Origin of the sequence: Blautia wexlerae DSM 19850, from assembly GCF_025148125.1 — a bacterium.
GTDB classification, from domain to species: domain Bacteria; phylum Bacillota; class Clostridia; order Lachnospirales; family Lachnospiraceae; genus Blautia_A; species Blautia_A wexlerae.
This window is the reverse complement of record NZ_CP102267.1, coordinates 385,001-780,000: the sequence shown is the minus strand read 5'-3', so window position 1 is coordinate 780,000 and position 395,000 is coordinate 385,001. Positions and strand designations below refer to the sequence as shown.

350 protein-coding genes, 16 tRNA genes, 1 rRNA gene, 16 pseudogenes and 4 riboswitches (2 of these 387 running past the window's edge) are annotated in these 395,000 nt (G+C 41.4%); of the genes and pseudogenes, 79 read left to right on the top strand and 304 right to left on the bottom strand.

All coding sequences use genetic code 11. The features are described 5' to 3' along the window. The 6 genes from ispD to tsaE all read right to left on the bottom strand — a co-directional run. Positions 1 to 79, bottom strand: partial view of a 2-C-methyl-D-erythritol 4-phosphate cytidylyltransferase gene (ispD, locus tag NQ550_RS03570; protein ID WP_008705875.1) — the 5' end (the start) only. It extends 614 nt beyond the left edge of the window; 79 of the gene's 693 nt are visible here — the first part of the coding sequence; it begins with the start codon at positions 77 to 79; the stop codon falls past the left edge of the window. Position 80: 1 nt separating this feature from the next. Beyond that, a complete protein-coding gene (tsaD, locus tag NQ550_RS03565) occupies positions 81 to 1,100 on the bottom strand; it encodes a tRNA (adenosine(37)-N6)-threonylcarbamoyltransferase complex transferase subunit TsaD (protein WP_008705876.1) in 1,020 nt (339 codons plus the stop codon). Between the two features lie 73 nt (positions 1,101 to 1,173). Continuing rightward, the gene (locus NQ550_RS03560) at positions 1,174 to 2,082 is read right to left on the bottom strand and encodes a ribonuclease Z (protein WP_008705877.1); all 909 of its coding nucleotides are present in this window, start codon (positions 2,080 to 2,082) and stop codon (positions 1,174 to 1,176) included. 85 nt (positions 2,083 to 2,167) lie between these two features. Then, on the bottom strand, positions 2,168 to 2,605 hold the full coding sequence (rimI, locus tag NQ550_RS03555) for a ribosomal protein S18-alanine N-acetyltransferase (protein ID WP_025580163.1): 438 nt from the start codon (positions 2,603 to 2,605) through the stop codon (positions 2,168 to 2,170). Continuing rightward, on the bottom strand, positions 2,602 to 3,330 hold the full coding sequence (gene tsaB / locus NQ550_RS03550) for a tRNA (adenosine(37)-N6)-threonylcarbamoyltransferase complex dimerization subunit type 1 TsaB (RefSeq protein WP_025580164.1): 729 nt from the start codon (positions 3,328 to 3,330) through the stop codon (positions 2,602 to 2,604). Before tsaB ends, rimI begins: the two co-directional genes overlap by 4 nt. 9 nt (positions 3,331 to 3,339) lie before the next feature. Continuing rightward, complete coding sequence (gene tsaE, locus NQ550_RS03545) at positions 3,340 to 3,774, bottom strand: tRNA (adenosine(37)-N6)-threonylcarbamoyltransferase complex ATPase subunit type 1 TsaE (RefSeq protein ID WP_008705880.1); 435 nt, start codon at positions 3,772 to 3,774, stop codon at positions 3,340 to 3,342. 93 nt (positions 3,775 to 3,867) lie between these two features. On the opposite strand from tsaE, the gene NQ550_RS03540 reads away from it, so the two are divergent. Further along, complete coding sequence (locus NQ550_RS03540) at positions 3,868 to 4,386, top strand: peptidylprolyl isomerase (RefSeq protein ID WP_020993454.1); 519 nt, start codon at positions 3,868 to 3,870, stop codon at positions 4,384 to 4,386. A gap of 54 nt (positions 4,387 to 4,440) precedes the next feature. Here the strand turns inward: NQ550_RS03540 and NQ550_RS03535 are convergent, their stop codons facing one another. Then, complete coding sequence (locus NQ550_RS03535) at positions 4,441 to 5,097, bottom strand: YigZ family protein (RefSeq protein WP_025580167.1); 657 nt, start codon at positions 5,095 to 5,097, stop codon at positions 4,441 to 4,443. Between the two features lie 201 nt (positions 5,098 to 5,298). Between NQ550_RS03535 and NQ550_RS03530 the strand changes: the two genes are divergently transcribed. Further along, complete coding sequence (locus NQ550_RS03530; protein ID WP_025580168.1) at positions 5,299 to 7,890, top strand: transglycosylase domain-containing protein; 2,592 nt, start codon at positions 5,299 to 5,301, stop codon at positions 7,888 to 7,890. Between the two features lie 119 nt (positions 7,891 to 8,009). On the opposite strand, the gene NQ550_RS03525 is transcribed toward NQ550_RS03530, so the two are convergent. From NQ550_RS03525 to ftsH, 4 genes are all read right to left on the bottom strand, one after another. Then, positions 8,010 to 8,954, bottom strand: coding sequence for an ROK family glucokinase (locus NQ550_RS03525; protein WP_022379920.1), 945 nt, complete (start codon positions 8,952 to 8,954; stop codon positions 8,010 to 8,012). Positions 8,955 to 8,984: 30 nt separating this feature from the next. Beyond that, positions 8,985 to 9,920 (bottom strand): HPr(Ser) kinase/phosphatase, encoded by a 936-nt coding sequence (hprK, locus tag NQ550_RS03520; RefSeq protein WP_008705888.1) that lies wholly within the window; start codon positions 9,918 to 9,920, stop codon positions 8,985 to 8,987. A 266-nt stretch (positions 9,921 to 10,186) separates the two neighbouring features. Then, complete coding sequence (gene uvrC, locus NQ550_RS03515; protein ID WP_025580170.1) at positions 10,187 to 12,049, bottom strand: excinuclease ABC subunit UvrC; 1,863 nt, start codon at positions 12,047 to 12,049, stop codon at positions 10,187 to 10,189. A 126-nt stretch (positions 12,050 to 12,175) separates the two neighbouring features. After that, positions 12,176 to 14,146, bottom strand: coding sequence for an ATP-dependent zinc metalloprotease FtsH (gene ftsH / locus NQ550_RS03510; protein ID WP_025580171.1), 1,971 nt, complete (start codon positions 14,144 to 14,146; stop codon positions 12,176 to 12,178). Between the two features lie 320 nt (positions 14,147 to 14,466). Between ftsH and NQ550_RS03505 the strand changes: the two genes are divergently transcribed. Continuing rightward, positions 14,467 to 15,948, top strand: a complete 1,482-nt coding sequence (locus NQ550_RS03505) for a DUF1846 domain-containing protein (RefSeq protein WP_025580172.1) — start codon at positions 14,467 to 14,469, stop codon at positions 15,946 to 15,948. 121 nt (positions 15,949 to 16,069) lie between these two features. On the opposite strand, the gene NQ550_RS03500 is transcribed toward NQ550_RS03505, so the two are convergent. Further along, positions 16,070 to 16,819 carry a glycerophosphodiester phosphodiesterase gene (locus tag NQ550_RS03500; protein ID WP_081703284.1) on the bottom strand — a complete coding sequence of 250 codons (750 nt, stop codon included), beginning with the start codon at positions 16,817 to 16,819 and terminating at the stop codon, positions 16,070 to 16,072. Positions 16,820 to 16,938: 119 nt separating this feature from the next. Continuing rightward, positions 16,939 to 17,748 carry a carbon-nitrogen hydrolase family protein gene (locus NQ550_RS03495; RefSeq protein WP_025580174.1) on the bottom strand — a complete coding sequence of 270 codons (810 nt, stop codon included), beginning with the start codon at positions 17,746 to 17,748 and terminating at the stop codon, positions 16,939 to 16,941. Between the two features lie 176 nt (positions 17,749 to 17,924). Between NQ550_RS03495 and NQ550_RS03490 the strand changes: the two genes are divergently transcribed. Then, positions 17,925 to 18,167, top strand: coding sequence for a type II toxin-antitoxin system RelE family toxin (locus NQ550_RS03490; protein WP_025580176.1), 243 nt, complete (start codon positions 17,925 to 17,927; stop codon positions 18,165 to 18,167). A gap of 5 nt (positions 18,168 to 18,172) precedes the next feature. Beyond that, positions 18,173 to 18,397: a hypothetical protein gene (locus NQ550_RS03485; RefSeq protein ID WP_025580177.1), complete on the top strand. Its 225-nt coding sequence runs from the start codon at positions 18,173 to 18,175 to the stop codon at positions 18,395 to 18,397. A gap of 104 nt (positions 18,398 to 18,501) precedes the next feature. Here the strand turns inward: NQ550_RS03485 and galE are convergent, their stop codons facing one another. From galE to NQ550_RS03455, 6 genes are all read right to left on the bottom strand, one after another. Then, positions 18,502 to 19,518: a UDP-glucose 4-epimerase GalE gene (galE, locus tag NQ550_RS03480; protein ID WP_025580178.1), complete on the bottom strand. Its 1,017-nt coding sequence runs from the start codon at positions 19,516 to 19,518 to the stop codon at positions 18,502 to 18,504. 498 nt (positions 19,519 to 20,016) lie between these two features. Further along, the gene (locus NQ550_RS03475) at positions 20,017 to 21,117 is read right to left on the bottom strand and encodes a phosphotransferase enzyme family protein (RefSeq protein WP_025580180.1); all 1,101 of its coding nucleotides are present in this window, start codon (positions 21,115 to 21,117) and stop codon (positions 20,017 to 20,019) included. Between the two features lie 4 nt (positions 21,118 to 21,121). After that, positions 21,122 to 22,048, bottom strand: a complete 927-nt coding sequence (locus tag NQ550_RS03470) for a nucleotidyltransferase family protein (RefSeq protein ID WP_025580182.1) — start codon at positions 22,046 to 22,048, stop codon at positions 21,122 to 21,124. A 310-nt stretch (positions 22,049 to 22,358) separates the two neighbouring features. Continuing rightward, a complete protein-coding gene (locus NQ550_RS03465) occupies positions 22,359 to 23,237 on the bottom strand; it encodes a carbohydrate ABC transporter permease (RefSeq protein WP_025580675.1) in 879 nt (292 codons plus the stop codon). A 13-nt stretch (positions 23,238 to 23,250) separates the two neighbouring features. Further along, a complete protein-coding gene (locus NQ550_RS03460) occupies positions 23,251 to 24,156 on the bottom strand; it encodes a carbohydrate ABC transporter permease (protein WP_025580677.1) in 906 nt (301 codons plus the stop codon). Positions 24,157 to 24,402: 246 nt separating this feature from the next. Continuing rightward, positions 24,403 to 25,647, bottom strand: a complete 1,245-nt coding sequence (locus NQ550_RS03455) for an ABC transporter substrate-binding protein (protein WP_025580678.1) — start codon at positions 25,645 to 25,647, stop codon at positions 24,403 to 24,405. Between the two features lie 259 nt (positions 25,648 to 25,906). Between NQ550_RS03455 and NQ550_RS03450 the strand changes: the two genes are divergently transcribed. After that, complete coding sequence (locus NQ550_RS03450; protein WP_020993456.1) at positions 25,907 to 26,806, top strand: helix-turn-helix domain-containing protein; 900 nt, start codon at positions 25,907 to 25,909, stop codon at positions 26,804 to 26,806. A gap of 40 nt (positions 26,807 to 26,846) precedes the next feature. On the opposite strand, the gene NQ550_RS03445 is transcribed toward NQ550_RS03450, so the two are convergent. The 27 genes and pseudogenes from NQ550_RS03445 to NQ550_RS03315 form a co-directional block, all read right to left on the bottom strand. Continuing rightward, positions 26,847 to 28,115 carry an ABC transporter substrate-binding protein gene (locus NQ550_RS03445; RefSeq protein ID WP_062807319.1) on the bottom strand — a complete coding sequence of 423 codons (1,269 nt, stop codon included), beginning with the start codon at positions 28,113 to 28,115 and terminating at the stop codon, positions 26,847 to 26,849. Positions 28,116 to 28,308: 193 nt separating this feature from the next. Then, entirely contained in the window at positions 28,309 to 29,652 is a 1,344-nt protein-coding gene (locus NQ550_RS03440; RefSeq protein WP_025580680.1) for a sensor histidine kinase, read from the bottom strand. Between the two features lie 32 nt (positions 29,653 to 29,684). Then, positions 29,685 to 30,353 (bottom strand): winged helix-turn-helix domain-containing protein, encoded by a 669-nt coding sequence (locus NQ550_RS03435; RefSeq protein WP_025580682.1) that lies wholly within the window; start codon positions 30,351 to 30,353, stop codon positions 29,685 to 29,687. Between the two features lie 222 nt (positions 30,354 to 30,575). After that, positions 30,576 to 32,345 (bottom strand): Na/Pi cotransporter family protein, encoded by a 1,770-nt coding sequence (locus NQ550_RS03430; protein WP_008705912.1) that lies wholly within the window; start codon positions 32,343 to 32,345, stop codon positions 30,576 to 30,578. A 272-nt stretch (positions 32,346 to 32,617) separates the two neighbouring features. Continuing rightward, positions 32,618 to 33,118 carry a transcription elongation factor GreA gene (gene greA / locus NQ550_RS03425; RefSeq protein WP_008705914.1) on the bottom strand — a complete coding sequence of 167 codons (501 nt, stop codon included), beginning with the start codon at positions 33,116 to 33,118 and terminating at the stop codon, positions 32,618 to 32,620. A gap of 15 nt (positions 33,119 to 33,133) precedes the next feature. Further along, positions 33,134 to 35,896 carry a translation factor GTPase family protein gene (locus tag NQ550_RS03420; protein ID WP_025580684.1) on the bottom strand — a complete coding sequence of 921 codons (2,763 nt, stop codon included), beginning with the start codon at positions 35,894 to 35,896 and terminating at the stop codon, positions 33,134 to 33,136. A gap of 726 nt (positions 35,897 to 36,622) precedes the next feature. Continuing rightward, positions 36,623 to 37,564: an RpnC/YadD family protein gene (locus NQ550_RS03415; protein ID WP_008705918.1), complete on the bottom strand. Its 942-nt coding sequence runs from the start codon at positions 37,562 to 37,564 to the stop codon at positions 36,623 to 36,625. Between the two features lie 401 nt (positions 37,565 to 37,965). After that, positions 37,966 to 38,304 (bottom strand): CGGC domain-containing protein, encoded by a 339-nt coding sequence (locus NQ550_RS03410; RefSeq protein WP_062807331.1) that lies wholly within the window; start codon positions 38,302 to 38,304, stop codon positions 37,966 to 37,968. A gap of 136 nt (positions 38,305 to 38,440) precedes the next feature. Further along, positions 38,441 to 39,547: an RNA-guided endonuclease TnpB family protein gene (locus NQ550_RS03405; RefSeq protein ID WP_062807727.1), complete on the bottom strand. Its 1,107-nt coding sequence runs from the start codon at positions 39,545 to 39,547 to the stop codon at positions 38,441 to 38,443. A 431-nt stretch (positions 39,548 to 39,978) separates the two neighbouring features. Then, a complete protein-coding gene (locus tag NQ550_RS03400; RefSeq protein ID WP_025580362.1) occupies positions 39,979 to 40,734 on the bottom strand; it encodes an ABC transporter ATP-binding protein in 756 nt (251 codons plus the stop codon). Continuing rightward, a complete protein-coding gene (locus tag NQ550_RS03395) occupies positions 40,734 to 41,819 on the bottom strand; it encodes a FecCD family ABC transporter permease (protein ID WP_025580360.1) in 1,086 nt (361 codons plus the stop codon). Before NQ550_RS03395 ends, NQ550_RS03400 begins: the two co-directional genes overlap by 1 nt. A 14-nt stretch (positions 41,820 to 41,833) precedes the next feature. Continuing rightward, on the bottom strand, positions 41,834 to 42,934 hold the full coding sequence (locus NQ550_RS03390; protein ID WP_025580358.1) for an ABC transporter substrate-binding protein: 1,101 nt from the start codon (positions 42,932 to 42,934) through the stop codon (positions 41,834 to 41,836). Positions 42,935 to 43,049: 115 nt separating this feature from the next. Next, positions 43,050 to 43,318: riboswitch (cobalamin riboswitch) on the bottom strand. An 87-nt stretch (positions 43,319 to 43,405) separates the two neighbouring features. Further along, positions 43,406 to 44,056 (bottom strand): ABC-2 transporter permease, encoded by a 651-nt coding sequence (locus tag NQ550_RS03385; protein WP_025580357.1) that lies wholly within the window; start codon positions 44,054 to 44,056, stop codon positions 43,406 to 43,408. Beyond that, positions 44,053 to 44,898, bottom strand: a complete 846-nt coding sequence (locus NQ550_RS03380; RefSeq protein ID WP_025580355.1) for an ABC transporter ATP-binding protein — start codon at positions 44,896 to 44,898, stop codon at positions 44,053 to 44,055. The genes NQ550_RS03385 and NQ550_RS03380 overlap by 4 nt, the downstream gene beginning before the upstream one ends. Positions 44,899 to 44,901: 3 nt before the next feature. Continuing rightward, positions 44,902 to 45,273 (bottom strand): GntR family transcriptional regulator, encoded by a 372-nt coding sequence (locus NQ550_RS03375; RefSeq protein ID WP_025580353.1) that lies wholly within the window; start codon positions 45,271 to 45,273, stop codon positions 44,902 to 44,904. A gap of 174 nt (positions 45,274 to 45,447) precedes the next feature. Next, positions 45,448 to 47,274: a sensor histidine kinase gene (locus tag NQ550_RS03370; RefSeq protein ID WP_025580352.1), complete on the bottom strand. Its 1,827-nt coding sequence runs from the start codon at positions 47,272 to 47,274 to the stop codon at positions 45,448 to 45,450. After that, a complete protein-coding gene (locus tag NQ550_RS03365) occupies positions 47,274 to 48,827 on the bottom strand; it encodes a response regulator transcription factor (protein WP_025580350.1) in 1,554 nt (517 codons plus the stop codon). Before NQ550_RS03365 ends, NQ550_RS03370 begins: the two co-directional genes overlap by 1 nt. Before the next feature lie 86 nt (positions 48,828 to 48,913). Next, positions 48,914 to 51,787, bottom strand: a complete 2,874-nt coding sequence (locus NQ550_RS03360) for a hypothetical protein (RefSeq protein WP_025580349.1) — start codon at positions 51,785 to 51,787, stop codon at positions 48,914 to 48,916. A gap of 17 nt (positions 51,788 to 51,804) precedes the next feature. Further along, the gene (locus NQ550_RS03355; protein ID WP_022380058.1) at positions 51,805 to 52,641 is read right to left on the bottom strand and encodes a carbohydrate ABC transporter permease; all 837 of its coding nucleotides are present in this window, start codon (positions 52,639 to 52,641) and stop codon (positions 51,805 to 51,807) included. A gap of 2 nt (positions 52,642 to 52,643) precedes the next feature. Further along, the gene (locus tag NQ550_RS03350) at positions 52,644 to 53,531 is read right to left on the bottom strand and encodes a carbohydrate ABC transporter permease (RefSeq protein ID WP_242832758.1); all 888 of its coding nucleotides are present in this window, start codon (positions 53,529 to 53,531) and stop codon (positions 52,644 to 52,646) included. 97 nt (positions 53,532 to 53,628) lie between these two features. Further along, complete coding sequence (locus NQ550_RS03345; protein WP_025580345.1) at positions 53,629 to 54,999, bottom strand: ABC transporter substrate-binding protein; 1,371 nt, start codon at positions 54,997 to 54,999, stop codon at positions 53,629 to 53,631. Positions 55,000 to 55,377: 378 nt separating this feature from the next. Continuing rightward, entirely contained in the window at positions 55,378 to 56,244 is an 867-nt protein-coding gene (locus tag NQ550_RS03340) for a patatin-like phospholipase family protein (RefSeq protein WP_022380059.1), read from the bottom strand. A gap of 8 nt (positions 56,245 to 56,252) precedes the next feature. Continuing rightward, positions 56,253 to 57,062 carry a bifunctional hydroxymethylpyrimidine kinase/phosphomethylpyrimidine kinase gene (gene thiD / locus NQ550_RS03335; protein ID WP_008705936.1) on the bottom strand — a complete coding sequence of 270 codons (810 nt, stop codon included), beginning with the start codon at positions 57,060 to 57,062 and terminating at the stop codon, positions 56,253 to 56,255. 25 nt (positions 57,063 to 57,087) lie between these two features. After that, positions 57,088 to 57,723, bottom strand: coding sequence for a thiamine phosphate synthase (thiE, locus tag NQ550_RS03330; RefSeq protein WP_025580342.1), 636 nt, complete (start codon positions 57,721 to 57,723; stop codon positions 57,088 to 57,090). A 36-nt stretch (positions 57,724 to 57,759) separates the two neighbouring features. Beyond that, complete coding sequence (locus NQ550_RS03325; protein ID WP_025580341.1) at positions 57,760 to 57,945, bottom strand: 4Fe-4S dicluster domain-containing protein; 186 nt, start codon at positions 57,943 to 57,945, stop codon at positions 57,760 to 57,762. Positions 57,946 to 57,978: 33 nt separating this feature from the next. Next, entirely contained in the window at positions 57,979 to 59,364 is a 1,386-nt protein-coding gene (locus NQ550_RS03320; RefSeq protein WP_025580339.1) for a sodium-dependent transporter, read from the bottom strand. A gap of 523 nt (positions 59,365 to 59,887) precedes the next feature. Beyond that, positions 59,888 to 60,157, bottom strand: a pseudogene (locus NQ550_RS03315) (sigma-70 family RNA polymerase sigma factor); the annotation flags it as partial. On the opposite strand from NQ550_RS03315, the gene NQ550_RS03310 reads away from it, so the two are divergent. Beyond that, positions 60,119 to 60,304 (top strand): hypothetical protein, encoded by a 186-nt coding sequence (locus NQ550_RS03310; protein ID WP_081018975.1) that lies wholly within the window; start codon positions 60,119 to 60,121, stop codon positions 60,302 to 60,304. The pseudogene NQ550_RS03315 and the gene NQ550_RS03310 overlap by 39 nt on opposite strands. Positions 60,305 to 60,468: 164 nt before the next feature. On the opposite strand, the gene NQ550_RS03305 is transcribed toward NQ550_RS03310, so the two are convergent. The 4 genes from NQ550_RS03305 to NQ550_RS03290 are packed head-to-tail and all read right to left on the bottom strand — an operon-like array spanning position 60,469 to position 63,037. Then, positions 60,469 to 60,765, bottom strand: a complete 297-nt coding sequence (locus NQ550_RS03305) for a hypothetical protein (RefSeq protein WP_025581226.1) — start codon at positions 60,763 to 60,765, stop codon at positions 60,469 to 60,471. Between the two features lie 4 nt (positions 60,766 to 60,769). After that, positions 60,770 to 61,534: an ABC transporter permease gene (locus NQ550_RS03300; RefSeq protein ID WP_025581228.1), complete on the bottom strand. Its 765-nt coding sequence runs from the start codon at positions 61,532 to 61,534 to the stop codon at positions 60,770 to 60,772. 16 nt (positions 61,535 to 61,550) lie between these two features. Beyond that, a complete protein-coding gene (locus NQ550_RS03295) occupies positions 61,551 to 62,276 on the bottom strand; it encodes an ABC transporter permease (RefSeq protein ID WP_025581229.1) in 726 nt (241 codons plus the stop codon). Next, entirely contained in the window at positions 62,273 to 63,037 is a 765-nt protein-coding gene (locus NQ550_RS03290) for an ABC transporter ATP-binding protein (protein WP_025581230.1), read from the bottom strand. The genes NQ550_RS03295 and NQ550_RS03290 overlap by 4 nt, the downstream gene beginning before the upstream one ends. 142 nt (positions 63,038 to 63,179) lie before the next feature. On the opposite strand from NQ550_RS03290, the gene NQ550_RS03285 reads away from it, so the two are divergent. Together NQ550_RS03285 and NQ550_RS03280 are read left to right on the top strand one after the other, a co-directional pair. Continuing rightward, complete coding sequence (locus tag NQ550_RS03285; protein WP_025581231.1) at positions 63,180 to 63,881, top strand: response regulator transcription factor; 702 nt, start codon at positions 63,180 to 63,182, stop codon at positions 63,879 to 63,881. Positions 63,882 to 63,885: 4 nt separating this feature from the next. Then, positions 63,886 to 65,250, top strand: a complete 1,365-nt coding sequence (locus NQ550_RS03280) for a sensor histidine kinase (protein WP_025581232.1) — start codon at positions 63,886 to 63,888, stop codon at positions 65,248 to 65,250. 358 nt (positions 65,251 to 65,608) lie between these two features. Here the strand turns inward: NQ550_RS03280 and NQ550_RS03275 are convergent, their stop codons facing one another. The 9 genes and pseudogenes from NQ550_RS03275 to NQ550_RS03235 all read right to left on the bottom strand — a co-directional run bounded on the left by NQ550_RS03275 (position 65,609) and on the right by NQ550_RS03235 (position 71,314). Then, a complete protein-coding gene (locus NQ550_RS03275) occupies positions 65,609 to 66,070 on the bottom strand; it encodes a hypothetical protein (protein WP_025581214.1) in 462 nt (153 codons plus the stop codon). A 5-nt stretch (positions 66,071 to 66,075) separates the two neighbouring features. Then, on the bottom strand, positions 66,076 to 66,891 hold the full coding sequence (locus NQ550_RS03270) for an ABC transporter permease (protein WP_025581212.1): 816 nt from the start codon (positions 66,889 to 66,891) through the stop codon (positions 66,076 to 66,078). Between the two features lie 12 nt (positions 66,892 to 66,903). Then, positions 66,904 to 67,671, bottom strand: a complete 768-nt coding sequence (locus NQ550_RS03265) for an ABC transporter permease (protein ID WP_243282222.1) — start codon at positions 67,669 to 67,671, stop codon at positions 66,904 to 66,906. A 19-nt stretch (positions 67,672 to 67,690) separates the two neighbouring features. Continuing rightward, positions 67,691 to 68,617: an ABC transporter ATP-binding protein gene (locus tag NQ550_RS03260; protein ID WP_025581209.1), complete on the bottom strand. Its 927-nt coding sequence runs from the start codon at positions 68,615 to 68,617 to the stop codon at positions 67,691 to 67,693. A 216-nt stretch (positions 68,618 to 68,833) separates the two neighbouring features. After that, complete coding sequence (locus NQ550_RS03255) at positions 68,834 to 69,751, bottom strand: sensor histidine kinase (protein ID WP_118521801.1); 918 nt, start codon at positions 69,749 to 69,751, stop codon at positions 68,834 to 68,836. Between the two features lie 5 nt (positions 69,752 to 69,756). Beyond that, on the bottom strand, positions 69,757 to 70,449 hold the full coding sequence (locus NQ550_RS03250; protein WP_008705950.1) for a response regulator transcription factor: 693 nt from the start codon (positions 70,447 to 70,449) through the stop codon (positions 69,757 to 69,759). After that, the gene (locus tag NQ550_RS03245) at positions 70,442 to 70,630 is read right to left on the bottom strand and encodes a helix-turn-helix domain-containing protein (protein ID WP_002596317.1); all 189 of its coding nucleotides are present in this window, start codon (positions 70,628 to 70,630) and stop codon (positions 70,442 to 70,444) included. Before NQ550_RS03245 ends, NQ550_RS03250 begins: the two co-directional genes overlap by 8 nt. A gap of 52 nt (positions 70,631 to 70,682) precedes the next feature. After that, a pseudogene (locus NQ550_RS22410) lies at positions 70,683 to 70,805 on the bottom strand (tyrosine-type recombinase/integrase); the annotation flags it as partial. A 95-nt stretch (positions 70,806 to 70,900) separates the two neighbouring features. Further along, positions 70,901 to 71,314: a sigma-70 family RNA polymerase sigma factor gene (locus tag NQ550_RS03235; RefSeq protein ID WP_031476138.1), complete on the bottom strand. Its 414-nt coding sequence runs from the start codon at positions 71,312 to 71,314 to the stop codon at positions 70,901 to 70,903. A gap of 218 nt (positions 71,315 to 71,532) precedes the next feature. Here NQ550_RS03235 and NQ550_RS03230 point away from each other — a divergent pair, with 218 nt between their 5' ends. Next, positions 71,533 to 71,691, top strand: coding sequence for a hypothetical protein (locus tag NQ550_RS03230; RefSeq protein WP_197724788.1), 159 nt, complete (start codon positions 71,533 to 71,535; stop codon positions 71,689 to 71,691). Between the two features lie 71 nt (positions 71,692 to 71,762). Here the strand turns inward: NQ550_RS03230 and NQ550_RS03225 are convergent, their stop codons facing one another. The 5 genes from NQ550_RS03225 to NQ550_RS03205 form a co-directional block, all read right to left on the bottom strand. Further along, positions 71,763 to 74,084 (bottom strand): ABC transporter permease, encoded by a 2,322-nt coding sequence (locus NQ550_RS03225; RefSeq protein WP_025581215.1) that lies wholly within the window; start codon positions 74,082 to 74,084, stop codon positions 71,763 to 71,765. Next, positions 74,081 to 74,764 carry an ABC transporter ATP-binding protein gene (locus NQ550_RS03220; RefSeq protein ID WP_025581216.1) on the bottom strand — a complete coding sequence of 228 codons (684 nt, stop codon included), beginning with the start codon at positions 74,762 to 74,764 and terminating at the stop codon, positions 74,081 to 74,083. The genes NQ550_RS03225 and NQ550_RS03220 overlap by 4 nt, the downstream gene beginning before the upstream one ends. A gap of 112 nt (positions 74,765 to 74,876) precedes the next feature. Beyond that, complete coding sequence (locus tag NQ550_RS03215; protein WP_025581217.1) at positions 74,877 to 75,914, bottom strand: sensor histidine kinase; 1,038 nt, start codon at positions 75,912 to 75,914, stop codon at positions 74,877 to 74,879. 8 nt (positions 75,915 to 75,922) lie between these two features. Beyond that, positions 75,923 to 76,609, bottom strand: coding sequence for a response regulator transcription factor (locus NQ550_RS03210; RefSeq protein ID WP_008705965.1), 687 nt, complete (start codon positions 76,607 to 76,609; stop codon positions 75,923 to 75,925). Next, positions 76,602 to 76,790, bottom strand: coding sequence for a MerR family transcriptional regulator (locus NQ550_RS03205; RefSeq protein WP_025581218.1), 189 nt, complete (start codon positions 76,788 to 76,790; stop codon positions 76,602 to 76,604). The genes NQ550_RS03210 and NQ550_RS03205 overlap by 8 nt, the downstream gene beginning before the upstream one ends. A gap of 164 nt (positions 76,791 to 76,954) precedes the next feature. On the opposite strand from NQ550_RS03205, the gene NQ550_RS03200 reads away from it, so the two are divergent. Together NQ550_RS03200 and NQ550_RS03195 are read left to right on the top strand one after the other, a co-directional pair. After that, complete coding sequence (locus NQ550_RS03200; RefSeq protein WP_055054175.1) at positions 76,955 to 77,311, top strand: helix-turn-helix domain-containing protein; 357 nt, start codon at positions 76,955 to 76,957, stop codon at positions 77,309 to 77,311. A gap of 195 nt (positions 77,312 to 77,506) precedes the next feature. Further along, positions 77,507 to 77,962: pseudogene (locus NQ550_RS03195) on the top strand (ATP-binding protein); the annotation flags it as partial. Positions 77,963 to 78,036: 74 nt separating this feature from the next. Here the strand turns inward: NQ550_RS03195 and NQ550_RS03190 are convergent. From NQ550_RS03190 to NQ550_RS03125, 15 genes and pseudogenes are all read right to left on the bottom strand, one after another. Further along, positions 78,037 to 78,312 carry a CD1845 family protein gene (locus tag NQ550_RS03190; protein WP_029677219.1) on the bottom strand — a complete coding sequence of 92 codons (276 nt, stop codon included), beginning with the start codon at positions 78,310 to 78,312 and terminating at the stop codon, positions 78,037 to 78,039. A 66-nt stretch (positions 78,313 to 78,378) separates the two neighbouring features. Beyond that, positions 78,379 to 78,480, bottom strand: a pseudogene (locus NQ550_RS23015) (hypothetical protein); the annotation flags it as partial. Between the two features lie 221 nt (positions 78,481 to 78,701). Next, the gene (gene rpsI / locus NQ550_RS03185) at positions 78,702 to 79,094 is read right to left on the bottom strand and encodes a 30S ribosomal protein S9 (RefSeq protein ID WP_008705974.1); all 393 of its coding nucleotides are present in this window, start codon (positions 79,092 to 79,094) and stop codon (positions 78,702 to 78,704) included. 17 nt (positions 79,095 to 79,111) lie between these two features. Further along, entirely contained in the window at positions 79,112 to 79,540 is a 429-nt protein-coding gene (gene rplM / locus NQ550_RS03180) for a 50S ribosomal protein L13 (protein WP_008705976.1), read from the bottom strand. Positions 79,541 to 79,868: 328 nt separating this feature from the next. After that, a complete protein-coding gene (gene truA / locus NQ550_RS03175) occupies positions 79,869 to 80,609 on the bottom strand; it encodes a tRNA pseudouridine(38-40) synthase TruA (RefSeq protein ID WP_008705977.1) in 741 nt (246 codons plus the stop codon). A 118-nt stretch (positions 80,610 to 80,727) separates the two neighbouring features. Then, on the bottom strand, positions 80,728 to 81,531 hold the full coding sequence (locus NQ550_RS03170; protein ID WP_008705979.1) for an energy-coupling factor transporter transmembrane component T family protein: 804 nt from the start codon (positions 81,529 to 81,531) through the stop codon (positions 80,728 to 80,730). 227 nt (positions 81,532 to 81,758) lie between these two features. Further along, positions 81,759 to 82,604 (bottom strand): annotated as a pseudogene (locus NQ550_RS03165) (energy-coupling factor transporter ATPase); the annotation flags it as partial. After that, a complete protein-coding gene (locus tag NQ550_RS03160; protein ID WP_025580712.1) occupies positions 82,595 to 83,440 on the bottom strand; it encodes an energy-coupling factor transporter ATPase in 846 nt (281 codons plus the stop codon). The pseudogene NQ550_RS03165 and the gene NQ550_RS03160, both read right to left, overlap by 10 nt. Before the next feature lie 87 nt (positions 83,441 to 83,527). After that, positions 83,528 to 84,133: a ribosome biogenesis GTP-binding protein YihA/YsxC gene (yihA, locus tag NQ550_RS03155; protein ID WP_025580710.1), complete on the bottom strand. Its 606-nt coding sequence runs from the start codon at positions 84,131 to 84,133 to the stop codon at positions 83,528 to 83,530. A 56-nt stretch (positions 84,134 to 84,189) separates the two neighbouring features. After that, the gene (gene lon / locus NQ550_RS03150) at positions 84,190 to 86,502 is read right to left on the bottom strand and encodes an endopeptidase La (protein WP_025580709.1); all 2,313 of its coding nucleotides are present in this window, start codon (positions 86,500 to 86,502) and stop codon (positions 84,190 to 84,192) included. A gap of 20 nt (positions 86,503 to 86,522) precedes the next feature. Continuing rightward, positions 86,523 to 87,839: an ATP-dependent Clp protease ATP-binding subunit ClpX gene (clpX, locus tag NQ550_RS03145; protein WP_025580708.1), complete on the bottom strand. Its 1,317-nt coding sequence runs from the start codon at positions 87,837 to 87,839 to the stop codon at positions 86,523 to 86,525. A gap of 75 nt (positions 87,840 to 87,914) precedes the next feature. Then, complete coding sequence (gene clpP, locus NQ550_RS03140) at positions 87,915 to 88,496, bottom strand: ATP-dependent Clp endopeptidase proteolytic subunit ClpP (protein ID WP_008705991.1); 582 nt, start codon at positions 88,494 to 88,496, stop codon at positions 87,915 to 87,917. A 95-nt stretch (positions 88,497 to 88,591) separates the two neighbouring features. Continuing rightward, a complete protein-coding gene (tig, locus tag NQ550_RS03135) occupies positions 88,592 to 89,878 on the bottom strand; it encodes a trigger factor (RefSeq protein WP_008705993.1) in 1,287 nt (428 codons plus the stop codon). A 274-nt stretch (positions 89,879 to 90,152) separates the two neighbouring features. After that, positions 90,153 to 90,713: a DJ-1 family glyoxalase III gene (locus NQ550_RS03130; protein ID WP_025580707.1), complete on the bottom strand. Its 561-nt coding sequence runs from the start codon at positions 90,711 to 90,713 to the stop codon at positions 90,153 to 90,155. Positions 90,714 to 91,064: 351 nt separating this feature from the next. Further along, a complete protein-coding gene (locus NQ550_RS03125) occupies positions 91,065 to 92,606 on the bottom strand; it encodes a M20 family metallopeptidase (protein ID WP_049947384.1) in 1,542 nt (513 codons plus the stop codon). A gap of 268 nt (positions 92,607 to 92,874) precedes the next feature. On the opposite strand from NQ550_RS03125, the gene NQ550_RS03120 reads away from it, so the two are divergent. After that, on the top strand, positions 92,875 to 93,330 hold the full coding sequence (locus tag NQ550_RS03120) for a CYTH domain-containing protein (protein WP_025581326.1): 456 nt from the start codon (positions 92,875 to 92,877) through the stop codon (positions 93,328 to 93,330). Between the two features lie 176 nt (positions 93,331 to 93,506). On the opposite strand, the gene proC is transcribed toward NQ550_RS03120, so the two are convergent. From proC to NQ550_RS03105, 3 genes are all read right to left on the bottom strand, one after another. Then, on the bottom strand, positions 93,507 to 94,301 hold the full coding sequence (gene proC / locus NQ550_RS03115) for a pyrroline-5-carboxylate reductase (protein ID WP_008706006.1): 795 nt from the start codon (positions 94,299 to 94,301) through the stop codon (positions 93,507 to 93,509). A 132-nt stretch (positions 94,302 to 94,433) separates the two neighbouring features. Further along, positions 94,434 to 94,880, bottom strand: coding sequence for a D-aminoacyl-tRNA deacylase (dtd, locus tag NQ550_RS03110; protein WP_025581325.1), 447 nt, complete (start codon positions 94,878 to 94,880; stop codon positions 94,434 to 94,436). Positions 94,881 to 95,156: 276 nt separating this feature from the next. Then, the gene (locus NQ550_RS03105) at positions 95,157 to 96,515 is read right to left on the bottom strand and encodes an MATE family efflux transporter (protein WP_025581309.1); all 1,359 of its coding nucleotides are present in this window, start codon (positions 96,513 to 96,515) and stop codon (positions 95,157 to 95,159) included. Positions 96,516 to 96,684: 169 nt separating this feature from the next. Here NQ550_RS03105 and NQ550_RS03100 point away from each other — a divergent pair, with 169 nt between their 5' ends. After that, on the top strand, positions 96,685 to 97,590 hold the full coding sequence (locus tag NQ550_RS03100) for an AraC family transcriptional regulator (RefSeq protein ID WP_025581310.1): 906 nt from the start codon (positions 96,685 to 96,687) through the stop codon (positions 97,588 to 97,590). Here the strand turns inward: NQ550_RS03100 and NQ550_RS22405 are convergent. After that, positions 97,571 to 97,681 (bottom strand): annotated as a pseudogene (locus NQ550_RS22405) (DUF6783 domain-containing protein); the annotation flags it as partial. The gene NQ550_RS03100 and the pseudogene NQ550_RS22405 sit on opposite strands and share 20 nt — an antisense overlap. Between NQ550_RS22405 and NQ550_RS22400 the strand changes: the two are divergent. Continuing rightward, positions 97,631 to 97,819: pseudogene (locus tag NQ550_RS22400) on the top strand (DUF6783 domain-containing protein). The pseudogenes NQ550_RS22405 and NQ550_RS22400 overlap by 51 nt on opposite strands. Before the next feature lie 170 nt (positions 97,820 to 97,989). On the opposite strand, the gene NQ550_RS03095 reads toward NQ550_RS22400, so the two are convergent. The 17 genes from NQ550_RS03095 to NQ550_RS03015 form a co-directional block, all read right to left on the bottom strand. Continuing rightward, positions 97,990 to 98,616, bottom strand: a complete 627-nt coding sequence (locus tag NQ550_RS03095) for a lactate utilization protein (RefSeq protein ID WP_025581109.1) — start codon at positions 98,614 to 98,616, stop codon at positions 97,990 to 97,992. Between the two features lie 148 nt (positions 98,617 to 98,764). Continuing rightward, positions 98,765 to 100,132, bottom strand: coding sequence for a DUF6034 family protein (locus NQ550_RS03090; protein ID WP_025581108.1), 1,368 nt, complete (start codon positions 100,130 to 100,132; stop codon positions 98,765 to 98,767). A gap of 329 nt (positions 100,133 to 100,461) precedes the next feature. Further along, entirely contained in the window at positions 100,462 to 101,733 is a 1,272-nt protein-coding gene (locus NQ550_RS03085) for a sensor histidine kinase (protein ID WP_025581107.1), read from the bottom strand. 5 nt (positions 101,734 to 101,738) lie between these two features. Continuing rightward, positions 101,739 to 102,398 carry a response regulator transcription factor gene (locus NQ550_RS03080; protein WP_025581106.1) on the bottom strand — a complete coding sequence of 220 codons (660 nt, stop codon included), beginning with the start codon at positions 102,396 to 102,398 and terminating at the stop codon, positions 101,739 to 101,741. A gap of 516 nt (positions 102,399 to 102,914) precedes the next feature. Beyond that, positions 102,915 to 104,045: a DUF4179 domain-containing protein gene (locus NQ550_RS03075; protein ID WP_025581104.1), complete on the bottom strand. Its 1,131-nt coding sequence runs from the start codon at positions 104,043 to 104,045 to the stop codon at positions 102,915 to 102,917. Beyond that, positions 104,029 to 104,595, bottom strand: coding sequence for an RNA polymerase sigma factor (locus tag NQ550_RS03070; protein WP_025581103.1), 567 nt, complete (start codon positions 104,593 to 104,595; stop codon positions 104,029 to 104,031). The genes NQ550_RS03075 and NQ550_RS03070 overlap by 17 nt, the downstream gene beginning before the upstream one ends. A 705-nt stretch (positions 104,596 to 105,300) precedes the next feature. Beyond that, positions 105,301 to 106,515, bottom strand: coding sequence for an IS256 family transposase (locus NQ550_RS03065; protein WP_195383148.1), 1,215 nt, complete (start codon positions 106,513 to 106,515; stop codon positions 105,301 to 105,303). 206 nt (positions 106,516 to 106,721) lie between these two features. Beyond that, positions 106,722 to 106,910 (bottom strand): hypothetical protein, encoded by a 189-nt coding sequence (locus tag NQ550_RS03060; protein ID WP_025580455.1) that lies wholly within the window; start codon positions 106,908 to 106,910, stop codon positions 106,722 to 106,724. 25 nt (positions 106,911 to 106,935) lie between these two features. Beyond that, positions 106,936 to 107,580 carry an ABC transporter ATP-binding protein gene (locus NQ550_RS03055; protein ID WP_025580457.1) on the bottom strand — a complete coding sequence of 215 codons (645 nt, stop codon included), beginning with the start codon at positions 107,578 to 107,580 and terminating at the stop codon, positions 106,936 to 106,938. A gap of 24 nt (positions 107,581 to 107,604) precedes the next feature. Further along, the gene (locus NQ550_RS03050) at positions 107,605 to 108,243 is read right to left on the bottom strand and encodes a hypothetical protein (protein ID WP_147418531.1); all 639 of its coding nucleotides are present in this window, start codon (positions 108,241 to 108,243) and stop codon (positions 107,605 to 107,607) included. A 255-nt stretch (positions 108,244 to 108,498) separates the two neighbouring features. After that, positions 108,499 to 109,269, bottom strand: a complete 771-nt coding sequence (locus NQ550_RS03045; protein WP_025580460.1) for a hypothetical protein — start codon at positions 109,267 to 109,269, stop codon at positions 108,499 to 108,501. 48 nt (positions 109,270 to 109,317) lie between these two features. Continuing rightward, positions 109,318 to 110,409, bottom strand: coding sequence for a hypothetical protein (locus NQ550_RS03040; RefSeq protein WP_025580461.1), 1,092 nt, complete (start codon positions 110,407 to 110,409; stop codon positions 109,318 to 109,320). A 56-nt stretch (positions 110,410 to 110,465) separates the two neighbouring features. Next, positions 110,466 to 110,843: a hypothetical protein gene (locus tag NQ550_RS03035; RefSeq protein ID WP_025580462.1), complete on the bottom strand. Its 378-nt coding sequence runs from the start codon at positions 110,841 to 110,843 to the stop codon at positions 110,466 to 110,468. Between the two features lie 211 nt (positions 110,844 to 111,054). Beyond that, positions 111,055 to 111,621 (bottom strand): accessory gene regulator B family protein, encoded by a 567-nt coding sequence (locus NQ550_RS03030; protein WP_025580464.1) that lies wholly within the window; start codon positions 111,619 to 111,621, stop codon positions 111,055 to 111,057. A gap of 155 nt (positions 111,622 to 111,776) precedes the next feature. Then, a complete protein-coding gene (locus tag NQ550_RS03025; RefSeq protein ID WP_081703307.1) occupies positions 111,777 to 111,923 on the bottom strand; it encodes a cyclic lactone autoinducer peptide in 147 nt (48 codons plus the stop codon). A gap of 125 nt (positions 111,924 to 112,048) precedes the next feature. After that, on the bottom strand, positions 112,049 to 113,332 hold the full coding sequence (locus NQ550_RS03020) for a sensor histidine kinase (protein WP_025580465.1): 1,284 nt from the start codon (positions 113,330 to 113,332) through the stop codon (positions 112,049 to 112,051). Next, a complete protein-coding gene (locus tag NQ550_RS03015; RefSeq protein WP_025580467.1) occupies positions 113,310 to 114,089 on the bottom strand; it encodes a LytR/AlgR family response regulator transcription factor in 780 nt (259 codons plus the stop codon). The genes NQ550_RS03020 and NQ550_RS03015 overlap by 23 nt, the downstream gene beginning before the upstream one ends. A gap of 273 nt (positions 114,090 to 114,362) precedes the next feature. Here NQ550_RS03015 and NQ550_RS03010 point away from each other — a divergent pair, with 273 nt between their 5' ends. Then, positions 114,363 to 115,298 (top strand): transposase, encoded by a 936-nt coding sequence (locus tag NQ550_RS03010; protein ID WP_025580469.1) that lies wholly within the window; start codon positions 114,363 to 114,365, stop codon positions 115,296 to 115,298. 114 nt (positions 115,299 to 115,412) lie between these two features. After that, entirely contained in the window at positions 115,413 to 115,748 is a 336-nt protein-coding gene (locus tag NQ550_RS03005) for a hypothetical protein (protein WP_243252724.1), read from the top strand. 76 nt (positions 115,749 to 115,824) lie between these two features. Here NQ550_RS03005 and NQ550_RS03000 read toward each other — a convergent pair whose 3' ends face one another. From NQ550_RS03000 to NQ550_RS02985, 4 genes are all read right to left on the bottom strand, one after another. Then, on the bottom strand, positions 115,825 to 117,357 hold the full coding sequence (locus NQ550_RS03000; RefSeq protein WP_025580471.1) for an FtsW/RodA/SpoVE family cell cycle protein: 1,533 nt from the start codon (positions 117,355 to 117,357) through the stop codon (positions 115,825 to 115,827). Positions 117,358 to 117,360: 3 nt separating this feature from the next. Further along, a complete protein-coding gene (locus NQ550_RS02995) occupies positions 117,361 to 117,690 on the bottom strand; it encodes a PadR family transcriptional regulator (protein WP_022379877.1) in 330 nt (109 codons plus the stop codon). Between the two features lie 201 nt (positions 117,691 to 117,891). After that, complete coding sequence (locus tag NQ550_RS02990; protein ID WP_022379878.1) at positions 117,892 to 118,791, bottom strand: hypothetical protein; 900 nt, start codon at positions 118,789 to 118,791, stop codon at positions 117,892 to 117,894. Then, positions 118,791 to 119,006, bottom strand: a complete 216-nt coding sequence (locus tag NQ550_RS02985) for a hypothetical protein (RefSeq protein WP_022379879.1) — start codon at positions 119,004 to 119,006, stop codon at positions 118,791 to 118,793. The genes NQ550_RS02990 and NQ550_RS02985 overlap by 1 nt, the downstream gene beginning before the upstream one ends. A 157-nt stretch (positions 119,007 to 119,163) precedes the next feature. On the opposite strand from NQ550_RS02985, the gene NQ550_RS02980 reads away from it, so the two are divergent. Continuing rightward, positions 119,164 to 119,337 (top strand): hypothetical protein, encoded by a 174-nt coding sequence (locus NQ550_RS02980; protein WP_019160770.1) that lies wholly within the window; start codon positions 119,164 to 119,166, stop codon positions 119,335 to 119,337. A 107-nt stretch (positions 119,338 to 119,444) separates the two neighbouring features. Here NQ550_RS02980 and NQ550_RS02975 read toward each other — a convergent pair whose 3' ends face one another. The 9 genes from NQ550_RS02975 to NQ550_RS02935 form a co-directional block, all read right to left on the bottom strand. Continuing rightward, positions 119,445 to 120,266, bottom strand: coding sequence for a HipA domain-containing protein (locus tag NQ550_RS02975; protein WP_022379880.1), 822 nt, complete (start codon positions 120,264 to 120,266; stop codon positions 119,445 to 119,447). A gap of 6 nt (positions 120,267 to 120,272) precedes the next feature. Then, the gene (locus NQ550_RS02970) at positions 120,273 to 120,896 is read right to left on the bottom strand and encodes a helix-turn-helix domain-containing protein (protein ID WP_022379881.1); all 624 of its coding nucleotides are present in this window, start codon (positions 120,894 to 120,896) and stop codon (positions 120,273 to 120,275) included. A gap of 154 nt (positions 120,897 to 121,050) precedes the next feature. Continuing rightward, on the bottom strand, positions 121,051 to 121,638 hold the full coding sequence (locus tag NQ550_RS02965) for an alpha/beta hydrolase (RefSeq protein ID WP_242859444.1): 588 nt from the start codon (positions 121,636 to 121,638) through the stop codon (positions 121,051 to 121,053). A 6-nt stretch (positions 121,639 to 121,644) separates the two neighbouring features. Next, entirely contained in the window at positions 121,645 to 123,003 is a 1,359-nt protein-coding gene (locus NQ550_RS02960; RefSeq protein WP_025580473.1) for a M20 family metallopeptidase, read from the bottom strand. A 124-nt stretch (positions 123,004 to 123,127) separates the two neighbouring features. Continuing rightward, entirely contained in the window at positions 123,128 to 123,778 is a 651-nt protein-coding gene (locus NQ550_RS02955) for an SDR family NAD(P)-dependent oxidoreductase (protein ID WP_025580474.1), read from the bottom strand. Then, positions 123,778 to 124,335, bottom strand: a complete 558-nt coding sequence (locus tag NQ550_RS02950) for an ECF transporter S component (protein ID WP_008706068.1) — start codon at positions 124,333 to 124,335, stop codon at positions 123,778 to 123,780. Before NQ550_RS02950 ends, NQ550_RS02955 begins: the two co-directional genes overlap by 1 nt. Next, positions 124,332 to 125,321 (bottom strand): nucleoside hydrolase, encoded by a 990-nt coding sequence (locus NQ550_RS02945; RefSeq protein WP_025580476.1) that lies wholly within the window; start codon positions 125,319 to 125,321, stop codon positions 124,332 to 124,334. Before NQ550_RS02945 ends, NQ550_RS02950 begins: the two co-directional genes overlap by 4 nt. A 112-nt stretch (positions 125,322 to 125,433) precedes the next feature. Continuing rightward, positions 125,434 to 125,478, bottom strand: a riboswitch (PreQ1 riboswitch). Positions 125,479 to 125,710: 232 nt separating this feature from the next. Further along, positions 125,711 to 126,817 (bottom strand): RNA-guided endonuclease TnpB family protein, encoded by a 1,107-nt coding sequence (locus NQ550_RS02940; protein ID WP_195303062.1) that lies wholly within the window; start codon positions 126,815 to 126,817, stop codon positions 125,711 to 125,713. A gap of 466 nt (positions 126,818 to 127,283) precedes the next feature. Next, positions 127,284 to 128,726, bottom strand: coding sequence for an IS1182 family transposase (locus NQ550_RS02935; protein WP_025580115.1), 1,443 nt, complete (start codon positions 128,724 to 128,726; stop codon positions 127,284 to 127,286). A 122-nt stretch (positions 128,727 to 128,848) separates the two neighbouring features. Here NQ550_RS02935 and NQ550_RS02930 point away from each other — a divergent pair. Further along, positions 128,849 to 129,298: pseudogene (locus tag NQ550_RS02930) on the top strand (ABC transporter substrate-binding protein); the annotation flags it as partial. 132 nt (positions 129,299 to 129,430) lie between these two features. Here NQ550_RS02930 and NQ550_RS02925 read toward each other — a convergent pair. The 3 genes from NQ550_RS02925 to NQ550_RS02915 form a co-directional block, all read right to left on the bottom strand. Next, complete coding sequence (locus tag NQ550_RS02925; RefSeq protein WP_227218138.1) at positions 129,431 to 130,459, bottom strand: Abi family protein; 1,029 nt, start codon at positions 130,457 to 130,459, stop codon at positions 129,431 to 129,433. Positions 130,460 to 130,627: 168 nt separating this feature from the next. After that, positions 130,628 to 131,089, bottom strand: a complete 462-nt coding sequence (locus NQ550_RS02920) for a DUF6773 family protein (RefSeq protein WP_020993481.1) — start codon at positions 131,087 to 131,089, stop codon at positions 130,628 to 130,630. Next, on the bottom strand, positions 131,070 to 131,246 hold the full coding sequence (locus NQ550_RS02915; protein ID WP_334319810.1) for a helix-turn-helix transcriptional regulator: 177 nt from the start codon (positions 131,244 to 131,246) through the stop codon (positions 131,070 to 131,072). The genes NQ550_RS02920 and NQ550_RS02915 overlap by 20 nt, the downstream gene beginning before the upstream one ends. A gap of 206 nt (positions 131,247 to 131,452) precedes the next feature. Between NQ550_RS02915 and NQ550_RS02910 the strand changes: the two genes are divergently transcribed. The 3 genes from NQ550_RS02910 (at position 131,453) to NQ550_RS02900 (ending at position 135,221) form a co-directional block, all read left to right on the top strand. Beyond that, a complete protein-coding gene (locus NQ550_RS02910) occupies positions 131,453 to 132,469 on the top strand; it encodes an ABC transporter substrate-binding protein (protein WP_025580112.1) in 1,017 nt (338 codons plus the stop codon). Between the two features lie 406 nt (positions 132,470 to 132,875). Further along, positions 132,876 to 133,988 carry an ABC transporter ATP-binding protein gene (locus NQ550_RS02905; protein ID WP_008706080.1) on the top strand — a complete coding sequence of 371 codons (1,113 nt, stop codon included), beginning with the start codon at positions 132,876 to 132,878 and terminating at the stop codon, positions 133,986 to 133,988. 144 nt (positions 133,989 to 134,132) lie between these two features. Further along, the gene (locus NQ550_RS02900; protein WP_008706081.1) at positions 134,133 to 135,221 is read left to right on the top strand and encodes a PucR family transcriptional regulator; all 1,089 of its coding nucleotides are present in this window, start codon (positions 134,133 to 134,135) and stop codon (positions 135,219 to 135,221) included. Positions 135,222 to 135,410: 189 nt separating this feature from the next. Here the strand turns inward: NQ550_RS02900 and NQ550_RS02895 are convergent, their stop codons facing one another. From NQ550_RS02895 to modA, 3 genes are read right to left on the bottom strand one after another with little or no spacing between them, the layout of a single operon-like run. Next, the gene (locus NQ550_RS02895; RefSeq protein WP_025580110.1) at positions 135,411 to 136,469 is read right to left on the bottom strand and encodes a sulfate/molybdate ABC transporter ATP-binding protein; all 1,059 of its coding nucleotides are present in this window, start codon (positions 136,467 to 136,469) and stop codon (positions 135,411 to 135,413) included. After that, a complete protein-coding gene (modB, locus tag NQ550_RS02890) occupies positions 136,469 to 137,164 on the bottom strand; it encodes a molybdate ABC transporter permease subunit (protein ID WP_025580108.1) in 696 nt (231 codons plus the stop codon). Before modB ends, NQ550_RS02895 begins: the two co-directional genes overlap by 1 nt. Before the next feature lie 2 nt (positions 137,165 to 137,166). Then, the gene (modA, locus tag NQ550_RS02885) at positions 137,167 to 138,066 is read right to left on the bottom strand and encodes a molybdate ABC transporter substrate-binding protein (RefSeq protein WP_025580107.1); all 900 of its coding nucleotides are present in this window, start codon (positions 138,064 to 138,066) and stop codon (positions 137,167 to 137,169) included. 228 nt (positions 138,067 to 138,294) lie between these two features. On the opposite strand from modA, the gene NQ550_RS02880 reads away from it, so the two are divergent. Both NQ550_RS02880 and NQ550_RS02875 read left to right on the top strand, forming a co-directional pair. After that, positions 138,295 to 138,507: a TOBE domain-containing protein gene (locus tag NQ550_RS02880; protein ID WP_008706085.1), complete on the top strand. Its 213-nt coding sequence runs from the start codon at positions 138,295 to 138,297 to the stop codon at positions 138,505 to 138,507. Continuing rightward, complete coding sequence (locus NQ550_RS02875; protein WP_025580106.1) at positions 138,500 to 139,438, top strand: substrate-binding domain-containing protein; 939 nt, start codon at positions 138,500 to 138,502, stop codon at positions 139,436 to 139,438. Before NQ550_RS02880 ends, NQ550_RS02875 begins: the two co-directional genes overlap by 8 nt. Before the next feature lie 89 nt (positions 139,439 to 139,527). Here the strand turns inward: NQ550_RS02875 and NQ550_RS02870 are convergent, their stop codons facing one another. From NQ550_RS02870 to NQ550_RS02860, 3 genes are all read right to left on the bottom strand, one after another. Continuing rightward, positions 139,528 to 140,436 carry an undecaprenyl-diphosphate phosphatase gene (locus tag NQ550_RS02870; RefSeq protein WP_025580104.1) on the bottom strand — a complete coding sequence of 303 codons (909 nt, stop codon included), beginning with the start codon at positions 140,434 to 140,436 and terminating at the stop codon, positions 139,528 to 139,530. Positions 140,437 to 140,724: 288 nt separating this feature from the next. Next, a complete protein-coding gene (carB, locus tag NQ550_RS02865; protein ID WP_022380221.1) occupies positions 140,725 to 143,940 on the bottom strand; it encodes a carbamoyl-phosphate synthase large subunit in 3,216 nt (1,071 codons plus the stop codon). After that, complete coding sequence (locus NQ550_RS02860) at positions 143,940 to 145,016, bottom strand: carbamoyl phosphate synthase small subunit (protein ID WP_022380222.1); 1,077 nt, start codon at positions 145,014 to 145,016, stop codon at positions 143,940 to 143,942. The genes carB and NQ550_RS02860 overlap by 1 nt, the downstream gene beginning before the upstream one ends. A gap of 411 nt (positions 145,017 to 145,427) precedes the next feature. Here NQ550_RS02860 and NQ550_RS02855 point away from each other — a divergent pair. Continuing rightward, positions 145,428 to 145,511: transfer RNA gene (locus tag NQ550_RS02855), tRNA-Leu, on the top strand. A 51-nt stretch (positions 145,512 to 145,562) separates the two neighbouring features. Here NQ550_RS02855 and NQ550_RS02850 read toward each other — a convergent pair. From NQ550_RS02850 to NQ550_RS02805, 10 genes are all read right to left on the bottom strand, one after another. Beyond that, positions 145,563 to 146,690, bottom strand: coding sequence for a hypothetical protein (locus NQ550_RS02850; RefSeq protein WP_025580102.1), 1,128 nt, complete (start codon positions 146,688 to 146,690; stop codon positions 145,563 to 145,565). 155 nt (positions 146,691 to 146,845) lie between these two features. Continuing rightward, positions 146,846 to 148,351 carry a fibronectin type III domain-containing protein gene (locus NQ550_RS02845; RefSeq protein WP_025580101.1) on the bottom strand — a complete coding sequence of 502 codons (1,506 nt, stop codon included), beginning with the start codon at positions 148,349 to 148,351 and terminating at the stop codon, positions 146,846 to 146,848. Positions 148,352 to 148,488: 137 nt separating this feature from the next. Beyond that, positions 148,489 to 149,076, bottom strand: coding sequence for a DUF7575 domain-containing protein (locus NQ550_RS02840; RefSeq protein ID WP_025580100.1), 588 nt, complete (start codon positions 149,074 to 149,076; stop codon positions 148,489 to 148,491). 55 nt (positions 149,077 to 149,131) lie between these two features. Further along, the gene (gene clpX, locus NQ550_RS02835) at positions 149,132 to 150,550 is read right to left on the bottom strand and encodes an ATP-dependent Clp protease ATP-binding subunit ClpX (RefSeq protein WP_008706095.1); all 1,419 of its coding nucleotides are present in this window, start codon (positions 150,548 to 150,550) and stop codon (positions 149,132 to 149,134) included. A 355-nt stretch (positions 150,551 to 150,905) separates the two neighbouring features. Beyond that, the gene (locus NQ550_RS02830; protein ID WP_259839195.1) at positions 150,906 to 152,321 is read right to left on the bottom strand and encodes a S1C family serine protease; all 1,416 of its coding nucleotides are present in this window, start codon (positions 152,319 to 152,321) and stop codon (positions 150,906 to 150,908) included. A gap of 196 nt (positions 152,322 to 152,517) precedes the next feature. Beyond that, positions 152,518 to 153,462, bottom strand: coding sequence for a glycosyltransferase family 2 protein (locus NQ550_RS02825; protein ID WP_025580304.1), 945 nt, complete (start codon positions 153,460 to 153,462; stop codon positions 152,518 to 152,520). Between the two features lie 88 nt (positions 153,463 to 153,550). Then, positions 153,551 to 154,981: an LCP family protein gene (locus NQ550_RS02820; RefSeq protein ID WP_025580306.1), complete on the bottom strand. Its 1,431-nt coding sequence runs from the start codon at positions 154,979 to 154,981 to the stop codon at positions 153,551 to 153,553. A 17-nt stretch (positions 154,982 to 154,998) separates the two neighbouring features. Then, positions 154,999 to 156,402 (bottom strand): undecaprenyl-phosphate glucose phosphotransferase, encoded by a 1,404-nt coding sequence (locus tag NQ550_RS02815; protein WP_025580307.1) that lies wholly within the window; start codon positions 156,400 to 156,402, stop codon positions 154,999 to 155,001. An 83-nt stretch (positions 156,403 to 156,485) separates the two neighbouring features. After that, positions 156,486 to 157,442, bottom strand: coding sequence for a glycosyltransferase family 2 protein (locus NQ550_RS02810; protein ID WP_008706107.1), 957 nt, complete (start codon positions 157,440 to 157,442; stop codon positions 156,486 to 156,488). Further along, positions 157,424 to 159,331, bottom strand: a complete 1,908-nt coding sequence (locus NQ550_RS02805; protein WP_025580309.1) for a glycosyltransferase family 2 protein — start codon at positions 159,329 to 159,331, stop codon at positions 157,424 to 157,426. The genes NQ550_RS02810 and NQ550_RS02805 overlap by 19 nt, the downstream gene beginning before the upstream one ends. Before the next feature lie 164 nt (positions 159,332 to 159,495). Between NQ550_RS02805 and NQ550_RS02800 the strand changes: the two genes are divergently transcribed. Beyond that, positions 159,496 to 160,776: a D-alanyl-D-alanine carboxypeptidase family protein gene (locus NQ550_RS02800; protein ID WP_227194269.1), complete on the top strand. Its 1,281-nt coding sequence runs from the start codon at positions 159,496 to 159,498 to the stop codon at positions 160,774 to 160,776. 106 nt (positions 160,777 to 160,882) lie between these two features. Here NQ550_RS02800 and NQ550_RS02795 read toward each other — a convergent pair whose 3' ends face one another. The 12 genes from NQ550_RS02795 to NQ550_RS02740 all read right to left on the bottom strand — a co-directional run bounded on the left by NQ550_RS02795 (position 160,883) and on the right by NQ550_RS02740 (position 178,280). Then, positions 160,883 to 162,343, bottom strand: a complete 1,461-nt coding sequence (locus NQ550_RS02795; RefSeq protein ID WP_025580312.1) for an ArnT family glycosyltransferase — start codon at positions 162,341 to 162,343, stop codon at positions 160,883 to 160,885. Positions 162,344 to 162,361: 18 nt separating this feature from the next. After that, positions 162,362 to 164,806: a glycosyltransferase family 2 protein gene (locus NQ550_RS02790; protein WP_025580313.1), complete on the bottom strand. Its 2,445-nt coding sequence runs from the start codon at positions 164,804 to 164,806 to the stop codon at positions 162,362 to 162,364. A 1-nt stretch (position 164,807) separates the two neighbouring features. Beyond that, entirely contained in the window at positions 164,808 to 167,315 is a 2,508-nt protein-coding gene (locus NQ550_RS02785; protein WP_025580315.1) for a glycosyltransferase family 2 protein, read from the bottom strand. Positions 167,316 to 167,317: 2 nt separating this feature from the next. Further along, positions 167,318 to 169,510, bottom strand: a complete 2,193-nt coding sequence (locus tag NQ550_RS02780; RefSeq protein ID WP_025580316.1) for a class I SAM-dependent methyltransferase — start codon at positions 169,508 to 169,510, stop codon at positions 167,318 to 167,320. 55 nt (positions 169,511 to 169,565) lie between these two features. Then, positions 169,566 to 170,846: an ABC transporter ATP-binding protein gene (locus NQ550_RS02775; RefSeq protein WP_022380237.1), complete on the bottom strand. Its 1,281-nt coding sequence runs from the start codon at positions 170,844 to 170,846 to the stop codon at positions 169,566 to 169,568. A gap of 272 nt (positions 170,847 to 171,118) precedes the next feature. Continuing rightward, on the bottom strand, positions 171,119 to 171,934 hold the full coding sequence (locus NQ550_RS02770) for an ABC transporter permease (RefSeq protein ID WP_022380238.1): 816 nt from the start codon (positions 171,932 to 171,934) through the stop codon (positions 171,119 to 171,121). 12 nt (positions 171,935 to 171,946) lie between these two features. Further along, positions 171,947 to 172,501, bottom strand: a complete 555-nt coding sequence (gene rfbC, locus NQ550_RS02765; protein ID WP_008706119.1) for a dTDP-4-dehydrorhamnose 3,5-epimerase — start codon at positions 172,499 to 172,501, stop codon at positions 171,947 to 171,949. 76 nt (positions 172,502 to 172,577) lie between these two features. Further along, complete coding sequence (locus NQ550_RS02760; protein WP_025578493.1) at positions 172,578 to 173,879, bottom strand: D-alanyl-D-alanine carboxypeptidase family protein; 1,302 nt, start codon at positions 173,877 to 173,879, stop codon at positions 172,578 to 172,580. An 85-nt stretch (positions 173,880 to 173,964) separates the two neighbouring features. Further along, positions 173,965 to 175,095 carry a dTDP-4-amino-4,6-dideoxygalactose transaminase gene (gene rffA, locus NQ550_RS02755; RefSeq protein ID WP_025578494.1) on the bottom strand — a complete coding sequence of 377 codons (1,131 nt, stop codon included), beginning with the start codon at positions 175,093 to 175,095 and terminating at the stop codon, positions 173,965 to 173,967. Next, positions 175,088 to 176,386: an ATP-grasp domain-containing protein gene (locus NQ550_RS02750; protein ID WP_025578495.1), complete on the bottom strand. Its 1,299-nt coding sequence runs from the start codon at positions 176,384 to 176,386 to the stop codon at positions 175,088 to 175,090. Before NQ550_RS02750 ends, rffA begins: the two co-directional genes overlap by 8 nt. Further along, complete coding sequence (locus NQ550_RS02745) at positions 176,383 to 177,345, bottom strand: hypothetical protein (RefSeq protein WP_008706125.1); 963 nt, start codon at positions 177,343 to 177,345, stop codon at positions 176,383 to 176,385. Before NQ550_RS02745 ends, NQ550_RS02750 begins: the two co-directional genes overlap by 4 nt. Continuing rightward, positions 177,345 to 178,280 (bottom strand): glycosyltransferase family 2 protein, encoded by a 936-nt coding sequence (locus tag NQ550_RS02740; protein ID WP_008706126.1) that lies wholly within the window; start codon positions 178,278 to 178,280, stop codon positions 177,345 to 177,347. The genes NQ550_RS02745 and NQ550_RS02740 overlap by 1 nt, the downstream gene beginning before the upstream one ends. Positions 178,281 to 178,472: 192 nt before the next feature. Here NQ550_RS02740 and NQ550_RS02735 point away from each other — a divergent pair, with 192 nt between their 5' ends. Then, a complete protein-coding gene (locus NQ550_RS02735) occupies positions 178,473 to 178,823 on the top strand; it encodes a hypothetical protein (protein WP_008706128.1) in 351 nt (116 codons plus the stop codon). 16 nt (positions 178,824 to 178,839) lie between these two features. Then, positions 178,840 to 179,154, top strand: a complete 315-nt coding sequence (locus NQ550_RS02730; protein WP_334319808.1) for an EamA family transporter — start codon at positions 178,840 to 178,842, stop codon at positions 179,152 to 179,154. A gap of 91 nt (positions 179,155 to 179,245) precedes the next feature. Here the strand turns inward: NQ550_RS02730 and NQ550_RS02725 are convergent, their stop codons facing one another. The 16 genes from NQ550_RS02725 to gpr form a co-directional block, all read right to left on the bottom strand. Beyond that, entirely contained in the window at positions 179,246 to 180,703 is a 1,458-nt protein-coding gene (locus NQ550_RS02725; protein WP_008706131.1) for a glycoside hydrolase family 25 protein, read from the bottom strand. Positions 180,704 to 180,902: 199 nt separating this feature from the next. Further along, on the bottom strand, positions 180,903 to 183,488 hold the full coding sequence (locus NQ550_RS02720; RefSeq protein ID WP_025578499.1) for a L,D-transpeptidase family protein: 2,586 nt from the start codon (positions 183,486 to 183,488) through the stop codon (positions 180,903 to 180,905). 70 nt (positions 183,489 to 183,558) lie between these two features. Continuing rightward, positions 183,559 to 183,822 carry an HPr family phosphocarrier protein gene (locus NQ550_RS02715; RefSeq protein ID WP_022380118.1) on the bottom strand — a complete coding sequence of 88 codons (264 nt, stop codon included), beginning with the start codon at positions 183,820 to 183,822 and terminating at the stop codon, positions 183,559 to 183,561. 52 nt (positions 183,823 to 183,874) lie between these two features. Then, positions 183,875 to 185,197 carry a CdaR family protein gene (locus NQ550_RS02710; protein WP_008706136.1) on the bottom strand — a complete coding sequence of 441 codons (1,323 nt, stop codon included), beginning with the start codon at positions 185,195 to 185,197 and terminating at the stop codon, positions 183,875 to 183,877. Then, a complete protein-coding gene (cdaA, locus tag NQ550_RS02705; protein ID WP_022380116.1) occupies positions 185,172 to 186,062 on the bottom strand; it encodes a diadenylate cyclase CdaA in 891 nt (296 codons plus the stop codon). The genes NQ550_RS02710 and cdaA overlap by 26 nt, the downstream gene beginning before the upstream one ends. Before the next feature lie 170 nt (positions 186,063 to 186,232). After that, entirely contained in the window at positions 186,233 to 187,330 is a 1,098-nt protein-coding gene (locus NQ550_RS02700; protein WP_025578502.1) for a hypothetical protein, read from the bottom strand. Further along, entirely contained in the window at positions 187,327 to 187,761 is a 435-nt protein-coding gene (locus NQ550_RS02695; RefSeq protein ID WP_008706141.1) for a hypothetical protein, read from the bottom strand. The genes NQ550_RS02700 and NQ550_RS02695 overlap by 4 nt, the downstream gene beginning before the upstream one ends. Positions 187,762 to 187,904: 143 nt before the next feature. Then, positions 187,905 to 188,609, bottom strand: a complete 705-nt coding sequence (locus NQ550_RS02690; protein WP_025578505.1) for a ComF family protein — start codon at positions 188,607 to 188,609, stop codon at positions 187,905 to 187,907. Between the two features lie 121 nt (positions 188,610 to 188,730). Further along, on the bottom strand, positions 188,731 to 190,995 hold the full coding sequence (gene recD2, locus NQ550_RS02685; RefSeq protein ID WP_025578507.1) for an SF1B family DNA helicase RecD2: 2,265 nt from the start codon (positions 190,993 to 190,995) through the stop codon (positions 188,731 to 188,733). Between the two features lie 78 nt (positions 190,996 to 191,073). Next, entirely contained in the window at positions 191,074 to 192,063 is a 990-nt protein-coding gene (gene mreB / locus NQ550_RS02680; protein WP_008706145.1) for a rod shape-determining protein, read from the bottom strand. Between the two features lie 253 nt (positions 192,064 to 192,316). Further along, positions 192,317 to 195,157, bottom strand: coding sequence for an excinuclease ABC subunit UvrA (gene uvrA, locus NQ550_RS02675; RefSeq protein ID WP_022380114.1), 2,841 nt, complete (start codon positions 195,155 to 195,157; stop codon positions 192,317 to 192,319). A gap of 160 nt (positions 195,158 to 195,317) precedes the next feature. Then, on the bottom strand, positions 195,318 to 196,460 hold the full coding sequence (gene hemW / locus NQ550_RS02670) for a radical SAM family heme chaperone HemW (protein ID WP_025578509.1): 1,143 nt from the start codon (positions 196,458 to 196,460) through the stop codon (positions 195,318 to 195,320). 29 nt (positions 196,461 to 196,489) lie between these two features. After that, positions 196,490 to 196,807, bottom strand: coding sequence for a hypothetical protein (locus NQ550_RS02665; protein ID WP_055057600.1), 318 nt, complete (start codon positions 196,805 to 196,807; stop codon positions 196,490 to 196,492). A 113-nt stretch (positions 196,808 to 196,920) separates the two neighbouring features. Further along, the gene (gene lepA, locus NQ550_RS02660; protein WP_025578511.1) at positions 196,921 to 198,729 is read right to left on the bottom strand and encodes a translation elongation factor 4; all 1,809 of its coding nucleotides are present in this window, start codon (positions 198,727 to 198,729) and stop codon (positions 196,921 to 196,923) included. A gap of 233 nt (positions 198,730 to 198,962) precedes the next feature. Beyond that, positions 198,963 to 200,309, bottom strand: a complete 1,347-nt coding sequence (locus tag NQ550_RS02655) for a stage II sporulation protein P (protein WP_242833573.1) — start codon at positions 200,307 to 200,309, stop codon at positions 198,963 to 198,965. Between the two features lie 36 nt (positions 200,310 to 200,345). After that, positions 200,346 to 201,260, bottom strand: coding sequence for a GPR endopeptidase (gene gpr / locus NQ550_RS02650; RefSeq protein WP_025578514.1), 915 nt, complete (start codon positions 201,258 to 201,260; stop codon positions 200,346 to 200,348). Positions 201,261 to 201,477: 217 nt separating this feature from the next. Between gpr and rpsT the strand changes: the two genes are divergently transcribed. Beyond that, positions 201,478 to 201,741 (top strand): 30S ribosomal protein S20, encoded by a 264-nt coding sequence (gene rpsT / locus NQ550_RS02645; RefSeq protein ID WP_025578515.1) that lies wholly within the window; start codon positions 201,478 to 201,480, stop codon positions 201,739 to 201,741. A gap of 122 nt (positions 201,742 to 201,863) precedes the next feature. Here the strand turns inward: rpsT and holA are convergent, their stop codons facing one another. The 14 genes from holA to mobA all read right to left on the bottom strand — a co-directional run bounded on the left by holA (position 201,864) and on the right by mobA (position 216,849). Further along, a complete protein-coding gene (holA, locus tag NQ550_RS02640; RefSeq protein WP_025578516.1) occupies positions 201,864 to 202,850 on the bottom strand; it encodes a DNA polymerase III subunit delta in 987 nt (328 codons plus the stop codon). Positions 202,851 to 203,023: 173 nt separating this feature from the next. Continuing rightward, positions 203,024 to 203,941: a quinolinate synthase NadA gene (nadA, locus tag NQ550_RS02635; protein ID WP_025578518.1), complete on the bottom strand. Its 918-nt coding sequence runs from the start codon at positions 203,939 to 203,941 to the stop codon at positions 203,024 to 203,026. Positions 203,942 to 203,960: 19 nt separating this feature from the next. Next, complete coding sequence (locus NQ550_RS02630) at positions 203,961 to 204,530, bottom strand: transcription repressor NadR (protein WP_259839168.1); 570 nt, start codon at positions 204,528 to 204,530, stop codon at positions 203,961 to 203,963. 53 nt (positions 204,531 to 204,583) lie between these two features. Then, positions 204,584 to 205,435, bottom strand: a complete 852-nt coding sequence (gene nadC, locus NQ550_RS02625) for a carboxylating nicotinate-nucleotide diphosphorylase (protein WP_022380105.1) — start codon at positions 205,433 to 205,435, stop codon at positions 204,584 to 204,586. Continuing rightward, positions 205,428 to 206,717: an L-aspartate oxidase gene (locus NQ550_RS02620; RefSeq protein WP_025578522.1), complete on the bottom strand. Its 1,290-nt coding sequence runs from the start codon at positions 206,715 to 206,717 to the stop codon at positions 205,428 to 205,430. Before NQ550_RS02620 ends, nadC begins: the two co-directional genes overlap by 8 nt. A gap of 177 nt (positions 206,718 to 206,894) precedes the next feature. Beyond that, positions 206,895 to 209,192, bottom strand: a complete 2,298-nt coding sequence (locus NQ550_RS02615; RefSeq protein ID WP_029676940.1) for a DNA internalization-related competence protein ComEC/Rec2 — start codon at positions 209,190 to 209,192, stop codon at positions 206,895 to 206,897. Between the two features lie 28 nt (positions 209,193 to 209,220). Beyond that, positions 209,221 to 210,162 (bottom strand): GerMN domain-containing protein, encoded by a 942-nt coding sequence (locus NQ550_RS02610; RefSeq protein ID WP_025578526.1) that lies wholly within the window; start codon positions 210,160 to 210,162, stop codon positions 209,221 to 209,223. 11 nt (positions 210,163 to 210,173) lie between these two features. Then, complete coding sequence (locus NQ550_RS02605; RefSeq protein ID WP_025578528.1) at positions 210,174 to 211,625, bottom strand: sensor histidine kinase; 1,452 nt, start codon at positions 211,623 to 211,625, stop codon at positions 210,174 to 210,176. A gap of 345 nt (positions 211,626 to 211,970) precedes the next feature. Further along, the gene (locus NQ550_RS02600; RefSeq protein ID WP_025578529.1) at positions 211,971 to 212,423 is read right to left on the bottom strand and encodes a DUF5071 domain-containing protein; all 453 of its coding nucleotides are present in this window, start codon (positions 212,421 to 212,423) and stop codon (positions 211,971 to 211,973) included. Then, complete coding sequence (locus tag NQ550_RS02595) at positions 212,424 to 213,641, bottom strand: RHS repeat domain-containing protein (RefSeq protein WP_049947364.1); 1,218 nt, start codon at positions 213,639 to 213,641, stop codon at positions 212,424 to 212,426. A 519-nt stretch (positions 213,642 to 214,160) separates the two neighbouring features. Beyond that, complete coding sequence (locus NQ550_RS02590; protein WP_025578531.1) at positions 214,161 to 214,472, bottom strand: phage holin family protein; 312 nt, start codon at positions 214,470 to 214,472, stop codon at positions 214,161 to 214,163. A gap of 109 nt (positions 214,473 to 214,581) precedes the next feature. Further along, the gene (locus tag NQ550_RS02585; RefSeq protein WP_025578533.1) at positions 214,582 to 215,433 is read right to left on the bottom strand and encodes a hypothetical protein; all 852 of its coding nucleotides are present in this window, start codon (positions 215,431 to 215,433) and stop codon (positions 214,582 to 214,584) included. Between the two features lie 61 nt (positions 215,434 to 215,494). Then, positions 215,495 to 216,154 (bottom strand): CPBP family intramembrane metalloprotease, encoded by a 660-nt coding sequence (locus NQ550_RS02580; RefSeq protein ID WP_147422196.1) that lies wholly within the window; start codon positions 216,152 to 216,154, stop codon positions 215,495 to 215,497. Positions 216,155 to 216,228: 74 nt separating this feature from the next. Beyond that, positions 216,229 to 216,849 carry a molybdenum cofactor guanylyltransferase gene (gene mobA, locus NQ550_RS02575; RefSeq protein ID WP_025578537.1) on the bottom strand — a complete coding sequence of 207 codons (621 nt, stop codon included), beginning with the start codon at positions 216,847 to 216,849 and terminating at the stop codon, positions 216,229 to 216,231. Positions 216,850 to 217,134: 285 nt separating this feature from the next. On the opposite strand from mobA, the gene NQ550_RS02570 reads away from it, so the two are divergent. Further along, a complete protein-coding gene (locus NQ550_RS02570; RefSeq protein ID WP_025578539.1) occupies positions 217,135 to 217,656 on the top strand; it encodes a type III toxin-antitoxin system ToxN/AbiQ family toxin in 522 nt (173 codons plus the stop codon). Positions 217,657 to 217,696: 40 nt separating this feature from the next. Here NQ550_RS02570 and moaA read toward each other — a convergent pair whose 3' ends face one another. Further along, entirely contained in the window at positions 217,697 to 218,671 is a 975-nt protein-coding gene (moaA, locus tag NQ550_RS02565; protein ID WP_025578540.1) for a GTP 3',8-cyclase MoaA, read from the bottom strand. A 185-nt stretch (positions 218,672 to 218,856) separates the two neighbouring features. Between moaA and fdhD the strand changes: the two genes are divergently transcribed. After that, on the top strand, positions 218,857 to 219,675 hold the full coding sequence (gene fdhD, locus NQ550_RS02560; RefSeq protein ID WP_025578542.1) for a formate dehydrogenase accessory sulfurtransferase FdhD: 819 nt from the start codon (positions 218,857 to 218,859) through the stop codon (positions 219,673 to 219,675). On the opposite strand, the gene mobB is transcribed toward fdhD, so the two are convergent. From mobB to NQ550_RS02440, 24 genes and pseudogenes are all read right to left on the bottom strand, one after another. Beyond that, on the bottom strand, positions 219,650 to 220,162 hold the full coding sequence (mobB, locus tag NQ550_RS02555; protein ID WP_025578544.1) for a molybdopterin-guanine dinucleotide biosynthesis protein B: 513 nt from the start codon (positions 220,160 to 220,162) through the stop codon (positions 219,650 to 219,652). The genes fdhD and mobB overlap by 26 nt on opposite strands. A 16-nt stretch (positions 220,163 to 220,178) precedes the next feature. Then, complete coding sequence (locus NQ550_RS02550) at positions 220,179 to 221,441, bottom strand: molybdopterin molybdotransferase MoeA (RefSeq protein WP_025578546.1); 1,263 nt, start codon at positions 221,439 to 221,441, stop codon at positions 220,179 to 220,181. A gap of 385 nt (positions 221,442 to 221,826) precedes the next feature. Next, on the bottom strand, positions 221,827 to 222,261 hold the full coding sequence (locus NQ550_RS02545) for an MOSC domain-containing protein (protein ID WP_022380639.1): 435 nt from the start codon (positions 222,259 to 222,261) through the stop codon (positions 221,827 to 221,829). Between the two features lie 269 nt (positions 222,262 to 222,530). Continuing rightward, on the bottom strand, positions 222,531 to 223,745 hold the full coding sequence (locus tag NQ550_RS02540; protein ID WP_259839155.1) for a PP2C family protein-serine/threonine phosphatase: 1,215 nt from the start codon (positions 223,743 to 223,745) through the stop codon (positions 222,531 to 222,533). Further along, complete coding sequence (locus NQ550_RS02535) at positions 223,720 to 225,444, bottom strand: [Fe-Fe] hydrogenase large subunit C-terminal domain-containing protein (protein WP_025578650.1); 1,725 nt, start codon at positions 225,442 to 225,444, stop codon at positions 223,720 to 223,722. Before NQ550_RS02535 ends, NQ550_RS02540 begins: the two co-directional genes overlap by 26 nt. A gap of 210 nt (positions 225,445 to 225,654) precedes the next feature. Beyond that, positions 225,655 to 228,363 (bottom strand): formate dehydrogenase subunit alpha, encoded by a 2,709-nt coding sequence (gene fdhF, locus NQ550_RS02530; RefSeq protein WP_025578648.1) that lies wholly within the window; start codon positions 228,361 to 228,363, stop codon positions 225,655 to 225,657. Between the two features lie 13 nt (positions 228,364 to 228,376). Next, on the bottom strand, positions 228,377 to 230,254 hold the full coding sequence (locus tag NQ550_RS02525) for an NADH-quinone oxidoreductase subunit NuoF (RefSeq protein WP_022380635.1): 1,878 nt from the start codon (positions 230,252 to 230,254) through the stop codon (positions 228,377 to 228,379). After that, positions 230,251 to 230,733 (bottom strand): complex I 24 kDa subunit family protein, encoded by a 483-nt coding sequence (locus NQ550_RS02520; protein WP_008706192.1) that lies wholly within the window; start codon positions 230,731 to 230,733, stop codon positions 230,251 to 230,253. Before NQ550_RS02520 ends, NQ550_RS02525 begins: the two co-directional genes overlap by 4 nt. A 353-nt stretch (positions 230,734 to 231,086) precedes the next feature. Beyond that, positions 231,087 to 231,779 (bottom strand): response regulator transcription factor, encoded by a 693-nt coding sequence (locus tag NQ550_RS02515; RefSeq protein WP_025578647.1) that lies wholly within the window; start codon positions 231,777 to 231,779, stop codon positions 231,087 to 231,089. Between the two features lie 10 nt (positions 231,780 to 231,789). Next, positions 231,790 to 232,671, bottom strand: coding sequence for a ComEA family DNA-binding protein (locus tag NQ550_RS02510; protein WP_025578646.1), 882 nt, complete (start codon positions 232,669 to 232,671; stop codon positions 231,790 to 231,792). A gap of 95 nt (positions 232,672 to 232,766) precedes the next feature. Further along, positions 232,767 to 233,201, bottom strand: coding sequence for a DMT family transporter (locus NQ550_RS02505; protein WP_025578644.1), 435 nt, complete (start codon positions 233,199 to 233,201; stop codon positions 232,767 to 232,769). A 128-nt stretch (positions 233,202 to 233,329) separates the two neighbouring features. Continuing rightward, positions 233,330 to 233,611: a hypothetical protein gene (locus NQ550_RS02500; RefSeq protein WP_029676959.1), complete on the bottom strand. Its 282-nt coding sequence runs from the start codon at positions 233,609 to 233,611 to the stop codon at positions 233,330 to 233,332. Then, positions 233,604 to 234,179 (bottom strand): annotated as a pseudogene (wecB, locus tag NQ550_RS02495) (non-hydrolyzing UDP-N-acetylglucosamine 2-epimerase); the annotation flags it as partial. The pseudogene wecB and the gene NQ550_RS02500, both read right to left, overlap by 8 nt. Before the next feature lie 65 nt (positions 234,180 to 234,244). Continuing rightward, positions 234,245 to 236,137 (bottom strand): purple acid phosphatase family protein, encoded by a 1,893-nt coding sequence (locus NQ550_RS02490; protein ID WP_029676957.1) that lies wholly within the window; start codon positions 236,135 to 236,137, stop codon positions 234,245 to 234,247. A gap of 24 nt (positions 236,138 to 236,161) precedes the next feature. Continuing rightward, complete coding sequence (locus NQ550_RS02485) at positions 236,162 to 237,439, bottom strand: glycosyltransferase family 2 protein (RefSeq protein ID WP_226852725.1); 1,278 nt, start codon at positions 237,437 to 237,439, stop codon at positions 236,162 to 236,164. A 109-nt stretch (positions 237,440 to 237,548) separates the two neighbouring features. Next, positions 237,549 to 238,544: a HEAT repeat domain-containing protein gene (locus NQ550_RS02480; protein WP_025578640.1), complete on the bottom strand. Its 996-nt coding sequence runs from the start codon at positions 238,542 to 238,544 to the stop codon at positions 237,549 to 237,551. Between the two features lie 158 nt (positions 238,545 to 238,702). Then, positions 238,703 to 240,868, bottom strand: coding sequence for a hypothetical protein (locus NQ550_RS02475; protein ID WP_025578638.1), 2,166 nt, complete (start codon positions 240,866 to 240,868; stop codon positions 238,703 to 238,705). Between the two features lie 49 nt (positions 240,869 to 240,917). Then, positions 240,918 to 242,465 (bottom strand): CotH kinase family protein, encoded by a 1,548-nt coding sequence (locus NQ550_RS02470; RefSeq protein ID WP_025578636.1) that lies wholly within the window; start codon positions 242,463 to 242,465, stop codon positions 240,918 to 240,920. Positions 242,466 to 242,509: 44 nt separating this feature from the next. Beyond that, positions 242,510 to 243,187, bottom strand: a complete 678-nt coding sequence (locus tag NQ550_RS02465; RefSeq protein WP_025578635.1) for a DUF4956 domain-containing protein — start codon at positions 243,185 to 243,187, stop codon at positions 242,510 to 242,512. Between the two features lie 15 nt (positions 243,188 to 243,202). After that, a complete protein-coding gene (locus tag NQ550_RS02460; RefSeq protein ID WP_179961437.1) occupies positions 243,203 to 243,898 on the bottom strand; it encodes a polyphosphate polymerase domain-containing protein in 696 nt (231 codons plus the stop codon). Then, positions 243,888 to 244,775, bottom strand: a complete 888-nt coding sequence (locus tag NQ550_RS02455) for a hypothetical protein (RefSeq protein ID WP_025578632.1) — start codon at positions 244,773 to 244,775, stop codon at positions 243,888 to 243,890. Before NQ550_RS02455 ends, NQ550_RS02460 begins: the two co-directional genes overlap by 11 nt. 255 nt (positions 244,776 to 245,030) lie before the next feature. Then, a complete protein-coding gene (locus NQ550_RS02450) occupies positions 245,031 to 245,225 on the bottom strand; it encodes a hypothetical protein (RefSeq protein ID WP_025578631.1) in 195 nt (64 codons plus the stop codon). Between the two features lie 61 nt (positions 245,226 to 245,286). Continuing rightward, positions 245,287 to 246,738, bottom strand: a complete 1,452-nt coding sequence (locus NQ550_RS02445) for a sensor domain-containing diguanylate cyclase (RefSeq protein WP_025578630.1) — start codon at positions 246,736 to 246,738, stop codon at positions 245,287 to 245,289. 172 nt (positions 246,739 to 246,910) lie between these two features. Then, on the bottom strand, positions 246,911 to 247,858 hold the full coding sequence (locus NQ550_RS02440) for a hypothetical protein (RefSeq protein ID WP_025578628.1): 948 nt from the start codon (positions 247,856 to 247,858) through the stop codon (positions 246,911 to 246,913). A gap of 279 nt (positions 247,859 to 248,137) precedes the next feature. Between NQ550_RS02440 and NQ550_RS02435 the strand changes: the two genes are divergently transcribed. Both NQ550_RS02435 and NQ550_RS02430 read left to right on the top strand, forming a co-directional pair. Next, positions 248,138 to 249,466 carry a GHKL domain-containing protein gene (locus NQ550_RS02435; RefSeq protein WP_025578627.1) on the top strand — a complete coding sequence of 443 codons (1,329 nt, stop codon included), beginning with the start codon at positions 248,138 to 248,140 and terminating at the stop codon, positions 249,464 to 249,466. Positions 249,467 to 249,481: 15 nt separating this feature from the next. After that, positions 249,482 to 250,195 (top strand): LytR/AlgR family response regulator transcription factor, encoded by a 714-nt coding sequence (locus NQ550_RS02430; protein ID WP_025578625.1) that lies wholly within the window; start codon positions 249,482 to 249,484, stop codon positions 250,193 to 250,195. A 158-nt stretch (positions 250,196 to 250,353) separates the two neighbouring features. On the opposite strand, the gene NQ550_RS02425 is transcribed toward NQ550_RS02430, so the two are convergent. Together NQ550_RS02425 and NQ550_RS02420 are read right to left on the bottom strand one after the other, a co-directional pair. After that, positions 250,354 to 252,420 (bottom strand): hypothetical protein, encoded by a 2,067-nt coding sequence (locus NQ550_RS02425; protein ID WP_025578623.1) that lies wholly within the window; start codon positions 252,418 to 252,420, stop codon positions 250,354 to 250,356. 26 nt (positions 252,421 to 252,446) lie between these two features. Then, positions 252,447 to 252,821, bottom strand: coding sequence for a response regulator (locus NQ550_RS02420; protein WP_025578621.1), 375 nt, complete (start codon positions 252,819 to 252,821; stop codon positions 252,447 to 252,449). 263 nt (positions 252,822 to 253,084) lie between these two features. Here NQ550_RS02420 and NQ550_RS02415 point away from each other — a divergent pair, with 263 nt between their 5' ends. Both NQ550_RS02415 and NQ550_RS02410 read left to right on the top strand, forming a co-directional pair. After that, on the top strand, positions 253,085 to 253,801 hold the full coding sequence (locus NQ550_RS02415) for a LytR/AlgR family response regulator transcription factor (protein ID WP_025578619.1): 717 nt from the start codon (positions 253,085 to 253,087) through the stop codon (positions 253,799 to 253,801). Between the two features lies 1 nt (position 253,802). Next, positions 253,803 to 255,122 carry an ATP-binding protein gene (locus tag NQ550_RS02410; RefSeq protein ID WP_025578617.1) on the top strand — a complete coding sequence of 440 codons (1,320 nt, stop codon included), beginning with the start codon at positions 253,803 to 253,805 and terminating at the stop codon, positions 255,120 to 255,122. A gap of 98 nt (positions 255,123 to 255,220) precedes the next feature. Here the strand turns inward: NQ550_RS02410 and NQ550_RS02405 are convergent, their stop codons facing one another. From NQ550_RS02405 to argC, 4 genes are all read right to left on the bottom strand, one after another. Continuing rightward, positions 255,221 to 256,411 carry an aspartate aminotransferase family protein gene (locus NQ550_RS02405; RefSeq protein WP_025578615.1) on the bottom strand — a complete coding sequence of 397 codons (1,191 nt, stop codon included), beginning with the start codon at positions 256,409 to 256,411 and terminating at the stop codon, positions 255,221 to 255,223. After that, entirely contained in the window at positions 256,398 to 257,294 is an 897-nt protein-coding gene (gene argB, locus NQ550_RS02400) for an acetylglutamate kinase (RefSeq protein ID WP_020993510.1), read from the bottom strand. Before argB ends, NQ550_RS02405 begins: the two co-directional genes overlap by 14 nt. Positions 257,295 to 257,409: 115 nt before the next feature. After that, positions 257,410 to 258,633 carry a bifunctional glutamate N-acetyltransferase/amino-acid acetyltransferase ArgJ gene (gene argJ / locus NQ550_RS02395; RefSeq protein ID WP_025578614.1) on the bottom strand — a complete coding sequence of 408 codons (1,224 nt, stop codon included), beginning with the start codon at positions 258,631 to 258,633 and terminating at the stop codon, positions 257,410 to 257,412. Positions 258,634 to 259,002: 369 nt separating this feature from the next. Beyond that, entirely contained in the window at positions 259,003 to 260,043 is a 1,041-nt protein-coding gene (gene argC / locus NQ550_RS02390) for an N-acetyl-gamma-glutamyl-phosphate reductase (RefSeq protein WP_025578613.1), read from the bottom strand. A gap of 460 nt (positions 260,044 to 260,503) precedes the next feature. Between argC and NQ550_RS02385 the strand changes: the two genes are divergently transcribed. After that, on the top strand, positions 260,504 to 261,730 hold the full coding sequence (locus NQ550_RS02385; protein ID WP_008706208.1) for an argininosuccinate synthase: 1,227 nt from the start codon (positions 260,504 to 260,506) through the stop codon (positions 261,728 to 261,730). 145 nt (positions 261,731 to 261,875) lie between these two features. On the opposite strand, the gene NQ550_RS02380 is transcribed toward NQ550_RS02385, so the two are convergent. Both NQ550_RS02380 and NQ550_RS02375 read right to left on the bottom strand, forming a co-directional pair. Then, positions 261,876 to 262,250 carry a BlaI/MecI/CopY family transcriptional regulator gene (locus NQ550_RS02380; RefSeq protein ID WP_020993513.1) on the bottom strand — a complete coding sequence of 125 codons (375 nt, stop codon included), beginning with the start codon at positions 262,248 to 262,250 and terminating at the stop codon, positions 261,876 to 261,878. Positions 262,251 to 262,413: 163 nt separating this feature from the next. After that, complete coding sequence (locus NQ550_RS02375) at positions 262,414 to 263,562, bottom strand: AI-2E family transporter (protein WP_008706210.1); 1,149 nt, start codon at positions 263,560 to 263,562, stop codon at positions 262,414 to 262,416. A 511-nt stretch (positions 263,563 to 264,073) separates the two neighbouring features. After that, positions 264,074 to 264,169: riboswitch (purine riboswitch) on the top strand. Positions 264,170 to 264,240: 71 nt separating this feature from the next. On the opposite strand from NQ550_RS02375, the gene NQ550_RS02370 reads away from it, so the two are divergent. Continuing rightward, a complete protein-coding gene (locus tag NQ550_RS02370) occupies positions 264,241 to 265,518 on the top strand; it encodes an amidohydrolase family protein (RefSeq protein WP_025578611.1) in 1,278 nt (425 codons plus the stop codon). Between the two features lie 162 nt (positions 265,519 to 265,680). Continuing rightward, on the top strand, positions 265,681 to 267,057 hold the full coding sequence (locus NQ550_RS02365) for an NCS2 family permease (protein WP_025578610.1): 1,377 nt from the start codon (positions 265,681 to 265,683) through the stop codon (positions 267,055 to 267,057). 144 nt (positions 267,058 to 267,201) lie between these two features. Here the strand turns inward: NQ550_RS02365 and NQ550_RS22395 are convergent. Continuing rightward, positions 267,202 to 267,342: pseudogene (locus NQ550_RS22395) on the bottom strand (DUF6783 domain-containing protein). Here NQ550_RS22395 and NQ550_RS22390 point away from each other — a divergent pair. Both NQ550_RS22390 and NQ550_RS02360 read left to right on the top strand, forming a co-directional pair. Beyond that, a pseudogene (locus NQ550_RS22390) lies at positions 267,301 to 267,417 on the top strand (DUF6783 domain-containing protein); the annotation flags it as partial. The pseudogenes NQ550_RS22395 and NQ550_RS22390 sit on opposite strands and share 42 nt — an antisense overlap. A gap of 91 nt (positions 267,418 to 267,508) precedes the next feature. After that, positions 267,509 to 268,435, top strand: coding sequence for a DMT family transporter (locus NQ550_RS02360; protein ID WP_025578609.1), 927 nt, complete (start codon positions 267,509 to 267,511; stop codon positions 268,433 to 268,435). A gap of 110 nt (positions 268,436 to 268,545) precedes the next feature. Here NQ550_RS02360 and NQ550_RS02355 read toward each other — a convergent pair whose 3' ends face one another. The 7 genes and pseudogenes from NQ550_RS02355 to NQ550_RS22385 all read right to left on the bottom strand — a co-directional run. Then, positions 268,546 to 269,151: an ABC transporter ATP-binding protein gene (locus tag NQ550_RS02355; RefSeq protein ID WP_025578608.1), complete on the bottom strand. Its 606-nt coding sequence runs from the start codon at positions 269,149 to 269,151 to the stop codon at positions 268,546 to 268,548. Positions 269,152 to 269,163: 12 nt separating this feature from the next. After that, entirely contained in the window at positions 269,164 to 270,000 is an 837-nt protein-coding gene (locus NQ550_RS02350) for a hypothetical protein (protein WP_025578606.1), read from the bottom strand. Then, the gene (locus tag NQ550_RS02345; protein WP_259839139.1) at positions 269,997 to 270,785 is read right to left on the bottom strand and encodes a hypothetical protein; all 789 of its coding nucleotides are present in this window, start codon (positions 270,783 to 270,785) and stop codon (positions 269,997 to 269,999) included. Before NQ550_RS02345 ends, NQ550_RS02350 begins: the two co-directional genes overlap by 4 nt. Before the next feature lie 5 nt (positions 270,786 to 270,790). Further along, positions 270,791 to 271,867, bottom strand: a complete 1,077-nt coding sequence (locus NQ550_RS02340) for a hypothetical protein (RefSeq protein ID WP_025578603.1) — start codon at positions 271,865 to 271,867, stop codon at positions 270,791 to 270,793. 38 nt (positions 271,868 to 271,905) lie between these two features. Beyond that, on the bottom strand, positions 271,906 to 272,082 hold the full coding sequence (locus tag NQ550_RS02335; protein ID WP_172730323.1) for a hypothetical protein: 177 nt from the start codon (positions 272,080 to 272,082) through the stop codon (positions 271,906 to 271,908). Positions 272,083 to 272,090: 8 nt separating this feature from the next. Continuing rightward, positions 272,091 to 272,456, bottom strand: a complete 366-nt coding sequence (locus NQ550_RS02330) for a hypothetical protein (protein WP_025578602.1) — start codon at positions 272,454 to 272,456, stop codon at positions 272,091 to 272,093. 55 nt (positions 272,457 to 272,511) lie between these two features. Beyond that, positions 272,512 to 272,625, bottom strand: a pseudogene (locus NQ550_RS22385) (DUF6783 domain-containing protein); the annotation flags it as partial. Between NQ550_RS22385 and NQ550_RS22380 the strand changes: the two are divergent. Beyond that, positions 272,575 to 272,799 (top strand): annotated as a pseudogene (locus NQ550_RS22380) (DUF6783 domain-containing protein). The pseudogenes NQ550_RS22385 and NQ550_RS22380 sit on opposite strands and share 51 nt — an antisense overlap. A 473-nt stretch (positions 272,800 to 273,272) precedes the next feature. On the opposite strand, the gene NQ550_RS02325 reads toward NQ550_RS22380, so the two are convergent. Together NQ550_RS02325 and NQ550_RS02320 are read right to left on the bottom strand one after the other, a co-directional pair. Next, positions 273,273 to 274,622, bottom strand: a complete 1,350-nt coding sequence (locus NQ550_RS02325) for a M56 family metallopeptidase (protein WP_025581311.1) — start codon at positions 274,620 to 274,622, stop codon at positions 273,273 to 273,275. A 32-nt stretch (positions 274,623 to 274,654) separates the two neighbouring features. Further along, complete coding sequence (locus NQ550_RS02320) at positions 274,655 to 275,047, bottom strand: BlaI/MecI/CopY family transcriptional regulator (protein WP_025581312.1); 393 nt, start codon at positions 275,045 to 275,047, stop codon at positions 274,655 to 274,657. A 522-nt stretch (positions 275,048 to 275,569) separates the two neighbouring features. On the opposite strand from NQ550_RS02320, the gene NQ550_RS02315 reads away from it, so the two are divergent. The 8 genes from NQ550_RS02315 (at position 275,570) to NQ550_RS02280 (ending at position 282,484) form a co-directional block, all read left to right on the top strand. Further along, the gene (locus NQ550_RS02315) at positions 275,570 to 276,061 is read left to right on the top strand and encodes a hypothetical protein (protein ID WP_025581180.1); all 492 of its coding nucleotides are present in this window, start codon (positions 275,570 to 275,572) and stop codon (positions 276,059 to 276,061) included. An 83-nt stretch (positions 276,062 to 276,144) separates the two neighbouring features. Beyond that, positions 276,145 to 276,408 carry a hypothetical protein gene (locus tag NQ550_RS02310; protein ID WP_025581179.1) on the top strand — a complete coding sequence of 88 codons (264 nt, stop codon included), beginning with the start codon at positions 276,145 to 276,147 and terminating at the stop codon, positions 276,406 to 276,408. A gap of 196 nt (positions 276,409 to 276,604) precedes the next feature. Beyond that, complete coding sequence (locus NQ550_RS02305; RefSeq protein ID WP_259839135.1) at positions 276,605 to 277,150, top strand: SdpI family protein; 546 nt, start codon at positions 276,605 to 276,607, stop codon at positions 277,148 to 277,150. A 15-nt stretch (positions 277,151 to 277,165) separates the two neighbouring features. Continuing rightward, positions 277,166 to 278,800, top strand: coding sequence for an ATP-binding cassette domain-containing protein (locus tag NQ550_RS02300; RefSeq protein ID WP_025581177.1), 1,635 nt, complete (start codon positions 277,166 to 277,168; stop codon positions 278,798 to 278,800). A 113-nt stretch (positions 278,801 to 278,913) separates the two neighbouring features. Beyond that, positions 278,914 to 279,780 carry a PqqD family protein gene (locus tag NQ550_RS02295; protein ID WP_025581176.1) on the top strand — a complete coding sequence of 289 codons (867 nt, stop codon included), beginning with the start codon at positions 278,914 to 278,916 and terminating at the stop codon, positions 279,778 to 279,780. Positions 279,781 to 279,796: 16 nt separating this feature from the next. Beyond that, entirely contained in the window at positions 279,797 to 280,882 is a 1,086-nt protein-coding gene (locus NQ550_RS02290) for a radical SAM protein (protein WP_025581174.1), read from the top strand. A 16-nt stretch (positions 280,883 to 280,898) separates the two neighbouring features. Beyond that, positions 280,899 to 281,090 (top strand): hypothetical protein, encoded by a 192-nt coding sequence (locus tag NQ550_RS02285; RefSeq protein WP_025581173.1) that lies wholly within the window; start codon positions 280,899 to 280,901, stop codon positions 281,088 to 281,090. A 179-nt stretch (positions 281,091 to 281,269) separates the two neighbouring features. Then, on the top strand, positions 281,270 to 282,484 hold the full coding sequence (locus NQ550_RS02280) for an IS256 family transposase (protein ID WP_259839131.1): 1,215 nt from the start codon (positions 281,270 to 281,272) through the stop codon (positions 282,482 to 282,484). A gap of 419 nt (positions 282,485 to 282,903) precedes the next feature. Here the strand turns inward: NQ550_RS02280 and NQ550_RS02275 are convergent, their stop codons facing one another. The 18 genes from NQ550_RS02275 to NQ550_RS02190 form a co-directional block, all read right to left on the bottom strand. After that, a complete protein-coding gene (locus NQ550_RS02275) occupies positions 282,904 to 283,284 on the bottom strand; it encodes a metal-dependent transcriptional regulator (protein ID WP_062807433.1) in 381 nt (126 codons plus the stop codon). Between the two features lie 176 nt (positions 283,285 to 283,460). After that, a complete protein-coding gene (locus tag NQ550_RS02270; RefSeq protein ID WP_259839126.1) occupies positions 283,461 to 284,624 on the bottom strand; it encodes an RNA-guided endonuclease InsQ/TnpB family protein in 1,164 nt (387 codons plus the stop codon). Continuing rightward, positions 284,572 to 285,231, bottom strand: a complete 660-nt coding sequence (locus tag NQ550_RS02265; RefSeq protein WP_259839124.1) for an IS607 family transposase — start codon at positions 285,229 to 285,231, stop codon at positions 284,572 to 284,574. The genes NQ550_RS02270 and NQ550_RS02265 overlap by 53 nt, the downstream gene beginning before the upstream one ends. Positions 285,232 to 285,754: 523 nt before the next feature. Next, positions 285,755 to 286,459: a purine-nucleoside phosphorylase gene (gene deoD, locus NQ550_RS02260; RefSeq protein WP_025581186.1), complete on the bottom strand. Its 705-nt coding sequence runs from the start codon at positions 286,457 to 286,459 to the stop codon at positions 285,755 to 285,757. A 40-nt stretch (positions 286,460 to 286,499) separates the two neighbouring features. Further along, complete coding sequence (locus tag NQ550_RS02255) at positions 286,500 to 287,264, bottom strand: RNA polymerase sigma factor RpoD (RefSeq protein ID WP_025581185.1); 765 nt, start codon at positions 287,262 to 287,264, stop codon at positions 286,500 to 286,502. Between the two features lie 100 nt (positions 287,265 to 287,364). Beyond that, positions 287,365 to 287,445 (bottom strand) — tRNA-Leu (locus tag NQ550_RS02250). A 97-nt stretch (positions 287,446 to 287,542) separates the two neighbouring features. Continuing rightward, positions 287,543 to 287,615: transfer RNA gene (locus tag NQ550_RS02245), tRNA-Lys, on the bottom strand. Between the two features lie 10 nt (positions 287,616 to 287,625). Continuing rightward, positions 287,626 to 287,697: transfer RNA gene (locus NQ550_RS02240), tRNA-Gln, on the bottom strand. Between the two features lie 9 nt (positions 287,698 to 287,706). Further along, positions 287,707 to 287,780 (bottom strand) — tRNA-His (locus NQ550_RS02235). Positions 287,781 to 287,785: 5 nt separating this feature from the next. Continuing rightward, positions 287,786 to 287,859 (bottom strand) — tRNA-Arg (locus NQ550_RS02230). Positions 287,860 to 287,880: 21 nt separating this feature from the next. Next, positions 287,881 to 287,951: transfer RNA gene (locus tag NQ550_RS02225), tRNA-Gly, on the bottom strand. Between the two features lie 35 nt (positions 287,952 to 287,986). Continuing rightward, positions 287,987 to 288,061 (bottom strand) — tRNA-Pro (locus NQ550_RS02220). Between the two features lie 441 nt (positions 288,062 to 288,502). Continuing rightward, positions 288,503 to 288,982: a metallophosphoesterase family protein gene (locus NQ550_RS02215; protein ID WP_025581184.1), complete on the bottom strand. Its 480-nt coding sequence runs from the start codon at positions 288,980 to 288,982 to the stop codon at positions 288,503 to 288,505. Then, on the bottom strand, positions 288,979 to 289,563 hold the full coding sequence (locus tag NQ550_RS02210; protein WP_025581183.1) for an XTP/dITP diphosphatase: 585 nt from the start codon (positions 289,561 to 289,563) through the stop codon (positions 288,979 to 288,981). Before NQ550_RS02210 ends, NQ550_RS02215 begins: the two co-directional genes overlap by 4 nt. 50 nt (positions 289,564 to 289,613) lie before the next feature. Further along, positions 289,614 to 290,765 (bottom strand): THUMP domain-containing class I SAM-dependent RNA methyltransferase, encoded by a 1,152-nt coding sequence (locus NQ550_RS02205; protein ID WP_008706223.1) that lies wholly within the window; start codon positions 290,763 to 290,765, stop codon positions 289,614 to 289,616. 33 nt (positions 290,766 to 290,798) lie between these two features. Next, positions 290,799 to 291,341 (bottom strand): phosphodiesterase, encoded by a 543-nt coding sequence (gene yfcE / locus NQ550_RS02200; RefSeq protein ID WP_008706224.1) that lies wholly within the window; start codon positions 291,339 to 291,341, stop codon positions 290,799 to 290,801. A 261-nt stretch (positions 291,342 to 291,602) separates the two neighbouring features. Further along, positions 291,603 to 291,914 (bottom strand): rhodanese-like domain-containing protein, encoded by a 312-nt coding sequence (locus NQ550_RS02195; protein WP_025581338.1) that lies wholly within the window; start codon positions 291,912 to 291,914, stop codon positions 291,603 to 291,605. 125 nt (positions 291,915 to 292,039) lie between these two features. Further along, complete coding sequence (locus NQ550_RS02190) at positions 292,040 to 292,237, bottom strand: hypothetical protein (RefSeq protein WP_022379894.1); 198 nt, start codon at positions 292,235 to 292,237, stop codon at positions 292,040 to 292,042. Positions 292,238 to 293,268: 1,031 nt separating this feature from the next. Between NQ550_RS02190 and NQ550_RS02185 the strand changes: the two genes are divergently transcribed. After that, a complete protein-coding gene (locus NQ550_RS02185; protein ID WP_055057941.1) occupies positions 293,269 to 294,840 on the top strand; it encodes a Mu transposase domain-containing protein in 1,572 nt (523 codons plus the stop codon). Next, positions 294,837 to 295,601, top strand: coding sequence for an ATP-binding protein (locus tag NQ550_RS02180; RefSeq protein ID WP_055057942.1), 765 nt, complete (start codon positions 294,837 to 294,839; stop codon positions 295,599 to 295,601). The genes NQ550_RS02185 and NQ550_RS02180 overlap by 4 nt, the downstream gene beginning before the upstream one ends. A 6-nt stretch (positions 295,602 to 295,607) precedes the next feature. Here NQ550_RS02180 and NQ550_RS02175 read toward each other — a convergent pair whose 3' ends face one another. The 9 genes and pseudogenes from NQ550_RS02175 to NQ550_RS02135 form a co-directional block, all read right to left on the bottom strand. After that, entirely contained in the window at positions 295,608 to 296,867 is a 1,260-nt protein-coding gene (locus NQ550_RS02175; protein WP_259839115.1) for an IS200/IS605 family accessory protein TnpB-related protein, read from the bottom strand. 293 nt (positions 296,868 to 297,160) lie between these two features. Further along, complete coding sequence (locus tag NQ550_RS02170) at positions 297,161 to 298,423, bottom strand: IS30 family transposase (protein WP_416386862.1); 1,263 nt, start codon at positions 298,421 to 298,423, stop codon at positions 297,161 to 297,163. A 364-nt stretch (positions 298,424 to 298,787) separates the two neighbouring features. After that, positions 298,788 to 299,663 carry a D-psicose 3-epimerase gene (locus NQ550_RS02165; protein WP_008708169.1) on the bottom strand — a complete coding sequence of 292 codons (876 nt, stop codon included), beginning with the start codon at positions 299,661 to 299,663 and terminating at the stop codon, positions 298,788 to 298,790. Between the two features lie 37 nt (positions 299,664 to 299,700). Next, complete coding sequence (locus NQ550_RS02160) at positions 299,701 to 301,068, bottom strand: ADP-ribosylglycohydrolase family protein (RefSeq protein ID WP_008708168.1); 1,368 nt, start codon at positions 301,066 to 301,068, stop codon at positions 299,701 to 299,703. Beyond that, complete coding sequence (locus tag NQ550_RS02155; protein WP_008708166.1) at positions 301,065 to 302,675, bottom strand: hypothetical protein; 1,611 nt, start codon at positions 302,673 to 302,675, stop codon at positions 301,065 to 301,067. The genes NQ550_RS02160 and NQ550_RS02155 overlap by 4 nt, the downstream gene beginning before the upstream one ends. Positions 302,676 to 302,681: 6 nt before the next feature. Continuing rightward, positions 302,682 to 303,518 carry a carbohydrate ABC transporter permease gene (locus NQ550_RS02150; protein ID WP_008708165.1) on the bottom strand — a complete coding sequence of 279 codons (837 nt, stop codon included), beginning with the start codon at positions 303,516 to 303,518 and terminating at the stop codon, positions 302,682 to 302,684. Positions 303,519 to 303,520: 2 nt separating this feature from the next. Next, positions 303,521 to 304,396: a carbohydrate ABC transporter permease gene (locus NQ550_RS02145; protein WP_008708164.1), complete on the bottom strand. Its 876-nt coding sequence runs from the start codon at positions 304,394 to 304,396 to the stop codon at positions 303,521 to 303,523. A 114-nt stretch (positions 304,397 to 304,510) separates the two neighbouring features. After that, positions 304,511 to 305,824: an ABC transporter substrate-binding protein gene (locus NQ550_RS02140; RefSeq protein WP_025581075.1), complete on the bottom strand. Its 1,314-nt coding sequence runs from the start codon at positions 305,822 to 305,824 to the stop codon at positions 304,511 to 304,513. 70 nt (positions 305,825 to 305,894) lie between these two features. After that, a pseudogene (locus tag NQ550_RS02135) lies at positions 305,895 to 306,659 on the bottom strand (IS5 family transposase). A 466-nt stretch (positions 306,660 to 307,125) separates the two neighbouring features. Here NQ550_RS02135 and NQ550_RS02130 point away from each other — a divergent pair. Beyond that, positions 307,126 to 308,925, top strand: coding sequence for a sensor histidine kinase (locus NQ550_RS02130; protein ID WP_025581263.1), 1,800 nt, complete (start codon positions 307,126 to 307,128; stop codon positions 308,923 to 308,925). Then, complete coding sequence (locus tag NQ550_RS02125) at positions 308,918 to 310,486, top strand: response regulator (protein ID WP_025581265.1); 1,569 nt, start codon at positions 308,918 to 308,920, stop codon at positions 310,484 to 310,486. The genes NQ550_RS02130 and NQ550_RS02125 overlap by 8 nt, the downstream gene beginning before the upstream one ends. A gap of 124 nt (positions 310,487 to 310,610) precedes the next feature. Here NQ550_RS02125 and NQ550_RS02120 read toward each other — a convergent pair whose 3' ends face one another. Both NQ550_RS02120 and NQ550_RS02115 read right to left on the bottom strand, forming a co-directional pair. Beyond that, positions 310,611 to 311,003: a nucleotidyltransferase domain-containing protein gene (locus NQ550_RS02120; RefSeq protein ID WP_020993518.1), complete on the bottom strand. Its 393-nt coding sequence runs from the start codon at positions 311,001 to 311,003 to the stop codon at positions 310,611 to 310,613. Between the two features lie 297 nt (positions 311,004 to 311,300). After that, on the bottom strand, positions 311,301 to 312,614 hold the full coding sequence (locus tag NQ550_RS02115) for an IS30 family transposase (RefSeq protein ID WP_259839104.1): 1,314 nt from the start codon (positions 312,612 to 312,614) through the stop codon (positions 311,301 to 311,303). A gap of 397 nt (positions 312,615 to 313,011) precedes the next feature. On the opposite strand from NQ550_RS02115, the gene NQ550_RS02110 reads away from it, so the two are divergent. Beyond that, entirely contained in the window at positions 313,012 to 314,352 is a 1,341-nt protein-coding gene (locus NQ550_RS02110) for an IS30 family transposase (protein ID WP_008708155.1), read from the top strand. A gap of 342 nt (positions 314,353 to 314,694) precedes the next feature. Here NQ550_RS02110 and NQ550_RS02105 read toward each other — a convergent pair whose 3' ends face one another. The 13 genes from NQ550_RS02105 to NQ550_RS22375 form a co-directional block, all read right to left on the bottom strand. After that, the gene (locus NQ550_RS02105) at positions 314,695 to 316,299 is read right to left on the bottom strand and encodes a xylulokinase (protein WP_025580864.1); all 1,605 of its coding nucleotides are present in this window, start codon (positions 316,297 to 316,299) and stop codon (positions 314,695 to 314,697) included. Positions 316,300 to 316,525: 226 nt separating this feature from the next. Then, positions 316,526 to 318,025 (bottom strand): L-arabinose isomerase, encoded by a 1,500-nt coding sequence (araA, locus tag NQ550_RS02100; protein ID WP_008708151.1) that lies wholly within the window; start codon positions 318,023 to 318,025, stop codon positions 316,526 to 316,528. Positions 318,026 to 318,068: 43 nt separating this feature from the next. Further along, positions 318,069 to 319,160, bottom strand: a complete 1,092-nt coding sequence (locus NQ550_RS02095; RefSeq protein ID WP_008708150.1) for a GntR family transcriptional regulator — start codon at positions 319,158 to 319,160, stop codon at positions 318,069 to 318,071. A gap of 191 nt (positions 319,161 to 319,351) precedes the next feature. Further along, positions 319,352 to 320,239 carry a class B sortase gene (gene srtB, locus NQ550_RS02090; RefSeq protein ID WP_025580861.1) on the bottom strand — a complete coding sequence of 296 codons (888 nt, stop codon included), beginning with the start codon at positions 320,237 to 320,239 and terminating at the stop codon, positions 319,352 to 319,354. Then, the gene (locus NQ550_RS02085) at positions 320,236 to 324,945 is read right to left on the bottom strand and encodes an isopeptide-forming domain-containing fimbrial protein (RefSeq protein WP_020437298.1); all 4,710 of its coding nucleotides are present in this window, start codon (positions 324,943 to 324,945) and stop codon (positions 320,236 to 320,238) included. The genes srtB and NQ550_RS02085 overlap by 4 nt, the downstream gene beginning before the upstream one ends. Positions 324,946 to 325,148: 203 nt before the next feature. Then, a complete protein-coding gene (locus tag NQ550_RS02080; protein WP_025580859.1) occupies positions 325,149 to 325,610 on the bottom strand; it encodes a DUF1700 domain-containing protein in 462 nt (153 codons plus the stop codon). Between the two features lie 302 nt (positions 325,611 to 325,912). Continuing rightward, positions 325,913 to 326,791, bottom strand: coding sequence for an N-carbamoylputrescine amidase (aguB, locus tag NQ550_RS02075; protein ID WP_008708143.1), 879 nt, complete (start codon positions 326,789 to 326,791; stop codon positions 325,913 to 325,915). Positions 326,792 to 326,892: 101 nt separating this feature from the next. Further along, complete coding sequence (aguA, locus tag NQ550_RS02070) at positions 326,893 to 327,996, bottom strand: agmatine deiminase (protein WP_020435604.1); 1,104 nt, start codon at positions 327,994 to 327,996, stop codon at positions 326,893 to 326,895. A 34-nt stretch (positions 327,997 to 328,030) separates the two neighbouring features. Beyond that, positions 328,031 to 329,152: a carboxynorspermidine decarboxylase gene (gene nspC / locus NQ550_RS02065; protein ID WP_025581072.1), complete on the bottom strand. Its 1,122-nt coding sequence runs from the start codon at positions 329,150 to 329,152 to the stop codon at positions 328,031 to 328,033. After that, on the bottom strand, positions 329,142 to 330,422 hold the full coding sequence (locus tag NQ550_RS02060; RefSeq protein WP_020435602.1) for a saccharopine dehydrogenase family protein: 1,281 nt from the start codon (positions 330,420 to 330,422) through the stop codon (positions 329,142 to 329,144). Before NQ550_RS02060 ends, nspC begins: the two co-directional genes overlap by 11 nt. Continuing rightward, entirely contained in the window at positions 330,419 to 331,279 is an 861-nt protein-coding gene (gene speE / locus NQ550_RS02055) for a polyamine aminopropyltransferase (RefSeq protein ID WP_008708139.1), read from the bottom strand. Before speE ends, NQ550_RS02060 begins: the two co-directional genes overlap by 4 nt. A 2-nt stretch (positions 331,280 to 331,281) precedes the next feature. After that, positions 331,282 to 332,739 carry an aminotransferase class I/II-fold pyridoxal phosphate-dependent enzyme gene (locus tag NQ550_RS02050; RefSeq protein ID WP_022380826.1) on the bottom strand — a complete coding sequence of 486 codons (1,458 nt, stop codon included), beginning with the start codon at positions 332,737 to 332,739 and terminating at the stop codon, positions 331,282 to 331,284. A 619-nt stretch (positions 332,740 to 333,358) separates the two neighbouring features. Then, the gene (locus NQ550_RS22375; protein WP_319792445.1) at positions 333,359 to 333,451 is read right to left on the bottom strand and encodes a DUF6783 domain-containing protein; all 93 of its coding nucleotides are present in this window, start codon (positions 333,449 to 333,451) and stop codon (positions 333,359 to 333,361) included. On the opposite strand from NQ550_RS22375, the gene NQ550_RS22370 reads away from it, so the two are divergent. From NQ550_RS22370 to NQ550_RS02045, 3 genes are all read left to right on the top strand, one after another. Then, positions 333,428 to 333,481, top strand: coding sequence for a DUF6783 domain-containing protein (locus NQ550_RS22370; protein WP_319792444.1), 54 nt, complete (start codon positions 333,428 to 333,430; stop codon positions 333,479 to 333,481). The two genes, NQ550_RS22375 and NQ550_RS22370, sit on opposite strands and share 24 nt — an antisense overlap. 46 nt (positions 333,482 to 333,527) lie before the next feature. Continuing rightward, complete coding sequence (locus tag NQ550_RS22365; protein ID WP_326929113.1) at positions 333,528 to 333,608, top strand: hypothetical protein; 81 nt, start codon at positions 333,528 to 333,530, stop codon at positions 333,606 to 333,608. Between the two features lie 170 nt (positions 333,609 to 333,778). Then, a riboswitch (ZMP/ZTP riboswitch) is annotated at positions 333,779 to 333,864 on the top strand. A gap of 164 nt (positions 333,865 to 334,028) precedes the next feature. Next, complete coding sequence (locus NQ550_RS02045) at positions 334,029 to 335,714, top strand: formate--tetrahydrofolate ligase (RefSeq protein ID WP_019160643.1); 1,686 nt, start codon at positions 334,029 to 334,031, stop codon at positions 335,712 to 335,714. A gap of 108 nt (positions 335,715 to 335,822) precedes the next feature. On the opposite strand, the gene NQ550_RS02040 is transcribed toward NQ550_RS02045, so the two are convergent. Next, on the bottom strand, positions 335,823 to 337,265 hold the full coding sequence (locus tag NQ550_RS02040; protein WP_008708134.1) for an aspartate ammonia-lyase: 1,443 nt from the start codon (positions 337,263 to 337,265) through the stop codon (positions 335,823 to 335,825). A gap of 97 nt (positions 337,266 to 337,362) precedes the next feature. Between NQ550_RS02040 and NQ550_RS02035 the strand changes: the two genes are divergently transcribed. Continuing rightward, a complete protein-coding gene (locus NQ550_RS02035; protein WP_025578931.1) occupies positions 337,363 to 338,298 on the top strand; it encodes a LysR family transcriptional regulator in 936 nt (311 codons plus the stop codon). 111 nt (positions 338,299 to 338,409) lie between these two features. Here NQ550_RS02035 and xylB read toward each other — a convergent pair whose 3' ends face one another. The 11 genes from xylB to NQ550_RS01980 form a co-directional block, all read right to left on the bottom strand. After that, entirely contained in the window at positions 338,410 to 339,867 is a 1,458-nt protein-coding gene (gene xylB / locus NQ550_RS02030; protein ID WP_025578933.1) for a xylulokinase, read from the bottom strand. 92 nt (positions 339,868 to 339,959) lie between these two features. Continuing rightward, positions 339,960 to 341,444 (bottom strand): L-fucose/L-arabinose isomerase family protein, encoded by a 1,485-nt coding sequence (locus NQ550_RS02025; protein ID WP_025578935.1) that lies wholly within the window; start codon positions 341,442 to 341,444, stop codon positions 339,960 to 339,962. Positions 341,445 to 341,559: 115 nt separating this feature from the next. Beyond that, on the bottom strand, positions 341,560 to 342,177 hold the full coding sequence (locus NQ550_RS02020) for a DUF4867 family protein (RefSeq protein WP_008708127.1): 618 nt from the start codon (positions 342,175 to 342,177) through the stop codon (positions 341,560 to 341,562). 94 nt (positions 342,178 to 342,271) lie between these two features. Beyond that, complete coding sequence (locus tag NQ550_RS02015; RefSeq protein WP_025578937.1) at positions 342,272 to 343,120, bottom strand: AraC family transcriptional regulator; 849 nt, start codon at positions 343,118 to 343,120, stop codon at positions 342,272 to 342,274. Between the two features lie 196 nt (positions 343,121 to 343,316). Next, the gene (locus NQ550_RS02010) at positions 343,317 to 343,754 is read right to left on the bottom strand and encodes a GatB/YqeY domain-containing protein (RefSeq protein ID WP_025578938.1); all 438 of its coding nucleotides are present in this window, start codon (positions 343,752 to 343,754) and stop codon (positions 343,317 to 343,319) included. 158 nt (positions 343,755 to 343,912) lie between these two features. Beyond that, positions 343,913 to 345,466 carry an ATP-binding protein gene (locus NQ550_RS02005; protein WP_025578940.1) on the bottom strand — a complete coding sequence of 518 codons (1,554 nt, stop codon included), beginning with the start codon at positions 345,464 to 345,466 and terminating at the stop codon, positions 343,913 to 343,915. A 116-nt stretch (positions 345,467 to 345,582) separates the two neighbouring features. Next, positions 345,583 to 346,950, bottom strand: coding sequence for a vWA domain-containing protein (locus tag NQ550_RS02000; RefSeq protein ID WP_025578941.1), 1,368 nt, complete (start codon positions 346,948 to 346,950; stop codon positions 345,583 to 345,585). A gap of 21 nt (positions 346,951 to 346,971) precedes the next feature. Further along, positions 346,972 to 348,057, bottom strand: a complete 1,086-nt coding sequence (locus NQ550_RS01995) for a leucine-rich repeat protein (RefSeq protein WP_025578942.1) — start codon at positions 348,055 to 348,057, stop codon at positions 346,972 to 346,974. Between the two features lie 96 nt (positions 348,058 to 348,153). Continuing rightward, positions 348,154 to 348,852 carry a metallophosphoesterase gene (locus NQ550_RS01990; protein ID WP_025578944.1) on the bottom strand — a complete coding sequence of 233 codons (699 nt, stop codon included), beginning with the start codon at positions 348,850 to 348,852 and terminating at the stop codon, positions 348,154 to 348,156. Between the two features lie 31 nt (positions 348,853 to 348,883). After that, on the bottom strand, positions 348,884 to 349,402 hold the full coding sequence (locus NQ550_RS01985; protein ID WP_025578946.1) for a GNAT family N-acetyltransferase: 519 nt from the start codon (positions 349,400 to 349,402) through the stop codon (positions 348,884 to 348,886). Positions 349,403 to 349,478: 76 nt separating this feature from the next. Beyond that, entirely contained in the window at positions 349,479 to 349,715 is a 237-nt protein-coding gene (locus tag NQ550_RS01980; RefSeq protein WP_022380801.1) for a hypothetical protein, read from the bottom strand. Positions 349,716 to 350,006: 291 nt separating this feature from the next. On the opposite strand from NQ550_RS01980, the gene NQ550_RS01975 reads away from it, so the two are divergent. Together NQ550_RS01975 and NQ550_RS01970 are read left to right on the top strand one after the other, a co-directional pair. Next, positions 350,007 to 351,038 carry a 3-deoxy-7-phosphoheptulonate synthase gene (locus NQ550_RS01975; RefSeq protein ID WP_025578949.1) on the top strand — a complete coding sequence of 344 codons (1,032 nt, stop codon included), beginning with the start codon at positions 350,007 to 350,009 and terminating at the stop codon, positions 351,036 to 351,038. Continuing rightward, positions 351,032 to 351,781 (top strand): DUF5714 domain-containing protein, encoded by a 750-nt coding sequence (locus NQ550_RS01970; protein ID WP_242832762.1) that lies wholly within the window; start codon positions 351,032 to 351,034, stop codon positions 351,779 to 351,781. Before NQ550_RS01975 ends, NQ550_RS01970 begins: the two co-directional genes overlap by 7 nt. A gap of 75 nt (positions 351,782 to 351,856) precedes the next feature. Here NQ550_RS01970 and NQ550_RS01965 read toward each other — a convergent pair whose 3' ends face one another. From NQ550_RS01965 to NQ550_RS01930, 8 genes are all read right to left on the bottom strand, one after another. Next, positions 351,857 to 353,053, bottom strand: coding sequence for a DVU_1553 family AMP-dependent CoA ligase (locus NQ550_RS01965; RefSeq protein WP_008708079.1), 1,197 nt, complete (start codon positions 353,051 to 353,053; stop codon positions 351,857 to 351,859). Continuing rightward, on the bottom strand, positions 353,050 to 354,375 hold the full coding sequence (gene trsS, locus NQ550_RS01960) for a radical SAM (seleno)protein TrsS (protein ID WP_020437246.1): 1,326 nt from the start codon (positions 354,373 to 354,375) through the stop codon (positions 353,050 to 353,052). The genes NQ550_RS01965 and trsS overlap by 4 nt, the downstream gene beginning before the upstream one ends. Then, positions 354,372 to 354,803: a DVU_1555 family C-GCAxxG-C-C protein gene (locus tag NQ550_RS01955; RefSeq protein WP_008708077.1), complete on the bottom strand. Its 432-nt coding sequence runs from the start codon at positions 354,801 to 354,803 to the stop codon at positions 354,372 to 354,374. The genes trsS and NQ550_RS01955 overlap by 4 nt, the downstream gene beginning before the upstream one ends. A gap of 3 nt (positions 354,804 to 354,806) precedes the next feature. Continuing rightward, complete coding sequence (locus NQ550_RS01950) at positions 354,807 to 355,340, bottom strand: class I SAM-dependent methyltransferase (RefSeq protein WP_008708076.1); 534 nt, start codon at positions 355,338 to 355,340, stop codon at positions 354,807 to 354,809. Further along, complete coding sequence (locus tag NQ550_RS01945) at positions 355,341 to 355,562, bottom strand: DVU_1557 family redox protein (RefSeq protein WP_005427475.1); 222 nt, start codon at positions 355,560 to 355,562, stop codon at positions 355,341 to 355,343. It abuts the gene before it with no gap. Beyond that, complete coding sequence (locus NQ550_RS01940; RefSeq protein WP_008708072.1) at positions 355,562 to 357,856, bottom strand: pyridine nucleotide-disulfide oxidoreductase/dicluster-binding protein; 2,295 nt, start codon at positions 357,854 to 357,856, stop codon at positions 355,562 to 355,564. The genes NQ550_RS01945 and NQ550_RS01940 overlap by 1 nt, the downstream gene beginning before the upstream one ends. An 83-nt stretch (positions 357,857 to 357,939) precedes the next feature. Then, positions 357,940 to 360,702 (bottom strand): molybdopterin-dependent aldehyde oxidoreductase, encoded by a 2,763-nt coding sequence (locus NQ550_RS01935; protein WP_008708071.1) that lies wholly within the window; start codon positions 360,700 to 360,702, stop codon positions 357,940 to 357,942. 36 nt (positions 360,703 to 360,738) lie between these two features. Further along, a complete protein-coding gene (locus NQ550_RS01930; protein ID WP_008708070.1) occupies positions 360,739 to 360,999 on the bottom strand; it encodes a hypothetical protein in 261 nt (86 codons plus the stop codon). Between the two features lie 210 nt (positions 361,000 to 361,209). On the opposite strand from NQ550_RS01930, the gene NQ550_RS01925 reads away from it, so the two are divergent. The 4 genes from NQ550_RS01925 to NQ550_RS01910 all read left to right on the top strand — a co-directional run bounded on the left by NQ550_RS01925 (position 361,210) and on the right by NQ550_RS01910 (position 365,157). Beyond that, complete coding sequence (locus tag NQ550_RS01925) at positions 361,210 to 362,139, top strand: NTP transferase domain-containing protein (protein ID WP_008708069.1); 930 nt, start codon at positions 361,210 to 361,212, stop codon at positions 362,137 to 362,139. After that, positions 362,132 to 363,205, top strand: a complete 1,074-nt coding sequence (locus NQ550_RS01920) for a histidine phosphatase family protein (RefSeq protein ID WP_008708068.1) — start codon at positions 362,132 to 362,134, stop codon at positions 363,203 to 363,205. The genes NQ550_RS01925 and NQ550_RS01920 overlap by 8 nt, the downstream gene beginning before the upstream one ends. A gap of 69 nt (positions 363,206 to 363,274) precedes the next feature. After that, positions 363,275 to 364,300 carry an XdhC family protein gene (locus tag NQ550_RS01915; protein WP_008708067.1) on the top strand — a complete coding sequence of 342 codons (1,026 nt, stop codon included), beginning with the start codon at positions 363,275 to 363,277 and terminating at the stop codon, positions 364,298 to 364,300. Further along, positions 364,297 to 365,157 (top strand): TylF/MycF/NovP-related O-methyltransferase, encoded by an 861-nt coding sequence (locus tag NQ550_RS01910; RefSeq protein ID WP_008708066.1) that lies wholly within the window; start codon positions 364,297 to 364,299, stop codon positions 365,155 to 365,157. Before NQ550_RS01915 ends, NQ550_RS01910 begins: the two co-directional genes overlap by 4 nt. Positions 365,158 to 365,247: 90 nt before the next feature. On the opposite strand, the gene NQ550_RS01905 is transcribed toward NQ550_RS01910, so the two are convergent. Further along, the gene (locus tag NQ550_RS01905; protein ID WP_025578957.1) at positions 365,248 to 366,372 is read right to left on the bottom strand and encodes an ABC transporter substrate-binding protein; all 1,125 of its coding nucleotides are present in this window, start codon (positions 366,370 to 366,372) and stop codon (positions 365,248 to 365,250) included. A 169-nt stretch (positions 366,373 to 366,541) separates the two neighbouring features. On the opposite strand from NQ550_RS01905, the gene NQ550_RS01900 reads away from it, so the two are divergent. From NQ550_RS01900 to NQ550_RS01890, 3 genes are read left to right on the top strand one after another with little or no spacing between them, the layout of a single operon-like run. After that, positions 366,542 to 367,585, top strand: coding sequence for a FecCD family ABC transporter permease (locus NQ550_RS01900; protein WP_025578959.1), 1,044 nt, complete (start codon positions 366,542 to 366,544; stop codon positions 367,583 to 367,585). A gap of 4 nt (positions 367,586 to 367,589) precedes the next feature. After that, on the top strand, positions 367,590 to 368,396 hold the full coding sequence (locus NQ550_RS01895) for an ABC transporter ATP-binding protein (RefSeq protein ID WP_025578960.1): 807 nt from the start codon (positions 367,590 to 367,592) through the stop codon (positions 368,394 to 368,396). Between the two features lie 37 nt (positions 368,397 to 368,433). Beyond that, a complete protein-coding gene (locus tag NQ550_RS01890) occupies positions 368,434 to 368,970 on the top strand; it encodes a nucleoside-triphosphatase (protein ID WP_025578962.1) in 537 nt (178 codons plus the stop codon). 242 nt (positions 368,971 to 369,212) lie between these two features. Here the strand turns inward: NQ550_RS01890 and NQ550_RS01885 are convergent. From NQ550_RS01885 to NQ550_RS01865, 5 genes are all read right to left on the bottom strand, one after another. Then, a tRNA-Arg gene (locus NQ550_RS01885) sits at positions 369,213 to 369,286 on the bottom strand. A 191-nt stretch (positions 369,287 to 369,477) separates the two neighbouring features. Beyond that, positions 369,478 to 370,710: an ABC transporter permease gene (locus NQ550_RS01880; protein ID WP_008708063.1), complete on the bottom strand. Its 1,233-nt coding sequence runs from the start codon at positions 370,708 to 370,710 to the stop codon at positions 369,478 to 369,480. Beyond that, positions 370,703 to 372,523 (bottom strand): efflux RND transporter periplasmic adaptor subunit, encoded by a 1,821-nt coding sequence (locus tag NQ550_RS01875; protein ID WP_025578964.1) that lies wholly within the window; start codon positions 372,521 to 372,523, stop codon positions 370,703 to 370,705. The genes NQ550_RS01880 and NQ550_RS01875 overlap by 8 nt, the downstream gene beginning before the upstream one ends. A 25-nt stretch (positions 372,524 to 372,548) precedes the next feature. Continuing rightward, the gene (locus tag NQ550_RS01870; RefSeq protein ID WP_008708059.1) at positions 372,549 to 373,280 is read right to left on the bottom strand and encodes an ABC transporter ATP-binding protein; all 732 of its coding nucleotides are present in this window, start codon (positions 373,278 to 373,280) and stop codon (positions 372,549 to 372,551) included. Positions 373,281 to 373,520: 240 nt separating this feature from the next. Then, positions 373,521 to 374,912: an aminopeptidase gene (locus NQ550_RS01865; RefSeq protein ID WP_025578965.1), complete on the bottom strand. Its 1,392-nt coding sequence runs from the start codon at positions 374,910 to 374,912 to the stop codon at positions 373,521 to 373,523. Positions 374,913 to 375,187: 275 nt separating this feature from the next. Between NQ550_RS01865 and NQ550_RS01860 the strand changes: the two genes are divergently transcribed. Both NQ550_RS01860 and NQ550_RS01855 read left to right on the top strand, forming a co-directional pair. After that, positions 375,188 to 376,930 (top strand): ABC-ATPase domain-containing protein, encoded by a 1,743-nt coding sequence (locus NQ550_RS01860; RefSeq protein WP_025578967.1) that lies wholly within the window; start codon positions 375,188 to 375,190, stop codon positions 376,928 to 376,930. A 457-nt stretch (positions 376,931 to 377,387) separates the two neighbouring features. Next, on the top strand, positions 377,388 to 378,125 hold the full coding sequence (locus NQ550_RS01855; protein ID WP_008708053.1) for a FadR/GntR family transcriptional regulator: 738 nt from the start codon (positions 377,388 to 377,390) through the stop codon (positions 378,123 to 378,125). Positions 378,126 to 378,234: 109 nt separating this feature from the next. On the opposite strand, the gene NQ550_RS01850 is transcribed toward NQ550_RS01855, so the two are convergent. Continuing rightward, positions 378,235 to 378,489, bottom strand: coding sequence for a DUF6809 family protein (locus NQ550_RS01850; RefSeq protein WP_156331192.1), 255 nt, complete (start codon positions 378,487 to 378,489; stop codon positions 378,235 to 378,237). Positions 378,490 to 378,556: 67 nt separating this feature from the next. Continuing rightward, positions 378,557 to 378,661: pseudogene (locus tag NQ550_RS22360) on the bottom strand (DUF6783 domain-containing protein); the annotation flags it as partial. Between NQ550_RS22360 and NQ550_RS22355 the strand changes: the two are divergent. From NQ550_RS22355 to NQ550_RS01840, 3 genes and pseudogenes are all read left to right on the top strand, one after another. Beyond that, a pseudogene (locus NQ550_RS22355) lies at positions 378,620 to 379,054 on the top strand (DUF6783 domain-containing protein). The pseudogenes NQ550_RS22360 and NQ550_RS22355 sit on opposite strands and share 42 nt — an antisense overlap. Positions 379,055 to 379,156: 102 nt before the next feature. Continuing rightward, complete coding sequence (locus tag NQ550_RS01845) at positions 379,157 to 379,351, top strand: hypothetical protein (protein WP_025581347.1); 195 nt, start codon at positions 379,157 to 379,159, stop codon at positions 379,349 to 379,351. 183 nt (positions 379,352 to 379,534) lie between these two features. After that, a complete protein-coding gene (locus NQ550_RS01840) occupies positions 379,535 to 379,747 on the top strand; it encodes a FeoA family protein (RefSeq protein ID WP_022380784.1) in 213 nt (70 codons plus the stop codon). A 349-nt stretch (positions 379,748 to 380,096) separates the two neighbouring features. On the opposite strand, the gene NQ550_RS01835 is transcribed toward NQ550_RS01840, so the two are convergent. Both NQ550_RS01835 and tnpA read right to left on the bottom strand, forming a co-directional pair. Then, the gene (locus NQ550_RS01835) at positions 380,097 to 381,425 is read right to left on the bottom strand and encodes a transposase (RefSeq protein WP_259839074.1); all 1,329 of its coding nucleotides are present in this window, start codon (positions 381,423 to 381,425) and stop codon (positions 380,097 to 380,099) included. A 52-nt stretch (positions 381,426 to 381,477) separates the two neighbouring features. Continuing rightward, the gene (tnpA, locus tag NQ550_RS01830) at positions 381,478 to 381,921 is read right to left on the bottom strand and encodes an IS200/IS605 family transposase (protein ID WP_044956734.1); all 444 of its coding nucleotides are present in this window, start codon (positions 381,919 to 381,921) and stop codon (positions 381,478 to 381,480) included. Between the two features lie 361 nt (positions 381,922 to 382,282). Between tnpA and NQ550_RS01825 the strand changes: the two genes are divergently transcribed. Then, entirely contained in the window at positions 382,283 to 383,494 is a 1,212-nt protein-coding gene (locus tag NQ550_RS01825; RefSeq protein ID WP_019160295.1) for an IS110 family RNA-guided transposase, read from the top strand. A 327-nt stretch (positions 383,495 to 383,821) separates the two neighbouring features. On the opposite strand, the gene NQ550_RS01820 is transcribed toward NQ550_RS01825, so the two are convergent. The 7 genes from NQ550_RS01820 to NQ550_RS01790 form a co-directional block, all read right to left on the bottom strand. After that, on the bottom strand, positions 383,822 to 384,229 hold the full coding sequence (locus NQ550_RS01820) for a PIN domain-containing protein (RefSeq protein ID WP_207665961.1): 408 nt from the start codon (positions 384,227 to 384,229) through the stop codon (positions 383,822 to 383,824). Beyond that, positions 384,222 to 384,473, bottom strand: coding sequence for a hypothetical protein (locus NQ550_RS01815; protein WP_025581010.1), 252 nt, complete (start codon positions 384,471 to 384,473; stop codon positions 384,222 to 384,224). The genes NQ550_RS01820 and NQ550_RS01815 overlap by 8 nt, the downstream gene beginning before the upstream one ends. 560 nt (positions 384,474 to 385,033) lie before the next feature. After that, positions 385,034 to 385,447, bottom strand: a complete 414-nt coding sequence (locus NQ550_RS01810) for a DUF6075 family protein (RefSeq protein WP_044996894.1) — start codon at positions 385,445 to 385,447, stop codon at positions 385,034 to 385,036. A gap of 27 nt (positions 385,448 to 385,474) precedes the next feature. Further along, positions 385,475 to 385,648, bottom strand: coding sequence for a hypothetical protein (locus NQ550_RS01805; RefSeq protein ID WP_172730358.1), 174 nt, complete (start codon positions 385,646 to 385,648; stop codon positions 385,475 to 385,477). Positions 385,649 to 385,725: 77 nt separating this feature from the next. Next, positions 385,726 to 386,253, bottom strand: coding sequence for a DUF5688 family protein (locus NQ550_RS01800; protein ID WP_049947390.1), 528 nt, complete (start codon positions 386,251 to 386,253; stop codon positions 385,726 to 385,728). Then, positions 386,241 to 387,362 (bottom strand): plasmid recombination protein, encoded by a 1,122-nt coding sequence (locus tag NQ550_RS01795; protein WP_025581006.1) that lies wholly within the window; start codon positions 387,360 to 387,362, stop codon positions 386,241 to 386,243. Before NQ550_RS01795 ends, NQ550_RS01800 begins: the two co-directional genes overlap by 13 nt. 282 nt (positions 387,363 to 387,644) lie before the next feature. Next, positions 387,645 to 388,265, bottom strand: a complete 621-nt coding sequence (locus NQ550_RS01790) for a hypothetical protein (protein ID WP_025581005.1) — start codon at positions 388,263 to 388,265, stop codon at positions 387,645 to 387,647. 195 nt (positions 388,266 to 388,460) lie between these two features. Between NQ550_RS01790 and NQ550_RS01785 the strand changes: the two genes are divergently transcribed. The 6 genes from NQ550_RS01785 to NQ550_RS01760 all read left to right on the top strand — a co-directional run bounded on the left by NQ550_RS01785 (position 388,461) and on the right by NQ550_RS01760 (position 393,339). Continuing rightward, positions 388,461 to 389,156 carry a hypothetical protein gene (locus NQ550_RS01785; protein WP_044996893.1) on the top strand — a complete coding sequence of 232 codons (696 nt, stop codon included), beginning with the start codon at positions 388,461 to 388,463 and terminating at the stop codon, positions 389,154 to 389,156. 42 nt (positions 389,157 to 389,198) lie between these two features. Then, a complete protein-coding gene (locus NQ550_RS01780; RefSeq protein WP_025581002.1) occupies positions 389,199 to 389,594 on the top strand; it encodes a BlaI/MecI/CopY family transcriptional regulator in 396 nt (131 codons plus the stop codon). A 27-nt stretch (positions 389,595 to 389,621) separates the two neighbouring features. After that, entirely contained in the window at positions 389,622 to 390,980 is a 1,359-nt protein-coding gene (locus tag NQ550_RS01775; protein ID WP_025581001.1) for a M56 family metallopeptidase, read from the top strand. 438 nt (positions 390,981 to 391,418) lie between these two features. Next, positions 391,419 to 391,967: an RNA polymerase sigma factor gene (locus tag NQ550_RS01770; protein WP_025581000.1), complete on the top strand. Its 549-nt coding sequence runs from the start codon at positions 391,419 to 391,421 to the stop codon at positions 391,965 to 391,967. Then, positions 391,964 to 392,743, top strand: coding sequence for a hypothetical protein (locus tag NQ550_RS01765; RefSeq protein WP_025580999.1), 780 nt, complete (start codon positions 391,964 to 391,966; stop codon positions 392,741 to 392,743). The genes NQ550_RS01770 and NQ550_RS01765 overlap by 4 nt, the downstream gene beginning before the upstream one ends. A 185-nt stretch (positions 392,744 to 392,928) precedes the next feature. Beyond that, entirely contained in the window at positions 392,929 to 393,339 is a 411-nt protein-coding gene (locus NQ550_RS01760) for a tyrosine-type recombinase/integrase (protein WP_081703332.1), read from the top strand. A 136-nt stretch (positions 393,340 to 393,475) separates the two neighbouring features. Here NQ550_RS01760 and NQ550_RS01755 read toward each other — a convergent pair. The 8 genes from NQ550_RS01755 to NQ550_RS01720 all read right to left on the bottom strand — a co-directional run. Further along, positions 393,476 to 393,561, bottom strand: a tRNA-Leu gene (locus tag NQ550_RS01755). A 3-nt stretch (positions 393,562 to 393,564) separates the two neighbouring features. Then, a tRNA-Val gene (locus tag NQ550_RS01750) sits at positions 393,565 to 393,637 on the bottom strand. A 37-nt stretch (positions 393,638 to 393,674) separates the two neighbouring features. Next, positions 393,675 to 393,748: transfer RNA gene (locus NQ550_RS01745), tRNA-Asp, on the bottom strand. A 15-nt stretch (positions 393,749 to 393,763) separates the two neighbouring features. Continuing rightward, positions 393,764 to 393,837: transfer RNA gene (locus tag NQ550_RS01740), tRNA-Ile, on the bottom strand. 4 nt (positions 393,838 to 393,841) lie between these two features. After that, positions 393,842 to 393,914 (bottom strand) — tRNA-Thr (locus tag NQ550_RS01735). A 48-nt stretch (positions 393,915 to 393,962) separates the two neighbouring features. Continuing rightward, positions 393,963 to 394,034, bottom strand: a tRNA-Glu gene (locus tag NQ550_RS01730). A 4-nt stretch (positions 394,035 to 394,038) separates the two neighbouring features. Further along, positions 394,039 to 394,111, bottom strand: a tRNA-Asn gene (locus NQ550_RS01725). 69 nt (positions 394,112 to 394,180) lie between these two features. Further along, positions 394,181 to 395,000: ribosomal RNA gene (locus tag NQ550_RS01720) — 23S ribosomal RNA — on the bottom strand; it runs 2,064 nt beyond the window's last position.

Sequence of the window (395,000 nt, the reverse complement as noted above, 5' to 3'; positions counted from 1 at the left end):
GGAACTGCTTCTGTACTTTACTGTGCATTCTTTTTCCCTGCCCTGCTGCCAGAACAATGGCCGTATTTCTTTCTGACATCTCAACGCTCTCCCAGTTTAAGATTCGGCACAGCATTCAGATCCCAGCCATGACGTGTACCTTTAATATATTCATAATAAGCAGCTACTCCGATCATTGCTGCATTGTCTGTACAGAAGATCGGTGACGGCCGATAAAAACTGTAATTATTTTTCTTACATGCTTCTTCCATTGCCGCTCTTAACGTTCCATTCGAAGCCACTCCGCCTGCAATTGCAATCTTAGTCATCCCATAATCTTTGGCTGCAAGCATTGTATGCTCCACCAGCACATCAACTACCGCTTTCTGGAAAGATGCTGCCAGATCTGCTCTGTTTATCTCTTCTCCGGTCATCTGCGCATGATTAATATAATTCAACACTGCTGATTTTACACCACTGAAGCTGAAATCGTACGGACAATCTCCAATTTTAGCTTTTGGAAACTCAATTGCATTGGGATTTCCCTCTTTAGAGAGCTTGTCTACCTTTGGTCCTCCCGGATATCCCAGTCCGATAGCTCTTGCAACTTTGTCAAAAGCTTCGCCTGCAGCATCATCACGGGTACGTCCCAGGATTTCAAATTCTCCATAATCCTTAACGATCACAAGGTGTGTATGTCCTCCTGACACGATCAGACATAAAAATGGAGGTTCAAGATCCGGATGTTCAATATAATTTGCTGACACATGGCCCTCAATATGGTGGACCCCTACCAGTGGAAGCTTCTTTGCATAAGCAATTGCCTTCGCCTCAGCAACGCCCACAAGAAGTGCACCTACAAGTCCCGGACCATAAGTGACACCAATTGCATCCAGATCATCAAGAGTTACATCTGCATCTGCCAGTGCCTGTTCAATTACCTGGTTAATCTTTTCAATATGTTTACGGGAAGCAATTTCCGGAACTACCCCACCGTATAAAGTATGAAGAGCGATCTGTGAAGAGATCACATTTGACAGAATAGTTCTTCCGTTTTTGACAACAGAAGCTGCAGTCTCATCACAGGAACTCTCAATTGCAAGAATTAATGTATCTTTCATTTTCTGTTCCTCATATATCCGACGGATAAGTCATCCGTTTTACTACTTGTTCATAATCAGTTTCAGTGACATATTATTCCTCAAAATTCAATTCCAGACTCTTTCCGTCTTTTCCCGGATATGCATTTGGAAAAATTTCACGAACTTTATCCATAAACTCATCCGGTCTGACCAGAGACGGACTGTAATGTGTCAGCCACATCTCCTTTACCCGGGCATCACGGGCCAAAACCGCCGCCTCGCGGAAAGTCATATGCTTGTATCCGCGTGCTTTGTCTGCTTTATCATCTTCTCCGTACATTCCTTCACAGATAAACAGATCCGATTCCTTTGCATTTCGCAGGATAGATTCTGTTGGTCTGGTATCTGTTGTATAAGTAAGCCTGATTCCTTTTCTCGCAGGTCCAAGTACCATCTCCGGTGTATAGGTAATACCGTCTGCTTCGATAGTCTGCCCTTTCTGGAGCGGATTCCAGTATTTCAGTGGAATATCCTGCTCTTTCGCTCTCTCAGCCGAGAATTTTCCCTGGCGGAGAATCTCAAGGGTATAGCCATAACAGAGTACATTATGGTTCACTTTAAAAGCCGTAATACGATAGCCATTTAATTCAATGACCTGCTCCGGCTGTGTAATCTCAATAAATTTAATTTCAAACGGAAGCTCCGGTGCAATGACGCGAAGTGCATTGACCACTCTCTCCAGACCTTTGGGACCTACCAGAGTCAATGGTTCTGTGCGGTCTGCATTTCCCATAGTAAGAAGAAGTCCCGGAAGCCCACTGATATGATCTCCATGATAATGAGTAAAACAAATCACATCAATAGGTTTAAAGCTCCATCCCTTCTCCTTAATTGCTACCTGAGTACCTTCACCACAGTCAATGAGCAGACTGCTCCCGTTATATCTTGTCATAAGCGCAGTCAACCATCTGCGAGGCAGAGGCATCATTCCACCGGTTCCAACTAAACATACATCTAACATATATTCCCTCTATTTTCCAGCTTCCGGCAATTCCCTTAAAAGGTGTATGGTCCGGCTGCTGATTTTTTCTGCTTTCATTTCTTTTTCATTCGGGATGTCTGGTCATAAGCAGCGCATCCTCCACAGGATCACTGTAATATGCCTTACGTATTCCATCTCCGGTAAATCCCATACGTTCATAGAGACGGATTGCAGTCTCATTTCCCACACGTACTTCCAGATGGATTGTCGTAACCTCCCTCTCTGCTGCAAGGCGGATCAGACTCTGCATCAGAAAAGCGCCAATTCCTTCTTTTTGTCTGTCCCTGCGCACAGCCACATTGGTAATATCTCCCTCATCCAGAACCATAAGAAGACCGCAGTAACCCAGAATCTTTTCTTTCTCTTCCACCACCAGAAACATGGCATCATCCCTGGTCATAAAAGTAAAAAAACCTTCTTTTGTCCATGGCACATGAAAAAGATCCTGCTCAATCTCCATTACCTGATCCAGGTCATCCACAAGCATTTCCCGCAGGATCATATTTTTGTACCTGCCGGTTTCTGCTCTTTTTCTCTCTCTGCACGCTCACGCTCTGCCTGGGAAACGCGGAGATATTCCGGGATATGTTCCATAGCAGTCTCTGTGCGTCCTTCTTTATAATAAATACTGCCAAGAGCTGCCACTGCCGCTGCTCTCTGTTTATTTACATGAGCCGGTGCAAAAGAATACGGAACCTGCAGTTTCTCTTCGATCAGTTCACGAAATACAGGTACACCGTCTCCCAAAAATGTAACCATCTCTCCTCTCTGATTCAGTTCTTCCAGCAGTTCCTCGATCGGTGCTGCCCACTGTTCTTTCAAAGTCATAAGCTGATGCTCTTCAAATCTGTAAATTCCTGTATATACCTGCTTTCTTCTGGCATCCATGATCGGACAGATCAATCCCTGTGCATCATAAAGATTATATGCCAGTGCATCTACTGTCGGTACTGCTACCAATGGTTTCTTCAGGGCAAGTCCCAGGCCTTTGGCTGTTGCCGAGCCGATACGGAGTCCTGTAAAGGATCCCGGTCCCGCTGCCACTGCAATAGCATCTACGGATTCCAGTTCCAGTTCCGTCATCTTCACAATCTCATCTAACATCGGAAGCAAAGTCTGAGAATGTGTTTTCTTATAATTTACAGTATACTCAGCCAGTAATGTATCATCTTCCACAACTGCTACAGATGCAACAATTCCTGAGCTGTCCAAAGCTAAAATTTTCATTTCTACCTCCTAACTGTTCTCCGGACCAATCACTGTAATCCTTCTATAATCAAAGCCTTTCTCCAGATCTTTCTCTATGGTTACTTTGATCAGCTTTTCCGGAAGGATTTCTTCAATCAGATCAGCCCATTCGATCAGACAGATTCCCTGTCCGAAGAAATAATCGTCATATCCGATTTCTTCCATTTCCTCAATGTCACCGATACGGTAAACATCAAAATGATATAAAGGAAGACGTCCGCTTTCGTATTCCTGAATGATCGTGAATGTCGGGCTGCAGATAGGCTCTGTGATTCCAAGCCCTGCCGCAACTCCCTGGGTAAATACGGTTTTTCCAACTCCAAGATCACCTGTCAGAGTATAAATCTGACCCGGTTTCGCATTCTCTCCGATCTTCTTTCCCACCTCAAATGTTTCCTGTGGTGTTTTTGTCTCTATAATCATCTTTTCCACCTTTTTCTTGCAGAATTGTTCTTTGCATATTATAATAGAGCGAACAGCGAAATACAATACTTTTTGAAAAGGAGACTTGAAACTATGGCAAATCCGATAGTTACAATTACCATGGATAATGGCGATGTGATGAAAGCAGAATTATATCCTGAGATTGCACCGAATACAGTTAATAACTTTATCAGTCTTGTAAAAAAAGGCTTCTATGACGGACTTATTTTCCATCGTGTGATCAACGGTTTCATGATCCAGGGAGGATGCCCGGACGGAACAGGTATGGGCGGTCCGGGATACAGCATTAAGGGTGAATTCACTCAGAACAGATTTAAAAATGATCTGAAACATACTGCAGGTGTTCTTTCCATGGCACGCGCCATGCATCCAAACTCAGCAGGAAGCCAGTTCTTTATCATGCACAAAGATGCTCCGCATCTTGACGGTGCTTATGCTGCATTCGGCAAGATCACTGAAGGAATGGATGTTGTAAACCGTATTGCAGAAGAAGATACCGATTACAGCGACCGTCCGCTTGACGAGCAGAAAATCAAATCCATGACAGTAGAAACTTTCGGTGTTGATTATCCGGAACCGGAGAAATGCTGATTCGCTGACTGTTTATGCCCCATGCAGTTTTCAGGCTGCATGGGGCATATTTTATCAGTCCGTAAATACTTTCACTTCACCGTCAATCACTGAATAGTAAAGATCTTTCTCTTTCTTCATCTTCGCTCTTCCATTTGTTCCCTCGGTGATTGCTTTTTCTACAAATGCAATCTGATCCGCCGGAACCAGCAAATGCAGAACTACCCTGTCAGTGTATTCAGAATCAAGGATCGGTAATTTCTGTTCTCCGGCAATATACTGGATCTTGCCTATCCCGGTATAATCCGTAACTACTTCCATAGAAATTCCGTAGGTTTTCTCAATCACTGTGCTGGCGGCAAGACCTTCCTGCAGACTCCTGGAATATGCTCTGACAAGACCTCCTGTTCCAAGAAGTATCCCTCCAAAATATCTGGTAACTACTGCTGCCACATTATAAATATCTTCCCCCAGGATTACATCCAGCATTGGTCTTCCCGCAGTGCCTGACGGCTCACCATCGTCACTGCATCTGGTATATTCCCTGTTCTTTCCCACCGAATATACATAGCAGTTATGTCTGGCATCCCAATATTTCTTCTTCATTTCCTCTATAAAGGCCAGTGCCTCCTCTTCGGTTTTTACAGGACGCACTGTAGCAATAAATCTGGATTTCTTTTCCACGATCTCGCCTTCCCCGCCCTCGTAAACTGTCTTATATTTCTCAAGCATGTCTCATACTCCTCTTTCCGTTCTCTTATTGACTCAGTGTACCATGAATTACAAAAATGTGCCAGCACAGTGTATACTAATCCTGTAAAAAAACACAATAACCATTAAAAAGATCCAAAAGCAATTGTGAATTTTTATTTTTCTGCTTTATTTACTTATTCTTATTTGATATAATAGAACGGATTATAAAGGAGGTTTAACATGAACTACGGTAAAAAGTCGACTGCAAAGAAACGGACGGCACTGATTTCCCGTTCTTCCATGATGGGAAAGCGCGCCAGAGTTTCTTTCATCAGAGTCCTGTTCGTATCACTGATAGCACTCTGCATCGCAGTAACCTGTCTGGGTGTGGGGTCATTCAGGGGTGTAATTGATACTGCTCCTGATGTTGATGATATTGATATTATGCCACTGGGCTATGCAACCTTTCTCTACGATGATGCAGGGAATCAGATCCGTAAACTGGCCGCTCCGGATTCCAACCGACTGCCTGTCACTCTCGATCAGATACCTGTTGATCTGCAGCATGCAGTTGTCGCAATTGAGGATGAACGTTTCTATGAACATAACGGTATTGACGTAAAAGGTATTCTTCGTGCCGGAATGAAAGCTCTCACTACCGGAGATTTCTCAGAAGGTGCCAGTACGATCACACAGCAGCTTCTTAAGAATAACGTATTTACCAACTGGACCAGTGAATCTACTCAGCTGGAAAGATTTACGCGAAAAATCCAGGAACAGTACCTTGCTGTCCAGGTTGAGAAAAAAACTGATAAAGACACCATTCTTGAGAATTACCTGAACACAATTAACCTGGGTGCCGGTTCCTACGGTGTACAGGCTGCCGCACGACAGTATTTTGACAAGGATGTATGGGATCTGAATCTTTCTGAATGTGTAACTCTGGCAGGTATCACACAGAACCCGACGAAATTTAACCCGATCATCAATCCTGACAGCAACAGGAAGAGACGCAAGGAAGTTCTCCAGCATATGCTGGATCAGAACTATATTACTCAGGATCAGTATGATGAAGCTCTTGCAGATGATGTTTATTCCCGTATCCAGGCCGCTCAGGAAAAGAACTCCAGCACTGAGAATACTGTTTACACATATTTTGAAGATGAACTGACAGATCAGATCATCAACGACCTGATGAATATCAAAGGTTACACCAAAAAACAGGCAACCAATCTTCTCTACAGCGGCGGACTTAAAGTATATACAACACAGGATTCCAAGATCCAGAATATCCTGGATGAGGAATATGCAGATCCTTCCAATTATCCGGACACTGTCCAGTATGAACTTGACTATGCCCTGACGGTTACCGATCCTGATGGAAATCAGGTAAACTACAGTAAGGAAATGCTGCAGCTTTATTTTCAGAATGAGGATCCCGATTTCGATCTTCTGTTTGATTCCCCGGAAGATGGACAGACTTATGTAGACAAATATAAGGCAAGCATACTCGCCAACGGAAGTAAAGTTCTTGCAGAGCGTGTCAATTTCGCACCTCAGCCACAGTCTTCCATGAGTGTGATCGACCAGCATACCGGCTATGTAAAAGCTCTGATCGGTGGTCGTGGAGAGAAAACGGCAAGTCTTACACTGAACCGGGCAACGGACACTACCAGACAGCCTGGTTCTACCTTTAAGATCGTGTCCACTTATGCACCTGCTTTAAATGAAAAAGGCATGTCTCTTGCAACAACATTTGAAGACGAACCTTATGAATATCCGGATGGTTCCCCTGTAAACAACGCAACCCGTTCTTACAACGGAACAACCACGATCCGTACTGCAATCCAGAATTCCATTAACGTTGTAGCCGTCAAGTGTCTGGAAAAAGTAACTCCTGAGCTTGGATTGAAATATCTGGACAACTTTGGTTTTACAACCCTTGCTCATGGAACAGAGGCTGACAAAGATGCCAATGGTAATGTATGGAGCGATGCAAACCTTGCCACTGCGCTTGGCGGCATCACCCGCGGTGTCACAAATGTTGAACTGTGTGCATCCTATGCAGCCATCGCAAATGGCGGAAATTATATCAAGCCAATTTATTACACAAAAATTCTGGATCACAACGGAAACGTCCTGATCGAGAATACTGCTGCCGAACGTTCCGTAATCAAAGAAAGTACTGCTTTTCTTCTCACCAGTGCAATGGAGGATGTTGTAAAACAGGGTACAGGTACAGCCTGCCAGCTTGACAATATGCCTGTTGCCGGAAAAACAGGTACAACCGAAGCCTATAACGACTTGTGGTTTGTGGGTTATACACCATATTATACATGCGCAGTATGGTCCGGTTATGACAACAATGAGAAATTACCTGATTATGCGCGTAACTTCCACAAAGCTTTATGGAAAAAGGTTATGACTCGTATCCATGAGGGACTTCCTTCCAAAGAATTCGAGAAGCCTGCAAGTGTAGAAAAGTTAAGTGTCTGCGAGGAAACCGGACTTCTTCCAAGAGCCGGCTGTCCGGTGATCACTGAATACTTTGACATAGGTACCATGCCTACTGAATACTGTAACCAGCATTTCTATGACAGTGATGATTATGACTATAATTATGATACAGATTCCTCTGATCAGACTGACAACACCACTGACACTGATAACAGCGAAAACTCTGATAATGGAGATACCGACAACAGTGGTGACAGTAACAATACTGATGACAACGGTAACAGCGGTGACGATGGTACTGATAATACCGGCGGAAGCGATGACAACGGTGACGGTAACGAGGATGATTCCTCTTATCAGGTCGACTATTATTAATGCAAAAATACCGGTACAGGAGCACCTCCGAATGATGTTCCTGTACTGCAAAAAATCCACAGTCCTGTCAACTCAGGACTGTGGATTTTTTATATACTTTCAAAATTGATTCTCAGATATTATACTTCTTTAATAACCATACGCGCAGATCCGTAAATACCTGCATCATTTCCGAGAGTTGCAAGAATGATCGGTGTTTTCTTGCATGCTGTAAAAGCATATTTCTCATAGTATTTCTGAATACAGTCGATCAATGGCTGTCCGGCTTTGGAAACACCACCGCCGATAACGATGGCTTCCGGATCTGTCACACATGCAAACATGGCAAGTGTTCCGCCAAGCATTTCTCCTACCTGTGCCATAACATCGCAGGCTACTTTGTCGCCCTCTTTAAAAGCATCCAGAACATTCTTTGCTGAAAGTTTCGTAAATTTGCGAAGAACAGTCTGCTCATCTGTAGCAGCCAGAGTTCTCTGTGCCACGCGAACGATACCTGTTGCAGACGCATACTGCTCCAGACATCCACAGTTACCACAGTTGCAGGCTTCCTTTTCTTCATGGTCAACTGCTGCATGACCGATTTCTCCACCTGCACCATGAGCACCGCCAACAATCTTTCCATCAACGATGATTCCACCGCCGACACCTGTTCCAAGAGTTACAAGAATAACGTTCTTAGCTCCTGCTGCTGCGCCTTTCCATGCTTCGCCAAGTGCTGCTACATTGGCATCGTTTCCTGCTTTGGACGGAAGTCCTGTCAGTTCTGTCAGTTCCTTAGTAACTTCTTTAAAGCCCCAGAAAAGGTTTACCGCACATGGCACTTCCCCTCTCTCATTAACAGGTCCCGGTACCCCGATTCCCACACCGTCGATTTCTTCTTTATCCAGCTTACGCTCTGCGATCTTGTCAAGGATTGTCTTTGCAATATCCGGCAGGATTGCTTCTCCACTGTTCTCCTTACGTGTAGGAATTTCCCATTTCTCAACTAAGACTCCGTCTGTCTGAAAGAGTCCACATTTTACAGATGTACCACCAACGTCAATTCCAAAACAATACTTTCCCATAATATCTGATATCCTCCAAATTACTTTAAATTATTTTTCTTCACGTTTCTTTGCAAGGTTTGCCTGAACACGTTTGTACAGCTCTTCCGCTGCATTGTATCCCATCTTCTTCTGTCTGTGGTTAACTGCCGCAGATTCAACGATAATAGCCAGATTACGTCCCGGACGGATAGGCAGAGAATGGCATACAATCTTATTTCCAAGATACTCTGTATATTCCTCATGCAGGCCGAGACGGTCATATTCTTTGTCTCTGTCCCACTCTTCCAGTTTGATAACCAAATCCACAGACTGTGTATCCTTAACGCTCTCAACACCAAACAGAGTTTTGACATCGATAATACCAATACCACGAAGTTCAATGAAATGTCTTGTGATATCCGGTGCCGAACCCACCAGCGTCACATCGCTGACTTTACGAAGTTCTACAACATCATCACTGACAAGACGATGTCCTCGTTTGATCAGTTCCAGCGCAGCCTCACTCTTGCCAATTCCGCTCTCACCTGTGATCAGGACACCTTCACCATATACATCCACAAGCACACCATGGATGGAAATACATGGTGCCAGCTGTACACCCAGCCAGCGGATAATCTCAGCCATAAAACTGGAAGTTGTACGCTCTGTCACGAAAGTCGGAACATTATATTTAACTGCCAGATCGATCATATCCTGTGATGGTCTTGTCATTGTACTGAAAATTACACAGGGAATCTTGCTGGAAATAAATCTCTCATATTTAAATTTCCGTTCCTCATCACTGAGCTGCATCAGATAAGTATACTCTACATATCCGATGATCTGTACCCGTTCATTTGCAAAATGCTCCAGATATCCTGTCAGCTGCAATGCCGGTCTGTTGATCTCCGCTGTCTTGATCACAATCTCAGACAGATCAATTTCAGGAGTCAGGTTGTGAAGTCCCAGTTCCTGAACTAATTTTGTCAACTGTACACCCTTCATTTATTTCTCCTTTTCAGTTCAAAATCTGAAAGCCCGGTCTGTCCGCTATCTCAAAACCTGCTCATACAGACATAACTCATTTATAGCTGTCGTCCGAAACTTTCATAGTAAATTTCACGTCTTTTTTATTATATCACATCACTATATACAACTTCAATTACAAAAAGCGAGAGTCTTTGGGTAATATGTAGAAGAACCCAGGAATATTTTTACATATTTTATATTTTTTTCTCACCAGTGTGCCGACAAGTTGATTCTTGAAACAATCAACTTGTCGGTACACTAGCTCCATGAAAAAATTCATAGACTTTCTGTGCACTTCCTGCATTCATGCTTTCTGTCTCTGTAAGTTCTTCCAGTGATGCATCTCTGATATTCTCAACAGACTTAAATTTCCGCATCAATGCTTTCCGCCTGGTTTCACCGATACCAGGGATATCATCCAACAGAGAATGTACCTGATCTTTACTTCTCAGAGATCGGTGAAATTCAATGGCAAAACGGTGCGCCTCATCCTGGATTCTGGTGATCAGACGGAAGCCTTCACTGTCTGTATCAATGGGAATTTCAAGATTATTGTAATACAGTCCTCTGGTTCTGTGATGGTCATCCTTGACCATACCACAGACAGGAATCTCTATTCCCAGAATTTCCAGGACTTTTAACGCAATATTCACCTGTCCTCTTCCACCATCCATCAGGATCAGATCCGGCATAATAGAAAAGCTGTCAAACTCATCTTTTCCCTCATGAGTAAATCGTCTGGTAAGTACTTCTTCCATGCTTGCATAATCGTTCGGTCCCTGCACCCACTTTATTTTAAATTTGCGGTAATCACTGCGCTTTGGCTTTCCTTTCTCATAGACAACCATGGAACCTACAGATTCAAAACCACTGATATTGGAGATATCATAAGCCTCCATACGCCTGATTCCCGACAGTCCAAGCCACTCTTCCACTTCATGAACTGCTCCGATGGTTCTTCCTTCTTCACGTTTGATACGCTCTCTGTCTTTATCCAGAACCATCTTTGCATTCTCTTCTGCCAGCTCTACTAGCTTCTCTTTCGTACCTTTCTTCGGTACCCTGATATAGACTCGCTGCTTTCTTCGATCTGTAAGCCATTCCTCTATGATCCTGGCATCTTCGATTTCTTTTTGCAGCATGATCTCACGTGGGATAAACGGAGTTCCGGCATAAAATTGCTTCATAAAGCTGGATAATACCTGAGCCTTTGTATCGCCACGCGCCACACGCAGATAGAAATGCTCCCGCCCGATCAGTTTGCCTCCCCGGACAAAGAATACCTGTACAACAGCATCCTGCTCCCGCAGATCAAGGCTTTCATCCATGGCAACTGCGATGATATCCTTATCTTCCTCTCCGTAACCTGTAATTTTCTGGCGTTCTCCGATCTTCTGGATACTACGGATCAGATCCCGGTATTCCATGGCATCCTCAAAACGCATTTCTTCGGAAGCTGCCATCATTTTGTCGGTAAGCATATCAATCGTATCCTTAAAGTCTCCATTGAGAAATTTCAGCAGTTCTGCGATATTTTTCTTATATTCTTCTGAACTCACATAGCCCTGGCATGGCGCGCTGCATTGTTTCATGTGATAGTACAGACATGGACGGTCCTTCCCACAATCTCTTGGCAGTACACGATTACAGGAGCGCACCTTATAAAGTTTTCGCACAAGCTCGATCACATCTTTTACAGCCCCGGCACTTGTATATGGTCCGAAATATTTCGCCTTGTCTTTCTTCATTCTTCTGGCAAAAAGAACTCTGGGATATTCCTCATTTACTGTGACTTTGATAAACGGATAACTCTTATCATCTTTGAGCATGGTATTATATTTCGGTCTGTGCTCCTTGATCAGATTACACTCCAGCACAAGGGCTTCCAGTTCCGAATCTGTGATAATATACTCAAATCTGGTGATATGGGTAACCATCTGTTCAATCTTTGCGCCCTTATTTCTGCTGCTCTGGAAATATTGACGCACCCTGTTTTTCAGACTGACGGCTTTTCCAACATAGATGATCTCGTCCTTCTCCCCATGCATAATATAAACCCCCGGCTTGCCCGGAAGTTTTTTCAGTTCTTCTTCTATCTGAAACATAAACTCTCCTCTATACAAAAAAATCCTGCCCTGAATGCTTTTCGTATCCATGAGATATTACAGCGTAATGTCCTGTGATACGAAAACAGAGCCGGAAATTATTTCGTTTCCGACTCTGTTATTGTATCACTGAATCTCTGGCTTATCCAGCGTTACTGTATTCTGTTTTTCCTCCGGAATTACCAGATCATCCAGATTTTCCGGAATCTCGATTCCACGCTCTACCGCATGGAAAATCTTCATAAATTCCTTACCTGTAATGGTTTCCCTGCGGATCAGGTAATCGGCAATCTTATCAAGTGCTTCTCTGTGGCTGCCGATCAGTCTCTTGGCTTCCTCATAGGAATTATGCAGAAGTATCATTACCTCATGGTCAACCTCTGTGGCAGTATCATCGCCACAGTTTAAAACTGCTCTTCCGCTGAGATACTGATTCTCCTGTGTAGTCAGACCCATAAGTCCGAACTTGTCGGACATACCGTACTGTGTGATCATGGCTCTTGCCACCTTGGTAGCCTGCTCAATATCATTGGCCGCCCCGGTTGTGACAGTGTCAAATACCAGTTCCTCTGCTGCGCGTCCGCCAAGATATCCCACAAGCATTGCTTCCAGTTCCTTCTTTGTATTGAGATATTTCTCCTCCTCGGGTACCTGCATTACATAACCAAGTGCCCCCATTGTTCTCGGCACAATAGTAATCTTCTGTACAGGCTCTGCATCTTTCTGCAGGGCGCTTACCAGTGCATGTCCTACCTCATGATAGGATACGATCCTGCGCTCCTGTGCACTGAGGATCCTGTCCTTCTTCTCTTTACCTACCAGAACTACTTCAACAGCTTCGAGAAGATCTTTCTGGGATACTGCGCTGCGTCCACTCTTAACAGCAAGGATAGCAGCCTCGTTGATCATATTAGCCAGATCCGAACCCACTGCCCCGGAAGTTGCAAGTGCAATGTTCTCAAAATCAACAGTCTCATCCAGATGTACATTTCTTGCATGAACCTTCAGAATCTCGATTCTTCCCTTCAGATCCGGTCTGTCCACAATGACACGTCTGTCAAAACGTCCCGGACGAAGAAGTGCCGGATCAAGAACCTCCGGACGGTTGGTAGCAGCCAGGATCAGAAGTCCCTTTGAAGTGTCAAATCCGTCCATTTCCGCAAGAAGCTGGTTCAGGGTCTGCTCACGCTCATCATTGCCGCCGCCATAATGAGAATCTCGGCTCTTTCCGATTGCATCAATCTCATCAATAAAAATGATACATGGTGCATTCTTCTTTGCTTCCTCAAAGAGATCGCGGACACGTGATGCACCCACACCTACAAACATCTCCACAAACTCAGAACCTGACAGAGAGAAAAACGGCACATGTGCCTCTCCTGCTACTGCCTTTGCCAGAAGTGTTTTACCGGTTCCCGGAGGTCCTACAAGCAAAGCTCCTTTCGGCAGCTTCGCTCCGATGGTGGTATATTTGCCGGGATTATGCAGGAAATCCACCACCTCCTGCAGTGATTCCTTGGCCTCATCCTGCCCTGCCACATCTCTGAAAGTAATTCCTGTATCTTTCTGAATGTAGGCTTTGGCGCGGCTCTTTCCAACGCCCATCATTCCGCCGCCCTTATTCATGCGGCGCATAAATACCGTCAGAAGTACAAAGAGCAGAATCGTTGGCAGAAGCACACTGACCAGCATAGAAATAATTTCCCCTGCTGCATCCGGCTTCTTATACTCAAACTTGATTCCTGTTCCCTCAAGTCTCTCCGTCAGCTTATCTACTGACTCCATCTGATTGGCATAATAAACTTCTTCTGAAAATCCTGATGACTGATGTTTCGGCGTGATCGTCAGTGTATTTGACTGAAGCGTAACCTCTTTCACATCTCCATCATCTACCATCTCAATAAATTTATCATAAGTGATCTCACTCGAATTATCCTTGAGCATATTGGTAAACATGGCGAAACATACCAGAGTTACCAGGAGGCATACCAGAAAGGCCAGTATCGACTGATGATTCTTGTTCGGGTCCTGTCTGCCCGGACCTTTATTATTATCAGGACGATTGCCATTCGGATTGTTATCCATATGATTATCCATTTCATTCCTCCTAAACGTTATCGTTCTTATTATAAAGAGAATTCGGGTATAAATCAACTGCGAGATTGTGAAAATTGTGTCCGGTTGTGCATATCTTTCTATAAACCCTATAAAATTTATATGAAGTTTTACAAATTCACCTGTTACAAATGGCTTTATTTGTAGTATACTATTGACAAACTGATTACTGCTCACTTCGTTCCCGGTAATGCACTCCGCAATACACAGAATTTATGCTGACCGCATAAATTTGCGCTGTATGTCCCGGGATATTCTAAATGAGCAGTACTAAAAATGTGATGAGGAAAGGAAATGAACAAATGAAGATAGGATTTGACAACGACAAGTATCTGAAAATGCAGTCCGAACATATTCGGGAACGTATTAACCAGTTTGGAAACAAACTTTATCTGGAATTTGGCGGCAAGCTTTTTGATGACTACCATGCTTCCAGAGTTCTTCCGGGATTTGAGCCGGACAGCAAACTGCGTATGCTGATGCAGCTTTCTGATCAGGCAGAGATCGTTATTGTAATCAGCGCCGCTGATATTGATAAAAATAAAGTCAGAGGTGACCTTGGTATCACTTATGATGAAGATGTACTCCGCCTTATGGAAGTATTTACCGAGCGCGGACTCTATGTCGGAAGTGTCTGCATCACCCAGTATTCCGGACAGGAAAGCGCAGATGCGTTTAAGAAACGTCTGGAGAAGCTTGGAATCAAAGTATACGTGCTTTATCTGATCCCGGGTTATCCGAATAATACTTCCTTTATTGTAAGTGATGAGGGATATGGCAAGAACGATTATATCGAAACAACAAGACCACTGGTTGTCATCACTGCTCCAGGACCCGGAAGCGGAAAAATGGCCACCTGCCTTTCTCAGCTTTACCATGAATACAAGCGCGGTGTCAAGGCAGGATATGCCAAATTTGAAACTTTCCCAATCTGGAATATCCCGCTGAAGCATCCGGTAAATCTGGCATATGAAGCAGCTACTGCTGACTTAAATGATGTGAACATGATCGACCCGTTCCATCTGGAAGCATATGGTGAGACTACTATTAACTACAACCGTGACGTTGAAGTTTTCCCTGTTCTTCAGGCTATGTTTGAAAAGATCATGGGCGAGTGCCCTTACAAATCTCCCACAGATATGGGCGTTAATATGGCCGGTAACTGCATCGTTGATGATGAAGTCTGCAAGGAAGCTGCACGTCAGGAGATCATCCGCAGATATTATAAGAGCATGGAAGCTCTGGTTCGCGGAACAGGCCGCGAAGAAGAAGTTTATAAGATTGAGCTTCTGCTGAAACAGGCTCATGTGACCATCGAAGAACGCAAGGTGGTTCCTGCAGCGCTGAAACGTGAAGAAGAAACAGGTGCACCTGCTGCTGCCATGGAACTTCCTGACGGACGTATTGTTACAGGTAAGACCTCTGAACTTCTTGGTGCATCTTCAGCACTGCTTCTGAATGCACTGAAAGAACTGGCAGGAATTGAGCATGACAAACATGTTATCTCTCCGGAAGCATTAAGACCGATTCAGGCGCTCAAGACAGAATACCTTGGAAGCAAAAATCCAAGACTTCACTCTGATGAAACTCTGATCGCGCTTTCCATCAGTGCCGCAGATAATGAAGATGCGAAGCTAGCCCTGCAGCAGATTCCGAAATTAAAAGGCTGCCAGGTTCATACTTCCGTACTTCTGTCTCAGGTGGATATCCTGGAGTTCCGTAAGCTGGGTGTTGAACTTACCTGTGAGCCGAAATCTGAGCATGCTAAGAAACTGCAGAAATAATTTCTGAAATGGTTTTCAAATAGCAGCAGAAAACTCTGAAAATCCACAATATCTATATAATGATACAAGAAAGAATCCTGCCTGAACATATGACAGTTTCATATGAACAGGCAGGAATTTTTTATTTCTCTATAATCTCAATCGCTCTGTCCGGATAATTGGTAATGACTGCTTCTGCACCTGCGTCTTTTACCAGCTGGATGTGTTCTGGTTTGTTGGCAGTCCATACGTGCATTTTCAGTCCGGCACGTTTGACTTCTTCTATGAACTGTGGGTATTTCAGGTGATAAACTGCAGGATGTACGGCGTTGATTCCGAGATTTTTGGCGTACATGGCTGGATTTACCCATCCGTCACTGAAAAGGATTCCGGTCTGTACATGGTCATTCAGCTGTTTTAACTGTAACAGGCTGTAATGGTTAAAGGAGGAATAGATCAGCTGGTCTTCCATGTTCATTTCTTTTACCAGTTTCAGGATTTTCCCTTCCATTCCCGGATAGAAGCAGATGCTGTTCTTTAGTTCGATGTTTACCATCATATCTGTGGTGCGCATGAGCTCCAGTACTTCTGCCAGAGTTGGAATGTGATAAATTCCTGATGGTTCTGCGGGTGTACTGACTTTTAATTCTTTCAATTGAGCCAGTGTCATATCTTTGATCAGTCCGGTTCCGTCTGTGACGCGGTCTACGTTTTCGTCGTGCATAACGATGAGTTCGCCGTCTGCGGAAGTATGTACATCCAGTTCGATTCCGTCTGCGCCCTGTCTGATGGCAAGTTCAAATGCTTCCAGAGTGTTCTCCGGTCTGTATCCGCTGGCACCCCTGTGTGCCCATACTTTTGTTGTTCTCTTTGTTGTTTCTGTCATTTCCATATGCCTCTCTGTTCTTTCTATTTTGAATTTTCTCTGTTTCTTTTGTTTTTGTTAATGGTATTACTATATCTAATAAATATGTTTGATCTATGGTCAGTCTGCGAAAAAAATGTGTTCTCCTATAAATGGTACATTTCAGATTTGCGGTGTTTTAATAATGGAAGCTGCTCTCTGATCTGGTCTTCCCGGTCCAAATCTATTTCTTCTATTAAAATGCCCTCTTTCTCATCCAACTGTTTCATAACCTTTCCCCATGGATCTGTTACAATAGAATGTCCCCAGGAAATATATCCTGCCTGTGTATCTCTGGCAGGAGCACATCCAAGCATATATATCTGATTGTCAAGGGCTCTTGCACGAAAAGTCAGTTCCCAGTGTGCCGGACCTGTGGTCATATTAAATGCTGCAGGGACGAAAATCATCCTTGCACCGTCCAGTGCCATTGTGCGGACAAACTCCGGGAAGCGGATGTCGTAGCAGATCATGACACCCATTTTCCCAAATTCAGTATCAAATACTGTGGCATGATCTCCCGAAGTCAGAGTATCGGATTCCTTGAAGTACTGGCCATTTTTTACATTGATATCAAAGAGATGAGCTTTTCTGTGCTTACCAATCTGTTTTCCATCTCTGTCAAAAATATAAGAAGTGTTGTAAACCTTTCCCACATCATCTGCTTCCGGCATGGAACCTGCGATCAGATAAATATGATACTTTCTGGCATAATCAGACATTTCCTGCCAGGATGGACCACCTTCTTTTTCTGCATAAACTGGAAAATTTTCGGTCTGATACGGACAGCAGAACATCTCCGGAAGAATTACAAAGTCCGGATTTTCTGCCTTTATTTTTTCTATATAAGTGCCGGCAGTACGGATATTTTGTATTTTATCTTTTACTGTAGGCATCTGAATTGCTGCTACTTTCATATGCGTCCTCTCCTTTCTTTTTCTATTATAGCTGAAAAAAATCACATCGCCAATCCTACATTAAAGTTGCTTCCAATATTTTTATATGCTATATTAAGAACAAGCCGAAACATATCTGCTTCTACCAAAGATAAAAATTCTAAATATCCCGGAAACCCCGGAAAAGGAGCATTTCTTTGTTTCAAATCACATATTCTAAAAAGGCTGAAAAATTTTTACGAAAGCAAGATAAAACAACACAGTATCGACTATTTACTGCTATCAGCAAATTACCATTAGAGGGAAATATCAAAAAATTACAAGGTATCTCCGGCTATCGACTTCGTGTTGGAAATTACAGAGTACTATTCGATGTCAACGGATTTGTTGTTGATATCATAGATGTGGGAAATCGCGGACAAATATATAAAGGAGTGTGAGTATCATGTCTAATGTAAAAGAAAGAATTATAGGTGCAGTTACAATTATGAGCGAAGAAGAGGCTGAAAAAGTCTGGAACTTAATTCAGGCATCATTTATTTTGTCCGACGTTGAAGAAATAGAACCAGACCCAGAAGAATTGGAAGCACTACGCCGATATGAAGCTGGCGAGCCTGATTATCAACCATCCATCTCTGCTGAAAATCTGAAAAGAGAACTAGGATTATAATTTAAAAACATCCCCCACGCATGAACATTCCTTCCATGTGTGGGGGATATTGATTTTCCACAGGTAAGTTGCTAAATGCACCTGCATTCAGTTGATTTAATTAATTATTCTTCATAACCATTCGGGTTATTGGACTGCCATCTCCAGGAGTCTGCGCACATTTCTTTAATACCGTTTTCGGCTTTCCATCCCAGTTCTCTCTCTGCTTTGGAAGCATCGGAATAGCAGGTTGCGATATCGCCTGGACGACGTGGCTTGATCACATATGGAATTTTAACACCTGTAGCAGCTTCAAAATTCTTCACAATATCAAGAACACTGTAGCCTTTTCCTGTACCAAGGTTGTAGATACTTAATCCGGAATTATCTTCGATTTTCTTAAGAGCTTTTACATGTCCTTTTGCAAGGTCAACTACGTGAATGTAATCTCTCACACCAGTTCCGTCCGGAGTATCATAATCATTTCCGAATACCCCAAGTTCTTTCAGTTTACCTACTGCAACCTGTGTGATATATGGCATCAGGTTGTTCGGGATTCCGTTTGGATTCTCTCCGATAGTTCCGCTCTTGTGAGCACCGATCGGGTTAAAGTAACGGAGAAGAACTACGTTCCATTCCGAATCTGCTTTCTGAATGTCTGTCAGGATCTGCTCAAGCATGGATTTTGTCCATCCATATGGATTTGTGCACTGTCCTTTCGGGCACTCTTCTGTGATCGGGATGATTGCCGGGTCTCCGTATACAGTTGCAGATGAGGAGAAGATAATGTTCTTTACATTATGTTTTCTCATGACATCTACCAGTGTTAAGGTTCCTGCAATGTTATTTTCGTAATATTCCCAGGGTTTGGCAACGGATTCTCCAACTGCTTTCAGACCTGCGAAATGAATACAGGAATCAATATCTTCTTTATCAAAAATTTCATTTAAAGCATCGCGGTCCAGGATGTCTGCTTTGTAGAATTTCACTGGTTTGCCTGTGATCTTGGAAACTCTTTCCAGAGATTTCTCACTTGCATTGCTTAAGTTATCCAGAACTACAACATCATATCCTGCATTCTGCAATTCTACAACTGTATGGCTTCCAATATAGCCTGCTCCACCTGTAACTAAAATTGCCATAATAATTCCTCCTAACCTGTCTTCCTGCTACAATACCTGTTTTTGCAATTTCTGTTTTTTTCTCTTTCAACAATACCTATATTAGTTCACAGCATCAGAAATATCCTTGATAATTCTGAGTGTAATCTATAAAATTCTGCGGATATCCTGTTTCACATCTGCAAAATTTACCTCTGTATTTTACAGCACCCTATATTCAGAACTGTAAAATACCGTTGCATAGTACAGCGAAAATTAAGTAACTGCTATATTGACTTGTCTGATTTTTCATCTGCGGCGTTGTCGTCAATCGCCGTAGCCACCGCTACGCCTCATTCCTCCGCCTTGCAGCTGAAGAAATCATCCTGCGTCAATATAGCAGAAACTTAATTTTCGCTGTACTGGCACATCATGTATTGTAGAAAATCCTGCGAAAATATGATTTCTCTCATATCCCCGCAGGATAATTCTATCCGAATCAGTTCATAAACACAAGTCTTTATGGACATGTACATTTTTTTATACCTGTTTATACTTATTTACAATCTCTTTCATCCGGGAAAGTTTTTCTTCCATGTCTTTCACCAGTTTAAACTGTGTTCTGCAGCGATCCAGATTATGTCCCTCTCTGTGAATCTTGAAATAATGATCTCCCTCCAGATAGTCTGTGAGGAAACGCATTCCACATTCAAAGGTCATAAGGATTGCTCCCATGGGAAGCATATCCAGTTCTGTCTCAGTCAGCGCACCGCCACAGCCTTCAATGAAGCCTTTGACATAAACTTCATACAGATGAAGATCACAGGACACCTTCGTCAGATCTTTCTCATCCTCTGCTCCGGTACTTGCGCCAAAACGGATAGAATCGCCGAAATCATTTACGGAAAGTCCCGGCATTACGGTATCAAGGTCAATCACACAGATGGCTTTTCCCGTTGCATTATCAATCATAATGTTATTCAGCTTGGTATCATTATGTGTAACACGCAACGGCAGCTTTCCCTGATCCTGCATATCGCACAGAACATGTGCCAGTTCTGTGCGGTCCAGAACAAACTGAATCTCTTTTTCCACATCTGCTGCTCTGTGACATATATCTTTTTCCACAGCAGTTTTAAACTTATCCAGCCTGTCCACCGTATTATGAAAATTTACGATGGTCTCATGAAGCGTTTCTGCCGGATAGTCTGCAAGCAGCCTCTGGAAATGCCCGAAAGCAACTGCACTCTGGTAAAAATCTTCCTCATCTTTTACCATATCATAGCATGTGGCATTTTCAATGAATAAATATACTCTCCAGTATTCTCCGTCCTCATCTACATAATAAGGAAGTCCATCCTTTGTCATCACAAGATTCAGAGTCTCTCTCTCCACATCTCCACCGTTTTCCTGGATCTTTTTCTTCAGCCAGGCAGTAACACCGCTGACATTCTCCATCAGTTCCACAGGTTTGGTAAAAATACTCCTGTTCATTTTCTGAAGAATATAATGTTTGCCTGTATCATAAGTCAGGCGGTAAGTGTCATTGATATGTCCGCTTCCATAAGGAATACATTCTGTCAGATTATCTTCCAGAACAAATGCACTGGTGATATTCTTTATTTCCCGGTTAATTTCCACTCAATTATTCCTCCCATAATTTCTGTGGATACAGCCCTCCATCTTTTAAATTCTGAATGGCAGCTACTACCACAGGTTTATCTTCTTTGTAGGTTACACCATACCATTTATCCATAGATTTCAGAACTTTTACAGTTGCTCTCTTCTCACCGAGAAGTTCATCTACTACAAATGGCAGGAAATATTCGCATTTCAGCGGGTTTACTTTCAGATTCTCATCCAGGAATTTAGGGAATCTGTCTTTCAGCTCTTTCAGAATGCTTGCTGAAAATCCCCACATATTCATGGATACTGTACTGCCTTCCGGAAGCATGGTCCATGTTTTTCCATCGTCTTCTGTATAAGCTGTGCCGCCGTCATGCTTTTCGATATGGGTACGCTCGTTGATCTTAAGAAGATGTCCTTCTTCGTCTGTCACGCACACACCTCTTGCCACATGGCCATTCTCTGTCAAAGTATTTTCCAGTTTATAGCCGACCATCATATATCTGTAAATATCCGCGGTATCTTCGTTCTCTGTCAGGAAATCATATGCCATCTTAAATGCATGGCTTCCATAATAGTCATCTGCATTGATTACAACGAATGGTCCGTCGATTTCATTGATACAGCTTAATACGGCATGTCCGGTTCCCCATGGTTTCACACGTCCTTCCGGTACTTCATAGCCTTCCGGAATATTGTGAAGATCCTGGAAAACATATGATACTTCCAGCTGATTGCTGAGTCGGTCACCGATGGCGCTTCTGAAGTCTGCTTCATTTTCTTTTTTGATAATAAATACTACTTTTTGGAATCCGGCCTGTACTGCATCATAAATGGAGAAATCCATGATGATGTGTCCCTCTTTATCCACCGGATCGATCTGTTTCAGACCGCCGTAACGGCTTCCCATACCTGCTGCCATAACTACTAATACTGGTTTCTTCATAATTTTTTCCTCTTTTCTTTAAATGTTTTTCGTTACTCTCAGATTACCTGGTAACTTTTTACATTCATCTTATCATACTATGATTTCGAGGTCAAAACGTGTTACATAATACCTTTCACAATCGCAAACGTTACTGTTCACTCCGTTCACAGTAACGTAGCCAAAATTCATTCCAGATTGCCTGCGGCAATGGAATTTTGGCTTGTATGTCTCGGGATTTTGGCATATTCATGCCAAAACACCTCGCGGGATAGTGGTGTGTGAACAGTAACATCGCAAACAATTGTTATTGTCCTGCTGTCCTCTAATATTATCCCTTAATGCCACCGGTAACACCACCGATGATCTTCTCAGACAGGAAAATATACAGAATAAATGTCGGCAGGAATACAATGATCACTGCTGCAAACATTCCGGCCCAGTCCCCTGTATATTTCATGGAGTTGATCATTCCATAAAGTCCGGGTGCAACAGGTTTCAGCTTATCCGAGCTTGCGAAGATCAAGGACAGGAAATACTCGTTCCAGATATTAATAAAGTTAAAGATTGTTACTGTTACGATTCCTGACTGCGCCATGGGAAACATGATTTTCCAGAAAGTACGCATGGGAGGGCATCCGTCGATTGCTGCCGCTTCCTCATAGGTCCTGGAAATATTGCTGAAAAATGTAAGCAGGAAAATGGTCGTATAAGGTACATTAATTCCTACATACAATATGATCAGTACAGTTCTTCCTGCAGCCACATTATTCAGGATTCCCATACCGGAAATAATGCTGAAAAGGGGAAGAACAACCATGATTGCCGGAACACCCATGGCAGATACGAAGCTGGTCTGGATAAATTTGTTTGCAATAAAATCAAATCTGGACAGTACATAAGCTGCAGGTGCACACACCAGAATCAGTATTGTGCAGGAAATTACTGAATAGATCAGAGAGTTTCCGAAGAAGCCTGCAACTCCGGCTCCGTTCCATGCTTTTGCATAATTTTCAAAATGTAATCCGGACTCAAACTTCAGGGCTTTTCCCTGGAAGATTTCTGCTGTTGTTGAAAAACTTGCCCCGAATACCCATCCCAGAAGCGCAATGGTAAAGATTACCCAGAGCAGCAGGATGATGTATCCCGGCAGGAGTTTGACTTCTCTTTTCAGATTAAAGGGTCTGCGTGCCTCTTTTTCTTTTGCCATTTCTCATCCCTCCTTAGAATTCCAGATCATCATCTTTGATCACTCTGTTACAGATTGTAAATACAATGACTACGCAGACACTGAGCAGTACACCGATGGCAGCTCCCAGACCTGCATTTCGTTCTGTAACTGTATTACCGCCGCCAAAAATCTGCATATACATATAAACATAAGGGGTAATTGTCTGTGTGTCTGCAGTTACTGTGGAGAAAAGCTGTGACCATACAAAAAAGCCTACACTGCTTACAGACCACATGGTAATATTTGTCTTAAATACTCCCTTTAACAATGGAAGTGTCATGTAACGGAACTGTGCCGGTTTGGTCGCTCCGTCAATGGTTGCCGCCTCATAATATTCAGGGCTGATACGCTCAATACCGCTGAGCCAGATCAGCATATGGTATCCAACCATTCCAAAACAATATGCAAACAACAGTGCCCAGAATTTGTGGTCATTATCCAGGAACTGGATCTTTGCCAGATTGTCCAGATGCAGTGCTGTAAAAAGATCTTTCAACAAGCCATATCTTGGACTGTATACATACTGCAGCCACATAGTAGCAAGCGCTACCGCACTGACAATATTTGGCATATAAATGATCGCGCGGAAAAATTTCTTTCCTCTGATTCCACTGGTAAGAATAACTGCAAATAAAAGAGACAGGCTCATTACCACCAGACCGCCGATCAGCCAGATACGAAACAGGTTAAAAAATGAAGTCTTAAATAAGCTGGTACTCATCAGCTTTGTATAGTTGCCAAATCCTACAAATTTCCATAAATCCATGGAATCTGTAACTCCGTCGATCTTGAAAAAGCTCATGATCACTGTTCTGATGATCGGATAAAGAAAGATTCCCAGAAACAGCAGAACTGCCGGAGTCAGAAATACAACGATCATCGTTTTATTCTTCTTCAAATAAATACCTCCTTTGTAAGTTATACCATATCTACGGATTGCTACGCTTCGCTCCCGCAATCCTCCAGCCATTCGGAATCCGCTGATTTACTTCGTAAATCGCTACTTCCTCATGTCTGGCGGTTTCCAAGTCTAAAAGTCTTATCGCGCAAGCACGAACGACTTTTTGCCTTTGAAACCCGGATATTCAAAAAGACAGATGGCGGCAGCGTAGATACGATGCCACCATCTCTATAAATTCTTTATTTATTTCGCTGCATCCTGCATAGTGGAAACAAATTCATCTGCTGTAATGGAACCTGCCATTAATTTGATAAAGTTTTCTTTGATAACCGGAGTCATATCTACGTTGGATTCTACACCGCATGCCCATGTGAAACGGTTTGTGCTCTGCTCAATAACAGGTTTTGCACACTCAACCATTGCCGGCCATTCTGTGTTTGTTGTATCAGCCGGGATACCTACAGTTTCATCTGCAAGTTTCTGGTCGTATTCACCTTTTGTAAGGAATGTGATCAGATCAAATGCTTCTTTTGCAAGTTTTGTATCTTTGTTAATACCAAATACCTGTGCACCAAAGTTGTTTGTTTCGATTCCGTTTGCTCCGTCTGTAAGTGCCGGATATGCGAAGCATCCCCAGTGGAAGTCAGGACCTGCCATCTCTTTTACTTCGTTTGGTAACCAGGAGCCATTCAGATACATTGCAGCTGTTCCAAGTGCAAGCTCTGTGTTCTGACCTGCAGGCCATACGTTGGAACCAACCATCTCTGAATAATATCCGTTAGATGCAAGTTCTTCGATATCCTGTGCCATCTGAAGAACTGCAGGATCATCCCATTCACCTTCAGTTACGATCTCTTTTACTTTATCTTCGCCAACCAGTCTTGCAAGATGATATCCGATCACACATGTTGCATAGGCATCATCCATAGTCATTGGTGTGATTCCTGCATCTTTTAATTTCTGGCATACATCTTTGAATTCATCCCATGTCTTCGGTTCTTCTGTGATTCCTGCCTGCTCAAACAGATCTTTGTTATAGAAGAAAGCAAATACGTTTGGCTGATATGGAATTGTTTTTAATGTACCGCCGCCGGCATCACGGCATGCTGCCATCAGACCTGCATTTGCAGTTGCTTCATAGTCATTCTCTTTCGCAAGGTCTTCCAGATCCAGAAGATATTTACCGTACATTCCGTTTACACGGTCGATATCTTCGTCAAAAATATCAATCTGTGTGCCGCCGTCCAGTGCAGGCTGAAGTGCTTCACGGTTTCCGGTACGTCCCTTAAACTGAAGGTCTACCTTAACTCCTGTCTGTTCTGTATAAGCGTCAACTGCTTCCTGAATCACCTGTCCCTGTGGCTCTGTAGCTTCCCACATTGACCAGTAAACTAATGTATCATCTGCTGCCTGAACAGTGAAAGCCGGTGCTGCAAGTGAACCAACCATAACCGCACATAATGTTGCACTAAGCATCTTTTTCTTCATACCCATAACCTTTTTTCCTCCTTGGTCAGTTTTGACATTTTGTCTTCTTTTTCTCTCTTTTCGCTCTTTTGTTGAATTTCAACAATTATTTCTTTTGGTAGTTCTTATTTTATCATTTTTGCACAAATAGTATTTGCACAAACGTCCATTTCTTTTGTACAAAAATTCATTTTTAACTGGTTTTTCATCTGTTTTTGTTGTATACTTGTACACAACAACCATATTGCAGTTTTCGGACAGGCTGAGGGAGGTGGCAGTAATGGCTTTTGAGAGTATGTATCTGGAAGAAGATATTCATATTGACCGGATTTATACAATCCACTATTTTGAATACAAAAGTGATTTTCACTTTGCAGGAGAACGCCATAATTTCTGGGAATTTCAATGTGTAGATAAGGGAAAGGCAGAAATAGAGACAGATAACGGTATCTACCATCTGACAAGCGGACAGCTCATCTTTCACAGACCAAATGAATTTCATAACCTTATTGCCATAGGAAATACCGCACCTAATATTGTGGTAGTTTCTTTTGAATGCGATTCTCCATGTATGAAATTCTTTGAGAAAAAATTGCTGAAACTTTCTGATTCTGAGAGAAATCTCATGGGAATGCTGATTGCCGAGGCACGCCGCTGTATCAAAACCCCTCTGGATGATCCTTATACAGAAAAGATGGAAAAGAAAGAAGATTTTTTGTTTGGTTCTCAGCAACTTATCCGCATTTACCTTGAGCAGATGCTGATCTACATGATCCGGAGAAATTCTTCTCCTCCCATGACTGTACCTGTCAGCCAATTTGTGAATCTGAAAAATAATTCCGCTGTCTATAAGCGTGTCATTGCTTATATGGAAGACCACATCCGGGAAAATATTACACTCTGCGATCTGTGTCATGACAATATGATCGGACGCTCCCAGCTTCAGAAAATATTTCAGGAACAACATCAGTGCGGCGCCATGGATTTCTTTTCCCGGTTAAAGATCGCCTATGCCAGACAACTGATCCGCGAGAACCAGATGAACTTTACACAGATTTCGGAATTTCTGGGATACTCTTCCATCCATTACTTTTCCAGACAGTTTAAAAAAATTTCCGGAATGACACCCACAGAATATATTACATCAATAAAGGCGCTCTCAGAACGAGAGCGCCAGTAATACCAGACCAATATTTTCATAATGTTGAACAGCCTTTTTCTTACTTCATATTGCTGAGATTCTCTATAAATTCATCCGATGTTTCTTCTAATCTTGTAAGCTTCAGAAGTTCGCTTTGTATCTGTTCTTTATAATCCGGATCTGCCTCCAGACCTGCAGCCCACATGTACGGCTTTGACATCTCTTTCATATACGGTACTGCATCTGCCAGCACTTCCGGCCATTGTGTATTGTCCGTATCTGCCGGGATGGAATTAACCGCATCTGTCATTTTCATATCTGTTTCCCCGGTACAGATGGAATATGCAAAATCAAAAGCTTCCTGTTTCATCTGCGAATCCTTCGTGACTCCAAATCCCTGTGCTCCCACCATAACACCTTCTGTGCCGTCTGTTCCGGCCTTTACTGCAGGCCATGGAAAAAATCCCCAGGAATCATCAGATTCTGTAGCTTCTGTCACTTCATTCGGAACCCAGGAGCCTTGCAGCACCATGACTGCCTCGCCATCTCCCACTTCATCCTGACCTTCCGGATGCTGTGCCGGTGCACTCTGACTCATATATCCCGCAAAAAACAAAATTCTGATATCATCTGCCGCCTCTTTTGCCTGCGGAATCTGTGACCAGGTACAGTTACGGATCAGCTGCTGCACTTTCTCCTGTCCAAGATATCTGGCAAGCTGATATCCATACAGAAGATTCACATACTCTTCATCGCAGGTCATGGCACTAAGGCCACTGTCACTGTTTTTAATCTTACGGCATACTCTGATCAGTTTCTCCCAGGTATCCGGGATATCCTGTTCTGTAAGTCCAGCCTCTTCCCATAAATCCTTATTATACCAGACGCCTGTGATATAAGGCTGATACGGCATTGCAAGCAGTTCTCCATTTCCCCAGTTCTTCACCTGCTCCAACAGTACCGGCATAATATGCTTCTCATAATCCACAGTATCTGCCATTCCTTTTAATTCTGCCAGATAATCCCTGTGTTCCTGAGCCATCCTCTGATAATCATCATCAAAAAGGTCAATCTGTTCTCCGGCATCCAGGGCAGGTTCTATCAGAGACCGGATTCCTCTGCCCTTCCACTGAATCTCTACAGAAATACCTGTTGCTTCTTCATAAGCTTCTGCTGCTTCTCTGATCACATCTGCCTGTGGTTCATCTTCTTCCCACATGGACCAGTATACAATACTCTGTTCCGGAATTTCTGTGATTTCATCTGATGCTGATACAGTAACCGCTCCTGTTGCGAACAGCATTGACAAACAGCTCATACCCGCTGCAATGCTTCTCCATTTTTCCATACTGAAAATACCCTCCATTGTACCTGCTTTTACATGGATAACTGTCTGATTTTATTTTCTCCAATAATCACTTGTCTGTCAATCCCCAAAATTTATACATTTCTAACAACCATGTCGGATACTGTCCACTCTCTTTTCAACACTAAACAAAATCATCCTCTTCACTACACCGAATAACTGCTTCACAGGAGCTTTACTTAGTCTGATCAAACAGGATTTCCATCTTCGTTCCCTTACCCGGCTCACTGTCCAGAAGAATCTTCGCATGATGCAAAACTGCGCCATGTTTTACAATAGAAAGCCCCAGGCCTGTACCTCCGGTTTCACGTGAATGGCTCTTGTCCACTCTGTAAAAACGCTCGAAGATTCTCTGCTGTTCGCTTTCCGGAATACCTATTCCGTTATCTTCCACACGAAAATACGGTTTCCCATTGAGTTTTACCACAAAAACCTTTACATCTCCACCATCCGGGGTATAGCGGATAGCATTATCTGTAATATTGTAGAACATTTCATATAATACATGGCGTACTCCCTGCATTTGTGCAGGTCCGCCTGTATATTCCAGATTAATCTTTTTCTTTGCTGCCCTGTTCTGCAGATTGTTGATCACATCTTCCCCAAGCTCTCCGATGTCAACCTGTTCAAACATAGTTTCTCCGTTCTTCTCATCCAGTCTGGAAAGCTGAATGATATCTGCAACCAGATTTGATAAACGCTCGGACTCATGAAAAATCCTGCCGGAAAAATCCTGCATCTTGTCCGGCGGTACCATTCCATTCATCATAAGCTCCGCATATCCGGAGATTGACATAAGAGGAGTTTTCAATTCATGGGAAACATTTGCCGTAAACTCTTTTCTTGCGCTCTCTGCATTCTTAAGATCTTCCAGCTGTTTCTGAATCTGTCTGTTCTGCTGATCCAGCCGAAAAAGCAATGGCCTTAATTCTTCGTAGCATACATGCTCCAGAGGATGTTCCAGATCAATCCGGTTGATAGGCTCTATCAGCTTTCTGGTCTGTTTCTGCACAAGAAAAAGTTCAATTACAAGGATCACGCATACCAGTCCGCCAAGCAGAAGAGAGCTGGTTAACATTGTTACCAGAAGACTGTCTGTAGTTCTGGCTACTCGCAGAACCTGATCATCCTTTAATTTTACAGCATAGTAAAACGTCTGTTTTGATAAGGTGTCTGAATAGCGTACCATCTCACCGGATCCCTGCTTCTCAGCTTCAATAAATTCCGGTCTGTTACTGTGATTTTCCATTTCTTCCGGATTCTCAATACTGTCAAACAACACCTGACCATCTTTTCCCAGAAGAGTGATCCTGCTGCTGGTGGCGTCTCCGACCCTGTCTGAGAGAAAAACGTCTCCGTCTTCTTCCAGACCTGTTTTAATATATGCGGCTTCATCTCTGACACCCTGTTTCATATAAATATCATATCTGTTATACATGACAGTTCCTGCTGCCAGGAATGTAAGTATTACGGATAAAATAATAAGTAAACTGGTGTGACTGAATATTTTATGCTTCATTTTTCCACTCCTGTTTTCGTCGGTTTTATCTGTTATGCGCCGATCCTGTATCCTACACCCCGGACCGTTTCGATCAGATTTCCTGCCTCTCCAAGTTTCTGACGCAGGGTTCTCACATGGACATCCACAGTTCTGGTTTCACCGTCAAAGTCATATCCCCATACATGGCAGAGAATCTGATTTCTTGTCATAACAAGTCCTTTATTCTCCAGCAGATACTGAAGAAGTTCAAATTCTTTTCGGGTAAGATCGACCTTTTCTTCCCGGTAATGCACCTCATGACGTCCTACATTCAGATAAAGCTCGTCGTAATGCAGTTCCTTGTCTTCATTCTGACGGGCACTTCGTCTGAGAACTGCTTTTACTCTGGCAACAAATTCCATCATACCGAAAGGCTTGGTAATGTAATCATCCGCTCCGCCTTCCAGACCTTTTACTTTGTCAAATTCCGCTTCTTTTGCAGTAACCATAATTACCGGCACATCCTTTACAGATGGCATACTTTTCAGCTGTTCCAGAATGGTATAGCCATCATCTCCCGGAAGCATGATATCCAGCAGGATCAGCTCCGGTATCTCTTCTTTCAGCGCTTTCATCAGTTCATTGCCATTGCCAAACCCCCTGGCTTTAAATCCTGTTGTTTCCAGTGTATAAATAAGAAGCTCCCTGATATTCCGCTCATCTTCTACACAATAGATCATTCTGCTTTGCCTCCCCTTTATTTATCACCTGCTTTGTCGTCACAAGTGTATTTCTTTTTTCAGTATACTTATTTTTTTATCCCTGTACAAGTAAATATCCGGCATCTGCTTCATTTCTTTAAAACAAAAATCCGGCCATTTTCTCTGAAATATCTCTCTCAGATACTTCAGAGTGCCCGGATTTCCTGATCATGCGGATAACCATCATCCACCTGTTTATTTTTATGAAAGCTGATATTTGATTCGTGCGTCTTCCAGTTCATGATAAAATGTTTCGTCCGGATGACTCTTGACGATATTCAGATGACTGTGAGTATCATACAGATCTTCATTCACCTGCGTCACACAGACTCCAATATTGGAACAATGGTCTGCCACACGTTCCAGACAGGTTGTAATGTCCGAAAGGATAAATCCCATCTCTATTGTACATTCACCGTTTCTCAGTCTCTGTACATGACGACGTTTTACTTCTTTGGAAAGTTCATCAATCACTTCTTCCAGTGGTTCAATTTTCTCCGCAAGCTTCATATCCTGTTTGTCAAAAACTTCATATGCCGTATTTACGATATCTTCTACTGCCTGTCCCAGCACTTCCAGATCTTTCTTTGCATTTTCGGAAAATTTCAGTCCTTTTTCATAAAGCTCCTGTGCTGATTCCATAATATTTACAGCATGGTCAGAAATACGTTCAAAATCCCCGATACAGTGAAGCATAATGGAAAGGCTGTGACTGTCTGCTTCTGAGATATCTTTGTGGCTCAGCTTCACCAGATAAGTTCCCAGTTCATCTTCATAGCGGTCAACCTTGGATTCCATGTTTTCCACACGTTCTACGCCTTCTTCACTGTATTTATCCACCAGACTCAGTGCTGTAAACAGTGCATTGTGGGATTCTTCTGCCATTTTTCTTGCTGCATTGCGGCTCTGCTCTACTGCAAATGCCGGTTTCTCCAGGAAACGAGGCTCCAGGATCATAAACTCTCTGTCCTCTGCTGAAACAACAACATCCTCTTTTTTGTCCCGGATTGTAAGACAGGCAAGTTTCTCCAGTCCCTTTGCAAAAGGAAGGAGAATGATCGTTGCAGTAACATTAAATACACTATGGATAACAGCAATTCCTGCCGGTGTTGCTGCCTGATGGAAGAAAGAAAATCCAACAACTGCATTTATAAGATAGAATACAGTCATAAAGATAACCGTACCGATCAGGTTGAAATACAGATGTACTGCTGCTGCACGTTTTGCATTCTTCTTGGCTCCGATTGCAGAAAGGATTGCAGTAATACAGGTTCCGATGTTCTGTCCCATAATGATCGGGATTGCTGCACTGAACGGTACTGCACCTGTAAGACACAGGGCCTGCAGAATACCTACGGATGCAGAAGATGACTGGATCACTGCAGTAAGAAGGGCACCTGCTATAACACCTAACAACGGATTTGAGAATTTAAGTAACAGGTTTGTAAATTCCGGCACTTCTGCAAGAGGTTTTACAGCAGAACTCATCATATCCATACCGTACATCAGGATTGCAAAACCTATAAAAATTGTTCCGATATCTTTTTTCTTTGAATCATTGATAAACAGAATGAAGATCACACCAATGATCGCAAGCACAGGGGAAAATGATGTTGGTTTAAACATCTGAATAATAAAATTATCACTCTGTATTCCTGTCAGGCTTAAGATCCAGGAGGTGATCGTAGTACCGATATTGGCACCCATGATCACTCCTACTGCCTGTGATAATTTCATGATCCCTGAATTTACAAAACCTACTACCATAACAGTCGTAGCTGAAGATGACTGGATCACTGCTGTTACTCCTGCTCCCAAAAGCACTGCTTTTATCGGATTTGAAGTAAGATTTTCAAGAATCTTCTCCAGCTTTCCGCCGGAAACCTTCGCAAGGCCATCTCCCATTGCATTCATACCATACAAAAATAATGCAAGGCCTCCGATCAATGTTAATATACTGAATAAATCCATGATTATTCTCCTTTTCCCTTTTCATAAGTATATGGTTATTTAACTTGTTTCCCATCATAACCATGCTTTGTAAAATCATCCCCATGAGAATGTTAAATCCATGTAAAATTTCCAGTCATCATATTCATTCTGTGTAAGGTTCCCATAAATCCATCCGTATTTTTGATATAAAAATAAAAAGAACCATTGCAGGAGATATGACACTAACCGGTGTTCATCTCTTACAATAGTTCTTTTATCAATCCGGATCCTATATTTCGACAGTATTATTATCAGAATCCGCGGATTTCTTCATCCTCGGAACCAGTCTTATCAATAGAACGGATTTCCAGGAAATAACTGTAGTTATCATTTACCTTTACTTCCACTCTGTCTCCAACCTTGTGACCTTTCAGAGCCATACCAATGGGAGATTCAATGCTGATGCGGTTTTCCATGGAGTTTCCTCTTATGGAAGTAACCAGTTTGTATTTCTCAATCTCATCGTCTTCCTCGAAATATACCTCTACAATATCATCCATTCCAACTTCATCGTCTTTGGAATCATCAGAAACAATGGTTGCTGTTTTCAGCATATTCTCAAGGTAGCGGATACGGCTTTCATTCTGATTCTTATGCTTCTTGGCCGCATAATACTCAAAATTCTCACTCAGGTCTCCCTGGGCTCTTGCTTCTTTTACAGCTTCGATTGCCTCTTTTCGTACAACCAGCTTGCGATGGTCAATCTCCTGCTGGATTTTCTCAACATCCTTCTGTGTAAGCTTTTCTTTCATGACTGCATCTCCCTTTTACTGTTTTCCAAGTCGTTTCTCTTTCATATATTGTGCCATTTCATCAGAAATATTGTCGATCAGATAATTTTTACTGCTCTGACGTTTCTCATGCCATTGCTGGCGGATCTGATTTTCTGTAGCTTTTATTTCGTCCCGAAGACCTCTGGCAGACATACGGTGGGCACCCTGTCCCATGATGATGATCTGCTCCAGTCCATCGGATGTTGCTACCGTTACCTGATTTTCCCGGCCAATCTTATGAACCGTTTTCTCAATGTACTGATCCGCTGTCTCAGCTTCTTTGGTGTAAACTACATGAATGTTATGATAGGTGATCACTTCCTCTGCATGGCCCTCTATCTTGTAAGCATCAAATACAAGAATTAACGTACATTTCTTAAAGCCCTGATAGTTGCTCAGAATATCCATCAGTTTTGTCTGAGCTGCATGGAGGTTTGCATCTGCCAGCTCTTTTAAATCTTCCCAGGCATAGATGATGTTATAGCCATCTACAAGGAGATATTCTTTTTCTTTCTTCTTAGCAGAAAAACTGTTGCGGTAATAGCTGCCGCTGTCAGATTTTGCAGAAAATGTTCTCTTAAACTGTGGTTCTTTGTAACGCTTGACCGGTCCGAATGTGCGCTCGAAAATGGCTTTCAGCTCTTCTTCATCCTCATAGCTTCCTACGCCGGCATTCCTGGGTGGACGATAACCTGAATCTGTCTGATTGTTACTGTTCCTGTTTCCTGCTATACTTTCTTCACTATCCGGTATGGCATTCCCCAGTTCAGACTCGTCAATCCCTTCTAAGTGCATATAATCCTCTACTTCATACCATGGCACCACAAATCCAGCTCCATGAGCACAGAATACAGAACCCGTGGGATTGTCCAGGTCACGTTCGGAATCATATCCAATCTCCTCTACAATTTCATCCTGATTCTGACATGGGGCATAGCCCTTCAATGAACAGAATAATCTGCCCCGTCCCTTTGTATAGGAGGTTACCTGTGTCTGATAATCTCGCATCATTGATACAGGTGCACTCCCCTTCAATATCATCATATCATCCTCATCCGCTTCCGGCTGCTGGAAGGTTCCATTCATTTTCTGAATGTCAGTCATAGCACGCCCTATCATATCCCCCGGAATCTCAAGTCTGAACTCATAATATGGCTCAAGCAGGACACTCTTTGCTTTCTTTAATCCCTGACGCACAGCCCTGTACGTCGCCTGCCGGAAATCGCCGCCCTCTGTATGTTTCAGATGAGCTCGCCCTGTGATCAGTGTAATCTGCATATCCGTAATCGGAGAACCGGTCAGTACTCCCGGGTGCTCCCGTTCTTCCAGATGAGTCAGAATCAGACGCTGCCAGTTACGGTCCAGCACATCCTCACTGCATGCAGTAAAAAACTGCAGACCGCTTCCCGGTTCTCCGGGTTCCAGAAGCAAGTGTACTTCTGCATAATGACGCAGCGGTTCAAAATGGCCTACACCTTCTACCGGCTCTGCGATTGTTTCTTTATATACGATATTTCCTGTGCCAAACTCTACTGCTACATGGAAACGCTCCCAGATCAGATGCTTTAATATCTCGATCTGAACCTCACCCATCAGCATGGCATGGATTTCTCCAAGCTGTTCGTTCCATACAATGTGAAGTTCCGGTTCCTCCTCTTCCAACTCTTTGAGTTTCTTAAGCATCTGGTGAACATCACAGTCCTCAGGAAGCAGAATTCTGTAATTTAATACAGGTTCCAGAACCGGCATCTCAGATTCCCGTTCAATCCCAAATCCCTGTCCCGGATGTGTCTGGGAAAGGCCGGTCACTGCACAGATAGTTCCTGCAGGAGCTTCCTTTGCAAGCTCAAATTTCGCACCGGAATAGATACGGATCTGATCCGCTTTCTCTGTATCTGTGAGAAGTTCCTTCACCTTCAATGTTCCACCTGTGATTTTCATATAGCTTAAACGATTGCCCTGATCGTCTCTGGCAATCTTGAATACTTTTGCCCCGAACTCAGATGGATATGTCGGTGTCTCGCAGTATTTTTCCAAACCATGGAGAAATTCTTCTACACCTGTCATTTTTAGCGCAGAGCCAAAGAAACATGGGAAAAGTTTTCGCTCTTTGATTACTTTTCGGATATCTGATGTTGATATTTCCTCTGTTTCCAGATATTTTTCAAGCAGTTCTTCATCGCAGACGGAAATATCTTCCAGAAACCGAGACTGCAGATCTGATATTTCATCTTCTGCTTTCTCTGCTGTTTCGTCAGTACTATTTTCTATTCCACTTGTGTTTTCCCAGGTGAAATCAGCGCAATTATCACTTAATCGCTTCTTTAATTCTGCCAGAAGTTTCTCTTTATCAGTTCCGTCCTGATCCATTTTATTGATAAACAGGAACGTCGGAATCTGGTATCTTGCCAGAAGTCTCCATAAGGTCATAGTATGCCCCTGCACACCATCCGCTCCATTTATCACAAGAATCGCATAATCCAGAACCTGCAGTGTCCTCTCCATTTCCGCCGAGAAATCCACATGCCCCGGCGTATCTAGCAGAGTTATCCCCCTGTTTCCCAATTCAAACTCCGCCTGCTTGGAAAAAATCGTAATTCCACGCTCCCGCTCCAGGTTATAGGTGTCAAGATACGCATCCTTATGATCCACACGCCCCAGCTTACGGATTTTTCCCGTTAAATATAAAATCCCCTCCGACAACGTAGTCTTACCTGCATCTACGTGGGCAAGGATACCAATGACAAGTTTCTCCATAGTATATTTAAAAGCTCCTTTTTCTTTATAAATTGATGTATACGTATTGGCTTAAATAAAATTAATCATTTGTATCAATTAAATAACTATTTTAACATAAGAATCTATATAATTCCAATATGGTTCTACTTTAATGGGATTTCTTTAACCGTTTCCATAAGTGCATCAATCTTTACATTCCAATATGGTTCTACTTTAATCCATAGCTGTCAGTTCCGCATATTTTTTATGCTTATTTACTCATTTTTGTCGACTTCACTATATCTGTTCTATTTTCCCATTCATTTTATCATGTTTTTCATCAAAAAACCACTCATTCCCTTTGTTTACATACCATTGTCGACCTCTTCGCATTTTTATTTTATCGAACATCGACAGAATTTTTCATTATTAATCTACATCATCTGCAAATTCAATTCTATAATATCCCATTTCATCATATCGACATTGCATATGCAATAGTTTTTATTATTAAGTATAATTTTATAATACTTGGTTTATATTTGTTTTTTTATTTCTTGCACTTGTTTACTGATTTGTTATATACTTTAATTGTATCTGTTGTTCCACATTGGAATGTAAAAAGTATTATAAATTTTCACAGAATTAATAGTTGTTCCACATTGGAATTTCTCATTGCCAAAGTTAAACAGGTATCTATATCTTTAACTGGCATCATTGGAGTAACAGAAAAGAGCGCGCATGGCAAATGCACGCTCTTTTCTGTTACTCCACCTTTATATCCATTTTTTCATTCACCCATCCTCTGATAGTTTCTTCACTCTCGCAAAGAATCCTGGCTACCTTTTCAATTGAATCTCCCTCTTTAAAAAGGGAATTTGCAATTTTACGTTTTTCCTCTTCTCGCCCAATCTTTATCCCATCATTTTTTCCAGCTTCATACTCAGCTTTCCGAAGTTTCCTTTTTTCCTCTTCCTCATTGTATTCAAATATACTCATAGCAACTACCTCCGCTCGATTCTTTTGCAGAAATTCTTTGAGAATTCCCTCCTGAATGCTTTCGCTCACTGCACGTTCTACTGCCGTATTCAGTTCCATTTCATTAGAATATCTGCGTACTTTATCAACATACTGAGCATATTCTCTTAGCGTCCGGCATTCTTCCATTAGTTTTTTATTATGCCCTACATTGATATTTAATGTGATGACCTTTAGTTCAAGATTTGGTTCTCCTGACATATTTTCATACGATTCTGACAGATAATCTACCCACCTATCTTCTTTTTTCTCTGTTCCATTATAAAATACGATAAAATTCGGTGTGGGTATTCTCAGTCTTGTTGAGGTATACAAGGACTTCCAATCCACCATTTTCTGATATTCGCTGGAAATGTAGAATAAGTCTCTCAAAGGCATGTTCGGGTTATACGTAGACTGATGTTCATACAGAAACAGATTCGTATTTATAATAAACGCCAGATCATTCTTCATTCCCATATAGATTGCGTTCTCAAGTGTCACAATCTCTAATTGAGCAGCATCTGTATAAGAAGTTTCATTGATTGCATTATACAGCGACAACAGATTCTTTCTGTCTGAAAACAGCATACGGAAGACTGTATCTTTGTACTTACGGTTTGCAGTTGCTGTGTTGCCTTTCAATCGGTTTCTTTTCACAATAATTTTTTTGTTCTTTCTTTTTGCCATTGGCAATACCTCCTGTTTTCCGCAGGAGTCAAAGAACATTTTGTGCTATTCTTATCACTTCTCAGCTCCTGCTTTTCATAATTAACTGGAATTAAAAGCATGGATTTCTGAATTGAGATTAGAATAATCAGACGGCAAAAATGCCTTGAAATATAAGAGAAATATGCTTTATACTTATGTTAGCATTACTTACTCTTATTTTCAAGGCATTTTATATTCTTTTTATTTTATAAATTGTATGGAAGTTACTGTTCACACGCCACTGTCCCGCGAGGTGTTTTGGCATGAATATGCCAAAATCCCGAGACATACAAGCCAAAATTCCATTGCCGCAGGCAATCTGGAATGAATTTTGGCTACGTTACTGTGAACGGAGTGAACAGTAACGTATGGAAACTTTTTTATTCCTTATGTGACCCTCTGACTACTTTGATTCCACGTTCTTCTATCATATTGCAGATCTGTGTCATCCTTGGACATTCATGCTTTCCATCCGGGAGACGACAGACACCTACGTGGATGGTACTGATTTTTTCACTGACCAGTCTGTCTATCTTTTCCAGGATTCCTTTGTCTTCTATGGGTTCTATCGGGTTGACGCCTTTGCATTCGTTACAGGTCATCATTGCTGCCAGACAGGTATCTTCCGGATAATCCTGAAAGAAATCGGTTCTGTTCTGAAATGCTGCCAGGCATCCAACTCTGGCGCATACATTATTAGAATGAATACACGGTGACATGCTCTCGCCACTTAAATCTTACAGATTTTGAAGTGGGAGCTTCCTGCTCAATTGCCCTTCAGGGCAAAGCTAAAACAGGCTATCCCCGCGTGTCCCGCGGTTCTTTTTTATCCGGTTACGGATCTTTTCTGTGCTATTATGCACATTTTTTATATATTCTTTTTCCTTCTTTCAGAATATTGACCGCCGCATTCACATCCCGGTCCATCCGGTTTCCACATTCGCATAGGTATATCCGTTCTGATAATGCCAGCTCTTTCTTCTTATGTCCGCATACGCTGCATATCTTACTGGATGCAAAATATCTGTCTACTTTTATCAGATATTTTCCACGTTCTTCCAGCTTATATCCAAGCATGGAAAGGAACTGACCGTATCCGTTATCCTGTATCCCTTTTCCGAAATGCAGGCCTCCGGCTATCCCCTTCAGGTTCAGATCCTCCACACATACTGCGTCATAGTCTTCTGCAAGGCTGTGGCTGAGCTTATGCTGGAAATCCTTCCTCTGGTTCTTTATCTTTTCATGATATAAAGCAACCTTTTTCTTCTGTTTCTGATAGTTACGGCTGCCCTTTTCACATCTGGAAAGCTTTCTCTGTTCCCGGGCAAGTTTTTTCTCTGCATTCCGGTAGAACATGGGATATCCGGCTCTTTCACCGGTAGAAAATACACACATCCCATGCATGGCAAAATCCATCCCCAGGAATTTTTCCGCCTGTCTTTTCTCCGCTGTTTGGTTTTCACAGTCGAACAGCAGGCTGGCAAAATATTTCCCGGATGGTTCCCTGCTCACAGTCACTGATTTCAGCTTCCATCCCTCCGGGATCATACGGTGGAGTTTTATTTTTACCGGCTGCATCTTTGGCAGTTTCAGGAACCTGTCCTGCAGACAGATATTCCCATTTACCATATTCGTTGTATAGGATTTCCGCGAATGTTTTTTTGATTTATAATGCGGAAATCCCACTCCCGGTTCCCGGAAAAATTTCCGGAAAGCCCCTTCCAGATTTAACTGTACATTCGCCAGCGCAAGAGAATCTACCTCTTTCAGCCATGGATATTCTTTTTTATATCCGGCCGGCGTATTTTTCAGCATCTTTTTTTCTTCCTGATAATGACGGATCTTATCCGCAAGCATCCGGTTATAGAGAAAACGACTGCAGCCGATCGTCTTCTCTATCTGGGTTATCTGTTCTTTATTTGGATAGATCCTTATTTTTACTGCCCGGTTTATCTTTCTCACCCTGACTCTCTATATACTGATGGATTGTTTCAACAGGTGCTATATTTCAAAGATTTCTTTTGTTCTCTCTGACATCTTATCGTCCAGCATCTTTCTGCCATATTTCATAACCAGAATCAAACAAAAACACTGAATGAGAATTATTATCTAAACTCATTATGTACACTCACTTATTGCTTATTTCGACCGTCTAAATTTCAAGAGCATATTGTTCTTTTTCATTATAATATATTTATTGTATCAGAACAAGTGTTTTTGCAATTTTTTATAAATTTGAGCAGACATGCTCGAATGTGCAATTCATCCCATCACCTATAGGTGAGGGAATTCTTGCTACGGTTGTTAAAATTCCTATCTTATTCATCTTTTTCCTCCATATACAACAGGCCAGAGTCAAAATTTTTTCTGACTCTGGCCTGTCAATTCTCATATTATAAAAATAAAATATGCATCTTCCCGCGGCTGTCATTTACCACTTCCGAATCTACCTGGTAAATCCTTTTGATCAGCCCCGGAGTGAGTACTTCCTGTGGAGTTCCATATCCTTCCAGCACACCATCTTTCAATACATAAATCTTATCGCAGTATGCCGCCGCAATATTCAGGTCATGGATAGCTGATATTACAGTTACGTTAAGTTTCTTTACCAGTTCCATCAGCATGATCTGATGTGTGATATCCAGATGGTTAGTCGGCTCATCAAGGATCAGTGCAGGTGTCTGCTGTGCAAGTGCTCTTGCCAGAATAACCCTCTGCTGCTCTCCACCTGACAGCGTAGAAAATGTGCGATCCGCAAATGCATCCATCTGTACCGTTTTCAGTGCTTCTTCAACAATCCGGTAATCTTTTGCATTATCCCGTTCCAATGCTTTCTTATGAGGTGCACGTCCCATCAACACGACTTCCCGTACGGTAAAATCAAAGTTGTAGTAATTGTGCTGTGCCACAACTGCCATTTTTCTGGCGGAGCTTTTTACGCTCATGGAATGGAGTTCTTCGCCGTCCAGATAAACGGCACCTGCATCTGGCTTCAGGATACGGTAGATGCATTTTAATAATGTAGATTTTCCGCTTCCGTTTGGTCCGATGATCCCTACCAGTTCCTTATCCTTTGACTCTATGGAAATTCCCTTCAGTATCTGTCTGGCGTGAAATCCAACCTGAATATCTTCTGTAGTGATTTTCATTACTTACTACCTCCAAATCCATAGGATTTCCGCACAAGCAGATAAATAAAGCATGGAGCACCGATAATGGATACCAGCACACCGATCGGCATCTCAGAATTCTTCAGGATCACACGACATGCCACATCACACCAGATCAGAAAAGACGCGCCAAAAAGTGCACTCAGTGGAAGTAATCTTCTGTGGTCAGTTCCAAACAGAATCCTGACTACATGAGGAATCACAAGTCCTACAAATCCGATCACGCCAGCACAATATACGGCAAATCCAATCATTACAGAAGCAACAATCAGGTAAAATGTTCTCAATCTGTGTAAATCTGTTCCAAGTGTGATAGAAACTTCATCTCCCAAAAGCATCAGATTCAGGTTTCGATACTGCGTCCAGAAGATGACCACACATATCAGAGTAACCGGAAGCATCACACCTACTCTGGCCCAGCTTGCCCCTGCAAGACTTCCCATGCTCCATTTCATAACTTCCGTAGCTGCATTTTTGTCATTCGTAATGTAAATAACAAAATTTGAAAAAGCAGAGCACACCGCACTGACCGCCATTCCGGCAAGGATCAGCTTAGCTGATGTTGCCTTTCCTCCCATATTTGCAATAGCAATAACTGCAAAGGAGGTGATCATCGCGCCAATAAAAGCAGTAACTCCGACAGAATTCCCGCCAAGAAAGCTTCCGATTCCGAGCATGATTGCCAGCGTTGCACCAAGAGACGCGCCGGATGAAATACCAAGTACATACGGATCTGCCAGCGGGTTCTGCACGATTGCCTGCATTACTACGCCACATACAGAAAGAGCCATTCCAACTGCCAGAGCCAGCAGGACTCTGGGCAGTCGGATCAGCCATACAACATCGTGAATTGCACCTTCTGCATAGGCGGACAGACTTTTTATATGAAATAATTTATAAACAATGACACTGTACACATCCTTCAGTGACAGGTCAGCATTACCAAAAGTAATCGCCGCAAGTATGGAAAAAATAAGAAATCCTGCAAGTCCGATGAGGACTGCCACATACATGGATGTTCTGAGCACATTGCCTTTTTTTGTCTGTGAAACCTGTTCTTTCACTGTTATGTCCTCAATCAGTCAAGATTCACATCCGGATATAATCCTTTTGCGAAAGTTTCAATACCATCCTGTGTACGTGTTGCACTTGCGTACATTTCACTGAGCATGATCGGATAAACACGACCGTTCTTTACAGCGTCAAGGCTCTGAAGTGCTTCGTCATCCTTGATAACGGCAAGCTGGCTTTCTTTTACAGTTTCCGGATCATCACCTGCATATGGCATGTATACAACAAAAATCACATCAGGGTTTGCTGCAATGATATCTTCTTTTCCTGCTGTAGAAGCATCCGGGTTTGCCAGAGTCGCACCCAGTTGTGTTACCATATCTCCACCAAGGCTCTTTGCACCATAGTTTGTGATATCTTCTCCAAGAGGTTCCAGAACCATTACGCTTGGTTTCTCTTCTACATCTGCTGTTGCTGTAAGAGTTTTATCGATCACTGCCTTTGCATCATCTACGATTGCCTGTGCTTTGTCCTGTACATCAAAAATCTTTCCAAGATTTAAGATGTCTGTAAATTCATTTTCCAGAGTTCTGTCTCCGTCAGGGCGTGTGTTTGTGTTGTAATAAGTGTTGCAGCCTTTGTCGATCCAGTCTGTTACATTTCCGAGATTTTTATCAGAAAACAGGGAGCTCCAGGATAAGATCATGTCTGGCTCCAACATCGTTACAGTCTCAAGGGATGGGGTAAATTCATCAAGATAATTTGTTTTTGAAAATGCATCTTTAAGTTCATCCGGAACTTCATTGTCAAGACCTGCAGTAGCTACCAGACGGTCTTCCAGGCCAAGTGCAAGCATGGTTTCAATGCTTCCCTGATATACAGCAAGAACTTTCTCCGGTGCCTTTTCATAGGTTGTTTCGATTTCATTTCCATCATAATCATAGGTTGTGATGGTCAGAGGATATTCTGTCTTTGTACCTTCTGCGTCTGCTGTCTTATCTGCATCTGCTGAATCCTGTGCGTCTGCATCTGCTGCCGGCTGATTGTCCTCTTTGATTGTCTCAGAGTCTGCTCTCTCTGCTGCAAAAGCTGCCGGAGCTGCGGAAACTGCCATAGCTGCTGCCATCATAATTGCCATGATTCTTGTGGATAAATACCTGTTTTTCATTTGACTTCCTCTCTTTTCGTATATGTTATTTACCTGTTCGTGTAACCGAAAAGATGGGACTTCAGAAAAAGTAAAATAGAAGTGATAAGAATAACGGATACTTTTTACGGAAGCTCCTTCTTTACGCTGTCAGGCAGGTTTCCTGACTCACAGATCACAGAAAATTTCCACAAAATAAAAACTGATACAACATCCATGCTTCAGCAGTTCATGAATGTTGTATCAGAAATATTTCCAGATACTCTCTGACAGCCGGATTCCGCCTTCTCACATATTTATGCAATGACATATTACAATCCCGCTTTTTTTCTGTATACAGTGGCCGCAACCGTTCAGGCATTTCACCTGATTCCCTCTCACATTACCATACACAAAATCTGCATATGATAATGTTCACTTAACAGCTTATTCAATTACGCTGATACAATTTTAGCACACTGCTTTTATAATTACAACCATATTCGAGACACATCAGAATTCTTTCTTCTCCATAAGCCGGACACCAATCCAAAAAGACCCCATATATACAATTACTGTAAATAATACAACTCCGGCCAATACCATTCCCCAGTTCAGTCCATTCAGCCATGCATCGACTGCGTCTGCTGAAAGTCCCATTGTTTTTATCAGAATATAAACTACGGCAAATATAATAGCCCACATGACCATTGCAATATAACGTCCTTTTTCCGCTCCAAAATGTATTACAAGCGGGAGCGATACCGCCAGCATAAGAAGTGCCAGTGGAATGTATATCAGGCTGCCAATGATAGTCTCACTCAGACACCCCTGAAGTTCTGCCACACCTTTGCAGATTACTCCCGTTATCGTTGCAATTCCCCACGCTACAGCCGTAAGCCCTGCTCCCAGCAGATATTTTTCCGCCACATACTGTTTTCTGGTAACCGGCAAGGTCATAAGAAACGCAAGACCATTATCAAACTCATCATAACTTATAGTCGTAATGGCAAAAATTGCTGTGACAATCGTAAAATATCCTGTAGCAAAACTGACGCTCCCGCTTCCTGCCAGATTCAGGATGACTTCCATTACAACAACCAGGATAAAAAACTGTTTCTGCTGTTTCATCAGTTCTATATCCTTTACAAATAATCCCTTCATACCTGTTCCTCCATCATCATTACCAGATCATCAATCTTTCCATTCTCAATTACAACATCCGGGTAATTTTCCATATAAAATTGTTTCTGGTTTGTCAGACACCTGTATCCATAAGCTTCTTTCCGGATCTTAATAAGGTATTGCTGATCCAGTTTTTCGTACTCTTCTTCTGCAACTTTAAGAACTGCATAATCTGACAGCAGTACATCTGTATCCTCATGAAGGATAATTTTTCCGGCATGGATCATATAAAAATCGTCACAAAGACTCTCCAGATCTGATGAAATATGTGAACTGATCAGAATAGAACTGCTTTCATTTTCTTCCATATATTCTCTCAGCATGTTCAGCACTTCATCCCTGGCTATCACATCCAGACCAACTGTGGGCTCATCCAGAATCAGCAGTTCTGCCTTATGGCTTAATGCTGCCAGTACTTTAAACTTTGCTTTCATACCAGTGGAAAATTCTTTGATTTTCTTGTCTGTGGGCAGATTGAATCTTCTGCACTGCTGCAGGAATTTCTCTCTGTCAAAATCCGGATATATGCTTTTCATAATATTGGCCACGCCCGCTGCTGTCAGATACATACTGAAGCCTGAATCTGCAAAAACAACTCCCAGTTTCTGTTTATCCTCCGGCCTAAGCTCTTCTGCCTTTTTCCCAAAGACCTCTATCTCTCCGCCATCCGGATGAATCAAGCCGAGCAGAGCTTTAAATGTGGTGGATTTCCCGGAACCATTTCTTCCAATAAGTCCTGTAATCATCCCAGGCTGTACTTCCATAGAACAGTCCAGCGAAAAACCTCTGTAATGTTTCTGCAAATGACTGATTTTCAACATGTCTTAGTCCTCCATGATCATTTCAAAAAGATTTCTGATTTCCTCATCGTTCAGTCCACATCTTCTTCCCTTCATGACCGCCTGCTCCAGATCATGTTCCACTTCTTTGAGCTGTTCTTCCCTCATCAGGTTTTTATTTGTGGCTGCAACGTAGGTTCCTTTTCCATGAACAGTGACGGTAAATCCCTCTTCTTCCAGATTGTCGTAGGCTTTCTTCACAGTCAGGGCACTGATCTTCAGTTCCTTTGACAAACTGCGTACTGAAGGTAATACAGTGTCCGGCTGTAACTCTCCTCTGATAATCGCAGACTTAATCTGGTCTATGATCTGTTCATAAATAGGTACCATGGATGAATTATTGATTATTATATGCATATGTTTCTCCTCCATCTGCAAACAGTATATAACAGTGCATAACTGTTGTCAACTGTTTTATACTGTTATACATGATATTTATTTGCTTATAATCAAAAATGGATATTCAACCTTATTTCCGGCAATCTTTCACAATCGCCTTCTCATAAAATTGAATATCCATATAACCTTAATCTAACTCTGTTTTTTCGAATTAACTTTTAGTGGAAGTCTTATGGTTACAACTGTGCCTTCTTCCAGCTGTGAGCTTATGGTAACCCCATATTTCTCTCCATAAATCATACGAATCCTTTTATTTGTATTTCTGACGCCTATACTCTTTCGCTCTTTATTCAGAACCTCTTTCAAATCTTCCTCACAGATTCCACATCCATTATCCTCTACATAAAAAAGAATATCATTTTCTTCTTCCTCTGCTGAAATCCAGATCTTCCCAGAATCCTGATAATTTTTAAATCCATGCACAATGGCATTCTCTACAAACGGCTGCAGAAATAACTTTGGAACTTCCAGACTTCTTAAATACTCCGGTATATCCATACTCACTTCAAATTGATCCTGATATCTTTTCTGCATAATTCCAATATACCGTTTAAGCCAGTCCAGATCCTCCCACAGCGGAACCAGAACATCACCATTCTGGCTGGTATACTGAAGCATTCTCGACAGATCCAAAAGCATTTTGCTGGCATTTTCCTGTTCTCCTTTAAGGCATACCCAGTTAATGATATTCAGCGAATTATAGAGAAAATGGGGATTCATCTGTATATTTAACGACATGATCTCCGTGTCTCGTTTCTGGATCATCATCTCATATTTCTCATGAACCAACATCTGCAGGTTCTGATTCATTTCATTCAGTTTTTTATAAAAAAACGCAAACTCATCCCTGTTGTCATATACAATTCTTGCAGTAAAATTACCCTCTCCTGTTTTCTCTATCATGTGCAGCGGTTTATAAACTTTTTTCCCAATCTTTCTGGAAATAAGAACAGCCGTAGTAACAGATAAAATAATTTCTATAGTTACCAGAATCAATATTGCCCTGGTAAGATCTGTAGCAATATTCTTGCTGAAAACATTAACTGGAATCATGGCAAGTGTATACCATCCCGTCACCATACTTTTGGAATAGGTTACGATATATTCCTGATTATTTGCACCGTAGTATTTTACAGTTCCTTTATTCTCCGTAATTCCCATATCAGCTGCAGTTACATTTCGAAACAGCTTTGATTCATTCTCACCGTAAGGACCAACAACACTGCCATCTTCACTCATGATATAATAAAGAATCTGAGAATTTGCCTTTGTATACTTTTTCAGCATATTATTCAGATTATCCTCTGTAAAATTAACCACCAGATACATTTGATCAGTCTTATTTTCCAGATGTTCAATATGTCCTGATTCTACCCTGCTTAACTGCAGCTTTCTGACAGCCGTAAATACATGCTCATATTCCAGAAAATCTCTCGGCATATCTTCAATTGAAAACATGTCCATATAATTATATGCCGGAATCCACACAAGTTTTCCATTTGCCTCATCTGCTGCTTTCTGTATTTTAGAACCCATAAAGCTATAATTTGGATAATAGTTCTTTTCCTTTTCGCCAAACTGATAATACGGAGTCACAATATGCGTAGAATAAACCGTGTTATTCCACGGCAGATAGTCCAATAAAATTTTTGAAATTTCCTGACTGGCACTTTCAAGCTGCATACTGTCAGACGTATCCAGATTCTGAAATATTTTATAAATTCTCGTATCTACATTTATTTTTAATGAAAATTCCTCAATATAATCCAACTTTTCATCCAGAATATCACTGACATTCTCAGAATTTTGCCACATTTGTTTTTCTGACTGCCTGATCAGTTCCTGTTTTGACAAATGGAAGATAAATAAACCCAAAAGCACAACAGGAATAATGGAAATACAAATAAATGAACTAATCAGCAGAGTTTTAAATTTTGTATATTTTAATTTTTCCATCATCACCCAACTCTTTTGCGAAATTCTTCAGGTGTCATATTATGACGTTTCTTAAATGCCCTGTTAAAATAATTGGGATCCTTATACCCTACTTCCAATGCAATCTTCCTTACCTTATCAGAAGATGTTTTCAAAAGATTCTCTGCTTTCTCCATACGAATATCTGACAGGTATTCAGAAAAGGAAATTCCGAATCTCTGCTTAAATAAAGTACTGAAATACGAAGCATTAAAATGATACAATGCAGCAATCTGCTCCAGGCTGATCTCGTCCTGGTAATGTTCCTCTATATACCGCCTGCTTTCATCCAAAGGATCTGTCTCCTGTGAATCTGCTATTTCCCGGAAAGCGATTATATTTTTTATTAATTCCGCTGACCTTTTTTTCAATTCAGAATACCACTGACTTTCGATCAGACAATTATCCAATGCATTTAATTCTGACAAGTGTTCAGCTTTCAGATAGGGCTCCATATAACGTAAGATTCTGAAAAAAAAGAATACGATTTTTCTTTTAAAAATATCCGGCTGAACACTTTTATGCTCTGACAGAACCTCTGTTATTTTTTCAAAAATTGCTTCGCTTTTTTCCAGATTTCCTTCTTTTATAGAATTCAGAATTGCTTCACTGCCTACAGAATCCTCCTGCTTTTCATCAGACAGATATTTCTCTGCCTGCAAATATCTTTCTTCTTCATAAAAAGAATACTTCATCGCGGCCATAGCCTCTTCATATGCCTTGTTTCCGCAGCTTTCCATATCCGAATACAGAGAGCTGACTGCAAAATAAATTCTGTTTTTCTCAAGTACCAGGATATTTTGAATAAACTCCTCTATCTGAGTGATCTGTTCCTGTTCAATTCTTGATCCTGACAAGGCCAACACAGCCAGCAGATTTTCTGTTCCGTTGACCTGAAATGTAATTGACGATGTATCTATCAGATGTTTTTTTATAAAATACCCTATCTCCCGTTTCATCTCTTCATTAAGAATCAGATGCTGCTTATTGATCCGGATCAACATCAGATAGCCTTCCTGTCTCAGAGGAAACATCTCACTTAAGGGCTCCCATACCTTACGTCGTGTATGGTGGATATACTGATTCAGAAGCCACTCCATATATCCATATGCAGATTCCTTCAATCGTCGTTCCATCTGATCTACTTTTTGTTTTTGAACCTGATCCTGATTTTTTGATTTCTTTATTTTCTTAATGGCACGCTTTAACTCTTCTGCATCTACAGGCTTTAGCAGATAATCACTTGCATGAAACTGTAACGCCTCTCTTGCATAGGAAAAATCTGCATATCCGCTTACAATCACAAATGCAGTTTCTGGATAATCTGTTTTTACTTTTTTTTGCAGCTGTAAGCCGTCCATTTCTGCCATACGTATATCGCTGATCACAATCTCACAGGAAATATTATTCATGATCTCCATTGCCTCCTGACCATTTGATGCTTCCCACAGCATATCGTCCGGGCATATTTTTTCAAGAAGCATAATAAGTCCTTCTCTGTGAATTCGCTCATCATCTACTACTAATATATTGTACATTTTATCTCCTGTTCTGTCTGATATATACGTTTTGATTATAGCATAACAGGTGTGCATGAACAATTGCACACCTGTCTTTACAAATTCTATTTTTTTGTTCCGTGATACATCTTATCCAATGCATCGGCATAGTCTTCCTTGGAAAGAATCAGTACCGGTATTTCTGAAACCTTACGCTGTTTTCCATCCGTCTCAAGACTTGCACTGATCACTCCTGCTGCCTGTGTTTTCTGTCCCTCCACATACAGGGTTACCTGTTTCATTTTATGCTGTGTATCCTGAGGGAAAGGATGCTCTGACAGCATCACGCTCTTCTCGCCTCCTGCCAGTTCATCTGGCAAACTGATGTAAAAACCAGCTACCTTATGGGTATTCTGTGGTACTTCTCCCACCATGCATACTGCCTTATTGTCTGAAAATACAGGTTGATAATCCCAGTGATAGAATTGTTTATACTGTACTTTCCATCCATCAGGAACTTCTATCTTCACTTCTGCATTTTTCCATTCTGTGTCTGTTGACTGGCTGATCAGATAACGGAATAAAAAGATTCCACAGTCTGAATTATAAAGTTTAGGCATGATAATTCCATATGGACTAAACAAAATTCCATCCTCTGTCATTGTGCTGCACTCAGCTCCTGCAATATCCGTTTCCTGCACAGCCATTGTCTCTGTAACAAACTCTTTCTCAACAAGAGCTCCTGCCAATACTAATTCCTCTACTTTTCTACATTCTCCCTGTGCACCTGCACCGTACTTACGTACTTCAAAAATAACCTTTATTGCTTCCTCATTATAGTTTTTAATATTAATAACAGTTTTTCCTTTTTCTTCTCTATATTCAATATCAAAAACATAAGCTCCAAGATGTGTTTTCTGAAGTTTATAACCGGAAAGCAGTCCCTGTGGCTTGATGACCAGCGTTTTCTGTGTTCCATCCATCCTGAGACCAAACCACTGCTCAATACTCTGCTGAATCCATGCCCCCTGTCCCTGGCTGCATCTAGTCAGGCATCTTTTCTTATTTGTTGCTCTTGGCCACCAGAAAAGTGAGCCTGTTTCATCCAGACGTTCGTAAAGGAGATTCAGGTTATCAAGCATTTCCTGTCTGGTAAGACTTCCGCCAAGTTTTAAAGTACAGCCTGTTGCAGATGGATTCATGCCAAAATGTAATTCACGCATTGTCTGGAATTCCGGATCATAGTTTGTGATATACATAGAACGTGCATATCTATGAAGATTTACATATGGCTCATAATCGAACTCATATAGTCCATACAAAGGTGCCATAACTGTAGCAGTATCCTCACCACCATAATAATTCAGATCATCCTGGATGTAGAAGCGTTCCTCATTCTCACCTAAGTTGTTTCCGCCTGTAATCTGTCTGCCGAATGGTCCGCTGCCTTCCATCAGTTCTTTCATGTCTGCTTTCATCTGTTCCATAAATCTGTCCACATCTGTCGCATCCCGTTCCAGAAGTTTCAGAATTCTTCTGTAAGATTTCAACGCATAATAACACTGTACATTTGCACCATAATCATACTTGCGGAATACAATAAGATCGCTGGCGTATCTGCTAGAAATCAGTGCTTTTTCTTTATGTTTATGCTTCATCATTCCATCGTAGATCTCATCAATAGCAGCAACCAGTTCCGGATGATCTCTGAAGAATTTCTCATCTCCTGTCAGCTCCAGATATTTTCCTGCTATTACAAGCAAAGAAATGTAGTAAAACATACTATGATCCGAATACAGGCTATAACGTGGCCGGTTTCTTTCTGCCAGATAAAACATTGCACTTTTTCCTACCTCAGGTACTGCATACATAACACTTACCACATCAGGAGTAATATCAATTCCCCAGAGCCTCGAAAGACTATGGGACGGTGCCCCCTGCCAGTTGGTCAGAAGACTTCCATCTTCTCTGAAAGAAAGGCAGTTAAAATTATCAAGAATAAACCGTACCTGCATATCACGGTATTTCTCACCAGCCTCCTGGTTTTCCCGAATATCTGTAGTGATTTTTCCAAATCTTTCTTTCCAGAAATCATCAGTAACATTCAACCATTCCAGCGGTGTATGTTGATACAGTGTTCCAAGGGCAGAATAAATCTCTTCTCTCTTTGGAGTAAGAGCAATTACTGTTGTAAATGTTCTGCTTTCATTTGCTTTTAATTCAAATGGTACATAAATTCTAGGATTATCTCCCTGGCCTTCACATACGGAATCCAGAAGCTGAATTGCTGCACAGGCTTCCGGGTGCCATAATACCAGCAATTTCTGATCCCATTCTGATTTATATGGTGTTACTGTATAATCATCGAAATATTTCCCATAATGCTCAAACTGATTTACAAACTTCTGGTCAAATGACAGACGAAGTTTTCCTTTCATTTTGCATCCGGAAATATTTTTTACTTCTATACAGTAGAATGCTCCTGCAGGTCCAGGAACCGGATGGATTGATGATGCCGGAACTGCTTCTTTCTCCAGAATCGGCGCAAAAGAGAATATTCTGGTTTCCAGTTCCGGATGCTCTGTAGCAGTAACCGGAAGAAAATCATCATAATAAGTTGTCCATGACTGCTTATTTGCACCTGAGATCATCAGACCATTGTCCAGCTCCAGATCATATTTCATTTTTCCAAGAAGTAATGCTGTATCATTCTGATAATACTGACCTATGTATCCTTTAAACTGTCCTCCCAGATCTGTTCCTCCGGATGGTACTGCATAAATTTTATCATGAGGAGTGCACAAAAAGTGCAGTCTGCCCATGGTATCCTGGCCCAAAAGTGTTCTTCCATTTGACTGTGTAAATAGCTGTCTCTCACTTAATGACCAGTCTGTGCGCTCCGAAGTTTCATCATACTGTGCTCTGAAATAAGAAGACTTATATGCCTTTTTCCAGAAATTTTCCCATGTATTATAAATCACATTTCCTCTTAAATGCATTGTTTTTCCTCCTATTCTTAGCCTTTCACACCAGACATTGTTACACCCTCAACAAGATACTTCTGACCAATGGCAAATACAATCACAACAGGTGCAAGCACCAGGCAGGCTGCTGCCATCATTAAATTCCATTCACCTCTGTAAGAACCAGTAAACAACTGAAGTCCCAGTGCAACTGTATATTTTTTCTCAGAATTTAAATATACAAGCGGACTCAGGAAATCGTTCCAGGAATTTAAAAACGCAAACATACCTACAACAGCCAGGGCCGGTTTTGTAATTGGCAGGATAATTTTTGTAAAAATCTGAATATGGGAAGCACCGTCCAGATATGCTGCCTCATCAAAATCCTTCGGGATTCCCAGATAAAACTGACGAAGCAGGAATATGTAAAATGCACCGCCTCCAAACCATGCCGGAACAATCAGTGGAATAAAGCTGTCTGTTATTCCAATAGTTCTCCACATCAGAAATGTAGGAATCAAAGTAACCGCAACTGGAAGCATCATACTGCTGATAATGCAGGCAAATACCACATTTCTGCCTCTCCATTTAATTCTTGCCAATCCATATGCACAGATGGAACTGGTAAGCATTGTTCCCACTACACATCCTCCGGTTACAATAAATGAATTCAGGAAATATTTTCCAAAGGGAAGTGTATCAAAAACTTCCTGATAGTTTTCCCACATAAATTTAGAAGGAATCCAGCGAGGCGGCATCATAAACACTTCCACTGTGTTCATCAGTGAACTTCTGATCATCCAGTACAAAGGAACCAGACAAAACAAAACACCTAAAATCAGCGCAAAGTATATTAGAATTTTTGAAATAATTTTCTTTGTATTCTTCATATTCATTCTCCTCCATAATAAACCCAACGGTTGGAAAACTTAAATATGACTGCAGTCAGTACCATAATGATCAGGAACAATACCCAGGCAACTGCACAGGCATTTCCCATTCTTCCAAACTCAAATGCTTCTCTGTACAGATAGTATACATAGAACAAACTGGAATTGTTTGGTCCACCCTGTGTCATAACATAAGACTGGGTAAATATCTGGAATCCATTGATGATTCCCATTACCACATTATAAAAAATTGTAGGAGTCATCATAGGAATCGTAACATGAAGCAGCTTTGCCCAGAATCCGCCTCCATCAATCTCAACTGCTTCCAGAAGCTGTCTTGGTACATCCTGCATTCCGGCAAGGAAAATTACCATTGTTGATCCGGTAGTCCACAGATTAATAAAAACCAGTGTGGGAATAACTGAACTTTCACCTGAAAGCCATGTACTTACCGGTAAATGCATTGCCTTTAAAATATTGTTTGCCAATCCCATGTCCGGATTGAAAATCCACATCCAAATCGCTGCCATTGCTACGATCGGAACTACAGTCGGAAGATAAAAGATTGTTCTGAAAAATCCTTTTCCTTTTACATTTGTATTTAACAGCATTGCTATAAAAAAAGAAAATATGATAGCTGTCGGTACAGAAAGCGCAACATAAATTACTGTTACAAGTAATGATTTATAAAAATACGGATCACTTCCACTGAACAGATTTTTATAGTTGCTGATTCCTATAAACTGTCCGCCTGTTGTAAAATTAAAATTTGTAAAACTCAATCCCAGACTGACTGCCATCGGAAGCAATGCAAAAATCAAAAATCCCAGAATACAGGGAAGACTGAATAAAATTCCCCAACGATTTTCTCTTTTCTCGCGATTTGTCATTTTATACTTTATTTTCGTCTGCATATTTATTCCTTTCTGGCATTATAGCTATTTCAATCAGGAAAGGCTGCCAAAAGCAGCCTTTCACTTGAATACTTTAAGAACGTTCTCCTGAATAGGTTCCTTCTACCAAAGAATCCGTCTGGCTTTTTACTTCTGTCATTGCTTCTTCTGCCGTTTTCTTTCCAGACCACACCTGTTCCAGTGCAGAGCCCACTAATGTATTAATCTCATTAAAATTCTTTACGTTAATTTCGGTTGCCACTACTGCATGATCATAAGTTGCCTTTACAATAGCGTCCTGAAAGCCCTCTGGTCTTGCAGGCAATTCTTCAGATGCCCAGAAATCAATCTTATCCGGATCAGTATAATATTCTGTCTGTACAGGCATCCATAAAGTTCTGTATAATTCTGTGATTCTTTCTGAACTTTCTGGATTTGTAAGCCACAGATAAAGTTTTTCGGAAGCCTCCAGATGCTTTGTACTCTTGAATATAATCAAAGAACCACCATCAAAGAAAGTAGTATAGTTTTCATCAATTGGGAGAACACCTACGCCCCAGTTGCATCCTGAATTCATAAGATCCAGATGGTTCCAGCTTCCGTCAATGTACATTGCTGTCTGTTTTGCAGCCAGTGCTGTTGCTGCACTTGGCATTGCATTCTTCTGTACTGCTGTAGGAGATACATGGTACACATTGATCAGATCTGCAAAATTCTGTAAAATCTGAGCTGACTTCTCATCATTTAATCCAAGTCCGTCCATACTCTCATCTAAGTAACCGCCGCCTGCTGATAGAATAAACGGCATATATACATTCCAGTCTGTTCCAAACATTACACCGTACTGTTTAATATTATTTGCATCAAAATCCGGATCAGCTGCATTTCTTCCTTCTGTATCCAGCGTCAGTTTTTGTGCCATCTCTACAAATTCATCCCATGACCAGGCTTCCTCTACCTTAGTCGGCGGCAGATCTACCCCTGCCTCTTCGAAGCAGTCTACATTGTACATCAGATTTGTTGTAACATTGGCCTGAACAGGTCCTGCTGATTCTGTAGGACTCCAGTTCCACCAACAGGTAGACAGATAATCATCTTTACTAAGTCCCATATCATCCAGAAGATCATAGAAATTATAAATCAGGCCATCCTCACCCATCTGACATTTCCATGAAGCTGAATAACTTACATCCGGTGCTTCGCCGGCTGCAATCATAGCATTCAATTTTGTCAGGAAATCCTCAGATGGAATATGCATCAGATCCACTTCAATATTGGGGTTTGCTTCCATGAATTTATCTACAGATTCCTCAATAGCCTTTTTTTCGTCTCCGCTTCCCCAGTAAGTGAATTTTATAGTTTCTTTCTCGTCACTACCCTTGTTTTCTGCCTTCGCAGTTGTGGTAAATAAAGCAGTACAGGTCATTAATGCCGCCAGACCTAAAGCCATTCCTCTTCTCTTCATAAAATTTCCTCCTGTTTTTTATCAGCGCGCTTGTTTTTGATGGTTTTATTATATAGCCTTTAATAGCATTTTCTCTATGGGACTTTTTTCGGATTATAGCATTTAGATTAGGAAAACACATTGATATATTTGCTGTTTACAGCAATAGAACAAAAGTATTATTTTGCGAAAAAAAAACAGCAACTGATAAATCAGTACTGTTTTAATTGGTTTATGTACCAGTTTTATACAATTTTTATTCCTGTCTGTTTTTACTGACTTCGTTGTATCTGACAGCTTTACTGATAACTTGCTGCTGTTCATAATTCCTCACCCAAAGTCAATTGCAATCAGATGGAAATCTATCACCGGATTCGCTACCTGCTGATAGACTAAACATTACTCTGCCAAATACGCCTTCAGTTTCTCCATATCAGCTTTCATCACTCTCCGTCCCACCTCATAAATCTCCTTTAAATGGGCGGGATCACGCTCAACCGGTTTTGCACTGATGTCTCTGTCCGGGCGGATAACATGGATCCTGCCCTCTTTTTCCAGATATGCGATTTTATCCAGCATACGATTATACTGAATATGACGTTCATCCAGAAGCTTTACAAGCTCCGGATACTCCCTGAACTTCAGTCTGAGCAGTGGCATCAGCTTATTATGTTCTTTTCTGTATCCCGGATGACGGGTACACACTACCACATTTTTCTCATACCCCTGTGAAAGCATCCAGTTTACAGGTATCGGATCTGAGATGCCTCCGTCCAGATACATTCTTCCATTCAGCTTTACCGGTCTGGCGGCCAGTGGCAGGGAAGCTGATGCGCGCATCCATTCCACATCCAGCCTGTCTCCCATTCTGCATTCCTGATAGCAGGGTTTTCCTGTTTCAATATCTGTACATACAACCGTAAACTTCATGGGTGATCTGGCAAATGTCTCTGTGTCAAAAACATCCAGCTTCCAGGGCACCTCCCCATATGCAAAATCTTTGCTGTAAAGATCGCCGGTAGTGATCCAGCTTTTCAATCCCATATATCGTTTATCCTTGCAGAATCTGGTATTATAACGAAGGGTTCGTCCAATCTGGCGGGACTTATAATTACATCCAAAAATTGCACCGGCGGAAACGCCAACTGTAGAATCTGCATAAATCCCCTGCTCCATCAGCTCATCCAGAACTCCGGCTGTATACAGTCCCCGCATACCTCCACCTTCCAGAACCATTCCGAGGCCTTTCTTTTTGTTGTCTTCCATAGCTATTCTCACTTTTCACTTTCTTTCACATATTCATTTCGGATTGCAAATCCATGATCCATAGGGCCACTTCCCTTTCCCAGGTCAAGCATTGCCGCCAGTGCTCCTGAAATATACTGTTTAGAACGTTTTACAGCAGTCTGCAGGTCATATCCCTTTGCAAGATTGGAAGCAATGGCACTGCTCAACGTACAGCCTGTTCCATGTGTGTTTGGATTATCGATACGCTTTCCTTCAAACCAGCAATATTTTCCATCATAGTAAAGCAGATCATTTGCATCATTAATGCTGTGTCCGCCTTTGCAAAGTACTGCACAATGGTATGTCTCAGAAATCTTTCCGGCAGCCTCTATCATTTCCTCTGCATTGGTCACTGACATTTCAACCAGAACCTCTGCCTCCGGAATATTCGGAGTAAGCACATCAGCCAGTGGAAACAGTTCCTGCTTCAATATCTCCACTGCATCATCACTGATCAGCTTGGCACCGCTTGTTGCAACCATAACAGGATCCACAACAATGTTTTCCGCTTTATATTGTTTCAGTTTCTCTGCTATTACATGAATCAGATCTTTATCTGATACCATTCCGATTTTTACCGCATCCGGATAAATATCCTGAAAAACAGAATCCAATTCCTGCCCCAGAAATTCCGGTGTTACATTTAATATTGCCTGTACACCGGTTGTATTCTGTGCAGTTAATGCGGTAATGGCACTCATTGCATATACACCATTTGTGATCATTGTCTTAATATCTGCCTGGATTCCGGCGCCTCCGCTGGAATCACTTCCTGCGATCGTCAGTGCAGTTCTCATAATTGTCTTCCTCTCATTTCTGCTATCATACAATCTTATCTACTGCCTCTTTCAGTTCTTCTGCTGCTTCTTTAATGTTATTTTGAGCATAAATGGCACTGATCACTGCCACACCGCAAATCCCTGTTCCCTTTAGCTGAGATATATTTTCTGCTGTGATCCCCCCGATTGCCACCACAGGGATAGATACCACTTCACAGATTGCCTTCAGTGTTTCATGGGGAAGTTCTGCCGCATCTGCTTTTGAACCGGTTGCAAATACTGCACCCACCCCCAGATAATCTGCACCACGCTCCTGTGCAAGCAATGCCTGCTCTACCGTTCGTGCCGAAACTCCCAGGATTTTATCCGGTCCAAGTTTCTCACGCACAGCACCTGCTTCCATATCACTCTGCCCTACATGAACACCATCTGCATTCATCTTCAAAGCAATTTCCACATTGTCATTTATGATCAGAGGTACCTTATAATCTCTGCATAATTCCTGAAGTTCAGCTGCTTCCTGCAGGAAAGTTTCATCATCTGAATTTTTATCTCTGAGCTGCAGAAAGGTTACGCCTCCATCCAGACTCTCCTTTACCACTTCCTTAAGGTTCCGCCCATTAAGCCAGTGACGGTCCGTTATTGCGTATAAGCGCATTTTCTCTTTATCGAATTTCATGTTTCACTCCTCTTTTCTACTCTTATCTATAGCAATTTACCCCAAAAGTTCTGCTGCAATTTTCTCCAGCTCATCTCTGATCTTAATGTGCTGCGGACATACTTCTTCGCACTTACCACATTTCACACATTCATTGGCAGATTTCCTGCCATGTTTGCCTGCCAGCCATTCTTCCTGGTGAACTGTGCAGTTGCTTCTTCTCTTGTCTTGCAGTTGATCCATGCTGCATTCTTTGTAAAAAGAGTCATATATTTTTTACATACTGATAATTCCCAAAACGTTTGCAATAGAACTCAGCAAAATAATAATCAGACAAATCGTTGCAAAGTATTTGATAAATACTCTGTACAGTTTCTTTCTGCGGAATGGAGAAGACTGTTCAATTTCTTTTACCATTCCATCAATACCAACAACACGAAGAATCAGAATACAGGTTGCAAGTGCTGCCAGCGGCATCATTACTGAGTTTGTTATAAAATCGAAGAAGTCAAGGAAGTTCATTCCAAAGATACGAATGAAATCCAGAAGTCCATATCCCATGGAAGATGCGGTTCCAAGTACAATCATGATCACGACCATCAGACCGCAGCATTTCTTACGGCTCCAATGAAGTTCGTCCATGAATGTGGAAACACTGGTTTCCATCAGGGAAACTGCACTTGTCAGGGCTGCAAGTAATACAAGTATGAAGAATACGATTCCTGTTGCAGTACCAAATCCCATACTTGCAAATACTTTTGGCAATGTGATAAACATCAGAGATGGTCCTGCCTGAAGTGTTTCAGGATTTCCACCGGAGAATGAAAATACCGCCGGGATGATCATCAGACCTGCAAGGATTGCGATACCTGTATCGAAAACCTCAACCTGTGTGGTAGATCTCTCAATATCCATATCTTTACGGACATAGGAACCGTAAGTATACAGGATTCCCATTGCAATGGACAAAGAATAAAACATCTGTCCCATCGCTGCTACTACTGTCATCCAGGAGAAATTTTTCACATTCGGAATCAGGAAATATTTCACACCTTCAACAGCACCCGGACGTGTGACAGAATAGATTGTAACTACGACTGCCAGAACTACCAGAACCGGCATCATGATCTTTGACATTCTCTCTACACCGTTCTGTACACCACCGAGAATGATGATGAATACAAGCGCCGCAAATACCAGAAACCAGAGTTCCACCTGCCAGGAATCGGAAATAAAGTTTCCAAAATATCCGTCTTCCGCTACTGCCTGGACATTTCCTTTGAAATATTCCACAAGATACTTAATTACCCATCCGCCAATCGTACTGTAATAAGGAACGATCAGCATTGGAATCACTGCATTTAACCATCCGCCGATTTTGAATGATTTCGTTTTTCCAAAATGCTCAAATGCACCTACCGGACTCTTTCTGGTCATTCGTCCAAGGGCTGTTTCTGACATGATCAGTACATAACCAAATGACGCTGTCAGAAGAATATAGATCAGCAGGAAAATTCCGCCTCCATATTTCGCTGCAAGATATGGAAATCTCCAGATATTTCCCAGTCCTACTGCAGAACCTGCAACTGCCAGCACATAACCAATCCTTCCGGAAAAGCTTCCTCTGTTATGGTTATGTGCAGAATTGTTTTCTTTTTTCATTATACACCTCACCTCGTTACAAAAACCTCCCATAGGATTTCTCCCATGGGAGGTCTGCTAGTTTTTTACTGATTCTATAGTATCAAAAAGATGCGGGAATGTCAAAGACTAATAATAATTACAGACCTAATTGTAACATAGTTACTGTTCACACACCACTATCCCAGTATATATTTCAAGTATAGTCTTTCTGTACACATTGTTCTATGATATAATAGTTGAGCTACCACCCCTAGACAGGTGCAGAAAGGGGGGGTGTTGTAAATGGATATGATCTTATCATTTATGCTTTCTGTCTTGGCAAGTGTAATCGCCTACTACATTTGCAAATGGTTGGATAGAAAATAGCAGCTGGTAGCCAGCCTGGGGGAATAAGCCACCCTGCCCAAACGGAATAAAAAAGCCTCAGAGGTCGCAACTCTGGGGCTTTTGCTGTGTTATAAATGAATTTAACCTTATCATTTTGCCTACTGGCATTATATCATATGCATTTTTTGTTTGCAATATACTCAATATACTTTTTCGAATTTTCAATGCCATTCTCGCAATCCAGAGAATACTGAGCCTTGTAGCGATACATCTTTCGCTCATACGCAGTCTCCGCACGTTCAGCTGCTCGAATAGTCTCCATTACTTCCTCTGTCACATCTACAAAAAAGTCTGTTGTATAAACATCAGGATAAAGTTCCCGAAGGTTAATTTTCTTCATTATGTACCTCCATTTCGATTCACGGGTGATTGACAAGTGAATCGAATGGAGGCGGGGAACGGCACCGGCAAACAACCGGATCATCTCCGAAAAAACGGCAACAAAAAACGCCAGATTTCCGCGATGGAAAACTGGCGCGCCAAAAACAGCCACTATTATACTGAATTACATGGAACAATAATGCCGATGCAATGTTGTACTTGCCCGGAGGAGGAGCAATGCTTTTTTTAACTGATGTAAATCATGCGAACTTTGAAAAAGCAAACAGGACACGGTAAATTAACCTCCAATCGGCTACCGTGTCCCTGCAAGTCGTCATTGGTTTGTGTAAACGCAAAGAAACCGCGATCAGGCAGCATCCAATAAATTTCCCAACTCTACGCATAACTGTTTCCTCACTGAACGAAAGTAAGGAACATGGCAAGCGCAACAATTCCCACCATCAGCAGCAGACAAAAAACGCTGATTGCAGTTGATACAATATTGATTATGCTGCGGCTTTCCCTGCTCCGCACACATACCACCGAAAGGATCAGACCCAGCAGGACAAAAACGATATTGGCTCCGGCCCAAGCGGTTCGGACTCCATCCGACAGCGAAAGGTGCAGAAGCGATGGGGCAAGAGCCGCCAGCGGTAGGATGCTCACAATGAGCGCAGCGATACTAACTGATTGAAATTTTTTCTTTTCCATAGTTTTACCTCATTTCTTTTTTCCCAAATTGGGTGACAGCCAGCGCGAAAAACAGGCCAAACACTACAATCGCGCACGGCAGGAACGGAAACACCGAAAAAGCGGCGTCGGAAGTTTCTGCTGTAAAGTCATGAAGAGAGCAGGAAACGAGATAACCGCTGTAACAGTACGGGTAGGCGATCCACAGCGGCGTATTCGCAACCAATACACCGGGAATCACAAGCAGCAGATTTAATCCCACAGAAAGAAGCGGCTTTTCAAACAGCACAGTGATGGCCCACATAGCCGCAATGCACGGCAGCATAGTCAGAAACAGCCCCAAGCACCATTTCAGAAGATACAGGATCGGCAGGGTTTCTGTTACTTCCATTGTCTGTGTCGCAATCAACCCAGCGATTACAAATACGACAAGAAACACCACCATCTCCATAAACAGATAAAAGGTAAGCACACAGAATTTGGCAATGGATAATGCGCAGCGGCTGACTGGCAGCGCCAGCATTTTCAGAATCCCGTTATTTCCTGTTTCTCGTCCTGCGATCATCACGCAAACCACGATCATGCTGAATGGAAGCAGATAGTAGGCGTAAACAAGCGCACTTTGAATAAACATGGCAGGCCACGCATTGGTGTATTCCGGTGTAAAGTAGTTGCTCAAATTCGCAACCCCGGAAACCACCACCAATAAAGGTGCAATGAAAATCAGGGGTACGATTTTGGAGCGTTTTACTTTCATAAACTCGATTTTGAGTAAATCCAAAAAACTCATTTCTTATTATCCCTCCTTACTCGTAGCGTCTGTACTTCGCCAGCCACAAGCCCACAGCAAGGAACAACAGTGTTTCCACCAAAGCGACAAGGGCAACCGTCGAATCAGGCTGGGCGCTCATGGCTACTGCTGGTTTCAGAATAATCACAAAAGGATGCACCAGCAAAAGCGTCAGCCCCGAATTTGCAAGGGCCATACCACTCAGAAAACCGGCAACACCAATTCCAAGCGGCACCCACATATTTTCAAAGCGCGCGGAAATCAACAGCATAAACGACAGTACCGGCATGGATGTGAGAAAAGAGTATCCGGCAAAGCGTACCAGCGTACCCATCTCAAATGCTCCGTCCGGCAAGTCCGTCATTCCAATCTGTGCAAGTGCCAGGTTTTGCAGCACGATTGCAACCAAAAACATGACCGTCAGAATCAGAAATTTGCACAGATACATGGCCGGGACGCTGACGGGAAGCATATACATCTTCTTTACAGCACTTCCCTTAAATTCCATGTTGTAGATCATGCAGGCAGCAACCACGATACCGAACAGATTCAGCACCATAATCATGCCGTAGAGCTGGGTCAACAAGACATCCATCGGGGCCAGCGGCAAATTCAGGAGTGTGTCTTTCCGCACAATGAAATTGACAAATGCGTAGGCAGCTCCCAAGACACCAACGGCCAGCAGCACGGGAATCACGCCGGTTCGCTTTCCTTTCCGAAGTTCGATTGCCAGCGTTTTCATAATTTTGCCCTCTGCTTTCTGTCCATGTTATCTTTCTCAACCATAGAAAGAAACACATCTTCCAGATTGTCCGCAGCGAAGCCGGATTGCAGGGCGTATTGACGCAGATCATTCATGCTTCCCTCAAACAGCAGCCGCCCGTGGTTGAGAATCCCAATGTCATCTGCAATCAATTCGATTTCAGACAGCATATGGGACGAGATCAGCACCGTGCAGTCGTAAAGGCTGGGCAAGGATTTTACCAGATTGCGGATTTCGTGGATACCAGACGGGTCAAGACCGTTTGTGGGTTCGTCCAGAATCAGAATCGGCGGACGCCCCAAGAGCGCCCCGGCAAGGCCCAAGCGTTGCTTCATTCCCAGCGAATACTGTTTTGCCAGCCGGTCGCCAAACTCGGTCAGCCCTACCAGTTCCAGAGCATCTTCCACATCAGCTTTCGACAGTCCCAAAATGCGGCGGATAATGTCAAGATTTTCCCGCCCGGTGAGATTTGCGTAGAAAGATGGCGCTTCGATGAAAGAGCCGATCTCTTTGAGAATGGCAATCCGATCCTGCGGAAACTGTTTCCCATCAATGGTAAAGCTGCCTTTTGTGGGAGCGGTCAACCCCAACAGCATTTTCATGGTAGTGGATTTGCCTGCCCCGTTCGGGCCAAGAAAACCATAAATGCTGCCCTTGCGAATATGAAGCGAAACATGATTGACTGAAGTGAAGTTCTTATATTTCTTGGTCAAATGTTCCGTTGTAATGATATAGTCCATAGAAACATCTCCTTTCGATGCTTCTATGGTACAACTTCAACCTGACATCTACATTCTCCCGTCCTTACTTTTACCTTACTTTTTGAGGATGCCCTCCGCAGACTTGAAATCCTATGTTATAATACTTTCGGGAGGTGACGCTATGGACAACTCTTTTCTGCATCGGAAGAAGCTCTTGCTTGTAGACGATGAGCCAGATTTGCTGAAAATGGTATCCGATATTTTAAGCGATGCTGGTTTTGAAACGGTACTTACTGCCGCAACGGTAAAAGAGGCTATAATAACGGCAGAAAAAGAAAAACCCGACTTGATGGTTTTGGATGTCATGCTGCCAGATGGGGACGGCTTTTCCCTGATGAAGCAGCTCCGCACTTTTACAAATGTGCCAATCATCTTTCTGACCGCAAAAGACGAAGCAGCAGACAAGTTGGCCGGTCTTGGCCTTGGAGCAGACGATTATATTTCAAAGCCGTTTATGCCGCAGGAGCTATTACTGCGTGTCTATGCGGTTTTGCGCCGAACTTATAAAGAGGACAGCCCGCGGGTTTTCCTGGATGGATGTACGATTGATTTTAGCCGGGCAGAGGTCAACAAGGGCGGCGAGATTATCCCCCTGACCGCAAAAGAGCATACCCTGCTGGAAACGCTGGCCCGCAACGAGGGAAAGATCGTTACGGTTGACGCTCTTTGTGAAGCATTATGGGGCGACAATCCTTTCGGCTATGAAAATAGCCTGAATGCCCATGTACGGCGGATTCGGGAAAAAATTGAAGCCGATCCCTCAAAGCCCGTTTCCCTGATTACGATCAAGGGGCTGGGTTATAAACTGATTACAAGGAAGTGACGCCATGAAATCTTTTGGAACCTATATTTCAAAGCACTTGGCGTCTTTCGCTGCGTTTCTTTTGATCCTGGTAATTGTCAATGTCGTTCTGTATGGCGTGACTTTCTATCACACAGTTTCAGAGGATTACGGAGAAGCGTCCCCGCACGCCATGCTTGAGCTGACCTCTACTGCGGCTACCACAGAAGGTTTGCCCGATTATGCAGAGCAGAAATTGCGCCAGTACAATATCTGGGCCATGTATCTAACGTCAACGGGCGAATGCTTCTGGCGGCTCGATGTGCCACAAGAAGTGCCGCAACATTACAGCATTCAAGAGGTAGCTTTATTTTCCAAAGGCTATCTGGAGGATTATCCTGTTTTTGTCTGGAGTACAGAGGATGGATTGTTAGTTTTAGGGTATCCAAAGAATAGCTATATGAAGCTCACCAGCAACTACTATTCCATGGAGACTATTCAGAAAATTCCCCTCTATGTGATAGGAATGTTGGGCATGGATGTGCTGTGCCTGTTTTTGGCCTACTATTTTTCAAAACGCAGGATCATCCAGAACACGGAACCGATTGTAGATGCCATTGAAACATTGGCCGATGGCAAACCCGTTTCTCTCCATATTGATAGAGAGTTATCCGAAATTGCGAACAGCGTAAATAAAGCCTCTCTGATATTAAGCAGGCAAAACGAAGCCAGAGCCAACTGGATCAGCGGGGTCTCTCATGACATCCGAACTCCGCTTTCTATGATTATGGGCTATGCAGACCGGATCGCCGCAGACAAAACAGCCAGTGAGGGGGTAAAAGAGCAGGCTGTGATCGTGCAAAAGCAAAGCGCCAAAATCAAAGAACTCGTGCAGGATTTGAATTTAGTATCGCAGTTGGAATATGAGATGCAGCCGCTTCATAAAGAGATGGTTCGCTTATCCAAACTACTGCGATCCTATGTAGCAGACCTGTTGAATACAGGAATTTCCGATAGCTACAACATCGGAATTAAGATCACTCCTGACGCCGAAAATGCTGTGTTGGAATGTGATGCCAGATTGATTTCGCGAGCTGTAAACAACCTTGTCCAGAACAGCATGAAACACAACCCACAGGGCTGTGAAGTCTGCATTTCTCTGACAGCATCGCAAAACCATCTTATCTTGGCGGTTACGGATAACGGAATGGGTCTGCCTGCTGAAAAGCTGCAAGAGCTGGAAGAAAAACCGCATTATATGGAAAGCACAGATGAACGGCTTGATTTAAGACATGGGCTTGGATTGCTGATTGTCCAACAAGTCGCCATAGCTCATAACGGCACTTTCAAACTTACTAATGTTTTCCCGAAAGGGTGTGAAGCCACTTTAATATTCCCGTATATCGGATAAACAGGCAAGTACAAATCTATAAGAAAACGCCAGATTTCCGTGAGGGAAAACTGGCGCGCCAAGAACAGCCATTATTATACTGAATTACATGGAACGATAATGCCGATGCAATGTTATACTTGCCCGGAGGAGGAGCAATGCTTTTTTTAACTGATGTAGATCATGTGGGCTTTGAAAAAGCAAACGAGACACGGCAAAATAACCTCCAATCGGCTACCGTGTCCCTGCAAGTCGTCATAGGTTTGTGTAGGCGCAAAGAAACGGCGGCTCTGAAAATCAAAGCCGCCGTTTCAAATGGGCATGAAAATATGTCAGCTCTACGACGGCTTTTTTTCTTTTGCCGTCGTCCGGCAGAGTATTATTCAATATTTAATTCAATGTTTCCAGTGAAATTCTCACATTCAATGCCGATATAGTTTCCACCTTCAGGGAGTGTAATTGTATCACTATATGTTCCGGTTGTTTCAAACAAAGTGACTGCTTCATCAGCTCCAGAAATCCAAAATACTTTTGCAGTTCCCTCCGTAACCTCCAGCGCGCAGTCAATAGACAGATCCTTACCAGCTTCACGCTTTATGGAAGTTCCTCCGAACAAATACTCTGTACCTGAAAAATCCTCATAGTTGGCTGTATAGCTTCCTGTATAATCATCAATTCCTTTTTCTTTCGTACCTTGTAAGGATGAATTTCCGGTAAGCGCTATGGAACCAGCAGACTGAACAATATTGTTATACTGATCGAGAAATTCGTCTTTTGTACAACCTGAAAGCACAGAAGCACCCAATAGTATCAGGCATAATGATAAAACTATTTTCTTCACAGCTATCACCTTCCTTTCCTGCGTACAGCACGCTTTCCTTTTCCCTTGGCATTTGCCTGTTTACGGGATTTCATTTCTTTTTTGTTACTGGACATCAGTAACAACAGCACCGCCCAGAGAACCATGATGCCAACCCCAATGACCGCCAACAAAGGGGTTGAGGATGTGGTTGTTCCGGCATATTCACTCATGTCAAATCCCACTAAAATCAGCGCAGCAGAGAACGGATAGATGCTGGCAAGGATACCACTTTTGAAAAACAACATGCTGTATCCAAGGAAGAACGCCAGAATGGAACCGCCCAGATATGCCCCTCGGATCTGCCCAAAAATCAGGATCAGCGGCATACAGACCAAATAGGTCGTCAGAGCCGCTAACACGATCTGCGTACCTCCATGAAAAAACACTTCCGCTGTCAATCCCGATAATCCAACCGTCAAACCAGTAATCAAGGTAATGCCAACGCTGTATATTCCCAGCAGAACTGCAAGCATACCGACTAAAAGTAACTTAGCTCCCAACATTTTCGGCATAGAAACAGGAATTGTCATGATGTTTTTCAGTGTATCATGAGTGGATTCTCTGTCTATAAGCCATCCTCCGATCATTACCAGTGAAATTGGAAGGAATATCTGAGTGTTTCCCCAAACAACATTTTCAAATAGTGCAGAAAAATCATAGTTTGGATTTCGGTACTCCGCCTCCATAATCAACTGGCTTCCATATTGCACCAAAGGACAAAGTGCAAGCGCTACCAACCCTACCAAAAGGATTTGGCACCGGCGCAGTTTCAATAATTCCGATTTTAATAAGTTCCACATAGTCACACCCCCTTAGATTTCCTGTCGCCGGTAAACAAATGCAATCAGCGCAAGAAATACAATGGCTTCCACAATAATCACACCGAATACCTGAACACCATTCAGAAAATACGGACTGACCCGTTCCAACAAATCTGCTAACTCCGCACTGGTCTGGCTTTGGTCATAAAATTGGAATGTCCAGCGGAAGGCCAGCGGCCCCGGAAACAGGGTTCCTATGTTCAAACCAAAAGGCTGTGTGAGAAACATATCGTTCGTGGAAAGGATAGAATTCGCAATCGTATAGAAAAAGGTAATCACAACAGACACGATATAGTTTTTATTAAGAAGAACAACGAGCAGAATACAGGGAAGTGCGCCCACCCACATAATCAGCCCTTCTTCAATTCCAACGCCAAACAAGGTCCAAAACCCAACCGGTTCCCAACCCTGAAACAACAAAACCGCAAGATTTACCAATCCTCCAACTGCCATAAAGCCAACGGCAAACAACAGTAAAACCAGCATCTTGGACAGCACCAGCTTGGTTCTATTTACCGGTACGGTAACAAGGTTTTTCAGTGTGTCATTATCAAATTCCTCAAACAACAGATTCGAAGCCAGTATCACAAGAAGCGGCATCAAAAGCAAATATGCACTAAGCTGGAATAGGCTGGACATCACTCCATTTACAGCATCCACATCAGTGTTTACATCTGCCAGAAAGAAAGCATAAGCCAATGGCATGAAAACAGAAAGCAGTAGGGAAATAAATACCAATGGCTTCCGTTTTAATTTCAAAAATTCGCATTTGATTAGTTTAAGCAATTCCTTCGCCCCCTGTCACACGCTTGAAGTAATCTTCAAGACTTTCTTCACAGGTATGTGCTTCTGATACCTCCAATCCGTTTTCTACAAAAGCAGTTACAATTTTCCCCACGGGTAGCTCCATATTGTGTAGACGCAGATTGTGGTCGTCCTGTATGGAAAAATGGGTTTCATGGAAATTGCGTTCCAAAATTCTTGCCGCCTGTGCAGTATCAGAGAGCGTAAAACGGATATGCTTACTGCTTTTTTGCTCCAGCTCAGCAAGGCTTTCTTCTTCCAGCAACGCGCCGTGGTCGATAATTCCAATATCGTCAGCCAGCAAGGAAATCTCCGAAAGAATGTGACTGGAAATCAAAATAGTTTTTCCTCTTGCGTCGCAAAGCTCCCGAATAAAGGAGCGTACTTCTGCAATACCGATGGGATCGAGGCCGTTGATCGGCTCATCCAAAATCAAAAGCTCCGGATCGTGCATGACGGCAAGGGCAATCGCCAACCGCTGCTTCATACCAAGAGAGTATTGCGAAAACAGCTTTTTATCCTTGTAAGGAAGCCCGACCAAATCCAGAGCGTCCTTGATTGCATGGCTGTTCGGCACTCCCCGTAGAGTAGCAAAAATACGCAGATTTTCCGTTGCGGTCAGATTCGGATAAAAGCCGGGGGACTCAATTAGACTGCCAATGCGGGGGAGCAGCTTCTTTTCATTCCCTTGCAAAGACTTTCCCCAGATTTTGACCTCCCCGGAAGTCGGCTTCGTTAAGCCCAACAGCATTTTCATAGTTGTGGTTTTTCCGGCTCCGTTTCTACCCAACAGACCATAAATTCTCCCACGCTTCACATGGATATTTAAGTCAGCCACACTCTTTTGTGAGCCGTATTGCTTCATCAGATTTTTTGTTTCAATGATATAATTTGTATCCATATTCAAAACCTCCTGTTCTGTAAGGTATTCTATCATGCTAATCTTGCATTAACCTTGCCGCAACCTTGCATTAACCTTGCAATTAAGGAATGAATTGCAATGCAAATCCTATTCCGCTACTTCTCAATCCGTTTGGGGATTGAGAAGGTTCCCATGCCATTTTCTAAAAGACTTCTGAAAATAAGTAAGGCTCCCGCCATAAAGACGGGAACCCGCTTAACTCTCCAAAGGAAAAAGCAACATAAATTCAGTTCCTTTTCCCGGCAAACTTTCAACTGTTATACTCCCACCCATCTTTTCTACAAGCTGATGGACAATAGAAAGACCAAGACCGCTTCCTTTTTCAGACCGTCCTTTGTCACACTTATAGAGCCGTTCAAAAATGTGTTTCAAATCTTCCTTCTCAATTCCCACTCCATTATCCGCCAGCAACAGCTCCATACTGTTTTCCTTCTTCGACAGGGAAATTTTAATTTTGTCTGCATGGCTATGAGCGATTACATTTTGAATAAGGTTATTGATGATCCTCATATAGCTATCCATATCTAATCTTACCCGGACAGGCTGTTCAGGAATATCAATGTCATAATTAACCTGTTTATCCTCAAAAATCGGTATCCAGTCGATCAGAATATTTCTTGTCAGCTCTGCCACCTCAACGCTCTGGATCTCCAAAGCAAACTCGTTGGAATTTAACTTGAACCAGTCAAAAAGTACATCAATGTATTCTTTCAGATCATGAGCTTTCCGACGGGCGGTTTCAATATAATCATCCCGGTCTTTTCCTGTGACCAGTCCTTTGTGTGCAGCGTCAAGATACCCAAGCAGAGTAGTAAGGGGCGTTCGCACGTCATGGGAAAGGCTCGTCATAAGCTGGCGGTTGGTTTCTTCTGTCTGCCGTACAGTTGAAAGTCTGCTTTCATAGGCCACAACGATCTCATTAATTTCATAGGCAAGAGGTGCTGTCAGTTCATTTGTTGCAGATAGAATACGCCGGTTGCCATTTCCGTTTTTCACATCAACCAGCACATCGGTCATTTCTGCTATTTGTTTTTTTACACGCCGAACGAGAACGATGGAAGTCAATACAGCCCCAACAGCAATCACAATGGACAAGAATACGATAATTTCCATGCTGACTACACCTCCTTATTAAACCGGTAGCCAATCCCTTTGACCGTTTGTATATACTTTGGGCTTGAAGGATTGACTTCTAATTTTTTACGAAGTCGACTGATAATCGCCATAATGTTACTGTCATCATAGAAATATTCTTCGCCCCATACTTCCTCATAAATCTGCTGTTTGGTCAAAATTTTCCCTTGATGCTTTGCACAGTACAGGAGCAAATCAAATTCCTTTGGGGGCAGTTCAAAAGTGCCGTTTGATGTAGTAACAGAACGATTTTCAAGGTCAATCTGCAATCCGTCAAAATTTAGCTTTTGTATGGCTCCAGCTTGCTGATTAAAGCGAGTGTAGCGGCGAATAAGAGACGCAATACGGGCAATCAGTTCATCCATATCAAACGGTTTTGTAAGATAATCGTCCGCTCCGGCCCGTAAGCCCCGTACTTTAGAAATGCTGTCATTTTTAGATGTGAACATCAAAATCGGCAGACTGTTCTCTTTGCGGATTTCTTCCAGCGTTTCAAAGCCATCCATACCAGGCATCATCACATCCAGCACCACAAGCTGATACTCCTGCTCTCTTAATTTTTGTAAGCCCTCTTTTCCGGTATTACAAAAATCAGCTTCTATGTTTTCTGCTTGTACGCTACGTTTAATCAAAGCGCACAGTTCTCTGTCATCATCTATAATCAGGATTTTATTCATGGTGCAACCCCTTCCCTTGTTTTGTCCTTCCGTCAATCGGCTTTTCTGCGTTCTTTGGGATCAGCCAAACACCAGCCATCTTTACAGCGCCGGGGATACGCCCAGCAGCGCAATAGTAATTTACTCTACGAGGTGTCACGCCCCATTTTTCGGCGGCCTCTTTTAGTGTCATATAATCCATTATGCACCTCCACAGAGTACATTATAGTTCTTTGCCTCGAACAATACAAGTTTATCTGTTCCAACGCAAGCGTTTCTTTGTTGTATAGTTCTTCAGGTGTTTTTGCGTAGATAGCTACGAGCTTACCATTCGCGTCTTTGATTCTGGTCCTATAATATAGGACACCTCTTTTCATAACTGTGCCATATGTACTGATGAAGGAGGAAAACTTGTCCTTCTTATTAACACTGACAAAAAAGGCAAAAAACAGGCGCATCAAATGAAATTTTATCAAAAATATTTTACAAGCTGCTTTAATCCACGGCGGATACTGTCTCGGACACGGCTTGGGTCTACACCTTCTACTTCGGCAATTTCATTTACCGTCATTCCCAGATAGTATCGGGCATAAATTCGCTTTGCCTGTTTCTCCGGCAGCTTCATCACAGCGGCATAGACCTGCTCCTGAAACTGTTTTTCCTCCAGAACCATCTCCGGTGTCTGCGGCTTCAACAGCACCGCATTTTCAATGCCATTCTCGCAATCCAGAGAATACTGTGCTTTATAACGATACATCTTTCGCTCATACGCAGCCTCCGCACGTTCAGCTGCCCGAATAGTCTCCATTACTTCCTCTGTCACATCTACAAAAAAGTCTGTTGTATAAACATCAGGATAAAGTTCCCGAAGGTTAATTTTCTTCATTATGTACCTCCATTTCGATTCACGGGTGATTGACGGGTGAATCGAATGGAGGCGGGGACCGACACCGGCAGACAACCGGGTCATCTCCGAAAAAATGGCAACAAAAAACGCCAGATTTCCGTGAGGGAAAACTGGCGCGCCAAGAACAGCCATTATTATACTGAATTACATGGAACGATAATGCCGATGCAATGTTATACTTGCCCGGAGGAGGAGCAATGCTTTTTTTAACTGATGTAGATCATGTGAGCTTTGAAAAAGTAAAAGGGGCACGGCAAAATAACCTCCAATCGGCTACCGTGTCCCTGCAAGTCGCCATAGGATTGTGTAAACGCAAAGAAACGGCGGCTCTGAAAATCAAAGCCGCCGTTTCATAGGCGCGTGAAAATGTGTCTGCTGTACGACGGCTTTTTTCTTTTGCCGTCGTCCGGCAGATTAAAATATTGAATTACAATTCATTGATGGTTGCAGTAATCGGCATGTTACAGATGCGTTTTGCCGGAGCGAAAGGTGCAAGAAGAGAAGTGAACACAAGCAACACCAGTATTTCTCCAATAGATGTTAAAGGGATTTGCCATGCCGTTCCCCAATAATTTGTAATCATCTGCGAATAGAGAAAATGATGCAGCGGTAACCCCAGACCACAACCTGCGAGGAGTCCAAGCGTAGTGTACGTGGCGGTTTCCATGAGAATCATCTTCTTGATTTGTAAACTATCCATCCCCACTGCACGCATGGCTCCGTATTGATTTGTTCTTGCAGACACGCTCATAGAAATACTGTTTACCGTATGAATAATAGTAATCAATGTGATCACGGCGAGGAATCCATAAACAAACAGGCAGAACATAAAATAGGTATTTTGTGTGTCTTTGTTTTGCGCCAGTCGATCATAAAAGCGATAATGTCCATTTGCCAATACGTGAAGATCATTTACATTCTGCTCTGTTGCTTTTTTGGACAGCTGTACGTCAAGAACAGCATAGGCATCTTTGCCTGTAATTTCCTTGAACGTTTTCTCTGAGCAAATCACAGTTGGCTGATCCGATGTATCAAAGGGACTATCTTTCAAGACTCCAGCCACGGTAAGCTCTGTCTGCTCCAGCTGAATCGTATCTCCAACCTTCAAAGAATTGCTTTTATCAAAAACCGTCAGTACACCGTTGCCTTCAGAGACAGCCGATATATCACCTGCAATCAAATCTTCAGCTGCCCACTGAAACTGCTGATTCTCATAAGAAATCAAATCAATTTGCCCCAATTTCCCTTCATATTCTGCAGGAAGGCTTTGATACATCCGCCCAAATACCCGCTTTACATACGGCCGGCTTTCCACCTCTTTGGCAAAACTTTGTTTAATGTCGCACAGGTTATCAGGACTACTATAAAAGACATCTGGTGCCCATGGCTTTAAGGGATTGAGTGCCATATTCACCCATTGTATAAGAACGGAAAAGCTCAAAATCATAATGATGCTGAGTGCAAAGGAGCCAGTCATGAGAAGTAGATTTTTTGGAGAGGATACGGCATGATGAATCCCCAAGGCCATCTCAATTTTCAAAAAGTTCTGCTTGATTGGCCGGGATGTGTTCCAATTTTCGGAAAGATTTCCGGTAACAGCCGCAACCGGAGAAACACCTGCCGCCCGCCTTGCGGGAGAGATGGAAGATAACAGCACGGTCAAAACACCAACAACAATTCCGCTGATGATACCGACACTACTAATCCCAAATAGCGGAATCTGTACAAATTCAGCGCCCGCACCAAACCGGAGCAGTGCACAAAGCATCCACGTGCCCACAATCCCAACTATCACGCCAATCGGAACCGCTGTTTTGCACCAATAGAGTGCTTCCAACTTGACTATGTGCATAACTTGTGCCCGGCTTGCTCCAATACAACGAAGCATTCCAAAAAATTGTGTTCTCTCTGCGGTTCTGCTGTTCAGGCTTCCCGCAATCATAAAGACTCCCGCAGCCAAAACCAGAACAAACAAGATTGCAGCTACAAGGTACATTCCCATGACATAAGAATCACTGCTGAAGCCCGTCAATCCCAGCAAAGCCGTGTTTTCGGATAATGTTTCGTCTGTAAAGCCATATGTTTTCCGCAACTCTGCAATCACCTTACGAATATGGATATTCTCGTAAAAGCGCACAAAACAAACGGGAGCAAGCTTACTTCCTTCTGCTTTTGCAAGACTTTGGAAGGAGTCCCAATTTAGAAAAGCCCCCACAATGTCTGCATCTGTGGTAATGGTAACATCTCCTCCAAAACCGGAAATCGTATAGCCAAAATCTCCAGCTGGTGTATGTACGGTAATCGCCTCTCCAATCTTCAGAGAAAGCAGTTCTTTTGAACGATTCGAAAGTAAAATTTCATTCTCTTTTGTAGGATATCGGCCTTCAGTCAAATTGTCATAGATCTCCGTTAGAATCGCATTATCACCACCTACGATGACGCAGCTTTTTCCATTGATCGTATAGTCTTCGGATAAATCAAAGTTCAGTCCGTCATAACGGGAGGACGTCATCACATCTGTTCGCTGTGCGATTTGCTCAATCTGTTGCTCGGATGGCTCCTTCAACATGATATGCCAGTTCCCATGTTCTTTGATCACTCGTGTCTTTTCCATTCGGATCGCCATATCTGCCATGCTGAAAATCATCGTAACCAACAGCACTGAGATAATGATGCACAGCATCGTCATCCTATTCTGTCTCTTCCGCACCTTTGCAGAAATCGGAATAAGGCTAAGATAGCTTTTCATTCGCGGCACCTCCCGAAGTCGGTCAGTACACCGTCCGATACCTGCAAAACCCGGTCAGCCGTTTGCGCGATACTGCGATTGTGGGTAATCATAATGATGGTTTGTTCGTATTTTTTCGACGCCTCTTTTAGCAAGGCAATAACCTCGCTGCTATTCTGCGTGTCCAGATTGCCGGTCGGCTCGTCAGCTAAGATCAGGGCTGGCCGGGTAATCAGTGCCCGCCCAATTGCCACACGTTGCTGCTGACCACCGGAAAGCTGGCTCGGCAGGTGATTTCGGCGCTCTTTCAGATTCAGCACCGCCAGTAGTTCTTCCAGATACTTTTTGTCCGGCTTCTGGTGGTCCAGCAACACAGGGAATATGATATTCTGCTCCACGGTCAGCTCCGGCACAAGGTTGAACGCCTGAAAGATAAAGCCGATATTCCTACGCCGAAACACGGTCAACTTCTTGTCGTTCATGGAAAAAATGTCCTTGCCGTCGATCAGCACCTTGCCTGACGTAGGCGTGTCCAATGCGCCGATCATGTTCAGCAGTGTACTTTTGCCGGAACCGGATTCTCCGACGATTGCCACATACTCGCCCTTTGGAACAGAAAAGCTGACATCCTTTAATGCCTTGACAGCGGTTTCTCCGTTGCCATAGGTCTTACTGATATTTTTGACTTCTAATAAGTTCATAGTGTAAACACCTCTTTCTGAATGATTTTGCGATATAGGCAGGCTGTCTTTGTTTGTCCTGCCTATGTGTGAGAGAATAGCACCTGAATCTTACTGTAAGCCTACAGCCAGCCTACAATTTTGTAGGAATCAGAAAATTCATTGTGAAAGTTGTCCCGATACCTAATTCGCTGTCAACCTCAATGGTGCCATTATGTGCTTCAACGATTGCCTTTGCCAAAGGTAATCCCAGTCCAATCCCTTGCTTGTCCTTAGAAAAACGACTGCGATAAAACCGCTTGAAGATGTGATGTATATCTTCTGGGTGGATGCCGCATCCATTATCCGTTATCACAATTTGGACACCAGACGGCAACTCCTTCCACGCAACATGAATTGTTGCACCACTTTCTGTATGGTCAAACGCATTTTTCACAATATTGTCGATTGCCTCATTCAACCAATCACGATCACAAAAAAGAGAAAGATGATCCGAGCCAGACAGAATGATTTCTTTCTTTTCCTGTCTGGCTCTATATGCAAAATGCAGTTCAATATCCTGCATCATATCTGCAACATTTTCTGCGTTCTTTTCCAAGACAATGGCTCCGGCATCCAATCTTGTAATCTTGAGCAGACTTTGCACCAGTGTTTCGATACGGTCAAGTTCCTGCTCAGACAAACCCGCAAATTCTTTCACAGATGACACTTCTATATCCTCGTCCTGAAGCAGTCCGTTATAAATGTTCAGAGCCGCCAGTGGTGTTTTCAGTTGGTGTGAAATGTCGGAGATTGTATTTTTCAAAAACTCTTTCTCTCGTAACTCGTTATCTGCATGGGCATTTAACACTGCCGCTAAAGAATTGATAGAATGAAACAGTCGGTACAATTCGCCCTCATTGTCACATTCAATACGGGCATTGCGATCACCATCAAGATACGCATTGATTTCTAATATCGCCTGCTCCATGATCTGATTTTGCCGATTAAAATATACAAAGCAGACTGCCCATACAGCACCGCCAGCCAATAGAAAAAGGATTAGCAATAACAGAGAAAGCCGGCGATATGACAGCCATAGAAAAACCTCGGCTAAGAGAAATGTAACCCCCAAAACCAGTGAAAGCGAAAGAAATAGATTTTTGATTTCTTTATTTGCCAGTATCTTCATACTACACCTCACCCGATAATATTCCATTTATATCCCATACCTCGAACAGTCAGGAGCATTTGTGGTTCGCTTGGATTATCCTCGATCTTCATACGAAGCCGACGCATATAGACCGTAAGGGTACTACTGTCGATATAATTCCCGTCGCAATCCCATAGCTTATCTAAAATTTGTCCCTTTGTCAGCACCATGCTTGGGTTTCTCATAAACAAGCACAGTAGCTTGTATTCCGCGGCAGTCAAATCCAACAGCTCCCCATTTTTGAAAACCTGTCCTTGCAGCAAAAGAACCTTGATGCCATTCGACTGCAATTCTGTGTCTGCTGCTTGAAAAGAATTTGCACGTCGAAGTAAGGCGTTAATCCTTGAAACGAGAACCCCCAGTTTGAACGGTTTTGTGATATAGTCATCACCTCCAATATCCAGCCCCATAATAATACTTGTTTCCTCATCCGAAGCCGTCAGAAAAATAATTGGCACCTTTGATGTAAGTCGAACTCTTTTGCAAAATTCAAAGCCAGACCCATCTGGCAGAGATACGTCCAACACCAACAAATCATATTTTCCGTCTGTCCACAATTCCTCCGCTTCTTTGAGCGTTCTGGCGATATTTAATTCAAATCCCTGCTTTTTGAAAGCAAAAGAAAGCCCGTTAATCAGGCTTAGATCATCTTCAAGAAGTAATATATTACTCATACTTTTCTGCCTTTCCTTGTTTTGTTCGACCATCAATCGGCTTTTCCGCATCCTTTGGAATTAGCCAGATAGTTGCCATCTTTACAGCTCCAGATATGCGCCCGGCGGCACAATAGTAATTTACTCTACGAGGTGTCACGCCCCATTTTTCGGCGGCCTCTTTTAGTGTCATATAATCCATTCTGCACCTCCACAGAGTACATTATAGTTCTTTGTCTCGAACAATACAAGTTTATCACCAATCGCAGCTTTATAAAATTGGCATAATCGTACAGTTTTTCAGGCATAATAAGGTCATTCCATCACATAAACCGGAACGATACAATATTATTGAGGTGAACGATTATGCCGATTGATGATTTAACTGCTTTAGGGCAAAAAATGCGGGAAGCCCGAAAGAATAAAGAACTGACACAACAGGAGCTTGCGGATCTGAGCCATGTTTCTGTAAAGCAAATCGCCAATATCGAAAAGGGGAAAATGAATCCTTCTTATTTAATTTTAAGAGCATTGGCAAAGGTCCTGCACATCTCTTTAGATACACTTATAAATCCAGATGTTTCTCTGGAGGATGAGGGTGTCAATCAGATGAAAATGCTTTATTCCAGCTGTCCGCCAGAAATGCGTGACACCCTGTTGCATCACACCCAGGAAACGGTGAAAGAACTGACAGAGTTGTCCGAGATATTTGAAATGAATTGAGCCAGTGAGTGAAATTTAACGATTCTCTCACTGGTTCTTTTCAATTTCGGAGAAAAGAGGCAAGCAATGCCTGTGTTAATACACACAGGCCCGCAGAGAAGAAAATCCCTCCGTGATTTTCCTCTCCGCTTGCTTGTTGAGGGCAGCGCCCCCAAGCCCCTTTGAACACAGAATTTCATTCTGTGGCTGCGCGGTATCCGTTCCATGCGACGAAACCCTGTGATTGCTGACCTGTTCCACCGCATGAAGTACATGGAACGCCGTGGAAGTGGTCTGCGCAAAATCGTCAGTGAAACTGAAAAGCTGCCTGGATACACAGAGGCATATAAGCCCGAATTTTCCTCAACAGCGACAGATTTCAGAGTTATTTTGAAAAATGTAAACTACAACTTAGAGGGTGATACCCACCAAGTTACCCACCAAGTTACCCACCAAGATATTGAACTATCAACGATGTCCAAACAGATTTTGGCTTTTTGCACAACACCAAAATCCAAGAAAGAGCTTGCAGTATTTTGCGGCTTCAAAGATTTAAGAAACTTCACTTTGAAGCATATCAATCCGCTTTTAGAATCCGGGCAATTAGAAATGACTATTCCCGATAAACCTAAAAGTCGCAATCAAAAATATATTACAGTTCGTTCCGAATAAACAGAGAAGCAGGGCATTGGGTCTCATCTCCCATTGTCCTGCTTCTTTTTCATTCCAAATTATATTCACATCATTTACCCATACGCCCAATCCTGGATCGCAAATTTCAAACTCTGCACCTTGCCCAGCAGCCAGATCGTAGCCAGCGGCAGTCCCATCGGGCTAATCAAAAATGCCATAACCAGCAAAATTGCACCATTCTGCGGGGAATAGGTAATCAGCACAGCCACGCCAAGCAGAGCAATTACCGTGCTGAGCAGACCAAGCACCAGACCGGATATGTAGATCAGCCCCATGCAGAGCCAGACAAAAAGCGTCAACACCCAAATGACCGGTGCAGTTACAATCATCAGCAAACATTTCAAAACCAAGCTGATTGTCAGGCTTCCTTGTGGGTCCCCGTCGATTAAAAGCACTTTCTTTCCGGCCTGTGCCAGACCTATTCCCAAGTTCGCACAGGTTGTTGTTTTGCCAACGCTTCTCCGCTCCCGCTCCGGTCGGTGCTGAACATGTGCCACTGGCACATAGCACCTTTTCTGGTTGTCCTATTTCCACTAAGGCCGTTTTTTGACCCCATTTTTGCCGGTTGTCCTATATTTAACCTAAAAATTGAGTGAAAACGGCTCTCGTTTGGTCAAATGAGGTCAAACTATATCAGCCCGTTTAGGTATAAGAAAACCCCGGAAAACCTTGATTTTCCGGGGTTTTGTAAACCTTTTGATATAGTCTGAGCAGTCGATTATCGCTTGCTGAACTGCGGAGCGCGACGAGCTGCTTTGAGACCGTATTTCTTACGTTCTTTCATACGTGGGTCACGAGTTAAGAATCCAGCAGCTTTCAGAACTGGTCTGTAGTCGTTGTCTGCCTGAAGAAGGGCTCTTGCAACACCATGTCTGATGGCACCAGCCTGTCCTGTGTATCCACCGCCATGAACGTTAACTAATACGTCAAATTTGCCTTCTGTTTCTGTTGCAGCTAAAGGCTGACGAACGATAACTTTCAGTGTATCTAATCCAAAATATTCATCGATATCTCTTTTATTGATTGTGATCTTACCGGTTCCAGGTACAAGATAAACTCTTGCGATTGATTTTTTTCTTCTTCCTGTTCCGTAGAATTTTGCGCTAGCCAATGTTTTCTACCTCCTAATTAAAATGTTAAAGCTTCTGGTTTCTGAGCTTCATGTTTGTGTTCCGGTCCTGCATATACGAAAAGTTTTGTGTACATGCTTCTTCCTAAAGGTCCTTTTGGAAGCATACCTTTAACTGCGAGCTCGATAACTCTCTCAGGTTTCTTTGCTAACATTTCTTTTAATGTGGTTTCTCTCATTCCACCTACATAATCGGAGTGATTGTAGTAGATTTTCTGCTCTAATTTCTTACCTGTAACTTTGATCTTGTCAGCGTTTACGATGATTACATAATCACCTGTGTCTACGTGTGGTGTAAACTGTGGTTTATTTTTTCCTCTTAAAACGCTTGCTACTCCGGATGCCAGACGGCCAAGAGTACATCCATCAGCGTCAACTACATACCATTTTCTTTCGATTTTATCTGGATTAGCCATATAAGTCTGCATGGTTTTACCTCCTGTTATTTATCAACGATAGTTTAATTAACCGCGGAATTTCCCGCGAATATAAGTTATTGGAAACGCCGGTGCTAAAAATGCGGAAATGTCCGAAACCGCTGATAAATACTTTCGCCTGGGCTATTTGGCTTAAGCATCTCGCACTACGTCACATTTGGTTATTATATTATAAGGGTTCTGTTCTGTCAATAGGTTTTGTGTCGTTTTTTCAATTTTTTTCGTTACTCCCCCGTTTTTTGTTTTCAGCAAAAAAACTGTTGATCAGTTATCCCACCGGCAATTATCGAAACGGATGATTTTCTCCTCCTGACTATCATCAATCAAAAAATTCAATCCCCATCAGTGTCAGTCCCTGGGCCGGAGCTGTCGGTCCTGCCATTTCCCGGTTGCAGGCTTCCAGGATTGTTTTTACTCTCTCAGGTGGATACTGTCCGTTTCCTACTTCGATCAGAGTTCCGGAGATGATTCGTACCATGTTGTAGAGGAATCCTGTTCCTGTTACACGTATGGTTACGATATCTCCGTCACGCCATACATCAATTCCTGTCACTGTACGGATAGTTGTTTTTACCTGCGCTTTTGCACCGCAAAAAGAAGCAAAATCATGCTGTCCGATCAGGTATGAGGTTGCTGCTTTCATCTTATCTACATCCAGTTTGTAGTGGTAGAAATAGGTGTATAAGCGCTCTGTCGGAACCGGGAATTTGCGATTCAGGATGCGGTATTCGTATGTTTTCTCGCTGTCGCAATAACGGGGATGGAAATCCGGTTCTACTTCTTCAGAGAGCTGAATACGGATATCTTCCGGAAGACGCTGGTTCAGTGCATAGGAAATCTTTTCCCCGGGAATGCGTGTGTTGGTGTCAAATACTGCCACGTTTCCCATGGCATGAACCCCTGCGTCTGTACGGCTTGCACCGATCGTTTCTATCTTCTCGCCAAGAAGCTCGGACAATGTATCATTTAATACCCCCTGTACAGTAATCCCGTTTGGCTGTGTCTGCCAGCCGCAATAGTTTGTGCCGTCATATGCAACTACAAGACCAATTCTTTTCATCTGTTTTCCTCCATAAAAATTGAAAACTTTTGTTATAACAAAATAAACAATATGCTGTAATCCTTTCCTACCGGATTACAGCATATAAAATATCTTTATAAATTATATCAGTACTTTCTCAGATTCCCACAATTCTGAAAACAATGGCGATTCCCAGATAAGCCCACATCACCACATAGGAAATGTAGTCTCTGGACTCATAACGCAATGGCTTCATCTGGGTTCTGTTATCCCCTCCATGATAGCACCTTGCTTCCATGGCCATGGCCAGATCATTTGCTCTTCTGAACGCAGAAATAAACAGCGGAACCAGAAGCGGAATCATATTTTTTGCCTTCTGAATTATATTTCCGGTTTCAAAATCTGCGCCACGTGCAATCTGTGCTTTCATGATCTTATCGGTTTCCTCCATAAGGATCGGGATAAAACGCAGCGCAATAGACATCATCATGGCAATCTCGTGGATTGGCACATGAAGTTTATTTAACGGCCTGAGAAGTCGTTCCAGACCATCTGTAAGTTGATTGGGTGTGGTAGTCAGCGTCATAAGAGAAGAACCGATCACCAGATACGTCAGGCGGATGGCCATTCTTCCGGCCAGCTTCAGGCCCTCCTCTGTCACATGCAGGATTCCCCACTGCCAGAGAACCTTTCCGGGTGTCAGAAATATATTAAATACCACTGTGATCATAAGAAGCATCACGATTGCCTTCAGTCCCTTGAACATAAATTTCACAGGAACTTTGGAAAGAATGATCATCGCTGCCAGAAATATAGTTGCCACTGCATATCCCGGAAATGTATGGAATACAAAGACAGAGATGATGAACACCAGCGTACCCACCAGCTTTGCTCTCGGATCCATTTTGTGCAGAACGGAATCTGCAGGATAATACTGTCCTATTGTAATGTCTCGGATCATACTTCCTGCCCTCCCTCATTCTCTTCTTGTTCTGCAGACTTTTTATCCATTGTTTCCTTCTGAATGCTTAAATCTTCATCAGGCGCATCTGAATGAGACTCTTTCGTCCCATCCTCAGTCAGATCAGCTTCCATCTCACTAATTAAGGTTTCTGCTTTGGCATTTTCTTTTTTCGACTGACTGTCTGAAACAGATTGTCTGTCACCGGACAATTTCCCGGGATTACATTTTCTTAAAACTGCAAGGATATTCTCTTTTGCCTCATCCACCGTTGTAGCAGTTACATCTACATCCAGGCCTTTTTCCTTCAACGCATGCATGATATAAGTAATCTGCGGTGCTGCAAGTCCCATGGCTTCCAGCTCTCTGTAATGAGCAAATACTGCTTTGGGAGCATCGTCATAGGCGATTTCTCCGTCATTGACTACAATCAGTCTCTCCGCATATTTCGCAATATCCTCCATGCTGTGGGATACAAGGATAATAGTAATCCCTCTTACTTTATGAAGCTCTGCGATCTGGTCAAGGATATCATCTCGTCCTTTCGGATCCAGACCTGCAGTTGGCTCATCCAGAATAAGAATTTTCGGGTTCATTGCCAGTACACCGGCAATGGCAACTCTTTTCTTCTGTCCGCCGGAAAGCTCAAAAGGGGATTTACTGAAATTTTTCTCCTTGAAACCTACGTGCTGCAGTGCTTTCTTTGCTTCTACTTCTGCCTCTTCCCTGGATAATCCCTGATTCATGGGACCAAAGCATACATCAGAAAGCACATCATTCTCAAAGAGCTGATGCTCCGGATACTGAAATACAAGACCAACCTCGCTTCGCAGGGCACGACGATCATATTTCTCTCCCCAGATATCCTCTCCATTATAAGTGATCGTACCGGAAGTCGGACGGATAAGCGCATTGAAATGCTGGATCAGTGTAGATTTCCCACTTCCTGTATGTCCGATAATTCCGATAAACTGTCCGTCCGGAATAGAAAGATTGATATCTTTCAGCGCATGGATCTCATAGGCAGTTCCCGGACTGTAGGTATAAGTTACATTTTTTAATTCTATTGACATAAGGCATTCACCAGCTCCTCTGTAGTCAGTATTCCCTCCGGAACATCCACTCCGGCTTTATGAAGTTCGTGTGCCAGAAGTGTTACCTGCGGCACATCCAGTCTGTATTCTTTCAGAGTTTCCACCTGTGAGAAAATCTCTCTGGGTGTTCCCTGCATCACCACTTCTCCGTTGTCCATAACATATACCTTGTCCGCATGAACAACTTCTTCCATATAGTGGGTGATCAGAATGACTGTCACTCCTTCCCGTCTGTTAAGGTCACTGACTGCCTCAAGAACTTCCTTTCGTCCATTCGGATCCAGCATTGCAGTTGGCTCATCCAAAATGATACATTTCGGACGCATTGCCATGACACCGGCAATTGCAACTCTCTGCTTCTGTCCGCCGGAAAGTTTATTCGGAGAATGATAACGATAGGATGTCATTCCTGTTTTTTTCAGGCTCTCATCTACACGCTCCCAGATTTTCTCTGTAGGCACACCCATATTCTCCGGTCCGAACCCTACGTCTTCTTCTACTACAGTTCCTATGATCTGATTGTCAGGATTCTGAAAAACCATGCCCGCTTTCTGTCGGACTTTCCATAATTCCGGCTCTTTAGACGTGTCAATCCCATCTACCCACAAAGTTCCTTCCGTCGGAAGCAACAGCGCATTCAGGTGCTTTGCAAGAGTAGATTTTCCGGAACCATTATGTCCCAGAACAGCCACGAATTGTCCGGCTTCAATGTCCAGGTTTACATCATTGACAGCACGCTGCGTATCCTGCACGTTACCATCTTCATCATACTTGAGATAGTCAAATCCCAGCTTGAATGCCTTGATAATTCCCATAATATTTTTTGTCCTCGTATTTTGTCTGTCTGCTGCTTATTTTCACAGGAAAAGAATCCCGTCAGTAAACAGCGAATATTTATTTTTTCAGGCTTCTTCAGTAGCTGCCAGTCCGGTCAACTCGTCAATCAGAGCCCAGATCTCATCTCTTCCCTGCTTCGTCTCAGCAGAGAAAGGAATAATAATGCCATCTTTGCTCAGCTTCAGCCCTTCTTTGATTGCTTTGATATTTTTCTGAACCTGGCTTCGTTTGAGCTTGTCAAGCTTCGTTGCAATAATGATCGGCTCATAGCCATTGTTCAGAATCCAGTCATACATCATCTTGTCATTTGCAGACGGATCATGACGGATATCAATAAGAAGGAAAACCGCCTTCAGGTTTTTGGATGTATGAAGATATCTTTCGATCATCTTGCCCCATTTTTCCTTCTCAGACTGTGAAACCTTTGCGTATCCGTAACCCGGGAGGTCTACCAGATACATGGCTTCATTGATATTATAAAAGTTAATGGTCTGTGTTTTTCCCGGCTGTGCACTTGTTCTGGCAAGAGATTTCCGGTTCATCAGTCCGTTGATCAGAGATGATTTTCCCACATTTGATTTTCCTGCAAATGCAACCTCCGGTCTGTCAGTATCCGGAAGCTTACTGGTGATACCACATACGATATCTAATGATACATTCTTAATAACCATTGATTTCCTCACTTTTTCACAACAAATGGTCAATCCTTACCGACTGACCATTTATTTTATACCAGTGCCCTGTTCAGCACTTCCTTCATCGAACTTACAAAGGTAATGGTAAGTCCGTCTGTGATTTCCTTATCTAATTCCTGAATATCCGGTTTGTTTTCTGCCGGCACTAACACCTCTTTAATCTTAGCATATTTTGCCGCAAGAAGTTTTTCTTTCAAACCGCCGATCGGAAGAACTCTTCCTCTCAGTGTGATCTCACCGGTCATTGCAAGGTCTGCCCTTACCGGCTTCTTAATAATTGCGGAAAGGATTGCAGTTGCCATGGTAATACCTGCGGATGGTCCGTCTTTTGGTACTGCCCCTTCCGGAATATGCACATGAATATCGTTTTCCTGGAAAAATTCCGGCTCAACTTTATAGTCAGAAGCAATGGAACGAATGTAAGTAATACCTGCCTGTGCAGACTCTTTCATAACATCACCCAACTGTCCGGTAAGCATCAGCTCACCCTTGCCGGGCATTACATTGACTTCAATCTGCAGTGTATCGCCGCCCACCTGTGTCCAGGCAAGCCCGCGGGAAATACCAATCTCATCTTTCTTATTTGCCATAAGATAGTTAAAATGCTCTTTTCCAAGAAAATCTGACAGATTCTTTGAAGTCACTGTAACTTTCTTTTTATCTTCTTCCATGATCAGACGTGCAGTTTTTCTGCATATCTGTCCGATGGTTCTCTCCAGGTTTCGAACTCCGGCCTCTTTTGTATAATTGTTGATGATCTTCTTAAGAGCCGCTGACTGGATTGTCAGTTTACCTTTCTCGATACCGTTCTCTTCCATCTGCTTCGGAATCAGATGTTCCTTTGCAATATGTTCCTTCTCATTCTCAGTATAACCTGCGATCTCGATCAGTTCCATACGGTCAAGAAGTGGTCTCGGAATGCCCTGAACATCGTTTGCAGTTGCAATAAACAGTACTTCTGAAAGGTCCTGTGGAACCTCTATATAATGATCCATAAATCTGCTGTTCTGTTCCGGATCAAGCACCTCAAGAAGTGCCGCAGAAGTATCTCCTTTATAATCACTGCTGGTCTTATCAATCTCATCCAGAAGCATCAGAGGATTGCTCACTCCTGCCTGCTGTAATGCTGCAGTGATCCTTCCCGGCATTGCTCCTACATAAGTCTTTCTGTGGCCCCGGATCTCAGCCTCATCTCTCACACCGCCCAGACAGATACGTACATATTTCTTATGCATTGCTTCTGCAATCGATCGGGCAATGGAGGTTTTACCTGTTCCGGGAGGTCCTACCAGACAAAGGATCGGGCTTTTTCCCTTATGTGTCAGTTTGCGGACGGAAAGGAACTCCATCACACGCTCCTTCACATCTTTCAGACCGTAATGACCTTCCTGAAGTACTTTCCATGCTTCTTTCAGATCATCAGAATCTGTGGATTTCTTCTCCCACGGAAGTGCCAGCATGGTTTCAATATAACCACGCAGTACTGCATTCTCGGATACATTGCTGTTGGTATTTTTAAATCTCTCGATTTCTTTGCTGATCTTCTCTTTTACCTCATCGCCGGCCTGAAGTTCCTGGAGTTTCTTCTTAAACTCCTCTGCGTCATCCGCAGTATTATCCTCACCCAGTTCCTCACGTATCAGTTTCAGCTGCTCTCTGAGAATATATTCTCTCTGATTCTTATCAATTCTGGCCTTCACTTTTTTCTGGAGATCTCTGCCAATCTGCATGATCTCAATCTCATTTCCAAGGATTGCACCCAGAACTTCATAACGTTCCTCCAGTGTAAGTGCCTCCAGGATCTTCTGCTTATTCTGATAAGATAAAGGAATATTTACGGCAATCTGCTCAACCAGTTCCTCAACATTATCTATATTTAAAATCTGTGCTACCAGCTCTTTGCTGACTTTTCCATTTTCCATGCAGTATCTGTGGAATAATTCCTTAAGGCTTCTGTGCATGGCTTCCATCACTGGTTCCGGCATCTGCATTTCTTCTTCATCAACAGGTGTGATCTCACTTCTGATAAACGGAAACTCCTGCTCAAATTTCACAAGTGTGGCTCTTCCCGTTCCCTCTACAAGTACCCGCAAAAGGTTCTGCGGAAGTTTCACAACCTGTTTGATATAGGCAATGGTTCCTACATGATATACACCTGCCAGATCCGGTGATTCCACCTCAGGATCAATCTGAGTAACCAGAAAAATCTTCTGGTCATGAAGCATGGCAGCTTCAATCGCCTTGACAGAACGCTCCCTGCTCACATCAAAATGAACGATCATCCCGGGAAGGATGGTAGTCCCCCTGAGAGCGATCGCAGGCAGCACTATATTCTGATTTGTCATTTATTGTTCAGTCCCTTTCATCAGGCTGTTTCCGGTTTATCCTTCTTGTGTGTCCGGGACGTTCTTCTGCTTCCGGCTGTCTTCGCCTGTGCAGGAGCTTCTCCGCGGACGATCTCCGGCTCACCGGTGCCATCTACTACATCTTTGGTAATTGTACATTTGCGGATCGTGTCATCTGACGGAATCTTATACATCAGATTCATCAGTGAACCTTCCATGATCGCACGCAAACCTCTGGCTCCTGTCTTACGTTCCAGAGATTTCTTTGCGACCAGTTCAAGTGCATCATCTTCAAAATCAAGTTCAACACCATCCAGTTCAAATAATCTGTGATACTGTTTGGTAAGTGAGTTCTTCGGCTCTTTCAGAATACTGATCAGCGCATTCTCATCCAGCGCATCCAGAGTTACAACTACCGGCACACGACCGATAAACTCAGGAATCAGGCCGAATTTGATAAAGTCTTCCGGCATTACATCCTTCAGGATCTCACCTACATTTCTGTCTTCCTTAACAGAAACCTCTGCACCGAAACCGATGGACTTGGTATCCTGTCTGGACTCAATGATCTTCTCGATTCCGTCAAAAGCACCGCCGCAGATAAACAGAATATTTGTTGTATCAATCTGAAGAAACTCCTGATGAGGATGCTTGCGGCCGCCCTGAGGCGGAACACTTGCCACTGTACCTTCCAGAATCTTCAGAAGTGCCTGCTGTACGCCTTCACCGGAAACATCGCGGGTTATGGATGGATTCTCAGATTTTCTTGTGATCTTATCAATCTCATCAATATAGATAATTCCGTACTGTGCACGTTCAATATCATAATCTGCTGCCTGAATGATCTTGAGAAGAATATTCTCAACATCCTCTCCTACATATCCGGCTTCTGTCAGTGTGGTAGCATCTGCAATAGCAAACGGTACATTCAGAAGTCTGGCAAGTGTCTGAGCCAGCAGAGTTTTACCTGAACCTGTAGGTCCAAGCATCAGAATATTACTCTTCTGAAGCTCTACATCAGAATTTTTTGATGCAAGGATTCTTTTATAGTGATTATAAACAGCAACGGAAAGAGCCTTTTTTGCTGCATCCTGACCAATTACATAATCATCCAGAACTGCATGGATCTCTTCCGGTTTTAACAGATTAATATCAGAATTCAAAACCTCGTCATCATAAGGATTTAATTCTTCCTCCATGATCTCTGAGCAGATGCCAATGCACTCATCACATATAAATACTTTGCCATCCGGACCTGCGATCAGCTTTCTTACCTGATCTTCTGTCTTCTGGCAAAAGGAGCATCTTACTTTTCCTTCTCTCATTTTTTCTGCCATGAATTTATGTCTGTCCTTTCTCTATACTAACTAATAAGACTCCTGTGACGATTCACAGGAGTCTTATCTTTCGCATTATTTATGCATGACTACACCGTCAATCAGTCCATATGCCTTTGCTTCTTCAGCAGTCATATAGTTGTCCCGGTCTGTATCACGCTCAACAACTTCTATCGGCTGACCGGTATTTGCAGCCAATAACTCATTTAAAGTTCTCTTTGTCTGTGCGATATGATCTGCCACGATCTGGATCTCTGTTGCCTGTCCCTGCGCACCGCCGGATGGCTGATGGATCATGATAGTGGAATGCGGAAGAGCAAATCTCTTTCCTTTTGCACCGCCTGCCAGAAGAAAGGCGCCCATGCTGGCAGCCATTCCAAGACAAATGGTAGAAACATCGCATTTAATATACTGCATGGTATCATAGATCGCCATGCCGGCTGTTACGGAACCGCCCGGGCTGTTGATATACAGCTGAATATCTTTACCAGGATCTTCTGCTTCCAGGAAAAGAAGCTGTGATACGATCAGTCCTGCACTCACATCATTTACTTCCTCACCAAGAAAAATGATTCTGTCCTTCAGAAGCCTTGAATAGATATCATAGCTTCTCTCTCCCCTGCTTGTCTGTTCAATGACATAAGGTACTAAACTCATATAAACGCCTCCATTTACGCGGCTGACTTTTTTCCGAAAGAGGCAGACATCTGAGCCTGTCTCTTTTCGGTTCTTAAAATTCGATTACTTTAAAATTAAACTTCCTTAGCAGCGTCAGCGATAACAGTAACTGCTTTCTGTACAGCCATGTCTTTCTTCATCTGCTCAAGTTCACGCTCTCCAAGTAATTCTTTTAACTTGTCAGCTTCCATTTTGTATGCTTCAGCCATCTTGGAGATCTCTTCATTTACTTCTTCCTCTGTTGGCTGAATGTTCTCAACTTCTGCTACTTTCTCAAGAACCAGTCTTGTCTGGATTCTCTTTAATGCCTGTGGTTTCATGTCTTCCATCATCTTGTCAGCAGTCATGCCTGTGAACTGGAAGTACTGATCCATGGATAATCCCTGAGACTGCATTCTTCTGCTGAAATCATCAAGCATCTGACGGCACTGTGTCATAAGCATAGCTTCCGGAATATCCATCTGTGCATTTTCGATTGCTTTATCTACTGCTGCATCTTCTTTTGCACGTTTTGCTTCGTCTGCTTTCTTATCTTCAAGATTTGTTTTTACATGCTCTTTGTACTCTGCAAGTGTATCGAACTCAGAGACATCTTTTGCAAAATCATCATCCAGTTCAGGAAGTTCTTTTGCTTCGATCTTCTTAACTGCACATTTAAAGATTGCTTCTTTACCTGCAAGTTCTTTTGCCTGATATTCTTCAGGGAATGTAACTTTTACGTCTACATCATCGCCAACTTTAGCACCAACAAGCTGTTCCTCGAATCCCGGGATAAATGTGTTGGAACCAAGTGTCAGAGGATACTCTGTAGCCTGTCCGCCATCGAAAGGTACTCCGTCTACAGATCCTTCGAAGTCGATTGTTACAATATCATTTAACTGAGCTGCGCGGTCTTCTACGCTGATTGTTCTGGAGTTTTTCTCCTGCTCTTTCTTGAGTTCAGCTTCTACGTCTTCGTCTGTTACTGTGATTTCAGTTTTCGGTACTTCTACACCTTTGTAATCACCTAATGTAACTTCCGGTTTAACAGCAACTTCTGCTGTGAAGATGAATGCTTTTCCAGGCTCAGCCTGTGTAATGTCGATTGTCGGCTGGGAAACGATCTCAAGTTCGCATTCAGCTAATGCTTTGCTGTAGTGTTCCGGAATCAGAGCGTTAACAGCATCCTCAAGGAATACTCCTTTGCCATACATCTGCTCGATCATTTTTCTTGGAGCTTTTCCTTTACGGAATCCAGGGATAGAAATTCTTCCTTTTGCTTTCTGGTATGCATTCTGCATTGCTTTTTCTAAATCTTCAGCGGCAACTTCGATAGTAAGTTTCGCCATGTTTTTTTCCATTTTTTCCACCTGTAAACTCATGTTACAATGTTCCTCCTTAAATTCAGGTTATATTTTGCGACTGGTTTTTCAGCTGCGTTATATCATTCACAGTTTTTACCTATTTCTATATATTCAAGTCTGAGCTCCGCTCCCACCATTGCAGAAGCGGGAGAGTTACTGTTCACTCTGTGTCAGTAACGCAAGAAGTCTGTTTATAACTCAATTATATATTTACAGTCATTGTAGCAGTATAGCACAAAAAATCCAAAAGTGCTAGTGTTTTTTCGCATAAAAATAAGGGTTTTGGGATGTTTTAACGTGTGTAAACTACAGATTCTGCGATTTCTTTTGCTTTTTCTTCATTTTCGAGCTGTGAAATCAGGGAGAGTGCGAAGTCTACAGCCGTTCCCAGGCCGCGGCTGGTGGTTATGTTTCCGTCTACTACTACGCTGTCTTCACTTGTTACTGCGCCATCTTTGGAGAGAACTTCCATGAATGACGGATAGGAAGTTGCTTTGCGGCCTTTGAGGAATCCCAGTCCGGAAAATACGCTTGGAGCTGCGCAGATGGCTGCGATTTTTTTGCCTTTATTGTTGAAGTCTGTCAGGAGGTCGATGAGTGGTTTGTAACCGGCAAGGTATTTGGTTCCCGGCATTCCTCCAGGAAGAACGAGCATGTCGGCGTCGGCGAAGTCGGTTTCAGCGAATATGGCGTCGGTGAGCATGGTGATGCCGTGGGATGTCTGAATCCTGGTGGTTTCTTTGATAGATACGGTTTTGATGTCGATTCCGGCGCGGCGGAGAAGGTCTACTACGGTCAAACCTTCAATGTCTTCGAATCCGTCGGCGAGGAAGATGTATACTTTTTTACTCATTTTTTTGTGCCTCCTGATTGTTGTATTTTTTAAGATTTTTATCTTGTTTTTCTGAAATGGATTATAGCATTTTTTATGGATAGTTACAATGTTTGTTTGGATTGGGTAGGGACGCGCGAAGCCATCTGTCTCCTGGGGTTCAGTTTCGTGAGCCTAAGTAACTCTAAGGTTTGATAAATCTGCTAAAAACATGAAAAAGAATGCAAAACTCGCTCCGTTGCAAACTTCGCTCAGACACGTTGCGATTCTTTTCCATAACGCAGATTTCCCAAACCTAAGAGTTACTAAGACTCGTCAAATTCACCCCAGGAGACAGATGGCTTCGCGCTGGGAACTGGCAAAATGTTATTTTTACCATAGCTCTGGTTTCAAGTCTTTCGGCAATGGATTGGGATATGTTTCTCCGTCTAATGTTTCTGTCAGTTCTTTTCTGGCTTGATTTGCCAGTTCTGGATTTTGTAAAAAATCCAGAGCTGTGAGGGACATGATTTTGGCGGCGTAGAGCATTCCTTTGTGAGCGATTGAGGATTTGCCCTGGGCTACTGCCTGCCAGGAGTGGAGGGCGGTTCCTGCGGCGAATGTGGGGATGTTGAGGTGGACGGTTGGGACAATCCAGCTTACATCGCCTACATCGGTGGAGTATTTGAGGTCGCTGTACAGGTTTTGGCTGGCTATTGGCTGGAAGATTGGTTTTTTCATGGCTTCGGCGGCGTTTGATCCAAAGTAGTCCCGGGCGATTGTAGGGAGTTGGTTTTTATCCTGATCCGAGAGGGACTGCTGGAATTTTTGTGCGTAGGCATATTCCTGCTCTGTATATGGAATCGGGCCAAGTTTTTCCAGGTAGGTGTTCATATGGTCTGCAAGGATTTTACTGGAGATTAAATTGGAATAGGCAGCCACCTGACGGATTTCTACGGTAGTTTCGGTCATGAGGGCGGCGCCTTTGGCTATATTACATACGCGGTTGTAGAGTTCTTTTACCTGAGTGATCTTCGGGGCGCGGATGGCGTAGAGTACCTGGGCTCTGGACTGGACTACGTTTGGGGCATCTCCGCCTGTGTCGGTGATGGCATAGTGGATTCTGGCTTCGTCTATCATGTGTTCACGCATGTAGTTTACGCCTACGTCCATTAATTCTACTGCATCCAGTGCGGAACGGCCTAATTCCGGGCACATGGAGGCGTGTGCCGGGGTTCCGTAGAATGTGAAGAAGACTCTGAAGTTTGCTTTGGTGCTTCCGTAGCATGCGCGTCGTCCCTGCTCCGGGTGCCAGCAGAGGGCGAGGTCGCAGTCATTGAAATAGCCGTCACGTACAAGGAATGCTTTGCCGCCTGCGTTTTCTTCGGCTGGGCAGCCGTAGTAGCGGATTGTTCCTTTCAGGTTGTGTGCTTTCATGAAGTCTTTTAATGCTATGACGGCGGCAAGGGTGCCTGTTCCGATAAGCTGATGACCGCAGCCATGGCCACAATTATCAGTATATCCTGAACCTGGATTTTGTTTCTTTTCTCTTTCCGGCACGCTTTCATATTTTGAATCTGATGTTTTTTCTTCCGGGATTCTCTCGGTAGTATCTGCTTTCTGCGAAAGTCCCGGCAGGGCATCAAATTCGCCAAGAAATCCTATAACCGGTTTTCCGGAACCGTATTCTGCAATAAATGCTGTTTCCTCTCCTGCCAGATTTGATTTTATGGAAAATCCCTCTTTCTTTAATGTCTGCTGAAGTAATTCAGAAGATTTATATTCTTGAAATCTCGGCTCCGCATACTCCCAGATTTTATCGCTGATTTTGGCATAATATTCTTTTTTATCTTCAATTTTTTCTGATATTTCTTTTATGTATTCATCCATATATTTTTCCTCCTGTCCCATGCTGTTTCCTACTTTCTTCTTCATTCCCCACAACATTTTTATCTATTTTACATTAAGCAGATATCATGTTACTGTTCACACACCACTATCCCGAGACATACAAGCCAAAATTCCATTGCCGCAGGCAATCTGGAATGAATTTTGGCTACGTTACTGAGAACGGAGTGAACAGTAACGATATCACCGTTTGATTTAAGTAAAATATGCGTTTTCATTATTTTTCATCTATGCTATTATCATTATAGCACAAACTAAAGGATTGACACATTTTAACTCTATGGAGGAAATTTAAATGGAAATCGAACGTAAATTTTTAATATCCAAAGAAAATCTGCCAGCAGATCTTGACGCTTATCCACACCATAAACTCGAACAGGGCTATTTATCCACCGCACCGGTAGTCCGTATCCGCAAAGAGGATGATAACTACTATCTCACCTATAAATCCAAAGGTCTTATGACCCGCGAAGAATATAATCTTCCACTTACAAAAGAATCCTACGAACATATGCGTCCAAAAGCTGACGGAATCCTTATTTCCAAAACCCGCTATCTTATTCCTGAAAAGGATGGACTCACCATTGAACTGGATATATTTGATGCCCCCTATGAGGGACTCTATCTCGCAGAAGTGGAATTTTTTTCTGAAGAACAGGCGCTCAGCTATAATCCACCTGTATGGTTTGGAGAAGATGTTACAAACTCCGGTAAATACCACAACAGTCATCTGAGTCAGAGGAATTTATAATAAAACAGCTCCGAAATATTGTTCTGTTAATATGCATTTGCAGGAATTGTAGTAACTCTTAGGTTCTGGAAATTCGCGTTATAAAAAATCCGCTCACTGTCTGAGCCGCTTTGCGGCGAGTTTGAGCGGATTTTTTGTGGTTTTAGCGGATTTTCAGAGCCTTAGAGTTACTGAGATTACATCTTTTTACCTTTTTCAGCAGCTCCATTCAGAGCTTCAAAAACAGCACTTCTGAATCCATTCTGTTCCAGGATTCTTACTCCCTCAATGGTACTTCCGGCCGGTGAACATACCATATCCTTCAGTTCTCCCGGATGCATGCCTGTTTCCAGTACCATTTTTGCGCTTCCAAGTAAAGCCTGTGCAGCAAACTGATAAGCCTGTTTTCTTGGCATTCCCTGGGCTACCGCAGCATCTGCCATTGCTTCTATGAACATAAAAACATATGCAGGTGAACATCCGCTTACAGCACTTACTGCGTCCATCAGACGCTCCGGAACTACTTCTGTACGTCCAAAGCTGTCTGTGATCTCACAGATCTGAGCCAGTTCTTCTGCTGATACTTTCTCATTGGCACATACACCAGTCATACCCTCCCCAACCTGAGCAGGAGTATTCGGCATCATTCTTACCACTTTCAGAGGCTGTCCACATTTTTCTTCTAACCAGGCAAGAGTTTTCCCCGGCGCAATGCCTACAACTGTGTGTTCCGGTGTCAGTTCATCTTTTACTTCATTCAGCACTTCTTCATAAAACTGCGGTTTCACGGCCAGGAAAACCAGTTTTGTGTTTTTTACCACTTCATGGTTATCCAGGGTTGTAACCACTCCCAGCTTTTCTCTGCTTCGTTTGCTTCCTTCTTCTGTAAGATTGGAAACAATAATCTCATCTTTTTTATAAAGTCCTTTTTTCAGCATACCACTGATCATGGCAGAAGCCATATTTCCGCATCCGATAAATCCGATTTTCATAAATCTGCTCCTCTCTTGCAATTCCTGTTGTTTTCTGATAATTTATAACTGCTTTTTTCATATCTTTTTCTTGTTATAGATAATGATAATCATCCAGCAATCTGCCGTAAAATACTGAACAGTTACAGATAATTATAATTCATTACTGTCCAATATGACTGTAAAGGGACCGGCATTCACAAGCTCCACTTTCATATCTGCCCCAAATTCTCCCTGCTCGACAATATCAATGTGTTCTTTGCATCTGGCAATTATGTATTTGTACAGATTTTCAGCCATATCAGGGGCCCCTGCTCTTATAAAGGAAGGTCTGTTTCCTCTTTTACAGTCAGCATATAATGTGAACTGGGAAATAAGCAGAAGACTTCCGCCCACCTCCTTCAGGCCAAGGTTTGTCTTACCGTTTTCATCTTCGAAAATACGCATATTAACCATTTTATGGATCATTTTATCTGCGATTTCAACGGTATCTTCTTCTCCTACTCCGATAAGAACCATAAAGCCCTTGCCTATCTGGCCTCGTACTTCACCATTAATTGTCACTTTTGAATGCATTACTCTCTGAATTACAAAACGCATAATTCACTCTCCTTAATCAACGGATTTCTGTCTGTTGATAGATAGCATAGCACATTTTTATCCGTTTTTCCATTGTAAAGTGTCACCTTGCGGCTGTTATCTCAAAATCTTGTGTTACTGTTCACTCCGTTCACAGTAACTTAGCCAAAATTCATTCCAGATTGCCTGCGGCAATGGAATTTTGGCTTGTATGTCTCGGGATTTTGGCATATTCATGCCAAAACACCTCGCGGGATAGTGGTATGTGAACAGTAACAATTTTGTTACTTGCACTCGTCACTCCATTCTCAGTAATGCTGCACAATTTCCTTTCATCATCTTATAATAAACCGGGATCAGAAGTGCACAGGCTCCGATCCATGCCATTGGACTGGCAATACATACAGATGTATATCCGATAATTCCGGAAAGACCTACTGTTGCAGCAATTCGCATAACCAGTTCAATCATACAGGCAGCAAAAGGTGCTTTGCCATTCTGCATGCTCTGGATGGATGTACGGTATACTGCCAGCAGTCCAAGCACAAAGTAAAAGGGAGCTACAATCGTCAGATACATATCTGAATAGTGATAGATTTCTTTTGTGGGATCTGAGAGAAACATTCTTACGATCGGATGTCTCAGCAGCAGAATTCCAATACACATGATCAGGTTAAATGCTTCTGTCTGAATCAGACAGGCACGCACACCCTGACGGATACGGTCCCATCTGCCTGCACCAAAATTCTGAGCCACATAGTTGGAAATTGCGGTCATCATTGCATTGTTTACCAGTACAGAAAGCTGATCTGCTTTCGATGCTGCGGTATATCCTGCAACTGCTGCAGTACCCAGTGAGTTTACCACTGCCTGCATGGCAAGCTGTCCGATACACATGACAGACATCTGGAATCCCATAGGAAATCCGGTCTTCAGGTGCAGGACTGCCGTGTCTTTTAAATCTGTAAAATCTTCCCTGTGCAGATGCAAAATCGGAAAATTCTTCAGTCCTACAACCAGACTCAGCACTGCGGAAAAGAACTGTGACAGAATAGTCGCCCATGCAGCACCAGCCACCCCCATATGAAACGGTACAATAAACAGAATATCAAGAAAAATATTTAATACAGATGAAAATACCAGGAAATACAATGGTGTCTTACTGTCTCCCAATGCACGGAGCATATTTGAGATCATATTATAAAAAACGGTAGCACCTGTGCCAAGCAAAACTACAAACATATAGTCATATGCTTCACCGGAAATGTCAGCAGGAATCTGCATCCAACGCAGGATCTGGTGTGAAAGCAGACAGCAGATCAGGGTCAGCACTACTGTAAAGGCAATACTCAAAAGTGCGGAAACCGCAACGCTCTTGCGCATTCCTTTTTCATCCTTTGCCCCGCATTTCTGTCCCAGACAGATACCAAATCCACCTGTGAATCCATTGATAAAACAGAATACAAAATAAATAATAATACTGGTGGAACCTACTGCTGCCAGGGAGTCTGCTCCCAGCGTTTTTCCTACAATCACAGAGTCCGCCAGTGTATAAAAAAGCTGAAACAGATTTCCCAGAATTACAGGAATCGCAAATTTCAGCAGTGACCGGAACGGATTGCCTGTAGTCAGATCCATCTCTTTTGATCTTGCCATGTTTCTTACTCCTCTCCTTGCACGATGTGCATACCAACGTTATAATTGTGACTATAACAAGCATTGTAAATGAATATATCCTGTGATAAATTGTCAGATCGTATTGATGCTCATGCTTCTGTGAGCAATTCATCACAGTGTACATATAATAAAATCGGAGAACTGTAATATGGCTATGCGTAAAATTCTTGTAGATGAAACCAACCGCGAACTTTGTGAACATGGGACTGTCGGTTTTCCCATGACCGTTAACCATGATGACCTGTGGGCATTTGAGGGAAAAAGCGTACCTATCCACTGGCACAATGACCTGGAGATCAGTCTTCCCAGAGAAGGAGAAGCTATCTATCAGGTGTATCAGAAAAGCTACACTGTAAGACCTGGAGATGTTCTTCTTCTGAACCGAAATGTCCCCCATAGCTGTCACTCACCTAATAACAGTCATGCCAGATACAGTACCTTTCTGACACGTCCGGATTTCATATACGGCGAATACGGAAGTGATGTTGAACGCAGATGTTTTCGTCCTTTTCTCCAGAATTCTTCTGTCCCCTGCATCCTTCTTACTTCCGGAAACTCATGTACCCGGACTGTGATCCAAAAACTCAATGAAACAGAAGCACTCTTTGATCAGAAGACCTTCTGTTATGAGTTGAAGATTAAGGGGCTTCTCTGTGAAATTTTCGGTATGATTCTCTGCGAACACCAGAATGATCTTGCAAAATTTATTCCGGCCAACCAGCTGGAACTGGAAAGGCTGGAACAAATGCTGGATTATCTTAATACGCATTTTGGATCTGTAATCTCTCTACAGGAACTGGCAGACCAGGTTCATCTGTCCAGAGAGGTCTGCTGCCGCCTGTTCAAAAAAATGACCGGCAAGACAATTACCGGCTATCTGGAAGAATATCGTGTCAACCAAAGTCTGCCTCTGGTTCAGAGCTGCCAATATTCTATGATCCAGATTGCAGATATGACAGGCTTCAGCAACGCCAGCCGTTTTGCCCGGGCATTCCGCCGACAATTCGGATGCAATCCCGGTGAATACAATTCTCTTAAGCTGCAAAAGTGCTAGAGCGTGTCTGAAAAAGGCTTTCTGCAAGATGTGCGTCACAATTTGTGGGATATTTTGCCCGGATGAGGGCGCCGTAGCGGGCTACGGCAACTGAATTCGGGTGAAATATCCCGCAAAGTGGGGCGTGCAGATTGCGGGAATGATTTTTCAGACACGCTCTAACCTGTATCTGTTCTTTTATATGGTTATCCTTCTGCCGCATGGATATTATATTAGAATTCCATATTAGAAACCATTCCGGAATTGATTTACATGATACAGATATTGATTTTTCAGGACCTATTATTTTCCAAAAAAGAACAGCCCCTCTGACTTATTATACGTCAATGAGACTGTTCTTTTTATTATTCGGGGGCAATCCGATATTCGTAATCGAGGCAGGGAACTTACTTGATTCGGTTAAAGTCCCAGCGTATCATTTACCAGAATCACATGGATTCTGTCTTTATGTCTGGAATATCTGGTGATCAGGAACTGACAGCAGATGGTATCCGGGGATTTGCAGTTAAAGCATTTTCCGGTTTCCTTACATGGAGTTTTGATATCAAATCTCTGCGCATTAGCTGTAGCTGCCACATTTCTGGCACGCTTCATTGCACTGTCAAGATCCGGACAGACTTTGTTTATACCTACAATAAAGATTACTTTTTTCGGGCCCTGGGCAATGCAGGATACACGGTTGGAATTGCCGTCAATATTGACAAGGACGCCATCATCTGTGACTGCATTGGCACTGGATAAAAAGAAATCTGCATCATAGGCTGCCATAAGTCCCTCACGAGGTTCAAGCTTTGCGCGGTCAATATAATTATACTCTCCTTCCTGCAGGACTTTGACCAGACCGATCTCATGTGCACTCATGCATCCGCCCATGGCGATTGTGCTTCCGTTTGGGATCAGTTCCAGGGCCTGCTTTAATGCTACTTCTTTATCTTGTGCATAATACCCGGACATATTGCGGGATTCCAGTCCCTTAATCACTGTTTTTGCCAAAAGCTCGTTTCTTTTTTTCATGTTTGCATCCATTGTTGTATCCTCCTTAATATCTGGAGCATGCAGATTGTAGAAATTATTTTCAAACACGCTCTGGTTTTAATTGTTGTCCCAATCATACCATATTTCCGGTTTCATTTCTATTTTAACCAGATAAACACTGCACTTTTTTTATTACGGTTTATTCACATTCTCCAATACCACCAGGAAACGTAGTAGATGGTCCGCTCTGTACTCTTTGTACGACACTGCCATCTCGTGCATCAATTGTGAGAAGTGGTACCCCGATGCGATCCATAGTAACGCTATCTATAACCATTTCATTACTGCCATCCGCGTAACCCGGTTCCTGGGAATTCCAGGTTCCATAGAAATCCCATACCGGAATCAGACTTCCCTCTGTACTGCTGTTACCCTCCCGCACACGCATATATCCCAGTTGAACTTTAGTTATTGTCATCTCAACACTCTGTGCATCAACAGATGGATAACGACAGAAACTTATGCCATCTACTGCCGGCAGATGGTATTCCTGTTCTGTCATAATCTGCATGGTAATCGTATTTTCAAAAATATCTTTGACTTCATCAAATGGCAGAAGAAACAATGCTTCATCTGAAGCATCTGATACCTCAATTGGATCACTGTGTTGGAAACTCTGAAGTGTTCCGCTGCAGAAAATCATTGTCAGCGATTCATTATCCCACACATCGCACTGCGCTTCATGAAAATTATCGTCTTCATCTATCCAGGGACGGGATAATTCATCATATGACAGATAAGAATTCCGTATATAATTAACAGGTACACCATCGACCATTCTTTCAAAGAAAAAAGAGGTCTTTTCCAAAGTGCAGTTTTCTTCTGTGAGTTCTTTTGATGCACTGTTAAACAGGTGCCATTCTCCAGAAACAATATCCTTTACATAATTTTCTGCGCCGTCATCAGTCATATTCTGATTTCCTGCTTTTATATAATTCTGAAATCGTTCTGCTCTTTGTTTTTTCTCATCCTGAGACATATTTTCTTCGTTCACATCATCAAACGCAGCATATTCTTCCCAAAAACTAAATGCTTCTAAATCGGGGAATGTACCTGTATACTGGTACGTCAGTCCATCCACCTCATATGTTTCTGCCAATCCATCATAGTCTTGTTTCAACAATTGCCCTTTGGCAAAAGTATCCAGTACTTTCTGTGGCTCTTCTTCAGAAATTGTCACTTTTTTTACATTTTTCAGGCATATGGCACCCACATCCGGCACTTCTATCGGAGCATCGGCTGTCAGGGTAAATTTCATAGGATTTTCCTGATCTGTTCGTTCTGCGGATCTTAGATCGGACTGGATGGTTGTCTGGTAGGTTTTCGGAGCCTGCACCTGTTCAGTGACTGTTTTCTGAACTGTTTCTTTCTCTTTGTTTTCCTCTTTCTTTGCAGCAGTCTTATCCTTTTCTTCTACAACAGCAGAATGAATGACCTTATCACATCCTGATATTGTAAAAAGATTCATACATAAAAAAACTCCCACAAATATTTTTATTTTCTTCATTTCTTTCTCCTCCTTTCGCATATGTAGCTGAGCAGATAAAATATTTTCTTTGCTGCTTAATTTGGTCAGTCAGATAAAATTATCCGCATTCTTTACATTCCTGATTCAGTCAAGCGGATAAAATCATCTGCTTCGCAGTTTAGTTAAAAAAGGTACCCTCTTCTTATAAGAAAAGAGTACCATACTGTACTTCTAATGTATTCATCAAGATGTAAACAAGTTGTAAATTTCATCTGTTTAATATTGTCCATGTAATAACGAGTGAATCCGTCTGGATCGGTCAGTTATTCATAATTGAAGCAGAATATTTGTTTGATCAGGTTAAATCCTTATCTTTTTTTATCAAATATTACTCTTACTTTCGTTCCTGTTCCAAGCTGGCTTGTGATGTCCAGTCTGCCTCCATGAACTTCTGCGATTTTTACACATAACGCAAGTCCAAGTCCTGCTCCGCCCTCCTGGCGGCTTCTGGATTTGTCTACCATGTAAAAAGCTTCCGTAATTTTTCCCAGTTCTTCCTGTGGGATTCCCCGACCGTTGTCTGCAACTTCCAGAATTTTCCTACCCGATTCTTTATATGCTTTTACGGTAATACGACCTCCTGCTTCTGTAGCACGGAGAGCGTTATCTATCAAATTTACAAGAAGACTTTCCATTAATTCATCATCCATTTTCATAGAAAAATCTTCGTATTCTGTCTGCAATTGTATCTGTCTCTGCGCTGCCTGTTCTGCCTCTAGCTGAACTACATGTTCCAGCAGTTCTCCTATAGAGTGTGACTCCATTTTTATTGAATCATTCTGATGGAGCCCCAGCATCTGGAGCATTTTTCCGGAAAGTTTTTCAAGTCTTTTTCCCTCACGGCTGATATGTTCCAAGGCACGGTCTTTTTGTTCATCGTTTAGTTTTACATGCCGCAGAGTGTCTGAATATCCAATAATAGAAGTAAGAGGTGTTTTCATTTCGTGGGCAAGTGCTCCCATAAGCATTTCCTGTTTTCCGGCTACTTCCTGCAGTTTTTCCATTTGCTGTACGGTCCGCTTCATCATTAGATAGATAAACAGACCAGCAATGCAAAATACTGCCAGATAGATTCCCAGGAACCAGGCTGCCGTCTGTCTCAGTTCCGTAAACATAGAAGTAACATCACGGACTGAAAGTATTTCGTAACCCTCTGGATTTGTAAGCAGCGCATGCTGTAAAAGTAAGTATTTGTGATTCAGTTTCTGGATTTTGTACTCATAGGAATCCGTTTTGTTGTTTAAACCGAGATTATCCATGCTGACAATCTCATAATCTGTGCGGTTTACTACGGCTTCTTTACTTTCGGAATTAATGAGGAGCATTTTCTCACCGCAGCATCTCAGAAACTGGAATTCCAGATAAGATTTTTTTCCTGTTTCTGACATCTGCTCATATTTACTGTTGTCCCAGAATTGTTCCAGGAGATTTTTTCCATTTGCAAGCTGTCGTCCATAGGTTTCAGCAGCATTATTCAGGCTTCTTTTTCCTGTGACATACAGGCTCAGGACACCGACCGGTATCAGAGAGCACAAAAGTGTTATCAGCATAAGTGCTACTGTCCGTTTCCACAACTTCATAGCGGTTAGTCCTCCAGTCGATAGCCAAGTTTTGGGATTGTTTTTATTTCATCGTACAACTCCAGTTTCTTGCGGAGCTGGCCGATATGCACGTCTACAGTTCTGCTCTCTCCCAGATATTCTTCGCCCCAGACACGTTTTAATAGTTCTTCTCTTCCAAGTGCGATGTTTTTGTTCTGTAAGAGCAGGATAAAGAGATCGTATTCCAGTGGTTTCAGGTTTACGGGAATCCCATCTTTCAGAATCTGATGGCTCTGGAGATCTGCCTGAATATTTTTGATTGTGAGAATTCTCTTTGCACGGCCGGTTCTTTCAAGGATTTTTTCAATCCGTACAAGAAGTTCCAACATTTCGAAAGGCTTTACCATATAATCTTCTGCACCGAGTTTCAGGCCTTTTACTTTGGATGCTACGTCATCTTTTGCAGTAAGGTAGATCACCGGGAGATTCTTTGCGCGGAAATCTTCCATCAGAGCAAAGCCATCTTTGCCGGGAAGCATAATATCGACAACTGCAAGGTCTGCATCTTCATTCCATAGCAATAGGCGCTGGGCTTCTATTCCGTCGTAGGCGGCTACTGTTTCGTATCCAGCTATGGTTAGGTTCATACATAATAATTCGGAAATTGCTCTGTCATCTTCGATTACCAGGATTTTGTTTTTCATTTTGGGATCACCTCGATTAGTTTATGGAAATAGTATAACGTTTCGAGGATGTAACGTCTACAAAGATATATATTTTACTTCATTAGTCATACTATTCTATCCACTCATATACCAGATAATCAACCCCTGCATCTATCATAACAGGAGCATCTGAATGCAACTTAGTTATAATCGAACAGTATCCTACATTATGGTACAAATATTCCAGACGTTTGCGGGGTAATTTTGTAATTTTCCTGGTATTCTGGCGTATATAGCATTCTTTATTTAAGATTCGTTTTAAAGTTTTACTACACTTATATACAGAAAAGTCTTCTGGATTACTTAGATGATATTTCAAAATCAAATTCCTGATGTTTGGGCTAAGTTTTCTGACAGAATCATAATAGGATGTATCATTGTCAAAGGTAAATATTAGCCATTTGTGCTCTATACGGATTTTTTTAATTATACAATCATGTGGTACCGGGATTGTCGGCAGAACATCTTTGTTTAAATAATATGTCTTCTTCATTTTCATCTTATCTGTACTGTAAACTTGTCTCCTATTGGTATTGCATCATCTGTGGGGCTTTCTCCCTCATTATATACATAGACTGTGGATTCTTCGTAGATATCATCAGAGGGATCCTTATCCATTTTTTCTTCAGACACCTGATGCGCTGTGTCGTTTTTTACTTCATATAACTGTAATGTGATTGTGTTTGCTTCCGGGGAGATTTCTTCATATCCGGGATATAGACCTATCGTTTGCCGGAACATAGTTTCCTGACCATTTCTTCCTGTTTCCTGATAGCAGATTTTGTTTCCCTGATCGTCTGTTCCAATCAGATAATAATCACTGTCAATATATACTGTTCCATGATACATTCCGTAAATTGTACTTTCGAATGGATTCCATCTGAATTCTGTGAGGTTCAGGACATTGGAATCCATTTTAATATTCTGATTCAGATTTAAATCCACAGTGTTTTTCTCCAGCTCTTCTTTTGATGTCGCAAGTTTAAATGTATAAGGTTCTGTATCAGCCTGTATTTTCTGAACATTTTCCCATGTATCAGCATCGTCCATTGCAATCGGCCAGACTTTGAACTCTATGTTTACAGTTCCCTCAGTGTTAACTTCTTCTCCGATTGTGAAATCTTCCACTGTTATTGGATTTTCTGAGAAAGCATTAACTGTTCTTTGGCCTAAGCCCTGCTGAATTTCCTGACCGTTAATGCATACTTCTGTATATAAAAGTTTGTCTTCCACCGCATCCTTCATATCTGCGTCTGAATCTTCGCTGTCGTAATACGCAATCCATAAATTTTTGCTGTCCATCACAATCTCATTTAATGTTATGGTGATTCCATCTCTTGAAATGCTTTTTCCTACAACATTTGTATAAGAATCGGTATCACCGTTCTTAATTCCCAATGCCTGTCCGATCCATGAAGTTACTCTCTGTAATGCTGCTTTTACATCTTCCTGATATCTTAATGTGCATCCAACCATAATAAGCAATATGATCCCGGCGACTGCTGTTTTCCAACTCCTTTGTATATGGAAAAAACGATGCTGTTTTTTCCATGGTTTAGAAGCTTCATATATGTATTTATCATCCAGATCACCGATCAGTTCTAATGTCTTAAATCCTTTTTCCATATAAATGTTTCACCCTTTCCCATAGTTTCTTTCTGCTTCGATAGAGACTGGATTTGATTCTGCTTTCCGAAATTCCATGCCGGGCTGAAATTTCACTGATGCTGTCCATATACCAGTAGCGTCGTATAAAAATGTCACAATCACCTTTTTTCAGGGATTCCAGAAATTTTTCAAGGATTTCCAGAATCTCTTTTCTCTGGATTTCATCATTCAAAGAATATGCTGTTACATCCTCTATCTCTTCCAGTTCTTTGCATAATTCTAATATGTGCTCTGTTGACCGTTTTGCAGCTTTTTTCCTGCGAAAACAGTCAATTGCCAGGTTTCGGGTTATTTTTCCAAGAAAAGCAGACAGAATTGCCGGTTTTCTGGGTGGTATGGAGTTCCATGTGGCTAGCCATGTATCATTGACACATTCATTGGAGTCTTCTTTATCATACAGAACATTCCAAGCAATACTAAAACAGTACCTGCTATATTTTTCTTCGGTCGCCTGTATGGCTTTTTCTGATCTGTCAAAATACAGATTGATAATTACTGTATCTTCCACTTTTTTCACCTCACGTTTCTTTTATTTGCCTTCATAAGATAAGACGGATTTTGAATGGTAAAGTTGCAATTTTAATAAAAATAATTTTCTTTTTCCAGAGTAAATAATACACTGTCGAAAAGTCAACCTGTCTTTTCACAATTTCGACTGGAGAAATGAAGTATATTCTGGTAAAATGAGCATATAAAGGAGGACAAACGTAAATCCTTACAAATGATAAAAGACAAAAGAACAGCCGAAGACATTTTCAAGGCACGAATGAGGACTATACTTAACAAATAGGGGAGTACCTAACCGATTTATCTGAAAGATAAGAATGCAGATGAAGTATTCCGGAAATTAAAGCAGAAGCAGGATAACGGTGAAGCTTTTAGAGGGTGTAAAAATTCTTGTGTCTATGGAAAGTAAATCTTTCTGATAAGAAATAGATATGTAAAATTTTGCTGTCGAATTAATGATTATGCGGCTGTCGAATATATCTTTGTACTTACAGTATTGCCATGTAGGAAAATTATATACATCATTTTCGATTTTTTTGCATGACAAGTAAGGCATCATGATCATTGCCTTTTGTGGGCTCTGCCCACACCCGACCTCTGGAATAGGATCGGAAATTTCTGGCAATAATATAAATGCCGAAGGAATAGACAGAGAGCAGGAATGAGGGGCTTAAAAGAGCTTCCCCATTCCTGCTTTTCTTTTCTCTTACAGATAAGCAGTGAGCCGTTCTCCGTAAAGGACTATCAGCTGATTCAATACCTGATCCCAGTTCCGGTATCTCTGCGTCCACTTTTTGACTACGTTCTCGCTGGCAAGATACAGCATCTTTTCCAATGCAGGATCGCTTGGGAATACGCTTTTCGTTTTCGTGACTTTCCGATACTGGCGGTTCAATCCTTCTATGATATTTGTCGTGTACATAATGCGTCTGATATCATTAGAAAACTGGAAAAAGGAACTTACATCTTCCCAATTATTTTCCCAGTTACTGATCGCGTACGGATATTTCTTCCCCCATTTTTCTTTCATGTTCTCCAGCTCTGTTAAAGCGGCTGTTTCGTTCGGAGCATTGTACACTTCTTTGAAATCCGAGGAAAACTTTTTCAGATCATTATAATTTACATATTTGAAAGAATTGCGTAGCATATGGATCACACATCTCTGGATCTCTGCCTGCGGATAAACTGCCTGAATAGCTTCTTTAAAACTCGGAAGACCATCCACGCAGAAGAAAAGGACATCTTTTACTCCGCGGTTCTTAAGATCATTAAGCATCCCAAGCCAGAACTTGCTGGTTTCATTTGCGCCTGCTGTGATGCTGAGGATATCTTTGTATCCCTCCACTGTAACGCCAGGAACTACATACGCAGCACGACTCAGGATTCTGCCATCCTCACGTACTTTATAATGAATACAGTCCATAAAGACAAACGGATAAACCGGGTTCAGAGGACGGGACTGCCATTCCTTAACCTGAGGAAGTATCTTGTCTGTGATCTTGCTGACCATTTCAGCTGATAGCTCAATTCCATAAAGATCCTGGAGCTGGTCGTGGATGTCACGTGTACTCATACCACGGGCATATAAAGAGATCACTTTTTCCTCAATCCCGGAAATATCTCTCTGGTATTTAGGGATGAGTTTTGGTTCAAACTCACCGTTACGGTCTCTTGGTACATCGATTTGAAATTCACCGTATTGACTCTTTAAGTTTTTTGTAGAATGACCATTTCTTTTATTGTCTGTCTGTAGATCTCCCTTATGGTTTTTCTCGTAGCCAGGAGTTGCATCCAGTTCTGCCTCCATCAGCTCCTGCAGGATATCCTTGAAACTGTCTTTCAGAAGCGTGTATATATCTGCAACGCTATTAATGTTGTTTTCTGAGATGATCTGTCGAATTTGTTCTTTTGCAACTGCCATAAAAAATACTCCTTTTCGATAAGAATTGTCATATCTAAATTCTTACCAAAAAGGAGTTATTTTTTACCAAAAACACAAACTATTTTACACTACCAGCTTTTACGGAAGATGATTACTCAGCTCTTTCCCTGACACCATTGATGTCCGGAAAAATGACCCGCAAGGATATATAATGGTATCATTTTGACAGATGCCACTTATTTTGTTTAACTGTTCTTGATCTCTTTTTCAATTCGTTCCATGATTATATCCGTTACCGCTTTTGCCCTTTTCCTCACACTATTACTATATTCTTTAGCCGCATTATACAACAATATATCTGTCTCATTCTGGGCATTATCTATACTTTCTTTAAATCTTTTGTTTTCCTTAAAAATTTCATATGGTATTATCATACTAACCTCCAACTATATCTTTTAATTATCTTCGTTTTTTCAATATACCATTTTCCATTTCATATACTTCATCACACAACACATCAATATCCTCTCTATTATGGCTTGCCAGGATAATCAGTTTTCCCTCGTTTTTCATCTGCTCAAACAGTCCCCTCATTTCCTGTACCCCATTTTTATCTAAACCGTTCATAGGTTCATCCAGTATTAAAATATCTGGATTTTCCATAATCGCCTGACCGATTGCTAAACGCTGCCGCATACCAAGAGAATATTTTCCTACAGGAATTTTTGAACGTGGTTCAAGTCCCACCTTTTCCAGAACGGAATACATGTATTTTTTATTCAGTTTATTTCGGATTGTATACAGAAATTCCAGATTATGAAACCCGCTCCACTGGCGCAAAAAACCCGGTTCTTCTATAATAATTCCGGCATTCTGCAGCATGTCGGCATCTTTCCCCATACATTTCCCATTTACTCTGATTTCTCCTCTGTCACAGTAAAAAAATCCGCAGATACATTTGAAAAGTACGGTTTTGCCAGACCCGTTATGTCCTACGATTCCGTATATTTTTCCGCTTTCACAGGTCAGCGATACATCTTTTAACACTTCTTTTTCCTTAAAGCTTTTAAATACATGATTTACTTCAATCCTCTGTTTTTCCATCTGTCCTGTCCTCCTGTCTGTAAGCTACGCGTCCTCATTTTCCCAGTGAAACTCTGTATGTTTTACTTTACAGAAAATTATCACAGACATGAAAACAACCGCAACAATTAAAAATGTAAAAATATATGTCAGGGAAGGGATTCGATAACGTCCGCTGACAGGCGTCGCGCTTAATGCCACCTCCGCCCAGTATGTAGGTACAACATGCGCCACAATCAGTTTCCATTCCCCATATATATTCTCCACAATAAATAATGCAACCACACTCATCATTGTCACTGCGACTGCAAGGATTTTACCGGCATACAAACTGATAAGAAACATCAAAATGCCAAGAAACGTACATATCAATGTACATATCAGGACAGTAATTATCATAAGCTGTACCGGCGTAAATTTCCCAAGAATCCCATAATGGAAGCGAAAATCAAGCATTTGCCCCATTCCAAATCCAAATCCCTCATCTGCTCTTTGCGAAGCGAGCGTTTTTATAACTTTTCCCCAGTCTGTCGAAAATTCTATATGTCCCCAAAACGGAAGAACAGCTGCGATTGCAGACAGGATAACTGCAAAAAAAGACCTTATCAGGATACCGGCAATCTGGCTGAGTGCCCAGCGTTCCCTCCCGGTACGGATTACCTGATACATATTAATATGCTGCATAAATGGAACATCAGAATGAATATAAACAATTCCTACATAAAAAATAGATAAAATTCCAAATGAGGACATATAAAAAGGAAAAATGCACCATGAAATCGGATAATTTTTTTCCTTAACAAACTGTAAATATGGCTGATCATACGTCCACGACAAGATTAAAAACGCCGCGCAGAAAGTCGCAAATTTAACATTAAATATTTTTTGCGCAGAAGTTTTCATTATGTATTTTAATGTTTTCATATAGTCCTCCCTCCGCTACATTTTCTTTTTCAGCCCCCAATAGCACCCCGCGGCTGATAGAGCGGAAATGCCCACTGATATAACCGTCAGAAACAAAAGGTTTACTCCGTCACTTGCAAATATTTTCGTATACGCATAAAAAGCGTAGATATTGTAATCAGCTATATTCACAGATACCAGAACGCGAAATGCCAGTACCGGAAAGACAAGAACCAGCACAGTATTTGATATAAACACAGAACATAAGGCAGCCATATTCGACAATGCCCCCGCAATAAGCCCCAGATTCAATGCGTACAGCGTACAGTATAAAATTACATGTCCCTCTTCCAGAATGCTTCCATAACAGCCGTTTAATTCTATTCCATACGAATCTATACTCCAGTCTGTCCACGGAACATATGTACGGCACAAAAACAGAAACAAAACTGATCCCAATATCATAATGCTCAGTGAACTGATATAGATAACGGTTGTTTTAGATAGTACATATGACTTTAAGCTTCCTCTTATCACATTGTAACGAATATACTTATGCTCCTGTTCTTCCGGATATACCCCTGCAAATGGAAAAGCGCAGAAAGAATATGCAATCAGAAATCCTGTCATATTTGTAGAATACACATAGGTAGACAGTACGTTTCCATTTTCAAGCCCTTTTTGAAACAACACGCTTTCCAGAGAAAAAAACAGGATTGCCACTACACCAACAATTCCAGCCAGCCATCGATAACTTTTTCCAAGCCGGCGAAAATCTGTCCGAAGGTAATTTATAAAACACTGCAAAATTATCACACTCTCTTTCTCAGGCAAAATCTGGTATGACAAGCGTTGCTAATTCAGGAAAATTTCAGTTCCTGTAACCGCATTAAGCAAAGCAACCTCCATAGAAGTACCGTCTGTTACTTCAAAATACCAGACCGGCTCTGCCGCTAATTTCTGACCCTCATCAAAATAAGTCCGCAGGACTAATTTTGCATAAGTCACCGTATAAACGGCATCGTCTAATAAAGCACTGTATTTTTCTTCCAGTATATCTGCAATTTCAGGGAACTTCAGAAACTCCAGGGTTTCATCAGAATGTTCAAATATACATGGCGCTTCTGTCAGTGCCAGACTCAACATACCCTGTTTTGTGTAAACAGCAGATATGGGCGCTTTCTGATAGCTTTCAAACGCCCGTGACATCGCGCTTGTTATCCACGGCGGAAGAACCTGCAGTCCCTCATAAAGCTGCCACCCATATATCTCATAAGAATTATTGGCTTCTGTCCAGCCGTCCTGTTTTGCCCTTTGACTGTCAATCATTCCGTCATCTAAAGCTCGCTTCTCCAATATTGCATAATCTTCTCCGCTGGTAGAGAACCAGTCAAACTGATATTCATCAACAGGGCAGCCCAGTGATCTTAATTCTTCTTTTACCTGTTCTGTGCAATCGTCTCCTGATGCAAATTTAAAATTATCTTTTGGAGCGCTGCGTTCGCTCATTCTCACTACCTGTCTGTATATTGAGGATTCGGGTGTATTGTACAGAAACACTCCCGATAACCCTATCACTGTTCCGTCCTCCAATATATACGTATCATTTCCTTTTTCATTTTCAATAGTTGGTTCGTCATGATATTCTTCTGTAACTACTTTTCCCTCAACATATTTTTTGTAAGCTGTTTCTGCATCAATGTTAGAAACACCTTTTATAATAGGGGCGTGGAAGTTGGTAACTTCAAATTTCTCCGGAACGTTTACTACACACTCAAATTTCACCTTCTCTGTTTCCTCTGAATATGATTCCGGAAAAAAATCTCCGTCTTCGCTCTGTACCGTCTCTCCTTCCGGCTCTGTTTTTGCCTCCGTTTCTTTTTCACAGCCCCCTAAACACATACATATTCCCAGCACTATCATTGCTTGTCTCAAGCCTTTTCTCATATAGTCCTCCTTGAAAAAACGAAGGCGTATTTCTCCGCCTTCATCTACAGTTTTATTTACGGTGTGAAACGTCCCCTAACATTCAATCCACTTGTTCCACTGGTAGCATACATCTCGTATGTATAATTAGGCGCTGCATAAGATGTGTAGCTGGCAGAGGAAGCTCTTGAACCAGAAGAAATATACGCCGAATTGGAGCTTGTTCCCTGTCCTGCTTTTCCAGATCTGCATCTCAATGTACCGCTTTTATTAAACGATGTTCCTGTTACATAGAATCTCTGTTCTGTATCCGCTTTCCTTACTGCATAAGAGTATGGATCACCCGGAATCGTCACATTAAATGAAACTGTATCCGCACTTGCTGTAGCTGCTGTCCCCAGCACACACATTGTTGCACTTAAAACGCAAAGTGTTCTTTTAATAATTTTTCTCATAAATCATTTCCCCTTTCTAAAAAAGTTTTTCAGTTATTAAACAACATTGGCACCAACTTGTTTGTTGAATTTACTATAGCATAGAATTATCTCTTAAAACGCACCTTGCCAAAAACTGTATATAATTGTGTCAAAAATGGAACTTCTGTCAAGACTAATGCCTTTTTGTATATTCACACTTTTTTCTTTATTCTCCTATATAAATTATTTATTAGGTACTATATTTCCATAATCCAGCTATCATTGCAATCGCAATCATCACTTGACTCCAAATAATTGCATCTACGACAATTCTTTGGTTTACCCATATTCCCACTAGCATTACGATTCCATTACATAACAAAATTTTCTTTGTATTATTCGCATACTTTTTGCGTGCATCTTCGTCTAAACAATGAATAGTATTTTCTACTGGGGCATATATCCAAATAAATATAACAGTAATAATCCATATTATTATAAACATTATATTTGATAAAACTATTGTTTTTTTCAAAAAGACAACCATGTTCATCATTGCTGTCGATAGAAAATAACAACGTAATTCTGTATCTGCATGATATCCTCCAGCATAAGGTCTCAAAAAAAATATCCCCCAAAATACCAATAATACAAAAGGCAGTTCTTTCCAGAGTATTCCACAAACTACTGTTGTCAATAAATTAAGTAATATCAGAAACCCCTGATGCAATCCATATTGGATAATTTCTCGTTCTTCCTCATCATGTCCAATTTTTTCTATCAATCGTATTGAGAATTTTTTTCTATGCTTTTCCATTAAAAACCTCATTTTCTTCAAAAACACAGTTGCCACAAACTACTATGTTTTCATAAGAAAACTCTATAGTCTATGGCAACCTGATTACTTTTATTGTTCCTAAAAGGAACTATATACTTCCATATTTTCTTTAAAAAATCAACCAATTTACAAAATCACGGTTTTTTCAGCTTTTTGACGGCACATGGAAGTTCTGCCTGATAACCGTAATACGGACATGTTGTATTTGCATCACGCTCTGCTAACTTTATAGCAGTATTTTTTACTATTTTCATACCCAATTTCAAAATATCTTTTTTCATGTTACATCCTCCTAAACATATATTTTTTATAACATACCATAAATTCTCTTCATATGCCTTTTATTGTCAAAAACTGTATATTTTTTTGTCAAAATTGGAACTAAAAAAGAGCCAAGTGGCTCTTTTTAGTTCTCTACAATATTTGACAAATATAATAAAACCTGTACCCAAAATCGTTTTTCCGTATATTCAATCTTTATATCTCCACCACATGCTTCTACTACCTGTTTCACACTTTCCAAACCTAACCCGTGAATAGATGTATCAATTTGGCTGGTTTGAAATATATTACCTTTTTGCACAATTGAACCACTATAACTATTTTCTATCAAAATAATCAGGATATCTTTTTGCACACGCACACTAATGGATAAATACTTTTCATCAGATTTACTCGATTCCCTGACCGCATTATCTACCAAATTTCCTAAAATCACACAAATATTAAAATTATTTCTGTATAGTGATTTTGGAATCTGAATATCCAGATTCACAATTTTCAATAATTCATCCGCACGCCTGAGCATGTAATTTAAAACCCCATCAATTTCTTTATTCCCTGTCGAAACTTTTTCTGCTGGATTTAACATAAATTTTTCCATGTGTTCTAAATATCTCATCATATCCTTATTCTTATCCTGCTGTGCCATAGCAGATAATTCTATTAAATGATGCTTCATATCGTGACGCAATTTTTTAATATGCTCCTGAGATTCCTGCACCACATCAAGCTGATGTGCATATACATCAATTATCTGCTCCAGTTTCTTCTCATTCATTTTCGCCACATAAAATTGGGTTAATGTGTAATATAAATAAAACAAAAATGAATTGATGAGTATCAAACTGAATGCTACTGTAAGAACTACAGGTTTGTTATTTTCTGTTAAAGTTGCAATGCTGTGCATACAAACAATGCTAACCAAGGGAATCATACCCAATATGAATACATTCATAAGTGGTAGAGAATCCTGCGTTTTTTTCTTTGTAAATTCTGAAAAAAAAGCAGTTGGAATTAAAATCGCCAAGCTAGTTATAAATTGATAAGCTGAGCCTACTCTTTGTCCGGGAACATATCCTGCCAACAGTTGAACAACTATAATATCTGCTAGTAAATTAATAGAATATATAATAAATGTCATTAGGAATTTTTTAGACAGCTTTATCTTATACGGGCATGCCAGTAGAAATAAAGCAATGACATTCGAAATTATATTCAAATTTGGCGATTCAAATATAATACTAACAATATAAGTCCCAATACATGCAAAAGTATATAGAATCCAATTATATTTCCATAGACATTTTTCTCTGGCAGCAAAAAAATCTATGTACCTTTTAACTGCATAAAATCGAATTCCATTTGAAAACAATATAAGCAACAGTTCAGCTATCATTACGAATTTCATTTGCCATACTCTCCATTAGTTTTCTTCTTATAGCCACACGGTTCGATCTGCTAATATCCAACACATCTCCGTTTATCATTTTTATCCATTTATAAGTAATTTCTTTCGCATGGCACATATTGATCAAATATGATTTGTGAATACGCAAAAACAACCCCTCTGGACACATCTGTTCAATCTCAGATAACTTACCATAAAAACTTTCTATTTTCTTTTCCATTACAATATTAATTTTTCTTCCATCACTTTGAAAATACAAAATATCTTTGTACATAATTCTGTAACTATTTCCTTGATTTTTATACTCAAAATTGCACTCATTTTTTCCAATAATACTAAATATTTTCTCCATAACATGATACAGCCGTTCTTTTTTTATTGGTTTTATCAGAAAATCAAATGGCTGGTTTTGAAACAGTTCTAAAGCATATTCCTTTTTAGAAGATATATATATCATAAACATATCTGTATTCCTCAATATATCCCTGATATATTTTCCGACCTCAACCCCATTCATTCCCGGAAGTTCAATATCTAAAAAAAGAATGTCTGGAGCTTTTTCTTTTTTCAAATATTCTGTCAAAGTATCTCCATCAAAAAACACGTCCACTTCCAACTTTATACATTTTTCGAACGCAAAAAAACTAAGCATTTTCTCTATCTCTGAACAAGTTACTTTCTCATCATCGCATATTACTACTCGCATTATTTCTCCATCTCCTGCTATTCCGTATATTACTCTATTATTTTTATCCATGCAAGCTACTCCTTTCAATTTTTCATAAACTTCATCTTTAGAAGTATGTTAGCAAGAATATAACTATAAATGAGCAAGTTCGTGATTTTGCATAAAAAGAAAGACACCTTAAATCGTTTGTGTTGTATAATGAAAGTGACCAAACAAACATTGCAACATTTACGAAAGAAGGTGCCTCTCACAAATACTATACATTATTCTACATTCATATACAACCAGCTTAAGAAATTAAATTTATGCAAATCTTTTTCGAACAGAGTGATCGGTCATCTCATGAGTATCCTGATCAGTATCTTTATCTCAGGTTACCACGGAAAGACTACCGACTTTTCACAAAACAGTTCCTGCCCCAGAACTACCATCGCACATTTCCTCAATTCTGGGAAATGGGATGATACCTTACTTGAAAATACTTTAAAATCCTCCGTAGTTGAAATTATTTATTCAGAAGCACAGCGCACCGGAAAACCTGTTTTCTGTATTGTGGATGATACCATAGCTTCAAAGACAAAGCCTTCGTCACAGGCTATGCATCCAATTGAAGATGCGTATTTCCACCAGTCCCATTTAAAGAGAAAACAGGATTATGACCATCAGGCAGTTGCTGTTATGCTTTCGTGCAATGGCATTGTCCTGAACTATGCTTTTGTACTGTACAATAAATCCATTTCCAAGATTGATATTGTGCAGAACATTGCAAAGGAACTGCCAGAACCTCCAGTCATGTCATATTTCCTTTGTGACTGCTGGTATGTTTCTGAAAAAATAATCAACACATTTGTACAGAAGGGGTTCCATACCATTGGAGCTTTAAAAACAAACCGCCTGCTGTACCCGTCAGGAATGAAAAAGAAGCTCAGCGAACTTGCTGCTGAATTATCGGTAACAGAGAAAGGATTTGACCCTGTGACAGTCAAAAACCGAAAATATTATGTGTGCCGGTGGACAATAGGGGTATTTTTCAGACAATGTAAAACCCGTCTGGCGTTGGATACCTATCAGATACGTTCCTCGAAAGGAATCCAGAGGTACTGGCTGTTGATGTCAATGGCACATTATATCTGTGTTATAAGCACTGGGCAATATCAGTCTTTCCAGGAAGGATATCAACTGATTCGCAGTACCATTCAGCAGGAAAAGTATCAATATTTGTTTCAATGTGCAAAATCCTGTGTCGATTTTGAAGCGTTTATGAAATTAGCAGGATAGTTTTGTGCATTTTTTCAAATTTGCTCATTTATAGCTTAATAATTAAAGCAGAAGCAGGATAACGGTGAAGCTTTTACTGAAGATGATTACGCTGCTCTTTCCCTGACACCATTGATGTCCGGAAAAATGAGCCGCAAGGATATGTTTAAAGAAGCAATTTGTCTGGCAAAGCCCAATATTGAGCTGAATGCTGAAAAGACAACTGCGATGTTGTATACACTGGCTGACAAGTTCTTAGACAGAACTGAGTTAGACGAAATTAAGGAGGTAATGCGCATGACCAGACTTGGACAGATGTTAATGGATGAGGGCATGGAACTCAAAGAAACCGACTCCATCAAAAAACTTATGAAAAATATGAACCTGACCATTGACCAGGCAATGAACGCCCTGGAAGTTCCGGCAGATAAACGTGAAAAATACCGCAAGACAATCACTCCTGACAATTAATGGATAAAAGTACCGCCATATTGACTTATCACAATCAATATGGCGGTATCTTTCTTAATACAGTTTCTTACATTTTCTATCTGTTCATTTCATTGTGCTGCACAATCTTTCTCATATTTCCAACCAGAAGCAATGTCAGTACAATGGTTACGATTTTAAACGGAATATTCATATAACTCTTACACAAATCCCAATATATGGCAACGCACATAACAACAACAGTGCCTCCTGTCCATATGCACATGGACATTTTTGAGACATACAGGGCTTTTCTCGCTTTGGTTTTATCAAATTTAAAACCTATTTTCAGATGCCGTGGATAGATATTTTTATATCTGTATGTACTCAGCACAATCCCCATCAGTCCATAGGAAACTATAATGCAGCTTCCTCCTGCTGATAAAAAGGGAAGAAATGTTACTGATTGTGGAAATATACCCAGATTTTCCAGGATATTTATGAAAAAGTTTATAAGAAATACGATTCCGCATCCACATCCCATCATCATTCCAAGCTGATTCTTCTGTCGCATGGCAGTGTTAAAAACTGCAAAAATCAAAACTGCCAGAACACAGCATAAAAATATGGCTGCAATTGTTCCATATACAGATGACAGATAGGTCAGAATATAATCCGCATTAAAGGCCGGTAGATTTCCCATTACATCTGATTCACTTTTCCCTATCCATTTATTTTGCTGCCAGAATGAATGCAGCATTTCGGTGAAATAATCCTCTTCTCCACCACCTGAAAAAACAGCCTGTAAACGTGCGATCTGATATTTTGTCAGACTGCTTCTCAGATACCTGATCAGAAAAGCTGCCACAGGCATAGCCAGAAAGCCAGCCCAGATTCCACAGATGGCTCTCCTTTTTCTCACAGTAAACCAGTTCTTTTGAATTGCGATTGTCAGCATAACCAGCATAGATACCAACATCACACAAGCTGTCATAAGCGCAGGCATGGCATAGACCAATATAACCGGTGCAAACATCCATATGATTGCTCTTATCAAGCCCTTATATCCCCATCCATGATATTTATACAAAATTGCTCCATATATGGGAACATAAAACAGCATCAGAGTCTGCATGGATATTCCTCTTCCTCCCGGCAGTACAATGAAGCATCTTGCCCCATTTAACTGATAGCCACCCAACAATGTAACCAGACAGGCAAACAGTAAAATGACGGCAATTATTTTCGAAAATCTTGCCAGTACAGTGTAATCCAGAAGATATAAAATCATCATAACTGCAAGTCCGATCACAACATGGAACACATATCTGTCCGAACCGGCCGCAGCGTTCTCACTGATTTTTCCGGCAATCCCTGCATGTATCAAAACGCCTGCAATGCTGATAAGAACGATTATCCCCAGAAGTTTCCATGCAACCTGAGGCCTGTGGACACTGTCAAGAGAGATTCCTGTTTCCACAGGATCTCCCATATCCCGGACAGCTTCCCTCTCTGCCTGTTCACGATCCATACCTGCCTGCATATTTGCCTCGATCTGATCTTCTATATGATCCTGAAATTCCTGTTTTACATAAGGCCGCGCTTTCTTACAGCGAATCTGTTCCAGTAATGTTTTCAGATATTCGTCCATAGATCACACCTCCATTACAAGCACGTTGGTCACTGCTGCAGAATACTCTTTCCATTCTTCTACTTTTTTTTCCAGAAATCCCCTTCCCTGTCCAGTCAGACTGTAATACTTTCTGGTCTTTCCGGCTGCCTCCTGTTCGTATACTGTCAGAAATCCCTTATCCTCCAGACTGTGCAGTAACGGATACAGAGTTCCTGCTTTCAGTTCAAACACGTTCTGAGATTTCTGTCGCAGGGTATCGATCATCTCATATCCATACATATCCTTTTCTGACAGCAATTTCAGTATAAGCATTGTCATACTCCCGGAAACCAGTGATTTTTCAATAGCCATAGTATTCACCTCCCATTGTATAGATTGTCTATATATCGGTTATCTATATAATATAAGAACCTATATGCTATGTCAACTGTTTCCGGAATAATTTTGAAAACTTCACTGCTATGGCAACCGAGTTCAGGTATCTACATACTTTTTCGGACAGAAAAACCACCGCATTGTCATATAGTAACACAATGCGGTGGTATAAATCTCTCAAAACAGATCCAGCATACTGTCCAGATATATTTTTTCTCTGACATGTATCTGGTATTCCGGTCTGGTCATGTAATAGAGCAGAAATTCCAGTATCAGGGCACTGCCGAGTCCTCTTCCTTCTATTTTAAAATTTGAAAATCCCATTGGCAGATAGATATCCCGGATATCATTGATTCCAATAAACCCTGGATTCTCTATAGCTTTTGAAAAAAGATAGCCCCTCTCTCTCTCCGGTGCCTTGCAGTAATGCTCCAGGCAGTTTTCACCCAGATTCTTGCGGCTGACCGTTTCATAGCAGGCTTTTCTGTCCCTGCAGCCGAACCAGCAGCATTCATTGCAGAGAAATTCTACTTTGTCCTTCTCAGCCTGAGACAATGTATTTAACTTATCAAAAGCCTTGTTTAGCCGGAAATCCGGCACAACATAATGGAAATCTTTTCTCCTGATTTCTTCCTCAAGCTGTGTAAAATCTGTCAGAACCTTGGTAGTGGAGGAAACAAAATAGAGTCCCGGATACTGCTCCTTAATATATTCCAAGAGCAATTCTGAATAAATGATCACGCCGTTTTGCGGTTCTCTGTTTCTCTCAAACAACCGGCACAGTGCATTGCATTTTCTGTCTGAAAGGTGCTCCTGGCGAAGCAGGGAATTGCTGAAAGTCAGTCGGGCAGAAATCCCATATTCCTGCATCAGTTCAAGAACCTCCTCCGGGTCATTCTCTCCGAAGCCAGCCCTGCCTCCACCCCAGATACAGTCTGCCGGAGCACCATATATGGAGCCAATTTCACACCAGTCGTAAAAATATTCCCTGTGTTCCCGGAATAAAGGCAGGAACATCCGGTACAGCTCATAAAACTCAAACAGCCCGGGCAGGTGAAAATATGCTTTCTCCTTCATTAATTTTCCAGCACATCCTCTATGGTTTCCGAAGCATCCTCAAGAGCATCCAGGGCTTCGATCAGTTCATCTGCTTTTCCTGTATGTGTCTCCTCTTCTTCATACTCATCAATCAGTGCTGTCAGCTGATCTTTTATCTCTTCCAGACCTTCATAGATTTCCTTTAATTTTTCTTCCCTTTCCATTACGGATGAAAGCTTTACAACTTTAGACATTGCGATACCTCCCATATGCATTTTCTTTAGGAAAAATTATAACACTGCCCTCTTTTTATGTCTATATAATCTGAAGGCACTTGTGATACCCTTTTCCTCTGTGGTATTCTATAGATATGATCATTGCGTTACGCAAAATATAAAGTGGAGGATTTTTATGTTAGTTTGTGATTATATCGTAGAATCTATTGACGGTGACTATGCACATCTTCGCAGAACAGATCTGCCTGAAGAAGAGTTAAAACTCGTAGCACGGGCACTTCTGCCCTTTGAGATTACAGAAGGATGCAGATTACATTATGAAATGATGCAGTATAGTATCATTGACTGATTTGACAGTCTCCGCCTCACAGCCGTTACAAAAAGTTTACCAGAAAAGGCAGATAAGTGACTTTTTTATCCTTTATCTGCCTGTAACTTCATACACTCTCTGTAATATCATTTTTTCATCAGATACCCATATTTACGCATCTGCCCTCTTAACAGCTGCTCCACGCGTCTTATTACTTCCCTGGGATAATTTTCCGAATTCTTCTGTAAGTATATCTGAATATCTTTAAAGGTAAATTGGAAACCAATCTGAATGCCATACAGTTCTTCTGCTGCATCCAGCTGTATATCAAAATCAGAGCTAAATGGCTTCGCCTCAATTTTTTCCAGACAATATTCCAATGACTGATCAATAGGATAATCCTGATTTATGTCGGCAAACATACAAAGTCCCTGATCAAAAAAAGGACTCAGTTCATATTTCTGTGTTTTTTCATTATAAATGACCGCAATATTGTTGGTATGTCTGTCCTCATTCATGAAAAACGCATCTATTTCCAGCATTGCAGTCAGATACGCTCCAAAATTATCTATTTTAGTAATTTCTTCCACCTGAGTTACCAGGTACTGAATGCGTTCTGAAACATCCGCAAAATCTGAGAGCTTTACTGCCAGACTTTCACCTGTATATCGACGATACAATTTTTCCAGCGGAATCAGAACCTGATTTGCTTTCAGAAAATCCAAACTGGAACAGCCCTGAAATATTTTCCCATTATACTCAATTACAGCTGCTTCATACTCAACAAAAGGGAAAGGACAGGTACTCTTCTGCAAAAGGTCAGATACAAGAACTTCAGATAAACCTTCATATCCCATATAATCAGCCTTATACCACCTGTCATCAATTTTCCATTTGAGCTGATCTCCCTTGGAAGTATGACCGCTCTTATGCAAGGGAGAATATGCATCAAAATTGCGAATTTCCATTTTTGATCAGCCCTCCTTTTTTAGAATCATAATCCATTGATGATCATCTGACATGCGCCCCTGTGTTTTTTCAATAATTAATAACGGATCATAAAATGGAAGCCCCATCTCTCTCAGAATATCTTTCCTGTGATCGCGTGTTCTGGGAAAACAGCGTTCTTCCAGAAAATATTCAAAATCAGCCCAATCCGGATCAGTTACAACTCCAAATGCCCGGAAAATAATCTGATCTGTATAGTTTTTAATCTTAATTTTTTCATGCCTGAAATCAATATCTATCGTTGTACACAGATCATCATGATTCATGAAATTCATACGCATTTTCACATCCGGATCATCAGAAAAATTATAGGCTCGCTTTATCTGACTGTAAATCGTCTGACGGGAAACGTGATACTGTCTGGCAATATCTGTAATTTTTTCTCCCCGGTCCTGCAGTGCCAAAATATGTGCCAGCTGTTCTTCTGTAAACGAATTTTTCCTTCCGGTATTTTTTTTCTTTTCTGAAATAATGCTGTTATTCATATCAGCATTCAAGCATCTGTAATTGTCGGCATCTCTGGATATCTGCTTCAGTTCATGAATATCTGTTGTTCCAAAAATCTGCTGTATCTGATCTTGAAAGTTCATATTCACATCACCACCTAAAAAGACATTATGGAAACCACTTTCACATATAACAGTTTGTCTAATTGAGTATAGCATGGAGCAAAAAGAAGTGTCAAGAAATAGTTTCTTGACACTTCTTCACCCATATCTACTCAATATGATTATGTGCTTTTTCTTATTTCCGCTCCAAAAATCCCTTGGTTTTCCCCATAACATCCTGGAGAATTTTCAGGTTTTCCAGTGTATCTGTTGTTTCCAGTGAATGGTTTGCATTTTTATAAGTATACATTGGCACCTGCTGTTTTTGTGAAAGAGCCTGTACTTCAGGAACAATACTCCATGGATCTGAAGTTCCGATAAAGGCAATGGCATCTCTATGAACAAAATTATATGTGTATTTCAATGGTGTGTATAGTATCTGCCGACATCTGATGCTGTGTTTCTCTGCATATGCGGATGCTATGATCGTGCCTACGCTTTTTGCGACAAATAATATTTCATCATATTTGTCAAAGTCAATGGCAGAAAGACTTTTCTCTGCCTGTTCATAAAGGCTTTCGAATGCCTGCTGCATTTTTTCTTCATTTCCCCGGATATTTCCGCCATCATAAGTATAGCTTAATGCAATTGTTTCTTCATAGCCACATTCCTGCGCCAGCTTTCGTGAATAATATAAAAGTGGCTTGTCACAATGATACCCAATACCAGGGAAAAATACTGCTGCCTTCATGTTCTGCTCTCCATTTAATAGCTGCTCCATCATTTTTCATCAGATTGCCAGAAGATTCTTAATTGCTTCCATATAAACCAGAACTGCCTCTTCCATACCGGATACGAGAATAAATTCATCTGCGCTGTGGATACGATAATCAATTCCCGGCTTCTCAGGTCCAAATGCAATGATATTCTTAAGAGATTTTGCATAAGTTCCACCGCCGATCACCATCGGCTTGTTCTCTGTATCGCCTGTTACATCTGTGTAAGCTTTGTATAAAGCATTTACCAGTGGGGATTCTCTTGGGAAGAATAAGGCATCACCAATTCCCAGAATCTCTATACGACCATTCTCATCCTCAAGTCTGCTCTCACACATCCTGCGGACTTCATCTGCTTTCAATGTTACAGGTACTCTGATATCAATTGTACAGGAGATCACATCATTCTCTGTTTTGATCATACCGTTGCAAAGAGTAAGTTCGCCATACTCATCTGCAAATTTCAGTCCAATGCCTTCACCATCGCAGGATGTGCCGATATGTGTATTATAGAATTCCACAAAATCGTCCTTAAATCCTGCTTTCTCCAGACATTCAAAAGTAACACCTATTGCATTGACCCCAAGAGTCGGAGTGCTGGCATGTGCCGGAACTCCCTTTGCATAAATACTGATCTGTCCATTTCCCTCTGTTACCTTATATTCCTGAAGCTTTGTCTCTGCAAGTACAGCTTCCAGTCTCTCCTTCAGTCCTTCTTCGGCAGGAACAACTATTGTGGAGGAATCGCATACTGCGTTAAAGACAAACCCTCCATCTGCAGAGATGATTTTCGTGTTCTTGGAATAAGCCATCATCTGCAGAAGCCCCTTTTCGCCATGAATACATGGAAAACTGGCATCCGGGGTAAAGCCGCAGGATAATTCTTCTGCCACTTCATTATAATGTTCCATACATTTGGAACCTGTTTCCTCATTACATCCCATAATGAGACGTACTCTCTTGTTCAGCTTCACACCTGAATCGCGAAGAAGCTTCATTGCATAAAGAGCTTCCAGAACAGGTCCCTTGTCATCTGTTGTTCCACGACCGTAAACATAATCACCCTCGCGTGTCAGTTTAAAAGGATCATAACTCCAGTCGCCGCCTACAGGTACAATATCCAGATGTCCGGCAATACCAACAATCTCATCACCCTCACCCATCTCTGCATAACCACAGTAATTGTCCAGATTGACTGTCTTAAATCCAAGCTCCTGTGCAATCTTAAGACCTTCTTCCAGTGCTTTGGCAGGTCCTTCTCCAAAAGGCTTCCCCTCTGCGGGAGTGCCAAGCTGAGAATCAATGGCAACCAGCCTTCCCAAATTGGTAAGCATCTCCTCTGTTAATCCATGAATCTGTTCTTTGATATCCATAATTTTTGCGCCTCCTGTTAAATACTTTCTCTATCTTTGAAATATCTTTATCACTATTTTCTCATTTTATCATATTCGGGCACAAAATAACAGTAGATCGCAGGAATGATTTTTCAGACCCACTCTATGGCCAGATAAAATTGCAGTTTCCGGCCTCCAGACCGTCAATTAGAATGTTCTGGCCTGTACAGAAACGGTTTTTTACCGCCATAAAGTAAATCCACTCTGCTGCCTCTTCCACAGACATCCATCGTTTCAGAGGTGTGAGTTCCATGATCTGATTCCAGAGCTTTTCATCCTCCATCACCGGCCGGTTCAGTTCAGTCATAACCCCACCAAAATCCAGACTATTGCATGTCGCCTGATAAGGTGCTATCCTCATGGCCACATTTTTCGTATAGGCAAGGACTCCTCCTTTACTTGCTGCATACTCCGGAAATTCAGAACCTGTATGCCCGCTTGCTGATCCAATCATAATAATGGAATAAATATTGGGATGAATGCCGTAATGTTCTGTAACAGAAATAGTTCCTTTCAGATTTACATCAATATCATCGCCATTCTGAACCCCTGCATTATTGATCAGAATATCTACCTGTCCGATTTCCGGATAAGAGCTTTTGTCTCTGATATCCAGACAGAAATGAGTATATTTCGGATGTTGGATCGAGGATATATTTTTATCAAATCCATAGACTTCATGATTTTCTTTCAGGAAAAATTCTGCACAGCCTTTCCCGATCCCAGATGCTGTGCCTGTAATCAGGACTTTCATCAGGCAAAATTCTCCTTCATACTTTTACGCAGCGCTGTAATAAGAACTGCTGCTACTGCAATACACAGAACCCTGTCAATGTAATCTGTGATAAACTGAACTACAAAACAGCTTCCTACCATTCCAAGAGGTGTTTTTGCCAGAAGCTGTACAAGAACAGTGGATCCGGAAGAAGTAATTCCTCCAAATAAAAATGCCGTAATACAGGAACTGATTATGGTAGATGGAAGTGTGATCACAAGAGCAGCCGGAAATATCTGCCACTTTTTCGGCTGGAATTTTCTGTACACGAGACCTGTCACAAAACCAAGAAGAATCCCTACCGGAGCGTAATACAGGGAATAAATATCTACAGTCATTCCCATCAGCAGGCCGCTGAGCAGATTAGGCAACATTCCATAAAAAGGACCCAGAACAGCAGCCACAAATACGGTTCCGATACTGTCCAGATAAATAGGAAGTTTCAGAAATAAAGCAATCTGTCCTCCCACAAAATTAATGCAGATAGCAAAAGCAATCATACAGATTTTCTGTACACTTATTTTTTCAGTTTTCATTTTAAATCTCCTCGTATTAAATCTTGTAAAATATCCAGTTTTTCCGGTTCCTGATCAAGGATCCTTGAAAGAAACATCTGAAAGAATCCATACACATCTACCTCAGTCAGCACCCTCGCATTCGATGCTTTCCGATAGAAATTCATAGAGTCCACAACAGACTGCCCAAGAGAAATCCCCTCTGTTTCAATCTGTACATAGGAATCAAAGCCTTTGCAGAGTTCCGGATTGATAAAATATGCCACTGCCAGGGGATCATTGATCACACAGCCAATGATATGCTCCCATTCCCAGTGGAAATCAAAATAGAATTTCGTAATCTTTTTTACAAATTCCCCTGTTTCTTTGTTCAGACGGCACATATACTCCAGCAGATCAGGCGTGAGCACAATCTTTCTCGTCACATCCAGCCCAACCATATGGATTTTCTGGCCATTCTGATGGAGTGTCTCATATACCAGTGAAGCCCCGTCCGGGTCACACCAGTAATTGTATTCTGCAACAGGTGAACAGTTTCCATGACTTTTAAAGCTACCGCCCATGGAAACAATTTCCTCAATACAGGAAAATGCTTCTTTATCCTTCTGGATCAGTCTGGCAAGATTGGTCATAGGTGCCAGTTCGATTATGGATACTTTCTCTTTTTTCAATACATCAGCAAGAAAATCCACAGCACTGATCTGCTGATGATAACCGGTTACTTCCGGCAGAAAGCTTTCACCAAGCCCGTCTTCTCCATGAGTGTCCAGAGCATTCACGTAATCCCGCCTTAAGGGAGTGCTTTCCCCAATGTACACAGGAACGTCCAGACGATTCATCTGCTTCAGGATTTTCTTTGCATTTCCAAATCCCATCTCCACCGGTGAATTTCCACACACAATGGTGATTCCGATCACTTCGATCTCCGGTGATTTCAGTGCAAGCATAATCGCAAGACTGTCATCAATCCCCGGATCACAATCAATAATTACTTTTCTTTTTTTCATTTAATTCCTTTCTGTCAAAGCAAAAAAAATACTTTTGTTTATCCCTCAATAAACAAAAGCATCAGCAAACAGACCGCTTATGATAACTCATAAGCGACCGCAATATTTTTTACTTTGCCTAGTTTTTTATACTGGGAGGGTTTCGAACCAGTTTCGGTGGTTATTTTAACACATATTTTTATGCATGACAACAGTTAGCGCATACACCATTTGAGATTTGCAGCATATTCTAAGAGCAGAAATCTCGTGACATGCTCCCGCCACTTAAATCTTACAGATTTTGAAGTGGGAGCTTCCTGCTCAATTGCCCTTCAGGGCAAAGCTAAAACAGGCTATCCCCGCGTGTCCCGCGGTTCTTTTTTATCCGGTTACGGATCTTTTCTGTGCTATTATGCACATTTTTTATATATTCTTTTTCCTTCTTTCAGAATATTGACCGCCGCATTCACATCCCGGTCCATCCGGTTTCCACATTCGCATAGGTATATCCGTTCTGATAATGCCAGCTCTTTCTTCTTATGTCCGCATACGCTGCATATCTTACTGGATGCAAAATATCTGTCTACTTTTATCAGATATTTTCCACGTTCTTCCAGCTTATATCCAAGCATGGAAAGGAACTGACCGTATCCGTTATCCTGTATCCCTTTTCCGAAATGCAGGCCTCCGGCCATCCCCTTCAGGTTCAGATCCTCCACACATACTGCGTCATAGTCTTCTGCAAGGCTGTGGCTGAGCTTATGCTGGAAATCCTTCCTCTGGTTCTTTATCTTTTCATGATATAAAGCAACCTTTTTCTTCTGTTTCTGATAGTTACGGCTGCCCTTTTCACATCTGGAAAGTTTTCTCTGTTCCCGGGCAAGTTTTTTCTCTGCATTCCGGTAGAACATGGGATATCCGGCTCTTTCACCCGTAGAAAATACACACATCCCATGCATGGCAAAATCCATCCCCAGGAATTTTTCCGCCTGTCTTTTCTCCGCTGTTTGGTTTTCACAGTCGAACAACAGGCTGGCAAAATATTTCCCGGACGGTTCCCTGCTCACAGTCACTGATTTCAGCTTCCATCCCTCCGGGATCATACGGTGGAGTTTTATTTTTACCGGCTGCATCTTTGGCAGTTTCAGGAATCTGTCCTGCAAACAGATATTCCCATTTACCATATTCGTTGTATAGGATTTCCGCGAATGTTTTTTTGATTTATAATGCGGAAATCCCACTCCCGGTTCCCGGAAAAATTTCCGGAAAGCCCCTTCCAGATTTAACTGTACATTCGCCAGCGCAAGAGAATCCACTTCTTTCAGCCATGGATATTCTTTTTTATATCCGGCCGGCGTATTTTTCAGCATCTTTTTTTCTTCCTGATAATAACGGATCTTATCCGCAAGCATCCGGTTATAGAGAAAACGGCTGCAGCCGATCGTTTTTTCTATCTGAGTTATCTGTTCTTTATTGGGATAAATCCTTATTTTTACTGCCCGGTTTATCTTTCTCACCCTGACTTTCTATATACTGATGGATTGTTCCAACAGGTGCTATATTTCAAAGATTTCTTTTGCTCTCTCTAACATTTTATCGTCCAGCATCTTTCTGCTATATTTCATAACCATGATCAGCTAACAACACAGAATGAGAATTATTATGTACACTCACTTATTGCTTATTTCGACCGTCCAATTTTCAAGAGCATATTGTTCTTTTTTTCTATTATAATATATTTATTGTATCAGAACAAGTGTTTTTGTGATTTTTTATGAATTTGAGCAGACATGCTCGAATGTGCAATTCATCCCATCACCTATAGGACGCCACTGAAAAAGTGGTAAGTTTAGTATCACAGGGCGTCAAATATGTGCAAAAATGTTCCTTGATAATAAAATATTGCTAAAATAGTGTTTTGAGGGATACAAAATCTACCCTTTTGAGAGATGAATTTTCCTATTTTTCCTCATTTGGGCAGACTTATCCCTTTAGTTTTAAAATTCGTTTTAAATTGACTGCAAATATTGATACTGCTCCTTGAAGTTGCATGTTTGATAGTCCAGCAGCGTCACAACGACTATATCCGTGTATATTTTTTAATTCACTATTTTTTGCCTCTATCATATGGCGGGTTTTGAAACGTTCCTTGAAATATTGTGTTTTTTGAAACGCTTCTTGATTTTTATGATAATCCGATTTAATAGTGATACTATACGTTTTGGTTTTTGCATTTTCTTTATAGCAGCCATTACGATAAGGACAGACATGGCATTTATTAATATCGAAAAAATATTTGATACGTGTATTCTTTTTCTGATTACTACGTTTGTCAATTCGATATTTTATAGCCAAATGCCCCGCTGGGCACTGCATGGTATCCGCATCTTTATTAAAGATAAAGCCGTCCTCTGAACGAGTCCCTTTTATGATGCTCGGGTTAAGCTTTGAAATTAATTTATAGTCATTGCTTTGTGCATCTTTTAAATTTTCCAGTGTGGAATATGCGGTATCTGCTATTACTTCATTAACGGTTGCACCTGCTGCTTTACTTTTTTGAACCAGTACTGGAAGTTCCTGACCATCAAATGCTTCGCCAGATGTGATTGTTGCTGCTGTGATAATCCGTTCATCTGTCATGGCCAAATGAGTTTTGTATCCGTAAAAAGAAGAATTGACCGCTTTATGGCCAATCCGGGCATCCGGGTCAATGGATTGATCATAACAATCAATCTGATTATCCAAAATTTCGGATAACATAGAAGATTCTTCTTTAATCGTTGGCAGTTCTGAATACGGACTTTCCTGAACTGTGTTTAATAATTCATGACAGTATTCATTATACTCATCTAAAGAAGCTCGTTTTTCAGGTTCATCTGGCAGATAAATGTCTTTATCAGAATCTTTTAAAGCTGCTTTTAAAGAAGTAGAGGCTTTTTTCAACATTTCTCTCTGAGTAGTTTTATGATAACGGGCTTCTGTATGAGTTGAGTCAACAATTATAGTATTGCTTTTTAAAACACCTTGATTTATGGCAAGTTCTACACTTTTATTTATGAGCAGATCAAGTATATTTTCATCTTTTAAACGCTGCTTTCTGAATTTGGTTAAAAGACTAGGATGGATAACCTCTTCTTCTGGCGTTAATTCCAGAAAATATTTAAAAGACATATCATATCGTGATCTTTCAACAACACCATTATCAGAAAGGTTATAAAGATATTTTAAAAGCAGATATTTAAATAGCAATATAGGGTTTTTTGCATTACGTCCATTATCAAGGCAATATTTATTTTTTAATTCATCATATATAAAAGAAAAATCGACCAATTCCCTGATTTTTCTTAGAATATGATCTTTTGGAACAATCATGTCATATAAATCTGAATAATAACTAAGGCTAAGTTTAAGTTGGGATGATAACATTTCAACCTCCGACAATTATGATACCTTAATTATATCAGATATATGATTTTACGACCACTTTTTCAGTGGCGTCCCTATAGAGGTGAGGGAATTCTTGCTACGGTTGTTAAAGGAGTATCTGCATGAAAAATAAAAAATGGATCACACTGGCGACAGCAGTCGTTCTGGCGGTGACTGCACTGCCTCTGGGAGTGTTTGCTGCAAAGAAAGATGAGGCGAAGCTTGCAAAAGTTACCTTAAATGAAGTAGCCCATTCCATCTTTTATGCACCGCAGTATGTGGCAATCGAAGAGGGATATTTTAAAGATGAGGGGCTTGATATGACGCTTATAACTGGCTTTGGGGCAGATAAAACTATGACTGCCGTCATATCCGGCGAGGCGGATATCGGATTTATGGGAGCAGAAGCATCTATCTATGCCTATCAGGAAGGAGCTACTGATCCTGTTGTAAACTTTGCACAGCTTACCCAGCGGGCCGGAAATTTCCTTGTGGCAAGAGAAGAAATGCCGGATTTTAAATGGGAAGATCTGAAGGGCAGGAAAGTCCTTGGCGGTCGCAAAGGTGGCGTACATATATCAATGTAAATTATGAGACGATTGTGATTTTGTGTAATTGGGTGGATGGGTTGAATAGTACGAAGAAATCGCAGAAAATAGAATAGCTTTAAATATAAGTGGAAATATTTTTGCTAATATCTCCACTTATATTTTGCGAAATTTTGTTATTTCTTTCCAGTTACTAGGAAATCCCATATATTCAAAAAGATCATTCAACTTCAAATTTGAATTCTGCTTTTCATATCGGTCAAAAATATGCAATAGTTGCTTTTTAAACAGTAAAAAATCGGTCTTTGGAAGTAGATAACGAAAAGTAATGACTACACTAAACAAGTCATTTTTTCCATATATGTATTTTGAACCGTTTTTAGAAATGCTTAATTTTTCATGTAACAATGTATCTGGAATATCAATATATGTGTGATAGAAAAACAATCTTTCGTTATGAGCACATACATTTCGGTACAGCGTTAATACCTTTAAATATTTTATCATTTCATTTTTCTTGACATTTCCAAAATCCTGGCAAATTGCTCCCTGCATATTTTGAGGTAAGAATTCAAACATTTTGGATATCTGACCAAAAGTAAGGGTATTCATAATCACCCATAACGGAATATTATGATATTTGTTACGCTGGTAAACAAGATATTCGTGATCCTTGTTTTTGTTTGCCATCATATCTAGCATTTTGATTAATTTGGTAATTCCATTTTTATTTTTGGGAATATTGCCGTAATTATTGGAGTTGAGATATTCTTCTTGACGTTCTCCATGTTTTTTACAGAAGTGATAAGAAATGGACGAACGCATTTTTCTTTCCACGCGGCATAAATACTTAAAGAAAATCCCACGTAACTCTTCATCAAATTCATAAAGAACAACTATATCTTCAAAACACGCTTCATTAATGTATTTGCGGGTATGAATATCAATAAAAGGATGTTTATATCCACCAATTAATGCATAATAACTGATATTCTGCAGGGATTCTACCGCAAAATCATCATCTGTAATAACTAGATTTTTTTCATTTTTCAGTTTTTCAACTTGTGCGGTATATGTAATAAACGGTTTGCTCATATGTACCTCGCTGCAAAATGTTCCAGATAAAGAAAAAGGAGAGGGGCCTCGGCACCCTCCCCCGATCGCAGGCTTCTCAAGTTTCTGCAATCTGATCACTAAAGATAATATAACTGATATAACTAAGAAAGTCAATCAGAAATCATCTTTGTTTTAAATTATATTCGGCAAGGACATTTTTATACATTGACCAAGGACCAAGGGGGACGGTGTTTGATGGCTCAAATACAGTCCCCTCTGGCTTTTCCCCAGGTATCATCATTCATCCTCAGAATCATCTTCAAGCTTTTTCAGTCTTTTTTTATAAATTTTAGAAGTAAGCGTTAATGCAAGGAAACATAAAATCTCTATAGAAAAAAACATAATAACTCCAGTTGCAATGGAACCGACGAGTTTGTGATAATTCCGATAAGAAATGATAAACCACAAAATCCCCATAACAACTGCGGCGATGCTACTGGCCATGATATTGTTCTTAAAATTTGGTTTCAGCTTTCTGTCCCAGATTCCGTTTCTTATGCATCCTACTGTAAGATATAAAGCAAGGCACATAAATACGATCCATTCTCCGGAAAGATCCTGTTTGCTGTCATTTCCTATGGCTATCTGGGTCAGTATTACAGCCAGCAATCCCCAGAAAGCCAGCCAGCATCCATTGTGCTCAATCTTCAGAAGTTTCAGTTCCTGTAATTCATCCAGATTACTTTTCGTTTTCTTCATCCTCGTCATCCTCCCAAAATAAATCATCCAGACTCTTATCCAAGATACGGCAGATTCTTCGGCATAGCTTGATTGTTGGATTGTATTCACCCTTTTCGATTGCATTCATAGTCTGCCGCGAAATACCGGCAGCCTCCGCCAATGCCTTCTGCGTCATATCCTTTTGTGCTCGTGCTACTTTGATAGCAATATTCTTTGGCAAGCTTGCTTCACCTCCCTGATGACTATAAGATATCATTTATTTGTATAAAAGTCAATTATATTTTACTTTTAGAAATATATAAATGAATTATCAAGAAAAAATGCACCATTTTTGAGTTGAGGGAATATCCTAACAGCAGAAGTCTCAAAAGGAGTATCTGCATGAAAAATAAAAAATGGATTTCACTAGCGGCAGCAGTTATTCTGGCGGTGACTGCGCTGCCGATGACAGCTTTTGCTGCAGAGAAGGATGGGGGAGAGGAAAAACTTACGAAAGTTACGTTGAATGAAGTAGCACATTCTATTTTCTATGCTCCACAGTATGTAGCAATTGAAAAAGGATATTTTAAAGATGAGGGGCTTGATCTAACGCTTATAACTGGCTTTGGGGCAGATAAAACTATGACTGCAGTCATATCCGGCGAGGCGGATATCGGATTTATGGGAGCAGAAGCATCTATTTATGCCTATCAGGAAGGAGCTACTGATCCTGTTGTAAACTTTGCACAGCTTACCCAACGAGCCGGAAATTTCCTTGTAGCAAGAGAAGAAATGCCGGATTTTAAATGGGAAGATCTGAAAGATAAGAAAGTTCTTGGCGGTCGCAAAGGCGGCATGCCGGAAATGGTATTTGAGTATATCCTGAAACAGAACGATCTTGACCCACAAAAGGACCTTTCTATTGATCAGAGCATTGACTTCGGCGCTACTGCTGCTGCCTTTACCGGAGATGATTCAGCCGATTTCACCGTAGAATTTGAACCGTCTGCTACTGCTCTTGAAAAACAGGGCACAGGATATGTTGTTGCGTCTCTTGGCGTTGATTCCGGTTATGTGCCTTATACTTCTTACAGCGCCAAAACCAGCTATATGAAAAAAAATCCTGATATCATGCAGAAATTCACCAATGCTCTGCAGAAAGGTATGGACTACGTTCAGAGCCATACTCCGGAAGAGATTGCAGAAGTAATCGAGCCACAGTTCCCGGAGACGGATCTGGATACTGTTACAACCATTGTAAAGCGCTATTACGATCAGGATACCTGGAAAGAAAATCTGGTGTTCGGACAGGATGGCTTTGAACTGCTGCAGGATATCCTGGAAGACGCAGGTGAACTGAAAGAACGTACACCATATGCAGAACTGGTCAACACAGAATTTGCAAAAAATGCTTCCTGATGATTTGCTTTCTCTGATCCCCCTGTAATTTTAGCCCGATATTCGTGTCTTCTCATCCGTTCCTTCATATTGTCAGAGATTTTTGACTTGATTCAGCCAAACCATAATCTTATATATACTTTGAGTAACAGGTAGTAAAGAAGAACCATATTTTAACTCCAATTTTGAAAAACGCAGACAGAATTTCGTCATTTTGTCCTGCGTTTTTCTCATGCCTTTTGACAGTTTGACGGAATCCCCGAATACTGATTCCGGCTTTTCGTCAGAATGACAAGAAACGAAAAAAATCTTTGTACGATTCTTCCCTAGCCATCCCCCCTCCTTTTCGCTATACTGTCTACAGATGAAAAAAACGAGTAATCAATCAGCAAAAACAATATGAAATAATTTTGGAGGAATAATAATCATGGCAAGCTTATCATTACAGCACATTAACAAAACTTACCCAAATGGTTTCCAGGCAGTTAAAGATTTCAATCTGGAGATCGAAGATAAAGAATTCATCATTTTCGTAGGACCTTCAGGATGTGGTAAATCTACTACACTTCGTATGATTGCCGGTCTGGAAGAAATTTCCGGCGGTACATTAAAGATTGGTGACAAAGTTATGAACGATGTAGAGCCTAAAGACCGTGATATCGCAATGGTATTCCAGAACTACGCTCTGTATCCTCATATGACAGTATATGATAACATGGCATTCGGACTTAAACTTCGTAAAGTTCCGAAAGACCAGATTGATAAAGCAGTTCGTGAAGCTGCAAGAATCCTTGACCTTGAGAAACTTCTTGATCGTAAACCGAAGGCTCTTTCCGGTGGTCAGAGACAGCGTGTTGCTATGGGACGTGCTATCGTACGTAATCCTAAGGTATTCCTTATGGATGAGCCTCTTTCCAACCTGGATGCTAAACTTCGTGTACAGATGCGTATCGAGATTTCCAAGATCCACCAGAGACTGGGTGCTACAATCATCTATGTAACACATGACCAGACAGAGGCTATGACTCTTGGTACCAGAATCGTTGTTATGAAAGACGGTGTTGTTCAGCAGGTAGATACACCTCAGAACCTGTATCAGAAACCAGGCAACTTATTCGTTGCAGGATTCATGGGATCTCCGCAGATGAACTTCCTTGACGCTGTTATCTCCGAAAAAGGTGGCAACCTTATCGCTAAAGTTGGCGAGCATGAACTGGTTATCCCAGCTGCTAAAGCAAAAGCTCTTAAAGATGGCGGCTATGTAGGTAAAACAGTTGTTCTCGGTATCCGTCCGGAAGATATCCATGATTCCCAGATGTTCATCGAAGCTTCTCCAAGCGCACCGATGACATCCGTAGTTAAAGTTTACGAGCTTCTCGGAGCTGAAGTATTCTTATACTTCGATGTAAACGGAACTCAGGTTACAGCACGAGTTGATCCTCGTACAACAGCTAAGACCGGTGATCCGATCAAATTCGCATTCGATATGGAAAAATCTCATTTCTTTGATAAAGAAACAGAACTTACAATCTGCAACTAATTTTCAGGAATCTTTAATAAACCCGGGGAGTTTTCCCCGGGTTTTTATGTTATAATATAGAATTGGCTGCCTGATTACTTCGATCAGACAATTTGCAAGGATTGCTATAAGCTGACTCATACCCCAAAAGAAAGGATTGACCTAATGAAAATACAACAGATTTTACAGAAATGCCTGACAGACTGGAAGAATATCAGCCAGATTGATTTCTGTCTGCTGGATTCTGATAACCATATCTTTCTCTCTACCTGTGATAAAAAACTTCCTGCAGAATCAAAACTGGAAGAATTTCGCCAAAGCAGTGCCCTGTGTGTTTCCAATACAAGCTGCTGCCTGTATAAGATCATGGAGAACCATTCCATCTCCTATATTCTGATCGTATGGGGAAAAGCAGAAAGTACTGCTACCATCGGAGAGCTGGCTGTATGCCAGGTACAGAGTCTCCTGGCTGCCTATGCAGAGAAAAGCGACAAGAATACCTTTATGCAGAATCTTCTCCTTGGTAGTTATTCTGATGTAGATGCCTTTAACTGCGCCAAGAAACTGCACATTGCAACTTCTGTTCAGCGTGCCGTATTTCTTGTGGAAACCAAACAGACCAAGGATGAGAACGCTCTCGCTACGATCCGGAATATTTTCTCTGCCCGTACCAGAGATTTCATCACAGCTATTGATGATACAGGGATTATCATCATCAGAGAATTACAGTCTACAGAAACTTATGAGGATCTGGAATCAATTGCATATATGCTTGTAGATATGTTAAATACAGAAGCAATGACTTCCGCATGGGTTGCCTACAGTAATCTGGCAGAGGATATTTCCAGGCTTCCAGACGCATACAAGGAAGCACATACAGCCCTTGAAGTAGGCAAGATTTTCTACGCAGATAAAAATGTATTCGGATATAACCAGCTTGGAATCGGCAGACTGATCTACCAGCTTCCTGTTTCCATATGTGAAATGTTTATCGACGAGATCTTCAAAGAGGAAACTCTGGATTCTATTGACGAAGAAACCCTGATCACCATCCGTACCTTCTTTGAAAATAACCTGAATCTCTCCGAGACCTCCAGACAGCTTTATGTACACAGAAATACTCTGGTGTACCGTTTCGAAAAACTCCAGAGAAAATTCGGACTGGATATCCGCGCGTTTGAAGATGCACTGACATTTAAACTGGCGATGATGGTTGTGGACTACATAAAATATTCTAAGAATCATCCGTCATAGATTTCTCAGACAATTTGATAACATCCATCTGCGTGATCAAACCGGCAGACTCTTACAGCTACATGGCTACGCGATTCTACACCGAATAACTGCTCCGCAGGGACTTACTTGATTCGGTTAAAAAAGCGTTATATCTTCACCAGAAATCTCTGTTGAAAATAAAACGCTTTTTATTATTTCTTATATATTCTATTTCGCTTCTTTCAGCAGCATCAGATGCTCTTCCGGAAAATGGATATATTTCGGAACTTTTGCATGCGGATCTTCCTCAAAATTTCCTTTGGGGCACATCCACCAGACCGGCTGACAGTCTCCGCCTTTCTTGTTCTTCAGTAAATACTGATGTTCAAAGGTCGTTTCAATATATTCCATAACTTCCACTTCCATGTGGTTCTCTCCGCCTTCAGATGCACCTTTCATCCAGTGACCGCGGATTCCCACATGCGTAACATCATCCGGCACCACATCTTTGGTCTGCAGCATCAGATCCCAGTCCACTGCATAAATACTGTGTTTTCCCATTTTCTGTACAGTTGAGAAATTTTTACACCCTGTCAGTCTGGCTGCCTGCAGAATACCGGGTCGTTCAAAGAGTTTCTTGGTTTCTCCTGTAGTAAGTGCCTGACCGCTGTCCAGAATTGTCAGATGTCCGCAGAACTTGTAAGCCTCATCACGGCTGTGAGTGACCAGAATCATATCACCTGTGTACTCATTAAGAAAGTTCTGCATATCACGCTGCATGATATCTTTCAGATATCCATCCAGTGCTGAGAACGGTTCATCCAGAAGGATGACTTCCGGTTCTCCGATCATCATTCGTGCCAGTGCGACACGCTGCTGCTGACCTCCGGAAAGCTGTCCCGGATAACGTTTCTCCAGCCCGTTAAGCTGATAGCGCTCTATGTAATCTGCCACTTTTGCCTTAAGCTGTTTCTTATCCCCTCTGTATCCGCATGCGATATTCTTCTCTACAGTCATGGTAGGAAAAAGTGCATAGTTCTGAAAAAGATAGCCGACCTTCCTCTCCTGCGGTTTAAGATTGATTTTCTTTTCTGAATCAAAAAGAACTTTATCATTTACAACAATTCTTCCTGAGTCCGGTGTCTGGATTCCTGCAATACAGCGCAGAGTCATACTTTTTCCGCTTCCGGATGCTCCAAGGATCCCCATTGGAGAACCATCACTCTCGAGCTTTACTTTCAGAGTGAAGCCATGAAGTTTCTTCTCAATATCCACACTGACTGCCATTACATCCACCTGCCCATCTTCATTCCCTTACCGGAAACGATATTGATCGCCGCAACGATCACAAATGAAATGATCAAGATCACAACTACCCAGAAACCGGCCATGCCATAATTTCCTGCCGCAGTCTCCGAAGCAATGGCAACGGAAACGGTTCTGGTCTTGCCAAGAATGTTTCCTGCGAGCATGGATGTAGCACCGTATTCTCCGATTGCTCTGGCAAAGGCAAGGACTGTACCGGATGCGATTCCGGGTCCTGCTGTCGGCATGACAACTGTCCAGAAGATTCTTCTGTCACTCATGCCAAGTGTCTTGCCTGCTGCGATCAGATTCACATCCACCTGTTCAAATGCAGCGCGTGCATTTCGATACATCAATGGAAACGCAATTACAGATGCTGCGATCACGCAGCCCTTCCAGGTCTGTACGATCTTAATATCAAAATTATCCAGCAGAAATGCCCCGAACGGACGTCTCAGACTGAACAGCAGAAGCAGAATGAAACCGGCCACTGTCGGGGGAAGTACCAGAGGCATGGTCAGGATACCATCCAGTATGCCTCTGGAAACAGGTTTCATCTTCATTACCAGTCCCGCAAAGAATATCCCCAGAAAGAACGCGATCACAGTAGCCGCGAAACCTGTTTTCAGTGAAATCCATAAAGGACTCCAGTTTATTTCTGCCAGAAATTCACTCATTCTTATTTAGCTTCCTCTGTTGTCTCTGTCTCAGCATTTGTTTCTGTGTCATCTGCTTCTTCTGTTGCTTCTGCATCTTTATCATCTGTTTCGGAAGCATCATCTGCTTTGTATGCTGTGAATCCGTATTTCTCGAATACTTTCATAGCGTCGTGAGATTTGATGTACTCAAGGAATGCTTCTGCAGCTGCTGTATCATCTTCAGATGCCTCTTTGTCTTCGATAAGGCCTACCGGATAGAGAACAGGCGTCTTCAATGCATCTGCCGGAGCTTCTGCGATAACGTCTACTTTATCTGCAACGGAAGCTGCATCTGTAGCATAAACGATACCGATCTCATTACTTCCTTCACTTACTGCAGCAAGAACTTCAGATACATTTTTACCTTCATTGATTTCCATCTTATTTACTTCATCTGTAATTCCAAGATTGTAGAAAATTTCTCTGGAATACTGTCCAACAGGAACGCTGTCACCTGCAAGTGCGATGTTGGCTGCATCTGTGATGTTCTCGAATCCTGTAACTTTTGTTTCTCCATCCTTAGGTTTGATCAGAACGACTTTGTTCTCAAGGATATCTTCTACAGTATCTTTCTTAGCCAGATCTTCGTCTACCAGAGCGTCCATCTGCTTGTCAGCTGCTGAGAAGAAGATATCACAGCGTGCGCCTTCTTCGATCTGTGTCTGTAATGTACCTGAGCTGTCTGCATTGTAGAGGATTTCAACATCAGGATATGTCTCATTGAAGTCTTTCTGGATTTCTTCCATTGCATTGCTTAAGCTCGCTGCGATGAATGTGTTGACTTCACCTTTTAAGTCTGTATCTGCTGCGAAAACTCCTGTGCTGAACATTCCTGCACTCAGTACTCCTGCCATCATTGCTGCAATTAATTTCTTTCTCATGTTTTTTACCGTCTTTCATTCAGTTTTGTTTTGTTTTATTGAGTTTTGTTTTCTTTTGTGTCTATTGTACAAAACTTTTGTATTCTTGTCAATTTTATTTGTATATGTTATCATGTAAATGATAGCAGATTGAAAGCCTTATTTTTATCGGCAAAAACAACTTTCCGGCCTTTGATCGGGTATCAGATAAATTTATAGAAAAAAATAATAAACAGTGAGGTGATTATCATGAAATTAAGTGCACGCAATCAGTTAAAAGGGAAAGTAGTAAGTATCAATAACGGAGCTGTAAACTCCATCGTTTCTATTGATATCGGCGGTGGAAACATTATCACAGCAACCATCTCCTGTGCAGCAGTTGAAGAATTAAACCTGAAAGTAGGTTCTGATGCTTATGCAGTGATCAAGGCTACTAATGTCATGGTAGGTATTGATGAATAAACTTTACACAGCTCAGGAGGTCGCAGACCGTCTGAAGATCAAAAAGACAACGGTCTATGAACTTATCAAGCGCGGTGAGCTGGAATCTTCCAAAATCGGAAAACAACTCAGGGTCAGCGAAGAGCAGTTGACACAGTATCTTAACAGAAGCAGTTCCGGCAATTCCGAAAGCGGGCAGGATATTCCATACACTTCTGTTAATTTTGAACCTGAGAGCTCTCTGCTGAAGAGAGATTATCTGCTTCATTCCAGTGGTATCATTTTAGGCGGCCAGACTTCTGCCGCCCTGGAGCTTCTTCTCGGCAAAATGTCCGCTCATCCTGATGGCCTTCCTGTCCTGCAGTCTCATATGAATGACTATAACGGACTTTATTCCCTGTATTTCGAAAAGGCACATATCGCTGCTACCAGTCTGGATATAGATGATATCCGTCACCTGGTTCCCGGAATCCCGCTGATACTTCTTTCTTTATATAAATACTCTGTCGGCTTCTATGTACAGGCCGGAAATCCTGAGAAGATTTCTTCTGTGGAGGACCTGACGGATCCGAAAGTTGTTTTTATGAATCGTGAAAAGGGAAGTGCCCGCAGGGTTTATCTGGACCGTCTGTTAAAAGAACGGGGAATCTCTTCTGAAAAGATCAGCGGATACAGAAATGAAGCTGTCTCTGATATGTCATCTGCATCTGCTGTTTTTGAGCGCAGAGCAAATGTTGCTTTTGGAGAAGAAATGATCGCACGTTATTTTCCGGGACTTGATTTCGTCCCTGTGACTGATATGCAGATGTATCTGGCAATTCCTGCGGAATCTGTGAGAAAGCCGGGGTTCTCTGCTCTTGTGGAAATTGTACAGTCTGAAGATTTCAAAACTGAGATTCATCATCTGACAGGTTATGATACCTCTTATACCGGCGAAATGATCTGCATATAAGAAACCTGTAACATAATAAAAAGCCCTGCTGTCCGGGATATACGCTTATGACGTACATGCCGCTTATACAGCAGGGCTTTTCTTATACATTATTTACAACCAAGAAGTGTTTTTCCGATAAAGTATCCAAGCACCAGAATACCAAGTGCGATTCTGTACCATCCGAATGCCTTAAAGTCATGTTTCTTTATGTATCCCATCAGGAATTTGATCGCGATAATGGAAACTACAAATGCCACTACCATTCCCACGATCAGGATCATCACCTCTGTTCCTGTGAAAGAGAAACCGAATTTCAGGATTTTCAGAAGACTGGCTCCGAACATGACCGGGATTCCCAGGAAGAAGGTAAATTCTGCTGCTACTGTACGGGAGGTTCCTGCAAGGATACCACCGATAATGGTGGAACCTGAACGGGATGTACCCGGAACTACGGAGAGTACCTGGAACAGACCGATGATGAGTGCAGTCTTAAATGACAGATTTTCCAGATTTGTACAGGTTGCTCTTCTTCTCTTGTTATAATTCTCAATGACAATGAAGAGGATACCATATACGATCAGTGCAATGGCAACTACTACATAGTTATTAAATTTCTCTTCAATGACATCATTAAACGGAAGTGCGATAACAATCGTCGGTATACAGGCTACTATAATTTTAAACCAGAGTACCCATTTCTCTTTATCACAGAACTTCTCCACAAAAGTAAGAATTCCTCTGGATACTGCACCATGCCTGTTAAGCACTGCCTGCTGTTTCTTTGAAATTGGTCTGATATAAAACGGCCACAATTTGTTCCAGTAGAGAACTACAACCGCGAGGATCGCGCCAAGCTGGATCACTACGAAAAACAGATTCTTAAAATCCTCTGTCACATTCAGTTTCAGGAACTCATCCACCAGGATCATATGTCCGGTACTGCTGATCGGGAGCCATTCTGTAATTCCCTCTACAATCCCAAGGAAAATGACCTTTAACAGTTCAATAAAATCCATAATCTTTCCCTTCCTGTTTTCTTTTTTGTTGTTATTCTTATTTACAACGATTTTCAACCGGATCAGACAGGTTTCTGCCAGATAATAAGTAATGCAAAAGACCCACATATATCTATATATCTATCTGACTCACTGTAAATACTCATATGATTATATTACACACCATGCCACTGATACAACTGTAATCTGTATTTTTCCTGCTGATTCTATAAGATAAAAACAGCCGCCTTTTCTCCGACAGAGAAAATTACGGCTGCTTTTCATCATTTCATATTATTTATCAGTTCTTTATCTTCTTGCAATCGTAGCAATATCAATAAGAGATAAATTGTTCAGGTCTGTGTTCTCAAGACTGGTTGCCAGTGCTTCTGCTGTATCCAGAGAAGTAAGGACATTGACACCTGTCTCGATGGCGTTACGTCTGATGACGAAACCATCTTTCTGATGTTCTACGCCCTGTGGTGGAGTATCAATGACAACGTCGATCTTATGACCAAGGATAAGGTCCATAAGGTTCGGTGCAGGCTGCTCCAGCTTATTTGTACGGATAACTTTGATTCCGTTTTCTTTGAGGACTTTTGCAGTTCCCAGTGTAGCATAGATTCTGTATCCAAGTGCTTCGAATCTTCTTGCGATAGGAATGATATCCTGTTTGTCTTCGTCTTTAACAGTGATGATCATGTTTTTGTGTTTCGGAAGACGGATACCAGCTCCGATAAATGCTTTGTAAAGCGCTTCATTGAATGTCTCAGCAATACCAAGGCACTCACCTGTTGACTTCATTTCCGGTCCAAGACTGATATCAGCACCGCGGATCTTCTCAAATGAGAATACAGGCATCTTGATCGCATAGTGTTTTGCTTCCGGCTGAAGTCCCGGTTCATAGCCCATGTCTTTCAGCTTGTATCCAAGGATTACCTTCGTTGCAAGAGGAACAATCGGAATTCCTGTTACCTTGCTGATGTACGGTACAGTACGGCTGGAACGAGGATTAACCTCGATCACATATACATCATCTCCAAGAACAATGAACTGGATGTTGATCATACCGATAACATGCAGTGCTCTTGCAAGACGTCTGGTGTATTCTGCAATTGTCTCTTTTGCTTTCTCGCTGATGGTCTTAGCCGGGTATACGGAAATACTGTCACCGGAGTGGATTCCGGCACGCTCGATATGTTCCATAATACCAGGAATCAGGATATCCTCGCCATCGCATACAGCATCTACTTCGATTTCCTTACCCATCAGGTATTTATCAACAAGGATCGGGTGCTCCTGTGCGATCTGGTTGATCACACCGATATACTCTTCTACGTCCTCATCGCTTACAGCGATTCTCATGCCCTGACCACCAAGTACATAGGAAGGACGAACCAGAACAGGATAACCCAGCTCATTTGCTGCTTTCTTAGCTTCCTCAGCAGTAAATACTGTCTGTCCCTTTGGTCTCGGGATCTCACATTTTTCAAGAATCTCATCAAAGAGCTCACGGTCCTCTGCTGCATCTACGTTCTCCGCAGATGTTCCGAGAATCTTAACGCCCATCTTTGTCAGTGCTTCTGTTAATTTGATAGCTGTCTGACCACCGAACTGTACAACTGCTCCGTCCGGTTTCTCGATATTTACTACATTCTCAACATCTTCCGGTGTCAGAGGCTCGAAATACAGTTTATCTGCAATATCAAAGTCTGTACTTACTGTTTCCGGGTTGTTGTTGATGATGATGGTCTCATAGCCTTCTTTTGCAAATGCCCATGTACAGTGTACGGAACAGAAGTCGAACTCAATACCCTGACCGATACGGATCGGACCGGAACCAAGTACCAGGATTTTCTTTTTATCCGGTGTTGCTACTGCTTCATTCTCTGTGCCTTCATCGCCGTATACAGAATAGTAATATGGTGTTGCTGCAGCAAATTCTGCTGCACAGGTATCAACCATCTTGTATGCTGCTTTGATCTGGTATTCTTCACGAAGAGCTTTAATCTCTTCTTCTGTCTTGCCTGCCAGACGTGCAACGATGTAGTCCGGGAATTCCATGCGTTTTGCTTCAAGGAGAAGCTCTTTTGTGAGCTTTCTGGTCTTAAGAGCATTTTCCATGCCTACAAGGATTGCAATCTTATCGATAAACCAGATATCAATCTTTGTGATGTCGTGAAGCATGGACTGTGGCATACCACGACGGATTGCTTCTGCAATCTTCCAGATTCTGCGGTCATCTACGATTTCCAGCTCTGCAAGGAGTTCCTCGTCTGTAAGCTGTGTGAAATCATAGGACATCAGACTGTCTACGTGCTGCTCAAGAGAACGGATGGCCTTCATCAGGGCACCTTCGAAGTTATGGCAGATACTCATAACCTCACCTGTTGCCTTCATCTGAGTAGTAAGGGTTCTCTTTGCAGTAATAAATTTATCAAATGGAAGTCTCGGGATCTTAACTACGCAGTAGTCAAGCATTGGCTCGAAACTTGCATATGTTTTTCCTGTGATCGCATTCGGGATCTCATCCAGTGTGTAACCCAGGGCAATCTTTGCTGCAACCTTTGCGATCGGGTAACCTGTTGCCTTACTTGCAAGTGCAGAGGAACGGCTTACACGCGGGTTTACCTCGATTACACAGTATTCAAAGCTGTCCGGTTTCAGAGCGTACTGAACGTTACATCCACCTGTGATTCCAAGTTCTGTGATGATGTTCAGGGCTGAAGTACGGAGCATCTGATATTCTTTATCTCCCAGTGTCTGAGATGGAGCAACTACGATAGAGTCACCTGTGTGGACACCAACCGGATCAATGTTCTCCATGTTGCAGACTGTGATGCAGTTTCCTGCGCTGTCACGCATTACTTCATATTCAATCTCTTTCCATCCTGCGATGCAGCGCTCTACCAGAACTTCACCTACACGTGAAAGACGAAGACCATTCTCCAGGATTTCACGAAGTTCATATTCATTATGAGCGATACCGCCGCCGCTTCCACCGAGTGTGTAAGCAGGACGGAGAACTACCGGATAACCAATGGTGTTTGTAAATGCAAGACCATCTTCTACTGTTGTAACAACCTTGGATGCTGCGATCGGCTCACCGATCTTCTCCATGGTGTCTTTAAATTCCTGACGGTCCTCCGCTTTCTTGATTGTCTGGGCAGTTGTACCGATCAGTCTTATATTGTGTTCTTTGAGGAAACCTTTCTCATCCAGCTCCATGGCAAGGTTTAATCCCGCCTGGCCGCCCAGTGTAGGAAGGACACTGTCCGGTTTCTCTTTCAGGATAAGCTGTTCTACTACTTCTACTGTCAGAGGCTCGATATAAACTCTGTCAGCGATATCTTTATCTGTCATGATGGTTGCAGGGTTGGAGTTAAGAAGAACAACCTCAATGCCTTCTTCCTTCAGGGAACGGCATGCCTGTGTTCCTGCATAGTCAAACTCTGCTGCCTGGCCGATGATAATCGGGCCGGAACCAATTACAAGTACTTTTTTAATGTCTTTATTTCTTGGCATTATTTATTTCCTCCCATCATATCCATAAATCTGTCAAACAGGTAACTGGAATCCTGCGGTCCCGGGCATGCTTCAGGATGGAACTGTACTGTAAAGATATTCTTTCCTTCGTATGCCATACCTTCGTTTGTGCCGTCATTGACGTTAACGAATGCAGGTTTTGCAATGTTTTTCTCTTCAAGTCCCTCAGCATCTACTACATAGCCATGGTTCTGTGAAGAAATGTAAACACGTCCTGTTGCAAGGTCTTTGACCGGATGGTTTCCGCCTCTGTGTCCGTATTTCATCTTATGGGTATCTCCGCCTGTTGCAAGTGCCATCAGCTGATGTCCAAGACAGATTGCAAAGATCGGAACTTCAGAATCATATAATTTTTTTATTTCCTTTATAATAGAAGTACATTCCTTTGGGTCTCCAGGGCCGTTACTTAACATAATGCCATCCGGATTTGCCTCCAGGATCTCTTCCGCAGGTGTCAGTGCCGGATAAATTGTAACCTCACATCCTCTTTCATTCAGGGAACGTGCAATGTTTCTCTTTGCTCCCAGGTCAAGAAGTGCTACTTTCGGACCGTCGCCTTTTAAAATCTCTTTCTCGCGGCATGTTACCTTCTCTACTACCTTACCTGTTGTATATGCTTTTAACTGGGGGATAATTGTATCTAAATCATAATTTTCATTGACGGTGATCATACCGTTCATGGTACCTTTCTCACGAAGGATTTTCGTTAAGGCTCTGGTATCAATTCCGGCAATACCTGGAATATCATGCTTTGTTAAGAAATGCTGAATCGTGTCCACGCTTCTGAAATTACTTGGGACACGGGATAATTCGCGGACAATAAAGCCGTCCACCCATGGCTTTGATGACTCCTGGTCATCATAACAGATTCCGTAATTCCCAATGAGGGGATAAGTCATACATACTGCCTGTCCTGCATAGGAAGGGTCGGTCATTACTTCCAGATAACCGGTCATGGAAGTATTAAAGACGATTTCGCTGATAACGTCTCTCGTTGAACCAATGCTTGTACCTTTGAACACATGGCCATCTTCTAATATCAGAAATGCTTTCATACAATCTCCCTTTCTTATCTTTATATTGTGTCTATCACTTATTTTTTCCTAAATCTTCAAGATTGTATCACAGCAAAGTGCTTTTTTCAACCTTATAAGGTACTAAAAATAATTAAGTTGATATTAAAAACTTTTTTGTAATTTCAGGCAGATCCAATCACATGCATTCACTGCTTTCTCACATCCAAATACCTCTATAAAATTTAAATCATCCTCTTCTCTGTGCAACTCTACACCGGATAACTGCTCCGCAGTTTATCAGAAGAAGCTTACACTTCTACGTAACAAATTGTGCGTTTTGAGGATACTGTAAAAAAAATTAAAAAAATTTCAAAAAAGCTATTGACTTTTATCCATACATCGGTTATTATAAATGAGCAGTCGCGAGAGAGCGATTGATAAATAAGAAATGCAGAAGTGGCGGAATTGGCAGACGCGCAGGCTTCAGGTGCCTGTGGTAGCAATATCGTGTGGGTTCAAGTCCCATCTTCTGCATTATTTTTTTACTCAAAAAGGAAACTGATACAGTTTCCTTTTTTTCTGTTCTTATGATACAAAAGACATCAGATAACGGTAAATCTTCCATGTGGTTTCATTATCGTAATGAGTTCCGTCTGTTGTCTTATATCCCTGCTTTTTCAGATAAGAATAAAGATCTGCATATTTCGCACCGGCAACTTCTTTTTTCATTCTGGCATTGAAATCTTCGATTTCCTCATTTGTTACATAAGGATCTTTGGTTACCTGTCCCACTGCCACAATATAGACATCCGCTCCCTGCGCTTTCCATTTTGGAATCTCCTCATTCAGCAGACTGATATAATTGGAAATATTGTATACATCATTAACACCAAGCCAGACAAAAATATCTTCATTTCCTTTCATCTGCTCCTGCAAGGTCTTCAGGGCAGTATCTCTAAGCCATTTATACCCCATTCCAACCTCACATATCCATGTAATGTTATCGTTCTCCACAACATCTTTCATCATATCTGTTCTGGAATCTCCGATCATAATAGTCTTTCGCATTACCGCCTCTGCCGGATCACTCAGTTCAGAATATACAACATTTCCCTGATTTCGTACATATGCCCGTATTCTGTAATAATAAGTCTTTCCTGAAACAGTACCTGTATCTGTATAACTGAATGTTATATTGCCGGAAACTATATTGATTCTTTTATATCCTCTGTCCTCGGATTCTGACCGGAATATCTGATATCCTTCTGCAGTTTTGATTTTTTTCCATTTGATCAGGGTTCCGCTTTCTTCTCTCACTCTTATCCGGGTGATCACAGGTTTTCCGGGAGCTGTTTTTATCTCCAGTGCTTTCGATGATGGGCTGTACAGAGTTTTGTTTCCCTGTTTCAGATAAGAACGTATCTTATAAGTGTAGAGCTTATCTTCAGAACCTGTCAGTGTAAAACTGGTAATGTTCCTGTTCTTGATCCTTCCCACGCATTTGTATTTCCCGTAGGCTTTATAATACAGAAAAATCTGATAGCCGGAAGCCTTCTTTACTTTATTCCAGTTCAGAGTCACTCTGTTTCCGGTTGCTGTTCCGGACAATACCGGTGTTTCCGGTTTTGCAGATGCTGCGGATGCCGATACTGTTCCAAACAGCATTACCGCTATCAACCAAAATAAAGAGAAACTCTTTCTGATATATTTCACATGACATTCCTCCCATCTATAACAATTCATCTATAGCAATACCGGACTGTCCACAGTATTTTACGGAATTGCCATAATCAAAGAGCCGGCTCTGTAAAAGATATCTGCTCTCACATCGCCGGCTTGATTTTATACTGTTCTCAATTATTTTTGTATTATTTGACTTTCACGCTCTTCACTGCACTGTAACCTGTATATACCTTGGCAGATCCTACCATCTTATATGCGCGTGCTCTGAAATAATAAGTTTTACCACTTGTCAGTTTTGTCCTATTTGCGGTCAGCTTTGTAGTTCCTTTTACAACCGTACCCTTCTGGGATTTCCTGGATGATCCACAGTAAACATCATATCCGTCTGCACCTGCAACAGCCTTCCAGCTTACGGTTGCCACACCTTTTTTGGTGGACTTCACAGAGATTGCCGGCTTTGTACCTGTTGCTGTAGCTTTCACTTCTGCGGAATTTGACCAGGATCTGAGATTCTTATTGGCATCTTTTACCTGTACAGTTGCTGTAACTCTGTATGTGTAGGCTGTTCCTGTAGAAATCACATTATCTGTGTAATCTTCTCCGAACTCTGCGTCAGCCAGATCACCATTATCCCATGTTTTAACAGTTTCATATGCACCGTTGCCTGTTTTCTTCTCCAGTTTGTAAGAAGCATCATCTGTACTGGAACCAACGTTTACCACGATCTGATCCCATGTTGCAGATGTGATAGATGCAGTTGCCTTCAGCATTTTGACCTTGGATGAAACTCCTGCATCACAGCTGAACTGCTGAGGTACGGCAATCCATTCCGGTGTAAAGTCAATAGAAGATGTCTTACTCAGTGAGTTTCCGTCAAGGTATAAGGAAACTACCTGAGATCCTTCCTTGCTGTTTTCCAGTTTCAGATTTGTGATCTTATTATTTCTAAGATCAAGGATTCCCTGAAATCCGGCACAGTTAAATGAAGTGATGGCATTATTGGAGGCATTGACTTCTGAAAGACTCTTTACATAATCAGTATCTCCGATGTTCAGTCCTGCATTTGCCTGTGTGGTAAATTTATTGGAGCTTGCATCTACGAAATCCAGGTTCTTCAGATATTTCTTGGAAGGCATTACTACCTTTGTCAGTTTATTGCTTCCATACTTCACTACACGAAGATTTGTGCATTTGCTGAGATCCAGAGTTCCTGCAAGACTGTTATTACTCAGATTCAGATATGCAACTTTTGTATTCTTTGTAATATTTACAGAAGTAAGTTTGTTATTTGCCGCAAACAGATCTGTCGCATAGGTAAAACTTTCAATACCTTTCAGGTTGGAAATTCCAAGTCCTGAAACATCGATCGTCTTGGCTGCTTTGATCTCTGCCGCTGAAAGCATCTTATCCTTGTCTGTATCAATATTGTCCAAAATATACTGGCGGAACTTCGCATCCGGGAAGTTCGCTGAACTGACTGCTACTGCTGATGATGCTTCAGCAGCATCAGACTGAAATTCAGATCCGTCCTCTACATCCGGAGCTTCCTCTTCTGCTGCGTCAACAGACTGTTCTTCTACTGTTGATGTATCATCACTAAAATCAGCAGCCTGAACACTGATACCAGAAGTCATCATAGCTGCACTGATCATTCCTGCGACTAATAACTGATTTAATTTTCTGTTTTTCATCTTTCCCTCTCCTGTTCTTAATTTTCATACTTTTTGATACGATATAAAATTATCATATTTCATATCAATTTGCAATATATTTTAATTATACTGTAATTATCTGGTAAATCTGTAAAAATAATTTACCCTGCAGTTACTTACTTCTCTTCCATTGTTTCTTTTTCCACTGGTGTTTCTTCCACCGGCTGTTCCTGTGCTGGTTCTGTTTCTGCTGCTTTCTCTGTCTCTGGTTCTTCCGGCTGTAATTCTTCTGCCGGTGTTTCTTCCGGCTCATTACTCCCATCTTCATCTTCATCTGAAGATACAGTGTCATTTTCCACATTCTTCGCCGGTTCCGGAGTCGGGCATGGCGTTCCGCAATACGGACAGAAACTTACATTAATATCTACCTCCCGCTCGCAGGACGGGCAGATTTTCTCTCCTTTCAGGTTCGCCGCATTATCCTTATACTCCCTGATTTTCAGATAATGCTGATCAATCTCCTGACATAAAGCACTTAACTCACTATCAATTCCATCACCCTGAGAATGTCGTCTGTAAACAATATCACCGATATCAACTTTGATTTTCTCAATAATGCGCTCTTCTCCTGTGATTTTACTTCTTATCTTCTGCGCCTCGATCGTCTGCTCTGCGCGGGCACCTAATTCTCTTGTTGTCTTTCCCAGTTCCTTCGTTGTTTTTGAAAATGTCTTAACTAATCCATCAAAAAAATCTGTTCCCATAATATTTACTCCCTTCCATTATTGTCCTCATAATGCAAGAACAAAACTATTTTAATTAATGACTACCCTCCAGCAGGATCGGCTCCTGTCCGCGAAGAAGGATCTTCGGACCACCGTTTCCTTCTATGTATTCTCTTGTGATCACAACCTCTCCTATGCTGTCATCTTTCGGAATCTCATACATGATATCCAGCATATACTCTTCCAGTATCGCGCGAAGTGCCCTGGCACCTGTATCTCTCTCCAGTGCTTTCGCAGCAATTGCATGAAGCGCCCCGTCTTCAAATTCCAGTTTCACTTCATCCAGTGCAAGAAGTTTCTGATACTGTTTAAGAATCGCATTCTTCGGCTCCTGCAGGATCTTCACAAGCATATCCTCATTCAATCCGTCCAGAGTAAAGATGATTGGAAGTCGTCCGATAAATTCCGGAATCATTCCAAAACTGCGGATATCCTCCACTGTTACTTTCTGAAGCAGATGAGGATCATTATCATATTTATCCTTCAGGTCTGCATAAAAACCGATAGATGCCTGCTTGTTCAGCCTTTCTTTAATGATATTCTCCAGATCAGGAAAAGCGCCGCCACAGATAAACAGAATATTACGTGTATTAACAGTTACAAGCGGTACCATTGCGTTTTTGCTGTTTGCACCTACAGGAACTTCCACCTCACTTCCCTCAAGAAGCTTCAGCATTCCCTGCTGCACTGCCTCACCACTGACATCTCTCTGGTTGGTGTTCTTCTTCTTGGCAATCTTGTCAATCTCATCAATGAAAATAATACCATGCTCGGCACGCTCCACATCATTATCTGCCGCTGCCAGAAGTTTGGAAACAACGCTCTCTATATCATCGCCAATATAACCGGCTTCTGTAAGAGAAGTGGCATCTGCAATTGCAAGCGGCACATCCAGAAGTTTCGCCAGGGTTTTAACCAGATAGGTTTTACCGCATCCGGTTGGTCCGATCATCAGCATATTAGATTTCTCAATTTCAATCTCATCCATTGTATCTGTTGCCACACGTTTATAGTGATTGTAAACCGCTACAGACATTACTTTCTTGGCTTTCTCCTGACCGATCACATACTGGTCAAGGGTTTCTTTGATCTTATGGGGAGCAGGAATATTTTTCAGATCCAGAACCGGTTTTTCCTGTTTCTTTTTCTTTTTTTCTTTCTTTGGCTGCTGCACCGGATTCTGGAAGCTGCCCAGATCGATCATACTCACATTCGGCATATTCAACAGGTCAGAATAATTGAACTTACCCTCATTAAACTGCTGATTCATAGAATTAAAGCTCTTCTGCATACAATCTGTGCAGACATGTATGTTATTGGGAAGTTCGATCATCGGACCGGCCTTGCTCTCAGGTCTGCGGCAGAGAAAACAGAATTTTTCGGATTTGTTTCTCTTTTTCTCTGTATCTTCGCTGCTGTCTATTATTTCATCATCATTATAGTTCTCGCTCATAATGACTCCTTTCTATATCCTCTTATTCGTAACAGTACAGTGCTCCTGCAGGATAGCAGGCTGCTGGATCATTACGCTTATTTAACTGAATTATATCATACAATTCCCTTATAACAAAATGAAAGTTTTATAAACACAAAAAGAATCGTTACTGTTGTTACTGTTCACACATCACTATCCCGCGAGGTGTTTTGGCATGAATATGCCAAAATCCCGAGACATACAAGCCAAAATTCCATTGCCGCAGGCAATCTGGAATGAATTTTGGCTAAGTTACAGTGAACGGAGTGAACAGTAACTTACTGTTCACTGATAATATATAAAAGACACCGCCGCATGGGCGATGTCTTTTGTTTTATTCATTGTCCGGTCTGGTGCCGAGAGTCAGCTCTATAGTATTTTCTTCATATTCCCCATTAGTGGCTCTTGCAATAACTGCCTCAATCTTCTCTCCCGATTTATAATACTGCAGTTTATCCAGCAGATCATCACCATCACTGACTTTCTGTCCGTCGAATTTTACGATGATGTCGCCTTTACAGATACCTGCTTCCTGTGCCGGAGAATCATCCTCCACACTTCTTACAAAGGCGCCTGTGGGCATATTATACATCTCAATTGCCTCTGTGGTCAGATTGGCAAGACTTACTCCCAGATATCCTTTTTTGCTGCTGTCTACTTTCTCCCTGGTCTCACGATTCATCAGTTCTTCCAGAATAGGCTTTGCCTTGGAAATAGGAATGGCATATCCCATACCTTCTACAGCACTGTCTGCGTATTTTGCAGAATTGATGCCGATCAGCTCGCCTTTCATCTTCAAAAGTGCACCACCACTGTTACCCGGATTGATTGCCGCATCCGTCTGGATCAGTCCTGTACTGTTCGTTCCGTCATCTGTAGAAATCGTCCGGTTCAATGCACTTATCCAGCCTGATGTTACAGACTGACCATATCCAAGCGCATTACCGATCGCAACTACCTGCTGCCCTACTGCCAGATCATCCGAACTTCCTATCTGAGCAATCTTGATCTGATTTAAAGTGTCCTCAGGGATATCCGATTTCTTCACCGCAACTACTGCCAGATCATTATCAGCATCTGTACCCTTAATCTTGGCACTGACCGCATCCTCTACATTCAGATCTCCATTATCTCCCGCATTCACAGTCTCTGTCTCTGCATTTGCCACATCATCCCCTATAAAGCAGACACTCAGAGTTGTAGCTCCATCCACCACGTGATTATTCGTTGCGATCAGAAGCTCATCATCATTATCTCCAACGATAATCCCTGAACCTGTTGACGCACTCTTATATTGGTGGGAACTATATCCGAAAAAGCTTGGTATTTCCTGAACACTGACCGTAGTGATCGCAACTACAGAAGGCATGGAAGCCTGAGCCACTGCTGCTACTGTTCCATTCTCAGAGTCAGACAGCACCTTATCGGCAGTGCTGTCATCTGATGCCGTTTCCTGAAGATCCACACTGTCTGTAGTTTTAATCTGCACCGAAGACTTACCTGTATTCAGGAATCTGTCTGCTGCAAAATTTGCCGCCTGAAATACAACTGCCGCCACCAAGCCAAAAATCACAGCCAATGCGATTGTCGCCCCTGCTTTTTTCTGAAAAGAATTCTGATTTCTTCTGTGTCCAGAGGGACCGGATGGTTTCAAAACAGTTCCCTGTTCTTCATGGAACTGATAATGTTCATATCTGGGCTGCTGACCGGAATCATCTGTTTTTTCACCCAGGTTTCTTTCATCATTCATGTAATCTGCTCCCTTCTGTTCCTGTATTACTGTTTATCGGAACACTCCCCGAAATAAACAATGATCTGTAACTGTTTTATTTCTGCACAGTTACAGCAATTCTTCTCCTGAACTCTGGAATCAGTATATCAATTAATTGTGTTCAAAATGTGACAATTATCGTAAATTGGCGTGTCTTAAGGTTATCCGCTTACCTTTATTTTCTGTTCCAGTAATATGGACTCATGGTACATGCAAGAACAACTTTCCGGGGAAGTTTTCTGTATCTTTTCCCCAGGAAATATCCTGCATATTTCATTCCGCTCTGCCAGATCAGCTGAGGAATCAGCCAGAAGTGTCCCGTTCTTATCAGATAGCCCAGGCTTCTTTTTACCAGACGGATTCCCTCTCCCTCAGAAGGTACTCCTTCAAAAATTTCCGGATGCTCTGCCTGGGATACTCCCAGATCGAAGTTTCTGTGAAACTGCTGCCTTCCGGAATAATTATGGGAATGATACACTCTCGCATCTGCCGCATAGACAACTGAATAGCCTTTCTGAATCATTGTTCCGGCACAGATCATATCTTCATTGAAAATCGCCCGCTCTGTAAAACCGCCTGTTTTCAGATAAATCCCTTTATCATAGGCCGCACACACATTAGAACAGAAATAGGTCTTGATCCCGTACTTATCAATATCAGCCAGCGACTTTACCGAGGACTGCTCCGGATAATTAAAAGAACGGGTATAACGTTCCAGAAAGCGACAGTCTGCCCTGGGTAATTGTCTTGCATAGGCTGCTCCTGCACCCGGATTTTCACTGACAGCACAGACAAGATTTCCAATTACTTTTCTGTCAGCAGGGAGAGCATCCTGTGTCATAAAGATCATAATATCTGCATTCGAAAGTTCTGCCGCCCTTTTTCTGGTTCCGCCATGATCAAAATCCTTCTGTTCCAGGTGATGAACCTCAAGGGTCGGACATTTCTCCCATTCTCTGTTCCAGTACTGCTCTCCCGTATTCATAACCAGAATCCTGCGGGGACGGTATTCCTGTTCTTCCAGCCTGTGCAGCAGTTCTCCAAATTCTCTGCCGGGACGATAGGCAGGAATGATTACATCAACTGTCGCAGTGTCATTATATTTTTCCTTATGCGTCATCCTCAACACTCCTTATCTGAAAAGAGGACCATCCTTTCCAACAGATGGTCCTCTTTTCTATTATTTATATTTTTATAGCAGTTCCCTGTTACTGTTCTTCAGAACTTGCTCCGGAATCTGCTGCTGAATCATCGCTGAATCCATCGTCGCCGCCGGTCTCATCTCCACCGGTGTCATCGCCGCCGTCGTAGTCTCCACCACCAGTGTCACTGCCGGTGTCATCGCCGCCATTATCATAACTGCCGTCATCACCACTGTTATCATAATCGCCACCGCCGCCATAATCTCCGCCGCCATTATCATAACCGCCATCATAACCACCGTTATCATAATCATTGTCATAATCATAATCGCCGCTGTTATCCGTACTGCCGGAGGTATTATCGCCGGACCATACAAAAGTGTCATTTGCATTTGTGGTATCAGTGTCCTGTGTCGTAGTCTTGGCTGCATCATCCAGCTTACTTTCTCCGCCGACGATCTCAAGTATCTTATTACTGCGGGCCACTACCTCAGAAGACGGAGTATAATCCTGATCATCATACAGGAACTTGTGAAGTTCAACTACATTGTTCTCAAGATCAGTAGGAACAATAATACTTCCCTTGATATTAGAGAATTTAAACTTCTGCGGGAATCCCGTGCTGTCTGTAAATTTATATCCGATCAGAGTTGGAATAAGTCCCAGAATATCCTGCTTTGAAAGAGATGTTGTAACCATCGGGAATACATCATCCATAATCTTAAAGATAGAAGAAAGACCTGCTATCTTCGCCTTATCAAAGAGCATTCCAAGTACTCGTCTCTGACGCTCTGTACGTCCCATATCCAGACTTGCAGTATAACGGATACGGCAATAGGATGTCGCCTGTACGCCGTTCAGATGATAAGTTCCTACAATTGCTTCCTGATCTTCCGGCTTTGGCTCCGGTTTCTCGAGCGGAGTGTAGTCTTTTCCTGTCAGCTTGGATGTTTCCACGCAATAGTTATTCATATGTTCAATTTCCGCATAAGATAACGGAATATCAAGACCGCCAAGATCATCTATCACTTCTACAAGTGCGGAAAAATCAGCCGTCGCATAATCGGAAATATCCAGATCCAGGTTTGTATTTAACATGGTGATCGCCTGTTCCGGACCACCCAGCGCATAGGCTGCATTTGCCTTCGTATAGGTATCATCTCCAACATTGAGAAGTGTATCTCTGTATACGGAAACCATACGCACTTCTTTTGTATCATTGTTTACACTCACAATGATCATGGTATCACTGTTCTGTGCAGAATACTGGGAGCCTTCCCCTCTGGTATCAATACCAAACAGCACATAGGTCTTGTATCCTGTCATCTTTGGTGCTTCCTGGTTTACGACTATTTTTTCCTTTTTCAGTTCCGGCTGCTCGATCTTATCCAGCCTGGAAGAAATCTGTCCATACACATACAGCCCGCCAATAAACAGCAGCAGTACAATGATCTCAAGCACAAACAGTACTTTTTTCTTTTTTCCTGGTTTAGCCATGACTTTTTCCCCTTATCTTAATATGCATTTTTGTTTATAAATCCCTTGAAAAATGTAAGGAATATAATCTTGATATCCAGCCCTATGCTCCAGTTTTCAATGTAATAAAGGTCATATTCGATTCTTTTTCTTATGGATGTGTCTCCGCGGTAACCATTCACCTGAGCCCAGCCGGTAAGTCCCGGGCGAACCTGATGTTTCACCATATATCTCGGGATTTCTTCTCTGAATTTCTCTACAAAAAACGGCCGCTCCGGTCGTGGTCCCACAAGGCTCATGTTACCCTTCAGTATGTTGAAAAGCTGTGGCAGTTCATCAATACTGGTGTGACGCATAAACTTTCCGATGGGTGTTACTCTTGGGTCATTCTTTACTGTCCATGCCTTCTTCTCTTCCGATTCCGGCTGTACTTCCATGGAACGGAACTTATACATCCGAAAAGTCTGGTTATGAAGTCCAACCCTCTCCTGTTTATAGATCAGTGGTCCCGGTGATGTCAGCTTAATGATAGCACACATTAACAGCATCAGCGGTGAGGTTACTATGATTCCAACAATAGATCCTGCAATGTCCATCGCCCGCTTGACCAGTGCATTGAATGTATTGTTCAACGGTACATAACGGATATTGATAACCGGAAGTCCCAGTATATCTTCTGTGTATGGTTTTGTCGGAATGATCTTATTATAATCCGGGATAAACTTGGTGTGTACTCCGGATTTTTCACACAGTGCTACAATCTCTTCCAGGCGGTAATATTCACTTAAGCCCAGAGTGATCGCTATTTCATCCAGCCGGTTCTCCGGAAGTATTATATTCAGATTGGCAATCCTTCCAAGAACTTTGATTCCCTTGTACTCTGTTCCTGCCGGAACATTGTCATCCAGTATTCCGCGGATCACATATCCCCACTGAGGATTGGCAAGAACTCTGTCAATGTATTCCTCTGCTGCGCGGCTGTATCCCACACAGATCATCTGTTTCTGATTCAGTCCCTTCTCTCTCATATCTCTCAGAAGAGCGAAAATCAACATTCGGGCACACCACTGAAGCACAATATTGATTACATAAAACATAATATAAGTAGAACGGGAAAAATCGCTCTCATCTATCATGTAAAATGTAAACATCAGAATAAGGAGCCCAAGCGAGTTGGCCTTTACAATATTAGCCAATACAAGCCGACGCCCCTGCATCCGCATGGGAGTATACAATGTGAAAGCCTGATACAACAACAGATAAACCGGTACAATAAAAACCAGCATCAGCATATACTGCTGAAAGCTTCTGGTTCTGACTGCTGTTGCTGCCATAGGACCAACAAAACGGATCAGCCATGCCAGAAAATATGACAGTACCAGTACAATTGCATCAATGATCATATGGAGACGACTGAAATTCTTTTCATTGTCCTTTAGCAATCTTTTGTCACCTCATTTTTTTATCGTTTCTATATTATAATAGTTGTTTTATAAAAGCAATAAAAATTTATCTTTCTTTCTTATCATCCGCACAAACGCCTGAAGATATTCACCCACAATTCAACTTGAATCCTAAAATAGTTTGACAGATTTTGAAATTTAAAAGGTATTTTATGATTTTTTTTACTGATCTGGAATCCATTCTTAATTCCCGCAATATACTCTCTTCCGAATCCTTTCAGCGTAAAAAACAGAATTTTGATTCCAAATCCTGCAACAAGAAACGGAAGATTGATAATAATCTGTAACACCGGCATATTTTTGTATATCAGATAAATATTATTTCTGGAAGAATACCGGATCTTGAACTGATTATATCTGGATCCGCTGGTACCGCTTCCCACATGGTATACCATAGCATCAGGTGCATACCAATTTTCATATCCGTAGATCCTGGCCCGGTATCCCACATCCATGTCCTCCAGATATGCAAAATGTTCTTCGTCAAAATATCCCAGTTCATCAAAGATCTTCTTTCTGTAAATAGCAGCTCCTGCGCAGGAAGCAAAAATCTTCTCTTCCTTTTCATAGGTATGGATATCTTTCCCCTTACCTCTTGCATAAGCCCATCCAAGCGCGCAGTAATAGTTTCCTGCATCATCCAGCCTGTCCCTGTCATGAAACTGAATCATTCTGGCAGCACAGGAGAAAGCTTTGGGATGCCTTTTGATGGCTGACAGCATTTCTTCTATAAAATTCTCCGTTACTTCAATATCATTGTTTAAAAGCAGTACATAAGGTGAGCGTGATGCTCTGATCCCTTCATTGACCGCTTTACAGAATCCGAAATTCTCCGGCAATTCGATCAGATGGACCCATGGATACCTTGCAGCAACAAAGGCACAGCTTCCGTCATTGGATCCATTATCCACAAGAATTACATCAAAATTGCTTACAGTCTGACACTCCAGACCTGCAAGTACGCCATCCAGATAAGCCATCCCATTAAAATTCGGAATGATCACTGATACTTCCTGCATGATTTCCTCCCTGTCTTCTCTTTTTTATGTCCTGCTTCTGTCTCCATTCCCGGGATTGGCTTCAGAGAATAATTCCATTTGGTAAGAGACAGGTTTTTGTTATAACAGGGATCTCCGTTTTTGAGAATGTCTATCCAGTGACATCGCATATATTCAATCTCCGTCTGAAAACGGCGCACTTTCTCCTTGCTGTCTTCAGCTCCTCTGGTCTTTGATTCCATATGATAAAGCTTCGCATAGGGATCATATACGATCAGATAGCCGTTTTTTCTTACTTTCAGGCAAAGATCCACATCATTAAATGCCACAGCCAGTTCTTCTGTAAATCCTCCTGCCTGCTCAAAAACCTCTTTCTTCATCAACAGACAGGCGGCAGTCACTGCACTCATATCCTGAAGAAGGGATGCCTTATGCAGATAGCCGGTACGGTCCGCAGGCATATCTACGAACATATGCCCCGCAATACCGCCCATTCCGATCACACATCCTGCATGCTGGATTGTATTATCCGGATAAATGAGCTTTGCTCCGACACCGCCCACTTCCGGACGCTGACACACTCCAAGCATTTCTTCCAGCCAGTCCGGATTGATGGATTTTACATCATTATTCAGGAAAAGCAGATATTCTCCCTTTGCATGCGCCGCAGCAAAGTTATTGATGGCAGAATAATTAAATTCTTTTCCCCATCTCAAAAGATGGATCTTACGGTTTCCGGAAAGCTCTTTATAATATCGGAAAATCTCATCAGTAGTACTGTTATTCTCCACGATTATGATTTCAAAATTCTGATAACCGGTATTCTTCTCCAGCATTTCCAGACAGGTCTGAAGGGTCTCTTTCTCGTCTTTGTTTGGTATGATAACAGACACCAGAGGTTTTCCCTGCACCGGATATTTCACCCGGTAAAAGCCCAGATCCTGTGTATGGCTTACCTCGCCTTTTGTACCTGTTCTCTCAAGATGAGCTTCTATTGCTCTCTTGCCGGCTTCAAATGCGTACATTTTACTGGCAGGATTATCTGCAGTGGAGGCTTTGTGTGTTCTCCAGTGATACAGGATTTCCGGAACATGTAAAACCTCTCCGGCATTCTCCGTACAGCGGAAGATAAAATCGTAATCCTGAGCTCCGTCGAATTCTTTTCGGAAACCTCCGGCCTTTTCTACAATACTCTTTCGCACTACAAAAAAGTGGCAGATATAATTATTGGAACGCAGGAGATCCAGATTAAAATCCGGTTTCAGATGTGGCTGAAAATGCTCGTCCAGTTCTGTTGTAACCTTATCCTCGTCTGTATAAAGCGCATCTGCCTGCGGATGATCCTGCAGTATTTTCACGATCTCATATAATGCATTGGGTGCCAGCAGGTCATCATGGTCAAGAAGCCCCACAAATTCACCTTTTGCCATTGCAAACGCGCGGTTTGTGTTCTCTGCAATGCCAAGGTTCTCTTTGAGATTGCAGAATCTTACCCGGGAATCTCCGGCTGAATATTCTGCCAGTACTTTCTGCATCTCCTCATTGTCCGGACTTGCATTTACGATACACAGCTCCCAGTTTGAATAAGTCTGAACGATCAGTGATTCTATCATCTGTCTCAAAAATTCTACAGGTGTCTGATAAGCCGGAACTGCAATGCTGATCAGCGGTGAATAATCAAATTTCTGTTTCCTCTGTATTTCCAGTGTTTCCTCCGTCGGAATGTAAGCCCGGTACCATGGACCATATGGTACTTCTTCCGGTTCAAAACGTTCATGCAGCCTGATCCAGAATTCCTTTGGTCCATAATGCTTCATGTAGCGGAACCCTTTCCGGATCGTATAGGGGGAAAGCTTCCTGAACATTTTCGTCCACTGGATTTTTCCTCCTGCAGATGGTTTTTTACTCATATGATAACCTCGATTTTTACTATGATTTTTTATTTTAACATTGTATGATATTTTTTGCAAGAAAGGAGAGAAATGTGTTATACTGTTATTGTTTTTATGGTTACTGTTCACATACAATGAACAGTTACTTTTCAACATTTTTATGCACAGGAGTATTATATACCATGATGATAAAGAAAAAAAGAATCACTGCAGCCCTGCTGGCTCTGGGACTTGGTGCTGTCACCATGTTTTCACAGTTTCCGGTATCTGCTGCTGAAGAAACAGCTCAGAATACAGACGCCGCCGCACAGACAGCAGATCCGTCTGTCGTAATCACCAACGGTATCGACGGATGGCCCCAGGCTTCCGATATTTCGTCTGCCGCAGCAATTGTGATGGAAACTTCCACTAACACAGTCCTGTATTCCAAAAATGCAGATCAGCCCCTTTACCCTGCAAGCGCAGTCAAGATCATGACCTGCCTGGTTGCTCTTGAGAACAGCAGTCTGGATGAACAGGTAACCATGACTGCAACCGGTGTTTCCGGTGTTACTGACGGAGGAGCCAATATTTCCTCACAGTTAGATGAGGTTTTCACCATGGAACAATGTTTATATGCCATCATGGTTGCCTCTGCCAATGATATCGCACTGCAGGTAGCTGAACATGTGGGAGGTTCTGTGGATGCTTTTGTACAGATAATGAATACCCGGGCACAGGAACTTGGCTGCACCAATACTGTCTTTACCAATCCTACCGGTCTTCCTGATGAGAACCAGCATATCACCGCCCATGATATGGCTCTGATCATGGAAGCAGCTATGGCAAATGACACTTTCCGCACCATTGCAGCAACTACTTCCTATACACTTCCGGCAACAAATGTTTCCGGCGGTGAACGTGTACTTACAAACAATTTTACCATGATAAACAGCACCAGCGACGGTTATTATAAACCCTGTATCGGCGGTAAGGAAGGGTACACAGAAGCTTCCGGAAGTACCCTGGTATGTGAAGCTTCCAAAAATAACATGAAGCTGGTATGCATTGTATTAAATGGCGCATCCGGTGTTACCGATAATGAAGCAATCGCGCTTCTCAATTATGGTTTTGACAATTTTGCACCCCTTACCATCGCAGACGATGATTTTAACCGTCTTTCCGGTGGTACAGTCATTGCGCCAAACGGTGCCACAGAAGATAATCTGACCACAGAAGATACTTCTTCTGACGGACAGATCACACGCCAGTATTACTTTGGAGGAACTCCTGTAGGAACTGCGATTCTGGAAGACGCAGAGCAGCAGACAAATGATGCCGCAGTAACCGGTCAGAAGAATATGGAGGCAGCACAGGCATATTCTGCTTCCCATACAACTGCTCCTTATTATATCATCGGGGCGATCGGGGCAGCATTCCTGCTGTTTTTCCTGTTCCTGATGATCAAAGTGATCAAATCCTGAAGCCTGCTTCTGAATACCAGACAGTAACCATTTCTTTGATAGATAAAATAGATAAATTTAAGGGACTTCCGCAAAAGCTTTTCATGCGGCAGTCCCTTTATTTCTTTTAAGGCAAGATTAAAAATGCCCAGCAGGCAAATGGCGAAATCACCAGCAGTACAGTCAGTACTCTGTATATCAGACTCCGCACCTTTTCATTTTTCACTGTTTTTGTCAGAATATTATTCCAGCCCAGCGTAACAAAGTACATCAGAGGATATAATGCAGGCATAAGATATCTTCCCTGTGGCTGATTATCACTGTAATAAACATAATACAGAAACAGAAATACCGGAATCATAATCAGAAATACCATCATCAAATGGAAAATACCTTCTTTATTCCACTCTCGGGATATCACCTTTGTTTTAATCTTCCATCTGTCATTTCCAACTGCTTTCCGCTGTGCAACATACATTTTTTTTCTCAGATCAAATGTCTCTTTTACAAAAAATACACTGATGATCCCAACAGCAAAGAACAGCATATACAGTTTGCTGACCGTATATGGCATATAAATTTCCATCTGTCCAAAAGTACCGATGAAACTTACACACACTGTCAGAATCCAGTTATGATACCAGCCGGGATTCTGATAAAGGATAATATCTTTCCAGTTCCATCCCAGCTTTGCAGGCGTCGGATACAGTGAAGGTCTGTAATCCTTCTGAGCATATTTTTCCGCACATTCCGCACAGGATTTCCTTCCCAGGAAATCTCCGTTATACAAAACTGCGTTACGGATGAACCACCAGCCGCAGAGAACTAAAGTAACTGCTGCGATCACTGCTCCTCTGCTGAAAAGGAAACGAACTCTCTGTGAAAAAGCTTCTTCTCTGCAGAGTAATACCGTAAAACAGAAGAAGAAAAAACTGCAGAGTATCCAACCGTATGCATTATAATAAGACAATGCACATACGGCCATTCCCACTGCAAGGAGTATACAGTTTTTCCATGTCCAGTCTTCTCTCAGATAAGAGCCCCATGCATACAAGATCATGGCTGCTGCCAGCAGTGCCAGTGAGTCTGTATTCACATAAGTTCCCATAAAGATTGCCTGCGGCATAAATCCTGCCAGTGCTGCAAACAGCCATCTAACTTCTCTGGAATATTTTTCTTTCGGAAACAGTTTGCCCGAAGCTTTTACAACAAAATACACTGCACCTGTGACAAACAGTACATCTGCCATACGTGCAATTTTGAACATGGAGTATCCCGGATCTGCAAAAAGCCGGGATATTCTCATAAATAATGCAGACACCATATAAGATACAACCGGATAATATGCATAGGAAATTCCCCACACTTTATTCCTGACAGCCGGATCATCTCCCCCCGGAAGAGCTCCATGATGTTTATAAATGTAATCTGCAACATAATATCTCATCTGTTCATCCGGCCCTGAATTAAAAGGCTGTGTCATCGCCCAGGTTGTCAGCAGGATAAACGCCAGAAATACAAAAATGAAAATTTCTGTTTTTTCATTGATCTCTTTCTTTTTCTTTAACATATCTTCTTTCACATTCATTTTATAGCAATTTCATCTTCAGATTCTTTTCAGAGAAAAGTCCTGGCTCTTCAGAGTGAGATTGGGGTTATAATAAGGATCTCCGTTCTTCAGGATCTCCGGCCATTTTTTTTCAAAGGTGGCAATTTCTTTATTAAATCGTGCCACTTTTTCCGGAGTATCCTCAAGACCTCTGGATTTGGATTCATAATGGTATAATTCCGCATATGGATTATACACGATCAGATATCCCGCCTTTCTCAGCTTCATGCAGAAATCAATATCATTAAATGCAACCGCCAGTTCCTCTGAAAGTCCTCCCACTGCATCAAATGCAGATTTCTTCACCATCATGCAGGCAGCTGTAACCGCACTGTAATCCTGTGCACAGATAATTCTGTGACAATATCCGGTGGTACCTCTCTTCTGCTGGACAAAACAGTGTCCTGCAATTCCGCCAAAACCGATCACAACACCTGCATGCTGGATCGTATCATCCTCATAATAAAGTCTTGCCCCCACTGCGCCTACATCTTTACGCATGCAATAACCCAGGAGTTCTTCCAGACAGTCCGGATTAATGATCTCTGTATCATTGTTAAGCAGAAGCAGATACTCACCCTTTGCAAAAGATGCACCATAGTTATTAATGGCAGAATAGTTAAAGACTCCGTCCCAGTATACCATGCGGACCTTCGGATTCTCTGCCTCCAGTTTTTTGTAATATTCAAAAGTAGCAGAATCTGTACTGTTATTCTCTACAATAATGTACTCATAATTTTTGTACGTAGATTTCTGTTCAATGGATTCCATACATCTCTTCAGATCATCAATATGGTCTTTATTCGGAATAATAATAGAAATCAGCGGATCATGATCTCTGATAAACTTCGTTCTGTACAGCCCCAGATATTCACCCTTAAAAACCTCTGCGTGGATTCCTGTTCTCTCATAGTGAGCCTGTACTGCACGTCTTCCGGCTTCAAAGGCATAAAGCTTGCTCTCGGGATTCTCTGCTGTGGAGTCCTCATGGCAACGCCAGTGATACAGGATTTTTGGAATATGACAGATTTCTTCATCCTTTACTGTTTCCACACAGCGTAACACAAAATCATAATCCTGTGCACCGTCAAACTCACTTCGCAGCCCGCCAACTTTTTCAATTACTTTTCGTGATACCACAAACAGATGGCAGATATAATTGACCGTACACAGCAAATCCGGATTATAGTCCGGTTTAAAATGCGGCTGAAAGAATTTATGTCCATCCATAGACATCTTATCTTCATCTGTGTAGATCACCAGTGTCTGCGGTTTCTCATTTATTGCTTTCACACATTCAAATAATGCATTCGGCGTCAGCTCATCATCATGGTCTGCAAAGGCAATGAAATCACCTGTTGCAATTTCAATGGCACTGTTGGTATTCTCTGAAATCTGAAGCGGCTCCTCATGAGAAACGTATTTAATTCTGTTATCCTTCGCTGTCAGTTCTTTTAACAATTCCGTCAGCGGTGACTGTGCGCCGCTTCCGTCAGAGAAACAAAGTTCCCAGTTTGAATAAGTCTGTTCCTGAAATGATTCTGTCAGTTTTCTGAGATATTTCTCCGGTGTCTTATACAGCGGTACTACAAAAGAAATCTTAGGTCTGTATCCAAAGGATGTTTTCTTCTGTTTCTCCAGTTCGTTCCTGTCCGGCAGATGATGTCTGATCCATTTCTGATAGGATGGCGGTCCCTGACGTACATTTTTAACCTTTGTCACTACCTTCTCAGCAAGAGCCGCCGCACCCTGAGATTTCCAGTAGCGGATTCCTTTTTCTACATATTTGTCTAATTTCTTTGCCAGAATATCAGCTTTTCTCAGAGGAACCACATGTACAGTTTTCTTCTCGCCTGCATAAAACACTACATACAGGCATTTTCCCGAAACGTTGGTGATCTCAGAGAAGAATCCTGTCTTTCCCGGATCCTGTGCTTCTTCAAACAGTTGGTTGACATCCACCCTGTCTGTTCTCTGGATTTCAGCGGCAACCGGCTTTTTATCCGCATCAAAGATACGGACAGTCACAGGCTTCGGTGCAATGGCCCACCCTCTGATCCGTACAGTTCCCTGTTCTGCACTCTCTTCTTCAAAATATACCTGCGGTTTATCTCTTTTTTTATCCAGTTCACCGACAGTGATGGAAAACCAGACATGTTTTTTATCCGGAAACTTCTCATAGATCACAAGCTTATGATACCCCTCCAGATTTTCCGGTATCTGAACAGTTGCCGTAATCTGTATTCCCTGCATTTTCTCCGGATCTTTAAAACGTTCCAGTGCACTTACATTTTCATTTTCTTTCACAAACACCTTCAGTTTGTGCTGATCCAGATATGCCTCCATCACCGCATCTTTCGGCCAGTGTCCCTGCACAATATACTGTGTCCTGTCTGATAAATGAAATCTTTCTCTTACTACTTCAAATATTTCCTTAGGCATGTTAATCTCCGTTCTTCTCCTGTTTTCTCAGAGAACAGTCTGTGTTGTTTAATGTCAGATTGGGATTATAATAGGGATCTCCTTTCAGGAGCTCTCTTTCCCATTTTCTCCGGAAACAGTTTACTTCTCTGGAAAAACGCAGCTGTTTCTCCGGTGTATCTTCCATTCCTCTGGATTTGGATTCATAATGATACAGTTCTGCATACGGTGTGAATACAATTTTCATTCCATATTTTCTCACTTTCATACAGAGGTCAATATCATTAAATGCAACCTTCAGCTCCTCGTCAAATCCTCCGACTGCTTTAAAAACAGAAGTCTTTACCATCATGCAGGCGGCAGTGACTGCACTTATCTCCTGCACACAGCGCAGACGTCCCATATATCCTTCCGCATCCCGGGGAAGTTTACATAATACATGGGCAGCAACTCCACCAAGACCAACTACCACTCCTGCATGCTGAATGGTATCATCCGGATAATACAGTTTCGCACCGACCATTCCCACGTCTTTTTGCTGACAAAGCTGAAGCATTTCTTCAAGCCAGCTCCCTGTAATGATCTCCACATCATTGTTAAGAAACAGCAGATACTCTCCCCGTGCCTCTCTTACTGCAAAATTATTGATCGCAGAATAATTGAATTCTTTTTTCCATGTAAGGATCCTTACATTTGGGTATCTGTTTTTCAGTGTCTCATAGTATACAAAGGTTTCTTTTTCCACACTGTTGTTCTCAACAATAATGATCTCGTAATTCTTCCATGTTGTCTTCTCTTCTATGGATGAAATACACAGTTCCAGATCATTAATGTGATCTTTACTTGGAATGATCACAGAAATCATCGGTTCGCCGGAAATAGTCAGATGGCTTCTGTACCATCCCTTCTTGTCTGCAAGTTCCGCTGTTGCAGGAACCTCTGCCCTGCGGTAATGCTCCTCCAGTGCCTTTCTGCCTGCTTCCCAGTTTTTCTTCTCCTGTTCTTCTGTGATCAGGTTCTCTGCTTTCATGGAATGACAGAGGATTTTTGGAATATGCACAATATTCTCTGCCTGCTCACTGCATCTTAAGAGCATATCATAATCCTGTGCACCATCATATTCCGGATCAAACTTTCCGGCCTGTTCCAGAATTTCCTTCCGGATTGCCCAGAACTGTCCGATATAATTATTTTCCCTTAATCTGAACAGATTGAAATCCGGCTTGAATTCCGGCTCAGAATAATGTTTTCCGTCTGCGCTGATCTCATCTTCATCTGTATAGATCATATCCGCTTTTTTCTCTGTGATCGCTTTGACCATCTGAAAAAGTGCATCAGGTTCAGGTATGATCTCCTGACCGGCAAACAGAACATACTCTCCCATTGCAAGTTTCAGAGATGCATTAAGATTTCCCGAAATGCCATTATTTTCCGTAACCTTCTTATAGGAAAGGCGAATCTCTTTTTTATATTTTTTCCGCAGAAACTCTCCTGTTTCCTCTCCCTCACATGCATCTGCCAGACACAGCTGCCAGTTGCCATAGGTCTGTTCTGTATAAGCATCGATCACACTTTTTAACCTTTGTTCATCTGTATCCGTCACCACCATCACAATACTGATCAGCGGTGAATAAGAAAAAACAGCAGTTCTCTGTCTTTTTAATTCCTTTCGGAATGCGACATGATCTTTCAGCCAGTCTTCATAATCCTGATCTCCGTCCTTAAGCTGGGAATTTCTCACATAACGGATAAATCTTCCAATGCCGTTTTTCTTTATATATTCCTGATTCTTCTGCCTGTTCTTCAGAGACAGCAGTTTCATCTGCTGATACAGTCCGGTATTTTCCCGTTTTATTTTTTTTACATTTACAGTATAAATTTTCTGTACATCTTTTCCCCTGAAACAGATGCAGATATTCTGATCGTTTGTATTCTCCAGATTGACAGTAATACTGAATCCCAGATTTCTTTTCTCTTCTTCGGAAATCCCCTTTGCCTCTTCCACGTCCGGACGTCTTTGTCTGGTGATCGTACATTCCAGAACCTTCCCATCTGTGCCCTGTACAAATATCTCATCCGGCTCCAGCTGGTTTACAACCCAGCCTCTGACTGTCAGGATACTCTCCTGTGTGATCTGTTCCTCATCAATATGATATTCAATAAGACTTTCCTCACAAAAGTCCTTCACTTCTGCAGCTGTGGCTTCCCAGATGATTTCTTTTTCATCTCCTGCTCTCAGCGCAAGCTGCAGTTTCTCATGTTCTTCTGCAAGTTTTATAATTTCCGGTATCTTTACTGTGAATCCGACATTTCCCACTTCTTTTATATCTTTTGTTTCTTTTAAATCTTTGGCAACATCCGCTCTTTCACAACGCGAAGGTTCAAGAACGGAGAGTTCCTTTTCCGAGCCATAAAGAATGAAATCACATTCTGACTGATCTCTGGTTATCGCCCATCCGGTAATGGCCAGAGTATGATCTTCTTTGTCACTGTATATTTTTTTATCTACACTCCAAAGTATATTTCCCATAACTAAACCCTTTTGATGGCACGATACACTTTCCATGCCTTACTGCCTTCCACCTGATCGACCAGAGCTTTCTTCTGCGCAAGCTCCTGACTCATCTGCTCCATTGCCCTTTTCTGCTCTGCGTATTCTTTCCAGAATTTCTTTTCTGTGGCTTTCCGGTCCAGGATCTCCATCTCAATCTTTATGAACTTTCTGTTCTCAGGAACAAAATCTACTATGATCTGCGGATCGTCACCGCCGAAATAGAATTCTCCGGAGGACACTTCACAGCCATCTGTGTGAAACTTTACCTGACTTTCATCTTCCCATGTCAGCTTTACAATTTTAAGTCCCTTGGACATTTCGCCCGGATCAAGGCGAAGCATTGTGGTATTCTCCGGAAGTTCAAACTCCGTCTGAATTTTCCCATTTCTGAACAGATATCTCACAGAATCAGCCTCATTAAAGCTCTTTCCGTTATCCCAGAAAATCTGAAGCATTTCCAGAGATTCCTGTTTCTTTTCTCTGTAATAATCTTCTACTTCCACCCGGCCCGGAGAGATCTGGGCATACATATTTCTCATTGCTGTATGCTCACCCAGAATATACTGCTGAAAATTATGTTCCATCTCCACATAAACTTCTATATCTTCAGGCAGGATTCCTGCTTTCTCATAGAAATCCCGTTCTTTAAGTATTCCCCGTTTGTCATTCAATTCCAGATAATAAAAGATCATCCTGTAAACCAGGAACTGTGAAGGTACAGGAAATGCAAAGGTCCACTCATAGTCGATCACAGATACTTTATTCTCAGAGAGGATAATATTTGCAGGAACAAAATCAATATTGGATATTTCTGTACATTTCAGATCAGAACGCAGGTTTACATTTCCAAATACCCTTACAAATTCCGGTGTTTTCTCAAAGGGTTTCTTCTCATGAATATTCTTTACTTTCTGTATATAAGAGAAGAATAATTTCTCCAGTTCCTCTGTTCTGCCTTCTTCCAGAAGATGATCCAGCTTATCTTCCAGGGTGATACCTGTCAGATATTCCAGCTGCGCACAGTCACCTTTGATCCGGCAGCGGTTTACTTCAATTTCCTCTTCTTTATACATTCCGGTCAGTTCTTCGCAGATAGTTCCCAGATTCCGTACATGAGCTGCCGCTTTCTTCTGCGACGGTACTTTCTTCACAGTCAGCTGCCCATCTGCTGCTTCACTGATTTCCGTATAAATGGAGAGCTTCTGATCTCTCTCATTGGAAAACTTCACATAAACCGGTGCTGTCTGTGGCTGTTCTTTTCCGATCACAAGAAGAAAGGAATTGGCAAACTGCGGGTAAAGATCATTGCTCAAAAGTGTATTGTACACCTGAGATTCCTGAAACAGATCCAGACGGAGTCTGTCAAAATTGTAGTCCCTCATATGCAGCTCTCCGCTTGCAGGGAGATGTCTGTCTGAATGAATAGTCATTGGAAATTTGTAATCCGGATATGGATAATACCAGTCGGCTTTTAAGTTTCCTGCTTCCTCCAAAATTCCATTAAATTCTTTTCTTGAAAAAGTTTTAACCCCTTTTGTTTTGGGGTATCCCTGGATTCCTTCGAATAAAGTTCCAAAATGGTCCTCTGTACATCCGGCCCAGTATTTCAGTCCCAGTCTGTTCTCAATGGCCAGAATGATCTTTCCATCCGGCTTCAGATGCTTTGATATGATCCTGAGAAAGTCCACATAGGGATTCTCACTCCGGATATAGGATTCTCCATACTCAAATACACCGATCAAAGTAATATAGTCGTATTTCTCAGTAAGGTTTTTCTCGATCTCCTGAAAATTTCCCACAAGAATCTTAAGATTATCCTGATCCTGATGTCTGTATGCATTGATCTTACTTCTTTTCATAGAAAGCTCGATGCAGGTAACTTCCTTCGCCCTTTCACAGAGAGCTCCTGTCACAGCACCACATCCGGAACCAATCTCCAGAACCTTCTCTTCTCCTGTAAAGGGAATCCAGCTCAGAATATTCTCCCTGATATGAGAAAAATGATAAAGAATTGGCCAGCTCTTTCTCTCACTGATCACTCTGTTAAATTCTTCCGGTGCAAAATCTCTGGAAATTGCAAGCATTTCATCCTCTATCGCACCATCACTGTATAGATCTTTTCCCGGATAGCACGTGGTATCCAGAATTACTTTCCCGATTTTTTCTTCCATATATAGTCCTCGCGCTGATTATTTTTTCGCACTGATATTTGTCATCATAACTTTCTCAGACCTGTTCTTCGCACCGTACTTCCACCTTTGAATCCATATCATAGAATCCAACTGTATTTTTACTGGAAATAACTGTTATGTTACATGCGTCATAAAGTCTGTGGAATACCGTAAAATCTCCGTTTTTATACCCTGTACATCCAAATGACAGGAGATACTCACCGCCCTGAAGGTTCATGTTCTGTGTAAATGTTACAGTACATATATCCCCTTTTCCGGAGTGTTCTATCTTTGCATTTTCATACATGGTATTGGTACCTGTGATTTCCGTACCCTGAATATTTTTAAATGTGTATGCCATGATCGGCTCCTGAATCTCTTCATTAAACCGGACTTTCATACGAATTTTGAAGCAGCTTCCCTTTTCAACAGTATTGGAACATCTTCCTTTATCATCAATGACTCTGAAATCTGTGATCTCAGCAATACGGCTTCCATATTCCAGCATATTGGGATTTACCTGAAAATCTCCCAGTCCTTCACTGTCCTCTGCCACAATCTGCTCTGTACTGTCAGATTCATTCTGTTTTACAGGATTCTGTCCTACCAGAAGCTGTTTGTACAGGTCAACCATCTGCTTTGGTGAACCTTCATCCATCTTTACGCCTTTGTTCAGAAGAATAACTCTGTCACAATACTTGGAAACACTTCCAAGATCATGACTTACAAACAGAATCGTCTTGCCCTGTTTCTTAAATTCCTCAAACTTGTGATAACATTTTGCCTGAAAGAACACGTCGCCCACAGACAACGCCTCATCTACCACCAGGATCTCCGGATCAATATTGATCGCAACAGCAAAAGCCAGACGCACGAACATACCGCTGGAATAAGTCTTTACAGGCTGGTGAATAAAGTCTCCAATGTCCGCAAATTCCAGAATATCATTCAGTCTGGCATCAATCTCTTCTTTTGAAAAACCGATCATGGTTCCATTCAGGTATACATTTTCAAGACCTGAATATTCCATGTTAAATCCGGCTCCCAGTTCCAGTAGTGCGGAAATTCGTCCGTCTACCTTTACTTCCCCTGCTGTGGGAGTCAGGACACCGGTGATGATCTTTAAGATCGTGGATTTACCGGAACCGTTGGTTCCGATAATTCCCACGCATTCTCCTTCATAAATATCAAAATTTACATCATGAAGTGCATAATGCTCTTTATAAAGTTTCTTTCTGGTAAGCCCCAGCGCTTCTTTCAGTCTGTCCGAAGGCTTATCATATAATTTATACATTTTGGTGAGATCCTTCACCTGAATTACTTTCTTGTTCTCCACGTGATTTCCTTTCTGTTATGTTCCTGTGTTTTTCATCTTCTTCTGACTTATTTCGCGCTTACCAGTACAGCGAAAATTAAGTTTCTGCTATATTAATATTCGCTGTACTAGTGTGCCGACAAGTTGATTCTTGAAACAATCTTGCAGGATAAATTTTTTTATTTCAAGGCGGAGGAAGGAGGCGTAGCGGTGGCTACGGCGACCGACGACAACGCGGAAATAAGAAATTTAGACGCAAGATTGTTCTAGAAATCAACTTGTTGGTACACTAGTTACAATACATCTGCAAAATGAATGCGCAGACGTTTAAATACCCAGCTTCCGAACAGGAAACACAGAATTGTAAATATCCAGAAATAGACCGTCCATCCTGCATGTTCCCAGAACCAGGTTTTCATCAGGAATGTATCTCTGTATCCGGAAACAATATAATACATCGGATTCAGTTTCAGGATCTTCATGATCACAGGATGTCCCATCAGAGGTGAAGCCTCAACGATCCACATGATCGGAGTCAGCCAGACTCCTACCTGAAGCACAATGTTGATGATCTGGGTCAGATCTCTGAAAAAAATAACGATTGCACTTGTGGCATAGGATAAGCCCAATACCAGAATGAACACACATACACTGTAATAAATAATCTGCAGATAATAGAAATCAGGAAATTTCCCATACGCTGCATACAGGATGATCGTAAACAACACAAAGAATGCATGCACAAACATGGCAGAAATGATCTTGACTACCGGAAGCACACTGATATTAAAAACGACTTTTTTTACCAGATAATTGTATTCCAGCAGAGAATTTGTCCCCCCCATCAGCGCATCCTGGAAAAAGAACCATGGCACAATACCTGCTACCAGATAAAGAACAAAAGGAACTCCCAGATCCCCTGTTCCGGAACGAAAACCTACAGAGAATACAAACCAGTATACCAGGATCGTGATCACAGGCTGGATAAACGCCCACACAATTCCCAGATAAGAACCTGCATATCTTGTTTTGAAATCATTCTTTGCAAGTTTTGCAACAAGCCGTCTGTTCTTATAAATATCCATCGGTAAAGAAAAAATTGTATTCAATCGCTCATTCTCCTATTTACGGTACTCTTTAAAGCTTCCCCATTTGGTATCTTTGTCAGAAAAGCTTAATTCCATTCCTTCCGGGATCGGCCATTCAACTCCGATATCCGGATCGTTCCAGATCAGGCCGCCCTCATCATTTGGATGATAGAAATCAGAGCATTTGTAAACAAATTCCGCATGCTCGGAAAGCACAAGAAAACCATGTGCAAATCCTTTCGGAATGAAGAACTGTTTCTTGTTTTCAGCAGAAAGTACGACTCCAAACCATTTTCCATATGTTTCTGAACCTTCACGAAGATCTACCGCCACATCAAATACCTCACCATTTACAACACGTACCAGTTTATCCTGTGGGTAATTGATCTGGAAATGGAGTCCGCGAAGTACACCCTTATGTGAGCTTGACTGATTATCCTGTACAAATTCGACATCAATTCCTGCTTCTTTGAAATCATTGTAATTGTAGGTTTCCATGAAATATCCTCTGGCATCTCCGAAAACTGTAGGTTCTACCACTTTTAATCCCTTAATTCCACCACATTCTGTAACTTTGATTTTTCCCATTTTATTTTCCTCTTTTCTTTAGCTTTCTCTGTGTTTCTGTTATATCTGTTCGCATAAATCCACATGGTATGCAGACTTAGCCATAATATCTTTTTTCCTTTTTTGCAAGTGCAATACTCAGAATGATAATAAGAAGAAGCATTGCCGCTCCTATGATCAGAAGTATTTTTCGCAGCTTTGGCATGCCTGCAGAAGTTTTTTCTTCTCCGACAGTATCTGATTTCTCATTTTGATCCGCCTGATCTGTATTTCCTCCGGATGTGTCAGAAAGAGTATCCGCTGCAGGTTCCGGTGTAGGTGTAGCTTCCGGAACTTCAACGCTTCCCAGCAGATAATCATTATAATAGTAATCATCTACTGTATTTCCATCCTGTGAATTTTCCTGAACAGTCAGGTTATCCACAGTCACTCCGTTTGGAACTGATACTTCTCCACCATTTACCTGTGCTTTTGTGAAATTTTGATAACCATAGTTGAACAATGCTGTGGAATCCGTACTGGCAACTGCAAGGTCTACCGCCTTCATTGTCACTGTAATATAAGTAGTTCCATTCTTCTCTGCTGCTGTCACAAGAGTGTTTCCGGCCTCACTGGTATATCCTGTCTTGCCGCCAATACAGCCATCATAATGATAACTGCTCTCCGGGGCAAGCATCGGATGATGCGTATGCAGTACCCTTGACTCACTGTTCATGTTCGTAGGTTTGATCGTATAATCTGTAGCGCCGATGATCCTGCGGAATTTTTTATTCTTCAGACCTTCCCGCATGATCAACGCCATGTCATGTGCAGTAGAATAGTGGTCAGGATCCGGAAGACCACTGGCATTTACAAAATGTGTATTTGTGCATCCGATCTGTGCCGCACGTTCATTCATCATATCTACAAAGTGCTGCTCTGTGCCGCCTACATGTTCTGCAATCTGGGCTGCGACCTCGTTTGCAGAGCGGATCACAAGTGCATAAAGGCATGCTCTCATGCTCATCACTTCTCCCACCTGCATTCCAATATTGCCGGAATCCCAACTGATATCACGTGTTCCTGTTTCCGTAAAGACAACATCTTCTTTCAGGGAACAGTTCTCCACCGCCAGAAGCAGTGTCATGATTTTGGTAATACTTGCCGGATAACGGATTTCATCTCCGCCCTTGCTGTACAGAAGAATTCCGCTGTCTGCATCCATCAGTACCCCTGTCTCAGATGTGATCTCAGGACCTGCAGGCCAGCCTGAAATCTCATTAGTTGAAATGGATACGGGTGTAACATCTGAAACAGCAGCCTGCGCAGTTCCTTCCGCAGCAGCGCAGATCTGAACAGCAGTCATTGCAATGACTCCCACAGTCATAACAGCCTTTAATAAATGTTTCCATTTTTTCATAATATTTCCTCTTAATATATATCTCTGTTTTCCGTCCGATGTGCCGACAAGTTGATTCCTGAAACAGACTTGCGGCACACGATTATCAGAATCCGTCAAAAGAAGCTATGGTATCTGTGATATACTTCACATCCTCCATATCCAGATTATAAAACATCGGCAGTCTCAACAGACGTTCACTTTCCTTTGTAGTATAAACATCTTCCCCTGAAAATCTTCCAAATTTCTGTCCAGCAGGTGCAGAATGAAGAGGCACGTAATGAAATACGCTGCAGATTCCTTTTTCCCGAAGGTAAGCAATCAGCCGGGTTCTTACCTGTATATCACGCACCTTGATATAATACATATGGGCATTGTGGCTGCATTCCTCCGGCACATAAGGCTGTTCGATTTTACCCTCCTGTGCAAGATGAGCCAGATTTTTATGATAATAATTGTATATCTCCATTCTTTTGGCAAAAATCTGATCTCTTGCTTCCAGCTGTGCATAAAGATATGCTGCATTCAGCTCACTTGGAAGATAGGAAGAACCATAATCTATCCAGCGGTACTTGTCAACCTGTCCGCGGAAAAACTTACTTCTGTCAGTTCCCTTTTCTCTCAGGATCTCTGCCTTCTCCAGATATTCATCCCTGTTAAAAAGGATTGCACCGCCCTCTCCCATAGTATAGTTCTTTGTCTCATGGAAACTGTAACACCCAAAATCTCCAATGGTACCAAGAGCTTTTCCCTTATAATAGGCATCTACTCCCTGCGCAGCGTCTTCAACAACCTTCAGATTGTATTTTTTTGCAATCTCCATAATGGTATCCATCTCACAGGCAACCCCTGCATAGTGGACCGGGACGATCACTTTTGTTTTCTCAGTCACTGCCGCCTCGATCAGTTTCTCATCAATATTCATTGTATCCGGTCTGATATCAACAAATACAATCTTTGCTCCCTTTAACACAAAGGCATCTGCGGTTGAAACAAATGTATAGGACGGCATGATCACCTCATCACCAGGCTTAATGTTGCAAAGATGGGCTGCCATCTCCAGAGCATGGGTACAGGATGTGGTAAGCATTACATGATTTACATGAAATTTATCCATCATCCACTGAGAACATCTTTTCGTATATTCTCCATCCCCACAGAGCATTCCTCTCTGTACCGCATCACGTATGTAATCAAATTCCCTGCCTGTAAAAGCAGGTCTGTTAAAATCAATCATCTGTTTTCTTTTCCTTCTCATATTCCGGTATCTTATTTCTGTAGGCAACTTCTCTTCCTTCCGGATCCCGGATACTCATCTCACTGAAAAATTTCTCAGTCTTCTTCTCCAGCTGCCTGCGGTTTTCTGTTTCTATATAATACAATGCAAGATATGGATTCGGCCCATATTCTATCACACGTTCGCCTTCTTTATAAAAAATCCAGGGTTTTACAACGCATTTTTCTTTTGCAAGCTCACAGGCTGCCGTCTGATCTGCAATCTGAAGCTGTCGTCCCTGAAAATACAGTACAGCCCCATATTTTACCGGATGATGAATATCATGACGGTGAAACATCTCCTTTATCCGGTCTTTTTCATAAAGATAATCCAGCAGCAGTTCCTCTGTCTGAAATCCATAAACCATATCTGTCAGCTCATGTTCATATCCAAAGAAACGTCCTGCAATCTCACATACCTGAATGCCCCTGCCAGGTTTCCAGAAAAACTGCATGGATAATGCACCTTCCGTCTGTCCGGTATAGCGGATATAATTCTGCAGAATATCTGTGGCACTTTTTTCGACCTCCGCCAAGAAACGGGATGGATAAACATTTCGTGTGCTGAGCGGAAGCATTCCCTCTTCCATTTCCGTTTTCTCACGATCTGCAATACTGATCACATTGACTTTCCCATCCATTACCCATGTCATCATGTTAAACTCATAACCGTCATTGTATTCCTCAACCAGAATTTCCTGACAATCCGTATATTCCGCTGTCTGCAGGGCTTTTTTTCTGACTTCATCTGAATGATGAATAATAAAGATTCCTCTTGAACCATATTTATCCAGAGGTTTACTGATCAGAGGATACTGCAGATTTGCAATACTCTGTTGTATTTCTTCTTCTGATCCCTGTTTCAGCAGTTCCACAGATATTTTCCGAAATCCCGGTGCCGGCAGTCCAAGCTTGTCCAGAACATCCCGGCATGCCGATTTATCCCTGTACCAGGAAAGCTGTTCCGGTTTCAGATAACAGGGCAGTCCTGCTTTATCTGCAATTTTAACCATACACTCCAGGAGCAGATCTGAAAATGATGTGATGATCCCGTCCACACCTTCTTCCCTGCACATCAGGGCAATAGCATCTACGTCTGTTACAGGAATGGTATAAGCCTTATCTGCATACGTTCTGGCAATACCATCTGCATATCCGTCGCACACAACAGTCTCATAACCTTTCTCTTTTGCTTTCTTTACCAGCTCTGTAAATTCTCCGAGCGTTCCCAGAATCAACACTTTATGTTTCATATCCGTTCCTCACATTCTCTGACAACCGAAGCCATATATTTCATATCCTCCACGCTGTAACGCTGATCGCAGGGCAACGGAAGAATATTGGCAGCCCAGGTATATTCCAGACTTTTTGTCTCAGAGTTCTCAATTATATTTTTCCAGTAAGTCGGCACAAATATCTTCTTTTCGGCAAGATATCTGCGAAGTTTCATTCCATCAGCGTGGAAATACGGATATGCAAAAGGTCCCTCCGGCACAGTCTGATTAAATATACTTTCCGATGGAAGCAGTTCTCCGAGAATCCGGTAGTTTTCTTCCCTTTTTTTCTTTGCTCTGTCATAATCCACAGCTTTCAGAAGATTCTGTGTAAGCTTTGACATCTGCCGAAGCTCCATCCCGTCATATTTTGCCGCATTTTCCAGCATATCTTTGTAGTAGGTTCCGGCATTATGCTCATAACGCCCCAGAATATGTTTCATACGCTCTGCAGAATAATCGACAGTCTTATTTTCTGTCAGGCTGGTATCTGTTGACAGATATGCGCCATCGCTGACACCCCAGAATTTTCTGCAGGAATACAGTGTATCTATCCCTTTTAATGGTTTCTGAAAAAATGCATGGGTATGGTCCACTATGATGTTTCCGTAAATCTTTTTATACTCTGATATCCGGGAATCAGACAGCTGACCATAGTAATTAACCAGATAAAGATATTCCCCTTCCGGAAGCTGTTCTTTCGGATACAGAACTTCCAGTTTCTCATTCAGATGATAAAATTCTGTCTCTATCTGATTTTCCTGACAGGTATGCACCACTGATCCACACAGAAAATACGGTAATAGGATTTTCCTGCACCTGCGGCTCTTCAAAAGCCACAGCAGTGCGGTTCTTCCAAGATTGACCCTGTACAGGTCAGGATAATATTCCTCTCCCGGCATCTCTTCCAGCTGAAAATATCCGCCAATTTCCTTCATTATTCGTCCGTATCCTCCCGACGTATTACATAATGGGGCATTTTTTTTGCCTCATTAAGAATATTCATTAAATAGATTCCCATAATTCCGATCGATAACAAAATCAGTCCAAAAAACGCCAGCATAACCAGCATCAGCGAAGTCCAGCCCTGCACAGATATGCCCAGTGTAAAATATCTTACCAGATAACAGACCGACAGAACTACACTTATCAGGAAACTGACAATTCCGATATTTCTCACCAGCAGAAGGGGAAATGCAGTATGTGTCGTGATATCATAAATCAGATCTTTCAGCAGTCTCTTAAAGGAATAACCGCTTTTTCCGTAAGCTCTGTCTGCATGCTGAACCGGAACATTAATAATACGGTTAGAACTCCTGATCAGAAGGTTTCCAATCTGTGGAAGATATGTATTTGTTTTTACCATGGCATCCACAAGGAATCTGCGGATCAGCCTGTAACTGGTGATCTGAAGATCCGGATCTTTTCCCAGCATCTTTGAAGTTGCCCATACAGAAAATTTCGTTCCCAGTTTGCGTATCGGACCATGCTTTCTTCCTTCATAGCTTGCAATGATAACATCCACATCCGGTCTCTCCTGCATGGTTCTGACCATCTTCGGAAGTTCCTCCGGCTGATGCTGAAGGTCATCATCCATTGTTACCACAAACTCTCCTTTTACATGTGCAAATCCACACAGAAGTGCCGGATGCTGTCCGAAGTTACGGGCCATCTGTATGATCCGTACCCTGTGATCCTTTTCTCTGAGTTCCGTCATGATCTCATAAGATCTGTCCTTTGATCCGTCATCTACCAGGATCAGTTCAAAGTCTTCTTTAAGAGTTTCCCGGAATACTTTCTCCAAACGGGTATATAGTTCTCCCAGTGTATGTTCAGAATTATATACAGGAACAACCACTGAATATAAGCTCATATGCTTTTCCTTTCTCTTTTCATCTTTTTGCAATCATTTTTATCATATCATTTTCAACATTTCTTTTCAAGATTCCTGCTGCACAAACCTTGACTTCCCTGCTTTTTTATGTAAAATAGTTACTGTCCGACAGCTTTCAGACACGCTCTATTGGATGAAATCCGTAAAATACCATTATCGCCCGGAGGTATTATGTCAAAACTCAAAGACTACATACAACTTCATCTGAATATCCTGCTGTTTTCACTGACAAGTGTTTTTTCCAAAGCTGCATCTGTTCAGTATAATAAACATGGTCTCAGCAGTCCTCTGCTTTACCTGTTCCTGTTCCTGATGGTAGCCAACTGCGGAATCTACGCCATCACCTGGCAGCAGGTCATCAAGAAATTCTCTTTGTCTACTGCCTATGCCAATAAAAGTGTTTATCTTCTGTGGTCGCAGATATGGGCAGTGCTGATCTTTCATGAAAATCTTTCCATTCAGAATATCATAGGTATTCTGGTGGTTTTATTTGGAGTATGGACGGTGCAGAGATATGAATAGAACATTTATTTTAATCATGTTGAGCGGAACATTTTTTTCCGCTGTTTCACAGATACTTCTGAAACAGAGCGCAAATATCAAATACGAAAACCGAATCAGGGAATATCTCAATTTCCGGGTGATTCTCTCATACACCATATATATGCTGATCCTCCTCCTCAATACATGGTGTTATACAAAAGTAGATATGCGCTATGGTCCTGTCATTGATACTGCCGCCTATGTGTTTGTCCTGCTTCTCTCTCATTTCATTCTGAAGGAAAAAATCACGAAAGGAAAAATCATGGGAAACCTGATCATCATTGCAGGTATCCTGATCTATACGCTTTAATTACGGCAATTTCATAAAAAGATCCCGAAGCTGTTGCAGAATTTCCATCAGTGCCACAGCTGCAGGATCTTTTTATATGTTTCAATATTTTTTACCGCTTTTTATATTGTCTGGTACACACTCCATTTCCATCAAACACAGATACAATCCTGTTGGAACTGGTCAGTGTAATGTTCTCGGCACGCGTACCGGAAAGTGCGGAACTGCCTTTGTAAAAATAGTATTTTTTACCATTCAGTGTCAGCCATCCCTTATACGCTTTTCCGTTTTTCCGGAAATAATAGGTGTGCTCCCCACTTTTTTCCCTGACTTTGTACATTCCATTCTCGCAACGTACACCGTCGCTTCCAAAATAGTAGATATCGCCGGTAGATCTGGTCACGCGGCGGTTTTTAAACATATATCCGGATTTTGTATGGAACCAGTAACATTTCCCGTCTACTTTCTTCATTCCCATCAGAGCATAACCATCAGAACTGATATAATAGGTCTTTCCATTTACAGTTACCCACTGATCTGACACACGTTCGCCATTTTCATTGACATAATAGTATTTTCCATTTTCCTGATGAAGTCCTGTCTGTTCCTGGCTTCCATCATTGCTGCCTGTATCGGGTTTCATTGCCGGAACATAGGAATGCAGAGATTTCCATCTCGGCGTAATTTTCTTTGTATAGTCCACATAGCCAAAATCCATATCAACATCATTGCCTGCAGGAATTCCTGCTACCAGTCCGCTGGTACTATTCAGTCCGCTTTCCCGGTTACCGTCTGTGGACTGCCATATTGTATAATTGTACCGTTCCTTATCAGGTGCCTGAATCGTGTCCCCATATCTTGCGATCCATACATCCACTCCTGATAATAAGGACCAGTCTATGTAATTATCATACCAGTTGGTATTGCAGTAAACCATTGGATAATATCCGGCCCTGCGCACTTCATTGCAGAAGGTCAGTGCCATCTCTGAGACTGTTTTTGCAGAAAGCTTACTTGCTTTTGCATACTCCAGATCATATACGACCGGATAGGAAACCTTGTAACCCTGCATTTTGCTGATGGCAAGCTGTGCTTCCTTTAATGCGGTAGTTGTCGATAAGGCTGTACTGTACACATAGGTGCCTGTGGGTACTCCGGCAAGTTCTGCATTTGTCATATTCTCATCATAGGTATAATCTTCGTGAGTCAGGCCATAGGAGATCCGGACAAACGCAAAATCTATATCAGACCTCTTTACCTGTTTCCAGTCAATATTGCCCTGCCATTCAGAGACATCCATGCCTCTGGTTATCGCACCCGGAATGATTTCACCACTTCCGTTATAGCAGACACCGTTGATCTTTTTCCATGCTTTGGAGTTCACTTTTTTTCTTGATGACTCTGTACCGGAAGTTCTTGCAGAATAAATAAATTCCTCCTCAGCCACTGTATCACGTCTGTCATAATGCGGATTTGCAAAAACAGAGCTTACAGGCTGCGCTACAGCTATCGCAGCTGCCAGACAACCAACAATAAGCCTTTTTCTGATTTTTAAAAAATCTCTTTTCATCTTTCTACTCCTGTCTTCTAATAAACGTCCATTTTATTACAATACTATTAACATATTATACACACTATATTACATTTTCGCAAGATAATCCCTGATATATACCCAAAAACGGCTGCACATTTCTTGCTCTGTGCAGCCGTTTTGCATATTTCGTTTCTATAAGCAATTATGTTTATTTATCCTGGCAGAAATATCCGGATCAGACAGCCGGATCTGTAGGATCAAAATTAGCAGCTCCTCTTAACGGAGTCAGTGCTTTCTTTCCAAGAGGTCCTTTCATTGCATCATCTGCTTTATATTTACCATCAATAATACTGATCGGTGCGCCATTACAGTTCTCATAAACCCACTTCGCATCTGCCACACAGGTTCTGATACATCCATGTGATGCGGGAGATCCAAGCTTATTGTACTCTACTGCCGGAAGATTATATGAGTTTGCCTGGCCGCAGGCTACAGAATGAACAAAGATTCCTCCCTGTCCGGCACCGTCTACATGAGTTCCATACTGTCCCCAGGATGGTCCCATAAGAGGCTGCCACCTCAGGCTTCTGCTCAGTGTAAAGTTACCGGTCGGAGTTGGTGTTCCTGCTAAACCTACAGATACCCTGATCGTCTTAACAGGAATTGTTCTGGCTGAATCAGCATAAACAGTCATAACTCCGTTTACTCTGTCCACCTGAACAGAATACGGTCCTCTGTATCTGTTTGTCAGATCAGTGATACGGTATCCGTTACTGTCAAAGTAATACAGAATTCCATTAACTCTCATACTCTTATTTCTTGCAAATCCGTTTCCTGACGGATCGATATATCTCACCAGGTTTTTAGCATTACTTACAATTACCCATCCTCTTGTATATTTACCGTTTGCATCCAGATAACCGTTTACTCCATTCTTTTTCATAAACTGATTTGTCTGAACCACACATTCTTTAAGATAATAGTAATTGCCGCTGTATTTTCTCCATCCGCTCTTATACAGGCTTCCCTTAGAGGATGCGATATACCATTTCTTTTTATAGCGCACCATTGTGCTCTTATATACTTTACCTTTGTGTTCTGCGGATGTAGATGATTCAAATATATATTTCTTTCCATCGATTTCTGTCAAACCGCTTGCAAGCTTTCCTGATGGTTTAAAATAATAACCTGCGGAAGTCCACTTATCCGTATAATGATTTCCCTTGGAATCAAAATACAGCCAGCCAAGGAATTTGCCACTGGTGCTGACAAGTTTCTGCCAGCCATGTTTCTCAACAACACGACCCGGAGTACTTCCAAAGTAATAGTAATGATCGCCTGCTTTTGCCCATCTCTTTGTCCAGGTTGCCCGCTTTCCGTTTGAGCCAAAATAATATCTGAAATTGCCGTATTTTACAAGTTTATTTCTATAAATCTGGCCGTTACTGTCGGTACAGTAATATGCACCATTCTGAGCCTTCTTCATCACTGATTTCAGAACATATCCATTGGCATCCAGCAAGTAATCTCCGGTTCCTTTCTCCGGGATAGCTGTGGCAACTACGCCACGCTTATAATATTTACCGATGTCTGCCGGAATATTTCCCTTTTTAAAATACAGCCAGCGCTCTCCCTTAGTGGTATCTGAACGAAGCCATCCATTGTGGAACATTTTTCCGGGAATGTCGCTGCTTGCAGGATCAAAATAATACAGGTTTGATTCGCCGTTAACTGTGAGGGTGATCTCTCCTGTCTGTGGCTTACCTTCAGAATCAAGGCAGTAATAATCCTCATTGATCTTGAAATATCCGGTATATGTACCTGCTGCTTTTGCTTTCGCTTCAAGCTGTGCAATTGTCTCCAGATTACCATTCTCATCGTAGTACTGGAAATATGTTCCTGTCCATTTCCATACACTCTTCTCCTGCTGGCCTACTGTAGATGTATATGGAGTTATCGCTTCTCCTTCACATCCGGTATAAACAACAGCCTCATCTGCAGTTGTAAAATAGGACTGATTTGCCTGGGCTTCTGTTTCTTCCCCTGTGGCATCTTCTCCTGCTGACTGAGCTGCATCTGATGTCGGTTCTTCATCAGCTGAAGATTTTTCTTTTACCTCAGCCTGTCCAGTTACAAGGATTCCCTCTTCATCAAACAGATAATATCCTGTATGGGTTTCCCCTTTATACTCTGTGCTGATCTTTACAATTCCGTCTGCCACTGTATAAAATTCTTCATTTGTTACAGACACTGTATCCGTTGCTGCTGGTGTTTCCATTGCTGTAACCTCTGCTGTCACAGCTGTTGTATCTGTTTCAGCCACTGCTGTTTCAGATGATTCTGTCTGATCTCCTGAGAATCCGTCAGTCTCAGACAGCATCTCCTCATCGGGTAGTGCTGCTGTTGCTGCTTTCTGATCATCTGTATTTGCTGTATCCTGATTTTTTGCAGGTTTGCGCAGTTTAAAGCCATTCTCTGTGCTTACCCAGTCCTCAGCTTTCACTACAGCGGCTCCAACGGCATCCGTAGCATCTGCTGTTGACGGCGTCTCGTCCGGCAATGCAGCAGCCGTATCCGTTCCCGCTGTAAATGCGTCGTCTGTCTGTTCCTGTGATGGTACTGCTGTCCCATCATCTCCATCTGAAAAAGCGTCTGCTTCTGTTTCAGAAGTTTCTTCTGTAACATTTACTTCTTCTGCATCTGTCTGTGTGGCAACAGCCGGAGCTGTATCAGGTGAAGTAAATGCAGCAGCACCTGCTTCACTGACAGTTGCCATTGTCATAATAAGACTCAATGTAACCGCAACTAATCTTCTTTTCACAATAAGTTCCTCCTCTTTTATTCATGTTACTTTATGGTTACTGTTCACTCTGTTTGTGCACAGCAGCTTTCTACTCGCCAAGGCCGCTATCAATAGCAGCAACAAGATGATCCAGGGCTTCCTGTTCATCAACACCTTCACAGGTAAGTTCTATCTCATTTCCGCATTTTACGCATGCACCAAGTACACTCAGTACACTCTTTGCATTTGCCATGCCCCCATCGTAGACAAATGTTATCTGTGACTGGTATTTCATTGCCTCATTGCACAAAATCCCCGCAGGTCTCAGATGAAGACCTGTGGGATTTTTAACTGTCACTTTTTTACTGACCATTTCACTGTTCCTCTTATATTGTTACTACCCCTTCTGTAAGTGGAGAATTCTTTTATTCCTTGTTTTCCTTACTGTCATCAACAGCAGTCCCTGATGAAATCACTACTTCCGTAGTCACATCTTCCACTGTCTCATAACCATCCGGCAAGACTATCTCAACCGGGACTTCATAACTTCCTTCTTTTTTGCCATCCAGATCTATAGATGCCTTAATGTCTTTGTCATTATTCAGATCATCCAGATCTTTGTTATCTGATTTGATTCTCACTTCTATCTGCGCAGTCTCAAATGTTACCTGCAGATCTTTCGGTTTATTCTTAACCTCTATATTCTTAGTCGGAAATTCAAACTCTCTGCTTCCGGCCGGAAGAATACTTACAGTCACCCATACATCTTCACTGGAGTCACTGGTAAGTTTCACATTGTCCGGCAGAAGATTCGTAAGACTGATTTTTTTCTCCACATCTTCGGATTCACCGGAAATATCAATACTGTCTTCCGGTATAGTGATCACATTATTATTATCCGCAAGACTTTCAAGACCTTCTGCACTGCCTGCTACACTGATCGTATCCGGCACTGTTCTCACAGCCCCAACCTGATATCCTTCAGCCGGTGTCCCTACATAATCTGCAGATATCTGCACTCCCTGACGGATTTTCCATAATTTTGCAGTCACTGTTACTTTTGCATTATTCTCAATCCGCAATGAATTCATTTCAGAATCGGTAAGTACCTCCTGATTCTTATCAATGATCGTAAGGTTTACATCCTGTGTAAAATCCTCTGTATTCCCATCCAGTTCAATGGAAGCATTTACCTTATCTATTTTATTGATCAGCGTCTTCGGGCCTGTAATCCTTACTTTCTCCGGACTGGCAGTCAGACTTCCTACTTCATAATCTTTGCCCGGTTTCGTATCACCTCTGCTGACATTTACCACAAACTCCTGTGTCTCTTTTTCATCAAGATTTACACTGAGATTCTGAGGAGTAACTTTGATATCACTGGGAGATACCCCCGGTACAGAACAGGTAACGGTAATAGGAACCATAACCGGATTTGTATCCAGGCTTACCGCCTGCTGAAGATCAGCTACCGCAGAGATGTCTGTGACTTTGATCTTGTCTCTGATCTTCTTGGTTGCAGTGATCGCAACTTTTATGGAATCCTGGTTCTGTTCCGGCATACACATCTTACCGATGGTATCTGAAGATTCCACATATTCCTTGTTGATCAGTTCCACATCATTGAGCGTATAGTAATTGGTTCCTGTCGGATTATCTATGTTTACAACGATCAGCCATAGCACAACAGCTATTGCGACAGACATGATTTTCAGAGGTATATTATCTGTTATTTTTCGCTTCTTCATGCTTCACTCTTCCTTTCAGTAAATGGCGAAGTTTGCTGTTGTCTACAACCTGCTTATTCTGCGCTCTGACCAGGATTTCTCTGAGTTTTGCACTGTTTACACTTCTGGTCAGCTTTCCTCCCTGCGCTACAGATACCTGACCGGTTTCCTCTGATACAATGATCGTAACAGAATCTGTCTGCTCACTGATCCCCACACCTGCCCTGTGCCGCGTTCCAAGCTGTTTGCTCAGTTCCATATTATCAGACAGTGGAAGATAGCATGTTGCAGCCACAATCCTGTTCTCTCTTACAATAACAGCTCCGTCATGAAGTGGTGTGTTATGTTCAAATATATTGATCAGAAGCTGACTGGTAAGGATTGCATCCAGATTAATACCTGTTCTTATATAATCGGTCAGCAGCTCATTCTGCTCAATTACGATCAGTGCTCCGGTCTTAACTTCTCCCATATCAAAACATGCTTTGACCAGCTCACTGATGGTTTTATCCGTAAATCTTTCCTTCACCTCTTTACCTGCATCAAAAGGTATCAGTGAAGCCATGATTCGCTTTTGTCCAAGCTGTTCCAGAACTTTTCTGAGCTCCGGCTGAAAAATAACGATCACACCTACGATCAGTGTACTTGCCAGATTTGAAAAAATCCACAGAATCGTATTCATCCTGAAAATATACGCGATCAGAATGAAGAGGAGAACGACCAGTATTCCTTTCAGAAGTGTATATGCATGAGTATATTTGATCCATACCATGAACTGATATACAAAAAAAGCGATCAGTGCAATCTGTATGATATCTATAATCCCAATCTTAGGAAATGCCAGTCTTGATAATGTTTCTATCAAATTTCCTGAAAAATCCTGCATATGGCTCTCCTTTCCTTATCATTTTTATATATCTTATCGTTGAAAATGTTTTCAGTGGATTTTGTGTTACTGTTCACTCCGTTCACAGTAACGTAGCCAAAATTCATTCCAGATTGCCTGCGGCAATGGAATTTTGGCTCGTATGTCTCATCGTTACCGGAAACTGCTTTTTACAGATTTTTTAATGATTCTTCCAGTTTCTTCTCAAAATCCACGCTGTCAATATCTTTCTTTCTCTCTACAGGTGCTGCAGCCTCATCTGTCGTCACTGCTTTCTCATCACCATGAAAAATAGGATTCGCATAAGAAACAACGTTATCCTGTGCCGGTCTTTCATCCTTTGCAGAACTTCCGTTAATCTTCTTTATACTTCTTTCAGATGTTGTGACACAGGCTTTCGGCACTGCTTTTACATAATAATAATATTCATCATCCTCATATTCCAGTCTCTCGGTACGGGTATAGTCACCACCAAATACAAAGAATTCAAGAAGTAATCCTATCACCACAGAGATCACTGTATAAATGATCAGCGTAACAACATCAATATCCAGTCTAAAATAAAATCCACCTGCAATAATCATCAGAACATACACAACTCCACCTGCAATAATGGCAATTCTCCATGCATAGTCAAAAGAGCGGGTACGTATCAGATTCACCAGCAGAATCACTGCGATAAAGGCAATCACTGTGATCCACATTCCCCAGTTCTGCACGATTCCATCTGTCAGAAGTTTTAATTTGTCAGCTATGGCAACATCCGGGTTTTCCAGAAGTTTATGCTGTACACGTATAAAACGGATAAAATAGTAAATAATCACTCCGCAGCCTGCAGGAAGTGCAGAAAACGCATTGCACAAAAGTCCGCTTCCGATAGGAAGAAGCGTCGGAACACTGAACCCAAAGGAAAGCGGTGTAAATACAAGTACTAAATTATTGTCTGAACTGAATCTCAGGAAGAGAATTGCCATAAACAGGATCAGCACAAGCATAAAACCTGCAACTTCTATCCCCAGTGCATAACCATGTGCGACCATCAGGGCAAATCCTACAAAAATCATTACACCCGAAGGAAGAATGGAACAGATCAGTGCAAGGATCAGAACAATAAATATATTATCGATCTGCTTCATATATCCCATATTGGTATTGATCCATATGAAATAAGCCATTGCCAGAACAAAACGTAAGACAGGCAGGATATAAATCTCATACTGGCTGTATAAATTCTTTATTCGCTGTTTTAATTCGAGTAATGCTGTCATTTTTTATATCCTCCTGTAACTCCTCTGGCTGAAGATTTTTTATCTTCGCGACCGTAGATTTTACTTAATTGTGTAAGTTCTTCATAATAATTTTTCACACTTTTCTTTGCTTTATGGTATTTCACCGTATATTGGATATATGTCAGGACAGAAAACAGTACCAGCACTGCCACATACCCCAGAATAACTTCCACGCCCAGTGAAACAAGGTTCATCTTATGAACATTATCTATCAGATATTCAGCAAAATATGCTGCGATACCGGCCAGAATCAGGCAATACCCAATCGTAACAAGGAAAAAATTCTTAATCATGGCAAGTCCGATATAATCACTACGGTAGTACCTGCTGACCGGAAGATATTTCTTTCCTTCACCCTGTTCATACATGGCAAGTTTATTCATGATTTTTATCTTCTCTTCATTTAACATAAATTACTCCTTACTGTATGCTTTTCCTTTTGCTATAATCCGCTATTACTGTTCACTCTGTTCTCAGCAACAACCTGATATCATTCATATAATCATACAGATTAATTGTAACATATATCATTATGTATGAAAAGTGTTTTTTCTTATCTCCTGCCTATGCAAACCGTAAGAAAATAAACATTTCCGGCACCTTTTCTCTTCAGGCATCCGGCCATTGCATCGATCGTACTTCCTGTTGTATACACATCATCTATCACCAGGATATTCTTTCCCCTGACATCCCCGGTCACGCAGAACGCTTTTTCCAGGTTTTTTCTTCTCTGCAAAGCATTCAGTTTTTTCTGCGACTTTGTCTTTAAAACTTTCTGCACAATATTGACATCTGTGGAAATCCCGGTATAATGACCGAGTTTCTCCGCCAGATATGCAGCCTGATTAAAACCTCTCTGCCGCTCCTTCGACCTGTGTACCGGAACCGGCACGATCAGATCCGGCTTCCATTCCCGCAATTCTTTCTGCGCATATCGATACATTGCTCTGGCATAAAAATCACCGTATTCTCTGCATCCATAGTACTTATATCTGGTAACAGATCTTCTCATTATGCCATCATAGACAAAAATCCCTCTTCCCTGTTCATACACATGCCTGTGTTTCTGACAGTCTCTGCAGTATTCCCCTGTTTCTATGGGTTTTCCACATTTATAACATCTGGGATGACCAATCGGACGAAGTTCTTTCTCGCATTCCGGACAGATCATCCTTCGCTGATCTGCCAGTATTTTCTGACAGACCGGACAGCATCTCGGGTAAAAAATATCAGCAACCATGTTCAGAAACCGTTTCATTTCCATTTCCTTCCACTATTTTACTCTTTGTTTTGCTATCCTCTGTATTTCTGTTTTTCTCATATTATCGGAATAAATTTTTTTCTGTTATTATTCAGTCATCAGATCACAGTCTGCAATATCATTCTTCACCATCTGTATTATTATCCCCTGTAGTCTCACTCAGTTCTCTGATCCGTTCATCCAGTGCACTGTATCTCTTCTGCTGTTTTTCATTGCGTATCATCTCTGCAAAGGTCTCCTCGTTTCCCACAACCGTCACACATTTTCTTGCTCTGGTAACTGCGGTATAAAGAAGGTTCCTGTTTAAAAGCATCTGTGGTCCGGAAAGCAATGGAAGTATGACTGCCGGATACTCAGATCCCTGCGACTTGTGGATTGTAATAGCATATGCAAGTTCCAGTTCCTCCAGCTGTTTGAACGAGTACATTGCAAAACGTCCATCCTCAAATTCCACTTCTGCTGTCTCAGCAAATTCATTGATTTCCCTGAGGATTCCGGTGTCTCCGTTAAATACTCCCACGCCTTTCTCAATGACAACCCCATATCGTCCCCGGATTTCCCATTCCATCTGATAATTATTTCTGATCTGCATGACCTTGTCCCCTGTGCGGAACAGCCGGTCTCCAACCGCCCTCTCGGATTTCCCGTCTTCCGGCGGATTCAGGTATCTCTGCAGGATCTGATTCAGCCGCTCTACTCCCAGAAGTCCCTTTCTCATAGGTGTCAGTACCTGTATCTCAAAGGGTTTGGCATCTACATAGCGCGGCAGTTTCTCCTGGATCAGCGCGATCACTACTCTTATAATGATATCTGCATCATATCTCTTCAGAAAAAAGAAATCCCTGCTCTTATTATTGATCTGAACCTGTTCTCCCTTATTTATCTTATGAGCATTTACAACAATATCACTCTCTGATGCCTGTCTGAATATCTTAGTCAGTTCCACTACAGGGAAACATCTGCTTCGGATAATATCTCTCAGCACATTGCCCGGGCCTACACTCGGAAGCTGATTCTCATCCCCCACAAGGATCAGTCTGGTTCCTGCTACCACTGCAAGAAGAAGAGAATGCATCAGATGAATATCCACCATAGACATTTCATCAATAATGATCACATCTGCCTCCAGCGGATTCTGTGCATTCCTCTCGAATTTAGCTGAATGCCCGTCCCTCTCTTCCTCCGGCATTCCATTCAGTTCCAGCAGACGGTGAATTGTCTGCGCCTCATATCCGGTAGTCTCTGTCATTCTCTTTGCAGCACGTCCGGTAGGTGCAGCCAGCCGAATCTCTGCACCTTCTCCCTCAAAAAAGCGGATGATCGCATTGATCGTTGTCGTTTTACCTGTACCGGGGCCTCCTGTAAGAATAAAGAGTCCATGATCCGCTGCTTCAGTGATTGCTTTCTTCTGCATTTCATCCAGAACAGTTCCTGTCTCTTTCTCGATCAGCTCAATTCTGTGCCTGACAAGCTCTTTATCCTCAGGACACACAATATTCAGTTCATTAAGCATCCTGGCAGTGTTCAGTTCCAGATAATAATACTGTGCCGGATAAACGATAGTTTCTCCGCTTTTTTCTTTCAGCACCAGCTTCCTGTCAATAACCATATCCATAAGGTGTTTCTCCATATAGGATTCATCCACTCCCAGAAGTCTGGCACATCTTGTAAATAACTGTTCCCTCGGAAGATAAGTATGTCCTTCTCCCGAAGCCTGCAGAAGAGTATACAGCATTCCGCTGCGGATTCTGTAATCTGAGTCTGCGTGAATACCGACTCTGGCAGCAATCTCATCAGCAATCTTAAATCCCACACCGGAAATATCTTCCGCAAGTCTGTAAGGATTCTCCTGAAGGATCGTATAGACAGATTCCTTATATTTCTGATAAATCTTTGCGCCCAGGTTCAGGGAAATCCCATATTTCTGCAGAAAGATCATTACTTTTCGCATCTCTGCCTTCTCACTTACCTGCGCAGCGATCTCCCGGGCTTTTTTCTCACTGATTCCCTTTACCTCTGCAAGCCGCTCCGGCTCTTCTTCTACGATACGGAGTGTGTCATCTCCAAACTTCCGCACGATCCTGGCAGCCAGTGCAGCACCGATTCCCCTGATGGCGCCCGAACCCAGATAACGTTCTATTCCATATGTATCCTCCGGCATCTTCTCTGTAAAAGAACTGATCTGAAACTGTTTGCCATATACCGGATGATGGATATATACTCCGGTTGCTTCAATAGATGCCCCCTGTGTGATCGCAGGGAAACTTCCCACGCAGGTCAGCTCTTCCTCTTTTTTTGTACCTTTCAGTACCATAACTGTATATCCGTTATCTTCATTTCTGAAAATAACATGATCTATGTATCCTGTGACAGTTTCACTCATGTGCTTTTCTCCACACCTCCTGCTTCTTTGATCCTCTGACAACGCAAAAAGGCACTGCACTGTGCAGTACCTCCTGCTTTATCCGTCAAAACGTGCCATTACCTCTGCATACTTACCGGTTCCCACTGCGACCACGCTCATTGCATCCTGCACAGTCAGTGTACTTACTCCGGTTCTCTGCTCGATCAGTGTATCCATCCCATGAAGAAGGGCACCGCCGCCTGTAAGTACGATTCCTCTGTCTACAATATCCGCAGCCAGTTCCGGCGGTGTCTTTTCCAGAATTCCATGAACAGTCTCCACAATCTGGCTTGTAGCATCCTTTAACGCCACACGTATTTCTTCTGAGGTAAGTGTCACTGTCTTCGGCAGACCGGTGATCACATTTCTCCCCTTTACTTCCATTGTTCTCGGATTTGATTCCTCTATAGCCGTACCAATCTGAATTTTGATCTTCTCTGCCATATCTTCTCCGATAAAAAGTCCATGATTCTTTCTCACATAGTTCAGTATAGCCTGATTAAAAGTGTCCCCTGCAACTTTCACAGAAGCGGAAACCACAACCCCCGCAAGAGAGATAACCGCAACATCCGAAGTTCCGGCTCCAATGTCTACGACCAGATTTCCAAAGGGCTTGGTCACATCCACCCCGGCTCCGATTGCCGCAGCTATAGGTTCCTCCACCATATAGACATCTCTGGCACCAGCCTGATAGGTTGCTTCCTCCACTGCCTTTTTCTCAATCTCTGTAATTCCACTGGGAACACAGATACTGATCCTGGGCTTGCGGAAAGCTCTTCTTCCTATTGCTCTGGATATAAAGTATTTCAACATCTTCTCTGTAACTGTATAATCAACGATCACGCCCTGTCTGATGGGACGGATGATCTCCATATCTGAAGTAATGCGCCCTTCCATCAGACGGGCTTCTTCACCGATCGCACGTATCTTCTCTGTATTTTTATCATAAACTACGATCGAAGGCTCATTTAGCACAAGCCCCTTTCCTGTAGAATAAGCCAGACTGTTCCTGGTTCCCAGGTCAATTCCAATATCACTTGTCGGCATGGAAATCCCCTTTCTGTTCTTACGTTCTCCTCATCCCCTTCAACTGATCATTACTTTTTACAGTCTCTACCGGGGACTTATCCGGTTTAGTTATAACAACTCCATAAAATAATGCGATCAAAACAGTCCAACAGGGCTTCACATCCTGATAAGCCGGATCAAAATATATTATTTACGAGAATTGCTATAAATAATCTCTTCTATTATATACAACTTCCATTTAAAAAGAAAGTCCTGCAATATGATTTCAAGATTATTTCAGATATTTCTTTACATATTTTCCGGTATAGGAAACCGGTGACTGTGCCACCTCCTCAGGAGTTCCCTGAGCAACTACGGTACCTCCTTTGTCTCCGCCCTCCGGTCCGATATCAATGATATAATCTGCGGTCTTAATCACATCCAGATTATGCTCGATCACAACTACTGTATTACCGCCCTCCGATAATCGTTTCAGAATCTCCACCAGCTTATGCACATCCGCAAAATGCAGACCTGTGGTAGGCTCATCCAGAATGTAGATAGTCTTACCTGTGCTGCGCTTGCTCAGCTCTGTGGCAAGCTTGATCCTCTGTGCCTCTCCTCCGGAAAGCTCTGTGGACGGCTGTCCCAGCCGGATATAGGAAAGTCCTACATCATAAAGAGTCTGTATCTTTCTTTTAATAGAAGGAACATTCTCAAAAAAAGTCAGTGCTTCCTCCACCGTCATATTCAGCACATCGTAAATATTCTTATCCTTATACTTTACTTCCAGGGTTTCTCTGTTATATCTCTTACCTTTGCAGACCTCGCATGGTACATATACGTCCGGAAGGAAATGCATCTCAATCTTGATAATGCCGTCACCGCTGCAGGCTTCACATCTTCCGCCCTTTACATTAAAACTGAATCGTCCTTTCTTATATCCTTTTGCCTTGGCATCTGCTGTTGCTGCAAAAAGATCTCTGATCTGGTCAAATACCCCGGTATAAGTCGCAGGATTGGAACGTGGAGTACGGCCAATAGGTGACTGGTCAATATTGATAACCTTATCCAGTTGGTCTGTTCCCAGAATATCCTTATGTTTTCCCGGGATCACTCTTGCCCGGTTCAGATCTCTTGCCAGGCGTTTATAAAGAATCTCATTGATCAGAGAGCTCTTACCTGAGCCCGAAACTCCTGTGATACAGGTCATGATCCCAAGAGGTATCTTCACATCAATATTCTTGAGATTATTCTCTGCCGCCCCCTTGACAGTAAGAAAACCGGTTGGCTTCCGTCTCTCCAAAGGTACCGGAATTTTTAATTTCCCGCTCAGATAAGCTCCTGTGATGGAATCCTCGTTCTTCATCAGATCCTCTGCAGTTCCCATGGCAACCAGTTGTCCGCCATGCTCCCCTGCACCGGGTCCGATATCTACAATACAGTCTGCGGCACGCATGGTATCTTCATCATGCTCTACAACGATCAGGCTGTTTCCAAGATCACGCAGCTTCATCAGAGAACCAAGAAGTCTGTCATTATCCCTCTGATGCAGTCCGATGCTTGGTTCATCCAGAATATAGGCAACTCCTACCAGCCCGGAACCGATCTGGGTAGCCAGACGGATTCTCTGCGCCTCGCCGCCGGAAAGAGTTCCTGTCGCACGTCCCAATGAAAGATAATCCAGTCCTACATCTGACAGGAAACTTACTCTTGCCCTGATTTCCTTCAGAATCTGCCTGCCGATAAGCTGCTGCTGCTCGGAAAGCTGCATATCCGCAAGAAAGGCTTTCAGCTTCTCTATGGAAAGATTGGTGACCTCATAAATATTCTTATCCGCTACAGTCACAGCCAGTGATTCCTTCTTTAATCTCTGACCTTTACAGGTTTTACATGGAGTAATGCGCATAAAAGATTCATACTCCTGCTTCATGGCATCAGAGCCTGTCTCTCTGTAACGCTGCTCCACATTTCGGATCAGCCCCGGAAACGCCACATCGTAAACGCCCTCTCCGCGCTGCCCTTTATAGTAAACCTTTACAGAATGCCCATTGGTTCCGTTGATCAGAATGTCCTGTATCTTCTCCGGATATTCCTCAAAAGGTGTTGCCAGGCTGAAATCATATTCTCTGGCAAGAGCATCCAGGATTGCCCTGGAAAAGCTTCCCTCATTTGTGCAGGACTGCCATCCTGTGACCACAATGGCACCATCCAGGATACTCAGAGATCTATCCGGGATCATCAGATCAATATCAAATTCCATTTTATACCCAAGTCCCAGACAATCCGGGCAGGCACCAAAAGGATTATTGAAAGAAAAGCTTCTCGGTTCGATCTCATCTACACTGATACCGCAGTCAGGGCAGGAAAAGCTCTGGCTGAAATTGTGAATATTTCCATCCATAGTATCTACCATCAGAAGGCCCTCTGCCAGATCCAGCACTGTCTCAATGGAATCTGAGAGTCTTTTCTCAATCCCGGGCTTCACGATCAGACGGTCTACCACAATCTCTATATTATGCTTGATATTCTTGTCCAGACTGATCTCCTCAGAAAGCTCATACAGGTTTCCGTCAATCTGCACACGTACATATCCGCTTCTCTTTGCCTGCTCCAGAAGCTTTGCATGAGTTCCCTTGCGGCCCCGCACAACAGGAGCCAGAAGCTGGATCTTCGTTCTCTCCGGAAAAGACATGATACTGTCTACCATCTGGTCAACTGTCTGCTTCTTAATCTCTCTTCCGCACTTCGGACAATGAGGGATTCCCACTCTGGCATACAGAAGTCGGAAATAATCATAGATTTCTGTCACTGTTCCTACTGTGGAACGGGGATTGCGGTTGGTAGATTTCTGATCAATGGAAATGGCCGGCGGCAGACCTTCGATGCTCTCCACATCCGGCTTCTCCATCTGTCCCAGGAACTGTCTTGCATAGGAAGAGAGAGATTCCATATAACGGCGCTGTCCCTCTGCATAGATGGTATCAAAAGCCAGTGAAGATTTACCGGAGCCACTCAGTCCTGTAAATACCACAAACTTGTCTCTGGGAATATCCACACTTAAATTCTTAAGATTATTAACATTGGCACCTCTGATCCTGATAAAGTGCTTCTTCGTTGTATCTGCTGCCATTGTGGGCCTCCTGTTTCTCATTTATAAATAATAACTGTTTCTTACCTTGACAGTTACACCTTTTTCGTATGTTATGATATTCATGGATTGTGCGCAGTTTCGCTGCCCTGCAATCCTCATGGCATCAGTATAATACAGGAACATTTGTTCGTCAAGGCGTTTACGGCAAAAAATCCGCCATAACGGAATTGCTTACATGGATTCCTTCTCTGCTCAGAAAAATCCTTCCTTTTTCTTCCAAAAGCAGTCCCATTGACTTATATTTTCTCAGAACATCCCCGTATATTGCATCTATTTCACTGCCAAACTGTCGCTCAAACTCAGCTTTTGAGATTCCTCTGGTCATACGAAGTCCCAGAAACATGAACTCCGCCATCTCATCCTCTCTGGTGAGGGGCGGCTCTTTTTCTCTTATTTTTTCCGGTGTTCTGCTGTTTTCCAGATATTTTTTCATATCCTGTGTATTGGCAAAACGTTCCTTTCCATAAAGAGAGGAAGCTCCCAGGCCAAACCCCAGATAATCCTGTCGGATCCAATAACCCACGTTATGCCTGCATTCTCTGCCTTTCTTTGCGTAATTGGAAATCTCATACTGCTCAAAGCCATATTCTCTCAGAATCTGTGCTGTTGCCTCATACATATTGTACTCCGCATCTTCATCCGGCAAATTCAGCGTCCGCGATGCAAAAGGTGTGCCCTCCTCAATGATCAGGCTGTATGCGGAAATATGTTCCGGATCCAGTCCTGCAACAGTGCGAAGATTGTGGATCCATCCTTCATAAGTCTGATCCGGGATCGCACTCATCAGATCAATATTGATATTGTCGAACCCTGCCTCTCTTGCACTTCTGTAAGTCTCCAGAAACTGCTCATAATTGTGGATTCTTCCAAGGATCTTCAGTTCTCTGTCATCCGGCGACTGTAAACCTATGCTCAGGCGGTTGATTCCATATGTTCTGTATGCCTGCAGTTTGTTTCTGTCTGCAGTCCCCGGGTTTACTTCTATGGTGATCTCAGCATGATCCGCAATCTGAAATTTTCGTCTTATATGATTTAAAATTTCTCCTATGAATCTCTCATCCAAAACAGAAGGAGTGCCCCCTCCAATAAATACAGAGGATACACTCCTTCCTTTTCCTTCTTCTGCTGCATTGATTTCTTCAAGCAGAGCATCTACATAATCAGCCTGCTCCTTTGGACCTGACGGACCGGAAAGGAAATCACAGTAATCACATTTTTTTATGCAAAATGGAATGTGGATATAGATTTCCATGGGAGAATCTGTGATATTCCTTCTCTCCATTGTAATCTGCTCCTGTTATGACCTGTTTTCTATTCCTCAGTATCTGATGTACTGCTGTCTTGCTCATTGTTATCTGCTGAGTCGACACTGTTATCTGTACTGTCGGCATCACTTTGGCTGTCTGAACTTTCCGCAGATGAGATACCTGCTGCATCCTGCTCTGCCAGATACGTATTTACCATTGTCAGATTACCATTGGTAGTAACTGCTGCGGAAGCTACCTGATCCGGTGCCGGAGTGGGACTTGTCTCTTCCGGCGCAACACTGATCTGGATCACTTTGGAGGACGCTTCATCTACCTCCCTGGTTTTCCCACATCCGGAGACAGAAATTCCAAGCAATAACATACATAGTATAACTGTTTTTCGCTTAATCATTTTCTTCAATATTTTAACCTTCTGTTGAGATGAGCACTATTCACAGATAACTGTTCAGTACCTTCACAGTTACCATTCATACTTTATTTATCATCCAGTTTCAATACACTCATAAATGCTTTCTGCGGAATCTCCACATTGCCTACCTGACGCATACGTTTCTTACCTTCCTTCTGTTTCTCCAGAAGTTTCTTCTTACGGGAAATATCACCGCCGTAACATTTGGCAAGTACATCCTTACGCATGGCTCTGACTGTCTCTCTGGCAATAATCTTGCTTCCGACAGCTGCCTGGATCGGAATCTCAAAAAGCTGGCGGGGAATCTCGTCTTTTAATTTCTCGCACATCTTACGGCCTCTCTCATATGCTGTATCTGCATGTACGATAAAGGAAAGAGCATCCACTTCTTCTTTGTTTACCAGAATATCCAGTTTCACAAGCTCGCTGCGCTCATATCCGCAGAGTTCGTAATCCAGAGAAGCATAGCCTCTGGAGCGGGATTTGAGGGCATCAAAGAAATCATAGATAATCTCATTTAACGGCAGCTTATATTTCAGAAGCGCACGTGTTTCTTCCATATAATCCATTCCCAGATACTGCCCTCTTCGTTCCTGGCAAAGATCCATAATTGCACCGATAAATTCAGTTGTTACCATGATCTCGGCATTTACCATTGGTTCTTCCATGTATTCAATCTCTGATGGATCCGGCAGATTGCTTGGGTTTGTCAGATTGATAACTTCGCCGTTAGTTTTGTGTACTTTGTAAATAACACCGGGAGCTGTAGTCACAAGATCAAGGTTGTATTCTCTTTCCAGACGCTCCTGAATAATCTCAAGATGGAGCAATCCCAGAAAACCACACCGGAAACCAAAGCCAAGGGCTACAGATGTCTCCGGTTCATAGAACAGAGAGGCGTCATTGAGCTGAAGCTTCTCAAGAGCATCTCTCAGATCACCGTATTTGGCACCATCTGCCGGGTATAATCCGCAGTATACCATAGGGTTTACTTTCTTATAGCCCGGAAGTGCTTCTGCACATGGTCTTTCCTTATCTGTAACTGTATCACCTACACGAGTGTCACCAAGGTTTTTAATACTCGCAGTGATGTATCCTACCATGCCTGCTGTCAGTTCCTCACATGGAATAAACTGACCTGCACCAAAGTATCCGACTTCCACAACTTCTGTGGTGAAGCCAGTTGCCATCATATGGATCTGGGTGCCTCTTTTCACACGGCCATCCATGACACGGCAGAATACGATAACGCCTTTGTATGCATCATAAATGGAGTCAAAGATCAGGGCTTTTAATGGTGCATCTACATCGCCATGAGGTGCCGGGATCTTTGTTACGATCTGTTCCAGGACTTCTTCTACATTAAGTCCTGTTTTGGCAGAAATCCTTGGTGCGTCATGGGCTTCAAGGCCGATGACATCTTCGATTTCATTTACCACACGATCCGGTTCTGCACTTGGCAGGTCGATTTTGTTGATGACCGGAAGGACATCCAGGTCATGGTCAAGGGCAAGATATACATTTGCCAATGTCTGGGCTTCGATTCCCTGAGCTGCATCTACTACCAGGATTGCACCGTCGCAGGCTGCAAGGCTTCGGGATACTTCGTAATTGAAGTCTACATGGCCGGGGGTGTCGATCAGGTTGAAGATGTATTCTTCGCCGTCTTTGGCTTTGTATACGATTCGTACTGCCTGAGATTTAATGGTGATTCCACGTTCTCTTTCAAGTTCCATGTTGTCCAGTACCTGTGACTGCATTTCACGTTCTGTCAGAGTGCCGGTCATTTCGATGATTCGGTCGGCAAGAGTGGATTTGCCGTGGTCTATGTGTGCAATAATACAGAAATTTCTGATTTTGCTCTGGTCTATCATTAAGGAATTCCCTCCTGAGTTCTTTCTTATATACTGTAATTGATGGGTTTGCTAATTCTGTATTATAGCATATGGAGCAAGGGTTTGTCATCTGTTTATCTACAGGGACGCACAGAAACATCCTGGTAATTATTATCTTTGCCGTGCGTCAGCACGCCTGCAGGTATCTTCCTTGTCCTTCGCACTCTGCTGAACTGTCTTGATTGCATTATTTTATGGAATTGCTATAGAATTTATCCTTGCAGTACCTTGTCTAAGATGTCGGCAAATGGTTCCATGGCATTTTTTACTTCCTGGACAGTGTTGGTCTGGGCTCCGGCTTCCAGAAGAAGGGAGCGGGGACGGAGGTGGAGATTGTAGCGGTAACCTGCAAGGTAAATTCCCCGGTAAAATTGAGGATAGTATTGGGCTGCCTGGTATTCCAGCTGGAAGGAAAATGCCAGGTTTTGCTGTATGTAGGGATTTGGCAGATAGTCCAGGGAACCTTTGGATGTCGTATAACTCAGTCCATTGTAAAAAAGGATCTGGGCTGTGGGTTTTCCATTGATTTCTGTTACAAGATGGCGGTCTTCGGGGATGCCGTCCCGGTGTAGGTCTATGATCACCTGGATATCCGGGTTTTCCTGAAGATAAGGTTCCAGATAATCGCGGGCATAATCGTAAGCGGCGCTGCGGTCCAGTTCACCTCCTGCCATGTCGAACTGCTCTTTGAGATGGACTACCTGATAACCGTAGTTTTCTGTGAGAAGCTGTGTCAGATAATCTCCTACTCCTACAATCGTGTCGGATTCTTCCCCTTCTCTGGAATCTGCAAAGGTTTCCTGCGAATGGCTGTGATAGATCAGAATCTGAGGGATATCGGTTTCTTTGGTAATTTTTAAGTCCTGTTTCAGAAAATCCCCGGCATTGATCTGTACGGCATCTGCTTCTGTGTTGGAATCTACGATATAGAATTGTCCCAGAAGATAATTATAATCTGCCAGTTTTTCGGGGGACAGGTCGATTATTGGATGAGGAACTGCAGCAGCAATGGTTTCTGTGCTGTTCTGAATATTTTGGTCATTCTGCGCTGCTGACTCTTGCGGCTTCTGTGATTTGTCCGTTTCATGATTTTCCGGTGACGCAGTTATCTTTTTCGGTTTAGGTGTCTTGTCTGATTTTTTTGAAGTTTGTTCTGATTCTGATATTTTCGCTGACTCTGATATTTTCGCTGATTTTACTGTTTTTGAGGGGATTGCTGTTTTTTCTGGTACCGGTGTAGATTCTGGTGTCTGTAATTCTTCAGATTCACCTTTTTCTGCCAGCAATTGTTCGGACCGTGCACGCTCTCCCAGATATTTTCCGTTTTCTCCTGCTATTTTTTTATAAGTTTCAATATCTTCACAGGAACTCATATGAGCTCTTTTTTCCAGAAAGCGGTACAGGGGCAGATGCCTGTACACATTTTCTCCTGTAAAAAATGTCCCCGGCAATACTGCCAGAGTGGCAAAAAAGCACATGCTAAGCAGAATGCAGAACGCTTTCTGAACGTTTGTCACATGGATCACCTCTTGACTTATCCTATGTCCATGTTTTCCCATTTATACCCTGTTCACACTGACGGAACAATTTTCCGGTCAGCCGCCTATTTCCTCAAACGCCATGTTCAGTCCTTCTGAGATTGTGAAGCTCAGGTATTTTACTGTCTCATCCACATCTTTGGGAGTTACAAACATGGTGTGAAGATGAGGAGATATCATTTCTTCCAGAAATTCTTTCTGTTCTGCCTCTTCCAGAGCTTCCAGAAGGTGTGCCATGGAATCATGGACAATAGTTGCCGCATCTACTACGGTGGGTACTCCGATCCCGATCACTTTTACCTGCAGATTTTCTTCTGTAAGCCCCACTCTGTGATTGCCTACACCGGAACCCGGGTTGATTCCTGTATCTGTGATCTGAATTGTACGGTTCAGGCGTCTGGTGCTTCTTGCTGCCAGCGCATCAATGGCAATCACTATGTCCGGCTTTGTCTCTGCCACGATTCCCTGTATGATCTCAGATGTCTCCATCCCTGTCTGCGCCATTACTCCCGGGATAATTCCGCTGATACGGTGCATTTTTTCTTTTCCAAGACTCTGCAGGCCATACTCTCTTATCATATGTCTCGTTATATGAAGGTTCTCTACCACATGAGGCCCCAGGGAATCGGCTGTGATCGCTGAATTACCCAGACCTACTACCAGAATGGACTGCTCACGTTCCAGATTGATCACATTCTGTAAATGACGGGCGATTTCCAGGGAAATTTCTCTGTGATAATCCTCATCATGTACAGAAAGCCCCGGAGCTTCTATCGTAATATAGCTTCCCTGGGGCCGTCCCATTGTCCGGGCACCGTTTTCTGTGGTGATCTTTACCACAGTGGTACGGATATCTTTCTCTTCGTTATAATCTTCGTGGATCTCCACTCCCCGGACTTCTACGTTTTCCTCTGTAAACCGTTCGGTTGCCTCCAGCGCCAGGTCTGTTCTTATTCCGTAATTATCCAACATCTCTTTTCCCTCCGTACTTCATTCAATATTTGTTACTGTTTACTCCGTTCTTATAACAACTTTTTATATCTATTTTTAGCTTTTTTTATGGAAATATGTATTGACAAGGAAGATTATTTGAGATAATATATATAAGCATGTTCATAGGAGCGCCCGTGTCTGTTTCTATGACAGGAGTATAATAATATTTTATCGAATTAAATTGGAGGTGTACGAATTGGCTAACATTAAATCTGCTAAGAAAAGAATTTTAGTAAACAGAACTAAAGCAGCAAGAAACAAATCAATCAAATCTGCAGTTAAAACTTCTATGAAGAAAGTTGAAGCAGCAGTAGCAAATAAAGATAAGGCAGCTGCAGAAGTAGCATTAAAGGATGCTGTTTCCACAATCAGCAAAGCTACATCCAAAGGTGTTTATCACAAAAACAACTGTGCAAGAAAAGTTGCCCGTTTAGCTAAAGCTGTTAACAGCATTGACTAATTATAGATTGAATTTTTAATTATAAGCTTATGATTAAAAAGGACAGCCATCACCGTCATGTGGCTGTCTTTTTTGTTATTATCTTTTGTAACTGCCAGAATATCCGGCAGTTACCGTTTTTCCTATTTTACTTTACTGCTGTACTTAATGATCAGTAATTCTACGCTCAGCTTATCTTCCAGTCGCCCTGTTTTTACTGATTCTTCCGCATCCACAAAATCTTTTACTGCCTGTTCCAATTCTGATATAGTATAGGCTCTGGCACATGTTGTGATATTTTTCACAACAAACCCGGGCACTCCCAGTTTTGAGGCTATTTCTGTCTGTGCAAGTCCTGCTGCTGCAAACTGTTTTGCCAACAGCAGCTGGCGATACTGCTTCGCAAGAAGAAACAGGATTCTCATCGGCGGTTCTTTCAATGTCAGCAGGTCATAATAAAGTTCCAGTGCACGCTTCTGGTTTTTCTCCGTTACCGCACGCACCATATCAAAAATTCTATTGGTTGTCTGGGTAGTGCAGATTTCTTCAATATCCTCTGCCGTCACCACATCCCTGCCTTCTGTATAACTGATAAGCTTCTCCATCTCCATCCTGAGATTCCCCATATCAGTTCCTGTTTTGGTCAGCAGAAGTTCCATGTCTCTCTGGGTGATCTTTTTTCCGGCTTTCCCCAGGATCCCTGCTGCCCAGCGCATCAGAGTTTTTTCATCCTGTCTGATAAATTCCGCAATACTTCCGCAGGCTTTTACTGCTTTGTACATGCGGTTTCTCTTGTCTACTTCCGTTTCTGCAAAAACCAGATACAGATAGTCCGGCAGCTCTTTCATATAATCTGCCAGTTCCTCACACTTATTTTTGAAAAAACCTGTATCTTCCAGCAAAACAACTCTGCGCTCTGCGAAAAATGGCATGGTTTCACAGAGGTCGATCAACTGTTTTACATCAATCCCCTTGCCTTCATAGTGATTGAAGTTCATAGTATCCCCATCCGGATTCAGTGCCTTTACCAGATTCTGTTTATACTGTTGTTTCAGATATGCTTCCTCTCCATAGAGAAGATACACCTGTTTAAAATTTCCTGATTTAATGTCTGCCTGTATGTTTTTCAATTTTCTACTCCTGAGGCTGTTTTGTCTGTAACTGTTCAGCAATCTGTTGTTCTATTCACAGATACCAAGATATCAGACTGCAGAGCAGTTACTTTGTTACTGTTCTCAGTAACGTTACTTTTATTGTATCAATTCCATGACATAATAGCCAGCAGAAAATTTCAGATTATTATTCAGCCGCCCAGCTCCACCATTCTGTGAATGCATCTTCCGGCGCCTTCCATGATATTTTCCGGAAGGAGGATTTCTTCCCCGCCCTGTCCTTTCAGGCAGTTGTAGATGTCCATTAAGGTGGTAACCTTCATATTCATGCATGTAAGCTGTACTGCAACCGGGTAAAATTTCTTATCAGGACATTCAAACTGAAGATGCTCTACAATGCTGTTTTCTGTTCCGATGATAAATTCTTTATGTTCAGATTTCTTTGCAAATTCCATGATTCCTGTAGTGGAGCCTACATAATCAGCCTGCTCTACTACTTCCTGACGGCATTCCGGGTGTACCAGGAAAAGTGCATCCGGATGCGCTGCGCGGGCTTTTTCTACATCTTTTGCACTGACCACGATATGTCTCGGACATCCGCCCTTGTAAAATGCAAAAGTTTTCTCCGGGAGCTTCTCTGCCACGTAGTGTCCCAGGTTCGGATCCGGAATAAATAAAATCTTATCCTGCTCCAGCTTTTTGCAGATTTCAACTGCTGATGAGGACGTAACGCATACGTCACATTCTGTTTTCAGTTCTGAAGTTGTATTAATATAGGCGACAACTGCATAATCCGGATACTGTGCTTTTAATTCACGCAGACCTTCCAGATCCAACTGCTCTGCCATGGGACATCCGGCTACAGGATTAGCAAGCCATACTCTCTTCTTCGGGCTTAAAATCTTGCAGGTTTCTGCCATAAAACGAACGCCGCACATAATCACACCGCTGCAGTCTCTTTTGGACGCCTGTACACTCAGGCCATAGGAATCTCCTGTATAGTCTGCTACTTCCAGAATCTCCTGACCCTGATATGCGTGTGCAAGAATACAGATATCCTGTTCTTTTTTCATTCGCAGGATTTCCTGCTGAATTTCTGCTATTGTCATCTTCTGAATCCCTTCTTACTTATATATTATGATGTTTTTCCTTTTCCCATGGCTGAAGTGGTGCAAGGAAACCTGCTTTCTTTAACTGTTCTCCGATCAGATCCAGCCTTTCCTGGCTGGATGCTTCTATCAGATGATAATGATACCCGGAAGTAGCACTGCTTAATACACTGGAATGGCTGTTGTTGATCGCCTGGACAAATTCATTCACATCCTGTCTGGAACGAATATCCATTTCTGCTGTGACACGGCCATAAACCCTGTGGCTGATGCTGATATTTTTCACCCGCCCGCCACAGTCCACAATCAGATTCAGTTCCTCCGCTGCCTGTTCCTGCCCATGGCGTACTTTAAATTCCCTGGTACATGCAATATATTTATCCTGCTGCAACACATATCCTCTGGTCGTTGACAGGATTCCCGGTGTAGATGCACGTATCACAGCCATATCCTGCACGATCACCTGTCTGCTTACTCCGAACTGTGATGCCATCGCCCTGGCAGCCACAGGTTTTTCTTCCTGCTGAAGGAGCTTTAAAATTTCAGTTCTTCTCTGAGCAGTATTCATACTTTCCCATCCTTTCTCCACGATATAATCCTATAGCAAATTATCCGCTGCAAAACAGCTTCGCTGCCATGTTATTATATTGCATGAAGATTCTTCATGGAAATGTCAAGGATTGGAGCAGAATGTGTCAGTGCACCGCTGGAAACAAAATCCACACCTGTTTCCAGGATTTTGGCGATATTTTCCTTTGTGATATTTCCGGAGCATTCTGTCTGTGCCCGGCCTGCGATAAGCTCTACTGCTTCTTTCATCATTTCCGGTGTCATATTGTCAAGCATAATGATATCTGCTCCTGCTTCTACTGCTTCTTTTACCTGTTCCATAGTCTCTACTTCAATCTCGATCTTACGGACAAATGGTGCATATTCTTTTGCCATGGCCACTGCTTTCGCTACGCTTCCGGCTGCTCCGATATGATTATCCTTAAGCAGTACTCCGTCAGAAAGATTATATCTGTGGTTGCATCCGCCGCCTATACGTACAGCATATTTTTCAAAAACACGACAGTTCGGAGTTGTCTTTCTGGTGTCCAGAAGTGTTACCTTACTTCCTTCCAGAAGCTTTGAAACCTGTTTTGTATAAGTAGCGATACCACTCATTCTCTGGAGATAATTCAGGGCAACTCTCTCTCCGGAAAGAAGCACCCGGATATCTCCTGTTACTGTTCCAAGAAGATCGCCCTTCTTTACTGCCTCACCGTCTTTAAAGTTGAAACTGATCTCTGTTTTCTCATCCAGAATCTGGAATACTCTCGCATATACATCCAGTCCGGCAATGATTCCGTCTTCCTTTGCGATCAGATCTACGGTTCCTTTTACTGCGCTTCGCATCACTGCATTCGTGGAAACATCCTCACTGGTAATGTCCTCCTGAAGCGCCATACGGATCAGCTTGTCTGCCTGCATTTTCATTGTAATACTATTCATGACTTTTTTTCATCCTTTCAATCTCTTTTAATACGGTTTCGTGGCAGGCATTAAGCAGTTCTTCTCTGCTTTCATACATATTCATATCAATTGCATCTGCCCGCACATATTCCGGTGTCTGTCCAAATATCATATCATCTGCAGCCTTTCTTGCAAAGACCAGAGATTCCAGAAGAGAATTACTTGCCAGACGGTTTCTTCCATGGACGCCATTACAGCTTGTCTCTCCACAGGCATAAAGTCCCTTCATGGAAGTTTTGCTTCCCAGATTTACCTTGATTCCACCCATAAAATAATGCTGTGCCGGAACAACCGGGATTGGCTCTTTTCTCGGATCAAAACCTTCTTCCACGCATTGTTCATAAATATGAGGAAAATGTTCCAGAATTGTTTTCTCTCCCAGAGGACGCATATCTTCCCATACAAACTCTGTTCCATCCTTTTCCATCTGGGCAAAAATTTTCTGGCTCAGCAGATCTCTCGGCTGTAATTCGTTTGTAAAACGCTGTCCGTTCTTATCATACAGAAGAGCACCTTCTCCTCTGACTGATTCTGAAACCAGGAAACGCCGTCCGGGTTTCTTTGAATAGAGAGTTGTCGGATGAATCTGGATATAGTCCAGATTTTCCATTTCCACATGGTGCTTCATTGCAATCCCCACACCATCTCCCGCAATATGCGAAAAGTTGGTAGAGTTTTTAAAAAGCCCGCCGATTCCGCCGCAGGCAAGAACCACATACTGAGAATAAACAGGAAATGCCTGGTCATTCCGGTCCATTGCAATGATTCCGCAGACTGTATTGTCTTTGGAGATCAGGTCTACCATAGTCATATATTCACAAATTTCAATATTTTCTTTTATTTTTGCAGCAGTTAAGAGAGTCTGTGTGATTTCTTTTCCTGTAATATCCTCATGAAAAAGAATTCTTGGCTGGGAATGTGCTCCCTCTCTGGTAAATGCCAGATTTCCCAGACCATCCCTTGCAAAATCCACATGATAACGCAGAAGATCTCTGATAATATCATTGGAGCTGCGGATCATCAGATCTACTGCCCGTTTATTATTCTCATAATGTCCTGCCCGCATGGTATCTTCAAAATAATTTTCATAGTCATCTTCGCCGCGCAGCATACAGATTCCGCCCTGTGCCAGGAATGAATCTGACTGGTCTGCCTCCTGCTTGGTGATAAGCAGGATTTTCATTTTCTCCGGAAGGTTCAGTGCACAGTACAGTCCGGCTGCCCCTGTTCCCACAATAATGACATCATAATGTTCTTTCATCTTTCTTTCCTCACATCATGCCTGATTTTCGTTTGTCTGTGCAATTATACTCCCCGGATATACAGGTGTCAAGACACCTGTATATAATCATGACAACATTGTTTGCTTTGAGTTACTGTGAACGTAACCACTTTGAAAATCCTACTGCTTATTGCTTTTCACATCTCCACAGGGGTCTTACTTGATTCGGTTAAAGGCAGAAACAGATTTCCCATTGACTATTGTAACCGCCCCACAGTCTCTGGTGATCAGCACTCTGCTTCCACTCTTCTTCAGCCGTTCCAGCGTATCCGGCGACGGATGCCCGTATGTGTTTGTTGCAGAACAGGAAACAACAGCCAGCTCCGGTCTGACGATTTCCAGAAACTCTGCTCCTGTAGAATATCTGGAACCGTGATGAGCAGTTTTCAGGAAGTCCACATCTTCAAGACACCCATTCTGTATCAGTTTTTCTTCTGTCACCATCCCGATATCTCCGGTAAAAAGCCCTTTGAAATCTTTGCTTATCATTTCCAGAACCATCGCATCTTCATTTACTTCCTTCCCTGATGCTGTGGACTCCGGCCACAGAACCTTCAGTCTGACAGTTCCATATCTGATCTCATCTCCTGCTTTCACAGTAAGCACCCGGACTCCCGCTGACTCTGCCAGCTCTGTCAGCTCCCGATAATTTTTATTCTCCTGAATATCGCTCCATTTGGGCAGGATCAGATTCTCTATGCGCAGAGAAGTCAGATCTTTCTCAACAAATTCCAGAAGTTCCCGCACCCCGCTGATATGATCTTCATCTGTGTGAGAAACATAAATTCCGTCCAGTCTGGAAATCCCTCTGCTCTTCAAGTATGGGAGCAGCTGATATTTTCCCAGTTCATTCTTATTCGTACTGCCCCCGTCGATCAGGATATTCCATCTGTTTTCTATTTCCACCACAATTCCGTCTCCCTGTCCCACATCCAGACAGGCGATGCGGAAATTTTCATGCGGTCTGTAACTGATCAGCAGAATTGCAAAGCATACCATACCTGCATATACAGCCCGGATTTTCCACGCAAAGATCTTACCATTTTCACTTTTCATCACACCCGCTCTGTACATCCACACCGCTGTTGCCAGAACCAGATAATATCCAACGATCTGCCACACTTCCGGCTTTCCGCCAATCCATGTACAAAACGAAAGTCGCCCCAGCAGCACTGTCAGGAGCTCATAGCCTCTCAGAATAATCCTGCCCGGAACAACAGCCAGAAACGCTCCTCTGACAGTGACTAATCCAAGTAATGCACCGGCAGTTCCGCTTCCCAGTACAATCCCCACAGTAGGAAACACCAGCAGATTCAGAAAAATCCCCATCACCGACACTTCTCCGTAAAACCACAGCACTATGGGAAGTGTGGTAAGCTGCACAACTCCGGATGCCAGAAATGACATCAGAAGTTTATTTCTGATTTTTCCCTTCTCATTAACCTTACTTCGTTTTTTCCGGTTTAATACATCCATCCCCTCTTGCACCATTGGCCAGACACAGCCAATCCCAATCACCGATCCAAAAGACAGCAGAAAACCTCCATCAAGCAGATACGCCGGATTTTCCATAAGAATCAGGATCGCCGCAGCCGCCATTCCTGTAGGCATATCATAAATCCGTCCTGCGATCTTTGCACCTACAGAAAGTAAAAACATACATACTGCCCGCATAGTTGAAACAGTCCCTCCTGTCATCATCCCATACTGAAGCATGATCACCAGCGCCAGCAGGCCTGCCGGCCAGATACCCAGACCGATTTTTTTCAGCAGATTATACAGTCCCATTCCAAGAAGACTGATATGGAGCCCCGAAATCGCCAGGATATGTATAATTCCTGCCATCTGATAACGCATTTTCAACTCCGGATCCAGATTTGTTTTATCTCCCAGCACGATTGCTTCAAACGCTCCAGCTTCCATTCCACAGGTCTTCTCCAGAATACCTGCAAATTTCTGCTGCATATCGATCAGGAACTGCCCATATACAGAATGACTCTGCGACTGCTTCTTTATCTTTCCTTTCTTCATCACATAATAGATCCTCTGGCAGCCATAGTATGCTTTACTGTCAAACTCTCCCGGATTCGTGGGGCTTTGCACCTCTTCCAGTTTTCCGGACACCAGAACAAGACTTCCTGCCAGAAGTTTATCAACATCACTGTTACCGCTATGATTCTTTTTTTGTTTTAAATAAACCTTTATATTATCAATGGAAACTTTTTCAGAATTGTAAATAAGATAAGTATTTCTAAGATATACAGATTGAAAATCTTCATTCTCCCGGCACCTGACCACCTCCCCGCAGATGGTGGATTCCGGATGCTTTCTGATCCATGTCTGCACAGACTGTGGCAGTGGATTCCCCCTTATCAGGGAAAATCCCAGCCAGTCTGTCACACACAGAAAAACAACCAGAAGCATGCACAGGATACACACAGGGCGTCTCCTCACTTTTGTGCCTCCTCTTCGTTTATGAATATCACTCTTTTTCCTTGACTACCAGCTTATCATTTCTTTCATAAAAATGATACAGCTCCATCTTCTTACCAAAGGTATCCAGCCTGTCCTTCCCGCCGACCGTAATCTGCACTTTGTCTGCATCCAGCCCATCCAGCAGCGAATTTACCACAGAATATACCGGTATTTTCTCCGATACATCCAGCGCATAGGAAGAAAATACTCCGTCAAATGCCACATAGCAGATCCTGTCTGCTATGGTCACATTCAGAACCTCCGTATTCTCCGGAATTGTGGGGTAATGCCCTTTTTCCAGCGGTCCCTTCATTAACTGTTCCAGAACGATCCTCTCTTTGGGGATACTGCGTTTATACCGCACAGTACGCTGTTCTTTTACCAGCTTCTGACCACTCTTATCAGTAAAATAAAGCGTAAAGGTATTGCTGCAATAGGCATCCGGTTCAGTTCCTGTGAACTCGGCAAAGGTATCTGCAGTCATATTTCCCACAGCCTGTCCCCTGGAATCTGTCAGATCTTCATTTTCTATTGTAAAACGCACAGAATTAATCCCCGGAACCTGAAGGAAAGTCTTCACAACACCTGCCCGCACAAGTAATTCCCTGGCGCGGCTCATGCTGCTGTACTGACTGTTAAAGTTGACCACCAGCACGTCCTCTTCTACACTGTAATTCATCTGTACTCCTTCAGGAAGCAGACTGACCCGGTTCTGCGAATCTGTCTGCTGGCTGTTCATCCGCTGCATCATATCCTTAAGCATATAGTCTGCAGTTGTCTCCTCCGGAGAGTAGCTTTTCTTCTGAAGCTGAGTTTCATCAGAGCTGATATCGTACAGATAATATTTGGCATCCTGTTTACCCGGATCTTCATGTATCTCCACAGAACACCCGGCCGCAAGGATGCTTAGTATTAACGCTGTTATAATGATTGAAAGTTTCTTTTTCACAATGGCACCTCCTATGACGGTATATAAGACAGAGGAATACGCACAGAGAATGTAGTTCCCTCTCCTTCTTTACTGAATACTTTGATCGTTCCATGGTGCATTGCAACAGAACTCTTGGTGATCGCCAGTCCCAGACCGGTTCCCCCGATTTCCTTGGAATGGGACTTGTCCACACGATAGAAACGCTCAAAGATTCTCTCTATACTGTCCTCAGGGATTCCCATACCGGAATCCGCCACTGTTATATAGAAATATTTATGGTCTGCATCCAGTGACACGCGCACCCATCCATCATCCACATTATATTTAATGCCATTCTCCACCAGATTGCTGACAGCAAGAGTAAACTTCACCTCATCCACATCTGCATCCACAGGTCGGAAGCAATCCAGGATCAGATCGATATTGCGCCTGTCTGCAATGGGACGCAAGCGCTTGAGGATATCCTCCAGAAGCTGATTGATATCCATATGGGTGATGTTTACATCTGCTGCTTTCTTATCCATCTTTACCAGCGAGAGCAGATCTGTAATGATCTTATTCTCTCTGTCGATCTCAGCAGTAATATCACTCATAAACTCCTGATACAGTTCCTCCGGGACGCCCTGCTGTCCAACCAGAGAATCTGCCAGAACCTTCATGGAAGTCAGGGGTGTCTTCAGTTCATGGGACACATTGGATACAAACTCCTGCCTGGATTCATCAAGAATTTTCATGCGGTTGACCATCTTGTTGAATGCATCTGTGATCAGCTCTGTCTCCGTATAGTCAGGAACACTGATCTCTTCATCCAGCATGCCATCTGTCAGGTCTTCAATGGCCTTCGTCACTCTTGCAAGTGGTTTTACAAGTATTGTAGAGAGCAGCCATGCCAGAAATACTGAAAGAACAACAATACTTCCAATCAGCATCACGCCTCTCTGTTCCATCTCTGCCAGTGTTTCCGCAATATCAACAGCCGAAACACTTACCAGCATCACGCCCTGAAGCTGCTGCACATCCGGACTCTGTACAGGAACTGCAAGCTCCAGTACTTTACTTCTGGCGTCATAATTGCTTGTCTCTTCTCCTTTCAGACAGGCTACAGCCAGTGAACTGAGAAGCGTCTTTCCCTCCTCTGTGTGGAAGGTATCACTCACTATCTTAAAATCTCTGTCAGCCAACAGGATACGTCCGTTATACACATTGGAAAACAGTTCCAGCTTGCTGTTTACAACCTCTGAATCTGTATCATTGAGATAATTCTCCCTGATGATCAGATTACATAAAATATCGCACTGATCACCCACTGTCTCTGTAAGCATTGCAACCGCCCGGTTCTGATAGTTATGAAGCATCGTATATGTTACAATAACCCCCGGCACGATTCCCAGAATGATCAGGATGATCAGAATACGAAAACGCAGACTTCTGAAAAAATTTTTTCTTTTTTTCACCTTTTCAACTCCGTTCTCTTCTGTCATGCAGTTTGATGCATGCTTTCTGTCTGTTCGTAAAACAGTCATTGTTTATCGAATCCTTATCATCTTATCACAGAAAAATGGGCTTTTCTACATCTTAGCGAAAAGTAATTTATTTTTTGCAGCAATCAATGCGCAAGACATATCTCAGGAAATATTACCTCAATCACTCTTTTATTATATACGCTCACTTTTGCTTCTCCGAACAGATATGACATATTCAAGCTATACAGCAACTGTCCTTACAAAATTTACATTTCATGGTTTTTCACCTCTTTTTTCTTAAAAATGGGTACAAAAAGAACGGTCGGTGGGGTGAAATGCCAACCGCTCTCTTTTGTTTTAAAGTTATTCCTTCCAAAAATCATTATAATATTTTGTCATTAATTTTTGATATTCTTCGGGTAAAAGTTTATAAACCTCAGGATTTTCAATTAGTCCAGACAAATAGTCCAGCCAATTTATATCTTGATATTTCAGTGCTATTTTTATTGCATATATGTAATTTTCCATTATACAATCTACATTCATTCGCTTAATTCTTGCATATATATCAAATGCGCCCGGCCAATTCATATCTTTTATCCATTCAAACATATTATTCATATATTTTTTTAATTCATTATCTGATTTTGAGCTAATTACCTTTGCACAGTTTTCCCATACAGATTTATCTTCTATTGGTTGAAATAAAACGGAAAGATATTCTATTTTTTTCGCTTCGTCTATTCCTCTCAATTGTTCTTTTTCTGAACTATTCCAACTTAACATTTTAAAAATAGTATCAATATCTGTTCCCATTTAGTTTCCTCCATCCCATTTTACTACAACACTCTTTACCGCTTGAGTCCAAATTGAACCACTCCCTGCATTTATCCATGTTTGAATACTTACTCCTACTGGCACCACACTAACATGTGTTAATTTGTCCTGATATGCATAAACTATCCCTGTCTTATTTAATGTATTAATTGTTGTAACAGCTGCTTTTCCTCCCATCCTAGGTGGAATTGTTGAGAACGATAAGCCTGTATCTGAATCTTTCTGAGAAGGCGTTAAATTTCCAGGATTCGTTCCTCCATACCTATAAATAACAACATCTTTTTTATTTCTAGGCAAACTTAAAATCTTTGTTTGTGTATTATCGTGAATTTTATCCTTATAATATTCATAAATACTAAAACCTAATACAATTCCGGCTGCTACAAAATCCATTACTGGAGATGGTCCATCTGATGTCGCAATAGCAACCGCAGAGCCTCCAGATATCGAAATGCCTTTACTTACCGCACCGACAATATCCTTTACAAATGATATTGATTTTTTTACAAACGATATAAATGAATATCCGTTAACATCAACATTCATAATCGGATTATTATTACAATACAAAAACATATTACAATCATGTTTTCCTACTCCAGTAGAAAAATATCCATCTGCGCAAATAAATCTTTTAATTTCCGCATCATAATATCTACTTTTCAGATAATACATACCTGTTTCATTATCATAATAATATCCCTTATAGCGGAATGGATTCTGAACACCTACTGTGTCTGCCAGCTCACCAGTAACAGCTACCACTTTTCCCCAGCTGTCATAAGTATATTTTACTACCACTTTTCCATCTGCGTCAACAAGGGCAATGATGTCACCCTGTACATTTCGTACATAAAAATAGGTGATTCCCTTGATAGTAACAGAAATCAGATTGGCCTGGGAGTCATAACAGTACCAGATGATTCTTCCGTCAGTTTTCTCAGAAAGGAAAAGATCTCCTGCCCACTGATATTCAGTCACTGTATTGTCTACTGTTTTTTTCACTCTGGCACCTGTGTGGTCGTAAAGATATTTAATGCTCTTTCCATTTTCTACACCGGAAAGCCTGCGTCCCTGTGTCCAGGTATAAGTTGTTCCTCCTCTGGTAAGCATGTTTCCAATGGCATCATAAGTCATTGCTGTGCCATCCCAGCTCAGGAGTTTATCCTTCCATGCACTGTCATAAGTTCCTGTCATTGTCTTCACAGGTGTATCAGGAAGAGTTTCCGCAGTCGTAAATGCGTACTCTTTTTCTACTGTAAGATTACCACCCAGATCATAGGCATAAGTAATGGTTTTGTTTGACTGATGATTATTTTCCCGGATCAGCTGATTTAATTCGTCATATCGAAATGTACTCTCACCTGCAGAATCTTTGATACTTATGATATTTCCGTTTGCGTCATACGTATAGTTTAAGGTTTCAGAACCATTCTTAACTGTTTTAGGAAGACTGTAAAGATTCTCTTTAATACCGGAAATGCATCAACAATTTGCTCCGTTAGACTTTTCTGAAATAAGTAAGCATTCAATTACTCGCTTATTTTTGCCGCAACATAATACCAGCCTTTTTCTGACAGATTAATTTCATATTCTTTCACTATCTGAATCACATCCGTCCGGTTATCATTCTTGCTATAAGCAAATAAAGAAAATCCACTGTACAACCGCCATTATTCTGCCAGACTACAGTTCCTTCAACCAGATAAGTCACATTTAAGTTGTACAGCAACTGTCCTTATCTCTCAGATGTTCTGTTCCCATCAATGCATCCAGACGGGCAGCAATGAGAACATACAACAATGTCATGCCTTTTCTGCACAACCCTTTCCAGCCTGCTCTGCTTTCCAGTGCACCATTTTCAGATTTCGGACTTTTTCCAAATACTGCTGGAAGAAGGATTCCTCCTGTAAACCAGTCGATTGCCATAAACAAAAGCAATGTCTGCAGGAATTTATCCCAGCCTCCAAAACACACTGCCAGAGTACTTCCGTCAAGACCAATTAATGTAATTATTCTGTATTTCATAGTTTTTCACCTCTTTTTTCTTAAAAATGGGTACAAAAAGAACGGTCGGTGGGGGAATGCCAACCGTTCTCTTCATAATCAGCTTTATTCATCTTTAACTTTGTTCCTGTCAAACAATCATAATATCACTTTCGCTCCAGTCTATAGATATCTCTTCGCCATCTAAGTGAATCACATAATTTTTTGGTTTTTCTTTTCCAAGATAGCCATTATAACTTATCTGTTCTCCATTTTTATTTACAAATTCTTTTTTTGTAAAAATTGTATTTTGTGTATCTGATATCTGGAAATCTTTATTATCTTTCTTTCCACAAATAACACTGATATACAGTTCTCCGGTTATCGTACATTCTCGCACAACAATTGTATTATCTTTCTTAAAATCAGCCCTATTATAAAGACATTTTATCTCAGAATGTGATGTACATTTCCACCCTCCTTCTTCTTTATAAATTATTTTACTATTCATTTGTCTATCTTCAAGATATAATACCTCTATGGAATCTTCACCATATATTTCATCTATTTTATTTTTTTCAATTCCATAATACTTTTCTGCCTGATCTGCTGTTGAAAAACTCACATATGCATTTTCTATTTCGCAAAACGACATTACAATTAGAAATACCGTACATAATATCGCCCATGTTATAATCCACTTTGACGCAAGCTTTTTCATTTTCTTCATGATTGCCAGGCCTAAACAAAAGACAATACTATAAATAAATATACGTACATTATTATATGTAATCCCTGCCTGAAATTTACTCTCTCCCGGGTGAGTTCGATGATAATTAGTTCCAGTTACCATAGCATAGAATATAAGGTTTATCAAAAACATAATTAACGTTTTTAACGATATTTTTCCTTTTTGTTTCTTTTGTCTGTATATCCTTATACAAGTACAAATCATGAAAACAAATAGTAACAGTTCAGCAATATTTAGTATTTGTATATCCATATTTCTGTTCTCCTTAATTCTAATTTGAACCGCCAGACATATTTCGCTTTCATTTTCTCAATTACTCACCGACTTTTGCCATAACATAATACCAGCCCTTTTCTTTCTCAGACAGATTAATTTCATATTCTATTCCTCCATATTCTTTTACCATCTGAATCACATCTGTCCGACTGTCATCATTACTATAGGCAAATAAAGAAAATCCACTGTCCAAAAAGCCTTGTGTATACCAGAATCCCACTGTATAACTGCCATTATTTTTCCGGACTACAGCTTCTCCACCTGAAGAACATTTTTTATAATCTTCTGGTAGTTCGATTAATTCCATATCTTTCCTTATTTTTATCTGGTTATTCTGTACCATCTGAACAATTTCAGTCCTTTTTTCCTTATATACCTGAAAGTTTAATTTTTTTATTCCATCATTAAACAAAAATGCCAGATATATTCCAAATAGAAAAACTGGTATTGCCGCAAACCAAAATACACGAATCTTTCTCAAACAGCAAAAACTCCGTATGATATATATAAAAGTTAAAATAAATGATGCAAAAATAACATACCAAAATCCCCTGAAAAAAAGTTCTTCGAAATACCAGATTGTAATAAAATTTGCAGTTATCACAGCTATGCATTGTAATATAATTAATTTTAATTTTTTTCTCTCATCCTTCATTCCCGATCCTCTAGCCAAATACCAATTCTTATACTCAGCCATAATCACCACCCTTATTCTTTAATGTTGAAAATACATCAACAGTTCATTTTGTCAGCTATTCCTGTAATAAGCAATCAAACGTTTCTGTCGACTCTCATCACAGTTTTCCAATTGAATCTAAAATGATTTCCCGCTATTTCTTTATATGTTTCCGAATCATTGATATTGGAAAAATACCAGGCCGCAGCCTGGCTTTCGTAGCATTCGTATCCATTTTTCCGCAGAAAAGCAAAGACTGCGCCTTTCCGCTCTGTGATTTCTTCAAGCATGGCATCTGCCAGGTCTGTACAGTATACTCCCATAAGAGGTTCATCATGCCCGCCGTGGCTCAGTATCACTGCTTTTGCATCTGAATGCAGAGATTGGCGAATCAGTGCAGCCAGTTCCTCTGCCGGAACCAGAGGAACATCTACACCAAGTACCAAGCAATATGGATTCTTTGCTTTACGAAAACAGGCTTCCAGCCCTCCCAACGGACCTTTTCCCGGGAAGCGGTCTGGTATAATGGGATATTTATATTTATTTTCACCATGATAGCCAGACAGAAGAATATCACTGATTCCAAGCTTTTCCCCCTTTTCTATCTGCATCTCAAGAAATGTCTTCCCATCTATCGTCAGATCTGATTTGTCCCGTCCCATGCGGCTGCTGGCACCGCCAGCAAGAATAATCATAGAAATTTCTTTCTTTCGCATTATCAGTTTTCCTTTGTTTATATAAATCATCATGTACATGATCCGTCATAAATATTCAAAAATTTCTTTTTGAAAAATATTTCTTAAAAATCTTAAAATTTTAGTAACTGCATTGATTTTTTTCTGCAAATTACATATAATAAAAGTACAGATAGAGATATCTGTCTAGCGGTTAGAGCGTCCAGTTAAAACGCTCGGTTAAAAGCGGTTAGATTGTCCAATTAAAACAATCGCTTAACAACAGTGGGCGGAGTAATCCACCCACTGTTTCTTTCAGGAGGTTCTATGAATTGGTATGTTGTCGATAAAAAATACATAAACTATCTGACACAGTTTGATTCTCATGTAGGATATGTAGAATATGGAGAACGTTTAAAACTCCATGTAGGAATTCTCCTCACAGTCGGAGATTTTCATTATTATGTTCCTATCTCTTCTGCAAAGCCCAAACATCAAAAGATGTCAAACAGTCTGGACTTTCACAAACTTCAAGATGAATCTACGCGATATCTTTATGCCGTATTAAATATCAATAACATGATTCCCGTTCCAGATAGCTGTCTTACTCAATTAAAATACAATCAAGTTGATAATTTTCGTTCCTTTAAAAACCCCAAAGAAAAAACTGATTATATTTACCTTCTTCAAAAAGAGAAAGCCATGATTGACAATATTGAAAAAACTTTACAAAACAAAGCTTTGAAATTATATCAAAAATGTATCTCTAAACCGGATTCTTCCCTCGCTACAAGATGTTGTAATTTTAAATTATTGGAAGAAAAATGTAATTTGTATCCACATACATAATTCTAAACTTGTCATCTTTTGAAGAACACTGCAAAATATATCATCCGCCAATCTGCGACATTCCGCGAATCTCATCCTGCTCTGTCTTTGCTTCGTAAAAATTATGGCTGACCGGTTTATTCCAGATTACCTGGTAAATTGCCTCTTTCAGTTCCTGATCTGTGCATCCGCCGCGCATTAACCCTCTAAGGTCTGTGCCTTCCTGATACTGGAGGCATCCTTTCATAAATCCTTCTGACGTCAGGCGCACACGATTACACTGATTGCAGAATTTATGCGTCATGGCACTGATAAATCCGATTTTCCCCTTAAATCCCGCGATTTCATAATAATGACAAGGACCATTTCCATAGCGTTCTTTTACCGCATGCATCGAGCCATACGCTTCTTCCAATACCGCTTTAATGGATTCCTCGTCCTGAAATGGAAATTGTTTTCCATATCCGATAGGCATCATCTCAATAAACCGCACATGGATTGGATATTTCTTTGCAAGTCCGGCAACAGCTATGAAGTTCTCTTTTTCTTTGATAACCGGTACACTGTTGATTTTCAGTGACAGTCCCGAATGAGTAAGTGCTGCTTCAATTCCCTTTAACACCTTATCAAGGTCATCTCTTCTTGCTACTTTTTTAAACAACTCCGGATTAAGCGTATCCAGACTGATATTAATGGCATCAATTCCTGCTTTCAGCAAATCATCCAGCTGTTCCTCCAGCAGAATTCCGTTTGTCGTCAGTGTTACCTTTTCGATTCCCGGAATTGCCTTGATCTGTCCGGCAAGACTTGCGCAGCCTTTTCGCACAAGGGGCTCTCCGCCTGTCAGTTTTATCTTGCGAATCCCCAGTTCTGCACCGCACCTGCAGATACGAAGGATCTCGTCATATGTAAGGATTTCTGCGTGTGAAAGTGATTTCACGCCTTCCTCCGGCATACAGTAAATGCACCGCAGATTGCATCTGTCTGTGAGGGAAATCCTCAGATAATCTATGTCTCTTCCATGTTTATCTTTCATTGGCTCTACCTGCCTTTTACTTTTTGATAATTACAATTCATTTCAAATTGCCTACGACAATGTTTTCTCTCATAATCGTTTGACACTCTCTACTCCGCAGTCTATACTTGAAGTACCAAAAGCCAAGCGGATAACTGCTCCGCAGTTTATTCGGTTAAATCCTTACAAACGAAAGGAACTGTCCTATGAAAATCAACGAACAATACCACAACCTGAATCTGCTCGAGAATGTTACCTATGAGTTTCTGGGTCGTGACGGAGAAACTCATGAAGAAACAGAACCCATTCTTGTGGAACACATGATGGATGTATATGTAAATGAACGCCTGACCATGAAACTAGTCTGTATCCCACAACATCTGACAGAGCTGGTTCTCGGCCGCCTCTTTACAGAAGGTATCATCTCATCTACCGAGGATGTGGAGCAGATCTACATCTGCGAATTCGGCAAACGTGCCCGCGTGATTCTGAGTAAAAATAAATCCGGGCAGTCTCATGAGGAAAATGAAGATTATGTTGCTCCTACTCCGACCTGCTGCACCGGAAATCGTGTTCTTAATGATTATTTTATCACAGATCAGCCAATGACGCCAGTTACACCTGTCCCATGGAAAAAACAGTGGATCTTTGACCTTGCAGACTGTTTCGCCAATGGTACCCCGCTTCACAGCCAGACCTGGGCAACTCACAGCTGTTTTCTTGCCTGTGACGGAGAACTGCTCTTTCAGTGCGAAGATATCGGACGTCATAATGCTCTGGATAAGGCCATCGGTTATGCCCTGCGCCATAATATTGACCTGAAAAAATGCGTGGTTTATTCCAGTGGACGTATCCCTACAGATATGGCGATCAAGGCAATCCGCGCCGGAATACCGGTTCTGGCAAGCAAGGCATCCCCTTCCGCCGAGGCAGTTGCCATGGCCAAAGAATACCACCTTACCCTTATCTGTGCCGCGCGACGTGACCGTATGAAACTCTTTACCGGAAATAATCCGACAGAATAAATTCTGCAATACACTCTGCATTGTCCAGTTCAAAGAATGGAATATTTTCCAGTACAGACAATGCTTCTCTTTCCTCTGCATCCAGATTGGTGGCGATCGCCATCAGTTTCTTTGGATTGCAGACACTTTCTGCCGAATTTCCCTTACGGATAATCTCAATTTTCGGATAAGTACTGTATTTAAATCCTTCCAGTAAGATCAGATCTGCCTCCGGAAAAAATTCTGCCAGCTCTTTTTCGGAAATCTGCGGCTGCTGTTTTACCAGCATATATTTGCCTGCTGAAAAAACTGCTGTGCCGTAGGCTCCGGACTGAAGCTGACAGTATGTATCCGTTCCCGGTACGTCCGGCACGAAATCATGCCCGTCATGCTTCAACACCGCCACTTTAAGGCCCTTGTCTTTAAAAATCTCCAAAAGCCTGCAGATCAGAGTTGTTTTCCCTGAATTCTTTACACCGCTGATTGCAAATATTCTTTTTCTTTCCACCTGTTTGCTGCTCCTCTCAAAGCAAAATCGCGCCCACTTTATCCCCTGCGTTCAGGCTTCTGCTTTCCTGATTTTCCATGGTTTTTGTATCAATCAGGCAATTGCAGCCGGCCATGGAACTGAGGACTCCGTTAGAGTGAAGACCATTGGGAAGATGAAATTTTCCATTTTCCAGATATGCCCGGATAAAGCGGCGGCCCTTGATTCCTTTTTCAAAGTTATCAGCCATAATGCCATTTACTTCTTTCAGACCGATTGATGGATCCTGCATCATTTTTTCCAGTGCAGGACGAATCAAAAGTTCTATGCTGACTGCAACACCAAAAGGATTTCCGGAGAGACTGATGATCGGAATCTCTCTTTCTGAAGCGCAATGATCTGTTGCAGTTATATCGGAAGTCTTTTTATATGCAGAAAACAGTGTAGGCATTCCCGGTTTCATCTTTACCCTCCAGAAAATCCGCTCTGCCCCCATCAGTCTCAGGGACTCATGCATAATGTCCTTCTTGCCTACAGATACACCTCCCGTAGTGATGATCATATCTGCCGCTTTTGCTGCTTCTTTTAATTTCTCAGACATAACCGTCGGATCATCTTTGACTGCTTCCATATGGAAAGATTCGATTCCCAGTTCACGCAGTCTGGCAGACAGCATGGTCATATTGCTGTTGTAAATTTTTCCTTCCGGCAATGGAATTCCCGGTTCTACCACCTCATCTCCTGTAGTCAGAAGCACGATTCTCGGCTGACGGTAAACCGGCACTTTCGCCACTCCCATTCCGGCCAGAATTGCTGCCTCCACATATCCGATATGTGTTCCTTTTTTCAGAAGTGTAGTTCCTTTTTTGAAATCCTCTCCTGCGAAGCAATAATTACTCCATCGCTTCTGTTCGCTGTAAACTTCTACCGTATCTTCGCCATAATCGGTATCCTCCTGATAAATACAGCAATTGCAGCCATTGGGTATTGCAGCACCTGTCATAATGCGCACTGCCTGTCCCTGCTGGATTTCTCTTTCCGAATACTGTCCGGCATCAATCTCTTCCATGACTTTCAGCCTCACTGGATGCTCTTTAGCGGCACCTGCAAGGTCCTCTGCCTTACACGCATAGCCATCTACCGGAGAGCGGTCAAAAGGAGGATTGTCAAACCCTGCCACCATATCCTGCTCCAGGATTCTTCCCCCTGCTTTATTCAGTTCTGTTTCTTCTGTCTCGTTTATTACAGGCGTATGCTGCAGAATCTGTTCCACTGCCTGTTCTACACTGATTCCCTCCACGCACTAATTCCTCCTCTTGTATATTACATTTTATAGTCTTTTCAATACCTTTATAACCACCGGGTCAATTGACGGATATATTATAGCAATCCTCTGAAATAATGCATCTTAATCCAGCCCATCAGAGTGTGAAATCCTGCGTCAGATATCTTTGCCGTGCGTCAGCACGCCTGCAGATATCTTCCTTGTCTTTCGCACTCTGCTGAACTGTCTTAAATGCATTATTTACGAGGATTGCTATAGTTTTACCCTTTGAACTCTATAGCAATTTCAGAGAATAATATCACTAAGGCACTCCATTAATATAAATCAGATTGTCTTCAGTATTTTGGAAATTGCTATAACATCATAATATTCAGCCCACTGCTGAAGAATTACATATTTTTCATCTCTGTTGGAGAATGATTTCTCCTTCTCTCAGCCTCCCTGCCTCCAGAATCTGACAGAATACAAACCAGGGTTCCATGGGCGTGCATACCTTTTCTCCCTTATAAGCATCTGATGCAGGACCGCCCGCACCGATCCTGACTGCTTCCAGAAGTACATCTCCACAACGAAATCTGTTCCCCTCCGCAATACTGTTCCAGTCAATCCCTTCCACAAGGAGATTTTCTCCAAACCGGCCATATCTGAATTCTTCTTCGGACTGTTCGAAATATTCTTTTACCTTCTCATAAGGAAGAAGACTGACCTGCTTTCTTCCGCCCATTCCATAATGCACATCTCCCACAAGTCCCTGCAGATCAGCTTCGCATTCATGAATGTTCTGCGAGCAGGTCTTGCGTTCCTTACTGATGCATACACATAATATCTTCGCCATTTTCTGCCTCATCCTTCCTGATGTGTTACTGTTCACTCCGTTCACAGCAACACGCTTCGCGATGCAAAAAATATGAACCTCCTTGCGCAAAGCCCAAGGAGTATCGTTTGCTTTGCAAACTCAATTTATGCTAATCGCATAAATTCGCGCGGTATGTCTCGGGTTTTCTGTGACCTTCGCTCACAAAAAACACCTCGCGGGATATTACCAGTGAACAGTAACCCTGATATCTCTTTATAAAACCACGTACTGCTGTTTTTCCTGCTTTCTCAGATCGCCCAGAATGCAATATTCACATTCTTTCCTGCATTCTGCAGATGCTCCACAAGTTCTTCTGCTGCCTGTTCTTTCCTTTTTTCTGTGATTCCCAGTTCCACGTTACTCTTATTGATAGCACCACCAAAGTAGAAATTAATATCCGTTGCCTGCTCAAACAGCATCACACCAAGCAATGCTGCCGCATCTTTTTTTCGTTTCAGCCTGTTAAAGGACAGCCTGTCCTCCATCCATTCTTCACAATATTCAAGCAAATGTTCAATCGTAAGAAATCCCTCTGTCACCAGCTCTGTACCTTCCAGCTTATAATAGGCAGGAACGTCTCCGCAGGCAGTTTCACTAAGAGAGATCAGCTCTTTATCCAGATATCTGGCAGCACACTGTGCAGTAGTTCCGCCGCAGATTACATGATATCCCTCTGAATCGAAAAAGGACTTCAGATATCGCTCATCATGCTCCTCCTTACTTGGCGGGCCGATCATAAGGTTTACCACCTGTTTATGCCGCATCCGCAGGACAATGGCTGTAATATCATCATCCGTTTCATTCAGATTCAGATCCAGGCTGGCCTCTGCCAGATAGCCTGCCATCTCCTGTGCGCTCATCCCTTTATGGTACTTTGCCCTACAGAAAGCCATTACATCATCTCTTCCCCAGCCGCCGTTGGTAGTTTTTCCCATTCCTGCATTGGTGACACCGTCGGACATAATGATCAGCATATCCTCATCTTTCAGTTCAAAACAGCTTTTATGGATTTCCTTCTCTTCGATCATACTTGTCTCCACCGGATAATCAAAGAGCTTGCCATCCCGGATCAGAATTGCATCCGGATTATCAAACTGATAAAGACTTACCTGTTTCCCCTGAAAATTCAGCACTGTAAAAGTGGCATATGCCAGATTTCTCACACTGCACACAGGAAGCGTTTTCGCCACTGCACGCACTGCCTCATCCAGTTCCACCTGATTAATGATCATAGTACTGAGCATGGTTGCAGTCAGCGTGGAAAGGATATTCGCCTTTACTCCGCTCCCAAGTCCGTCAGAAAGCACCAGAACATGGTCTTTATCATTTTCTTCAATCTTATAGCAGTCCCCACAGAGAAATTCTTTCTTTTTATTCAGGCTCACATGACCAAAATCCATGCATAAGCTGTCAAATTCCACATTCAGTCCATGATGCTTATTTCTTTTCATTCTCTTCTTCACTCTCCAGAAGTATGGTATTTTTCAGTTTTTCTACTGCCACTTTGGTGTCCGCAGCAGTTTCTCCAAGAAGTCCGGCGATCTGCTGCACGATCTTCAGCTGTTCTTCTACCAGCTTATCTGCCATACGCGCAGCTTCAATCTGGGCATTATGAATCTGATCTTTATGTTTCCGCTCCTTTGTAATATCCTTCATAATGCAGAGAATCATTTTATTTTCTTTATCATTCGTCATTACGCGATCCAGATAACATTTCTGATCCTCCAGATAAATCTCATCCTGCATCAGATTCCGTTCAAAAGCCAGTATACTCGCCAGACTGTAATCATCCATGATCTCCGATACCGGTTTCCCGATCAGGCGCCGCCTTTTCGGCATATTGAACAATTTGGACGCCGCCTCATTCATCTGAATGATCTTCAGATTATAATCCACAGTTACCAGAAGTCCGGGCATGGCATTAAAGACTTTATTGGAGTAACTTTCCTGTTTTGCCCGCATATATGGAATACACATGGCAACCTCAGCCTTATTCTGGATAATGGCAATTGCCTTTTCCCTGCATGTGTTATACCCACAGGCACCGCAGTTTAATTCATCCTTTGGAGAAAATTTTCCCATTTCCGCCAGAGCATCCCTGATTTCTTCCTCTGAAACCTCTTCCTGTTCCTGCGCAGAACAGTAACCGAAATTCTTTCTCAATTCAAATCCCGGAAGTTCATAGTCTCCCTGCTCCCTGTGAAAATCTTTTCCAAAGGCTGCATTCTTCACTGCCAGAACATCTGCCAGATAATGTCCCTTCTTCATCTGGAAAGAAGGACCTGCCACACAGCCGCCGCTGCATGCATACATCTCAAGAAAGCAATTTTCAAAATCCTCCGGATGAAGTTCTTCCAGAACCTCCCTGCACTGCTCCATCCCACTTACAGAAAGCCTGCGGATTCCCTTTACAGCCCCAAGCAGGTCTGTTAAACCATCCGCAATGGCGATTTCTCTGGAACGGTAGGCAATCTGCTCAGGTTCTTTCTCAGTTATGGAAATCCCTTCTTTTTTCATCCATTGCACCAACTCTTCCAATGTGATCACATAATCCACTTCATTTCCTGAGTCTCTCAACTCTGACATAGCTGAAATACAGGGACTTACATAGACAATCTCTGCCTTCGGATATTTTTTTTTCAGATAACTGGCATGAAACTGCATCATAGAGGCAGACTGTACCAGATTTCCCAGAAGATGCGGATAGTGTTTCTTGACAAGCTGTACGATTACAGGGCAGGCAGAAGAGATCATTATTCCCGGCTCTTTCTGTTCCGCAAAAAGTGCTCTGTACTGCGAAATCATCAGGCTTGCACCTTCTGCTGCATCCGCTGCATCTGCAAATCCCAGCTTCTTCATCGCTTCCCTTATTCCATTGATACCGGTTACCCCAAAACGTGCCAGATATGCTGGATGAAGAGAGGCTATAACCTGCGTCTTATTCTCCATTGCATTGCAGATTGCAGGAATCATATTCTGCTCTTCCTTGGCATCCTGCGGGCAGACAAGGATACACTTCTCACAGTAAATACACTGACTTTCTATGATCCTGGCCTGATGATCATGAACACGTATCGCCTTGACCGGGCAGTTCCGGACACATTTGTAACAATTTTTACAACTGACTTTTTTAAACTGAAGGATTGACTGAAATCTCTGCATGCCTCGTACTCCTTATTATGTAACACTATATTTTTCACAAAAAATTATCTGTAACCGTTCCGTACTTTCACAGAATGATGTACTGCCGAATGATTATTTTTGCCTTTTCATAAAGGAATATGGAGCTGCCGCAAGGACAGCAGATCCATGTGCGACAGCCCCATATAATATTTACGATATCAGATCCGGAACTTTGTCTCCGATATTGTTTTATGCTTTCTCAATCTTAATTGCGCATACCTTATATTCAGGAATTCTTGCGTATTTGTCAAGTGCGGCGTTGGTCAGCCAGTTTGCATTTCCATCCGGGAAGTGGAATGGCATCCAGCTCTCACCCGGTGAGGTCTTCGTACCTACACGTGCGGTAGATTCAATGGATCCTCGTCTGGAAGAAACTCTGACTTTATCACCGTTTTTGATACCCAGCTTATCGGCATCTACGATGTTCATTTCGATAAATGACTTACCTTCGATCTCCATAAGCTCAGGTGTCTTTCCCGTCATGGCTCTTGTTGTATAATGATACAGAATACGTCCTGTCATAAGGATGATCGGATATTCCTCATCCGGAAGCTCTGCTGACGGTACATATTTTGCAGGGTAGAACCAGCCAAGACCACGGGAGAATTTACCAACATGCATGATCGGTGTTCCCGGATGATCCTTGGAGGTACATGGCCACTGAAGTCCCTGTCCATGAACTTCTTCACTGTCAAGACGTTCATGGCTGATACCTGCGAAGCTCGGTGTCAGGGATGCGATCTCATCCATGATCTGAGCAGAAGTCAGATGTGGCTGCGGATATCCCATGCGGTTCATCAGATCAATAATAATATCTGTATCCAGTCTCATCTCTCCAGGTACTGTGACAGCCTTGCGGACTCTCTGTACGCGGCGCTCTGTATTGGTAAATGTACCCTCTTTCTCTGCATAGCTTACACCAGGAAGGATAACATCTGCATACTGAGCTGTCTCTGTCATGAAAAGTTCCTGAAGTACAAAGAAATCAAGACTCTTTAATGCTTTGATAATGTGTGTGGTATCCGGATCAGTAACTACCGGGTCCTCACCATAGATATACAGACCTTTGATCTCGCCTGTGATTGCTTTCGGGAATACATCAGTTGCATGAGTTCCTATATTCGGATCAAGTTTTACACCCCATGCTTTCTCGAATTTCTCACGAACTGCAGGATCAGTAACCTTCTGATATCCGGGATACACATTCGGCTGAGCACCCATATCGCAGGCACCCTGTACGTTATTCTGTCCACGAAGCGGGTTAACACCACAGCCTTCACGTCCAAGCTTACCAACCATCATTGCCATATTGGACATGGACATAACGCCCTCTGTACCTGTGGAATGTTCGGTTACACCAAGACAGTAGATGATTGGAGCGCGGTCAGCTTTTGCATACATGATCGCTGCTTTTCTCAGATCGTCTGCGTCAATGTGGCAGATTTCAGCTACCTTCTCAGGTGTGTAATCTTTTACGATTTCCTTTAATTCTTCAAAACCTTCGGTACGCTCTGCAATGAACTTGTCATCCTGAAGACCTTCAGAAAGGATCACATTCATGATGCCGTTTGCAAAAGCAACATTTGTACCAGGTTTCAGTTTCAGATGGATATCTGCTTTCTTAGCCAGACCGATATCACGAGGATCAACTACGATCAGCTTACAGCCTCTCTTGATAGCCTGACGGATCTGCATGCCGACTACAGGATGTGCTTCCTCAGGGTTGGAACCAACCAGCATGATCAGATCTGCATTCTTTGTGATATCCTCAATTGGGTTTGTCATGGCACCTGAGCCAAGAGTCATCGCAAGACCTGCTACAGATGCGGAATGACATACACGTGCACAGTTGTCTGTATTGTTGGTGCCGAAGCAGCAGCGAACCATCTTCTGTACCATGTAAATATCTTCATTAGGTGATCTGGAGCATGCAAAACCTGCAAGGGAATCAGAGCCGTACTGTTTCCTGATCTCCATAAATTTGGAAGCAACAAGATCCAGGGCCTCATCCCATGTTGCACGTTCGAATTCACCTGTCTCTTTATTCTTGATCAGCGGATATTTAATACGCTCCGGTGACTGTACGAAATCGAAACATCCGCTGCGTCCCTTAACACAGAGCAGCCCTTTGTTGGACGGTCCGTTTACAGCTTCTGTATCTACGATCTTTCCGTCTTTTACAAGGAGATAATACTGGCAGCCTGTTGCACAGTGAGGACAGGTAGTCAGAACCTTCTTGTCAATCTGGTACGGACGGTATTTCTTTCTGCGCTTCATGGTCAGTGCACCTGTCGGACAGGCCTGTACACAGTTACCGCAGGATTCACAGATACCTTCGTTCCATTTATGTTTGTAATGTGCACCGATCACTGACTGGAAACCACGATCCATAGTGTCGATGGCACCTCTTCCCACAATCTCCTTACATGTATTCACGCAGCGATGGCAGAGAATACACAGGCTTGGATCATAGGTAAAGAATTTATTGGTATCATCTATCGGCATATCCTTCATTTCACCGGGATAGCTTGTCTCAGTCACACCATATTCAAAACAGTAGTCCTGTAATTTACAGTCACCGTTTGCCTCACAGGAGAAGCAGTGTACACGATGGTCAGAAAGAAGGAGGTCAAGGGTATCTTTACGATATGCAACTACCTTCTCTGACATTGTCTGTACTTCATCACCCTCTGAGCAGCGAAGTGTACATGCCGTATCAAATTTGGTTCTTCCATTGTTTGTTACTTCTACCACGCACAAACGACAGGAACCATCCGGCAATACATCTTCCAGATAGCAGAGTGTAGGAATCTCCACTCCGATCTGTCTGGCAGCCTGCAGAATGGTCGTACCTTTTTCCACTTCTACAGGAATTCCATCTATTGTCAAATGAATCATCTTTTCACCCTCCTTAATTCACAGAAATTGCGCCGAATACACAATTTTCCAGACATGTTCCGCACTTAATACACTTGGAGGTATCAATGCTGTGAGGCTCTTTCTTATTGCCTGTGATCGCACCAACCGGACAGTTTCTCGCACACTTGGTACATCCTTTACATTTCTCAGGATCGATCACATAAGAACGCATTGCCTTACATACATGAGCCGCGCACTTTTTATCAACAATATGCTCTACATATTCATCTCTGAAGTTTCTTAATGTGGAAAGTACAGGAAGCGGTGCACTCTTTCCAAGTCCGCAGAGTGAACGGTCCTTGATAAAGTTTCCAAGATGCTCCAGTTTATCCAGATCCTCTACTTCACCCTTTCCGTCTACGATCCTCTCAAGGATTTCAAGCATACGCTTGGTGCCGATACGGCAGGGACCACATTTACCGCAGGATTCTCTCTGGGTGAAGCCCATAAAGAAACGTGCAACCTCTACCATACAGGTATGTTCATCCATAACTACCAGACCACCGGAACCAACGATCGCACCATATTTCTTAACAGAGTCGAAATCAAGAGGTACATCCAAATGTTCTTCTGTCAGACATCCACCGGATGGTCCACCGATCTGAACAGCCTTAAACGCAGCACCGGATTTCAGTCCTCCGCCGATATCAAAAATGATTTCTCTTAAGGTTGTTCCCATCGGGACCTCGATCAGACCTGTATTCTCAATAGAACCTGTCAGTGAGAAGGTTTTTGTTCCAGGTGATCCCTCTGTACCGATACTTCTGTACCAATCTGCACCTTTGAGAATAATCTCCGGAATATTTGCATAAGTTTCTACGTTATTCAGAACAGTAGGTTTCGCCCATAATCCCTGTTCAACTGTACGGGGCGGTTTTACACGGGGCATGCCTCTGCTTCCTTCGATAGATGCAGTCAGGGCAGAACCCTCGCCACATACGAAAGCTCCTGCACCACGATTGATATGCATATGGAAGGAAAATCCTGTTCCAAGGATGTCATCGCCTAACAGTCCCACTTCTTCCAGAACTGCGATAGCGTGTTTCAGTCGTGCTACAGACTGAGGATACTCCGCACGTACATAAATATAACCATGCTGTGCTCTTACTGCGTAAGCTGCAAGCATCATACCCTCGATCAGACGGTAAGGATCACCTTCCATTACAGAACCATCCATAAATGCTCCCGGGTCACCCTCATCACCGTTACAAACCACATAATGAACAGGATCAGCCTGGCGTGCTACCTGAATCCATTTCTTACCTGCCGGGAAGCCGCCGCCACCACGTCCGCGGATACCGGATTTATCAACCTGATCAATAACCAGATCCGGATCCATCTCAAACATTGCTTTCTCCAGAGCCTGGAAACCGCCGCTTGCTATGTACTCATTCAGAGATTCTGCATCAAACTTACCACAGTTCTTCAAAACAATACGGGTCTGTTTCGCGATAAACGGAATATCTTCCGGTCCGCGGCTTACTTTACCGCCTTTCTGATAAAGCAGTCTCTCGATAGTCTCATTACCCTGAACACTCTTCTCAAAAATCTCCTGGCAGTCTTCGATCTGAACCTTCGTATACTGGATCACATCGTCGCCTTTCTGGATACGAACAAGTGGTCCAAGCTCACAGACACCCTGACATCCTGTTTTCTTTACACCTACATGTGCATCTTTGTCATGAGGTCCAAACTCAATGGTAACTCCCGGAGCATCTTTGGCAATCTCCATGAATTTCTCATAGATTTTCTGAGAACCGGTTGCCACACATCCGGTACCTGAACAGACAAGAATACGACAGTCATAAGAATTAAGTTCTTTCACAGCTTCTTCTCTGATCTGCTCCAATACTTCCTTATTCTGGATCATCCCTGTTCGCCCCCTCTCAGTTTATCAATCAGCTCATCTGCCTTCTCCGGAGTCATTCTCGGATATACCTCTTCATTGACCATCATAGTCGGTGCAAGTCCGCAGGCACCAAGACAGGAAACTGTTTCCACAGTAAACATCATATCGTCTGTCGTCTTCTTTGTCTTTGACAGCCCCAGTTTCTTATAAAGTTCCTCCAGAACCGGTATTGATTTTCTTACATGACAGGCTGTTCCGTCACAGACCTTGATCACATATTTACCTTTCGCATCAAATGAGAAATTCTCATAAAATGTGGCAACACTGAACGCTTTCGCTTCTGTCACACCGATCTGCTCCGCAACATATGTAAGCAATTCTTCCGGGAGATATCTGTACACCCCCTGAATATCCTGCATGATCGGAATCAGTGATGCCGGCTTTTTACCATAGAAAGCAATGATCTCATCCGCTTTCTGATAAAATGACTGATCTAGCATTTCGCACCCTCCTTATACCTGTTTTTCTCTTTTTATTGCACTCTTTACATATTGTAACGTTAATTATATGCCTTTTTCGTCATTTTCACAAGCGCATTTATAGAAATTTTCTAATTTTTTATCATTTTCCTCTATAGATGTTTGTTTTGTTTGTTTAATTTTTATCAGCTTTGTTCAATGATAAACCATCTCAGATGTACACCAAACTAAACTGAACTGCCACTCTTTCTCTAGAGCATGTCTGAAAAAGGCTTTCTGCAAGATGTGCGTCACAATCAGTCCTAACAAAAAACAGACCACATTTTATGATCTTTGTTTCATAAAATGTGGTCTGCCTGTTTCATGCGTTCTTTTTATTGAGCCTGGAAATAATATCCGACACCCCATTTGGTGTGTACATATTTCGGTTCACTTGGATTGGTTTCAATCTTCTCACGGAGACGGCGGATATGTACATCCACAGTACGTACATCACCCGGATACTCATATCCCCATACAATGTTCAGCAGGTTCTCACGACTGTATACTTTATTTGGATTAAATACCAGAAGCTCCAGTACATCAAATTCCTTTGCTGTCAAATTAATCTCTCTACCTGCAATAAATACACGTCTGCCTTCACAGTCCATACGAAGATCGCCCACCTGAATGCTCTTTGCCTTTTCTTTCTCCTCGTGGTCGCTTCCCGCACGGCGCATGATCGCTTTGATACGTGCCTTAACTTCCAGGATATTGAACGGTTTGGTGATATAATCATCCGCACCATATTCAAGACCAAGGATCTTATCCATATCCTCGCCCTTAGCTGTCAGCATCACGATCGGCACATTGGAAAATTCGCGGATCTGCTGGCATACTTCCAGCCCGTCCATCTTCGGCAGCATCAGATCCAGAAGGATAATATCATATTTTTTATCTTTTGCTTTCTCTACTGCCTCTTCTCCATCATAAGCGCAGTCTACCTCCATACCATCCTGTTCCAGACTAAAACGGATTCCTTTTACGATCAGTTTCTCATCATCTACTACCAAAACTTTCCTGCTCATTCGGTTCTCCTTATCCTACTACTATCTCATCTTTTATCTTTGCAAAAGTACCTTCTTTGATACCCTGTACATTCATAATATCCTCTATCGCAGCAAATGGCCCGTTCTCTTCTCTGTAGGCAATGATCGCCTGCGCACGTGTTGCACCGATCCCCGTCAGCGTAGTAAGCTGAGCTTCATCTGCTGTATTTATGTTAATCCTGTTATCCTGCTGAACCTGAGCGGTCATCCCCGTGTTCTGCCCTGTCCCGGCACTTCCATTCATCTGTCCATCTGATGCTCCGGACATCTCTGCCGGATCCAGTCCCTGCCGCTCCATCTCTTCCTGTGTGAGAATATAAAGCTGCTGTCCGTCTGTCAGAACTCCTGCACGGTTTACACAGGTTAGAGCTGCCTCGGGAAGATATCCTCCCGCTGCCTCAATCGCCTGAAACACCCGGCTCCCGGCTGCCAGCTGAAAAACTCCCGGATTCGCAACTGCTCCGCAGACATCAACATAGATCATTGCCTGCTGCATTTCCTTATCAGAAACTGCTTCTGACCCATTATCTATATCAGCATCTGAAGTATGTTTCCCGGAATCACTTCCTGTCCCATTACCTGCATCTGAACCATCTGATTCTGCCTGTTTTTTCCGGAACTCTGCAGAATTGCCACCATCATTCTGTCGGTCCTCTGTATCAGCTTTCTTCTCATCTGTATCTTTCTTCGACTTCTGTCCTGATGTTTTCTCTTCTGATGACTCCGCATCCACCTCTGCTTTCGCTTCCTGCAGTCCTTCAATCAGAAACTGTGCCTCTCTGCTCTTACATCCTGTCAGTCCTGTAAGAAACAAAGTTCCACACAATATCAGCATCACAGTATAACAACATCTGTTTTTTATTTTTATCATAAGGGTCCTCCTCTTATTTCTCAGAGTAAGAGTCCCCTGTCCATAATGCCACCCTTATTGTAACGAAATCTTAATGATTTTACAATAGTAAACTCTTATTTTTGCCACTTAAATATAACAATTCCGGAAATCGCGATCAGCAATCCAAGGATTTTGCGCCATTCAAAGGGTTCTTTATCTACCCCAAACAATCCAAATAATTCAATTACATAAGCAACTGCCAGCTGCGAAATAACGATCAGCATTGCTGCCTTTGCAGGTCCAAGGGCTCCCATACTCTGGATTACTGTAATGGTAATAAACGCTCCGATCACTCCGCCAAGAAGTGTATATTTATTGTCCACCTGCCAGAGTGCAGCCACACTTTCCCGTCCTGTGAAAAGCCAGGCCAAAACACAGACTGCAAAAGCTGACAGCTGCACCCAGCCGGTCGATACCCAAAGGCTGGTCTGCTTTGTCACTTCCGTATTAAAAACTCCCTGAATACTCATCAGTGCTCCCGAAATCAATGCCACTATAAATCCCCACATAAATATGCCCTCCTGGATATATGATCATTCTGCTTACTCCGGTAATCATTTTTATGTCGAAAAGAGGCACCGCTGTTTAGCAGTACCTCTTTTATTCTTTATTATTAGTTTATTCATTCTGCGCAAAATCATGCACACAGTATAAATCCTGTTTTTATTTTTCTTTCATATAATCCATACAATTTTCCGCATTCCATGCATATCCATCCTGCTTCGCCTGTGTATAGCGGATATTTTCCCATAAGAAAAAGATACATACCAAGATACCCGTCTTCGGAATCAGCCTTTTCTTTATAAATAAGTTTCCCACTCTCTTTCCTGTAGATTCCCATTTTCCCATCTGTTTCCAGCAAAATCCCGGTATGCCAGTCCAGATATCTGCCAACAGCTTTTTTCTCTGTTTCAGTCATGGGGCAATTCTTTATTTCTGGCCTCACTCATTCTTCTGTAAATCTCCGGCTCTGTAAGAAGCCTCCTGCATTCTCTGTAAATATCCTCCATCTTCGTGCCTGCAAGCTTTAAGGTTCCGGCTTCCACACCTTCCGGACGTTCTGTTGTATCTCTCATGACCAGTACAGGTTTTCCCAGTGCAGGAGCTTCTTCCTCGATTCCGCCACTGTCTGTCATAATCAGATAACTGGCTTTCATCAGATTATGGAATTCTACCACATCCAACGGTTCGATCAGATGTATTCTCTCACATCCACCGAATTCCTCATCTGCGATTTTTCTGACCTGCGGATTCAAATGTACAGGATAAATAACCTTCACATCTGTAAATTCCTCCACGATCCTGCGTATAGCCCGGAACATATCACGCATGGGTTCTCCCAGATTCTCCCTTCTGTGTGCTGTCACAGCAATCAGTCTGCTGCCTTTTGCCCATTCTATCTCCGGATGATAAAAATCATTTCTCACCGTATAGTGCAAAGCATCAATTCCTGTATTTCCTGTGATAAAAATCTGCGCCATAGCCTTGGCAGGCCATTGCGCAGCGATTTGGTGCAATCCAATTTATAACATTTCACTTCCAGAACAAAAAATTATTTTCTAATAGTAATTTCATCAAAAACACTCATATCCGTGGTACGCACAGTTTTGATTGTAAGTGTCTTTCCCTGTATTGTAATAGCAGAAATCAGAGGTGTTTTTTCTGTTTCTCCATCATAAAAGGCAATATAGCCTTTTTTTCCACTCTCCTTCTCATAAAACTTGCTTCCAGTAGAAGATGTTCCGGACAGATATAGCGTTTCCCCCTGTTTTTTTAGTCCGGACGCATTTCCGGTGGACTTCATTCCTTTCATTAGGTATGTTCTCGCATACAGATGATCATGACCGGACAATACAAGGTCTACGTCCAATTCAGAAAATGCCTCGTTATACACTTTTCGGAGATTCAGTATTTTTTCCTCATCTGAATGCGGTCCTGCGCTAAACATTGAATAATGCATAGTAACAATAATCCATTCCGGATTTGTATTTTGAATCGCCTTTTTTAAATATTCTATCTGAGTTGCGTAACTGCCGCTGTTTGAATTCAATGCGAAAAACAGAACTCCGTCACGGGCAAAATAGTAGTTCGCATCATCCCATACACCTGGAGGCATAAACTGCTCTTCATAAATCTCCTTTACGGTGTCATGATTCCCTTTGTTTACCGCCACTGGTATATTTTTCAGTTCATCCGGACTTCTAAATTCATAGTATTCTTCTATTGCTATATCCGTTTTCGAACTGTCACTTTGGTCGCCTGCCGATATCAGAAATTCTGCATTCGGCAGAATGTGCTTTCCCACCTCCAGCGTCCTCTTCCACGCTTCTCCATCCTGCTGTACGCTTTCGCCGGCACCAATCTGGGGATCTCCGACAAATAAAAACTTTACTCCCTCTCCCTGTTTTGCAGTCGTAAAATTAAAAACTTCTGAATGTGCACCATTTTTTCTGTTACATAATCGATAGCTGTAAGTTTCACCAGCTCGAAGATTCGATAATCTTGCCTTATAACAATACTGCCCTTCTATCTCAACTCGTTCCATTTCCAACTCTGTATAATTGTAGAAGTCATCTACTTTTCTACAGTATTGTACATTATAACCTCCTTTTTGAGGCGTAAGCCAATTAACCAGCATCTGGTTGTTTGTATCACCCGGCTGAAGGATAAGACCATCGGCATCCAATGTTTCCACTTCATTCCATTCCGGCGTTCCTTTAAACTCCTTAAAGTCAAAATAGACATCAGAGCTGTCTTCATGTATCTGATGAACCTCAACTGCAATGCAGTTTGTTCCGTTTTTTAGTGCAGTAGTATTTTCTACTGAAAAAACCCTGTTCCAAGATGTTTCTACTCCCTCTTTCGCTCCATACCCGGTTCCTGGGTCATAACCTTCTGTCGGTTCATTATCTTTGTATATTTCTTTTCCATTCAGATATATGATTACAGAATCATCAAACTGTATTTCTCCTGAAAGCTGAAATATCTCTCTGGCATCGTCCACCTCAAATTCTGTTCTAAAATAATATACTGGCAGAGCCTTCTTTTTAGCAGAATAATAGTTCAGCAGATTCGAGGGATATTTTCCTCCCACACGATCATTCAGTTCTCCATAATAACTCCCAAAACTTCCCTTGGCCTCTTTCCAGTCTTCTGTCAGATATCCAGCTTCGTTCCAGCGTTTTCCGTTGCTATCAATCGACGGTTCTCCTTCCGTATCCTTATACTGCCAATATGTTATACCGGTTTCTACATAATGAAATTTTTCATCTCCTTGAATTTCCAACAGTTCATCTTCAAGTATATTTTCATCAGCATAACGGTTCTGAACGAAAGCAATACCCATTACTGCCACCAAAATAAAAAACGCAAAAGTTGTTCCTACTGCCAGTTTAAATTTCTCGTATTTCTTGTTCATACCGTGTCCTTCATTTCCATCTTTCATATAACCTTCTCCACCGATATCATACTATTCTCTATTAAGCTTCTTTCTTTCAAGAGTTCCCCATGTATCTTTGTATTTCCGATACCCGATCAGCGCGTTCATCCTCACAATCATAAGAATAAATCGCAGTCCTATCAGTTCAAATCCACTTAAAAGTATAGCTTTCAACACATCCTTCCATGATATGCGCATTTTTCTCATATACAGTCGACTGAAAAATGATATAAGCGTAAGAATGCACCCAAATGCTGCATATACCAAAAAAAACAATATCATAAAAGGTTCGTTAACCAGATTTACCACATATGAAAGGATAATCGTCAGTATTCCAAAGACTTCAATATACGGCGAAAGCAGTTCATAAATCCAAAAATATAGAAACGAAACCGCCCCTAAAAGTCCGTACTCTTTTTTCCCTACTGCATTTTTATACTTTGTCAGACTTTCAAAAAGCCCGATATGCCATCGTCTCCTTTGTTTTATCAAATCTTTGAGATTTCTCGGTACCTGGCTCCAGCAGATTGCGTCTGGCGCATACTGTATAGAATAATCAATATGATTTGATCTGCAGAAAACATGAAGCTTCACAACAAGTTCCATATCCTCTCCCATTGTGGAATCGTCATATCCACCTGCAAGAAGAACTGTTTCTTTTTTAAATATGCCAAATGCCCCTGATATAATCAGGTTTCCGTTATAGCGGTTCATAAAGATTCTGGAAGCAAGAAACGAACGCTCATATTCAAGCACCTGCATTGCTACGATCAACTTTTTAGGCATACTATAGTCACTTACTTCGCCTTTTACTAATCGGATACCATTAGATACAGCAATCTGCCCGCCACAGGCTACTACTTTATCATCTTCCAGTATCGGTTTTGCGATTTCATAAAGAGAATTACGTTGCAACATCGAATCCGCATCCATACAAATAAAATAGGGATAATTTGATATATTAATTCCCATATTCAGGCTGTCTGCCTTACCTCCATTTTCTTTTTGAACCAAAGTAATGAAAATCCCATTATAGACTGTTTCATAAATTGCCTGCTCCTTCTTGCAGTGAACTCTTTTTCTGATGGGCCTATTTATTCTTTTCATGTGGAAAGAATCCACCAGATATTCTACTGTTCGATCTGTTGATCCATCATCTACAACGATAATTTCATAAAGTTTATAATCCTGTTCCAAAAGTGAAAAAACCGTATCTACAACTGTCATTTCTTCGTTGTGTGCAGGAACAATTATACTGATGGGAATATAAAAATCATGACGGAGTGTTCCTTTCATCTTTTCGTCCATTCGTTTCTCGTAAAGTTCCGATGCTCCTACAACAACTGACAAAAAAAGGAAAGTGCTATAACCAATCAAATAAATAACAAAAAAAACGTCAACAAAAAACAAAAATAGTTTAATCGCATCCATCATCTGTACTTTCCTCCGTTCCCATAAATTTATATGCCATCATTTCTTTTGCATATATATCTTTTTCGTTCTGTATGAGCTTTCCTTTTTGTTCGTGATCAATTAATTTTCCAAGAGACTGAGCACTATTATAGCGAATATACCAGTTTCGACTTTCACAGCCTTTTTTCAACGCGTCTATAGTCCTTTTCCCTGGATACGATTCAAGGGCCAGTGCACTAAGCGCAGCATATTCCCAATCTGATTCACGCCACTCCTCAACCAGACAGCACAGATATTCCCACGCCTTGTCATACTTATACTTTCGAAAATAACGAATTACTGCCAGTCGAAGCTCTCTGTCATTTTCTTCATCTTTAAGAACAATAAGTAGTCGTTCGGTAAAGTTTCCGGATATCATTCGGAAAAAGTTTACAAAACATATTTTGTAATATGTTGAATAATGAGTCCAGTTTTTCCATAATTCTTCAGCCAGCAATTCCCTGTCTCCTTGAAAAGAAAGCAAGCCATCTGTTACCATTTTTGAGCTGTGTTCTATCCGCATTCTAGTCAAAATATGATATGCTTTTATCACGTGTTCAGGCTGTCCGCCAGCATACAAGGCATAGAGTGCATTTTCGCGGCAGTAGATAGAATGATCCGATACAAGCCATTCCATCTGAAGTGCAAACGGGTCTCTGGCTCCCGGACCACACAGATGATGCTGCTCTATGATGTATGCCATAAGTGCTTTCTCCATGCCTCTTTTTTTCATATAAGCACTACTGAGCTTATAGAACAGATCTCTGTTATTTCTGATCCATTTTTCTATATCTTCCTGTTTTCCCTTCGCTTCCAGTTCTTCTACTACCTGTTGGAATAAAATAAGTCCAGAGCTTTTGCTCAATTTTCTAGTCCAGAATTTTTCTTCTTTTTGGGATATCTTTTCGACTCCTGATGTTTCAAGCATTTCACAAAGTTTGTTCATATACTTTCTTACCATTTCAGGATCTCTTTTTCTCTTAAAAAAGTCTCTGGCGAAATAAACCAAATTAAACAATAAAAGACATATACATATGGCCATATATAAATAAATTAACAAATTTACTTGAAATACCATGAAAACTATCGCCCTTTCATATATTAACCACCCTTTAGGATTTAATCCTTATCCTTCCACAATTCCTGCAGATCGTAATATCCTTGTTTTAATCGTTCATGCCATGTGGGATTTGTGCCCCATCCTTTCAATTCAACCGTTCCCATTTTAATAGGAAACTGCACATTTGCATCTGTCCCTACACCGGCATACATCTCTGAAATTTCTATTCCTTCTATTCCATAATTTTCATAGTAATCATCATGGATCACCATCTCCGAAGGATTATAGAAGTTCAACAAAGACCATGGTAATCTGATCTCAATCTCATCCCCATTTACAATAAAATCAGATAATGAGTTGAAATCCGCCGAATCCGGATTCCCATTTCCATACGTAAGTGTTCCTGTATCAAAAGTTTCTGCACTTTCAAACCCTTCAGGGGTGATTTCAAAACTTGGATCATTTGCAACCTGCAGCATCAGATGTATCGGAACAAATTTTCCAGTATCTTTTTCAGGGACATTTAGATATGCGTCTTCACCATAAACTCTCTGAGAATACATCGCTCTTAGCGCTTCATATCTTTCCTGTACAAGAATTTTGGTATCCTCCCGCCCTGAAATAATCAGTACAAAATCCGCCTCTTGTTCAAATAGCGGCGCTATACCGTCGCATGCTGTGCTTCCTGATTTTGGTGTCGTATCAATCGGAACATAAAGTGTTTCATTTCCAAAGTGAAAATCATCCTTGTGAACTCTGAAATAAACATATTTTTCATCATACTTGCAACTAAGCGACATGGTATCCGTCTCCATCACTATATCTGTTTCTTCCCATTCCGAAACATCTCCGTCAACATAGCAGACACTCTCTACTTCACCCGGATCAAAAGACAGAATACCAAAATACTGTTCATTCGTCTGATAGTCACTCCAGTAACACGTCTTTGTCAAATCCGTATAAGCCATAGTGTTCCACGTTCGCTTGAACCATTCATCCTGCCAGGTAAACGCTACAGATCCTGCGCACCCTGATGCCATGATATCCTTGTAGCACTGTACTAGTGCTTTTCCTTGTTCCTCCTCGCTCATCCCACCTTGTGAACGCCCTGTATTTCGATCCGACTGCGCTCTTCCTCTCGATGAAGGAACTCCATATTCCGAGATAATAACCGGCATGGTATGATGTGCGTTTATTGCAGTTAGATATGCCCTATATGAGTTAAACGTCCCGTCTTCGTCTGTAAATTTTTCTCTGCTTTCAATCTTCATTCCCAGAACATCCATGAATCCGAGATAATCCGGGAAATACGGATAGATATGGTAAGACGCAAACTGTCCTGATAGAAACTCATCTGTCGTTTTTATATGCTCTACATCCACCTGTTCAAATTTTCTAAAATACCATTCTACAATCTGATCCCACTCAAGCGGATCTGTTGTTGGCCAGTTAGAAAAAGCAATCAGACGCTGACTTGAATATTTTTCCGTTTCGTATTCTATAATCTTATCCCCTACCTGCGCAAGCATTGCTTCAAAAGGCGTTGCTTCTTCTGTCGTGCGCATATATTTCCCCTCATACGAATCCCTTTCCTCCTGCATATGATCCGTAAAAGCAACTGTTGTATCTTCCCACTCCACACCTAGGATATATCCCAGCACCCATGGAGAAATATCTTTTGTATAACTCCCGCTCCCAAGATCTTCTCCTAGTGAAAAACGCTTATTTCCATGTATCATATCCACCAGAATCCTGGAATCCTTCAGAAACTCATTAAGAAAATCTTTGCTGTAGGCATCTCTGTGTGAGTAAAGAACATAATCATCGATCCATACTCCATGGATAATATAAAGTGGATCGGGATTATCATGATTAAATTCCCAGACAGCATCATAAAAATCATCCTGTAGCAGGGTGTACACCCTCACACAGTTGGCTCCCATATCCTTAATCATCCGGAACCATCTCAGATAGGTTTCCTTATCAATAGCATAATCCGTAGCAAAATGACCAGGAATTCCCACTCCCATATTAACACCGCGTATTTCAAATGGTTCCATTCCGTTCCCAGTATCCACAAGAATCTCCTTGTCTGAAACTGTTGTAAACGTTTTAACCTCTTTATTCATGTTAAAACTAAGGGTACTCCCTATCCTGTCAGAAACAAACATCCAGCAGATCACCGCTATAATGACTGCTGTACATGCTATAATAAACTTTTTCATATGTATCTCCTGTAATCTTAAACGACTCATCTTTTTCCGTTAAAACTGATCAGTGGTTAAATTTTTTAACGGCAGATTCATGACAGTATTGTTTTAATACCTCAATATTCTCATCCAACCACTCCAACCTCCCGATCAACTCATCCGTCATCTGACCCACAGCCTCCTCGTAGCTTTCCGGATTTCTTTCATCTGGATGAAGCTTGTTTCGACTGTCGAGATTCTCGGAATTAAAGCTATATCCCCATACAGCATAATTCCGATTCACAGCTTCTCCCTGATATTCTGTTACATCCTGTATATACTGCAAAATATTTTCATTGCTTAATATTCCCTGTCGGAATTCCCTATATCTATCAATAATTAAATTGATATAGTTCTCATCTTTTATCATCATCCAGAACCATGGTGCCTGTACAGAAACAAACTGTCGTATATGAAAGTCATCTTCGTTGTCCGTACTTATATTGCCGAGATCATTGTTAAAATCCCATACACATGGCTTGATTTTTCCATTTACATCTTTATAAAAATAAGTAGACAGATTCCCCGTATCATGCTGAAGAAATACTTCTGCAATAATAAAATAGTCAGCAAATTCTTCAATATCGACATAATTATTAAATCCATAAGCAAGCGTATCGTAATCATAAGAATATAACGCTTTTTCAAATTTGCTAAGATCTTTTTCAATGTAGTCCTTGATTGCAGGTGTAGTCTGCTCTTCTCCCGGATAAACAAGATCAAAAAATGAATCTTTTCTAAGTACAGATACATATTTTGTAAAATTATTCAGTGCAGATACCGGAAGACTTGTAGCATTATCAATTTCTACAATGTAGCCTGTAACATTTTTCGTTAAGTTTGGGCGCGCTATATCCACTCTTCCTTTACCCCTGCTGATAGTTTCCATCATCACATAAACTCCCTGATACGCCCCGTTCAGAATCACCTCACAAAATCTGACATCTGGTGCAAAATCCATAAGCTCACCAGAAAAATTCATAGCTATATAATTACGCATCAGAGTTTTATCTAAAAATGGGCCGTGGAGTGCCCAGTCATGTGCCGCCTCCATACCCATTATCCTTCTATCCTGCTCAGTACCATCTCCATCTACTGTCGTAACAGCGTAAGATTTTTTATCAAACCATCTCGAGGTATTTCCCCGGACTCTTATTCTTATACTTGTACTAACTGCGGGTTTGTCATTGACCGTATTATATGTATCCAGATTGTCAATAATCTGCATCGTTGCGGCAAGTTCACTTTCTCCTTCTGACGTAGTCGTATATTTTCTATGTGAATATCCTTCTTCATAATATGGCACTCCAGGAATTTCTTCAGAGGTTTCTATTTTAACCACGGGCAAATGCGTTTTTAATTTTTCTATGTCTACTGCCTCGCTGTTATACTGAGATTCTGATATTTGTTCCGCATTTATGGCTTCCTGTACATCCGGGATTGTATCTTCTACTGAAAGATATTCTTTATGTTGATGTGTTCTGTATTTTTTCCCTCCCAGTTCTATCTGAGTCCAAAACGTACCGATTACTGTAAGTGCTGCTATAATCAGTACCCAATATTTGTTTTTCAAAATATTCCTCCTTTGACTGTTTCAAGAATGACACACTAACACTATTAGTTACTAATATCATCATCCTGAGCAACTACATTCACATATTCCACGTGTTCAATCTCATATAGGCAGTCCGCAATACTCTCTGCGCGGTTGCTTGCTTTCTCAAATATTTTCAGCGGAATCTCATAAATCAGTTCTACTGTCTGTTCGGTGGTATTTTCAACTCGCAGATCAATTCTCCGTGAAAAATATTCACTAACAACAGACATAATTCTTTTATCCGTACTTCTTGCTCCCCGAACAATCAAAAGCATACGACTTTCATTCTTAATTCTGCCAAGAACGAGAAGTATCAGAAATACAATTGCACTACCGATTCCCGCTGTTATGTAATCTCCAACTCCACATGTAAGACCAACTACTACTGTCCAGAAAATATATACCGTATCTCTCGAATCCTTGATAGCCGTCCTAAAACGGACAATTGACAAAGCACCTACCATACCGAGCGATAACGCCACGTTATTACCGATTGCCGTCATAACTACTGTTGTCAGAACAGCAAGTACAACGAGGCTTGTATTAAACTTCCGACTGTATATTGTACCTGTATGTGACATATAGTATGAAAGATAAATCACAAATCCCAACGCCGCAGCAACAAGAATTTGTGTTAATATTTCTGTCATACTTAAAACTTCTACCTGCTGAATTAATTCATTTAAAAAACTTCTCATTTAACTCTCTCCTCCTTAAAATCTAAAAACTGCCTGACGGGCAAGTGCATATTTACTGACTGCCGTCTCACTTTTATTACTGATTTGCAAAATATTTTTTATATAAGCCAACAGAAAATTGTTATATTTCACCTCCATTACTACACACCCTGGATGTATAACTGGAAAACAGCCTGCATATTCTTCCAAAAATCTTCCAGTTAATTTTGACGCTGATATATTGCTGTCAAAGGTAATCCTTGTGTCATTTTCTTTGAAAACAAACGCCATTCTCTTATATTCAACAATGACTTTCGGTATATAACAATTCGTCTTAAGAACACCATAACATTCCGTTGCGAAAGGATCACTATATTCAAGAAGTACTTCATAATGTCCCTTCATTAATTCTTCAGCATGTTCTCTGGAAATAGTCAGGGAACGCTTCAACTGATTACTTCCCTGTTTTTGTTTCATCTCTAAAAGTGCTGTCCTACTTTGAGGACTGTAAATCCGCAGACGCATTTTCCTGCGACACTCAACACCCGCCAATTTTTCTTCAAAATCTTTGTTTCCCAATGTATCGAAGTACAGGGAACGTACCATATATCCATCCTTACCGTTATGAGAATCTTCTTTAAATAGTTCAGCAAACTGACGGCTAAAACGATAATACTGTTCCCCGCTTATTAGAAATTTTCTTTCCTGACGAAACACCTTTTTAATCTGCATTCTTTTCCTCCAACATCTCTCTTACGGGTCTGCTCCAATGATAATCTCTGGTCACATTTATATTTTTATATTCCTTCTGAAGTTTCTCCCAAGTCTCTTTCGCATTGTCGATTCCCTTATTCCGATAAGTTTTATTTTCTGTAAGACCATGCTTTCCAACCTCCTGAAACTCCAATATGCAATGTAACTCCTTTCCGTATTTTTCAGAAAGCGCAGCCTCTGTTCTGATTGCCTCGATTTCATTACCGCAGCTATAATTCATAACCGCTACTTCATCACAAGTCTCTTTTATTAGTTCTTCAAGCCCTGACGTCAATCCCTGATTGTCATAATGCCGTGGTATACAAATCGCTGTACGGAGATGATTTTTTTGAGTGAATTTATATCCTTTTTTCATACAGCTTATATATCTGTCCATATACTCTTCCGGATTCTCTTTCCAGGAATCCGATATATACGGTTCTATATCCAACATAACTCCGTCAAACTTCTCTTTTTCTGAAGATTGTACATTATACTGAACGATTTTTTCCAGATGTGCCAACAGCGTTGCTCCATCCTCTTCATATCCCCATTCTACAGCGCCAAGGAGTGCATACACTTCTATCTTCCTATTGTGTAAGGCTTTTACAAATTTTCCTGTAGCCTCCACTTCTGTCATTCCATTTGTCTCCTGATACCACTTGGTAATTCCAAGCTCTTTTGCAAGGTAAAGTGCCTCCTCCGGTTCACAAACAGCTTCCTCTGACCACTCGAACATTCCTGTTTCCTGATATACCTTGTCCTGTTCTTTTCCTTTTCTGACACAGCCGGATACTGTCAACATAAATATAAAAATATATACTACAGTAGCCGTTCTTCTCTTGTTTTGTTTCACTCTATCGCATCCTCCCTACATTATTCACGAATCATTTTTACCTATAGAAGGCTTGATTTCGCTACAATCGTCTACCAGATAGAGACCAATACCAAAACAATGCTCAAAATCAAGCTGACTTTTGCTTTCAGAACTTTCTGCATTGACAAATTTCCTTTCCCTTTTGAGATATTTTCTTATATATTATCATCGAAAGTAGCTTTCCCAAAATCAATAGAATTTGCGCGAGTGGACATTTTTCTGCGCGAATGGACATTATAGCGATTGACACTTGTTCTCTTTCGGGGTACGCTTATAAAAAAGAATCCATCTGGTCAGATCATCGATCTGAGTCCACATAAGCAGAAAACCAAGCAGGAGCAGTATGACAATATACAGAATACATTTCTTTTTATCTGCCTCAATTCTTCGATAGGTTCTGGTGTAATCAATTACTTTCTTTTCTTTCATAGACCCCTCCTTTTGTCTCGCCTCGCTACGTAACTCTACATCGAAGTCTCTCAGAAATTTTTCACATCTCCTCCCCGTAGATTACAGCACTGCAGCCCTTCTGCTTTTTGCTCTGATACATTGCCCTGTCAGCCTTTCTGTATAACTGATCAAAAGAAACCTCTTCATATCCATCATAAAAACACGCACCCAGACTTATTTCTATGTTCTTCCCCTGCATCTCTATGATATCTATCTGTCGGATATTTTCAAAAAATCTCTCAAAAAATTTCTCTGCTACCCTTTGTTCCAGCATTCCCGGTATAAACATGGCGAACTCATCACCTCCGAGGCGCAAAACCACATCGCTGTCACGACATGTTTTCTGTAGTTTCTCCGCAATGGCTATGATCACCTTATCTCCTACAGAGTGTCCGTAATTGTCATTGATGGATTTAAATTTGTCACAGTCGATCAGGCAAAGCAATCCTCCTGTTTTTTCCTTTAAAAATTCAGTAATCTTTTTTTCTCCGCTTCCACGATTACATAATCCTGTCATAAGATCTGTCTGCGCCAGATAAATCAGCCTGTTCTCACGCTTTTTTTCTTCTTCTATACACTCAATACAGAAAAGTACATGCAGAAGTTTTCCATCTTCATCGTAGTCTACAGGAATAAATCTGCTTCGGTTCCAGCCTGATATTTTATCTGTAAATTCATGTGTTATGCTGTTTTCTCCAAGAAGCCGTTCTTCCAGCGTACTGATATCTACAAACTCCAGTGATTCCTGAAGTTGTGATTCCGTACACATTTTCTCAGCGATATTCTTGATATGTCCGCAAAAATCATCTCTGATTTCATATTCTCCCATTTTAAAATCTTTTCCCAAATATTCCGCAATCTGATCTGTCATTTTTATAATATGATATCTTTTTGTCTGCACATCAACCAAATACATAGATGCATAGATTTTGGAAAGCGACGAATAACTGCTGAGCTTTGCCTCTTTATTTGACTTTATAAACGAATTACGCAATTTCAGAAATGAGATAAGAAGCGTTCCTATCATATCCAGAAAAGTAGTAAGTCCCCTGTAATCACTCTTTGGAGGATTATCCACACCGAAAAAACCACTTATCTCATCTTTATAACGCAAAGGACATACCACCACATTTCTCACATTCTGCGCTTTTAACATATCATACGATGCGCGATGTTCTTCTTTGATATCTTCTATATCAGTGATAATGATACTTTCGCCTTTGGAAAACGTATCATACCACCACTTTATTACGTCCATATCGACATTCTGCAATCTGTCTATCTCAGGAATTACTCCCTGTGCACACCATTCATACGTATTGTCTGTGCAATGTCTTTCTTTACAATCTTCGAAAATATATATTCTGTCAGAACCGATATGTCTGCCGAAAAAGCGGATAAATTCATTAATCTGCTCGTCAGGTGTATTGTAATTGAGTGCGGATCTAAGTGCTTCATTTATGACCAGTTCATACTTTATGATTGTCTTCATGTTGCTTTCCTCCTGAATGTCGTTCTCATCTTATTTTTTTACATTCAAGCCAGATGGAAAGACCTAAATTTTTTCAATAATTCTGTCACGAAACGACAGAAAATGACACGAATTGTAAATCCATGGTATTGTTTTGTGATATATTGTTACCGGATAAATACTCTCAAACTCCTCATACTTCATCCTCTGTCTCTTCATAATCCTCATAAGACCTAATCTCTGCATAAAGATGTGTGTCTCCTTTCACATTTTCCTCTGGCTCATGCAATTCTTTACATTCCTTATCTGTATACAAAACGTAATAAGAACTATCATCATGAAGCATGATCCATACGTGATTATCTGCAGGAACAGTGATTGCATAATCCTTTTCCAGCTCTGTGCCAGGAGCTGCAGTAACTGTTACATTACGTACATCACCTTCTGCTTTTTCTGCTTCCTCGTACTTTTCGCAGAGATCTGCTACATCCTCAGATCTGTCCACGCCGTAGGAGAATTCCATCTTCGAAGCTTCTTCTGAAGTGCCGTCCTTATGATTCAGAATCTGAGTATGTTTCAATGGTCTGTAATCATCCGAAGCAACCACATATTCCATAGAAATCCAGTCTCCCTCTGTGTAGGATTCTCCATCTCCCTGAGAATTCAATGCGCTCTGAGTAAGTTCTTCAGGTACCTTTGTCTGTATAATGATCGTATCACCATCTTCCTTCATATCCGTCACTTCTTCCTCTATGGTTTCATCTGTGTAAAAGCTTATAAGATCATCTGCATTTCCATCTGCTTCATCAATATACAGACAGGAGAGGTACTCGTCTCCTTCTTTTCCGTATTTTAATTCGCCATCTTTATAGAGCATCTGGGTAGTACCATACATATCTACATACATCACTTCAGAATCTTCATAGTCATATACCTTTGTATTCTGCAGTATATATTCACAGGTAGCTTCATAGCTTTTATGATTGCTTACAAGACTGTCTGTTTCTCCTGCTTTCATCATCTGTTCCAGTGCATTGTCTTTTGTCAGTTCAGGTAACGTATCCGATGCCTGAACACTCACACATCCTGCTCCCAGAGTTCCCATAATCAGTGCCGTCACAATAATCATTCTTTTCTTCATTTTTTAGTCTCCTTTTCTTATATTTTTTCCTTTACGATGCCAGTAAAGCAAACTTTCGGGCATATATACCGTATCAAAAGCTCTCCTCATTTTGACAGTTTTCTGAATCTATATTATTTATGTTATTTGAATTTGACTTCTCTGTCTATATTTTTGCGTGAATAGTCAAAATATGGTGTGAAAAGACCTTCATATGATTTGATTTTGCCCTCTGCCAATGGTATACTTATTTTTAATAAGTAACCTGGCCATTATCTATCTTTATGACAGGAGGGTTTTATGATAGCATTGCGTTATTTCTGCGGATTTTCTCTTCAGATTTTTCCTTATGCATTTTTCTGTTTGTATCCATTCCGGGATCGTTTCCGCCTAAGCACAAAAAAGACAATGCTCATGGCACTGTCCATTTTTATTGTAATGGTCATTCCGTTTTCTCTTATCGCACAGTTCAACATCGGCGGTGATTACAGAGAGCTGATCTGGAATGTTATCTTTTATATTGCCCTGCTACTGTTCGGAATATTTTACTGCTTTAGCATCCAGGCGAAAGCAGCAGAAAAACTATTTGTATTTTTTGTTGTAATGAGCTACGGATTCTTTGTTACAAGCACCGTTACCTTTTTGCACCGTACTTTCCGGTTTCCATCCGATTATTTTATGTATCCGCCCTTTGCACTGGCTCTCACACTTATCATAAATCTAGTTCTTGCGAAACCATTTCTCATGCTGATGGAGCGAATCCGTACTATGATCAATGCAGATCTGGAATCACGGATCTGGAAGATTCTCTGCTCCCTCCCTGCTTTGTTTATTCTGATTGCCAGCATTGCACAGTTCTCAAGCATAATAAATCTTTCCAATAATATAGTTGTCCATGTTATGTTTGTACTGTTTGCAGTATTTGCTTTCATGGTGTATGCCGTATTCTTCAGTGTCATGGGATACATCCGCAGCAAACAGGAAGAACAGCGGATTTCCGAGCGCATGCTGGAAAGCTATCGTAATCAGGCAGAAAACAATGAACATATCCTGGAAATACACCATGAAATCCGGCATCATATGAATGCCCTGTCCTCTTATCTTAATCAGGAGGACTATGCAGGTGCCAGACAGTATACACAGAAATTTACTGAAGAAGCCGAAGAGCTTCCTTTTGTCACCTACACAGCCAATGCTCTGGTCAATTCCATCCTTTCAGAATTTGCAGAACGTGCCAGCCGTTATAAAGCCATAGTGGAGTACAGTATTGTCATTGGCAGAAGTCTCAACATGGAAGATATTGATCTGTGCCGAATGTTGACAAATATATTGGAAAATGCAGTAGAAGGGTGTCAGAAGGTTTCTGAAGAACAACGGATCATCCGGCTGAATCTCCATTCAAAGGGAAATTTTCTGTTTATTAAATGTGAAAACTCCTGCAATGAGGATAACCTGAGAATCACGAATGGAAAATATAAATCCAGTAAAAAGAACAGTGACAAACACGGTTACGGTCTTAAGATCATCAATGGAATCGCCGAAAAATACAATGGTATACTGAACGTACAGGTACGTGGTGGCTTTTTTGCTGTAACAACAACGCTTTGTCTTGACGAAAATAACGATTAATAGGAGGCTTTCACTATGTACCATATTGTCATCTGTGATGATGAACCGATTTTTTTAACACAGATATCAGAAATGATCATCGATATTTTAGCGTCCATGGGAGAATCCTGCGAGATTCGAAAATATACTTCTATTTCAGAATTAAAAAATACATTGCAGAATACTCCCAAAAGCTGTGACATTCTGATTCTTGATATTATGCTGGGTGAAAACAATGGGATCAGCTTTGCAGAATGTCTCCGTGACACTGAAAACCAAATTCCCGTTATCTTCATTTCCAGCAGTAAGGAATTTGTATTCGATGCATATTCTGCTGAACCTGTAGGTTATATCCTTAAGCCGGTCAGCCGTCAAAAACTTGCAGAAGCACTAACCCGTGCAATCCGACATCTGATCCCGAAATCCATTATAATCGACACTCCGTCCAGAACTGTATCCTTTCATATCAGGGATATTACCTATATTGAAATAATCAATAAAGAACTGCAGATTCACCTTCAGGATGGTACTGTCACGAAGATATATAAGTCCCTTTCTGCAGTCCGTGAAATTCTGCCGAAAGATATCTTTGTACAATGTCACAGATGCTACATTGTTTCTCTGTATGCTGTCCGTTCAATCCGACGTTTTGAAATCACACTGAATAATCATGAAATAATCCCGGTCAGCAAATACAGCTACCGGGATGTCCAGGAACAATTACAGCAATACGCTGCAAAATGGTTTTAATTTCTCCAAACAGCTCAAAAATCATTTCATCTCTCGCAATTATCTTTTATCAGTCAATCAGCTATAAATGCAAACAGCAGAAAACGGCGGTCTTATCGACCGCCGTCCAGACTGTAAACAACCACCGTTTTAACCGGTGGTTGTTTACCAGTTTTCCTTCAGATTCCCAGAACAGCAGATATCTTAATCTCTTTTTCCGTTTCACTGAGATCAAAATCTCCACTATCTTCCACAGTCATATGTACCTCATACAGTACGTCTTCGGATAATGGATCCGGTGTTTCACCATCTTCTGTCTGGATATGCCATTTCTCTTCCGGAACTTCCTTCAAGGTACCGTCTGTACCATATGCATACAGCTTCAAAGAACCTGTTTCCCCTGAGATTCCTTTCATACGTATTGCAACGGTTGTATTCGGATGTACGTTCTCAATTGTGATCGTATTCAGCCATCCTTCCACATCTCCCTGTCCGCCGTCTGCCGCAAATTTCTCCTGGCTTAACACATTGCGCATTGCCTGATCCAGATCCACCTTGCGGTAAGGCATTTCCGGCAGATATACAAACCTGTCCTGCAGTCTCAGAAGTTCCAGATAGCCGGTCGGACAATAGAGCGCATTTCCGCTGTTTCCCGCATACATACCGATAGCCATGTTGTTGTATCCCGGTTTGTCAGAAATATCCATGGTAAATGCAGTCTCGCCTGTCTCAAAATCAAGCATGATATACTGCCACATACCAGTTTCCATATCCTGAACATATCCGTAAATATATCCTGTTGCAGTGGACAGCTTCATCATGGAAGTGTCAGACAGATCACTTCTGCACCAGATACTCTTCATCTCATATCCGTCCTCCGTCTTAACTGTATCTACACGTTCTATACCCGGCGCGATCATTTTATTGCCCTGTCTCAGCCAGCCCACATCATAAATATTCTCATAGCTTTGTATTGAGGAATCATTATCTGCTTCTCCAAGCTTCGCACTTCCTGCACCAAACCAGTTACATACGATCGTGCTTACTGTTCCCTCTCCATCATCATATACAATTGCAGAATTTTCCACAGACACCTGTGTACCTTCCGGAAGCTCATCTATAACAGGCATACTCGCAACCTGTTCTCCTGTTTTCATATCCACCGCAATAAGATTTACCGGATCCTGATTATCTGTAAACATAACCAGATCTTTGGTCAGAGACGGGGAACATCCACCTCCCCATGCAAGACCGCCACCTGTCGTCTCATCGCCTTCTTTGCTTTCCTTGGCACCCACACTTTTATAGGAAGTTTCCCAGACTTTTTTCACACCATTATCCGCCTGGAGCAGATAACACTTCAGATTTGTCAGAATGACCGCACCCTCCTTAGATGCCGCAATACCATTCTCTGCACCCTCTCCCGGTTCCAGTTCATATACAAACACTGCATCTGACAGATCCACATCTTCTCCATTCAGGATCTTATCGATAGCTGCACGTGAAACATAGCCAAAGGTTCCCTGCTGTTTTCTGTCGGGATAAATACGGAAGCCTCCTGTTGCAAACCAGAGATTTCCCTCATAATCAAAAACTACAGATAACAGATTCTGATCCAGTGTTTTTCCAAGTGCAGCCTCTGCTGCCGCTTTAATATCGATATCCAGCACTTTCTCAAATTCCGGAAGTACATTTCCCTCCTCATCTGTAGCCTTAAGCATAAGTACCCGATTATCGTTCGTCGGACACACAATGCGATTGCTCTCATCTACAAAAGAATATGAACTCTGTATCAGATAGCTTCCATTGTCATGCTGTTTTGGTGAAAAATAGCCCAAGGTCTGTGCCTCATCTGCATTAATATCACGGATCGCCAGGCCACCCAGAAGCGGAACCACAGAATGTCCATAGGAATCAAAAAAGACTGCCGGGGAAGCATTGGGATTAACTTTTTCATAAGAAACATTGATCTCAGAATAAATATCAACAGGCAATACCTCATCTGTTGAATCTGTATTATAGCAGTCATGATGAATATTGGAATCACTTGCTGCCATATAAGGATTCTCGTCGATAACCTTCGGTGTAAGTGTCTTTATAGGCAGTTCTGATGTCTGACCTGCATTTTCTTCTGTCTGTGTTTCTTCTACCTGTGTTTCCTCTGCACATACCATATTTATTGACGGTTCAGATGTTGTAGCTGCTATAAAAGCGATCATTGCAAGAATTAAAGCTCTTTTCTTCATAATTGTTTTCCTCCTGAGTGTTTTTGTCATATTACATTTCTGCGTTCAAACCAGATGGAGAATCCTTCTTTTATTTTCTGCTCTTCCACAGGTTTCATAAAAAAATATTCTATCCGCATCCTGAACGCATGAAGCGAAAAATCAAGATCACTGCACCAGATGATCCCACATTTCGGATACAGGGAACGGAGATGTTCTGCCGCATTCAGCCCGGACACACCTGGCAATGCAAGAAACACCACTGCCGGTACTGTTTTTCGTATCCGCCCAAAAAACTGTTCCTGATTCTGATAGATTTCAATCAATGGAAAAACTTTCTTTTCTGTACAGTAATTTCTGATGTATTCCGCACAGTTCTGTCCTTCCTGTTCCTGATCAGTTAATATGGCAATACAATACACGACATCCCTCCTCTTCCATTTGATGTACTCCCATTTGTTATCCTCATTATAAAAAAGCCAGAAATTTTTTCAATAATTCTGTCACGAAACGACAGAAAATGACACGAATTGTAAATCTATGGTATTGTTTTGTGATATACTTATAGCAGAATTTTATGAAAATTGCGGGAGCTGCTTTGCAGTGAAGCAATTCGTAGATATCAAGTTAGGGGCAAAATGCCTTTTGACCCTAACATCATTTTATAAATAAAGGAAGATTTACTATGAGAATTGCAATTGTTGATGATATTTCAGAAGAACGGACACTGTTACGAAACAGACTGGAATCTCAGTTTTCCAGGCGCAATGTCCATACAGATATATTGGAATATGAAAATGGAGAAACTTTCCTCACTGCAGCGAAGGAATGTCCTTTCACTGTAGTGTTTCTGGATATTTATATGAATGGTTCTAACGGGATTGATACAGCAAAAGAACTTCGCAGATCAGATACTGACTGTCTGCTGATCTTTACAACAACTTCTACCGACCATGCATTAGAGGGATTCCAGGTCCGGGCTCTGCACTATCTTGTAAAGCCCTACAGTGAAAATGATATTTCCGCACTGGCCGATGAAATCCTTTCCCGCATCCCGGATTCCGGGAAATACATAGATGTAAAGGTAAACGGCAGTAATATTCAGATTCCCTTCCGGAAAATAATCTACGCAGAGCATTTTTCCCACATGATCCACATCCACACTGCCGGTGAAAGGGAACTGGTCACCCGCCAGTCCTTTGATTCCTTCATAATCTCCCTGAAAATGGATCCACGCTTCTATCAGTGTAACCGAGGCGTTGTGATCAATCTGGAGCATGCCGTTGATTTTGACGGAACAGGCTTTCGCCTTGATAACGGAAGCAATGTCTCTGTCAGCCGGAAGCTGCTAAAAAACGCCAGACAGACATTTATGGAATTTCTGTTCCAAAGGAGGTCCTGAAATGACTGACATACTTCGCCCTGTACTTGAACTTTTCGTAATCATTCCCGGCATACTGCTGGCATATCTGCCTGTAAAGAACTATCTGAGGCAGACACCGCTTAAGCTGACAGCATGGCTTCTTCCCCTTCTTCTGGGAATCTGTATTTTAGGAGGGGCAGTTTGCTGTGCCCTGCAAATTCCCACCAGATGGTTCCTGTTTCCTCTGCTGCCTGTCATTATGCTCATTTACCATAAAACATTAAAAATCTCTGTCTGGAAATCCGTCAGTATTTTTCTGGCAGTCTTCGCAGTTTTTACATGTGTCAAAAGTCTGTCCCGGGCAGTCAATGCACTTATGACTGCTGACCTGCATATTACAGAAAACGAACTGTGGTTGCACACTGGTGCCGGAATTTTCTATAATGTCATCTGCCTGCTGTTTGTTCTGGCAGCCTGGTATCCTGCCTGCCACTGTGTACAGACAATGGTCACAGACGAGAACTTTGCCCAGACCTGGTATGTATTCTGGATCCTTCCGGTAATCTTCATCGGAGTGAATCTTTTTATGATTCCCAAACACCGCAGCACTTTATATACCGGGCGTATTCTGCAGTGTTATATTGTTTTCAGTCTTGTACTGCTCATAATCCTGCTTCTGTTCTATGTCCTGTTTCTTATGATGGCAGTCAGCCTGAACAGAAATGCCAGACTTCAGCAGGAGAACCATTTTCTTTCCCTTCAACAGGAAAGATACGAGAATCTCTGCATGGCCATTGAAGAAGCAAGGCAGGCACGTCACGATATCCGTCATCATTTTGTCCGTCTGTCCACTCTGGCAGAACAGGGTGACATAGAAAAAATTAAAGAATATCTCTCTGCTGCAACCGGCAAAATCTCTGACTATAACCTGCATTTCTGTGAAAATCAGGCTGTTGACAGTGTTTTCGGATATTATTCCACCATTGCAGAAAGAGAAAACATTCCTTTTCATGCAGTGGTTTCCCTGCCTGCTGATCTTTCCATAGATGAGATCAATCTGTGCCTTGTGTTCTCCAATCTGCTGGAAAATGCCATCCAGGCAAGTGTGAAAACAGTACCCGCCCGCAGAAAGATTAATGTGGAAGTTTATCCCCACCATAATCATCTCCTTCTGATTCATGTGGAAAACACCTTCGATGGCAAAATACAGCAAAAAAACAATATTTTCCAATCCTCCAAACACTCCGGAAACGGAATAGGAATCGAATCTGTCCGCCACATTACCGACAAAAACGGCGGTGCCTGTGACTTTACCTATAAAGATGGTATTTTCTCTGCAAAAATAATGCTCCGGATATAATCAGTTATTGATTATACCCGGAGCATTTTGTAAAAACACTCAGATTCATGCCAAACAGATAAAATCATCCGTTTCGCTACTTGCTTGATTCACTAAAATTATTCCATACACTCATCCAAAATTGCAGCCATCTTGTCGATGTGTTCTTTTGTGATCACAAGCGGAGGTACGATTCTGAGTACATCACTGCCTGCAGAGATCACCAACAGTCCTTTTGCCAGCGCAGCCTTTACAACTTCACCAACCGGGCGGCCCTGGATTACGATTCCCTGCATGAAGCCCATGCCTCGTCTTGTTGCAGCGCATTCATGTTTTGCAACAATTTCATCCAGTTTCTGTTCCAGATATGGAGTCATTTCCTGTACATGTTCAATGATCTTATCATTCTCATAAATGTCAAATACTTTGCTGACTGCAGCACATACAAACGGGTTTCCGCCATAAGTTGTACCATGGTCACCAGGTTCCAGAGAAGCTTTGGCAGCTTTCTCATTCAATACAAACGCACCTACCGGCACACCACATCCAAGAGCTTTCGCACTTGTCATAATATCCGGCTGTACACCGTATGCCTGCCATGCAAAATAATGTCCGGTTCTTCCCATACCGCACTGAATTTCATCGAAAATCAGCATAATATCTTTCTCGTCACAGATCTGACGCAGACCTTCCAGAAATTCCTTCTTTGCCGGATAGATACCACCCTCACCCTGAACAACCTCAGTGATAATTGCGCAGGTCTTATCTGTGATCTGAGCCTTTACGCTCTCAAGGTTATTGAAATCTGCAAACTTCACACCACCCATCAGAGGCTCAAAGGGCTCTCTGTAATGAGCAGTTCCTGTCACGGAAAGTGCTCCGATACTTCTTCCATGGAAGGAATGGTTCATGGCAATGATCTCATGATCTGCATGTCCGTCACGTACATATGCATATTTCTTAGCTGCTTTTAAAGCACCTTCGATTGCTTCTGTACCACTGTTGGTAAAGAATGCCTTGCTCATTTTACTTGCCTTTACCAGCTTCGCACCTGCTTCGATGATCGGCTCATTGTAATATAAGTTGGAAATATGCATCAGCTTATCAATCTGATCTTTTAATGCTTCATCATATCCCGGATAGTGATATCCCAGAGAATTTACAGCAATACCTGCTGCAAAATCCAGATATTCCTTTCCCTCGGAATCATATAAATAACATCCCTGTCCCTTTTCAAAAACAACAGGAAAACGATTATAAGTGTGAAGGATACTCTCTTCGGATTCCTTCATCTGTTCATTCATGTTCATTGTAATATTTCTCCCCGTCTTCTCTCAGAATCGCAGTACCAATACCTTTGTTTGTAAAGATCTCCAGCAGTAAGCTGTGAGGAATTCTTCCGTCAAGGATATGGACTCTGTTAACGCCTTCTTCAATGGCATCAATACAGTTTTTCAGCTTCGGAATCATACCTCCGCCTACATAACCGTCATCGATCAGTTTCTGTGCTTCATCTACATGAAGTTCAGAGATCAGGCTGGACGGATCATCTTTGTCTTTATAAACGCCTTCAATATCAGAAAGGAATGCAAGCTTCTCAGCATGAACAGCCTCTGCAATGGCACATGCAGCATCATCCGCATTAATATTATAAGTAGCGAACTCATCGTCATAACCTACCGGGAAAATGATCGGCAGGAAATCTTTCTCCAGAAGATCCTCCAGAATCTTCGGCTCAACCTTTGTAACTTCACCAACAAATCCGATGTCTCCACCCTCTGTCTGTTTCTTGCGGCATTTCAGCAGACCACCGTCTTTACCACTGATACCAACAGCATTTACACCAAGAGATTCCACCATGGCAACCAGTTCCTTATTCACCTTCGCAAGAACCATCTCTGCAATCTCCATAGTATCTTTATCTGTAACACGAAGACCGTTAATAAATTTCGGCTCCATACCAACCTTGCCAACCCAGCGGCTGATTTCCTTACCACCGCCATGAACGATGATCGGTTTGAAACCAACCAGTTTCAGAAGAACAACATCCTTAATCACGTTCTTCTTCAGTTCATCATCCAGCATGGCACTTCCGCCGTACTTTACAACTACGATTTTACGATTAAATCTCTGAATATAAGGAAGTGCCTCGATCAGCACCTCCGCCTTGTCCAAATATTTCTGATTAACCATTATTCTCTCCTTTTTCCAGTCAATGTCTGGTCTCCATCCCTGCTTATTGCTTTTCGCAATTAAAGCAGGAGACTTACCTGATTCGGTTAAAATCACCCTTATTCACAGAATTTTGTTATGAACGGTAATCTGCATTGATTTTTATATAATCATAAGTCAGGTCACAGCCCCATGCAGTTGCTGTGGCATCACCCATCTTCACATCAGCGATTGCTGTGACAGCTTCCTCAGAAAGAATCTTCGTTGCCTCTTCTTCACTGTAATCCACAGCCACACCATTCTCAATAATCTGGATCTTACCAGCCTTACTCTCAAAGAACAGATCCACCTTCTCAGGATCAAACTCCGCACCGGAATATCCCATAGCACACAGGATTCTTCCCCAGTTTGCATCATGTCCGTAGATAGCAGCCTTTGTCAGAGAAGAAGTAACAACAGACTTGCTCAATGTAACTGCCTGCTCCTTAGACTCTGCACCAATGATCTTCACCTCAAACAGTGCAGTCGCACCCTCTCCGTCACCTGCGATCTTCTTCGCCAGAGTAGTATTGATATAATTCAGCGCAGCCTTGAAGGTTTCGTAATCCTCACCCTTCTCTGTGATCTCCGGATTCTCAGCCAGACCATTGGCCAGAAGAAGAACTGTATCATTGGTAGAAGTATCTCCATCAACAGAAACCATATTGTAAGTATCCTTAACATCCTCACTTAACGCTTCCTGCAGCATCTTCTTGGAAATCTTCGCATCAGTAGTAACAAACCCAAGCATTGTACACATATTCGGATGGATCATACCGGAACCCTTACACATACCACCAACAGTAACCGTCTTACCGCCAATCTCAATCTGAACAGCAACCTCTTTCTTTTTGGTATCAGTAGTCATGATCGCCTTCGCCGCCTCAGTACCAGCCTCCAGAGAACCATCCAGCTTCGGCGCCATCATCTTCACACCATTCTTAATACGGTCAATGGGAACCTGCATACCAATCACACCTGTAGAAGCAACCAGCACACTGTCAGCAGCCACCCCAAGAATCTCAGCAGCCGCATCTGCAGTCTCCTTACAATAACCATAACCTTCTGCACCAGTACATGCATTGGCAATACCACTGTTACAGATCACCACCTGTGCAGACGGATGATTATAAACAATATCCTGATCCCATTTAACAGGCGCAGCCTTCACCACATTGGTAGTAAAAGTCCCCGCAGCTACACAAGGCACCTCACTGTAAACCATAGCCATATCCGTTCTGCCCTTATACTTAATCTCAGCCGCAGCCGCAGCTGCCTTAAATCCCTTAGCCGCCGTAACGCCGCCCTCTATAATCTTCATAAAACCTCAATCCTTTCTATATAATAAGACAAACTATCTTGTTTCCCGTCCACATCCTCCACTCTCAGCGACTGCCGCAGATCCCCTGCGCAGTCACGTCCGTCAGACATCCACATCTCTTCCGTCCTGAAAAGTCAGCTCCGGAAATTATTTGGTTTTGAACGCATTTGCAGGGGCTGTAGTAACTCTTAGTGCTCGGGAATTTGCGTTATGAGGCGGCTGCATCACTGTCTGAGCGAAGTTTGCAACGGAGCGAGTTTGACAAGCCGCCTCATGCCTTTAGCAAATTCACGAGCACTTAGAGTTAGTAAGCCCCGAAACCGCGTTCAAAACCAAATAATTTCCGGAGCGTCCCTTTCCATTAATCTATCACGGACACATCGGCACCTGCAGCAGTCCCTCAGCCTCCTTAAATCCAAACATCAGGTTCATATTCTGCACAGCCTGTCCCGCAGCACCTTTCACCAGATTATCCATAGCCCCCATCATAATAACTCTGTGAGTTCTGGGATCAATCTTAAAGTTCACATCCACATAATTACTTCCCTCCACGCACTTAGTCTGCGGACAAACATCCTTATCAAGCACACGAACGAAAGTCTCCTTCTCATAATACTTATCATAAACTGCCTTCACCTCTTCATAAGAAACATCCTTAGTCAGAGAAGCATAAGCAGTCACAAGAATACCACGATTCATAGGAATCAGATGAGGTGTAAAATTAATCAGCACTTCCTTACCGCACGCATAACCAAGCTGATCCTCAATCTCCGGTGTATGTCTGTGACTTGCAACACCATAAGCCTTAATATTCTCATTCACTTCACAGAACAGATTGGCAACCTTCGCTCCACGTCCTGCTCCTGAAGTACCGGACTTCGCATCAATGATAATCGTAGACGGATCGATCAGCCCCTCTTTGATCAGCGGATAAATAGAAAGTGTAGAACATGTGGGATAACATCCCGGATTCGCAATCAGTCTTGCCTTCTTAATCTCCTCACGATTAATCTCACATAAACCATAAACCGCCTCATCAATAAACTGCGGAGCCTTATGCTCAATTCCGTACCATTTCTCATATTTCTTCACATCTTTAATACGGAAATCCGCACTCAGGTCAATAACTTTCGCCTTGGAAAGAATTCCTTCATTAATTAAAGAAGCACAGAGTCCCTGAGGAGTAGCTGTAAAGATCACATCCACTTCATCAGCTAATGCTTCCATATTATCATCCATACATTTCGCATCTACCAATTTAAAAAAGTTCTGATAAACATCTGCATATTTCTGGTCAATGTAACTTCTTGAACCATACCACGCAACTTCCACATCTTTATGTCCCAGAAGCAGTCTCACGATCTCGTTACCTGCATATCCTGTGGCACCGATAATTCCTGCTTTAATCATAATAATTTCCTCCATCTTCGCCTCATCCGGCGATCTTCATTTCATAGTAAAACTTTACTCTATCAGAGTGCTGGACTAATTATACATCTTACCTGCATAATATGCAATAGTCATTTTTCAATGTTTTTACATGGATTTTATTTCAGTTCACGGATTTCCCCCTGTCTTTTCCTATATTATGTTGCATATTTATGCAAAAACAGATAAAACTTTTTTGCATTTTTCTATTGCATATTTATAAAAAAAGGTGTATATTATCACTTGTTAAGCGGAATCACACGAAATCATCTTGTTCCGCATTGAATATTTATTCAAAAATTTCAATCAGAAATTACCGCATTTATTCAAAAATAATGCGCTGAACTCCCGACCTATTCATTTACTTTCGGCAAACGGATATCTCAGGAAATTTTTACAAATCAGGAAAATAATAAAATCCAATTTCAGGAGGAATACAATCATGAAAGAAAAAGTCGTTTTAGCATACTCAGGCGGTCTTGATACCACAGCCTTAATCCCATGGTTAAAAGAAACATTTGATTACGATGTTGTCTGCTGCTGCGTAAACTGCGGTCAGGGAAACGAACTGGACGGACTGGATGAAAGAGCAAAGCTTTCCGGTGCTTCCAAATTATATATCGAAGATATCGTAGATGAATTCTGTGATGACTTCATCGTTCCATGTGTACAGGCAGGTGCTGTATACGAACACAAATATCTCCTTGGTACATCCATGGCCCGTCCGGCAATCGCTAAGAAATTAGTTGAGATCGCACGTAAAGAAGGCGCAGTTGCTATCTGCCACGGTGCTACAGGTAAAGGTAATGACCAGATCCGTTTCGAACTTGGCATCAAAGCTCTTGCTCCTGACATCAAAATCATCGCTCCATGGCGTATGACAGACAAATGGACCATGCAGTCACGTGAAGATGAGATCGCATTCTGTAAAGCTCACGGAATCGACCTTCCATTCGATGCAAGCCACAGCTACAGCCGTGACAGAAACTTATGGCATATCAGCCATGAAGGTCTGGAACTGGAAGATCCTTCACAGGCTCCAAATTATGACAATATGCTTGTTTTAGGTGTTACACCTGAGAAAGCCCCTGATAAAGAAACAGAAGTTACCATGACATTCGAGCAGGGTGTTCCGAAAACATTAAACGGCAAAGAAATGAAAGTTTCCGAGATCATCACAGAGCTCAACAAATTAGGCGGCGAGAACGGTATCGGTATCGTTGACATCGTTGAAAACCGTGTTGTTGGTATGAAATCCCGTGGTGTATATGAGACTCCTGGCGGAACAATCCTTATGGCAGCTCATGAACAGCTCGAAGAACTGACACTCGACCGCGAGACAATGGAAACCAAGAAGAAACTCGGCAGCCAGTTTGCTCAGGTTGTATACGAAGGAAAATGGTACACACCGCTTCGTGAAGCAATTCAGGCATTCGTTGAGTCCACACAGAAATATGTAACAGGTGAAGTTAAATTCAAACTGTACAAAGGCAACATCATCAAAGCCGGTACAACTTCTCCATACAGCCTGTACAATGAATCTCTTGCATCTTTCACAACAGGTGACCTCTATGACCACCACGATGCAGATGGATTCATCACACTGTTCGGACTTCCACTGAAAGTTCGCGCTATGATGTTAAAAGAAGTTGAGCAGAACAAGAAATAATTAATTGATAACAGATTCAGCCAGATGGACACTTTATTCATCTGGCTGTTTTTATTACCTGATACAGTATTGCAATTCTGTAAAAAATGGCACAAAAAAGACACAGCCAGATGGCCATGTCCGTTTTTATCTGCTATGTTTATGATTATCTGCTTTCCAGTTCCGCACGTTTCTTATCGATAAGCTCCTGAAGTTTTTCCAGCTCTTCCACTGTAATCCCATCAGATTCCAGAAGCGCATTCATCATTTCCACCGGATTAATCTTTCTGCTTTTGGCATTTCCCTTTAAATAATCCTCTCTTGAAAGAAGAGGGGTATAATTTCTTGCATACACCTTGCCGTTCATTGAAGTTCCCGCAACCTGGATCAGGTTCTCTTTCAAAAGAAGCTCCAGGCATCTTCTTACTGTCGGCATTTTCAGTTCCGGTGCAATGTCATTGATCTCAAAAGCAGACAATGGTCTTCCCTCTTCCCAAAGCACATTCATAATATCATAACGTTTACCTTTTAAGATGTCCATCTTAAGATCTCCTTCCATTTTTAACCAGATATCACTATAATACAGAAATATCGAATTAATTACAATTACAGAGACCTTACACTGATTTACAGTCCTTTTACAAATTTGTTACCAAGTTTATCCGGACAATAATACATCTTTCTACACATCACGAATCATTTCGTCATAAAACAAGCTGTTTTTTCTCAAGACGGGCATATACCCACTCTCTGAAAAGTGTATAGATGACAGATACTGTCGGAATGAAGATCAGCATTCCCGCAATTCCCATCAGACTGCCGCCAAGTGTTACAGCTACCAGTACCCAGATGGATGGAAGCCCGACAGAACCACCTACCACATGAGGATAGATCAGGTTTCCTTCTATCTGCTGCAGGATAAGGAAAAGTCCCAGAAACAGAACCGCTTTTACAGGACTTATCATAAGGATCAGAAAAAATGCTACCCAACATCCGATAATTCCGCCAAACAGCGGGATCAATGCTGTAAATGAAATCAGGACACCCACCAGCATTGCATATGGAAAATGCAGGATTGTCATGGATACAAAGAACATACTTCCAAGAATCACAGCTTCGATACACTGTCCGGTAATAAAGTTGGAAAAAATCCTGTTTGCCAGATTCCATACATGTGCCAGATATCTGACCGGTTTTTCCGGGAACATTGCGTACATTGCTTTTTTTATCTGCTGCAGGAGCTTTTCTTTCTGCAAAAGGACGTAGCAGGCGAATACAAAGCCAATGGATACATTCATTGCAGTAGTCAGAAGTCCCATGGTGATGGACACTGTGGAGGAAACAATGTTATTGACTCCGTTCTTCAGTACGCCGAGTACAGAATCGATTATTTTTCCCGGCTCAATGTCAAGAGACTGCGCCCATTTCACAACTTCCGGATTGTTTCCGAATACATTGTCGATCCATTTCTGGAAAACCGGAATATTTTCTTCTATCTTTTTCGCTATGTTTACGAATGTTGCCCCCAGTTCCGGTACTACTACCAGCATAACGATCACGATTATACAGATCACAAAGCAGATAGAAAGCACCAGGCTGACCGGCCTTGCCAGTTTTTGTGCTGTTTTTTTCTCTTGTTTCAAGGCTTTTCCGAACAGATGATGTTCTATGAATTTCATTGGAATATTGAGGATAAAAGCGATTCCAAAGCCAATGATGAACGGAAAGAGAAAGCCAAGCAGAACTCTGACAGTGCTGATGACTATGTGCAGGTTCTGGACACCCAGATATAAGAGAATTGCGAATGCGATGAGCCATCGAATTTTTTTTATGTTTTCTTTGTCTAGCTGCATGTTTGTTTTTCCTTTCTTTTTGATATTGGAGAGTATTATATCATATTTTCCCAAAAAACGGACGCTTAGAAAAATATTTTATCTGCTATGCGGTTTCGGCATCTAAGAGATTCTAAGTCATCTGAAATCTGCTAAAAGCATGAGAAGAAAAGTCTATGATTGCTCGCTGGTGCTCAGGCAATGGACTTTTCTTCTCATAACGCAGATTTAAGAGGACTAAGAATCTCTAAGATGCCTGCAAATGCATAGCAGATAAAATATTTTTCTAAGCTGGTAATTGGAAGGTGGAAAATATCGTATCAATTCGCATGTTAAAAGCCTACATGAATAAGAAAGACTTTAAATATGAAAGAGATTGTATAAGTTCACATGGGATATCATATACTTTATATAAATTCTGCCTGTAAAATGCTTTATAGACTATGAATTATCAAATAGCAATGCAAAAAGAATATTAAATTAAATTGCAGAAAGGAATTGACAGTTAACTATAAATATTTTATAATCATTTTATAAACAATATAAGTAAACTTATATATGTCCATAATCGGTTGGACGTTTCTACCAACTACCGTAATAGTTGTCTATAAGTTCTCTCCCCAGGGAGAAAGAATGAGGTAAAGGCAGCATCGGTAGATTTTTTTTGCCTTTCCTTAACCGCAAAAAGGAGGTATGGTTATGAACGAGCAGACTTTTGTTTTAAAGGGAACGATTTGCTACAGTAATTCTCTGACAGAACTTTCCATCACTGAAAATGGATATTTAGTATGTGAAGATGGGCGATGTGCAGGGGTGTTTGATGAGCTTCCTGAGAAATTTGCAGGAATCTCATGCACAGATTTTGGCGATGAACTGATTATTCCGGGACTGACTGATCTGCATCTTCATGCTCCGCAGTATACGTTTCGTGCCTCGGGTATGGATCTTGAGCTGTTGGACTGGCTGAATACTTATACTTTTCCGCAGGAAGCGCGTTATGAAGATACAGAGTTTGCAAAAGAGGCTTACTCTATTTTCACTGAGGATATGAAGAAGAGCCCAAATACAAGAGCATGTATTTTCGGAACTCTGCATGTCCCTGCTACCGAGATCCTGATGGAACAACTGGATAAAACCGGAATAAAGGCTATGGTCGGCAAGGTAAATATGGACCGTAATGGTTCTCCGCAGTTGCAGGAAGAGAGTGCTCAGGCTTCTGCTGATGCTACGGTTCAGTGGATTAAGGATACGCTTGATAAATTTGAAAATGTAAAGCCGATCCTTACTCCGAGATTTACTCCATCCTGTTCTGATGAGCTGATGGAGAAGCTTTCGAAGATTCAGAAGAGGTATCACCTGCCTATGCAGTCACACCTTTCTGAAAATTTCGGTGAAATTGCCTGGGTGAAGGAGCTTTGTCCGAATACACATTTTTATGGAGAAGCATATAGCCAGTTCGGTCTTTTCGGCGGTGACTGTCCGACGATCATGGCTCATTGTGTTCATTCTTCGGATGAAGAAATTGCCCTTATGAAAAAGCAGGGCGTTTATATTGCTCATTGTCCGCAGTCCAACACAAATCTCGCCTCAGGTATCTCTCCTGCGAGACGTTATCTGGACGAAGGCTTACACATCGGACTGGGCTCTGACATTGCAGGTGGAACTTCCGTTTCTATTCTGCGTGCCATGGCTGATGCTATTCAGGTTTCCAAGCTGTACTGGCGGCTGGTTGATTCTTCCATGAAGCCGCTCACTGTTGAAGAAGCCTTTTATATGGGAACAGAAGGAGGCGGTTCCTTCTTTGGAAAGGTTGGAAGCTTTAAGGAGGGGTATGAATTTGATGCGGTTGTGCTTAATGACAGCACTATTCCAACTCCACTGAAGCTCTCTCCGAGGGACAGACTTGAAAGACTGATCTACCTTTCCGATGACCGTAATATTACCGCTAAATATGTAGCCGGAAGAAAGATTCTGTAACTGCAGGAAATACAGATTCTGATGGTGTTTTTCCGGCATATCGTTAACAAAACGATATGCCGGGACGATTGATTCCAGGAGTTTCACCCTGTTTTTTCGGGATGATTATCTGAGGCACCACAAAACGGCCGGCAATTTTTAAAATCAAAAGGGGGAAAGATTATGAATCTTGACAAATTATTCCATCTCAAAGAGAACCACACAGATGTAAAGACCGAAGTTATGGCAGGTATTACCACATTCATGACAATGGCATACATTCTGGCTGTTAACCCAAATATTCTGGAAGCGTCCGGCATGGACAGAGGAGCTGTTTTTACAGCGACCGCACTGTCATCCTTTATTGCCACCTGCCTGATGGCACTGCTTTCTAACTACCCGTTCGTTCTTGCACCGGGCATGGGCTTAAATGCCTACTTTGCATACACAGTTGTTCTTGGCATGGGATACAACTGGCAGCAGGCACTGGCAGCTGTATTTGTAGAAGGTATTATTTTTATCCTTTTATCACTCACTAATGTGCGTGAAGCGATTTTTAACGCTATTCCAATGAACCTGAAACATGCAGTATCTGTTGGTATCGGACTGTTTATTGCTTTCATCGGACTGCAGAATGCTAAGATCGTAGTTAACAATGACTCCACTCTGGTAAGTGTATTTTCCTTTAAATCCTCCGTTTCCGGCGGGACCTTCAATACAGAAGGAATTACAGTTCTTCTGGCGCTGATCGGACTTCTCATCACCGCCATCCTTCTTGTTAAGAGTGTAAAAGGAAACATTCTCTGGGGTATCCTGATCACATGGGGACTTGGCATTATCTGTCAATTGACAGGACTTTACAAACCTGATCCTGCAGCCGGCTGGTTCAGCCTCCTGCCTGATTTCTCAAACGGAATCTCCATCCCAAGCATGGCTCCCACATTTATGAAAATGGACTTCTCCATTGTCTTCACACTTGATTTCGTAGTCATTATGTTTGCATTCCTGTTTGTAGATATGTTCGATACACTTGGAACACTGATCGGCGTTGCTTCCAAAGCTGATATGCTTGACAAAGAAGGCAAACTTCCAAACATCAAAGGTGCTCTTCTTTCTGACGCAGTAGGAACTACAGTAGGTGCTATGTGTGGTACTTCCACAGTTACTACTTTCGTAGAGAGTGCTTCCGGTGTTGCTGAAGGCGGACGTACAGGACTTACTTCCCTGATAGCAGCCATCCTCTTCGGATTATCACTGCTGTTATCCCCGATTTTCCTGGCAATCCCATCCTTTGCCACAGCACCGGCTCTGATCATCGTTGGATTCCTGATGCTCACATCAGTAACCAAGATTGATTTCAACGACCTGACGGAAGCCATCCCGGCATTTATCGCGATCATCGCAATGCCATTCCTGTACAGCATTTCTGAAGGTATCTCCATGGGTGTTATCTCCTATGTGATCATCAACGTTGTTACAGGTAAAGCTAAGGAAAAGAGAATCAGCGTACTGATGTATGTACTGGCTGTATTGTTTATTTTGAAATATATCTTTATCTGATCCGGAAAATCAGAAGCAAGATTAAAAACGCAAATTTACACATTTGCGAAAAAGAAGCCTCCTGCAGGGGCTTCTTTTTTGTTACCATAATTTTCTTTCACTTTCCTGGTCTGTGTTGTATAATTATGAAAGTGTTTATTCATTTTATAAATCAGCGGGATATTTGCAGTTTCTAGAGCGTGTCTGAAAAATCATTCCCGCAATCTGCACGCCCCACTTTGCAGGATATTTCACCCGAATTCAGTTGCCGTAGCCCGCTACGGCGCCCTCATCCGGGCAAAATATCCCACAAATTGTGACGCACATCTTGCAGAAAGCATTTTTCAGACACACTCTACTGCTTCTGTCCACACTGTATGAATAAATATTTTGCATTATCCACATTTTATACATTTCATTTACACATCACTATTTATAAGGAAGGATTTTTTTACAAATGCAAAAACAACAGATACCTTTAAAGAATTCCCTGTTTCTGCTCCTGGCAGCAATTATCTGGGGTATCGCCTTTGTGGCTCAGAGCGTAGGAATGGAGTATGTCGGTGGATTTACATTTAGTGCAGTCCGTTCCCTGCTCGGGTCAGTTGTACTGATTCCGCTTATTCTCATTTCCGGACGCAAAAACTCCGCCGATACTGCTGCTACAAAAGCTAACAGTTTCGTTGGCTCATCCGACGGCACTGTATCCAGCATCCGGAAACGAAAAGACCTGATCATCGGCGGTATTTCCTGTGGAATCTGCCTTTGTCTGGCAAGCAACTTCCAGCAGTTCGGCATCAAATATACCACTGTCGGAAAAGCCGGATTTATTACCGCCTGTTATATCGTAATTGTACCGATCATCGGTCTGTTTCTTGGCAAAAAATGCAGCAAATTCATCTGGGCTGCTGTTGCAATGGCACTGATCGGTCTTTACCTTCTGTGCATTACAGACGAATTCTCCATCGGAAAAGGTGACCTGCTTGTACTGGTATGCGCATTCTTATTCTCCATACACATTCTGGTCATTGACCACTTTTCTCCGAAAGCTGACGGAGTAAAACTTTCCTGCATCCAGTTCCTGACCTGCGGAATCCTTTCCGGTATTCCTGCACTGCTGTTTGAGCATCCGGAATTTTCTGCAATCTGCCGGGCATGGATGCCAATCCTCTATGCAGGTATTATGTCCTGCGGTGTAGCCTACACCCTGCAGATCATAGGACAGAAGAACATGAATCCGACTGTGGCATCCCTGATCCTCAGTTTGGAATCCTGCATCTCCGTCCTTGCCGGATGGGTTCTCCTTGGACAGCAGTTAAGTGCAAAAGAAATCCTCGGATGCGTGATCATGTTTGCCGCGATCATCCTCGCACAGCTGCCACAGAAACAGGCAGAATAATACCCCTTAGCATATGTATTTTCTATAGCAATTCCATAAAATAATGCAATCAGGACTTCGCGCTCTTCTGAACTGTCTTGATTGCATTATTTTATGGAATTGCTATAATATCACCCTATAATCTTTCCATTATCCATTTCGTACACTTGATCACACAAGATTTGAATATCTTCTCTGTTATGACTTGCCAGAATGATCGACCGTCCCTCATTTTTCAAATCCAAAATCAACTTACGTATTTCATCTACCCCTTTATTATCTAAACCATTCATGGGCTCATCCAAAATCAAAATACTCTGATTTTCCATAATTGCCTGTGCAATTCCAAGTCTCTGTCTCATCCCCATAGAATACTTTCCAACTTTTTTTCTACCAGCGCATTCTAATCCTACAACTTTTAATGCTTTTTCAATGTCTATATTTTCTTTTCCCGACATTGATGCAAGTAATCTAAGATTCTGCTTTCCTGAATACTGCTTGAGAAATCCTGGTTCTTCAATGATTGCTCCAATCTCTTTTTTATCCACCAGGATCGATCCTTCATTAATCTGAAGCAGTCCACAGATACATTTGAATAAAACGGTTTTGCCTGATCCATTTCTTCCAACAATTCCACATATCGTTCCCTTTTTTACCTGTAAAGATACATTATCTAACACAGTTACATTTCCAAATTTTTTTGTTACATTTCGTACGATTATTGCCATATTATCCACAACTATATCCTTTCATCCTGAAATATCTGAATGCACTGTCACATAATACGCAATTCCTGACAGGCAGAGGCAACCAAGAACCAGAATTATAAATGCTCTGACCACGTCTATTTCATACCTTGCATATTTCGATAGGTTATTTAAATCCATCCATGCACTTGGCGTTAAGTACATTATCCATTCAGGAAGATATTTTATTCTTGTTACAAGAATAATTGATGCAGACACTGTTACAAAACTGATAATCTTACCAACGCACAGATTCAGACACCACAAACATAATCCATAAAAAGAACAGATGAAAAATCCCAACCCGCCTACAAGGAACATAGCTTCTAAAGGTCCGTATTCAAAGATAAGATATCCGGACACTCCAAAACTAAGACCAAATTGCTCTCCTGCATCAGTAAGAGCAAGTGTTGTCCAAATCCGCCCCCATTCCCCGCTCAGACAAACGTTGGGAAAAATAATCAAAATACTTATTCCTGTCAGACACAACATATACAGTATACTGACTGAAAAAATATACATAATATGTCCAAGCACCCATTCGGAGGTTCCACCTCTCATAATCACAAAGAGCTGATATTTATCATAAAATGGTGCATCTATAAAAAACAGCATAGCAGCTACAAATATAGATGCAGTCAGCATAACATCATTGAATATAAATGGAAGCAAAAATGGTGAAGCTTTTTCATTTACAGAAAACAAAAAATCTCTTATTGGAATCAATTCATTTAACATATAAACAAAAAGGCAGACCGGAATCAGATAAAGCTTATAATTTCCCCGCAGAATTCTCAATTGATAACCGCAAATCCGCCTGGCCTGACTCAAGACTTTCATCGATATTCACCCTCTATCTTTTTTAACATAATCATTCCGCTTATCCCACAAAATACCACTGTCACAAAAAGCGCATATGCTATGAGCAGAACAGGATCATCCGTGTATGTTTTTGTTGCAGAATTATATATTTCCTCCATATACAACATGGGATATTTGACTGCTATCCTTGAGAATAAAAAAATAAAGAAATAATTTAACAGAAATGGAAACGCATACACTGCATAAGAATCTCTTACAAATGTTGACAGCGCAAGACTAAGCACACTCATAGATGCGCAATATAATCCATCTAAAAATATCTGCACCCCCATATATAATTCTGTATTTTCAGGTAAAAGCCATCCAAAGCAACTCTCTGATTTAAAGTTTTCTACTGTAATACTGTCAGAAGAAACCAATGGCAATTCATGACACTGCCATATAACAAAAATAATACTTCCCAGAATCACCACCAGAAAAGATGTACAGAATACAACAATAATTTTAGATATAACATACTTTCTGATTCCTACTCTCTGAATACTGCATCTCAAAAAATGATTTTCCGTATCTTCACAATAAGAAGTTACATAAACTGTTGATGTAACAATCATTGCCAGAAGCGGAGTTATTGAACGTCCCCATACATGCACAAAAAGGTACAAAACATCCTGACTGTCAGCAAATCTTTTGCTATTGAATTCCCATACAAAAAACATCAGGATAATTGCCAAAGGAAATTTAGCTCCCTTTAATGCTCTTTTGAAATCTGTTTTTATTATATTCTTCATATCTCGTCTCAAATTTATCACATTACTTTCAATGTTTCCGCATGAAAATAAATCTTTTGTAAATAACTGCTATCCGGTGAATCACTGTTTTTCACCAATACTCTACATTCCCATACAGGTTCAATTTCTGCTGAATGTTTATCTGGATTTACCTGCACAACTTTCTGACAAAGAGATATCCTCTGTACTTCATAAATATCATCGGAAATAATATTGCCAAAATATTTTTCCAATGCTTTCAATACCATCTCCGGACTTACCACCTCAACTTCATTTTTTAATTCAAGAGGATAGTAACCATTTATACTTAAAGACTGAATACCGTTCTTATCGTATATAACAGATACGTTGTTCTCATCAAACCCCTCTCCCATTACAGGTGGTAATACCGGATAGTCCTGCCATGTAGTATAAGTCATAAAATAATAACAGTCATCATCTTCTGTCCACTGTGTTTTTGCAGTCGGAATTTTTGTGTCTTCCTCCTCAGCTCTGGCAATCGCTTTTTTTTCTTCTTCGCTCATAATACTATGTTCCATAACATAGCATATAACATCATCTGATACATCAACTCCCAGTTTATCCAGCACTTCACTCACATTCTTCCATGCTTCTTTTTGAGGCATAAAAGGAAGATCCGTTTTATCCTGATATTTATTTCCATTATAATCATCAAAACGACTGTCAGAAAACAGTACATTATTTATATAAGAAGCCTGATCAGTCGCATAATTCAAATTATCATCAGAAATCACTAAAGTTGCGTTGTTTTCAGCTATTTCATAAATTTTATACTGTACTGTCCCATAATCATCTATGTATTCATTTGTAATGTTACCATCCTGAACCAACAATTGTGCAATTTCTTCCTGCTTATCCCAGAGTGTCTGTCCACTAATCTGTGTCTCCGCACATTTTCCATTTTTACAGTTTTCAGGATATTGAAACTCTGCATTTACCTTTATCTGTTCTGTCAGTTCCGTTTTCATGCCTTTCGGAAAGTCTGTTGATTTCTGGTGCTGTTGAGACTTACCGCATCCACCAATCGCTGTAACTACAAATATCAGAGATATTATTCTTATAATATTTTTCATATGTCCCTCTCATCTTACCAACCACACAATCACAAAACTTATCCAAATAATTCCTCTCCAGATACAGTATAACAAAATCCGAGAAAGTTATAACCTGCATTTTCATCTACAATTGTATACTCATTGGCTAATACTGTTTTTTCATTGCATGTAACACTTCCCCAAAACACTATAAAAATATATAATATTTTTAATAAAAACCATTTTTTAGTCATAATTTCAATTATTCCCCTTTCGCTAATATTACATATCCATACTGTACAATAAATGATTTCGGACTTATCAATTTGGAACTTTCTTCAGAATAAAAAACAATTAATTTATCATTTATACTTACTTTATTATTCTGATTTAAATTAACAGAGTAATCACATTTTCTCTGCTCATTAAATATCACAGCAAAATTATTGTTCTTCCCTTCTAATTTAGTTACAATACCGACCATAGCTTGAATATTATCAATCTTTTTCAATCTCTGCTTTTTGCTATCATCAATAGAATAGATATTAATTTGTTTTCCGTCTTGCAAAACTAAATATGATTCTTTGTAATAATTTTTAATGGATATTTTTTTATATAACAATATCATGTTACTAATTATACTTATTATAAGTAAGACAATGTATATATTTTTTTCGTGTTATTCATAGATTTCTCCCTCTGCTAGAGCGTGTCTGAAAAAGGCTTTCTGCAAGATGTGCGTCACAATTTGTGGTATATTTTGCCCGGATGAGGGCGCCGTAGCGGGCTACGGCAACTGAATTCGGGTGAAATATCCCGCAAAGTGGGGCGTGCAGATTGCGGGAATGATTTTTCAAACACGCTCTAAGCCACTATTCCATAAAATATATTTTATTGTTTTTCATATTCGCACATCCATTTTCCGGAAAATATACTTTCATTACAATCCCCAAATTATAGCAATCCTCTAAAATAATGCATCTTAATCCAGCCCATCAGAGTGTGAAATCCTGCGTTAGATATCTTTGCCGTGCGTCAGCACGCCTGCAGATATCTTCCTTGTCTTTCGCACTCTGCTGAACTGTCTTAAACGCATTATTTACGAGGATTGCTATAATTTCTGATAAAATTTTCAATATACACATCTTAATTGTTTTATCTTTTTATTCTACATATATGTCATGCATTTAGATTACCATTTTTTTATTTGTCTGTCAATATTTTATCTATATTTTGTAGATATTGTAAATATTATCATTTTTATTTAGTTAACTGTCGAAAACAGATACCCTTTATTATTTTCCAACGTTCCGTTTTTTCAGATCAGTAAAAAAACTCCTCAATGGTAAACAAAATCTTACTCTAACACAAAAATGGAGCTGCCGCTAAAATTACGACAGCCCCGTTCTACTACTTAAGTAAAATTACATTTCTGAATACAGTCTCACTTTTTGTGAGGACACACCGGTGAATATACTGAATTAACCAATGTTTTATTTTTGATATAGTTACATTTTGTGCAGATTTCTCCTCTGTACTGGTTCACAGTACAACTCTTTCCACTGGAAATATGTTTTTTTAAAACACCGGTTTTAAATGAGTGTTTACATCCGGAAAAAAGCTGAATATTTCTGTCCGGTAACAAAATCACCGTTCCATCCTCCAAAAGAAAATACTGATTGCAGTCAGAAAAGAAATTCTCATCCTCCGGTATGGTTATAGCAGAGCCTGTATCCGATGAAGAATCAAATTCAAATTCCATCCATGTCACTTCTTCTATCCCATTCTGAATATCCGAAGAAAAATTTCTCAAATCAATAATCTCAGGAGAATACGCAGATACAGGAACTGTCGCAAAAAGGCACAGAACTACCGTAGCCAAAGCCATTTGTAACTTCCTGATCCGACCAGGTACAGATATTTTTCTGATCCGTTTTATCAGAAAGCTTTTACTGTTTCCGGAAAAATAAAGTGCAGGAGCAGAAAATGCCCTGGCTCTGGCAGAAACAGCGATTATAGCCTTTCCATATTTCATGCGCTCATTATTTGAAAATGTAACTGTCAGTTTTTCATCGCAATTCATTTCCTGAACCTCCTTTAATTCTTTCAAAAATAAATAAGATAACGGATTAAAACAATGTATCAGAACAATAAACAAAGCTGCCATCCGGTAAATTAAATCATGAGATTTTATGTGCTGTAGCTCATGCCGTAGAATCAGTTCTTTTGAATCATCCGCAACAAGTGATGTGAGGATAATTACGGGTGATTTCACGCCACAGGTAAATGGCGAAATCTCCGCACCACAATAATACATAGATACCTTTTTGGTTATATTCATATCAGCCTTTATGGAATTCAATAAATCCTCACAGTTATCAAGAGGAAGTAGATATTTTCGGAGATTACGTCTGAAAAGGTAAAAACGATAAGCCTGCGAAAGTATAATTAATAACATAATACCAGTCCATAATCCAATCAGCACTTTCTGACTATCCGGCAGCTGCGGGAATATAAAACCCTCATCAATCAGTTTTATAGAATGATCAATATCAAAGAAATAGTATTCATCGGTTTTTAAAATTCCGTTCTCACAATGAAACAGCCATGACTGTACCAGAGATTTAACTAACGGAAATGGAACCAGAAAAAACAAACCTCCCAGTTTCAACAGAAAATATCTGAACGAAGCAGGAAGCATTTCATGGGTAAGAAAATCAAGTAATAAATATCCAAGAAAAAAAACACTGCCGGAAACACTCATATATATCAGCAGACAGATCAATATTTTCAAATACATACCTCCTCATCATAAGAAATCGCGCCTTATTTTTCCTCAGACATATTGGAATGCAAGATATCTATAAGTTCGTTTACATCAGCCTCAGATAATTTTGTCTCCTGAGTAAAGGAAGCGATAAAATTCTTAAGAGATCCACCAAAAGATTCATCTACAAACTGTCGAGCATATTTTTGTGCAAGTTCCTCTTCACTGAGCTGCGCTGAATATAGTTTACGATACCGCTTATTATTTGTTTTCAACACTCCCTTTAAAATAAGGCGGTTAAGATATGTCTGAGCTGTACCTACCGCCCAGTTAAGCTGAAGTTCATCGTTACAATATTTCAGGATTTCATTAAAAGGAAGTGGATCTGAATTCTTCCAAAAAAGCTGCATGATCTTATATTCTGTATCAGAAAGCTCATAATGTTGTTGCATAATCACATCTCCTAACTCTTAGTTTTATAGCAATCCTCGTAAATAATGCATTTAAGACAGTTCCGCAGAGTGCGAAAGACAAGGAAGATATCTGCAGGCGTGCTGACGCACGGCAAAGATATCTGACGCAGGATTTCACACTCTGATGGGCTGGATTAAGATGCATTATTTTAGAGGATTGCTATAGTATATTGTACAATATCAGGAAGACACAGTCAATACAAAGAATTAATTATTGTAAATCTCGACAATATTGTAAATATATTATTGACAAATATTATTTGATAATGTACACTAAATTCATGACATAAACGTAGTGATATACATTTACACAAGCAAAGCAACTACGAAAGGCTGACAGCAATACAATATGTTATTATAATGTATATTCAGCCGTGTATAAATGTGCAAATAAACGTTGTTCAGCCAAAAGGACAATAGAAACGAATATACCTGTTAAGCATAATTTTAAGAATTCTAAATGTACTGAATGTGGAAGAAAAAAGAAATGAGGGTAAGAACATGATAAAAAAGGAAAAAATAGTAATAACTATAGTGCTTGTGGTAAGTTGTATTACAGCAACTCCGGTTGCCGCAAAAAATGTAGAAAATAATACTTATCAAATATGTCGAAATGATATTTTTATAGATTGGTATCAGTTGAATTGCAAGAAGATAATAAGTGAAATTAAAGACGATGGTTGCTATATTGCAGTTAATCTGGGGGATTGGCTAAAGGAGCAGGACATTTATGATATTTCAGTAACTGAGGATAATGAGAGTGAAGGTTATAAAAAAATGTATTATGAACGAAATCCGGAAAAAGAGGAAAAGGATGAGTTTTATGATACAGATGACACTGCTTATATTCCTTTTGAAAGGTTGGTGTACGAGGGAGATGTTATCAGTTATACAGATTCTTCTATTGAAACTGTAACAGAAGTAGAAGAAAATGGTGATTTCTATACAAAAATCACATCTATGCCGAAATTGCCATTAAAGAATATGGATTAAGATATAGCGTTAGACTTGTCGGCACACTGGTGGTCTTTACGGCATTAGATCTCATGGCGGAACATATCAGGAGGCTGTAAAATATGCTACATATAGTAAAGATTCCAAACAATGAGGGAGATATAAATAATATGAGAAAATTTATTTTAGGGCTTAGTTTTCTGGGGTTTGGAGATATAGGTTTCTTGATTGTTTTTACGTATACCCTTTTCCACCAAAGTATAATCAATGGAAGTGAGGGATGGTTGATTAATTTAATAGCAAATGACACATTGATACCGGTAGTATTTTTTTCGTTATGGATAATAACAGGAATAATAATTTGCATTAGATCGTTGAGAGAGTAGAGAAAAATAAATTTAAAGCGGACGGGACAATGCGATATTTTGCGTGTTGAGCAGTGCTGATTTCCTGAATTCACTGATCAACTGCTTTGATGGAATTTTCAACATCGAAAATATGGAAATTTTAAGTTTTTGTGATAGAAAGAAGGACACATAAATGGGTAAAAATAGTGCACGGAGATTTCTATATCTCGCTACGATGATAGTTATAGTACTGATTCTTTTTTTGCAAAACAAATATATTAGTGTTTGTTTAGCAATAGCATTTTCACTCGGTGCAGGGGTGTTTTTGTATAAAAATATAACACTTTTGACGGATGTTTCAGAGGATCGAGTAAAAACAAGAACTTTAAAAAAAGCGATAGTTTTCTGCTTGGTAATGGTAATAATTGCAGTAGTAGGAATTGTCTTAACAGAAAAAGAGTTATTTACCGAATATACTGAACGTATGTTTGCGAATGCCTTTATAATAATTATTATAGTATGGTTTGGAAATATTGCAGGAAAAATACCATTTAATAGATACATAGGTTTGAGATTACCGTGGCTATTAGCAGATGAAGAAACTTGGAATATCGGTCATCGGTTACTGGAATATTGTAGTTTGCCACTTGCTATTATATACTTGGGGCTAATACCATTTGTTAATAATAAAAATTTGGCAATATGTATAGTTGCGCTTTGGATCATAATTCCAGGGGTGATTTCTTATTTGTTTTATAGACGGAAATTTAAAAATTATTAGTAAGGTTGATTGGAAATGTTTAAATATGTATTGCATAGATTTTTTAAAAATAAAAAATCATACCTTCTTATAGTAATTATCATTATAACATTTTTGATAATGTCCATTTCCCCATATCTTACGGGAAGTTTTGTAGATTTTATGATCAATAATAAGGATGTTCATAGAGTCGTATATTTATCGAGTATAATAATGTTAATTGGGATAGCGGGAGTTGTATTAGCATATTGTAAAAATACCTTATCGGTAAAAATTACAAGTCAAGTTTCTTTCGATCTATTAAGAGATATAACAAAGCATTTTGAAAAGGTTAAGCTAAGTATTGTGGAGACTATAGATTCTACATATTTAACACAGCAAATAAATACAGATGTAAATGTTATAACGGGATTTGTCATATCAAATATTATCCCTATGTTTATGAATGTTATCTTGGCAATGGCTATAATATGTTTATTTATATCTATAAATAAGTATCTGTTAGTTTTAATGGTCGTATTAATTGTACCATATATAATTTTATATGCAAATATGCATCAACCGTTATATGAAAAATTTTTGGATAAAAAAGAAGCAGATAGTAAGTTCTTCAGTAAATTTAGTTCACAAATTTGTCAAATTTTTAATATTCAGTTGCACTCTTTGTATGAAGTTAGTGAAAAAGAACTTAATCATGCTTTTGGAAACTATTTACCAGTGCTTGTAGGGGCAAAAAAAATAGAGTATATTTTTACTTCAGTTGATAGTATTATAGCAACGATTTTTCAGTCAATTATGTTTGTTATTGGAGGTATAAGTATAATCCATGGTGGAATGACTATCGGACAATTTACAATGATAAATACATATTTCGGGATGTTTTTAAAAATTGTTAAATATTATATTGGATATATAAAGGAATTGCAGGATTCAAAAGCTTCATTTTCACGTATTATAAAGATTATGAGTTATGATAGCTTAGAAAAAGGAAATGCGAATGTGGAAACACTAGAAAAATTAAGCCTAAAAAATCTTACTTTTTCTTATTTAGTAAAAGGTACAGAAAATGTAATAATAAATAAATTTACATGTGATTTCTATAAAGGGAAGAAATATGCGATTATAGGACCAAACGGATGTGGAAAAAGTACTTTGCTTAAAATAATAACTGGGTTATATACCGAATTTGAGGGAGATTTAGAGGTTAATGGAATAAAGATGAAAGAGCTTGACTGGGATAAACTCAGAAAAGAAAAGTTTTCCGTAGTTCCACAAAGATTGTATTTATCTTCGGATAGTGTAATTGAATTTTTGGAAAAAGGATTAGCGAAGAGTAAAAAAAATATATGTATTACATTGGAAAAAGATCAAGAAGAATTATCAGAGTTCATAACAACAATTAAGATGAATATTGATAAAAGCTGTGAGAATTTATCTGGCGGAGAATTAAGAAAGATAAATCTGTGGATGGCACTTCATAAAAAATCAGATGTTTTGATTTTAGACGAACCAACAATTGAATTAGACAAAAGTAGTAAGGAAGAGCTGTTTGAATATCTAAAAAATAGGATACAAAATAAACTTTTGATTGTATTAACACATGATAAAGAATTAATGGGGATAAGTGATTATGTTGTAGATTTGAACTCTGGGCGAGAAGTAAAACTTTAAAATTTAATTTATTATGGCTATAGTAGAGGAGAAAAGTAAGGTAAATCCTCATGACTATAAATAATATATAGGAAGGAGAACGGCTGAGAAAAGAATGTCTCAGTAATGAATCAATGATAAAAAAATTTGAATTAGGGGACATAAGAAGAATTATTAATATGATTCCGCAAAAACGAAGTGAGGGCATAAAGTATATACGAACTGAAAAAAGTGGTTATTATTCTCTGTTATCAGATAATGGAGAATTAAATTATACGATGCTTAATGAAACGAGTAAGTATATTTTGGATTCGTGCGATGGAACTAGAACCGTAGGTGAAATTCTTGATTTATTATGCGTTAAATATAAGGATGTAGAAAAGGAGCAAATAGGAGCAGATTTAGAAGCTACATTATTTAATTTGACTCGTATTAGAGTTATTAGATGGAAAGGAGAAAATGACATGAATAATACTCCATTTTTGGCTCAGGGAGAGGAAAAATTGGAAAAAGAATATAGTATATCGTTGGCAAAAGAAAGCGATATAAGAATTTCACAAAAAATGTTTGCAAAATTCTTTAAGGAAACAGAAGCAGGTGAAAAGAAGGTAAAATACTTTTTTGGTAATGATAGACGTGAATTTTATTCTTTTATAGCTATTAGGCAATTTCTGTATAGTTATTATAAAGACTTTTTTTTGCTGAAGGAAGATGCGCAGCTGATGGGCGTTATTGTCGTTCAACCTTCGCAGGAAACATATCTAAATAGTGCAACAATACAGATGATAGATACTCCGCAAGATATATTTCAACAGGCAATCAATGCTGTGAAAAAATATTATTCAGAAGCTTCCTTCAAGAAAATCAATTGTTTAAGATTGTATATACCAGAAAATGAAACTGCGTTGGAAAGTATAGTTAAAGAATCGGGATTTAGACTTGAAGGTGTAATGGAAAAAGAATATTTAGAAAATATAAATTTAAAAATGTATGTTCTTTAGATCAGGAGGGTACATAATGGCAAATCGGTATAGTGAAGTGTTAATCGGACCGCACCATGTTGCGATTGACATAACAAACAAATGTAACTTAAGATGCCTTCATTGCTATAATAGTAGTGGCGAAAATGATGTTATAAAAACGGAATTATCAGATCATGAAGTATTAGAATTTATGAAATCACTGTCAACGATAAATCTATATAGTCTCTGCTTATGTGGCGGAGAACCACTCCTTAGAAAAGAATTAATTTTTGATTCTTTAAAAATTTTGACAGAAAATGGTATAAGGACCTCAATGGTTACCAATGGACTTTTGGCAACAGAAGACACATTGGCAAAATTGGACGAACTGGGTTTGAATTCTATTCAGTTTAGCTTGGATGGAAACAAAGCTTCTCATGATAAACTAAGAAATCAGGCAGGTGCCTATAAACAAGTTTTAAAAGCTATAGAATATGTCTTAAAGAATACAGGAATGCATCTGTCTATTGCTTTTTCACCCACAAGATTTAATATTAATGATATTACAGAAGTATACGATTTACTTAAAAGACTTTTCATTGAGAGTGGGCGTGATGAAGAAAATGATTTTATTGACTTGAGATGCCAACCACTCATGATATTAGGCAGGGCAAAAAAACATCAAGATATTATCCCTTCGGAATTTCAATACAGAAAACTTGTGAATACGGTTAGACGTTTAGAAGTAGAAGGCGATGCTAAAATAATTCAAATTACATGGGGAGATCCGGTGGATCACTTGATAAGATATAAAAATGCAAATAATCTCTTAGATCAAGTAGTTGTACATGCTAATGGAGATATTGTAGTTTCTGCATATTTGCCATTAGTAATTGGAAATATAAGAAAACATTCATTGAAAGAATATTGGGATAAAGGGTTAAACAAGGTATGGAGCACAAAGATTGTACAATTTCTTGTATCAAAAATGGTATCCATAAGTGAGATGGATGAAATTACAAATGTAATATCAGATATCAATATGGATAGCGTGCTGTACATAGATCTTATTGACAATGATTTAAACGATATGACTGTAATTAAAGATATTGTTGATAAGATAAAACATTATAGTAAATAGTCGGGAGGAATAAAATATGGGATATCAGCCACCAGAGGTTAATAATCTTAATACGCCAACTCCAACAGGTTTGAATGATTATGTTTGGCAGACACAAGTTGCTGTTGTTGAAACTGTTGCTGCATTCTTTATAGCTGCCGTTGGATTTCAAGGAGTTGCATTTATTGAGGTTATTGGACCAATATCGGAAGATGGAGAAGGACGGTAACTAAAAAAATGTGGCTAATGAGGTATGCTCTATATAAAGCAAGAAAAGTACAATCTTCATCTCTTATTAGCCACATTTTTATGAGGGTAGTGTAAAATAGTTTGTGTTTTTGGTAAAAAATAACTCCTTTTTGGTAAGAATTCAGATATGACAATTCTTATCGAAAAGGAGTATTTTTTATGGCAGTTGCAAAGGAACAAATTCGACAGATCATCTCAGAAAACAACATTAATAGCGTTGCAGATATATACACGCTTCTGAAAGACAGTTTCAAGGATATCCTGCAGGAGCTGATGGAGGCAGAACTGGATGCAACTCCTGGATACGAGAAAAACCATAAGGGAGATCTACAGACAGATAATAAAAGAAATGGTCATTCTACAAAAAACTTAAAGAGTCAATACGGTGAATTTCAAATCGACGTACCAAGAGACCGTAACGGTGAGTTTGAACCAAAACTCATCCCTAAATACCAGAGAGATATTTCCGGGATTGAAGAAAAAGTGATATCTTTATATGCCCGTGGTATGAGTACACGTGACATCCACGACCAGCTTCAGGATCTTTATGGGATTGAGCTGTCAGCTGAAATGGTCAGCAAGATCACAGACAAGATACTTCCTCAGGTTAAAGAATGGCAGTCCCGTCCTCTGAACCCGGTTTATCCGTTTGTCTTTATGGACTGTATTCATTATAAAGTACGTGAGGATGGCAGAATCCTGAGTCGTGCTGCGTATGTAGTTCCTGGCGTTACAGTGGAGGGATACAAAGATATCCTCAGCATCACAGCAGGCGCAAATGAAACCAGCAAGTTCTGGCTTGGAATGCTCAATGATCTTAAGAACCGCGGAGTAAAAGATGTTCTTTTCTTCTGCGTGGATGGTCTTCCGGGTTTTAAAGAAGCGATTCAGGCAGTCTATCCGCAGGCAGAGATCCAGAGATGTGTGATCCATATGCTCCGCAATTCTTTCAAATATGTAAATTATAATGATCTGAAAAAGTTTTCCTCGGATTTCAAAGAAGTGTACAATGCTCCGAACGAAACAGCCGCTTTAACAGAGCTGGAGAACATGAAAGAAAAATGGGGGAAGAAATATCCGTATGCGATCAGTAACTGGGAAAATAATTGGGAAGATGTAAGTTCCTTTTTCCAGTTTTCTAATGATATCAGACGCATTATGTACACGACAAATATCATAGAAGGATTAAACCGTCAGTATCGGAAAGTCACGAAAACAAAAAGCGTATTCCCAAGCGATTCTGCATTGGAAAAGATGCTGTATCTTGCCAGTGAGAACGTAGTCAAAAAGTGGACGCAGAGATACCGGAACTGGGATCAGGTATTGAATCAGCTGATCGTCCTTTACGGAGAACGGCTTACTGCTTATCTGTAAGAGAAAAGAAAAGCAGGAATGGGGAAGCTCTTTTAAGCCCCGCATTCCTGCTCTCTGTCTATTCCTTCGGCATTTATATTATTGCCAGAAATTTCCGATCCTATTCCAGAGGTCGGGTGTGGGCAGAGCCCACAAAAGGCAATAATCATGATGCCTTACTTATCATGCAAAAAATCGAAAATGATGTATATAATTTTCCTACATGGCAATACTGTAAGTACAAAGATATATTCGACAGCCGCATAATTATTAATTCGACAGCAAAATTTTACATATCTATTTCTTATCAGAAAGATTTACTTTCCATAGACACAAGAATTTTTACACCCTCTTTATGAGTGTTAGTAGATGACTAACTTAAAAAATAAACTCCCCACTTCGTCAGAAATTCATCCGACGGGGGGAGTTTATTTTATCCGCTATTCAACTTCCCCAATCACCTTGTGGAAGTGCTCCTTTATCCTAGTAAAACTCTCATCGCTCAGGTCATGCTCTAACTTACACGCATCTTCTTTTGCAACTTCCGGGCTTACGCCGAGACGTTCCAACATTTTACTCAACACTGTATGGCGTTCATAAATATGCGTTGCAATCTGAGCCCCTTTATCCAGAAGTGTCACCGTACCATAACGGTCCATCGCAATATAACCATCCTCACGAAGCAGCTTCATAGCATGACTTACACTCGGTTTCGATACCCCAAGCATCGTTGCAATATCTATAGAACGAACTCCGCCACCCTGTTTTGACAATACCAGGATTGCCTCCAAATAATCCTCCGCTGATTTTCTGATCTGCATTCAAAATACCGTTACTGAAAACTTATAAAAAGTTATAAACTTCTATGTTCCATTCCTACTTCAACGAGTATGCTTTTGATGATATAAATATCAATCTACTCACAAGTTCCTGTACTCTCCATAGGCGTAAATTCCGGACTAACGTATCCGTACATATTTGCATTAACGTTTCAGTGTCAGCCTGCAAATTTTTCTCCATAAGTCTTGAGATTTATAGATGCCTGGAAATCTCTGTCAATCATATTCCCACACGCACATCTATAAACTCTGTCAGATAACTTCAAATCTTTTTTGATGTTTCCACAACAGCTGCAAAGCTTTGATGATGGATAAAACCGATCAGCTACAATAAGCTGGATTCCTTTATCGCTGCACCTATATTCAAGCTGTTTTCTAAACCAAAAAAATCCCTGTACCTGAACTGCTTTGGATAAATGTCTGTTTTTCATCATTCCGCTGACATTCAAATCTTCAATACATATAAATCTTGGTTTTCGATTTACGATCTCCGATATTGCCTGATTTAAATAATTTTTACGGATGTTTGTTAATCTGTGATTTCGTTTTAATAAAAGTTTTTCCTTTTTGATTACATTATTTGTTTTACAGTAACTTTCCCCTTTCTTATTTTTCTCGTAAGAACGAGAGATACTACGCTGTAATCTGCGTTTCTGTTTTTCTAGTTTCTTTACTTTCTGACTCTTATTGATGTTCTTATACTTAGTTCCATCAGAACAGATCGCCAGATCTTTGATTCCCAGGTCTATGCCGACTCCGTCATCATTAAGTGTTTCCCTGCAGTCAGGAAATTCTACACATACACTGATCCACCAGTTCAATCCGTCAAAGGATATTCGCGGATTCATATATTTAGCATCTGTCGGAATCCTTCCATGTTCTGCAAGTCTTACCCAATTCATTTTTTGCTTATTTGCCTTCCTGCTGGAGGAAAAGCCTTCAAATTTAACGTGGGTATTACTGAATCGTATCTTAACGTTGTCCTGATAGAACTTCGGCATTGATCTCTTTTTTGACTTGAATCTTGGGAATTTCTGCAAACCTTTGAAAAAATTCTTATAAGCAGTACAGGCATCTTTGATCGCCTGTTTGGTTACATTATTTGAAATACTCAGTAACCATGCATATTCATCAGAATGTCTAAGCTTTGTAAATTCTTTTCTGAGTTCTGCATCTGAAAGGAATTTTTCACCTTTTTCATAGTTTTCTATTTCCCTGGCCAAAGCCCAGTTATAGGCAAATCTTGAAGCACCTGCGTACTGAAACATCTTAGTTTTCTGTACATTGTTTGGTATCAGCATTACTTTTATGGCTTTTACCATCTGTTTCCTCCTGTATCAGTTCACGGATAAGTTTCTTAGCTTTATTCGCTGGTTTTCCTTGTAATTTACAACTGAATACTGTGATTATCTGAACCAGATCCTCAACAAGTTCCTGCTGTTCGGATTTTTCAGTATTATCAATAATCTCAATCTCACAATTATAAAGTGAAGCGATATATTCTATCAGCTCAAAACCAAATCGCAATAGCCGGTCTTTATATAAAACAACAACCTTTTCAACCTGATTTTGAGATATTCGCCTGATCAATTCCTGAAGTCCTTTTTTCTTATAATTAATCCCGGAACCGATATCACTTATTACCTCAAATGGCTGTCCTTTTGCCAAAAGATATGTCTTAACATTATCAATCTGTCGTTCCAGATCATCTTTCTGTTTATGGCTGGAAACGCGACAATATCCAATTGTAATGCGTTTTTTAGGCTTTACATTTATTACCTGGTTGAGTTGCTCATCAGAATAATATCTATAGCCACTTACTGTAGTATGATGCGGATGAAGTTTTCCATTGGCATCCCAATTTCGTAATGTCTGGGCAGATACGCCTATAATTTTTGAAAATTCATGTATAGAATAATATTTACTCAAAGTATCAACTCCTTTCAATAATATTCTACTCTAATACCTTATAAAACTCAACATGTGCTTATATGATTTTATAATTTATATTTAACTGTTAATAACCTCCCATATTGTTTTGATATTAACACAATATGGGAAATTTTTCAATCGCTCTTCTTGAGAACAGTCGTCATTAACTGTTGCTGAGTTACTGTTCGCTCCGTTCTCAGTAACGTAGTCAAAATTCATTCCATATGAAAAAACAGCGTCGAAAAATATTTCATTTCATGTGCATTTGCAGGATACTTAGATATTCTTAGCCGTCAAAAATCTGCGTTATGAGCCATCAAGGACACTGTCTGAGCGAAGCGAGTTTGTCCTTGATGGCTCATGCTTTTAGCAGATTTTTGACGGCTTAGAATATCTTAGTGTCCGAAACCGCACATGAAATGAAATATTTTTTGACGCGTCCCTACCGAATTAAAAAAAAGCCCTCTGACCAGCATTCCCACATACCAGCCAAAGAACCTTTTTATACCAGGATTATCTTTTAAATTCCTAAAGCAATCTCCATCATCCTGTTAAACGAAGTCTGTCTGGCCTCCGCAGAAATTGCCTCATCCCTGAAAACATGATCAGAAATCGTAAGAATCCCCAGTGCCTCCTTACCGGCTCTGGCAGCATTCATAAACAGCGCCGCGCACTCCATCTCCACACAGAGAACCCCCATCTTTCTCCATGCCTTCGAACTCTCCGGATTATCTCCATAGAACACATCTGAAGATACAACAGAACCCACACGAACCGGTGTACCCTGCTCTTTCGCAACCTCTACTGCCCTTGCAACCAGTTCATAACTTGCTGTAGGAGCAAAAGTCCCCGGCAGCTGATACTGGCTTGCATAATTTGAATCCGTACATGCACTCATGGCGATCACAACATCCATTACACTTACATCATCCTGCAACGCACCTGCAGAACCAATACGAATAATCTTCTCTACATCATAAAAATTATAAAGCTCATAACTGTAAATACCCATAGACGGCATCCCCATACCGCTGCCCATGACAGATATCTGCTCACCCTTATAAGTTCCGGTATAACCAAACATATTTCTCACTGTGTTAAAACATACCGGATTCTCCAGATATGTCTCCGCAATATACTTCGCGCGCAACGGATCCCCCGGCATCAGAACCTTCTTTGCAATATCACCTTTCTTTGCACTGTTGTGTGGTGTTGGAATACTCATAATCACCTTCTCCTTTCCCGTAATGCTACATCACTACACATTATTTATCATCACCTGTAAGCCGCAGCACATCCCTGATCTCTTCTTCATCCATATCAAGAATGATTGCCAGCTCCTCTACACTGAACTTTGAACTTTCATCCTCTTCATCCTCTGTGAGTTCCCGGACTGCCGCTTCCAGCTTCTCCACCTTTGCTACCAGATAGTCATCCTCAAATTTCCTCTGTGTCTGCTCCTCGATAGCATGGCGGATCCCACACCGGATACGTCCAAGCAGCCATTTCTCATCTTTCTCTTCCGGTTCTTCCTCTCCCAGAGCCATCAGAAGGCTTATATTTGCCTCCTGAATCAGATCAGCGATAAAAATCTCCTCACAGTTCATTTCAACCGCCATTTCGGCTGCTGCACGCAGATACTTCTGTGACAGCTCTGCCTGTGCCAGAGCATCTCCCTTTGAAATCAGTTCAAAAAGTTCTTCCGCACTTCTCTCTCCCTGCTCCTGTTCTTCAAGACCTTCCAGATATTCTTTCAGATATGCCTCTTCCTCTGCTGTCAGAGGAACTTTTTCTTCTTTTTCTTCGGATACTTCTTCCGGGCCGGTCTGAGATGCTGCTGAAATCTCCTCCGCACCTTCAATGGAAATACCTTTTAATTTTAAATACTGTAATATCTTGATCAGCTGTGACTTGTCCAGATCAAGTTCGCCAAAGCATTCCTTTATCTGTTCCGGTTTCAACACTTTGCCATTCTTCTCTCCAAGTTCGCACACCTCTGTAAGTTTCTGCTGAAATTTCTGTATATCCATAGTCAAAATCTCCCTGTCCTGTTTATAACTTAACTATACAACAAAAAACCATGTCTGTAAAACAAAAAAAGCACCGTTTTAACCGGTGCTTTTTTTTGGATGCGGATAACAGGACTTGAACCTGCACGGGAAGCCCACTGGTACCTAAAACCAGCGCGTCTGCCAATTCCGCCATATCCGCATTTTCTCATATTCTCAGAGTGTACCTGAAAAATCATTCTCGCACTCTGCAAAAGCAATAAAATAGCGGAAACCTCACAAAAGATTTCCGCTATTAATGAAGCATCGGGGATTCGAACCCCGGACAACTTGATTAAAAGTCAAGTGCTCTACCGACTGAGCTAATGCTCCATATAAAAGACTGGGCTAGCTGGATTCGAACCAGCGAATGCAGCAGTCAAAGTGCTGTGCCTTACCGCTTGGCGATAGCCCAAAGGCGAAGGGTGGATACAGGGATTCGAACCCTGGGCCTCCAGAGCCACAATCTGGCGCGCTAACCAACTGCGCTATACCCACCACAGCGTGCCTGAAGGGATTCGAACCCCCGACCCACGGCTTAGAAGGCCGTTGCTCTATCCAGCTGAGCTACAGACACATCTCTCTGTACATACAGAGAAGCGGGTGATGGGAATCGAACCCACGTATCTAGCTTGGAAGGCTAGTGTTCTACCATTGAACTACACCCGCATTTCGCTGAAACGGTAATGTTGTTGTTACAGCAGTCGGGGTGACAGGATTCGAACCTGCGGCCTCCTGGTCCCAAACCAGGCGCTCTAGCCAAGCTGAGCCACACCCCGCTGTTTTTCTTTATTTATTTGTGCTTCGTTGTCCGACGCAAGACATATTATATGTTAAGCAACCCCAAATGTCAACACCTTTTTTCAATTTTTTTTGATTTTTTTTGAAAAAGCGATTTTTTATCCCTCAAAAAGTCCCTGAAGCCCGCTAAACACAAGGCTTTGCGGGCTTTTCACTTTTTTCGAAAAAATTGTTTTTTTTGTTCGCAAAAAGGGATTTTTTACTGGTTTTTGAGATTTTTTGTAAAAAAATATTTTTTTTGCACAATAAAAAAATCTTAACTTTTTTAATTTTTCTTCTATTCTTTTACTGTCACGTATCTGTAAAAAGAGGTATTGCCGTTATCCGATCAACAATACCTCAAAAATATACAGTCAGATGAGTCAGGCGGATATTCGCAACCTCCGCAAGTAACTTACCTGATTCAGTTAAATAATTTTTCAGAGGTATCTGATCTCGACCTGAGGATCTTTTCCCTCTTCTATCTGCATAACTGCATAGCTTGGTCTGCGGCCTCTCTGACGCGGGTAGGTAAGACTGCCGGGATTAATTATCAGAATCCCATCCTCATTCTCGATCACAGGCATGTGAGTATGACCATACATTGCAATCTTACATCCCTTAGCCTGCGCATTCTCAACAAGTTTATCATAATCCCGGGACACAAAATAATGATGTCCATGTGTAACCAGTATCTTATGTCCCTCCAGAGTAACCTCTTCCTCATAGGGAAGGTCTGTAAAAAAGTCATTATTTCCTGCGACAATCGTACATGGGCACTCTGCCAGTGCCTCAATGAAAATCTCTCTGCCTTCCACATCCCCGCAGTGGATCAGATAATCAAAGGGAGCTTCTCTGAGCACTGTCTCTTCCAGATTCTCATCCTGTCCATGAGTATCGCTGACGATCAGTACCTTCATTTCAGTTCATCCTTTATGGCACGTAATGCTTTTCCTCTGTGGCTGATCTTATTTTTCTCTTCGCCGGAAAGCTCTGCAGAAGTACATCCATATTCCGGCAGGTAGAAGATCGGATCATAGCCGAAGCCGTTCTCTCCCTTCTCCTCATAGCCTATACGGCCTTCCATTGTTCCACGCACTGTTTTTACACTTCCATCCGGAAAAGCCGCTGCAACGGCGCATACGAACCTTGCAGTACGCTTCTCGTCCGGAACTCCGTTCAGTCTCTCTATCAGACTTGCATTTTTGATATGATATGAGGTATCTTCTCCCATATAACGGGCAGAATAAATGCCCGGCTCTTTATTCAGATAGTCAATCTCCAGACCGGAATCATCTGCCAGAGTGATCTCCCCTGTCAGTTCACAGATTGTCTTCGCCTTGATCACAGCATTTTCCTCAAAAGTAGAACCATTTTCTACAATATCTGCATGGATTCCCGCTTCTTTCATAGAAACAACCTCTACATCCATATCTGCAAGGATCTCGCGGATTTCTCTCATTTTATCCTGATTTCCGGTAGCAAAAATTATTTTTTTCATAATCCTTTGTATCCTCTTTTTATTTTGATTTTTCGCAATTACAGAAGCACTCAGCTACGGTTTTTCTTCGGTGGGCGCGGCCCAAGGAACTGATAGTAATAGGTCTTAAGCATACCATTATAGATCTTACGGTTTTTATCTGCTTTTCGCCCGATATCGTTCTCCGCTTTCTCATAAGATGTGATCAGATACATGGACCACTTGTCAAGCCTTTCATAGCTTTCCCCGATTTCACGATAAAGCTGAGTTAAATTCTCTTTTTCTTCCAGTCGTTCCCCATAAGGAGGGTTTGTGATGATGAATCCATATGGTTTGGGATGGCGGAGATCTTTTACCGCTCTCTGCTGGAAATGGATCAGCTTGTCCACACCTGCCATTTTTGCATTAGCTCTGGCAGCCTTCAACGCCTCAGGATCAATGTCAAAGCCCTGGATATCTGTTTCAATATTAAGATTTATCCTGTCCTGTGCCTCTTCATTTGCATCATACCAGCATTTTCTCGGAACCAGATGCTTCCATTCCTCAGCAAGGAAGGAACGGTTCATGCCGGGTGCAATATCTGCTGCCATCATTGCTGCTTCAATAGGAAAGGTACCGCTTCCGCAGAAAGGATCTACCAGAATCCTGTCTTTATTCCATGGCGTAAGCATGATCAGAGCAGATGCCAGTGTTTCTGTGATCGGAGCTTTCACTGTCATTTTACGATATCCTCTTTTATGCAGAGATACCCCTGAGGTATCAATACCGATCGTGGCCACATCTTTCATAAATGCCACGCGGATAGGAAAGCTTGCCCCATCCTCTTCAAACCAGGACACCCCGTATACGCCCTTCAGACGCTCTACAATGGCTTTTTTCATAATGGACTGGATATCAGACGGGCTAAAGAGCTTACTCTTCACAGAATTGGCCTTGGCAACCCAGAATTTCCCATCCTTGGGAATATAATTTTCCCATGGCAGGGCTTTTGTCTTTTCAAAAAGCTCGTCAAAGGTTTCTGCCTTTACTTCTGCTACTTTCAGCAGGATTCTTTCTGTGGAACGCAGAAAGATATTGGCATCTGCGATTCCCTGTGCATCTGCCTCGAATGTTACTTTTCCATCCTCTACTTTGGTAATCTCATAGCCCAGATCAAGGATCTCACGTTTCAGCACAGCTTCCATACCGAAATGACATGGAGCGATCAGTTCAAATTTTTCCATTCTTTATCCTTTCTATATGTAGATGGGACTTCCCTATAATTCTATGCTCTTAACAATATTTCCCTCAAAATCCTTAATTGTAAACACACCGTCCTCAAAGATCGCATATGTAGGCGGGTTTCCTTCTTTTGGAATGGAAACAGAACCCGGGTTGAGAAGTACATAGCCTTCTTTCTGCTCTGCTTTCAGTACATGGGTATGTCCATGGATCAGAATATCTCCTTCCTGGATCGGAGGCAGATTATTTTCATTGTAAATATGCCCATGTGTGGCATAAAAGGTTCTTCCATCCAGGTTCAGAATACAGTAGTCTGCCATAACCGGAAACTGCAGGACCATCTGATCGACCTCAGCTTCACAATTCCCACGTACAGCATAAATTTCTTTCTTCATGTCATTAAGCATGGAAATGACCTGTTTGGGAGCATATTCTCTGGGAAGATCATTTCTCGGGCCATGATAGAGCAGATCGCCCAGCAGTACCAGGCGTTCTGCCTTTTCTTCTTTATAGACATCCAGCATTTTTCTGCAGTAGTATGCAGAACCATGGACATCTGATGCAAACATATATTTCATAGTTTTGTGTCTCCTCTTTTATAGTGTGCCGACAAGTTGATTCTTGAAACAATCTTGCAGGATAAATTTTTTTATTTCAAGGCGGAGGAAGGAGGCGTAGCGGTGGCTACGGCGACCGACGACAACGCGGAAATAAGAAATTTAGACGCAAGATTGTTCGAGAAATCAACTTGTTGGCACAATAGGTATGCCGACAGATTGATTTCTGAAATAACCTGAAGATATACCGGTTCGTATTTTTTCTCTTACACCTTATCATGCTTATGGCGAAATTACAAGATTTCTTCCCCGATATGCTCCAAAACCGCCTATAACAGACCTGGTACAGTACCCAAGCTTTGCAAGCTGCCTTGCAAGCAGAAGGCTTGCCCCGCCCCTGTCGCAGTACAGAACCAGTATTTTCCCTTTTGGAAAGGCTGTATATCCGTCTATTTCTCCATATGGCATGTTTACGGCTCCTTTTACATGACTGTGCATATAGGACTCTTTTTCTCTCAGATCTATGATCAACGTGTCCCTTCGGCCCACATAATAATCCAGCATTTTTGCAGAAATCGTTTCCACCGGAAACATGGCAGACTCCTTTTTGTTATATCATATGATATCAGGGACAGATATGCCACTGCCTGACAAAAAACAGCCGACACATAAATTGGCTCACAGCAGATCAGGAGGGGCATTTCCCCCTCCTGATCCAATCAATATCTGTCTTCTTCTGAGCTGTAAGACTGGGAAGTTTTATTTTTTGCTTTACTTCTACAATCTGTCTCGTTTTTGCTTTTCACACTGTTTTTTGCATTACCAGCATGGTTCATTTCATTACCATAGCTGTTCTTATCTGAAGTTCCTGTGTAATTTCTGCTGTTTTTACTCTCAGATTCATAGTTTTTTGCCATTATTATTTTCCTCCTGATGAGATTTATCTGCCCGGATCTCCTGATACTCTGCAAAATCCGGTTTTTTTCTTCCACACTTCATCGCTGAAAGTGCTTCACATTGACTATTATCCCAAAAACCGGGGGGAATATTCATCAAAATATGTTGCTTTTTTCACCAAGCTATATTATAATCATAGCTGTAAAAAGAATTTACCCTTCAAAAATTTTTTTTACATAAACCCCTTATTTAATTATTTATACTCCCCTTGAAAGTCCCGGCAGCTCCCCTGCCGGGGCTTTCTCTTTGTATTTATCCATACACGGATCACCTCATACTATACCAATTCCATAAATTACTGCAAACAATCCAGTCCATCATAGCGTGAAGTCCTGCGTCAGATATCTTTGCCGTGCGTCAGCACGCCTGCAGATATCTTCCTTGTCCTTCGCACTTTGCTGAACTGTCTTGATTGCATTATTTTATAGAATTGCTATAATCTCAGAAAAAATACAAAAAACAGCATCGCCAATCTCATGATATGCGATGCTGCTCCATTTTTATATTCTTCTTTTCCCAGTGAACCTCACATGACTGAAGTCGCGTGCTTCCAGACGCTTTAGGCGTCAGACTGAATATCGGCAGATACACCTGTAACTTAGGTGCGCAGTTATGCGCATTTCCCATGCCAGATATGGCTGGTTCCCACATTACAGGTAGTCCGCTGTATATCTGCCTGTATCTATGCTGCTTTTAAGAGTTCCATTTCTGAATGGAGTTTCCTCAGATCTGCATAAACACATGAGGTTCTACGCTTTACAGGAGGGACTTTTGCCTCCAGTAAAGACCTTTCCGTTACCGGAAGGGGTTTTAAAAGTTCTCTTATAAAATATCTCGCCCTGCAAATTCTGCTCGAACGGTACGCCTATTCTGAAATCAGCGGTACATTCATTCTGATTTAGCGGTACGCGTTTTCTGCTCAAAACGGTACGTTTTTCCTTTATTATTGTGATGTAACTATTATTCATCACAGTGCAAAGGAGGAACTATTATGCACGACTACAATACTATTCTTGGAGTCATAGAACTTCGGCTCAGTAAAGTCAGTTATGACTCTGTACAAAAACGTTACCGGATCGGACGGAGCGGGATTGCATTGATCATGAACCGCTACAAGGATTCAGGCTTATCATTGGATGATCTTCGGCAAATGCCAGCCTCAAAGGTGGTTGATCTCATCTATCCAAAAGAAAACCTTCGACATAAGGATATTCCACTGCCTGATTTTGAAAAAATACATGAGCAGATGATCCAAATGGGAAAACATGCTGACTTGAGTTTTCTATGGATTGATTATAAAAAAGAGCATCCCAACGGTTACCAGCTCGCTCAGTTTTATAAGCTGTATCGTGATTTTATGGTAGATGCTTATGGTACTTCAAAAACATCTATGCCTGTGGAACGGATCCCTGGTGAAAAGATGTATATTGACTGGGTAGGCGACCAGCCGGAACTGCTATTGGACACAACAACTGGCGAACTTCGGAAAGTTCACATTTTTACAACTACACTTGGTTTTAGCAGCCTTGTTTATGCAGAGATCTTTCCGGATGAAAAACTTCCACATTTTATTACCGGTACAGTACATGCACTGTCTTATTATGGGGCAGTTCCTAAATATCTTGTCCCGGACAATCTAAGAACAGCTGTTACCAGGCATAGTAAAGATGAACTTGTGCTGCAGTCAGCTTTTTCAGATCTGGAAACTTTTTATGATACGATCGTTCTGCCGCCGCCACCAAGGAAACCGAAAGGCAAACCAACAGTTGAAAATCATGTGCGTTTCTTGGAGACGCATCTGGTAGAAGAGTTAAAGAAAGATACTTATATCTCTCTGGAAGCTCTGAATGCTGCGGTCAAAAAGATCGTAGCGGACATCAACCAGCGTCCTTTCCAGAAAAAATCTGACATTCGGAAATCCCGCATGAATGGATTTGAAAAGTACGACAAACCGCGTATGAACCAGCTTCCAGGCGAAAGTTATACACTTTGTGATTATAAATACTTTCTTAAAGTTCCAGATAATTACCACCTTGAGTATGATGCCCACTACTATTCTGTATTGTATACCTATAAAGGGAAGCCTGCAATTCTTAAGGCTACAATGACGGAGATACGGATCTGTGATGAGTATAACCGGCTGATCTGCCGCCATCCAAGATCTTACCGTGATTTTCCTCTTTACATTACAGATGACAATCACATGCCTCCAGAACACCTGTATTACAAAGAAGTGAATGCACATGACGGAGCTTATTACAGACGATGGGCATCTGTTTATGGAGAATCTATGGTAACTCTTATTGACAGGATACTCCGCAGTTCCAAGCATGAGGAACAGGCATACAACAGCTGTGCCGGTGTACTCCATTCCTGTAAAGATGTTCCTCACAGGCTGGTTCAGGAGGCTGCTGAGAAATGCGTAGAAGCCAATGCTTGCAAGTATTCTTATTTCAAGAAAGTACTTAGCATGGTTCAGAATAATCATTCCAGTAGTGCTATAAACGGAACCGGAAAACTTCCTTCCCATACAAACATCCGTGGAAAGGAGGCATACAAATGAGTTCATCCCATGACATTACATTAACACCTCAGGAACAGGCTCTGATCATGCGTCTGAAGAGTTTCCGTGTTCCAGAAATGGCACATATCCTGGAAGAACAGTTGAAAGATCCCAATGCAGATCTGAACACTTTTATGGAACGCATAGCATCAATGATTGATGCAGAGTGGCAGGCACGGGCAGATAAACGCTTTAATCGTCTGATGAAAGAAGCACATCTGCGATACCCGGCGGCGGATCTTGACGAAACTATTTACCGTCCAGAACGTCAGCTTGATACCCAGACAATAGAGCGACTGAGTACCTGCCATTGGATAGAGGAAGGAAAGAATCTCATTGTAACAGGATCTTCCGCCAGTGGAAAAACTTATCTAATCAATGCTTTTTGTGTAACTGCAATGAAGCAGTCTAAGAGTGTAAAGTATATAAAAGCGAACACTCTTATGAGCGAAATGGAACAGGCACGTATCAAATCCACAAATCTGGATTACCTGAATAAGCTGACCAAGCTGGATCTTCTTGTGATCGATGATTTTGGCCTTATGGATCTCGATCTTGATAAATGCCGGGATCTTTTTGAGGTCCTTGACACCAGGGATGGAAGAAAATCAACTGTAGTCATCTCACAGTTTCCAGTCAGTACATGGTTTGATATGTTTGCTGACAATACCTACGCTGATGCGTGCCTTACACGAATCACAGATAAACATCATACATATCGTCTGGAGATGAACGGTATAAATATGCGTGAAACAGAATGATATCATCTAGCGGTACTTCGTACCGTTAAAAATGGAATAGCCGTTCCGCAGTAGCGGAACTGGCATTCCGTTTGAGCGTAATTTGCATCTCGCCCCTATATTATAGGATGCTGACAGGTCACAATTATATCGTTTTCCTGTCTGGAAAGTACAGAGACTGTGATTTTCCCAGTCACGTGTTACCGCCCCGGAACCATCATAAGCCAATCTGCTGGTATTCCATGCGCAGATCCTGGATACCCGCATCCCTTTCCTGTGTGCCTGATGTTCACAACACTTCTGGATATCTCTTTTTCTCCACAGGTGCAGTTTCTGTTTTTTCTTTCCCGATATCTTCCCCTGCATCTCCAGATACTCGAACACGATAACATCTGCATGGTTTTCTTCCGCATATCTTACAATCGCACCTGCAATCTTTTTACCCAGTTCTGTGTTCAGACGTTTCGTATATGCCCATATTCCCTGTGTCTGCGCAGAGCCATATTCCCTCTGGGATCTGCGGATCCGTCCCAGTGTGCGGTACATCCGGTCTTTTTCACTGGGATGATCGATAAATTTTCTTCCCAGGACAGTTCCGTCTGCCCGCATGATGGTACAGACTGCATCGGTATTGATCCCTAAGTCCACACTGCAGATGATCTGTTCTTTCACAGGTGTTTTGGTAAGTGTTACTTCCTCTTTATAGGAAAAACGCAAAAAGTACTTCTGGTGTCTCTTTTCCAGAGTCGGGGCTGATGCCTTTTTCCCTGACCAGTATTTTCTCAGATATTCCATATCTGTATGCTCCAGACGTACGCAGAACCATTTCCAGTCATGACCGTCATAGAGTTTCAGGTATGCTTCGTCTTTCCCTTCCGCTCCCTCACGGTACATGACATCACGGTAGAAGACCGGCATGGCGTGGTTTTCATATACAAGCCCTGGTTTCCCGCTCTTTCCGTCTGTCTTTTCCCACAGATCCAGCCGTGTTTTATAAGAGGATACTGTCCCCAGTGCATGCCGGATGGCAGATCTGCGCAGATAGGAAGGCATCTTTGGAAACCGGATATCAAAATCAAAACAGGCATGGTTTTTCTTCGTAGTATGTACCAGATGTTCTGCAGCATTAAAACGCCTCTTTGCATCCGGGATTTCTGCTAATTCTTCCCATACCTTCACATAAATCCCAATCAGATAGCTGACAGCAGAACGGTAGATCTCCAGTGTCTGGCGGATCGGGATATTCTGTTTTCGTAATTCTACACCATAACTGGATATTATCTGCATTTTTATTTCTCCCTGATAACTCTTTTCTCAGATTCTGTTGTTTTTTCTACTACACTTAAATGAAAAACTAAATTCCAGCTGTGGATTATCTCAGTAACTATGCGGGATTAAATTCTGTAATGCACCTTAACAATTCTATTTTTTTGTCTTATAATAAACCTGTAAGCACTCATGATTTATGTTTTTATGCATACTAACCGGGCATCTGAAAATAGTGTGCGAGACTAAATTCCACATGCCTTATGTGCAAGACTAAATTCTGGTGCAGTGAAATCTGCCTGTGCTTTACTATTTTATTTTATAAGTTTTGGACTAAGCATAACATCATCAGGTGCGATTGCCTTTAATCCTAATGCTTTGTGCAGTTTGTTGTCCAAGAGTAAAAGAGAGAGTTCATATGGGCTATGTCCATTAAGACTGTCTCTTTTTTCGTTGTTTATGTGATTCATCATAAGTCTGACTTTCTCGTCATTTAAATCAGCGAATGAACTCCCTTTCGGACGGATGTAGCGGATATACTCGTGGTTCTTTTCGCAGGCACCTTTTTGCCAAAAGCTGTATGGATCACAGTAAAAGACCGTCGTGCTTTTACTTCCGTCACAGAATTTCTCCATCTCTTCACGAGCTGAGAATTCTGAACCTCCATCCGTGAGGATCACCGGAAAAAGCTTTTTGAATGCATCCTGTCCTAACACTGTTTCAAGCCATACAAAGACCTCTAACACGCATTCCTGGTCTTGATATTCCAACAGGAACATAAGCATAAGATTGCAGTTGCGGAATGTAAAGGTCAAGAGGGCGCAGCTTTCGCCTTTCATTCCTTCCACGCAGTCCATTTCCACAACATTTATATCTGGATGATCTTTCATATAATTCTGGAAATTTTCGTAGTTATGACCTTGACGATAAGAACGATCTTTTGCACTGGTCTGTGTAGGTTTCTTGCGTTTCTTATAACGTACAGAACGTCTTAAGTCACCATTGCGGACATCGAATACACAATCATTGATGTAGGAGTAAAGTGTTCTTCTGGAGCAACCCAATTCTTCTGCATGAGTAGCATAAGTATGACCGATGGACTGATGCTTCTCCTTGATCAATGGAACCAATAAATCATTCATGGATTGAATGCTTTCCGGAGTCTGGTTAATGCCGACTCTGCAATCGACTAGCACGCTACGGTACTCATCATGGGCATATTTGGATGAATAAAACTTTCTGGGCATAAGACAATGTGTCTTTTTACCACAACCATTACATACGTAGGGAGGTTTATTCAGTTTCTCACATTCAGCTGTCTCATATGCGGGACATATATCAGTGCAGCGAAAGGATGGTTTTCTGCAAAGCTTACAATGAATGCCACACATCTTATCACACAAGCATGTCACCTTACAGTTCTTGCGATGAATACATGGCGGGTGAGTGTAACCTGAATCCGGACGTTCTTTTGTATGTGCGTGGAGACGTACTTCCTTTGATATGGTAGATGGATTTTTACCAATAATTCGTCCAATTTCAGTGAAGCTTTTATTCTCAGTAAGACCTTTCTCGATATCAACACGCTATTCAAATGTTAAATGTTTCTGATTGCCTTTATTTTTCATAATTATCTCCAATCTGCACAGGCAGGCAATCAGCTGCAAGTACATTATACGGAGTAATGATTATCAAAGACAATATGGCAAATATGTGTGCAAAAGTAACTTCGACCTATATGGAATTTACTCTTGCATTTGGCCCAAAACCGGAATTTAGTTTTTCATTTAAGTTTCATTTAAGTATGTACTAGTATACCATTCAGGCAAAAAAAAGTACAGAGCAAACTCAAACATTTGTTCTGTACTTTTTTTCTTTTGCCCTATGCTATGATCAGATTTTTATAAAGCGGACATTCGCAATCAATCAAACTTTTCGCGATTAGACTTCAAATACATGTTTTACAAAGTGCAACGCACTTTGAGCGTCCATATCTAATGTAACTTCAGAACAGTTTCCAATGATATCTCTCCATATTTTAATGTCATGCCCTACTGTTCCTCCCTGCATTACAAATGGCTCCATAACTGCTGCATGTTGGTAGTTTATATCTCGCAATGCCTGTCCTATCTCATTCCAAGGAAGCATACCTTTTCCTGGTACTTTACGATTTCCTTCTCCTATATGGAAGTGATAAAGCCTATCTCCTGCTTTACGAATGGCTGCTGCTATATTATCTTCCTCTATATTCATATGAAAAGTATCTAACATAACACCAACATTAGAAGAGCCAACCTCTTCAACGTATGCCAACGCTTCATCGCATGTATTCAACATATAGCCTTCAAAACGGTTAAGAACTTCCATCCCCATCATTATGTCATATTCTTCAGCATACTGACTAATAATTTTCATGTTTTTAATGGAATTCTCTAAATCCCTTTTCTTATCAAAAGGTTTGGAATAATCTACAGGCCAATAACCATAGAGTGCGCCTCCAACAATATGAATATCCATTAACTTCAATTTCCGGAGCGTCTCTTTCCAAAAACTGATTGCTTGTTTCTGCGTATTGGGTTCTGAAGATGACAGGCTTTCATTAAAATGAGGTCCATACCCTGCTGTCAATGTTACGCCTTTTTCTTTCGCATATTTTCCAATATCAATTAACTCCTGATCTTTCGTGTAATAGTCAGAAAAAGCGCCGCAAGAAATTTCCAGAATATCAAAACCTAATTTTGAAATTTTATCTATATAATATTTGTAATCTCCATTCCATTCCTTTTCCCAATAAGCGTAATAAATACCATATTTCATATTCTACACCTCAGTATTAAACCCTCTATCAGTTCTTTTACTTTTTATCTATGATTGCACATGTTCGTCTCGTAAGTTCTTCAATGCTCACCTGATAAAATCCTGAAACTCCTGTTCTAAGTATACCAGTCACATTATTCTTCCAAGATTCTGGAATGTTCTTTGCTCCAATCATTATTCCCATAATCGAACCAACCGTAGCCCCATTACAATCAGTATCATAGCCACATTCCATTGCTATACCAAGCGCATTGGTAAAATCAGTTTCCCCGTATAGAATCGAAATAGCAACTACAGCTGCATTGGTAATAGTGAGACACCAATCATGGCTATCATCTTCATTGTATTTACTATGTAGTTTATTAATAGCTTTCTCTTTTGATACTCCATTACAATAATCTGATACTATTCCCAATACTACTTCATAAAGTCTCGATGTTGCAGGGATTTCGCCTAAACCCGTTTCAATTAATTTGACAACGTTGCTTTCAGCATATGCTGCCGCAAGCAAAGCTGCTACAAACATTTCTCCATATATTCCATTTTTTGCATGAGAGATTCTTGCATCTCTCCATGCCATATCAGCTGCCTTCTTCGGATCCCCTGGGCACACATAACCAAAGATATCTGCCCTGATCTGTGCACCTATCCATTCCCTATATGGATTCTTCCACCAGCCACTTTTAGAGGTAGGCACCAGATTGCCAATATTTCTATACGCTACTCTTTCAGCAGTAGAAACATGACCCATTGCAAGACTTGTAAGCCACATCCATGCAATTTGATCACTCGTAAAATCTTTTCCATAAATTTCAAGAGTTTTCAAGCCTATGACTGTATAATTTGTATCATCATCCTCTGGCATATCTACAATGTTATTAATCCAGTGAGTGACAGTATCACAAAATGCATTTTCTCCATTATTACTTACATTATATTTATGAATTATTTCTTCTGAAACATCAGATGACAAAAACCTCTCAACTGGATAATTATCGGTATCTTTAAGGAACCCTTCAATTCTTTTTCTTTTCCAACCTTCAATAGGTTGGCCCAGCAAACATCCAATACAACGTCCAAGCCATGCACCCCAAACTCTGTCTTCTATTGTCGCTTGATCTACAGTAAAGTTCCTTCTAAGTTCCGTATTTCTCAATTCCTCTATTTTTTCTATTTCATTTGGTTCCTGATATGGGAACTCTCTTTTAATTGGTTCTTTTTCAATTCTATCCAGTATTTCCCAGGCTTTTCTTTCTTTTTCTTCAAATGACATATCACCTGATGTCTGAATAATTTCTTCTATCTCTTTTCTATATAATTCAACATTTTTTCCTTCTTCCTCTGCCTGCTTCAATTCGATAGGAAGATATTCAAAGTATGTCATCCACAATGTATTCTCAATCATTTATTTACCTCCTTAAAAAAGCATAATCTTTTTCCTTCAGAACTCATTCCAACTATCCTATTTCCTACATAGTCTACCAATAACTCATTATTTCTAAATGAGTATTTTTTACGTTGCTTCAAATACTTAACCGGCAACCTCAACATACCCTTTTGATAAATTCCATATAGATATAACCATTGTCCTTCTATATAAAATAATATTGACTGTCGGTTTAGTTCCTTTATTAATGCATTCCAATCTACATCTTTTGGCATCAGGCATCTGACTACTCGATCTTCTTTGAGTAAAATTTTCATTTCTCCACATGAATATGGCGTTCTATAGCAAATTTTCTCATCTTCATAATCAAACTGCAAATTAACGCTGATAATTCCATTCACATTTGTCACAATATGATTATATGCCCAACAGAGGCTGCTAACCCCTCCACCAACGATATCCCAATTGAAGGATATCTCGCTTCCAGGCTCATATTCATGACCGTATGGACATGGGAAGCCAAACGCTCCTTTCATCCTAGTTGCCATTTTGGAAATGGAATCATCTTCAGATTCTTCATCTGAAATAAAACTGACATCCAAAAGTTGCGATGGCAGAAGATGGCATCTTATCATCTTATCAGCTCTATCGTAATACTCTTCATAACCTGCTTTGCCCAAGCACAAACATGCTTCCAGGTAATCACCTGTGTTATTAATTTCCCCCACCCAATTATCTACCCTTTTGTCATTTTCTAAACACCATCCAAAATCGGTAGCAACCTGGTAGTATCCATTTTCCATAAATTTTTTTACCCGGCATAAAATTTCTTGATTCTGAATCAAACTGCCTAACATAGCAATTCCTGAAATCATAGAACTTGTTGAATGAAGATGCTCTGCAAATCTTTCTCTGTCAAATTCTCCATCATCAAGCAAAACATTTTTTAATGCTGTATCCGTAAGCCTGATAGCCTGGTCCAACGCCTTATCATACGGATATACCATATACAGTCTGACTAATCCCCCAATATACCTTCCAAGCGTAGAAGAAAACCTATATACTTCCCGTTCACTGCTAGCCCCACATTCAACTTTTCCTCCGCATTCACGTTCATACAGGTCTGTCTTCCAATTTCCCGTTTCAAAATCTGTATATCGATCGACCATATCGATCAAATGTTCTGCGCCTTTTTTAGCCTTCTGATCATTTGGATTTTTCTTTAACAATGCTACAAAGGCATACATTGCCTCCCTAAGATTATGCAGATCACATACCTTTTCCCACTCAAATGTATTTACATTTAAATTAGCCATCATTCCAGTATCATTATTAAAAATTTCATATGCCCAAAATGCCAATTGATCATATATTTCCTGTGGTACGACTTCTCCTGTGATCGCTTCTGCATTAACTAAAGCATCAAGCCATCGCCCCATGGAATGAACACAGCTATAACTTTTATGATGACTATTTCCATATTTGGGACCAGAAATATAATTCCAAAAATAGGGAAGATTGTTATGTTTTTTATCATACCACTCCAGCATTGGATTCATTCCCTCACGAATAGCCATTACCAAATCCAAATCATTGATTTTTACATACTTTGGAAATTCTACCATAATCTTTTATCCCTTCACGCTTCCTGTTGTCATTCCTTCTACAAATGAATCCTGCATCAAAAAGTATATTATAATGATTGGAAGTATTGAAATAATAGCTGCTGCGTAAATATAACCATAATCTGCTCCGTTTTTTCCTACAAAGTTAAAGAAGCGCAAAGATACCGTTCGCATTTCTTCTTTTTGTAAAAAGGTATTGGAAAAAAGAAACTCGTTCCACGTATTCACAAATACGATTAACATAACACTTGTCATGATAGGTTTCGCAAGAGGAACAACAATATGCCACAAATTTTGCATTTCTGATGCTCCGTCAATGCGGGCCGCTTCATCCAGTTCTTTTGACATTCCCTCAAAAAATGCAGACATAAAGGTGAAGTTAAATGGAATATTGATCCCTATATATATTAAAATCATTCCAATATGGGTGTTAATCAGATTAATTTTATAAAAGAAAAAAAACAGTGGTACAATTACAGCAAACGTTGGAATCGCAAGTCCCGCAACAAAATATGACTTAAAAAATTCCTTAAAAAAACAATCTGTCTTATACAATCCATAAACGGCCAGGCCAACAAGCAACACCACACTGAACGCAGTTCCAAAACCTATAATCAGACTGCTTGCATAAGCATATGCATATCCCCCTCTAGTCCAAGCAACAGCATAGTTTTCAAAATGAAATTTTGTTGGAAACCCCAGCATAAGCTTTGATATTTCGTCGTTTCCTCTAAACGAATTCACAACCACCACAACAATCGGCATAATCTGAATCAAGGATATTAACGCTGCGAAAAAAACCTTCATATAAAGAGTCATTTTTTTGCGTTTCTGCATTGTCATTTCTATTCACGCCCCCTTTTTTGAATGAATTTTAAAACGAAATATACACTCAGTGCCAATATACAAACCGATAAACTCATCGCTGCACCATAACCCGCATCATAATTAATAAAAGTGGTTTTATATATTCTAGTAGCAAACACCTCTGTTGAACCGGCTGGTCCCCCCTGCGTCATAATCCACACATAATCAAAGGTAGTAAATGCTGCAATAATAACAAACACAAAATACGATATTATTGTAGGCTTAATCTGCGGGATTGTAACGTGTATCAAAGTTTGCCATGCATTTGCGCCCTCTGTTTTAGCTACTTCATATAACGAAGTATCCACCTGATGTAACGCAGACAACATTAAAACAAGAACAAACCCCCACCAGTGCCAGTTATCAACAAATGCCGCTGCATAAAGTGCCTGTTTTTCATTTCCAAGTGGTGCAAATCCTGCCAATGCTTTTATTCCCAATTTTTCAAATATTGATCCTAAACCAGAATATGGGCTATAGAATATGGAAAAAATTTTTCCAGACACTGTTGCGCTTATAACATATGGAAGAAAGCAGAGTGTCCTAAAAATCATTTGCACTTTTCCTATCTTGGTAAATACTAAGGCCATTCCCAGTCCAAGGATAAAAGGAACGATCAGGAAAATTGCCATCCAAATCAAATTATTTTTCATTGCAAATAAGAAATCATAATCTTTAAGCATTCTCTTGAAATTATCAAGACCAATGAACACTGGTTCTGATAATCCATTCCATTTTGTGAATGCATAATAAATCATGGATAATGCCGGAATTACAATTACAATCACATGTATTAAAAAAGCTGGCAGAATAAAAAATGTACCTTTTAACTTTTTCCTCGTATTGTATGACATTTTATTCCTCCCTTATAAAAGAACTAAGACTTCACACATACTATAAGCGTTTAATGTTTTATAACAGTGTGAAGCCTTAGAAAGAACCTACTTACACAGTTCTTTTTGATTTACTTAACCTGCAAACACATAACCATCTGCGAAATCTTCAGCGATTGTTTCGTTTGCCTTATCAATAAAGGTATCTAAATCCATTTTGTCATAAAATACCTTATCCAGATTATCATCAAGGAAGGTTGTTGTTTTGGCAGGGAAAAATCCCCATGGCGCATATCCAACTGTTTCAAGATTCATATTTTCATTTTGTGCATCAAGTGCTTTTCTTATATTTTCATCCATATCTTCCGGATAAGCAGCAGAATCAATTGGCACTGCCGGTGTTGAAAATCCTTCTGCAACAGCCTGAGCCATTAATTCTTCATTGCTATAAAAATCCATCATCATTTCCATGCACAAATCAGAAACCTGTGAATTTGCATTAATACCAATCGCTTCACCAAGAGTAATTGCTGATCCAGCCGGTGTACCGTCTTTCATAGATGGCCATGCACACTGTCCCCATTCAAAATCCCATGTCTTAGCCGCACCATCTGCCAGAATCAGCCATGGTCCTTCATAGTTAAATACCGCCTTCTGATTTGCAAATAATATTCTGGCCTCATCATTTGTTATAGCTCCACTCTTTTTGTCATTGATATACCCTGCATCCCAGTCGGCTTTCAATAACTCAAATGCACCTTTAATATCCGGATCATCAAATGTAATTTCACCCTTTAAGAGCTGAGCTGTCTTCTCTCCGCCTGCATAGCACGTAAGATAATGTTCATATGGCCAGGTCAGCAAAAGATTTGCCCCGGAATATCCAAACGAAACAGGAATCAAACCAGCTTCCAGAGCCGCATTACATACATCCACAAATTCCTCTCTGTTGGTAGGAACATCTTTTCCTAATTGATCCAAAAGATTCTTATTGTATGTCATTGCAGTCGCTTCGACAGATGCTGGTAACGCATACATTTCATCTTCGTAAAGACAAGAACGAATCGCCCAGTCATACATGCTGTCATCTAAATTATATTCTTTCCTATAATTCTCAAGACTAAGAATACGATTAGTAGAAGCATAATCCGGAATATCAACACTATCCATATAGAACATGTCAGGGCCTGCTCCTGCTGCAACCTGAACTCGAACTGTATTCTGAAGATCCGGCAGACACTGAAAATCAATTGTTACTTCAGGATGTTTTTCTTCAAACGGCTCAAAAATGTATTTTTCCCATATTTCCTGCTGACTTTCCATAATATTAGTCCAGGCTATGGTGATTGTTTTGGCCTCTCCTTCATTTGCCATCACATTCATTGGTAATAATATCGCTGTCAAAGACATAGTTGTGAAACATACCGTTGTTTTTAATAAGTTCTTCATGTTACGCCTCCCAATAATAATTTTTGTTTTTCTCTCTACTAGAGCGTGTCTGAAAAACATTTTAAATTGTTTATTTTAACCAAATTAATATTGAGGCGATACAAATAAATCCCAAGTAGGTTGCAGCTAATTTGTCATAACGTGTAGCGATTCGTCGGAATGCTTTTAATTTCAGAAAATACTTTTCTACTAAATGGCGTTCTTTGTATAACCACCAATCACAATGACGTTCAAATTTAGCTCCCTTTCGGGATGGAATGGTTGGCTCTCCACCGCGTGCGTACACATAATCAAGCAATTTATTACTGTCATATCCTCGGTCAGCTAACACATTGCTTCCGTTTATTTCAATTTGATCGAGCAAAGGGATTGCATAATTGATATCATTACGCTGTCCCTCACTGATCATTAAATAAACTGGATATCCATAGGCATCTACTACCGCATGGATTTTGGTGCTTGGCTCCTCCACGACTATGCCCGATTTCATTTGAAGGCCCCCTTTTTTGCACCGGCACTATCTTTGGTGCGCCTGGATAATAGAAGCATCAATGGATAATTCTTCCAATTCTGCTTCAAGACTTAAAATACGGAAAATATTATCAAGGATACCATCATCGATCCATTTTCGGAATCGGCTATAGACAGTTTTCCATGAACCATAACGTTCAGGAAGATCGCGCCAAGGTGCCCCACTACGTGCAAGCCATACAATTCCATTCATAATGATACGATTGTCTTTCCTTGGACGTCCTTGTTTTCCAGTATTTTCAGGAGGTAATAAAGGTTCAATGCGAAGCCATTCTTCATCAGTCAACTCATATCGTCTCAACATAGTGAACACCCCTTTTTCTTTATTTTATCATGAAAAAGGGAAATAAAACATGCGTTTTGTGCAATTTTTATTTTTCAGACACGCTCTAGTTCACGTTCACTTTTTCTTACATTTTATGTTTGTATCTTCTTAATACCTCCTGCTGTTCTTTTTTCTGATAGGTACATTATACTTTGCCCAACTATAAATTAAAATCCAATATCTTACTCATATAATTTATAAAATCTTACGATATAGATTAAATCGTATTATTTTATACATTTTGATTGTTTTTCTTGTGTATTCCATTTTATTTTTGTGCATATTTTCGTTGTTTTTTATTTATATCATTGACGCATACGGTATTTTATACTATAATCGTAACAATTGAATGATTTTAGAAAACCCACATACATTTAAGTCAAAGCGGATATTCACAATCCGCTTCGCTACTTATAGGATGAGGCATGACAACAGGAGGCGACATATGAAGCTTAATAAATCACAATGGCAACTTGATTTCAAAAGTTCAATCATCATTCCCTGCATAATAGCAATCACATTAATCACTATCCTTCTATTTATATTTCCCTCAATAAGGTATTCTGCTTTATTTTCAGCACAAGCCGAAAATTATAGCCAGAACATTATACGTCAAACAAATCTTGGTATATCCCAATCGTTGCATCAATTCGAAACAAAAGTAAAAAACCTAATAGATGATCCTGAAATTCGTAATTTTATTATCTCAAATGAGAGTACTGATGATTTCCAATACTCTTTTCAAAATATTATCGAAAGTTATTTTCAGGTAAATAGTCTTGATGCATACTATCTGGAAGGCCTAGACTTATATTTGCTTCATAAAAAAGGCAGTCTTCATTATGGTTATAAAAACACATCACTAAGCGACATTCAAACCAGTCCTTATTATAGAAATGCTCTGATTTATCCAACTAATCTAAACTGGCTCCCATACAACCAAAAGGAAGAATGTTTAGAACTTTCAATGTGCATATATAATTATACTGACTATTCCTTAGAAGGAATTGTTGTAATCCGATTGTCTCAGTCTTTCTTATTAGACAAGTTTCAAAATCTTAACATTATTAATGCAGATTGCATGTATATTCTTAATGAAAACAGGCAAATCATCTGTTCTACGGATATTAGTCTATTGGGCAATGTATTCGATGGCTTTGAGCTATCAACCAATGCCTGTGGATCATATTCAAGCGCTGGTAAGTTATATAGTTATGCTGATATGCGCAGTGCTGTACCTGCAATTTCCTATGATAAATGGGTTACCGTTATACAAATTGATCATAATAAATTACTATCTGGTTTTCGCCAAATTTCAACCAGATTCTATATCCTTGCTCTTCTTTTGATTCTGTTTTCTTTTATATCCATATATATGTTTTCCAGAATCATTACTGCTCCGCTTTATGATCTTACTAAAGCATTAAAAGAGATAGCCCACGAAAATTTTAAGTTCGTTCTTCCAGAAACATCATTTATGAAAGAATATTCACTAATAAATCATGGCTTTAATAAAATGAGCAAAAAGCTTGATATGCTGATTAATACAGTCTATAAAGTTCAGCTTGCACAAAAAGAAGCACAGCTAAAAAATCTTCAATCACAAATGAATCCTCATTTTCTTTTTAACACCCTTCAACTAATCAGTTGGAAGGCATACGAATATGAGGCTTATCCAGTTTGTGATATGATTTCCAGCTTAAGTTATATGCTGCAAACAGATTTATATTCTAATGAAAATAAAGTCTATACTCTTCGTGATGAAATGGAATATATTAAACAATATACGTTAATTATTCGTTGCAAGTATAATAACAAAATAGCCATACACACTTCTATTCCAGAGCATCTTCTTGACTGTATTATACCAAAACTGATCATTCAACCTTTTTTAGAAAACTCAATTAACCATGGATTAGCTCCAAAGCCAACACCCGGTGTAGTATCTATTTCGGTTGAACAATGCGATCAGGATTTACTTTGTATCATTGAAGATGACGGAGTTGGTATAGACAATAAAGTACTACAAAATATACGTTCTTTAGATTCACCAGCTACATCTATTGATAATCCAAATAAAAACGGGCACCATATTGCCTTATCTAACATAAAAACCAGGTTAGAGCTTCTATATGGGAAAAATTATGGTTTTACAATAACTAGTCAGCTTTCTTTCGGAACACGTGTTGAATTACGAATTCCATATCAGACATCAATAGCTTCTAAGGAGAATACTAATGATTAAGGTATTAATTGCAGAAGACGAAGAAGGGATCTTATACAGTATCTCAAATGCTTTTTCATGGGAAAATATGGGTTGTGAAATTATTGGATTAGCACAAAATGGTATTCAAGCTCTAGAGTATAGTCTATCTACTCCTCCAGACATAGTAATATCAGATATCGTCATGCCCGGAATTGATGGCATCACTTTTCTTCGTTATTTGAAAGAAAAATATCCGAATACTCAATTTATTATCCTTACCGGTCATAGAAATTTTGAGTATGCTTGTGATGCATTAAATCTTGGAGCAGCCGTTTTTTTGCTTAAACCTGTAAATTATAAAGAATTGGAAAATCATCTCGAAAAAATAATAAATACAATACTCGCCTCACAAGAGCAACAGCAAATTGAAAATCAGCAAGACTATATTCTGAGCAATTTATTGAGTGGTCACGTCTATAGTAGTATAGATTTTTCACCTAGAATCTTACAACTGCTTGATTCTCTCAAGCAATTCCGAGTGTGCGCTTTTCAATTTGATGACAATCAAGAGCATGATATTTTCCGGATCCACAATCTCGCAAAATTTTGTGAATCTATTATTCAGTTTAATCATTATATCTCAGTAAAAGCCAGCGGACTACATTATGTCCTGATTATTGTAGGCAGAATGAGCACACAAACTCAAGAATTACAATCATTAATGAAACAACTGCAAGATAGAATTTATCAATTTTTTCATACAACAGTATCTGTTGGTATTAGTAACCTACACTCAAATTATGAGGCATTGCATACTGCATATACCGAAAGTCTACGTGCTCTCGGAAAACAATTCTTCACAGGGAATCAATGTATCCATTTTTTTCTAGATCAAAATAGTGAAGACGAGTTAGGTTATACCGACTACCATACTTTATATCTTTATCAAAAAAAAATAGAAACATCTATAGCAACTTATCAAGGAGTGTATTTACATCAGCAGGCTTCTTCATTATTTTATGAATGGGTATCTGTATTTAATAAAAATGTATCCTTAATAAAAAGTTCTTTCATTGTATTATCTGTTCTATCTATTAATAGCATTATCGGATCTGATAAACAACAGACTGCTCTGCTTTTTGAAAAATATGCCAATTTTCAAAAAGTCATCCGATGTGATACACTTGAAATGTTAAAAGATATATTTGTAAATATGATAATTGACCTTAGCGATTTTCGCTCAATCAAAACCAGTACAAAGCAAGACATTGTAAATAAAATTACCGACTATATTTCGAATCATTACATGGAACAATTGTCGCTATCTACTGTAGCAAAATCTGTTTTCCTCTCTCCTTCATACTTAAGCTCCTTAATAACTGGCGAGACCGGGAAAAATTTTACAGATATTGTCAATGAAATACGAATTTCGAAATCTATTGAGCTACTCAAAAATCCGAAAATGCGAATTGCTGATATCGCCTATTCTGTTGGTTTTAACGAGCCTCAGTACTTTAGTAGTATTTTTAAGAAATGTACAAACCTCACGCCTAGAGATTATCGTGATTTTTATTTATCAAGTGTTACTGAAAGAAAATAAGATACTGTTTGTTTGCGCCCGTCAACGATCATAAATGCGTTTTAAAACGGCCGCTATGCAAAAGCATAACGGCCGACTCTTTCAAGAGTTCACCGTCCATGACATAGCCCTTGATGATGCACTCCTAGTGTTTTGAGATGATCGCTACCTGCACTTCAACTGCATTTTCTACCGCTGAAGCTGCTCCATACAAAACTACTCCTTCCCTATGAATATTGGCATAAAATGGATAATTCACAATCCATTTGTTAAAATGCGCTTCGCTTTTTGCAATCGGCTTAATATCCAGATCATGATCCATATTAAAATCATACGTCATATAAGAAAGCTGCTGTCCATATGCCTTTAATTCCAAATCAGATAAATCAAGCAGAATCATGATATCCACATCTAAATCCGAGCGAAAATCCCCTCTTGCATAAGAACCGTACAAGATAATTTGACGTACATGAGATCCATAAATCTTTTTAACAGCCTCTATGTACTGTTCAATTAAATCCTGCATCACCTTTGGCATACAGCATCCCCCATTCTCTGCTAATCACATGAAGAGCCACCTGTTTCTTTACTTATTACTTAAATGAAAAACTAAATTCCAGCTGTGGATTATCTCAGTAACTATGCGGGATTAAATTCTGTAATGCACCTTAACAATTCTATTTTTTTGTCTTATAATAAACCTGTAAGCACTCATGATTTATGTTTTTATGCATACTAACCGGGCATCTGAAAATAGTGTGCGAGACTAAATTCCACATGCCTTATGTGCAAGACTAAATTCTGGTGCAGTGAAATCTGCCTGTGCTTTACTATTTTATTTTATAAGTTTTGGACTAAGCATAACATCATCAGGTGCGATTGCCTTTAATCCTAATGCTTTGTGCAGTTTGTTGTCCAAGAGTAAAAGAGAGAGTTCATATGGGCTATGTCCATTAAGACTGTCTCTTTTTTCGTTGTTTATGTGATTCATCATAAGTCTGACTTTCTCGTCATTTAAATCAGCGAATGAACTCCCTTTCGGACGGATGTAGCGGATATACTCGTGGTTCTTTTCGCAGGCACCTTTTTGCCAAAAGCTGTATGGATCACAGTAAAAGACCGTCGTGCTTTTACTTCCGTCACAGAATTTCTCCATCTCTTCACGAGCTGAGAATTCTGAACCTCCATCCGTGAGGATCACCGGAAAAAGCTTTTTGAATGCATCCTGTCCTAACACTGTTTCAAGCCATACAAAGACCTCTAACACGCATTCCTGGTCTTGATATTCCAACAGGAACATAAGCATAAGATTGCAGTTGCGGAATGTAAAGGTCAAGAGGGCGCAGCTTTCGCCTTTCATTCCTTCCACGCAGTCCATTTCCACAACATTTATATCTGGATGATCTTTCATATAATTCTGGAAATTTTCGTAGTTATGACCTTGACGATAAGAACGATCTTTTGCACTGGTCTGTGTAGGTTTCTTGCGTTTCTTATAACGTACAGAACGTCTTAAGTCACCATTGCGGACATCGAATACACAATCATTGATGTAGGAGTAAAGTGTTCTTCTGGAGCAACCCAATTCTTCTGCATGAGTAGCATAAATATGACCGATGGACTGATGCTTCTCCTTGATCAATGGAACCAATAAATCATTCATGGATTGAATGCTTTCCGGAGTCTGGTTAATGCCGACTCTGCAATCGACTAGCACGCTACGGTACTCATCATGGGCATATTTGGATGAATAAAACTTTCTGGACATAAGACAATGGGTCTTTTTACCACAGCCATTACATACGTAGGGAGGTTTATTCAGTTTCTCACATTCAGCTGTCTCATATGCGGGACATATATCAGTGCAGCGAAAGGATGGTTTTCTGCAAAGCTTACAATGAATGCCACACATCTTATCACACAAGCATGTCACCTTACAGTTCTTGCGATGAATACATGGCGGGTGAGTGTAACCTGAATCCGGACGTTCTTTTGTATGTGCGTGGAGACGTACTTCCTTTGATATGGTAGATGGATTTTTACCAATAATCCGTCCAATTTCAGTGAAGCTTTTATTCTCAGTAAGACCTTTCTCGATATCAACACGCTGTTCAAATGTTAAATGTTTCTGATTGCCTTTATTTTTCATAATTATCTCCAATCTGCACAGGCAGGCAATCAGCTGCAAGTACATTATACGGAGTAATGATTATCAAAGACAATATGGCAAATATGTGTGCAAAAGTAACTTCGACCTATATGGAATTTACTCTTGCATTTGGCCCAAAACCGGAATTTAGTTTTTCATTTAAGTATTCTTTTCTCCATGGCTATATTTTAGCACATATAGCACTAGAAGTAAACATGTGTTCTTTTTTTGAGTAAAAAATTTGCTCGTCTAACTCATCGGTTAAATGTATTTTTTAATTCTACCTTGCAAGAGTAAATTCTATACCTGTAGAAATTACTTCTGCATGGATTTTTCCTTCTTCTTTTTATAAAATACTACTGCAGATGATCCCCTGCCTGTGCAGAAGGAGGATAAAATGAATACAGGAAGACCAAAAGGCAACCAAAAACATCTTGACTTATCTGCACGTATTATAATCGAACAGCATTTAAATAACGGTGATTCATTTAGAAGTATTGCAATAGAATTAAGCAAGGATCCAAGTACCATATCCAAAGAAATCAGACGTCATTCCATTATCAGGGAAAGAAGCGCAGATGCATTTGCCCCTATTCCCTGTGCAAACAATTATGATAGTTCAAAGCCGCGGACAAATATATGCAATGTCATGCATATGTGCGGTGATAATGAATGTCGGCGCAAATGTGTCCTCTGCAGAAAATTCAGATGCAGCGATGTCTGTAAATTTTATAAACCAAGAGAATGTGAAAAATTAAATAAACCTCCTTATGTGTGCAATGGATGCAGCAAGAGAACGAATTGCATGATGGACAAAAAGATCTATTCTTCAAAATACGCTCAGGACTCCTATGAAGCCCTTAGGACTACCAGCAGAGAAGGGATCAACCAGACACCGGAAAGTATACAGAAACTGGACAACCTGTTGTCACCGCTTCTCAAAAAAGGACAGTCCATTGCCCACATCTACGCATCTCATGCTGATGAGATCGCCTGTTCCAGAAGAACCATATACTCTTATATAGACCGTGGCATTTTTCAAGCCAGAAACATAGATCTGCGCCGTAAAGTGGTATACAAGCAGAGAAAAAGAAAAACCACTACCAGCCTTAAAGACAGAAGTTTTCGAAAAGACCGGGGCTATAAAGAATTCCTGGAATATATCGCAGCGAACAAATCTGTTTATGTAGTCGAAATGGATACTGTTGAAGGAGCAAAAGGTACCAGTCCCTGCTTTCTGACTATGTTCTTTCGAAACTGTAGCCTTATGCTTATGTTTCTTTTAGAAGAACAGACCCAGAAAGAAGTAACTAGGATTTTTGATCATTTAACAGAGTTACTTGGAATTGAACTGTTTCAGAAACTTTTCGAAGTAATACTTACAGACAACGGGCATGAATTTCAGGACCGGCAGAGTCTGGAATATAGCAAAAATGATGAAGTACGCACACGCATTTATTATTGTGATCCCAACCGTTCTGATCAAAAAGGTGCTCTTGAAAAGAATCATGAATATATAAGGTATGTCCTGCCAAAAGGAACAAGCTTTGAAAAAATGACAGACAAAACAACGCTGCTGTTATTAAATCATATCAATAGCGAAAAACGGGACAGCCTCAATGGACACAGTCCATATGAAGTATCCCGTCTCCTGCTGGATAACAGACTTCATAAAGCATTAGGATTAGCAGAGATACCAGCCGATGAAGTCACATTGATACCAGCATTAATAAAATAATAATAACAATACAGGCACAGGCAAGTTTCATTGCATAGAATTTAGTCTTTCCAACAGACATGTGGAATTTAGTCCTGCACACTATTTCCAGATGTCCTTTTATCATGCAAAAAACTATGCTGTTTATGCCGTATAAAAGCATTATATACTAAAAAAATCAAGTTGTATATCTCCGAAAATAGAATTAAATCCCGCATAAAATCAAGGTATATTAGAATGTAGAATTTACTTTTTCATTCAAGCCGTCTAACTCATCTAACTCATCACTACTAAAGTAACGAGAATGCGACGCGCAATTATTCAATATGTGGCAAAAAATGTGGCAGGATTTCTGGCCATAATTTACCAGATTTCAGACTCTACTGCTGCTCTTTCAATAGAAAGACCTTTCATATAGCTGTCCATAAATGCATTGAATCCAGCCACACCTTCCGGTTTTGGATCCAGTGTGCTGCTTTCCTGATCTGCAAATACTTTGTTATCAAGGAAGCTTTCCAGAGTCTCACCTTCTTCTTTATTTACCAGATAAGAAGCAAGAAGTGCGATTCCCCAGGCTCCGCCCTCACCTGCAGTAGCCATTACAGATACCGGTGCATTGACAGCATCTGCCAGAATCTGCTGTCCTACGCCTTTTGTCTTGAATAATCCTCCATGACCAAGAAGACGGTCTACTTTTACATTTTCTTTCTCAAACAGAAGGTTCAGACCTACTCTCATGGCTCCAAGGCATGTATACAGATTGGTTCTCATAAAGTTTGCAAGATTGAATTTGCTCTCAGGAGAACGTACAAATAACGGGCGTCCTTCTTCAAAGCCTGTCATATGCTCACCTGAGAAATAACAGTAGGACAAAAGTCCGCCACAGTCCGGATCTCCTTCAAGTGCTTTATTATAAAGGGTTCCGAACAGTTTGTTCATATCCACTTCCATACCCATAGCTTCTGCAAACTCTTTAAATATATTTACCCATGCATTCAGGTCAGAGGTACAGTTGTTGGAATGAGCCATAGCTACCAGATGTCCGGACGGAGTGGTAACCATATCAATTTCTTTATAAGGTCTGGAAAGCTCTTTTTCCAGAACGATCATGGCAAATACAGAAGTTCCTGCGGAAACATTACCTGTACGTACTGCTACACTGTTTGTGGCAACCATGCCTGTTCCTGCATCACCTTCCGGAGGGCACATCGGGATTCCGGCTTTCAGTTTTCCTGTTACGTCGAGAAGTTTCGCACCTTCTTCTGTAAGAACACCGGCATCTTCACCTGCAACAAGGGCTTTCGGCATAATATCGCGAAGTTTCCATGAGAATCCATAAGGAGCAACCAGTTCATCGAATTTATCAACCATCTCCTGGTTGTAATCTGCCTTTGTGGTATCAATCGGGAACATACCTGCTGCGTCACCGATACCGAGAACTCTCTTTCCTGTCAGTTTCCAGTGGACATAAGCCTCCAGAGTTGTGATATAGTCAATATCTTTTACATGTTCTTCACCGTTAAGGATCGCCTGATACAGATGAGCAATGCTCCATCTCTGCGGAATGTTGTAGTTGAACAGTTCCATCAGTTTCTCGCTGGCTTCTCCTGTAATGTTGTTTCTCCATGTACGGAATGGTACAAGAAGTTCTCCTTCTTTGTTAAATGGCATATATCCATGCATCATGGCGCTGACGCCAAATGCACCTACGGATTCCAGTTCTATGTCATATTTTGCTTTTACATCCTTTGCCATATCCTGATAGCAGTCCTGGATACCTGTCCAGATATCATCCAGACTGTATGTCCAGACACCGTTTTCATAACGGTTTTCCCATTCATGTGCACCGGATGCGATTGGCTGATTTTTGTCATCTACAAGTACTGCTTTAATTCTGGTAGAACCAAACTCAATACCAAGTGCTGTTTTATTTGCAATTATCGCTGCTTTTGCTTCTGCTGTTCCCATTTTTATGTACCTCCCTGTTTCTCTGTTATTTATGATTACAGATCATTCGACAATCTATAATCATATATTGTTTGTACACCAATATTATTGCATTTCTTTTATTGTTTTACCATGGAAATTTTACGGTTTTAACATACTTTTTATTACTTTAAACTTCTCAGGGCTGCCATTCCAGGCAGTTAATTTCAGCCTGATATGACAGCCTCTGTATTAATTACAAAAATTATTATTTTCTGAATGCAAGTTCATTCCATCTCAGTTCATTCTTGAAATCACGAATATTTGTATCTTTATCAATGTAAACAGCTTCAATACCCATAGCTGCTGCCCAGTCACCCATCTGCTCTGCTGTCAGGTCATAGGAGAATGCTGTATGGTGGGCTCCGCCTGCAAGGATCCATGCTTCTGCACCTGTCTTAAGATTTGGCTGTGGTGTCCAGAATGCACTTCCTACAGGAAGCTTCGGCATCGGTTTCTCAACCTTCTTGCATTCCACATCGTTGATGATCAGACGGAAACGGTCTCCAAGATCGATCAGGGATGTTGCAATACCCGGGCCTGTCTTGCTTGTGAATACAAGTCTTGCAGGATCTTCTCTGTCACCCATGGAAAGCGGGCATACTTTAATGCCGATCTTACCATCTGCGACAGACGGGCATACCTCAAGCATATGAGACTGAAGGATTCCTTCTTTTCCAGGTACAAAGTTATATGTATAGTCTTCCATCATGGAAGTTCCTTTTGCATCTTTTACACCAGCTGTCATGATCTTCATCAGACGAACCATTGCAGCTGTCTTCCAGTCGCCTTCTGCACCGAATCCATAGCCTTTTTCCATAAGTCTCTGGATTGCAAGTCCGGGAAGCTGTTTAAGAGCACCCAGATCTCCAAAGTGTGTAACGATTGCCTGATAATTTTTCTCTTCCAGGAATTTCTCAAATCCGATCTCAATCTGAGCCTGAACTGCTACATGACGTTTAAATTCTTCCGGATCTCTTCCCTCAAGAAGAATATCATATTTGCTGTAGTATTCATCTACCAGCGCATCTACATCACCTTTAGCTACATCTTTTACATAATCAGCAATCTCATTTACAGGATAAGCATCAACTTCCCATCCGAATTTGATCTGTGCTTCTACTTTATCACCTTCTGTAACAGCTACGTTTCTCATGTTATCTGCTACACGACATACGCGGATATGGCTGCTCTCCATGATACCAACTGCTGTACGCATCCAGGAAGCAAGTCTTTCCTGAACATCTTTATCTGCCCAGTGTCCGACAATAACTTTTCTTTCGATTCCCATTCTTGTAACAATATGACCATATTCACGACCGCCATGAGCAGACTGGTTTTCATTCATAAAATCCATATCAATGGTATCATAAGGAATCTCCTCATTAAACTGTGTATGAAGATGGCAAAGCGGTTTTCTGTATTCTTTCAGACCAAGGATCCATGATTTTGCCGGTGAGAAAGTATGCATCCATGTGATAACACCTGCACAGTCCTCATCTGCATTTGCCTCATTAAATGTTTTACGGATCAGTTCGTTTGTGATCAGTGTTGGTTTCCATACTAATTCAAATGGAAGAACACCGCTCTTGTTTAATTCCTCAACAATGATTCTGGAATGCTCAGCAACTTTTCTTAAGCACTCATCTCCGTAAAGATCCTGTGAACCTGTACAAAACCAGAACTTATAGTTTCTTCCTGTTTTCATGATAAAATTCCTCCTGGATTTATTTTTTATTTATTTCATTTGTTTACAATATTTTTCTGCATGATCCCCGTATGATCAGTTCCGGATAAATCAGTCTTTCAACCTTACTTTCTTCTTCAGGAACTCCGTTGATCTTCTCAAGTATAAGCTCTGCTGCCATTTCTCCCAGCTTTTCCTGCGGATGAGCTATCGTTGTGATTCCGCTTCCTCGCTGAGCATACAGTGAATTGTCATAACCGGTAATGGAAATATCATCCGGTATCCTGACTCCCATTTTCTCCAGTTCTTCCATAACCTGAACAGCAATCTGATCATTGTAACAGACGATTCCATCCGGAAGCTGTCCGCTCTGTACCATTTCTTTTGCCATCAGTGCAGGTTTTACTTTCCTGTCCTCTGTATGAAACCAGACAACATCATCAGGATCATAGGCAATCCCTGACTCCTGTAAAGCCTTCACATATCCCTTGTGGCGCTCCAGTCCCTGCATATCGTCTGCCTTAAAGAAACCCTTGATCTTTTTATGTCCCAGTTCCAGCAGATATTTTGTTACAAGATAGCCTCCCTGTGCATCATCCATAAGAATATGAGGTTTATCTCTCATTTCTGAATAGATTCCCTGAATAAACACATACGGAATTTCAAATTTATCCAGATTCTGATAAAGATTTCTGTGTTTACAGATCATCTCACTTTTGCTTGGTTCAATGATCAGTCCATCAATGTCTTTCTTCAGAAGTTCCTCCAGACATCTGGCCTCTTTCTGTCTGCTGTTTGCTGTGTTTTTCAGGATAATACTGTAACCGCTTTCTGAAAGGACATTATCCATTCCCTGTATCAGTCTCGGAAAAATATAATCAGAAATATATGTGGTCACTACCGCAATATTCTTTGAATTCTTTATATGGCGCATATTCTCAGAGCAATAAGTACCTCTTCCGTGAAATGCCTCTACATATCCGTCCTGCTCCAGGATTCCCAGTGCTTTACGAACTGTATGTCTACTCAGGGAATATTTCTGTGAAAGCTCGTTTTCTGAAGGAAGCTTCTCTCCCGGTCGGATAGCTCCTGACATAATATCACTTCTGAGCTGTTCCATCAGTGAGAAATATTTCGGCTTTCCATTATCTGTCATGTCTTCTTCCCTCCTGTATTTAGGATACAACTTGTACGCACGTACGAACAAGTTGTTTTTTATGCATAAATTATACAAAATATTGAGAGATTTTTCATTAGTTTTTTCCAAAACACCTCGAGGGATAGTGATATGTGAACAGTAACAGTTCATCCTTTACGAAAGTTACCAATATCCGATTGATTTCAACATCACTTCGGCTCAGCTTTTTCTATACCATAACATTCATGGCAAATCCCATGTACCGCCATACGTATTTCTTTATCCAGACGTGAATTACAGGTGATCAGAGTCACCATTCTCTCCCTTTCATCAGGCTCTACTCCTGTGTCATACATGGAATTATTTTTCAATATAGATAATTGTCTCCTGTATGCAGGACTGGATAACTTGTATCCATATTCAAATGCCGGGCTTTTGGAAGATGCCTGTTCCACAGAAAAAATTTTGTACAGAAACTTTCTTTTTGGTGTTGTGATCTCAATTTCAGGACATTTTTTCAGAAATTCAGGCCGTTCATAACGGTTCAGATTTGCAAACATCATATTACCTTCTATATTATGCCCGTAAAGAATACTGTGGGAATCTGTAAAATTCTTTTTTATGTCATGTTCCAGAAAAATACATCCAAACAGATCTTCCTCTCCTCTGAAATTATGTTTCAGGTAATATTCATCATCTGCCGCCTGAACTACAGGATAAGAAATATCGGCTCCCGGGACAGTAATCCAGGCAACTGTCTGAGAGTTGATCTTTCTTAAATTTTCCCAGGAAATCCCGAAGGATTCCCTGATTTCATCTGTACAGTTTTTGTTTTTTGATTCAGAAGATCTTCTCTGTTTTTTCCTGCGTTTTTTTTCACTGTTTTTTGTACTGCTGTCTTCATCAGTTTTTTTGCCATCTGCCAATAATCCGGCACCTTCTCTGTTCTTCACCCCTGCTATTTGGGAAAGCTCTGCATATTCCTGCCTTGCTGCAAGATTCTGTTCATAACTTTTTATATAGAAGCCGGCACAATATATAAGAAGCCCAATTGCTGCTATGATCATACTTACTGCAAATGTTCTGAGTTTTTTCATTTCCGCGGCATACCCTTTATATTTCTTTTCCCGGAAACAGTTCTTCTGTAGATCACCACACCTCCTGTCAGCAGTCCCATTCCGATAAGTCCAAGAACAGCCATCATTTTAAACGGTCTGACATCTCCTGTTTTAGAACTTCCTGCCATGGAACCACCCTGATAGCTTCCATATCCACCGGAATATCCACCCGAATTTGCGTAACTGCTGCCTCCGCTTCCGGAAGTCGTTCCTCCATTATTTCCACCATTGTAAGATGCCAACGGTGCTTTCGTCGGTACAGGAGTCATTTTCGGGCAGGTTCCCGGTACAGATGGTGTTGGTGTGGCTTTTGGCTGCTCTGTCGGTTTCGGTACTTCTGTAGGTTTTGGTGTCTCTGTCGGCTTTGGTGTTTCTGTTGGTTTCGGTGTTACAGACGGTGTTGGTGTGGCAGTCGGTTCTGCTTTTGCTTTCACATATGCCTCCTGCTGTGCAGTAATTTCCGGTGAAATATCACCTCTTGCTTTCGCTGTGTTTACAATTTTTTCAGGCTCTGTGCTTTCTGTTTTAAATACCATTTCATAGCAGACTTCAATTTTATCCATATCTGACAACGATGCTCCTGTCTGAATTACAAATCCTGTATCATCTGCCTCTATTTTGGCATCTTTCAGTTCTATACCGTTTTTCTTCACAAAAATGCTGTCTTTTACAATGGAAGCCCCTTGGGTTTCCAGTTTATCTTCGATAACAATATTCTGATCTGTGACATCCTCACGCAGTTGTCTTACTGTCAGTTTATAATATCCTTTTTCACCGGACGCATACTCTTTCTTATCTGATTCCTTCACAATTTCCAGAATCGGACTGTGTACCTCTGTCTCTGCTTCCCCGGTTGCAGGTATCTTTTCACTGCTGTCTGCAACTGCAGTATTGTGCACTTTCTGTCCTGCCAGGGCTGCATCAATCACTGCTGCCTGATATTCCACGATCATACTTTTCTGTTCCTGACAGTCCAGAGGATTATACATTACCTGCTCAAAAAGACCGCCTTTATCATTATCGCAGATACTATATCTACTATCCCTGACCAGTGTCCTGCCTGTTGACATCAGGAAAGTATTATCATCATTGATCTGTACATCAGCATCTGCCACATTTCCTTTCTCATCCATCAGAATCACCGAATCCTTCAGAAGACGTACTCCCTGAGTATCGATCACATCCTGCAAAGTAACATTACGCGCCACACATCCGGTCTGCTCCTGTGTCAGGACAATGCGGTATGTAATAATATCACCATATTTGTAAAATGGTTTGTCCGTCGTCTTCTCTACTTTAAGAACAGGCGAGTTCACCCAGATTTTTGAGGAGTCCTTTACTTTCTGTGCATTATCTGCATACGCCTGTGCTGTATTTACAATCTCCATCCCATTTACGCTTTCCTGCGCAGTACAGCGGAAATTAACAGTCACAGGTGTCTGATACGGAAGATCTGAAATCGTCACGATCCATCCGGTTCCCTGACGTGTAACCTGACAGCTGACCGGTTTTTCCACTGTTTCTTTATAATTTTCCGGATTCAGCTGATTTCCTGCATCATCAGTTCCTGCCACCGGATTCTGAATAACAGCCGGAACACCGCTTACAGTAACAGCATCTTCAGCTCCGTCCAGAGCCAGCCCTTCAGGAAGGGAAAGATCACTGATCACAAGATTTCTTGCGATAGATCCCTTCTGAAGATTATTAACCGTAACCTGATAATTCACCTGTTCTCCTACCCGAAATTCATTTTCCGCACGTCCGTCCCCGGCTGCCAGATATGGATTCTGAAAACTTTTCTCAATAGAAAGAACTGCTGTATTTACATACACTTCTGCGTCATCCTGTGAAACAGGGGCATTCTGCGCCTGCACATTGGCAACATTAATGCTTTCCATTCCATTTGCCGCTTCCGTAACTGTGCAAAGGAAAGAAATCATAACCGGAGTATTTGCCGGAAGATCTGAAATGTTCAGTCTCCATCCGCTTCCCTCCTGAAGAAATTCATAATTCACCGGTTTCTCTGATGTCTCATTATAAAATTCCGGATTGAGCTGGTTCAAAACATCTTTGGTCCCTGCTGTCAGCTGCGTAATATTCTGTGGGATTCCGCTTACCGATACATCCTCTGCCGATGAAAGCGCAAGTCCTGCCGGCATACCGGTATCCCAGACAGTTACGTTCCGGGCCACTGTACCTGCTTTTTTATTCTCCACCACCACATTGTACTGTACCTGTTCTCCGACCTGCCATTCATAATGATCTGCAGATTTCTCAATCCAGAATTCTCCTGAATTTACATATACTTCTGCATCATCAGATCTCTCATCTGTATTAGCAGCTTTTACAGTTGCTGCATTTACGCTTTCGTGTCCATTTGCCTCTTCCTGTGCGATACAATGGAAAATAATCGTTACAGGCTGACTGTATGGTACATAAGAACAATAAAAAGAAAATCCGTTCTCATCTGCATTCAACTGAGAATCCACAGGTCTCGCTTCATATGCCTGTCCTGTTTTCTTATCCGGTACGGGATAGTTTACCTGTCGCTGAACTCCCAGTACTTCCATGCTCTGTGCACCACCTGCCAGAACCAGTCCCTGCGGCAGACCAATATCAGTAATAGTTACATCTTTTGCGATTGTTCCTGCCGTTACATTATTCACTACGATCCGGTAAGCTACCTGCTCTCCTGCCTGCCATTCATATTTGTCTGCTGTTTTATCAATTTCAAGCTGTGGACTGTTCGGCCATACTTCTGCCATATCCTTTCTGGATTCCTGTTCTCCTGTCTCAGGATTGATCAGATTATCCGCTGTTGCAGTCACAATATTTTCCCATTCCTGTCCATTGGACTCCGCAGATGCCTGACATTTAAAACGGATTGTGATCGTCTCCCCATACTTCAGGGACGGACACTCTGCTTTCCATCCATTTTCTCCCTGTCCGGTAAGCGTACAGTTCTCACCTCCCTGACTTGTCTCTACAGCATACTGCCCTTCCAGAAGCTGCAGACATGATGGAAGCTCGTCTGTAATAACAACATTTACTGCTTTTACATCCTGTTTTGTCTGAGAAACCAGAATCTCATAATCTATGATATCTCCCGTTTTCCATTCATACTGAGAAGTATTTTTCTTTACTTCCAGTTCCGGTGGAATCACACCCTTTACCCACACTGTTTCCGTATCCATTGTATCTCCGCTTCCGTTTGTACGTTCATAACTCATGGATGCATGGTTTGGTACAAGAATACTGTATCCATCCTCTGCAAGGTATTTTGAAATATTAATTTCTGATTCCGGTCTCTGGCGTACTTTTAAAGTAAATGTGTAAGTCTGATTATCTGTAAATGCTTCATCCTGAAGGCTCTCTGCTTTGGCCCTGCAGGTCACTTTCTGTCCTTCAACAGCAACATCAAACCAGTCTGTCACTGTCTGCCCTGCATCATTCACAATACTGACTTTTGATGCATCCTCTATAGTAAGACAATCCTCAAGTATATCCTGTACCACAAAGGATTTCAGTCTATTGGGTGTCACCTCTGCCCGGATCATATACTGAAATTCCTGTCCCTGACGAATGCCAAAAGGTTTTTCTTTTGATGCAGCAGCTGCCTGTTCCCATGTACAGTTTGCCTCTCCCACACGTTTCTCAGGTGCTTTTTTCATCTCAACATCGCCGAAACAATAGGATGTAAAATCAAAATATGCATATGCTTTACAGTATTTCTGTCCTTTAAAGTTCGGACAATAACTGTTGCCTGATGGATCCAGATATTTATTTCTTGTAATCTCTGCCCATCTTTCCTGAGAACCGGCTTTTGCAATGGCATCTTCACGACTTTTATCCCATTTATCCAGTCTGAACTGATGACAGAATTCTACCGTAAAATTATCTGTATTATAAAAAAGATTCAGCCATCCTCTCGGATCATCCGGCTCAACGGAACCAAGGGGTGAGCTTACAGAATTTCCATCTACCGTCAGATAATCATTGTTTTTCAGAACATATGCATTATCCAGACTGCTGTCTGACGGAATACGGACTCCCTGTCCCGCATCAATATCACGTATGGTTCCATGGCCACTGATCGGCAGTGTTTCTTCTGTTCCATGCTTCAGAAACTGAAACTTAACCTTTGCGTATCCTACAGAATAAATAAATACACCGATACTGTTTTTGGAAAAGCCAACCATTGGATAAGCTTCATTATCTTTCCATGCAAACGTAGCTCCGCCTTTATTCTGAACAATCGATTCTGCAGTGCGCAGATCATAACGGGGTTCTGCATTCTCTACTCCCACAAGAATGAGTCTGACATCAACAATATTTCCATTTCCATCTTTTCCTACATTGTTATAACGCATCCCTGCGCTTCCGGCTTTATAGTCCGCTCCTACACGAACGCACTCTGTGTCACGTTCGCTTTTTCCATTGTCTGAAAAAGCTTCCCTGTCCAGATTATCACACCCAAAAGATTCATATGTGGTAATTCCGGGCTGAAACTTCATGTTAAAGCGATAACCATACTCTACCACCTTGTCACTGTCCCATGTTTCTACAGTTAACGGTGCCGCCTGAGTTACGCAGACAGGCACAAGCCCCAGAATTGCCTGCAGAATAAAAAGCATTGCAAGCAGCAAAGCTCCAAGGCGTTCTTTCAGTTTGAAATTGTGTTTCATTTTCCGTCTCCTTTCCGAACAAAAAATATAAAAATGAATGTGGGATTTTTCCCTGCACCTGGCAGGATTAAAGAATAGAAATAAGTTGAGATTGTATGATTATAAATATTCAAGGGGAATTAATATCGTGAAACAAGAACGTTTACACTTAAGATTTTTAAGATTCTGCGCAGGGTTTCTTTTCTGAAACCCTGCACAGATTTTCATTGATCATTTCTTTTCTTCAGCCATGAAAGAAAATAAAGAATAATTGCAAGAATAATAAAAAACGGAATCGCAACTCCGATTATCAGTATCAGTAAAACAATTATAACAGCCGCCGCTGCAATAACAACAGCCCTGCCATGCCAGGTAGAAAGATCGATTACTTTTTTCCATCTTTTCTCCTGCTGATGAGGAAGCTCTGTCTCATTGCCATAACTGCTTCCGTAAGAAGAATACTCTCCGTAATCTTCCTGTGTACTTCCATCATCTGTATCGATCAGAGTTTTTGCTATCAGATGCGGGTCTCCCAGTTCCTGCAGTACTTCCTGCTCTGAACGTCTGCCACGTACCTGAGACTGTATATAATCTTCATAATACCTGATATGTGCTGCTGCTTTGCCCTCCTGCATCTGACCGGCAAGCTGGCTTCTCAGGATTTCCAAAAATTCTTTTCTGTTCATCTTCTACACTCCATTTTGCCAGAAATACATGTCAAAACTCTACTGCTCGCTCCGTTATCAGTAACGTTCGTACTCTTATTTTACCATATATACCGCAGGTAGCAACTAATATAATCATAAACTTTTTATGAAATTCTTATAAACTCAATTACTGTTCACTCCGTTCTCAGTAACTGAGCCAAAATTCATTCCAGATTGCCTGCGGCAATGGAATTTTGGCTTGTATGTCTCGGGATTTTGGCATATTCATGCCAAAACACCTCGCGGGATAGTGGTGTGTGAACAATAACTAAACTTATACATCATTTCCCGACAATTTTTGCATACATCTCCGGTCTGCGGTCTCTGAAAAGTCCCCAGTTCAGTCTGTCTGCCTTTAATGCATCCAGGTCAAAAGTGCTTACAAGCACCCCCTCTTCCCCTCCGGGCAGTTCTGCACAGAGAGCACCTGTGTTGTCTGTGATAAAAGAAGAGCCGTAAAAATTAAGAGCAGATTTCTGCATTCCGTTTTCCGGACATGGCTCTACTGTTTCCTCACCGATTCTGTTGGCAGCGATCACAGGGATCAGGTTGGAGGCAGCGTGTCCCTGCATACATCTTCTCCAGTGTTCCATGCTGTCACATTCCAGGATGGGTTCACTTCCGATGGCAGTGGGATAAAAGAGAAGCTCTGCGCCCTGCAGTGCCATACATCTTGCCGTTTCCGGGAACCACTGATCCCAGCAGATTCCAACTCCAATGGTTCCAAATCTGGTATCAAAAACCTTAAAGCCAGTATCTCCCGGTGTGAAATAGAATTTTTCCTGATAATAATGGTCATCCGGAATATGTGTTTTCCGATAAATGCCGAGATTCTTTCCATCTGCATCCAGAACCGCAACGCTGTTATAAGTATTATTGACCTCTTTTTCATAAAAGCTGACCGGAATCACAATCCCCAACTCTGCCGCTACCCTGCTGAAATGACGCACTGCAGGGTTTTCCTCTGCAGTCTGCGCATATTCATAATACTCATATCTGCGCTCCTGGCAGAAATAGGGCCGTTCAAAAAGCTCCGGCAGAAGAACAATCTCAGCTCCCTTTGCTGCTGCCTGACGCACCAGTTCCTCTGCATGGGCAATATTTTTCTCCACACTTTTACTGCATTTCATCTGAACTGCTGCCACTGTTACATTTCTCATCCTGTCTGTTCCTCCTGCTCCTGTTTACATAAGTAAGTTTTTTCATAACTTTCAGGTAATAACCCTCAAACACATGACTCTCAAAGTTTTCTGCATCAAGGTCAGATATTTTTTCCGGGAATCTGCTGGGTGATACAGTGAATATTTCCACCGCCAACAATGATGGCTCTGGCATCAATGGGATAAATCCTTCTTTCAGGAAAACACTTCTGCAGAATCTCCACTGCCCTTTTGTCATTTTCATCCCCAAATTGTGGAAGGATGATCCCTCCATTGGAAATATAGAAATTCACGTAACTGGCAGCCATCCGTTCTCCTGCTTCCCGTTCGTCTTCTCCCTCTTCAAACACAAAGCCATCCACATCTTCCTGGGTAAGGCAGACCGGTTTCTGAGGAATCGGAAGCTTATGAATCTTAAATTTTCTGCCCTTTGCATCTGTTTCCTGTTCCAGCACCTTCAGATCAGCCAAAGACATGGCATACTGCGGATCTGTCTCATCCTCTGTCCATGCAAGCACAACCTCTCCGGGCCTTACAAAAGCGCACACGTTATCCACATGCTCATTGGTTTCATCCTGATAGATTCCACATGGAAGCCAGATAATCTTGTGGACACCGAGCCAGTACTTCAACTGTTCCTCTATCTGTTCCCTGCTCATCTGAGGATTGCGTCCCTGACTCAGAAGACAGGCCTCTGTAACGATCAGAGTCCCCTCTCCGTCAGAATGGATGGAACCGCCCTCAAGCACAAAAGGTCTGGCATCCAGACATGGACAACCAAGAGTCCTGCAGATAAAGGCAGCCACCCTGTCGTCCTTCTCCCAGTTCCGGTAAAGTCCATCAAAGTCTCCTCCCCAGGCATTAAACTGCCAGTCAACTCCACAGACCGCCCCTTTCTCATCCAGAACCATGGTTGCTCCCACATCTCTGGCCCAGGCGTCATCTGTCTCACATTCCAGCAAAGTCACACCGGAAACATTCCCAAGCTGATTCTTTGCATTCTCCATCTGAGCTTTGGAAACCAGCATATACACCTTTTCGCTCTCTCCAATAGCCTCTGCAACTTTCACAAATGCTTTCTGTGCTTCCCTTGCCCCATAATTCCAGGAACCGGGACGTTCCGGCCAGATCATCACACATCCCTCATGAGGCTCAAATTCTCCGGGCATACGATATTTTGTTCTGTTCTTCTCTGTAACTTCCATGTCTGTCTCCTTTTCTTTGATAGCCCGGCAGATATCAGGAAAGCCGGCTCTTAAAGTCTTCGTATCCGAAATGTCTGATAACCTCACACTCTCCGTCCTCATGCATAACCGCAATATCCGGCAGCGGCATACCGTTAAATGTATTATTCTTCACCATAGAATAAATCGCCATATCCATAAAATACAGCTTGTCCCCGATCCGGATCTCTCTGTCAAAGGAATAATCTCCGATCACATCTCCTGCCAGGCAGGTGCAGGAAGATAAGCGGTAGGTATATGCCTTCTCCCCTGCTTCCCCGCTGTCCTTAAGAGGCGGACGATAGGGCATCTCCAGCACATCCGGCATATGGCAGGCTGCAGAAGCATCCAAAATCAGCGTTCTGATCTCATTTTCCACAATGTCCATAACCTCTGTCACCAGATATCCGGCATTCAGGGCAACAGCCTCCCCGGGCTCCAGATAAATATCCAGATCATAGGTTTCCTTCATATGCTGAATACATTTTTCCAGGAGCTTTACATCATAATCCTCTCTGGTAATATGATGTCCGCCGCCCATATTCAGCCAGGAAACCTCAGACAGAAATTCTCCAAACTTCTCCTCTACCGCCTGCAATGTTTTCTCCAGGTCATCCGCATTCTGTTCGCAGAGCGTATGAAAATGCAGTCCGTCGATCCATTTCAGACATTCCCCGTCAAAGTTCTCTCTGGTAACCCCCAGCCTTGAACCCGGCGCACAGGGATCATAGATCGCATGATCCCTCTGAGTGGAGCATTCCGGATTAATACGGAGTCCCAGACTGGCTCCGGTACACACTTCTTTAAATTTCTTCAGCTGTGCTGTGGAATTAAAGATAATATGGTCACAGATACGATCCAGTTCCTCTATATCTTCTGTACGGTAAGCAGGGGAAAAAACATGATTCTCTTTCCCCATCTCTTCATATCCAAGCCTTGCCTCAAACAGACCGCTGGCAGTGGTACCTGCCAGATATTTTCCGATCATGGGATACAGCGCAAAGCCGGAAAACGCTTTCTGCGCCAGAAGGATCTTACACCCGGTATCCTCCTGGACTTTTTTCAAAATCTCCAGATTCTCCCGCATCTTCTTCTCATCGATCACATAGCAGGGAGTTTGCAGTTGATCAATCTTCATTGGCTTTCCAGACCTTTACCAGTTCAGGATCTTCGCAGACTTTCCATGGAAGTCCCCATTTGTTCAGTGCTTCCATATATGGATCCGGATCAAATTCTTCCACATTAAATACACCCGGCTTCTTCCACTGTCCGGTCACTACCATCATGGAACCGATCATAGCCGGAACACCTGTTGTATAGGAGATTGCCTGGGATTCCACCTCTTTATAGCATTCCTGATGATCACATACATTATAAATATAAATACTTTTCTCTTTTCCGTCCTTAACACCTGTGAAAATACAGCCGATATTTGTTTTACCCACTGTTCTCGGACCCAGAGATGCAGGATCCGGCAGAAGAGCTTTCAAAAACTGGATCGGCACGATCTCCTGTCCATTAAATTCCACAGGTGCGGTGGAAAGCATTCCTACATTTTCCAGACATTTCATATGTGTCAGATAGCTCTGTCCGAATGTCATAAAGAAACGGATCCTCTGTACTCCCGGAATATTTTTTGCCAGTGATTCAATCTCTTCATGATGAAGAAGATACATATCCTTCTTTCCTACCTCAGGGAAATCGTAGACAGATTTAAATTCCATAGGCTCTGTTTCTACCCAATGTCCGTCTTCCCAGTAGGAACCATTTGCGGAAACCTCTCGAAGATTGATCTCCGGGTTAAAGTTTGTGGCAAAAGGATATCCATGATCACCGCCGTTACAGTCCAGAATATCAATGGTATGGATTTCATCAAAATAATGCTTCAGGGCATAAGCACTGAATACACTGGTAACACCCGGATCAAAACCGGTTCCCAGAAGAGCAGTCAGTCCTGCTTCCTTAAATTTCTCATCATAAGCCCACTGCCAGGAATAATCGAAATATGCAGTAAAGCCTTTTTCTTTACATCTCTTTTCGTAGATTGCACGCCATGTGGGATCTTCTGTATCCTCTGCTTCATAATTGGCAGTATCAATATAATCCGCACCGGCTTCCAGACATGCATCCATGATGGTAAGATCCTGATATGGAAGTGCCACATTCAGGACAGCATCCGGCTTATAGGCTCTGATCAATTCTGCGACCTCTGCTGCATTATCCGCATCTACCTTTGCTGTCTCAATTTTTGTCTTCGTTGTACTTTCAATCTTCTCTTTGAGTGCATCGCATTTTTCCTTTGTCCTGCTTGCGATCATAATCTCTGTAAAAACATCGCTATTCTGACAGCATTTGCGAATTGCCACTGAAGCTACCCCACCACATCCGATTACCAATAATCTGCTCATAAACTGTTTTCCTCCTCTTCCAGTAAATCTTCTACATATTTTGGAAGCATAAATGCTCCTCTGTGAAGGTTTGTTGTATAATACCATGTTTCTATATTAAGATTATCAAACCTCTCCGGCCTGAAATCTTCCAGTGGATGATATTTCTTTGATGCAAATCCAAAAAGCCAGTATCCCGAGGGACAGGTAGGGATATGTGCCTGATAAACCCTGCTCACCGGAAATGACCGAAAAACCTTTCTGTGCATCTTTCTGCATTCCACCTCATCCTCATCATAAAAAGGACTTCCATGCTGATAAACCATGATTCCGTCATCTCTGAGAGCCTTATAACAGCTTCCGTAGAATTCCTTTGTAAAAAGTCCCTCCGTATGTCCCAGCGGATCTGTGGAATCATTGATGATCAGGTCATATCTGGCCTTTTTATTCCGCAGGAACCGAAGGCCGTCTTCATAATAAATGTTGACTCTCTCATCCTTCAGTCCCTGGGCAATATCCGGAAACATCTCCGCACATACATCCACAAACATTTTATCGGATTCCACCACATCAATGCTCTCAATCTGTGGATAATGGATCAGTTCTCTGGCAACTCCACCGTCACCGCCGCCGATGATCAGAACATTTTTTACATTGGGATGTACTGTCATTGGCACATGCGTAACCATCTCATCATAAATAAATTCATCTTTATCAGAGAATACGATCTCACCGTCCAGAGCCACAAATCTCCCAAATTCTTCAGACTCAAACACATCGATTCTCTGAAATTCACTTTCCCCTGAAAATAACTGTCGGTTAATCCGGACAGAAAGCTTTACATTTCCTGTATGGAACTCAGAATACCATAATTCCATGATCAGATACCCCCTTTCAGGACCTGAAGATGTTCTACCTTCGGATCCTCCATTCCCTGCATGGAACAGCCTTTGTCTCTTGCATAAAGAATGTATTCTACAATTTCCTGTGTCACCATTTCTCCAGGAGCAAGAATCGGGATTCCCGGAGGATAACACATAACAAATTCACCGCTGATCCTGCCTGCCGCCTGTTCCATGGGCAGAGATTCTTTCTCCGCATAAAATGCCTGCTGTGGAGACGCCACCACTGCAGGTGCGATATATTCCCCGGAAAGCATACCTGTGCTGTCCTTCTTATACAGACGTTCAATATCAGCCAATGCCCCTACCAGCCTCTCAATATCCTGAAGCCTGTCTCCAATGGAAATGTAAGCCAGAATATTACAGATATCTCCAAACTCGATCTGAATATCATATTCATCTCTGAGAAGATCATAAACTTCAATACCTGCCAGCCCATTTCCCAGTGTATAAATGGAGAGTTTTGTAACATCAAAATCAAAAACACTGGTTCCATTGATCAGATCCATACCATATGCATAATAACCGCCGATCTCATTGATCTCCTCTCTGGCATACTGCGCCATCCCTGCAACCTTTTCAAAGGATTCCTCTCCTCTGAGTGCCAGATTTCTTCTGGAGATATCCAGACTGGACAACAGAAGATAAGAAGCGCTTGTGGTCTGAGTCAGATTGATGATCTGGCGCACTTTCTCTGCATTCATACTCTTATTCAAAAGCAGCAGCGAACTCTGTGTCAGACTTCCGCCGGATTTGTGCATGGAAACTGCCGCCATGTCAGCACCTGCCGCCATTCCGGATACAGGAAGGTTTCTGCCGAAATAAAGATGGGTTCCATGAGCCTCATCTGCCAGCACCTTCATTCCTCTTGCATGAGCCTTCTTTACGATAGTCCGCAGATCCGAACAAATTCCATAATAGGTAGGGTTATTTACAAGAACTGCCACCGCATCCGGATTCTCATCCATAGCCTTCTCCACCTGACTGACTTCCATGCCAAGGGAAATGCCCAGCTGCGCATTCACCTCCGGGTTTACATAAACCGGAATTGCACCGCACAGTACCAGGGCATTGATGGCACTTTTATGTACATTTCGCGGCAGAATGATCTTATCCCCTGCCTTGCAGACAGACAGGATCATGCTCTGCACTGCAGATGTGGTTCCTCCTACCATAAGGAATGCATGCGCTGCGCCAAAAGCATCTGCTGCAAGCTCCTCCGCTTCTCTGATCACCGAAACCGGGTGGCAGAGATTGTCCAGCGGCTTCATAGAATTAACATCCAGCCCCACACATTTCTCTCCCAGCAACTGTGCAAGCTCCGGATTTCCTCTTCCTCTTTTATGTCCCGGCACATCAAAGGGAACGACTCTCTTCTTTCGGAAACGTTCCAGTGCTTCATATATGGGCGCATGCTGTTGTCTTTCATAATCCATTTGACATGTTCCTCTTTTCCTGTCGTCATGTACCGGCAAATACAGTTCTATCATTCAGCAATTGTATACTGCCTCAAACCGGCACAATGATTCAATTATTTCTCTATATATTCAAGTCGAACGCATGTGAGACACATCCTCGCAAAACGTTTATCTCCAACCATATCCTTTATATTTGCTATATCTGCACAAAAAAAGAAGCAGATAAGTTCATTCACCATCTGCTTCTCTCATGATCTATAGAATTTCTCAGGCTCTGTCTCTTTATATACTGACCGGATTTCCCGTATAAATCCGTCTGTATCCTGTGCCTGTTCCCGTATTCTGAAATATTCATGACTGCTGTCGTCTTCAATCGCTGGCAAATATATGCTATGCTCTTATTGACCGTTTCACAAGATGATGTGTGCTTACGCACTGATTATTATAAAGTAATCAACTTATAAAATTTGAGCTTCTAACTCAATCAATAATGTGGTGTCTCCCACCCGGCAACTGCCCCGCCTGTCCGTATGGCTTAACATTCAGAAACTGTCTCTGAATGTGAGCAAATATTTGCATGAAAACGATAGTGTCTTTTCATACTAAAGATGAGAATAACATATCTTCTGAACTGTTGTCAATTCCATTTTCCATATTTTGCACTAGAGCGTGTCTGAAAAAGGCTTTCTGCAAGATGTGCGTCACAATTTGTGGGATATTTTGCCCGGATGAGGGCGCCGTAGCGGGCTACGGCAACTGAATTCGGGTGAAATATCCCGCAAAGTGGGGGCGTGCAGATTGCGGGAATGATTTTTCAGACACGCTCTAGCTTTACCCGCTTTTTATATTTTCTTCATTTATCAGGGAAAACTGTGTCTATTTTTTAACAATTTCTTCCCTTGAGAAAACGTATTTTCTTTCATTACCAGGGATTACGATTCTCTTCTCTTATCAATTTGCACAACTTTTATCCAGTTTACTCACATTTTTTGACGTTTCAACAAAAATTTTCTTGACATTTTTTTCTCAAAATGATATATTGTATTCATCAATTGAAAGAACCTTCGAGTACTGACGGAAAGAGTGGAGTGCAAACCACGTGGAGTCGGAGGTTTGTGGGAGCCGACCGTCTGGGCAGTATTTGAAATATTCAGATACTGGCCTTTTTTTATAACTTTCAGGGCAGAAATCAGGAATACCAGGCAGATCGGCCAATACTTCTTTCAATTAATAATTGTTGCTGATCGCGGAGTGAACAGCAACAGAAGTTTTTCATGTTATGCGGAAACGAAAGGAGAAAAACAATTATGGGATTCAAATCAGACATTGAAATTGCACAGGAATGCGAGATGCTTCCAATTACTCAGATTGCAGAAAAAGCAGGTATTGACGACAAATATCTGGAGCAGTACGGAAAATACAAAGCAAAAATCGACTACAATCTTCTGAAAGAAAGCGATAAGAAGGACGGAAAATTAATCCTCGTTACAGCTATCAACCCAACTCCTGCAGGAGAAGGTAAAACTACTACTACTGTAGGTCTTGCAGATGGTATGCAGAGACTTGGCAAGAGTGTTATGGTAGCTCTTCGTGAGCCATCCTTAGGACCGGTATTCGGTGTTAAAGGCGGTGCAGCAGGCGGCGGATATGCACAGGTTGTTCCTATGGAAGACATCAACCTTCACTTCACAGGTGACTTCCATGCAATCGGCGCAGCTAACAACTTACTGGCAGCTATGATCGATAACCATATCTTCCAGGGCAACGCATTAAACATTGACCCACGTAAGATCACATGGAGAAGATGTGTGGATATGAACGACCGTCAGCTTCGTAACGTAGTAGACGGCCTTGGCGGAAGAACAAACGGTATGCCTCGTGAAGACGGATACGACATCACAGTTGCATCTGAAATCATGGCAGTTCTCTGTCTTGCAAGCGACATCAAAGACCTGAAAGAAAGATTATCCAAGATCATCATCGGATATACATACGGAAAAGTTTCCGAGCAGAAACCTGTAACAGCAGGTGACCTTCACGCAGAAGGCGCTATGACAGCCCTGTTAAAAGATGCTCTGAAACCAAACCTTGTACAGACTCTGGAACACGTTCCTGCAATCGTACATGGCGGACCATTCGCAAACATCGCTCATGGATGTAACTCTGTAACAGCTACAAAGATGGCTATGAAGCTTGCTGATTATGCAATCACAGAAGCTGGTTTCGGTGCTGACCTTGGTGCTGAGAAATTCCTTGATATCAAATGCCGTATGGCTGGTTTAAAACCAAGCGCAGTTGTAATCGTAGCTACAGTACGTGCCCTGAAATACAACGGCGGCGTTGCTAAAGCTGACCTTAACAATGAAAACCTGGAAGCTCTTGAAAAAGGTATCCCGAACCTGTTAAAACACGTTTCCAACATCAAAAACGTATACAAACTTCCATGTGTTGTTGCTATCAACGCATTCCCTACAGATACAAAAGCAGAGCTTGACTTTGTAGAAGCTAAATGTAAAGAACTGGGCGTTAACGTTGCTCTTTCTGAAGTATGGGCAAAAGGCGGCGAAGGCGGAATCAAACTTGCAGAAGAAGTTATCCGTCTTGTTGAAGAACCAAACGACTTCTCCTATGCATATGAACTGGAAGGTTCTATCGAAGACAAACTGAACCAGATCGTTCAGAAAGTATATGGCGGTAAGAAAGTAGTTCTGACAGCTAACGCTCAGAAACAGGCGAAACAGTTAGAAGCTCTTGGATTCGGCAACTGCCCGATCTGTGTAGCTAAGACTCAGTACAGCTTAACAGATGACCAGACCAAACTGGGTGCTCCTACTGACTTCGAAGTTACAGTACGTAACCTGAAGATTTCCGCTGGTGCAGGATTCATCGTAGCTCTTACAGGCGAGATCATGACAATGCCAGGTCTTCCTAAAGTTCCGGCTGCTGAGAGAATCGATGTAGACGAGACAGGTAAGATCACAGGTCTGTTCTAATCCAGTTGAAATCAATCGAATAATTCAAAAATATAAAAATCATATTTATATATGATATGTGTCCAGACGATTTTACAGGCGGGAAGATTTTCCCGCCTGTTTTTTTCTTTATTTTTTTATAAGATAATCTTTTCCGGAAATACCAGGTTCCGTCATATGGATCGGATCCAGAATGCGATTAAGTTCATCCTCGTCCATAAGCTTTTCTTTCAGAATCAGACTTCTTACAGATTCACCTGTCTTAATTGCCTTTTTTGCAATATCCGCAGCCTTCTGATATCCAAGATGGGGGCTGATTGCAGTGATAATACCTACACTGTTTTCTACCAGATAACGGCATCTTTCTTCATTTGCCGTAATTCCTACAATACAATTATCCACCAATGTCTGGACTGCATAGCCAAGAGTATCGATAGACTGGAACATGCAATAGAAAATAATCGGCTCAAACGCATTTAATTCCAGCTGACCAGCCTCTGCAGCCATGGTAATGGTAACATCATTACCAATAATATTAAAAGCAACCTGATTCACTACTTCAGGAATAACCGGATTAACTTTACCTGGCATAATAGAGGAACCATTCTGTTTTGCCGGAAGATTAATCTCCCCAAAACCAGTACGTGGACCGGAGGACATCAGACGGAGATCATTTGACATTTTGGAAAGAGTTACCGCACATGCTTTCACAGCACCGGAAACGGCTACAAATGGATCCAGATTCTGAGTGGAATCAATCAGATCAAAAGCCTGTATAAAGTCCATTCCCGATATTTCAGTGAGATTTGGAACAATTCTTCTCAGATAGCCCTCATCTGCATTAATTCCTGTTCCAATAGCAGTACCTCCCATATTAAGAGTCCGCATTTCATCCATTGCTTTATCCATTCTGTGGATATCACGCATGATTGCTACCGAATATGCCTTAAATTCCTGTCCCAGACGAATTGGTACTGCATCCTGCATCTGTGTACGCCCCATTTTTATTATGTGATCAAACTCTGTAGCTTTTTCATTAAGAGCATCATAGAGGCGAAGAAGCTGTTTTTTCAGATTCTGCAACAAACGAAGAGAAGTCATTTTACCGGCAGTAGGAATAACGTCATTGGTAGACTGTCCACAATTCACATCATCGTTAGGATTTATAATTGTATAATCGCCCTTTTTTCCTCCCAGTATCTCAATCGCGCGATTTGCAATTACTTCATTGGCATTCATATTTAAAGATGTGCCAGCTCCTCCCTGAACAGGATCCACAATAAATTCATTATGGAATTTTCCTGAAACAATTTCATCACATGCCTGGACAATCGCCTGTGCTTTTTTCTTCTCAAGAAGCCCCACCTCACAATTGGTTATCGCTGCTGCTTTTTTTATGTATGCAAGACTGTTAATAATTTCCGGATGCATATTCAGCCCCGTAATGTGGAAATTTTCAGCCGCACGTAAGGATTGTACTCCATAATATACATCTTCCGGAATATCCTTTACACCAATAGAATCCCTTTCTACACGATAGTCTGTTTTTTTCATAGTTATTCGCCCTCCCATGTATTTGCCCTCATTATATATCTCTGCTATAATATAATCAAATACATATATTTTTATAAAATATATAGTGTTTAAATTATATATTGGAGGAGTTTATATGTTTCAGGGAATGGAATACATCTATGAGGTCTACAAGGAAAAAAGCTTTTCCAAAGCTGCTGCTGCTCTTTTCATTTCGCAGCCTTCTTTAAGCGCCAATGTAAAACGTGTGGAAAACCGTATTGGCTATCCTATTTTTGATCGAAGTACCAAACCTTTGCAGTTAACTGAAGTTGGAAAACATTATATACAGGCTGTTGAAAAAGTCATGGATATTGAAAATAATCTCGAAAACTACCTACTGGATCTGGGAAATCTCAAAACAGGAACTCTTAATGTAGGTGGCAGTAACTTTTTTTCTTCGTGGATTCTGCCTCCCCTTATTGCTGATTTTTCCCAAAAATTCCCCCATGTTCAAATTTCTCTTGTAGAAGAAAGTACAGCAAAGCTATCCCAGTTTCTCCAGGCCGGAAAGTTAGATCTGGTAATTGATAACTGTATTCTGGATAACCAGATTTTTGAACATTATATCTACCAGAAAGAACAACTTCTTCTAGCGGTTCCCAAAAATTATTCAGTAAATACCAGACTGCAGGAATATCAGATTCCTATTGAGGAAATCCGGAACGGGCAGTTCCGTTCTTCTCATATTCCTTCTGTTCCATTAAACAAATTCGAGAACGAACCATTTATTATTCTTCGTTCAGATAATGATACCGGTAAGCGTGCACTTACCATTTGTCAGGAAAATCACTTTTCGCCTTCTGTAGTATTTCGCCTGGATCAGCAGATGACTGCCTATAATATTGCATGTTTGGGAATGGGTATCACTTTCATCGGGGATCTTCTGCTCTCCAGAGTTCCAACAAATTCAGAACTTGTTTTTTATAAGCTGCCCGGTCAGAGCAGTAAACGCACTGTGTTTTTTTACTGGAAGAAAGGCCGCTATATCAGCAGAGCCATGGAAGAATTCCTGAAGCTGCCCTTTTCCTGATATGTCATAATCAAATAGGCTATGGTGATTGGTCATCATCAGATGTACGTCAAAATGGGGTTGTTGTGCTAAATAAGCACAACAACCCCAGTATGTCAGGCAGATATTCGATTAGAACAATGGCTTCATCGCCGGATACAGAGTTCTGAACTTCTGATATCTCTCTTCATATTTTGCAACCAGTTCAGGATCCGGTTCTACCGTATCAACAACTTTGGCAAATTTCTTACCGATGGTTTCTACATCCGGGTAAGCACCACAGCCTACTGCTGCCAGCATAGCTCCACCCATGGACGGTCCTTCTTCGTTCTCCAGAACATCAACCTTCAGGTTCATAACGTTTGCAATGATCTTCTTCCACAGTGGGCTCTTAGCTCCACCACCGCAGATCTTGGTTCTCTCAATCTTGATTCCAAGGTTTCTTGCAACTTCCAGGGAATCACGAAGACCAAAGGCAACACCTTCCAGAACAGCCTGTGTCATGTCTGCTCTTGTGCTGTCCATGGACATTCCGAAGAATACACCTCTTGCATCAGGATTATTATGAGGTGAACGTTCTCCCATCAAATATGGAAGGAAGAATACATGATTCTCTCCCAGCTTCTGAATTGGAGCCTGCTCTGCTGCGAAATCCTTTGTCTGAAGAATCTCCTCTGCCCACCATTTGTTACAGGAAGCTGCGCTGAGCATGCATCCCATCAGATGATAGCTTCCATCTGCATGACAGAAAGAATGAAGTGCGTTATTTTCGTCCACACCAAAGTTTTTACTGGAAATAAACACAGTTCCGGATGTTCCAAGAGAAATATTACACTGACCGTCACCAACTGTACCTGTTCCTACAGCAGCTGCCGCATTGTCACCTGCACCTGCAACAACTTTTACATTCTCACTGAATCCAAGTTCTTTCGCAATCTCAGGTTTCAGAGTTCCTACTACTTCCCAACTCTCATACAGTTTCGGAAGCTGCTCTTCTGTGATTCCACAGATCTCCAACATTTCTTTTGACCAGCAGCGGTTCTTCACATCAAGAAGAAGCATACCGGAAGCATCAGAAACATCTGTACAAAAAGAACCGGACAGACGATATGCCAGATAATCCTTAGGAAGCATAATCTTTACTACCTTCTTAAAGTTCTCAGGCTCATTTTTCTGCATCCAGAGGATCTTCGGTGCTGTGAAGCCTGCGAAAGCAATATTTGCTGTATACTGTGAAAGTTTGTCTTTTCCGATCACTGTATTCAGATATTCTGTCTCTTCGCCTGTACGTCCGTCATTCCAGAGGATTGCAGGACGGATCACATTATCATCCTTGTCAAGTGTTACCAGACCATGCATCTGGCCGCCAAAACCAATTCCTGCTACCTGCGCTCTGTCGATATCCTTTGTCAGCTCTTTCATGCCTTCCATACTCTGCGCAAACCAGTCTTCCGGTTTCTGCTCAGACCAGCCCGGATGTGGGAAGAATAAAGGATATTCTCTGGATACGATGTTACAGATTTTTCCTGATTCTTCCATAAGAAGAAGTTTTACAGCGGAAGTACCAAGATCAATACCGATATAATACATAAGTGCTCTCCTTTTCTATTTCTAATCTAATACATCCCAGGGTAAACCCCCGGGATGTATTAAAATTTATAGTGTCAGTCTGTTTATCTGAATTAACCCCATGGATTTTCTGTCGGGTATCTTACACCTGCCGGCTGGTTGTATCCGATCTCTTCAACCGGAACACCGATGTATTTGAATACTTCAAACAAAGCTTTTCCATAATGTCCGAATGCAACTGCTCCGTGATGTGGATATCCTCCCTCAATCAGTACATGACGGTAGAAACGTCCCATTTCAGGAATTGCAAATACGCCGATCGCACCGAAAGATTTTGTTGCAACCGGAAGAACTTCACCGTGTGCAATATATCCGCGGAGTTTGTTATCAGCAGTGCTCTGCAGACGATAGAAAGTGATATCTCCAGGAACAATATCTCCTTCAAGAGTTCCGTTTGTAACTTCTACCGGAAGAGATCTTGCCATGATCATCTGATACTTCATCTCACAGAAAGAAAGCTTGCTGGAAGCTGTATTTCCGCAGTGGAATCCCATAAATGTATCTTTCAGTGTGTAATCAAATTTGCCCTCAATAGACTCTTTGTACATATCCTTCGGTACAGAGTTGTTGATGTCAAGCAGTGTAACTGTATCCTGGCTTACAACAGTTCCAATGAACTCACTTAATGTACCATAAATATCAACTTCGCAAGATACCGGAATGCCCTGAGCAGTCAGACGGCTGTTTACGTAGCAAGGAACAAATCCAAACTGTGTCTGGAATGCAGGCCAGCATTTTCCTGTTAAGGTTACATATTTACGATATCCTCTGTGAGCCTCTACCCAGTCCTTCAGAGTCAGTTCATACTGAGCAAGTTTTGCAAGAATCTCAGGTTTCTTGTTTCCTGCACCCAGTTCTTCTTCCATTTCTTTAACAATTGCAGGGATTCTCTCATCTCCGGCATGTTTGTTGAATGCTTCAAACAGGTCAAGTTCGGAATTCTCTTCAATCTCAACTCCAAGGTTGTAAAGCTGTTTGATCGGTGCATTACAAGCAAGGAAGTTTGTGGGACGAGGTCCGAAGCTGATGATCTTTAAGTTGCTGAGTCCTTCTACTGCTCTTGCGATCGGAAGGAAATCATGGATCATATCTGCGCAGTCTTCTGCGTCACCAACCGGGTATTCCGGAATATATGCTTTTACATTGCGAAGCTGTAAGTTATAGCTTGCATTTAACATACCGCAGTATGCATCTCCACGTCCCTGGATCAGATTATCCTGTGTTTCTTCTGCTGCTGCACAGAACATCTTCGGTCCTTCGAAATGCTTTGCAAGAAGTGTTTCGGAAATTTCCGGTCCGAAGTTTCCAAGATATACACAAAGTGCATTACATCCCGCTTTCTTGATATCTTCAAGAGCCTGAACCATATGGATCTCGCTCTCTACGATACAGATCGGACATTCATAAATGTCTGCTGCATCATATTTCTTTGTATAAGCCTCTACAAGTGCTTTTCTTCTGTTTACGGAAAGGCTTTCCGGGAAACAGTCACGGCTTACTGCTACAATTCCGACTTTTACTTTTGGCATGTTATCGATCATGATAGATTCTCCTTTTTCTTAATACGATTTTGGGGTTAATTTATTATTTATTTGGGGTTTCATTCATTACCTCATCTATTTCTGTCAGCAGTACTCAGACCGAGATTTGCTATCAGTCAATGGTGATATTCTCTCCACGAAGTCCGTTTACTGCACCCTCGATTGCCGCATCTTCATGTGCAATGAGCCATTTGTTCTTAGCTGTCAGCAGGCTGTCCTCGCCTGTCTTAGCTGTCTCAAATGTAAGATCTGTATTGGTTCCTGCCGGAAGTACGACTACACACTGGAAACCGCCATCCTGTACATTGCATGGCGCATAATGAAGTGTAGTTGCATATACTTCAATACCTGTTCCTGCAGGTACCAGGAATGCTTCGATCTTAGAAGTATCATATGTAAAATCATCTGTGATATCCTGCTGGCTTCCGATAAGCAACACCAGATCTGTTACCGCTACATTGATCTCTGAACTGCGGTGATATTCTACTGCATTTAATTTCTTATTATGTCCGTTGCAGTATCCAATTTCGATCGGGATTCCGCCAAATCCTTTATTCTGCAGTGCTTTTGCTACATCCAGAGCTTCCAGCTCCTCAACAGATGGTACATAAACCACATCATCCGGAACCGGTGTATGTTTCATTTCTTTGAGAAGAGCACTGAAGTCATACCCTTCAAGCACCTTTCCATATTTACGGAAGGAAGCATCTGTTACATTCTGAATTTTCACTTCAAAAACCTCCTTATATTCTGTAGATATTACGTTTTCTTGACTGTGCTTAGAATATATCAGAATAAATGGTACTTTTCGCCAGTTTTCTTGTCTAATCTATAGCGTTTTTTTGACCTTTTTCATTTATCTGTTTTCGCATCTCACTTGGAAGTACCCCATATCTTTTCTGAAATTCCCCGGAAAAACCCCTGCTGCTGCAGAATCCATTATCTAGTGCAATCTGACTAATCGTATGGTCTGTATTCAGCAAATCTCTGTACGCATATGCCATACGAATATCCTGCAGATAGGTTTTATAGTTTATTTTTGCATATTTTTGGAACATTCGCGACAAATATGCATCCGAGTATCCAAAAGTAGCCGCCACATCAGAAAGCTTCAGTTCCTCCCTGTAATGTTCACGCATATATGTGGTGATTTTTGACAATGCATCCAGACGGCGGCTGTGTCGGATGTCCTTCTCCCTGGTCTCTGTCACACGGTAATCCTTCACCAGGATATACATGATCTCGTAAAAAATAGAAATTGTCCGGAACTCATATCCAATTTTCCGCTCGGAATACACATGATATAATTTACGAAGCAAAGAAGCCAGTTTCTTATCCACCAGCTCCTCCTGCCCCCGAAAACGGATATATCTCTGGGCAGTAAAATAATTCTCAAACTGTTTCAGAGGAATCTGCAGAACTACCGTTTTATTTTTCTCCACAGCATGGATAGAGTGGATCTCATTGGAATTAATGATTATCTGCTCTCCAGCTTTCAGCGGATATTCATCCTTATTTACAAAAAAATCCAGGCGCCCCTCCATCACAGCAAAAATCTCTACAGACGTATGCCAGTGCTTCTCACGCACATAATTGCCATTTCCTCCTTCAAAAAGAAAAACCTTAAACGGAAATCCCTCATTAGGAATGATCAGTTCATGCTGAAACTCCATATATATATATATTCACCTCCTAATAAAATACCGCAGTATCCGGACATTCCAGCATACTGCGGCTATTTTGATAACTATCCAGCTTTCTGCATACCAAATCTGCTGGATGATCCTATTCTTCATATAGTCCCACCCACTGCTTATTGCTTTTCGCAATTGAAGCAGGGGACTTACTTGATTCGGTTAAGATAACACATTATTTGCAGAGCTCTGCCACAACCTGATTAATCACCTTTCCGTCTGCTTTTCCTTTCATATCAGCCATAACAGCCTTCATGATCTGACCCTTATTTTTCGTTGCAATCACATCTGCAAATTTTTCTTCCAGATATGTCTTTACCTCTGCTGCATCCATCTGTTTTGGTGCATATTTGGCAATCACATCATACCTTGCCTGATATTCAGCCTTCAGATCCTCGCGGCTCTCCGGACAGGTATCCAGCTGTTCTTTTACAGTTTTCAACTCCTTCAAAATAACTCTGTCCACCAGATCGCTCTTAATTTCATCACGGCATCCCTCATCGATCGCTACTTTTTTTACTGCAGAGATCAGAGAGGAGACTGCTTCTTTTGTTACTTTATCTTTGGCTTTCATAGCTGCAACCATATCTTTTCTTAATACTTCTAATTCCATTTTATATTCCTCCTCGTTTTTTCTAGTGATTCCATATCGTTCTACTGCTGCACAGTCAAATGCGCCTGCATTCCTGATATTTTTCACTCAAATAATAATTCTATTCATCATAGCATACCACGATTTATCTGAAAATCCAATGCTAATTGGCATGAAAATTAATTTTTTAGTCCCCGCTTCATCGTGTTCTCCAGTTCCTCCATTTGTCCCAAGATCAGTTTCTGTCTGTCATCAAACAGTAGTCCCTTGTTGTGACGGTAATACTGATCTGAACCATTCTCACGGATAAACCAGAGACTGTAATAATTGGCATTCAGTTCTGTGATAAAAGCTACCATTTCCTGACTGTCACCAAAGGCTGCTTCCATAAAATCAAAAACATTCTGAAGCGTCTGAGAGATATATTCTGTCTGAGTTTCCAGGTTGTCTGCCTCCGCTGTAAAAGCAGTTTTTGTCTGCTCATAGGTATCTTTTTCTGAAATTTCAATAGCTTTATTATTCTCTGTTTTATCTTCAGAACCAGTTTCTCCCCTCAGTTCTATCCATAATTTCTCAAGAAAATCCACTGTACGGATAAATACTTTTTCTTCATTTTTAGTGAGAAGCTCAGATTTTTTTGCAGTCTGAAAATCATTTTCTGCCTTTTTATAAATGGATTCCAGCGTCATTTCCGGAAGGTTATCTCTGTATTCTGTCATGTAACCATAGAGCTTTGTCACATAGGCATCCATAAAATAACAGTCTGCAAATAACTGGCTGAGCTTTCCGTTCAGCAGACCAACAATACTCAGATGCTCATCCAGTGAAGCATTGCGGATCTTACCCAGAGTGATGGGTGTCCATTTACCCTGAAGCAGATCCTCCACTGCATAGTCTGTCTTATACTTATTGTATAATGCCAGATATGCGGCAAAATCTTTTGCGATCATTGGATGCTGGATATACTGATATACCACCTCTCTGTCCACTTCTTTATCCAGTGTTTCATATACCTGTATCAGCCTTGAAAGATCTTCCCAGCCTCTGGCAGTGGCAAAAATCCGTCCGTCTACTGTGTTCTCCATTCTGTAGAAATTCTTTCTGCGAAGCTCCAGATAAGAGATAACAGCCGGATGGATTCCCTGCTCATAGGCATATTCTTTCCACACTTCAAAATCCGGCTGCACATCAATCCTCTTGATTCTGTCAAGGGTTACTACGTCAAATTCGCGGACAGATTTATTGTATTCCGGCGGATTTCCTGCTGTCACGATCACCCATCCTTCCGGTACTTTCTGATTGCCAAATGTCTTTCCCTGAAGAAACTGCAGCATCATAGGCGCCAAGGTCTCTGATACGCAGTTAATCTCATCAATAAAAAGAATCCCTTCTTTCAGGCCTGTCTTCTCCATCTTTTCATAGACAGAGGCAATAATCTCACTCATAGTATATTCTGTGACAGAAAAAGTCTCCTGACCAAAGGTTTTCTCTTTGATAAACGGCAGTCCTACTGCACTCTGACGGGTGTGATGTGTGATAGTATAAGATACCAGACCTACCTTACATTCCCTGGCGATCTGTTCCATAATCTGCGTCTTTCCAATACCCGGTGCCCCCATAAGGAGAATTGGTCTCTGACGTATGGCCGGAATCAGATATTCTCCAAATTCATCCTTCGCAAGGTATGCTTCTATTGAGTCCTTTATCTCCTGTTTTGCTCGTTTTATATCCATAATGTAAATCCTTTCCTGCTGAACACTTCTTACTTTTACTCAGTTTTCTCATTTCCTTGATATCCACGAATTGCTCCGCGATTTGCAGCTCCCGCAATTATAATTTTCTCTCTTCATTACCTGTCTGGCTTCTCAAAATCATCCTCATCCAGGATCAGTTTCATAGCCCATACCGGCACATCCACATCTCTGTAATTATCCTGCATAAACACAAATGCAGTCTTATATGGTGGCATTTTCTTCGGGTAAATCCCGAATCCATCCGTAAAATAGATCAGCCCTTTCAGGTTATGAAATTCATGCTGTTCCAGCAGTTTGTCCACCCATTCAAATGCAGGCCTGAAATCTGTTCCGCCATCTCCATACAGTTCCAGATGTTCCATATAGTCTTTCATTTCTTTCCGGGAGGTAATCTTTTTATCTGTGTGGACTTTCTCATCACACTGAATGATGTGCACATTGATTTTTGTAAAAAAGCTCTCACTCTCACTAAGTACACCATAGATTTCCTCCAGAAACTTTCTCACCAGTTCTCCTGAACAGGACATGGAGGTATCAATGACGATCACGAACTCCTCTATCTTCTTAACTTCTTTGGATTCCAATGGTTCGATCAACGGCATATTTCCATAAAGACGCAGACCGTAAGTATAGAAATTGTAATCAAAACTGTCATCATCCACTGCCAGTTCTTCATGAAAAACTGCAAATTTCCGCAGGAATTCTCTGTAATCGTACCGACTTCTGTTCTCTGTTTTTATCTGCTCCAGGAAATCTCCGTCCCGCTCACCTGCCTCCTGTGAAAAGGTTTCCAGGTCCGTCTCGATTCCATCATTGATCTCCCCCCATTTGCGGCTGAGCATGGGATTCGGTTTCTGATCCGGTTTCTTACTTTCCCAGTATCTGTGGTCATCTGTGCGAAATTCCTGTTCCAGATTTGTAAGATCCTTTTCGTTCAGATTCCATTCTGACAATATTTTATATACTCTCTGTGCGTTGAGGGTTTTTCCCTCTTTTTCAAGGAGACGGTAGGTTTCCCTTCGCAGAAGACTGCGTGAGAAACGGATACTCCGATAGCTCATCCCATCTATCATATGCTCCACTGCAATGTCACAACTCAGATCACGCATACGTTCCTGGATTGTGATTCCATCGTCTGCCCTCTTCTTACTTTCTGTACCGCTCCATGCAAAATGCCGGAAAATACAGTGGAATACCATATGCAGATACCCTCTGTTCACCAGAATCCTGTTCTCTCTATATAAGCCTCCCAGCATCTGCGGCTGGAAATACATCACTCTTCCATCCGTTCCAAATCCATGGACCTGACCATCCATCTGATAAGAAAAACTGCTCAGCGCCACATCCAAAAACCGCATTCCCAGATATAATTCATCCCGCGCAGCCCTGAGAATACTGCTGCCGATTTCCTGCAAACGCTCTGCTCTTTCTGCTATTTCCTGTATTTTATCCTCTGGCTGCATCATTATTTTCCTCTATATCTATCACAGTTCAAACCTCTTTTTTCTTAGTATAGTTCTTCTATTCAAAGATTTTTCTGTAGTTTGTGATTGTTCATTTTTCCCCTGCTCTGTCCTGTCAGCTTCCTGACTATTTTGCAGCTTATCCACATCTATACGTTCACTTCCTGCCGTATTATCCACCAGATTTGCTCTTTCATTCATCAAAAATGCGGATACTTCCGTTTCTTTTCTCTTAGATGCACAATCTAACGCAGAATCAATTCCTTCCAGTGTCCAGAGTTTTTGCGAGGATATCACTTCCAATCTGTGCATATCCTCCTGCTTTACCAGATATTCTGCAATATCTCCCAGATTCTTACGGATATATTCCCTGTAATTCTCCCTGGCTTTCCCGGTCAGTTCATAAGGAAACTCCAGTCTGCCAAATGACATATCAACCAGAACTTCCAGCTTATCCATGGCTACCGCCATTTCAAAAAGCCTGTCATATTCCTGATAATTCAGCTCCTTATCATAAAAACACTGCCTGTAATTACTGCCTGATCCATGATATTCCGTATACAAAATACGCGCCGGAGTGTTCTCAACCGCCTCATCATAATGCTCCGGAAATACAAGTCTGGCTTCTTCATACTCATAAAGAAAGTTTACATCTATCCTCTGCCACATCTCGCCCAGCATTTCCTTAACGCCTGACTTCTTTCCCTGTCTCATATGAACAGTCAGCTTCTCCAATGCATGGCAGCCTGTAAATGCACCACAGCCTATCTGCATCAGGCTGTCAGAAAACTCCAGCTTTTTCAGATTCCCGCAGCCATAAAAAATATATCGTCCAATCTCTTTTAAAGTGTAAGGAAAAACAATCTCCTCCACGTCATTTCCTGCCAGAACATGCTCTTCTCTGCCAAACCCAAGACCCTCTGACACTTCCCACAGGCTGGCATTTTTCAGTTCTTCTTTCTCATCCATATGACTGGAGAATGCATACGGTGCCGCACTAATTACCAATTTGTCATCTATCATTCCCGGAATCTCAACTCTGCTTTCTATTCCAAAACACCGCAGAATTTCAATCCCGCCAGATTTCTCTCTGTAGTAAATCTTCATTTTCTCATTTCTCCCCGAAGATATTTTCTCTCAAAGCACATAAAATCATCCCTGAAAAGTATAATACTTCCCAGGGATTTTTTCCAGACAATATAATTAGCGTAAAACCAACTCCGGTTTAAAATTCAGATAGTCTCCTGACACCAGCTTGTACTCTATTCCATCCACATAGCCTTTAAAGCTGTCATCATATCGCTTCTCTCCATGACAGTGAGAATAGATTACCTTCTCGGCGCCAAATTCCTGTGCCATCAGGGTAAACGGACTCTCCATCTCTCCAATACTTGTAGGCGGATAATGAAGAAACATGATAAACTTCTCATATCCTGCAGCCTTCGCCCCTTCAAAAGAGCAGCGCAGCCGCCCCAGCTCCCGCTCCCGGATCTTCAAGAAATGCTCATAGCTGTCTTTTCCTTCATAACAGTAGCCCTTGGTTCCCACCAGCGCATAATCCTCATATGTATAAAAATTATTCTGCAAAAATTCCAGCTTTCCCCAGAACATCTCATTCAGATCTTCTGTCTTCTTTGCATCCCAGAACATATCGTGATTTCCCCGAAGCAGAATCTTCCTGCCCGGCAGAGCCATAATAAAATCCAGATCCGCCTGACACTCTGCAAGATCTCTCCCCCAGGAATGATCTCCGGTAATCACTACTGTATCATTCTCTGTCACTCTCTTCTTCCAGTATTTCTCAATCTTAACTACATGATTCTTCCATCTTTTATCAAATACATCCATAGGTTTATTGACTGTAAACGAAAGATGAAAATCACCGATTGCGTATAGGCTCATTGTACACTCTCCTGTCTGTTCTGATTGTTAATTATTTTTCAATCTTGATGCTCATAGCATGCCAGGCTTCTCCGCCCCAGGTGGAATTTGCCTGGCCCAGATCTGTAAAGCCAAATTTCTCATACATCTTCACTTTTTCATCCAGACAGGTGAGGAAAAGTTTCTTTCGTCCTTTTTGCGCTTCCTTCTGGCAGTATCGGGATACCAGTTCACGTCCCAGTCCCTGCATACGATATTCCGGACGGACATCCAGACCCAGAAGCATGATATTTTTGCCTTCAGGATTACTCAGGGAAATATCTGTGAAGAATTCATCTCTGAAAGCCTCCTCATCTGTAGGAACTCCATTAAGAAATGCAGCCAGCTTTCCGGTTTCCTTATCCTCAGCTACCAGAAATGTTTCTGCTGTTGCTTTTATTCTCTCTGTCAGACTTTTCGGGGAACATGCCTCATTTGGCGGGAAACAGATCTGCTCGATCTCTATCGCCTGCTGTGTCTCCTCCGGTCTGATACATCTGAATTCAAATCTATCCATATTGTTTGTACTCATTTTTATATCCTTCTCCTGTTATCTTGTTGTTTCCTGCATATTCAAAATCTGCAAGTTTCCCATATAGTTGTTTTATCTACATCGGGCAGCTTCTCTTTGATTTCTCATCCAGATCTTCCCGTACGTAGTGTGCATTAAACTCCATGTTAATGTCGCGGATTTCCTTCGTACCATCAATATATTCCTGATACATCTCTGCCAGTCCCGCCATACAGCCATCACAGCTTGCAGAAATATTCCCAAAAGATTCCTCCACAATCTGTTTTCTTTCTTCTCTGGTTGTGTCCTTTATCAAAATACTCTTAATCTCCATAATCTTCACCCCGACTTTCTTTGGTATTCTTTTGATATTTCTTTCCTCATATCTTTTATTTGATTGTAACATCTGAAAGCATTTTTGTGAAGCTAAGAAACAGGCATAAAAAACGGTCTGATTACATCCTCTCAAAATATGTCAGTTTAAAGTGTTAAAGTACTGGAATTTTAGATAACACCATGTTATACTTATAAAGGAAAATGTGCAGGCAGTCCGGTCAGGTATAAAGTATTCCTGAGTTCCGGCATTATCAAAGACCTGCATGTACTTATATGGAGGAAACAGATCATGTCTATGAAAATCAATCACGAGCTCCCTTTACCGGAGGTTCTGAAATCTCAGTACCCTCTCAGCCAGGAACTCAAAGAAGTAAAAAAACAGCGCGATGAAGAAATACGCCGTATCTTCACCGGTGAATCAGATAAATTTATCGTCCTTGTAGGACCTTGTTCCGCTGATAACGAAGATACAGTCTGCGAATATGTACGCAAACTGAAAACAGTGGCAGATAAAGTCTCTGACAAACTGATGATCATCCCGCGAGTCTATACAAATAAGCCCCGTACCACAGGTGACGGTTACAAAGGAATGCTTCATCAGCCAGATCCTGATAAGGCTCCTGACCTTCTTGCCGGAATTATTGCTATCCGCAAGATGCACATGAGAGTTATGCAGGAGACAGGACTCTCTTCTGCAGATGAGATGCTTTATCCTGAAAACCGCAGCTATCTGGATGATATTCTCTCCTATGAAGCTGTAGGTGCACGTTCTGTGGAGAACCAGCAGCATCGTCTCACTGCCAGTGGCATGGATATTCCTGTCGGTATGAAGAATCCTACCAGCGGTGATCTCTCTGTTATGCTGAATTCCGTCACTGCTGCACAGCATCCACACCACTTCATCTACAGAGGAAATGATGTGGAAACTTCAGGAAATGATCTGGCACACACTATTCTCAGAGGTGGTGTAAACCAGTACGGACAGACTATTCCTAACTACCACTATGAAGATCTGATGAGTCTGTCTGCTCTGTATGCAAAAAAAGATCTTAAGAACCCTGCCATCATCATAGATGCCAACCACTCAAACTCCAACAAACAATACAAGGAACAGATCCGTATTGTTTCAGAAGTACTTCACAGCCGCAACTATAATCCAGACCTCAGAAAGCTGGTTAAAGGTGTTATGATCGAAAGTTACCTTCTCGAAGGCCGCCAGGATATCAGTGATCATATGACTCCTGGCTGTTCCATCACAGATCCTTGCCTCGGATGGGAAGATACAGAACGGCTTATCTATGATATTGCTGAGAAATGCTGATTTTTATGGATAATACAAATAATTCCTGCTGTTGTGGAGAGACAGAACATTTTTCAGGCTGCCTGATCTGTGGAGCACCGGTCACATATAGCGTCGAAAGTTCTGTGAAAACCTGCAGCATCTGCCACAAAGAGCAGCTGACAAATGCTGTCTGTGAAAATGGCCATTTTGTCTGTGATGCCTGTCACAGCTATGGTACTTATATACCGGTGATCATAGCCCTCAGAAGCAGCACAGAGAAGGATCCCCTGCTGCTTCTGGAAGAGATCATGGACCTTCCTTCTGTCCACATGCATGGACCTGAACATCATGCCATTGTTCCCAGTGTTCTTCTGACTGCACTTCGCAATAATGGAGAGCGTATGAATTACGATACCGCATTATCTGAAATCTGTAAAAGAGCGAGGCAGGTTCCCGGTGGTACCTGCGGTTACTGGGGAGTGTGTGGTGCAGCAGCAGGTGCCGGAATCTTTATGTCTGTTATGACCGGATCCGGTCCCCTCCATAAGGATGCATGGCCCTTTCCTCAGAAGCTTGTCTCTGTTATTTTATCCAAACTGGCTGATGTTGGTGGTCCGCGCTGCTGTAAACGCACCAGCAGAATTGCTATTGAAGAAGCGATCAGGTTTTACAGGCAGTTCAGCTCTGTAAAGATTCCGCTGTCTTCTGTACTATGTAAATATTTTGAAGATAATAAAGAATGTATCAGAGAGGACTGTCCGTATTATCCTGTGAACAAATAACTATTCATAAAATAAAAAACAGAACGAAATCCGACTGATAGTCAATGGGTTTCGTTCTGTTTTCTAATAGTTTCTCTATAAAATAATACGTTTCGCAGGATACAATGCCCTATCGCTCCATTCTGCTTTTCTGCAGTCCAAAGAAATAATATTCTTCTCTGTGCAGACATTTCTGATCAGTTCTTCTCCGTTATCTGATATAAAAAGTGCTGTGATTTCTTTTTTCCCTCCAACACTCCTTACACAGTAATCTACCAGTTTCGGAAACTGAAACAGTAATTCATCCATTTCTCTCATACTTTTGGACTGGTCGATGCGCCTTACAAAATCCAGACGCCTTACCTCACTTCCGCAGATACATTTTCCGGGGATGATACGTGTATGATCGCCGGTCCTGTATCTGATCAGAGGCTGTGCCTCCATCCCAATGGTTGTGATCACCAGTTCTCCCCATTGACCGTCAGGCAGAACATTTCCCTCTTTATCTATGATCTCTGTGATACAATGATTCTCCCTCATGTGCATGCCCTCATGAGCCTGACAGCAAATCGCACCCCCAAGTCCCATCTCTCTGGAACCATAATGAGGCCAGAGTGGTGTTCCCAAAATTTTTTCTATTGCTTTCATTACTGTTTCCGGACAGGCATCCCCTGATATCAGTGCTCTCTTTATACTGCCTTTTCCACACATTCTGAGCATGGAAAGCAGTGCTGTCGGCATACCTACATAAGTATCCGGCCGCTCCTCTTCCAGAATTGTTTTTAACTCACCATAGGTTTTATTGTTCCCGGTTAAAAGGGGATGTGCTCCTATACGTCTGATTGCGTCTGCGATCAGTTCTCCCAGTCCAGAAGGACCTGAAAACGGCATGGCAACCATAGTCCTGCTTCCCGGATAAATAAACTCACCAAGTCCGGCCATAAAAAGTTCTATGGTATGTTCACAATCTCCTTCTGTATAAAATACACGTTTACCTGCACCTGTTGTTCCGCTTGTCTGTTCTGAAATGATCCTCTGTATTTCTCCCTGAGAGCACAGTAACATCCTGCCCCCTTTCTGAGCAAGGTCGGATTCCGTTGTAAAGGGAAGGGTTTTCAGATCATCAAGGCTTTCCAGCCTTTCCGGCAGATCTCTATAAAATCCCTGCCTTTCTTTTTCTCTTTTCAGAACAGCATTCAGTTTATCCAGCTGTATTTTGTTTATTGTTTCCCTTGTAATATCTGTAATTTTTTCCTGCCTACAGATCATTGCATCTATATTGGATCGTTTCACTTTCTGTATAAATATGTTCCTTTCAGATTAGTCAGATTATATGCACAGAACGGTACCATTCCGTGATCAGGATCCACTTCACAGATATAACAGCGTTTCAGACGGTCAAGATCCAGATTCCAGGCATCCTGAAAGATCATACCTGATACTGCAAAGGTTTCATTATGTATCCGGATCAGAAACTCATCTAGCGCATCTGTCTGTGTCATTTCTCCCTCATCATAGGTTTTTGTACTGTAGCTCCACTGATTTTCCACATACTGCCTGGAATCATCACTGGTAGTACAGCAGCATCCTTTTCCTGATTTTTTTTCAAGAAGCTTCAGTTCCTGCTCTCCTTTTCTCAGATAACTTGCATGAAAGGAGCAGTAGGGATTCTCTGCGCCGCCGCCTGCAAAATCCTCAATTTTCATCAGTCCCTCTGTCTGTTCTTCAATAAGCCTCAGCATCTTTGGTATGGTGATGGGATTTTGGGGGCGCTTCTGGGAACATCTGCCAAAATAACTGATAGGCTGAAAATGTACGCCACGAACAAAGGGCATATGATCCAGACCAAATTTCAGGATATCCCCTACCTGCATATCATTTACTCCCGGCGCAATGACCGGCACAAGAGCAATACCAAGCTCTGCTTCTGAGCAGTTTAAGACCGCCTTTTTCTTCAGTTCCATCATAGCCTGTCCACGTAAAGTCTCATAAACCTGATCTGTCACACCGTCAAACTGAAGAAATACTGTATTCAGTCCTGCTTTTTTCAGCTTTCCGGCATACCCCTCCTCCCTGGCAAGCCGGATCCCATTGGTATTTAACTGAAAAAATGTAAATCCTTTTTCTCTTCCCATATGTATGATTTCAGGCAGATCGTCCCTCATGGTTGGTTCTCCTCCTGAAAGCTGTATATTAAAGGGACCTCCGTGAGCCATCAGAAAATCATACTGTTTTTCTATTTCACAGATGGGAATATCTCCCTTTTCCCTGTCTTCTCCTGCTGAAGCAAAGCAGACAGGACAATGCATATTACAGCGTTTTGTAACTTCCAGGATCATACAGCAGCCTTTTCTTTCATGTTCCTCACAGAGTCCGCAATTATCCGGACAGGATTTTTCTTTAACCTTCGGATTTACAGGCGTTTCTGCTGAGAGATTTTCTCTTCCCCAGGAAAGATAATCTGCTGCATTTCCTTCCCAGATCAGGGTCTGAAATTTTCCATGAGCATTGCATTCCTTTACCAGATAGATCCCGTCTTCACCGATACCTTTTATGGCAGGAACTACCTTCATACATTCCGGACAGACACTCTTTGTTTTGCCGATGGTGATCAAAGCTTCAGTACCTCCCGCTCTGTCAGAATTTCCATAACTTTTGTATAAGTATCTGCAATAAGTCCAGGACATTTCTCCATGATCACACCCCAGTCCAGATGAGTGATATCCTTACAGTAAAAAGCTCCGAATTCTTCCTCTGTCTTCTGGCGGAACCACTGATATAATTCCTGTACAGCCGGTTTCATCTGTGCATCTTCCTTCTCCTCAGGAGCCAGATTTCCGAGAAAATATCCGATGGCACAGGCACTTCCTGTCAGACATCCGCAGGTATCTCCACAGTAACCGATTCCTCCGCCAAGGCCTCCCATTGCCTTTACAAGCTGTGGATTTTCCTCTCCTATGGTTTCCAGAGTCATGATCATAATGATCTGTGAACAATGATATCCCATGCTACCTAATTCCATTATTCTTTCGTAAAGATCCATACATTACTCCTTTCTGCCAACCACCATGGTATAGCCTATTTTTCTGCCTTTGTATTCTTTCTGCAGAAGCTTATGATCCTCGCAGCAGAATGAATCATTCCAGATTGCTTCCAGATAATATTCTCTCCAGAGAGCAGTCTGATCCTCCTGACAGAGAATCGTAAACCCTGTTTCTTTCACAATTTCCAGAAGATTGCCCGGATCCAGATCTGACAGCAAAAGAAATCCTCCCTTTTTCAGTACACGCCAGCATTCAGAGACTGCCTTTTTCTGATCTCTGCTGACAAAAAATGCACACTGGCTGATACAGAGATCCATACTGTCTGCTGCATACTGAAGGGTCAGAAAATCTCCCTGCTGCACCTCACTGCTTCGCGGAGCAAGATCCACACCCTGCACATTCAGACCAAATGCTTTCATGATCCGCACGGTCTCTCCCTCTCCTGCTCCCAGATCCAGAGCTTTCATTCCTTTTTTCAATTCTATGCTTTTCAGAAGATGAATTGTCTGCTCTTCCCCTCCGGGGTGTCTGTTCATCTATTTATCCTCCAGTGCACGTTCCACTGCCAAAACCTTTCCAAGAGCCAGCTCTTCCGGAACATAGACAAAGCCACATTTGGGACAGACCGGCATCTCAACAGGAAAACCGTTCTCCAGATACATAAATTTTGCTTTTCCCTTTACAAGAGGAACCTTGCATTTCATGCAGGTCAGCTTTCCCTCAGGATCAATGGTATAATATGTTCTCTCTACTGCCATTACTGTCCCACCCTTTTCATAATATTCATTCTATGACTGTATGCTCTGCGTACCAGATACCCTTCTTCTGTTTCCACAAATCTCACCCAGAATGTAACATTTCCAAGTCTGCTCCTTGTCACCAGTTCTTTTGTCTCTTCATCAAAGATCGCTTCCTGATTTTCTCTGTAATCTGATAATACACGCTCCACATCGCTTTTCAGGATCATACGTTCATCCATCATACTGATGGCATCTTCTGTATATGCAACGGTATAATCTTTTTTCTCCATCATCAGTTCCTCATTCCATATATTTTTTAAAAGCTTCTCTTTTAGCTCAAGCCGGTTGTAGCGTTTCTCACTGATATCCGGCATATTGGCGGCATTTATACCATACAGAAGTTCCAGGATATGTCTGGATTCCCTGCCTTCCCTGACAAATCGGTCCCTGCATGCCATGCAGTACGTTATATATGGGGAATCGGATCGTTCCAGACACTTTTCTGTCATTTTATCTGCCATCTCTTTATTAGCGTAGGCAGTCAGTCCGCCGTATCCGCAGCAGGGAGACAGATCTCTGGAATATTCTGTATTTACAACAGTGCACCCCATATCTGCAAGAAGCTCTCTTATTGTATCCTGTGTCTGTGTATCTCCCCTGGCACCGCAGGCATCATGTATTGCAACAGGTATCTCCAGTCCTTTTGCCTGTCCGGGAAGTCCGATTTCCTTTAAGATCTCCCAGATTCCTGTGACTTTGGCGCCAAGACTCTCTTTTAACTGTTTCATACAGCTTGGACAGCCTGCTATAATCATAGGATCTCCCAGTTTTGCAAGCTCCTGCTTCAGCTGTTCATTTACCTTTTCTGTCATTTCATAGCGTCCTGCCCATTCACTGATAGCACCACAGCATCCCAGCATCAGAGCAACACCGCCCTCTGTCCTCCTGCACAGATCCTCATATGCCTCTGTGACAACATCCGGCGCTATAGCTCCTGCCTGACATCCTGGGAAAAATACATATCTGCAGGTTTCATATCCCGGCTGAGGTCTGCATAAGAAAGCCTCCGAATTGGAGAACAGCATATCCATCAGTGCAAATTCATGAGGTGCCAGAGGCATTTTGTCTGTAGATACCATGTTTTCTCTTGCAGATTTGCAGACCTGGCTCATATCAAACCCATTTGGACAGGTTACAGTACACTGTCCGCAGAGTGAACAGGAATTCATCGGTTTATTCATCTGGTGATCTCCCATAATGATCTGGGTATTATTATAAATCTCACGTGCAAGAAGACCCGGATGCTTTTTATATTCCCTTAAATAGACACAGCTTTTCATACACTCATCACAGTGACACTGAATGCATCGCTTTGCTTCCTCAACAGCTTCTTCTTTTGAATATCCATCTGTGCTGCAGGGAATCTTTTTGGAGCCTTTCATCCCGTCCATATTTGTATAGAGCCTGGTGGTAACTGCTCCTTCACTGCCTCTGTTGCTGTGGGGCGAAAGATTCTGTACAAGGAGGTCTACAGTCAGGGCAGCTCTCTTTGCAGCAAAAGCTGCATCCATCACAGACCGGACCGGACCGCTGACAATTCCCGCCTGTTCTCTCAGCATGATCTCTGCGTCTGCTGTTTCCTCTGGAGCCAGCTTTTTGGCCACCTCCTCTGAAGCACAGACCACATCTGCCTCCTTCATTTTCGCTCTGATAAACGGAAGGTCAAGACTGCATCCGAATTCAAAGGAAAGGTCCATGGAACTGAGACGTTTTACCTCATTTTTGCGATCTGATTCCAAAAGCTCCGGAGCTGCTGCTGCAATATAGGCTTCATAATCTTTCTCCTGACAGTAAATGGTTGCAGGATACATCTTCTTTTCCAGTTCCCCTGCAAGAAACAGCGGGAACAATCCTGAGCCAAAGATCACAGCCTTTTTTTTCTTTCTGATACGAAATACACTGCTCCGTTTTCCAGGTTCCCCATATCGTACAATGGCACGCTCTACTTCACGTATGGATATGCCATCACCCAGCTCACAGAGTCTGCATTTTTCCTCACATGGTGCAGTACATCCGTTACAGAGGATCATGGGAAATGGTGTGATCTTTTCATAGATAGCCAGAGCTTTCTTAAAGTTTCCTTTTGCAGCATAAAACAGCATTTCTTTTGTATCTGCTTTGAAAGGACAGGCTGCAACACAGTACGCCGGCTGTTCATGAACACAGAGGCTGATCATATGATCCATCTCTTCCTTTGACATTCGATTTACGTGATAAACATGAGTGGAACCTCTTTCCTGTATATATGTCATAACCCGATACTCCTTTCATTTCCAAAGGGGAGACAGTCTCCCGTCTCCCCTTATTATATCACATGATAAAATTATACTGACAGTTATTTCTCAAGTTCCTTTAATGCTGCAAGAACCTTTTCAGGACGGGCAGGAACACGTGTGATACGTGCGCCTGTAGCATTGTAGATCGCATTCAGGATTGCAGGATGAGGAGCATCCAGCGGAGCCTCCCCACAGCCGGCAGCACCGTAAGGACCGCTTGGGCGATATGTTTCATTGAAATGAAGTTCAATATCATCCGGCGCATCATTTGGATACGGAATGCCACAGTTCTTCAGAGAAGTATCATGGTTCAGATCCTCGAAATCTTCTGTAAGAGCAAGACCAATACCCTGTACAAGGCCGCCGTAGAAGTTGCCTTCTACAAGAAGTCTGTTCATGATGGTACCTACGTCAGCCACACAGGTGAATTTTTCAACTTTAACTTTACCTGTTTCTGTATTAACAGCAACTTCCGGAAGGAAGATCGTATACATGTAGGTTGCAAACGGATCACCCTGTGCTGTATCCTGATCGATCGGATGATCTGCACAGAAGGTTGTCACCCAGTTACCTTCATATTTTGTTGCAAGACCCTCAGCCACCATCTCATCATAAGTACGGAAGGTTCCGTCTTCTTTCTTCATGGCTGCCACAAGGTTTTCTGCTGCCAGACGACATGCATTACCTGACATAACCTGTGAACGTGATCCACCTGCAGGACCTGCATTAGGACATGTCTTGGTATCATTCATAACAAGTTTGATCTGTTCCGGTCTGATTCCTGCCTGACGAAGTGTTTCATGTGATGATACAAGAACCCCCATATCAGCGCCCTGTCCGTGATCTTCCCATGCAGCATACATTGTAACTGTTCCATCCGGATTCAGCTCTGCAAATGCGTTTGATGTATCAACACCATCAAGACCACAGCCATATACACCGAGAGATACACCGATACCATATTTGATCTTGCCATCAGAAGCTGCATTCTTTTCAGCCACACGTTTCTTAGCTGCTTCATACAGTGGACGAGCTGTCTTGAACAGTTCTTCTTCACAGTATACTTCAGGCGGATAACCTGTAGGGATCGTACTGCCTTCTGATTCTTTGTAACAGTTCATTTCACGGATATCGAAGGGGTCGATTCCCATCTTTGCAGCCAGAACATCTATCGCAATCTCAGATCCCATATAAGACTGAGGAGATCCGTAAGCACGGAATGCTGAACCCCATGCATGGTTTGTAAACACTGTTGTAGATTTGTTACGGATAGAATTGATTCCATAGCCTGCACCTGTAAACTGGGAAAGTCTCATTGTAAGCAGATCACCGAATTCTGAGTATGGACCATGATCCACATAGTTATTGCCCCAGAGTGCAAGAAGCTTACCATGTTCATCTGCTGCAAGCTTGATATTCATAAATGCAGGGGATCTCTTTCCTGTATAAGTAATATTCTGGAACTGATTAAATACCAGAGACACAGGACGTTCAAGGATCTTAACAGCAGCGCCGATCAGAGCCTCATTTGTAGGAGAGAACTTGTAACCAAAGGTTCCTCCTGCATGGTTCTGAACAATTCGTAAGTTCTCCATTGGCACACCGATACCATCAGCGATCATAGGCATATGCAGATGGATACCAATGGATTTGGAATGAACAGTTATCATACCGTCTTCGTCAATGTAACCATAACCGCAGTCCGGCTCAAGATGAAGATGAGGCTGACGTGAACAGTAAGATTCGATCTCAACCTGCTGTGAATCCGGAATGCTGTCCCAGTCAAAATCAGGACCCTTGATACAGTTTGTCTCAAAGAATGCGTTCGGAATACCGGGATGAATCTCTGCCGCATCCGGTGCGATGGCATCCATTGCATTCATATATGCAGGAAGCTCTTCGATCTCAACTTTAACTGCTTCTGCTGCTGCCCTTGCATGCTCTTCTGTATCAGCAGCTACGATGGCAATCGCATCACCAAACTGGAAGATTTTTTCATCGCAAAGTACAGGACGTTCGAAACCGTCTGTCTTGTTGTGTTTTGGAAGCATTACAAGACCATTGATCTTATTGGTTCCGCCTGCTGCCTTAATATCTTTTGCTGTGATAACACGAACAACACCAGGCATACTCTCTGCTTCTGCTGTGTCAATATTGAGAATATTTGCATGAGAAACCTTTGCCTGTGTAAGAGCAAGGCGAAGTGTTCCTGATGGCATCTTTAATGCATCATCTGCACCAAAATCCCAGGTACCTGTTACCTTCTGTGCTGCTGACGGACGGATATAATTTGTTCCAACAATAGAATCACCTGTCTGTTTGAACACAAGGTCTTCCTTTGTCATCTCGCCGCGCATAACTGCTGCTGCAGCCATAGTAGCATCGATCAGCGGCTTATAGCCTGTACAACGGCAGAGATTACGCTGTTTGTTAAACCAGTCTCTTACCTCCTCACGGGTAGGACTTGGATTATTGTCCAGAAGCACTTTTGCTGAAATAATAAATCCCGGTGAACAGAAACCGCACTGTGCGCATCCATATGCCATCCATGCAACCTGGATTGGATGCATATCAGAAAGTGTTCCCACACCTTCAATGGTTGTGATCTCTGCATGATCGGGAACACGGCTCATCTTGTAGATACAGGATCTTGTGACTTTTCCGTTCATAATAACATTACAGGCTCCACAGTGACCTTCACCGCAGCCAATCTTACATCCTGTAAGAAGAAGGTGATCACGGAGCACCTGCGCCAGTGTCTCATCCTTATCAAGAATAAGTATTCTCTCAACACCATTAATCTTCAATGTCTTTTTAATCATGTCCCATTCCTCCTTTTAAAAAAATTCATTTCAATCTTACTGATCTTCAGGCTTATGTGTTCCGCACGAATCATGGTCAGCTCCCCTGCCTGTCAGATCTTTCAGTCTCTCTATTCCTCTGGCGGAATAGAAAACAATGGAAGAGCTGCTCCCGTCCAGATTCTCACCGCTGAGCTTTAAAACATTTGCATTCTCATAATAATCGATGGGAAGCGTCCGGCTATATACAACCCCTGTACGCTCATCTTTTACCTGTACAGTAACTTCTTTTGCGGTAATCTCAAAAATCTTATCCATAAAAAAGTTCTCCTGTCCATGTTATTTTATATATCCATACTACCATAATTTTGCACAATTATACAAATTACAAATAATTAATAGTTGGCTATTTTATATATTGCAGACAATTTTATTTTGTTTTATTTAAAATTTTAACTATTTTTATTCTTTTATATGTTATAATAATATCAAATTTGTATAATATCATTGAAAGAAGGAGGTATCTAAATGCAGACAGGCGCCCTCATCGTGGCTGCGGGGAAATCATCACGAATGGGAGACTTTAAACCCATGCTTCAGCTTGGCTCCATTTCCATCGCACAGCGCGTGATCAATAATTTCCGGCAGGCCGGAATCTCCAAAGTAGTAGTGGTAACCGGATATCATGCAGATGTTCTGGAATGCCACCTGGCTTCCAATAATGTAGTCTTTCTTCGAAATGAGAACTATGCAAACACTCATATGTTTGATTCTGTCCGAATCGGACTTGAGTATCTGAAAGACAAAGTGGATACGGTACTCTTTACACCTGTTGATGTTCCGCTGTTCACAGCCCAGACAGTCACTCAAATGCTCTCTCTGGGGCGTCCCCTTGTAACTCCGGTCTGTAATGGCAATCCCGGTCATCCCATTCTGATCCGTTCCACACTGATTGATTCCATCCTAAGTGATGACGGAAAATCAGGACTTAAAGGTGCTGTGGATAACTGCGGGGAACCCATGTATTATCTTAATGTAAAGGATCCCGGTATTATTCATGATGCTGATACACCAGAGGATTATGCTGAACTTCTCCGCATACACAACCAGAGTCTGATCCGTTCTGAAATCCATATTCAGCTAGCCCGGGAAAAAGTTTTTTTTGATGAAAAACTCTATTCGCTGCTTACACTGATCCATGAAACAGGATCTGTCCGCGATGCCTGTGAGCGCATGCACATTTCCTATTCTACCAGCTGGAACCTGATCCATACCCTGGAATCACAGCTTCATGAACCTCTGATCATCAGAAGCCAAGGCGGTACAAGGGGAAGCCATAGCGAACTGACACCATACGGCGAAGAATTTCTGAAACGATATGCCCGTTTTTCAGAAGAAACACGTTCCTGTTCAAAAAAAATATTTGAAGAATGTTTCGGAGGGTTTTTAAATGCGTAACCTTTATCTGGTCCGGCATGGAAAACCACAGTATCCGGATGAACATTCTTACTGTGTAGGACAGACAGATTTCTCTCTATCCATGCTTGGACATCTGCAGGCAGTCCTTCTTAACGAAGAATTGTCCGATAAAATATCAGGGGTATACTGCAGTCCTTTGTTAAGAGCAGTTGAGACAGCAGGCCATATGGCACCTGAGCTTCCACATATCATTGTTTCTGATCTGTCAGAACGAAATCTGGGAGAATGGGATGGCCTTTCTTTTGATGAAATACGCCAGAGATGGCCGGACATTTATAAAGCGCGTGGGAATAACCCTGATCATCCGATCCCGGGAGCAGAAACTCCTGCTGCATCTGGTTTTCGCTTTTCGCAGGCAGTTCATAAGATTCTTTGCGCTTCTGAAGGTGATATTGCAGTGGTAACTCATACAGATGTAATCTCTTCTTATTTACATGCATTACATTCTGATATGTACAGCAGGCAGCGGTTTCGTCTGCCCTGCGGCTCTTACTATCATCTGGAAGTGAATGAAAAAAATAATATTTCTTTCTCTGATCCCAGTTATATACTGCCTCATCCTGAATTAAATGACGGACTATGTCTCAGGCTTCGCAATGCTGTTTCTCTGCCCCGTCATGTACAAGCTCACAGTGATGCTGTTACTGAACTTGCCTGTTGTTTATGCAATATGCTGGAATCCAATGGTTATATCTTTGACCAGAAGCTTGTTCGCTCCGGTGCACTTCTGCATGATATTGCCAGACTTCAGAGGCATCACGCGAAAACAGGCGGTGAACTTTTCTTACAGTTAGGTTATCCTGAGATCAGCCAGATCATTTCACAGCACCATGGTCTGTTGGAAGCCACGCTGGATGAAGCAGCTATTGTATTTCTGGCTGATAAACTGATTCAGGAAACACAGCGTGTAACCATAGAAAAAAGATTTGCCGACAGCATGAGTAAATGCAAAAGTCCGGAAGCTCGCAAAGCTCATGAGCAGCAGTTAGAACAAGCCCGCAAACTGCAGGACATGATACAATCACTCTGCCATATCACGCTTTAGTTCAGGCGGGCAGACGTACACAACTGGAGCAGAAAAATCACTTAATTTAGTTAGGAGGTATTTTATTATATGAGAACATTATTTCAGACAATAAAACAACAATTCCTGGAGGGAAACGATCTTGTACTTGTTTCCGTTACAGCATCCTCAGGGTCTACACCAAGAGGTGCCGGTTCCCGCATGCTGGTCGGAAAAAACGGCAGAATTTCCGGAACCATCGGAGGTGGAGCTGTAGAATATCGTGCTGAATGTATGGCATTGGATATTCTTGAAAAAAAGGAATCCTGCGAGCATGAATTCCGGCTGAATCATAAAGATGTTGAAAATATTGGTATGATCTGTGGTGGTGATGTTACGGCCTTTTTCCAGTATCTTGATCATAACGATCCGATTATTATGGAAATCACGGAAACTGCTGAAAAATTCTATGAAGAGCGAAAAGATTTCTGGCTGATCTGCGATCTTCTCACCACCTCCGGTGTGAGCCTCTACAGTCCTGCATGCGGTCTCATCGGAACTGCCAATGTTCCTTCTTCTGTATTATCTTCTTTGTCTACAAAGCCACACCGATATCACAGTGAAGATTATGATCTGTTTTCTGAACAGATTGGAACCTCAGGAACTGTCTATGTATTCGGCGGCGGACATGTCTCACAAAAGCTTGTCCCAATCCTTGCAAGCGTTGATTTTCGCTGTGTTGTCCTGGATGACCGGCCGGAATTTACAAATCCTGCTCTTTTCCCAGGAGCAGTTGAAACAATACTTTGTGATTTCAACCATCTGGACCAGTATGTTTCTATTACAGCTGCTGATTATTGCTGCGTCATGACACGTGGACATTCCTATGATACCATTGTACAGGCACAGCTTCTCGCTACACCTGCATGTTATATAGGCGTCATTGGAAGCCGTGCAAAAAAAGCTGCTGTATTTCACCGTCTGATTGAAGAATACAACATTAATGAACAAGATTTAAACCATATCATCTCACCTATAGGACTGGAGATCAAAGCAGAAACACCGGCTGAAATCGCCATCTCCATCACAGGACAGATGATCCAGGTTCGCGCTGACAGAAAGGCTACATCAAAATGATGGCAAAATCAGTATATAAAACTGTAATATTTGGTGCCGGACAAATTGGACAAATGACCGCAAGACTTCTCAGCAGTCCCTGTCAGCTCCTGTGCTTTGCTGATAATGACCCCCATAAACACGGATCATATATTGGAAATATTCCAGTCTGTTCTCCGGATACTGCAGCAGCACTTCTCCCGGATCTGGTCATCCTGGGAGTTCTGGATGAAGAACGGCGCAATTCTATGATAAAGCAGATGGAAAACTTAGGTTATCACGGACCTTTTCGTGATCCCTCCGTCCTTCGCATGTTTGACGCACGGGTTGCTGTTATGCGTCTTTTATCTGAGCAGATCTATCAATTGGATATTCCGGGAAATGTTGCAGAACTAGGTGTTTTTCGAGGTGAATTTTCTTCCCTGATCAGTGCAGCCTTTCCAGACCGAAAAATCCATCTTTTTGATACTTTTGAGGGCTTTTCAGAAAAGGATATCACAATAGAAGCCTCCGGTAATCTGTCCCGTGCCAAAACAGGTGATTTTTCTTCTACTGATATTGACTCTGTTCTTCATGTTATGCCTGATCCTACACGTACTGTGATCCACAAAGGATGGTTTCCGGATACCTTTTCCGATGTCACAGATGAAACTTTTTGTTTTGTATCTCTGGACGCAGATCTCTATGCTCCAACTGCAGCCGCACTTCCTCTGTTCTATGAACGCCTGGCCACCGGAGGAGTTCTCCTGATCCACGATGTGTACAGTACACAGTTTTCCGGATGTCGAAAAGCGGTCGGGGAATTCTGTCTGAAAAACCATCTGTTTGCAGATCCTGTATGCGATCTGCATGGAAGCGCAATGATCCGAAAATTATAAAAAGAAACGCCGGAACCGGTATTTACCGGAACCAGCGTTTCTTTTTCATTTATTTATTGTATAGCCCTTTTCCACGTCCATGCCTAACCTTTATAAAGTTCCTTTCAGAACATTTTCCAACTGTTCATCGGACAGATCAACATGATAAAAAAGATCGAAAAATTTATGTATTTCTTCATTGATATCACATTTAATATATTCCGGATAAATCAATGCTGAGAACCATCGCATACCGATCAGACGATTTGGTCCTGCCGGACGATCCACCCAGCTAAACGGTGCATTAGGAGTTCCATAAACCTTTTGGTCCTGTACTGCTTTTAGTGAAGCATAATCAGGATTGCTCAGGATATCTTCTGCTGCAGAATTTCCGCTTTTATCTGCCTTTGGTTCACCATTTACAACAATCACATCCGGATCCCATGCAAGAAGCTGTTCTGCTGAAATCTGAACACGAGATCCATCTCCCAATTCCAGATCTGCAACATTGACTGCATTGATGGCATCAAGGATCTGTGCATGCTGGGATCCCCTGGGTGCAGTTTCCAGTGAATCCTCTCCATTACCGAAGTATACACTGACTTTCTTTTCTTCTGGAATATCTGAAAGTGCATTAATATCAGTAAATACCTGCTCCGCATACTGAGCAAGCTCTTCTGCATGATCTTCTACGCCAAGAAGTTCGCCCATAAAACGAAAAGCTTCCGCAGAATTATTAAGCTCATTGTCTACTGCAACAACCGGAATTCCAAGGCTTTCTGATAACGCATCGCAATCAGAAACCATTGTATCATTAATCTTTCCACTATTAATAGCAATTGTAGGATTGGCAGCAATTACTGCTTCATAATTGACAGCATCACCCATTCCAAAATTAGGAAGATCCTGATATTTGTCCAGAATAATAGATTTCTCAACATCATTCAGTTCATAATTCCACCCAAGAAGCTTATCCGGTGCAACCATATACAGAAAAATTGCAGCTACCGGACCTGCTGAAAAAACAGATTCAATATTTTCTGCTGCAGGGACCGTTACTTTTCTTCCTGCCATGTCTGTGATCTCACGGGTTTCAGCAGTTTCCTGCGTGGCATCCTGCTCCCCACTCTGCGCCTGCTCTTCAGTAGCAGCCTTCGTTTCAGAATATCCTGTTAAAAGACTGACTGACATCACCAGACATATAAGCAGAGCCAAAAGTTGTCTGTGCTTTTTCATAAACTTTCTCCTTTCTTTTCTCCGCATTACTCATAATTGACGCTTATTGAAATTGACTATACAATTTTTAAGTATTATAATGTATATGCGAATAGTTTTTAAAAACAATTCGGTTTTTCTGAGTATAACACCGTAAATTTGATCAGTCAAGTTACAAGGATGAATGATTATGAATCTGACAGCTAATGAAAAAAAAGCAGCTACTGCCCGGCAAAGACGATATGTTCTGCTGTTGGCGGTTATGCTGGTACTTTTGTTTATCATTATAGTACTCTCATTCTGGGTGGGATATTATCCGCTTACACCAGTGCAGGTACTAAATGCATTTTTATCAAAATTTGGTTTTAAAGGAGATATTTTACCCCAGGCAGTTACCATATTCTGGAATATCCGTCTGCCCCGTATTCTGTCTGCTTTATTTATTGGTGCTTCCCTCTCGGTAGCAGGTGCAACCTATCAGGGAATGTTTCGCAATCCACTGGTATCTCCGGATATCCTTGGAGTTTCTTCCGGTGCAAGTCTCGGAGCTGCTTTTGCAATTTTAAACGGAGCTTCCAACTGGATGATTCAACTTTCTGCTTTTGCAGGTGGTGTAGCCGCAGTAGCCGCATCCTATCTTATCAGCCGAAAATCCGCACATTCCCAGACTCTCAGTCTTGTTCTGACCGGAACTATGATCATGTCACTCTGCAATGCCGGTGTCACAATGATCAAATATGTGGCAGACCCTAATGATGTTCTCCAACAAATTACTTTCTGGCTTATGGGCAGCTTAACCAAAACCACAACCAAATCCTTTTCCTGGAGTGTTCTTCCAATGATCATTGGATTAAGTCTGATTTTTATTTTTCGATGGCAGATCAATCTGCTGACTTTGGATGAAGAAGAAGCCAAAAGTTTAGGAATCAATGTGCGTAAATATCGTCTGATTTTTATAGTCGCTTCCACATTACTCAGCGCCGCTGCTGTCTGTCTTGGAGGATTGATTGGATGGGTCGGGCTGATGATCCCCCATCTGGCACGTGCACTGGTTGGCGTTGATTACAGAAGGCTGATACCTGCAAGTGCGATCCTTGGCGGCGGATATCTGATACTTGTTGATGATATTTCCCGTTCCCTTTTGTCCATGGAACTTCCACTTGGCGTTGTCACAAGTATCATGGGCGCCCCCTTCTTTATCTATCTTATCATCAAACGAAAGGAGCGCGCGTAATTATATGCTTCTGGAAATTGAAAATGTTTTTGGCGGTTACGGCAATGGTGATATTTTAAAAGGTATCAGCTGCAGCGCAGACTATGGTGATGTGCTTTGTCTGCTTGGTCCTAATGGTTGCGGAAAGACCACTCTGTTCCGCATGATATTAGGTTCCCTTCCTGTTTCTAATGGAAAAATAAAGATAGCCGGAAAAAATATTAGTGACTTTACAACCAAAACACTGGCAAATATGATTGCATATATTCCCCAATATCATTCCCCTGTATTTGCCTATACAGTTCTTGATATAGTAATTATGGGGCGTGCTTCTCATTTCTCCGCATTTGAAACCCCAAAAGAGCCTGATCAGGAAGCAGCTTTTGCTGCCTTGGAGAAAGTAAATGCCCTGCCTCTTGCCAACAGGAAATATACTTCCTTAAGCGGAGGACAAAGGCAATTGGTTTTAATTGCCCGTGCAATCTGTCAGTCTGCAAAAATCTTCATCATGGACGAGCCAGCCGCCAATCTGGATTATGCAAATCATCAGCTTCTCATGGAAGTAATTTCAGGGCTGGCCAACCAGGGATATTGCATTATTATGTCAACACATAGTCCTGAGCATCCCTTTTCCGTGGGAAACAAAGTTCTTCTCATGAAATCCGGAAAGGTTATGGGATTTGGCTCTCCCAAAGAAATCATTACATCTGAAACCTTACAATCTGTTTACGATATTGAAATGGATGTGATAACTACACACGACCGCTATGGCCGTGAACGAACTATCTGTTTACCGGTAAACAGCTCAGCCAAAACAGTTCATGAGAAATGATACGTGGGTTACAATTATGGAACTATTATAAAATAAAATGAAATGGGACTTTACTATGACTCAACATATATTTTTAACTGGTAAAAAACACATTGGAAAATCTACATTGACCCAAAAGATATTGGATGATTATAAGAAAACCGCTGATGGATTCCTGACTGTCCGCACAAAAGACTATCTAAAGAATCAGTATTCAGTTCATATGTACCATCTAAAAGAGAAGGAATTCCCAAACGAATCTAATCTTTTGTTTTTATGCGGAAAAACAGATGAACACACTGCCGATACCTTTGATCTTCTTGGATGCAATATTCTTTCCATGTGTTCTGACTGCTCTTTAATTGTTATGGATGAACTTGGTCCACATGAAGCAGACGCTACTTTATTTCGTAAAAAAATCTTAAACCTTTTGGATGGGCAGACTCCCATTTTAGGGGTATTACAGGAACCTGCAGAATCTTTCTGGCCTGAAATTGTAAATCACCCAAAGGTTGAAATCATTACAATTTCTGAAGACAATCGGAATGACAGAGCTTTACTCAATTACATTCAATGTAAAATTTCTTCTCCTTAATGATTACTCCCGGGGCTATGCCATCGGAACTAACCAAAGGGTCAAGTAGCCTTGTCAAGTAAAAAAATAACCGCTAGAAGCCTTGATTTCTAGCGGTTTTACGTGCGTTAGAGGTTGCTGCGTGCCAGTGGCACGCGTTTAGCAACGACCGGAGCGAAGCGTAGATCGAACCCGTTCGAGTCCGACCCGGACTCGAATAAAAAAATAAGACAGTGCAAATGCACTGTCTTATTTTTTATTAGCGTGCGTTAGAGGATTCGAACCCCCGGCCTTTTGGTCCGTAGCCAAACGCTCTATCCAGCTGAGCTAAACGCACATCCTTGTGAAGTTCTTATCTCGTGTCCCTCACAACAATGAGTATTCTACTCTATACTGGAGCATTTGTCAACACTTTTTTTGAATTTTTTATTTTTTTCTTTTGATTCGCAAAATTATAACAATTTACAACTATTCTGTAATGATATCAGTACACAGGTACACCAAAATACCATCGCAGTCCTGTTTTCATTAATTCCGCCGCAAAGCCTCGATCGGGCTCAGTTTTGCTGCTTTCTTCGCAGGATAAATTCCAAAGAATACTCCTACTGCACAGGAAAACAAAGTTGCCGCCATAATTGTACTCAGGCTGATTCCCGGAGTGATGGACATTCCCATACTGCTGCTTATGATTGAACAGATCACATATCCGCCAATCACACCCAGAACAATTCCTATCACCCCTCCAATCACCGTCAGAATTGCCGCCTCTGCCAGAAACTGCATCATAATAGAAGAGGTTTTCGCTCCCAGCGACTTACGGATACCAATCTCTCTGGTACGTTCTGTTACGGAAACCAGCATAATATTCATAACGCCGATACCGCCAACCAGAAGGGAAATTCCCGCCACAAAGGAGATAAAAGCAGTCACCATATCCAGCATCTGATTCATAGAGCTCATAATATCCTGAAAGCTCTGTACCTGAAAGTAATCTTTTCCTGCACACTGATGTCTTTTTTCCATCAGTTTTACCACTTTGTCAGCAACATCCTGACTGTTTAAGCTCTTATCTGCCTGCATTGTTACTGAGAAAAAGTAATCGGATACACCGGTGAATTCATTCATTGTAGTATAGGGAACATTAATAGTCACCGGCATTCCCTCATAAGTATAACTGACAAAGGTTCCATTTTCTTTCTGGGTTGTCACCCCGCAGATACGAAGACTTTTGGTCAGTCCATAACAATTGACATCTACAGTCATTCCAACCACATCATCTGTGCCAAAGAGTCTTTTTGCATCTGCATCGGAAAGCACACAGACATTTTTTGCTTCCTGAACTTCATTTTCCCCGAAATATACTCCATGCTTCATGGTGGCATTATTTAACAGCTTTGCATCCGGTCCCTCACCCGTCAGCATAAGAGAAAAATTTCCCTTACCTGTGGTAGTTTCTCCACTGAATGAATCCGAAACATTTACTCCTTCTATACCGTCTACCGCCCGGATTGCTTCCACATCATCCGCAGTGATCCACTCCTCATCTGTCTGTGCCTCATCGCTGACACTGATGGCAATCTGCCCGCCGCCGATATCATCAATTTCACTGTTCATCTGGTTCTTGGTTCCTTCACCCACAGATACAATGGCAATTACAGAAGCAATGCCAATGATAATGCCAAGCATAGTCAGAAAAGAACGTCCCTTATTTGCCATAATATTATGGACTGCCATCTTGATATATTCATACAGATTACTCATCAGCATCCTCTCCTGTCTGTTCAGGAACTGCCTGTACTTCCATTCCCTCTGTGTAATCACCCAGATCTGCGATTACTTCTTCTCCTTCTTTGATTCCGTCCGTAATTTCCACATAATCCTCTGAGCTGATTCCTGTGGTAATATTTCTCTTTGTCACCAGTCCATCTTCTATCACATAGCAGAAGGAGCCTTCTTTTCCGATATTGATCACTTCCACAGGAAGAGTCACCACATTTTTCGCAGAAGCCGCATGAATCTTAACCTTGGCATCTACTCCCAGGAAAATATCTTCATCCGGATCATCAATGCTTACTGTTGCTGAAATGACCGGCGTTCCTTTTTCATTCTGCACCGCAATATGGCTCATTTTTATTACAGTACCCTGATAAGTATTATCCCCTAAGGTAATCTCAACAGACTGCCCCTCTTTCACTGTATTATAATCATATTTAGAGAGAGTCACATCCACACTTGCCTTGTCTGTATTCTCAATAGTAAACAGTTCCATACCCTGAGTAACTGCTGCTCCCTGCTTAATATCTGCCTTGGATATGATTCCGTTAAATTCCGCGGTGATTCCTTTCTTTCCTTCCTTCACCAGCTCCTCGGCTGATTTTGCATCCAGTTCGGAAAGATTATCTGTTACTTTCAGTTTCTCTTTTTCTTCTTTTGTCAGGCTTGTGGAATCTGCCTCTGCGATAGCTTTCTCAGAAGCCAGATCTGACTGAAGCTCTGCAAGTTCATCACTTGCTGTCTCAAGTGCACTTTCCAGAGCAGAAGTATTCGCAGTTACTGTCCCGCCATCACTTCCGCTGTTGTCATATCCGGAGTAGGAAGAATCTTCCCCATCGCTGTCATCTGCATCTGAACCGTCTGAAATTCCCCATGAGTAATCTGCGCTGCTTTCTGTGAAATCAGAAAGTACCGGCATTTTCGGTGTCTGCTGCTTAAGATCATTATAAGTCTGCTGTGCCTGCTGCATTGTGAGCTGTGCCTGTGTTCTTGCAGTCTCCGCGTTATCCAGAGCCTGTGCATTCTCATCTGAAGGATCTGCCTGCCATGTTGCAAATGCCATCTGATATGTGGTGTCTGCCTGATTATAATCGCTTTGTGCCTGATTATACTGTGCATTCAGATCTGAGAGCTGCTGTTGGTACTGCGGAAGAGTCTCCGTCTTGTATGTATAAAGTGCGGCCTGATATTTACTCTGGATTTCCTCCTGTTTCTTTGCCTCTGCCTGGGCTTTTGCCTGAGCTTCCTGCTGCTGTGCCTGAGCCTGGGCTGCTGCCTGGGCTTTTGCCTGAGCTGCCGCTTCACGCTGTGCTGCTGAAATCTGTGCTTTCAGAGACGAGACATAAGCCTTTTTATCCTTTATTTTCTTCTCGATTTCCTGAACATTCTTTTTGGCATCCTTCTGCTTCTTTTCTGCTTTGTCAGATTTCTTTCTTGTATCTTTTGTATCGTACTTTGTTGATTTCAGATTCAGTTCTGCTTTCCGGTTATCTTTTTCCAGATTCTCTGTATCAAACTCGATCAGTTTTGTTCCCTTTTTTACCACATCGCCCTGGGAAAAAGAAACAGTTTTCAGTTCTGCATTTACAGGAGAATAATAAGTCTTCTCTTCTTCACTTCCCACTGTTCCTGTGGCATCTACGATTTCCTCAACATCTCCTTTCTCTGCAGTTACTACCTGAACCTGTGGAATCTGATTTTCTGTTGAATTTCTCTGACCTGCTACTGTAACTCCGCCGGCAACAACAAGAACAGCTGCTGCTCCAATAATAATTTTCTTTTTACTTTTCTTTTTTTTCATAATATCTGTCTCCCTGTAACCGGATTTATGCATCCAGCTGGTTTTTTATATATTCTTCTTTCCCATAGTTTTTATTGATAAAATCTGATTCTATCTTTCCATCCATAATTCTGACTACACGCCTTGCCTGAGCAGCGATCCCATTATCATGTGTGATCAATATGACCGTTTTTCCCTGCTCGTGCATACTTTTAAGAATCTGAAGAATCTCCTTACTGGATGCAGAATCCAGATTTCCTGTAGGTTCATCTGCCAGGATCACCGGTGGCTGGGCCGCGATTGCTCTTGCAATAGCCACCCTCTGCTGCTGTCCTCCTGACATTTCATTTGGCCTGTGATCCATACGTTTCTCAAGCCCTACCATGGTCAGTGATTCTACTGCCAGCTTATGTCTCGTTTTTCTGTCTACTCCTCTGTAAACCAGCGGTAGTTCCACATTTTCGATTGCAGTCAGATTCGAGATCAGATTAAATCCCTGAAAAATAAATCCGATCTCCCGGTTTCTGACTTCTGAGAGTTCATTGTCTTCCATTGTGGACACATCAGTTCCATTCAGAAAATATTCGCCGGATGTAGGCACATCCAGGCAGCCCAGCATATTCATAAATGTAGACTTTCCCGAACCTGACTGTCCGATAATAGCAACAAACTCACCCTTATTAATTTCCAGATTAATATGATCCAGCGCCCGTACTTCATTCTCGCCGGGATTATATATTTTACACAAATCTTTTACTCTGATCAGCGCTTCCTCCATCTTTCCCTCCCGTCTATTAAATATCCTGCTCCAATCCAGATCTTACAGAATCGCAACCTGTCTTTCGTAAGATATCAGAAATACCTTTTACAATCATAACCTCACTTATATGTTAAAAGGGCAGCGCTTCAGTTTTCCAAAAGTTCTGCCCTTATCTGCGGAATCTGCAAGTCTCTGTTATCAGAAACGATACAGCTTCCACGATTTCTTCATATTTTTATTCTGCATCTGCCCGACTTTTTATGCTTCCAGCAAAAATGCCTTATATGCTTTCCTGGCTTCGTAAATATCTGCCTTGCTTGTCACTTCCCATGGTGCATGCATACTGAGTACTGCCACACCGCTGTCAATAACTTCCATTCCATAAAGTGCTGCGATATAGGCGATTGTTCCGCCTCCGCCCACGTCTACTTTTCCAAGCTCAGCTGTCTGGAATGCAACTTCATGGCTGTCAAAAATATTTCTGACTCTTGCCACATATTCTGCATTTGCATCATTCGAGCCGGATTTACCTCTTGCTCCGGTAAATTTATTTAATACGATACCTCTTCCAAGATAAGCTGCATTCTTTTTCTCAAATGCCTCCCCATAAGCCGGATCGTAGCCTGCACTTACATCAGAGGAAAGCATACTGGAATTCTTCAGAGTTCTTCTCAATCTCAGATCACTGTAGCATCCCATTGCATCCAGAAGTTCAGCCACTGCGTTCTCAAAGAAACGTGACTGCATACCGGTTGCACCTACGCTTCCAATCTCTTCTTTATCAGTAAACAGACAGCAGGAAGTGTGTTTCGGGGTGTCCATCCCAAGCATTGCAAGCAGAGAAGTATATGCGCACACTCTGTCATCCTGTCCATAAGCAGCGATCATACTTCTGTCCAGACCACACTCTCTTGCCTTTCCTGCCGGTACGATCTCCAGCTCTGCAGAAAGAAAATCTTCCTCTTCCATATCATACTTCTCTTTAAGGATATTCAGTACATTCTGTTTTACTGCCTCTTTCTTCTTATCATCTTCCAGGTCTTTCAGTGGTCTGCTGCCGATCAGGATGTCCAGATTCTCTCCCTCGATCACTTCTGTCGCTTTTTTCTGCATCTGCTTTCCTGCAAGATGGATCAGAAGGTCTGTGATATATACGATCGGATCATCCTCATCCTCACCGATATTTACTTCTGCTGTACTTCCGTCTTTCTTTACCACTACGCCATGAATTGCCAGGGGAAGAGTCACCCACTGGTATTTCTTAACACCGCCATAATAATGGGTATCCAGATATGCAAGATCCGTATCCTCATATAATGGATTCTGTTTGACATCAAGACGTGGAGAATCAATGTGTGCTCCCAGAATATTCATTCCCTCAGAAATATCATCCTGTCCGATATGAAACAGTGCAATGATTTTCTTCATTCCGACTGTATAAACTTTATCTCCTGCTTTCAGTTTCTCACCCTTCGCAGTCTTCTCTTCCAGAGATTCATAACCTGCTGCCCGTGCTTCTCTGATGATCTGCGTCACACATTCACGCTCTGTTTTTCCCACATTAAGGAAATTGCGATACGCTTTTGCAACCTGCTCCAGTTCTTTTTCTTCTGCTTCTGTATAAGAAAGCCATGCATTTCTACGTTCCATTTACTGTTCCGCCTTTCTTTATGACTGTCATTCATAGTATTGCTTTGATAACGGTAACTATTCATCAGTTCGCTATTATGTAATGGTATTGAACAATTACCTGTTTTTCATTATAAAACATCCTCTGGAAATTTTCCATATGATTAATATTTATTTGTCAGTAGACATTAGGATTCATTTCCGCTATAGTTGATGGCAGGTTAATATTTCTCCTCTCAAATTCATTATTTACGAGGATTGTTATAAAAATATCTGCAATACCAGGAGGTTCTGTCATGAAAAATTCAGAGGAACTGCGTCAGCAGCTTCGTTCCATAAACCGCAAAAGTTATCCGGCATATAAAGGGCTGAAGAGTCTGTATCATTTTGGAAATTATATTCTGTCCATCGACCATGTGCAGGGAGATCCTTTTGCTTCTCCCTCTCATGTCAGCATTCAGATTTCACACAGAGATGCCGGATTTCCCGTCGAATGTTATAAAGATACGCTTACCGGGACTACTCTTTGCGACTATCTTACACGTCAGTTTGAAAAACAGGTCAGTCAGTACAGCTTTCGTGCAAAAGGCTCCGGCAAAAGCGGCCTGCTCACTGTCAGTCATTGTGGTCAGGAGATTCTTTCCCGGACAGCCTGTGAAATAACAGAAAAAGGCATAACCGCCCGCTTTTTTGTGGGCTTCCCTGCTAATGGCCGCACGATCAATGCCACTGAACTGGAGAAAATCCTTTTTGATTTTCTGCCTGTATGCATTCAAAAATCCTTTTTCTATTCCAGCCTTAATGCAAAGGAATTACAGAATTATATAGAGCTTGCAGAGGATCAGGAATTTATCCGTCAGACGCTGCCCGCAAAAAATCTCTGCGCATTCATAGCCGACGGCTCCATCCTCCCAAGAGAAAGCGGTATTTCCTCCCGCCCTATGAAAGCTTCCGTTCCCTTTACTTCTCCGGACAGTCTGCGCATTTCCATAAATCTTCCCCATAAAGGAAAAATCACAGGCATGGGGATTCCAAAGGGAATCACTCTGATCGTAGGTGGTGGATATCATGGCAAATCCACGCTTCTGAATGCACTTGAACTTGGTGTATACAATCATATCCCCGGAGATGGACGTGAATACGTGATCACAGATGCAACTGCTGTCAAACTGCGTTCAGAAGATGGCCGTTTTATCAAGGATGTGGATATTTCCATGTTTATAAATGATCTTCCAAACAAGAAAGATACCCGCTGTTTCTCTACACTGGATGCCAGTGGAAGCACTTCCCAGGCAGCCGGTATCGTAGAAAGCATGGAAGCCGGAAGCCACCTTTTTCTTCTTGACGAAGACACCTCCGCAACTAACTTCATGGTTCGTGATGCTTTCATGCAACAGGTTATTCAGCGTGAGAAAGAGCCGATCACTCCGTTTCTGGAGCGTGCAGAAGATCTTTATAAAAAAGCAGGGATTTCTACAATTCTTGTTGCCGGAAGTTCCGGGGCATTCTTTCATATTGCAGATACAATTATCCAGATGGACAATTACGTTCCAAAAGATATTACAGCTTCTGTCAAAAAATTATGCTGTCAATATCCTCTGCCTTCTGTTTCAGTTACTGATTTTCAGCTTCCGCACAGCCATCGCATTATGAGCAGGCCTGCCGAATCTTCTAAGCGCCTCAGACATAACAGTCGTGGAAATCATTCCGATTCCGGTGCCGCAAAACCTGAGCGCCTGAAAATCAGAATCTCCGGAACAGATGGCTTCTCTCTCGGCAGACAGGAGATTGATCTCCGCTATACAGAACAGCTTATTGACGCAGAACAGACCGCTGCCTTAGGTCTCCTGCTGAAATATGCAGTTGAACATCTGGCAGACGGCAGACGTACCCTGCCTGAAATTGTGCAGTTTCTCTGGAAAAATCTCTCTTTACATGGTCTGTCCTTTTTTACGGAGAATCAAAAAATTTCCTGTGGTTACGCTACTCCCCGTATTCAGGAAATTTATGCCTGTCTTAATCGTTACAGAGGTTTATAAGAAAGAATCCGGCTTCAGTGACATAATAAAATCACCGCTTCTCCGTCGATCTTGTCGGCTAAGCGGTGATTCACGTTCATTTTACACTTTTTAGGGAAAGGAAAGATTTTCTCTTAAGGTACGTCATTTCCTTAAGATGTAAATATCATAACCTATAAATGTGAGAGAAATTTGTCTAATTTCTAATATAATTATAAAATTTATAAAAAAACTGCAAAAATTTGTTACTGTTCACTCCGTTCTCAGCAACACAAAAATTTTACACTTTTAGAAATTTTGCAGGAATCAGTTGCATCTCCCTTTCAATCCGTTATAATATTAGATGTATGTAACTATTTAATAATCAAAGAAATCTCTGCGGAACAGTTATCTGATATAGAGCTGCACACTCGAATCCGCATCTTACGCGATTGGTATAGTTATTTACGAAACGATGTACCAGGAAAGAGGAAAATAAATGTTTAGAAAAATAGATAAAACCAGTACATTCAACGATGTTCTGAAACAAATTATCGAAAATATCCAAAACGGAGAATTACAACCCGGCGATGCACTTCCTGCTGAACGTATTCTGGCAGAAGAATTCGGAATCTCCAGACCAGCATTACGAGAAGTCCTGAAGGCTCTTTCCCTGCTCGGGATTACTGTCAGCGTACATGGCGGTGCCAATTATATTGCAACTGATCTTCACAGCTGTCTTACTGAACCTCTGTCTATCATATTTCAAATGTACAACAGCAAAATTCAGGATGCATTGCAGCTTCGAGGCGCACTGGAAAGCAAAGCTGCTTTTCTCGCCGCCCAAAACTGTACACCGCTGGATGCTGCTGAACTCCAGCTTATCATTGCCAGACTGGACAGCACTCAGGATGAAAAAATCCGCGGTGATCTGGATCGTGATCTGCATCTGAAAATTGCTCAGATTTCTGCCAATCCATTAATACTGAGTGTATTAAATGCCTCTGCACAGATTACTGAAAATATGATCGTTGGAATACGTTCCTATCTTATGCAGAAAAATAACGATGCACCGGAGATTGATTCCCAGCACACTCGGCTTGTTCAGGCAATAACCAATAATGATGCACCTCTTGCAGAAAAAGTTATGAACGAACATATGCATACTATAGAATATCTCCTGAATGAAATTACGTCTGACAACCTCACAATTTCTGATAACGTTCAACAACCATAAATTATCCTGATCATGTTATCAAAAATTATATGTCAGACCCACTTATCAAACCTATGGCAATCCTCTAAAATCATACTTTATCTGGAGAATTGCCATATCTGCTTTACAATCATTCTGTTTCTTCACTGAAAATCTCGCACATCAGCCTTGCCCCTGTTTTAAATCCCATGGCAAAACTTTCTTCCAGCTCCTGTGGATATATTTCCATATGTTTATTCATCAGTTCATCCAGTTCTTCAGCAAGCTCATCTGTCAGTTGAACTCTCAATTTCTGATAGCACTGGTATGCCTTCTCTTTTTTCTCTTTACATAAATCATCATGCATTACTGACATTTCATTTTTTTCTCTATTGTCATTATCCATATACATACCATACAATTTCCGAATCACATTTTCCATATATTTACCCAGTCTCTCTGAAAATATTTATTTACTGCATTCTAGAGCGTGTCTGAAAAAGGCTTTCTGCAAGATGTGCGTCACAATTTGTGGGATATTTTGCCCGGATGAGGGCGCCGTAGCGGGCTACGGCAACTGAATTCGGGTGAAATATCCCGCAAAGTGGGGCGTGCAGATTGCGGGAATGATTTTTCAGACACACTCTAATGTTACAAGTATTCCCCACATATTCATAACTCACTCATACTATCGCATCAAATTAATTCTTACAACAGTCTCGCACGATAACCTTTCTATATTCAAAGCGGAAAAAAGTAATACTAATATGTATTATAAATTTGTGTTATATCAATGTCAATCCTGTGTAACTATACTTTATATCATAACAGTGATTACGGAGATCAAAATTATAGCAATCCTCGTAAATAATGCATTTAAGACAGTTCAGCAGAGTGCGAAAGACAAGGAAGATATCTGCAGGCGTGCTAACGCACGGCAAAGATATCTGACGCAGGATTTCACACTCTGATGGGCTGGATTAAGATGCATTATTTCAGAGGATTGCTATAGAATAAGCAATATCAATTATGATAACCATTCACTAATAAATGTTTATACAGGAGGGATAATCATGCCAAACGACTTTATTGTCCGGCCAAAATGTACAGATAAAAAAGAAGACAGATCAATCACCATGACCATTCGCCTTGAACGTGAACTGCAAGAACAATATGATGACTTGTCTGCCAAAAGCGGACGCTCAAGAAATGAATTAATGTGCATGGCACTCCGCTATGCTCTTGATAATCTGAAATTTATCGAATAAATTATATGTATATGCGGAAAAAAGTCCCTGAAAATATCTGAATAAATGAATGATTATTTAAGTATTGTATGAAATAATGTTATAATTGACGAACTAATACTCATAGATATACAATTACTTCAATAACAGCAATAAATTATCTGACATTATTTACCATATTACTTTATACAGGGAGGTTTTTTTATGCATTCATTATCAGATTCTACTCAGGGATACACTTACACCATTAAATGGATGTTCGGACTGCCGGAAGTTATGAAATCCATGCACGATATGGATATTCATGAAGGCAGCACAATTCGTGTTCTCCGCAAATTCCACGATTCTCTTATAATTTCTTCTGCAAACCGAAAGATTGTTCTTGGAAATGAAGTTGCAGACAGAATACAGGTATAGTGCTTTATATTTAAATGTGGCGAAATTTACAAGACAAAGGCCGGATAAATGCTGTAACATTCAGCATTTATCCGGCTTATTCTTATCTCTGTTCTATCAGGCATCAGTTCTCCGTCTTAATAATTGTTCTCTGAATTATAAGAAGAAAGAGACGCAGATAAGGTATACAACTGTAAACATTGTGGTGAACCTCACATGACTAAAGTCACATGCTTCCAGACGCTTTAGGCGTCAGACTGAATATCGGCGGATACGCCTGTAACTTAGGTCTGCACAATTATGCGCTTTTTCCATGCCGGATACGGCAGTTTTCCACATTACAGGTAGTCCGCTGTATATCTGCCTGTATCTATGCTGCTTTTAAGAGTTCCATTTCTGAATGGAGTTTCCTCAGATCTGCATAGACACATGAAGTTCTACGCTTTACAGGAGGGACTTTTGCCTCCAGCAAAGACCTTTCCGTTGCCGGAAGGGGTTTTAAAAGTTCCCTTATAAAATATCTGGCTCCTATATTATAGGATGCTGACAGGTCACAATTATATCGTTTTCCTGTCTGAAAAGTACAGAGGCTGTGATTTTCCCGGTCACGTGTTACCGCCCCGGAACCATCATAAGCCAGTCTGCTGGTATTCCATGCACAGATCCGGGATATCCGCATCTCTTTCCTGTGTGCCTGATGTTCACAGCGTCTTTGGATATCCCGCTTTCTCCACAGGTGCAGTTTCTGTTTTTTCTTTCCCGATATCTTCCCCTGCATCTCCAGATATTCGAACACGATCACATCTGCATGGTTTTCTTCCGCATATCTTACAATCGCACCTGCAGTCTTTTTACCCAGTTCTGTGTTCAGACGTTTCGTATATGCCCATCTTCCCTGTGTCTGCGCAGAGCCATGTTCCCTCTGGAATCTGCGGATCCGTCCCAGTGTGCGGTACATCCGGTCTTTTTCACTGGGATGATCTATGAATCTTCTTCCCAGGACAGTTCCGTCTGAGCGCATGATGGTACAGACCGCATCAGTATTGATCCCCAGATCCACACTGCAGATGATCTGTTCTTTTACCGGTGTTTTCATCAGTGTTACTTCTTCTGTACAGGAAAAACGAAGAAAATACCGGCGGTGTCTCTTTTCCAACGCAGGGGCCGATGTCTTCTTTCCTTTCCAGTTCCTGCGAAGATATTCCATATCGGTACGTTTTAAATATACACGGAACCATTTCCAGTCATGCCCGTCGTACAGTTTCAGATATGCTTCATCTTTTCCTTCTGCTCCTTCGCGGTACATCACATCCCGGTAAAAGACCGGCATGGCATGGTTCCTGCAGGTAAGTTTCGGCCTTCCGGACAGCACTCCGGTCTCTTTCCACTGCCCCAGCCGGGTCTCATACGAAGATACACTTCCAAGCGCATGCTGGATCGCGGACCTGCGGAGGTAAGACGGCATCTTCGGAAAACGAAGGTCAAAATCAAACCGGGCTGTGTTTTTCTTCGTCATGTGCCCCATATGCTCTGCGGTATTAAAACGCTTTTTTGTCTCCGGAATCTTCCTCAGTTCTTCCCAGACCTGTGCGTAGATCTCTGTCAGGTAACCGACTGCCTGACGATAGATCTCCATTGTCTGACGGGCCGGGATATTCTGTTTTCGTATCTCCACACCATAGCTGGATACTGTCCGCATCTTCTTCCACCTTTCCCGCAAAAAACAAACGTTTCCGGAATGATCCCTGTATTCAGGGCTTTCTCTTTTCTTTTTCCTTCTGGCCTTCGATATAGGCAGATACCTGCTCACGGCTCCGGTCACTGACTGTAACGGCACAATAAGACGGGTTCCACAAATGTCCTCCCCACAGTTCTTTTTTCAGCTCCGGATGTAAAAGGAACATCTGACGTGCAAGATTCCCTTTCATGATCTTGATCATATCTGAAATATAAAACTGCGGCCGGCAATCCACAAGCATGTGGATATGATCCGGCATGACTTCCATTGCCAGTATCTGAAACCGATACTCTTCTGCCAGATCCTGCAGCATCTTTTTGCATTCCAGGTCGATTCCGTCTTTTAATACTTTCTTCCTGTATTTCGTACACCAGACCAGATGATACTGCAGAGAATATACATATCCTCTACCATATGAAAGCTGATTTTTATTTATATTAAATATATCTTTTTCCATGTCTGTATTATACCATATGCATTTCTTTAAGTAAACATTTGTTCTGTATATTTTTTATAAAAATTGCGCGTCTAACTCATCACTACTACAATATATTTATGGGTAATCCCCTTACTTCCAGTAAGGATTTATCCATCTCATTACTTAAACTGTTAGAATGTAGGATGCAATGGTATATCGACTTCATCACTTGGACCTCGCGTCCGTACTTTAGACTGATAACCGGCTCCTCATTCACAGTGTTCGTTTTATGCAGGTTGGATCACATTAGGTGCATTCGTGTCACACACAGTAGTTTGAACAGGTAATGAGTAAAACTGGTATTTATCCATTGTAATATTTTTTAAGGAGTGATAAATTTATGAACGCAGTAGGTATCGATGTTTCAAAAGGTAAAAGTATGGTTACAATTCTGAGACCATTTGGGGAGATTGTATCCTCTCCTTTTGAGATTAAGCACACATCCAGTGATATCCATTCACTTATTAAACTTATTCATTCTATCGAAGGTGAATCCCGGGTTGTAATGGAACATACCGGCCGCTACTACGAAGCACTTGCTCACCAGCTTTCAGCAGCAGATCTCTTTGTCAGTGCTGTTAATCCCAAGTTGGTCAAAGATTTTAATAACGATTCTCTTCGCAAAATCAAGTCCGACAAAGCTGATTCTGTCAAGATTGCCCGCTACGCTCTTGACAAATGGCAAAGTCTTGAACCGTATAGTATTACAGATGAATTACGCGCTCAGCTAAAGGTCATGAATCGTCAGTTCCATTTCTATGTGAAACAAAAAACGGCTATGAAAAATAATCTTATTGGCCTCATTGACCAGACCTATCCAAATGCAAATACTTATTTCAATAGTCCCACCCGCAGTGATGGTTCCCAGAAATGGGTTGATTTTGTCTCTACATACTGGCATGTAGATTGCATTCGTAAAATGTCTCTAAACGCTTTTGTTGAACATTATCAGAACTGGTGCAAGCGCAAAAAATATGCCTTCAATAAATCAAAAGCGGAAGAAATTTACACCAAAACAAAGGAACTTGTTCCAGTATTTCCTAAGAATGAAATAACCAAACATATCATCAGACAAGCTATCGATCAGCTCAACAGTACTTCCGTTACTGTCGAAACAATACGCACTCTCATGAACGAGACTGCCTCAAAGCTTCCTGAATACTCAATTGTCATGCAGTTTAAAGGGATCGGTCCATCTCTCGGTCCACAGCTTATGGCTGAGATCGGTGATGTAACCAGATTCACGCATAAAGGAGCCCTTACTGCATTCGCCGGAGTTGATCCTGGGGTAAACGAATCTGGTTCCTATGCACAAAAAAGCGTCCCAACATCCAAACGTGGATCTTCAAATTTAAGAAAGACTCTTTTTCAAGTAATGGATGTTCTTATCAAAACCATGCCTCAGGATGATCCTGTATATCAATTCATGGACAGAAAACGCACCCAGGGTAAGCCTTACTATGTTTATATGACTGCAGGTGCTAATAAATTTCTCAGAATATACTATGGACGAGTGAAAGAATATCTTTCTGTTCTTCCTGATCCAAGCTAATTCAAAACTTTTACTTTCAGACCAGCACTGGTTGTGGTGGCCTTATTTTAATGCCTAATTTTTAACCTGTAAAGTTTTTTAACTTTCTTCAATTTTAGTATTGACTTTTTATTTGCAGGCTGAAGTAACGAGAATGCGACGCGCAGTTATTCAAGTGTGTTCAAAACCTGTAAGCAAAAAAATAAGAGAAACGCTACAAAATCAACGTTTCTCTTATTTACAATCATACCGCAGACCGGAATCGAACCGGAATTCAGGTCTGCAAACCTAGAAAAACAGGAGGGTTCAGCACACCTTCTTTTGAGTGTAATCAAAAGTGTAAGCAAATCAGCACTTTGTTTTTTCAAGAAACTGAGCCGGTTCCCATACCTGCATTTCTGCTGATGAATAATCCTTTACATTTCGAGTAATTATTCCATCCATCTCATTTAGTGCTGCTACTGAATACTGTACAGAATCCTCAAAATCGTTCCATTCCAATTCCAGTGCTTTTTGGATTTCTTCCTCCGAAACACCTGCCACGGACACAATCAAAAGCAGTTTTTTCAGAAGCTCTCTTACTGCTGCCTTATCTCTTAAATTCTTATATGCAATGTAGTAAATATCTGTAATTGCTGAAGCTGAAACAAATTCCTGAATATCATCTCTTGCCGATAACTTTAAAACTTCTATCGCTGTTTCGTAAAATGGAGATCGTTTCAACAACACATCCAATATTACATTTGTATCAATCAAGATTCTCATACTTTCCCAGCCTTTCAGCGCGATAATCCTCCAGTGTCATACCCGTGTCCCGAATAACTCCTACTAATGAATCCACTAAAGATTCTATATTGCCACTCTTCTTTAAATTCTCAGAAACTTTCTGTTCCTCAGCAGGTAATACAATGACTTCCACTCGCCTGTTACGCATAGTCTCTGGCAATGGAATCACAGACATCAATTTTTTTGCATCTACAATTTTACGAACAACTTCCATTATATATTACCCCTTTCATTACATATTATATTTCTTTCCTATTACTACTTACAGTATAGCATTCTCACAAAAAATATTCTATAAAATTTGTATAAAGAAAACTATGCGGTGCGTATATATCATATTATCTCTCTATTTATTTAGACTATATTAAGCTAATCTTGAACTAAATAATATTTCTAATATTTTTTACTCTTTCATCTTTCATAATTAATAAAAAGGAGCATGGTTTCTACCCACACTCCTCTGAAAATCCATTTATAAAGAGTTTTCTGCTGGTTGTCAGCCTCGGCATCCAGTTAAGATACCCATAACAACGTGGAAATCATTAAGTCCCCCACGTGGACTACAGCTTTATCCAAGCTGCCAGGCTCGATGTCCAGATAAAACATCTAATGAAATGGAAAGTTACCCTGCTCCATCTGCAACCCAACTTTTAACGATGCTCTTACATCGAGAACATTTCTATTCCTGCTTATAAGTATATTCAATTCAGCGAAAAAAGCAACTCTTTTATACCTCTTTGTGACAATACTCACATTTTATCCACGACCAAATAATCATAAGCAATATTCCGGATATCTTAATTTAATCGCTTCCAAAAAATATTTAGCATATTCGCAGCAGAAAATCTGTCCTACTGTGTATTCTCTACATTCTGCCAACTTAGAATCCACATCCTCCATATCATTTACACTCAGTGTTCCATCACAATATAGGCAAAATGCTAATCTTACAATTCTAATACTCCCGCTCGTCTGCCAGTCTTCACAAAGACATTCTGTTTTAATGCATCCTGTTGCAAAATCATAAATACTGTCTATATTCCTTCGCGTAGTCTCGCTAATTCCCAGACAATATATCAGGGCATGATGATACACCTCCTCATATCTGCATCTTACAATATTATCCAAGAAAAATTTTTCATGTTCGTCATCCACAAATTGTACTTCTTTTAACATTTTGCCTTTCATTCCTATACCCTTCCTTTCCATATAACATTACACAGCATCTTTTTTCTCCACTTCCATATAGATTCTTCCATAATCACTTGCCCCTCCTCTATTGGCATAGAAATCTGACAGGGACAAAATTCTAACATCATTAATATGACTAATGTTTTCAATTATGATCTTTATCTCTTCTCTTTCCCCCATTAATCTGATTTTAATCATTTCCACATTTCTCAACTTTCTTTTTAAAAAGCTGCATCATCAAAGATACAGCTTTCTTTCAATCTACAATACATTTTCTACAGATACATTTGCTCTAACTGCTTTTTTTCAGAATTATATTTATATACATATTTGCTCAAGAGCCCCTCTGTCATCATACTTCTGGTACACTTTAATCGCCATAACAAATCCCTTGGTTGAATACCGTCTACCGAATGTATCATTGCACCATCAACGCTTGGAAATACCACATAATAATCTCCGCCGGTAAGTTCCGCCAACTCTTCTTGTACGCCCGGATAAAACATCGCAATTGCTCCATTTATCCCACGAACCGTTGTAACCATCGGATTATCATCTTTACCTATTCTGAAATTTTCTTCGGTTCCTGCTGCCATAAATGCTCCTTTAGTGTATGGTGGATTTACAGTATCATCTGGTCTGTAATATATCCGCGGCAATGCATCCATCATCGTATTTCGCATTGCAACTTCCCACAGTTCCTCTTCCGATACATCCCAGTTCTCTACTATCTCTTTTTGACAGAGACACGTATTATAATTATTCTGATCTGCATATAGCAAGATGTAGATTACAAGAGCCATATCCCCCACTCTCTTATATCTGCCAGCCTCTCTATCTGCTGCTGGTATTTTGCCAATTCTCTACGGTATGTATCAGCAATCTGATGGTCAGACAACAACAGCTTGTACTCATCTTCCGGAACACTATAATTACCACTCACAATAGAACGACGATGAGGTACCTCTTCTCTACTCGTACCCTTGATTATAGTAGTTGCCTGTATAAGTTGATTATGTTGATTTTGCAGTTCTCTGTAAGAATCCTGTAGACTCCCATACTCCTGTTTCAACTTTTCATAAACATCTATCGCTCTTCTGGCATTACTAAGCTGCTGCCGGAGCATGGTATATTCCTGTCTATCTGCAGATAATGCATTTTGGACATCATCAAGGGCCTGTTTTCCTGTCTTAAGGTCATTCGCATTTTGGTCTAATTCTATATGCTGACGCGAAATTTCCTGCGTAAGCTTGTATATCTCCGTATCCAGGTGATGTCTCTTCTCACCATCCGGATGATAGATATCAATGCCATGATCCCGGGCAATACGTTCCAGTTCTTGTCGTTCGCGCTTCTCCCATAAAATTTGAGCAGTCTGTCTGCCTTCTTTGAAGAATCCCTGTTCGCCCAACGCCCGTACCAGTCCGTTTTGGATACACATCCCTCTGGTATATCCATGTGCCACTGGGATATAGTCCATATGCAGGTGGACTGTAGACTCATCCCGATGCAGATATGCCCCACACAGAAAAAGATTAGGATTACGCTGCTGCCAATTATTATAATATTCTCGGAGACAGGCAATCTCATTGTCTGCCGACAAGCCAGTGTCATTCTTATCTCCAATCTGGATAATCAGCTCATAGGCGGTATGTTTCTTAGCTGATTTCCTAATCTGATTGTAATAATCTCTAATCTTCCTCTCTGGTCTTGACTGACGACGATTGTAATCATCGACTGCAGTCTGGAAAATCTGCTTATAGGCTTCTCGGACAGGAATATCTATCCATGTCTCATTATGATGAACAAGATCCTGCTGTATATGTGGCATCTGACCGGTTGTTCTGGGATTACGCCGGTTATGCTCTCGATTTGCTGCGCTGCCATTATGCACACTCACAGTCTTAGGCATATAGTCACTCTCTCCTTCCCTGCTTCCTCCCGACCGTATCCTCTCTCCAGAGTTCGGTCTCCCAATTCAATGTTTTCTCTGTCAAAAGTAGTAACCCAATACGACTAATGGCAAGCCATTAGTCGCTCAAATCCGGCAGTTACAATCCAAAAAGTCCACTACTTTTCACGCTTAACAATATGCCAAGAATTTACCCAAAAGAAAAAAGCCCTGAAACTGTAAAAGTTCCAAGACCTTTTTCATATATTTTACTCTATTAATGTGTGTTCTTTTCCTAATATATTATTCAACCTTATAATATCCATACTGCTTTGCAAGCTTAACCTTTCCATCTTTCGTTTTCGTTAAGCCGAACACTTTAATTTCATCACCTGGATGCCACTGCTCATCCTTCTTGATTTTTACTTTAATATCATCATTATTTTGATCTGTAAAAATCAAGTAGGATTTTGATACTTTATTTACCTTACCTTCTAACAAGTTTACTTTTTCCTGACTTACAACAGTCCATGGATCGTCTGGTTGTTCTTTGTTATATTTGTATACAGTTGGCATACTTCCACTGAAAAGAAGAATTGTATATGGATTATCAACGTCTTCTTTTATTGACTGATTATCCACATAAATATTTCCCGGATTTACTCCCTCCATCTCATCTGGAGCATCAGCAATATCAGCAGTTCCATCACTGGCTGTACGATTAGGTTCAACATAATCATCTACTTCGTAAAATTCATGATTTTCTTTGTCGTAACCATAATAAGTAGTTTCCTGAGTTTCAAAGTCATATTGAATAACATATCCATCATTCGGATCATCCTGAGCATAGCATGCAGATGAAATCATCAAGGCACTTATAGTCAACCCTACAACTGCTGTAATTTTTTTATGTTGTCTCAACATAAAACCACCTCTTTCTAAATTTGACAGTTTGTTAAAATATTCCTTTCGCTGCAAAAAAACTGATAGTACTACTTTTATACTTGTTTCTGTTTGGTTATAGAATATCATTATTCTACAATGATGTCAATAAAATCATTCTACATTCATGTAATATATTTATTGACATTTCATGTACATTTATATACTATACTATAAATGGGTAAATCGAAATTTAGCTATAAGAAGGTGATTGTTATAAAACTTAATCGTTTTGAAGTTGTGTCAGGAAAATATATCGAAGAAATTTCAGGTCAATCTCGTATCGGATATTCAATGAGTGATACAACAGACTTTTATGATATGATTGAATGGTCAAAAAAAGGTGGGTATCAAGGTTCAATTATTTCTTTTTATGATTACAATAATGGTAAAATTTATGAACCATTTCAAAAACAGAGGAATGTATTATATGGCCCACCTGTTTATTTAAAGAATTCTTTTTGGTTTTTACAAGGAGATTATAATAGTGGGAAAATTACTCTCTTCAGATATCTTCCAGATAAAATTCCAGAGTTGATTATACAATTTAATATAGCGGATGTAGACCTTTATAATCTGCGTATTATCGGAGAGGATATTTACATTACAAGTGAAGATGATGAGTTTGTCAGCTACTATCCAGAAAGTTTTAGATTTCCCACAACTCCTAATGAGAGTGTACGTATGATAGTAGACGGAAAAGTGTATCTCTCTGCCTGGGTAGAAGAAGGCTGGGACGATGATAACAATTGTGCAACCGAAGAATATAGATATTATGAAAAAATGATTGTAAGAGATTTTAAGGGAAATGTATTATCAGAAACGATTGGTTCCTTACAGCAACACCCAGATGGAACATGGTGGATATCATAGAAATATAATGAAAATAAAATATTAATTGATTGGAGGAATCTTATGAGTGATACATACTATGGTTTATCGAAAATGGAATATAATCTAATGAAATATTTTTGGAACACCAATGCTCCTGTTTCTTTTTCTGAAGTGGAAAAATATTGTAATACGGAATTACATTATGGTTGGGCTCAACCAACTTTACACACTTATTTAACTCGTCTTGTGAAAAAAGGGATTCTTCATTCGAAAGGAAAGGGCTATAAGTGTAAACGTTCCTATTATCCTGAACTTACGGAACAGGAATTAGCACATAAATATGCTACAGATTTTGTAGATAATACTTTCAATGGTTCTATTTCAGATCTGCTGGTTTCATTAACGTACAACACAAAATTGTCAGAGTCAGATATTGAAGAACTGAAAAATATTATTAACAATAATACTTGCGATTAATACTCTGCCAAGAATGAGGTGTGGATTATGAAGAGCCTGATTTTATTATTAATTGCCATGTCTGCCGCCGGAACCTTTCCTTTTATTATTTATATGGCATTATCTACCATTTTTGATAATTATATTTCAGCCAGGTTTCGATATAGATGTTTAAAATATTGTCTGCTTCTTTATTTAGTTCCTTTTCCACTGTTGAAGTATTTTATTTATCATCGGTATTTTAGTACTCCAAAGCCTTTAAATGGAAATGTTGTAATTTCTTTAACCGGAAAAATCGTTCAGACATCTACTGGATTTTATTTAAATTCCGTGGGATCTTTACAGAAAATATTTATAGGATTATGGATTTGTTCCTTAAGTATAATAATTTTTTATAAGGCAATCAATTTTTCCAGATTTCACCGAAAAATTTCACAAAATGTGTTGTCAGATCCTGAAATCATAAAAATCGTAGAAATGTTATCACAGGAAATGCAGTTACAGCACAAAGTTACAGTATATGAGAATAGTTTAGCATCTTCTCCATTTACATATGGTACTTTTCATCCATCTATTGTTTTAACCTCATTATCGGATAAAAATAACTTACCTTTAATCATTCGACATGAGTTGCAACACATAAAATCACACGATTTTCTTTTTCGGCAGCTGGCTTTTCTGGTACTGATGCTACATTGCTATAACCCTTTTGTATACTTTTTCTTTCGCGAGGTAATAGAGGTACAGGAACTTGCTTGTGATGAAAATGTAATGAAATATCTTTCCAGAGAAGAACAAAGATGTTATGGATATCTGTTAATCATGACCGCCGCAAAGGAACGTTCAGAAGTGAAATCCAGAATTACATTAATGTTTTCAAAAAACAACCGGATTTTTCTTAAAAGAAGAGTAAAAAGGATCGGTATTTTTGTTAAGCCTAAAATTGCTTTAAATGTATCAATTATTATCTTTATGATAAGTATTTCCTGTATTCCAGTGTTTGCGTACAATCCTCCTACTGCAGATTTACGTTCTGTTCCATGGACCGGTTTTTTTGATCCTGCCGAAGGAGCTCAGGTATCTGTTTTTGATAATGGGAATGAAATAGAATGTATTACGTTTGAAGACGAAAGCAGTATGATTCCTTCTGACGAAATATATTTCAAAGATACAGAGAACTATTTTATTACAGATAATGGGGATATTATAATTATTGAACCAGGAGATATTCAAACTTATGCTGGCTGTTCTCATATCTTTGTAAACGGTAAGCATAAAAATCATTCTCGTAATAAAAATGGAGGGTGTACTGTAAAAACATATAAAGGAAAAATTTGTACAAAGTGTAATTACACTAAAGATTTTTCACTTGACAGCACCGTAACATATTCACCTTGTCCACATTAACCAATATATTAGCTATAGATTTTCCATTCCACAAAGGACACATAGACGAATTTTCTTAGCATTAATTATAGAATATTTCTGACATGGACTATGTAATATCCGCGGAAAGCCCAAGCTGCAGTATTGCTTCCCAACAGGACGAAACAGGAGAACTGAACCGCACAAGTAATTCTTTTTTTACGGTCAAGTACTCTGCCTATAAACATACAGAGTACTATCGACAGACAGAAAATTCACCCATATTCTATTTTACTAAAGGGGCTGTCGGTTAATTGAACTGCTCCCTCCTAAGTGACAAGTTTTTATTATTTCACTTGTTTACCTAGAAGGGTACATATTCATTAACCGATAGCCCCTTTCCTTTAATAAAAAAAATTTTAAAGTATTTGCAAGAATCCAAACTGAAATCCGTACTTATATAGTGAAAGGAGGAAATGAATGGAAGACAGAAAAATCATTGAGCTATATAATTATAGATCTGAAAATGCATTGATAGAAACAGATAAAAAGTATGGAAAAATTGTAACTTTTTTAATCTGTAAATTAATAAAGAATACTTTAGATGTTGAAGAATGTAGAAATGATACATATTTAGGAGCCTGGATGACAATTCCGCCTATAATACCGGATAATTTGAAAGCTTATCTTTTAAAGATTGCAAGGAATCAAGCATTAAAAAAATATGAATATATTCATGCTGCCAAAAGAGATATAGATAAGTGTGTGCCGTATGAGGAGCTAAGTAATTATTTAGCAAAAGAGTATATGGATGATTGGAGGGAGAATGAATTAAAAGAACAAATTGATATTTTCATGACATCTTTATCAAAATCTCACCGTCAGATTTTTATATTGAGATATTGGTATTTCATGCCGGTAAAAGAAATTGCAAAATGCACTAATATGAGCATAAGTAAAGTGGAATCCATTTTATTTAGAACAAGGAAAAAGTTAAAAAAACAATTAACGGAAAGGAAATATTTATGAAGACAAATATTTTTTATGCAATGAATGAGATAGATGATAAATACATCTTGGAAGCAGCACAATGTTTGGAACATAAAAACACAGGTAGAAATTATCGGTTAAATAGGGACAAATGTCTCAATAATAAATGGATGACTCATATTGTGGCTGCAATACTGATTATTGTATTTGTTTTTACAACGGGCAGTATTATTAATGCGACTACACATGGAAAAATAGTTCAATGGATCACTCAGTTGTTTGGAACTGAAATAGTTACAAGAGAAAATAGATCATTAATCGGAAAAGAAATAAATGATAATTCTGTTCCGGAAGTTACTTATAGTGGAGAAAGATGTATAAAACAAATAGATAAAAACCCTATAGATAACAGTAACATTATAAAAGGTGTTGCAAATGAAAATATTGTTTTACCTTCATCTATTTCTGAATTTGAAGTAAAAAATGAAGTGACGCCTGAAATTATTATGACTAATGGAAGCATGGCAGTATTTTATGTGAATAATTACAAAGGATGGAATTGCAAAGAAGGCGATACTTTAACATTTTCTTTTGAAAAATATAAATCAGAAACAGTTCAAAAACAGACATTTGTTATAGGTTATATCCGTGATGGAATTATGTATGAAGGGGAGAGCATGAGAAATATAGTCGGAAGTTACACATTAACTATCAAAGAGGATGGTGAATACAATTTATATATTATTAGTTCAACTTCTGATTATTTGACAATAAAACAAGGCATTATTAATCATGAAAGAAAGAAGGAAGATTGAAGTGAAGAAAAAAAAGATTCGTAGATGCATATTTGCACTATGGTGTATATTAGCCATTATTTTTCTTATAGCTGTAAATATATATAATGGAAATGAAAAAGCGGAGAATGTTATTTCGGATCTGGTACGAATATACATAGGTGCATCATTTATAATAATAGGAATAATATATAAATTAGGTAAAAATAAATAATAGAAATTTTCAAAAGGGCCGCCGATTTCGGAGTATTCCTCTTACTCCGCAGGCACAGGAAATTATCACTAAAACATTGAAATTAAATCCTGATTGTGATTTTCTTTTTATGAAAGATGGACAGCCCATTTATGCTGATTCTTTTAACGAACATCTTAAAAATAAAGTATGCAAACCATTGAATATTCCTTATCGTTCCAGTCATCAGATCAGATTTACGATTACAACTATGCTTTACGAAGCTGGCGTTCCACTCAATCAGTTATCTACCATGCTAGGACATTCTGAAACGCGCACTACGTTACATTATATTCGGCAGCAGTCTGTTGATCCAAAATCAAGCACAATTATGATTAATACTTTGGACACAGATCTTTCAGACAGCAATCCGGCTAATCCATAATAAAAAATCCCCTGCTCAAATTGCGACAAACAATGAGCAGGGGAAAATAAAAGTGTAATCAAGTGTAATCAAAATATTTAATAACGAAAAATGCGAGAAACATTGAAAAATCAACATTTCTCGCATCTCATAATCATGCCGCAGACCGGAATCGAACCGGTACGGGTATCACTACCCACGGGATTTTAAGTCCCGGGCGTCTGCCAGTTCCGCCACTGCGGCATATGGAACCTATAGGGCTCGAACCTATGACCCTCTGCTTGTAAGGCAGATGCTCTCCCAGCTGAGCTAAGATTCCATACTACTTATGCAATTACTTCGTCAGCAAATGCTAACGACCCAGAAGAGACTCGAACTCTCGACCTTCGCCGTGACAGGGCGACGCTCTAACCAACTGAGCCACTGGGCCAAAATAATTTAAAAATGGACCTTCGGGGACTCGAACCCAGGACCGACCGGTTATGAGCCGGTTGCTCTAACCAACTGAGCTAAAGGTCCAAAAAGCCGATGATCGGACTCGAACCGATAACCTGCTGATTACAAATCAGCTGCTCTGCCAATTGAGCCACATCGGCATGTTGTAACAGAATCAAGCCTCAAAAATCACATTTCCATTATTTAAATGACTCCAAGGGGATTTGAACCCCTGTTACCGCCGTGAAAGGGCGGTGTCTTAACCGCTTGACCATGGAGCCAAAACTCCCCCTGTTGGACTCGAACCAACGACACTGCGGTTAACAGCCGCATGCTCTACCGACTGAGCTAAGGAGGAATAAAGGTTTGCACCTTCAAAACTACATACATGTTGACATTTCCTTGAGATTCATTCTTCCTGCGATTCTTGGTCAAGCCCTCACCCGATTAGTAACAGTCAGCTCCATGTGTTGCCACACTTCCACCTCTGCCCTATCTACCTCGTCGTCTTCAAGGGGGTTTACTTCTTTCGAATGGGATATCTCATCTTAAGGGGGGCTTCACGCTTAGATGCCTTCAGCGTTTATCCCTTCCGGGCTTGGCTACTCGGCCGTAGACTTGGCAGTCTAACCGATGCACCAGCGGCCCGTCCATCCCGGTCCTCTCGTACTAAGGACAGCTCCTCTCAGATATCCTACGCCCACGCCGGATAGGGACCGAACTGTCTCACGACGTTCTGAACCCAGCTCGCGTACCGCTTTAATGGGCGAACAGCCCAACCCTTGGGACCTACTACAGCCCCAGGATGCGATGAGCCGACATCGAGGTGCCAAACCACTCCGTCGATGTGAACTCTTGGGAGTGATAAGCCTGTTATCCCCAGGGTAGCTTTTATCCGTTGAGCGATGGCATTCCCACTTAATACCACCGGATCACTAAGCCCTACTTTCGTACCTGCTCCACCCGTCGGTGTCGCAGTCAAGCTCCCTTCTGCCTTTGCACTCTTCGAATGGTTTCCGTCCATTCTGAGGGAACCTTTGGGCGCCTCCGATACCCTTTCGGAGGCGACCGCCCCAGTCAAACTCCCCGTCTGGCATTGTCCCACCGCCGGGTCACGGCGGCTGGTTAGAAACCCAATACTGCAAGGGTGGTATCCCAACAGCGGCTCCATGGCAACTGGCGTTACCATCTCCTAGCCTCCCACCTATCCTGTACATGCAATACCGAGTCCCAGTACCAGACTGGAG

Excerpts from the sequence above, each read along its gene's own strand:
- NQ550_RS02600 (WP_025578529.1), bottom strand. The coding sequence starts at position 212,423 with ATGGGAACAGATATTGATACTATTTTTAAAATGTTAAGTTGGAATAGT.
- NQ550_RS02010 (WP_025578938.1), bottom strand. The coding sequence starts at position 343,754 with ATGGAATTAGAAGTATTAAGAAAAGATATGGTTGCAGCTATGAAAGCC.
- greA (WP_008705914.1), bottom strand. The coding sequence starts at position 33,118 with ATGAAAGAAAAGCTTACACAGAAGGATGTTGAGAAAATCCAGCAGGAG.
- rfbC (WP_008706119.1), bottom strand. The coding sequence starts at position 172,501 with ATGGGAAAAATCAAAGTTACAGAATGTGGTGGAATTAAGGGATTAAAA.
- NQ550_RS02825 (WP_025580304.1), bottom strand. The coding sequence starts at position 153,462 with ATGACGCATAAGGAAAAATATAATGACACTGCGACAGTTGATGTAATC.
- NQ550_RS02285 (WP_025581173.1), top strand. The coding sequence starts at position 280,899 with ATGGGATATCAGCCACCAGAGGTTAATAATCTTAATACGCCAACTCCA.
- NQ550_RS02440 (WP_025578628.1), bottom strand. The coding sequence starts at position 247,858 with ATGAAGAAAAGAATGATTATTGTGACGGCACTGATTATGGGAACTCTG.
- NQ550_RS02085 (WP_020437298.1), bottom strand. The coding sequence starts at position 324,945 with ATGAAACACAATTTCAAACTGAAAGAACGCCTTGGAGCTTTGCTGCTT.
- NQ550_RS02590 (WP_025578531.1), bottom strand. The coding sequence starts at position 214,472 with ATGAAATACAGAATAATTACATTAATTGGTCTTGACGGAAGTACTCTG.
- moaA (WP_025578540.1), bottom strand. The coding sequence starts at position 218,671 with ATGAAAGATAAACATGGAAGAGACATAGATTATCTGAGGATTTCCCTC.
- xylB (WP_025578933.1), bottom strand. The coding sequence starts at position 339,867 with ATGTATTATATCGGTATTGATCTTGGTACTTCCGCTGTAAAACTTCTT.
- NQ550_RS03060 (WP_025580455.1), bottom strand. The coding sequence starts at position 106,910 with ATGATAATACCATATGAAATTTTTAAGGAAAACAAAAGATTTAAAGAA.
- NQ550_RS02340 (WP_025578603.1), bottom strand. The coding sequence starts at position 271,867 with ATGAAAAATATTATAAGAATAATATCTCTGATATTTGTAGTTACAGCG.
- truA (WP_008705977.1), bottom strand. The coding sequence starts at position 80,609 with ATGAAAAGAATTGGTCTTGTAGTTGCATATGACGGCACAAACTATTGC.
- NQ550_RS02985 (WP_022379879.1), bottom strand. The coding sequence starts at position 119,006 with ATGTCTAAAGTTGTAAAGCTTTCATCCGTAATGGAAAGGGAAGAAAAA.
- nadA (WP_025578518.1), bottom strand. The coding sequence starts at position 203,941 with ATGACAATAGCAGAAATTCAGCAGGAAATCCTGCGAATGAAAAAAGAA.
- NQ550_RS02820 (WP_025580306.1), bottom strand. The coding sequence starts at position 154,981 with ATGGCTAAACCAGGAAAAAAGAAAAAAGTACTGTTTGTGCTTGAGATC.
- NQ550_RS03280 (WP_025581232.1), top strand. The coding sequence starts at position 63,886 with ATGAAATCTTTTGGAACCTATATTTCAAAGCACTTGGCGTCTTTCGCT.
- NQ550_RS02115 (WP_259839104.1), bottom strand. The coding sequence starts at position 312,614 with ATGAAAAATAAAGGCAATCAGAAACATTTAACATTTGAACAGCGTGTT.
- NQ550_RS01955 (WP_008708077.1), bottom strand. The coding sequence starts at position 354,803 with ATGGATCTTTACGAAAGAATAATGGAATTAGGTAGCATGGGATATCAT.
- NQ550_RS01865 (WP_025578965.1), bottom strand. The coding sequence starts at position 374,912 with ATGGAACGTAGAAATGCATGGCTTTCTTATACAGAAGCAGAAGAAAAA.
- NQ550_RS02785 (WP_025580315.1), bottom strand. The coding sequence starts at position 167,315 with ATGGGAAATATACTTTGGAGTGTAGATAAAAAAATATACAGTGACAAA.
- NQ550_RS03120 (WP_025581326.1), top strand. The coding sequence starts at position 92,875 with ATGGAAATCGAACGTAAATTTTTAATATCCAAAGAAAATCTGCCAGCA.
- NQ550_RS01845 (WP_025581347.1), top strand. The coding sequence starts at position 379,157 with ATGCCAAACGACTTTATTGTCCGGCCAAAATGTACAGATAAAAAAGAA.
- NQ550_RS02505 (WP_025578644.1), bottom strand. The coding sequence starts at position 233,201 with ATGTGGGGATTTATAGTGGCATTGATTTCGGGAGCACTGATGAGTATT.
- lon (WP_025580709.1), bottom strand. The coding sequence starts at position 86,502 with ATGACAAATCAGAATATAGTGCTGCCTGCGATCGCTCTCAGGGGGACT.
- mobA (WP_025578537.1), bottom strand. The coding sequence starts at position 216,849 with ATGCGAAAGAAAGAAATTTCTATGATTATTCTTGCTGGCGGTGCCAGC.
- araA (WP_008708151.1), bottom strand. The coding sequence starts at position 318,025 with ATGAAAACAGGAAGAAACTATAAGTTCTGGTTTTGTACAGGTTCACAG.
- NQ550_RS02545 (WP_022380639.1), bottom strand. The coding sequence starts at position 222,261 with ATGGCGAAGATATTATGTGTATGCATCAGTAAGGAACGCAAGACCTGC.
- nspC (WP_025581072.1), bottom strand. The coding sequence starts at position 329,152 with ATGAAGATTGATCAACTGCAAACTCCCTGCTATGTGATCGATGAGAAG.
- NQ550_RS03375 (WP_025580353.1), bottom strand. The coding sequence starts at position 45,273 with ATGCATATAATAATCAATAATTCATCCATGGTACCTATTTATGAACAG.
- tsaE (WP_008705880.1), bottom strand. The coding sequence starts at position 3,774 with ATGATTATAGAGACAAAAACACCACAGGAAACATTTGAGGTGGGAAAG.
- argJ (WP_025578614.1), bottom strand. The coding sequence starts at position 258,633 with ATGAAGATTATAGAGGGCGGCGTTACGGCGGCTAAGGGATTTAAGGCA.
- NQ550_RS03295 (WP_025581229.1), bottom strand. The coding sequence starts at position 62,276 with ATGAAAACGCTGGCAATCGAACTTCGGAAAGGAAAGCGAACCGGCGTG.
- rimI (WP_025580163.1), bottom strand. The coding sequence starts at position 2,605 with ATGATCCTGCGGGAAATGCTTGTGGATGACCTGGATCAGGTAATGGAG.
- NQ550_RS03080 (WP_025581106.1), bottom strand. The coding sequence starts at position 102,398 with ATGAAAAACAAAATCCTGGTAATCGAAGATGACAGAGCAATTTCCGAA.
- NQ550_RS02905 (WP_008706080.1), top strand. The coding sequence starts at position 132,876 with ATGGCAAGCTTATCATTACAGCACATTAACAAAACTTACCCAAATGGT.
- NQ550_RS02845 (WP_025580101.1), bottom strand. The coding sequence starts at position 148,351 with ATGAAAAACAGAAAATTAAATCAGTTATTAGTCGCAGGAATGATCAGT.
- NQ550_RS01860 (WP_025578967.1), top strand. The coding sequence starts at position 375,188 with ATGAAAAATTCAGAGGAACTGCGTCAGCAGCTTCGTTCCATAAACCGC.
- tsaB (WP_025580164.1), bottom strand. The coding sequence starts at position 3,330 with ATGAAAATTTTAGCTTTGGACAGCTCAGGAATTGTTGCATCTGTAGCA.
- NQ550_RS02035 (WP_025578931.1), top strand. The coding sequence starts at position 337,363 with ATGTTTCAGGGAATGGAATACATCTATGAGGTCTACAAGGAAAAAAGC.
- NQ550_RS02445 (WP_025578630.1), bottom strand. The coding sequence starts at position 246,738 with ATGAAGACAATCATAAAGTATGAACTGGTCATAAATGAAGCACTTAGA.
- NQ550_RS03050 (WP_147418531.1), bottom strand. The coding sequence starts at position 108,243 with ATGCAGCATATTAATATGTATCAGGTAATCCGTACCGGGAGGGAACGC.
- NQ550_RS02945 (WP_025580476.1), bottom strand. The coding sequence starts at position 125,321 with ATGAAAAAAAGAAAAGTAATTATTGATTGTGATCCGGGGATTGATGAC.
- NQ550_RS02290 (WP_025581174.1), top strand. The coding sequence starts at position 279,797 with ATGGCAAATCGGTATAGTGAAGTGTTAATCGGACCGCACCATGTTGCG.
- NQ550_RS01905 (WP_025578957.1), bottom strand. The coding sequence starts at position 366,372 with ATGAAAAAGCACAGACAACTTTTGGCTCTGCTTATATGTCTGGTGATG.
- NQ550_RS02800 (WP_227194269.1), top strand. The coding sequence starts at position 159,496 with ATGATGATAAAGAAAAAAAGAATCACTGCAGCCCTGCTGGCTCTGGGA.
- NQ550_RS02310 (WP_025581179.1), top strand. The coding sequence starts at position 276,145 with ATGCTACATATAGTAAAGATTCCAAACAATGAGGGAGATATAAATAAT.
- NQ550_RS03215 (WP_025581217.1), bottom strand. The coding sequence starts at position 75,914 with ATGAAGATACTGGCAAATAAAGAAATCAAAAATCTATTTCTTTCGCTT.
- NQ550_RS03345 (WP_025580345.1), bottom strand. The coding sequence starts at position 54,999 with ATGAAGAGAAGAGGAATGGCTTTAGGTCTGGCGGCATTAATGACCTGT.
- NQ550_RS03230 (WP_197724788.1), top strand. The coding sequence starts at position 71,533 with ATGCTTTTTTTAACTGATGTAGATCATGTGAGCTTTGAAAAAGTAAAA.
- NQ550_RS02270 (WP_259839126.1), bottom strand. The coding sequence starts at position 284,624 with ATGGTAAAAGCCATAAAAGTAATGCTGATACCAAACAATGTACAGAAA.
- NQ550_RS03095 (WP_025581109.1), bottom strand. The coding sequence starts at position 98,616 with ATGGATGCAAACATGAAAAAAAGAAACGAGCTTTTGGCAAAAACAGTG.
- NQ550_RS03530 (WP_025580168.1), top strand. The coding sequence starts at position 5,299 with ATGAACTACGGTAAAAAGTCGACTGCAAAGAAACGGACGGCACTGATT.
- NQ550_RS02735 (WP_008706128.1), top strand. The coding sequence starts at position 178,473 with ATGTCAAAACTCAAAGACTACATACAACTTCATCTGAATATCCTGCTG.
- modB (WP_025580108.1), bottom strand. The coding sequence starts at position 137,164 with ATGAGTGAATTTCTGGCAGAAATAAACTGGAGTCCTTTATGGATTTCA.
- NQ550_RS03210 (WP_008705965.1), bottom strand. The coding sequence starts at position 76,609 with ATGAGTAATATATTACTTCTTGAAGATGATCTAAGCCTGATTAACGGG.
- NQ550_RS02875 (WP_025580106.1), top strand. The coding sequence starts at position 138,500 with ATGAATAAACTTTACACAGCTCAGGAGGTCGCAGACCGTCTGAAGATC.
- NQ550_RS02095 (WP_008708150.1), bottom strand. The coding sequence starts at position 319,160 with ATGACAGATAATGGAAAGCCGAAATATTTCTCACTGATGGAACAGCTC.
- NQ550_RS03455 (WP_025580678.1), bottom strand. The coding sequence starts at position 25,647 with ATGAAGAAAAAGATGCTTAGTGCAACATTATGTGCGGTTATGGTTGGT.
- NQ550_RS03350 (WP_242832758.1), bottom strand. The coding sequence starts at position 53,531 with ATGACAAATCGCGAGAAAAGAGAAAATCGTTGGGGAATTTTATTCAGT.
- NQ550_RS01805 (WP_172730358.1), bottom strand. The coding sequence starts at position 385,648 with ATGATTAAAATCAGATTAATGGGGGAAAGAGAAGAGATAAAGATCATA.
- clpX (WP_025580708.1), bottom strand. The coding sequence starts at position 87,839 with ATGGCAGAAAAAATGAGAGAAGGAAAAGTAAGATGCTCCTTTTGCCAG.
- NQ550_RS02840 (WP_025580100.1), bottom strand. The coding sequence starts at position 149,076 with ATGGGAACAGATTTTTTTGATGGATTAGTTAAGACATTTTCAAAAACA.
- NQ550_RS03285 (WP_025581231.1), top strand. The coding sequence starts at position 63,180 with ATGGACAACTCTTTTCTGCATCGGAAGAAGCTCTTGCTTGTAGACGAT.
- NQ550_RS02655 (WP_242833573.1), bottom strand. The coding sequence starts at position 200,309 with ATGGGAAAACATGGACATAGGATAAGTCAAGAGGTGATCCATGTGACA.
- NQ550_RS02695 (WP_008706141.1), bottom strand. The coding sequence starts at position 187,761 with ATGTTAAATGAAGAGAAGATAAAAATCATGAATAAACTTGCCATGTAT.
- NQ550_RS01790 (WP_025581005.1), bottom strand. The coding sequence starts at position 388,265 with ATGTTGAGACAACATAAAAAAATTACAGCAGTTGTAGGGTTGACTATA.
- NQ550_RS02205 (WP_008706223.1), bottom strand. The coding sequence starts at position 290,765 with ATGGAAAAATTTGAACTGATCGCTCCATGTCATTTCGGTATGGAAGCT.
- NQ550_RS03170 (WP_008705979.1), bottom strand. The coding sequence starts at position 81,531 with ATGATCCGAGACATTACAATAGGACAGTATTATCCTGCAGATTCCGTT.
- NQ550_RS03300 (WP_025581228.1), bottom strand. The coding sequence starts at position 61,534 with ATGAGTTTTTTGGATTTACTCAAAATCGAGTTTATGAAAGTAAAACGC.
- NQ550_RS02950 (WP_008706068.1), bottom strand. The coding sequence starts at position 124,335 with ATGAAAACTGAAAAAATAAGTGTACAGAAAATCTGTATGATTGCTTTT.
- NQ550_RS02280 (WP_259839131.1), top strand. The coding sequence starts at position 281,270 with ATGGCAGTTGCAAAGGAACAAATTCGACAGATCATCTCAGAAAACAAC.
- NQ550_RS02475 (WP_025578638.1), bottom strand. The coding sequence starts at position 240,868 with ATGAAAAAGTTTATTATAGCATGTACAGCAGTCATTATAGCGGTGATC.
- NQ550_RS03430 (WP_008705912.1), bottom strand. The coding sequence starts at position 32,345 with ATGGATTTATTCAGTATATTAACATTGATCGGAGGCCTTGCATTATTT.
- srtB (WP_025580861.1), bottom strand. The coding sequence starts at position 320,239 with ATGAAAAAACTCAGAACATTTGCAGTAAGTATGATCATAGCAGCAATT.
- NQ550_RS03535 (WP_025580167.1), bottom strand. The coding sequence starts at position 5,097 with ATGCTTGAGAAATATAAGACAGTTTACGAGGGCGGGGAAGGCGAGATC.
- NQ550_RS02955 (WP_025580474.1), bottom strand. The coding sequence starts at position 123,778 with ATGAAAGTCCTGATTACAGGCACAGCATCTGGGATCGGGAAAGGCTGT.
- NQ550_RS02190 (WP_022379894.1), bottom strand. The coding sequence starts at position 292,237 with ATGGCAAAAAACTATGAATCTGAGAGTAAAAACAGCAGAAATTACACA.
- NQ550_RS02140 (WP_025581075.1), bottom strand. The coding sequence starts at position 305,824 with ATGAAGAACTTATTAAAAACAACGGTATGTTTCACAACTATGTCTTTG.
- NQ550_RS02935 (WP_025580115.1), bottom strand. The coding sequence starts at position 128,726 with ATGTTATCATCCCAACTTAAACTTAGCCTTAGTTATTATTCAGATTTA.
- NQ550_RS01995 (WP_025578942.1), bottom strand. The coding sequence starts at position 348,057 with ATGAAGATTTACTACAGAGAGAAATCTGGCGGGATTGAAATTCTGCGG.
- NQ550_RS02155 (WP_008708166.1), bottom strand. The coding sequence starts at position 302,675 with ATGGTAGAATTTCCAAAGTATGTAAAAATCAATGATTTGGATTTGGTA.
- NQ550_RS02430 (WP_025578625.1), top strand. The coding sequence starts at position 249,482 with ATGTACCATATTGTCATCTGTGATGATGAACCGATTTTTTTAACACAG.
- NQ550_RS01950 (WP_008708076.1), bottom strand. The coding sequence starts at position 355,340 with ATGAACAGACACCCCGGAGGGGAAGAGCAGACAATTCATCTTCTGAAA.
- NQ550_RS01810 (WP_044996894.1), bottom strand. The coding sequence starts at position 385,447 with ATGAAAGGCAAAATGTTAAAAGAAGTACAATTTGTGGATGACGAACAT.
- NQ550_RS03415 (WP_008705918.1), bottom strand. The coding sequence starts at position 37,564 with ATGGCAAAAAGAAAGAACAAAAAAATTATTGTGAAAAGAAACCGATTG.
- NQ550_RS02870 (WP_025580104.1), bottom strand. The coding sequence starts at position 140,436 with ATGGATTTTATTGAACTGTTAAAGGTCATTTTCCTTGGGATTGTAGAG.
- NQ550_RS01930 (WP_008708070.1), bottom strand. The coding sequence starts at position 360,999 with ATGGATAAGATTTTTGAGATTACCGCAAAAGAAGTTACTGTACAGGTA.
- NQ550_RS03010 (WP_025580469.1), top strand. The coding sequence starts at position 114,363 with ATGAGTATCCTGATCAGTATCTTTATCTCAGGTTACCACGGAAAGACT.
- NQ550_RS02750 (WP_025578495.1), bottom strand. The coding sequence starts at position 176,386 with ATGAAACATAAAGTGTTGATTCTGGGAACGCTCGGAGAATTTACAGAG.
- NQ550_RS02860 (WP_022380222.1), bottom strand. The coding sequence starts at position 145,016 with ATGAAAGCATTTCTGATATTAGAAGATGGCCATGTGTTCAAAGGTACA.
- clpP (WP_008705991.1), bottom strand. The coding sequence starts at position 88,496 with ATGAGTTTAGTACCTTATGTCATTGAACAGACAAGCAGGGGAGAGAGA.
- NQ550_RS02150 (WP_008708165.1), bottom strand. The coding sequence starts at position 303,518 with ATGACAATGCAGAAACGCAAAAAAATGACTCTTTATATGAAGGTTTTT.
- NQ550_RS03015 (WP_025580467.1), bottom strand. The coding sequence starts at position 114,089 with ATGGATAAAAATAATAGAGTAATATACGGAATAGCAGGAGATGGAGAA.
- proC (WP_008706006.1), bottom strand. The coding sequence starts at position 94,301 with ATGAAAATCGGATTTATCGGATGCGGAAATATGGCTTCTGCCATGATC.
- NQ550_RS02255 (WP_025581185.1), bottom strand. The coding sequence starts at position 287,264 with ATGGATATACAGAAATTTCAGCAGAAACTTACAGAGGTGTGCGAACTT.
- argB (WP_020993510.1), bottom strand. The coding sequence starts at position 257,294 with ATGGTTAATCAGAAATATTTGGACAAGGCGGAGGTGCTGATCGAGGCA.
- aguB (WP_008708143.1), bottom strand. The coding sequence starts at position 326,791 with ATGAGAAATGTAACAGTGGCAGCAGTTCAGATGAAATGCAGTAAAAGT.
- NQ550_RS02450 (WP_025578631.1), bottom strand. The coding sequence starts at position 245,225 with ATGAAAGAAAAGAAAGTAATTGATTACACCAGAACCTATCGAAGAATT.
- NQ550_RS03495 (WP_025580174.1), bottom strand. The coding sequence starts at position 17,748 with ATGAAAGTAGCAGCAATTCAGATGCCTACAGTAAAAGATAAAATACAA.
- NQ550_RS01915 (WP_008708067.1), top strand. The coding sequence starts at position 363,275 with ATGAGAACATTATTTCAGACAATAAAACAACAATTCCTGGAGGGAAAC.
- NQ550_RS01775 (WP_025581001.1), top strand. The coding sequence starts at position 389,622 with ATGAAGAGCCTGATTTTATTATTAATTGCCATGTCTGCCGCCGGAACC.
- NQ550_RS03320 (WP_025580339.1), bottom strand. The coding sequence starts at position 59,364 with ATGAAAAAAGAAAACAATTCTGCACATAACCATAACAGAGGAAGCTTT.
- NQ550_RS02410 (WP_025578617.1), top strand. The coding sequence starts at position 253,803 with ATGACTGACATACTTCGCCCTGTACTTGAACTTTTCGTAATCATTCCC.
- dtd (WP_025581325.1), bottom strand. The coding sequence starts at position 94,880 with ATGCGTTTTGTAATTCAGAGAGTAATGCATTCAAAAGTGACAATTAAT.
- NQ550_RS03470 (WP_025580182.1), bottom strand. The coding sequence starts at position 22,048 with ATGAAGAAACCAGTATTAGTAGTTATGGCAGCAGGTATGGGAAGCCGT.
- NQ550_RS02920 (WP_020993481.1), bottom strand. The coding sequence starts at position 131,089 with ATGAAGAAAACGAAAAGTAATCTGGATGAATTACAGGAACTGAAACTT.
- NQ550_RS02790 (WP_025580313.1), bottom strand. The coding sequence starts at position 164,806 with ATGCCTAAGGAAATATTTGAAGTAGTAAGAGAAAGATTTCATTTATCA.
- NQ550_RS02160 (WP_008708168.1), bottom strand. The coding sequence starts at position 301,068 with ATGATTGAGAATACATTGTGGATGACATACTTTGAATATCTTCCTATC.
- NQ550_RS02335 (WP_172730323.1), bottom strand. The coding sequence starts at position 272,082 with ATGACTAAAAAATGGTTTTTATTAAAAATATTATATATTTTTATAGTG.
- NQ550_RS02125 (WP_025581265.1), top strand. The coding sequence starts at position 308,918 with ATGATTAAGGTATTAATTGCAGAAGACGAAGAAGGGATCTTATACAGT.
- NQ550_RS03525 (WP_022379920.1), bottom strand. The coding sequence starts at position 8,954 with ATGGGAAAGTATTGTTTTGGAATTGACGTTGGTGGTACATCTGTAAAA.
- NQ550_RS01895 (WP_025578960.1), top strand. The coding sequence starts at position 367,590 with ATGCTTCTGGAAATTGAAAATGTTTTTGGCGGTTACGGCAATGGTGAT.
- gpr (WP_025578514.1), bottom strand. The coding sequence starts at position 201,260 with ATGTTGGATAATTACGGAATAAGAACAGACCTGGCGCTGGAGGCAACC.
- NQ550_RS02605 (WP_025578528.1), bottom strand. The coding sequence starts at position 211,625 with ATGACAGAAGAGAACGGAGTTGAAAAGGTGAAAAAAAGAAAAAATTTT.
- NQ550_RS01825 (WP_019160295.1), top strand. The coding sequence starts at position 382,283 with ATGAACGCAGTAGGTATCGATGTTTCAAAAGGTAAAAGTATGGTTACA.
- NQ550_RS01780 (WP_025581002.1), top strand. The coding sequence starts at position 389,199 with ATGAGTGATACATACTATGGTTTATCGAAAATGGAATATAATCTAATG.
- NQ550_RS03370 (WP_025580352.1), bottom strand. The coding sequence starts at position 47,274 with ATGATGGAAAAATTAAAATATACAAAATTTAAAACTCTGCTGATTAGT.
- uvrA (WP_022380114.1), bottom strand. The coding sequence starts at position 195,157 with ATGGCAGCAGATACAACGAAGAAGCACTTTATCAGGATCAGAGGTGCC.
- NQ550_RS02795 (WP_025580312.1), bottom strand. The coding sequence starts at position 162,343 with ATGAATGTGAAAGAAGATATGTTAAAGAAAAAGAAAGAGATCAATGAA.
- NQ550_RS02465 (WP_025578635.1), bottom strand. The coding sequence starts at position 243,187 with ATGAGAAGTTTTTTAAATGAATTAATTCAGCAGGTAGAAGTTTTAAGT.
- hprK (WP_008705888.1), bottom strand. The coding sequence starts at position 9,920 with ATGAAGGGTGTACAGTTGACAAAATTAGTTCAGGAACTGGGACTTCAC.
- NQ550_RS02435 (WP_025578627.1), top strand. The coding sequence starts at position 248,138 with ATGATAGCATTGCGTTATTTCTGCGGATTTTCTCTTCAGATTTTTCCT.
- NQ550_RS02960 (WP_025580473.1), bottom strand. The coding sequence starts at position 123,003 with ATGGATATCAAAGAACAGATTCATGGATTAACAGAGGAGATGCTTACC.
- NQ550_RS02215 (WP_025581184.1), bottom strand. The coding sequence starts at position 288,982 with ATGAAGGTACTGATCGTCAGCGATACTCATGGACAGGATGAGAATCTG.
- NQ550_RS03440 (WP_025580680.1), bottom strand. The coding sequence starts at position 29,652 with ATGAAGCATAAAATATTCAGTCACACCAGTTTACTTATTATTTTATCC.
- NQ550_RS02520 (WP_008706192.1), bottom strand. The coding sequence starts at position 230,733 with ATGCTAGATCAGTCATTTTATCAGAAAGCGGATGAGATCATTGCTTTC.
- NQ550_RS02515 (WP_025578647.1), bottom strand. The coding sequence starts at position 231,779 with ATGAGCAGGAAAGTTTTGGTAGTAGATGATGAGAAACTGATCGTAAAA.
- NQ550_RS01765 (WP_025580999.1), top strand. The coding sequence starts at position 391,964 with ATGAAGACAAATATTTTTTATGCAATGAATGAGATAGATGATAAATAC.
- NQ550_RS03235 (WP_031476138.1), bottom strand. The coding sequence starts at position 71,314 with ATGAAGAAAATTAACCTTCGGGAACTTTATCCTGATGTTTATACAACA.
- NQ550_RS02365 (WP_025578610.1), top strand. The coding sequence starts at position 265,681 with ATGAATCTTGACAAATTATTCCATCTCAAAGAGAACCACACAGATGTA.
- NQ550_RS01875 (WP_025578964.1), bottom strand. The coding sequence starts at position 372,523 with ATGAAAAAAAAGAAAAGTAAAAAGAAAATTATTATTGGAGCAGCAGCT.
- NQ550_RS03385 (WP_025580357.1), bottom strand. The coding sequence starts at position 44,056 with ATGAAGGGATTATTTGTAAAGGATATAGAACTGATGAAACAGCAGAAA.
- NQ550_RS01920 (WP_008708068.1), top strand. The coding sequence starts at position 362,132 with ATGCGTAACCTTTATCTGGTCCGGCATGGAAAACCACAGTATCCGGAT.
- NQ550_RS02110 (WP_008708155.1), top strand. The coding sequence starts at position 313,012 with ATGAATACAGGAAGACCAAAAGGCAACCAAAAACATCTTGACTTATCT.
- NQ550_RS02510 (WP_025578646.1), bottom strand. The coding sequence starts at position 232,671 with ATGATAAAAATAAAAAACAGATGTTGTTATACTGTGATGCTGATATTG.
- NQ550_RS02040 (WP_008708134.1), bottom strand. The coding sequence starts at position 337,265 with ATGGGAGGGCGAATAACTATGAAAAAAACAGACTATCGTGTAGAAAGG.
- NQ550_RS03400 (WP_025580362.1), bottom strand. The coding sequence starts at position 40,734 with ATGAAAATCACTACAGAAGATATTCAGGTTGGATTTCACGCCAGACAG.
- NQ550_RS03325 (WP_025580341.1), bottom strand. The coding sequence starts at position 57,945 with ATGGATCAACTGCAAGACAAGAGAAGAAGCAACTGCACAGTTCACCAG.
- NQ550_RS02305 (WP_259839135.1), top strand. The coding sequence starts at position 276,605 with ATGATAGTTATAGTACTGATTCTTTTTTTGCAAAACAAATATATTAGT.
- NQ550_RS22365 (WP_326929113.1), top strand. The coding sequence starts at position 333,528 with ATGATTTTTCAGACACGCTCTAGCTTTACCCGCTTTTTATATTTTCTT.
- NQ550_RS02900 (WP_008706081.1), top strand. The coding sequence starts at position 134,133 with ATGAAAATACAACAGATTTTACAGAAATGCCTGACAGACTGGAAGAAT.
- NQ550_RS01990 (WP_025578944.1), bottom strand. The coding sequence starts at position 348,852 with ATGAGCCTATACGCAATCGGTGATTTTCATCTTTCGTTTACAGTCAAT.
- NQ550_RS03130 (WP_025580707.1), bottom strand. The coding sequence starts at position 90,713 with ATGAGTAAAAAAGTATACATCTTCCTCGCCGACGGATTCGAAGACATT.
- NQ550_RS03290 (WP_025581230.1), bottom strand. The coding sequence starts at position 63,037 with ATGGACTATATCATTACAACGGAACATTTGACCAAGAAATATAAGAAC.
- NQ550_RS03305 (WP_025581226.1), bottom strand. The coding sequence starts at position 60,765 with ATGGAAAAGAAAAAATTTCAATCAGTTAGTATCGCTGCGCTCATTGTG.
- NQ550_RS03410 (WP_062807331.1), bottom strand. The coding sequence starts at position 38,304 with ATGTCACCGTGTATTCATTCTAATAATGTATGCGCCAGAGTTGGATGC.
- NQ550_RS02350 (WP_025578606.1), bottom strand. The coding sequence starts at position 270,000 with ATGAAAGTCTTGAGTCAGGCCAGGCGGATTTGCGGTTATCAATTGAGA.
- NQ550_RS02990 (WP_022379878.1), bottom strand. The coding sequence starts at position 118,791 with ATGAAGGAGAAAGCATATTTTCACCTGCCCGGGCTGTTTGAGTTTTAT.
- NQ550_RS02740 (WP_008706126.1), bottom strand. The coding sequence starts at position 178,280 with ATGAGCTTATATTCAGTGGTTGTTCCTGTATATAATTCTGAACATACA.
- NQ550_RS03360 (WP_025580349.1), bottom strand. The coding sequence starts at position 51,787 with ATGCATTTAAGAGGAAATGTGATTTATAATACATGGGAAAATTTCTGG.
- NQ550_RS02315 (WP_025581180.1), top strand. The coding sequence starts at position 275,570 with ATGATAAAAAAGGAAAAAATAGTAATAACTATAGTGCTTGTGGTAAGT.
- NQ550_RS02525 (WP_022380635.1), bottom strand. The coding sequence starts at position 230,254 with ATGATCCAGAATAAGGAAGTATTGGAGCAGATCAGAGAAGAAGCTGTG.
- NQ550_RS03250 (WP_008705950.1), bottom strand. The coding sequence starts at position 70,449 with ATGAATAAAATCCTGATTATAGATGATGACAGAGAACTGTGCGCTTTG.
- NQ550_RS01900 (WP_025578959.1), top strand. The coding sequence starts at position 366,542 with ATGAATCTGACAGCTAATGAAAAAAAAGCAGCTACTGCCCGGCAAAGA.
- NQ550_RS03205 (WP_025581218.1), bottom strand. The coding sequence starts at position 76,790 with ATGGATTATATGACACTAAAAGAGGCCGCCGAAAAATGGGGCGTGACA.
- NQ550_RS03000 (WP_025580471.1), bottom strand. The coding sequence starts at position 117,357 with ATGGACGAATATCTGAAAACATTACTGGAACAGATTCGCTGTAAGAAA.
- recD2 (WP_025578507.1), bottom strand. The coding sequence starts at position 190,995 with ATGAGTGAAACTGTCACAGGATACATAGATCATGTTATTTTCAGAAAT.
- NQ550_RS02405 (WP_025578615.1), bottom strand. The coding sequence starts at position 256,411 with ATGAACATGAATGAACAGATGAAGGAATCCGAAGAGAGTATCCTTCAC.
- NQ550_RS03465 (WP_025580675.1), bottom strand. The coding sequence starts at position 23,237 with ATGGCAAAAGAAAAAGAGGCACGCAGACCCTTTAATCTGAAAAGAGAA.
- galE (WP_025580178.1), bottom strand. The coding sequence starts at position 19,518 with ATGGCAATTTTAGTTACAGGTGGAGCAGGCTATATTGGAAGCCATACA.
- argC (WP_025578613.1), bottom strand. The coding sequence starts at position 260,043 with ATGATTAAAGCAGGAATTATCGGTGCCACAGGATATGCAGGTAACGAG.
- yihA (WP_025580710.1), bottom strand. The coding sequence starts at position 84,133 with ATGGTTATTAAGAATGTATCATTAGATATCGTATGTGGTATCACCAGT.
- NQ550_RS02385 (WP_008706208.1), top strand. The coding sequence starts at position 260,504 with ATGAAAGAAAAAGTCGTTTTAGCATACTCAGGCGGTCTTGATACCACA.
- NQ550_RS02080 (WP_025580859.1), bottom strand. The coding sequence starts at position 325,610 with ATGAACAGAAAAGAATTTTTGGAAATCCTGAGAAGCCAGCTTGCCGGT.
- NQ550_RS03035 (WP_025580462.1), bottom strand. The coding sequence starts at position 110,843 with ATGAGAAAAATTATTAAAAGAACACTTTGCGTTTTAAGTGCAACAATG.
- speE (WP_008708139.1), bottom strand. The coding sequence starts at position 331,279 with ATGGAATTATGGTATTCTGAGTTCCATACAGGAAATGTAAAGCTTTCT.
- NQ550_RS03540 (WP_020993454.1), top strand. The coding sequence starts at position 3,868 with ATGGCAAATCCGATAGTTACAATTACCATGGATAATGGCGATGTGATG.
- cdaA (WP_022380116.1), bottom strand. The coding sequence starts at position 186,062 with ATGCAGGATTTTTCAGGAAATTTGATAGAAACATTATCAAGACTGGCA.
- NQ550_RS02585 (WP_025578533.1), bottom strand. The coding sequence starts at position 215,433 with ATGGATATACAAATACTAAATATTGCTGAACTGTTACTATTTGTTTTC.
- NQ550_RS02210 (WP_025581183.1), bottom strand. The coding sequence starts at position 289,563 with ATGAAAAAAATAATTTTTGCTACCGGAAATCAGGATAAAATGAGAGAA.
- NQ550_RS02050 (WP_022380826.1), bottom strand. The coding sequence starts at position 332,739 with ATGGATTATGAAAGACAACAGCATGCGCCCATATATGAAGCACTGGAA.
- NQ550_RS03125 (WP_049947384.1), bottom strand. The coding sequence starts at position 92,606 with ATGAAGAAGAAAGTAGGAAACAGCATGGGACAGGAGGAAAAATATATG.
- NQ550_RS02130 (WP_025581263.1), top strand. The coding sequence starts at position 307,126 with ATGAAGCTTAATAAATCACAATGGCAACTTGATTTCAAAAGTTCAATC.
- modA (WP_025580107.1), bottom strand. The coding sequence starts at position 138,066 with ATGAGAAAGAAATTAATTGCAGCAATGATGGCAGGAGTACTGAGTGCA.
- NQ550_RS01870 (WP_008708059.1), bottom strand. The coding sequence starts at position 373,280 with ATGGAGGAAGCGCTGATCAGAGTAAAAGATTTGTGTAAAATATATAAT.
- NQ550_RS02980 (WP_019160770.1), top strand. The coding sequence starts at position 119,164 with ATGTTAGTTTGTGATTATATCGTAGAATCTATTGACGGTGACTATGCA.
- rffA (WP_025578494.1), bottom strand. The coding sequence starts at position 175,095 with ATGATTGATTTTAACAGACCTGCTTTTACAGGCAGGGAATTTGATTAC.
- NQ550_RS01880 (WP_008708063.1), bottom strand. The coding sequence starts at position 370,710 with ATGAGTAATCTGTATGAATATATCAAGATGGCAGTCCATAATATTATG.
- NQ550_RS03390 (WP_025580358.1), bottom strand. The coding sequence starts at position 42,934 with ATGAAAAACAGGTATTTATCCACAAGAATCATGGCAATTATGATGGCA.
- NQ550_RS03090 (WP_025581108.1), bottom strand. The coding sequence starts at position 100,132 with ATGAAGAAAATAAAAATATTTGTGGGAGTTTTTTTATGTATGAATCTT.
- NQ550_RS01800 (WP_049947390.1), bottom strand. The coding sequence starts at position 386,253 with ATGGCTCTTGTAATCTACATCTTGCTATATGCAGATCAGAATAATTAT.
- NQ550_RS01770 (WP_025581000.1), top strand. The coding sequence starts at position 391,419 with ATGGAAGACAGAAAAATCATTGAGCTATATAATTATAGATCTGAAAAT.
- NQ550_RS01925 (WP_008708069.1), top strand. The coding sequence starts at position 361,210 with ATGCAGACAGGCGCCCTCATCGTGGCTGCGGGGAAATCATCACGAATG.
- NQ550_RS03030 (WP_025580464.1), bottom strand. The coding sequence starts at position 111,621 with ATGGAAAAGCATAGAAAAAAATTCTCAATACGATTGATAGAAAAAATT.
- NQ550_RS02570 (WP_025578539.1), top strand. The coding sequence starts at position 217,135 with ATGAATTGGTATGTTGTCGATAAAAAATACATAAACTATCTGACACAG.
- NQ550_RS02580 (WP_147422196.1), bottom strand. The coding sequence starts at position 216,154 with ATGGCTGAGTATAAGAATTGGTATTTGGCTAGAGGATCGGGAATGAAG.
- clpX (WP_008706095.1), bottom strand. The coding sequence starts at position 150,550 with ATGAGCGAGAACTATAATGATGATGAAATAATAGACAGCAGCGAAGAT.
- NQ550_RS02120 (WP_020993518.1), bottom strand. The coding sequence starts at position 311,003 with ATGCCAAAGGTGATGCAGGATTTAATTGAACAGTACATAGAGGCTGTT.
- NQ550_RS02965 (WP_242859444.1), bottom strand. The coding sequence starts at position 121,638 with ATGATGGAGCAGCTATTAAATGGAGAGCAGAACATGAAGGCAGCAGTA.
- NQ550_RS03075 (WP_025581104.1), bottom strand. The coding sequence starts at position 104,045 with ATGGAAAAAGGATTTAAGACATTAGAACTGATCGGTGATCTGGATGAT.
- NQ550_RS03445 (WP_062807319.1), bottom strand. The coding sequence starts at position 28,115 with ATGGAAAAATGGAGAAGCATTGCAGCGGGTATGAGCTGTTTGTCAATG.
- fdhF (WP_025578648.1), bottom strand. The coding sequence starts at position 228,363 with ATGATTCATTTGACAATAGATGGAATTCCTGTAGAAGTGGAAAAAGGT.
- NQ550_RS01970 (WP_242832762.1), top strand. The coding sequence starts at position 351,032 with ATGCTGATTTTTATGGATAATACAAATAATTCCTGCTGTTGTGGAGAG.
- NQ550_RS02730 (WP_334319808.1), top strand. The coding sequence starts at position 178,840 with ATGTTGAGCGGAACATTTTTTTCCGCTGTTTCACAGATACTTCTGAAA.
- tig (WP_008705993.1), bottom strand. The coding sequence starts at position 89,878 with ATGAGTTTACAGGTGGAAAAAATGGAAAAAAACATGGCGAAACTTACT.
- NQ550_RS02415 (WP_025578619.1), top strand. The coding sequence starts at position 253,085 with ATGAGAATTGCAATTGTTGATGATATTTCAGAAGAACGGACACTGTTA.
- NQ550_RS02370 (WP_025578611.1), top strand. The coding sequence starts at position 264,241 with ATGAACGAGCAGACTTTTGTTTTAAAGGGAACGATTTGCTACAGTAAT.
- NQ550_RS02970 (WP_022379881.1), bottom strand. The coding sequence starts at position 120,896 with ATGAACTTTCAAGATCAGATACAGCAGATTTTTGGAACAACAGATATT.
- NQ550_RS02710 (WP_008706136.1), bottom strand. The coding sequence starts at position 185,197 with ATGAAGAAGCGAAAAATAACAGATAATATACCTCTGAAAATCATGTCT.
- NQ550_RS01910 (WP_008708066.1), top strand. The coding sequence starts at position 364,297 with ATGATGGCAAAATCAGTATATAAAACTGTAATATTTGGTGCCGGACAA.
- NQ550_RS02460 (WP_179961437.1), bottom strand. The coding sequence starts at position 243,898 with ATGCAGATTAAAAAGGTGTTTCGTCAGGAAAGAAAATTTCTAATAAGC.
- NQ550_RS03200 (WP_055054175.1), top strand. The coding sequence starts at position 76,955 with ATGCCGATTGATGATTTAACTGCTTTAGGGCAAAAAATGCGGGAAGCC.
- NQ550_RS02995 (WP_022379877.1), bottom strand. The coding sequence starts at position 117,690 with ATGGCTATTGAAAAATCACTGGTTTCCGGGAGTATGACAATGCTTATA.
- NQ550_RS03310 (WP_081018975.1), top strand. The coding sequence starts at position 60,119 with ATGGAGGCGGGGAACGGCACCGGCAAACAACCGGATCATCTCCGAAAA.
- NQ550_RS03065 (WP_195383148.1), bottom strand. The coding sequence starts at position 106,515 with ATGGCAGTTGCAAAAGAACAAATTCGACAGATCATCTCAGAAAACAAC.
- NQ550_RS03255 (WP_118521801.1), bottom strand. The coding sequence starts at position 69,751 with ATGGAAATTATCGTATTCTTGTCCATTGTGATTGCTGTTGGGGCTGTA.
- NQ550_RS01785 (WP_044996893.1), top strand. The coding sequence starts at position 388,461 with ATGGGTAAATCGAAATTTAGCTATAAGAAGGTGATTGTTATAAAACTT.
- NQ550_RS03560 (WP_008705877.1), bottom strand. The coding sequence starts at position 2,082 with ATGTTAGATGTATGTTTAGTTGGAACCGGTGGAATGATGCCTCTGCCT.
- NQ550_RS02895 (WP_025580110.1), bottom strand. The coding sequence starts at position 136,469 with ATGGCAGTCAGTGTGGATATTGAGAAGAAACTTCATGGCTTCACTCTG.
- NQ550_RS02380 (WP_020993513.1), bottom strand. The coding sequence starts at position 262,250 with ATGGACATCTTAAAAGGTAAACGTTATGATATTATGAATGTGCTTTGG.
- NQ550_RS02375 (WP_008706210.1), bottom strand. The coding sequence starts at position 263,562 with ATGCAGCTAGACAAAGAAAACATAAAAAAAATTCGATGGCTCATCGCA.
- NQ550_RS03420 (WP_025580684.1), bottom strand. The coding sequence starts at position 35,896 with ATGGAGAAACTTGTCATTGGTATCCTTGCCCACGTAGATGCAGGTAAG.
- yfcE (WP_008706224.1), bottom strand. The coding sequence starts at position 291,341 with ATGAAATATATGTTTGCATCAGATGTCCATGGTTCTGCATACTACTGC.
- NQ550_RS02500 (WP_029676959.1), bottom strand. The coding sequence starts at position 233,611 with ATGACTGAAACAGAGAAAAAAGCTGTTGGCAGATATCTGGACTGGCAT.
- NQ550_RS02745 (WP_008706125.1), bottom strand. The coding sequence starts at position 177,345 with ATGAAGGAAATTGGCGGATATTTTCAGCTGGAAGAGATGCCGGGAGAG.
- NQ550_RS01840 (WP_022380784.1), top strand. The coding sequence starts at position 379,535 with ATGCATTCATTATCAGATTCTACTCAGGGATACACTTACACCATTAAA.
- rplM (WP_008705976.1), bottom strand. The coding sequence starts at position 79,540 with ATGCAGACTTATATGGCTAATCCAGATAAAATCGAAAGAAAATGGTAT.
- NQ550_RS03435 (WP_025580682.1), bottom strand. The coding sequence starts at position 30,353 with ATGATCTATTGTGTAGAAGATGAGCGGAATATCAGGGAGCTTCTTATT.
- NQ550_RS02185 (WP_055057941.1), top strand. The coding sequence starts at position 293,269 with ATGCACGACTACAATACTATTCTTGGAGTCATAGAACTTCGGCTCAGT.
- tnpA (WP_044956734.1), bottom strand. The coding sequence starts at position 381,921 with ATGGAAAAAGATATATTTAATATAAATAAAAATCAGCTTTCATATGGT.
- NQ550_RS02690 (WP_025578505.1), bottom strand. The coding sequence starts at position 188,609 with ATGAAACGGTTTCTGAACATGGTTGCTGATATTTTTTACCCGAGATGC.
- lepA (WP_025578511.1), bottom strand. The coding sequence starts at position 198,729 with ATGATAGACCAGAGCAAAATCAGAAATTTCTGTATTATTGCACACATA.
- NQ550_RS03005 (WP_243252724.1), top strand. The coding sequence starts at position 115,413 with ATGTCCGGAAAAATGAGCCGCAAGGATATGTTTAAAGAAGCAATTTGT.
- NQ550_RS02295 (WP_025581176.1), top strand. The coding sequence starts at position 278,914 with ATGATAAAAAAATTTGAATTAGGGGACATAAGAAGAATTATTAATATG.
- NQ550_RS03040 (WP_025580461.1), bottom strand. The coding sequence starts at position 110,409 with ATGAGAAAAGGCTTGAGACAAGCAATGATAGTGCTGGGAATATGTATG.
- thiE (WP_025580342.1), bottom strand. The coding sequence starts at position 57,723 with ATGAAATTCGATAAAGAGAAAATGCGCTTATACGCAATAACGGACCGT.
- NQ550_RS02105 (WP_025580864.1), bottom strand. The coding sequence starts at position 316,299 with ATGGGAACAGCAGAAGCAAAAGCAGCGATAATTGCAAATAAAACAGCA.
- NQ550_RS02880 (WP_008706085.1), top strand. The coding sequence starts at position 138,295 with ATGAAATTAAGTGCACGCAATCAGTTAAAAGGGAAAGTAGTAAGTATC.
- NQ550_RS02485 (WP_226852725.1), bottom strand. The coding sequence starts at position 237,439 with ATGGACGAAAAGATGAAAGGAACACTCCGTCATGATTTTTATATTCCC.
- NQ550_RS03220 (WP_025581216.1), bottom strand. The coding sequence starts at position 74,764 with ATGAACTTATTAGAAGTCAAAAATATCAGTAAGACCTATGGCAACGGA.
- NQ550_RS02715 (WP_022380118.1), bottom strand. The coding sequence starts at position 183,822 with ATGGTCAGTAAAAAAGTGACAGTTAAAAATCCCACAGGTCTTCATCTG.
- NQ550_RS02595 (WP_049947364.1), bottom strand. The coding sequence starts at position 213,641 with ATGACAGGAACTTATGACAGTGCATGGAAGGATAAACTCCTGAGCTGG.
- NQ550_RS03380 (WP_025580355.1), bottom strand. The coding sequence starts at position 44,898 with ATGTTGAAAATCAGTCATTTGCAGAAACATTACAGAGGTTTTTCGCTG.
- mreB (WP_008706145.1), bottom strand. The coding sequence starts at position 192,063 with ATGCCGACAAGTGATATTGGAATTGACCTGGGAACCAGGAACAGTCTG.
- NQ550_RS02480 (WP_025578640.1), bottom strand. The coding sequence starts at position 238,544 with ATGGTAAGAAAGTATATGAACAAACTTTGTGAAATGCTTGAAACATCA.
- nadC (WP_022380105.1), bottom strand. The coding sequence starts at position 205,435 with ATGAATAGTATTACAATGAAAATGCAGGCAGACAAGCTGATCCGTATG.
- NQ550_RS02665 (WP_055057600.1), bottom strand. The coding sequence starts at position 196,807 with ATGTTATTGCTTGGAATTTCTGTCTCCGGATGTGGGAAAACCAGGGAG.
- uvrC (WP_025580170.1), bottom strand. The coding sequence starts at position 12,049 with ATGTTTCAGATAGAAGAAGAACTGAAAAAACTTCCGGGCAAGCCGGGG.
- carB (WP_022380221.1), bottom strand. The coding sequence starts at position 143,940 with ATGCCAAGAAATAAAGACATTAAAAAAGTACTTGTAATTGGTTCCGGC.
- NQ550_RS02045 (WP_019160643.1), top strand. The coding sequence starts at position 334,029 with ATGGGATTCAAATCAGACATTGAAATTGCACAGGAATGCGAGATGCTT.
- NQ550_RS02000 (WP_025578941.1), bottom strand. The coding sequence starts at position 346,950 with ATGCAGCCAGAGGATAAAATACAGGAAATAGCAGAAAGAGCAGAGCGT.
- NQ550_RS02425 (WP_025578623.1), bottom strand. The coding sequence starts at position 252,420 with ATGAAGAAAAGAGCTTTAATTCTTGCAATGATCGCTTTTATAGCAGCT.
- NQ550_RS03260 (WP_025581209.1), bottom strand. The coding sequence starts at position 68,617 with ATGGATACAAATTATATCATTGAAACAAAAAATCTGATGAAGCAATAC.
- NQ550_RS01985 (WP_025578946.1), bottom strand. The coding sequence starts at position 349,402 with ATGAGTACAAACAATATGGATAGATTTGAATTCAGATGTATCAGACCG.
- NQ550_RS03025 (WP_081703307.1), bottom strand. The coding sequence starts at position 111,923 with ATGAAAAAAGATATTTTGAAATTGGGTATGAAAATAGTAAAAAATACT.
- NQ550_RS03105 (WP_025581309.1), bottom strand. The coding sequence starts at position 96,515 with ATGGCAAGATCAAAAGAGATGGATCTGACTACAGGCAATCCGTTCCGG.
- tsaD (WP_008705876.1), bottom strand. The coding sequence starts at position 1,100 with ATGAAAGATACATTAATTCTTGCAATTGAGAGTTCCTGTGATGAGACT.
- NQ550_RS02145 (WP_008708164.1), bottom strand. The coding sequence starts at position 304,396 with ATGTCATACAATACGAGGAAAAAGTTAAAAGGTACATTTTTTATTCTG.
- NQ550_RS02760 (WP_025578493.1), bottom strand. The coding sequence starts at position 173,879 with ATGAAAAAATGGAAACATTTATTAAAGGCTGTTATGACTGTGGGAGTC.
- NQ550_RS02015 (WP_025578937.1), bottom strand. The coding sequence starts at position 343,120 with ATGGAGTTTCAGCATGAACTGATCATTCCTAATGAGGGATTTCCGTTT.
- aguA (WP_020435604.1), bottom strand. The coding sequence starts at position 327,996 with ATGGAAGTTACAGAGAAGAACAGAACAAAATATCGTATGCCCGGAGAA.
- NQ550_RS01975 (WP_025578949.1), top strand. The coding sequence starts at position 350,007 with ATGTCTATGAAAATCAATCACGAGCTCCCTTTACCGGAGGTTCTGAAA.
- NQ550_RS02535 (WP_025578650.1), bottom strand. The coding sequence starts at position 225,444 with ATGCAGAGATTTCAGTCAATCCTTCAGTTTAAAAAAGTCAGTTGTAAA.
- NQ550_RS02910 (WP_025580112.1), top strand. The coding sequence starts at position 131,453 with ATGAAAAATAAAAAATGGATTTCACTAGCGGCAGCAGTTATTCTGGCG.
- thiD (WP_008705936.1), bottom strand. The coding sequence starts at position 57,062 with ATGAGAACTGCACTGACGATCGCAGGAAGTGATTCCAGCGGAGGCGCC.
- ftsH (WP_025580171.1), bottom strand. The coding sequence starts at position 14,146 with ATGGATAATCATATGGATAACAATCCGAATGGCAATCGTCCTGATAAT.
- NQ550_RS01940 (WP_008708072.1), bottom strand. The coding sequence starts at position 357,856 with ATGACATATATACAGGAAAGAGGTTCCACTCATGTTTATCACGTAAAT.
- NQ550_RS02165 (WP_008708169.1), bottom strand. The coding sequence starts at position 299,663 with ATGAAATATGGTATTTATTACGCTTATTGGGAAAAGGAATGGAATGGA.
- NQ550_RS02300 (WP_025581177.1), top strand. The coding sequence starts at position 277,166 with ATGTTTAAATATGTATTGCATAGATTTTTTAAAAATAAAAAATCATAC.
- NQ550_RS03365 (WP_025580350.1), bottom strand. The coding sequence starts at position 48,827 with ATGTACAATATATTAGTAGTAGATGATGAGCGAATTCACAGAGAAGGA.
- NQ550_RS02805 (WP_025580309.1), bottom strand. The coding sequence starts at position 159,331 with ATGAGTAAAAAACCATCTGCAGGAGGAAAAATCCAGTGGACGAAAATG.
- NQ550_RS01890 (WP_025578962.1), top strand. The coding sequence starts at position 368,434 with ATGAAATGGGACTTTACTATGACTCAACATATATTTTTAACTGGTAAA.
- NQ550_RS02275 (WP_062807433.1), bottom strand. The coding sequence starts at position 283,284 with ATGCAGATCAGAAAATCAGCGGAGGATTATTTGGAGGCAATCCTGGTA.
- NQ550_RS02810 (WP_008706107.1), bottom strand. The coding sequence starts at position 157,442 with ATGCAGGAAGTATCAGTGATCATTCCGAATTTTAATGGGATGGCTTAT.
- NQ550_RS03485 (WP_025580177.1), top strand. The coding sequence starts at position 18,173 with ATGTCTAATGTAAAAGAAAGAATTATAGGTGCAGTTACAATTATGAGC.
- NQ550_RS01935 (WP_008708071.1), bottom strand. The coding sequence starts at position 360,702 with ATGATTAAAAAGACATTGAAGATTAATGGTGTTGAGAGAATACTTATT.
- NQ550_RS03355 (WP_022380058.1), bottom strand. The coding sequence starts at position 52,641 with ATGAAGAATACAAAGAAAATTATTTCAAAAATTCTAATATACTTTGCG.
- NQ550_RS02320 (WP_025581312.1), bottom strand. The coding sequence starts at position 275,047 with ATGCAACAACATTATGAGCTTTCTGATACAGAATATAAGATCATGCAG.
- NQ550_RS02700 (WP_025578502.1), bottom strand. The coding sequence starts at position 187,330 with ATGACAGCATTACTCGAATTAAAACAGCGAATAAAGAATTTATACAGC.
- NQ550_RS02060 (WP_020435602.1), bottom strand. The coding sequence starts at position 330,422 with ATGAGCAGATTATTGGTAATCGGATGTGGTGGGGTAGCTTCAGTGGCA.
- NQ550_RS02620 (WP_025578522.1), bottom strand. The coding sequence starts at position 206,717 with ATGAAAGAACATTATGATGTCATTATTGTGGGAACAGGGGCAGCCGGA.
- NQ550_RS03245 (WP_002596317.1), bottom strand. The coding sequence starts at position 70,630 with ATGGATTATATGACACTAAAAGAGGCCGCCGAAAAATGGGGCGTGACA.
- NQ550_RS03500 (WP_081703284.1), bottom strand. The coding sequence starts at position 16,819 with ATGGAAATGACAGAAACAACAAAGAGAACAACAAAAGTATGGGCACAC.
- NQ550_RS03225 (WP_025581215.1), bottom strand. The coding sequence starts at position 74,084 with ATGAAAAGCTATCTTAGCCTTATTCCGATTTCTGCAAAGGTGCGGAAG.
- NQ550_RS02975 (WP_022379880.1), bottom strand. The coding sequence starts at position 120,266 with ATGGAAATTCGCAATTTTGATGCATATTCTCCCTTGCATAAGAGCGGT.
- NQ550_RS03270 (WP_025581212.1), bottom strand. The coding sequence starts at position 66,891 with ATGTGGAACTTATTAAAATCGGAATTATTGAAACTGCGCCGGTGCCAA.
- NQ550_RS02195 (WP_025581338.1), bottom strand. The coding sequence starts at position 291,914 with ATGTTTCCGGTGGAAACGATTTCTGCAAAAATGCTGGATTATTATGTG.
- fdhD (WP_025578542.1), top strand. The coding sequence starts at position 218,857 with ATGAAAATCAACGAACAATACCACAACCTGAATCTGCTCGAGAATGTT.
- NQ550_RS02830 (WP_259839195.1), bottom strand. The coding sequence starts at position 152,321 with ATGAATGATGAAAGAAACCTGGGTGAAAAAACAGATGATTCCGGTCAG.
- NQ550_RS01815 (WP_025581010.1), bottom strand. The coding sequence starts at position 384,473 with ATGGAAGTTGTTCGTAAAATTGTAGATGCAAAAAAATTGATGTCTGTG.
- NQ550_RS03160 (WP_025580712.1), bottom strand. The coding sequence starts at position 83,440 with ATGGGAATTATCAAGGCATTCAAGCTGGGATTTGACTATCTCAAGTAT.
- NQ550_RS01945 (WP_005427475.1), bottom strand. The coding sequence starts at position 355,562 with ATGGCAGTAGAGAGAACATATTATACCATTGATCCTGAGGGAAAGCTG.
- NQ550_RS01835 (WP_259839074.1), bottom strand. The coding sequence starts at position 381,425 with ATGCGGACAGTATCCAGCTATGGTGTGGAGATACGAAAACAGAATATC.
- NQ550_RS02725 (WP_008706131.1), bottom strand. The coding sequence starts at position 180,703 with ATGAAAAGAGATTTTTTAAAAATCAGAAAAAGGCTTATTGTTGGTTGT.
- NQ550_RS02490 (WP_029676957.1), bottom strand. The coding sequence starts at position 236,137 with ATGAAAGATGGAAATGAAGGACACGGTATGAACAAGAAATACGAGAAA.
- deoD (WP_025581186.1), bottom strand. The coding sequence starts at position 286,459 with ATGAGTATTCCAACACCACACAACAGTGCAAAGAAAGGTGATATTGCA.
- NQ550_RS03085 (WP_025581107.1), bottom strand. The coding sequence starts at position 101,733 with ATGAAGTTGTGGAAACGGACAGTAGCACTTATGCTGATAACACTTTTG.
- NQ550_RS02780 (WP_025580316.1), bottom strand. The coding sequence starts at position 169,510 with ATGGAAGAAAAAATCGGGAAAGTAATTCTGGATACCACGTGCTATCCG.
- NQ550_RS03505 (WP_025580172.1), top strand. The coding sequence starts at position 14,467 with ATGAAGATAGGATTTGACAACGACAAGTATCTGAAAATGCAGTCCGAA.
- NQ550_RS03190 (WP_029677219.1), bottom strand. The coding sequence starts at position 78,312 with ATGATTGTAACTGCACCGGTCATTTGGGTGTTGACGCTTTTTGTCTGG.
- NQ550_RS03450 (WP_020993456.1), top strand. The coding sequence starts at position 25,907 with ATGGCTTTTGAGAGTATGTATCTGGAAGAAGATATTCATATTGACCGG.
- NQ550_RS02175 (WP_259839115.1), bottom strand. The coding sequence starts at position 296,867 with ATGCAGATAATATCCAGTTATGGTGTAGAATTACGAAAACAGAATATC.
- NQ550_RS01980 (WP_022380801.1), bottom strand. The coding sequence starts at position 349,715 with ATGGAGATTAAGAGTATTTTGATAAAGGACACAACCAGAGAAGAAAGA.
- NQ550_RS01850 (WP_156331192.1), bottom strand. The coding sequence starts at position 378,489 with ATGGATAATGACAATAGAGAAAAAAATGAAATGTCAGTAATGCATGAT.
- NQ550_RS03055 (WP_025580457.1), bottom strand. The coding sequence starts at position 107,580 with ATGGAAAAACAGAGGATTGAAGTAAATCATGTATTTAAAAGCTTTAAG.
- NQ550_RS03100 (WP_025581310.1), top strand. The coding sequence starts at position 96,685 with ATGGCTATGCGTAAAATTCTTGTAGATGAAACCAACCGCGAACTTTGT.
- NQ550_RS01855 (WP_008708053.1), top strand. The coding sequence starts at position 377,388 with ATGTTTAGAAAAATAGATAAAACCAGTACATTCAACGATGTTCTGAAA.
- NQ550_RS02915 (WP_334319810.1), bottom strand. The coding sequence starts at position 131,246 with ATGACGCAGAAGGCATTGGCGGAGGCTGCCGGTATTTCGCGGCAGACT.
- NQ550_RS02330 (WP_025578602.1), bottom strand. The coding sequence starts at position 272,456 with ATGATATTGTTATATAAAAAAATATCCATTAAAAATTATTACAAAGAA.
- hemW (WP_025578509.1), bottom strand. The coding sequence starts at position 196,460 with ATGGAGAGAAGGAATATCACAGATTCTCCCATGGAAATCTATATCCAC.
- NQ550_RS01795 (WP_025581006.1), bottom strand. The coding sequence starts at position 387,362 with ATGCCTAAGACTGTGAGTGTGCATAATGGCAGCGCAGCAAATCGAGAG.
- NQ550_RS03340 (WP_022380059.1), bottom strand. The coding sequence starts at position 56,244 with ATGGAAGACAACAAAAAGAAAGGCCTCGGAATGGTTCTGGAAGGTGGA.
- NQ550_RS02180 (WP_055057942.1), top strand. The coding sequence starts at position 294,837 with ATGAGTTCATCCCATGACATTACATTAACACCTCAGGAACAGGCTCTG.
- NQ550_RS02005 (WP_025578940.1), bottom strand. The coding sequence starts at position 345,466 with ATGGATATAAAACGAGCAAAACAGGAGATAAAGGACTCAATAGAAGCA.
- NQ550_RS03020 (WP_025580465.1), bottom strand. The coding sequence starts at position 113,332 with ATGAAATTCGTAATGATAGCTGAACTGTTGCTTATATTGTTTTCAAAT.